Below are 451,689 nucleotides of genomic sequence, written 5' to 3' on the forward strand. Positions count from 1 at the left end.
CGCCGGAATGATGCCGCCGATCAGCAACTGCCCGATGTTGACTTCGGCGAGCAAACCGAAAATGACGAGCGCCACGCTGGGCGGGATCAGCATGGCCAGCGTTCCCGAGATGGCCACGACGCCGGCCGCCATCTTGGGCTCATAGCCCTGTCGAATCATCGCCGGGAGGCTCGTCGACGCCAGCGTCGCTGCCGACGCCGTCGAAGTGCCGCAGATCGCCCCAAAGCCCGCGCCGGCAAGCGCCGTTGCCATCCCGAGCCCGCCGGGAATGCGGCCGACCCAGGCAGAAGCCGTCTTGAACATGTCGTCGGCGACGCCGGACAGCAGCACGAGATCCGCCATCAGCAGGAACATCGGGATCGTGATCAGCTCGTAGGATGACACCGTCGAAAGCGGGGCCGTCTGGAGAATGCCGAACAACGTGCCGGTGCCGCCGACCATGAGCAGGCCGACCGAGCCGGCAAATCCCATGGCGAAACCGACCGGCGTGCCGATCGCCAGCAGGACGAAAAGCAGTCCGAGCACGAGAATGACTGTCATCGCTGCCGCCGTTATTCGAAGGAATGGGCTTCGCCGGTCTCGTTGACACGCGGCAAAGGAAACAGATCCCGCCCGGAGACGAGGCTGAGGAGGTTACCCACGAGCTGCAGCGCCAGCCGCAGCACGAGCACGCCGCAGCCGAATGGCACCAGCGCGGCCGAAATCCAGGTCGGCCACGCAATGGCGCCGGCAAGCACGTCGTGCTGCTCGTAATTCTCCAGCGCGCGCTCGAATCCGACCTTGCTGATCAGGCCGAATACGAACAGTCCGGTGAGCGCGGTGACGATTTCCGAGAGGCGCCTGCCTGCCGTCGGAAAACGCGTCAGCAGGATGTCCACGCCGACATGCGCATGCACGCGCAATGTATCCGACAACGTCAGGAAGAACACGGCCGCCAGGAGATAAAGCCCGATCAGGTCGTAGGTGAAGGAGAACGGGCTGTTGAGGACGTAACGCATGAACACGTCGGCCACCACCAGCGCCATGATCGCGAACAGAGCGATCGTGGCGATCACCGTCAGCGCACGCTCCAGCGCGCCGAGCACATCCGTTGCCCGCCTGATCATCCCCCGCGTCTCCTCTTCCGCTGCAATCGTGTCGCGCTACTTGGCGCCGCCCGCGGCGAGCAGGCCGTCGAACTCCTTGAGGGTTGCGGAGGCCTGCTTGCCGCGGCTGTCGAGCCCGGCGGCCCATTCCTGCGCGACGCCCTTGAGCTTCTCCTTCATCTCCGCGCGCGTCGCCTCGGAGAGCGCGGTAAAGCTGATGCCCTGGTCCTTCATCTTCTGCCGCGTCGCGTCCTGCTCCTTGTCGACGTCGGCACAGGCCTTCGGCGTGATCGCTTCCGAGGCCGCGTCCATTGCCTTCTTCACATCGTCGGGCAGCTTGTCCCAGACCGATTGATTGATCGAGTAGGCGACGATGAAGCTGCCGAAGCTGACGCCGTCGGTGGCGTATTTGACGAGCTTGTCGAGGCCATAGGCGACGACGCTGTCCATGGGGAACAGCAGCCCGTCCATGGTGCCGCGCGACAGCGATTCATAGGCGTCGGGCGCGGCCATGCGCACCGGCACTGCGCCGAGCGTGCGCACCGTCAGATCCTGTGCGCCGCCGGTGGTGCGCAGCTTGAGGCCCTGCATGTCCTTGATCGTCTCGACTTTCGCCTTGGCGGTCCAAACCTGATAGGGCGGCAGCACAACGGCCATCAGCAGCTTGATCTTGTTGGGCGCGTATTCCTGTTTGGCGAGGATGCCTTCCCGCGCCGCCTTCCAATACGCAAGCGTACCCTGGCAGCTGGTCTGGAATGCGCCCGGCAATTGCGCGACCTCGGAGAGCGGCATCTTGTCCGAGACGTAGGACGGCCCGATATAGCCGATGTCGATCACACCGGACTGGGTCAACCGCAGCATATCGGTGGCCTTGCCGATCTGCTGATTCGGATAATGCGTGAATGTCACGGCGCCGTTGGTGCGCTTGGCGACATCGTCCATCCAGGGCTTGAGCATCAGGCGGACGAGATAGTGGTCGGCGGGGAAGCTGTCGGCGACCTTCAGCTCCAGCGCCTGTGCCGAGAGCGTCGAGACTGGCAGCGAGAGTGCGAACGCTGCTGCCACCCAGACCCAATTCCTCTTCATTTGGCTTCTCCCTGACGCGCCCTCACGCGGAAGGCGGCAGCCATTTGCTGCCTGCCGGTCCCGCTCCACTTGTTGCTTGTGGAAAATGTACATATATGTGAATTTATATGTCAAGTATATGAACTATGCATAGCGCTATGCACCGTTGCAAGGACGCATCGAATTGACACTCCCGCTTTCTGAACTCTAACTCCACCTATATGAATTCACACGAGGCTTCATGGGACCGCTCGCCGGCTTCACCATTCTCGACCTGACCTCGGTGCTGATGGGCCCCTACGGCACCCAGGTGCTGGCCGACATGGGTGCCGACGTCATCAAGGTCGAAAGCCCCGAGGGCGACATCGTCCGCCAAATCGGCCCCGGCCGCACGCCCGGCATGGGCGGGATGTTCCTCAACGCCAATCGCGGCAAGCGCAGCATCGTGCTCGACCTCAAGAAGCCGGAGGGGCGCGAGGCGCTGCTGCGGCTCGCGAAGCGCGCCAACGCGCTGGTCTATAATGTACGCCCGCAGGCCATGGCGCGGCTCGGCCTCGACTACGAGACGCTGGCCGCGATCAATCCCGCCCTCGTCTATGTCGGTGCGTTCGGCTACGGCCAGTCCGGCCCCTATGCGGCCAAGCCCGCCTATGACGATTTGATCCAGGGCGCATCCACGATTCCGACATTGCTCGCAGCCGCCGGCGACGGAACGCCGCGCTATGTCCCCGTCACCATCGCCGACCGCATCGTCGGGCTGATGATGGTCAACGCCATCATGGGCGGGCTGATGCACCAGCAACGCACCGGCATCGGCCAGCGCATCGACGTGCCGATGTTCGAATCCATGGCGGAGTTTGTGCTGGTCGATCATCTGGGCGGCCTCACCTATGACCCGCCGCTCGATCACGGCGGCTATGCCCGCCTGCTCTCGCGCTACCGAAGGCCCTACAAGACCAGCGACGGCTATCTCTGCGTGCTCATCTACAACGACAAGCACTGGCGCAGCTTCTTCGAGGCGATCGGCCGGCCGGAGTTTCTGGAACAGTCGCGCTTCGCCAACCATGCCGCGCGCACCAGGCACATCGACGAGATCTACGAGGAGATCGGCCATATCTTCGCAACGCGCACGACCGGGGAATGGCGCGAATTGCTGGAGCGCGCCGACATTCCGGTGATGCCGATGCATACGCTGGAAACGATCATCGAGGACCCGCATCTCAAGGCGATCGACTTCTTCAGGACGGTGGAGCATCCCGTGGAAGGACGCGTCCGCCAGATGCGCGTTCCCTCCACCTGGAGCGTGACCCAGCCGGAACCGGCGGGCCCCGCACCGACGCTCGGCCAGCACGGCCGCGACATCTTGCGCGAGGCGGGCTTCTCGACTGAGGAGATCGAACAGCTCGCAGAGCAAAAAGCAGTTCACCTGGCCGCGCCCTCGTAACGGCAGCGCGGGCCCAATCGCACCAATACAGGGAGGAAACCGCGATGGCCGGACTTTATTTCGAGGACTTTTCCGTGGGCCAGGAGTTCAGGCATCCGCTGACCCGGACCGTCACGGAGATGGATAACACCATGTTCAGCCTGCTGACCCTCAATCCGCAGCCGCTGCATATCGACGCGCATTTCGCCGAAAAGACCGAATTCGGCCAGCGTATTTTCAACAGCCTTTACACCCTCGGCATCATGATCGGCATGACGGTCTATGATACGACCATGGGCACCACCGTCGCCAATCTCGGCATGACCGACGTGACCTTTCCAAAGCCGGTCTTCCATGGCGACACCTTGCGGGCGACGACGAAGGTGCTTTCGTTGCGGGAATCCAAATCGCGCCCGAAGGCGGGCATCGTCGAGTTCGAGCACCATGCCTTGAACCAGAACGACGAGATCGTCGGAAAATGCCGCCGCATGGCGATGATGCACAAGAGGCCGGTCTGATGCGTTCGATGCTGTTCGTGCCGGGCGATTCCCCGCGCAAATTCGAGAAGGCGAGCGAAGGCAAGGCCGACGCGCTGATCATCGATCTCGAGGATTCCGTCGTCACCGAGAAGAAGGAAGAGGCGCGCGGGCTGACGCTGACCATGCTGAAGGGCCGCCCCGGTCGGCACCAGCTCTATGTCCGCGTCAACGCGCTCGACACCGGCATGACGCTCGCCGATCTCGCGGCGGTGATGCCCGGCAGGCCCGACGGCATCGTGCTGCCCAAATCGCAAGGCGGCGACGACGTGCGCCAGGTCGCAACCTGGCTCGAAGCCCTGGAAGCGGCGGCCGGCATCGCGATCGGCACCACCCGCATCGTCTGCGTCGCGACGGAGACGGCAAGCTCGATCTTCGGCCTCGGCAGCTATAAGAACTGCTCCCCTCGCCTCGCCGGCCTGATGTGGGGCGCGGAAGACCTCTCGGCCTCGCTCGGCGCCACCGAGAAGGCGTCGGGCGGTGTGTTCCACAGCCCTTACCGTCTCGCGCGCGATCTCTGCCTGATGGCGGCGGCCGCAGCCGAGGTTGCGCCGATCGACACCGTCTATACCGACATCGACAACCTCACAGGTCTCGAGCAGGAGACACGCGCGGCGCGGCGCGACGGTTTTTCGGCCAAGGCGCTGATCCATCCGAAGCACGTCGATGTCGTCAACGCCGCGTTCGCGCCGACGGAAGCCGAGCGGACCTGGGCGGAAAAGGTGATCGCGGCGTTCGCGAGCAATCCCAATTCCGGCACGCTGCGGCTCGACGGCCAGATGATCGACAAGCCACATCTTCGTGCCGCAAAGAAGATCCTCGGCCAGCCCTAGAGAAGCAGGACGCAACGCCACCATGATCGTTCGCCAAGCCGCAAACGTCCTGGAGATCATGGAATTCTTCGCGCAAGTGAAGAAGCCGGCGACGCTTGCGGAGATCGCCGATCATTTCGGCTGGCCGCGTTCCTCGACCTTCAACCTGCTCGCGACGCTGTCGGAGAAGGGCTATCTCTATGAGCCGCGGCCACGCGCCGGCTTCTATCCGACGCCGCGATGGCTCGCCATGGCGCGGATGATCTCCGAGGTCGAGCCGCTGCCGCCCTGGACGCATCAATTGATTACCGATCTCTCCGCCGAGACCGGCGAGACCGCATCGATCGTGGCGCCGGCCGGCGTGATGGCGGTGTTCATCGACGTGGTCGAATCCCAGGCTGCGATCCGCTATTTCGCCACCATCGGGCACCGGGTGCCGATCCACGCCACCGCCAGCGGCCGCGCGCTGCTACTGCAATATTCGCCGGAGGAGCGCGACTCGGTCTATCGCAAGATCGAGTTCAAGCAGTACGGCGCATCGACGCCGATCAGCATCGAGGCGGTGGAGACCGAGCTGCGCAACTCGATCGCGCGCGGCTATTGCCAGAGCTTTGCCGATTACAGCCGCGATCTCGCCGGCGCCGCGATCCCGCTGCCGATCGGCGACCGGCGGCTGTCCGTCGTCGTCGCCGGGCCGGAATTCCGCATCGGCCCGAAGGTGGCGGAAGTTGCCGCCCTGATCGCGCGGACCGTCGACAGGCTGCGGCCGAAGGCAGCGGCGTAGGCCAATCGCATATGACTTTTCGGATGGGCCTGGGCAAGCGCCTCGTCCTTCGAGACGACCGCGGAGCTTGTCATCGGGCCGCGCTTTGCGCGGACCCGGTGGCGGTCCCTCAGGATGAGGCTGAGTTGCAGTCGTGTCCGCTGAAATGGCCGCAGCAGACTCCGTCCTCATCCCGAGGGCCCGCCGCAGACGGGCGTCTCGAAGGATGGCTACGGGCGAGAGTCCCGCCACGGGTCCTCATCTGCGATTGCCCTGCCCTCCAGGGGCGAGGCGAAGGCGATCAGACGATCTTGATCGACATGTCCGGCAAGCCCTCGAGCTTGCACAGCAGCACGTCGCCCTTGACGACGGGACCGACATTCTCCGGCGTGCCGGAATAGATGATGTCGCCGGCTTTCAGCTCGAACGCTTCCGACAGCTTTGCGATCTGCTCGGCCACGCTCCAGATCATCTTGCTGAGGTCCGAGCTCTGCTTCACCGTGCCGTTGATCGCCAGCGAAATGGCGCCCTTCTCGAAATGGCCGGTCTTGCTCGCCGGGTGGATCGGACCGAGCACCGCGGCGTGATCGAAGCTCTTGCCGATCTCCCATGGCTTCTTCTCGGCGGCCATGCCGTTCTGGAGATCGCGCCGGGTCATGTCGAGGCCGAGCGCGTAGCCATAGACGTGGTCGAGCGCCTTATCGGCCGAGATGTTGGTGCCGCCTGACTTCAGCGCGGCGACCAGCTCGACCTCGTGATGATAGTTCTTGGTCAGTGACGGATAGGGATGATCGGCGACCTCGCCGGTCGCGACATTCTGGATCGCGTCGGTCGGCTTCTGGAAGAAGAACGGCGGCTCGCGGTTCGGATCCGAGCCCCGCTCGATGGCGTGCGCGGCGTAGTTCCGCCCGATGCAGTAGATGCGGCGGACCTGGAACACCTGGCTTTCGCCGACGATCGGGATCGTCACCATCGGCACCGGAAAGATCGGCTTCTGTCCGGCCTGCGCCGCGGCGGGCGCCGCTTCGGCCATGCCCGCCGCGGTCATCACGGCTGCGGCAGTGAGCACGTCACGTCGAGACGTCTTCGTCATGGTTCTTTTTTCCCTGGCTTGGGGATTCGTTTCCTCAGAGGCGTTCTTAGGACCAAACGGTCGGCAGGCCAATGGCCGGTCGGCTACGCCTTAAGTCGAGACGCTCGACATCAGGATTTCAGCTCCTTGCCGCCGAAATGTCGGACAGCTAGCCGGCGGGTCACACGCCATCGTCGAACCAAGCCACGTCCTCTTATTCGCCATTGACAAATTAGTTTGCTTATATCTAATTTACCTCCGAACCAGCCAGCCGCGCCAAGCGGCCAATAAACAGAGGGAACAACCATGAGAGGGCATCTCGCCTGCGCCATGCTCGCGACCATGACTTCGGCTGCCATGATCACAGCGGCCACCGCGCAAGTCTCCGATGACGCGGTGCGGATCGGCGTGTTGACGGATCTGTCGAGCTGGGGCCGCGACAATTCAGGGCCGGGCTCGGTCGAGGCTGCCAAAATGGCGGTGGAGGAGTTCGGCCCGACCGTGCTCGGCAAGCCGATCGAGATCATCAGCGCCGATCACCAGATGAAGACCGACGTCGGCGTGCAGATCGTGCGCGGCTGGTTCGACAACGGCAAGGTCGATGCCGTCGTCGACATCCCGAATTCCGGCATCGCGATCGCCGTGCACAACATGGTGCGCGAGCGCAACAAGATCGCGCTGCTCTCCGGTCCCGGCGCGAGCTCGCTGACCGACGAGCTGTGCAGCCCGAACACCGTGCATTTCACCTATGACACCTACGCGCTGTCGAAGGTGACGGCGTCCGCCGTGATCAAGGAAGGCGGCAAGTCCTGGTACTTCATCACGGCGGATTACGCTTTCGGCCAGCAGCTCGAAAAGGACGCCACGCGCTTCGTCAACGAGATGGGCGGCAAGGTGCTCGGCGGCGTCAAGCATCCGACAAATACTGCGGACTTCTCCTCCTTTGCGCTGCAGGCGCAAAGCTCCAAGGCCGACGTCGTCGCCTTCGCCAATGCCGGCCAGGACACCGACAACGCCATCAAGCAGTCCGGCGAGTTCGGCCTCGTCCAGGGCGGCCAGAAGCTCGTCGGCCTCCTGATGTTCGACACCGACGTGCACGCGATCGGCCTCAAGGCCGCGCAGGGCACCTATATGACCACGGCCTCCTACTGGAACATGGACGAGGCGACGCGCGCCTGGTCCAAGAAATTCTACGAGCGTACCAAGGTGATGCCGACCATGATCCAGACCGGCGTCTACGGCTCGGTGCTGCATTATCTCAAGGCCATCAAGGCCGCCGGCACCGACGATTCCGCCAAGGTGATGGCCAAGATGCGCGAGCTGCCGATCGAGGATACATTCGTCCACGGCGGCAAGTTGCGCGAGGACGGCCGCGTCATCCGCGACATGTATCTCGCCAAGGTGAAGTCGCCCGAGCAGTCGAAGGAACCCTGGGATTATCTGGACATCGTCAAGACCGTGAAGGGCGAGGACGCCTTCCGACCGGTCTCCGAGTCCAAATGTCCGCTCCTGAAGAAGTGAGGCTGAGATGACCGGCAACGAGCATAGCGCAATTGAGACTTACGAGTGCGACGTGCTCGTGGCCGGATCGGGTTGCTCCGGCATGTCGGCCGCGATCACCGCGGCCTCTCGCGGCCTGAAAGTGCTGATCGTCGAGAAGGAGCCGCGCTTCGGCGGCACCACCGCCCGCTCCGGCGGGTGGCTGTGGATCCCCGGCACGTCGCTGGCGAAGGCCTACGGCATCGCCGAAACGCCGGAACAGGCCCGCACCTATCTGCGGCATGAGGCCGGCAACAATTACGACGCCGCGCGCGTCGATGCATTCCTCAGCGCCGGTCCCGAGGCCGTGGATTTCTTCACCAGCAAGACGGCGCTGCGTTTCGACATGCCGCTGGTGTTTCCCGACTATCACGCAGAAGCGCCCGGAGGCGCGCAAGGCGGCCGCTCCATGGTGACGCGCCCGTTCGACGGCCGCGAACTTGGCGACCTCGTCAAGACGCTGGGCATGCCGCTGCCCGAGCTCACCGTGTTCGGCATGATGCTGGGAAGCGGCAAGGAGATCATCCATTTCATGCGGGTGACGAAGTCGCTGACCTCGGCGGCTTACGTGGCCAAGCGCCTGTCGCGGCATCTGATGGACGTGCTGCGCTACGGCCGCGGCATGACGTTGACAAACGGCAATGCGCTCGCCGGGCGCCTGGCGAAATCCGCGCTGGACCTCAAGATTCCGATGTGGCTGTCCTCGCCGGTGCGCGAGTTGACGGTCGAGAACGGCGCGGTGACCGGCGCCATCGTCTCGCGCGAGGGACGCGAGGTGCGCGTCCGCACGCGGCAGGGCGTCGTGCTGGCCTGCGGCGGCTTCCCGCACGACGTCGAACGGCGCAGAAAAATGTTTCCGCACGCGCCGACCGGCAACGAGCATTTCTCGCCGGGGCCATCAGGCAATACCGGCGATGGATTGCGCCTGGCGGAATCCGCCGGCGGGCATGTCGAGGATCGCCTGCCGAACGCGGCCGCCTGGGTGCCGGTGTCGCTGACCACGCGCAAGGACGGTTCGAAGGGCGTGATGCCGCATTTCATCGACCGCGCCAAGCCCGGCGTGATCGCCGTGATGCGCGACGGCCGGCGCTTTGCCAATGAGGGCAATTCCTATCACGACTTCGTTCAGGCCATGATCAAGGCATCGAAACCCGGCGAGGAGATCGCCGCCTATCTCGTCTGCGATCACCCAACGCTGCGCAAATACGGCCTCGGCTGCGTGCCGCCCTTCCCGATGCCGCTGGGTCATCACTTGAAGACCGGCTACCTCATGCGCGGCGATACGCTGGAGGCGCTGGCGGCAAAGGCCGGCATCGATGCCAACGCCTTCGTGGAGACCGTCAGGCAGTTCAATACGACCGCGCCGTTGGGCCATGACGCGGCTTTCGGCAAGGGCTCGAAGGCCTATAACCGTTACCAGGGCGACGCCATGCATGGCCCCAACCCCTGTATCGCGCCGATCGAGAACGGGCCGTTCTATGCCATCAAGATGGTGGTCGGCGATCTCGGCACCTATGCCGGCATCGTCACCGACGAGAACGCGCGGGCGCTCGACGCCGAGGGCCGGGTCATTCCCGGGCTCTATGCCGCCGGCAACGACATGGCGAGCATCATGGGCGGCAACTATCCCGGCGCCGGGATCACGCTTGGGCCGGCGCTGACCTTTGGCTACATTGCCGGTCGTCATCTCGCCGACAGCGCCGCCAAGCGCGACGCGGCATAGAGCATGATCCGGAAAAGTGTGTAGCGGTTTTCCGAAGAGATCATGCTCAAACAAGAACTATAGCCGAATCGGAGGCGCATGAGCAGAGAGAGCCGCGGCATCCAGTCGATCGAGGTCGGCGGAGAACTGCTCCGGGCGCTGGCCCGCAGCGGCGAGCCGATGATGCTGCGCGATCTCGCCCGCGAGGCCGGCATGTCGCCGGCCAAGGCGCACCCTTATCTCGCCAGCTTCTCCCGCATCGGGCTGATCGAGCAGGACGAGACCACCGGTCGTTACGAGATCGGCGCGCTGGCGCTGGAGCTCGGCCTGATCAGCCTGCGCCGCCTCTCCGGCGTCCGTATCGCAAGGCCGAAGATCGCCGCGCTCGCGAGCCAGATCGGACACGCCGTGTCTCTCGCCGTGTGGGGCACGCACGGCCCGACCGTGGTGCAGCTCGAAGAGCCGGCCCAGCCCGTCCACATCGTCATGCGCGCGGGCTCCGTAATGGCGCTGCTCGAGACCGCAACCGGCCGGGCCTTTGCGGCCTTCCTGCCGGAAAAGACGATCACCGCCGCGCTCGAGAGCGGGCTCGATCGTCACGGCGTCGGCTACAATCCGAAGCGCACCGTGAAGGGCGCCAAGCTCGCCGAAATGCTCACGGAGGTCCGCAAGCACGGCCTCGCCCGCGCGCTCGGCGATCCCCTGCCGGGCGTCAACGCGTTCTCGGCGCCGGTGTTCGATCATTCCGGCCATGTCGCGCTGGTCATCACCGCAATGGGCCCGGAAGGCACGTTCGATGCGCGCTGGGACAGCCCGATCGCGCATGCGCTGCGCGATTGTGCCGCCGGGATTTCGAAGCGGCTGGGCTACGGCATGGCGGTTGCGGCGGAGTGAGCCCCCTACCTCTCCTTCACCGGCACCGTGTAATTCAGAACCAATCGCCCGCCATCCGGATAGATCGTCTGGCCCGTGATGTAGGACGCATCGTCGCTCGCCAGGAACGCAACGACGGACGCGACCTCGCTCGGCTCGCCGCCGCGGCCGGCGGGCGTCCGTGACATCACGGTCTTGCGGGCGTCCTCGGAGGTGTAGATCGACGACGCCACCATGTCGGTCAGGATCGTGCCCGGGCCGACCGCGACGACGCGGATGTCGTGCGGGGCGAGCGCGACGGCGGCGACCGACGTCAGTTGCTTCATGCCGCCCTTGGACATCGCGTAGGTCGCAAGCGCCGGGATCGCCAGCAGCGCATTCACGGAGGACATGTTGATGATGACCCCGCCACCGCCTTGCGCGATCATCTGCCTAGCCGCCGCCTGGACGCCGAAGAACGCGCCCTTCAGATTGATGCCGATGATCTCGTCGAACTCCTCCTCCGTGATCTCCAGGATGTCCCGGTTGCGAGCGACGCCGGCATTGTTGACCATGATGTCGAGCCGGCCGAATTCCTTCACGGCGGTGGCGACGAGCCGGTCGACGTCGGCGCGCCTGGCGACGTTGCCGACGACGGTGCGCAAGGCGTCCGCATGTCCGAGCTCGGCCGCCGTCGCGGCGAGGCTCTCGGCATCGACGTCCGAGATCACGATCTTGACGCCGTCGTCCAAAAATCTTTTCGCGCAGGCCTTGCCGATGCCGCGCGCCGCGCCGGTGATGGCGGCGACTTTGCCAGATAGCTTCATAGTTCACTCCAGAATGCTGTGCCCTCTCCCCTTGTGGGCGAGGGCATCACCGAAGGAAGATGCGAACCGGGGTGAGGGATTTTCTCCGCGTACGTACCGCATTCGCGGACACATACCCCTCATCCGGCGCTTCGCGCCACCTTCTCCCACAAGAGGAGAAGGAACAAGAGAACCTCAATTCGCCGTCGACCGCGTTGCCGCCGGCATGTAAATCTGCGCGTAGCCTTCCTTGATCGCCGCGGTGATGCGGTCGAGGCGGCGGTCGATGTGCTTCTCCAGCACGGAGACGCAAATCCCCTCGTCGCGGGCCTTGAGGCCTTCGACCACGGCGCGGTGCTCGCCTTGGGTGTTGGAGCGGTTGACGCGGTCCATATCGATCCAGCGCACGAAGCGGATGCGGGCGTTGACGTTGCGCAGCACGCGCAGCATCTCGGCATCGCCGGACATTGCCATCAGCCGCTCGTGAAAGGCCTCGTCGAGTTCGACCTGCTCCGGCGAGGAGCGCTCGCCGGGATCGGGGCCGGTGGCTTCGAGGAATTTCAGCAGCGAATCGATGTCCTCGTCCCTGGCGCGCTTGATGGCGAGGCGGATCGAGGCGATTTCGATCGCCTTGCGCAACTCGTAGAGATCGAAGATCTCGCGCGCGTCGAGCTCGCGGCAGAAGAAGCCCTTGCCCGGTGTGAAGCGCAGGAACCCCTCGGTGTTGAGACGGTTGAGCGCCTCGCGCAGCGGCGTACGGCTGACGCCGAGGCGTTTGGCGAGCTCGCCTTCGTTGAGCCGCTCGCCCGGCTTGAACGCGTAGCTCACGGCCATCGCCTTGAGCTGTTCGTAGACACGATCGACGATGCTGTCGGAAGCCAGTTCCACGTTACTGTTCACAGGTTGTATTTGCGATCAACACAGCCGACTATAGGAGGGACGCGGGCGCGATGGCAATGCGCGAGGCAGCGCTGGCAGAAGTTGTTCAAGCCTTTGCGACGATCGGAATCAGGCAAAGACGCGCGGGCGCAGTCCGGCGTGGAACCAGGTGATCATGGAATAGATGTCGTAGACGGGAAGCCCGACCTCGGCCTGAAGCGCGGCCGCATAAGGCGGCATGTTGGTGCATTCGAGCACGATCGCGCCGACATCGGGATTTTTGGCCACGAGCTCTTTGCCCGCCTCGACCACGTCACGCTCGGCCTGCGCGATGTCCATGTCGTCCTTCTCGGCCTTGATCAGCACGCGAAAGAACTCCTTGCCGTGCTCGGTGCCGACCAGCGGCGTGTCGAGCGGCACCCCGGCGCCTTCGAGATGAGCCGGCGTCAAGGTCGAGCCCGACACCGTGACGAGGCCGACGCGCTTGCCCGGCGGCAAGGTCGCCTGCACCCACGGCACCTGCATCAACGACGAGGTCGCGACCGGAACGCCGACGGCGGCCGCGATCTCCTTCTGAAACAGCGAGAGGAAGCCGCAATTGGTGGTGATGGCCTCCGCGCCGAGCCGCACCAGGTCTTTGGCGGCATCGATGAAGTCTGGCAGCAGGCCGGCCGCGCCCTTCAGCACCACCTTTTCGGGCGAAGCGCCGCTCACCACGCGATACAGCACCGGGAATGGCCAAGTCGTGCCGTTGCCCATGTCGCCGGGAATGCGGGGGAAGCGCGCTTCCAGCATCAGGATGCCGAGCGGCGCGCCATAGATGGCCTTGCCACCGCGGGCGATGCGTAGGGGCGAATTGGCTGAAACGGTCATGGCTGCGACCTCAGAGGAAGCGTTCGGGCGCGAAGGGAGTAAGCGAGATCTCCGGCGCCTTGCCGCTCAGGAGCTGCGCGACGAGCCGGCCGGTGCGGGCCGAGCCGACCAGGCCGACATGGCCGTGGCCGAAGGCGTAGACGATGTCGCGCGAGGCACGCGCATGACCGATGCAGGGCAATCCGTCCGGCATGCTCGGCCGGTGACCGAACCAGGTCTTGATACGCGAGGCGGGAATATCCTTCGGCAGTTTTGGAAACATGCTGAAGAGATGATCCCGCAGGATCTCGGCGCGCTTCCAGTTCGGCGCGGCCTCTAAGCCCGCGATCTCGACCGTGCCGGCGGCGCGCAGGCCCTTGTCGGTCCAGTTCACCACCATCTTGGCGTCGGACGCCATCATCGAGCTGCGCGGACCTGTTTCCGGATTCTCGATCATGACGTGATAGCCCCGCTCGGTCTCCAGCGGCAGCGGATCCCCGACCGATGCGGTGAGCTGTTTTGATCGGGCACCGGCAGCGACCACCGCGGCGTCACAAGCGATCTCGCCCGTCTCGGTAACGACGGCGACGAGCTTGTCGCCGTTCAGCCTCAAGCCGGTCGCCTTGGCGCGCACGTGCTCGGCACCGCCGGCGATCGCATGGTTGGCGAGCGCTGCGACATAAGCACCGGGATCGCGACAGCGGCCGGCCTCTTCCACCACCACGCCGAAGGTGTAACGCGGATGCAGATCGGGCTCACGCTGGCGCATCTCGTCGGCGTTGAGCTCCATCCACTCCACGCCGACCTTCCGGCGCAGGCGCCAGCCGAGATCGTTGTCGAAATTGCCGCGCGCCGGAAACACATGCATGACGCCGTTGCGCTCGACAAGCTCAGGCACGCCGGCTTCCTCGGCGAGCGTCCGGTGCAGCAGCGGCGCGTCCTTCAACAGGTCGCGCAGCGCAAACGCCGTCCTCTCGACCCGCGCCTCGGTCCAGCCTGCGAGCAGATATTTGACCAGCCAGGGCAGCGCCTTCGGCAAATAGGACCAGCGGATCGCCAGCGGCCCGAGCGGGTCCATCAGATAGCCCGGCACCTTCTTCCAGATGCCCGGCTCGGCCGGCGGGATCACCGAATGCGACGACAGCCAGCCGGCATTGCCGTAGCTTGCCGCCTGCTCGCCGCCGGGCTCGCCCGGATCGATCAGCGTGACGCGATGGCCTTCGCGCAGCGCCTCAATCGCGCTGATCACCCCGACCGCGCCGGCGCCGATGATCGCAACGTGCCGGCCGGTCGTCATCGTTTACGCCTTCACCGTAGGCGCAAAGTCCTTGCCGACCGACATCGCGCGCGGATCGATGATGCAGTGGAGGATCGACGGCTTGCCGGAGGCCAGCGCACGCTCGAATGCCGGCGCGAATTCTTCCGTGCGCTCGACGCGCTCGCCATGGCCGCCGAACGCCTTCGCGTACATCGCGAAATCCGGGTTCTTGAGCTGGGTGCCGACGACGCGGCCGGGATAGTCGCGCTCCTGGTGCATGCGGATGGTGCCGTATTGCGAATTGTCGACGACGATGACGACCAGGGCTGCGTCATACTGCACGGCGGTCGCGAATTCCTGGCCGTTCATCAGGAAGCAACCGTCACCGGCAAAGGCGACGACGGTGCGATCCGGATATTGCCGCTTGGCCAGCACCGCCGCCGGCACGCCGTAGCCCATCGAGCCCGACGTCGGCGCCAGCTGCGCCGCAAAGCTGTGGAAGCGGTGATGACGATGGATCCATCCGGCATAATTGCCGGCGCCGTTGCAGACGATGGCGTCCTTCGGCAGCCGGTCGCGCAGCCAGGTCATGACCTGACCGTACTGGAACGTGCCCGGCAGCTCGCGCGCCTTGTCGGTCCAGGCGAGATAATCGGCATGCGCCCTGGCGGCCTCGCCCTTCCAGGCCACCGCTCCTGACGGCTTCAGCGTCTCGACGGCGGCGGCGAATGCTGCGGGCGAAGCCTGGATCGCAAGTGTCGGCTGATAGACCCGGCCGAGCTCTTCGGAGCCGGGGTGAACGTGGATCAGCTTCTGCTGCGGGGTCGGAATGTCGAGCAGCGTATAGGACGAGGACGGCATCTCCGACATGCGACCGCCGATGAGAAGAACGACATCGGCGTTGTCGATGCGCGCCTTCAGGCCCGGGCTCGGTCCGATGCCGAGATCGCCGGCATAGTGCGAATGGTCGGCGTCGATCAGCGAGGCCCGGCGGAACGAGGTCGCAACCGGCAGGTCGAACCGCTCGGCAAAACGCGCGATGCTCCTGGTGGCTTCCTCGGTCCAGCGCGAGCCGCCGAGGATGACGAGCGGCGCCTTGGCGCCGGCGAGCATCGCTGCAAGCTTGTCGATATCCGCCGGCGCAGGCCAGCTCACGGCCGGCTCGATGCGCATGGCATCGGCAACGGCGGCGGTCTCGGTCAGCATGTTCTCCGGCAGCGCGATCACGACGGGACCGGGGCGACCCTGCATGGCGACGCGGAAGGCGCGCGCCACCAGCTCCGGAATGCGATCGGGACGGTCGATCTCGACCGCCCATTTCGCCATAGAGCCGAACACCGCCTTGTAGTCGAGCTCCTGGAACGCCTCGCGCTCGCGCATGCCGGTGTCGACCTGGCCGACGAACAGAATCATCGGCGTCGAATCCTGCATCGCGATGTGGACGCCGTGGCTGGCATTGGTCGCGCCGGGACCGCGGGTGACGAAGCAGACGCCGGGCCGGCCCGTAAGCTTGCCATAAGCTTCCGCCATCATCGCAGCACCACCCTCGGCGCGGCAGATCATGACGTCGATCGGGCTGTCATGCAGCGCATCGAGCGCCGCCAGATAGCTCTCGCCCGGCACGCAGGTGACGCGCTCGACGCCTTGGGCGACGAGCTGATCGATCAGGATCTGGCCCCCGGTGCGGGTGTTGCGGATGGTCATGTCGGCTCCCTCAGGGCTTTGGCAATGCGTCGCTGGTCGGAGACTGCGTAAGACAGCGCGGGAGAGCACGCAAGGTCGAAAGGCGATCAGAGCCTGCGCAGGCGTCATGCCCGTCCGTGCCGTTTGCACGACCGCCTGTTCGCGATGAGGTGACGGCTTGACTCCCACGCATGGCGCAACAGCTGGTCCTCCAACTTCCGCTATCGACGTACGACCGCCTCTTTCGTCGGATCGGGATGGCCGACACATGCGCCGAAACCGAACTTCGCTAAAGTGGAATATTTTCGTTCACGTGGATTGATAGAGGGCGACACGGCCGCGATGGCGTAGCCAGACGGCGAACCCGCTCGCCGCCACCAAGCGACGGCTACCGGGCTTTGGCGTTTTCGTTTACGGTCGGCGGACCACATCGTCGAGGACACCGGAATGCAGACCATCGGCCTGATCGGGGGCATGAGCTGGGAGAGCACGACGCTTTACTACAAGCTGATCAACGAGCGGGTCCGCGATCGCATGGGCAAGCTGCATTCGGCGCCGCTGCTGCTTTATTCCTACGATTTCGAGGACATCAAGCAGATGCAATACGGCGGCCGCTGGAGCGAGGCGGCGGCCAGCCTGGCGGAGGTCGCGCGGCGTCTCGAAGGCGCCGGCGCACGGGCGATCGTGCTGTGCACGAACACGATGCACAAGCTGGCGCCCGACATCGTCTCCAGCGTGACCATTCCGTTCATTCACATCGGTGACGCGACGGCGCAACGGATCCGGGCGAGGGGATACCGGCGGGTCGGGCTGCTCGGCACCAGATTCACGATGGAGGAGGACTTCTACATCGACCGGCTGCGCGCACATGATCTCGACGTGCTGGTGCCTCCTCCCGAGGCGCGCGCCGACGTCAACCGCATCATCTACGACGAGCTCTGTCTTGGCGTTGTCGCCGATCCTTCCCGCCGCCGCTATCGGGAGGTGATGGCGGCGCTGGTGGCCGCCGGCGCGGAGTGCATCATCCTGGGCTGCACCGAGATCACGATGCTGGTCGGCCCTGACGACACCTCGGTCGAGACGTTCGACACCACGGCCATTCATGCGGAGACGGCCGCCGATTTCGCGATCGGATGATCTTGAGCACCGCTCTCTCCACGTCATTGCGAGCCCAGCGACTTGTCCGCCGAAGCCTTTGGCGAAGGCGGGCGCAATCCAGCATCCCTCCATGGAAAGACTCTGGATTGCTTCGTCGCAAGAGCTCCTCGCAATGACGTGGATGGGGCGGTGGCCTTCACCGATGCTCGATCGCGCGGATCGCGCCGCGGAGCTCGGCAAGGCCGCGGAGGCGGCCGATGGCGGTGTAGCCGGGGTTGGTGCGCTTGGTCGCCGCGAGGTCGTCGAGCATGCGGTGGCCGTGATCGGGGCGGAACACGATCTGCTTGTCGGGCGAACGTCGCGCGTTCTCCTTCAACAGCGCCTTGAGCACCGCGACCATGTCGACGTCGCCGTCGAGATGATCGGATTCGTGGAATGACAGCCCGTCCGCCTCGCGCCTGGTGGCGCGCAGATGCGCAAAGGCGATGCGGGGGCCGAAGCGTTCGGCCATCTCGGGCAGATTGTTTTCCGCGCGCACGCCGAGCGAGCCCGTGCACAGGCAGATGCCGTTGGCTCTGGACGGCACGGCGTCGAACAGCGCCTGATAATCGTCCGCTGAGGACGCAATACGCGGCAAGCCGAACAAGGGGCGCGGCGGGTCGTCCGGATGCAGCGTCAAGGACACCCCGAGCTGCTCGGCCACCGGCGTCACGCGCGCGAGGAATTCAGCGAGATGCTGCCGCAGGATTTTTGGCGTGATGTCGCGATAGGTCTCCAGCCGGTCACGGAACTGCGGAATGGTCATCGGCTCGGTGGTCGATCCCGGCAGCGCGCTGGCGATGACCATGACGAGATAGTCGATATCGGCCCGGCTCATCTGCTCGAACAGCGCCTTCGCGCGCGCCTGCTGCTCGGGCGAGTATTCCTGAACTGCCGCCGGGCGCTTCAGGATATGCAACTCGAAGGCAGCAAAGCGATCCTGGTCGAAGCGCATGGCGCGGGCGCCGTTCGGCAGCTCCCATTCGAGATCGGTGCGGCACCAATCGACCACCGGCATGAAATTATAGCAGATGATCTTGATGCCGGCGGCCGCGACGGCTTCGAGGCTCGCGATCCACGCCTCGATCGACTTCGTCGCCTTGCCGCCGAGACGCTTGACGTCGTCGGGGATCGGAATCGACTCCACCACCGACCAGGTCAGCTGCGAGCGGCCGGGCTGGCCGTTCTCGATGAAGTTCTTGCGCTCCTCGACCGCCTTGCGTGTCCACGCCTCGCCGATCGGCACCTGATGCAGCGCCGAGACGATGTCGCTCGCCCCGGCCTGCCTGACATCGTCGAGCGAGACCGGATCGTCGGGCCCGTACCAGCGCCAACCTTCGAGCATCATGGATATCTCCCTTCAGTTCGCGGTCAGCACGACCTTGACGCTCTGTGAGCGGTCGAGCGCCAGCCGCAGCGCATCGGGCGCGGTCGACAGCGGTCGCTCGGCCGTGACCAGCGACAACACGTCGATGCTGCCGTTGGAGATCAACTCCACGGCGGTTGCGAATTCGAAGCCGAACCGGAACGAGCCGCGCAGATCGATCTCCTTGGCCATCACCGCATTCGACGGCGTCGGGATCTGGCCGCCCGGCAGATTGCCGATCTGCACCACCACGCCGCCGCGCCTGACGATGCCGATGGCGCTGGCGAGGCCAGCCGCCGTGCCCGAGACCTCGAAGGCGACGTCATAGGGGCGCGACGCGGCCTGCGCCTTCAGACCCTCCTCACCGGCCGAGACGTTCTCGACATGCGAGGCGCCGAGCCGGCTTGCAAACGCCAGCGGCGCCGGCGCAATGTCGGCGACCGTGATGTCGGTCATGCCGGCGCGGCGCGCGGCGAGCATGGTCAGAAGCCCGATCGGACCGGCACCGAAGATGATGCCGCGCTTGCCTTCGATGTTGCCGGCGCGCGCGACGGCGTGCAGGCAGACCGCCAGCGGTTCGGCGAGCGCCGCGGCCTGGTAGGACACGTGATCCGGGATCTTCACGCACTGCGCGGGGATAGCATCGAAATAATTGGCAAAGCCGCCCTGCATGTGCGGCGTCTTCGAGGCCGAGCCCATGAAGTAGATGTTCTCGCATAGGTTCGGCCGGCCCTCGCGGCAGGCGACGCAATGGCCGCACCAGCGCGACGGATTGACGGCGACGCGGTCGCCGACTTTCAGATTGGCGGCAGCGCCGGAAATTTCCACGACCTCGCCCGAAATCTCGTGGCCGAGCACCAGCGGCGACTTCACCACGAAGTCGCCGGTTCGCGCGTGCCGGAAGTAGTGCATGTCCGAGCCGCAGATGCCGCCGGCGCCGAAGCGAATCCGCACCATGCCCTGGCTGAGCTTCTCGAGCGGGTGCTCGACCATGCGGAGGTCTTCGGGGCCGAACAGGGTCGCGGCGAGAGCGGTGGAGGTCATTTGGAGAGTCCCATGTATTTTGGCAGCCAGAGGGTCAGTTCGGGAATGTAGGTGATCGCGATCAGCGCGAGCATCAGCGGCACCAGCCAGGGCAGGATCGCGACCGTGGTGCGCTCGACCGAGAGTTTTGCGACGCGCGCGAGCACGAACAGCACCATTCCCAATGGTGGATGCAACAGGCCGATCATCAGGTTCAGCGTCATGATCAGGCCGAAGTGGATCGGGTCGATGCCGAGCTTGAGCACGATCGGCAGCAGGATCGGCACCAGAATGGTGATCGCGGCCGTGGTGTCGATGAAGCAGCCGACGAACAGGATCAGCACGTTGGCGAGCGCCAGAAACACCCATTTGTTGTGGGTGACGCTGAGCATCCAGTCCGACAGCGTCTGCGCCGCCTGCGACACCGTCAGCAGCCAGGCGAAGATCGAGGCCGCGGTGACGATGAACAGCACCGAGGCCGTGGTCTCGATGGTGTCGAAGGTCGCCTTGGCAACGGTCTGGAACGTCATGGTGCGGTAGCGCACGAGGCCGAGGAACAGCGACCAGATCACGGCGGCGACCGCGGCTTCCGTCGGCGTGAACCAGCCCAGCGTCATGCCGCCGATCAGGATCACCGGCGCCATCAGCGCCATCACCGCCGAAAAGTCGAAATACCAGTCGATCACCAGCAACGTGCCGAGGCCGATGGCGACGGCGATGTTGACCGAGAGGCCGGCCATCACCATCAGCCAGATCGTCATCGGGAAGGACAGCACGATCAGGATCTCGAGCCCGGCCGAGCCGAGCTGCGGCCAGGAGAAGGGGGTATCGCTGCCCCATTTGTTCTTGTGCGCGAAATAGGTGACGGTCGCCATCATGAACAGCGTCAACACGATGCCCGGAATGACGCCGCCCAGGAACAGCGCACCGATCGAGACGTTGGCCATCATGCCGTAGATCACGAAGGGCAGCGACGGCGGGATGATCGGCCCGAGCGTCGCCGAGGCCGCGGTGACGCCGACCGAGAACTCGGTGGAGTAGCCATGGTCCTTCATCGCCTTGATCTCGATGGTGCCAAGACCGGCGGCGTCCGCGATCGCGGTGCCGGACATGCCGGAGAAGATCACCGAGCCGATGATGTTGACGTGGCCGAGGCCACCGCGCATCCACCCGACCAGGGCCACCGCGAACTTGTAGATGCGGCCGGTGACGCCGGCGATGTTCATGAGGTTGCCGGCCAGGATGAAGAACGGCACGGCAAGCAAGGGAAAGCTCTCAACGCCGGCGATCATGCGCTGCGCCAGCGTGACGTCGGGTGTCACCCCGCTGACCAGGATGTAGAGCAGCGACGACGCGGCCATGGCGATCGCCACGGGAACGCCGAGCAGCATCAGGACCAGAAAGCCTCCGAGCAACAGCAGCATGATTATATCTCCGATCCGTCGTAGGCGCCGGGTCGTTCGAGGACCGAGTAGCCTTGCCGCCAGTGTTGCAGCGCTGCCTGCAACGAACGCAGGAACATCAGCACGAAGCCGAGCAGCACGGCGTAATAGACGTAGTTCTTGGGAAAATTGATCGTGGTCATCTGCTCGTCGCCGATGATCTGGATGTAGACCCAGACCAGCTTGACGGCGTAGCCGAAGAAGACGATCCGGATCAGGTCGATCAATGTCGACAGCGCGCGCCCCACGGGTTGGGGCAGATAGCGGTAGACGAGATCAACCTGGATGTGGCGCGACAGCCGCACGCACATCGAGGCGCCGATGAAGACCACGCCGATCAGGCAATAGGTCGCGATCTCCTCGGTCCAGGCATAGCTGTCGTTGAGCACGTAGCGGGTGAAGAACTGGAGGAAGACGGCGAGCGCCATCACCCAGAAGATCGCAAGCGCCACCCAGTCCTCGAACGCGTAGACGCCGAGGTCGACCTTCGGCACCGCCTCCTCCTCGAAGGTATGGGCGATCTCGTCCGCGGTGATCTGCCGGTGGATTTCGGCGGTGGTCATGGGTTGCTCCTCTCCAAATCGTCGTTCCGGGATGGTGCGCTAGCACCAGACCGGAACCTCGATATCCCAGGTGCGCAATTGCGTACCTTGGGGTGCGGTCCTATGGACCGCCCCGGGATGACGACTAGGTCGTCATTTCACCGCCTGGATCTTTTCCCAGTCGGCCTTGCGATAGCCGAAGGTCTCGAACGCGACGTTCTTCAGCACGGTGTCGCGGAACTCGTTCTTGTCGACCTCCGTCACGGTCAGGCCCTTCTCCTTGAAGAAGGCGACCAGCTTGGCTTCGTTCTCCTTGATCTCCCCGGTGGCCTTGGCGGCGGCTTCCTGCGCCACGTCGGTGAAGATCTTCTTGTCCTCGTCGGACAGCTTCTTCCACAGCGCGCCCGCCACCACCGTGTTGAGATGATCGACGATGTGACCGGTCAGCACGATGTGCTTCTGCACCTCGTAGAACTTCTTGGCCTCGATCGTGGTCAGCGGGTTCTCCTGCGCCTCGACGGTGCCGTTCTGGAGCGCGAGATAGACTTCGGCGAACGCGATCGGCGCGGTATTGGCGCCGCACGCACGCGGCATGGCGAGATAGGCCGGAACGTCGGGCACGCGGATCTTCAGGCCCTTCATGTCGGCGCAGGTCTTGATCGGCTTGTTCGACGAAGTCTGGCGCACGCCGTAATAGGTCACCGCGACGATGTGGTGGCCGCTCTTGTCCTCATAGCCCTTGGCGAGCTCCTTGAAGATGTCGCTCTTGGTGTAAGCGAGCAGATGGTCGGCATCGCGGAAGGTGTAGGGATAATAGGTCACGCCGATCGGTGGGAAACTCTTGGCCGCGAAGCTCGAGCCGGAGATAATGATGTCGACCGAACCGAGCGAGAGGCCCTGGTTGATGTCGGCTTCCTTGCCGAGCTGCGAGGCCGGATAGACGTCGATCGCATAGCGCCCGTTGGTGCGCTTGCCGATCTCCTGCGCGGCCCACACCGAGGCGGTGTGGAACGGCTCCGAGGTCTCGTAGACATGGGCCCATTTGAGCTTGGTCTGCGCCATGGCGGCCTGGGTGGCGGCCAACAGCGCGGCGGCGGACATCACCGCGGCAATCGTCGTTTTCTTCAACATCGACTTTTCCTCCATCGTTCAAGTCTGCTTCTTGTTCACCCGCCCCGACTGGAAGCGGGCCGTCCAATCTCATCGCCGCCGCGCGCTGCCGCTTCCGGCCTGCTTCTTCTTCGACGCCGGTTTCGGTTTCGATGGCTTTGCCGGCGCGCGCGCCGAAGACGATGATGTCTCGGCACCGAAATTCTGTGCGAAGCGCTCCTGCGACCGCGCCAGATGGGCGCGCATCGCCTCGCGTGCGGCTTGCGGATCATGCGCCGCGATCGCCTCGCGCACGGCGCGATGCTCGTCGAGCGCGGTGCGCCAGGTGCCCGGGCTTTCGAAATAATGCGCAAGCTGCGCAAAATAGGGATTGAGGCGCTGGTCGAACAGCTCGCCGACCACCCGCACCAGCACGGCATTGCCGAGGCTTCCGGCGATCGCGACGTGGAACGCGCGGTCATGCACCATCGAGGCTTCGCCGGGATGCTCGACATTCTCCATCGCGATGAGCGAAGCGTCGATGCGGGCGATATCGTCCTTGGTCGCGACGCGCGCGGCCTGCTCGGCGATGGCGCTTTCGAGGAATTCGCGGGCGCGCAGCAGCTCGAACGGGCCCTCGATGACGGACGCTTGCGCGGGCGCGGCGATGGCGGCGGGCTCGATCACATAGATGCCGGAGCCGACGCGGATGCGCAGGCGTCCCTCGACCTCGAGCGCGATCAAGGCTTCGCGCACCGTCGGCCGCGAGATCTTGAGCTGCTCGGCGAGCTCGCGCTCGGTCGGCAAGCGGCTGCCGACCGCGTACTCGCCGCTGTCGATCAGGCTTCGCAATTGATCGGCGACCTGGCGATAAAGCCGTCTCGCCTCCACAGCTTCCAGCGGCACGCTGGTCCTCCCGAAAGGGTCACGCGGAGCACTTGAAATGCCCACGGCCCGCCAATTTTGGAAAATTGGTCTTACCAATTGACCGAAGCATTGACCTGATAAAGGCGCCATGTCAAGCAGCCGCAAAACAAGGGGAGACGTCTATGGACCCAAGTTCAATGCGCCTTGGCCTTGCCACTCTCGACCGGCTGGCACCTCGCATCCGTCGCCCGGCCTATGACCGGTCGCGCGTCACGCCCGGCATCGTGCATCTCGGTCTCGGCGCGTTTCATCGCGCGCATCAGGCCGTCGTCATCGACGATTGCCTTGCGGCAGGAGCCGCCCCCTGGGGCATCGTCGGCGCCAGCCTGCGCAGCCCCGACACGCGCGACGCGCTCGCCCCGCAGGATCACCTCTATACGGTTGCCGTGCGTGCAGCCGAAGGCACCGAGCACCGCGTGATCGGCGCGCTGCTCGACAGCGTCGTCGCCCGCGAAAACCCGGCAGCGCTGGTCGAGCGGATGGCCGATCCCGTTATTCGCATCGTTTCGCTGACGGTGACCGAGAAGGGCTATTGCCACACGCCGCAGACCGGCGATCTCGACGAGCGGCATCCTGATATCGTGCACGACCTCAACAATTTCGACGCGCCGCGCTCGACGCCCGGCTTCATCGTCGCGGCGCTGGCGCGGCGGCGCGCGCTGGGCGCCCTGCCCTTCACCGTGCTGTGCTGCGACAACCTCGCCGCCAACGGCCACACCGTGCAGCGCATCGTGACGCAATTCGCCGCGCTCCGCTCCAGGGACCTCGGCAAGTGGATCGCGGACAATGCCGCTTTCCCTTCCACCATGGTCGACCGCATCGTGCCGGAGACGACGGATAGCGATCGCGATGCGGTCGCCAACGCGCTCGGCCTGCGCGACGCCTGGCCCGTGATGACCGAGCCGTTCACGCAATGGGTGGTCGAGGATCGCTTCACCGCGGGCCGGCCGGATCTTGCCGCCGCCGGTGTCGAACTCGTCGCCGACGTCAAGCCGTTCGAGCTGATGAAGCTGCGGCTGCTCAACGCCAGCCATTCCGCGCTGGCCTATCTCGGCTACCTCTCAGGCTACGAAACCATTGCCGACACCATGCAGGATCCGCACTTTGCGCGTCTGGCCGCACAGGTGATGGAAGAGGCCGCGGTGACGCTGACGATGCCTGTTGGTACCGATCTTGCCGCCTATCGCGCCTCGCTGCTCGAGCGCTTCGCCAATCCGGCGCTGCATCACCGCACCTGGCAGATCGCGATGGACGGCTCGCAAAAGCTGCCGCAGCGGCTGCTCGGCGCGATGCAGGACCGCCTCGCGAGGGGCCTGCCGATCGCGACGCATGCGCTCGCGGTGGCCGGCTGGATGCGCTATGTCAGCGGCCTCGACGAGCAGGGCCGCGCCATCGACGTGCGCGATCCCCTTGCCGCCGAGTTCGCCGCGCTGGCGCGCGAGGCCGGGCCCGTTGCCGAGCGGCTGGCGCCCGCATTGCTCGGGGTTCAGAAGGTGTTCGGACCGCTGGGGTCGGAGCCGCGCCTGCGCGAGGCCGTGACCGCGGCGCTCGGCCGTCTCTACCGGGATGGCGCGCGGCGGACCGTCGAGATGCACGTGTCGGCCTGACCACCGAGCAGGCAATGCTGCACTGCAGTCCAAATCGGGCACAAAGTCGAACGGAAGTCGCGCTTGATTTTTGCCTGTCCTTGCCCCACCCGGGAGCGATGGCAAAGGACAGCAAGATCATCGCCGCCAACGCGGCCTTTTACGCCGCGTTTTCGACCGGCGATTTCGACGGCATGGAACGGATGTGGGCGGACGACGACGCCATCTCCTGCATCCATCCCGGCTGGCCGGCGATCATCGGCCGCGCCACGGTGATCGGAAGCTGGCGCGACATCCTGCAAAACCCAGAGCGTCCCCAGATCGTCTGCGCCGAGCCGCAGGTCATCGTCGACGGCGACAGCGCCCGCGTGCTTTGCATCGAGATCGTCGACGGCACCGCTCTGGCCGCGGCGAACCATTTCCGCCGCGTCGGGGACGAGTGGCGCCTGGTGCATCACCAGTCGAGCCCGATCGCGCAGATTGTCGAGCAGGCTGAAGACGATAGAGCAAGCCACCGCGTGCACTGACCGCGGCCGACACGCCGGCGTGATCTACTGTGCATGGGGTTGTTTTTCCATTTTTGGTTCGGCGGCAAGTTCCGACAGGTCATCCAGCACGCACTGCGCCGCGGAAAAATCATCATCCGCGAAGAACATGCTGCGGGTGATCAGAACCGGAATGCCGGCGCGCGAGGCCGCGATCAGCCCATTCGCGGAATCCTCGATGGCGACGCAGTCGGCGGCGCCCAGCTTCAGCCGCGCCAGCGCTTCCAGATAGACGTCCGGAGCGGGTTTCTTGTGCCTGACGTCGTCACCGGCGACGATGGCGTCGAACCCTGCAGCCCAACCCGGCCCCAGCGCCTGCGACAACAGCGCATCGATATTGCCGTGCGAGGTCGTGGTCGCAATCGCAAGCCGCTGGCCCCGCGCCGTCGCCGCATCGAGCAGCTCGGTCACGCCCGGTCTGAGGGGACAGCAGCCGGTCTCGATCAGCCCGGCATAATGCGCGGTCTTGATGCGGTGAAGTTCCGCGATGTCCACGTCTGACAGAGGCGCCGCGCCTCCCAGCCGGGCTTGATAGGCGCGCATGCGCTCCTTGCCGCCGGTCACCCGCAGCAGATCTGTGTAGACGGCGCGGTCCCACTGCCAGTCGAGACCCCGGCGGGCGAAGGCATGGTTGAAGGCCTGCCGATGCAGCTCCTCGGTCTCGGCCAGGGTGCCGTCGACGTCGAAGATCAGCGCGGCCGCACGCCGGATCAGCTCATTGGCATCCGCCGGAGCCAAAGCGAGCGCCTCTGCCTGCATGATCAGTGCCTCCCTGTGACAGCCGAACATCGCCCGGGACATGAGGCGAGACAAATCGCAATATCTTTTGCCGGACCCAAAAATCTCTTATGAGCGAAGGACGCGCAGCTCGCGCGGGAACTTTTTGACCTGCACGGGAGACGCATGCGGCTCTTCATCCTCGGCCTCGGCTACAGCGCCCGGCACTTCGCCCGCAAACATGGCGGCAGCTTCTCGCATATCGCCGGCACCGTGCGCGATCCCGCACAGCGGGATGATCTGGCCGGCATCGAGGTGCACGGCTTTGCCGGCGCATCCCCCGCACGCGAGACGGCCAAACAGGTTCGTGACGCCGACGTGCTTCTGGTGTCGATCCCGCCCGGCATCACCGGCGATCCCGCCATCGCGGCGTTCGGGGACGTGCTGGCGGCGAGCCGCCGCAAGGTCGTCTATCTCTCCACTATCGGCGTCTACGGCGATCACGGCGGCGGCTGGGTCGACGAGAGCACCCCACCGCAGTCGACCCTCGACCGCGCCCGCATGCGGATCGCGGCCGAGCAGGCCTGGATCGACATTGGCGATGCCGCGATCCTGCGGCTTGCCGGCATCTACGGCCCCGGCCGCAACGCGTTGGCGACGCTGCGGGCGGGAACGGCCCGGCGCATCATCAAGCCCGGCCAGGTCTTCAACCGCATTCATGTCGAGGACATCGCAAGCGCGATCATGGCGGCCATTCAACACGGAAGCGGCGGCATCTGGAACGTCTGCGACGATGAGCCCACGCCGCCGCAGGACGTGATCGCCTATGCGGCTGAGCTGATGGGCGTTGCGCCGCCGCCTGAAGAGGATTTCGCGACAGCCGAGATGTCGGCGATGGCGCGCAGCTTCTATGCCAGCAGCGCCCGCGTTTCCAACGCGAAACTGAAGCGCGAGCTCGGCGTCGCGCTCGTCCACCCGAACTATCGGCACGGCCTCGACGCGCTGTGGCGCGCAGCTGAAGCACGATAAGGTTCCGGCATCTCCGACGCGTCCCAGACATGCCCCGCTCGCGCTTGACTTCGCACCGGTGCAGTCGTGATCTAGGCGTCCAGCGAGCCACTCACACAACGAGCTCGTGCGGGAGGACAGAATGAACAAGACGATCGCTGTGATCGCGGCGGCGGCTGCCGTCATCACATTCGGCACGGCCATCGCCGCGCCGCTGCCTGAAGCCAAACCCGACGACGTCGGTTTCTCCAGTCAGGGCCTTGCGCGCCTCGACAATTTCTTCGCCCGCGAGATCGCCGCCAAGCGCGTCCCCGGTGCGGTCGTCGCCGTCGCACGCGACGGCAAGCTCGTGCACTACAAGGCCTACGGCATGCTCGACCCCGACAAGGGCACGCCGATGCCGGTCGATGCGATCTTCGCGCTGGCCTCGATGACCAAGCCGATGGCGGCGGTCGCGGGCCTGACGCTGATGGAGCAGGGACGGCTGCCGCTCCAGGCCAAGCTGTCCGATTACTATCCCGGCTTTGCCGACATGAAGGTCGGCGTGACCGAGGCCAACGGTTCGCTCAAGCTGGAGCCGCAGGCCACACCGATCTTCATCCACGATCTCTACCGGCACACCTCCGGATTGATGTATGGCGGTCGCCCGGACTCATCGAGCCCGGTGGCGCGGCAATATCCCGACGGCACGGCGCCGGCGATCGAGGGCGATACCCAGGCCTTCATCGACCGCATCACCAAGCTGCCGCTGGCGCATCAGCCTTCGACCGAGTTCGAATACGGCTTTTCGATCGACGTGCTCGGCGCGGTCGTCGAGAAGGTGAGCGAGCAGAAGCTTGGCGACTATCTCGCCGCCAACGTCTGGCAGCCGCTCGGCATGAGGGACGCGACCTTCCATCCGACCGACGCGCAGCGCCCTCGCCTCGCCCGCCCCTTTGCCAAGGATCCGCTGACGGGCAAGCCGCAGGCGATCAAGCTCTTGGACACCCCGACCAAGTTCGACTGCGGCGGCGCCTGCTCGTTCGCGACGGTCGGCGACTACATCCGCTTCGGCCAGATGCTGCTCAACGGCGGCGAGCTCGACGGCCAGCGCATCCTCGGTCCGAAAACCGTGCATCACATGACGACCAACCACCTCGGCCCCGAGATCAAGAACAACGTGGCCAATGTCGAGCCGCATCGCGCCGGCTTCGGCTTCGGTCTTTCGGTCGCGGTCCGGACCAGCGAGGGCCTGTCGTCGGTCCCCGGCAATCCCGGCGAGTTCACCTGGAACGGCGCTTACGGAACGCAGTTCTTCTGCGATCCGAAGGAGCGCCTCGTGGTCGTCGTAGGGACGGCCGCGCCCGGCGAGCTCAGGAAGTATTATCGCGAGCAGGTCCAGGACATCGTCTATGGCGCGATGACGAAGTGAGACCGGCTTGACTTGAAAGAGAAAGGGCGGCCGATCGGGCCGCCCTTTGTTTGTCCAGGCGTCAGCTCAAGACGCCGTACTTCTTGAACCAGGCCTCGGCCTGCTTCCAGGCGTCCTCCGCGGCGTCCTTGCGGTAGCTGCCGCGATAGTCGGCATGGAATCCGTGAGGCGCTTCGGGGTAGATCTTGAATTCGGCCGTCTTCTTGTTCTCCGCCAGCGCCGCCTTCATCTGCTCGACCTGGGCGACGGGAATGCCGGTATCGGCGCCGCCATAGAGGCCGAGCACCGGCGCCTTCATCTCAGGCGCGAGCTGCATCGGGCTCTTGGGCCAGAGCGGATTCGCGGGGTCGACCACCGTGCCGTAGAACGCCACACCGGCCTTGAGCGTGCCGCTATGGGCGGCATATTCCCAGACCGTGCGGCCGCCCCGGCAGAAGCCGATGATGCCGAGCCTGGTGGCGTCGCCGCCCTGCGATCCCGCCCACGCCGCCGTGGCGTCGAGATCGGACAACAGCTCGGCGTCGGGCTTGGCGTTGACGACCGGCAGGAGCTCTTTGATATCCGAGACCTTGGTGAGGTCGACGCCCTTGCGGAAATAATAATCCGGCGCGACGGCGAACGCGCCGAGCTTGGCGAGGCGCCGCGTCACGTCCTTGATGTACTCATGCAGCCCGAAAATCTCCATCGCCACGATGATCACCGGCGCCTTGGTGTTGCCGGCGGGACGGGCGAAATAGGCGGGCATCTCTTCGGAGCCGACCTTGATCCTGGCGTCGCCGGCCTGCAGGCCATTGGTGTCGGTCGCGATCGCCTCGGCGCGCACGGGCCCGGCCGCAAGCGTGTAGCCGGCGGCGACGGCCGCGGTGGCGCTCATGAAACCGCGGCGCGAGACCGGGGCGATTTTCGTCAACCCGACGACGTCCGAAGTCATGGTGGTTTCGAAGCTCATCAATCTATCCCTTCCTGCTGCACATGGTGCCCCCCTGGGGCGACGCATTCGCCAATAATCGCCGGCGAAACGCAAATCACCAGCCTGCGAGCGCGCGCGCTTTCAGTCTGGGCCCGGCCGTTCTTCACCGGCACGGCCTCGGCCATCAGGCCCATCGCGACAAAGTCCGGCGACTGCGGCGCTGCTTGCTCGATGCCCAACGACAGTCTGAGATTCCGATCGCTGGTGTGCCGGACTTAACCGTCTAGCTGCACTGCATCGCAACATCCATTAACCGAAAAAACAGGGTTCTCTCCCGGCCGGCGGCACCGCCAAGTGCTGCAGGCGATGCGCATGCGTGCGGGTTCGACACGCTCACGCGCAACAAATGGGTACCGCAGCGATCACAATGACACATCATGTTGCTCGCGCACCGCACATCACCGTCAATCCGGCGCAAGCCGCAGCGATTTTGAATGAAATTTTCAGAGGACTTGAGCCGTGCGATTTACTCGAACTTTCTTCGCGAAGCCGTAGTTCCACGGCCGGAAGTTCCATCTCCGCGACGGAGAGCTTCTTCCAACGCGTGATCCGCCATCCGGCAACGGACGAAGAGGCACGCGAGAACTTCATTCTCGTCCACACAGATTGCGCACCCGAAGGCTCAATTGAATAAAATCTATCCGATCTGGAATTGAAATGAATTTGGCTCGCGAATCGATTGAACTGCTGGAACAGGTCGCACGAATCCTGTGGTTCGAAGGCACCAAGCACGGCTTGCGCGACCGCGAGTGGATGGCGCTGCGCTTCCTCTCCCGCGCCAACCGCTTTTCCCGGACGCCCTCGGCGCTCGCGAGTTACGTCGGCACCACGCGCGGCACCGCCTCCTTCATCATCGGGGAGCTCGAGCGACTCGGCTATATCGAGCGAAAACGCTCGGCGACCGACAAGCGCTCGGTGATGCTGAGCGTGACGCAGCAGGGCAAGAAATTCCTGGCGCGCGACCCCGTCAACGTTCTGGTCGAGGCGATCGCCGTCCTCGACGACGAGGTCAAGATCCGCTTCCGCGACACGTTCCGTCACGTGCTGGATCAGTCGGACGCGGCCGAGCAGCGGCACCACACCGACGTCTGCAAGCGATGCATCTTTCTCCGGGAGGAGCGCACCGCCACCGACAGCAAGGCTGCGGCCGAGTTCAGCTGCCGCCTGTTTCGCTCGCCGATCGCTGAAGCGGAGGTCGATCTGCTATGCACCAGCTTCGAGCATCACCGCCAATAGGGGACGGCCCTCGATCAGGGCGTTGCCTTGCGCGACGAATAGATGACACCGCCGCTCGCCTCCACCACCAGGCGTCCGTTCTCGCTCCTGATCTCCTCGATGCGGCCAAGGCCGGGCACCTGCTGTCCCAGCACCGCCTCGATGACGCCGTTCGGACCCTGCAGGATCGCAATGCCTTCGTAGGCCTGGCGGACCGTCCAGCCCTTGATCACCTTGCGCGGCGCCGGAACGCGCTCGGATGGCGACACCGAACCCGTGAACTCGGGCGCCGCGACCGAGGCCACCATCGCTCCTTGCTGTGGCGCGGGCGGCGATTGGACCATGGCCGGCGCCGGCGTCTGAACCTGTGCTTGAGCCAGCTTGTCGAGCTTCACCGTCGAGGACGAGCTCACCCGCTCGATACGGTCCAGATTTTCGGCAAACCTGCCGAAACGGTCATTGGTCGCCTTGCTCGACTGATCCACCGCGGTGCGCAGGCCGTCGAGATTTTCCGACACGCCGGACACCTGCTTGCGCAGATGCGCGACGGTCTCGCGCAGATTCCTGATCTCCGTATTGGCTGCGACGTTGTTCTGGGCGGGCTGCGTGGTGAGATAGGCGATCACGCCGGTGCAGGCGCAGACCACCAACATGGCGGCGACCGCCAATGTTGCGAGCGGCGCAACCCATGTCGGACGGGGCGGCGGGGGCTTGGCGACGATCATGGCCGGCTTGATCACGGTCGGCGCCGGCTTGGGAATCGCCATCTTGTCGAGACGCGCCTTGGCGCGAATGCGTTTCAGCCCCTCGAGTGCCTCCTTCGCGAGGACTTCGTCGCTCGTCGCGGCCGACACACGCTTTGCACCGGCAGCAGGCTTGGTCGCTCGCGCCGTATCGTCCTTTGTCTCGCGTGCTTCGGGAGCCGGCTTTGCCGTTGCGGAAACATCAGCGGTCGCGCTGGGACGAGCTTGTCCATCGGACAACATGTGAAAATGCTCCGTTCGGTTCGATCTGTCGAACGGTGACGTTATGTGCCGAAGCTTGCCTGAAACGTGCGCATCGAGAATCTTTCATCGCGCGCGGTGCGACGTCACATCAGTCAACCGCGTCATGCACGTGGCGAGAGTGCGACTCGAAAGACACACACTCGCCAAGATTTCGCCAAGCTGGAGTCTCGCCGCCACACGTGAGTCGAATTGTCGCATGTGGAAAACCGCGCACCAGAGTCAATCGCGGGTTGAAAACCGCTGGATATGCCTGATCCACAGCACCACCTGAAATAGCTGTAATTGTACGGGGATGCGGAACCTTAGAACCGTCGGGGTGCAGAACTAGTTTGATTTCCGAAGCAACTGATGCGTTCGAATACATCAAGAAACAACCCGAAACAAACCAACAGCATCAAGCACACGTAGCAAACGCTTTGTTACGCACGCTTGATCGGAAATCGGCAATTGTTACGGTCCTACTCAAGTGATTCTCGCCAGTTGGCGAGGAGATCGACACAGATTCAGTCGTGTTCGGACGCGATGAGCAACTTGGCGCAACTGTTCTAGGTCGTTTCTCAATCCGCTCCGCGAGGTGATCCGTAAGACACCCGCCGGGCCTCACGCAGTAAGCGTTCAGTATCGAGTTGAAGTACCAGGCCTGCGAGACGCAGGCACTGAATGCGTAGGGCTGCCCGCGAATATCGAAACCATAACAACGGTTCGCGGGAAGGAATGTCGTCAAACAGCATCGTTGCCGAGCCGGGCATCATAACAACCATCCGGCCGCGACAGGTGCGAAACAGGGGCGAAAGACTGATGTATATTATCGTTGATGATCGCGAGAGCGTCGCGAACAGCTATGTCGGAGGGCTCGTTCGCGAAGGCGTTTCGTCGATCGGCTTCTCCTCCGGAGAGTTCTGGGACTGGCTGCAATCCGCAAGTGAATCGGATCTGGCAGCGGTGGACGCCTTCCTCCTCGGGGACTGCGATGCCCGCGGAAGCCTGCCGCGGGCGATGCGCAAGCGCTCCTCGGCTCCGATCATCGCCATGAGCGGCCAGAAGATGCTCAAGAACACGCTGGAGCTGTTCGAATCTGGCGTCGACGACGTCGTGCACGTGCCGATCCACCTGCGCGAGATCCTGGCCCGAACGGCCGCGATCGCGCGCCGCCGGGTGGGCGAGCTGCCGAGGCCCTGCGAGAGCAGGATCCAGGTCTTCTTCAACGGACGTGACCCCGAGATCGCGGGCCACGCCCTCACCCTGCCCCGCCGCGAACTGCGCATCCTCGAATACATGGTCAGCAACCACGGCAAGTGGATCACCAAGACGCAGATCTTCAACGCTGTCTACGGCATCTTCGAGTCCACCTTCGACGAGAGCGTGATCGAAAGTCACGTCAGCAAGCTGCGCAAGAAGCTCCGCGACCGCCTCGGCTTCGACGCGATCGTGGCCCGGCGTTACGTCGGATACCGCCTCGACATTCCCGCCGGCGAGACCCTCGACGTGCCGATGCAGGAGCTCGACGAGGTCGGCATCATCCTGAACAGGGCACATGCCGTGCCGGCCGCGTACCCGGCCGGAAATTGAGCGGCAGACGCCTGCCGCGAATGAGCAACGGCCTCCGCAAAGAACCTTCGCGGAGGCCGTTGCAGTTTTTGGGGGTAGAAGCGCAAGCAGCCGTTCGAGCGCGCGCCTCGTCCTCCGAGACGGGCAGAGAAGAACTCCAACTTCGACCCGTCGCCTCTACGGCTTCGATTGGAATTCCTCTTTCGAGACGTAGTTGAAATCCTCGACCAGGACGTCCTGGACGACTTCAGCGTGCATGCGCTCGTTGACGCGCTGCTTGATGGCGGTCGTCAGGATGGCGAGATCGTAACGGGCAAGCTTCCTGAAGTCGAGGCGCTCGTCGGCATAGATCCTGCGGAAGGCCTCGTCGACGACGAACGGCTCCGGCGGAACGTTGAGCTGATGCAGGGTCCGCGCCTCGACGGTGTAGACGAAGCGCGCGACGATGTAGCCCTGCACGTTGCCGTTCTCGACCATGGGCACGCTCAATGCCCGCGTCTTCTGGTATTGCAGCCCGTCGAGATATTCGTCCTTCGCCGGCAGCAGGCTGCCGTTTTCCTTCCAATAGGCCACGCCATAGCTCGTGCCCGCGGTGAGAATGCATACCCAGAGCCCGGCCAGCACCAGTCTGATCATGTTCCGTCCTGCGCTGCGCGACCGGTATAGGTGCCGTCCGACTCGGCTTCCTTGATCGCCTTGACGATGACGCTCGCGATCTCCCGCACCGCGTCGTAGTGCATTTCGAGGATCGAGCGATTCCGCTCGAGCTTTTCGCGCAGCCGCTGGATTTCCTCGGTGACCTCGACGTCGCCGCCGAGATGCATCCGCGCCCGCATCAGGCGGACGAATTCGAGCATGCTGCGGCTCTTCCGCGCGCTGAAATCGTCGAAATCGATCTTCTGGCGCGTCGCGAGCGCGACCGTCTCCTCTTCGACGATGCTCTCGAGCCGGCGGATTGCCGCCAGCAGGCCGCGCACTTCATCCGATCTCGCCGCATCCGCGCCGTCGACCACGGCCTCGTCGCTCACGACCGGCAGCAGCACGGGCAGCAGCGCATCGCCCGCTGCTGGCTCCGTCGTCGTCACACCGGTGTCCGCGACCGGCTGCTCGATCACCATGGCCGCCGCGCTGTCTTGTGCCTGCATAGGAAATTCACCCTTCAACTTCTGTCACCCGTTCGCGGCGCATCATCCCGCCTTGCCGGCACCGTTCGGCCCCGCCGCATTCGCGGCGGCCAGCTGCTTGGCGATGCCAATGCCGTTGCCCTTTGCCAGCTGGCTGCCGAGCTGCTCCGCCAGCATCGACTTCCAGACGCCGCCGGCCGTGCCCTTGCCGAAGATCTGCTCGGATTCCTTCGGCAACATCGTCTCGACGAAGGTCTGAAGGATGAATGCCTCGAACTTCCGGTACACCTCTCCGGATGCCGGCGCCTTGATCATCCGCACCGGCGCCCCGTTCACCGCATCCGACGGCGCCTCGGAAACCTTCGTCGCCGGCTGCTCGGCAGCCGCCGCCGCCTTGCCGGCCTCCGCCTCCATGGTGGCGGCGAAATCCGCGTCGGATGATTTCAGCGCGTCGAGTTTCGCGGTCGCCGCGCGTTGCGTCACGGGATCGGCGGCATCGAGGACATCGAGAACGAGGTCGGGTGTCGCAGTCACGATCATGGCTTGTTCCGGTTGGCTGGCTGTGGCGTCCACGCGCGCACGGCAGGGCTTATTCCCGTCATCTCCTCGAGGACCCGCCTCTCGGCGTCGCGGTGCTGGTCGGCCAGCGCCGCCTTGGCGACCTGCTCGAGCTGCTTGACGCGGCGGCTCTCGGCGCGGACCTGGTCGAGCTGCTGCGCGGCCTGCGTCTGGATCTCGCGCGCACCGATGCTCGTCCTGTTCAAGCGGCGCGCGATCGAATCGCTCGACGATCCCGCCGGCGGCTTGCCCTCGTTCAGGGCTCCGACCAGCCGTTCCTGCTCGTCCTGCAGGCTTCTCTCCTGCTGCCGCAGCTGCGCGAGCTGCCATTCGGACAGCCGGAGCTGGAGCTTCACCAGCGACACCATCCGGCCGAGCTTGTCCGCGCGCGACGTCGTCACGGCGTCACTCCGCCAGCCAGGACGAGAGGCCGAGCATGAATTGCGTCAGCAGCTCGTCGCTCGTGAGGTAGAGCAGCAGGAAGCCGCCGAACAGCACGAAGGGCACGGAGATGAAATAGACCGGAATCGCCGGCGTCAGCTTGTTGATCAGGCTGACCGCCAGGTTGACGATCACCGAATAGACGATGAAGGGGCTCGCGATCCGCAGCGTCAGCACGAACGCTTCCGACAGGCGGCCGACGAGCAGGTCGAGCGCCATGCCGCCGCCCAGCCTGTCGCCGGGACGCCAGACGTCGTAGGAATTCATCAGCCCGCGCAGGACCTGCCAATGCTGGTCGGTCATGAAGAACAGCGTGGTGACCGATACCATGATCAGCGGCACCAGCGCCGGCGCCGGATCGCTGTCGGCGACCGGCGTCCCCGGAATGTTGCTGAGCCCGATCGCGCTCGCCATCACGGTCGCCATGGTCTGGAGCGCGAGGAAGAACACCCGCCCGCCGAGCCCGATGACGCTGCCGACCACGAGCTCGGAGCAGATCAGGAGCGCCAGCGTGAGCGGCGCGGCGTTGTCGGTAAGCGGCTTCAGCACCGCGATCAGGATCGGCGTCAGCGCGAATGTGGTGACGAGCGCGACGAACAGGCGGACCTGGGCCGGAACGTTGACGCTGGAAAAGCCGGGCACCAGCATCAGGCAGGCGCCGATGCGGCAGAACACGATGAACGTCACCAGCACGCTGTCGGCGAGGCCGCTGATCACGACACGGCTCCGAGCGCCCTGATCTCGGCGCTGCGCGCGACTTCGACATGCGACAGGATCGGCAGGGTCGGGAACACCCGCTCCAGGATCATCCGGACATAGGGCCGGGCTTCCGGCGTCACCGCCAGCACCACGCTGGTGCCGTTCTCGGTGAACTTGCGGATCGCGGCGCTGGCTTCGGTCGCGAACTGCTCGATCAGGCGCGGGTCGGCATCGAACTCGACGACGTCGCCCTTGCCGTCGCGCTTCAGGCTCTGGTGGAACGCCAGGTCCCAGCGGTTGCCGAGCCTGACGACGTTGAGCACGCCGTTGTCGGAGAGGTCGCCGCAGATCTGCTGGGCAAGCCGCGTCCGCACGTGCTCTGCGACCTGCTCGGAGCGCCGCACATGAGGCGCGATCTCGGCGATCGCCTCGAGGATCAGGTGAAGATTGCGGATCGAGACGCGCTCGGCCAGCAGGATCTTCAGAATCGCCAGCAGGCCCGAATAGGAGATCTGCGACGGGCAGAGATCCTCGATGAGGCGCTTGTATTCGGGATCGAGCCGGTCGAGCAGCGCGCGCATGTCCTTGTAGGACAAGAGCTGGGCGAGGTTCGCCCTGAGCACTTCGCTCAAATGCGTGAGCAGCACGGACAGATTGTCGACCGGCTTGCAGCCCTGCCGCTTGACTTCGTCCGTGAAAGCTTCCGTCACCCACAGCGCCTTCATGCCGAAAGCGGGTTCGACCACCTCTTCGCCCGGCACATCGGGCTTGCCGTCCTTGTCGACCAGCACCAGCACCTCGCCGAGCCTGAGCTCGCCATGGGCGATGCGGGTGTCGTGGATCCGGATCTGGTAACCTTTGGGGTCGATCGACAGATTGTCGCTGAGCTTGATCTCGGGAATGACGAAGCCGTACTGCTTGGCGAACTTCTTGCGGATCTTGGCGACGCGGTGAGCGAGCTCGGTGCGCGAGCCCAGCAGATGGACCGACAGATGGCCGCCGAGCGCCAGCTCGATCTCGGCGGTCTTGAGCTGGTCCTTGACGGATTCCTTGGCCTCGGCCTGGGCGCGCTCGTCGGCCTTGCGCGCATCCTCTTTCCGCTCTCTCGCCGCTTGCCGCTTCGGCAGCGAATAGCCGACGAAGGCCATGACGCCGCCGAGCAGCACGAAGGGGCCCATCGGCAGCCCCGGCATCAAGGCGAGCACGAACATCATTAACGACGCCGCCGACACCGCGCGCGGATAGCCGCCGAGCTGCCGCAGCACGGCCTGCTCCGCCGAGCCCCTGGTGCCGCCCTTGGAGACCAGCAGGCCCGCCGACAGCGACACGATAAGCGCCGGCATCTGCGTGACCAGACCATCGCCCACGGAGAGCTTGGTGTAGACGTCGGCGGCGCGCGACAGCGTCAGGCCGTGATGGGTGACGCCGATGATGATGCCGCCGAAAATGTTGATCGCGGTGATGATCAGGCCGGCGATGGCATCGCCGCGGACGAATTTCGAGGCGCCGTCCATCGCGCCGAAAAAGGAGCTTTCCTCTTCGAGCTCGCGGCGCCGGCGCTGGGCTTCCTTGTCGTCGATCAGGCCCGCCGATAGATCGGCGTCGATCGCCATCTGCTTGCCGGGGATGGCGTCGAGGGTGAAACGGGCGCCGACTTCGGCGATACGCGTCGCGCCCTTGGTGATCACGACGAAGTTCACCGTGACCAGGATGGCGAAGATGATCAGGCCGATGACGAAGTCGCCGCCCATGACGAACTTGGAGAAGCCGGCGACGACGTGGCCGGCGGCCTGCTCGCCTTCCCCGCCGCGGGACAGGATCAGGCGGGTGGTCGCGACGTTCAGCGCCAGCCGCAGGATCGTCGCGATCAGCAGAACGGTCGGGAAGGCCGAGAAGTCGAGCGGTCGCTGGATCCACAGCGCGACCATCAGGATGAGCGCCGACAGTGCGATCGAGAATGCAAGGCCGAGATCGATCAGGATCGGCGGGATCGGCAGGAACAGGATCGTGAGCATGGCCACGATACCGCCGGCGAAGAAAGCGTCGGCCCCCAATCGTCGTGGGGTCGGCAGGCTAGCAGCTAACGTATCGGCCATGGGTCACCGGCAGAGGGTCCACCGCTAATCTGCCCCGCAAAGCTTACGCGGGGGTGGTGGAAGATCGCCGGCGCGGATCAGAAGCCGTGCTCGATATGCGAATAGACCATCTCGGTGAAGGTGGAGAGATGCGCGCCGATGAAGGAGCCGGAGATGGCGACCACCACGAGAATGACGATGATCTTCGGAACGAAGGTCAGCGTTACCTCCTGGATCTGGGTCAGGGCCTGGATCAGCGCGATGATGGTGCCGACCAGCATCGCGGCCCCGACCGCAGGCCCGGAGGCGACGATGATGGTCCAGATCGCCGCCTGTACGATGTCGAGAGCGTCCCGTTCGTTCATGACTGGCTGATCGTGAGTCCCGGCCCGACCGCGACCTTGGTGCCGTTCTCGAGGGTCGCGATGGAGCCGTCGGCGTTGATGGAGACCGAGACGACCTTGCCGCTGAAGCTCGCGCCGGTGGCGTCGGTGAAGCTGACGGTCTTGCCGATCAGGCCGTTGGCCTGCGACAACGACTGCGAGGACAGCAGCGCATCCAGCTTCGAATTGGTCTGCATGGCCTGCTCGACCGTCGAGAGCTGCGCGAACTGGCTCATATATTGCGAAGTATCCATCGGATTGGTCGGATCCTGATTCTTCATCTCGGCGACGAGAAGCTGAAGAAACGTGTTGTAGTCGACACTGTTGCTCGCGGTCGGATTGGGGGAGCCGGTCGAACTGGATTTGTCGGTCGCGCTGGTGACGTTCATGTGCCTCTCCGCTGTCAGGCAGCCTGGAATGGGGACTCGGTGATAGTGCCGGCCAGGATGGCCTGCTCCACCGGGAACAGGGCCCGGATCCGCTTGAGCGCCTCGAAGTAGCGGGTCGCCCCGACCAGCTCGTCGACAGCGCCCAGTCCGTCCAGCATCTCGCGGCTTTCGCACACGGCGCAGAGGGCCGCGTGATGCTGTCCATAGAGCGCGGCGGCGTCGCGGACATCGGTCGGGTTCATCAGCATGAGCTGGACGATGAAGTAGAGCTGCCGCAGCGCCGTGGTGGCGTCGGAGGCCTGCATGACCTGCCCTTCGAGCAGGAACATCACGTCGTTGACGAGCTCGACGGAGACCTTGCGGTCCACGCGCAGCACCGCGCCGTTGATGTAGATCCGTTCGCCCGCGCGCAAGGAGATCTTCATCAAAGAGCGTCTCTGATCAGGCGGTTGATTTCGATGAGCTGCATCACATCGTTCGACCTCTCCTCGCGAAGGCGATCGGCTTCCTTGACGACCCACAGGCCGATCGAGATGATGTCGGCGCGCAGCTTGTCGGGGAGCCCGTTTTCCGGATGCGAGAGATCCTCGATGAAGATCGTCCACAGCCGCCGCACGTAGAGCAGGCTCTCGACCAGATCCTCGAGGCCAAACACGCCTCTCTGAAGCCGCTCGAGCCGGTCGATGCCGAGACTGAGCGCCTGACGCTCGCGGCCCCGCGCCTCGTAACCGCTCTCGTCGACGACCGATTCATAGGCTTCAAACGTCATCAGCATCACTCTGGGCAGGAGACCGGATAACAGGACGAGGCTGCGAGCCTCGGCTCTAGAGATAGTTGATCAGGCTGATCTGCTGGAGCTGCGAGGTCAGCGCCAGCGCCGTCTTGATCTGGGTCTGCAGCGTGCTGACTCGGACCGAGGCCTCGGTCGGATCGACCGCCTCCAGCTTGACGATCTGGTCGTTGAGGATGTCCTTCTGGATCTTCAGCTTCTCGGTCGCGCCGCTGACGCGTTGCTGGATCGAGCCGACGGTGCCGCCGAGCACGGCGAGATCGTTGATCGCACCGCTGACCAGACCGATCGCCTTGTCGACGACGACCTGAAACGTGTCCTTGCTCAGGCTCGTGTTGCCGAGATCGGTGAGCATGGTGTAGGCCTCGGCGAGCTTGCGGAAGCCGGGCTGGTTGGCACTGACCGAGCTGTCGACGACCTCGGTCGTGGAGATGCGGCTCGACAGCGTCTGGTCCGTGGCCGACGACCAGTTGGTGTTCCAGGCCGGGCTCGCGAACTCGGCGTCAAAGGTCGTGTCGAGGAAATTCTGCATCTGCGCCGGCGTGATCGTGCTCACGCCGGGGGCGGACTGCGAGAAGCCGAACGAGGCCAGGAAATCCGCATCGACCTGGTTCTTGCTGGCCGAGCCGGCCGCGTAGTTCGTGATGGGCACGGTCTGCGTATTGATACCGCCGAACAGATACGACCCGTTGTAGGAAACGTTGAGCGCGCCGATGACGTCCTGGAGGTTCGCGGACGCGCTCGGCAGGATGATCTTCGCGCCGCTCTCGGCATCGCGGGCCGCGATCAGGTTCTTGAGGAAGTCCGACGCGGTCTTGCCGAGCTGCGTGATCCGGTTCTGGGTCACGTCGAGCCGTCCCGCAACCAGTTCGTTGGTGTCGACGAGCTGATCGGCGAAGTTGAAATCGGCCCGCAGCGCCATGTCGCGGCCCGTCCCCGTGCCGAGCTCGAGGCCGACATCGGCGAAACGGCCCGTGGTCGCCTCCTTCGAGGCTTTGGTCAGCGCGCTCTGGTTGTTCGTGATCGACGACCTCAACGACGAAGACAGCATCAGGGTCGAGATGTAGTTCGCGCTCATCATGACTTAGTTCCCCACGGCAGCCAGCAGGCTCTGCAGCATCTCATCGACGGTGGAAATGATCTTCGACGACGCCGAATAGGTGCGCTCGACCTGGAGCATCAACGCCATCTCGTCGTCCATATTGACGCCGCTGACGTTGGACAGCGCCGCGGTGCTGCGGTCGAGCAGCGTATTCTGGTACTGGACGTTGTCGTCGGCGGTCTTGCGCTGGCTTTCGATCCAGCTCGCCGAGGAGGACGCGAACTCGATCACGCTGCCGCTCGGCTTGCCCTGAGCCGTGGCGTCGAACGGCTGCGGGGCGCCCATGTTGTTGATGAGCTGCTGGAGCCGCGTCGAGAAACCGGCATTGCCGGTCGTGTTGTAGTTGAAGGCCGGAAGGCCGCTGATGGCGCCGTCGCGCAGCAGGTTCGGGTTTCCGCCCACGGCCGGATCGACCGAGGCGGCGACCGCGATCTGACCCGCGAGGCCCACCGAGATCGTGGCACTCGCGGGCATCGCTGGCGCGCCGGGATAGGTGAACAGGCCGGGCCTGTCCGCCAGCGTCGGAACGGCTGACTGGTCGCTTTCCTTGAAGGCGTCGATCAGGCCGCGCGCGATTTCGTCGAGCTGGCTCTGATAGGTGACGGTGTCCTTGTCGCGCAGCTGGGCGAGGCCGGCGAGCTTGCCGGACTTGAGCGGCATGACGGAATTGGCGCCGGTCACGGGCACGCCGTCGATGAAGACGGCATTGCCCGTGGTACCGGCCGTGTAGGCGTTGGTCGGCGCAAAGCTCACGGTGCGCGCAATCTTGTCGAACAGCACGACGCCGCTGTCGGTATAGAGCGCAGCGTCTCCATTGGCCCGGATCGACATCGAGACCCCGGTCTCCTGCGACAGCCTGGAGACGATGCTGTCGCGCTGATCGAGATAGTCGGTGACGTCGTCGCCGGAGATCGTGCCCTTCACGATTGCCGTGTTGACGGTCTGGAACTGGGACAGCAGCTGGTTGATGTTGGCGACCGAATTCGCCATGTCGGCGTCGGCACCCTCGCGCACCGACTGCACCATCTTGGTGGCCTGGTTGAGCGCGGTTACCATGTCCTTGGCGGACGTGACGGCAGCCTGCGCCAGGGTCGCGTTGTCGGTGGAGTTGGCGTATTGCTGCAGCGCCTGCTTCAGCTTGTTGAGCAGGGCGGTCGGCGACTGCTCGAGCTCGGGATCGTCCACCGTCGCGGCCGCGATCTTCTGAAGACCGTCATAAATCACGCTCTGCTTGGCCGACGACGAGGTCGCGGTCAGCACGTTCGAATAGAGGCCCGAACTGGCCGCGCGCTGGATCGCTGCGACATAGACGCCGGTGCCGGGAAGGTTGTCCAGCACGGCGATCTTGCGCGAATAGCCGGTGGCGCTGGCCCCGGCGATGTTGCGCGAGATCGTCGACGACTGGATGCCCGACGCCATGAGCGAGGCGCGAGCGGAGTCGAGAGCGGCGGTGAGGGACATGATCTGCTCTTGCAGCGAATGAGCGCCAAATAACTCAGCGCTTCAGGTTGACGACGACGTCGAGCAGGTCGGCGCCCGTCTGGAACGATTTCGAGTTGGCGGTGAAGCCGCGCTGGGCCTCGATCATCCCGGTGAGTTCGTCCGCGAGATCGACATTGGAGTCCTCCAGCGCGCCGGACTGGACCGTGCCGAGCCCGCCGGTACCGGCATTCCCGGCCTGCGCATTGCCGGAGTTCATGTTGGTCGAATAGACGTTGCCCGGCTCGGGCGTCAGATTATCGGGGCTCGCGACGTCGGCGAGCATGATCGTGTAGAGCGTCGTCTGCTGCCCGTTCTTGAGCACCGCTGTAACGTATCCATTCTCGTCGACATCGATCTTGTCGATCGCCGAGGGGACGCTGCCGTTCACGGTCGCCTTGAAGCTGAAGTCGGTGCCGACCTGCGTCATGTTCGACAGGTCCATGGTCAGCGCGGCGCCGCCCGGGACGGTCACGGTGAGGCCCGTGGGGCTCGCGGCGGCCAGCGCGCCCTTTCCGGCCGCGGTGGTATCGAAGGTGAACGTGGTGGCGGCGCCGAGCGAGGTGCCGGTCGCGGAATCGTAGACCTGAAGCTGCCAGGTGTCGGAGCCGGCCGCCGTCGCGGTGTGGGACATATAGACGTCGAGCGTAACGGCCTGACCGATATTGTTGTAGGCCACGATCGAGCTCTTCGATGAATACGACGCCGGACCGGGCGGACCGGCGATGACGGCCGCCTTCGGATCGAGATTGCCGGTCGTCAACGTGCCCGCCGTCGACGGCACCGGCACCTGCGAGACCTGGGCGATGTTGACGATCTGCATTCCAGCCAGGCTGTTCTGCGAGAAATTGGTCACTTTACCGGGCTGGCCCAGAAGGTAGTAGCCGGCCGCGTTGACGAGGTTGCCCTGAGCGTCCGGCACGAACGAGCCCGCGCGGGTCAGGAACTGCTGCGTATTGTTGGCGTTCGAGACCACGAAGAAGCCGTTGCCCTGCACGGCAAGGTCCGTGGACGACGTCGTGAATTGCGTATGCCCGGCGTCGCTGATGGCGTAACGGACGGTCGTCTCGACAGCGCCGGAATCGTAATTGCCAGAGCCGCTCTTCAGGATCAGCGAGGAGAATTCGGTCGAAGCCCGCTTGTAACCGGTGGTGTTGACATTGGCGATGTTGTCCGAAACCGTCGACAGCTTGTTGGACTGCGCGCTCATGCCGGAAACGCCGGTGCGCATAACACCATACAGGCTCATGAAGTGGGCTCCTTTGGTAGGTTGCGGTTACAATGAGGGATCTTGCTTGCGCGGGGCTGATGGTTCGGAACCATGCACAACTTCAAATCGTCATGTCGCTTTCGGCTGACAGAACGAGCGCGCCTTGTCGGTCCAGGCGCCGAAGCCGCTCGACACGAGGTGAGCCACGATGTGACAGACATAGCGCTTCTGCGCCGGCTGGTTGTTGGGGCCGGCATTGTAGCGGGCCACCGCCATGGTCCAGCTGCCCTCGCGCTGCTTCAGCTCTTTCAGGAAGCGCGCGGCATATTCGACGTTCTTGGCGGGATCGAACATAGCGCGTACGGAGTCGAACTTGTCGCCGTGATAGTAATGGTTGATCTGCATGCAGCCGAGATCGATCAGCTTGATGCCCTTGCCGCGCATGGCCTGGAAATTTGCGATCGCATCATCCATGTCCCTGGCGAACACGGTCTGGCCGTCGGCGCCGAGGGCGTAAGGATGCAGCGCGCCGCGACGCCCGGTCTCGGTGAGACCGACTGCATAGAGAATGCCGAGCGGAATCCCGTGCTGCTGGGCCGCGCGCGCCATCTCGCGCTCGCAGGGACGCGCGCCGTCGGCGGCCGCGTCCGCGGCACCCGCGTTACAGATAAACAGGGCCGCGACGAAGATGCGGCGCCACGTCCTGGTCATGACGCGTCTCCTGGCTGGGCTGGCGCTCCTGGCGGGCCTGCTTCGCGCCGCCGTCGGATTGTCCCGACGACGTGCCTGCGCCGCCGAACGTGCCTTGTGACTGCGACGAGGGCTGTTGCTGGCCCGAGAGCTGCGGCTGCGACTGGCCGGAGCCGCTCTGAAATCCGTCCAGCGAGCCGTGTTGCACGGGCGCGACGTCGGCGACATAGCCCGCCGACTGCATGAGATCGCGGATCTGGTCGCGCTGCTGATCCAGCATCTGGCTGGTGTCCTTGCGCGCGGCCGCGAGGTGGACGGACACTTCCGTGCCGACGAGACGAAGGCGCACGGTGACGTTGCCGAGCGCGGGCGGCTCGAGATTGATGGTCAGGATCTTGAGCGGCTGATCGGGCGCATTGGTCTGGGATGCCGACAGATCGGGCGCAGCTGACGCCGCCGGGCCTGCGGAGTCCTTCAGTTCGGCGACGACCGCATTGGCGACCTGTTGCGGGGCGTTGAACTGCGCCGGAGGCAGATGCGTCTCCTGCCGGACCACGGTGATCTTGGTGGTCTCGGGCAATGCGTCACGCGTCGACGCCTTGGCGGCGCGTTCGACATTGGCCGTGACGGCCTCGAAGCCCGATGTCGCGGGCATGGCTTTGGCGGAGGCATCGCTGCCTGGCTGTGCGGCCGAGGCTTGCGAGGCCCCGCCTTGCGCACGCGCGCCGCCCGGAACGGCAGCGGATGACGCGGAATCCGCCGTCGTTGGCTTCGCCGTGCCGGTGGCCGGAACTTCGCGCCTCGCGCCGGATGAGCGCTCCTCACGCGCGTCTTTCTTGTCACCCAATTGCGACTGCATTGGCGGCTTTGCAGCCGATGCAGCAATGAGATCCTGTCCCACGATCGCGGCAACGTTCGGGCGGTTGGAGACGTCAGGCTGGGGGTCAAGGCCGACCGGACGTTGCGTATCCGAGGATTTGTCCGTCGCCAGGTCGCCAGGCTTGAGCCCGTCGATCGCCTCGCCAAGATCGTCCGTCTCGTCCTTCGACTTGTCCTTGTTCGCCGGGTGGGCAAGCCGCGTGCGCGGCGTTCCGGCCTTCGCGGTCGTGTCGCTGCCCTCATCGTTCAGTGCCTGCTTGGCCAGGCTCGAAACGGTGTGGAGCAGATCGTTGAACGACGAGCCGCCCTGCGATTTGGCCCCGGCGCTCTTCGCCGACCGCGACGTCCCGCGGATGTTGAGGCTCTCGGCGAGACCCGAGAAAATTTGTCCGGAGGTTCCACTGAGCTTGGTCATGGACGGCGGTCCCTGGTCAGGAGTTCGAGTTCGCCGAGTTGCTTGTGCGCGCGCGCGAGCGTCACGGTCGATGACGCCAGATCGAGACGCGCCGGCGTTGCCGGAGGCTTGTCGGCAGCAGTGGCGGATCCGCCCGGAAGCGGCTTGCGAACATCGAGCGCGAGCTGCACCGTGGCATTCAGAAGGGGGACGTCCCGCTCGGGCAGCTTCGACCGGTCGAGGGCCTTCAGCTCGGCAAGACCGCCGTCGTATTCGTCGGTGAGCGCCCGCGCGACGCCACGGAAGAAATGCGCCCGCTCGCGATCCGCGGAGGCGTCGGCGCTGAGCGTCAGCGCCCGCTCGCCGGCAAGCCGCGTCACGGCCAGCTGTCCGCGCAGCATCGCCGCGCGCGCGATCACGAGATAGAGCTTGAGGCGGCCCGCGCGCTCGATCTGCTCGAGCAGGGCAGCGATCCGCGCGAAGCGACGCTCGTCGAGCGCGAGACTCGATTGCGCCAGGCCCGTGGAGAAGCGCTGCCAGAAATCGCCGGCATAGATCGAGTTGCGGTAGTGGCGGATATAGGCCAGCGTCAGGAACTCGAACTTGTCGAAATCCTCCGCCTGCCCCACCAGCAGGATCTCGCGCCGCAAGGCCGCCTCCTCCACCAGCGTGCCGGGCAGGAGCAGGCGGGCGTCGTCGAGACGTTCGATCGCGAGCGATGCCTCGGCACGCGCGAACAACGCACCCTGGACCAGCGCGACCTGTCCGCCGAGGCCGGAGGACAGCGTCCGCGGCTTGACGTCCTTGAGCAGCTCCCGCGCTTCCTCTTGACGACCCTCGACATAGGCGAGCGCACCGTTGAACAACCGCTCGTCGATGTTCATCTTGTCGCGCGGCAGCTTGCGGACGATTTGCGGCGCGCCGCCGCTGAGCAGGTAGATGACTGCAGCCTGGCTGTTTTGCGCGTTGCTCCACACGCCCGGATCGGCGGCGAGAAATCTCTCCCCGATCTGCCGGATCAGCGTGATGTGGCTGCCATGCGCGGCGGTGTCACCGTTGGCGATGCCGTCCTGTACCGCCTGCAACCCGCGGACGAGCTCATAGGGCTCGCCCGACTGGCGCGCGGGCTCCGCAAGCGCGTTCGCTGCCGCGAACGGCAGGAGCAAGAATGCGACGCAGAGGAGTGGCCTGATCAAGGGCGCTTCTCGCGGATCAGGATCTCGATCCGGCGGTTCTGCGCGGCCGCCGGATCGTTCGGGAGCTTCGGCCGGCGGTCGGCATAGCCTTCGACGTGCTCGATTCGCAATGCGTCGACGCCGGAGCGAACCAGCATGTAATAGGCCATCTGCGCACGCGCGGTCGACAGCCGCCAATTGTCATAAGTCTCCGAACGATACGGCCGATTGTCGGTATGACCGCGGACGATGATCATGCCCTGGCGCTTCGTCAGCAGCGGCCCGATCTTGTCGATCACGCGGATCAGCTCGGGCCGCGGCTCGGCCGAGCCGACCGCGAACATGCCGAAGCTCGCATCGTCGGTCAGGCTGATCAGGAGGCCCTCCTCGACCTGACGCACCTCGGCCGCCGGCCCGGCGCCCGCCTTGATGTCGGACAGCGCCTCCGCGACGGCGGCTTGAAGCTGCTTGACGGTCGGCTGCTGGGTTTGCGCCGCATCGCGCGGCTCGGACTCCTTCGCCGTATCGTTGGGACGCGCCTGCGCGGCGGCGTTAGCTTGAACGTTGGCTTGAACATTGGCTTGGGCGCTGCCCTCGCGCGGGGCTTGCGCCGGTGCGGCCCCCGGCGGCAGCAGCGGCGACAGGTTTGCCGACGACGCATCCGCGTTCGGCGCCAGGCTTCCGCCGGCATCGTCGGCCTTGGCACGACGCGGCTGCGGCTCGCCCTGGTTTGTGCCCGACGCGCCGTCGCGCGCGGAGGCATTCGGCCTGGATTCGCTCTCGATCATGCGATCGGCATCCTTGGACGCTTGCGGCGCGAGCTTCCAATAGCCGGGGTCGAAGGGATCGCGGTAGGCGTCGCCGCCCTTGAAGCCATCCTCTTCTGCGGATGTCAGCGCGCCGGCGCGGCGCTGTCCCGAGGACTGGTTCGCACTGTTCGCGATCTCGGCGAGCGTCGCATAGGGATCGCGGAACAGGACCTTCTCCTCATACGAGGCCGGCTTCTCGGCCGTCGGCGAGTCACCGCGTCGTTCTTCGTTCGAGCCAGCCGGCTGACGCTTGCCGTCCTGACCTTCGAACGACGTCTGCTCCTTCTTGGAGAGATTCTTCAGGCCCTTCGGCGCGGGGGCATTTTCCGCAAGCTGGATCGGATTGAAATAGCTCGCGACGACCTGCTTCTGATCCTGGTTGAGCGCGTTGAGCAGCCACATGACCAGGAAGAACGCCATCATCGCGGTCATGAAATCCGCATAGGCGATCTTCCATACGCCGCCGTGATGCGCCTCCTCGGCGAAGGCACTGCGCCGGCGGACGATCACGAGCTCCTGCTTGACCTCTTCCATGGCGGGTTACCGGCGCGCTTCCTTCAGGCGTTCGCTCCAGGCCGTGATCTGCGTCTCGATCACGGTCTGGTCGGCCACGACGCGAACCTCCAGGGTATCGGCCGCCTCGTACGCGATACCGGTTCGCCTCGACGCCTCGAGCTGCGTCTTTACGAGGTCGAGCAACTCGCTCGGTCCGGTGACCTTGAACACCGGCACCGGCGAATTGCCGGTCAGCGCCGCAACCTGCTCCACCAGCGATCCGATCGCCTTGTCACGGACCGCCTCGGTGAGGAACGGCAGCAATATCCGCGCCACGGAGCTTGCGATGTTGGTCTCGATCTCGCGGCAAGCGGTCTCGAAGCCGCCGACGATCGCGATCGCCTGCTGATCGGACCATTTGGCGCGCTCCTCGCCGAGCCGGATCGCGCTGCGGACGCGTTCCTCGGCGAGCCTGGCGTCGCCGTCCGCGACGCCGGCCGCATGGCCGCGACGGTAGGCATCGTCCAGGAGATTGGCCGGCGGGGCTTCCGCCTTCGGTGCCGGAGACGACGGCAGCGGTTGCGAATGGGCTTGAGGCTGCGGCGGGGGCTCGCGCATGCCCTCCTTCGACCTCGTCAGCACGTCCTGGATCCTGGGCGGCGGAGCCGGCGGTGATTTGGCCCGGCCGTTCGCGTCGAACTGCGTCAGGAATTTTCCGATTGCCGCGTTCATGCCGCCTCCTCGCGTCGCATCCAGTCTTTAAGGATCGCTGCGGCCTGCGCCTGGTCGAGCCGAACGATCTGCTCCAGTCGCTTCTGCGGCGTTCGCTGCATCTTGCCTTCGAGGTCTTCGACGAGATTGAGCTCGGCCTCCTCGCTGTCCGGCAGCGCAAGGGCGGCGGCGGCTTCGAGCTCGGCGACCTCGGCAGCCTCCGCCTGTTCCTGCTGCGCGCGATGGGTCAGAATGCCGTTGACCGCGGGCCGCAATCCGAACCAGACCAGCATCGAGGCGACGGCCAGGATCGTCACCGCGTTGATGACGCTGCCGAGCTGCTTGTTGACCATCTCGACGAAGCTGATCGGGGGCACCGGCGCCAGTTCGCGCGAGCCCTCGATGAAGTCGACGGCCGTCACCTGGATCTGGTCGCCGCGCGTCTTGTCCAGTCCGCCGGCCGTCGCCGCCAGCTGGCTGATTTCGGCGAGCTTGCTGTCGACGATGGCCTGGTTGGTCTTGTCGCCGAGCTCGGCGACCAGCCGCGCACGATTGACCAGCACGGCGATGAAGAGCTTCTTCACAGAGTAGCCGTCGCTCACCGTCGTCGTGGTCTTGGACGAGACCTCGAAATTGGTGACGTCCTCGCGGCGGGTCTTGTCCTCGCTGGAGTTCTTGCCGCTGCCGGCGTTGACCTGCTGATCAGGAAGATTCTGCTGCACCGTGGTCGGCGTCGAACGGTCGGCGTTCTGCGACGACTCCTTCTCGCGTACGTTCCGCACCGAACGCTCGGCGCGGCTCTCCGGATCGTAGACAGTCTCGTTGACCTGCCGCTTGTCGGTGGAGAGCTGCGGCGAGACGCTGACCTCGAAATTGTCGAGGCCCAGATACGGCGTCAGCGCTTTGCGGATGTTCTCCTGCACCATGCCGCCGACGGTCTTCTGGAGGCTCGCCATCCTGGTCGGAGCGGCGCTCGCCTCGTCCTCTTCGGCGAGCAGCATCGAGCCGTCGGCATCCAGCACCGTCACCTTGTCGCGGCTCATGCCGGGAATGGCGGCGGCGACGAGATGGCGGATCGACTGCGCGGTACGGGCCTCGATCGCGCCATCTGTGCGCAGCACGACCGATGCGGAAGGCGGCTGCTGCGTCGCGCGGAACGAGCCGCGCACCGGCAGCACGATATGCACCCGCGCCGCCTTGACGCCCTTCATCAATTGTACCGTGCGCGCGATCTCGCCTTCCAGCGCCCGGAGCTTGGTGACCTCCTGCATGAACGAGGTCAGCCCGAGCGAGCCGATCTTGTCGAACAGCTCGTAGCCGGAATTGGCGCTGGTCGGCAGCCCCTTCTCGGCCAGCAGCATCCGCGCCTGCATGGTCTGGCTCGGGCGCACCGAGAGCGCGTCGCCGGCCGTATTGACGTCGAAGGTGATGTTCTGCTCGCGCAGCGCCGCGCCCATCCGCGTCACGTCCTCGCGGGTAAGGCCGGTATAGAGCGTCTCGAATTCAGGCCGGCTCAGATAGTACGCGCCGCCGACGACGGTCACGAGAACGGCAAAGCCGATCAGGCCCAGGGCCATCAGGCGTCGCGGCCCAAGCTCCAGCAGATTGTTGAGCAGTTGCTGTACCTGCGCACGACTGAGCATATGACCTCGTACCGATGCGAACGTACCGGACACTCCGCTGCCAACCTTGTCTGAAGGTTGCGCGAGGACACAAATGTGTCAGTTCGCAGGCGAGGCGTTGTAATTTTGCAGAAAATCCGGGCGACGCAATCGGGTCGGCGCATGACACGTCGGGACGCACGACCGTGCGATCGGCTGCGGGCGTGTCACATGAAATTCAACGTTTGGGAATCGATTGCGGGCACCTCATGTGCCGCTAGCTCCGCCGGTCACGGCGGGGACCGTGCTCCCTCAGGGGGGCACGGTCGTTTTCGAAAGCGCCGCTTAGCCGCGGAACAGCGACAGGATGCTCTGGCTGTTCTGGTTGGCGATCGAGAGCGCCTGAACGCCGAGCTGCTGCTGGGTCTGCAGCGCCTGCAGCCGGGTCGATTCCGCGTTCATGTCGGCGTCGACGAGCTGGCCGATACCGCGATCCACCGAGTCCATCAGCGACTTCACGAACTCCGTGTTGTTCGAGATGCGGTTCTTGATGGCGCCGAGATTGGCGGCGGACTGGCTGACCGTGTTGATCGCTGCGGTGACCTGCGCGATGTAGCCGTCGATGATGGTCTGATGGGCCGTCGAGTCGGTCAGCGCACCGATGTTGAGGCTGTCGACCGAGGCGCTGCCGCTCACCGTGTCGAGGATGCCGCCCGTGGTCGCGGTGTAGAGCGAGTAGTTGGCCACGGTCACCGTGATGGTGCTGATCGTCGGCGTGGCGCCGACGCGCGAGAACGACGACACCAGGTTGACGGTGGCCGGGGTGGAGGCGTTGGTGCTCAGCCAGTTGACGCCGTTGAAGGTCGCCGCGTTGGCGACGTTCTTCATGTCCTGCTGGATCTGGGTGATTTCAGCCTGGATCTTGGTGCGGTCGATACCGGCGGTCTTGGCTTCGACCAGCAGCGCCTGGAGCTTCGTCAGGCCGGAGTTCTGGTCGCCGATGACCTTGTTAAGGGCGGTGTACTCGGTGTCGACGGTCGCGGCCGACAGACCGAGCGAGTCGGAGACGGCGGAGAGCGCGGCGTTGTCGGCGCGCATCGAGGTCGCGATCGACCAATAGGCCGAGTTGTCCGAAGCGGTCGAGACGCGCTGGCCGGTGGAGATCCGGTTTTCGGTCGTCTGCAGGCTGGCGCTGACATTCCGGAGGGTCTGGAGCGCAGTCATTGCAGCGGAGTTGGTAAGCAGGCTGGAAGCCATCTTTGATGTCCCTTTGAAAGCAGATTGGATGGGGACATACCGGACTTGCACCGGTACGACCGGGCGGCGTCATGCCTTTGGGCTGCGGAAATGCGCGTGGGCCCAACCTGTCGTAGCGGCGAGGATAGCCAGCGAAGCTTGTGCGGGGCTTGTGGCGCTGTGACCTCGCTGCAACGGGGCCGCCGAAATCACGGTGCGCGCGTCAGGCAAACGAAAGGGCCGCGCTTCGCGAGAAGCGCGGCCCTCCCGATGTCGTCTGCAGGCTTAGCGGAACAGCGACAGGATGCTCTGGCTGTTGTTGTTGGCGATCGAGAGCGCCTGAACACCGAGTTGCTGCTGGACCTGGAGGGCCGCCAGGCGGGTGGATTCCTGGTTCATGTCGGCGTCGACGAGCTGGCCGATACCGCGATCCACCGAGTCCATCAGCGACTTCACGAACTCCGAGTTGTTCGAGATGCGGTTCTTGATGGCGCCGAGGTTGGCGGCACCCGAAGACACCGAGCCGATCGCTGCGGTGACCTTCGCGATGTAACCATCGAGAATGGTCTGGTCGGCCGTCGAGTCGGTCAGCGCACCGATGTTGAGGCTGTCGACCGACGCGCTGCCGGCCACCGTGTCGAGGATACCGCCCGTGCTGGAAGTGTAGAGCGAGTAGTTGGCGACGGTCACGGTGATCGAGCTGGTGGTCGGCGTGGAGCCGACGCGCGAGAACGACGACACCAGGTTGACGGTCGTCGGCGTGGAAGCGTTGGTGCTCAGCCAGTTGACGCCGTTGAAGGTCGCCGCGTTGGCGACGTTCTTCATGTCCTGCTGAATCTGGGTGATTTCCGACTGGATCTTGGTGCGATCGATACCGGCAGTCTTGGCTTCGACCAGCAGCGACTGGAGCTTGGTCAGGCCGGAGTTGCTGTCGCCGAGGACCTTGTTCAGAGCGGTGTACTCGGTGTCGACGGTCGCGGCCGACAGACCGAGCGAGTCGGAGACGGCGGAGAGCGCGGCGTTGTCGGCGCGCATCGAAGTGGCGATCGACCAGTAGGCGGCGTTGTCGGCGGCCGTGGCCACGCGCTGGCCGGTGGAGATCCGGCTCTGCGTGGTGGAGAGTTGCGAGCTGACAGACCGCAAGGTCTGGAGCGCGGTCATGGCGGACGAGTTCGTGAGCAGGCTTGACATTGCGAATGTCCCTTTATGTACGCGTTACATTTTCATCAGGGGACATACCGGACTTGCACCGGTACGGAGGGGCGGCATCATGCCTTTGGACTGATAGGGGTGGGGTCCAACCCGCCGTGCCGCATTGCTAACACGCCGAATCTTGCCTCCGGATTAAAATCGGCTTGAATTCCATAGCAATATCATATGGTTAATATTACTTTCTGCTAACCATAAGGGATTGCCCGACGGTCGCCGCCGCTACGAGAACGAGCGCACCAGTCCGGAGGCGAGCAGATTCCAGCCGTCGATCAGCACGAAGAACAGCATCTTGAACGGCAGCGCGAGGATCGTCGGCGGCATCATCATCATGCCCATCGACATCGTCAGCGTCGCCACGATCATGTCGATCACGAGGAACGGCAGGATGATGAGAAATCCGATCTCGAACGAACGCCTCAGCTCGGAGATCATGAATGCCGGGATGATGACGCGCAAATCGACGCGCTTGTCGTCGAACTTCTTGCGAAAGCTCTCCGCGGCAAGCGACTCGAAGGTCTGCAGATCCTTGTCGCGGACATGGGCCAGCATGAACTCGCGGAACGGATCGGTGATCTTCAGATAGGCCTGCTCTTCCGAGATCTCGTTCTTCATCAGCGGCTGGACGCCGGTCTCCCAGGCGCGATCGAAAGTCGGCGCCATGACGTAGAAGGTCATGAACAAAGCGAGGCTGATCAGCACCAGATTGGCCGGCGTGGTCTGCAGACCGAGACCGGCGCGCAGGAACGACAGCGCCACCGCAAATCGCGTGAAGCTCGTCACCATGATGAGCAGCCCCGGCGCCACCGAGAGCACCGTGATCAGCGCCATCAGCTGGATGATCCGGCCGCTGGTCGAGCCGTTTCCGGGCGGCAGCAGCGAGTTCAGGTCCGGAATCTGGGCGAGCGCCACTTCGGGCAGCACGACCAGAGCCAACGCGAGCAGCAGGGTCTTCACTCTCACTGAATCACCAGGGTCTCAATGATCAATTCGCGCACCTTGCCCGACGAGCGGATATTGGCGCGCTCGGTCAGGTCGTCGCGCAGATGCTGAAGCCCGCGCGCCCCTTCGAACTGCGTCACGGTCGCCGACCGCAGATAGGTGACGATGTCCTCGCTGATGTGGGCGGCGAGGATTCCGGCATCCTCGTCGCTCATGCTCTCGGTCACCATCGAGGCTTCGACGCGGGCCCAGTTGTTGGCCGGCGCGGCCAGATTGGTCACGATCGGAGACAGCTTCCTGAGCCGCGCGCTGCCGGCGTAGCTCGAGGCAAGCGGCGGCGGCGTGGCGGTTTTCTTCGCGTCGGCGACGCGCTCGGCCGCCGCGAACAGATGCAGCCCGGCCAGCGCGCCCGCACCGATCGCGACGAGGGTCAGGACCACGATGGCCGCAATCAGGCGCATCACGTCCCCTGCCCCCGCGGCGCCGCCAGGCCGGCGCGGACTTCAGAATGGTGCCACGGCGTCATAGATCCGATGTCCCCATCCAGGCTGTTGCACGTCGGAAAGATTTCCGCGACCGCCATAGGACACGCGGGCCTCGGCGATCTTCTCGTAGGAAATCGTGTTGGTGCGCGAGATATCGCGCGGCCGCACGATGCCGCCGACATTGAGCACGCGCATCTCCGTGTTGACGCGAAATTCCTGCGAGCCGCTGATCATGATATTGCCGTTCGGCAACACGTCGGTGACGATGGCCGCGATCGACAGCTTGATATCCTCGGTGCGATCGATCTGGCCGTTGCCCTTGATCTGGGTGTTGGTGCTGAGGTTGGCGTTCGCCGATCCCTTGTCGTTCCATCCAGCGACGTCCATCAGCCAGTCGAGTCCGAACTTGATCTGCGAATCGCGCGAGCGGCCGGTCTTGTTGTCGAGCTTGGCCTTGTCCTGCATCGAGATGATCACCGTCACGACGTCGCCGGTACGCCGGGCGCGGGGATCGCGATAGAGATCGGTGCCGTCGTCCCAGGTCGAGCGATAGCTGACAGGCGTGCGCATGCGCGGCGTCACCGGGATCGGATCGGCCTGGGTCCTGAGGCCGCTGCCGACCGGCGACATTTGCGGGCCGGTCAGGACCTCGGACGGATCCTGGAAGCATCCGGCCAGGAGCACTGACGCCAGCACGAGCGAGAGGATGAGGAGCGGCTTCTTCATCTATTTGGTCTTTCCGTCATCCACGCGACGCATCCCGCCAAGCAGGTCGGCGAGGTGCGCCGCGCGCGCCGTATCCATCTCGTTGAAGATCGCGCTCGAGTTCCTCGGACTGAGCTTGGCGAGGACGGCGGCGGCGGTCTCGTCGGCCATGCCGGCAATCTGGGTCGCCGCAGCTTCGGGCTTCATGCGCGAATAGATCTCGACGACGCTGGCCTCGGCCTTCTTCAGGAAGTCGTCGCGCAGCGCCATCCACTGTTCGTATTCGGCGCGCTTGGCTTCGACCTCGGCAATCCGCTCGCGGAGCAGGCTCTCGGCCTTTTCCAGCTCCTTGAGCTGCCAGGCCAGCCTCGCGTCGACGGCGGGATCGGCGACGTTGCTGCAGAACAGGGCGACTTCGTTGTCCGCGGCGACCGCGGCCTGCGGCGGCGCAGGTTTCGGCGGCGCCGTGACGCTGCCGGGCTTGGCCGGACGCGCCGGAGCAGATGCAGGTGGTGGTGCAGCTGCAGCCGCTGGCGCTTCGGAAGCGGGCACCGCGCCGGTGGTCGCAGGTCCCTGGTCTTCGGCCGCCCATGCCGTCGTCCGGATCGAGGCATTGTCGCTCGGTATCGCCGTGACCGGCTGCGGCTTCTGCGGGCCGGAGGCACGGGCGCGCGCGAAGGAGAGCAGGTTGAGCGGCTTCGACGGCCTGGCCTCGTCCAGGGCCAGCACGGGCGACGCGACCGCGAGCACTGAGACCGCGACCAGCAGGAGGAGTTTGGCTTTGTGATCCAGCTTCAGCATCGGGCCGCGTGCGATTCTCGGTCGAGACCCGAGCATTGAGCGAGCAAGCTTGCACGACGCTTGCGCATCATTGCACGATGACATCGGCCTGGAGCGCACCAGCCGTCTTGATCGCCTGCAGGATCGCGATGATGCCCGACGGCTTCAGGCCGATCTGGTTCAGCCCGCGCACCAGGCGCTGCAGATCGACCCCGCTGAGGATTGCCACCTGCGATCCCGCCTCGTTGGCCTCGACCACGGTCTGCGGGACCACCACGGTCTGCCCGCGCGAGAACGGCGCCGGCTGCGACACCACGGGCATCTCCGTGACACGGACCGACAGATTGCCGTGGGTCACGGCGACGGTCGATATCCGCACGTCGCGCCCGATCACCACGGTGCCGGTACGCTCGTTGATCACCACCCGTGCCGGCGTATCCGGCTCGACCGTCAGCTCGCCGATCTCGGCAAGGAAGCGGACAGGGCCGATGTGGCGCGGCTTCGACAGCACGATGGTGCGATAGTCGCGCTCGAAGGCAATTTGCGCGCGGTAACGTCCGCCGGCGAAGCGGTTGATGGCGTCCAGGATGCGCGTTGCGGTGACGAAGTCGGGGTTCTTCAGCTGCAGCACCAGGAACTCCATCTCGTGGAGACTTCCCTGCACCTCGCGCTCGATCAGCGCACCGTTCGGGATGCGCCCGGCCGTCGGCGTGCCCTGGCTGACGTTCTGCGCCTGGCCTCCGACGCTGTAACCGGCGACCGTGATCGCTCCTTGCGCCACCGCATAGACGGCGCCGTCCGCCGCGCGCAGCGACGTCATGACCAGCGTACCGCCGAGCAGCGAGGTCGCATCGCCGAGCGACGACACCGTCACGTCCATGCGCTCGCCGGGCCCGATCGACGGCGTCAGGTCCGCAGTCACCATCACGGCCGCGACGTTGCGCGTGCGCAGCGTCGTCGGACGCGGGGGATTGTTGGTGCTCGTGGTCTCGTTCCTGACGTTGATGCCCATGTTCTCGAGCATCGATTGCAGGGACTGCTCCGTGAACGGAGCGTTGCGCAGCGTGTCGCCGGTCCCGTTCAGGCCGATGACGAGGCCGTAGCCGACGATCTGGTTTTCGCGCAGACCCTTGATGTCCGCGATGTCCTTGATGCGGACGGCGGCATGGGCGCAGGCGGCCGAAAGCAGCAGGACGAGCGCAAGCAGGATCCTGGTCATGACCCGTCCATGACCTTCACGGTGCCGTCGGGCTGGACCACGCCCCTGATGATCACCCCGGTATCCGTGTTGCGCACCGGGATGAGCGCGCCGGCCGCACCCGATTGCATCGCCGAGCCGTAAGTGACGATGGACAGGCCGCTGTCTTCCACCACGACCTTGACCATGGCGCCGCGGGCGACGGTCCAGGGGTCCTCCACCGCGTTGGTCGGAATGGGCTGGCCGGGAAACAGCGCGCGCCGCGCCATGCGGCCGACCAGGACCTGACGTCCTTCGATGAACATGGCGACGCCGAGTACGTTCGACGCGAAGGCGCGCTCCGCTATCATGTCGTCGCGGATCAGCTCGCCGGCGCGGATCGATACCGCCGGCACGGGAAGCCGCTTCTCCTCGGCCACGGCAAGGCGCACCGAAGCCAGAACCAGCAGCACGGCGGCCAACCCGCGCACGATCAGGCCCACCCTGTTCAACATCGCGACACCGGAACTAGCGCATGCCCTTCGATACCGTCTGGGCCATTTCGTCCGAGGCCTGGATGACCTTGGCATTCATTTCGTAGGCGCGCTGCGCCGAGATCAACTCGGTGATTTCCTTGACCGGGTCGACGTTCGAGGCTTCGAGCCATTTCTGGTTGATCTTGCCGTATCCGGAATCGCCCGGAAGGCCGACCACCGGCGTGCCCGACGCAATGGTCTCGCGATAGAGATTGCCGCCCAGCGGCTCGAGGCCTGCTTCGTTGGCGAAGTTGGCGAGGTTGAGCTGGCCGATCTGACGCGGGTTCACCTCGGTATCCAGCTTGGCGAATACCTGCCCGGTCTGGTTGACCGTGACCTCGACGGTTCCCTGCGGGATCGTGATGGCGGGATCCAGCAGGTAGCCGTCCGTGGTGACGAGCTGGGCGTTGGCGTTGGGTGTGAACGAACCCGCGCGGGTGTATTGCACCTCGTTGTTCGGGCCGAGCACCTGAAACCAGCCGCGGCCGTTGATCGCCATATCGTAGGGGTTGCCGGTCTGCGTCAGCGCGCCCTGGATGTGGAGCTTGCGGATCGCCGCCGACTTGACGCCGAGACCGAGATTGGCGCCTTCCGGGATCGGCGAGGAGCCGTTGACGTTGGCAACGCCCTGCATGCGGTCCATCTGATAGAACAGATCGGTGAACTCGGCGCGCGCACGCTTGTACGACGTCGAGTTGATGTTGGCGATGTTGTTCGCGATGACTTCGATATTGGTCTGCTGGGCGTTCATGCCCGTGGCCGCAATGGCGAGCGATTTCACTTATCCCACTCCTTCAGATCAAATCGACATCCGAACGACTTCCTGGTAGGCCTGCACGACCTTGTCGCGAACCGCGACCGCCGTCTGCAGGGCCTGCTCGGCCGACATCAGCGCCTCCACGACCTTGCGGGTCGATTCCTTGCCCTGCATCGCCGAGATCGACGCCGCCTCGCCCGTCTTCAGCGTCCCGATTGCGTCGGTCGTCACCTGCTTCATCACCGATTCGAAGCCGACATCGTCGGTGGACTGAATGGCGGTCGGCGCCGTCGGCGCGATCGCCTGCGCCTCGGTCGCGCGGCTCGCTGCCTGCCCTGCGGAGACCGCCGTGGATGAAATCGCTTCAAGCATTGTCAGCTCCTCAAGAGATCGATGGTCATGCCGAGCATCGACCTCACCTGTTTCACGACCTGGAGATTGGCCTCGTAGGACCGGTTGACTTCCCGCATGTCGGCCATCTCGATCATCATGTTGACGTTCGGCATCTTGACGTAGCCGGCCTTGTCGGCGGCGGGATGCCCCGGTTCGTATTCGACACGAAACGGCGTGGTGTCGACCCCGATCTCCTTGACCTTCGCCAGCTGCGAGCCCGAAGCACGGTCCATCTCGGCATCGAAAGTGATGGTCTTGCGCTGATAGGGATCGGCGCCCGCTGTGCGCCCCGTCGAAGTCGCGTTCGCGAGATTTTCCGAGACGATGCGCATACGCGTCGACTGCGCTTCGAGCCCGGAGCTCGCGACCGTCAATGACGCCTGCAGTGAATCCAGCATGTCAGTTCACCTCAGGCTTTCGCACTGGACAGGAGCATGCGGTGGAACGACCGCACGATCGCCGAGTTCATCGAATAATCGCGGCTGACGTCGCTGCCCTTGATCATTTCCTGCTCGAGGCTGACCGAGTTGCCGGAATGAACCACTTCCCAGCTGTCCTTCTTCGCGGTCGCCCGCGTGTCGGTCTCGGCCGCGGCCAGCTGCATGTGCGACGGCGACGTCGTGGCAAGCCTCACTGGCATGCCGTCGAGCACCTTGTTGAAGGGCTCGACGTCGCGCGCCCTGAAGCCTGGCGTGTTGGCATTGGCGACGTTGGCGGCAATGGTCGACTGGCGGAGCTCGAGGTACCGCGCCTGCGACGATGCGAGTTCGAAGAGATAAAGCGGTCCCACGACAGCCCCGTTCTGGTCCATTCGGGTGCAGCCTAGGGCGTTAAGCTTTCGTCAAGCTGTTGGGCAGGACGTCGTCCTCGGAAATCTACTGGACCTTCTCGGTCCGGGGCGCCTGCTTCGACTGCAGAAAGTAGATGATCTCGGCCACGGGCCGGAAGAACTCCGCCGGAATCACCTGATCGACCTGGACCGCCTCGTAGAGTGCGCGCGCCAGCGCTCTGTTCTCGATCACGGGAATCCGGTTCTGCTCGGCGACCTCGCGGATCTTCAGCGCGATCACGTCCATGCCCTTGGCGACAACAAGAGGCGCAGGGTTTTCATCGCGGTTGTAGCGCAGTGCGATCGCAAAATGCGTCGGGTTCGCGATCACCAGCGTCGCGCGCGATGCGGACGCGATCATCCGCTGCCGCGAGCGGTCGCGCGCCAGCGAGCGCAGGCGCGCCTTGATCAGCGGATCGCCTTCCGCCTGCTTGTGCTCGTCCTTGATCTCCTGCTTGGTCATGCGCAGACCGCGCCGCCAGTGGAAGCGCGCCCAGGCGAGATCAATCGCCACCAGGACGATGGTCGCGATGCAGATCGCCGAGACGATCCGCATCGCGATGTTGAGAATCATCTCCGGCAGCGCAACCGGATCGGTGTACATTGCCTCGAACGCCTTCGCCTCCGACGAGCGCAGCACGAAGGCGACCACGGAAGTCACCGCGGCCAGCTTGAACAGCGACTTGGCGAACTCGACCAGCCCCTGCGATCCGAACAGCCGGCTCCAGCCACTGATCGGTGAGATTCGCGACAGGTCGGGCTTGATGCGCTCCAGCACCAGGCGCGGGGCGTTCTGCAGCAGCGAGGCGGCGAGCCCGAACACGCCGAGGGTGACGACCAGCGGCACCAGGAAGCGCAACGCCTCGAGGCTGACCACCGTGAGCAGGTTCTGCGCGTCTGCCCCGGTGGAGAGCGGGAAGCCGTTGGGATCGTCCAGCAGGTTCTTCAAGGTCGGCGTCAATTGCTGCACGCCCTGGCCGATCAGGAAAGCCTGAATGACCATCAAGGCGGCCATCGAGGCAAAAATGGAGGCCTCCCGAGAGACCGGGATCTTGCCCTGTTCGAGCGCATCACGGACTTTCTTCTCGGTCGGCTCTTCTGTCTTGCTCTCCTGATCGGATGATTCTGCCATGCCCGTTCAGCGGTCAGCGGAAGACCAGCTCATCCTCCTGGTCGGGGTTGAGCTCGATTTCGCCCTTCTCCGCGAGGTCGAGCGCGAGGTCGGTGATGACGCGGCGCGCCTCCAGCACGTCGCGCTGGTTCGACGGCTCGCCGATGGCGAGCTCGTGCTCGACGACGCGGCGGACGCGCGAGGCGACCGCGGACAGGATCAGCTCGCGGAAATGCTTGTCGGTGCCCTTCAGCGCGACGACGATACGATCGGTCGGCACCTGGTCGAAGATCATGGTGCGCGCCTTCGGCGCCAGGTTGATGACGTCGTCGAAGGTGAACAGCAGCTCCTTCAGCACTTCGGCCGATTTCGGCCGTTTCTCCGACAGGCTCTTGAGCATGTCCTCGATATGTCCGCGCTCCATCTTGTTGATGATGTCGGCGACGCGGGCGTAGGTGTCGGCGCCGAGGTTGCGGGCGAAATTGAGCGTCAGATCCTCATGCAGCGTCTTCTCGAGAACCTTCATCGCATCGTCGACGATCGGCTTGAGGCTGAGCACGCGCCGCATCAATTCGTTGCGCAGGCTCGAGGGCAGCTGGCTCATGACCTTGGCGGCGCAGGCCGGCTTGACCTTGGACAGGATCAGCGCGGCGGTCTGCGGATGCTCCTTGGACAGGTAGGTCGCCAGCGAATTTTCCGACACCGACGAGACGCGATCCCAGACCGATCGGCTCGAATTGCCGAGCAGGTCCGACATGATCGCCGTGACCTGATCGGCAGGAAGCACGTCGCCGAGCACAGCCTCCAGGCCACCGAGGGTACCGAGAATGTTGGCGCCCATCGAGAACTGCTGGGCGAACTCCTCGACGATGGATTCGAGTTCCTGCGCCGTGATCGGTCGCAGTTCGGCCGCCGCCTTGGTAACGATGCGAATGTCCTGCGGCTCGAATTGCGCGAGCACGCTCGCGGCCGCCTGCCGGCCCATGGCCAGCAGAAGCGCCGCGACTTTTTCCGTGCCGCCCAGCGTGGCAACGCCTCGCTGCTTGACGGGAGCGATGCCGACCTGTGCCGCCATGGTCAGCTGTCACCCTGCCCCAGCGGCCCGACGATCTCGGTCAGCGAGACGCCAAACCGGGAATTGTCCTCTTCGACGACGACCACTTCGCCGCGGGCGACGATGCGGCCGTTGACGACGACGTCGACGGGCTCGCCGACCCGGTGGTCGAGCGGAACCACCGCGCCGCGCCCGAGCTTCATCAGGTTCGCCACCGGAATGGTCGCCGATCCCAGCACCACCTGCATGGTGACCGGAATGCGCAGGATGGCATCGACATTGGCGAACTTGCCGGCCTCCTCCGCCGTGCGCGCGGCGATCTCCGCGAGCCGCTCCAGCGGGGTCGTGTCGGCATGCCCCTCGTCGGCGGCAGGTGCTCGCGTGGCAGAGTCATAGTCGAAGGATTGCGCCATCTGGTCTCGCCTCTTGGTAGTTCCGCTCCCGGAGCGCCCTCGCGTTCCGCACGTATTGGTTCTGTCGGCTCTCGCTTCAGTGCTTGTTCACCTCGGCGCCGCCTGCAGTCGCGGGCGCAAGCCCGTTCCTCGCATCGAGCGCCGCGATCGCCTCGTGGGCCTGATCGATCTTGGTGCTCAGCACGTTGGCGAGGCGCCCGAGATTGGCGGTGGAATCTTGCGCCGCGGTGATGACCGTGTCGAAGGCGCCCGCCGTCTCGTGGACGATGGTGGAGAATTCGCCCTGGTAGCTGCGCAGCCGCGCCAGCTCGCGGTGCATCCGGGTCACCCGCATGCTGGTGAAGGCGAGCGCGATCAGCAGCACGGCATCAACGAGATAGGATATCATCGACGAACTCCCGCTTCTGATCGACGGGATCGGCCACCTGCATGGCGTAATAGCCATCGAGCTGGCCGATCTGACACCAGAACAGCACCTGGTTGTTGCTTTCGAGACGGGCCAGCGTGCGTGGCGTGGCCTCCAGCTCGATCACCTGTCCGACCCTGAACTTCACGACGTCCTCGAGCGAAATCATCTTCTCGTCGAGCACCGCGCTCAGCGTCACTTCGGTACGATGAACCTCGCTCTCCATCTGCTCGCGCCAGCGCGGATCGGTCGCGCGGCCGTCGCTGACGACGACGTGGGCGAGCTTCTGCCTGAGCGGGTTGAGCGCGGAGTGCGGAATGATCAGGAACATCTGGCCGCCGCGGTAGAGCGCCTGCACCATCATGTTCGCGCAGATCGACATGTTGCTGGCGCGCCCGATCGCCAGCGAGGCCATCGCCGTCTCGACCCGCTCCACGCGGAAGGTGACGTTCGACGTGCCGGCGAAGGCGCTCTGCAGCGCCTTGGCGAACCGCTCGAACAGCGCCTGGACCAGGCGAATCTCGATGTTCGAGAAAGTACGTTCGACATCGAGCGGCGGTTCTGCCCCGTCGGATCCGAACATCGCCTCGACCATGGTAAACACGAAGTCGCGGTCCAGCACGATGATCACGCGCGAGTCCCACTGCTCGGCATAGAGCACGGCCGCAACCGCGTTGCCCTCGTAGTCCTTGATGATGTCGCCGAGCGGATCGTTGGTGATGCCGTTGACCGAGAAATAGCACGGCGTTCCCGCCATCGGTTGCAGGCTGTCGGTGCATGATGCCGCCATGCGATCGAAGATCACATTGAGCATCGGCATGCGCTCGATCGATATGCCGGCGGCGTCCAGCAGATAGTTCGGCAGCTGCTTCTTCTGATCGACCTCGACGTCGTCCATCATCATGCGCGGGCGGCCTTGGGTTCGGGCTCGGTCACGACGGCCTTGGGACCTGCGATCGTCTCGTTCTCGACGACGTCGATCGAAGGCCGCTCGGTGCTCGCGATCATCTTGCGGCCGTGCTCGACGGCGATCTGCGGCATGGCGCCATTCATGAACGCCAGCAGCGTCTGCTTGACGATGATGTAGGGCCGGCACTTCTTCTCGCGCGTCATCTTGATCTTGATCGCGAAGGGCGAAAGGACACCGTAGGACAGGAAGATGCCGGCGAAGGTGCCGACCAGGGCCGCACCGATGAAGCCGCCGAGCAGCTTCGGCGACTGGTCGAGCGCGCCCATCGCCTTGATGACGCCGAGCACTGCCGCGACGATGCCGAGCGCCGGCAGCGCCTCGGACACCGTCACCAGGGCATGATAGGGCGCCAGCTTGCTCTTCACGATGGTGTGGATCTCCTCGTCCATCAACGCCTCGATCTCGTGCGTGCGCGCGTTGCCCATGATGATGAGGCGGACATAATCGCAGATGAACTGGAGCAGCGAGGGATCTCCGAGCACGCTCGGAAACGCCTTGAAAATCTCGGAGGACGCGGGATCGTCGATATGCGCCTCGACCTCGTTGCGGCCCTTGCCCCTGAGCTCGCGCATCAGGGCGTGGAGCGCACCGAGCAGATCGAGGTAGTAGCGCTGGCCGGGCACCGCGCCGGTGACCGCCTGCATGCAGGCAACTCCGGTATCCACCACCGTCTTCCACGGATTGGCCACGATGAAGGTGCCGACCGCGGTCCCCATGATGATCACGAACTCCCACGGCTGCATGAGCACGGCCAGATGCCCGCCCATCGCGGCGAATCCGCCGAGCAACGCCGCTACCGTGATGAAAATCCCCACGAAACTGCCCAACGCGCCGCTCCATCGCCGATCCCTCCGGGAACATCTAGTCGGCGAGCCTTGCGCGAGGCTGGCTTCCCGGCTCGCCAGCCCCGCGCAAGCAATCGGCGGCAGCTTGGGGTGACGTCGCAACAGCGGCCAGAGAGGCGCGTGTCATGCTATCCACGATCGCGGACTACACCAGGCTGACCAAGGACATGGGCAAGTCGCTGACGCAGGTCGCAACACAGCCGGATGTCAGCCGCGAGACCGACTATTTCCTGAGCCATATCGGCAATGTGAAGACGATCGACGACTTCCTGAAGGACTATCGGCTCTATTCCTACGCGATGAAGGCCTTTGGCCTCAGCGACATGACCTATGCCAAGGCGTTCATGCGCAAGGTGCTGACCGAGGGCATCGGGAACAAGAACACGTTCGCCAACAAGCTGACCGATACCCGCTACCGGGAATTTGCCGCCGCCTTCAATTTCGCCGCGCTCGGCAGCAACGCGACGAAGACCGCCCAGGCCACGACCGGGACGGCGACCCATTATGTCACGCAGACGATGGAGCAGAAGGCCGGTGACCAGAACGAGGGCCTGCGGCTGGCGCTCTATTTCACCCGCAAGGCCTCCACGATCACGACCGCCTACCAGGTGCTCGCGGACAAGGCGCTGACGCAGGTGGTTCAGACCGCGCTCGGCCTGCCGGCGACGATCAGCTCGGCCGACATCGACGCCCAGGCCAAGCTGATCACCAACAAGGTCAAGCTCACCGATTTCCAGGACCCTGCCAAGGTCACCAAATTCGTGCAGCGCTTCGCGGCGATGTGGGACGCGACCCAGGCCCAGAGCGACAGCTCGACCAATTCCGCGCTGATCCTGATCGGCGGCGCATCCTCGGCCAGCATGGATACCAACATGCTCGCGACTCTTCAGAACATCAGGTTCAACAGGTAAGTCATGCAATCGGCCCTCTATGTGGGTTTGTCGGCCCAGGTCGCCCTCGAAAAGCGCCTTCAGACGATCGCCAACAACGTCGCCAACGTCAACACGGCGGCATTCCGCACCGACGTGGTGAAGTTCGAGACCGTGTTGTCCAAGGCCGGCGCGAACCCGGTCGCGTTCTCCTCGCCCGGCGACAACATCATCTCGCGCGAGCAAGGCAACATCACCGAGAGCGGCAATCCGCTCGACGTCGCCGTGGTCGGCCAAGGCTGGATAGCCTTCGCCGGTCCCAACGGCACGGTCTATACCCGCGACGGCCGGCTCCAGATCGGCGCCAACGGCGATCTACAGACCGTGAACGGATTTCCCGTCGTCGATTCCGGCGGCGCGCAGATCACGCTGGACCCGAACGGCGGACCGATCTCGATCGCGCGCAGCGGCGCGATCACTCAGGACAACAACGAGATCGGCACTATCGGCCTGTTCAGCATCCCTGCTGATGCCAATCTCGAGCGCTACGGCAATTCCGGCGTGACGCCGGACCGGCCAGCGAGCGCCATCGCCGATTTCTCCCGCGACGGCTTCAAGCAGGGCTATGTCGAGGGCTCCGGCGCCAACCCGATGATGGAATTGACCAAGCTGATCGCGGCCTCGCGCGCATTCGACGGCACCAATTCGATGATCGAGGGCACCGAGAGCTCGCTGCAGAACGCGATCCGGACGCTGGGCGAACCCGGCAAATAGTCTGCGCCCCGCGCGCATCGAGATTGAGGTTGGACTGATACCTTGAACGCTCTTCGGCAACTCGAGTGGGCGCTGCTGGAGCTTCAGCAGAGCACTCCCCTGGCAAGCGTCAGCGGCGCGATCTCCGAGATCGCGCCGACGCATTTTCGTGTCTCCGGCCTGTCGCGCTTCGTCAGGCTCGGCGAGCTCATCGGCGTCAATTCGGGCGGCAAGCCGCAGATCGGAGAGGTGGTGCGAATCGACAGCGAGGGCATCATCGCCAAGCCGTTCGACCGCCAGTTCGCAGGCGGACTCGGCTCGGTCGCCTACCGGATGCCGCCCCTGGCCTTCGCGCCCGATCCGAGCTGGAAAGGTCGCGTCATCAACGCCCTCGGCGCGCCGCTGGACGGATTGGGGCCCCTTACGCCGGGCCCCCAGGCGGTCTCGGCGGAGGCTGAGGCGCCGTCGGCCATGAAGCGCGCACGCGTGCACAAGCCGCTGCGCACCGGCGTCCGCGTCATCGATCTGTTCGCACCGATCTGCGCCGGCCAGCGCGTCGGCATCTTTGCCGGTTCCGGCGTCGGCAAGTCGACGCTGCTTGCGATGCTCGCCCGCAGCCAGGGTTTCGACACCGTGGTGCTGGCCCTGGTCGGCGAGCGCGGCCGCGAGGTGCGCGAGTTCATCGAGGACGTGCTGGGCAACGATCGCCAGCGCGCCGTCACCATCGTGTCGACCGGAGACGAAAGCCCGATGATGCGGCGGCTGGCGCCGAAGACGGCCATGGCGGTCGCGGAATATTTCCGCGGCCGGGGCGAATCGGTCCTGCTCATGGTCGATTCGATCACCCGCTTCGCCCATGCCGCCCGCGAGGTCGCGCTCGCCGCCGGCGAGCCTGCGGTCGCGCGCGGCTATGCGCCGACGGTCTTCACCGATCTGCCGCGCCTCCTCGAGCGCGCCGGGCCCGGCGAGGAAGGCTCCGGCACCATCACCGGGATCTTCTCGGTGCTGGTCGACGGCGACGATCACAACGAGCCGATCGCCGACACCATCCGCAGCACGCTCGATGGGCACATCGTGCTCTCCAGGCACATCGCCGATCAGGCGCGCTACCCGGCTGTCGACGTTCTGGCCTCGGTCTCACGTCTCGCGCATAACGTCTGGGATCCCGAAGAGCGTGAATTGGTCAGCAAGCTGCGTGCCTTGATCGCCAAATACGAGGACACGCGCGACCTTCGCCTGATGGGCGGCTATCAGCCGGGACGTGATTCGGGCCTCGACCAGGCGGTCGAGATGGTTCCGAGAATCTACGGCGCGATGCGGCAGGACGCTTCGGCGCCCCCGAGCGCCGATCCCTTCCGCGAACTGCGGGACATGCTCAAGGGCGAATAGCTGAACGAGATAGGCCGCCATCCCGTTCCTGCTCGATATTTCGACAGGAGATTGCGCATGCCGCCACGCCGCCGGCGCATGCGCCGCACCACCGTCGCCGGTCTTTCGTCCTGTGGCCTCAACCATCCGTGTGAGAGCAGCGCGCGGCCGTGCCGCAAGCGACCGCACGGGCGATTTGGCGGGCGTCACGATTAACAACCGACACGTGCAATTCCTGCGAGTTCCCTTGTCGATTCTGCGCCTCCACGCACAAGTTGTGGATGACGCGCCGAACTCCCCGTCGTCATGCACAAGCATCGATCAATCTGCGTCGATTACGGACAGCGGGATGCCGTGCAATCATGGCGTCGCAGAGTTGAGTGCATGTTGCTTGTCTGACAGCGTATTGCGTTCACCACCATGTGTCCCGATCAGCGAGATTGTCTTGAACTTTACATTCGCCTGCAACGACATCCGGGCTCCGCGAGCGTCTCTACTTGATTTTGTTGAGAAGCTCATTCATCGTTTCGACGGAACATAAGAAACGTCTGCGTGTAACTTGAACTCAGGGGCTTCGGTTGAACTATTCCGATCCATCGTCCGTTGACGACGACAACTCGGGCTCCCGCGCGACGACGACGCTGCTGGCATGTCAACGACGCGGTTTCTCACTCCGGAGCACGCGAGCCCCGGCGGTCCAGGCCGGACGTGCTGCAAGCCCTTCGTTCGAACGAGAGCTCGACACGATTCGCTCGCCGGACAGCAGCCGATCGATGTCTTTCTATGGATCAGCAGGCCGGAGCGCAAAGCGGCTCCGGAGCGCCGCAGACGAAGTTTCGGGGGCGGGGTAAATTCATGCCATTGGCACGGGAAGCCGTCGAGCTGCTGATCCAAGCGGCGAGGGTTTGGTATTTCGAAGGCAACCAACATGGATTGCGCGATCGGGAATGGATGGCGCTTCGCTTTCTCGGCCGCGCCAACAGATTTTCGCGCACGCCTTCCGCGCTCGCCGGCTTCATCGGCGCCACCAGAGCGACCGCATCGCAGATCGTGAAGACGCTGGAGGGCAAGTCCTTTCTGGTGCGCAAACCGTCGCAAGAGGACAAGCGTTCCGTCGCCCTGCACATCACCGCCCAGGGCGAGAAATGCCTGAGCCAGCACGACCCGATCAATCACGTGGTCAATGCGGTCACCTCGCTCGGGAACGACGAATGCGTCAGGCTGCGGGATTCGCTCCGCGAGGTCCTCAATCATCTCGATGCGGCCCATCAGCGGCTCGACGCCAGCATCTGCCGTGACTGCATGTTTCTCGCCGAACGCAGCCCGGCGACCTCGAAGGGACGCACGAGCGCCGAATTCATGTGCCGGCTGTATCGCGCTCCGATCTCGCTCGAGGAGACCGAACTGCTGTGCACCAGCTTCGAGCGCACCCGCGACCGCCCGAAGATCGAGCAGCATCTCGACCGCGCGCGGGTCGCAAGCCAGGGCTGAGGCGGACGCAATTTCCGCGCGAGTGGCTGCGGCGGAGCCTGCGGACGGCTGGCCGCGCCTGTCTTTGAACGACGCCCTCCATCCTCTCGCGCCCCGAAGACATGCGCCGAAACCGAATTTCGGAAACTAAGAACATTTTCGCGACGAGATTCTCGGAGCACGGAGACAGGCTCGATCCTGTAGCCCGGATGGAGCGCCAGCGTAATCCCGGACAGTCGAGATGCCGGGCAGCGGCCCCGGATGCGCTGGCGCGCCCCGTCGGCTCCATCCGGGCTACGGGGTCGTCAGACATCGCGCAGGATCGCGCACAAAAAAACACCCGGCGGTTTCCCGCCGGGTGTTCGTCAGATGGTTCGAAAGATCTTACCAGTTGCGCTGGGCGCGGAGCAGCAGGGTGATGCTGTCCTGATCCTTCAGCTCGTACAGGGCGGCCGGCTTGGCCGTCGTGCCGGCACCGGCGTAACCAACCGTGCCCGAGTACTTCTGGTCGAGACGGGTCCAGTTCAGGTCGCCCGAGAACGTCAGGTTCTTGACGGGGGTCCAGCGGGTGATCACGCCGATCTGGCCGACGGCGAAGTCAGGGTTACAACCCGTGACACCGGCGAGACCGCCGAACACGCCGCCTGCACCGCCAGCGCCGCAGAGAGCGGTCTTGGCAGTCGAACCGTACTGCGCCTGAGCGTAGGCACCGTACAGCGCGGTGTTCCAGTAGGCATCCCAGTTATGGGTGTAAGCACCACGGAAGCCCCAGGTCTTGACGGTTTCCTGCTGGCCGCCCGTGACGAACACGGTGTCCGGAGCATAGGCGAAGCCGACGCTCTGATAGGCGACGCCCGAGCTGCCGAACATCGAATAGCTGCTGCCCGCCAGGTTCTGGAAGTTGTAGCGGGTCGCACCGTCGGTGTAGACGCCCTGGATGTTGATCACGTCACCCGCACCGGTCGGGATGTTCTTGATCGACAGAGCGAGCTGAACCGCCCAGCCCCACTTGTCGTCGGGGTGGCCGGTGGCTTCGGTGGCACCGTAATAGGCGACGTGGTTGTCATGCGCGGCAACCGACGCCTGGAACATGCCCCAAGCCTGGTCGACACGGACCATACCGACGAGGTTCGGCGAACGCGAACCGCCGATGGCGTTGGTGCCGTACGAACCACCGATCATGCTGCCGGCGGTCGCGCCGGTCAGGTTGACATTGCCGGCCTGGTAATAGGCCGTCGCGTCTTCAGCCGAGAACGACGCCGTCACGCCCTGACCGAAGTCAGCGGTGTAGGTGAACTGGTTGACGCCGGTGACCGTGCCGGAACCGCCGACGAGGCTGTCGATGTTGTTGCCGGGATAGTTGGTCCAGGGCGCGTCGAACTGCGACACGGCCTTACCCATGGTGAAGCCGGCGAACTGGATGAAGGCGTAGTACACGCCGAGCGAACCGCCCGAGGTGTTGCCGTCGGTGCCGTTGATCGACGAACCAACGAGCGCCGGGGTGGCGCCGGAGGTGTTGAGGCCGAGGTTGCCGGTATAGACCGTGCCGCCCGTTGCCGAGCCGGAGCCCTGATAGCCACCGGTGGTCCAGGTGAACACGCCGTCGAAGAAGGTACGGACGACGCCGTATTCGGTCGCGGTGCGCGTGTCGATGTTGAGATCTTCACGAGCGCGCATCGAGTAGGTGTTGCTGAGGCGGTTGTGCGCACCGGCCGGCGAACCGTTCGAGATGCCGTACAGGCTGTTGGTGTTGAACGCGACTTCAGCGCGCAGATAACCACCCAGCTTGATGCAGGTGTCGGTGCCCGGGATGTAGTAGAAACCGGCGCCGTAGAGCGAGCAGATCTTCACGTATTCGACCGCCTTGGCCTTCACGGGGAGATCGGCAGCGAACGCCCCGGAGGCGGCCATCAGGCCGGCAGCCGAGCCGAGCAAAAGCGTCTTCGTCAACTTCATTAGGTAAACCTCCAGGTCGATTCAGGGGGTTCGGCTTCCTCGGCGGACACCGCGTCACCCTCACAATTTCCGTTCAATTCAGATCCGCACCGAAGGTCCGGACTGAAACGACAGTGAGGTGCCCCCCCTCCGTCGTGCCTCACGTATAGTTTATAAAAACAACGGCCTCAATTTATTGATTTAATGAATCGTAACTTCGGCCGGAGATGTTGCTCAAGGGCAACAGAGGCGAGCGGCGCGGTAACTAAGCATTTAATATAAAAAGAAAAAGCCCTCAGGGGGCATCCCGAGGGCTTTCTTGGAGGTCTCACATCGCTGTCCATCGACAGGGTCAAGAGCAGCAAAGATTGAGTGAGAGGAGACGTAATTTAATTAATTGTTTTTTGCAAGCACTAAACCGTCAAGCCGTGTCCGCGGCGTAGTGTCCGCCACCATTGTCTATGCGTGATATGCGAGACGCTTCCCCAATATCCCATTAAAAGACTGAACCGAGGGAAACGGGGGGCAGCCGCATGATCGAGAAAAAACTCGACAGGGCGATTACGGACTTCATCTGGAACGTCGTCGAAATTCACTCGCAGCTGGAGGACATCCATACCAGCTGGGCCGGACTGCTCGGCATTACCGAGCCGCAATGGCTGATCCTGATGGCCATCACGGAACTTGACGAGGGACGAGGCGTCGCCGGGATCGACATCGCAAACAAGCTGCGCGTTCACCCGGCTTTCGTGACCAACCAGACCAAGAGCCTCGAAAAGAGCGGCTTTCTATCGCGCCGGCCGGCAGCGGACGACGCACGCTTCGTCCTGATGTCACTGACGGCGAAGGCCAGGACGGAAATCGAGAAGCTGTCGAAGAGGAAGCTCGCCTTGAACTCGACCATGTTCAACGAGCTCGACGAGAAGTCCCTGGCTGAGTTGAACGCCGCGCTTGCAACGATTGCCAAGAACGCGCGGCTGGCTGCCCGGTTGCTGGCGATCGACGCGTCGTGACCCGCCGATGCGCGGCTGACGCTGCTAGAGGCGGGTTACGGAATCCAGCTGGCGGCCGCCTCCCAGCTTGTTGTCGAGCCATTCGAGAATGAAATTGTCGACAGCGATGAAATTCTCGACCTCGCCCAGTGGATGGGGGATGCAGTTCGGCACAACAGTCGAGCAGTCAGCTCCGGCCTGCCGATAGCCGGCTTGCAGCGCGAGCGCGTCCTCTTCCCAAACCATCGAGCGACTTCCGACGACCACGAGAAGCGGGCAAGGTATGCGACGCGACGGCTGCAGCCAATCCGGCGGGGTCGCGGCCTGCTCGACGCCACTCTTCCGGCGCAGCCAAGCCCGGCGCATGATCGGTGTCGCGATGCCGCCGTCGCACACGGCTGCAGCAATCCTGCGATCCGACATGGCGAGACGGGACGCATGGCTGGCGCCCGCTCCTTCGCCATAGACAGCAATCCGTCGCGTATCGACGTCCGGGCGAGCCGCGAGATAGTCGAGCCAGCATGCAAGCATATGCTCGGCTTTGAATGGGCGACGGATGGACGCATTGCCCGCATGAACGAGCAGAAGCGACATGTTGCGGTGGCAGTAGGCCGGCGACAATCTGCTCATCATCGCGCCCAGCGTGACCCCTTCGTCGGCGATGCAGATCACGACGGGAGAACGCTCCTGATGGAACGCCGGCCGAAAGAGGCCCGTCAACGGTCCTCGATCAAGGCCGTCGATCGTCACATGCTGGATCGCCGGACCGACCTCATTCTCCAGGCCCCTCAGGCCGATATCGAGCCTGTCGGAGAGGTCGCCATCCGCGATATCTCCCGGTGAAGACAAACTTCGCGCGACTTCGAGCGCCGTCAGGGAGCACAGCCATGCTTCCAGGGCAATCGGGGCGGACTCGTCCCTGCGCGCAGATTCGGCGGATATCCGGTAGTCGTCTGCGACCCTCAACCAGTCCGAAACCCACAGATGCCTGGACCTCTCTCGCACCAGATCCGCGACGGACAGGCTGTCGAAAAATTCGGACGCGCGGTGGCGCAAGCGCGCCAGATTTGCACCCGCGCCGTCGCACGAGCCGTGAGGCCAATGATCACCTTGCATGTCAGTCCCCCGACGGCGCAGTCAGCGAATACCAAGACTTGAATCAGGGCTTGGATTCCCGAGACTTGCCGGCTGCACTTTCAGCAGAGCGCTAGACGAAACTGCGGTCGTCAAACGAGCCGGGCCGGATACGAAATCCAATCGGGCTCAACTCAATCGTCACGCTGCAGCTCCATTGCTGATAGTTGGTTAGGGCCCCACGCCATTCTGCCATTTTTGCGGCTCCGAGTTGTAGTTTTTGTGCAGTCAAAAGAGAGAGTCTGGATTGCGTTTGATGACGAAGGAGGCTCAAACGTCTCAGCATCCTCATGAATTTTCATGACGACAGTATCCTTCCCGCTCATCACGATCTCGCGAGAGTCAGGCCGTTGTCCCTTCCGTCGGTGCCCACTCTCGTCGGTCACGCAAGTTGAGCGGAGACCGCGCAACAAATGTGATCTTTTCGAATTTCTGCCGAAACGAATAGTCTTGCAGAGCTGGCGGAGCATGCTCTCTCATCCCGTCTGGTGGATGGCAGTATTCCCTACCCCGGCGGCGCTCGTTCCTCACGTTAAGCGGGCCCTCCGGCACCGCCTTGTATGCATTATCCCAGTTGCCATCGCGGCGAACTTCGCCTTACATGCCGGCAACTCGCCCGCGGATGACGGCCGGGGCCAAAAAATCACAGACATTGTCAAAGGGACGGAATATGGCGCGCAACATATTGATTCTCGGGGCTTCTTACGGCTCGCTGCTGGGCACGAAGCTGCTGATGGCCGGGCACAATGTGACCTTGGTCTGCCGCGCCAAGACTGCCGAGCTGATTAACCGCGAAGGTACCGAGGTGCGGATCAAGCTGCGCGACGAGGCGGTGCACCGGGCGATCTTCTCGCGCGACCTGCCTGGCAAGCTCGACGCCGTGACCCCCGCCAACGTCAACCTCTCCCGCTACGATCTGGTCGGCCTTGCGATGCAGGAGCCGCAATACACCAACCACACGGTGCGGATGCTCATGGTGAAGATCGCCGCGGCGAAGCTGCCGTGCCTGTCCATCATGAACATGCCGCCGCTGCCCTATCTGAAGCGCATCCCGGCGCTCGCCGGCATGGATCTGGAGGAGGCCTACACCAATGCGCAGGTGTGGGAGCGGTTCGAGCCGGGCCTGGTGACGCTGTGCTCGCCCGACCCGCAGGCCTTCCGTCCGCCGGAAGAAGCCGCAAACGTGCTTCACGTCGGCCTGCCCACCAACTTCAAGGCGTCGGTGTTCGCCGACGAGAAGCACAACAAGGTGTTGCGCGAGCTGGAGGCCGACATCGACGCGGTGACGCTCGACGGCCACGACGTGCCGGTGAAGCTGAAAGTGTTCGATTCCCTGTTCGTGCCGCTGGCGAAATGGTCGATGCTGCTCACCGGCAATTACCGCTGCATCACACCGCACGAGCCGCAGTCGATCCGCGACGCCGTGCACGGCGACCTGAAGCGCTCGCAGACGATCTACGACCATGTCGATGCCATCGCCCGCAAGCTCGGCGCCGATCCGCAGGACCAGGTGCCGTTCGCAAAATACGCCAAGGCCGCCGAGAGCCTGCTCAAGCCGTCATCGGCCGCGCGCGCGGTCGCGAGCGGCGCGCCCTTCATCGAGCGCGTCGACCTCCTGGTGAAGCTGATCTCGCATCAGCTCGGTGTGCCCAACGCCGAGATCGACCGCACCGTCGAGACCGTCGATCTCAAGCTGAACGAGAAGATCGTGCAGGGCGGATCCGGCGCGCAATAGCGCGCCGCATCCAGCGACGCCGGCGGCGCTGCGGCCGAACGTTGAGCCCCGGGCTGATCCGCGCGGCGCCAGCCGGGCCCCGATTTGCGAAAAATTTGCATCCATGCAAGGTCTGGCATTACGTAACGGAAGTTGCCGAACTGCCTCGAGCAGCTATTTTCGGATGCCGGTTCCGGGCAGCAGGTTCCAGTCTGCTCGCGCCAGCCGGATGACGGGCGAAAGAACAAGTCAGCGAAGATGGATCAGTTGACGTTGCAGGTCGCTCGCGCGGTGGAGGCCGGCGCGACAACCATGAAGGGCGTCATCGACGCGACCGGATTGTCCCGGCTCAAGGTCGAGCGCGCTTTGAACACGCTGGAGAAGCAAAAGCTGCTCGCCCGCGACGGCCAGGGCTTTCGTGCCATCGGCCTGCCGAAAGCGGCGCCGCTGGCCCGGCAGTGCGGATCGTGCAACGCCTGCTGCGATATTCTGGAAGTGGCCGCCGTCGACAAGCCGGTGAACCAGCTCTGCAAGCACTGGCAGACGGGCACCGGCTGCACCATCTACGACCGCCGCCCCCAGATGTGCCGCGCCTTCGTCTGCGCCTGGCTGCAAGGCCATCTCGACGACGACTGGTTCCCGGCGAAGTCGGGGATCATCGTCCATTTCAGCCAGGATGCCGTGAACGTCACGGTCGATGACCATTGCCCCGATCGCTGGCGCGAGGAGCCGTATTTCAGCAAGCTCGCCGAATGGTCGCTGAATGGCATCAGGCGGATTGGAAACCGAGGCTATGCGACCCTGATCGTCTCCGGCGCCGACCGCTTCCTGCTGCTCGGGCGCACCCTCGTTCCCGAACCGACGCTGTTCGGCACGGCGTTCGTGCCGCTCACGGCCGACACGTTCCGGTTCTGGCGGGCGACGTCGCCGGAACATTTGCAGCGATTGCACGAGCGCATCGCCGAGATGGACCGGATCAGGCAGGAATTCGGCTCCTGCGTCATCCCGGAGAACGAGGACGACGATCCGCAAGCCCCCTATCGGCCCGCACTTTTACGGCTATCGAATCATGCCTGAACGCCGCCGTGGGCAACGCGGCCGCACCAACGCCGTGCCGCTCGACGCGCCGCGACGGGATTGATAAGCCCCTGTCCGCGAATGACGGGGACTTGAGTCGGGCATGACGGTTGCGATCGAGATGGGGCAGACCACGGCGGGCGCCCCGGCCGCCATGGACCTCGAGGAACTCCTGGCGACCCGCCTCCTCGTGCAAGGCAATTCGGGCTCCGGCAAGTCGCATCTGCTGCGACGGCTGCTGGAGCAGAGCGCGCCCTGGGTGCAGCAGGCGATCATCGACCCCGAAGGCGATTTCGTCACGCTGGCCGAGCGTTTCGGCCATCTCGTGATCGAGGCCGAGGATCACACCGAGCGCGGCCTTCAGGTCGCCGGCGAGCGCGCGCGACTGCATCGCGTCTCCACCGTGCTCAATCTCGAAGGCCTCGACGCCGAGAACCAGATGCGTCGCGCCGCCGCGTTTCTCGGCGGGATGTTCGAGGTCGACCGCGACCATTGGTATCCGATGCTGGTGGTCGTCGACGAGGCGCAATTGTTTGCGCCGGCGGTGGCCGGCGAAGTCTCGGACGAAGCGCGAAAATTGTCGCTCAGCGCCATGACCAATCTGATGTGCCGCGGCCGCAAGCGCGGGCTGGCCGGCATCATCGCCACCCAGCGGCTGGCGAAGCTCGCCAAGAACGTCGCGGCGGAAGCCTCCAATTTCCTGATGGGCCGCACGTTCCTCGACATCGACATGGCGCGCGCCGCCGATCTGCTCGGCATGGAGCGGCGGCAGGCCGAAGCCTTCCGCGATCTCGAACGCGGCCAGTTCATGGCGCTCGGCCCCGCGCTGTCGCGCCGGCCGCTGCGTTTGCATATCGGCCCGACCGACACCTCGCCGCGCAACTCCACGCCGCGGCTGATGCCGCTGCCGGAAGCGGCCACGGAAGATATGCGCGCCATGATCCTGGCCGCGCCACCGCCCGACGCCAGCAGGCCGCAGCGACGGCCCGCACCCGATCTGCTGGAGCAGCTTCGCGCCGCAAAAGCTGCCTCACCGGTGATCCAGCCGGACGTCGACGAGGTGCCGGTCAGCGCCGAGGAACTCGCCGAGCGGCGCGAACGCGTCGATCGCACCCTTCGTGCCGTGCTCGCCGCACCCGACGCCGGCTTTCGCGCCGTCGGCGTGCTCTATCAGGAGTTCGTGGTCCGCTGCCGCATCGAGGGACTGGGCTCAGCCGTCCCTGATCTCACCGAATTCCGCCGCATGCTGACGCGCGCGCGCGCGGGGCTCGGCGCCGAACATGCCGAAGACGACGCCTGGCAGGACGTGTCGCTGCGCGCCTCGATCCTCCCCGACGACATGCAGGGTGTGTTCATGATGATCGCGCGCGCGGCCAAGGAAGGCTGGCCCTGCCCCGGCGATGCCGCGATCGCGCGCGCCTACGGCTCGCATTCGCTGCGCCGCGCGCAGCGGCTGCTCGGCTACATGGAGGAGCAGGGCCTGATCGTCGTCCAGCTCGACGGCGGCGGCCGCCGGATCGTGACGCTGGTCGAGCTGGCCTGGGCCACCGCACCTGGCGATCCCAATGGCGATGATCAGCCAGCGGAGCCGGTCGCGAGCGCGGCCTCGGCTTGAGCCTTACGCGGCCTCGGTACCGCCGAGATAGGCGTCGCGGATTCGAGGATCGTTTTTCAACGTGCGTGCCGAGCCGGACAGCACGATCTTGCCGGTCTGCAGCACATAGGCATCGTGCGCGATCTCCAGCGCGAGGCTGGCGTTCTGCTCGACCATGAACACGGAGACGCCCTCCTGGTTGATGGTGCGGATCAGTTCCAGCACGCGGTCGACATAGAGCGGCGACAGGCCCATGGTCGGCTCGTCCATCACGATCATCCTGGGACGGCTCATCAACGCGCGCGCCATCGCGACCATCTGCTGCTCACCGCCCGACAACGAGCCCGCGCGCTGCGACAGCCGCTGGCCGAGCTTCGGGAACAGGGTCAGCATCTTGTCGAGATCCTGTGCGATCGCCTCGCGGTCATTGCGCACGAACGCACCCATCAGGATGTTCTCGCGCACACTCATGTCCGCGAACAGCCGCCGCGCCTCAGGCACCGAGGCGATGCCGCGGCGGACGATCTGCGGCGTGGTCAATCCGATGAGCGAGGCGCCATCGAACGTGACATCGCCGGAGCGCGGCTTCACCAGACCCAAAATAATCTTCATCGTCGTCGACTTGCCGCTGGCATTGCCCCCGAGCAGGCAGACGATGTGACCGCGCGCGACCGTGATCGACAGGTCGAAATGCACCTGGGCCTGGCCGTAGAAGGTGTTGACGTTGGATAGCGCCAGCAGCGGTTCTGGTATGCTCGCCGTCATGCCGCGCTCTCCTGCTCCGACGCCCCTGACAGCCCGTGGCCGAGATAGGCCTCGATCACCTTGGGATCGCTCCGCACCGCTTCGCCCGGCCCTTCCGCGATCTTCTTGCCCTCGTCCATCACGATGACGCGGTCGGACAGGCGCATCACCATCTCCAGCTTGTGCTCGATCAGGAGGATAGTGAGGCCTTCCGCCTTGAGCTCGGCGACGAGCGCCTGCATCTCCGCAGTCTCGGTCGGGTTCATGCCGGCTGTCGGCTCGTCGAGCAGCAGCAGGCGCGGCTGCAGTACCAGCGCGCGCGCGATCTCGACACGGCGGCGGTTGGCGTAGGACAGACTATAAGCAGGCTGGTCGATCCGCGGCAGCAGCCGCTCGCCGAAGCGGGCGAGAATGGCTTTTACTTCCTCGCGCAGCCGCTCCTCTTCGTTCCTGACACTCGCCGGCCGAAGCAGCGCCAAGCCCAACTCCAGCAGCGGGCCGATCAACGGCACGGCCGGCTTCACCGCACGGAGCCGCGTGTGCGCGCCGATCAGGACATTGTCCATCACGCTGAGATTGCCGAAGACGCGGCCAAGCTGGAAGGTGCGTGCGATGCCCTGGCCCGCAAGCCGCTCCGGCGAGAAGCCCGTGACGTCCTGGCCTTCGAAGTGAACTGTACCCGCGTCGGGCCGGTCGAGCCCGGTGACGAGATTGAACAGCGTGGTCTTGCCGGCGCCGTTCGGGCCGATGATGCTAACGAGCTCGCCCTTGGCGAGATCGAGGTCGATGGCATCGACAGCGGTGAGGCCGCCGAAGCGGCGCGTCAGCCCGCGCAGGGACAGCATGGTCGTGTGCTGCTCCGCCATCACATCGTCCCCAACAGGCCCTGCGGCCTGAACCGCACCAGCAGCAGGAGCACGATGCCGTAGATCAGGATGCGGTACTCCGCCGCGATCCGGAAGACTTCGGGCAGGCCGACCAGCGCCACGGCGCCCAACATCGCGCCGACGACATTGCCGAGACCGCCGAGGATGACGACCGTCAGCGCCAGGATCGATTGCTGCGTGTTGAAGGTTTCGTGGTTGATGTAGGAATAGAGATGCGCGGCGATGCCGCCGCTGACGCCGGCGGCAAAGCCGCCGAAGATGAAAGCCAGCGATTTGTAGCGGTTCAGGCTGAGGCCATAGGCGCGCGCGGCGATGTCGTCGTCGCGGATGGCGCGGAAGCTGCGGCCAAGATGCGAGGTCAGAAGTCGCCCCTGCAGCAGCGCCAGCACGACCATCACCGCGAAGCTGAACCAGTAGATCGCGGTCGGGCTGATCAAATCGTAGCCAAACAGCGACAGTGGCGGGATGCCGGAAATGCCGATCGGGCCGCGCGTGACGCTCTCCCAGTTCAGGATCACCAGCGACACGATCTCGCCGATGGCGAGCGTCGCGATCGACACGTAATGCCCGCGCAGCCGGAACGACGGCGAGATCAGCAACGTGCCGAGCGCAGCACTCATAAGGCCGCCGCCGATGATGGCGAGGCCGACCGGCACGTTGAGAGTCAACGACAGCAGCGCGGAAGTATAGGCCCCGATGGCAAGCAGTGCGGCGTGACCGAGCGAGACCTGGCCGATCGTGCCCGCCACCAGCGTCAGGCTGAGCGCGAGCATGCCGAGCAGCCAGGCATTGATCAGGGTCTGAAGCACGTAGAACGACACCGGGAACAACGGCAGGATCGCAAAGATCGCGCTCGCAGCCAGCAGCATCCAGCGCGGAATGCGGACCGGACGGCTCGGCGCGATGAATGTGCCGGTGAGCGGCTCCGGCGGCGCCTGCCGCGCGCTGGCGAACAGGCCGTTCGGCCGCAGCACGAGCACGACGACGAGCAGCAGAAAGGCGAACAGGTTGCGATAGCTGGTGCCGAACACGGCGACACCGTAGCTCTCCACCAATCCGAGCAGCAGGCTGCCGATCACGGCGCCCGGCACGTTGCCGGCACCGCCGACCACTTCCGCAACGACGCCCTTGAGTGTCGCCTGCAGGCTCATCGCGGTGTCGATCTGGTTGTAGTACATGCCGACCAGCATGCCGGAGACGCCGCCCAGCGCAGCGGCGATGCCGAACACCGCCTGATTGACCCGATTGACGTCGACGCCCATTTGCATCGCGGCGTCGCGGTCCTGCGCGGTGGCGCGCACCGCCCAGCCGAGCTTGGAGTAGCGCAGGAACACGAACAGCAGCAGCGCGCTGGTAAGACCGACCCCGGCTATGAGCAGGTCAAGCGGCCCGATGGTGCCGCCGCCGACCTGGAAGCGCACATCCGGCAACTGGCTCGGCAGCGCACGCGGATTGGGCGAGAAGGTCAGCATCACCAGCTGATCGAGCACGAAGCTGATGCCGATGGTGGCGAGCAGCGGCGCGATCCGCACCGAGTTCTGCAGCGGCCGCAGGCCGAACCGCTCGATGATCAGCCCGACGATGGCGGCCGCCACCGCCACCACGATGATGGTGAGCGGCAGCGGCGTATGCAGCTGCACCACTGCGACCCAGCCGATATAGGCGCCGACCAGGTAGATCGAGCCCTGCGCGAAGTTGATCAGCCGGCTGACGCCGAAGATCAGCGCGAGCCCGACCGCAACGAGGGCGTAGACATTGCCGACGATCAGGCCGTTGATCGTGTAATCGAGCCAGGAAGACACGCAGCGTTCCTACTGAAGGGAGAACGGGCCGGGGCGAAATGCACCGGCCATCAGGTCAGGTCGGTTTGCCGTCCCACAGCGCGAACTGGCCCTTGCGCACGACAAGCTCGGCGTTCATGGCGCCCTTGACGCGGCGGCTCGCGACGTCGAACGTCGCCGAGCCGAAGATGACGCTGGAGACGTCCTTCACTTTCGTGAACGCATCGCGGATCGCGCGGCGGTCGGTGCCGCCGATCTTGACCACGGCGGCGGCCATGTTCATCGCGTCATAGGAATAGGCGTTGAAGGCATCGGGCTCCTGCCCGTTATATTTCTTCTTGAATCCCGCGATGAACTTCTGCACCTCGGGCCGCGTATCCTCGGGGAAGTAGCGCGTGCCGACGTGAACGTCCTCGACCGCCTCGCCGCCGAGCTCGATGAATTTCGGCGAGTAGACCGAGCTCGCAGCGCAGATGACCTGCTTCAACCCGACCTGACGCGCCTGACGGGCGATCAGCGCGCCGTCGGAATAATAGGAGATCAGGATCAGCCCGTCCGGATTGGCGTCGCGCACGCGCACCAGCGTCGAGCGGAAGTCGCGCTCCTCCGCGATGTAGCCCTCGGTCACCACGATCTCGGCGCCGTATTCCTTGGCCGCGTTGGTGAAATAATCGCGGCTGGTACGGCCCCAATCGGTGTTGAGGTGCAGGACCGCGAGCTTCTTGAGGCCGAGGCGCTTGACGGCATAGGCAGCCAGCAGCGGCTGCTCGTCGGCCTGGCTGACCGAGGTGCTCCACATGAAGTCGCCGCCCTTGGTGAAATCGGGATGCGAATTGGTAAAGCCGAACTGCACGAGGCCACCGCGCTGGTAGATCGGCGAAGCCGCCATCGAGGCCGGGCTGGAGAAGTCGCCGAGCTCCATGACGATGCGGGAATCGGAGACGAACTTCTGGGCGATCGCCACCGACTGGCGCGGGTCGCTCTGGCTGTCCTCGAACTGATAGACGAGCTTGCGGCCGTTGATGCCGCCGGCCGCCATGATCTCGTCGAGCGCGAGATCAAAACCCTGCTTCCACTGCGTGCCATATTGCGCATTCGGTCCCGTCAGGGGGCCGCTGACGCCGAGCAGGATCGGCTCGGAGGTATCAGCGAGGCCGCCGCGCGAGAAGGTCGCGCCCGCCATCATGACGGCAAGCGAGCCCTTGACCAGTTTACGACGATCGATGTTGCTCATGCACGGCTCCATCCACTCAGGTGTTGAAACGCCAGTTCAATCAGGCAGCAATTCTCGTGCCGGTGTGATTGCCTATTTCGAGGGCTCGCCGAGCGACAGCATCAGCCGGTTCGCCCAGTTGAAGAACGAGGCGCCGTTGATGACGTCGACGATCTCGGCATCGTCGAGACCGGCGCGGCGCAGCTCCGCGATATTGTCAGGACCGAACGCGATCGGGGTTGCGGCCAGTGCGACCGAGGCCTTGACCACGGCGTTCCAGCGCTCGCCGAGATCGGCCTTGACGCCTTCGTCGAGCAGACGTTGCACGTCGTCGCGGCGCTTGGAATAGGTGCTGGCGAAGCGCGCATGCACCGAGGCACAGTAGATGCAGCCATTGTAGCGCGAGGTGGCGGCGGCCGCGAGTTCGCGCTCGGCGCGCGGCAGCCCGTCGGCGACGTTGTAGAAGATGTCCTTGTCGGTCTTGGTACGGGCTTCCAGCACCTCGGGATCGCGCACCAGCAGGCGGAAATATTCCGACTTGGCGCGGGAGCGATCGACCAGGCCGGCGTAATGCCGCTCGGTCAGCTCGGCCTCGGGCAGCGGATCGATCCAGGAGACCCAGCCAAGCTCGTCCTGGGTGAAGACGACGGGTGGATTGACGGTGGCGCTCATGATGCAGTCTCCTTTTGTGCGTTCGCGGCGGCGAGCGTGCGCAAGCCGCTGACGACACGCACCTGGAACGACAGGAACGCGACGAGCTGGGAGAACGTGACGATGCCGGTGGTCGACCAGCCGGCGTCGAGCAGGGCCTTCATGTCGGCGGACGCGGCATCGCGAGGCCGGAATACGAGCAAATGCGCGTGTTCGAGCGCCGCTGCGAGCCTCGTACCAAGTGCCGATTTGCTCTCTGCACCGACGCGAAAAATCAGGCCGGCGGTGTTCTCGACCGACAACGGACCCGCGGGATACGATCCATACGGACCCGACGTCCTGCCACGCGCGATCTCGGCGTCGATCGCTCCAAGCAGAGCCGCGCCGCCCGTGCTCGCCGCGAGCTTTTCGCGATAGAAGGTGGCAACCGGGGACCCGCCATGCAGCCCGGTCACGAAGGCGGCGACTGCGGCGCGTTCGAGCAGCGAGACATCGCCGGCGTCGATCGGCTCGAACAGGGAGAGATAGCTCTTCTGCGCATTCTCGCGCGCCTGCAGGCGGCGGGCGCGGATGGCGTCCAAGGCCGAGCCCGGCTCGATCCCGGCGAGCGTGTCGATGATATCCCGCGTACTCATCATTCAGCCTCGTGCAACGCGATGCTCTTCATGTCCGATCAGCCTGCCAGCGCCACATCGGGCGCCGTCCGCGTCCAGCCCAGCGCCGGCGCGACCTTCTCCGCGACCAGATCGATCGAGCGCAGGACTTGGGGATGCGGAGCATCGACCGAATGCACCTGGAAGACGAGATCGGTCACCCGCTCCAGCGTCGCATCGGCGCGGAGCGAGGCGATGACGTGGTCGGCATCGCCGACATGGGTGTCGAACGCCGTGATCATCTCCTCCAGCGTCTCGCCAGGCGGAAGGTGGCCGCCCTTCATGAATTGCGGCAGCGCGCGGCGCAGCCCGATATCGGCAAGACGCAACGCCTCGGCATGATCGTCGGCGGCGAAGATGCTGCGGGAGGCCATGATGCGCGGCTCGGCTCCCTTGGGCAGCGCTTCCAGATAGGCATCGATCACCGGGTTCTGGATCTCGGCCAGCGTCGCCTTCGGCGCCTCCCTGGTCCGCGGCTGGGTGCGTGACAGCAGCAGGCCATCGCCGGCCTTGCCCGCACGGGCGCCGCCCGCGACCGAGAACGTGGCCTGCCAGATGCGTTTGTCCAATTGCGGCCGCTGCGGATAGATCGTATCGCCGCCTTCGAGCGGCTTGCCGACCAGCGCGGTGCGGACGACCTCCAGATTGCGCGCAAAGATCTCGTTGCGCTGGGCGCTGTCGAGGCCGAAGGCGGCGAAGGCCGAGGGATTGCCGCCGGTGCCGACGCCGAGCTCGAAGCGGCCGTTGCAGAGGAGATCGAGCACCGCGGCGTCCTCCGCCACCCGCACCGCGTTCTCCAGCGGCAGCGTGACGATGCCGGTGCCGAGCCTAATGCGCGAGGTTCGGGCTGCGACATAGCCGAGGAAAGTGAAGGGCGACGGCAGGCCGCCTTCGCGTTCGTGGAAATGATGCTGGGCGATCCACGCGGAATCGAGCCCCGCCTTTTCGGCGCGCACGATCTGCTCGGCCGCGAAGCGATAGCGCTCGGCGGGGGGCGCCTCGTCGAGCAGCCGCGTGAAGAATCCCAGGCGTTTCAGATTTGCAAAGCGTTTCATGCGACCCCTGTCGGACCGGGATGACCAGGCTGCCGATGATGTCGGTTACTTCAGCTCCAGACAAGCGGGCATTGCGCAAGGCTCGTACGCAACGACGTCCGCCGGGAGCGCTGCTGCGCTGCAGCTGGGCAGATTGCCTACCAGCTCGGCAGCACCGCGCCCTTGAATTTGGCGAGGACGAACTCCTTGACCTCCGGCGAGTGGTAGCTGTCGACGAGGGTCCTGACCCAGGGCTTGTCCTTGTCGGCGGCGCGCACCGTGATCAAATTGACGTAGGGGCCCTTGGGGTCCTCGCGCAGGATCGGGTCCTTGACCGGATCGAGGCCCGCCTGGGTTGCATAATTGGTGTTGATCGCGGCGGCATCGACGTCGTCGAGCGCACGCGGCGCCTGGGCGGCGTCGACCTCGATGAATTTCAGCTTCTTCGGGTTCTCGGTGATGTCGAACACCGTCGGCTTGAAGCCGGTGCCATCCTTCAGCTTGATCACGCCCTTGTCGCGCAGCAGCAGCAGCACGCGGCCGCCATTGGTGGGATCGTTCGGGATCGAGACCTTGCCGCCCTCGGGGATGTCGGCGAAGGCCTTGTGCTTCTTCGAGTAGACGCCGATCGGAAAGTTCACGGTCAGGCCGACGGCCTCGATCTTGTAGCCGCGGTCGGCTTTCTGGTTGTCCAGATAAGGCTGGTTCTGAAACGAATTGGCCTGGATCTCGCCGGCATCGAGCGCGGCGTTGGGCACGACATAGTCGGAGAATTCGAGCAGCTGGATGTCGAGCCCTTGCTTGGCGGCGATCGGCTTCACCGCCTCGAGGATCTGCGCATGCGGGCCCGGCGTCACGCCGATCTTGATGGTCTCGGCGGCGGCTGCTGCCGACCAGGCGGCGAGCGCGGTTGCGACGATCAGGCGGAGGCGAAACGACATTTTGGTCTCCATGGAACGGCACGAAAGATGGGAACCGTATTCGCTTCTCCGTCGGATCAAATCAATGAAATGGAAAACCATATTTGCCGCCCGGTGCGGACGACGCTTCTCCGTTCGATGCGATGTGGGGAATGAACGCGCCTGGACAAGCGTGAGGCGCATCACGGCATGGCCGTGCTCGCCGGGCGAGATTGCCGGCACAACCAGCCCGGAGTTTTGCCATGACCACCCTCGCCGCTCCCAAGCTCACCGGCCGGAACCGGCTCGAATGCTTTGCGCTCTATGCCGTGCTCCAGGGCCTGCCGATCTATTCCGGCGTCGCGCTGCTGATGAAGCTGATCAACGCGTCCGAATTCGCCGGCGAGCCGTTCGGTGCCGCGATCTTCGTCGCGACGGTGGCGACCTTCCATGGCCTCGTGACGCCATGGCTCGGGCCGAAATTCCCGCATTTCTTCAGGCACAATTTCGAGCCGGTGTTCGCCGATCCGACGCTGTCCTTCTCCGAAAAGGTCTCACGCTGGCTGGCGCAGCCCAAGTCGGCGCTGCAGCTGCTGAGCAACGCACTGCTGCTGTCCGCGCTGGCGATCGGCGTTGCCGGCATGGGCTGAACCGGCCCGCAAGCGCTCTCCCCGTCGTCATTTCGTCGCATGGCCCGGCGGCCACGCCGGCATTGCCGCCTCGTGCATGATGCAACATGATGGCCGCCGGCGACGATTTGTCTTCGCAAGCGTGGAGGGTGATCCGATGGACGAGAACGAGATCCAAGGCCTGGTCACGGAGGTCAAGCAAGGCACGCTGTCGCGGCGCTCTTTCATCGGGAAGGTGGCCGCGTTCGGAATCGCGGCGCCGATCGCCAGCCAGATCCTGGTCTGGCACGATGTGGCGATGGCGGATGCCACGCTCGACTACAAGCCGACCAAGGCCGGCGGCGGCGGCCCGCTGAAGATCCTGCTGTGGCAGGCCCCGACCCTGCTCAATCCGCATTTCGCGCTCGGCACCAAGGACCAGATCGCCTCGCGCATCTTCTTCGAGCCGCTCGCCGGCTGGGACAAGGAGGGCAACCTCGTCCCCTGTCTCGCCGCCGAAGTTCCGACCAAGGCGAACGGCGGCCTCGCAGCCGACGGCATGAGCGTGGTCTGGAAGCTGAAGCAGGGCGTCAAATGGCATGACGGCAAGCCCTTCACCGCCGACGACGTCGTCTTCACCTGGCAATACGCCGCCGATCCCGCAACCGCGGCCTTCACCACCGGCTCCTACAAGGACATCAAGGTCGATAAGATCGACGACCATACGGTCAAGGTGACCTTCAAGGCGCCGACGCCGTTCTGGGCCGACCCGTTCGTTGGCGGCCAGGTCGGCCAGATCCTGCCAAAACACCATTTCGGCGACTATGTCGGCGCCAAGTCGCGCGAAGCCCCGGGCAATCTGAAGCCGGTCGGCACCGGGCCGTACAGGTTCGTCGAATTCAAGCCGGGCGACATGATCCGGGCCGAACGCAACCCGGATTACCACGTCAAGAACCAGCCGCATTTCGACACGCTCGAGGTCAAGGGCGGCGGCGACGCGGTGTCCGCGGCACGCGCCGTGCTGCAGACCGGCGAATACGACTTTGCCTGGAACATGCAGGTGGAGGAGGAGGTGCTCAAGCGCATGGAGGCGAGCGGCAAAGGCAAGCTCGACATCACGCCTTCGGGCAATGTCGAGTTCATCATCCTCAACACCACGGATCCCTGGACCGAGGTCGACGGCGAGCGTTCCAGCGTCAAGACCAAGCATCCGACGCTGTCCGATCCCGCCGTGCGCCGCGCGATCAACCTGCTGATCGACCGCGATTCGATCCAGAAATTCATCTACGGCCGCGGCGGCATCGCCACCGCTAGCTTCGTCAACGCACCGAAGCAGTTCAAGTCGCCCAAGCTCAAATACGAATTCGATATCGACAAGGCCAACAAGATTCTCGACGAGGCCGGCTGGACCAAAGGCGCGGACGGCATCCGCGAGAAGGACGGCAAGAAGCTCAAATACGTATTCCAGACCTCGACCAACGCCCCGCGCCAGAAGACGCAGGCCATCATCAAGCAGGCCTGCCAGAAGGCCGGCATCGAGATCGAGGTCAAGGCGGTCACCGCCTCGGTGTTCTTCTCCTCCGACGTCGGCAATCCCGACACCTACTCGAAATTCTATGCCGACATGGAGATGTACAACACGACGCAGCCGCAGCCCGATCCGGAGCGCCTGCTGAACCAGTGCGTGTCCTGGGAGATCGCGACCAAGGACAACAAATGGCTCGGCCGCAACAACTCGCGCTGGTCCGATCCCGAAGCCGACAAGGCCTACAAGGCCGCGCAGAGCGAGCTCGACCCCGTCAAGCGCGCCGCGCTGCTGATGAAGGTCGACGAGATTTTCTGCGGGGCCCACGTGTTCCTGCCGCTGCTCTCGCGCCCCATCGTCAACGCCGGCGTCAACAACCTCGTGGTCGACATGTCGGGCTGGGACACCATCACGTGGAATCTGGCGGCGTGGTATCGGGTCTGAGGGGCGAAGGAGCGCGGCGAATGCCGGCATGACATCGTCACGCCCCTTGCGCGCGCATCAGCCGCGGGCGTCGAGCTGGCCCTTCCGGCCGGACGCGGCGGCCTGCTGCGCGGCGTAGGCGGACGCCGCGTTCGATGCCGGCGAATAATGCCCGAGCGATTCGGCGAGCTCTTCGGCGGCGTCGGTGAGCTGCTTCATGATCGCGGCACTGTCGGTCGACGTCTTGCCTGCGGAATGCAGGATCTCGAACGAGATTCCGTTGGGAAGATCGACATGGATCTTGTCGATCCCGACCGCGCCCGGCGTTCCGTCCTGGCTAGCCTGATCGGCGCTCGTGGCCAGCTGTCCGAAGTTTTGCTCGTCCGCGAGCCTCCGCACGAAATCCTCGATGGACTTGAGCGCCTCGCTGTCGAAACCGCCGCCGCCGAAATGGACGATGCCAACCGACATGCCGTTCGGCAGATCGACCTTGATCTCATCGTAAGGCGCGCCGTCCTGCAGCATCGACGAAAAGGCCGAGGCGTCGTCCTGCGCGCCATCGGCCGGCTTGGATGAACTGGCGGAGAATGGCGAACCCGCCGCGCTGCCGCCACCGATGCTGCTCATGCTGCCGACACTCATACCCGAACTCCACTGCTCATTTGCGAACGCAGCTCTTGCGTGCAACGCGCATGCCAGCTCGCGGATTCATGTTCATCAAGGACTTATCGCCAATTGCGGATAGCAGCTCGGTCACGCCGGCAAATCCGTCCCGGCAGAAACTGCCGATCTGCGATGGACGAGATCGTGCCACGCAGCTCACTCTCGTGTCCCGGACAAGCTGCAACGCGCAAGCGTTGCGGCGCAGAGCCGGGACCCAGGGCAACATGGCACGGCGCCGATAGATGGGCCCCGGCTCTGCAGCGCACCGCTGAACCGGACGATGCTTCGCATCGACGGGATAGCGCTACGCAGCGTCCGGGGCACGAGACCATCTTTCATCGATTCCCAAATCGCAAACACGGCTTCGCGTCCTCGCGGCGCGTTTCGCCCGAGCTTTGCTTGATCACTCCGCCCTCCAATCCAAGAGGGCACAGGGAAGGCCGGGTGCCGACTGGCACCCGCGGTCCGCTGCGCGAAAATGCACACGCAGAAAGAACCGCACAGCAGCATACAGGTGTCGCCGATCACTCGGCCTTCCCTGCGCGATGGTTGCACGGCTTATGCCGTGATCTCCCGGGAGCCGAACTTTCCTTCTGGCCTCCCTCGCCCCGCGAATTTGGATGATGCAGTCCGCCCGGTTGGGCTCGCTCGCACCTTCGCGGAAACTTGACCGTGGCAACGACGGCCAGGACCACACGGTTTTGCCGTACGCACGGCCCGCCATTTCACCCGCAGTATTCCCAGACTCCGTCGACAGAGCCGGAAACTTACGAACGAGACGAACCTAGCAGCGCCGTCGTCCGCACGCGGTTACGAGCTCACAGGGACTACCCGCCCTGCCCGCACCTCTCATGCCGACGCTGCCGCGTCCACCGCAACCCCGGCTCGCGAACATGACGACTGCAAGTCGCCCCTCTTGGGTGAGCCGGGATGAACCATCACATACGCCGAAACCGAATTTCGGTAAAGTGGAATATTTTTGTCGGGAGGGGTTGACGGAGGGCGAAACAGGGCTGGTGGGCTGCGGGTGGCGTATCTGCGCCTCTTTTGATCCACAGCAATTTGCTCCTCAGTCAACCAAATAACTCACGCCAACTCATCAAGAACCTTGTATCCGATTTCTTCGACGGTCACAAAGTCAGTCAACATTTGAACGTGAAACACCGGGCGACCAGTCGTTTCCTTGACCGAGTGCGCGATGAGGGGCTGAAACACCAATAGCTTCTCCACTTCGAAGCTCAACATCTCATATTCCGATACATCCTCCCTTGAGTAGAGAGCCTCCGTCATTCGACGAGAGAGTGCATTGTATTCGTCAGTGTCCTTTAAGCGCACATTTCCAGGTGGAATGTAGAGAGGAATACGATGCGCAAGTGCGTCCCTATATTCGATGAGATACTCAAGCCACGGATCAATGCTCTCTAGATAGAGTCGAAATTCGTGGCTGAGGGCTGCGCGCAGCTCTTTGTTATTGGACCGAAACCCCACCCGAGCCCTAGGAATGCTACTCTCCAACCCCCGTTCGTAGACCCACACCCAAGCAAGATTATCAATGCAGCCGTAAACATTCGCGTAGAAGGCCTGAATGTTGATCTGAGCATCGTGCAGCACGTTTCGATCTGGCACTGCGCTCTCATCTGGAGCAATCAGAGTAAATACATTCTCTATGCATCGCTTGATGGTACCGAGTCGGCGGCCATAACCGTGCTGCGCATACTCCCACGACCGCTCAGTACCATACCGACGGTGAGTGACCGCAAACATCAACCTATTGTACTTTGGCTCTATTTCACTAAGAGTCTCTTTGATCTTTTCTATTTGATCGGGTTTCAGGTAGCTTGCTGCACTTTGCTCTTTGGCCATTCACCGCAGCCTTCAGTTGTTAAATTTGCCGTATCGCAAAGAGGGCCAGACGACTAGAGCGAGCGAAGCACGACGAGGCGCTGTCTAGCGACAGGGCATCTTAGACGCGTAGAATGAGGAGAACGAAGTGAAACCCATCGAATTTTCTCTGCCAACCTACGGCACGATGGGATTCGCAAATGCTCTCCTCATCTACGCGCAAAAAGAGTTAAAGCCACTGCTGTGACTTTTAGCGCCTTTTCAAAGATCAAGGCTCGCGATCCAATATGTCCTTCAAAGCTTTGCTTACTTCGTCGCAAAGTTGCCTGAGTTGCGTCAATTCCGCTTGCACCGAGCTGTCGATCGACACCTTCGGTAATCCTCGCCCTTGCAATATCGCATTGAAGTGATCAATGCGTAGAAGCAATTCCCCGATTGAATTGCGCACATGCCTGTTCATCAGCACTAGCACGCCGCCCGCTGATCTTAGGTCGGGCGAAATATCGATAAGGGCCCTCTCCAGATCAACGAATGCGTTCGGCCCCATCTGGAGCCTGCTCAGCGCGACTGCATCTACGCGGCTGATTTCGATAAATAAGTTGAAAGCGGCTCCAAACTTTCGCCCGTATTCGATGCCACGGCGCATGAGGTCGCGCACATCATTGTCCCGCATCGGCTCTGACTTAAAATTGAACCGCTTGTAATAGCGATTATCTGGTGCTTGATGCGGGGCTCGGGATCTTGCCGCGGGGACGTCTAGCACGTACACCACATTTCCGATCCCCTTGCTGGTGAGCGTTACCGACTTGATTAGCAGGTCTTCGATCTGCGGAACGATATTTGACATGAGAAGGTTTTCGATTTGCTCACGCGATACCAGTTTTGGATCTAGCCCATCGTCAGTGCCGTCCGGTTTATTTCCCACTTCCTTCATACCGTAGATGATGATGCCGCCGGATGCGTTGGCCATCGCGGACACGTCTTTGAACAACTCCTTCCGTTGCCCAGGGTCCTTCATCAAGGCTTCTGAGCGCTTGTACTCTAAGGTTAGGCTTTCCTCTATTTCCCCCTTGTGCAGATCATCGATATCCTTTTCTTCCCATTCGCTCACCGGCCGCATCACTTATCTCCGAACTTGCCTGCCCTCCTGGGGGCCTCTCATCCACGGCCGCTTCGATCTGCTATCAGCTAGCAGTAGTGCGAAACGAGACTCATCAAGACGTTCCCAATTCCGACGCACGACGGGTTTCGCAAGTGCTCCACCCATCCTACCGCGCTTGGTCAGAACATCGGCGCGTCCTCATGCCACATCACAAGCGCTTCCATGTCCACCAGAACGATCTTCTCGGATAACGCTGCCGACTCGACCGCTTCGTCAGTAAATGTCGAAGTGGTGACAACGTAGCCACGATGGGCATTCTGCTCTTCGACAACGCCCTTGAACTGCTGAATCGTTGGCCTCCCGATCTTGTTACCTGACGCGTTTCGCTTGCATTGAACGACAACCAAGCCTTCAGAATGGACAGCGAAACCATCGACGCCAAAATCATTTGATTTTCGGGTAGCCCATGCATTGAGGCCCGCAGCGTCGAAGAAACTCATCGTGTGGCGCTCGAACTGGCATGGATCCATGTTCAGCAGATAGGCGCGAAGCGCCATCTCTTCTGGCGGAGTCGCGAAACGTGTCGGATCCATTGGCTGCTCCCTCATAGCAGCCTTCATTTGCGCGCTGGCGCGGCGCAAACGTTCGTCCTGAACTATGACATCGATGATCTCGGCAATATGCGGTCGCACCTCGGGGGTGGTCACGACGGCCTCGATGATCGAGGTGATACCCGCCGTTCCCAAAAAGATCAGCAACAACACAGGCACGCCGAGGGCACCGCCAAACACAGCGATACCGGCAGCCTGTCCGCCAACCAACGGGATGGCCGCCAACGTTGCGGGAAGAGCGATCTTCACCGACAGGGGGAGATCAGAGCTCCGGTAATTCGAAACAGCTTCAGAAACGTTCTTTGCAACCGCAACGATTGCGGTCCGCGCACTCATGAGCGAGTTCAGCTTCTTGAGCTTCTCTGTTGGGCTCAAGTCACTTGCGATGACAGTTCGAGACTCGCTAAGCCACCGTATCGCGAGCACTCGATCCTCTGCCCGTGTGCGCTTGATGGCGGAAGCAAATCGAGCGACCAACCATTCTTTAATGCTACCCTTAATTGCATCAAACATGATAGATTCCTAATGGTCGCAATCAGTTTTATAGTGAAATGGCAAAATTTTGGCTAGGGTTAATTGATAATGAGAGCATTGTTGACTTCGATTTTGTTGATCGTCATTCCTTCCATGTGCCATTGCGAAGATGCTTCTGCTCCGAGCCGAATCGAGAGCATTACGAAGTCGGCCGAGAGCTAGTGCCCAGCATTCCACCTCTCCCATCTGTCTCGCTGCCTTCAATGCCCGATCTCTCCCTGCCCGACTTTTCCGACGCGACAGGCAAGGTGATGACGGAATTCAATGCTTTCACGCAGCAAGTCGGCGACGCTTTGCCGATGCTCGAGCAGATGGGATACGAGGTCACGACGTTCAAAGTAACCTGGGGCCTTCCTCCGAAGGCTGGACTACGTTTGAAATCGACCGGCACGGCTGACCTTCCAAGGTTAAACAGCATTGCCGCGAAGGCTCCGAACGGAGGCGTGCTAGTTTCCGCACTCGTCACCAGCGCTGTGACGGCAAAACGTATTCAGGGAACGATGCGACTTGGAACTGCATACTTGGATGTAGATTTCGCGGTACCTCCTCGCGTGAGCATGAAATTTGTCAACGCGAAGGTGACGGAGAAGGACGAATCGTTTCGCGATCCTGACGAACTGGAGATCGCGTGCAGGTGGCACGCCGCAAGATTTATGTAGCGGGACGAATTCCGATAGTTGCTCGAGTATGCTGAGTGGTTGCGGTATCCGATCGCGGCTGGGAAATGTTCTAAGCCCGTAGGATGGTCGAGCGAGGCGAAGCCCATCATGACATTCCCGCCGAGTCATGATGGGTTTCGCAAGGGCTCTACCCATCCTACGACTGCGTCTGGGGCACGAGAGCGCGTGAAGGCGCCCTCCCTCCACGCCGTCGCGGCGAGCGAAGCGACTTGCCTGCCGAAGCCTTGGCGGAGACCGAAGCAATCCAGAATCTTTCTGCGGCGGCAGTCTGGATTGCTTCGTCACAACAGCTCCTCGCAATGACGGAGCAAGTTCAACGCGCAACGGAAGCTTGAATTCCCGGTCTTTGTGAAGCTGCCGCAGTGATTTCCACCGCGCAACAAACGATCGGGGCACAGCGACTGTCGCCGCTGTGCCCCTTTTCGCAAATCGCATTGGCGCGTTACAGCAAGCCGACCTTGTGCATGATCTCCCGGATCTGGGCCGGATCGGGATCCATCATGGTGGGGACGAATGCTTCGCTCGCCGTCTGTGCGGGACCGCGGGCAACGTAGCTCGAGCCGCTTTGCGTGGGATCGACGGACTGGGGCGCCATCGCGCCTGCCGTTTGTGCCGGACCGCGCGACACCGAACCGGCGGCGGCCTGCACCGGCGCGGCGGATTGCGGCGCCGGAGTGCTCGCCGGGACCATGCTCGGTGCTTCGGCCGGCGGCAATCCGAGCAGGCGACGCAGCGTCGCCAGCGCAGGATCGGTCGCGGACGCGGCCGCGGCAACCGGGGCGATTCCGGTTTCGAGGCCGAGCGCCCGCATCGCGTTCGGCAGTCCCGCGCCGGTCCGGTTGGGGTCACCGAATTGCAGCGGCGTCGCGGTTTCCTTCAGGATCTGGAACAGCCGCTCGACACGGCGCGCATCGCGATTCTGGAAGTTGCCCTTGGTGAAGTCCGGATGATGCGCCAGCACGAGCGCGGCGAGGCCGGTGACATGCGGCGTCGCCATCGAGGTGCCGTCCCATGCACCGAAACCATCGGCGGGAAGCGACGAGACGATGCCGACGCCGGGTGCGCAGACGTCGACCTCCGGTCCGAAGCAGGAGAACTTCGCCGGGAAATATCCGTCGCGGCTCTGGAAGCCGTCGAGCGCCTGCTGCGAATGATAGCTGTCGTCGGGAAACTCGCCCCATTTGCCGAGCGCGGCGACCGCCAGGCAATGCGGCGTCGACGCGGGAAACTGCACCGGCCCCGAAGAATTGCCGGCAGCGATGATGCAGGCCATGCCCATCTGCTTGGCGCGGATGATGCGTTCCTCGATGATCTGCGAGGGATCGCCGCCACCCAGGCTCATATTGGCGACGTCGATGCCGTGCTCCATGCAGTAATCGAGCGCGGAGACGAGATCGCTGAAGCGGCCGCCGGGGAAGATGCGGCACACATGGATTTCCGCCGCCGGCGCGAAGCCGCGGATTCCGCCACCGGGGCCGACCGGACCGCCGGCGATGATCCCGGCGCAATGCGAGCCATGGCCGATCGTGTCGACGGTCCACGCGGCCTTGTCGTTGCCGACGATACTGGTGCCCACCGTGATGCCGTGCAGGTTGCGATGAGTCGGTGCCAGGCCGGAATCGATGATCGCGATCTTGATGCCGGCGCCATTGAAGGACGGCGGCAGGCGATCGAGGCCCATCGCGCGCTCGCCCCAACCCGTCAATTGCTGGCCTGGGAAGTTGCGCAAGACCGCACCGAGCGCCCTCACGGCGATCCGGTTGACACTGTTGGGAACGAGCTGCGGACGATCGAGCCAGAAGGTCCAGTAGTCGATCTTGGGCTTGACGAGGATCGAGCGGATGGTGTCCGGCGTTTCGCCCTGCAGGGTCACCGTGGCACGGCCGGTGGCGTCGGTGATGCCCTGTGCCGGCCACATGCTGCCGAACACATAGACCTCGGCTTCGGCCAGCGGGCCGTCCTGGCCCAGAACTTCGATCGTCGCGGTGAAGCCGTCGGCCAGCGGCGTCAGCACGCCCGGATTGGGAAGCTGCGGCGTGGACGGGTCGAGCATGTAGGCCAGCCGCTCGTCACGCTCCACCGCGCAACGCCCTTGCGCCTGGGTCTTCAGCAGCTTGGCCTTGTCGGGGGTCATCTTGGCGAGAACCAGCGGACTGAGCGGCACTTGTCCGAGCTCCGCGCTCTGAAATCCGAACAGGCGCGGTGGAGAAACCGTTTTCACCACTTCGATGTCGGGGCTGTTGGTGAGCTGCTGGGTCAGGAAGTCGACGCTGAAGGTCGCAAGCCCGGGCTGCTGCTGCGGCGCGATCATGAATTGCGATCGGCGCGATGCGATCGTGACGGGCCCCTGCCCCGGTGCCGGCGACTGGCCGGCATCGAGTGCGGGATGCGCGCCGTTGCCGTTTGCCGCCGGTTCGGTCGCATTGCTCTCACCCTGCCCGGACGTTCCTGGTTTGCCTCTCGTGGCCATTGCAGCCTCCTTGATGTTTTGCGTGTCCAATGTTTGCCCACCGAAACGAAATCAGCCGGCATCGAATGGCTTCAGCGCTGAATCCGGTTCGACCACGAGCGTGGCAAACGTCGATTTCAGGCGATCGGCCTGTGTCTTCGTCATCGACAGGATGACGACGTCGGGAGCGACCTGCGCTATTCGTGTCACGCCGGGTTCACGCCGCAGGTGTTCGTTGAGCTGGCCGGACCGGACCGGGTCTCCCTGCACGATGAATTGTTGCGACGTGTTCGAATCCGCCATCGGGTTTCCCTTCATTCTGTGTGCAGGGGCGGGCTTGCGCCCGCCCGCTGCGTGTCGGGTCTAGTGCATCGTGCCACCGGGCTGGCCGGCGTTGAAGACGCCGAGCTGGCGGCCGATATCGAGACCGGTCTGGGCGCCCTGGCCGATCTTCTTCAGCACGCTCCAGAAGCTCTGCAGCTCCATGTCGGTCGGCGGTGCGCTTGCTGCCGGCTGCAGGCCGGGCTGGCCGGCGCTGAACACGCCGAGTTGGTGACCGATATTCACACCGGTCTGCACGCCCTGGCCGATCTTCTTCAGCACGCTCCAGAAGCTCTGCAGCTCCATGTCGGTCGGTGGCGCGGCCGCGGCCGGCTGCAGGCCGGGCTGCGCACTGAACACGCCGAGCTGATGACCGATGTCCAGGCCGGTCTGGGCACCCCGACCGATCTTCTTCAGCACGCTCCAGAAGCTCTGCAGCTCCATGTCGGTCGGCGGTTCTGCCGCAGCCGGCTGCAGGCCGGGCTGGCCGGCACTGAACACGCCGAGCTGATGACCGATATTCACACCGGTCTGAACGCCCTGGCCGATCTTCTTCAGCACGCTCCAGAAGCTCTGCAGCTCCATGTCGGTCGGCGGCGCGCTTGCTGCCGGCTGCATGCCGGGCTGATCAGCACTGAACACGCCGAGCTGGTGACCGATGTTCACACCGGTCTTCACGCCCTGCCCGATCTTCTTCAGCACGCTCCAGAAGCTCTGCAGCTCCATGTCGGTCGGCGGCGCGGCTGAGGCCGGCTGCATGCCGGGCTGATCGGCGCTGAACACGCCGAGCTGATGACCGATGTTCACACCGGTCTGCACGCCCTGCCCGATCTTCTTCAGCACGCTCCAGAAGCTCTGCAGCTCCATGTCGGTCGGCGGCGCGCTTGCTGCCGGCTGCAGGCCAGGCTGGCCGGCGCTGAACACGCCGAGCTGGTGACCGATGTTCACACCGGTCTGAACGCCCTGGCCGATCTTCTTCAGCACGCTCCAGAAGCTCTGCAGCTCCATGTCGGAAACCTGCACCGAACCTTGCTGCATGTCCGGACCGGCGGAAAACGGCAGGAAACCTCCGCCGATGTTTCCGACGATACCGCCGATGTTCTTTCCCTTCTTGCCGCCGAGCAGTCCACCGATAACGCGTCCGGCCGCACCGCCGAGGATGGAGCCGAAAATCCCCTGCGGGTCCAGTTGGCCGTAATCCTCGTACTGCTGCTGTGTTCCAGTCATGATCAAAATCTCCTGATGAAGTGCCTGACCCGCGAGCGACACGTGCTTCCCGAGAGTCGGGATCACTGATGCGAGCAGCTGAGGCTACGACAGGGATCGTGATGCAGGCGTCAGGTCGAGCGTGAAAGTTGCGTCAAAGTTTTTGGCACGAGGCAATTTGAGTGAGACAGTTCTCGGAGACGCGCAGAACATGTTGCGAATTTCGCGCTGCAGCTGTTCGGTCTCCTGCTCCGGTACTGCGCGAACGTCCCGCCACAGCACGGAGCGGCAAAGATCGTACTGACGCAACGCATCGGCACGGCGACCTTGCTGCGCATGACAGCGCATCACGATGCGATGGACATTCTCCTGAAGCGGGTCGATTGCGAGAATACGCAGCGCGAGTGCGATCGCGACGTCCATGTGTTCGCGCTTGTCGACGTCCAGCAGGCCTGCAAGCGCGTGCATCGCCAGTGTTCTCAGTCGCTGGCGCTCGGCAGAGAGCCAGGCCTCGAATTGGCAAGAGGTCGAGCCGACGCCGTCGAGAAGGTCGCCGCGGTAAAGCATCGCCGCACGGGCCAGCCGTTCGGGATGGCCCTCCCGGAGCAGGCGCTCGAATTCCCCGACATCGGTACTGATGGCGGCCGGGCAGATCCGGATGTCGTCGCGGTCGGCCGCGATCACGTCCGGATATTGCGGCAGCACGCGCCGCAACGTGAGCAGAGCTTGTCGAAGGCTGGCGCGCGCGCGATCGCTGAACTGACCGTCCCATAACAGGGTCGCGAGCCTGCCGCGTGAAATGGCCCGTGGGGAACTGAGCGCGACATAGCCCAGGAGAGTTGCAGCCTTGCGGCTGGGGATCGGCACCGACTCGCCGGAAGCAGAAACTACCTCGACACCGCCGAAGAGATTGATTTGGAGCAGCGACATTGTCCTTGTCCTTCGGTCATTGTCCTCTGTCCCTCATTTCATGCACTCGCGAACATTCCTATTCTGACCATGATCGCCAACGATGCGAACGGCACCCACCGCCCACGCGTCATCGACCAGGTCGAAATGCTCGCGGCCACCATACAACCTGAATTAGACAAAGCAACGAATGACGCTTGGCAGCGCGTCAGCAAAATGTGAGGCCGCTAATTCTCGATGTGTGAGATAGCCCATAGGCAGATTGCGAATTGCAGGCGCGGCAATCGTTCGCATTTGATGCATTGCTGAACTTCGACGACGGAACAGCCGCGCGGCTCTCATGACATGTCACGCTGAATGCTCTGCAAATGTCGTTGCGTCGCTGCGAAGGTTGCGTGCGGTGTTCGACGCACGCGAGCATGCTGTGCACTCGCCCTGCGCGGGCTCGAACGGCGACGCCAGCACCGCGCACCAGGACGTGCGTCAGAAAGCCGCTGCGCCTGCGTCAGCCACGGTCACCGATCTCGTCTGGAATGGAAGCGCGGACGACGGCGAGGAGGGAGCGGTTCCCTCATTCCGAGCACAGTTTCGAACTTCAATGCCGCAAGCAGCGCCGCGCGCTGGCCGATGCTTCGCATCGCCGGGGCGCTGCGACCGGGCAAGACAGCAGCTATGAGCCATTCGTGCCCTTCCGCTCCTCGCGCTCTGCCTCTATCTGCCGTTCCGCTTCGAGCCAGAACTCCAGCTCGCGATGGCTTGGCCGGCCGGCATGCTCCCAGAGCGCGTAGGCACGCGTGCGCACCTCGCCGCGCCGCATCATGCGGCGGAGCTTTCGCTTCAGCTCTTCGGCAAAACTTCGGAAGCGCTGGCCGGTGCTTTCGTCCCTGACGAGCGCGGCCGCTCGCGTGGCGAGTTCGATCTGGTGTTCCAGTTTCTTCTGCTCGTCCACCGCCGCACTGCCGTGGGAAAGGATCGTTGTCAGAGCCCGTGCCGTTCGGAGATTGAATTCGCTTCGGGCAGGGTCTGTTCCCTCGGCAATGACGACGGGGACAGTGAGGCGAAGCCGGCCGGGTTCAGCCGAGACGACGCCGCTCAGTGCCACGTCGTGTCGGCTTCGACGGTCACCACGCGCGTTTCCGGATCTTCAGTCGCTTTGCCGGTGCAGAGCATGCCCTCACCGCAGCGGCAGCCGACGAACTGCTCGTCCAGGCCGGAGCGGATGGTTTTCGCAGACCCATCCCAGCCCCTGGCAGAACGGGCAAGTCTTGTCGGTCACAGCGTATCCGGCGTCCGCAGCGTGTTCGACCTGTCCTCGTTGCGCAGCTCCTGCTCGGCCGCATTCCAAAACTCTTCGTCACGGCCCTCGGGCCTGCCGGCTTGCTCCCACAAGCGGTGCGCGCGTTCTCTGATGTCTTGCTCGGTCGGCTCGGTCAATTTTCGTCTCCTCTGGTGAAGCACGGCCCCCCTGGGGGGCATGGGGGCTTGGAGGCGGGGCCGTGCAGGCCAGCGATCGACGGCGATTCTGGCCCACGGATTCAAGCGTCGATCAGGCGCGGGAGTTCCAAGGCGCGCGCGGTCAGGCGGCGAGAGGCAACGGCATCACTCTGCCCCGGCCGCCTGGCCGATCTCCGGAGTGTGCGAAGGCTGTTGGAAATTGTTGGTAGCGGGAGAGGGACTCGAACCCCCGACCCCAGGATTATGATTCCCGTGCTCTAACCAGCTGAGCTACCCCGCCACAGGGTCGCGAGGGCCGATACAGCCGATCTCGCGAACGCGCGGCATATAAGGAAGGGGGCGGCGGGCTGTCAATCCGCGTTTGCCAAGGCTTCAGCAAATATGTCGGCGGGTGGATTACGCCATTTTGGGCGCCTAATCCGTCATGGCCGGGCTTGTCCCGGCCATGACGATAAGATTGGGGATGCAATCAGGCGTTACTTCGGCCGGACAGTCGGGTCGCCGCCGGGGCTGCCGGGAGGCGGGATCACCGGGGTGTTGCCGCCGGTTTCGGGCGCCGGGGCGTGCATGTCGGGATCGACGCCGGAGGGCGGGCAGAGCACGCCGTCAGTCTTGGCCAGCTTGTCGCCGAGCGGTTCCCGGGACTGGCCGGTGGTGGTGCCATCCTGGGTCGTGCTCAGCCGGTCGGATGGGGCACAGCCGGCGGCGCGTTGCGGGGATGGCGGCGCGGTCGCTTGCGGCGGCGTCGCCGGGGCGGGCGGGGCCTGCGCGATCGCACTGCCGGAGGCGGCGATCACGAGGCTGGCCAGGATGATGTTCAATGTCGTGCGCATGGGAGGGAAACGCGCCGATCACGGCGCGTGTTCCCGCGAAATGATCACGATTTGTGGTAGCGGATCAGCGAAAAGTGCCCCATCGGCGGCATCGGCCTCCGCTCGGCCAGCGTGACTCCGCCGTGCCTGGCCGCCCAATTGACCAGGCGGGCCCAGGGGAATTCCGGGCGCCAGCCGAGACGGCGGGCGACCGGCGCGAAGGCGAGCTCGAACAGCTTGCGCGCACCGCTCTCGGCGCCGATGTGGTTGACCAGGATCAGCTCGCCGCCGGGCTTCAGCACGCGCACGAACTCGTCGAGCGTGCCTTCGGGATCGGGCACGGCGGTGATGACATATTGCGCCACCACCGCGTCGAAGAAGTTTTCGGGGAAGGCGAGGTTCTTCGCGTCCATCACCGAGAGCACTTCGACATTGGAGAGGCGAAGCGTGCGCACGCGCGCCTGCGCCTTGCGCAGCATCGGCTCGGAGATGTCGACGCCGCAGATCTTCGTGGTGCGCGAATAGTCGGAGAGCGAAAGCCCGGTGCCGACGCCGACGTCGAGGATGCGGCCGCCGATGCGGTCGGCCTCGGCGATGGTCGACTGCCGTCCGGCGTCGAACACCTTGCCGAACACGAGATCATAGACCGGCGCCCAGCGGCCATAGGCCTTCTCGACCCCGGCCCGCGAGATGTCTGCTGCCATGCCCCTGCCCTTACGCGAAACGTTCGAAAGAATTGACGATTGGTGAGATCGAAGCCAGCCCGGAAAATGGTCCAGCGCCTCTCCCGCTTGCGGGAGAGGTCGACACGCTCGCAAGAGCGTGGCGGGTGAGGGTTCTTTCGGCACGCGATATATCGCGTGTGGAGAGAGCCCTCTCCCCAACCCTCTCCCGCAAGCGGGAGAGGGAGCGCACCGCTGTCGCGGCCACATTCGGGCTCGATCTCATGATCCTCAGCCGCGCACGGCTTCCGCGAGCGGGCGCGATGTCGCAGTGCCGACCTTTGCGGCGGCGCTCTGGATGAAGCCGCCGCCGAGCACGCGCGCCTGCCCCGAGGGCGCATCGTAGAACACGCAGGCCTGGCCGGGCGAGACGCCCTCCTCGCCGCCGACGAGCTCGACTTCGTAACGGCCGTCGCTGCCGCGCAGCCACGCCGGCTGCGGCGCGCGCGTCGAGCGCACGCGCACGAACAATTCGAGGCCGGCGCCGACGGCGCGGTCGATATCGCCGCCGCCGATCCAGTTGACGTCGCGCAGGGAGATGCGGTGCATCTTCAGCGCATCGCGCGGGCCGACGACGACGCGGCGGGTGGCCGCCTCCAGCCGCACCACGAACAGCGGCGCGTGAGCCGCGATGCCGAGGCCGCGGCGCTGGCCCACGGTGAAATTGGCGATGCCGTTGTGCCGGCCGAGCACGTGGCCTTCGAGATCGACGATGTCGCCGGGGTCCATCGCATTGGGACGCAGCCGCGTGATGATGTCGGTGTAGCGACCGGTCGGCACGAAGCAGATGTCCTGGCTGTCGTGCTTGTCGGCAACGGACAGACCAAAGCGGCGCGCAAGCTCACGCGTCTCGGGCTTGGTCATGTCGCCGAGCGGGAAGCGCAGGAAGTCGAGCTGCTCCTGCGTGGTCGCGAACAGGAAATAGCTCTGGTCGCGGTCGGCATCTGCCGCGCAGACCAGCGCGCGCGAGCCGTCGTCGCGGCGGCGCGAGGCGACGTAATGGCCGGTGGCGAGCGCCTGCGCGCCCAACTCACGCGCGGTCTTGAGGAGGTCGCGGAACTTGACGCTGCGGTTGCACTCGATGCACGGCACCGGCGTCTCACCGAGCGCGTAGCTGTCGGCGAAATTGTCGATGACGGATTCGCGGAAGCGATCCTCGTAATCGAGCACGTAATGGGGAATGCCGAGTTTTGCCGCGACGTCGCGGGCGTCGTGGATGTCCTGGCCGGCGCAGCAGGCGCCCTTGCGATGGGTCGCCGCGCCATGGTCGTAGAGCTGCAGCGTGATGCCGACGACGTCGTAGCCTTCCGCCTTCAGAAGCGCAGCCGTCGTCGAGGAATCGACGCCGCCCGACATGGCGACGACGACCCTGGTGTCCTCAGGACGGCCTTCGAGATCCAGACTGTTGAGCATGGGCCTTTGAGGGTTGTGACGGGGGCGTGCGGCGATCCGCGATTTCATGCTTCTCGCGGGACGTCGTCGATCCCCGGGAACTTTGGTTCCCGCAAGGCACGACTGCCCGGTCGAAAGCGGCTGAGAGTAACCTCTTTAATATAGGCGGCATTCCGGTGAAGCAATCACGCACCCCGCCGGCTTAGGGCAATTCTTGCCGGGGAGGCAGAAATGACGGGGTTGCGGCCGGCCCCGCGGCGGCAGGCCAAAATCAGCAACATATTGATTTTATTATATAAATCTACATAGAGCGGCACTGGCCCGCTCCTTGCTCCCTTGGATGCCGAAGTTGTTTCCAAGGGGTCGCCTGTGGTCAGTCGTACGTCAGATGTCGTGGCCAGCGTGCCAGTTCCGAGCGCGCAGCAAAAGCCTGCGCGGTCGCAGGGCACCAAAGAGCCGTCCGCGAACGACGCCTTCGGCTCGCTGGTCGACAGCAACACCCAGGCGGTCAACGCCAATGCGGCCACGCAGGCCCAGGATAGCGCGCCGCGGCGGAGCGATTCGTCCTCCGCTGACAAGGGCCCGCGCGACACCTCGTCCACCGATCAATCCGCGCAGAGCAGGGCGAGCGACGACACCTCCGTGTCCGCCAAGGACGACAAGGCGAACGACAGCACGAACGACACGACCACCGATCCGGCAAAGGACGCCGGCAAGGACAAGACCAAGGACAAGGCCGAGGCATCCGACGCCAAATCGGCTGATACCTCCGGGAAAACCAAGGACGACAAGACCGAGGGCACCGACACGCTCACCGCCGCCGTCGATGCCGCTGCGACCGCGCCGGCCGACGCGGCGCAGGCCGCCGCGCCCGATCCGAACGCCATCGTGATTGCCGCCCCGGTCGTTCCGACCGATCCCAACGCGGCTGCCGACCAGGCCGCCACCGCCTCGCCGCTGGCGATCGCCGCGGCCGGCATCGCCGCCAGCGCCTCGACCGCGGCGCAGATCGCGGGCACCAAGACCGACACCGCCACGCCGGCCGACAAGAGCGCCAAGACCGCCGGCGCCAAGGTCGATGCCGACACCTCCGCGACGCTGGCCGATGCCGCGACCGGGGCAACCGACGCGGCCGCGACCGACGCCAAGCCGAACGGTGGCCTGATCCCCGTCAATCAGGGCACGCCGAAGACCTCGTTCCAGGCCGCCGTTGCCACCGCGCAAGGACAATCCGACGTTTCCAATATCGGCCAGGACGCCGGCCAGGCGAACGCCGCCCCGACACAAGGCCCGGGCACTGCGACCGCCAACACCGCCGCGCATCCGCAAGCCGCGAAGCCGCAGGCGGATGGCGCAGCGGCCGCGACCGAGGCCAAGGCCTCGGACCGCACCGCCGATGCGACCCAGGGCGCGCCGACCACGCTTCCTCATGCGGGCGCGCAAGGCGCGGTCGCCCCGACCGACACCAGCGCGCAGGCCGCCTCCGCCGTGCAGGCGCCGTTCACCAATACGACCTCGACTGCGTCCGCTTCGACCGCGACGCTGACCGCAACCGCGGCCACAGCGACGACGGTGCCGATCAACGGCGTTCCGGTGGAGATCGCGGCCGCGATCCGCTCCGGCAAGTCCCGCTTCGATATCAGCCTCGACCCGGCCGAGCTCGGCCGCATCGACGTCCGCATCAATGTCGACCGCAACGGCAACGTCACCTCGCATCTCACGGTGGAGAAGCCGGAGACACTGCAGCTGCTGCGCCAGGACGCGCCGCAATTGCAGCGCGCGCTCGACGATGCCGGCCTCAAGTCCGGCAGCAACGGGCTGTCTTTCAGCCTGCGCGACCAGAATTCATCGGGCCAGAACTCCGGCCAGAACAACGACAATGGCGGCAATGCCCGCCGGCTGATCATCAGCGAGGACGACACCGCTGCCGCCGCACCCGTCGGGCGCGGCTATGGCCGCATGCTCGGTGCGAGCAGCGGCGTCGACATCAGAGTGTGAGGAGTATTCGATCATGACCACCACGAATGCCGCCACCGCCCCTTCCGTCGTTTCCGGCACGACCGACCTGCCGAAATCCTCTTCGTCGAACTCGCTGAGCTCGACCACGGGATCGACGCTCGCCGGCAATTTCCAGACGTTCCTGACGCTGCTGACCACGCAGCTGCAGAACCAGAACCCGCTGGATCCGCTCGACACCAACCAGTTCACCCAGCAGCTTGTGCAGTTCGCCGGCGTCGAGCAGCAGCTCAAGACCAACGATTCGCTGTCCCAGCTCGTTACCCTGCAGCAGACCACGCAGGCGACCCAGGCGCTGGGCTTCGTCGGCAAGACCGCTCTGGTCGACGGCTCGACCGCGGCCCTGACGAACTCGTCGGCGACCTGGCATCTCAACGTGCCGACCGATTCCACCGTCGACATCACGATCGCCAATTCCACCGGCCAGACGGTGTTCACCGGCAAATACAGCTCCGCTGCCGGCACCGACATTCCCTTCACCTGGAACGGCATGGGCAATGACGGCACGCAATGGCCGGACGGCAAGTACACGATCTCGGCCACCGGCAAGGACGTCGCGAACAACAATGTCGGCATCGCCGCACAGGTGCAGGGAACGGTGGCGTCGGTCGACCTGACCCAGTCGCCTCCGCTGCTGAACATCGACGGTGTCAGCTACACCCTCAGCCAGGTGAAGAGCATCATCGCGACCAGCAGCAATTAACGAAGCAAATTGCTGCAGCCACAGATTGAGCGTCCTCCCGCGAACGCGGGATCCATAACCCCAGGACGACATTTGACGAAGATCGGGAGTTGAGAAGTTATCTTGATACTGCGACCCGCGTCCCGTCGAGAGATCACGCGGCATGGATCCCGGCGCCCCGTGCGCAATTGCGCACCAGGCCGGGACGACGGCTGAGAGAGCCCGTTACGGGCTCAATTCGTTAGTAAAGTATTTACGAAGACCCCCTCGACCGGCCCGGATATCACCGTCCCGCCGGCCGACACGGCGCCGTTCCAGCCATTTTCAACGAGAATTGTATTGAAGCCTTAGGCTTAGCGGATTTTTAAGCCGCCGCGCGTAGGGTTATGGCGTGAGTTCAGTGGTTGAGAGTTTGTGAGTACGCCATGACAGAACCCCATCGCCCGAGGGTAAAATACGTCATCGGGCCGGACGGCAGTCCGTTGACGATCGCGGACCTGCCTGCACCCGGCACCAAACGCTGGGTCATCCGCCGCAAGGCCGAAGTCGTCGCCGCCGTCCGCGGTGGACTTCTCTCGCTCGAGGAGGCCTGCAGCCGTTATACCCTGACGGTCGACGAATTCCTATCCTGGCAGTTTTCCATCGACCAGCATGGTCTGGCGGGACTTCGCACCACCCGCATCCAGCAATATCGCCAGTAGGCGATCCGGAAATCTGCGGCTTTTGACGAAAATCGGCCCCGCTCTGCGAGGCCGATTTTTTTCATATCCGTCTTTTGCGCGACTTTTGTCCGACCTCTTAACCTTCGTTAACCATATCGAAACCATCACCTAGGCAATAATTGCCCAGTCGGCCTTTCCGGTGAAAGCGGCCGAATCTGTTGGGGCGGTTGCTTGCAAGGTCTTGCGGACTTTTTGAAGAGTATCGGCGCCGCCCGGTTCGCGGCGATGATCGCGGTCACCGCCGCGCTCGTCGGCTTTTTCGCGTTCGTCATCATGCGCGTCACCACGCCGCAGATGACGACGCTGTTCACCGACCTCAGCGTCGAGGATTCCTCCGGCATTATCAAGGACCTGGAACGCCAGGGCATCCAGTTCGAGATCCGCAACGAGGGCAGCATCATCATGGTGCCCAAGGACAAGGTCACGCGCCTGCGGATGAAGCTCGCCGAGGGCGGCCTACCCAAGGGCGGCGGCGTCGGCTACGAGGTGTTCGACAAGTCGGACGCCCTCGGCACCACCTCCTTCGTCCAGAACATCAATCACCTCCGCGCGCTGGAAGGCGAGCTCGCCCGCACCATCCGCGCCATCGACCGCATCCAGGCCGCCCGCGTCCATCTGGTGCTGCCCGAGCGCCCGCTGTTCGCCCGCGAGGCGCCGGAGCCGTCGGCCTCGATCGTGGTCCGGGTCCGCGGCGCGCTGGAAGCCCAGCAGATCCGCGCCATCCGTCATCTCGTTGCCTCCGCCGTCAACGGCCTGAAGCCGCAGCGGGTCTCGATCGTCGACGAGGCCGGCCAGCTGCTCGCCGACGGCGCCGCCACCGATCCGGAGCAGGCGGTCGGCGACGAGCGCCGCATCTCCTTCGAGAAGCGGATGCGCAAGCAGGTCGAGGACATCGTCTCCTCCGTGGTCGGATCAGGCCGGGCGCGCGTCCAGCTCTCGGCCGATTTCGATTTCAACAAGGTCACTCAGACCTCGGACAAGTACGACCCCGAGGGCCGCGTGCTGCGCTCGAGCCAGACTCGCGAAGAGCAGAGCATGACCGCCGACAACAACGGCCAGGTCACCGTCAACAACGAGCTGCCGGGCAACCAGCAGAACAGCGGCGCCACGGCCAAGGACCAGAGCAAAAAGTCCGAAGAGACCAACAATTACGAGATCTCCCGCACCACCAAGACCGAAGTGACCGAGGCCGGCCGGGTCAACCGCATCTCCGTCGCGGTGCTGGTCGACGGCATCTACACCAAGAACGACAAGGGCGAGCTCGCCTACACCGACCGCACCAAGGAGCAGCTCGACCGCATCGCCACCCTGGTGCGCTCGGCGATCGGCTTCGACCAGAAGCGCGGCGACCAGGTCGAGGTCGTCAACCTGCGCTTTGCGGATGCGCCCTCCACCGCCCCGATCAGCGAGCCCTCCGGCTTCCTCGGCATGCTCCAGTTCACCAAGGACGACGTCATGTACTTCGTCGAGCTCGGCGTGATGATGCTGCTCGGCCTCGTCGTGCTGTTCCTGGTAATCCGCCCGCTGGTCAAGCGCATCCTGGCCTCCGACGAAGTCGCCGCTGCCATCTCCGGCGTGCTCTCCGGCCCGGCCGCCTCGGAAGAGACCGCGCCAGCCGGCCAGGCACTGCTGCCGAGCGGCACCGCCAGCGCGATCGACGTCGCCACCGTCCAGGGCCAGGTTCACGCCCAGTCCGTTCATCGCGTCGGCGAACTCGCCGAGCGCAACCCCAACGAAACCGTCGCCATCATCCGCCAGTGGCTGACCGAACCAGCCAAATAATCCTAGCCAAGAAACTTAGCCAGTGAATCAAGAAGTGATCTGACATGGCCGGAAATCTGCAAAACGCCAACTCGAACGACATCACCAGCGTGATCTCCACGCTCGGCCAGCGTGCCGGCACTCGCGCGGGGCAGACCGAGGCGGTGGCAGGACCCAAGCGCGCCGCGATCCTGATGCTGGCGCTGGGCGAGCAGTATGGCGGCAAGATCTGGTCGATGCTCGACGACGACGAGGTGCGCCAGCTCTCGCTGGAGATGTCGACGCTGGGCACCGTCGAGGTCGACACGGTCGAGGACATGCTGCTCGAGTTCGTCTCGCGCATGTCGGCCTCGGGCGCGCTGATGGGCAATTTCGACGCCACCGAGCGGCTGCTGCAGCAATACCTGCCGCCGGAGCGCGTCAACGGCATCATGGACGAGATCCGCGGTCCCGCGGGGCGCAACATGTGGGAGAAGCTTTCCAACGTGCAGGAAGAGGTGCTCGCCAACTATCTCAAGAACGAATATCCGCAGACCATCGCGGTGGTGCTGTCGAAGCTGAAGCCGGAACACGCCGCGCGCGTGCTCGGCATCTTCCCCGAGGAGCTCGCGCTCGACGTCGTCAACCGCATGCTGAAGATGGAGGCGGTGCAGAAGGAGGTGATCGAGAGCGTGGAGAAGACCCTGCGCACCGAATTCATGTCCAACCTGTCGCAGACCCGCCGCCGCGACGCCCACGAGGTGATGGCGGAAATCTTCAACAATTTCGACCGCCAGACCGAAACCCGCTTCATCACCTCGCTGGAAGAGGACAACCGCGAATCGGCCGAGCGCATCAAGGCGCTGATGTTCACCTTCGACGACCTCGTGAAGCTGGATTCCGGTTCGGCCCAGACGCTGATGCGCAACGTCGACAAGGACAAGCTCGGCGTGGCGCTCAAGAGCGCCAACGAGGACGTCCGCAACTTCTTCTTCGGCAACATGTCCTCGCGCGCCGCCAAGATGCTCCAGGACGACATGGCCGCGATGGGCCCGGTCCGCCTGCGCGACGTCGACGAGGCGCAGGCGCTGCTGGTCAATCTCGCCAAGGATCTCGCCGCCAAGGGCGAGATCATGCTGACCAAGAACCGCGCCGACGACGAGCTGGTGTATTGATGGCCGCTCCGGCAAAATTTCTGTTCGATACCGACTTCGCGGCGCCCGAGCGGACGACGCGGGAGAAGGCCGCGACTGCCGCGGAGATCGCCCAGAGGATCGCGGAAGCCGAGGCGCGCGCCTATCAGGACGGCTTTGCCGCCGGCCAGCAGGAGGCCAAGGCCGAGAGCGACCGCCGCATCGCGCTGGCCATGGAAGAGATCAACATCGGCATTCGCGGCATCGCGTCCGGGATCGGCAACATCGAATCCAAGATGGAGACCGAGGCGGTCGACGTCGCGGTGGCGGTCGCGCGCAAGCTGTGCGCCGACCTGGTCGCCGCCGAGCCGCTCGGCGAGATCGTCGCACTGGTCAAGGACTGCTTCTCGCATCTGGTCGCGACGCCGCATCTGGTGGTCCGCATCAACGACGCGCTTTACGACAGCGCACGCGAGAAGATGGAGCGGCTCGCCAAGCAGAGCGGCTTCGAAGGACGGCTGGTGATCCTGGCCGAGCCGGAGATTGCGACCGGCGACTGCCGGATCGAATGGGCCGATGGCGGTGTCGTGCTGGAGCGCGGCGCCATCGCGGCCAAGATCGACGAAATGGTTGGACGCTATGTCGCGTCCCGCAGGGGGAGCTAAGCCATGAGCGATACCGACGGACAGGTCCCGCTGCCCGATCTCAACGGCCCGATGCCGCCCACCGGCACGGACGTCGGCTACAACGAGGACGAATATGCGGCACGTGCCGCCGCCGACCTCGAGGCGGTGTTCGACGTTCCCGTCCAGGTCTCGGCCGTGCTCGGCCGCTCGAAGATGGACGTCAGCGAGCTGTTGAAGCTCGGACCCGGCACCGTGCTCGAGCTCGACCGGCGCGTCGGCGAGGCCATCGACATCTACGTCAACAACAAGCTGGTCGCCCGCGGCGAAGTCGTCCTGGTGGAGGACAAGCTCGGCGTGACCATGACCGAAATCATCAAGACCGAACGCAGCTGATAGCGCGCGCGACCAGACGGACAGGAGACTGACATGCGGCTTCTCATCGTTGGCACATTGAAGGGCCAGCTCACCACCGCCACCAAGATCGCGATGGACAACGGCGCCACCGTGACCCATGCCGAGGATCACGAGCAGGCGATGCGCGTGCTGCGCGGCGGCAAGGGCGCCGACCTCCTGCTGGTCGACGTCGCCCTCGACATCCGCGACCTCGTGATGCGGCTCGAGGCCGAGCACATCCACGCCCCGATCGTCGCCTGCGGCATCACCAACGACGCCCGCGCCGCGGTCGCCGCGATCCACGCCGGCGCCAAGGAATACATCCCGCTGCCGCCGGACCCCGAGCTGATCGCCGCGGTGCTGGCCGCGGTCGCCAACGATTCCCGCGAACTGGTCTATCGCGACGAGGCGATGTCCAAGGTGATCAAGCTGGCGCAGCAGATCGCCGGCTCCGACGCCTCGGTGATGGTCACCGGCGAGTCCGGAACCGGCAAGGAAGTTCTGGCCCGCTACGTCCACACCCGCTCGGCCCGCGCCAAGCGTCCCTTCATCTCGATCAACTGCGCCGCGATCCCCGAGCATCTGCTCGAATCCGAGCTGTTCGGCCATGAGAAGGGCGCCTTCACCGGCGCGATCGCCCGCCGCATCGGCAAGTTCGAGGAAGCGACCGGCGGCACGCTGCTGCTCGACGAAATCTCGGAGATGGACGTCCGCCTGCAATCCAAGCTGCTCCGCGCCATCCAGGAGCGCGTGATCGATCGCGTCGGCGGCACCAAGCCGGTGCCCGTCGACATTCGCATCATCGCGACCTCGAACCGCAATCTGGTGGACGCCGTGCGCGAAGGCACGTTCCGCGAGGATTTGCTGTTCCGCCTCAACGTCGTGAATTTGAAGATCCCTCCGCTACGCGAGCGTCCCCTCGACATCCTCGAGCTCGCCCAGCACTTCGTGAAGAAATACGCCGAGGCCAATGGCGTGCCGGTGCGCCCGATTTCCGCGGAAGCGCGCCGCGTACTCTCGGCCAACCGCTGGCAGGGCAACGTCCGCGAGCTCGAAAACACGATGCATCGCGCGGTGCTGATGGCGCAGGGCGACGAGATCGGCCCCGACGCCATCCTGACGCCGGACGGCGACCGCCTCGACCTCGCCAAGACCGTGCCGGCCGTGGCGCATGCCACGATGGCCGCCGAGCAGGTGACGCGGGCGCTGGTGGGCCGCACGGTCGCCGACGTCGAGCGCGACCTGATCCTGGAGACGCTGAAGCACTGCCTCGGCAACCGCACCCATGCCGCCAACATCCTCGGCATCTCGATCCGCACGCTGCGCAACAAGCTCAACGAATATTCCGACGGCGGCATCCCGATCACCCCGGCGGGAACGCCGGGCGAGTATCCGCGGATGCCGATGGTTGGAGCGTAAGTAGCGCCCACGCTGGTTGGGATTACGAATGCCCGGGCTGGTCCCGGGCATTTATTTTTGCACCGTCAGCGACGGTCTCGTAGCCCGCATGAGCGCAGCGACATGCGGGCCCACCCTCCTTGTGGCATCCCGGATATCGCTTCGCTCATCCGGGCTACGGGAGCGAACACATGGCGGCACCGCATCCGGCGACTAGGTCGCCGCCACGCCACGCCCTATAACCCGGCATGAAAACCACGCGAGGAACCACATGTCTCAAGCTCAAATCACGGACTGGCTGGCGTCGCAGAAGCAGGCGATGATCGATCTGCTGCGCGACGTCGTGAACATCGACTCCGGCTCCTATGACAAGGAAGGCGTCGATGCGGTCGGTGCGCGGTTCGAGCGACATTTTGCCGAGCACGGCATTCCGTGCCGGCGCGAGGCCGACGCCACCTTCGGTGACGCGATCCATGCCGACGTCGCCAAGCCCGGCAGCAACGAGAAGCCGGTGCTGTTGATGGGACATCGCGACACCGTATTCGGCAAGGGCGAAGCGGAGCGGCGCCCGTTCACGATCAAGGACGGCCGTGCCTATGGGCCCGGCGTGGCCGACATGAAGTCCGGCGTCGTGATGAACATCTTCGTCGCGACCGCCTTCCACAAATTCGGCGGCAACCCGCACCCGATCAAGCTGCTGATCACCTCGGACGAGGAGATCGGCTCGCCCTCCTCCCGGCCCGTGATCGAGCGCGAGGGCCGCTCGGCCCGCGCCGTGTTCAATTCCGAGCCGGGCCGCCCCACCGGCAACATCGTGACCGGGCGCAAGGGCGGCATCTTCATGCATCTCGCCATCACCGGCAAAGCCGCGCATTCCGGCGCCAATTTCGCCGCCGGCGTCAGCGCGATCGGCGAGCTCGCACACAAGATCGTGCAGATCCACGCGCTCACCGATCTCGACAAGGGCATCACGCTCAATGTCGGCCTGGTCTCGGGCGGGCAGTCCGTCAACACCACGGCGCCTTACGCCGAGGGCCAGATCGACCTTCGCTACGTCGATCCGGCGGATCGTGCGCGGGTGATGGACGCGATCGAGACCATCGTCGCGACATCCTACGTGCCGGGCACGCATGCGACCCTGACGATCAAGGGCGAGTTCGTGCCCGTGGTGCAGAGCGCGGATTCAAGGGCGCTGTTCGAAAGCTATCAGGCCGCAGCAAGACAAGCCGGGCTCACCACGCTGCAGGGCGAGTTCTCCGGCGGCTGCGCCGATTCCGGCTTCACCGCCGCGGTCGGCACGCCGACCATCTGCGGCCTCGGCCCGGTCGGCGGGCTCGCGCACACGCCGGAGGAATATCTCGAGATCGACAGCATCGTGCCGCGCGCGCAAGCGCTGGCGCTGGCGATTTTGCGGGGGTGAAGTCACACACTCGGTCGACATGCCCGGGCTTGTCCCGGGCATTCACGCCTCTCCGAAACCGCCGATGCACGTGGATGGCCGGGTCAAGCCCGGCCATGACGAGTTGAGAGAGACGCGCGCCACATTGGCCGCGCGCATTCACCTCACGAATAACTCGGCGCGTCGGGCTTGCGGAAGATGTGGATGGGATCGCCGGGAATGATGTCGGACTGGCCTGAGAACATCGCATAAGCATAGAGCGCGAGATAGGCGATCGCGAGCGCGCTGACGGCGTAGAAGGCCCAGGTCGCAACCCGTTTCATCGTTCCGCTCCATTGCCGTCCCGGCGGGAGGCTCAGGCAGCGCTTCTAGAGCGATGACAGCCAAAAGGCCAGCCTGCAGGCCACTTGTCAGCGGCGGTCAAACGCCGCGTCGAACGCTCACGGGAACGCTGACGTCCGCGAGCCTGGCGGCATCTTCGTCCTGGTCGACCGCCACGTACTGGCCGTGCCAATAGGCGAGCGCGGCATTGCGGGTCGAATTCCTGACCGACCTGACACGACCGATGACGATGCCGTGCGAGTGGCGCTCCATGATCTCCTCGACCTCGCAATCCAACGCCGACAGCGCGCCGACCAGCAGCGGAACGCCCGAGACCGCCGTCACCCACTCGGCACCTTTGAAACGATCGGCGCCCTTCAGCCCGCCCTTGCCGGCAAAGCGCTCGGCGACATCGAGCTGGTCGGCATTGAGGATGCTCACGCCGAAGGCGCCGTGCCGGCGGATCAAGGGGAAGGACGAGGCATCGCGGTTGATGCTGACCAGCAATGTCGGCGGCTCGACCGACAGCGAGGTCACCGATGTCACCGTCATTCCGGTGACGTCCTTGCCCCGCCCCGCGGTGATGACGCTGACGCCGCCGGTGAGATGGCGCATGGCGCCGCGGAAATCGGCGGACGAGATGGCAGTTTCAGTCATGAGATCGCGAGGCACTACATTCATGGCATGGTCCCCGACGCGGGGCTCTCCAATATCTAGGTACGATCTTCCGCCGACAAAAGGTTGCTCAAAATTGAGCCTTCAAGGCTTGCCAATTCGGCAGAGCCGCGTTCCCGGGGCCGGGTGGCGTTAACCGTGACGTCGTGGGCGATCCGGCCTTCGTCGATCACCAGCACCCGGTCGGCCAAGGCGACGGCTTCGGCGACGTCGTGGGTGACGAGGATCGCGGTAAACCCCTGGTCGCGCCAGACGCGCTCCAGCAACCGCTGCATCGAGATCCGGGTCAGCGCATCCAGCGCGCCGAGCGGCTCGTCGAAGGCGAGAACGCGCGGACGTGAGACCAGCGCTCGGGCGAGCGCGACGCGCTGCTTCTGTCCGCCCGACAGCACCGAGGGCCACTGATCGCGCTTGTCGGTGAGGCCGACCTCGGTCAGGGCCTTTTCGGCGCGGGCATGCACATCGTTCGACGCACGGTCGCGGCCGAGGCCGACCTCGACATTGGAAAGCACCCGCGCCCAGGGCAGCAGCCGCGGCTCCTGGAACATCACGCGGATGTCCTCGGGCTGGGTCTCCTGGCCGAAGCTGATGCTGCCGGCATCGATCTTTTCCAGGCCCGCGATCAGGCGCAGCAGCGTGCTCTTGCCGCAACCGCTTTTGCCGACGATGGCGACGAACTGGCCGGCAGGGATGTGCAGGTCGATCCCGCGCAACACCTCGTTCTCGCCGAAGGACTTTCTCAAGCCGCGGATGCTGAGCGGCAGGCCGCCGATCTGCGCTTGACGTTCGCCTTGGCGTTCCTCGCGCACCACGCGGGCGTGAGGCGCAAAGTTGGCGCGGCTGGCGAGCTCGGCTTCGGGAAGAGACGTACGAAGCGCTGTCTGCATGGGATTTTCCGGTATGTCTCTCAGCGTTTCTGGAAGGCGGGATGCCAGGAGAGCGTCGCCCGCTCCAGCACGCGGGAGGCGCTGTCGGCGAGCTTGCCGAGCAGGGCGTAGATCAGGATCGAGAGCACGACGACGTCGATCAGCATGAACTCGCGCCCCTGCATCGCCATGTATCCAAGGCCCGATGACGCCGCGATGGTTTCGGCAACGATCAGGGTCAGCCACATGATGCCGAGCGCGAAGCGGATGCCGACGAAGATCGACGGCAGCGCGCCCGGGAAGATCACACGGCGGAACAATTCGCCGTCGGACATGCCGTAGATCCGGCCCATCTCGATCAGCTGCGGATCGACGGTGCGGATGCCGTGCAGCGTGTTGAGGTAGATCGGGAAGAACACACCGAGCGCCACCAGGAAGAGCTTGGCGCTCTCGTCGATGCCGAACCAGAGGATGACGAGCGGGATCAGCGCCAGATGCGGCACGTTGCGCACCATCTGCAGCGTGGTGTCGGTGAGCTTGGCCGACAGCTGCGACAGGCCGTTGGCGAGGCCGAAGGCAAAGCCGATGCTGCCGCCGATCAGGAAGCCGATCGAGGCGCGGCAGAACGAAACCCAGATGTTGCGGACGAGCTCGCCGGAGAGCAGCAGCTTCCAGCCGGCGAGCAGGACGTCACTCGGCGCCGGCAGCACCCGATTCGGCACGAAGCCGGTCACGCTGGCGACCTGCCAGATCGCGATGATCGCGAGCGGCACGATCCACTGGATCAGGCCATCCACCCCAGGCAAACGAAAGCCGCGCGGAAGTGAAACGCTGTCGATCAGGCTCATGACTGCGACACCCGGTGCTGCGGACGGTAATCGCTGCCGACCGTCTCGCCGAAAGGGCCGCCGTTGAAGTGAAGCCTGGTCACGTTGCTCGGCTGCTCCAGCGAGAGCAGCGGGAACACCAGCTCGGCGAAGCGATAGGCTTCCTCCAGATGCGGATAGCCCGACATGATGAAGGTATCGATGCCGATGTCCTGATACTCCCTGATGCGGGCCGCCACCGTCTCGGCGTCGCCGACCAGCGCGGTGCCGGCGCCGCCGCGCACGAGGCCGACGCCGGCCCACAGGTTCGGTGCGATCTCGAGCTTGTCGCGTTGGCCGCCATGGAGTTGCGCCATGCGCTGCTGGCCGACGGAATCCATGCGGGCAAAATTCTTCTGCGCCCGCGCGATGGTGTCGTCGCTGACGTGCTTGATCAGCTCGCTCGCCGCGCGCCAGGCTTGCTCGTTGGTCTCGCGAACAATGACATGAAGGCGGATGCCGAAAGACAGCTTTCGGCCGCGCGCGCCGGCGACCGCCCTCACCTTCGCGATCTTCTCGGCCACCAAAGCCGGCGGCTCGCCCCAGGTGAGATATTTGTCGACGGTGTCGACGGCGACGTCGATGCCGGCGTCCGACGAGCCGCCGAAATACAGCGGCGGGCGCGGCGACTGCACCGGCGGAAACAGCAGCTTGCCATCTTCGATGCGAATATGCCTGCCCTCGACATTGACGGTCTTGCCGGCGAGCAGGTCGCTATAGACGTTGAGGAACTCGCGGGTGACGTCGTAGCGCTCGTCATGACCGAGGAAGACGCCGTCGCCCTTGTTCTCGACGGGGTCGCCGCCGGTGACGACGTTGACGAGCAGCCGGCCATTGCTGACACGATCGAGCGTCGCGGTCATGCGCGCGGCGACACTCGGCGATTGCAGCCCGGGCCTGACAGCCACGAGATAACGCAGCCGCTCGGTGAACGGCGCGACACTGGCGGCAACGATCCAGGAATCCTCGCAGGATCGCCCGGTCGGCAGCAGCACGCCGAAATAGCCGAGCTGGTCGGCGGCCTGCGCGATCTGGCGCAGATAGTTGAAATTGACCTCGCGGCCGCCGATGCCGGTGCCGAGATAACGGCCGTCGCCGTGAGTCGGCAGGAACCAGAGGATGTTTGCGTTGGGTTGCTTGCTCATGGATGTGCTCCTAACCGTAGGTCGTGCCGACCGCGGCGGCAACGATGCCGATCGACAGCATGATCGCCGCGACCAGCCGTTGGATGATACGCCTCATGTTCGAACCCCTCTGCGTGGGAAGGCTGGTCGGCATGGTCAGGCTGCCGGGTTGCGCCAGACGATGTCGCGGATGACGATGGGCTTGGGGATCAGGCCGAGCTTGTAGAAGCGGTCGGCAACGCCTTGCTGGGTCGCGACGATGTCGTCGGTGACGGGGCCGACCAGGAACGTCGCGCGATTGGCGGCGACGGTCTGGATCTCCAGCGGAATGCCCGTTACGGCAGCGAGCGACTTCGCGACCTCGTCGCGATGCTGCTCGGCCCATCGGCCCGCCGAGTTCGTCACGTCGACGATCTGCTGCAGGATCGCTCCATGATTCTTCGCGAAGTCGCGGTTGGCGATGAAGAACGAATTGGTCTCGGTGACGTCGCGCGCATTGATCAGGATGCGGCCGTTCTGCCTGGTCTCGCCGATCGCAAGATAGGGATCCCAGATCGCCCATGCCTCGATGCTGCCATTGGCGAAGGCCGGCCCCGCATCGGGCGGCGTCAGATAGACCGGCGTGATGTCGGCATAAGAGAGCGCCGCCTTTTCCAGCGTCCGCACCACGACGTTGTGGGCGCTGGAGCCCTTGGTGAAGCCGACGCGCTTGCCCTTGAGGTCGGCTATGCCTTGGATCGCCGAGTCCTTCGGCACCAGAATGCCCTGGCCATTGGTGATGGGCTGGCCCGCTGCGTAAACGATATTGGCGCCAGCGGCTTGCGCGAACACCGGTGGGGAATCTCCGACTGCGCCGAAATCGACGCTGCCGACGTTCATCGCTTCCATCATCGGCGGGCCCGAGGAAAACTCGATCCACTTCACGGCGATGCCCTGCTGCGTGAAATGTTTTTCCAGCGAGGCCTGCTGACGCGCGATCACCAGCACGCCGCTCTTCTGGTAACCGATACGAATCTCCTTCACCGCGCCTTGCGCAATCGCAGGCGATGCCATCGCCGCGGCCGCCGCAGTTCCGACCGACAGTTTGAGAAAGTCACGACGCTGCATTCCACACTCCGGGCCGCACGAGGCCGTTGCTTGTTGCGTGTGAACGATGATGGTGCGCGTTGCGAAAGCTGTCGAGGTGTCCGGAAAAATAGCGATACGCGCACTGCCGGCGCTGCGGCGCGCATGATTAATCTTTCAAGTGCAGGCGATCATGCAGACGGATTGTTTTCGCACGCGAATGTGAGCGCGGAGGGACTCCGACCGGGGCCTGCAACTCAAAATGTCGAAAACAACCCCATGCACAGTAGAAGGCCTTAGCGTGATCAATGACTTGCAGGTGAGCATTTTGGTCACACGAGACTCTTTGCTACGTCGGGCAAAACAGCGACATAATGACATTGTGGCGGACAGGGACTCCCAGAGACGTTCGCGCTCCCGATGACCGCCGCGGCGTACTGGATCGCGCGATTGAGCCGGGCGATGACACCGTGATTTGAAAGTGAGAACCGCGAGCTAGTGACTCCATCTCACCGGCAAATTCTGCAGTCCCCGAAACGCCCAGCCACCGATCCGCACCTTCTCGTCATCGGCGAGCTCGAGCCGCGTCGCCCGCGCGAACACGGTCGGCAGCGCGACGTCGGCGATCATGGCGCGGGAAGCGAAGGCACCGGCGCAGAAATGCGGACCGGCGCCGAACGCGACGCTCCTGGTCGTATCACGCCGCACGTCGAACTCGTCGGCGCGCTCGAAATGGGTCTCGTCGCGATTGGCGGAGCCGAACATCAGGAACACGCGCTCGTCCGTCTCGAAGGCGACGTCGCGGATGCTCCACGGCCTGGCGATGCGGCGCGGCGACATGCCGATCGGCGAGATCCAGCGGGCATATTCCTCGAACGCCTGGAGCCAGGTCACTTCACCGCGCCTGACAAGATCGAGTTGCTCGGGATGGGTCAACAGTGCCCACACCGTGCCGGCGATCGCCTTGCGCGGCTCGTTCTGGCCGCCTGAGATCGCGAGCTTGACGTTTGCGCGCACGCTCTCCATCGGCATGCCGGAGGCAAGCAGCACGCCCAGAATGCTCTGGTCGGGATGCTTGCGCATCACCGGCAGGACGTCGTCGATCGCGGCGTCGATGCCCGACGTCGCGGCATGGCAGCGCGCCTCGACCCCGGGGTCGCCGGCATAATTGGCGATGCCTTCGATCATGCCTTGCGACCACGCATCCATGTCCTGATAGCCAATGTTGGTGAGCCCGGTGATCGACTTCAGGCATTCGCCGGCGAACGGCAGCGCGAAGTCGCGCATGAAGTCGATCCGCCCCGGCTCGATCGCGTCGAGGATGCGGTCGGCATGGGCCTGGAACAGCGCGGTCCAATGCGCCTTCACCGTCCTCGGCGACACCGTCGGGAACATGGCGCGGCGCTCGATCTGGTGCGCCTCGCCGTCCTTGCGCATCATGTTGTGGCCCATCAGCCGGTTCATCAGGCCGGCGGGCTGGTGCGAGGAGAACACGTCGGTCTGCTTCTCGGAGATCGAGATGTCGTCGCGGCTCGTCAGCAGCGTCGAGCCGAGCTGCGGCACGAACGCGATCGGCGCGTCTTTTCGCATCTTCGCGAGCATCGGATAAGGGTCGGCCCAGAACGCGACAGGGTCGATGTCGATGCGCGGCGCGGTGCTCAAGGCGGCCTCCCCCGTTTTCGTATGCTTCAGGGCAGACTAGCGAAATCCGCAGCCGGGGGCGAGCGTGCAGGGAAGAGATCCAACGCGGCAAACAATCCTTGCCGCGTTGGACGTTGGCGATGGCAACCGCCGGAGATTACTGGGTCGGCGGCAGCACGGCCTGCGAGGTCTGCTGCGGCAGGTTGGTGTAGGTCGCACTCTCCTTGGTGCAGATATCCCTGAACACCACGACGCCGGCCTGGGGATATTCCTTCACGAGGCAGTTGCAATTGTTGTTGACGACCGGAGCGGGCGCCGCCGCGACGACCGGCGCCGGCGTGCTCGCAACCACGGTCGCGGGCTGCTGAACGACGACCCTCTCCTTCACCACCGGCGCGGTCGGGATATACACCGGACGGTTGACGACGACCGGCACCGGCCTGACGACGACCTGCGGGGGTACATAGACTGGGGGGGCGGGCCGCGGATAGACCACGACCTGCGGAGACACCGGCCGCGGTCCGGGAACCAGGATGGGGGGGCGCTGGCCGCCGTTGCCGCCATAGCCGCCGAAGTGGGGACCGATTTGAGGCCTTGTCTGGGGTGCATTGCCGTACTGCCCGTTGGGGCCCCAGCCGGCCTGCGCCGCGTTGCTGCTAACGCTAGCCGCCACGCTTGCCAAAACCATCGCGGCCGCCATCTTCGTGATCATCGCCGTCTTCGTCATGGTCCACCTGTTTGTTTGCATTGTCGCCGTGGGTTGAGTGATAGCCCGGCATGACGCGCCCAACCGTGACGTCGCGCACACAAGCGGCGGTGGCCTCCTTCGATGGAATGACGCCAAACAGCAATCGGCGTGGCATGCTTTCGCTCACGCGGGCGTCGCCTGCGTTGCAGAGAGGCTTTTCGCGGCCGCCTTGGAGGGCGTCACGCCCGGCGTCGTGACAGCCCAAATCTTCGCAATCCCTCCCGATCGCGCGCAGGGATGGCCGCTGCCACCGGCTTCGCAGCCAGGTCGGCCGATTCCGCCGATCCACTTTTCTCCGGACGGGGGCCGCGCTACCGGGCTTCGGCGATCTTCGGTCCAGGCGAAAGCATCTGCGCGTTGGCCGCCAAGGGCCGCTTCGACGGCGATGCCGGGTCCGGCAGTCGGAACGCGGCGTCGGCGGGCGTGCCTTGGGACGGTCTGCGGGCGGCGCTGGCGGGAAGCACGATCACTTTCGCGCCGACCTTCACCCGGTCGTAGAGGTCCGTCACGTCGTCGTTGGTCAGCCGGATGCAGCCGGACGACACCCGCTTGCCGATCGTATCCGGGTTGTTGGTGCCGTGGATGCGATATTCGGTTTCGCCGAGATACATCGCGCGAGCGCCGAGCGGGTTGCCGGGGCCGCCCGCCATGAAGCGCGGCAGATAAGGCTGACGCCCGATCATTTCTGTCGGCGGATGCCAATCCGGCCATTCTGCCTTGCGGGCCACGGTCTGCTCGCCGGACCAGGTGAAACCTTCGCGGCCGACACCGATGCCGTAGCGTAACGCCTGCGTGTCGTTCAGGACGAGATAGAGGAATGTGTTCTTGGTATCGATGATCACGGTGCCCGGCGGCTGGCGGCTGGCGTAGTCGACCACCTGCCGAACAAGGGCGCCGGGACCCTCAGCGGCTTTTGGCGGTTCGACCAGAGGCGCGGGGGCCGGAACCGGAACTGCAGCCGTCGTTGCAGCCGGAGCCGGCGCGGATGCGTGAACCGGAGGCGCCACGTAAACCGGTGATGACGATGCCTTGGCTTCCTGCGCGGAGGGCTTCCGTACCGGCTGCACGCTCGGCGGTGGAGACAGCACAGCATAGCCCACGACGGCGACGGCCACGACGCCGATCGCAACGCGTGCGGCCATCGGGAGTGCGAGCATATTCGCCTTCTTGCCGCGTTTGGCCCGCTTAGCCATATCTTTCTCCAGGCATCACTGTGCCTGAAGAGGTATCGAGCAAGATTTAAGAAACATCGAAGCGATTGTGGCCGGAATGGAACCGGCAGGGATGGTTAACGCTTTTGATCCCATTGCTTCACAAATGTGCCGGACGCCGAGGCAAGTCCGAACAAACAGGGCATGCCCGCCGGGAGACTGATTTGCAAATTCTGGTCGTCGAAGACGAAGACCTGATCCGCGACGTGGTCGTGGACATATTGGAGGGTCACGGACACAACGTTCTTCAAGCCGAAAGCGGCGAGCGCGCGCTGCAGCTTTGCGCCGAAACCACGCCTGACCTCATCTTCACGGACGTGAAGCTGCCGGGACAGATGTCCGGGTGGGACGTCGCGATAAAATGCCGGCAGAGTCATCCCGCGATTCCCGTCATCTACGCCACCGGCCACACTCTCTCCGATCCGCGACCGGTTTCAGGGAGCATCATGCTCCACAAACCCTACCGCCTCGAGCGGCTGCTGGAATCCATCCGCACTTTGACGCACCAGTGACGCTGGCACCGATCCGGCGCGTTGAGCCGCCATGACAGGCAGCAGAACGCCGCGGGGGCCGCGCGGGTAAGGTTGACCGGTGAGGTTAATTCGAGCCGGCGTTTGTCCGGCGACGCTGCGCTCGGTAGCGTTGCAAGCAGAGAAGGATGAGATGCTCGAGCGGACCGACCAGCATACGCTTCAGAACGCAAAACGCCGCGAGACCAACGACACCGCCGTCGGGTTGGCCTTCCTCGGCACTGTGGGCATCGCCATGACCGCGTGGATCGCGGCCATTCTTTGGGTCAGCTGGCGCCTGATCGCGTGGATTTTCTTTTAGCGGGTACGCGTTTCATCATGAGCGAATTTGCAGGGCTTTCCGATCATTTCATCACTCGCATGTACGAGTTCATTCGCAACGAGGTGCAAGCCGACGTCCTGGCCGGCACGCGGCTGATCGGCCTGCCGGCGAAGCAGCGTGCAAATCGTCTGTTCAAGGAGATCGAGCGTCGCGGGCTCTTCTGCAGGCCGATCGAATGGCCGGATCATCTGGTCGATCTGTCGCACGAACCGGGCCACTGGCCGCTGCGGACGACCGCAAATTGATCGCGTCCAGCGGCATTCACGAGCTGTAAAGCATCGGGCAGAACAAGGCCGCGGGAATGTTCACATGTGGACATCCGGCGGCGCGGACACAGCCTAGCATCGCCCTGCATCGGCTGGATTCGCCTCCGTTGCCGAAGCGTCAGCGGCCTCAGCTCATCACCCTTCCAAGCTGAGGCCGCTTGCATTCTCTCCCCCTGGTCAGGCTCGGCGTGAGCTGCTGAGCCGGGGCCCATGCCGGATGCAGAGCTTATCCCGCCTTCGCCGGCGGAACGTTGATTGCGAGCTTGCCGTAGCGGTCGGTAAACGCTTCGGTGTCGATCTCCTCCAGCTTGATCTCGCCACTCATCACGCCCTGCTTCCACACTTCCTGCGCCGGATCGTTCTGGAATTCCGGCATCACCTCACGGCCGAACAGCTCGAGCGATTCGCAGATGTGCTCGTGGCTGTTCTTTCCGGCCTGGTTGAGCAGGATGACCTGGTCGATATGCGAGGACTGGAATCGCTTCAGCTTCCTGCGGATGGTCTCGGGCGACCCGATCAGGCCGCCGCGCAGTGCCGCCTCCTGCGCTTCCGGATTGTCGCGCTTCCACTTGTTGTACTCGTCCCACATGTTGACGGTGTAGGGCGCGGGACGCTGGCGGTTCTGCGCGGCGCCGTAGAAGCGCAGCGCGAACTGGAAGAAGGTGGCGCCGTCGGCGCGGGCCCGCGCCTCCTCGTCGGTCTTGGCGCACATGAAGAACGACACCAGCGCCATGTTCGGATTGATCTGGTAGTCGGCGAGCTTTTGAAGCCGTTTGGTCATCGCGTTGTAATAGGCGTGCACCCAGGCATGCGCGGCATCTGCGCTGACGAACTGGAAGCCGAGTGCGCCAAAGCCGTGACGGCCGGCGCGCTCGATGGTCGGCAGCTGCGAGCACGCCATCCACAGCGGCGGATGCGGCTTCTGCACGGGTTTCGGGACGACGTTGCGCAAGGGGATGTCGAAATATTTGCCGTGGTGCTCGCTGCCGGCGTCCTTGAACATCGGGAAGATCGCGGCGACGGCCTCCTCGAACACTTCCTTCTTGGTCTCCATGTCGCGGCCGAACGGGGTGAGCTCGGTGATGGAGGCACTCTCGCCCATGCCGAACTCGCAGCGGCCGTTGCTCAGCAGATCCAGCACCGCGACCCGTTCGGCGACGCGCGCCGGATGGTTGGTGGTGAGCTGCAGGATGCCGTGGCCGAGCCGGATGTTCTTCGTGCGCTGGCTGGCGGCGGCGAGGAAAGATTCCGGCGAGGGCGAGTGCGAATATTCCTCGAGGAAATGATGCTCGACCACCCAGGCGTGGTCGTAGCCGAGCCGGTCTGCGAGCTCCATCTGCGTCAGCGCGTTCTGGTAGAGGGCGAGCTCGTCGCCGGCCACCCAGGGCCGCGGCAGTTGCAGCTCGTAGAAGATGCCGAACTTCATGGCGTCGCTCTCCCGCGATTATTGTTGTTGCGGGCATCTTAATGGGTGGGGCAGCGCTGTCTACGTCGACGCAATTCCACCTTGCGGGAGGAGTGTGAGCGTCGGAGCAAGCGCCTCGCCCTTCGAGACGCGCTGGCGCGCTCCTCAGGGTGAGGCTGAACGTTGGCACGGCGGCAGGATGTCGGCGGCGCCCACCGCCCTCATCCTGAGGGCCCGCCAAAGGCGGGCGTCTCGAAGGATGGCCGCAGGCGAGCGTGCCACTACGCCGCCGGCTGATGCAGTGGGCCCTGCACTTGATCCAGATCAAGGCAATCTCGAGCCGGCTCAACCAATAATGCAGCAAGGTAACGGCCCGGATGCCGTCCCAATCCCCACATTTCAGACGAGACCGAACATGTCGGCACCAGACGACGCGATGTCGCGCGTGCGCCGTAAGCGCATGGAGATTTTCGCCTTCCTGTTCCTGACCGCGGTCGTGATGCCCGTCCTCGCGGTCGGAACTGTGGGCAGCTACGGCCTCGGCGTCTGGATCTACCAGATGTTTGCCGGCCCTCCCGGCCCGCCGCCCTCCCCGCATTGATCCCCGACAACGAAGGACAGGCATCATGGCCAACGCCACACTCAATCGCCGCGCCTTGATCACCGGCCGGGTGCTCAGCGCCGACCCGGTCGTCGCTCCGCCGGGCTGCGAGATCGCCAGCATCATCGTGCAGGCGCGCCCAGAGCGACTCGCCGAGCTCGAAGCCGCGATCACGGCCCTTGCCGGCTGCGAGATCCACGGCCGCGATCCGCGCGGTAAGCTCATCGTCGTGACCGAGGCGCCGGATTCCGGCAGCCTCGGCACCCTGCTCAACACCATCCAGTCACTGCCCGACGTCTATTCCGCGGCGCTGGTTTTCCACGCCATCGAAACCGCCTGAGCAAGGAAGAGCCATCATGACATCGCCAAAGCTCGACCGCCGCCAGATGCTGAAACTGGAGGCCGCCGCGATCGCGGCCACCGCCGCGGGCATGCCGGTGCCGGCGCTCGCCGCCAACCTCGTCGCCGAGCGCGACGTCGCCGAACTGAAATGGGACAAGGCCGCCTGCCGCTTCTGCGGTACCGGCTGCTCGGTCATGGTCGCGACCAAGGACAACCGCGTCGTCGCCACCCACGGCGACACCAAGGCCGAGGTCAATCGCGGCCTCAACTGCGTCAAGGGGTATTTCCTCTCCAAGATCATGTACGGCCATGACCGCCTGACGCAGCCGATGCTGCGCAAGACCAACGGCAAGTACGACAAGAACGGCGAGTTCACGCCCGTGTCCTGGACCGAAGCCTTCGACATCATGGAGGTGAAGTGGAAGGAGGCGATCAAGAAACGCGGCCCGAACGGCGTCGCCATGTTCGGCTCCGGCCAGTGGACGATCTGGGAGGGCTATGCCGCCTCGAAGCTGTTCAAGGCCGGCTTCCGCACCAACAACATCGATCCCAATGCGCGTCACTGCATGGCCTCCGCGGTCGCCGGCATGATGCGCACCTTCGGGATCGACGAGCCGCCCGGCTGCTATGACGACATCGAGGCCACCGACGCCTTCGTGCTGTGGGGCTCCAACATGGCGGAGATGCATCCGATCCTGTGGACGCGCGTGGCCGACCGCCGGCTCTCCGCGCCGCATGTCCGCGTCGCCGTACTCTCGACCTTCGAGCACCGCTCGTTCGACCTCGCCGACATCGGCATGATCTTCAAGCCGCAGACCGACCTCTATTTGCTGAACGCCATCGCCAACCACATCATCAAGACCGGCCGCGTCAACAAGGACTTCGTTGCCGCGCATACCGTGTTCAAGCGCGGCCAGACCGACATCGGCTATGGCCTGCGGCCGGAGCATCCGCTGCAGAAGAAGGCGACCGGCGCGGCCAAGGCCAACGACTCCACCGACATGACCTACGACGAATACGTCAAGTTCGTCTCGGACTACACGCTGGAGAAGGCGGCCGAGATGTCCGGCGTGCCGATGAACCGGCTGGAGGCGATCGCCGAGCTCTACGCCGACCCCAAGACCAAGGTGGTCTCGTTCTGGACCATGGGCTTCAACCAGCACACCCGCGGCGTCTGGTGCAACAACCTCATTTACAACATCCACCTCCTGACCGGAAAGATCTCCTCGCCCGGCAACAGCCCGTTCTCGCTGACCGGCCAGCCCTCGGCCTGCGGCACCGCGCGCGAAGTCGGCACCTTCTCGCACCGGCTGCCGGCCGACATGGTCGTGACCAACAAGGAGCACCGCACCAAGGCCGAGCACCTCTGGCTGCTCCCCGAGGGTACCATTCCCGACAAGCCCGGCGCCCACGCCGTGCTGCAGAGCCGGATGCTGAAGGACGGCCTGATCAACGCCTATTGGGTGCAGGTCAACAACAACCTCCAGGCCGGCCCCAACGCCAACGAGGAGACTTATCCGGGCTTCCGCAATCCCGACAATTTCATTGTGGTATCCGATGCCTATCCGTCGGTGACGGCGCTTGCCGCCGACCTGATCCTGCCGACCGCGATGTGGGTGGAGAAGGAAGGCGCCTACGGCAATGCCGAGCGGCGCACCCAGTTCTGGCATCAGCTCGTGTCCGCGCCGGGCGAGTCGAAATCCGATCTCTGGCAGCTCATGGAGTTCTCCAAGCGCTTCAAGATCGAGGAGGTCTGGCCCGAGGAGCTGATCGCCAAGAAGCCCGACGTTCGCGGCAAGACGCTGTTCGACGTGCTCTACCGGAACGGCCAGGTCGACAAATTCCCCGTGAGCGACATCGAGCCCGGTTATGCCAACGACGAGTCCAAGGCGTTCGGTTTCTACGTCCACAAGGGCCTGTTCGAGGAATACGCCGCGTTCGGCCGCGGCCATGGCCACGACCTCGCGCCGTTCGACACCTATCACAGGGAGCGCGGCCTGCGCTGGCCCGTCGTCAACGGCCAGGAAACCAAATGGCGCTTCCGCGAGGGCAGCGACCCCTACGTCAAGCAGGGCACCGACGTGCAATTCTACGGCCACCCGGACGGCAAGGCGCGCATCTTCGCGCTGCCCTACGAGCCGCCGGCGGAATCGCCCGACGGCGAATATCCGTTCTGGCTCTCGACCGGCCGCGTGCTGGAGCACTGGCACTCCGGCACCATGACGCGCCGCGTGCCCGAGCTCTACAAGGCGTTCCCCGAGGCCGTCTGCTTCATGCATCCGGATGACGCGCAGGACGCGAAGATCCGGCGCGGCGACGAGGTGAAGGTGGTGTCCCGCCGCGGCTTCATCCGCGCCCGTGTCGAGACCCGCGGCCGCGACCGGCCGCCGCGTGGGCTGGTGTTCGTGCCGTGGTTCGACGAATCCAAGCTGATCAACAAGGTGACGCTGGACGCCACCGATCCGATCTCGCTGCAAACCGACTACAAGAAGTGCGCCGTCCGTATCGAGCGGGTGAACCTGTCATGATGAAACGAACAGCAATCGCCCTGCTCGCGGTCGTGATCGCCGCGGGCGTCAGCTCGCTGACCGCGCAGACGGTGACCTCCGGCCTGCGCGGCCCGACCCCGCTCAACGACGAAGGCCCGGCGCCACCGATGACGCCGATGCGCAACACGTCTGAACGGGAGGTGCGCAACTATCCTGAACAGCCTCCGGTGATCCCGCATTCGATCGACGGCTACCAGGTCGACCTCAACGGCAACAAGTGCCTGTCCTGCCACGCGCGGGCACGCATCGCGGAATCAAAGGCGCCGATGGTCTCGATCACGCATTTCATGGACCGTGACGGCCAGTTCCTGGCCTCGGTGTCGCCGCGGCGGTTCTTCTGCACGGAATGTCATGTGCCGCAGAACGTCACCACGCCGCCCGTGAGCAACGACTTCACCGACATCGACACGCTGCTGTCGCGCTCGAGCCCAGGTGGACGGCGATGACGACGACCGCTGACGGGCCCAATGCAGAGTTGAAAACCAAGCGCGGCTTCATCGCGCGGAGCTGGGGCTTTGCGCTGGAGCTCTGGCGGGTGCTGACCCGGCCGAGCTCGGTGTTCGCGCTCGGCACCCTGGTCCTGGCCGGATTCGTCGCCGGCGTGATCTTCTGGGGCGGCTTCAACACCGCGCTGGAGATCACCAACACCGAGAAGTTCTGCACCGGCTGCCACGAGATGAAGGACAACGTCTTCGCCGAGCTGAAGTCGACGATCCATTTCAGCAACCGCTCCGGCGTCCGCGCGACCTGCCCGGACTGCCACGTGCCGCACAACTGGACCGACAAGATCGCGCGCAAGATGCAGGCGTCCAAGGAAGTCTGGGGCAAGATTTTCGGCACGATCAACACGCGGGAGAAATTCCAGGACCACCGCCTCGAACTCGCCGCGCATGAGTGGGCACGTTTCAAGGCCAACGATTCGCTGGAATGCCGCAACTGCCACAGCGCCGATTCCATGGATATCACCAAGCAGTCGCCGCGCGCCTCGGTCGCCCACCAGCGCTTCCTGTTCACCAAGGAAAAGACCTGCATCGACTGCCACAAGGGCATCGCCCACCACCTGCCCGACATGCGCGGCGTTCCGGGCTGGCAGTAGGGGCAAGGCCTGAGCAAGCGCCTCGTCCTTCGAGACGACCGCTTTGCGGTCTCCTCAGGATGAGGCCAGGCGGCATTTTTGCCTGGCGAAACTGCCGCCGCGCACTCCGTCCTCATCCTGAGGGCCCGCCATAGGCGGGCGTCTCGAAGGATGGGCCGCGGAGACCGGCCCTGGATTGCGGCTGCCCTGCGCTTGAACCGGCGGGGCGAATGGTTAGTTTCGGGGGGTGGCGAATCGCTTCGTTTCGCCCCTCCTCAAGACAGACATGGCCACCTTCACCCCGCATCAAGATGCCGCGCTCAAGGCCGTCGGCGACTGGCTCAAGGCCAAGCCGGGCCGTAACGGCACGCCGCCGGTGTTCCGCCTGTTCGGCTTCGCCGGCACCGGCAAGACCACGCTGGCCCGGCACATCGCCGACGGCGTCGACGGTGAGGTGAAGTTCGCCGCCTTCACCGGCAAGGCCGCGCTCGTCATGCGCAACAAGGGGTGCGACGACGCCTCCACCATCCACTCGCTGATCTACCGCGCCCGCGAATCCGGCGAGGAGCAACCGAGTTTCGAGTTGTGGGACGACGCGCCGGCCTCCAAGGCCAAGCTGATCGTGATCGACGAATGCTCGATGGTCGACGCTGAACTGGGGCGCGACCTGATGTCGTTCGACTGCCCGCTGCTGGTGCTGGGCGATCCCGCTCAGCTGCCGCCGATCCAGGGCGGCGGCTTCTTCACCAACACCGAGCCCGACGCGATGCTGACCGAGGTACACCGCCAGGCCCAGGACGATCCGATCGTGCGGATGTCGATGGACGTGCGCGAGGGACGCGAACTCGACATCGGCCGCTACGGCGAGAGCGAGGTGGTCTCGCGCAAGGAGCTCGACCCTGATCGCGTCATGGGCGCCGACCAGGTCCTGGTCGGCCGCAACAACACGCGACGCGCCTACAACATGCGGGTGCGCCAGCGCCAGAACATCGAGGACGTCTTCCCGGTCGCCGGCGACAAGCTGGTGTGCCTGCGCAACAACCGCAAGAAGGGCCTGTTCAACGGCGGCCTGTGGCGTGTGAAGTCGCGCAACACTTCGCGCTCGAAATCGCGCATTCTCAGCATGCGGCTGTCGCCGGACGAGGATTTCGGCCACAAGGTGACCAAGGTCTCGGTCCGCGCCGATTGCTTCGAGGGCGGCGTCGAGCAGATCGCCTGGGAGCAGCGCAAGCCCTATGACGAGTTCGACTATGGCTACGTGCTCACCGTGCACAAGTCGCAGGGCTCGCAATGGGACGACGTCGTGCTGTTCGACGAGAGCTTTGCGTTTCAGGACAGCCGCGCGAGGTGGCTGTACACGGGCATCACGCGGGCGGCGAAGCGCTTGAGCATCGTCGTGTGACGCTGCCGCAGGGTGGGCAGAGGCGCAACGCGCCGTGTCCACCATTTCCCTCCATGAGAACAAGGCGTGGGCACGCTTCGCTCTGCCCACCCTACGGCACCGGGAATTGGGTGCCGATATCGCGTCTCACGCGGCCCCCTACTTCCCCGCCACGAAATAAAAATCTTCCCTGCCCGGCGGCGAGCCGTAGGTGAACGGCTGCTGCCCGTGCTTCGTCGCGGCCCAGACGTCGTCGCGGATGATGTCGAACAGTTTCCTGATCTCGACGCGGGGCTGCTTGATCTCGCGGGCGAGCGCGGTGGCGAACGGGCTGTTGGCGGCACCGTCGCCGTCCATCGCGGTCTCGCCGTGCTTGGCGGCGTAGACCACCATGAAGCCGGCGCCGGGCTCGATGTTGGAGAAGCCCTTGTCGACCAGCTTCAGCGACAGCGTGCGCTGCATGGCGGGCGCGAACGGATTGTCGCGGCAGGCATCCAGGACCACGAGACGCATTTTTCGCGCAGCACCGACCGCGGCGATCACCTGCTCGAGCGCGACCGCCTGCGTCTCGGCGTCCTTGTCGGCGGCGAGCCTGGCGTCGACGGGAACGAGATAGTTCACCCCGCCGATCTCGAAGCCGTGGCCGGCGTAATAGACCACGGCCCAGTCGGCCTTCTCCGCTTCCTCCGCGAAGGCCTTCAACGCGTCGAAGAACTTGTCGCGGGTGAGGTCGCTGACGGAAATCACGGTCTGGAAGCCGACGTCGCGCAGCACGCTCGCGATCAGCTTGGCATCGCGCGGCGGATTGGGCAAGGCATGGACGTTCTTGTAGGCGCCGTTGCCGATCACCAGCGCCACGCGGCGCCCGGTTGCCCCAGTCGGCGCCTGCAGCGTCAGCGCGGCGAGCCGCTCCTGCGCAACGGCACGGGCGCGCGCGACGTCGGGCTCGTCGAACTTCGTCAGCGAATAGGCGGCAGCGCGGTAGTCGGCGCGCGCCTGCGCGAGATCTTTCCTCCGCTCGTAGATCTGGCCGCGACCGGAATGCGCGCGGATGTTGTTCGGATTGATCTGGATCGCCGTGTTGTAATCCTTCAGCGCGGAATCGAGGTCACCCTTCATCATGCTGACATCGGCGCGGTTGTTGATCGCGTACACGTTCTTCGGCTGCCGCTCGATCAGGCCGTTGCAATCGGCAAAAGCCTGGTCGAACTTGCCCATCATGCCGTAAGTGATGCAGCGGTTGCTGGCGATCTGCGGCGCGGCCGGGTCGATCTTCTCGGCCTCGGCGAAATCGGCGATCGCGCCGTCGAAATCCTTCATCAGCGTGCGTACGCGGGCGCGATTGGTCCATCCGAGCAGGAATTTCGGCGTGTACTTGATCGACAGGCTGAAATCGTCGAGCGCGCTTTGCAGCGCGCCGCGGCGCGCGTAGATGACGCCCCTGTTGTTGTAGGGGACACCGTAGGCCGGGCGCTTCTGCAAAGCGAGGTTGTAGTCCGCCATCGCGAGGTCGTCCTGGCCCTTGCGCTCATAGGCGAGGCCGCGCAGGTTGAGGGCAATGACGTTATCAGGATCGAGATCGATCGCGATGGACAGGGTCTCGATCGCGCGGTCGTAATCGCGCTTGTTGATCAGCGTGTTGCCGCGCACGGAGAGCGCGATCGCCTTGTCCTTGCCGCCGAGCTTGTCGGTCTTCAGCAGATTGTCGCAGGCGCTCGCGCGGGCCTGGGTCTCGGCCTGGCGGTCGCGGCAGAGGGTGAGATCGTCGGCCTGCGGGTCGGCGGCCGCGCTGAACAATCCGGCGGCCAGGATGACGAGGGTCAGGGAAACGACGCGCAGCATGGGTCAGGCCTGCTCCAGCCGGAGTCTTCTTGAGTCGATCATCGATCGCACCGGTTCATCTAGCGCGGAGTTCCCTGTTTCGCCAAGCCGCCGGCGCCCGGCCATCCCGCACGGCTCATTTCACGGACTCGTGTCCGTCCGGCCGTAACAACAGGCGGCCGCGTCCGTACCTCGGATGGTGCGAAAACGCCACCGGGCAACTGTTCGTCCGGCCCCGACCGCCCTAGACTGTCAGACCTTCCGAAAGAGGATCCGCCATGCGCCGACCTGTCCTGTTGTCCCTGCTCGCCGCAACTACCGCCCTCGGGCTCGCCTTCGCCATGCCGTCCCGGGCCGCAGAGGAAGCGGTCGTGATCCCCGCCCCCGCCATGGATGCGGCACCTGCGAGCGGGATCCAGACCGCCGTGATCGCCGGCGGCTGCTTCTGGGGCGTGCAGGGCGTGTTCCAGCACACCGCGGGCGTCGTCAACGCGGTCTCCGGCTATGCCGGCGGCACCAGGGCGACCGCGGACTACCAGACGGTCTCGACCGGCCGGACCGGCCATGCCGAGGCTGTCGAGATCAAGTACGATCCGAAGAAGATCTCCTACGGCAAGATCCTCCAGATCTACTTCTCGGTGGCGCACGACCCGACCCAGCTCAACCGCCAGGGCCCCGACACCGGCACGCAGTATCGTTCGGCCGTCTTCACCACCTCGGACGAGCAGAAGAAGGTGGCGGAGGCCTATATCGCCCAGCTCAACGGCGCCAAGGTCTTCAGCAAGCCGATCGTGACCAAGGTCGGCGCGCTGGAGGGGTTCTACCCGGCGGAGGCTTACCACCAGGACTATCTGACGCTGCACCCGAACCAGCCCTACATCGCCTATAACGACCTGCCCAAGGTCGAGAACCTGAAAAAGCTGTTCGCGGATAACTACATTGAGAAACCGACGCTGGTGAGTGCCAGCAAGGCCACCAACTGATCGCGAGATCACCGAAACAAACGGGAGACCCATGCCCGACACCAAAATGAAGACCACAGACGACAAGGTCATCAAGAGCGAAGAGCAGTGGCGGCGCGAATTGTCGCCGATGCAGTACGCGGTGCTGCGTGAGAAGGCGACCGAGCGTCCCTTCTCGGGCGAGTACGAGCACGACCACCGCGCCGGCACCTATGTCTGCGCCGGCTGCGGCAACATGCTGTTCGAATCCGACGCCAAGTTCGATTCCGGCTGCGGCTGGCCGAGCTTCACCCAGCCCGCGGTCGAGAGCCATGTCGACGAGGAGCGCGACGTCAGCCACGGCATGATCCGCACCGAGGTGCTCTGCTCCAAATGCAGCGGCCATCTCGGCCACGTCTTCCCCGACGGCCCCGGGCCGACCGGGCTGCGCTACTGCATCAACTCGGCCGCGCTGAAGCTGGAGCCGAAATAAGGTTGCACGGGCCGGGTTCCTTCATGGAACCCGGCCGCGTGATGTGCTTTTCTTGTCTGGCGGTGCGGCCGATCATCGCATCTGGCGCCGCCAGGGAGGATGCCATGTCACTCGGGACCGTCCTGATCATCCTGGTGATCATCTATCTGCTCGGCGGCCTGTCCGGCCGCGTGGGCGGTTACGGCTATGGCATGGGCCATTCCGGCATGGGGATCGGCGGCGTCGTCCTGGTGGTGCTGGTAGTCCTGCTGCTTCTCGGCAAACTATAATCCATGTAAGATACTGAAAATAATGGACTAATTTTGTCCGCGGGGCTGCCATGCGCGGATTCATCATCTCCCATCGCGGGGGTCGCATTTTTGTCAAATCGGCCTATATTAGAGGACGAAAATGGCATGTGCGGCGGGCTCGCTCGGTTGCGGCCCCTGCCCTCCCATACCCCACGCGCTTAAAGCCCCAGAGAAGATCACGAGGTCTTTGACCATGCGTCCACTGCGTCCGTTCAACTTCAACACCTCCGCCGAACTCTTCCCCGCCGCGATCCGCAAGAAGAAGCGCGCAGGCTTCACCTATCGCCGGTTCGGCACCGCGGCCGAAGCCGTGCAGTTCGCGATGGAGCAATTGCCGACGGATTCGCTGAACGGCGCCTATCTCCAGGTCGAGGAAGCGCGTTTCGACCAGAACGGCATCCGCTCACTCTATGAGAGCGAAGCCTTCCCGTTGGAGCGCCACCGCAAGCCGGAGCCCGTGGCCGCCGAGACCGACGCCGACGCGGCGTAAGTTTTTCGCCAACATTCGATGTGTGCTGAAAGCGCGATGGTCCAAGGGCCGTCGCGCTTTTTGCTTTCTTAATTCTCCCTCTCCCGCTTGCGGGAGAGGGGCTCGATCAACTTCTGAAAATTCTAGAATCTTCACATCCGCGGCTGCTTGTCGAGCCAGCGGCGGAGCAGACGCACGTTTCGCATGTTGGCGCGAAACACGACGTCGAAAGCGTCGCCTGCGAACGGGACCAAGCCGACCACGCCGTCGAGCGCGACGTTGCCGAGCATGCGGGCCGTGACATACCAGGGCGCGCCCAACGCGCGGGCCTCGCGCACCAGCCACAGCGAGATCGCCGTGGTGATGATGTCGCCGATGACGGGGATCAGGCCGATCAACCCGTCGATGCCGTAGCGGATGTTGGTGCCGGGCAGGATGAAGGCGACGTCGAGCAGCTTGGCGATCGCCTCGAGCCGCGCGATCCGCTGCTCGCGCGTCAGATTGCCGAACGGGCTCCCGGCGAACGGATTGTCCTTGCCAAGCTCGAAACGGAACTCGCGAAAGCCCTGCTCCAGCGTTTCGGGGCGCACTTCCCGGCCGTCCTGGTCGATGATCGGCCCGCGCGCCTCCGGGCCGGAGGTCGTGCGCGAGGGTCCCGAACGGGATCTGCGTGGAGCAAGGATGTCGTCGTCGGACATGGTCATGGCCTTCAGGGAACGCGCGGACGCGGCGGAAGTTGCTGCGCCGCGCCCGAACGTCGCGCTCAGGTCGGCGCCGCCATTGGCTGCGGCTCCTTGATGTATTTATGCACGAGCCAGGACGAAATCAGCGCCGGCACGAACCCGACCAGGCCGTACAGGATGAACTGCACCGCGCCCGAATCCGGCCCGCGCGAGCTATAGGTGAGCGAGGCCAGCACGAAGGCGAACAGGCCGACCAGGAGCATCCGCAAGCCCGGTCCGATCCGCCTGATGTGGACCAGGATGTCGTCGATCGCGCCGATCATCAGCGAAGGCAGGAAGCCGAACAGATAGCTGTATTGCAGCGTCTTGAAGAACACCGCGAACAGCTTGCCGACCTCGCCGAGACTGGTCTGGGTCCAATAGCCGGACTGGTAGGTCGTCGTCAGCAGCAGCAGGAACCCGCCGACGAACGGGCCGACCAGCGCAAACACCAGATAGCGTTTCATCAAACACCCTCACACGTCTTCGCTGACTATAGCAGCGCCGCGGGAACCTTGAATAGCGCGGTTCGGCCTTGGTGGGAACAAGTGGCACGACGACGAGTTCAGACAGGACCCGAATTCAACTTTGCAAGATTGGAGTGCCGATGGCCCGCAAAATTATCCTGGCGACGATCACGCTGGCAGCCCTCACCGTTCTCTCGGAGCCGCGTGCTTTCGCGCAGGGCCACATGGGCACGCCGCAGGAGCAGAAGGCCTGCTCGCGCGACGCACAGCGCTTCTGCCGGAAGGACCTCGGCAACGACATGGCCGTCCAGGGATGCCTGCAGGCCAATCGCGCCAAGCTTTCGAAGTCCTGCAACAAGGTGTTTCAGAGCCACGGCATGTGAGGACCGGCACCGTCCCGGCGAATGGAGCGTGAAGACATGTTGCGCGACGAACAACTCTCCATTCTCCGGGACATCAGCCAGTCCGTTGCCTTCGCCGACGACCGCCACGGCAAGATCGGCGAGCTGATCGCCGACGGCTACGTGATGAAGGACGGCGACCTGTTCGAGCTCACGGCCAAGGGCGTCACGGCCGTCGAGGAACACGCCGCCGCGCTCGGCGCGAGCGATGTCGAACAGGCGAGCGCATCCTCCGATCGACTGATCTGATCGCGTGAACAGGCTTGTTGCGTGACGTCCACGCAACAATTGCAATTTCCTTCATGCCGCCCATTGCAGCTCTTTGACAATGACGCATACTTCGCCCTGGGCGGCGCAGCACTTTTCGATTCGAAATTCACGAGAGATCGAGCGACTACATGCGGGATCGAGGTCCCGGCGTGAAGGCTGTGACATGCGGCAGATCAAGCCGCGTGCGGCGCCCCAAAACAAAGTGGTTCAACCCACGGAACTCGGGGATGCATTCTTCATGACACGCTACAGGACCATCGTTTCGCTGTTCGCCTTCGCCGCCACGGCGTTCGCACTCCAGACCTCGCCCGGCCTCGCCTTCTCGTCCGAAGCGCAGCAGATGTGCACCGGCGATGCGATGCGGCTGTGCTCCAGTGAGATCCCCGACATTCCGAGAGTCAGGGCCTGCATGGTGCAGAAGCGAGCGGAGGTCAGCCCCGGCTGCCGCGCCGTAATGGACCGCGAGCACGCAGCCACGACATCGCGCAAGCGGGAAGCGGCGGCGCAGTAGGATCCGCGACGTCATTCCGGGGCGCGCGAAGCGCGAGCCCGGAATCCATTCTCCTACGTCACGCGCTGCACGATGGATTCCGGGCCCGTGCTACGCACGCCCCGGAATGACAGAGAGCGACCCTAATCGCCCCACTGCGCGAAGGCGTCGTTGAAGGCGCGCTCGCCGGGGGCGCCCTTCTCGATGGCGATGATGGCGCGGCGCTGGTTGGCATAGACCAGCGGCACGTCGAACCACGAGCGCTCCTTCAGGAGCTGGACGTTGCGGGAACGGTCGGCGTCGACATTGGACAGGCCGACCAGGAAGAAGCCGTCGGTGACCTTGACCGCGAGGCCTGCGAGCGGCGTACCGCGCGCCTGCTCGTTCGACTTCATCAGGATGCCCGGCACGTTGGAAATGCTGCCGCCCGGGAAATCCGGCGGCAGGATGAAGGTCAGCTCCGCGGTGTGGCTCGCCGGCAGCGAGGAATCGGTGTTGCGGCGGAACGACATCGTCATCTTGAACTTGCGATCGGGGATCTCGATGTCGGCGCGCACGGCGACGTCGGCCTTCTGGGCGCCCGAGGCCTTGATCGGCTCCAGCCGCCAGACCACCGAGCCGACATATTGCTTGCCCTTCGGATCGGACGGATCCTCGTCATAGAGCACGACCTTCTGCGCCACCGGCGCGACCGGCTGGTTGCTGGCCGAGGGCTGGCCGACGCGATCGGGAATCTTGGGCTTGCTCTGCGGCTGCGACGGATCCTTCGGCGCCTCCACCAATTGGGTCGGCGAGGATTTCAACAAACTGGTCGCGGTCTGGACCAGCTGCTTGCCCCAGAGGATGCCGGCACCGACCAGGATCAGCACGATGCCGACGGCAATCGCGCTCTTGAACGGAAAGGCGGAGCGGGTGCGGGCGCGCTTCTTGGCGTCGCGCTCGGGCGCGATGCGCGGACGCGGCGACGGCGGCTGCGGCGCGTAGCGCTCGGCCTCCTCGATCGACTCGTCATAGGAATAGGGCGCGTCCTGCTCGCCGGCGCGGTTTTCCAGGCTCGGCTCGAGCCGGTCGAATTCCGGCGAGGGCGAGGGCACGTTGGCATAGGTGCGGCGGGCGGCACGGCTGGCCTGCGCGGCCGCGCCGCCGAGATCGTTGGCGTCGGCCGTGATGTCGCGGAAGCCGCGCACACCCGGGGCCGGCGGCAGCGCCGGCGGAGGTCCGACATCGGGCGGACGACGCGCACCGGCGCGATCGCGTCCGGCCGCCGGCTCCGGCATCGGGGGCGGGGCGGACGGTCCCGGCTGGCGCGGGGCGTCGAAACGGGGAGCGCGCGGCGGGCGCGGGGCCTCGCTCTGGTCATCGACGTTGAAGGACGGACGGTCGGCGCGCGGCGGTGGCGGGGCCGGACGCGTGCGCGGCGGGGCCGGCGCAGCCGCAGCCGGGGCACCTTCGGCGGCTCGGGTGCTGGCACGGCGAAAGGCGTCGCCGCTGCTGCCGCTGCGGGCGCCGCCACCGGGGCGCGAGGCCTCGCGCGCGCGCTGGGCGGCCTCAGATTCGACCTTGCGGACGGCCTCCTCCAGCGACAACCGCTCGCGGGTGATCTCGGATTCGGAGAGCGGCGGCTGCACGCTGCGCAGCTGGGCGATCAGGGCCGTGCGCGCCCGCTCATAGAGCGCGCGACGGCTTTCGCCGGGAGCGTTGGGGTCCAGGGCGGCAATAGCGCGGGCGATCAGCGGATAGTAATCAGCCATTTCAACTCAATTATACGCGCGTCCTGGTAAGAGATCGTTAAGCCTCAAACGGGTTTTGCACGAGGATAGTATCTTCGCGTTCGGGGCTGGTGGAAAGCAGCGCGACCGGGCACCCCACCAATTCCTCGATCCGACGGACATATTTGATGGCCTGGGCCGGCAGCTGGGCCCAGGACCGCGCCCCGGCGGTCGGCTCCTTCCAGCCCTCGATGGTCTCGTAGATCGGCTCGACCCGGGCCTGGGCGCCCTCGCCGGCGGGGAAATGGTCGATCTCCTTGCCGTCCAGCTTGTAGCCGGTGCAGACCTCGATGGTGTCGAAGCCGTCGAGGATGTCGAGCTTGGTCAGCGCGAGGCCGTTGATGCCGCAAGTGCGGACCGCCTGGCGGACCAGCACGGCGTCGAACCAGCCGCAGCGGCGCGGACGGCCGGTGTTGGTGCCGAACTCGCGGCCGCGTTCGCCGATCCGGCGGCCGGTCTCGTTGTCCTGCTCGGTCGGGAACGGGCCCTGGCCGACGCGGGTGGTGTAGGCCTTGCACAGGCCGAGCACGTAACCGACCGCACCGGGGCCGAGGCCCGAGCCGGTCGCCGCCTGCGCCGCCACCGTGTTGGACGAGGTGACGTAGGGATAAGTGCCGTGGTCGACGTCGAGCAGCGCGCCCTGCGCCCCCTCGAACAGCATCCGCTTGCCTTCGCGGCGCTTGATGTCGAGCAGCCGCCAAACCGTCTCGGCATAGGGCAGCAGCTCCGGCGCCAGCGCGCTCAACTCCTTCAAGATCACCTTGCCGTCGAATTCGGGCAGGCCGAGGCCGCGCCGCAGTGCGTTGTGGTGGGCAAGCAACCGGTCGATCTTGTGCGGGAGCGTGTCGAGATCGGCGAGGTCCATCAGGCGGATGGCGCGGCGGCCGACCTTGTCTTCATAGGCAGGCCCGATGCCGCGGCGGGTGGTGCCGATCGCAGTCGCCGCATTGGCGGATTCGCGATGGGCATCGAGCTCGCGGTGCAGCGGCAGGATCAGCGTGACGTTCTCGGCGACACGCAAATTCTCCGGCGAGACCGCGACGCCCTGAGACCTGAGCTTGGTGACCTCGTCGAGGAAGGCGGCGGGATCGAACACCACGCCATTGCCGATCACCGACAACTTCTGGTCGCGCAGCACGCCCGAGGGCAGCAGCGCGAGCTTGTAGGTCTTGCCGTTGATCACCAGCGTGTGGCCGGCATTATGACCGCCCTGGAAACGGACGACGATGTCCGCCTGCTCCGACAACCAGTCGACGATCTTGCCCTTTCCTTCGTCGCCCCACTGGGCGCCGACGACGACAACATTGGCCATTCGCGGGTAATCCTTCGAAGATTTAGATGCGCCCAGCCCAATTCCCGGCCAGAGGCCGTTCGCACGCGAGGCAGCCCAACCGGATAAAGGAAGCAGCCTCTCTAGGCAAGCAAGAACGGGACTTTTTTCGGGCGCAAGGCGCTCTCCAAGCCTTTGATATCCCCTTAATTTTCGTCTTGCCGGCGCGATCTTGCGAGCTTAGGCCCGGATGCGGCCGTCGACCACTTCGATGATGCGGTCGCAGCGCCGCGCCAGCTCCATATTATGGGTGACGAGCAGGAAGCTCGTGCCGCTGTCGCGGTTGACCTGCCGCATGAGTTCGAACACGGCATCGGCGGATTTGGTGTCGAGGTTGCCGGTCGGCTCGTCCGCCAGAACCAGATCGGGATTCATCGCGAGCGCGCGCGCCACCGCCACCCGCTGCTGCTGACCGCCCGACATGTTGTTGGCGAGGTTGCCGGCGAACTTCTCCAGCCCGACCTGTGCCAGCAGCCGGTTCGCCCGCGCCTCGATCTCCGCACCGGGAAAGCCGCGATCGACCAACATCGGCATCATGACGTTTTCGAGGGCCGTGAAGGCCGAGATCAGAAGGTGATACTGGAAGATGAACCCGATGGTGTGGCCGCGCAGCCGGGTGATTTCAGCGTCGCCGAGCGCGGCCGTGTCCTGTCCCTTGATCAGGAGACGACCGGACGTCGGCCGGTCGAGCAGGCCGACGATGTTGAGCAGCGTGCTCTTGCCCGAGCCGGATGGGCCCATCAACGCCAGGAACTCGCCGTGATCGAGCTTGAGGTCGATGTCGTGCAGAACCTCGGTCTCGGTCGGCAGGCCGACATTGTAGGCCTTGCACACGCTCTCGAGCTTCAGGATCTCGCTAGCCACGGATCGCCACCACCGGATCGAGCTTCGCGGCGCGCACAGCCGGCGCCATCGCGGCCAGGAGGCCGGTGATGGTGGCGAGCAATGCCGTGTAAATGAACAGGGATCGCTCCATGATGAGCGGAAACAGTTCAGCGCCGTCGGCCTGGCGGGCCACCGAATGCCAATAGGCCAGCGCGAACGCGCCCATCGCCGCGCCGAACAGCGAACCGACAAAGCCGAGCAGCCCACCCTGCAACAGGAACACGCGCAGGACCTGCCCCCGCGAGGTACCCATCGCGCGCAGGATGCCGATATCCTTGGAGCGCTGGATCACCGAGACGACGAGCACGGCCGCGATGCCGAACGCGACGGACAGGCCGACGAACAGGCGGATCAGGGTGTTGGTGTTCTGCTGGGCCTGTACCGCGGAGAAGAACTGCGCATTGGTCTTGATCCAGCTGTCGGCCTCGACTGCGTTGGCGGCCTGGATGCGCTGGGCGATCTCCTCGGCGGCGTAGATGTCGCTGACCGTGATGTCGATGGTGGTGACACCGCCGATCATGCCGAGCAGCGATTGCGCGGTCCGCAGCGCGGCATAGGCGACGCGCTGGTTGACACCTTTGTTGCCGAGGTCGACGAGGCCCGAGATCGTCAGTACGCGAGTTGCGCCGGAGGCGGCGCGGACGTTGAGCTTGTCGCCGACGGTGGCACCGAGATCCTTGGCGAGTTCGATGCCGATGATGATGTCCTCGCTGGTCAGGCGCGGCTCGCCGGCGACGACATAGTCCGGCACCTTGACGATCTTGAAATAGGAATCCGGCTCGACGCCGGACAGCGTGACGGAACGGCTGGCGTCACCGCGCACCACGAGCACCGAGCCGAGGATGGTCGGCGATACCGCCGTGACCTCGGGCATCGCGCGCATCTGGCTCGCGATCTTCGGCCATTGATCGATCGAGATCACCCGCTGGCTCGGGCGCTGCACCACCGCGTCTTCGAGCTCGCCCGCGCCCTTGCGCAAGGGGCGGGCGACCTGATCCGGCGCGAGCAGCTGGATTTGCGGCTGCGAGGTCAGCACGCGCTTGATGAAGTTCGCCTGGAGCCCCGCGAGCATCGCCGACATGAAGACGATGACGGCAACGCCGATCGAGATGCCGCCGATGATGAAGATGGTCTGCAGCCGGCCCTCGCGCAGGAAACGTACCGCCATGGTCCATTCGAACGGCAGCCAGCGGTTCATTGCAGCACGGGCCGCAGGCGCTGCCCGGCCAGGACGCCGGAATTCTGCGGGATCGCGACGTCGCCGGCGGCGAGGCCGTCGGTGATCTCGACATGGCTGTTGCCGCGCAGGCCGATCTTCACCGGTCGCTGGCTGGCGCGGCCGTCCTTGATGCCGAGCACCCAAGGGGCGCCCGACAGGACGTCGTGCACCGAGCGCAGCGGCAGGACCAGCGCATCGTCCTTTGCGGCGACCTCGATATCCACCGAGACCGTCATGTCCTGGCGCAGATAGTCCGGGGGATCGGCGACCGTCAGCTTCACTTCGACCGAGGCGCGCGAAATGTCGACGCCCGGATTGATGTAGGTGATGACGGCGGGAAAGCGCCGGTCAGGATAGGCATCGGCGGAGGCGAGCGCCTTCTGCCCGAGCGCGATCTTGCCGAGATTGCGTTCGTCGATCTGCAGCACGAGTTGCGAGTCGCCCGCCGGCGCAAGCACCAGCAGCGCCTTGCCCGGCTGCACCACGGTGCCGCGTTCGACGCTGCGCGTGATCAGGACGCCGTCGCGGGGCGCGGCGATCGTCGCGTAATTGAGCCGGGATTCGGCAGTGTCGAGATTGGCGCGGGCCTGGTTGAGCAGGGTCTGGGCCATCACATAGTCGCTGCCGCCCGGGCTTGCCGTGTAGACCTGAAATTGCGCCGAGCGCATCTGGGCGCGGGCGACGTCGAGCGTCTTCTGCGCATCGTCGAGCGCCGCCCGCGTCGCATAGCCATTGTGTTCGAGCTGCGCCGTGCGGTCATAGGTCTTCTGGGCGTTGAGCAGTGTCGCCTTGGCCTGCGTCAACGCCTCGTCGGCCGAGGGCCGCGTCAATTCCTCGATCTGCCTGATGCGCGCCTCGGCCTGGGCCACCGCGCCTTGCGCCTGCACCACGCTTGCCTTCAGCTCACGCGATTCCAGCGAGATCAGCGGCTGGTCCTTGGTGACCTTCTCGCCTTGCTGCACCAGCACCTCCTGCACCGTGCCGGTGAGCTGGCTGCCGATCTCCACCCGGAACGGGGTCTCGACATGGCCGCTCGCCACCACCGTCTCGATCAGGCGGCCGCGCTTGACCTGATCGACCACGATCGCCGGTCCCAGGATGGTCCGCGCGCCTTGCCAGACCCCGAGGCCGAGCAGGACGACGACCGCGAGGATGAACCATTTGTGACTGAGACATCCCGACCATAGCGACGCGACCGAAAACCGGCGCTTGGGCTGCGGCAGGATCATTGCTTGCTCGACCATGCCGGCGAAGCTAGCGCGCTCACGGCAGCCCGGATTGCGGCAGGTCAACACGTTACGCCGAATTTAGCGGCACGTGGCCCAGCAAGATGCCTTCAAATGGGAGACCCGCTTGCCGGACAGTCCAGCGCACGCCGACAACCACTTCTGGCGCCTGTCACCCGATGAGCTTTGTAGGCGACTGGACTGCACGCTCGCAGGCCTGGCTGCGGCCGACGCCTCCGGGCGCCTCGACCGCTTCGGGCCGAACAGCGACGCGGCGGCGCGCACCGAAGGTGCGATGCGGGCAATCCTGCGCCGGCTGCTGGAGCCGCTGTCGCTGATCCTGCTGGTGGCCGGCATCGTCTCGATGCTCACCGGCGACGAGATCGGCGGGCTCATCATCGTCCTGATCCTGACGCTCTCGATCGGGCTGGACACCGTCCAGGAAGGTCATGCGATCCGCGCCGCGGAAGTCCTCCGCCGCTCGGTGGCGCTGAAGGCCGAGGTCAAGCGCGACGGCACCTTCCGCGAGATCGACGTCGATCACGTCGTGCCCGGCGACATCCTGCGCGTGCGCGCCGGCGACATCATCCCGGCGGATGCATTGATCCTTCAAAGCACCGCGTTCACCGCCGGCGAGGCGGCGCTGACCGGCGAGCCCTATCCGGTGCAGAAGCGCGCCGGCGCGGTCACCGATCCCGACGATACAGCGAATGCGCTGTTCCGCGGCGCCGTGGCGCAGACCGGAGAGGCGATCGCGCTCGTGGTCAGGACCGGTCGCGACACCGTGTTCGGAACGGCCGCATCAGCGCTTGCCGAGGCCCAGACGCCCTCGCCGTTCGAACGCGACCTGCGCGAATTCGGCCTCGTGATCGCGCGCGCCACGCTGGCGCTGGTGCTGGTCGTGCTCACCGTCCGCGTCGTGTTCGGCCGCCCGGTGATGGACTCGCTGCTGTTCTCGGTCGCGCTGGCGGTCGGGCTGACCCCGGAATTGCTGCCGATGATCACCACGGTGACGCTGTCGCGTGGCGCATTGCGCATGGCCGGCCGCAAGGTGATCGTCAAACGCCTCGCCGCGATCCACGACCTCGGCGCCATGACGGTCCTGTGCACGGACAAGACGGGCACGCTGACCTCGGCCGAGATCACGCTGGCGAAAAGCCTCGATGCCGATGGCAAGGACGACGCCCGCGCGGCTCGGCTCGGCGCCATCGCCGCAGAACTCGGCGGGGATCGCGGCTCGCTCGATGCGGCGCTGGTCGCCGGCCAATCCAACGCCTCACAAGGCTGGTCGCTTGCCGGCCGGCAGGCATTCGATTTCTCGCGCAGGCTGGGATCGGTACTCGCAACCGGTCCCGAAGGCGCATTGCTCATCGTCAAGGGCGCGCCGGAGACGGTACTGGAATTGTGCACGACGCAGCGCAGCGGCGCGATGGACGACGACGCGCGAACGGCCGCCATCGCGCGCGTGCATCAGTTCGCGGCAGAGGGGCTGCGCTGCATCGCCATCGCTTCGCGCCCCTGGACCGGCGCAACGCGCGAGGTCGAAACCGAGGACGAGACCGATCTCGTCTTCGAGGGTCTTTGCGCCTTCGCCGACCCGCCGAAGCCGACGGCCGCGGCCGCCATTGCCCGGCTCGCGGCGAGCGGCGTCACGCTGAAGATCCTGTCGGGTGACGATCCCGTGGTGGTGAAGCGGCTCGCCGGCCTGGTCGGACTGAACGCCGACCGCGTGCTGTCGGGTGCCGACATCGCCGAACTCAGCGATGACGCGCTGGCCGTACAGGTGCAATCGACCGATGCTTATGGCCGGCTCGCACCCGACCAGAAGTCCCGCATCGTGAAAGCGCTGCAGGCAAGCCGCGCGGTGGTCGGCTTCCTCGGCGACGGCATCAACGACGCTCCGGCGCTGAAGGCCGCCGATATCGGCCTGTCGGTCGACGGCGCAAGCGGCGTGGCGCAGGCCGCCGCCGACATCATCCTGCTCGCATCCGACCTCGAAGTGGTCGCCGACGGCGTCGAGGAGGGACGGCGTACCTTCGCGAACATCCTGAAATATGTCCGCATGGGCGCGAGCTCCAATTTCGGCAACATGCTGTCGATGGCGATCGCCTCGATTGCGCTGCCGTTCCTGCCGATGCTGCCGACGCAGATCCTGCTCAACAATCTGCTCTACGACCTTTCCGAGCTCGGCATTCCCTTCGACCAGGTCTCACCCGCAGCAACCGCGCAGCCGCAGGTGTGGAGCATGAGGCGGCTGGCGCGCTTCGCCGCGATCATGGGGCCGCTGTCGTCGGTGTTCGACTTCCTGACCTTTGGCGCCCTGCTCTATCTGTTCAAGGCCTCCCCGGAGGAATTCCGCACCGCCTGGTTCATCGAATCCATGGCGACCCAGATCCTGGTCATCTTCGTCATCCGAACCAATGGGCGGCCATGGCGCAACTGGCCGGATCCGTTGCTGTCCGCCTCCTCGCTGGTTGCCCTTCTGGTCGCGATGGTGGTGCCGTTCACGCCGGTCGGCGCCTGGTTCGGCTTCGTCACGCCGCCGCCGATCATGATGGCCGGCATCGTGCTTCTGGTCGTCGTCTACCTCGCCTGCGCCGAGTCGCTGAAGCCGTTTGCGATCCGCACCGGACGAAAGGACTGAGCGCGGTTCCGGCCGCATCGCACTGCGCATGGTCGCGATGCGCCTCGCACCATTGATATCGGGCGCATTTCCGTGTCTTTGAGCGAGGCCGGGCGATCAGCCGGCCCGGATCGACCCGGGCCGGGGTCTCGGCGCACTCGACGCGGGACCATAACAATCACAATGTCCGCCACCGGCCAGACCACGAGCACCGAAACATCCGGCCACGGCTGGATCGCCAACCAGCCTTATCTGCTGCTTTGCATCACCGCGCTGTGCTGGGCCGGCAACGCCATCGTCGGGCGGCTCGCCGCCGGCCACATCCCGCCGGTGACGCTGTCGTTCCTGCGCTGGTTTTTCGCCTTCCTGCTGGTGCTGCCGTTCGCCTGGAAACACCTTGCCCAGGACTGGCCCGCGATCCGCGGCAGGCTCGGCCTGATGATCACGCTCTCGATCACCGGCATCGGCGCCTTCAACACGCTGCAATATTGGGCGCTGGAGCATACCCAGGCACTCAACACGCTGCTGCTGCAATCGGCCGCGCCGCTGATCGTGGCGCTGTGGTCGCTGGCCATCCTCGGCGTCAGGCTCACCGCGGCGCAGGCGTTCGGCGTGGCTCTCTCGATGTGCGGCGTGCTGACCATCCTGCTGCACGGCGATTTCACCACGCTGTCGAATATCGCGTTCAACAAGGGCGATCTCATCTTCATCGTCGCGCTTATCATCTTCGCGCTGTATTCGGTGCTGACGCTGAAACGGCCGCCGATGCACGGCCTGTCGTTCCTCGCCTTCACCTTCGGGGTCGGCGCGGCCTGTCTCATTCCGCTCGAGATCTGGGAATTGTCCGCGCGCCCGGTCATGAAGCTCGACGGGCCGAACCTCTTGACGCTGTTCTACGTCGCGGTTTTCCCCTCGACGCTGGCCTATCTCTGCTTCAATCGCGGCGTCCGCCTGATCGGCGCCAACCGCGCCGCGCCGTTCTTCCATGTCGTGCCGGTGTTCGGCTCGATCATGGCGATGGCATTCCTGGGCGAACACCCGCAGGCGTTCCACTTCATCGGGTTTGCGCTGGTGCTGTCGGGCGTGTTCGTCGCGTCACGGAAGCAGGCGGGCTGAACGGCGGCTCCAAGCGCGCATTGTGCGCGGCGCACCGGCCTTGCTGCCTCAGCTTCCTTGCAATTTGCCCGGGATCAAGGTTCAATATCCTCATTGCTGACTTCCAATCCGATAACCCAGCTCTGATTGTCAGGGAGAGTGGTATGGGCGCGTTGATGGCTGAGGACGATATCTATATCGGTCCGCTTTTTGATCTGTTCAATTTGAGATTTGGTCCCGAGCAGAGAGACGTCGAATTCGACGCGGGTGGCGTGTCCGAGATCAAGGCCCTGCAGGAGGAGTTCAGCATCTTCCAGGAAGGGCGGCCATTCGTCGAGAGCGCGAAGCTGCTCGGGTTGGGAGGCCTCGGCAACAACCGCGCGAAGAACCGTTGGTACAATGTGCTGACCTGGCTCGCCAAGGTGCCGTCGGACCAGGACGGCGAAACCGGCGACCAGCGCATCGTGAACGCGCTGATCAAGAACTTCGGGCGCAAGTCACCGCTGCCGTGCTTCATGAAGGCGCATGACTCCCGGGATAGCGCCGGCTACGGCCTCAAGGTCGTCGTTCGCGAAGACACCCCGATCTTCTACATCGACCGGACCTATCTCACGATCTCGGTGCCGATGGCGCCCAAAGTCCCGCCCGCGGGCAAGGATAAGAAGAAGTCCAAGAAGAAATAGGCCGGACCGGTGCGCGCTGCCGCAAGCGAGCCTGCCCGTTCGGGCGGCGGAGCGCTCGCCCACGTCTACAGCGACATCGCCGCCTATTATTCGGCCAAGGTCGCGCGCTTCGGTGCGACGCCCAACGGCGTCGACTGGACCTGCCAGGCCACGCAGGAGATGCGCTTCGTCCAGTTGCTGAAACTGTGCGATTTCACGTCGTCCTTCTCGCTGAACGATTACGGCTGCGGCTATGGCGCCCTCATCGCGTATCTCGACCGCCGGCATCGCGGCTGCGCGATCGACTATCTCGGCATCGACCTCTCCCGTGCGATGGTGCAGCGTGCCCGGCAGAAGTGGCGGGACCGCAACGCGGCCGACTTCGTCCTCGGTCATGCCAGTCCGCGGACGGCCGACTATGCGGTCGCGAGCGGCATCTTCAACGTCGCGCGGGAGCAGACGCGGCAGGATTGGGAGCACTTCATCGCGGCGAGCCTCGACGACCTCCATCGCACCACCACGCGCGGCTTCGCCGTCAACTTCATGAAACGTGCCCCAGGGACGGCCGGACGCGAGGGCCTCTACACCACCGACACCGCCTCGTGGGCGCGGCACTGCGCCGCCCGCTTCAATGCGACAGCCGAGGTACGTGACGGCTATGGATTGATGGAGTTCACGCTGATCGTGCGGAAACTGTAGCCCTCACGCGCCAACCGACAGCCGCCGCCGCATTTGCTCGAGCAGCCGCCCGTAGATGGCGGCGCCGGTCAGATCGATCAGGCGCTCGGCCTGCTCGACCAGGCGGGCCACCTCGCCGAGGTGCTCCGGCTCGTTGCCGGCCGCAAGCGCTGCGGCGAGCGTGATGGTGGCACGGCATTCCGGCAGGCGGGCATGCCGTTCCTGGGCGACGCGGATCGCTTCCCGTGCCTTGTCGACGGCCGCGGCGCGGGCGCCGGAACAGAGCTGATAGTCCGCAATGCTTGCGAGCATCTCCGGCTCGATCTCCATGGCGACGCGCGCACTGCGCACGAACTCGACGCCCTCGGTCAACGACGGGATGGCCGCCGGATAGTTCTGGGCGATGCCCTGGGCGGTGCCGATGCAGGCCAGCGAATAGGCGCGCAGATACGGGCTGGACTGGCGCGCCGCCAGCTCGGTCACGCGCCAGGCATGGCTCGAGGCCATCCCGGAATCGTCCAGGCACCAGGCGAGATCGACATAGCCGAGATTGGCGATGAACTGAACGGTCGGGTCGATCAGCGTCGGATCGATGGCGAGGATGCGATCGAAGCAGAGCCTAGCCTCGTCGAAACGACCGAGCCGAACCAGGATCCGTCCGCGCAGGCTGAGAATCCAATGTTCGACATTGTAGCCGAGAAACTGGTGCTCGAAGTCGGTGATGCCGGGAGCGCCCGCGAGCGCCGCATCGCTCGCCGCGAGCGCTTCGCGCAAGAGCCCGGCCCAGCCGTAGGCCTGGCTGAGCGAGGCATTGAGCGTCGCGGCGCGGCTGGTGAGCTGACGCGTTTCAGTCAGCGCCAGCGCTTCCTTGACGGCGTCGACATAGGCATCAGCTTGCCCCCCACTCGCACCCGCAATTCGACCTTCGACGAACAGCAGAAGCGGGATCATGGAATCATCGATGTCATGCGCCCATTCCAGCGCTTCCTGGATGAAGGGCTTGGCATCCTCCGACGTCATGCCTTCGCGCCAACCCAGCCATGCGATCTGGCTGCTGGCCGCGATCCTGAGTGCATCGCCCGCAGGGCTGCGCTCCTGTCCCGCCTTCAGCGCGCGGACCTTGTGCCAATGCCGGATCGCTTCCGCCGGATTGGTCGAGCCGATCCAGCGCGCGGCCCGCGCCGCAAATTCGGCGGCGGCATCAAGCTCGCCGGCCTGCTCGAAATGATGTGCCAGAAGCGCTGCGAATTCGTCGAGCCTCTCGGGGTAATATTGCTCGATCGCGCGCGCCACGCGCGCGTGCAGGAGGCCGCGCCGCGCGCGGAGCTGGGTCGAATAGGCGATCTCCTGTATCAACGGGTGACGGAAGCTGTAGTCCTGGCCATCCTTGCCGCTGCGCACCTGCAGCATTTCGCCGGAACAGAGCCGGGCCAGCGTCGCTTCGAGCTCGGCCGCAGGCAGGCTGGCGACACTCTGCAGCACCGCGAGCTGAAACTCCTTGCCGATGATCGCCGCCGTGTGCAGGAGATCGCGATCGCCGGGCGCCAGTCGATCGATCCGCGCGCCGATGACGGCCTGCACCGTCGGGGGCAACACGTCGGCGGCGCCGGAGATGCCGCGCCGGTAACCGCCCTGCTCGCCGACGATGACCAAATGCTCGACCAAGGAACGGATCAGTTCCTCGGCGAAGAACGGATTGCCGCCGCTGCGCTCGGCGACGCGCCGGCGCACGTCGAGAAGCTCGTCTCGCGGGCCGAGCAGCTCGTCGACGAGATCGTCCGTATCCGTCGGCGACAGCTCGGCGAGCTCGATCTGCTGGTACAGCGGCCCGCGCATCCAAGGTGCGAAATACGCCGGCCGGAAGTTCACGATCAGCGCCGTCTTGGTGGAAATCACCGCATCGACGAGCGTTGCGACGAACTCCTCGCTGGCCTGATCGAGCCAATGCAGATCCTCGATGATAATCACCGACGCAGACGCACCGCGTTGGCGAACCATGTGCCGAACGATGTCGAGCAGGCGAACGTTGCGGGCGCGTGGACTGAGCCAGGACGGCGGTCCTTGGCCGTGCCTGATCCCGAGGAAGTCACAGACCAGCCAGAGGTCCGCCTCGAAGGTCGAGCCCAACTCGGCCAGGCGCGTGGCGATCTGCTTCACCGCCAGATCGGGCTCGTCGTCCGGCGAGACGTTGAAATAGGTCGACCGTAAGAACTCCAACACCGGCTGCAGCGGCGTCGCCGCGCCATAGGGCTGCGCGCGAGCCTCGAACACCGGGATGAGACGCGCGCGGCACCATTCCGCGAATTCATAGCATATCCGACTCTTGCCGGTGCCGGGCGGACCGACGATGCCAGTGACGCAGGAGCCGCCGGTCTCGACCGCCGCCAGGGTCCGCTGAAGCAGGGTCATCTCCCGTTCGCGCCCGCGGAACGTCGCCAGGGCGACCCCCCGGAATTGCTGGCTGGCGACCGCCGGCTTGAGGTTCTTCAGAAGATAGAGCTCGATCGGCTCCGGCACTCCGCGCAGGCGGTGACGGCCGAGCGGACCGACCTCGCAGAACGAGCGCGCCAGTCGATAGGTCTCGTCGGTCAGGCAGATCTCGTTCGGCTCCGCCTTGGCCGGCAGCCGGCTTGCGAGATGAATGGTGAGGCCGTAAGCGCCGTGCTCGGTGACCGTGTCGACGAGCGGAGCATCCGCGACGATCTCTCCGGAATGCAGGCCGACGCGCACTGACATGACATCATCGCGCAGGCGAAACGTGTCCCGGATCGCCAGCGCGGCCTCGCAGGCCAACAGAGCGTGTCCCTCCTGCGCGCGTGGCGCGCCGAAGAAGGCGAGGATGCCGTCGCCTAGCGTACGAACCACCGTGCCCTCGAACCGCTCCACGGCGTCGCACATGGCGTCGAGCGCCGGCTTGAGGCGCTGCATGGCATCTTCGGCGGTCAGGCCGGCAACGATCTCGGTCGAGCTGACGAGATCGGCGAACAGCACCGTCACCTGTTTCAGCTCGCCACGAACCGGCCGCGGGGCCGGGGCCGCGACGAGCCTGCTCGCAGCATTCAGGGCTGCACCGCAGGCCCCGCAGAAGCCCGAGCCGGGCGGGCTGAGATGATTGCACGCGTGACACGCCATCGGCAGAGCGGCGCCGCAACCGTGACAGAAGCGATTTGTCGCCGGATTGTCCCCGCCGCATCGCTCACAAAGCATCTGATCCCCTACGAAACAATCATCGACCGGGAGGCAGCAGCAGCATCGTAACGCCTCATGCCGGGCCCGCAATGCCCCGACATGCATGCCAAAGGCACCATCTTTGGCCTCCCCACGCAATCGAATAGTTCACATTTTGGCGCATGACGGCGCGGAGGCTGCGTCGAAAAGGTTGCAGAACACGGCTTCAACGCGCGCCTCGGTAGCAAGCCGGCCGGTTCAGCCGGCAGTGTCAGCCGAGGCTGAACTTGCTGTACGCCTCGCTCGTCGCGATGATCAGGTGTTCGGCGCAGCCGTTGACCCGATGCGGGTCGGCTTCGCGCTCGTAGGCCTCCGACGTCATCATGTCCAAAAAAGCCGTGACGGTGGGGTAATGGACCAGCGCGACGAAATCCCAGTCGCTGCCGGCGTGCGGTCCCAGTGCGACGGCCTTGGCCTCCCCGGTCCAGAGCAAGGTGCCGCCGCGCGCCTTGATCATCGGCACGGTGACGGCGCTGTAGCGCAAATAGGCGTCCCAGCCGGATCCGTCGCCGTCGCGCGAGCGGGCGTGGAAACGCATCAGGTTCAGCATCACCACCGGTGCCTGCGGATCGAGCCGTTCCAGGCCCGCGATGTTCAACATATTGACCGGCAAAGGCGCCTCCTCGGGGTTTGCCTGCATTGTAGCATTGCGGCCGCGTGACTTGTGCCACGACGCCGATCCGGCGCAAGCTCGTATGCAACGCCAATGACGACCGCTTCACCCGCGCCACCGGCCTCCAGTCCGGCCAGCTGGCTCAACAACCAGCCTTATCTTCTGCTCAGCCTGAGCTCGCTGTTCTGGGCCGGCAACATCGTGCTCGCGCGCCATGTCGGTGCGCATGTGCCGCCGCTGACGGTGACCACGATCCGCTGGTTCGGCGTTTTCCTGATCCTGTTGCCGTTCGCCTGGCCGCATCTCAAGCGCGATTGGCCTGCCCTGCGCAACAGCCTGCCGCTGATGCTGTTCCTGTCGCTGGTGGGCTTTGCCTTCAACAATGCGATCTCGTACTGGGCGATGCAATATACGGAGGCGCTGAACGCGCTGCTGATCCAGTCGGCCGGCCCCCTGTTCGTGGCGCTGTGGTCGCTGGTGCTGTTCGGGGTCCGGCTGACGGGGGCCCAGTTCGCCGGCATCGCGATCTCGCTTCTCGGGGTGCTGATCATCATCCTGCGCGGCGATCTCGCCGCGCTCGCGAGCATCAGCTTCAACAGGGGCGACATCATGTTCGCCTCCTCGCTGGTGGCATTCGGGATCTACTCGGCCTTCATCCCGCGCCGGCCCAAGATCCACCAGCTCTCGTTCCTGTCCTTCACCACCTGCTGCGGCGCGACGATGCTGATCCCCGCCGCGATCTGGGAGGCGGCGAGCGGCCGCGTGCTGCAATTCGACGGGATCACGCTGGCGACGCTCGGCTACATCCTGATCTTTCCCTCGACGCTGGCTTATCTGTTCTTCAACCGCGGCGTCGCGCTGATCGGCCCGAACCGCGCCGCGCCGTTCTTCCACCTCGTGCCGGTGTTCGGCTCGGCGATGGCGATCCTGCTGCTCGGCGAAAAGCTGCAGCCGTTCCACTTGATCGGCTACGCGCTGGTGCTCGCCGGCGTCGTGATCGCATCGCGCCAGGGTTCGGCCGTGAAGTAATTCCGCGCGGCGGACGATGCACCGCGCCCTGGGCACGAGACAACTCGCGTCTTCCGATTTCAATGAAGAGACGCTAGGTTCCCCGCCAACGAAAAAGAGGGAACGTCTCAAGATGATTTCAGGGCTGATTCGAAACCTGCGGACCGCCGGTGCGGCCGCATTGTGCCTCGCCGCCGCATCTACTGCGCAAGCCGATACCTGGCCGAGCCGCAATATCACGCTGGTGCTGCCGTTTGCCGCCGGCAGCGGCACCGACACGACGACACGGCTGATCTCGCAGCATCTGTCGCAGGCGCTCGGCGTCGGCATCATCATCGAGAACAAGGCGGGCGCCAACGGCATGCTCGCCGCAAGTTATGTCGCCAAGGCCGCCCCCGACGGCTACACGCTGCTGGTAACCACCAACACCACGCATTCGGCCAATCCCTATCTGCTCAAGAGTCTCACTTACGATCCGGTCAAGGACTTCACCCCGATCGCACGCACCGGCGACCTGCCCTTCATGCTGGTCGTCAATCCGGAAGTGCCGGCCAAGACCGTCGCCGAGCTGGTCGCCTACGGCAAGGCCAATCCGGGCAAGCTGAGCTACGCCTCGGGATCGTCCTCCGCGATCGTCTCAGGTGCGACCTTTGCGCACAATGCCGGGCTCGACCTGCTGCACGTGCCCTACAAGAGCTCGCCGCCGGCGCTCAACGACGTCATGGGCGGCCGCGTCTCGATGATGTTCGTCGACATCCTGACCGGCCTTCCCCACGTCAACGGCAACGCACTGCGCGCGCTCGCCGTCACCACCAAGGACCGCTCGCCATTGGTGCCGAACCTGCCCTCGATGCAGGAGGCCGGCGTGCCGGATTTCGACATCTCGTCCTGGCAGGGCTATTTCGGCCCCGCCGGCCTGCCGAAAGAGATCGTGACCCGGCTCAATGCCGAGATCCGGAAGATCGTCGAGAAGCCGGAGATGAAGGCTCAGCTCGCCACCCTCGGCATGGACGCGTTCTCGGGCACGCCGGAACAGCTCGGCACGTTCGTGAACGAACAGCTGGTGCTGTGGGAGAAGCTGATCACGAACGCGAAGATCGAGAAGCAGTGAGATCTCTCGTGTCCCGGACGCGCTGCAGCGCGTAGCGCTGCTGCGCAGAGCCGGGACCCAGCCTACCGCGACAGGGGCCCCGGCTCAGCAGCGCACCGCTGAAGAAGCGCTGCGCTGCGTCCGGGGCACGAGACTGTGGAGGCCTTACGCCGCACGCACCTTGGCGAGGAAGCCGTCGACGGCGGTGCGCAACGCGCCGGACTGGCTGTCCAGCTCGCGCGCGTTGGTGAGCACGTCGGTGGCGGCAGAGCCGGTCGCTTCCGCGGCCGAGGTGACGCTGCCGATATTGGCGTTGATCTCGTTCGAACCGGCCGCAACCGACTGGATGTTGCGGGCGATCTCGCGGGTCGCCTCGCCCTGCTGTTCGATCGATGCGGAAATGCCCGCGGTGATCTCGCTCATCTCGGCGATGGTCTGGGTGATGCCGGAGATGGCCGTGACCGCGTCGCTCGTCGAGGTCTGCATCGCCGCGACCTGCGCGGAGATCTCCTCGGTCGCCTTGGCGGTCTGATTGGCCAACGCCTTGACCTCGGAGGCGACGACCGCGAATCCGCGTCCGGATTCACCGGCGCGTGCCGCCTCGATGGTGGCGTTGAGCGCGAGCAAATTGGTCTGCGCGGCGATCGAATGGATCAGCTTGACGACTTCGCCGATCTTCTCGGCGCCGGTCGAGAGCACCTGCACGGTGGCGTTGGTACGCTCGGCGTCGCTGACGGCGCGGCTCGCCACTTCGGTCGAGCGGGTGACCTGGCGGGAGATTTCCGCAACCGAGCTCGACAGCTCTTCGGCGGCCGCCGCGACCGTGCCGACATTGCCGGAGGCCTTTTGCGAGGCGGCTCCCACCGTGGCCGCGCGCGAGGAGGCGTCGCTGGCGGTTGCGGTCATCGACTGCGCCGTCGTCTGCATGCCGGCCGCGGCCGAGGAGACCGAGCGGACGATGCCGTTGACGCTGCGTTCGAAGTCGCTGGCGATACCCTCCATCGCGCGGCGACGTTCCGCCGCGACGCGCTCCTGGGCATCGGCTTCGGTCTTTTCGAGGTCGCGGATGCGGACCGCGTTGTCCTTGAAGATCTGGACGGTGGAAGCCATCGCGCCGACCTCGTCGCCGCGGCCGACGCCGGGAATGTCGCCCTCGAGCTTGCCGTCGGCGAGTTCCTTCATGCGGGTGCCGAGCAGCGCGAGCGGACGGCTGATGCCGCGGCCGATCAGCCAGGCAACGCTGCCGGCGACGATGACGATGCCGAGCATGGCGAGGCCAAGCAGCCAGTAGACCGGACCCATCTTGGCGTCGATGTCGTCGAGATAGGCGCCGGTTCCGAGATACATGTCGAAACCGGGGACGGCGACGGCGTATCCGATCTTGCGGATCAGCGCCGCCTGGCCCGGCTTCGCATATTCATAATACAAAAGGATCGAGCCGTTGGCCTTGACGCCGTCCATCAGCTCAACAGACAGCTTGCGGCCGTTGGTCACGACGTCCATCCGGTTGGCGCCGATCTGTTTCGGATCAGGCGCGAGCTGGGTGATGCCGTCATAGGACGTGCCGAAGAGGTAGCCCGAGCCGTTGTCATAGGTCATCGAATTGCCGTAGCGGCGAAGGTCGGCCAGCGCCGCGTCCTTTGTCATCTCGCCGGCATCGACCCGCTTTTTGAGGGCGAGGGCATAGTTGCGGCCCATATCGACGATCGACTTGGCTTGATCGATGCGGGCATTCACCATCTCCTGCTTCATCAGATAGCCGGCAAGTACACCGGAGATGCAGAGGCCTAACAGCGTAACGCCGACAAGGATGCCGAGCTTGGAGGCGATCTTCAGATTGCTCAATTTCACGGGGATAGCTCCGGCAATAAAAGGGATACGGGCACGCATGTGAATCGATCGAAATTCATTCAACTTTTAGTGCGTGACCCCTTATCAAGGCGTTACGGGCGGCTCCGTAGAAGCCCGGACAAGACGCCCGAACGGCTAAATAAATCGCCGCAACGGCAACCGGCGATTGTACGCATCGACCTCGATTTCGCGTAAAAGACGCAAAGGCCCGCCCCAAGGGGACGGGTCGCAACAAGAACCGACAACCCAAATCGGGAGCGAGGAAATGCCGAAATACAGGGTGGTGACGCCGAAGGGCGCGAGCTTCACCGTCGCGGGCAGCGACTATTCCTATGAGCGCGAGGCGCTCGATCCGATCGACGCCGAGATCATCGAGGCCCCCGCCGACGAGGCCGGGTTCATCGCCGCCGCGAAGACCGCGGACGCCATCTATGCCAAGGGCATCCCCATCACCAAGACCATCATCGACGGCTTGCAGAGCTGCAAGGTCATCACGCTCGGCTCGGTCGGCGTCGACAGCGTCGACGTCAAGGCTGCCACTGCGCGCGGCATTCCGGTCACCAACATCCCCGACACCTTCATCGAGGAGGTCGCCGATCACGCCATGATGCTGCTGCTCGCCGGCTTCCGCCGCCTGGTCGAGCAGGACCGCATGGTGCGCAGCGGCCGCTGGGCCGAGGGCCGGCCGGCACTGCTCAAAGTCCCCAGGCTGATGGGCCAGACGCTCGGCTTCGTCTCGTTCGGCCGCGTCGCGCGTGCGGTTGCGAAACGCGCGGCACCGTTCGGCCTGCGCATGATGGCCTACGATCCCTTCATCCAGGAAACGCTGATGTGGGACCACGGCGTGATCCCGGCGACGCTGAACGAGGTGCTGTCGCAATCCGACTTCGTCTCGATGCATGCCCCGGCAAGGCCCGAGGTGCATCACATGCTGACCGAGAAGCACTTTCGGCAGATGAAGAAGGGCTCGATCTTCATCAACACCGGGCGCGGCGCCACCGTGGACGAAGAGAGCCTGATCAAGGCGCTGCAGGAGGGCTGGATCGCCCACGCCGCCCTCGACGTGTTGGAGAAGGAACCGCCCTCGCACAACAATCCGCTTTTGAGCATGGAGAATGTCACCCTGACCGCCCACGTCGCCTCGGCCTCGGCACGGTTCGACGAAGCGCGCAAGCGCCGGGTGGGCTACGAATTGTCACTGGTGCTTCAGGGCATGTGGCCGGTAAGCTGCGTCAATCCGTCGGTGCTGCAGACGACCGCGCTCCGCCGCTGGCAACCCGTCAGCATGGATCGCGGGCCGAACAGCTAGGCGGCCGGCGCAAAAGCGCCGGACCGGACGACCCTTCACCGGCGATCAACGCCGGGAAGGGAAAACATCATAGGGAGGTACTGATGAGGAACGACATCACACGTCGTGACGCCTTGGCGCTGGGCCTGTCCGCTGCGGCCCTCGCCGCCGGTACTCCGGCGAATGCCCAATCCGCGATCAAGGCCGCGGACGTCCCCGCACCGAAGCTGGCGATCGAAAAGGGCGCAACCCTGCGTATGCTGCGGCCAGTCCGCTTCGTCCAGGCCGACGAAGACGTGTTCCGCGCCAATGCGACGAAATTCACCAAGGAGACCGGCGTCGAGGTCAAGGTCGATTTCGTCGGCTGGGAGGACATCAACCAGCAGACCGCGGTCACCGCCAATTCCGGCGCCGGCCCCGACATCATCATCGGCTTCTCCGATGCACCGCACATCTATATCGACAAGCTGATCGAGCTGACCGACGTCGCCGACTATGTCGGCAAGAAGTATGGCGGCTGGCTGCCGCTGGCACAGCGCTACGGCAAGAAGAACAAGAGCGACGCCTGGATCGGCCTGCCGTTCGGTGCAACCGCGGGGCCCCTGATCTACCGCAAGTCGATCCTGCAATCGGTCGGCTTCGACAAGGTGCCGGAGGACCATGCCGGCATCCTCGACCTGTCCCAGAAGCTGCACAAGGCCGGGAAACCGGCTGGCTTCGCGCTCGGCAACGCCAAGGGCGACGGCAACGGCTTCGCCAACTGGGCGCTGTGGTCGCACAACGCCTCCCTGCTCGACGAGGAAGGCAACGTCATCATCAACAGCAAGGAGACCATCGCCGCGCTGAACTGGGTCAAGCAGATCTACCCGACCTTCATCGCCGGCACGCCGTCATGGAATGACGTCAGCAACAACCGGGCCTATTCCTCGCAGGAGATCTCGCTGACGGCCAACGGCGTCTCGCTGTATTTCTCGCTCAAGAACGACCCGGCGACCAAGGCGATCGCCGACGACAGCGAACATCAGCTTCTGCCCAAGGGCCTGGCCAAGGTCTCGCCGATGGCGGGTCTGACGCTGAACGCCATGGTGTTCAAGCACAGCCCGTACCCCAACGCCGCGAAGGCCTTCCTGCAATACATGCTGGAGAAGGACCAGTACGAGCCCTGGCTCAACGCCAATTCCGGGTATTGGTCGCAGCCGCTGGCGGCCTATGCCGAAGCCGCCGTCTGGAAAGGCGATCCCAAGGTCTCGATCTTCAAGGACACGATGAACAGCACTTACTATGACGGCTACAAAGGCCCGATCTCGACGGCGACCGGAGCCGTCAGCGCCGACTACGTGCTGATCCAGATGTGCGCGTCCGTTGCAACCAGTGCCGCCACGCCGGAGGCCGCCGCCGCGGAAGCCGAGCAACGCTGCAAGCGGTACTTCCGGCGGCAAAAGTAGAGATCGTCATTGCGAGCGAAGCGAAGCGATCCAGTCCGTCCCCGCTCGACAGCCTGGATTGCTTCGTCGCTTCGCTGACGACGTGGTGTAAAGATTAGAACAGGACAACACACTAATGTCCGTGACCACCCTTTCCTCCCAAGCCCTGGCGCAGCGGCAGCCGTCCTGGCTGGTGCGGCTGTTCGACTACAAGCCGTTCCTGATCGTGATGTGCCTGGCGCCCGCGATCGGGCTGCTCGCGGTGTTCCTGACCTATCCGCTCGGCCTCGGCATCTGGCTCGCCTTCACCGACACCACGATCGGCCGGCGCGGCGTCTTCGTGGGCTTCGAGAATTTCCAGTATTTGCTCACCGATCCCCTGTGGTGGAACGCGGTCTTCTACAGCGTGGTCTATACGGGCATTGCAACCTTCGGGAAGTTCGCGCTCGGCTTCTGGCTCGCGCTGCTGCTCAACAACCATTTTCCGTTCAAGAGCATCTTGCGTGCGATCATCCTGTTGCCCTGGATCGTGCCGACCGTGCTCTCGGCGCTGGCGTTCTGGTGGATTTACGATCCGCAGTTCTCGATCATCTCCTATCTGCTGGTCGACGTGCTGCACTGGCGGTCGACCAATGTCGACTTCCTCGGCTCGGCCTGGCCGGCGCGCTTCTCGCTGATCGCCGCCAACATCTGGCGCGGCATTCCCTTCGTGGCGATCTCGCTGCTGGCGGGCCTGCAGACCATCTCGCCCTCGCTCTATGAGGCCGCGATGCTCGACGGCGCCAGCGCCTGGCAGCGCTTCCGCTACATCACCTTCCCGATGATGATGCCGATCCTGGCCATCGTCATGACCTTCTCGATCATCTTCACCTTCACCGACTTCCAGCTGGTCTACGCCATCACCCGCGGCGGTCCGGTCAACTCGACCCATCTGCTGGCGACGCTGGCGTTCCAGCGCGGCATCGCCGGCGGCGAGCTCGGCGAAGGTGCCGCGATCGCGGTGTCGATGATCCCGTTCCTGATCTTCGCGACGCTGTTCTCCTATTTCGGCCTGGCGCGCCGCAAATGGCAGCAGGGAGAGAGCAATGACTGACACCGTCGCGCAAACCGCTGCCGTGGCCGACGCGAAAGCGGCACCCGACACCATGGCCTGGGATTCCGGGCTGCGGCGGCTGATGATGATCTACCTGCCGCTCGGCTGCTTCGTGCTGATCCTGCTGTTTCCGTTCTACTGGATGGCGATCACCTCGTTCAAGCCGAACGCGGAGCTGCTCAACTACAAGGAGCACAACCCGTTCTGGATATCTTCGCCGACGATCGCCCACATCAAGCACCTGCTGTTCGACACGTCCTATCCGCGCTGGCTGTGGACGACGATGACGGTGGCGATCGGATCGACCACGCTCTCCCTGATCGCGAGCACGCTTGCCGCCTACGCCATCGAGCGCCTGCGTTTCCGCGGCAGCCCTTATGTCGGCCTCGGCATTTACCTCGCCTATCTCGTGCCGCCGTCGATCCTGTTCATTCCGCTCGCCACCGTCATCGTGCAGTTCGGCCTGTTCGACAGCCCACTGGCCCTGATCCTGGTCTATCCGACCTTCCTGGTACCGTTCTGCACCTGGCTCCTAATCGGTTATTTCAAGTCGATCCCCTACGAGCTCGAGGAATGCGCGCTGGTCGACGGTGCCACGCGGTTGCAGATCCTGCGCCGGATCACGCTGCCGCTGGCCGTGCCAGGACTGATCTCGGCCGGCATCTTCTCCTTCACGCTGTCCTGGAACGAATTCATCTACGCGCTCGCCTTCATCCAGAGCGGCGCCAACAAGACCGTGCCGGTCGCGATCCTGACCGAGCTCGTCACCGGCGACGTCTACCAATGGGGCGCGCTGATGGCAGGATCGCTACTGGGATCGCTGCCGGTTGCGGTCTTCTACTCGCTGTTCGTGGACTACTACGTGTCCTCCCTGACCGGCGCGGTGAAGGAGTAGACGGCCACTGCGCACGAACGATCGTGCTATCGTGATAGATCGCATGCCGGCTCCGGTGCTACCTGCTGCATGGGCGGCGGGGGAGCGTTGGCGCTACCGATACTCGCTCCAGAAAGCGAGGATTCCATGGGATCGCCGAAACTCCCCTCAATGTCGCGACGTGGCTTCTGCCTGTGCTGTGTCGGCGGCGCTTTCGCCGCCACGACAGGGTGGCTTACGCCGCGGCAGGCCTATGCCGAAGCCCGCGGTATCGTCAGCCTGATCAAGGATAGTGCTGCGACCTCTCCGATCACGACCTACAAGCTGCGCAACAACATCAGCGTGCTCGAGGGATCCGGCGGCAATATCGCGGTGCTGACGGGCCCCGACGGCAAGCTGCTGGTCGACGCCGGCATCGGCGTTTCGCGTCCTCAGCTCAGCAAGGCGCTGGCCGAGCTCGGCAGCGAGCCGGTCGCGCATCTGATCAACACGCATTGGCACTTCGACCATGCCGACGGCAATGAATGGCTGCACGCCGCCGGCGCGAAGATCATCGCCCACGAAAACACCCGCAAGCACCTGTCCGTGGTCCAGCGGGTCGAGGATTGGGACTACAATTTCCTCGCCTCGCCCGCCGGCGCGCTCCCGGCCGAGGTCTTTGCCAAGGAGCATCATCTCAAGCTCAACGGCGCATCGATCGCGCTGAAATATTACGGTCCTGCACATACCGACAGCGACGTCTCGGTCATGTTCGACGAGGCCAACATCCTGCACGCGGGCGACACCTTCTGGAACGGCATCTACCCGTTCATCGACTATTCGACCGGCGGCAGCATCGACGGCATGATCGCGGCGTCCGACGCCAATCTGGCGATCGCCAAGAGCGACACCATCATCATCCCCGGTCACGGCAAGCCCGTCAGCAACAAGGCCGAACTCCAGGGATTTCGTGACATGCTCGTCGCGATCAGGGACAACGTCGGCAATCTCAAGAAGCAGGGAAAGACGCGGGACGAAGCGGTCGCCGCCAAGCCCACTGCTGCGTTCGACGCAAATTTCGGCCAGTTCCTCGTCGATCCCGGCTACTTCACGAGGCTGGTCTACGAGGGCGTGTAGGGCGCCGCCGGCAGCTGCGGCGTTTGGCCCGGCTTCACAATACTGCAACACGCGATCCGCATAACGCGTGCGTCCGCCAACAGGAGACGCACATGCGCGCGATTTTTCTCAGCACCGTCGCAACGATCGTTCTCGCTGCGAGCTCCGCGCTCGCGCAGAGCGAGGGTGAATTCCCCGCCAAGCTCGCCGGCCACGTGGTGATGCCGGCCGCGACCTTCATCGACGCCCCGGCCGGCGCCCCCGCCGATCTCAAGACTTCCGGGAAATATACCACCGGCAAGCGCGTCGATGCGCTCGGCACCGTGATGGGCAAATCCTATGAGCGGGCGACCGGCGTGTCGCTGCCGTTCAAGGGCCAGCCGCTGCAGGGCCATTCCGGCATCAAGACCATGCCTGACGGCAGCTTCTGGGTGATCACCGACAATGGCATGGGCGCGCGCGCCAATTCGCCGGATTCGATGCTGTATATGAACCGCTACAAGATGGATTGGGCCGGCGGCAAGATCGAACGCCTGGAGACGATCTTCCTGCACGATCCCGACAAGAAGGTGCCCTTCCGCATCGTCCACGAGGACACCGCGAAGCGCTATCTCACCGGCTCCGATTTCGACACCGAAGGCTTCCAGATCATCGGCGATGTCATCTGGATCGGCGACGAGTTCGGCCCCTACATCCTGAAGGCGGACAAGACAGGCAAGATCATCGGCGTGTTCGAGACGGTCGCCGACGGCAAGCCGGTGCGCTCGCCCGACAATTGGGCGGTGGCGACCCCGGGCGCGCCGGGCGCGACCTACACCAACGTCAACCTCCGCCGCTCCAAGGGTTATGAAGGATTTGCGTCCTCCAAGGACGGCAAGTTCTTGTACGGCCTGCTCGAGGGACCGCTGTGGGATGCCGACAAGAAGGACTGGGAGAAAGTCGACGGCAAGGAAGCCTCCCGCATCCTCGAATTCGACGTCGCCGCCGAGAAGTTCACCGGCCGTTATTGGCAATATGTGTTCGAGCAGAACGGCAACGCCATCGGCGACTTCAACATGATCGATCAGGCCTCCGGCCTCATCATCGAGCGTGACAACGGCGAAGGCACGGCCGACAAGGCCTGCCCGCAAGGCACCCGCGGCGAGAACTGTTTTCCGGATCTCGCCAAGTTCAAGCGCGTCTACAAGATCGAGCTCACGGAGGCCAATGTCGGCAAGCCCGTGCGCAAGATCGGCTATATCGACCTGATGAAGATCCGGGATCCCGACAAGAAGGCGCGTAAGCCGCTCAATGACGGCGTCTACACCTTCCCGTTCTTCACCATCGAGAACGTCGATCGCGTCGACGACACCCATATCATCGTCGGCAACGACAACAACCTGCCGTTTTCGTCCAGCCGCGATCCCAACAAGGCCGACGACAACGAGTTCATGCTGCTGGAGGTCGCGGACTTCCTGAAGGCAAAGTGAGCGACCTCATTACGGTCATCGCCCGGCTTGACCGGGCGATCCAGTACGCCGAGACGCAGTAATTGAACCGCGGGGCCTCGGCGTACTTGATGCCCCGGTCAAGCCGGGGCATGACAGATGAGATTCACCTCACCGTAAACTCCACCGGAATCGAGAAGCTCATCGCGCCGTTCTTGATCTCGTCCGGGATCGGCGGAAACGGCGAGGCTTGGCGTATCATCGACATGGCTTGCGCGTCGAAGGCGGCAACGCCGGAGGAGCCACTGATGCGGCTGGACGTGACCTGACCGCTGCGGCTGAGGGTGAAGCTGAGCCTCGCAACGCCGCGCGCACCGCCGCCACCGGACGGGTATTGGTGGAAGCGCATCAGATGGGCGCGGACGCGTTGATTGTAGGACGCCATCACAGACGCCACCGCGCCCGCACTCACGGCCGATGCCAGCGGCGCCTCGCGCTCGGCGCGCGGGGCTGCGCTGTTGCGCGGCGCCGGCGTCGCATCGGACGGTTTCCTGGCCTCGCGGCGAACCACCTTCGGCTTCACCGGTGTCGGCTTTTCGACCGGCACGATCTTCGCGGGCTCGGGCCTGGGAGGTGTCGGCTCGAGCTTCCGCTCCGGCGGCGCCACCACGTCCGGCTTCTCCTGCGGCGGCGTCGGCGCGATGGTCTCCTCGACCATCTGTTGCTGCACGGGCTCCGGCGGCGAGGCGTCGGCCTCCTGCATCACCGGCCCCGGTGCGACATCGTCCTGCGCCGCCTGCGGCGCCGAAGTCACGGGCGCCATGTCGACCATGATCGCCGGCAGGCTGACGCCCTGCTCCGGTTGCGACTTCAGCCAGCTCATCGCAAGAAGCGCAGCGGCAATATGCAGCGCCATGATCACCGCAGCCGATGCGCTCCAGCGCGCCGTCTCGCGTTCGCCGAGCGGCTCGTGAAGAGCAAAGGCATTCGCGGACATCAGCTGCGTCCGTCAAGGCCGACCAGCGCGACCTTGAGATAGCCGGCATTCCGCAAGGTGTTCATGACCTCCATCAGGTCGCCATAGGAGACGGCCTTGTCGGCGCGGAGATAAATGCGCTCGTCCTTGCGGCCCCTGGTGGCGGCGTCGAGCGCAGCGGCGAGACCGTCACGTGCCATCGTGTCCTCGCCGACGGCAACGGTGAGATCCGGCTTCACCGTCACGAAGGTCGGCTTGTCCGGCCGTGGCGCCGGCTCGGCTGCGGTGGCCGGCAACTCGACGCCGATATCGACCGTGGCGAGAGGAGCCGCCACCATGAAGATGATCAGCAGCACCAGCATCACATCGATGAACGGCGTGACGTTGATCTCATGCGTGACGTCGAGATCGCCGGGGTCACCGCGCTTGAGCGGCGATCCCGAATGTGCGCCGAGCTTCGCGGCCATGGCCTACTCCGCCGCCCGCGACAATCGGAAGTCGCGATGGTCGCGCTGGCGGCTGACCAGCAACATGAGCTGTGCGGAGGCTTCGCCGAGCAGCGCGCGATAATTGGCAATGCCGCGAACGAGGTGATTGTAGATCACGACCGCCGGGATCGCCGCGACGAGGCCGAGGGCGGTGGCGAGCAGCGCCTCCGCGATGCCGGGCGCGACCACCGCAAGGCTGGTGGTGTGGCTCTCGGAGATGCCGATGAAGGCATTCATGATGCCCCAGACGGTGCCGAACAGGCCGACGAAGGGCGCGGTGGCGCCGATGGTCGCGAGCACCCCGGTGCCGCGCGCGATCTGCCTGGACATCGCCGCCTCGACCCGCTCGAGCCGCAGCGCCACCCGCTCCTGAAGCCCGTCGTCGAGCACGCCGCCGGAAAGCTCCGCTTCCTTTGCGCAGGACTGGATCAACTGGGCGACGGCATCGTGCGCGTCACCGGCACGCACGGATGCCTCGACCAGCGTCAGGTTGCCTTCGAGCGCGCGCGTCCGCTGCAAGGCGAGCGCGCCGCTGCGACGCAGTTCGATGGTCTTGGCGAGCCACACCGTCCACGTCACCAGCGAGGCGACCGCGAGCCCGACCATCACTGTCTTCACGATGATGTCGGCACCGACGAACATGCCCCAGGGCGACAGATTACGCGGCAACAGGGCTTCGTCGATCGCGAAGGCCGGTGTCGGCGCGAGCGCCAGGGCGATTGTAAAGACCGCGTGCCGAAGCCTGGACTTGCTCTGCATCCTGATCTCCCGACAGGTTGAAACGAACTACAGCGCGGGCACGATGCGGTCTGCAAGCGCCCGAAAGCGCTCCATTTGATCCGCCCGCAGCGCCCTGCTCTCGTCGCGGCCGACGAACACCTTGAACATGATGCCGCCATCGGTGTTCACGAACGCGACGAAAGCCGACGACTTCCCCATGAACGGACGCTCGACGAAGGCTACCCCTGCGCAGCGCTCGTGGCGGAGATGGCCGTGCAGGCCCGTCGGCTGCATCAGGTTGAAATAGCCGCGACCGATCTCGCCCGCAGGAACGGCGCCGGTGAATTCGAAGATCGCATCATCGGTGTGCACGATCAGCGTGACCTCGCCCCATTCCGCGATATCCTGCATGGCGGCGGCGAAATGCTCGCCGCTGCCAATGCTCGACATCGCAGGCGGCAGCGCCTCGATCACGACGCGCGGCGAGACCCTGCGCTCGCGCGCGACGTCCTCGATCACCGCGCCGGGATTGTCGGCCATGTAAGCTTTGAGGTCGGCGAGATCGGTGCTCAGCATGTCCGGCTCCTTGTCGTGATCGACCACCTCAGGCAGCCGCGTGCGTCTTGCCCTCGGTCAAGATCACTTCGAATCCTTCGAACTTGGGGTGGCCGAGATAAAGGCTCTCGCCGGTCCTGTTGTCGGCACGCGCATGAGCGCGACGGAATTCCTCCGAGCGCGTCCAGGCCTCGAAGGCTGCCTTGTCAACCCACGCCGTGTGAGAGGAATACAGCGTGTGGTCCTCAAGCGCCGGCCCCTTGAGCAGATGGAATTCCACGAAGCCGGCCATGCTGCCGAGATAGGTCTCGCGGGTGCGCCAGACGGTCTCGAACGCCGCTTCCGAGCCGAGTTTCACTTGGAACCTGTTCATCGCAATATACATTCGATTGTCTCCTGTCACTCTTGGTGATCGGCGGGTGCCGATCGGATGTTCCGGAACACGCCGAAGCCACGCCGGGACATCAGCGTGGCTCTGGAGGTCCATACGGCGTCCCCCGCTTGGGGTCGTCGCTTGCTCCTTAGATGCCGCCGAAGTGGTACTTCAGGCCTCCCTTGACCACGAGCCCCGCACCGGCGCTCGCCCATTTGACGTCGTTTTGCGTGTCGGTCGTGCTGCCGGCGGGAAGTGCGTAGGGCCGGTAGTACTGGTTCAAGAGGTTCTCGACCGAGAAGTTGAGCGTCAGATCCCGCGTCGGCTGATACTGGAGATACAGGTTGACGAGGTCGTAAGAGGTGGCCGGCAGGTAGTTGGTCGGAATATCCTTGTTGGCGATCGCCGACGTCCACATCATCGAGAGGATGAGCGTTCGGTCCAGCAGGCGTACACCGGCCGTCGTGGTGATCTTCTGCGGCGGAATGCTGGACAGGCCAAATCCCGTCTGCAGGTTCTTGCCGTTCTGGTAGGTGCCGGACAGGCCGAAGAACCAGAGATTGGCATCATACATCGTCTCGGCTTCGAAGCCCTGGATACGCGCCTCGGCAATGTTCTGGTACTGATAGAATGGCATCGGCCCGCCCGGCCCGCCGAGCGGCGCTCCGTAGTTGACCAGGTCGATGAAGTTCTCGACGTCGTTGCGGAATATGTTGATCTTTCCGCGCAGCGTGTCGCCCGGGACGAAGAGATCGTTCTTCTTCAGATTGAAGCCAATCTCTTTGTTCTTACCGACTTCCGGCCGCAGATTCGGATTCGAAACGAAGCAGAAGGTGGAGTCCGCGCCCGGGCCCGGCGTGCCGGACGGGCAACGGAAGAACGCGTCGAAAGGAGATGCGGAGGTATGCGAACCGGTGATCAGCGTCTCGGTGATCGACGGCGCACGATAGCCCTCGGCATAGCTGACGTAAGGCGTGACGACCGCTGTCGGGACCAGCGCAACCGTGATCTTCGGCGACAGCCGGTCACCACTCGAAGAGGTCGAGCCGGACGAGAGCTGATAGTTGTCGTAACGCAGCGCGCTGATCACTTCGAGCATGGAGGTGTAGTTGGTCTTCCACTGCACGAATCCTCCGGAAACTGTCCGCCTGCCGCCAGGCGTCGTGATCTCGGACGTTCCGCTCGTATCCCGCGACGCGACCTGATCCTGGAACGCGTCAAGGCCGTAAGTGACTGCATGGCGCCAGTCGTCGGTCGCAAAGCGCGAGGTGTTGTGCAGATCGATGCCATAAGTATCGAGCAGATATCCGCGCGTGCTGCCGATACAGCCAGACACAGGATTGCCGGGCACGCCGCCGCAATAGGTCGACGGCGTGGTGCTGGTATGCGCCGTCTTGACCTGGTCGTTCTCGGTGCGATTCCAGTAGATCTTCGAATCCCAGTCGAACAACTGATCGTCAGGCTGATTGTACTTCCAGCCGAGCGTCGTGGTGTAGTTCTTCACGTCCGACTTATAGATCGACGTTCCGCCAAGATTGTTGGTGCCGTTCGCGTTGGTCGAGTTGGGATCGCCCGCTTTCCGCGGCGGCTGCCCCACGGTGTAGAGGTCTTCCTGGAAGATGGTTCCGAGCTTGATCTCGTGCCCGTCGGCGGGCCGCAGTGTCAGCTTGGCGATACCGCTCGAAAGCCTGTTGCCGGTGTTGGCAACCTCGTAACCGGTCCCGTCCTTGTAGTTCTCCTGGGTGCTGTAGGTGCCGCCCGCGAATACATCGACGTTCGGGTTGACGTGAACGCCGCCGAAGGCCGAGCCGAGTGCACGGCCATAGTTGCTGCCGACCACCGTCTTCATGTCGACGCCCCAGCGCTCGCCCGCGCGCACGACATCCTCGATGTCCTTGGTGCGAAACGAGGCCACGCCACCGATCGCGCCGGACCCGTAGATATTCGCGGTCGGACCACGAACGATGTCGATGCCGCTGATCAATTCGGGGTTGAGGAAAAACGAGCCGTTGGCGAAATGGCCGGTGCGCTGATAGTTCTGCCGCGCGCCGTCGACGACCACGGCGACCCGGCCGAAATCCTGCAGACCTCGGATGTTGATCGAGGTCGACGGCTCGTCGCCGCGGTTCTGAACCCATACGCCGGGTACGTTATAGATGAGATCGCCGACTGTGCTGGCCTGACGGCCTTCAATCTGCGCCGAAGTCACGACACTGACCGGTGCGAGCGCATCGACCGCGCGCTCTTCGGTCTTGGAGGCCGCGGCCGTGATGGTGTCGAGCGCCTGGAGACCGACGATCGCCTGCGCGCGCGCATCCCAGACGCTGGAACTGACCTGCTGCTGATCGGCTTGCGGCTTGGCCGGCTTGCGTTTGGCCGGCTTGGGCTGCGCCGGTTTGGCCAACTGCACGGCCTGATCCGCGGTCTGCGCTAGACCGCTCTCCGTCATTACCACCGCAATAGAAACCACCGACGCGCCCAAAATCAAGGCGCGCGAATACCTAGCCCCGTCAGCCATATCAGCCCCAGCCTGCACTACACTCTATTTTTTCAGGTCTTCTGGCTGGCGCGCGTTCGCAACGCGAACGACTGGCTGGCTGATCTTTTCGAGAGGCGGGCAAGTCGCCGCGCCGCCATAATTGGTTACGTGGCAACACTCTGACGGTCAATGTCACAAGGTTGCAGTTTACATCGATTGTAAATTGCGGCCGTTGGAATGCGCTTCGTGCCGCCTGTACAAACAAGCGAACAATCCAGAGTTTCGAAAGCGCATCACACCCAACATGTCAGCAACATCAGGAGACGGCGACGGCAGTGCGTCGGGGCGGGCACAAAGCCCTTCTGCAACAACGCGAACGCTCACCATGCGGGGCGGCCGGATCGACAGCCGCGAGCTGTTTGCGGCCGAGCGCGAGATCATCATCGCGCATGGCGCGGACAGCTATCGGCTTCGCCTGACCTCGCAGAACAAGCTGATCCTGACGAAGTAACCTGCAATGACATTTTGCCGCACCCTCAAAAGCCTCCTGCTCTCCAGTACGATCGCGCTCGCCTCAGCCGCCCACGCCGCCGGCATCACCGTGCATGACGCGCGCAATCGCGACATCGCCGTGACCGATTTCGACCGCACGGTCTCGATCGGCGGCGCCATTACCGAGATCATCTATGCGCTCGGGCTCGAGAACCGGCTCGTCGGCATCGACACCACGAGCCTGTATCCGGCAGCGGCGCTGCACGACAAACCCAATGTCGGCTACATGCGCCAGATCTCCGCCGAAGGCGTGCTGGGCCTCAACCCCACCCTGATCCTGGCGATCCAGGGCTCGGGGCCGCGCGAGACCATGGACATCCTGGAGACGGCGAAGGTGCCGCTGGTGCTGGTGCCCGATACCTTCTCCGAGGACGGTCTGATCGAGAAGATAAGACTGGTCGGCCACGCCATGGGCGTCGACGCGCGCGCCGCCTGCCTGAGCGCCGCGGTCGGCGCCGATCTCGCGCAGCTGCGCGCCCTGCGTGCCAGGGTGACCAGGCCGCTGCGCGTGATGTTCGTGATGTCGCTCCAGAACGGACGCGCCTTGGTCGCCGGCCACAAGACCGCGGCCGACGAGATCATCCGGCTCGCCGGCGCCGCCAACGCCATCGACGATTTCGACGGCTACAAGATCATCAGCGACGAGGCCATCGCGGCGGCGAGACCCGATGTCGCGCTGTCGATCGAACGCGGCAAGGATTCGCTTCCTGCCGACGCGATCTTTGCCCATCCAGGCTTCGCCCTGACGCCGGTCGCGGCCAACAAGAGCTTCATCACGATGGACGGGCTCTATCTGCTCGGCTTCGGCCCGCGCACGGCGGCGGCGGCGCGCGATCTCTCGGTCGAGCTCTATCCGGCGTTGGCCGAACCGGGCGCAGCATTCACCTCGGCGCTGTCAGCGACGAACTGCCGGCAATGAGCGTGGCGATCGGCACTGAAGCGCGCAGCTTGGGACGACGCGCCGGCGCGCGACGGCGGGCCGCATCGCTTGCCATCCCCCTCCTGATCGCGGTGCTCGCGGTCGCCGCGATCGTGGCGCTGAGCTTCGGCGCCGCCGGCATTCCCCTCTCCCGCCTGCCTGCCGCACTCGGGCTATCGGGCGAAACCACGGCCATGACGGCCCGTGACCAACTCGTGCTGTGGTCGATCCGCGTCCCCCGGATCGCGGCAACAGCAATGGTCGGCGGCCTGCTCGCCGCGGCCGGCGCGATCATGCAAGGACTGTTTCGCAACCCGCTCGCCGATCCCGCGTTGGTCGGCGTCTCCAGCGGCGGTGCGCTCGCAGCCGCAAGCGCGATCGTATTCACCGATTCGCGCTTCGGCGAGACGCTGCGCTTCCTCCAGACCGAGCTGCTGCCGCTCGCCGCGTTCGCGGGATCGCTGGCCACGACCGCGATCCTCTACGGTGTCTCGAGCCGCTCGGGGCGCACCTCGATCGCGGTCTTCCTGCTCGCCGGCGTCGCCATCACCGCCATCGCCAATGCCGGGATCGGGCTTCTGGTGTTCATCGCCGACGACCGCCAGCTCCGCGACATCACGTTCTGGATGCTGGGCTCCATGAGCGGCGTGACCTGGGCCAAGGCCGCCGTGCTCGCGCCGATCCTCGTCATCGGGCTTGCCGCCTGCACCTTCATCGCGCGCGGCCTCGATCTCCTGGTGCTCGGCGAGGCCGACGCCTTTCACGGCGGCGTCGACGTCGAGCGTCTCAAGCGGGTCTCGATCGTCATGGTCTCCGCCATGACCGGCGTCGCGGTGTCGATCAGCGGCGTCATCGGCTTCGTCGGCATCGTCGTGCCGCATCTGCTCCGTCTCGTCATCGGACCTGCGCATCGGCTGCTGTTGCCGGCCTCGGTGCTATCAGGCGCGATCCTGATGGTCGGTGCCGACACGCTGGCGCGCACCATCGTGGCGCCGGCGGAGATGCCGATCGGCATTCTGACCGCAGCGGTCGGCGCGCCGGTGTTCCTCCTCATCCTGCTGCGGCAGCGCGGGCTTGCCTCGCTATGAGTGCCGTGATCGAGGCGCTGGCCTTAAGCAAGCGTGCCGGCCGCGCGACGCTGCTCGATGGTGTCGGCCTGACGGTTGCGGCCGGCGAGATGGTCGCGATCATCGGCCCGAACGGCGCCGGCAAGTCGACCCTGCTGCGGTTGCTCTCCGGCGATCTCCGCCCGAACGAGGGGGAGGTACGCCTGAAACAGCGCGATATCAGCAGCTATGCGCCGCGCGAACTCGCCGCGCGCCGCGCGATGCTGTCCCAGCACATCAACGTCACCTTCCCCTTCACCGTCGAGGAGATCGTGCTGATGGGCGCGGGCGAGCGCAGCGCGCGTGAAGCGGGCTCGCTCGTCGACGCGACCCTCGACGAGGTTGGGCTGACGCATTTCCGCGAACGGCAATTGCCGACGCTGTCAGGCGGCGAGCAGCAGCGCGCCCATTTCGCCCGCGTACTGGTGCAGCTCGCCTGCGGCGAAGCCGAGCATGGTTCGGGACTTCTGCTGCTGGACGAGCCGACCTCGAGCCTGGATCTGCGTCACCAGATCGACCTCGTCGAGGCCGCGCGCCGCCGTGCTGCCGGCGGCACGGCCGTGATCGCGATCCTGCACGACCTCAATCTCGCGATCCGCTTCGCCGACCGGCTCGTCGTGCTGGCCGGCGGCAAGCTCGCCGCAGACGGCTCGCGCGCCGATGTCGTCACCCGCGAGACCATCCGCGACATTTTCGAGATCGACGCCGTCGTGCATCGGAATGACGACGGCGTGCCTTACGTGTTGCCTCAGTCGATGCGGGCGGCAGCAGCGCCAAGGTGAAGGTGCGCTCCCTCCCCCGCTTGCGGGGGAGGGTTGGGGAGAGGGTGTCTCGACAACGAAGACTCCCCCAGATGAGAGAGCCCTCACCCCGACCCTCTCCCGCACGCGGGAGAGGGAGCGCACCTCACTCGTGGCTCGCACCTAACCCGCCGGGACGATCACCATGCTCTTGTCCTTCGGCCAGCGGATGCGCCAGGCGAAGTTGATGTCCTTGACCTCGCCCGGCTTGGCGTCGAACGACCATTCCAGCACGCCGCGCTTGTCGCGGATGTTGCTGGCGGTCGGCGGCGTGGTCGCGGGCAGCATCTCGACGACGATGTCCTCGCTCTCGCTGACCGGCAGCTGATCCTCGATCGCGACTTTGATCGGGAAATCGTGACCGTTGCGGATGGTGGTCTTGAACGTGCGCTCGTCGGTCTTGGACGTCGTGACCAGCAAGCCTGCGGAGCCCTCGTTGCGCTTGAGCACGGCGCGTTCGATCTTGATCTTGTCGTCGGCGCCGAAGCCGAGCCGCACGATGTCGTCCTTGGCGGAAGCGGAGAGCTTGCCGCGACCGACGAAGACGCCGTCGCGATAGATCGCGACCTTGCCGGGCAGCAGCGTCGTGTCGTCGGTCTGCTTGAAACTGGCTTCGAGGAAGGCGGTGGGGTCGATCACCGGGGCGGCTCGCACCGCGAGATCGGCGGGTACGTTCATCGACGCGATGCGCATGCTCTTGGCACCCTCCTGAGCGCCGAGGCTGACGCGGCCGGGGATCTTGAACGTGGCCTGGAAGCCGCCGATCTCGGCCACCGCCTGCTGCTCATCTGCACGTTCGCGCGGCTCGGCCGACTCCGCGATCTTGGCCATCGCTGGCGATTGCACCTGGCGCAGAACTGGCGCGGGCCGCGCCAGATCGGAGACCGACCCCGCCGCCATCGGTCGTGGCAGCTGAGGATACTGCGCCACCAGCGAGTTCAATTCCGGCGCACTGCCGCCGCGGCCGATCCGCACGGTGGAGACGCCGAGTGTCACGTTCGACCAGTCCTCGCCGGTCGATTGCGTGATCTCGGCACGACGAACCAGCTCGAGCTGCGGCTTGCGATCCTTGGCGCCGGTGTCGAGCCGGGCATCATAGAGCGGCATCCAGCGAGCGTTGCGCACATTATAGGTCACGCGCAACGTCGCCTTCGTCGCAGCAGCCGCGGCAACGTCCATGCGAACCTCGAGCTTGCTCGGCGGCTTGGCCTTGCGCTCGACCTCGAGTTGGGCGATCTGCCGGTCGATCTCCCGCATCTTGCGCGTGGCATCGCGGATTGCGGTGTCAGCGGTGGCAATCTCCTCGCCGACCGCCGCAAAGGCCGCGCGCCATTCGGCGATCGGCCGCGCCTCGCCCTTGTCACCGATTCCCGCGGGAGAGGTTTCCGCGAAGTGCTCCGCAAACTTGCGCCGCGCATTCGCCGAGTCGATCGCGCCTTGCAGATCGGCGCGCTGATCGTTCAGCGCCTCGATGCGCTTGTCCAGCTCGGGCAGGTTGACCGGCGCGGCGCGCGGCGACCGCGCATCGATCGTGCCGATGGTGAGCTTTGCGCCGCCCTCACCCTCGACCCGGATGGAGGAGGCATCGAGACCAAGCGGGAAGTCCTTGGCAACCAGCGTCGAATCCCCGGACGGCAGGTCGATCGCGATGACGCGGGTGACGGTGGCGCCGTCTGGGTAAACCGTGACTGTGTCGATCGCCGATGTGGCGTCCAGATCGGCGGCCCATGATGGCGCCCCCACTGCCATGGTGACCAGAACCAGGCTCGTCGTTGCCAGATATCTTGCGGTGATGCGCATGAAGTCCCTCCTGCCGTATCGCCGCGCCGCCAGCCGGACGCGCGCGATCAAATGCCTCGCCAACATGGTTGGACGCGGTAGGGAAGGAACCGGTTCGATTGGGGTTTCCATGGGGCGCCGCGGCGGCGGCACCAAGGCCGCGGACCGTGTCGCAGTGCCGGCAGGTCTCAGGCCTGGACGGACGCCCCCTGTCCGAAGATGCGGCGGAGCAGATCGGTCACGTTCCTGGCCCCGGCCTTCTTGAGGATGCCGGCGCGATAGCCCTCGACGGTCCGTGCGCTCAGATGCATGCGCCGGGCGATCTCCTTGTTGGTGAGGCCGGCAGCGAGGTGCTCGAGCACGTCGCCTTCACGCTCGGTCAAAGGCTCGCAGCCGGGCAACCAGCGCTGCCGGCTCGTGCCGGGCTGCGCGAATTCGTCGATGGCGGCATCGATCCGGCCGATGATGTCGTGGGTGCGGAACGGCTTTTCGATGAAGTCGGCCGCACCGCTCTTGATGGCGTCGACCGCCATGGCAATGCTGCCGTTCGCCGAGGTCACCAGCACCGGCGCCATGCAATTTTCCTCACGCAGCCGCCTCAGCATATCGAGGCCGGAGCGATCGGGCGGCAGCTCCATCAACACGCAGGCCGGCATCCGCGCCTTTGCTTCGGACAGCAGTGAGGCACCATCAGCGAAGCAGATTACGTCATAGGCGCTCCCTTGGAGCGCGGTCGAAAGTTGTTCACGGGAGGCAGCGTCGGTGTCGATGACGAATACCTCGCCCTTGGAAAGCATGTTCCCCGGCATAATCCCGATCCAGCAATGTCTTGGTCAAATGATACAAGACGGCCGGGGGCTCATGGCGCCCCGCCGTCGCAAGCACGGCATTCACGCCAGTGCTTCGGTTTCCATATGTATGTTCGACCCGGTTCCGGGATTTGACGGATCGAGACAGAAACTTTACATTTCGAGACATCTGCGGGAATGGCTGACAGGAACGGTTCGCATGACGGACCTCATTCGCAGCGCAGGCTTGAGCTATTACCCGGAGGTCGCCCGGTCGGTCGGGCTCGATCCCAAACAGATGATGCGCAAGGCCGGGCTGCCGCTGGCCTGCCTCGACAAGCCCGACACACCCATCGCCGTCGCCGGCCTGCGCCGCCTGCTCGAATTGTCGGCAGAGGCCTCCGGCGCCGAAGATTTCGGCTTGCGCCTCGCCGAGCGCGGCGGCCTGACCAATTTCGGCGCGGTCGGTTTGATCGTGCGCGAACAGGCGACCGTCGGCGAAGCGATCGAAGCATTTTCGCGCTTCATCCACATCCATCATGACGGCATGCGGCTGGATGTTGCGCGCGACAGGCAGATCGTGACGATCGCGCTGCACCTGCGGGGACGGCAGCCGGTCGCACCGCGCCAGTCGATCGACATGGCACTCGGAAGCATCCATCGCATCATCCAGTCGCTGTTCGGAAGTGATTGGCGGCCGCTCGAAGTGCACCTGCATTACCCGCCGCCGCACGACCGCAAGCGCTACCGCGAATTTTACGGCTGCCGCGTGATCTTCAACGCCGAGCACGATGCGATCCTGCTCTCGGCGCGTGACATGGAGCGCCGGATCCCGAGCGCGCATCCCCTGATCGCGACTTATTTGCGCAAGCGGATCGAGGCGATCGAGACCCGCCCGGCAAGTTGGGACGGGAAGGTCGACGAGGTCGTGCGGACCCTGCTCGCCAGCGGCGACTGCACGGTCGAGCGCGTCGCCGAGCATCTTGCCTGCACCCGCCGCACCATCCACCGGCATCTGGCCGCATCAGGCACCAGCTTCTCGGCCATCCTGGATGCCCAACGCGCCGATCTCGTGATCCAGTTGATCGAGGATCCCGACCGGCCGCTGGCCGACATCGCGACCCAGCTCGGCTTCTCCGCGCAGAGCGCCATGGCGCGTTGGTTTCGCGGGCGCTTCGGCTGCACCATCACCGACTGGCGCAAGGGTGTGCGGCCGTCGGCCGACGCGCCCTCGGCGACCGCGGCCTGAGCTCAGCGCGCCGGCGCCGGCACGCCCATCGTGGCGAGGGCGCGCCGCCGGCTGCCCGCAAGCAGCGGGCCGAACGCGACGGCAAATCCTGGGAATGCGACGAGCCAGCCACAGGCAGCGATGTGCAACAACACATCGCTGTGCGCGGGCAACACCACGGCGGCGACGCGCGCCAGGGCCGCAATGATGATGGCGGCATAGATTCCCTGGACCGCCGGCGAAGCAGTCAACGCCTGTCCGGTATGGCCGAGGCTCGCGCGGGTCATCACCGCCAGCGTCATGGTTCCCGCCGCACCCGTCATCCAGGCGTGGATGCCGGCGCTCGGCGGCAGCGCACCGAAAACCGCCAGCGCGTGCAGGATGAAGCCGAGCGGCACGAAGACGTAGCCAATATGCAGGATCACCAGCAGCCGCTCGCGAAACGTGCGATCGCCGGCCCAGCGCGCAAGCCGCACCAGATGCAGCCCGCCGACCAACGCCATCAGGACACCGGTGACGGCATTCAGTGGCGCCACGATCCAGCAGATGAGCGCGAGCGCGCTGCATCCGATCACTGCGCCGTCGAAGCGCCCGAACGGCACCGGCAGGCGGCCGGGATTGGACTTGACCAGCCAGTTGCGGGTGAAGCTCGGGATGATGCGGCCTCCGATGAGCGAGATCAGCAGCACGACCACACCGATGCCGACGCGGATGCTGACATCGGCCGCGCCTTGGTCATGCGCCTCGAGATGAAAAGCGACATTGCCGGCGAGCAGAACGGACACCAGCACCACCACGGGCAGGTTGCGCCAGTTGCCGCCTGCGATGATCTCGCGCGCCGCGGCGGCGACGACCAGCGCCAGGAAGGCGGCATCGACGACCAGCGCAAACGCCCAGCCGATATCGGCCGACAACGTCACCGCGACACGCCCGGCAAGCCAGACCGACACCAAAGCCGCCAGCGAGGTGCCCTGGATCGGCAGCCGGCCGGTCCAATTCGGGATCGCCGTGAACAGGAATCCGGTGATCACCGCCGGCAGGAAGCCATAGAGCATCTCGTGAACGTGCCAGTCGCGCGGCGCGAACGCGGAGCTTACCGACAGTTCGCCGTAGAACATCGGCAGCCAGGCCAGGATCGACAATCCCGCCTGGATCGCGGCGAGCAGGAAAAAGGGCCGAAAACTGTTCGCAAACAGCGGCCAGCCCTCATAGTTGCGGGATCGGGTGCCAGCCATGGGTCAACTCCAGTAAATTCAGTCCATCGTTTGGAAAAATACTGCCAGCCGGCCGTCCCGTTTTTGCGCTATCGCAAACTATCGGACGATTGCTGGTGCCATCACACTCCCTGATGCCAAGGAGGCAGAATGGCCAAGGTCGACACATCGCTGGTTGCGCATTTGCCGCTGTTTGCCGGCGTCACGCCGGAAGCGCTGGACGAGATTCTGCGTGAGGCCCGTTCGGCGCGTTATCCCAAGAACAGTGTTATTTTCGAGCAGGGTGCGGACGCACAGTCCTTCTTCCTGTTGCTGCACGGTCATGTCCGCGCGGCCAAGACCACGCCGACCGGCGAGCAGATCGTGGTCCGCTACGTCGCGCCCGGCGAAACCTTTGGCCTCGCCATGGCAATCGGTGCCGTGCAGTATCCGGCGACGGCGCTCGCGGTCGATGACAGCGTGGTGCTGATCTGGCCAACCTCGGCCTGGCCGCGGCTGGTCGAGCGATTTCCCTCGCTGGCCGCCAACACGCTCCAGACCGTCGGCACGCGCCTCCAGGAGAGCCACACCCGCATCCTGGAAATGTCGACGCAGCAGGTCGAGCAGCGCATCGCGCATGCGCTGCTGCGCCTCGCCAAGCAATCCGGCAAGAAGCTCGACCACGGCATCGAGATCGACTTTCCGATCAGCCGCCAGGACATCGCCCAGATGACCGGCACCACGCTGCACACCGTCAGCCGCATCCTGAGCGGATGGGAGAGCCAGGGCCTCGTCGAGAGCGGCCGTCAGCGCATCATCCTGCGCGAACCGCACAGGATCGTCGTCTTGGCGGAACGGAGCGCCGACAGCGGCGCGGCGTGACAGCCGCGCGGGGACGTCTCCGCACAGGATAAGATCGAGATCGGGGTGAGGGCGCTTCCGCTTACGGCGAAAGCCGCCCCTCACCCGGGAATCCGCGCGCGCCCGCGCGAATTCCAGACTGCTTCACGCCGGCACGCAATCGCACAATGCGGCGAGGAATTTTTCGCGGTCGATGCCATGCTCGCGGCAGGCATCATCCACCGTGTGGAAGGTTGCGATCGGGCAACCCACACAAGCCATCCTGAAGGCTAGAAACACCCGGATCGTATGCGGCGCCGTGCGCATGATGTTATCGACCAGATCGTCGGATCCAAAGGACATGGACAACTCCGTTCCGACACGAAATTAGCAGAACGGGCCGGAGTCTCGTTGTTGAAGCGCAAGCTGCTCCCAGTTCCCCAGCTTGTCATTCCGGGGGGGGCGCCTCTTGCGCGAGCCCGGAATCCATCGCTCTACGTCACGTGCGGCACGATGGATTCCGGGTTCGCCCTTCGGGCGCCCCGGAATGACGAGAGAGAGTGTGTGTGTGGCTTTACACAGCCCGGCTGTGCAGCTGCTTCCCGGGATTGAGATGCGCGTCGAACGCGGCCGCGACGCTGCGGACCAGGAAGCGCGAATCCTTTGCAACGGCGAGGCGGTTGCCGTCCAGCCTCACGACGCCATCGGAGATCAGCGGCTTCAGGCGCGAAGCCGAGTCCAGCATCGCTCCTGCTTCCGCACCATGACGCGCGCAGATATCGCCGAGGTCGGCGCTGAACTCGCACATGATGCGTTCGATGATGTCGGCGCGCAACCTGTCGTCGTCGGTGAGCCCATAGCCCTTGGCTGTGGCGAGACGGCCGGCGGCGATGCTTTGTGCATAAGCGCCGATCTGCACCTCGTTCTGGACATAGCCCTGCGGCAAATGCCCGATCGCGCTGGCGCCGAAACCGAGCAGGACTTCACTCTTGTCGGTGGTGTAGCCCTGAAAATTGCGCCGCAGCGTCCGTTCCTCGAAGGCCACCGCCATGGAATCGCCGGGTCGCGCGAAATGATCGAGCCCGATCTGCACGTAACCGGCCTCCTTCAATGCATTCGCGATCGCGCAGGCCTGGTCATGGCGTGCGAGGCCGTCCGGCAGCACAGCCTCGTTGATCATCTGCTGGTGCTTCTTGAAACCAGGCACATGCGCATAACCGAACACGGAGAAGCGGTCAGGCGCCAGGGTGAGACAGCGCCGAACCGTATCCAGGCACGACGCGACGGTCTGGTGCGGCAGCCCGTAGATCAGGTCGAAATTGAGTCCCGCAATGCCGGCACGCCTGAGCATATCGACCACGGACGCCGTCTGCTCGAAGCTCTGCACGCGGTTGATCGCCCGTTGCACCACGGGATCGAAGCTCTGCACGCCGAGGCTCGCGCGGTTGACGCCGGAGAGCCGCATCGCCTCGACCATGTCGGCGGTCAATGTGCGGGGGTCGATCTCGACCGCGATCTCGGCCGAGGGCAGCACGAAGAATTTCTGGCGCATCGTCGCCAGCAACTCGGCGAAAGCCTCCGGCGCCATGATCGTCGGCGTGCCGCCGCCGAAATGGATGTGCTCCACCTTGATGCGGCGGCCGATCGCCTCGGAAACCGCCACGATCTCGTTGCGCAGCGTCCGCAGATAGCCCGCGATGAGTTCGTCGCGGCGGGCGATCTGGGTATGGCAGCCGCAATACCAGCACATCTCGCGGCAGAACGGGACGTGGAGATAGAGGGACGCGCTGGCGCCGGCGGGCAACTCCGCCAACCACCCGGCGTAGGTTTCCGGGCCGATCGCCTTCGAGAAATGCGGTGCGGTCGGATAGCTGGTGTAGCGTGGTAGCCTTTCCTCGCCGTAGCTCGCCGCAAGATCAGCTCTCATGTCTTACCCATTCGTAAATTTCGGCCGTGTGCAGACATCACGGCAAATCACGGAATGTACTCCATTAGCTTGGATCCGAGGAGGCGACCTTGCGCTCGCGCAAAGCGCAGCGGCCGGTTCGGGGCCATGTTTACGGCAATTCGCACGCCATCCGGAGCGTTTGCCGATGAGGCTTCTCGCACTCGAACCGATCTTCTCCCTGCTCGACGTCCGCGGTCATATCCCGCGTTTCGACGATTTCCGCCCAGCCCCGGTCGCACCGGCCCCGGCCAGCGCCGCGCGCGCCCTGGCCGCCGCAATCGCCGTCCTCGTCGTGCTGTCGCTGGCGATCTGGGCTGCGGTCCGGCTCGCTGCACATCTCTTCTAGCCGCATCTTCTCCGCGGCCCCGATCATGATCTCATCCAGGCGCGCGTTCGCAGGCACGGTCATCCTGGCATGCCTTGTCGCGTCGGCCGCCTTTGCAGGCCCTCGACATCCGCGTCACGCCGTCGGATGCGGCTAACGTGGTGTCACCGATCCAGCTCCCGTCGAAACTCCTAGGTGCTATTGCGGAGCTGAATCACGGCAAAACCTTGTCGCAGCGCAAACACGCTTTCCCCGATCGGCGCACACTGCATTCCGTCATCAAAACCCTTTCCAGATGAAGGATGCTTCCGATGTTCACCCGCAGAGTCGCGTTGATCGGCGCCGCAGCGACCGCCCTGATGCTGGCGACCCCAGCTGTCGCGGCCGATGACCTCAAGCTGCCGCGCCAGAAAATCGAGCTGGTCGCTCCGCCCTTCGTGCATGCGCACGAGCAGGCCACCAAGCAAGGCCCCAAGATCATCGAGTTCAAGCTCACGATCGAGGAGAAGAAGGTCGTCATCGACGAGAAGGGCACCACCTTCCAGGCCATGACCTTCAACGGCTCGATGCCGGGCCCGCTGATGGTGGTGCATGAGGGCGACTACGTCGAAACGACGCTGGTCAATCCCGCGACCAACACGATGCCGCACAACATCGACTTCCATTCCGCGACCGGCGCCCTCGGCGGCGGCGCGCTCACGCTGATCAATCCCGGCGAGCAGGTCGTGCTGCGCTGGAAGGCAACCCGGACCGGCGTGTTCGTCTACCACTGCGCGCCGGGCGGGCCGATGATCCCCTGGCATGTCGTCTCCGGCATGAACGGCGCCGTTATGGTGCTGCCGCGCGACGGACTGAACGACGGCAAGGGCCACGCGCTGAGATACGACAAGGTCTACTATGTCGGCGAGCAGGACATGTACGTGCCGCGCGACGAGAAGGGCAACTTCAAGTCCTACGATTCGCCGGGCGAAGCCTTCACCGACACCGAGGAGGTGATGAAGAAGCTCATCCCCACCCATGTCGTGTTCAACGGCAAGGTCGGCGCGCTCACCGGCAAGAATGCGTTGACCGCCAACGTCGGCGAGAACGTGCTGATCGTGCACTCGCAAGCCAATCGCGACAGCCGTCCGCACCTGATCGGCGGCCATGGCGACTATGTCTGGGAAACCGGCAAGTTCTCCAATCCGCCGGAGACCGGGCTCGAGACCTGGTTCATCCGCGGCGGCTCGGCGGGAGCTGCGATGTACAAGTTCCTGCAGCCCGGCATTTACGCCTATGTGACCCATAACCTGATCGAGGCGGCAGATCTCGGCGCCACCGCGCACTTCAAGGTCGAGGGCAAGTGGGACGACGATCTGATGACACAGGTGAAGGCGCCTGCGGATATCCCGGCTCCCAAGACGAACTAGCAAGCCAAGGGGCCGGCGATCACCGGCCCCTTCCTCTTTCGGGGCGACGACCATGCTGATCGCATTCAAACTGAAACTGGCACTGGCCTGCGCCGCGGGGCTGGCAGCACCGATCACCGTTGCGCCGCTGGTCGCCGACATGGCGATTCAAGGCACGGCGGCGGAGCCCGCCATCGTCAGAGTGGCGCCGGGCAGTCTGTCATATCGCGAGGCCGGCGATTTCACCCGCGCCGGTCGGCAGGCCGAAGCACCACTGCGGGCGATGCAATTCAGCAAGCCGCTGCACATCATGCGCGAGCAGGTCTCCTCTGCCGATTACCAGCGCTGCGTTCAGGACGGCGCGTGCCGTGCGCTCGATCGGGACGTTGCAATTGCGCCCGATCGCCCCGTCGTCCAGGTCAACTGGCACGACGCCGAAGCCTATGCGAGCTGGCTGTCACGCAAGACCGGCCACACCTACCGCTTGCCGAGCGACGCGGAATGGGCATTTGCGGCTGGTTCCAGATTCAGGGATGACGGCGCCCCGGTTGACGCGGACGATCCCTCGAAGCGCTGGCTTAGTCGTTATGAGCGCGAATCCGAACGCGACCTCTCCGACACCATGGCCTATCCGTTCGGCAAGTTCGGCCCGAACGAGCACGGCGTTTCCGACCTCGCCGGCAATGTCTGGGAGTGGACATCGACCTGCTTCGTGCGCTCGCGCGTCGATGCCGCCGGCAATGCGGGCCGGCCCACCGTGAATTGCGGCGTGCGCGTCGCCGAGGGCGCGCATCGCGCCTATGTCACCGACTTCATCCGGGACGCCCGCGCCGGTGGTTGCGCCCAGGGCGTGCCGCCCGCCAATCTCGGCTTCCGCCTGGTGCGCGAGGAGACCTCATGGGTCACCAGCGTGTCGGGACGTTGGGGCAAGGTGTGGTCGGCGAGGTCGTAGGTCCGCTCCTCCGTCATTGCGAGCGCAGCGAAGCAACCCAGAATCTTTCCATCTTGGCAGTCTGGATTGCTTCGTCGCAAGAGCTCCTCGCAATGACGAGATTGAGGCGGCATCCTGCTCCCAACAGTCACCGGGCGCGCGGCATGATCAAATCGTCCGCGCGAACATGCGAAAGCCGGGCGCGCCGATGATCGCCTCGAAGGCGGAATCGCGCTTTTCCCCGGCAAAGGCAAAGCCCGCCTTGACGTAGGCCCGCTCGGCAGCCTCGTTGCCGATCAGGAACGAAATCGTCGCCCGCCCAAATCCGGCCGCGCGGCCCTTATCGAGCGCGTGCGCGATCAATGCCTGCACCAGACCACGGCCGCGATGGGTGGGATCGGTCGCGACGTGCTCGATCATCCAATCGCTCTCGCCGCCCTGAACCCAGCAGGCCCGTGTATAGGCGCCCCGTTGGCGGATGGCGTCCAGCTCCGTCGTAGAGAGCCCGGTTGCAGCCCCGACTTCCGCGATCGCGCTCCAGGCTGCAGGTCCCGTACCGGCTGCGGGCAGCGCGCACAGCGCCGCCGCCCGCTCGCCGTCGACCTCGGCGATCAGGAATTGCGAGACGTGCCACATCGACACTGCCTCTGCCACCGCGATGCGTGCGATGAAGTCGCGGCACTGCGCTTCAGGCCAGCCGAGCGCGACGTCGAACCAGCCACGCGGCCGATAGCCGCGCTGCGATGACAGGATGGTTTGTGCAATGAAATCGGCTTCCTCAGGACGCGCAGACCGGATCGTCATGCGCGCCCCATCTTCGAAGATCTCAGGTGTTCTTCAGCGCGACGCGAAACTCGGCTTCGGTCTTGGCCTTGACCTCGTCGAGCGAGACGCCGTCGGCAAGCTCGATCAGGGCCATGCCGCCGTCGCCGTGCTTGTCGATGGTGAAGACGGCGAGATCGGTCACGACCATGTCGACCACGCGTTCGCCGGTCAGCGGCAGGTTGCACCGCTTCAGCAGCTTGGAGCCGTCCTTGGCCGAATGCTCCATCACCACGACGACGCGCTTGACGCCGGCGACGAGATCCATCGCGCCACCCATGCCCTTGACCATCTTGCCGGGGATCATCCAGTTGGCGAGGTCGCCGTTCTGGGCCACCTGCATTGCGCCGAGGATGGACAGGTCCATGTGGCCGCCGCGGATCATGCCGAACGAATCCGCGCTGGAGAAATACGAGGTCGAGGGCAGCTCGCTCACGGTCTGCTTGCCGGCATTGATCAGATCGGCGTCTTCCTCGCCCTCATAGGGGAACGGTCCCATGCCGAGCATGCCGTTCTCGCTTTGCAGGCTGACATCCACGCCGTCGGGGATGTAGTTCGAGACCAGCGTCGGGATGCCGATGCCGAGATTGACGTAATAGCCGTCGCGCAGTTCCTTTGCGGCACGCGCGGCCATCTGTTCACGGGTCCAGGCCATTAGATCTCTACTCCAGTTCCGGCCGCAGCCGCGCTGGTCTGGCGCGGGCGGGTGTTGCGGAATTCGATGCGCTTCTTGGCCTTGCCGACCTCGACGATGCGCTTCACGAAAATGCCGGGCGTGTGGATATGATCAGGGTTGAGTTCGCCGGCCGGAACCAGATGCTCGACCTCGGCCACCGTGACCCTGGCGGCGGTCGCCATCATCGGGTTGAAGTTGCGCGCGGTCTTTCGATAGATGAGATTGCCGGCGGTGTCGCCCTTCCAGGCATGCACGATGGCGAGGTCGGCGAACAGGCCGCGCTCCATCAGATATTTCTCGCCGTCGAACTCCTTCACTTCCTTGCCTTCGGCGATCAGCGTGCCGACGCCGGTCTTGGTGTAGAAGGCCGGAATGCCGGCGCCGCCGGCGCGGATGCGCTCGGCCAGCGTGCCCTGCGGATTGAATTCGAGTTCCAGCTCGCCAGCGAGGAATTGCTGGGCGAACAGCTTGTTCTCCCCGACATAGGACGAGATCATCTTCTTGATCTGCCGGGTTTCCAGCAGGCGGCTGAGCCCGATGCCGTCGACGCCGGCATTGTTGGAGACGACCGTCAGACCCTTGACGCCGGACTCACGGATCGCATCCGAGAGCTCCTCGGCGATGCCGCAGAGGCCAAAGCCTCCCGACATGATCATCATGTTGTCCTTGAGAACGCCAGCAAGTGCCGACTTGGCGTCGGGATAGACCTTGTTCATGCAAATAACCTTCGACTGAACCTTCGGCTTGGAGGCGTCGCGCCCTATTGGCGGCGATTATTAGGCGAAATCCTCCAAAGCCGTCAATGATACGGGGTTCTCCGCACCGCGCCCGGGTGATAGAAGCTGCCCACACCGTGGGCAGACCCGTCCGCGGCCTTGAAAGCGACAAGAAAACCCATCAAGTTGCGGCACTTAACATAACAGGGCTTGGGCGTGGGCACGCAGGTTTCCCGACCCGCCTTCTTTGCTCCAACGACCAACCCGATCAGGACATGCCATTGACCATGGCCCAAGGAATGAAGCGCCTCGGGACGCCGATCGCGGCGCTGCTCGGTGTTGCGCTGATCGCCCTGATCGCGACCCCATGGCTCATCAACCGCGACGCGCTGCGCAAGGCGGTCGAAGCGCAGATCCGCGACGTCACCGGGCTCGAGCTTAGTGTCGGCGGCGCGATCGACATCTCGGTACTCCCGGCCAGCTACATCTCCTTCCGAGACGTCGGCCTCAAGGGCGGCGGCACCAGCGATCCCGCGCTCCAGGTCGACGTGCTCACCGCCAATCTGCGGCTGCTGCCGTTGTTGCTGCAGCGGTTCGAGATCGCCGACCTGACGCTGCTGCGGCCGCGCATCCATGTCAGCCTGAAGCCGGACGGCCAGAGCAACTGGACGCCGTTCATCCAGACCATCGCACGCACCATGAAGCCCGGGGCCGAGAACCAGGTCTCGTTCTCCGAAATCCGGATCCAGGACGGCGTGCTCGACTACGAGGACGCCGCCACGCACGGCACCGAGAAGTTCGAGGACATCGACCTTTCGCTGGCCTGGCCCTCGATCTCGCGCTCCTTTGCCGCGACCGGACAGTTCGACTGGCGCGGCGAGCGTGTCGACGGCTCGATCAGCTTTTCCGATTTCGTCGCCGCCCTCTCCGGGGATCGCTCGGGGTTGAAGGCGCGTATCGCCAGCGCGCCGCTCAAGCTCGCGTTCGACGGCAGCGTCGCCAACCGCACCAGCCCGATGATGGAAGGCATGCTGACGGTCGACAGCCCCTCCTTGCGCAACGCGCTGCGCTGGACCGGGCAGCCGCAGCCCGCCAGCGGCGGTTTCGGCCGCTTTGTGCTGAAGGCGCGCGCCAACGTCGTCGGCGCCTCGATCGCGCTCACCAACGTCAATGTCGAACTCGACGGCAACGCCGCCGAGGGCGTCATGACCTACGCCAATAACGGCCGGCAGACGCTGCAGGCGACGCTGGCCGCCGACGCACTCGATTTCACGCCTTATATCTCGACCTTCCGCCTGCTCGCGAGCGGCGCGCGGGATTGGAACAGGCAGCTGTTCGATCTCAACGGATTGTCGACGACCGATCTCGACATGCGCCTGTCGGCGGCCAAGCTGACGGTCGGACCGACCAAGCTCGGCCGCACCGCGATCGGCGCCAATCTGCGCAACGGCACGCTGGCGCTTTCGGTCGGCGAAGCGCAGGTCTATGGCGGCATCGCCAAGGGCTCGTTCGGCATCGCGCGCTCCGACACCGTCGCCGACATCAAGGCGCAATTCCAGTTCACCGACGTCGATCTCCAGGCCTGCGCCACCGAACTGTTCGGCCTCAACAAGCTGTCCGGCCGCGGCAACATCAACGTGTCGCTCTTCGCTTCGGGCTCGAGCCCGTTCGGCCTCGTGCAGTCGCTCGACGGAAGCGCCACCGTGACCGGACATGACGGTGCGATCGCGGGCTTCAACGCAGAGCAGCTGCTGAAGCGGCTGGAGCGGCGGCCGCTGTCCGGCGGCGGCAATTTCCGCAACGGCTCGACCCCTTACAACAATCTCACCATCGCCGTGAAATTCTCCGACGGCGTCGCAACCGCCGAGGACATCCGCGTCGAAGGGCCGGCAGCGAAGATCACGCTCACCGGCACCGCCTCGGTGCCGACGCGCGAATACGACATGAAGGGCGTGGCGAGCCTCAACAGCTCGTCGGGCTTCGAACTGCCATTCGTGGTGCAGGGCCCGTGGGACGATCCCCTGATCTTCCCCGATCCGGAAAGCCTGATCCGCCGCTCGCCGGCCTCCGCGCCGCTGCTCGACATGCTCAAGGACCGCAAGGGGGGCGACGCCGTGCGCTCCGCGATCGAGCGCATCACCGGCACCGGAAAGCGTCCTCCACCGGCGGAAGCGCCGACGGCGGAAAATTCCAAAGAGAACGCCAAGTCCAACTAAGCCAAGTCCAACTGACAAGTCCAACTGACCGGTCCAACTCGGCAAAGTGTCACTCAGGTGAAGTTCGGCTGAGGACGGCGACTCCCCGGCGCGACCATCGGGAAATGATCCGCCCGAATTGATGCGACGATTGGATCGATGCACGCGTTAAGCATCTACGCCAGGTCCGACAAGATGCGTTGATTGCGCTACCATCCTGCGCTAGTGTTTTACATGACCGGTTAAAAACACCGGCCGTTTGAGGGAGAAAAACGTGAAATCCAAGGTTATTGGCGCAGTATCATTGGCGGTCGCTGCGGCCGGGCTGTTTGCAGCCGCTGCACCCGCATTTGCGCAGCAGAAGACGATCACGGTCTGGTGGGGCAAGGGCTTCTATCGCTCCGAAGACGACGCACTGCTCGAGACGATCAAGAAGTTCGAAGCCAAGACCGGCATCAAGGTCGAATTGTCGCAATACGCGATCCAGGACATGATTCCGAAGACGGTCGCCGCGCTCGATGCCGGCACCGTGCCCGATGTCGCCTATTCCGACTCCTATGACGTGCAGGCGCAGGGCAAATGGGCCTATGAGGGCAAGCTCGAGGATCTCTCCGACGTGATGGAGCCGATCAAGGGCCGGTTCGTGCAGAACACGCTGGATGCGTCGATCCTCTATAACGACGTCACCAAGAAGAAGGCCTATTACGGCTTCCCGCTGAAGCAGCAGAGCATGCACGTCCAGATCTGGAACGACATGCTGGAGAAAGCCGGCTTCAAGCAGGCCGATATCCCGAACGACTGGGCGGGCTACTGGACGTTCTGGTGCGACAAGGTGCAGCCCGGCATCCGCAAGGCGACCGGACAGCGCGTTTACGCCGTCGGCCAGCCGATGGGCGTGGAATCCACCGACGCCTTCCAGTCGTTCTACACCTTCATGGACGCCTATCACGTCAAGCTGGTCGACGACGACGGCAAGCTCACGGTCGACGACCCCAAGGTTCGCGAGAACCTGATCCACGCCCTGAAGGACTATACCGACACCTACATCAAGGGCTGCACGCCGCCCTCCTCCACGACCTGGAAGGACCCGGACAACAACGTCGCCTTCCACAACAAGACGATCGTGATGACCCATAACTTCACGATCTCGATCGCGGCGAAGTGGTACGAAGACTCGCAGAACCAGGCCCTCACGCCCGAACAGCGCGAGGCCGGCAAGAAAGCCTATGAGCAGGACATCATCACGGCGTCCTTCCCGAAGGCGCCGGATGGTTCGACCATCCGCTACCGCTCCGACGTCAAGACCGGGCTGGTCTTCACCGCGGCCAAGAACAAGGCCGAGGCCAAGCAGTTCATCAGCTTCCTGCTTCAGGAAGAGAACGTCCGTCCCTATATCGAGGGCGCGCTCGGCCGCTGGTTCCCGGTGACGAAGGAAAGCCAGGAAAGCCCGTTCTGGCAGGCTGACAAGCACCGCAAGGCCGTCTACGCGCAGTTCAAGGGCGGCACCGCGGCGTTCGACTTCACCAAGAACTGGAAGTTCACGATCCTCAACAACGAGAACGTGTGGGCAAAGGCGATGAACCGCGTCGTCAGCGAGAAGGTTCCGGTCGACAAGGCCGTCGACGAACTGATCGCCCGCATCAAGCAGGTCGCGGGTTAATTCACCCAGCCCTCTCCCCGCCTTGCGGGGAGAGGTGTTAGAACAACACCGGCCGCGTTTCGCGGCCGGCTTCTCTTTGAAGAGTCCGAAAAGAATGGCGATCACGCTCTCTGGCGATCAGGCACTTCCCGGCCCGCCCCTGTCGTCGCGACTGACCCCGGCACAGGTCTGGGGCATCGTGCTTATTGCGCCCTATCTGCTCGTTTTCCTGGCCTTTGTCGTTTATCCCGTCTGCTACGGGCTCTGGCTGGCGCGCGCCCCGTCGAATTATGTCGCACTCTACAACGACCCGATCTTCGCACGCGCCGCGGTCAACACGCTGATTTTCCTGGTCATCGGCATCAACATCAAGATGCTGATCGCGCTGTTCCTGTCCGGCTTCTTCGCCGTGCAGCGCCCCTGGATCAGATGGCTCTCGGTGATCTTCATCTTGCCCTGGGCGGTGCCCTCGATCCCGACCATCCTGTCGGTGCGGTTCATGCTCAACCCAGAATGGGGCATGGTGAACCACCTCATCTTCTCCTTCACGGGCGATGACGGCCCGAACTGGCTGAACGACCCGACCGTGGCGCTGACCATGGCGATCGCCGTGCACATCTGGAAATCGCTGCCGTTCTGGACGCTGATCCTGATGACCGGCCGGCTTGCGATCGCGCAGGATCTGTTCGAAGCCGCCGAAGTCGACGGCGCGAGTTGGTGGCAGAAATTCCGCTTTATCACCTGGCCCTCGATGCAGACGCTTTACATCACCTGCACGCTGCTCTCGATGATCTGGACGCTCGGCGACTTCAACAGCGTCTATCTGCTCACCGGCGGCGGCCCGGCCGACCTCACCCACGTGCTGTCGACCCTCGGCATCCGCTACCTCCGGCTCGACCAGCTCTCGCTGGCGATGGCCTCCATCGTCTGTGCGATACCATTCGTCCTGCCGCTGATGTACTTCATGATGAAACGGTTGTCGCGATGAAGCTTCCCTCTCTCCGTGACGTCGCGACTGAAGCGCGCCTGCTGCTGATCGGCATTCCCGTCTTCATCTGGACGATGATCCCGATCTACCACATGTTCCTGTTCGCGATCTCGCCGAAGGAGGACGCGTTCTCCGGCAAGCTGTGGCCGGACCATCCGACGCTGCACAACTTCGAAATCGTGTTCAAGCAGCAGCACTACTTCCTGCGCGACTTCTACGTGCAGTTCTGGAACTCGCTGGTGATCGCGGCGTCCGTCGGCGTGCTGACGCTGTTCATCGCCACCGCCGCGGCGTTTTCGATCTCCCGGCTGAAGGTGCCCGGCGGGCGGGTCGTGATGAATCTCGCGCTGTTCACCTACTTCATCCCGGCCGCGTTCCTTGCCGTGCCGATGTATCGCACCATGGGCAATTACGGCCTGCTCAACAATCACTGGGCGCTGATCCTGGCGATGGTGACCATCGCCAGCCCTTACGCGATCTGGGTGCTCAAGCAGGCCTCCGACAAGCTGCCGGTCGAATTGGACGAAGCCGCCGTGATGGACGGTGCGACCACGCTCCAGATCTTCCGCCTGGTCTATTTGCCGCTGATGATGCCTTCGCTGGTCGCGATCGGCACTTATGCGGTGCTGCTGGCCTGGAACGAATATCTCTATGCGTTCCTGCTGCTCTCGAACGACCGCGAGATCACGCTGCCCGTCGCGCTCGGCAACTTCCTCGCCGCCGACGACTCGCCGTGGGAGCTGCTGATGACGACCGGCTTCATCTACGCACTGCCGCCGGCCGCGATCTACTACGCCTTCCGCCGCTACATGGTAGGCGGGCTCACGGCGGGCGCAGTGAAGTCCTGACGCAACAGGACGTATCACGGCGCTACAAGCAAGGCGTTTGAGCCCCGGCACAGGCAATTGAAGATTGTCTGCGCCTGCTCTAACCTCCGGGTCCCAAGGCGGGGTCCGGCATCATGCGCAGCAACGACGCGATCCATCTCGGCCTGATGCTGCTGGCGGTCGCGGCGGCCTATCTGATGCCGTTCGAGCTGTTGCTGCTGGCTTATGTCGTGCTCGGCCCGGCGCACTATTTCACCGAGATCTCGTGGCTGCACGACCGCAGCTACTACCTGCCCCATCGCGGGATTGCGGCAGCCCTCGCAATCATCGCCGTGGTCGCGGCCCTCATCGACAACGCCTCCTGGTTCGGCTTTGCGATGTGGGGCGCGTTGATCGTGTGCGCCATGGTTGCGGCCACCACCTCGGCGGTCGAGAGCATGTTGCTGTTCATGACGGCGATCGCTCTGTCCGCGCTCATGTATTCGAGCGGGTCCTCGCTCGCCGTGATCGGCATCCTGATTCCGACCCTGATCCACGTCTCGCTGTTCACGCTGATCTTCATGGTGCTCGGCGCGTACCGATCCGGCAGCCGTGCACAGGCTGCGCTGGTGGCTGTTTATCTCGTGGCGATCGCCACGATCCTGCTGCTGCCGCCGACCGCCGAAATCCGGATCGCGAGCTTCGCCCGGGTTGGACAGGATTATTTCGGCAATGTCGGCCCGGCGCTCGGCCGGCTGTTCGGCGCTCCCGGCCTCGTTCTCGACGTCAGGCTGACGAGCCTGCTCGCCTTCGTCTACACCTATCACTACCTCAACTGGTTCATCAAAGCCGACGTGATCCGCTGGACCGCGGTGCCAAAGGCGCGGCTGGCTGCGATGGCTGCCGCCAGCGCAGCCTCCACCGCGCTCTATTTCTACGACTACGCGTTCGGTTTCACCTTCCTGCTGGCGCTGAGCCTGATCCATATCCTGCTGGAGTTTCCACTTGACGCCCTGGCGCTGCGGCAACTTGGAGCGGTAGTGCAGGGCGCTGTGCGCGCGCGAAGAACCACGCCCGTCGCAGCCATCGCAACGCAGCCGCGTTCCACAGGCTCTGGAGGCTCGAAACGTCCGCCCCGGCCACGCTGATCATCCGAGCGCGCGCTTTCGTCGATAGGCAATCACCAGCGCGATCGACGAGCCAATGAAGTAGCCAGCGGTCGCGCCGGACACCGCGCGGCCGAACATCATCGCAAATGCACGGTCGGCCGCGTCTGTCGCCGAGATCACGCCGACCGCATATTGCAGCGAGAAAACGACGAGGTTGCGGATCAGGGCAAAGGCGCTGCCCGGACGAATGATCTCACCTGTCTTGTGATCGACCTCGAAAGGACGCGGCGTCAGCACGCCCAGCGGCAGCAGTGCCAGCGCGGCCGCGATCCACGCGATCAGCGGCCACGCACTTCCCTCGGGCCCAAATCCGATCCGAGACATTCCCCAGACGATGAACACGACCGGCAGGATCAGCGCGCGCCAGATCGGCGTGGTGCGTGGCTGCATCGCTTGAATGCCCTGCCAGACGAGATAGGCGAACAATGCAAAGACCCAGACGGGCGTGTGGATCAGGATCTGGTAGGCCAGCGTCACGGTCACCTCTCCCGCTCACAGCGGCGCCGCGCTCTCGCCCTGCGAGCTCGACAATTTCGAGGCGAGTGAAGCGATCACGATCACCGCCGCGATCAGGGCGATCACCAGCGTGCAGATCGCGTTGATCTCGGGCTTCACCCCGAGCCGCACCTCCGAATAGATCCGGATCGGCAAGGTCGCCGAGCCCGGGCCGGTTGTGAAGCTCGCGATCACGAGATCGTCCAGCGACAGCGTGAAAGCCAGCATCCAGCCGGCGACGATCGCGGGCGCGATCAGCGGCAAGGTCACCGCCACGAAGGCGCGGACCGGATCGCAGCCGAGGTCCATCGCCGCCTCCTCCAGCGAGCGATCGAGCGAGCCGAGGCGGGACTGCACCACCACCGCGACGAAACACATCGTCAGCGTGGTATGGGCGATCGTCACGGTCCAGAAGCCGCGCTCGGCGTTCAGCGCGACGAACAGCAGCAGCAGCGACAATCCGGTGATCACCTCGGGCATCACCAGCGGCGCGTAGAGCATGCCGGAGAACAGCGTGCGGCCGCGGAAGCGTTCGCCGCGCGACAATGCGACCGCGGCGAGCGTGCCGAGCAGCGTGGCGATAGTCGCGGAGGAGACCGCTACGCGAAAGCTCATCCAGGCCGCCTCGATCATGGCGCGGTCGTTGAAGAATTCATGATACCAGCGCAGCGACCAGCCGCCCCACACCGTCACCAGCCGCGAGGCGTTGAAGGAATAGATGACGAGGATGAGGATCGGCAGGTAAAGGAAAGCCAGCCCGAGCGCGAGCGAGGCGACGTTGAAGCGGGACAGGCGGGTGAGCTTGCGCATCGGCGTCAGCGCCCTTGTTCCAGCTGCCGCTTCTGCAGCCGCTCATACAACAGCAGCGGCAGCAGCAGCACCACCAGCAGCACGATGGCGGCGGCAGAGGCGACCGGCCAGTCCTTGTTGGTGAAGAATTCGAGCCACAGCGTCTGGCCGATCATCAGCGAATTGGAGCCGGCCAGAAGGTCCGGGATGACGAATTCGCCGACGATGGGAATGAAGCACAGCAGCACGCCGGCACCGACGCCGGGCAGTGACAGCGGAAACGTGACGAGCCAGAACACCTGCCACGGCGGCGCACCGAGATCGCTGGCCGCCTCCTCCAGCATCGGCTCCATCTTGGCCAGCGTGGCGTAGAGCGGCAGGATCATGAACGGCAGGTAGGAATAGACGATGCCGATATACATCGCGGTGTCGGTGGAGAGCCAGACTACCGGCTGGCTGACCAGGTGTAGCGCCAGCAGGATCTGGTTGAGCAGACCGTCGTGCTGGAGGATGTTGATCCAGGCATAGATGCGAATCAGGAACGAGGTCCAGAACGGCACGATCACCAGCACCATCGCCACCGCCTGCCAACGCTTCGGCAGCCGCGCCATGCCGTAGGCGATGGGATAGCCGATCAGCAGCAACAGCACAGTCGCCGTCACGGCGACCGTGAGGCTCCGGACATAGGCGAACACATAGATGTCGTCGGAGACGAGCAGCCTGAAATTGTCGATTCCCAGCGCGGCAAAGGCGGCCTTCAGCGCCTCCCACCCCGCCGTCAGGTCGAACACAGGTTCGTAGGGCGGCTGCGCGATCGCGGTCTGCGACAGGCTGATCTTCAGCACGAAGGCGAATGGCACCAGGAAGAACAGCACCATCCAGACATAGGGCGCGATCGCGGCAAAGCGCGCCGGCCGCGCGAAGATGCGCCGGGCGCTCATGACGGCAGCACCACGCAATCATCGGGCGTGAACCAGGCGACGATCTGCTGGCCCACGCCATAGGCGTCGACGTCCAGTCGGGCGCTGTTGGCGACGGAGGCCCGTACGATTCCGCCGGTATCGAGCCTCACCTTGTAGGTGGTGGTGCCGCCGAGATAGCAGATGTCCGCGATCACGCCGTCCAGGCTGTTGATCGTGGTTTCACGGCCGGCTTCGCTCACTGGTGCGCGGCGGGACAATTTGATCTTCTCGGGACGGATCGCGATCGAGAATTTTCCCGCACCGACCGGTTCGCGCGGCTCGGCCACCACCAGCGTCCCCGCATCGCGCGTGCCAATGACCAGACGATGACCGTCGCGCAATCTGGTCTCGCCGTCGAACAGGTTGATGTCGCCGACGAACTCCGCGATCCAGCGCGAGCGCGGCGCTTCATAAAGTTCGCGGGGGCTCGCGACCTGAGCAAGCCTGCCGGCATTCATCACGCCGATTCTATCAGCCATCGTCATCGCCTCCTCCTGATCGTGGGTGACGATGATGAAGGTCATGCCGAGCCGGCGCTGCAGCTCCATCAGCTCGCCTTGCGTGCTCTGACGCAGCTTCTTGTCGAGCGCGGCAAGCGGCTCGTCGAGCAGCAGGAGTTGCGGACGGCGCGCCAGTGCGCGGGCGAGCGCGACGCGCTGGCGCTGGCCGCCGGAGAGCTGATCCGGCTTGCGCTTCTCGAGCCCTTCGAGCTTCACCAGCGCAACCATCTCGGCCACACGGGTGGCGATCTCGGCGCGTGCCATGCCCGCGCGTTTCAGGCCGAAAGCGATGTTGTCGCGCACCGAGAGATGCGGGAATAACGCGTAGTTCTGGAACATCATGTTGATCGGGCGCTCGTGCGGCAGCGCCTGCGCGATATCCTTGCCCCCGAGCAGGATGCGTCCTTCGTCCGGAGCCTCGAAGCCGGCGAGCATGCGCAGCAGCGTGGTCTTGCCGCAGCCGCTGGGACCGAGCAGCGCGAAGAACTCGCCGGCCTTGATATCGAGCGAGACACCATCCACGGCACGGAAGGTGCCGAAGGTTTTGGCGACGCCCTCGATGCGCAGCAGCGGCCGGCCCGCCGCGGATGCGTCTCCTTCTGTCACGACGTGCGTCTTGGGCAATTCGTCCGTCATGTTCCTCGCCAACCCCGATTCCGCCGCAAGCTAGCGTTCGATCGGCTTTTGCTCAACCATATCGGGGCAACTTGCATCGCAGATCGTAGCCCGGATGGAGCGGAGCGTAATCCGGGGCAGTCGATCCGCGGTGAAAGTTTCACGGATTGCGCTCCGCTCCATCCGGGCTACGCCATGAAAGACGCCAGCGCGTCGCGGTCCGCCGCAGGCAGGGTCAGGCCGAGCTTGGAGCGGCGCCACAGGATATCGTCCGGAAAGCGCGCCCATTCGCAGGCCATCAAATAGCGCACCTCGGCGCCCGTCAGCTCGGGGCCGAAGCCTGGACCAAGTTCGTCGCGGGTCTTCGCCTCGCCTAGCACTGCGGACAAGCGCGAGCCATAAGCTCCGACCAGACGCTGCGCTTCCGGCTCCGACAGAAAGCGCCAACGGTCGCGCGCGAGGTCGATCTCGGTGTCAAACCGGTCCCAGGCAAAATCGCCGCCGGGGAGCGCGGCGCCGGCAGTCCAGGGCGGCGACATCGGATAGAACGGCGTCAGCTTCGTCACCGCCCACTCCGCGCGCAGGCGCGAGGTCGTGACGTCGCCGCCGAACATCGTCAGCAGCGGTGCCTTGCGCCGGCGCGCATGGAACAGCATCGTGCCGTCGCGTCCGCGCGCGGACGCCAGCGTCAGGTTGACGCCGGAGACCGTCCGGACCACGTCGGTCGGGGCTACGCGCTCCCGGAAGTAGCGGCTGGCGGCGTCGCAGAGATAGCCGACGTCGGCGCCCGGCATCGCGACAATGGCGGGATCGCCGGTGAAGGCGTGCGTGACCGTGCCGATCAGCGTGAAGTCGCGCTCGAACGGCCGGGCAAAGATCAGCCGTCCATCATTGTTCTGAAAGACGTAGACGTTCTCGGAATCGAACAGCCTGGGCACGATGATCTGGCTCATCTGCGTGGCCGCCATGGCGGGCTGCGGCTGCCGCAGCACGGTATCGGCGACCATTGGCGTCCAACCGCCGGTGGCGTTGGCCAGCGCCCGCGCCGTGACCGTGCGGCGATGGCCGCGATCGACCACCGCGAGCCGCCATGTGTCGGTCCTGTCGGCACGGACACAACGTGCACCGGTCCGGATCGCAGCGCCACGTTCGGCCGCATCCAGCGCCGTCAGCACCACCAGGCGAGAGTCATCGACGACGCAGTCCGAATATTCGAACGCCGTGCCGAACGGGCGCTTCAGCGCGTTGCCGACCGGATGGTGCGTGATGTCGAGGGTCGCCGATGATGGCAGGCCGCCCCGGTTCGTGAGACCGTCATAGACATACAGGCCGGCGCGCAGCAGCCACGGCGGACGCTCGTCGGAATGCGCGGGGATCACGAAGCGCAGCGGCCGGACCAGATGCGGCGCGATCCGGAGCCAGGTCCGGCGCTCGGCCAGGGCCCGGCGCACCCGCCGGAACCCGCGCCGCTCCAGCACCGACAGATCGCCGTGGATCAGCCGCGGTGTCGCCGACGATGCAGCGCCGCCGAGATCGCCCTGCTCGAACAGGATCACCCGCAGGCCGCGGCCCGCCGCATCGCGCGCAAGGCTGACACCGTTCAGGCCGCCGCCGATGATCGCGAGGTCGTAATCCGCCATGAAGCCGTCGAATGGGAGCAAAGCACCGCATCATCACTAGAGCCATTTCCGTTGCGATGAAATCGGAACGGGGCTCCAGATTCTCATTCTGACGCTTTTTTCTTGCCGCGAGCCGGTGTCCACTTCGCTCGAACGCTCTAGCCGGTCTTGAGCGCAAGCTCCATGATCTCAGCGCGGCCGACGAGCCCGGCATATTTGCCGATCGGCAGCGGCTTGCCGAGCAGATAGCCCTGCACGCCGTCGCAGCCCTCCTTGGCGAGGAAGACAAGTTGCTCGATGGTCTCGACGCCCTCGGCGACGATCGACATTTCGAGACCGTGGCCGAGGTCGATCACCGCGCGAACGATCGCAGCCGATTGCGGGTTGCGGCCGAGATTGGTGATGAAGGCCCGATCGATCTTGATCTTGTCGAACGGGAACGCCTGGAGGTAGCTCAGCGAGGAATATCCGCTGCCGAAATCATCCATGGAGATGCGCACGCCGAGCGCCTTCAGGCGGCGCAGCAGCGCAAGGCCCCGGTCGAAATCCTCGATCAGCACGCCCTCGGTGATCTCCAATTCGAGCCGACCGGGCGCAAGGCCGGTCTCGATCAGGATCGAATGGACCAGCCCGACCACGTCGCCGTGCATGAACTGCGCCGGCGACAGGTTGACCGCGACCTGGAGCGGCTTCGGCCAGGACGCCGCCTCGCGGCAGGCCTCGCGCAGGATCCACTCGCCCATCTCCACGATCAGACCGCTCTCCTCGGCGATCGGTATGAATTCGGCCGGCGAGACCTGGCCGCGCACCGGATGCTGCCAGCGCGCCAGCGCCTCGAAGCCGATGATCTCGCTTTCGGCGACGCTGTGGCCCGCGGCGCCCTGCGGCTGAAACGCCAGCGAAAGCTCGCCGTTCTTGATCGCCACCGAGAGGTCCTGGTGCAGCACGCGGCGATCGCGGATCTGCTGGTCCATCTCCGGCTGGTAGAGGCTGATGGTGCCGCGCGACTTCTGCTTGGCGCGGAACAGCGCCGCACCGGCATTGGCGAGCAACGAGGCGCCGTCGGTGCCGTTATGCGGGAAGATCGACATGCCGGTGGTCACGCCCGCGCGTACCGGGCGGCCGTCGATATGGAAATCCCGGGAGACGGCTTCGCCGACATGCTGCGCCAGCGCGAGTCCCGCCTCGGGTTGCTTGCCGTCGATGATGAGGCCGAACTCGTCGCCGGACAGGCGCGCGACCAGGCCGCCGCGCGCGACGTCCTGGAGCCGCTGCGCCACCTCGATCAGGAGCTTGTCGCCGAGCGCATGGCCGAAGACGTCGTTGACCTCCTTGAGGCCGTCGAGGTCGATCGAGAGGACCGCGAACTCCTCGCCGGTGCCTTCGCAGGCCTCGATCATCTGGTTCAGCGCCTGCAGGAAGGCGGCGCGGTTCGGCAGGTCGGTGAGGCCGTCGTGATAGGCCATGTGCGCCATGCGCGACTCGGTCTGGCGGCGGTCGGTGACGTCCTCGTGAGTCTTGATCAGATATTGCGGCTCGCCGGCATCGTTGACCACGGTGGCGCGGCGGGTGAGGAACAGGCGCAAGCCCGCCTTGGTCGAAATCGGGTGCTCCTCGGAGATCATCCCGCGCTTCTTGATCGCGGCTTCGTCGCGCGCGATGATCAGCTTGGCTTCCTTGGGATTGAAGATGTCCGACGCGGTCAGGCCGGTTGCTTCCTCGCGTCGGCGGTTGAGGATCGTCTCGGCGCTGCGATTGGCGAGCAGATAGCGGCCGTCCTTCACCTGTTCGACGATCAGCGCCACCGGGATGTTGTCGACCACCAGCTCGAGGAACTTCTTGGTGCTCTCCAGCTCCTTCGACAGCGAGCGGCGTTCGGTGATGTCCTCGAACACGAGCATCAGGAATTCGGGCTTGTTGCTCTCGTCGCGGACCACGATCCGGATCGAGGCGACCATGCGCCGCTCGCCACCACGATCGACCTCGAATTCGTTGCGGAACTGACCGTCCGGTGAATTGAGCGCCGCCCGGTCGGTGGCCTCGATGCTGGCCGCCGAAACGGACTCGAACAGCTCGCGCGCATTCTTGCCGACGACCTGGTCGCGCGAGAACCCCCAGAACCGCTCATAGGCGCTGTTGGCGAAGATGTAGCGGCCGTCCTCGATGTTCTTCGCAGCCACGCAGGCCGGCACGTTGTCCAGCACCGTTTCCAGGAACTGCTTGGTCGAGGCGAGCTGTCGCGACAGTTTGCGCTGCTCGCTGACATCCAGATGGGTCGCCACCGAGCCGCCGTTCGGCAGCACGAAGTATTTCACCAGGATGGCGCGCCCGTCCGGCAGCTCGGTGATCAGACCGTTAGGGCTGGCCGCCTTCTCGTAGAACTCGTCATCGGAGGCGACAAGCACCCCGCGCTTGCGTCGCAGCGCGAGCAGCTCGTAGCCGTTCATGTTGGCCCAAAGGTCCGACCGCTTCAGGCCGTAGATCTCCAGATAGCGGTCGTTGCAGAAGATGATGCGGCGCTGCGCATCCGTCATCACCACGCCCTGGTTGAGATTGTTCATGGCGGAGGAGACGAAGGCGTTGCGCCGGAGCTGCAAGCGCCGGGTCCGGCGCAGCGAGGAATGGATCCACAGCGCGATCGCGGCGAGGAAGGCGCAGACGACGATGCCCGCGATCAGAACTTCCCAGACCACGTTGGGATCAAGCTCGCCGAGATAGCTCGGCGCGGCGAAGCTGTCCGACAGCGCAAAGGCGCGCGCGGGCGCAACCGTGCCGGCGAGGCACACAACGGCCTGCACAGCAATCGGAAGCGTGCTGCCCTCGTGCCAGTTCTTCTCAGCCATCAGCCACCCGCGATTTCAACGTTGGATTGTCTGGCTTCACGGGTTTGGATCGGGTAAACGCCTGTACGCGCAACGGAAAAAATGTGACGTGAAATACGGCAATTGCCCTGACATGATAAATTCTTCCTTAACGGCAAATGGCCCCGCGCCATTCTCTCCAGGCCGGATGCCACCGGCGCTTCCAGCGGACATCCTGCACAGCCATGGATAGGGTCGATTGCGTCGTCATCGGAGCCGGCGTGGTCGGGCTCGCGGTGGCTCGAAAGCTCGCGCAGGCCGGGCGCGAGGTCATCGTGCTGGAGGAAGCCGAGGCGATCGGCACCATCACCTCCTCGCGCAACAGCGAGGTGATCCATGCCGGCATCTACTACCGCGCCGGGAGCTGGATGGCGCGCATGTGCGTCGACGGCAAGCACGCGCTCTACCGCTACTGCGCCGAGCGCGGCATCCCGCACAGGAATTGCGGCAAGCTGATCGTCGCGACCAACCCGAAGGAGACCGAGAAGCTGCAATCGATCAAGGCGCATGCCGAGGCCAATGGCGTGCTCGACATGCAGCTGCTCACGGGCGAGGCGGCACGCGCGCTGGAGCCGGCGCTGGCCTGCGACGCCGCGCTGCTGTCGCCATCGACGGGCATCATCGACAGCCATGCTTACATGCTCTCGCTGCGCGGCGAAGCCGAGGAAGCCGGCACGGCGTTCGCGTTTCACACGCCGCTGGTCCGCGCCAAGGCTGCGAACGGCCTGATCGAGATCGACGCCGGCGGCGAGGCGCCGATGACGCTGCAATGCAGCCTCCTCGTCAACGCCGCGGGACTCTCGGCGACCCATGTGGCGCGCAATATCGACGGCATGCCGCTGGACCGCATTCCGCGCGCCTATCTCGCCAAGGGAAACTACTTCAGCTGCAACGCCAAGGCGCCGTTCTCGCGCCTGATCTATCCGGTGCCCGAGCCCGGCGGGCTCGGAGTGCATCTGACGCTGGACATGGCTGGGCAGGCGCGCTTCGGCCCTGACGTCGAGTGGATCGAGACGATCGATTACGAGGTCGACCCGTCACGCGCCGAGCGGTTCTATCCGGCGATCCGCAAATACTGGCCGACCCTGCCTGACGGCGCGTTGATGCCGAGCTATTCAGGCATCCGGCCGAAGATCGTGCCGCCCGCGGTGGCGACGCAGGATTTCCTGATGCAGGGCCCGCGCGATCACGGCGTCGCTGGCCTGATCAACCTGTTCGGCATCGAATCGCCGGGATTGACGTCGTCGCTCGCGATCGCAGATCACGTCGCCGAGCTCGCAGAAATCTGAAGCGTTTTCGAGCGAGGCGGAGACCGGTTCGCGGCAAGAAGACGCGTTCGGACAAAGCTAAACGCCGCGCAGACTTCTCTGCACGGTTGCACCTTGCGGCAGGGATGAGCGCAAAAGCTCTCACCCCTGCGGATAAGGTTTGATCAACTCTACGCTGTTACGGGGGGTGTTAGTGGAGCGTGTCGCCGTGCCTCAAACGCTCGATCTGGTCCTTGACCATCAACTTCCGGCGCTTCAACTCAACAATTTGCAGGTCGTCTGTTGAAAGGTGCACGAGAGCATCGTGCAATTCGTTTTCGAGAAGTTTGTGCTTCCGCTCCAATTCAACGAGATGTGCCTGAATTGTCATTCGAAACCTCCTCGGTAGGGTTGAACCTCAGGATTCGATCCGGACAAGGAAGTCTACATCACCGATTCGTTCTGTCGATGGGTATCCGTCGTCGCAGCTTCATTTTTGAAAATTCATATGTAACGAAGCGTGAGTAAAGGAACCGCGCGGGAAAAATCCATGATATCAATGCGCTTGCGCAGCGCCGCAGCGATCAGCGGAAATATGTCGCTGGAGATCGGCGAACGATGGTCGCAGATCGCTTGCGATCACGCCGCGCAAGGACGATAATTTCCACAGGGCATCCACAGCCTTTATCCCCACGCCTATCGGTTTTCGGCCACCGCAGACATGACCAATGAAGACGAGCGTGAGCTCGAAGCCGAGCTCACCCGGTTGCAGCAGGAACACCGAGATCTCGATGCGGCGATCGATGCACTGCATCAATCGCCTGCCCCCGACCTGTTGCGGCTGCAGCGGTTGAAGAAGCGCAAGCTGTTGTTACGAGACCGCATCGCGTTCATCGAAGACCAGATTACCCCCGACATCATCGCCTGATCCGCAGACCTGTGCGCGGCCAAGCCACGGTGGCTCGAATCCGCTTGACTCGAAAAGAACAAAATAAGAACATCTGATCGCCAACGCCGCTCCCGGAACGCACGAGGAAACGCAGATGTCGACAGCCGCCCTTCTCGACAACAGCCACTATGAACAGGCCTGCGATCAGGCGATCGCGATGTGCGACGGCAATCTGCGCAGCACCATCAAGGCGCTGATCATGGCCAACGAATATCTGGAGGCCGAGCTGGAGGAATTGCAGGCGGCGATTTCCGCCGGCTGCATTCCGGACACCTCGCACAGCAAGATGCGGAGCAAGAGCAGCGCCGCCTGAACCGTCAGCTATCGGAGCCGACCATGCCCGACGTCACCTACTACGTTGCATTGCCCTTCCTGACCGACGAGGACGGATCGCCGGTGGCAGGCGCGGCCGAGGAATGTCAGACATCGGCCGCCGCCCTGCGTCGTGCGGAAATGCTGGCGCACGGCGCCGGCCATATCGGCGCCGTCGCCTTCAGCCGCAGTGGCGATCCCCTGACCGGCGAGTTTGGCGACGCAAAATTGCTGCGGAAATTCGGTACCGTCCCCCCGGATCTCAGCGCGCTCTAGCTGCCGACCAGCCTGATCCGCGGCTCGTGCCGCCGCTGCGCCTTGCGCACATACATGGCGGCATCCGCCTCCTCGAGGGCGCGGCCCGGGTCGGACTGCGCTCCCAGCAGCGCGACACCGGCGGAGGCGCCCGCGGTCACGTGCTGGCCGCGAAAGACAAAGGACAATTCATCGACCGCCTGCTCGAAGGCGACCGCCTTCGCCTTGGCGTCGGTCCCGCTAAGATTCCACAGCAGCAGCGCGAACTCGTCGCCCCCGAGCCTGCCGACCACGTCGGAGGCACGGACCTGCCGCGTCAGCGTGGCGGCAATCGCCTTGAGCACCTCGTCGCCGGCGCCATGCCCGAACGAATCGTTGATCGGCTTCAACCGATCGACGTCGAGCACGATCAGCGCCCCGCTGGCGCGGTAGCGCTTCATGTAGGCGATGGCGCGCGCCAGCTCGCGCTCGAAGCCGCGCCGGTTCGGAATCTCGAGCAGGAAATCGGTGTCGGCCGCGGCTTCCAGTTCCGCAACCCGCCGCTGGGCCTCCTTGAGCTTGGTCCGCAAGCCCCGGATCGTCGCCGTGACGGTATCCTTGGCTCCATCATAGCCCGACGCGCCGCGCCGCGGCGGCTTCGCCGGACGCTTGGTCGGCCGCCTGGGGGCGGCTTTGGATCGGGCGACGCTGGTCTTCCGGCCCTTTTTGGCCTTCGCAGCGCTCGCCCTTGTTGGTTTCTTCATGGGCATCCTGCTCAATGAAGGCTTGCGGGGATTCACCAAGACAGGATAGTGGATTCCCTTCTCCTTGCCACCGCCTTGCGAGCCGCCGGCCGGAACCGTTAATCTGGCCTATCTTTCTGTTTTTCGGGCACAATTGACGTCATGACCGCGCCGATCGCCATCATCATGGGAAGCCAGTCGGACTGGGACACGATGCGGCATGCCGCCGATACGCTGGCAGCCCTCGGCATTGCCGCCGATTCCCGCATCGTTTCGGCCCACCGCACCCCCGACCGCCTGTTTGCTTTCGCCAAGGGGGCCAAGGCCGCAGGATTCAAGGTCATCATCGCCGGTGCCGGTGGCGCTGCACACCTGCCCGGCATGGCGGCGGCGCTGACCGAGCTTCCGGTGTTCGGCGTTCCCGTCGAATCCAAGACGCTCAAGGGCCTCGATTCGCTCTATTCGATCGTCCAGATGCCCGCCGGCATTCCAGTCGGCACCCTCGCCATCGGCAAGGCCGGCGCGATCAACGCCGCGCTGCTGGCGGCGTCCGTCCTGGCGTTGTCCGACTCCGCCCTCTCCGATCGTCTCGCCGCCTGGCGCAAGGCGCAGACCGAGGCGGTCGCCGAGCGCCCGGAGGACAAGGCGTGACCGACACCAGGCAGGTGAGGCTGAAGCCCGGTGACACCATCGGAATCCTCGGCGGCGGACAATTGGGCCGGATGCTGGCCATGGCTGCGGCGCGGCTCGGCCTGCGCTGCCAGGTGTTCTCGCCGGATCCGGACTCGCCGGCCTTCGACGTCGTCTTGAACGCGACCTGCGCCGAATATGCCGATGTCGAAGCGCTCGAACTGTTCGCCAACGACGTCGACGTCATCACCTATGAATTCGAGAACGTGCCATCGGCCGCCGCGATGGTGCTGGACGCGCGTCGACCCGTGCTGCCCAACCGCAAGATCCTCGAGACCACACAGGACCGGCTCGCCGAGAAAGATTTCGTGACGCGGCTCGGCATTGGCACCGCGGCCTATGCCGACGTCACCTCCGTGTCCTCGCTCCGCGAGGCGATCGCCAGGATCGGCCTTCCGGCCGTGCTCAAGACCCGCCGCTTCGGTTATGACGGCAAGGGCCAGGCCATCATCCGCGAGGGCGACGACATCGCCAAGGTGTGGACCAGCCTCGCCACCAAATCCGCGATCCTGGAAGCCTTCGTGCCCTACGAGCGCGAGATTTCGGTGATCGCGGCGCGCTCGGCCACGGGCCAGGTCGAGTGTTTCGACGTCACCGAGAACGAGCATCGCGACCACATTCTGAAGATATCCCGTGCGCCCGCCCGGATCCCCGACGCGCTCGCCGAGGAAGCCCGCAGCATCGCCGGCAAGATCGCGAGCGCGCTGGAGTATGTCGGCGTGCTCGCTGTCGAGATGTTCGTGCTCGCCAACGGCACCGGCCCGAAGGTGCTGGTCAACGAGATCGCCCCGCGCGTGCATAATTCCGGGCACTGGACGCTCGACGGCGCGTCGGTCTCGCAGTTCGAGCAGCACATCCGCGCCATCGCCGGCTGGCCGCTCGGCAAGCCCGTGCGCCACGGCGAAATCGTCACCATGACCAATCTGATCGGCGACGAGATCAACGATTACGAGAAGTGGCTGAGCGTGCCGGGCGCGACCGTGCACATTTACGGCAAGGGTGCGCCGCGCCCCGGCCGGAAGATGGGCCACGTCACCGAAGTGCTTCCCACCACAGGCAAGTAACGGGACCGCAGCAATCGCTGCGATCCCGCTTCGTTTCAAAATGCCTTAGGCCGTCTTCATGCCCGCGACGACGCCTGCAGGTTCCTCGCTGAGCCAGCGATAGATCACTCCACCCAGCGCGCCGCCGATCAGCGGTGCGACCCAGAACAGCCAGAGCTGGGCCGTCGCCCAGCCGCCGACGAACAGCGCAGGGCCCGTGCTGCGCGCCGGGTTCACCGAGGTGTTGGTCACGGGGATGCTGACGAGATGGATCATCACCAGCGCGAGCCCGATCGCGAGCGGCGCGAAGCCTGCGGGCGCGCGGCCATGGGTAGCGCCCATGATGATGAACAGGAACATCATGGTCATCACCACTTCGGTGAGGAAGCACGTGATCATGCTGTACTGGCCCGGCGAATGCGCATCATAGCCGTTGGATGCGAAGCCCTTGCCGACGTCGAAGCCGGGAGCGCCGCTGGCGATGATATAGAGCAACTCGGCGGCGACGATCGCACCGCAGACCTGCGCGATCACGTAAGGCAGGATCTGCCCCGCCGGAAAACGCCCGCCGGCGGCAAGGCCGACCGTGACGGCCGGATTGAGATGGCAGCCGGAGATATGGCCAATCGCATAGGCCATGGTGACCACGCTCAGTCCGAATGCGAGGGAGACACCGACCAGACCGATTCCGACCTGCGGGAAACCCGCAGCGATCACCGCGCTTCCGCAGCCTGCGAAGGTAAGCCAAAAGGTGCCGATGGCCTCAGCGGCGTATTTCTTCATGTCCATGTGGCGTCTCCCCTGATTTTCTGGCTTTCGGAGTAAAGCGTCCGGATCGACCCGTCATTGGCGCCAAACCACCCAAATCGGGGCCGAACAGTGGTACTTTGACCCATTTAATGGCTGAACTTGGCCCGAAAGCCCGCTTGGCCGGTGGACATCCCGGGATTTGTCTGATACATCCGCGCCCTCAAGGTTAAGGGCATGCGCGTTTTCGCCATCCCCTTCGACTTACCAGAATTCAAATCCGATCCATTGAAGAGGATGCCGCGTGCAGGTTCTCGTTCGCGATAACAATGTCGACCAAGCCCTCAAGGCGCTGAAGAAGAAGATGCAGCGCGAGGGAATTTTCCGCGAGATGAAGCTCCGCGGTCATTACGAGAAGCCCTCCGAGAAGAAGGCCCGCGAAAAGGCCGAAGCCGTGCGCCGCGCGCGCAAGCTGGCCCGCAAGAAGCTGCAGCGCGAAGGCCTGCTGCCGATGAAGCCCAAGCCGGTGTTCGGCGCAGGTCCCGGCGGTGATCGCGGCGGTCGTAGCGGCCCGGGTGCAGGTCCGCGCGGACCGCGCTGATTTACCGTCTCTTGAAAGACTTTCTGTTTTCGATGACGCGGGCCTCTGGCCCGCGTTATTGTTTGTGCGCGGAGCCTTTCCGGGTCGGGCACCACGGATGCGGCACGCCAGCGCGATGAGATTTGGATTGAACGTCGTCGCGCTTTGGTTTGTTGTTCGAGCATGATCTCTACGCAAACGCGTTCCGCGTTTGTCGCGAGGGAAAACCGCTGCATGCTTTTCGCCAACGCGGCCCTTCGGGTCCGGATCATGCTCTAGCGCGAGCGAACCGTAGATGGCCTTCCCCTTCCCCCAGCGCGGCTTGGCGCGGCTACGCCAGATCTGGCAGCCGCTCGCGCTGGCGTTGATGGGGATTACGCTCTGCGGCTGTTCTTTCGATTTGGGATCGCTGACGCCGGAGAAAGACAAGCCCCAGGAAGCCCCCAAGGCGGCCGCGCCCGCCGAGAGCGCCGTGAGCGCGGGCAACGTCGCCGAAGCCCAGGCCCACACCGCCAAAGCCCAATCCTTGGCGAAGTCAGGCGAGACCGCCGCCGCGCTCGACGAGTTCAATCGTGCGGTCGGGCTCGATCCCTACAATGCGCAGGCGTTGTATGGCCGTGCCCTGATCTACCAGGGCAACAATCAGCACGATTTCGCGGTCGCAGATTTCAGCGCTGCGAGCGGGCTCAACCCGCAGAAGGTCGAGCCGCTGCTCGGCCGCGCCATTAGCTATCTCGCGCTCGGCAAGGTCAAGGAGGCCACGGCCGATCTGGATGAGGCCTCCGAGGCCGATCCGCACAACGCGCAGGTCTGGACCACGCGCGGACAGGCCTATGAGCGGCTGGGCGACAGAGCCAAGGCGGCGGCGTCCTACACCAGGGCTGTCTCGCTTCGCCCACGCGACGACGCCGCGCGAAGCGGCCTCGCCCGCGTCGGCGGCTGAAGGTTCTGGCGGCGTAGGCGCCGTCTTAATCGGGGGTGGCGCCCTTCGGCAGGACCGAGTGGAACATCGACTTCATGCCCGACAGCATCTCGTCGGCGACATTGGTCTTCTTGGGCCGCGGAATGAAGCCACCGGCGTCGGCGCGCAGATCGAGCGGGGGCGCGATCACCGGGACGGGAATGTCAGCCGGCGGCGTCATTCGATTCGGATCATCGTTGCCGACCGAGGCCGTGTAGGGCGGATTGGCCGGCGAGGAGCCGTCCTTGTCATAGGCGTCCGGCAACGGCGTCGATACCGTGATCGGCGGCGGCAGCGGACGGACCGTAGCCGGCTCCATGCTGATCACCCGCGGGGCCTCCGGCGTGCGGGCGGCTTCACGCACGGCAGGCTCGGTCGGCCTCTCGGCTGGCTTGGTCTCGGACGCCCTGACCTCGGCAGGCTTGGCTTCGGCAGACTTGGCTTCGGCAGGCTTGGCTTCGAACGGTCTGGTCTCGGCGGACCTGCTCTCCGACGACTTGCCCTCAGGAGACTTGCCCTCAGGAGACTTGCGCAGACGCTCGATCGCGGCACGCACGAGGTCGTTGGCGTCGGCGGTCGGAGCCGCAGCAGCCGGCGCCGAATTGGCCTCTACCACCGGAGCGGGGGTGCCAGCAGCCGGGGCTGACTTGGCCGCCGCCTTCTCGCGCGCCGACGGCTTGCCACGCGGGCTGGCCTCGGCCGGGGCCCCATCAGCAGACTTGTGCTCGACGGACGGCCGATCGGAAGCCTTTTCAGCCGCCGGCTTGTCGGTCACGCTCTTCTCGGGAATGCCTTTGGCCTTGACGCCGGGCGCTGGGAGATTGGCGACATCGGCGGGCTTGCCGTTCTTGCCGGCCTCGGCAGGGGCGACGACGGCCGCAGGGGCATCAGCCGCCGGCCTGGCGTTGATGTAGTGGTTGACGATGTACGCCCCGATGATCGTCGCGAGCACCGAGGGGAAAACATCCATCGAAATTTTAGCGAGGTATTTCAGCATTCCGGCCACTCCCCGCGCGATCAGATGCGGGAACTTTAGGGCATTGTAAGGGATCAACTGCGACGGATCGATGGCAAGTTGCAACTCCGGACTCAAGGCCGGACTTACGGCTTCAGCTCGATCTCAAGGAACACGATCTCGGTTGAGGTTTCGTTAAGTACGTCATGTTGGACGCCGGCCTTGCGGAAATAGGATTTCCCGGCGACCAGCTGCGCCTTGGACCGCTCGCCGCCGGGCGCGACGATGGTCATTTCACCCGCGACCACGGGAACAATCACATAGTCCATGCCGTGGGTGTGATGGCCGGTGGCGCCACCGGGCGGAAGGCGCCATTCCGTCACCCGGACCTCCTCGTTGTCGACCTGAACCTCGGACTTGGCGGCAAGCATCTGGAACCTCTCCTGGGACGTAGCGCTTCAGGGCACGAAAACCATGAACACGTAGACGGCAAATACCACCATATGGACCAGCCCGAACAGGACGTTGGTCCTGCCCGTGCCGAAGGTCAGCATGCTCAGGAAGAAGGTCAGCAGCAAAAGCACGCTGCCCTGGGAACTGAGACCGAGCGTGAGCTCCTTGTCGAGCGCGTAGGTAGCGACCCCGACGGCCGGGATGGTCAATCCGATGGTCGCCAATGACGACCCCAAGGCGAGGTTGATGCTCTTCTGGAGGTCGTTCTTGCGGGCCGCCGCGACGGCCGCGACGCCTTCCGGCATCAGGATCAGAAGCGCGACCAGAAGGCCGGCAAAGGCCGGTGGCGCACCGATCTTGGCCGCGACGGCGTCCACCACCAGTGAGAATTTCTTGGCGAGCAGCACCACGGCCAGCAGCGCAACCAGCAGCAGCACCACGCTGACCGCCAGCATCCGGCCCGACAGATGCGTCTCGCCGCTCCCCCCGTCCCCCCGTTCATGGACGAAGTAATCCTTGTGCAGGACGGTCTGGGTGTAGAGAAACACCCCGTACAGCGCCAGCGTGACTACGTCGACGAAGCCGAGCTGAAGCGCCGAATAGGCCGGCCCCGGCGTGGTGGTCGTGTAATTCGGCATGATCAGCGTGATCGTCGCGAGCGCGAACAGGACGCTGAGATAAACGTTGGCCCCGGAAAGCTGAAAGCCCTGCTCGCGATAGCGCAGGCCGCCGATGAAGATGCAGAGCCCGACGAGACCGTTGCAGACGATCATGACCACGGCGAACACGGTGTCGCGCGCAAGTTCCGGGGCGGGCTTGTCGCCCAGCATGATTGTTGTGATCAGCGCCACCTCGATGACGGTCACCGAGAGCGTCAGCACCAGCGTGCCATAGGGCTCACCGACCCGCTCGGCGATCACTTCGGCATGATGAACCGCGGCAAACACCGTGCCGAACAGGATGACCAGGAGGACGATGGCGAAGACGAGCCCGCCGAGCGACAGCGTGAAGACGTAACCGGTCGCGCTGACGGCTGTGAACAACAGCACGGCAAGCGCCGGAAAGATCCAGGCCGACCTGGGCATCGGATTATACGCGCTCATCTGCCGGCTCCAATCGCTGAAGACGAGCAGTAGCAAATCGGCCGGCAGATTCAATGCCAGCGCAGGATCGGCGCGACCGGCAGCAGCGTCAGCAACATGAACAGCGGGATCAGCACCGCGCCGGCTCGCAAGAGATAGCCGAAGAAGCTCGGCATCTCGATGCCGTTCTCGCTTGCGATGCTGCTGACCATGAAGTTCGGCGCATTGCCGATATAGGTGAGCGCTCCCATGTAGACGGCGCCCATCGAGATCGACGCGAGCGTGCCCGACAGCTGATGCATCAGCGTCTGCGGATCGCCGCCGGCAAGCTCGAAGAACAAGAGATAAGTCGGCGCATTGTCGAGAAACGCCGACATCAGGCCGGTGAACCAGAAATAGGCGACCTCGCGCGGCGCGCCGTCCGGTGCCGTCACGGCCGACAACAGCCAGGCGAAGGCACCGTGATGGCCCGCATTGAGCATGGCAATGACCGGGATGATGGCGACAAAAATGCCCGCGAACAGTTTCGCGACCTCGCGGATCGGCTCCCAGGTGAAGCCGTTGGCCTCCCTGTGCTCGTCCGGTGTCAGCCACACCGACAGCGCCGCGATGGAAAGCAGCGCCAGATTGCGGGCGATGTCTTCGAGCTCCAGCTTCGTTCCGAGAATGTCGAAGGCAACAGCGGGCTTCCACATCGCCGAGGCCAGCAGGCTCGCGACGATGGCTGCGATCAGCACGAGGTTGACGAGACCGCGGATGCGGACGGGGGCCGCAGGACCGGGGTCGCCGAGTGCAGGCTCGCTGCGGAAGCGCCAAAGGTCGACAACGATGAAGATCGCGAGCAGCAATCCGGCAACGATCGCGGTCTGCAACCAGATGGTCCGCGTGGTCCAGAAGAAGTCGACGCCGTGCAGGAAACCGACGAACAGCGGGGGATCGCCGAGCGGGCTCAGCGCGCCGCCGACATTGGCGACAAGAATGATGAAGAAGATGATGACATGAGCGTTGTAACGCCGGGGCCGGTTGGCGCGGATCAGCGGGCGGACCAGGATCATCGCGGCACCCGTGGTGCCGACGACGCTCGCCATCAAGGTGCCGAGCGCGAGGATGCCGGCATTCGTCGCCGGCGTGGCCTTGATGTCGCCCGTGATCAGGATGCCACCGGCCACGACATAGAGCGCGAACAGCAGCACGATGAAGCCGAGATATTCGGCAAGCATGGCATGGACCAACGCCGCCAGCGTCGCCATGCCTCCGGCAAAGATGACGAGCGAGGTCAGCGCCAGCAGCGACCAGGCAGCAACGATCTTGCCGTAATGATGGTGCCAGACCTTCGCAAACAGCAGTGGTCCGAGCGCGATCGACAGCAACAGGCCGGCAAAGGGGAGTGCATAGGGCCAGCGCATCGCCGCACCATCGAGGCCGGTTGCGGCCCATGCCTGCTGCGGCAACAATGCGAGGATGGCGGCAAGGGATATGCCCCAGAGCCGGGCGACGAGCTGTTTAGGATCCAATGAATTGCCTTGCTGTTTCGATCGCACCGAACGCATCGAGATTGTCGTGTCCGCCACCCGCAAAGCGAACGAATTGCTTCGGTTCATGCGCGAGCGCGAACAGACGCTCTCCGAACACGATCGAAATGGCAAGGTCATTGGTGCCATGCATGACCAATAGCGGCACAGTGACGCGCGCGATCCGCTCGTCGGAAGGGAACGGATCGCGCATCAAGAGGCGCACCGGCACGAACCAGAACGACGAAGATGCAATGTCGGCCGTCGACGTATAGGGGGCCTCCAGGACGAGCTTTCCAACACGCTGTTCCGAGGCAAGCGCGACCGCCACGCCGGTCCCGAGCGAGAAGCCCCAGGCGACGATTCGTTCTGCCGTGTAGCGGGCCGTGGTGAAGGCATAGGCCGCGGCGGCATCGCGCAGCAGCCCCTCCTCGCTCGGCGCGCCGCTCGAGCCGGCATAGCCGCGGTAGGACAGCGCGACCAGGCCGGTGCCATCAGCCGTCATCGCCTTGAAGCGGCTGACACCGCCGGCTAGAAAATCGCCATTGCCCGGGAAATACAGGATCACGGGACGACCGGGCCTCGCCGGCACGTGCCAGACGATGATCTTCTCGCCATCCGAGGTGGTCAGGATATGCTCCTCCGCCTCGGGGCAATCTGCCGCCTTAGGCAGGGTCCGCTTGGCGGTCGGTATCGGAAACAGCATCTCGCGCTGCCGGGCGTAGAGCACGACGAGCCCGGCAAGATAGACGGTCGCAAGCAGGATGGCGGTCCATTTGGCGATGGTGATCATGGCGCGGCCCGCCCCCGGTTCAGGCTCAGGGCTTGCGACGGCTCCGCAGCAATTTCATGACGTCGGGCCGGAGGCTCGCCGGTACGTCGCGGCAACCGCACGCCGCCTTGTGGGCGGCATGCCATGCGACGCGCGCGTCGCCTTGAGCGGCATGCGATGAGACCGGTGCCATTCCTCGTTGATGGCCACGGTCGGTTGGCTTCGTGCGCTACATCGCCTTGACGATGTTCTCGGTGACCTTCTTGGCGTCGCCGAGCAGCATCATGGTGTTGTCGCGGTAGAACAAGGGATTGTCGATACCGGCATAGCCCGAGGCCAGCGAGCGCTTGATGAACATCACGGTGCCGGCCTTCCAGACCTGCAGCACCGGCATGCCGTAGATCGGCGAGGTCTTGTCTTCCTCGGCGGCAGGGTTGGTGACGTCGTTGGCGCCGATCACGAAGGCGATGTCGGCCTGAGCGAACTCGGAGTTGATGTCCTCGAGCTCGAACACCTCGTCATAGGGAACGTTGGCTTCGGCCAGCAGCACGTTCATGTGGCCGGGCATGCGGCCGGCGACCGGGTGGATGGCGTACTTCACCTCGACGCCTTCCTTCTTCAGGATGTCGCCCATCTCGCGCAGCGCGTGCTGCGCCTGCGCCACCGCCATGCCGTAGCCGGGCACGATGATGACCTTCTGGGCATTCTTCATGATGAAGGCAGCATCATCCGCCGAGCCGAGCTTGGCGGGCTTCTGCTCGCCGCCGCCACCGCCGGCCGCCGCGGTCTCGCCGCCGAAGCCGCCGAGGATGACCGAGATGAAGGACCGGTTCATCGCGTGGCACATGATGTAGGACAGGATCGCGCCGGACGATCCGACCAGCGCGCCGGTGATGATCAGCGCGGAATTGCCGAGCGTGAAGCCGATGCCGGCCGCAGCCCAGCCGGAATAGGAGTTCAGCATCGAGATCACGACCGGCATGTCGGCGCCGCCGATCGGGATGATCATGAGTACGCCGAGCGCCAGCGCGATGATGACGATCAGCCAGAAGTCGAGCGCGCTGCCCGACATCACCAGCCCGACGATGAAGACGACGAGCGCGATCGCCAGCGCGATGTTGATGATGTGGCGGAACGGCAGGATGATCGGCGCGCCGCTCATGCGCGCGGACAGCTTCAGAAACGCGATCACGGACCCGGTGAAGGTCAGCGCGCCGATGGCGACGCCGAGCGACATCTCGACCAGGCTCTGCGGATGGATGTTGCCGGGTGAGCCGATGTCGAAGGCTTCGGGCGCATAGAAGGCGCCGGCGGCGACCAGCACCGCGGCCATGCCGACCAGCGAGTGGAACGCGGCGACCAGTTCGGGCATCGAGGTCATCGGCACGCGGCGCGCGATGACCGCGCCGACCGAGCCACCAATCGCGATGCCGAGAATGACCAGCACCCAGGCGAGACCATCGGCCGGCGGATGGCTTGCCAGCGTGGTGGCGACCGCGATCGCCATGCCGATCATGCCGAAGAAATTACCCTGGCGCGACGTCGCCGGGCTGGACAACCCGCGCAGCGACAGGATGAACAGCACACCCGCCACAAGATAAAGAACTGCTGCCAGATTGGCGTTCATCTCAGGTCCCCTTTGTCTTCGTCACCCCGAGGTGCACGCCGGTCACTTTACCTTCTTCTTGTACATCGCCAGCATGCGCTGGGTGACAAGGAAGCCGCCGAAGATGTTCACGCAGGCGAAGATCAGCGCGATGAAGCCGAAGCCACGCGCCCATCCTGAACCGCTCGAGATCATACCGACGCCGACGGCGAGCAGCGCGCCGACCACGATCACCGAGGAGATCGCGTTGGTTACGCTCATCAGCGGGGTATGCAGTGCCGGGGTCACCGACCACACCACGAAATAGCCGACAAAGACGGCGAGGACGAAGATCGACAGCCGGAAGACGAAGGGGTCGACGACCTGTGCAACATGCTCCATGGTGATGTCTCCTTACGCCCGATTAAGATGACTTGGGCTGGAAGTTCGGGTGGATCACGGCGCCGTCTTTCGTGAGCGCGGTCGCCTTGACGAGTTCATCGTCCCAGTTCACCGCGAGCTTCTTCTCTTTCTTGTCGACCATGGTCTCGATGAAGGAGAACAGGTTGCGCGCGTAGAGGCTCGACGCCGAGGCCGCGACGCGGCCGGCGACATTGGTGTAGCCGACGATCTTGATGCCATCGAGGTCGACGACCTCGCCCGGCCTGGCGCCCTCGACATTGCCGCCACGCTCGACGGCGAGATCGACCAGCACCGAACCCGGCTTCATCGACCTGACCATTTCGGCGCTGACGAGCTTCGGCGCGGGCCGGCCCGGAATCAGCGCGGTGGTGATGACGATGTCCTGCTTCTTGATGTGCTCGGCGGTGAGCGCGGCCTGCTTGGCCTGGTATTCCTTGGACATTTCCTTGGCGTAGCCGCCGGCGGTCTGCGCGTTCTTGAATTCCTCGTCCTCGACGGCGAGGAATTTCGCGCCAAGCGATTCGACCTGCTCCTTGGTCGCGGGCCGCACGTCGGTCGCGGTCACGATGGCGCCGAGGCGGCGCGCGGTCGCGATCGCCTGGAGGCCGGCGACGCCGACGCCCATCACGAACACTTTTGCGGCGGGCACGGTGCCGGCGGCGGTCATCATCATCGGGAAGGCGCGGCCGAACGCCTCGGCGCCTTCGATCACGGCGCGGTAGCCGGCGAGGTTCGCCTGCGAGGACAGCACGTCCATCACCTGCGCGCGGGTGATGCGCGGCATCAACTCCATCGCGAAGGCGGAGACGCCGGCATCGGCGATCGTCTTCAGCGCGGCCTCGTTGCCGTAGGGATCCATGATCGCGATGACGAGCGCACCGCGCTTGTATTGCGCGAGCTCGGAGGCTTCAGGGCGCTTCACCTTGATGATGATGTCGGCATCCTTCAGCGCATCTGCGCTGACGGTGGCGCCGACGGCCGTGAATTCGGAATCCGGAAGACCCGACTTCAGGCCGGCGCCCGGCTCGACGGCGATCTCGGCGCCCAACGCCTTGAACTTCTTCACCGTATCAGGCGAAGCGGCAACGCGCGGCTCCGACGGATCGATTTCCTTGGCAACGGCGATCTTCATAGGTCCTCCGGCGACGCGGACAAAACGCGCACGCGAACTTAGCGTTACTCCCGCAACGTTTCGATACCGGTTTTGGAGCCGGCTTGTATGCAAATTCTATGAGCAGCCGCCGGCGCTGGCAGATGCAACCGTCGATGGATCAGGTCAGGAAGACCGCCATCAGGATCACGATGAGCGCGACCGAGACCGTGCCGTACTTCACCAGCTTGATGAAGCCCTCATAGGTCTGCTCGTGGGCAACGTAGTCGTTGCCGTCGGCGGTGGTGTACGCCACTTCGCTATGGTCAGCCATGGAATGTCCCCAGTCGAAAGTCGAATTCTTGGGCTGGGATACCCGAAACCTTCGAGCAGGGCAACGGCACGAACGCGCGGTTTTCCCGCAAATCGGCTCATTTGGAAACCCAATTGTCGCGGATCCAGCGCGTTAGGCTCTCCTCGCTGACTTCGCCGGCGGCGAGCGAGAGGATGATCGTTGTCGCTTCCGCAGGATCGGGACTGAAGGCCACACCGTTCTTGTGGAGGAAGACCATCATCGCCATGAAGGCGATGCGCTTGTTTCCATCGACGAATGCATGGTTTTTCGCGAGGCCGAATGCGTAGGCGGCGGCGAGTTCATCGATCGGCGCCTGCTCGTACCGCCATTTGTTGATCGGCCGCTCCAGCGCCGAGCGCAACATCCCCTCGTCGCGCAATCCCGGCGCCCCGCCAAAACGGCGAAGTTGCCGGCCATGAATTGCGACGGCCTGCTCGTAGGTGATCCAGAGCGGCTCCTGAAGATCGCTCATGAGCGCCGCCGGCTATTTTGCAAGCGCGGCGAGCGTGTCGCGATACTTGTCCATCACCTCGTCGGCGATTTCCATCGTCCGCTCGAAGTCGGGGTCGTAAGGCAACAGCTGAAAACCACCGCCGGGTAATTCCACGATGTGCAATTGCTGCCCGCGCTTGAGATCGAGCCGCTGCATCAATTCACGAGGCAGCAGTAATCCGTCGGAATTGCCGATCTTCTTGATCTCGATCTTCATGGGCTCGGCTCCAGCGCGTTATACATCTGTATAACATCGCTGAAGATACAGTTCAACGGATGTTTTATATGCGCTTCAAGTAGCTGCCCCCTCAGCCCATCGCCTCCAACTCGTCGATCATGCCGGCAATGACCGAGAGCCCGCCATCCCAGAACTTCGGGTCCTTGGCATCGAGCCCGAACGGGCGCAGCAACTCGGAATAATGCTTGGTGCCGCCGGCGGCGAGCATGTGGAGATAGCGCTCGGCAAACCCCTCGGCCGCGTTCTCGTAGACCGCGTAGAGCGAGTTCACGAGGCAATCGCCGAAGGCATAGGCGTAGACGTAGAACGGCGAATGGATGAAGTGCGGAATGTACATCCAGTAGTTCTCATAGCCCGCCTTGATCTCGATCGCCGGCCCCAGGCTTTCGCCTTGCACCGAAAGCCAGATCTCGCCGAGCCGCGTCGCGGTGAGCTCGCCGTTCTTGCGCTCGGTGTGGACCGCGCGCTCGAACGAATAGAACGCGATCTGCCGCACCACGGTGTTGATCATGTCCTCGACCTTGCCGGCGAGCAGCGCCTGGCGCTGCTTTGCGCTCCTGGTCTGCGTCAGCAGCCGCCGGAAGGTCAGCATCTCTCCGAACACGCTCGCGGTCTCGGCCAGCGTCAGCGGCGTCGGCGCCATCAGCGCACCGTTCTTGGCTGCCAGCACCTGATGCACGCCATGACCGAGTTCGTGGGCGAGCGTCATCACGTCGCGCGGCTTGCCCTGGTAGTTCATCAGCACATAGGGGTGCGCCGACGGGGTGGTCGGATGCGAGAAGGCGCCCGGCGCCTTGCCCGGCCGCACCGGCGCGTCGATCCAGCGATCGGTGAAGAAGCGCTCGGCGATGTCGGCCATGTCGGGCGAGAAGCCGCGATAGGCCGTCAGCACCATGTTGCGCGCGTCGGGCCAGCCGATGGTATCGGTCGCGGCAAAGGGCAGCGGCGCGTTGCGATCCCAATAGGCCAGCCGCTTCTTGCCGAACCACTTCGCCTTCAGCGCATAATAGCGATGCGACAGCTTTGGATAGGCCGCCCGCACGGAGGCGACCAGCGCATCCACCACCTCGCGCTCGACGCGGTTGTTCAGATGCCGGGAATCCGCGACGTCCTTGAACCCGCGCCAGCGGTCGGAGATGTCCTTGTCCTTGGCGAGCGTGTTGGTGATCAGGGCAAAGGTGCGCTCATTGGCCTTGAAGGTCTTTGCCAGCGCTTCGGCCGCGCTCCTGCGCTTGGCACCGTCGCGATCCTGCAGCAGATTGAGCGTCGGTTCGATCGCGAGCTCCTTGGAGCCGACCTTGAAACGCAGACTGGAGATGGTCTGGTCGAACAGCCGGTTGAAGGCGGAATAGCCGGTCTGCGCCTTTTCCAGGAAAAGCTGCTCGAGCTTGTCGTCGAGCTGATACGGCTTCTCCTTGCGCAGATCCTCGATCCAGGGACGGTAATGCGCCAGCTCGGGGGCTTGCATCGCGCGGTTCAAAATATCGTCATCGATACGATTGAGCTCGAGCGCGAAGAACAGAAGATGCGTGGACGCCCCGGTCAGCCGCTCGGACACGTCGCCGTAAAACTTTGAAATCGCAGGGTCCACGCTGTCGCCGGCGTGGACGAGCCCGGCATAGGAACCGAGCCGGCCGGCAAGATCGTCGATTGCCTCATAGCGTCGCACGGCTCCCGCGAGCCATTTTCCGCCATCTTCGTTTGCTGTCCCTGTCGCCAGCTTGCCCTTGTAGTCGGTTTCGAACGCGACGCAGTCGGCATCCATCCTTTCGAGATCGCGCGCCACTTCCGGCGCATCGATCCCGGAATAGAGATCGGCGAGGTTCCACTCCGGAAGCTTGCCGGTCTTGCTCGCGGACTTAGCAAGCGACGTTTTGGAGGACTTCGTCTTGACGGCAGATTTCTTTGCAGCGGATTTCTTGGTGGCGGGCCTCTGGAGAGCGGGCTTTCTGAGAACTTTCTTTGAGCGCGAATTCATTGTGTGGGAAACCTGTGTTCAACAAGCGCGACGGCGGGCGGAGGCATCAAGGTTTAAGAGTGCGTTAATCGGCTTCGGCCAGAGTGCCCCGATTCGAGACAGATAGTAGTAGCGTGCGGGGAACACCATGGCTGCCAGTATTTTGATCGCCGACGACGATGCCGTGGCCCGGCGGCTGGTCGAGAACATGGTGCAGAAATGCGGCTATGAGACGGTCGTCGTGGACTCCGGTGACGCCGCGATCGCCGCCCTGACCGCCCCGGACGCGCCGGCCATCGACGCCGTCATCCTCGATCTCGTGATGCCCGGCCTCGACGGCATGGGCGTGCTGGCGAAAATCCGCGAAGCAGGACTCAGCATCCCCGTCATCGTGCAGACCGCCCATGGCGGCATCGACAACGTGATCTCGGCAATGCGCGCGGGCGCGGCCGATTTCGTGGTCAAGCCGGTCGGTGTGGAGCGGCTCCAGGTCTCCTTGCGCAACGCGCTCAACGCCTCGGCACTCAAGGGCGAATTGCAACGCATCCGGCACAGCCGCGAGGGCCGGCTGACATTCTCCGACATCATCACCCGCTCCGAAGCAATGGCAGGCGTGATGCGTGCCGCGCAGAAGGCGGCGAACTCGGCGATTCCCGTTCTGATCGAAGGCGATTCCGGCGTCGGCAAGGAGATGTTCGCGCGCGCCATCCATGGCAGCGGCGAGCGCAAGGCAAAGCCGTTCGTCGCGGTCAATTGCGGCGCGATTCCCGACAACCTCGTCGAGTCCATCCTGTTCGGCCACGAGAAGGGCGCTTTCACCGGCGCCACCGAGCGGCACATGGGCAAATTCGTCGAAGCCCACGGCGGCACGCTGTTTCTGGACGAGGTCAGCGAGCTGCCGCTGACCGCGCAGGTCAAGCTGCTGCGCGCGCTCCAGGAAGGCGCGGTCGAGGCGGTCGGCGGCCGTAAGCCCGTCAAGGTCGACGTCCGCATCGTCTCGGCAACCAATCGCCGGCTGCTGGAGCGGGTTAAACAGGGACACTTCCGGGAAGATCTGTTCTATCGCCTGCACGTGCTGCCGCTGACGATCCCCTCGCTCCGGGCCCGGCGCGAGGACATCCCGCATCTGCTCCGCCATTTCCTGGCGCGCTTCGCCGCCGAGGAGAACCGCGCGATCACCGGCATCAGCGGCGAGGCCATGGCGCACCTCGCCCAGCTCGACTGGCCCGGCAACATCCGCCAGCTCGAGAACGCGGTCTATCGTGCGGTGGTGATGAGCGAGGGCGACCAGCTCGGCCTCAGCGATTTCCCCCTGCTCGCCTCCCAACCGCATCCCGTCACCGAGATTCCGACCGCCCCGCTCATGCTCGAGCCGGCGGCGTCTCCGTCGGTGGTATCGGGTGGTGAAATACCCATTGCGCCGCTCTCTGCCGTGGGAACTCTCGCCATGCTGACTCCGACCGGCGACGTCCGCGCCCTGGACGACATGGAGAACGAGATCATCCGCTTCGCGATCTCGCATTATCGCGGCCAAATGTCCGAGGTGGCACGCCGCCTCAAAATCGGCCGGTCCACCCTTTACCGCAAACTCGACGAGGCCGGCGTTCCCGGACACGGCGGGAAAAGCGGCGAGGAGACGCACTGAACCTCATGCGAACGGAGGTTCTCAGGGCGAAGCGAGACCGGCTGTAAGCCGTTCGCATGACGACGGAATTCGACCGTGACTTGAACCGTGACTTGGAAGTGACAGACACAGGGAAAAGCGCGGGGGGCAGGCGCACAATCCGTTGCCAAGAGGCTCCCTTGAAGTCAGTTTGGCGTGAGTTGTCCCGGTTAGCGCTGGCTGCAAAACCGGGCCCTGTATATCGTCTGCGTAGGAATCGTTGCGTGCAGGCGTGCAACTTTCGAGAGGCCGGCGCCGTTTAGCCGAAGCTCAATAGGCGATAACAAAGCTGTTCCACGAGGGACAGTTCACCCGAGGGGTGCGACACAATGCGTGACTGTTTGAACCACCGTGCAGGCTTCGACCGTGTCTTGATGACGGTCGCGGCAACCTTCCTCACGGTGTCCGCCAGCTCGGCCCTGGCACAGGATCAGGCCCGCAGCAGCGCCGCCGAGCTCGCGATCGAAGCGGCGATCCCGCGCCCGGAGCCGGCCAACGTCCCGCCCCCGACCGCAGCCGACATCAAGCTCGACACCACCGCCACGGTCCAGGACTCCGCCAAGGAGCCGGCAAAGGAGCCCGTGAAGGCCGACGCCGCCCCGGCACCCGCCAAGGTCGAGACCAAACCGTCCGACGTCGCCACCACGCCCGCGCCCGAAGCGCCAAAGAGCGAAACGGCCAAGACAGAGCCTGCGAAGATCGAGCCTGCCAAGGCCGACACTGCGACGGCCTCGCCGGCTGCGCCCGCGGCACCCGCCACGGCTGCGGCTCCTGCCACTGAGCCCGTGAAGGCCGCGAGCAACGTTCCCGCCGCCGACCAGCCGGTCGCCGACAAGCTCAAGGACATCATCGGCGCCAAGACCTCGCGCCATTTCGACCGCAAGAACGAACGCGCCGCGATCGAGAAATTCTATGGCGCACGCGACTTCGCGCCGGTCTGGACCCAAGGCGGCAGCCTGACCGTCGCTGCCAAGGGCGTCATCGCGCGGCTGAAGGATGCCGCGTCCGACGGCCTCAATCCCGCCGATTATCCGGTGCCGGATTTCGCCAGCGCCACCACGCCCGATGCGCTGGCCGATGCCGAGCTCAAGCTCACCGCCAGCATGTTCGACTACGCCCGCCAGGCCCAGAGCGGCCGCATGCATTGGTCGCAGGTTTCTGGCGACATCCTCTATCCCGAGCATCCGGTCGACCCGAACGAGGTGCTCGCCAAGGTCACGACCGCGACGGATGCCTCCACTGCGCTCGACAGCTACAATCCGCCGCACAAGCTCTATAAGGAGCTGAAGGCCAAGCTCGCGGAGCTGCGCGGCCAGGGCAACGGCCCGGTGATCGAGATCGCCGACGGCCCGGCGCTGAAATACACCCCGGCCCGCAAGAAGCAGGCTGAAATCGTCGTGGAAGATCCGCGCGTGCCGCAGCTTCGCGCCAAGCTGGGCCTCACCGAGAACGCCGGCGACACCCGCTACGACGCAGCGGTCGCCGAAGCCGTGCGAAAATTCCAGAGCGGCGCAGAGATGAAGGCGACCGGCGTCCTCGACGACAAGACGGTCAAGGCGCTCAACACGCCCAAGCGCGACAAGCAGATCGACGTGGTGCTGGTGAACATGGAGCGCTGGCGCTGGTTGCCGCGCGATCTCGGCGCGCCCGCGCTAGGCGATGCCTATGTGATCCTCAACATTCCCGACTACACGCTGAAGGTGATGCAGCGCGGCCAGCAGGTCTGGACCACCCGCGTCGTCACCGGCAAGCCAGGCACGCATGCGACCCCGCTGCTGACCGAGACGATGAAGTACATCACGGTCAACCCGACCTGGAACGTGCCGCCGTCGATCGTCTACAACGAGTACCTGCCGGCGCTTCAGCAGGACCCGACCGTGCTCCAGCGCATGGGCCTCAAGCTCGAGCAGAACCGCGACGGCTCGGTGCACATCTCGCAGCCGCCCGGTGAAGCCAACGCGCTCGGCCGCATCCGCTTCAACTTCCCGAACAAGTTCCTGGTCTATCAGCACGACACGCCGGACAAGAACCTGTTCGCCAGGGACGAACGCGCCTTCAGCCATGGCTGCATGCGCGTGCAAAATCCGGATCAGTATGCCTCCGTGCTGCTGAACATCACCATGCCGAACGAGAAGTACACGCCCGAGCGCGTGCGCAGCATGTACGGCAAGAGCGAGATCGACCTGAAATTCCCGATTCCGGTCCCGGTCAACATCACCTATCAGACCGCCTTCGTGGACGACGCCGGCAAGCTGCAGTTCCGCAAAGACGTCTATGGCCGCGACGCGACCATGATCAACATCCTGAAGAACAACCGCGGCAAGGATCTCGAAGCCGTCGTTGCGCACTCGCAGCCGAGCTATTCGCGCCCGGCGACGACCCTGCCCTCTGGCGTGGCGGTTGCCAATAATGGCGGCGGCTTCGGCTCCTCCGGCCCGAACTTCTTCGAGCGGCTGTTCGGAGGCGGGGCCCCGACCACGCCGCCGGCTCCGGTCGGCCGCCGGCCTCAGCAGCAGCGGGTGTTCACCCGGTAAGCCTGCGCGGCCACAGTTTTCTGAATTCTACAACGAAATCAACGGCCCCGTCCCATGGATGGGGCCGTTTAACGTTAACCATTGTCCACCTCGCTCGGGGCAGCGGGCGTTTTTTTGCCACACTCACCCGGTTAGGTTTGTATTCTGACTTGGTTTGGGGGCGGGAAGGTCAACCTCGAATTAACCTTCTCGCTTTAAGAAAGCGTTCACCCTCTTTCGCGCGCTAACGGGGTTGGCGGAAGAGTCCATTTTGAACGCTGGTCGACTGGGTGGGCTCTCACGTGCTGACTGGTCTCGCACGCCGATTTACTGTGCTGTCGTTGTCCCATGCGGGAGTGAAGGCCGGATCCCGGATCGGCCTCGCTGCCGTATTGCTGCTTGCTGCCGCGGGTTCAGTCCATAACGCCGCCGCACTGAGCGAAACCAAGACGCTCTCCTTCCACCACACCCATTCCGGCGAAGACCTGACCGTCACCTTCAAGCGCGAGGGCCGCTACGACGAGGCGGCGCTGAAGCAGCTCAATCACTTCCTGCGCGACTGGCGCACCCAGGACGAGACGGTCATGGACCGTCACCTCTTCGACATCCTCTGGGACGTCTACCGCGACGTCGACGCCAAGCAGCCAATCCAGATCATCTCGTCCTACCGCTCCCCCGCCACCAACGCCATGCTCCGCCGCCGCTCCTCCGGGGTGGCGCGCGCCAGCCAGCACATGCTGGGACATGCGATGGACTTCTACATTCCTGGCGTGCCGCTGGAGCAGATCCGTTTCGCCGGCCTGCGTCTGCAGCGCGGCGGCGTCGGCTTCTATCCGACCTCCGGATCGCCCTTCGTGCATCTGGACACCGGCAGCATCCGGCACTGGCCGCGCATGACGCATGACCAGCTCGCCCGCGTGTTCCCGGACGGCAAGACGGTGCATCTGCCGACTGACGGCGTGCCGCTGAAGGGCTATGAGCTCGCCAAGGCCGAGATCGAGCGGCGCGGCAATGCCGACGATTCCGGCAGCAAGCCGAATTTCTTCGCCGCCTTGTTCAAGGGCAAGCCGGCCCCGGCCGCCAGCAGCGACGAGGATGACGAGGGCGCCCCGGCCGCCAAGCCGGCAGCCGCGCCGACCGTGGTCGCAGCCGCAGCCAGGCCCGCCGATCCGGTGCCGACGCCGCGCGCCAAGCCGCAATTTGCCGCCGCGATCCAGCTCGCGTCGGCCGACGTGCAGCTCGTCGCACCGCCCAAACCGAAGCCCGCGACCGCGGCCGACAAGCCGGCCCCCAAATCTGCCGACGGCAAGCCGGAAACCCCGGCCGACATCATCAATGCCCGCGGCTTCTGGGATGATGTCCCGGCCGCGCCGCAGCAGGCGACGCCGGCGCAGGTCGCTGCGCTGAGGGCCCGCCAGGCCCTTGCCGCCGCCACCGATCCGCAACCGACCGCGAGCGTATCCAACGCGGCCCTTCAGGCGCTGGCTTACGCGCCGGCCGCCTCCCCGGTCGACCGCGCCAATGTCGTCGCCGCCTCCGCGCCGATGCCGCGCTCCGCCCGTCCTGCGTCGCGCAGCATCGCTCAGGCCACCGAAATCAACACGGTGGTCGGGAAGAACGTCGACGGCGCGGTCGCGACCGCGACCCGCCTCTCCGCCGCCAAGAGCGAGAGCATCTGGCTCAAGGTCGTGATGCTGTCGCCGAGCGCCAGCCGCGCGATGTCGGTCACGCTGATGGGCGAGCTCGATACGGCTGCGCTGCGCGGCTATTTCGTCAAGCCGCAGGCCGTGATCGCGATGGGCTTTGCCGACGACCCCATGCACGGCCTGTCCTGCGACAGTTTTTCGGGCAGCGCGACCGCGAAGCTCCACACGACGTCGTTCGTCATGCGCACCGCCGCGCTGCGCTGAGGCGCCGAGCTCCCTCCGCGAATCCAGTCATCCGGGCTACAAGTGCGCCTATCGCGCTTTCCTGCTCCGCCGGTCCAGATGATACGTCAACGCCAGCGACAGGCAGACGGATAATTCTCTCTTCGGCAGCCTGCCCGCCACCGGCAACAACAGCGCCCGCGTCTGCCGGTACTCGAATTGATCGGGAAAGCGCTCGCGGAAGCTATCGACCAGCGTCGTCTGGCAATTGAACAGAATGGCGGCGTGGTCGGAATCTTTCAGGCGTCCGAGCCGGATCGTCGAACCGCTGCCGGTCTCGCCGGTCAGGTAAGCGGGCTCGCTCCATTTCAGCGTTTCGGTGAGCTTGCCGACCTGCTCGTCCGCCGCAGCGATCGCAAAGATCAGCGCGCGTACCTGCAGCAGCCGCTTGCCGATCGGCGCAGGGAAGGCGTCGAAGGCGCGACTGACCTCGCGCGGCAGCGGTGGCGCAGTCATTCGCGTCTCCGTTCACGGACGAAATGCAATACGCACGGCTTGGAGCCCGGATTTCGCTTGCGCTCCATCCGGGCTACGGCGGCGGTGTTTGAGGCAGGATGCCTCAGAGCATCCCCAACGCCTGCATGTAGGTCTCGAGAATCGTCTCGGCCTCGGCGCGCTCGTTGGGGTCCTGCTTGCGCATGCGCACGATGGTACGCAGCGCCTTGACGTCGTAGCCGTTGCCCTTGCTCTCGGCATAGACGTCGCGGATGTCGTCGGAGATCGCCTTCTTCTCTTCCTCCAGCCGCTCGATGCGCTCGATGATGGACTTGAGCTGGTCCTTGGCAAATTTCGTCGCGGGCTCGTCGTCGCGGACGGCGGCGGAGGTGGCCATCTAGGTACTCCCAATGGAACTGGCAAAACGAGGTGACGCCGGCATCCACCGCGCGTGCTGGCAAAACCCTTAGGGTTCGTCCCCCCCGGGTTCAAGCAAGCATCGCGCTCGTCCACAGCGCGCCCACACCTTCCTGCGGCGAGGCCGAGAAAGCTGTTGTGTGATGCGACTCAGGCGTGGCTTCGCAGGACCGCTCAGTGCTCGTGGCTGTGAGGGTGGACCTTCTTCATCGTCTCGAGCTGTTCGGGCGTGGCTGCGCCCTGGTATTTCGACTTCCAGGTCTCATAGGGCATGCCGTAGACGGCCTCCCGGCTCTCGTCCTTGCTCAAGGCGACGCCTTGCGCATCGGCGGCCTCCTTGAGCCAATTGGACAGGCAGTTGCGGCAAAAGCCCGCCAGATTCATGAGGTCGATGTTCTGGACGTCGGTCCGCGCCTTCAGATGTTCGACCAGATGCCGGAAGGCGGCCGCCTCGAGCTCCGTTCTGGTTTTGTCGTCGATTGCCATGGCGATATCCCTTGGGCTGCCCCGGTGCTGGTCACCCTTACGGGATCAGGTGGGTCCTGTCACAGATTTTGCCATATCCCGGCGCAAACGGACCCGAACCCGGCCTCGGGGCAGTTCCTCGTCCCCTACGCCAAATCGTCAATGATCTGATATAGCTTCCGCGACAATGATCGCCGAATCTCCCCGCTCCCCGCTTCGCCTGCTCGCCCGGTTGGTCCCGGTGCTGGTGGTCGCGTTGCTGTGCCTTTGCGCCACCCCGGCCTCCGCCGATTTCCGTCTCTGCAACAACACCTCAAGCCGGGTCGGCATTGCGCTCGGCTACAAGGACGCCGACGGCTGGACCACCGAAGGCTGGTGGAACATCTCGTCCCGCTCCTGCGAGACCCTGCTGCGGGGAACGTTGGTCGCCCGTTATTATTACATCTACGCCATCGACTATGACCGCGGCGGCGAATGGTCGGGGCAGGCTTTCATGTGCTCGCGCGACAAGGAGTTCACCATCCGCGGCACCGAGGATTGCCTCGCGCGCGGCTACGACCGGACCGGCTATTTCGAGGTCGACACCGGCGAGCAGCGGGCCTGGACGGTGCAGCTCACCGACGCCAACGAGCAGCCGTCGCAGCAGCAGCGTGTGCCCGGCCTGCCGGGTCCCGTTGGCCCTGGCGGCGGGGTTCCGGGTTTGCCCAATGGCCCGCCCGGTGGTACGCCCCCCGCCGCGCCTGGCCTCCCGCCAGCTCCCTCGCCACCGTCTGGAAATAAGCCATGAGGCGTCTTCGCCGTATCAAGATTCTCGCGACGCTCGGACCGGCCTCCTCAGACCTCGCGATGATCCGCCGCCTGTTCGAAGCCGGCGCCGACCTGTTCCGCATCAACATGAGCCACACCCCGCATGACAAGATGCGGGAGCTGGTGGCGACGATCCGCAACGTCGAGAGCAGCTATGGCCGGCCGATCGGCATCCTGGTCGACCTCCAGGGCCCTAAGCTCAGGTTAGGGGCCTTCGCCGAAGGCTCGGTGCAGCTGCAGAACGGCCAGACCTTCACACTCGATTCCGACAAGACGCCCGGCGATGCCAACCGGGTCAATCTTCCCCATCCGGAGATCCTGGCTGCGCTGCGACCCGGCCACGCGCTGCTGCTCGACGACGGCAAGGTGCGGCTGATCGCGGAAGATACCTCGAAAGAGCACGCCGTGACGCGCGTCGTGGTCGGCGGCCGGATGTCCGATCGCAAGGGCGTCAGCCTGCCCGATACGGACCTCGCGGTCTCGGCGATGACACCGAAGGATCGCGCCGACCTCGAGGCCGCACTGGTCACGGGCGTCGATTGGATCGCGCTGTCCTTCGTGCAGCGCGCCGACGACGTGATCGAAGCCAAGAAGATGATCCGCGGCCGCGCCGCGGTCATGGCCAAGATCGAGAAGCCGCAGGCAATCGACCGTCTTGCCGACATCCTCGAGGCCTCCGACGCGCTGATGGTGGCGCGCGGCGACCTCGGCGTCGAACTGCCGCTCGAGCGTGTGCCGAGCCTGCAGAAGCAGATGACGCGGATGGCGCGCCGTGCCGGCAAGCCGGTGGTGATCGCAACCCAGATGCTGGAATCGATGATCCAGTCGCCGGTGCCGACCCGCGCCGAAGTGTCCGACGTCGCCACGGCGGTCTATGAGGGCGCCGACGCCATCATGCTGTCGGCGGAATCGGCCGCCGGCAAATTCCCGGTCGAGGCGGTCTCGACCATGAACCGCATCGGCGAGGAGGTCGAGCGCGACCCGATTTATCGCTCCGTGCTCACCGCCCAGCGCCCCCCGCCGGAATCCACTGCGGGCGACGCCATTGCCGACGCCGCGCGGCAGATCGCCGAGACGCTCGACCTTCCGGCCCTGATCTGCTGGACCTCGTCGGGTTCGACCGCGGTGCGGGTGGCGCGCGAGCGGCCGAAGCCGCCGATCGTGGCGATCACGCCGAACATCACCGCCGGCCGCCGGCTCGCTGTGGTCTGGGGCGTGCATTGCGTGGTCGCGGAAGATGCGCGCGACCAGGACGACATGGTCAGCCGCGCCGGCCAGATCGCATTCCGGGACGGTTTCGTCCGCGCCGGCCAGCGCGTCATCATCGTCGCCGGCGTGCCGCTCGGCATCCCCGGCACCACCAACATGGTGCGCATCGCCTCGGTCGGCCCCGAGGGCGACGCCAACATGTAGGTCGGCCCAAGGCCCGCCAAACCAAAAAGTGGAAAAACAACCCCATGCAAAGTAGCCGGAGAGCCCGGCGATCTTGCTGCGGTCTTGCGGAAAAGCTCGCTCGGTCAACGACCTCTGCGCCGTCAGGCCGGCCACTCGCGCGCAGGGCGGATTCTACGCCCCAACCAGCGCCTTCGCGGTCGGCAGCAGCGTCTGCTGCACCACGAGACCCCTGGCGCGTGCGTCCATGACGCCGACGGCACGCAGCGCCAGCAGCGTCACGGTCTGCACCGCGTCGCGCATCTTGACGGGATCGTCGAGATTGTCAGGCGCGAGCGGCCCGACCAGGGCTTCGTGCAGCGCGCCGAGCAAGGCGGTGGCGGCGAGCGCGGTGTCCTGCGCCGGCAGGTGACCGGCGCGCACGGCGGCGTCGATCCTGGCGGCGATCTCGCCGGCAATCTCCCGCCGGCTGGCCAGGCGCGAGGCGCTGACATCGACATCGACGGGTTCGGCCAGGATGCCCCAGGCCAGCCGCCGCTGCGACAGGGTATGGACCGCGACCGTTGTGACCGCCGCGGCCAGCGCCGTGGATGGCCCCGGCGCGGCATCGGCCGCCCGGCGGATTGCCGCGAGCTCGTCGCGGGAGACCTCGGCAATGAGTTCGGAGATCAGATCGGCCTTGGAGGGAAAGTAACGGTAGACCGTACCCGCCGCGACATTGGCCCGGACTGCGACCGGCGCGATCTGCACCGCCGCCATCCCGCCTTCCGCTGCAGTCTCCCGTGCCGCCGTCAAGATCGCACTGCGCCGCGCCGCAAGGCGCTTCACCACTTGATGCGTCCGCCGATAAACCATGGCGCGCTTCCTGTCCCACACGCCGGCCGCACGCCCTGCGGCCAAACGCTTCGCCACTCACTTCGATACAAATCGCCCCGCAAGGACTGAACAACTATTCAGAAGGGAACACAAGATGGGAAATGCGTGGAGCGTCAAGACTATCGGACTGGGGCGCCAGAGCCGTGGCCTGCAAGCCGCACTGTCAGCTTCGTGACGGGCGTTGCCAGCCGCGCCCCCAAAAGAAAAGAGCCCCGTCAGGGACGAGGCTCTCCGAAATTCCCAGTTCGTCCGGTCTTACTTGAGGCCGGTCGAGATCGCGGTGAACTTGGTGTTCAGCGTGGTGCCGAGGTTGTTGACGACGGTGATGATGGCCAGCGCGATGCCGGCAGCGATCAGGCCGTATTCAATGGCGGTGGCGCCGGATTCGTCCTTCAGGAAACGCGAAACGAGGTTCTTCATAGAGTGCTCCAAATGAGTACACGAGGCTACAACTGATCTGGTCTTTTCGGCTTCCCAGCGCCTCCCGACCATGAACCCGAACGTAGAGGCAAAGAATTGCGCCGCAGTTAATTCGACTGCGTAAACACCAAGCGGTTTGCGTGTATTCGTCGATGGTAAACTGAAATTGAAAACGATCCGTTAAATTGTCGGGACATGAAACCAGCGTGACCGCCCGGTTTACCCGAAGTTATGACCGCCCGTGGTCCAATGCCGCTCGCGCGAGCGACAAGAACAACAGGACGACGAGGCGGCATGTCCCTTTCCTTTGCCAACAGCATCGCGGCGCAGAGCCGCGCGCGAGCGCTGGTGCCGCTGTGCGTCGGTGCCGGCGTCTATCTGTTCTTCCTCTACCTCGGCGACTCGCGGCTCCAGGACTCCGACTCGTTCTGGCAGGTCAAGATCGGGCAATGGATCCTCGATCACCGCGCCATGCCCACCACCGACTTCTATTCGTTCACGCGCACGGGCGCGCCATGGATTTCGACGTCGTGGCTGTCGCAGGTGCTGTTTGCCTATTCCCATGCGCAATTGGACTGGGCGGGCCCCGTCATCCTCACCGCAATCGCGGTCGCGATCACGGTCGCGATCCTGGTCTATCTGCTCGACGCGCAGATCGAGGCACCACGCGCCGTGCTGTTCGCGATGCTCGCGCTGCTGCTATCGACCCATCACGTGCTGGCGCGCCCGCATATCCTGGCATTGCCGGTCATGGTGGCGTGGGTCGGACTGCTGATGGCAGCTGCCGACCGCAAGAGCGCGCCGTCCTGGTATTGGCTGCCGCTGATGGCGCTCTGGGCGAATTTGCATGGCGGCTTCGTGCTGGGCCTCGCGCTGATCGGCCCGATCTCGCTCGAGGCTGTCGAGCATGCCGAGAAGGGACGACGGCTTGCGCTGTTCATGCGATGGGTGTTGTTCGGAATCGGCGCGCTGATTGCGAGCTGCCTCACGCCGTACGGCTGGCGGACGCTGCTGGGCGCGACCAACATCCTCGGCCTCGGCGAGCTGCTGTCGCTGATCTTCGAATGGATGCCCGCGAACTTCTCCAGCTTCACCCCATTTGAAGGCGCCCTGCTCGGCCTGATCGCATTCGGCTATTATCGCGGCCTGGTGCTGTCGGCGCCCCGGATCTTCCTGATCCTGTTCCTGACCTGGGGCGCGCTGACCCATGTCAGGAGCATCGAGGCATTTGCCTTCCTGGTGCCGCTGGTGCTGGCAAAGCCGCTCGGCGAGATGTTCCCGCGCCCGGTGCCTGACGCCGCCGACGCCGGGCGCTGGCCGGCCCACTATGTCACCGCGCTTGGCGCGCTGATGATCGTGGCGGCGGGCTGGACCTCGACGTCACTCTATTTGGGGCACCACCGCTTCGCCTTCACGACGACGCATACGCCGGTAGCGGCCGTCGACCTACTCGAGCAACGCAAGGCGCAGCGCATCTTCAATGCCTACCAGTTCGGCGGCTATCTGATCTCGCGCAACATTCCGGTCTTCGTCGACGGCCGTGCCGAGCTCTATGGCGAAAAATTCGTCATGGACTTCTTCAAGGCGACGGAGGGCAAGAAGCCCGAATTGCTGCCGCGCCTGCTCGACCAGTACAAGATCGACGCAACGCTTCTGGTTGCCGATGCGCCGGGCCCGCAGATCCTCGACCAGCTCAAGGGCTGGAAGCGGATCTATACGGACGACGTCGCCGTGATCCATGTGCGAGACCCCGCGGACAGCACCACCGCGACGCCTTCGAAGTGAGACCTGTCTGAGGGCGCCCACTCGCAACGGTGAGACGCCCTTCCAAATGCGACGCGGACGCGACCTGGCGCACCGCGTTCAAACCCCGGCAATCCCACGACATGTCTTCTTTTGACAAGCCAATCTCGACAATCCCGGCGCGGCCCGGCTCGGAGCGGTCCGTGGCGATCGCGGTTCTGGCAGTGCTGGCGGCCGTCTCGTTTCTTCCGGTGCTGCTGACCCCCATTCCCGCGATGGTGGACTACCCCAACCATCTCGCCCGCATGTACATTCTGAGCCAGAACGGCACCCCCCACGCCAATCCGCATTACGAGGTGGCCTGGGCCTTCTATCCCAACCTTGCAATGGATCTGCTGGTGCCGCAGCTGGCGCGGCTGATGAGCGTCGAGAACGCCACCCGGCTGTTTCTGCTGCTGAGCCAATTGCTGATCGTCGGGGGCGCGCTGCTGCTGGAATGGACCCGGAAGGGACGGGTCCAGCTTGCCGGCTTCGCTGCGCTCGCTTTCCTTTATTGCCTGCCGTTCAGCTGGGGCTTCGTGAATTTCGAGTTCGGCCTCGGCCTCGCTCTCTCAGGCATCGCGATCTACCTGTTGCTGGCCGATGGCCCCTGGCCGCTGCGCTTCGTCGCCAATTTGCTGTTCGTCGCCGCGCTGTATGCGGCGCATTTCTTCTCGCTCGGCATCTACGGCGCGACGCTTGGCCTCTACGAGCTCTCGCGCATTCGCCGACAGGGAATAGCGTACCGGGTCGCAGCCGCACGGCTCGGCGCGTTGGCCCTGCCGGCCCTCGTGTTGTTCGGGATCATGCAAATGACCGCGGGCTCGATCGGAAGCGAAGGGACGAGCTGGTTCTTCGGATTCAAGCCGATCTGGCCGCTGCGTATCCTGAACGGCTACAATCTGACGGCAGCGGCAGCGACCGGGCTGGCGCTGATGATTGCGTTGCTGTTCGCCGCACGGCGCGGCATCCTCAGGCTCGAGCCGGCCGGGATCTGGCTCGCGGCCGGCTTTGCGCTGCTCTACCTCGTTATTCCCTCAAAACTGTTCGGAACCGCGTTTGTCGACCTTCGCGTCATTCCCGCCGCAGCTCTGATCCTGCCGGCCTTCTGCTCGCTGTCGCTGCCAAGCCGTGCCTGGAGAATGGCCGCGCTCGCCGCGATCAGCGGCATCATCCTGGTCAATCTCGCCGTCGTCCTCGCGGTCTGGCTGCCTTACCGCGCCGACTATGCGGCGATCATCGCCTCGTTCCACAAGATCGAGCGCGGCTCGCGAGTCCTCGTCGGCAGCACGGGCGACAATGGCGACCCGCCCTTCGCCGACCTCACCTCGTATCCGATGTATTATGCACCGACGCTGGCCGTGCATTATGCCAACGCGTTCGTGCCTAACCTCTTCACGGAAGCGGGCAAGCAGCCGGTGCGGCCACGCGCGGACGTGCGCGGTCTCGCCATTCCCTATGGGGGGCCGGTGCCGTCGGAGCTGCTTGCCGCGATCGCGACAGGCCAACCGCCGGCGGGCGTTCCGCCATTCGTCCGCAGCTGGTACCGCGATTTCGATTATCTCTACGTGCTTGGGCCGCCGGCCGCGAACCCACTGCCTGACCTGCTGGAGGTGCTGGATAGCTCGGAGCGATTTGTTCTCTACAAGATCCACCGCACGCCATAAGCCTCTGTCCGCCCCAAAGCGAGCGGCGCGGCCGGCGTCGGCTCTAACGGCTCCGACGCCCCGCATGATCTCCGACATTCCCGCGACGGTGGTCCAGCGCATCCCGTCAGCCGGCGAGGACGGCAAGGACCATGCCGTAGACCGAAGAGGCCAGGATCATCCCCCATTGCAAGAGATTGCCCGCGGTCCGGAGCGGATTGGGCGTATCGCGCCCCAGGCCTGCCGCCATCGCCAACCTGGATGCCATCAACATCGCGGCGAGCACCATCAAGGCGATCCGGTGAGCGTGGCTGATCTCCAACAGTAACAGCAGAAGGATCGAGATCGGTACGTACTCTGCAAACTGGGCGTGCCGGCGAACCGCGACCAACAAGGGAGACGCAGTGCTTTCTCGGCCGATGGCGACGCTTTCGGAACCCAGCCCTAAGCTGACATTGGCCACTCCGCGCTGCCGTCCGACGGCTACGCTCAGGAAGGCATAGGCGATCGCGAGCACGCTGATCGTTGAAAGTGTGACAGGTACCGCGAGCATCGACCGCCTCCGTTAGAGATATGCAGAGAAGACGAATGGCTGGGGGCGTGTTCGACATCGAAGAGGAGATTTTTTCATCGGTTTCATCGCCGGCCCCGCACCAGACCCCGACACGTCACGGATTGACGGAGAATGCCAAACCCGCTTTTTCGAGTGCTACCTATCGCCCCTGCGGCCCAATCCTTAACGGTTCCGGCAAGGCGACCTTAACCACCGGCGAATAGACTTCCGCCCCTGCAACCCAGCCGGAATCTCTCGCATGGCGGCCAATTCCAGATCGATCCGCTACAGCCTCGTCATCCCCGTGTTCAACGAGGAAGCCGTGCTGCCGGTCCTGCTGCGCCGGCTCGACCTGGTCTTGTCCCGGCTCGACGGGCCTGCAGAAGCGATCTTCGTCGACGACGGCAGCAGCGATTCCAGCTCGATCGTGCTCCAGGCGCTCGCCCAGCGCGATCCGCGCTTCCGCTATATCGGCCTGTCGCGGAACTTCGGTCATCAGGTCGCCATCACCGCCGGCATGGATGCCGCGGAAGGTGACGCGATCATCGTCATGGACGCCGATCTGCAGGATCCGCCCGAAGTGATCGAGCAATTGATCGCGAAGTGGAAGGAAGGCAACGATGTCGTCCACGCCCGCCGCCTGTCGCGCGAGGGCGAAAGCCGGTTCAAGCGCGCGACTGCACACCTGTTCTACCGGCTGCTCGGCCGGATGTCCTCCGTCGGCATCCCCGCCGACGTCGGCGATTTCCGCCTGATCGATCGCAAGGTGCTCGACGCCCTCAGGCAGATGCCGGAGCAGGACCGCTTCGTGCGCGGCATGATCGCCTGGCTCGGTTTCCGGCAGGCCGAGGTCGCCTTCCACCGCCTCGAGCGCGCAGCAGGCGAGACCAAATACCCGCTGTTCAAGATGGTGCGGCTCGCGATGAACGCCGCGCTCGGCTTTTCCGATCTGCCCCTGCGGCTCGCCATCTGGTGCGGATTGACGGTTTCGGGACTGGCTTTGCTGTACGGCGGCTGGGTGATCCTTTTGTGGCTCAGCCACGACAGCCATCTGGTCACCGGCTGGTCCTCGACGATGGTCGTCGTGTCACTGCTGTGCGGCATCAACATGCTAATGACGGGCATCGTGGGGCTTTATGTCGGCCGCATCCATGCCGAGGTGAAACGCCGCCCGCTCTACGTGGTGCAGACGCGCGCCGGCTTCGATCGCAACGAGGCGGCGATCGCACCTGCGATCCACGCCGTCAACGAGTAACCGGCGCATGAGCGAGCTCTTCGACGGCTATCACGCCAACTACCGCGACGTGGTGCAATCCTCGATCGACTTCTCGGGCCTGCCGCATGATTTCTTCATGCGCGCGAAGGCCGATCTGCTGCGCGACCTGATTGCGCAGCGGCTGGACACGGAGAGGCCCGACATGCTGGACGCCGGCTGCGGCGTCGGCAGCCTTCATCCGCTGCTGCACGGCATGGTCGGCCGCTTGAGCGGCATCGACGTTTCGTCGGCCAGCCTGGCGGAGGCCCGCGCAGCCAATAGCGGGGTCGACTACCGCGAGTTCGACGGCCGCACTTTTCCCTTCGAGGATTCCAGCTTCGATCTCGTCACGGCCATCTGCGTGATGCACCACATCGTGCCGGCCGAATGGGCGCATTTCATCACCGAGATGCGGCGGGTGGTACGCCCCGGGGGGCTCGTCTGCGTGATCGAGCACAATCCGTACAACCCGCTGACGCGCCTTGCCGTTGCGCGCTGCGAGTTCGACCGGGACGCCGTCCTGCTCAGTGCCGGCAAGACCCAAAAGCTGATGGCGGCGGGCGGCTTGCGCGAGATCGGCGCGCGCCATTTCCTGCTGCTCCCCTGGGACACCAAACCGGCACGTCGCCTCGAAGAGGCCCTGAGCGGCGTGTCGCTGGGCGGCCAGTACGCCGCCTTCGGGTCCGCCTGAATTATCGCTGCGGCGTATTCCGCCGCTTGTGCACGACCGCCACATCGTCGCTGTAGACGCGTTGCCACTGCGGCATCCGATCGAGCATCGCGACTGCGGGTGTCCGCGGCGAGAGCAGCGTCGCGCCTATGTCGTAGTCGTCAAGCAGCTTGAGAAAATCCGGAAGGTCGACCAGCGCCAGGGCCCGATTGTAGCGGTCGATGAACGGTCCGCCGTACAATTCGCCGCGACCATCGATGAAGGTGGGAATGCCGGCAAACACCAGATAGCCGCCGAAGGAATAATCGTTGAGCACGCGCCCCGCCTTGGCGAGGTCGGCTTGAGCGACGGCAGCCTGAGGAGTGATGACGGGAGCCGGCCGCAGGTCACGCGCCAGCGCCGCGCCGCTCATCGCGATCAGAACACCGAACGCGGCCAGATTCAGGCCGCGCGACGCGAGCGCCTCGTCGCCCCCGATCCGTCCGCCGAACCTCCGACCCAAGGGGGCCGCCAGATAGAGCGGCGCCAGCATGGCCAGCAGATCCGCGTTGCGGACCTGCGCCAGTGCGAAATGGAGCAGGCCGATCACCACCAGCGCCCGCACGACCGGCAGCGTCACGCCGCGCGCAAGCGCAAAGATCCCTCCCAGCAGCAGCAGCTCGAAGCCACCGACATGGCTGAAATCCTGCGGCCGCCATTCCCCGATCCAGGCGAGTGCGGAGCCGAGGCCGAGCGTCGTCAGCGGCATCAGCAGCGGCTCCGGCCCGTGCGGCGTCAGGCAGGACGCAACGAGGGCAAGGGCCGAGAAAGGCAGCCATCGCAGCAGCACGCGCGGCCATTCGCTCCGCCCCTCACGCAGCAGCGCCTCGAGCACCGCCGGGCCGATCAGCCCGAGCGCCAGCACCACGCTGCCATGCAGATTGGTCCACAGCACCAGCAGCGGCAACGCCCAGTATGGCGGAGGCCCGCCGCGATCCATGCAGCGCACCAGGGCGGCCGCCCAGGTCACCATCACCGGCAGCACCAGGACATGCGGCCGCGCCAGCATATGCGGCGCCAGCAGGATGATTGCCGCGATCACCATGAGAACCGTCAGGGCCGGCGAGAGCTCGCGCAGCAGGAAGTGGGTGAACAGGCCAAAGGCAAGCGCGATCGCCGCTGCCGCCACGACGACCACGCCGGGCCAGCCGGCCAATGCATAGGCGCCGGCGTAGATGACTTCCGAGAGCCATTCGAACGTGATCCAGGGCGCGCCGTGCCTCGAAAACGAAAACAGATCGCTCTCCGGCAGGGCGCCGTGCGCGATGATCCAGCGCCCGACCTCGATATGGGAATAGCTGTCGGGATCGCCGAGCAGCCACGGCCCGACGACCAGCAGCAGGGCATAGACACCGAGCCCCACGGCCCAGGGCAGCGCTGCACGTGCCGAAAACGGTTGAACCGCGCTGTGGACGACCTGGTCAGTCATGGCGGGCCAAAATAGGACGCAAGCGTTAAGTTCTTCTTGAGTTATTTCCGCATTTGCCCCGGGAGCCGCGGGCCCCGCTCGCGCCGGGACGGCCTGCATCCGCGAACCACCAGCCAACAAAAAACGCGGCGTTTCCGCCGCGTTTTGCAATCTCGTCTGTCGCTCGCGATTACGCCTGCGGCTGCGGCTCCAGGCCGGGATCCGCATCGGGCCGCGGGCGCGGCGACTTGCCGGCCGGGGGCACCGCGGAGGCACGCGGCGTGGTCGGCTCGAGCACCGATTCACGGTTCGGCTTCTTGCCCTTGAGCAGATCGACGATCTCGTCGCCGGAGAGCGTCTCGAACTCGAGCAGGCCCTTGGCGAGAGCTTCGAGGTCGGCGCGCTTCTCGGTGAGAATGCGCGTCGCTTCGTTGTAGCCCTCTTCCACGAAACGCCGGATCTCGGAGTCGATCTTCTGGACGGTCGCCTCGGAGGCGTTCTGCGTGCGCGAGACCGACATGCCCAGGAACACCTCGTCCTGGTTCTCGCCGTAGGAGACGGTGCCGAGCTTTTCGGACAGACCCCAGCGCGTCACCATCATGCGGGCCAGGCGCGTCGCCTGCTCGATGTCGGAGGACGCACCCGAGGTCACCTTCTCGCGGCCGAAGATCAGCTCTTCGGCGACACGGCCGCCCATCATGATCGCGAGACGCGAGGTCATCTGCTCCAGCGACATCGACAGCTTGTCGCGCTCGGGCAGCTGCATCACCATGCCAAGTGCACGGCCGCGCGGGATGATGGTCGCCTTGTGGATCGGATCGGTCGCGACGACGTTGAGGCCGACGATGGCGTGACCGCCCTCGTGATAGGCCGTCAGCAGCTTCTCTTCCTCGGTCATGACGAGCGATTTGCGCTCGGCGCCCATCATCACCTTGTCTTTTGCTTCCTCGAACTCAGCCTGGGTCACCATGCGCTTGTTGCGGCGAGCAGCCGTGAGGGCCGCTTCGTTGACGAGGTTCATCAGGTCGGCGCCGGAGAAACCGGGCGTACCGCGCGCGATGGTCTTGAGGTTGATATCGGGGGCCAGCGGCACCTTGCGGACGTGAACCTTGAGGATCTGCTCGCGGCCGACGACGTCCGGATTGGGCACCACGACCTGGCGGTCGAAGCGGCCCGGACGCAGCAGCGCGGGATCGAGCACGTCGGGACGGTTGGTCGCGGCGATCAGGATCACGCCCTCGTTCGCCTCGAAGCCGTCCATCTCGACCAGCAACTGGTTCAGCGTCTGCTCGCGCTCGTCATTGCCGCCGCCGAGACCGGCGCCGCGATGACGACCGACCGCGTCGATTTCGTCGATGAAGATGATGCAGGGCGCGTTCTTCTTGGCCTGCTCGAACATGTCGCGGACGCGGCTCGCGCCGACGCCGACGAACATTTCGACGAAGTCAGAACCCGAAATGGTGAAGAACGGCACGTTGGCTTCGCCCGCGACCGCACGCGCGATCAGGGTCTTACCGGTGCCGGGAGGGCCGACCAGCAGCACGCCGCGCGGAATGCGGCCGCCGAGGCGCTGGAATTTGCCGGGGTCGCGCAGGAATTCGACGATCTCCTGCAGATCCTGCTTGGCTTCGTCGACGCCGGCGACGTCCTCGAAGGTGACGCGGCCATGCGCTTCAGTCAGCATCTTCGCACGCGATTTGCCGAAGCCCATCGCCTTGCCGGCGCCGCCCTGCATCTGCCGCGACAGGAAGATCCAGACGCCGATCAGCGCGATGAACGGCAGCCAGGACACCAGCAGCGAGACGAACCACGGCACGTTGTCGCCGGGCGGCTTCGCGGTGATCTGGACCTTGCTGTCATAGAGCCGCTTCACCAGCGTCGGGTCGCTCGGCGCATAGGTCTGGAAGCTCGAGCCGTTGGTGAAGGTGCCGTGGATGTCAGGCCCCTGGATCACGACGTCGCGCACATTGCCGCGGTCGACTTCGCTCAGCAGCTGTGAGAACGCGATATCCTGCGAGGAGGCACGCTGGCCCGGATTCTGGAAGAGCGTGAACAACGCCAACAGCAGCAAGACTATGATGACCCAGAGGGCGAAATTGCGCAGATTGGCGTTCATCGATCTTCCTTCGTGGTCGCGCGGATCGCGGCCTCATCCTTGGGCTTTACGAGGAAATCCCCAAGGAATCCTCATCGTTAGACGAATACAATTTAGGTGCCGCCCCGGTCGCTGCCAAGGGAACGAGATGGGACTATTTAGCCCATCTTAGAGCGATTCCCGCTGAAATAATGGCGACCCGGCCGGGGTTTTTCCTGCCTGGTTAAGGTGTCCTGACGTCGGCCGCCCGGAAACGGCCGGTGTCATGATCCGCCCTCCTCCGCAACCTATCCGCCCTTGCGACGACGGGCCGGCGCCGGCGCGATCTGGATACGCCCGCCGGCAAGGCTGATCAAGGCTCCCGCAAGCGTCTGCTTCAGGATCGCACGGCCTTTTGCGGCTGCGCGAGGGCTTGTCGTGATCGCCTGATCGAGCGCTGCCAGGAGGGCTTCGACCTTGCCGAGTTCCGCCGGCCCTTCGTGCCCGAGCGCGTTGATGGCCCGCAGCAGGAGCCGCAGCCGGACCTCCTCCGGCAGGCCAGCGAAGGCCAGCGCCTCGAAGCTTCGCAGGCCGACCTGCGGCGCATCGCCGCGATCCCGCAAACGGAGAAAGCGTTCGGCGCCGTCGGCCAGCAGCTCGACGGCCGCGTTGGCCCGGGCCAGCCGGGCCGCGAGCCGCACCAGCGTGCGGGCATCGCCCCCCTCAGCCGCAAGCAGCGGCAGCAGCGCGCGCAGCCGCGGCCGGGTGAAGGCGGTGTCGCGGTTGGTGGGGTCGTCGGCAAAGCCGATTCCAGCCCGCTTCAAGGTCGCGATCAACTGCGCCTTCGGGACCTCGAGCAGTGGACGCGCCAGCACGATCCCGTCGCGCTCGCTGTGGGGGGCCATTGCCGACAGCCCGGCAAGTCCGCTGCCGCGCAACAGGCGCATCAGCAGGGTCTCGGCCTGGTCGTCGCGGGTGTGAGCGGTCAGCACGTGGCTCGCGCCGGCGGCACGGGCGGCCTGCGCAAGCAGACGGTAACGCGCCTCGCGCGCCGCCGCCGGCAGACCCGTCTTCGGCTTGGCGCCGCGCCAGCGCAGGGTCCGGTGCGGCAATCCGAGTTCGGCGGCGAGCCGCTTGACCTCGCGCGCCTCGCGGGCCGCCTCTCGCCGCAGGCCGTGATCGATCGTAACGACGGTGAGACCCGGGCCGCGTGCGAGGCTGCGCCGCCACCGCGCCGCAAGCCACATCAGCGCGACCGAATCGGGGCCGCCCGACACGGCAAGCACCAGCGCCGGCGCGCTCTTCAGGCCGGCGAAGAGCCGCCGCGCCTCGCGCGTCGAGATCGGAGAAAGGTCGTTGTCTGACATGACGCTGCCCAGCAATGCCGGCACCGTTTTAGCGCAGCGCAGGCGGCCTTGTCAGCGCCCAGCGCCGCGGGTCAGCACTTCACCCGTTTCTGCTCGCGGTCGACCGCCGCTTTGACGCCGGCGGAGGCGCGCGGATATTTGCGGCCGACCTCGCCGAAGGCGGCGCAGGCGGCCTCCTTCTCCTTCAGCGCGGCAAGCGACTGGCCGAGCCGCAGCAGCGCATCCGGGGCCTTGGCCGACTTTTCATATTTGGTGGTGACGGCGAGGAAGGCTTCCGCGGAGTCGCGGTATTGCTGGCGCTGGAAGTAGCTCTCGCCGAGCCAGTATTGCGCGTCGCCGAGCAGCGGATCGCTCGGATATTTCGCGGCGAAGTTCTTCATGGTCTGCTCGGCGAGCGCATAATCCTTGCGCTGCATGTATCCGATGCCGAGGTCGAACTCGTCGCGCGGCGTGGCCGAGGGCGGCAGCGTGGTCAGGGCCGGAGCGCCGGCAGGGGCCGGATAGCCTTGCTGGGCCGGCGGATAGCCGGGCTGCGCGACCGGCGGAGCGGCCTGCTGCTGATAACGGGGGCTGGTGTTGGCGAGATCGAGCGGCTCGCCGGCGCCGCGGCCGCCGGGTCCTCCCGACGGCATCGGCTGCGCGCCGCCGCCGAGGGCGCGCGGCGCACCCGGCGCGTTCGGGCTCTGGTTCGGATCGAAGGCATCGCCGCGGCGACGCGTGCCGGGGGAGCCCGGCGCCGGCTGCTCCTGAACGATCGGCGCGGGAGCGGCAATCTGCGGCTGCTCGTAATTGGGCTGCACGGCCTGCTGCTGAGGCTGCTGGCGATAGCCGGGCGCGACCTGACCTGGTCCGATCTGGGCGGGCGGCATCGCCGCGACGTTGGGCGCCTGTCCGGGGGCGCCCTGCGCGCCGCCCTCGAGCGCCCGCAGCCGCTCTTCGAGCTGGCGGTTGCGGTATTGCAGCTCTTCGTTCTGGCCGGTGAGCTGGCGCAGCTGGTTCTCCAGCCGCTCGATCCGCATCTCGGGATCATCATCGGTCTGGGCGAAGACGGGCGTGCACAAGGGGAGCAGCGCGGCGATGGCCACGATGCCGGTAAAGACCTTAAATCTGGATGACATCTTGCCCTGACGACGAAAGCGAAATGGCCTGCGACGGAACATGCGACGCGCCACACATTGAGGGGGAGTACGCCAAAAATGTGTCTAGCACCACGGGGATCCTGTCACGGATTGCTGAAACGAAACCGGCGCCCGAGAGGGCGCCGGCATAATCGTTTCTGCAAGATGAACGGCGCCTGACCGGGTGTCGGTATCCCGGCGTCAGGAGCTCGCGTTCAGCACGGTGACGGCGCGACGGTTCTGCGACCAGCAGGAGATGTCGTTACAGACGGCGACCGGCCGCTCCTTGCCGTAGGAGATCGTGCGCATGCGGTTTGCATCGATGCCGCGCGAGGCAAGGAACGAACGCACCGACTGGGCACGGCGGGCGCCGAGCGCGATGTTGTATTCGCGGGTGCCGCGCTCGTCGGCATGACCTTCGATGGTGAAGGAGTAGCGCGGATAGGTCTGGAGCCACTGCGCCTGCTTTTCCAGGGTCACGATCGCCTGCGGGGTCAGATCGGTCTGGTCGCTTTCGAAGAACACGCGGTCACCCACGTTGACGACGAAATCCTGCTGACTGCCCGGCGTCGCCGCATTGGCCATCGCATCCGTCGCAGCATTCTTGTTGGCGCAGGCGCCCATCGACAGCGCGACGGCGAGCACTGCAACCAGCTTCAATCCCTGGAGGATACGCATAGGATGTTTCATTCCGGAGCCTCCACGCTCACGTTAGTCCACTGCTGTCCGGTCTACAGGGGGTTGGTTAAGCGAACGTTCCGTCAACCTTGACGGAACCTTGCCTCAGCCGATCAAATGCCCCCAACCAGCGAAAAGCAACCGTCATGGTTAATGGGTTGTAAATGTGGCGTGAGGGTGAAGGCAAGTCTGCCCGGTCAGCAAAAACGCCGGGTTTGGCCGGAATTTTGCAGCTTGCTCAGGACAAATCCCCCCGGTCGGGCCGGGTGGAACGCGGGCCGCAGCCAGACCTCAGGCCTGCGCCGTGCCGGCGACGAGAACCGGGCGCGGCGCGACCGCGCGGACGTTCCCGCGCTCGAACAGCATCCGCCGTTCGAACACGCTCGAGCGCATGATCGGAAACCGGGTCAAGACCCGCTCACGAAGGCTTCGGAAATCGGACGCCATCAGGGCGACCTTCTTCAACACATTCGGAAACGAGCGCGGCTCGGTGATGGCCTCGTGCAGAAAGACCCGGCGGTAGAACGCCTGATGCTCCGCCCGGACCTGTGCCAGTCCCGTATCGGCGTTGAAATGCTCGCAGGCGAGATAGGCGAGGCGCAAGGTGACGTAGGGCAGTTCCGGGAACCGCCGGGCCTGCTCCGGATCGGCAACGAAACGCGCGGGATCGACGAAAACCTCGCCGCGGTCCAGACGGGGGTGAAGAACGTCGCCGAACAATTCGGTCGCATAGGACATCCGCTGCTCCGAGGTGAGCACGTGCACGCGGACGGAGCTGCAGAGCTCGCCATCGACATAAATTCCGAAGGTCCAGGCGTTCGGCGCATCGTCATAGCGGTCGCTGACGCGATGCGAATCGGACGGCAGGATCAACCCACCGTGCAGATAGGCGCGATAGCGCATCTGATAAAGGCGATCTTTGTCTTCCGGAGTTTCGATCAGTCTGTAATCGACCCGATCAAAAATCCCTGCCCCCCGCATGATTTGCGGAGCGCGCGGCTCGGCCCGGGATTCCATCCTGACACTCCAAACACGTCCAACAACTTCCGCGAGTTTGAAAAGATTAACGCCTCCTTAACCGGATTGCAAAGGCTTGAATCGATCACGGTTAATCCCCCGTGTGACTACGGTGGCGCGTAAAGACGTGAAAATGACGGGAAATCCCGGGGGGTAAGGTCAGGCGAAAGAGCGCGACGAGATCGAAACGACCTGACCGTCGTGAATGTGCCGACCATGCGAAGCATTGAGCAACTGGCGCACCCGCACCGCCGGCACTGGCCGGCTGAACAGATAACCCTGTCCCTCGGTCACCGTCCCGTCGGCACTGATCAGCTCCAGCTGCTCGTTGGTCTCGATGCCCTCGACCACCACGGCCATGCCGAGATCGGCCGAGAGTCGCGCGACGCCGCGCAGCAGCGTCAGCGGGCGGTCGGCGTCGATGCCTTCAAGGAAGGAGCGGTCGATCTTCACCTTCTGCATCGGGAAATTGTGCAGATAGCTGAGGCTGGAATAGCCGGTGCCGAAATCGTCGAGCGAGATGCGCACGCCGAGCGCGTGCAGCTGCGACAGGATATCGTGGGTGAGCTGGGTGTTGCGCAGCAGCGAGGATTCGGTGATCTCGATCTCGAGTCGATGCGCCGGCAGGCCCGACACTTCGAGCGCGTAGCGGATCTCGCTCAAGACGTCGCGCTGGTGGAATTGCTGCGGGGAGAAGTTGACGGCGACGCTGACGCCGTCCGGCCACTTCATGCATTCCATGCAGGCGCGGCGCAGGATCCAGCGGCCGAGATCGACGATCAGGCCCATGTCTTCGGCGACCGGAATGATATCGACCGGCGAGACCGTGCCACGCACCGGGTGATTCCAGCGCAGCAGCGCCTCGCAGGTGCTGATCTTGCCGGACTTCAGATTGACCAGCGGCTGGTAGAACAGCTCGAATTCCTCGTTGGCGAGCGCCTTGCGCAGGTCGAGCTCGAGGATGCGGCGGGCCTCGACGGTCGCCGCCATCTCGTCGCGGAAGAAGCAGAAGGTGCCGCGGCCGTCCGCCTTGGCGCGGTACAGCGCCATGTCGGCGTTCTTGAGCAACGTGTCTGCGCTAGCGCCCTCCGGCGAGGTCAGCGCGATGCCGACGCTGGCGCCGATCTCGACCAGGTGATTGTCGATGCGGTAGCGCTCGCTCAGCCGCTCGACGATGCGGCGGGCGAGCGCGGCCGCGTCCTCGGACGAGGAGATGTTCTGCTGGAACACGACGAACTCGTCGCCGCCGAAGCGGGCGACGAAATCCTCGGGGCGCAGCATTTCGCGCAGGCGGTTGGCGACCGCGCACAGCAGCTGGTCGCCGCAGGGATGACCGAGCGTGTCGTTGACCTGCTTGAACTGATCGAGGTCGACGAACAGCAGTGCTGAGAGCCGTTCGGCGCTGTGCGAGTTCATCAGCAGCCGTTCGATCTCGTCGCGGAAGCTGACGCGGTTGGGCAGCGCCGTGAGCTCGTCGTAGCGGGCGAGATGGCTGATCCGCGCCTCGGCACTCTTGCGCTCGGTGATGTCCTCCAGAAGAAGGACGGCACCTCCATCCATCATCGGCTGAATGGTCCATGACAAGGTCCGCTCTCCCGCTGGGACAGGATCGGCGGTCACGATCTCCTTGACCTGCAGCTCCCGGACACCATGCAGGATCTGAGCGCCGCTTTCTCTCGAGATGGAACCGGCGTCGATGCAGGCATCGATGATGTTGGTCGCGCTGGCGCCGCTCTGCACGAGGTCATCGGGCAGATTCATCATCTCGCCGAAACGGTGGTTCATGATCGCGAGCTGGCCGTCGACACGGAACATGCACAGCCCGTGCGGCATGTTGTTCAATGCGGTATCGAATTGGCCGGCAAGCGCCGCCTCGCGCTCGCGTGCGACCAGCGCACGCATGAATATCCTGTGCAGATTGGCCGAGATTCCCATTAGCGAGAACAGGAAGGCGGCGCTGATGACCGACATCGCCACGTAGAACGTCGTGCCCCGCAGCGCGAGAGCGATCACGATGGGAACGAAGACGAGGCTGACCTGGAGCTGGAATATCCATTGCCGGCCGTAGGCTCGGCCGGCACCGCCCGCCGCGATCCCGGTCGTGACGGATAGCGCGATCATATGGGCCACGGCGTCGTCACTGGCCAACAGGGTCGTCGAGCACCAGGTGCCTATCGCAGCCGCCTGGATCATGGCGCCGATCTGATAGCGCTTTTGCCAGCGTGCGGCCCCTTCGGCCGTCAGGGTCGATTTGCGCTTTTGATACAGCACCAGATCGAACGCGCGGGCGATGCCGGCGAGGGCGAGCAACCCGACACAGGCCCAGATGAGAGGCTCTGACGTCTTCAGGGCGGTCAACGCCGCTCCGATGGAGACGAACACCAAACCGGCGAGCAGAGGCCGCGGGGCTTCAAATAGCGAATCGATCAGCGCCGCCGAAATCGTCGGCGAGGCCTGCTCCTGCTTCGGCTCTCCGCTCTGGCTTGCGAACTGCATTTGTGTTTGTACGCGCGTCCTGTTCGGCGCGTAGCTTTACTCAACCCGGATGAAGCCTTTCTGAGCGAACATCGTTAAAGGCGAGTTGTTTTTCGGCAATAGCGAACCTAATTATGCTGACACATCAAGCAACTAGGCAAGCCTTGCCGGGCACAAGGTGAAGGAAAGCTTGCTTTGCGCGCAGAAGTCGAAAAAATCGGCGCGTTTTTCGACAACATCGCGCGTTCTGAACGCGCGATGTTTTTGGCGCTCGTCAGCCCGCCGTCGAGGATAGCAGCGGCGACCATGCCGGGTCGGAAGCGAAGCCCGGCGTCGGCACCTTGAGCTCGTTGCGACCCGAGATGTCGACGCTAAACAGCGACGGCCCGCCATTGCCGCCGGGATCGCGGAAGAACATCAGCACGCGGCCGTTCGGCGAGAAGGTCGGACCTTCATTGTGGAAGCCCGAGGTGAGCAGCCGCTCGCCGGACCCGTCCGGCTTCATCACGCCGATCGAGAACTGCCCGCCGCCCTGCCTGGTGAAGGCGATGTAATCGCCCTTCGGCGACCATACCGGGGTCGAATAGCTGGCGTTGGTATCGTCCTTGGAGAAGGAGATCCGCTGCGCCTGTCCGCCGCCCGCCGCCATCACATAGATCTGCGACCGGCCGCCACGATCGGACTCGAAGCAGATGCGGGTGCCGTCCGGCGAGTAGGACGGAGACGTGTCGATCGCCGGCGTGTCGGTGAGGCGCGTGGTCGAGCGCGAGCGCAGATCCATCACGAACAGATTGGAATTGCCGCCCTGCTGCAGGCTCATGATGACGCGCTGGCCGTCCGGCGAGAAGCGCGGCGCGAAGGTCATGCCGGGGAAGTTGCCGACGATCTCGCGCTGGCCGGTCTCGATGTTGAACAGATAGACCTTCGGATCGCCCTGGCCGAACTCCATATAGGTGATCTCTTGCGAGTTCGGCGAGAAACGCGGCGTCAGCACGAGGTCGGCGCCGCGGGTCAGATAGCGCACATTGGCGCCGTCCTGGTCCATCATCGCGAGCCGCTTGACGCGGCGCTCCTTCGGACCGCTCTCGTCCACGAACACCACGCGGCTGTCGAAATAGCCCTTCTCGCCGGTCATCCGCTCGTAGATCTGGTCGGAGATGATGTGGGCGATGCGGCGCCAATATTCCGGCGAGGTGAAATATTGCTGGCCGGCGAGCTGCTGGCCGGAGACCACGTCCCACAGGCGGAATTCGGCCTTGAGCCGGCCGTCGGGCTGGCGCGTCATGCGGCCGGTGACGAGGGCCTGCGCGTTGAGCGTCTTCCAGTTCTGGAATTGCGGCGCGACGTCCATGTTGTTGATGCGCTCGATGAAGGCGGCCTGGTCGATCGGCGCGAACAGGCCGGAGCGCTTCAGATTGTTGGTGATGACCTGCGTGACGCCGTTGCCGACGTCGCCGTCGGACGGCGAGCCCGGCAGGAAGTTGGTGATCGCGATCGGGATCGGCTGGAATTCTGTCGGGTCGATACGAATTCGCGGCTGGGCCTGCGCGAAGGCCTGTCCGCCCCCGAGCATCGCGAGCGTCGATCCGGTCAGGGTCATGAAGCGACGGCGGTTCATCGATCGAACGTCATTCATTGCAAAATTCTTTTGTTCGGATGTCACAACATATCTTTCAGGCCGAAAGTCATCGGAATGAGCTTCCAGCTATCATACTGCTGCTTCGGCATGAACGAGTAGACCTGACACTGCACGATGGCGCGCTTGGCGCTCTCCGCCACTGCCTGGGCGATCGACCGCGACGGTCCCCTCACCGCGACCACGATGGGGTCGGACGCCAGCGATCCGTCGATTTTCATGGGAATGTCGATGTCGGCTTCGTACTGGTCGGCATCCTGCCCGTTATAGGTCGGCGTGAAGCAACGCTTCACAGCGCCTTGGAACGCACCGCGCCAGGTCGCAATGTTGTTGGCAGCCGTCCCGGTCGCCGCTCCCAGCGAGGCCGACGCATTCAGCGCCGAGCCGGTCTGCTCGTGCCGGGTCGCGGCACGCTTGTCGAGGTCGCGCTGGATCTGCGCGGGATCGAAGCTGCGCTCCTTCGGCTTGGGCTGTTGCTGCGGCTGCACCGCCGCAACCTTTTGCTCAACCGGCTTCGGCGGCGGCTTCTTGGTCTCCAGCTTCTTCTGCAGCTCGGCGATCGGATCTTCCTTGGCCGGGTCGGGCTTCTTTTCCGGCGGCTTCGGCTCTTCCTTCGGCTTGGCCTCGGCGACGGGCTTGGGCGGCTCGGGCTTCTTCTCCACCGGCTTCTCGACCGGTTTCGGCGGCGGCTCCGGCTGCGAATTGGTCTTGATCAGCTCTTTCTTCTCGGTGACCTTGCCGACGGCGTCTTCCTCGGGCTTGGCTTCCGCGATCTTCTCGACCTTGGGCTTGGGCTCTTCCTTCTTGCCGGTCTTCTGCCCGGCCATCATCTTGGCGAGCTGATCGGTCGAGATGATATCGATCGGGAGCGACTCTTCCGGCGCGATGTAGGCCTTGCTGCTGAAGGTGACGAGCCCCCATCCCAGCACGAGCACGTGGAGGGCAATCGACGCAACGAGTGTCTTGTCGACGTTCACCTTCACCGGCTTAGGACCCCTGATCCGCTTCCGTGACGAGGGCGAGCTTCTTGAACCCGGCGCCGGACAATTGGCCCATCACCTTGGCCACCGTGCCGTAATCCGCCTTCTTGTCGGCGCGCAGATAGATGCGCTCCTCAAGCCCGCCGCGGGCGTCCGTGATCGCCTTCAGCTTGGGTATCAGCTCGTTGATCGCGATCTCGGTGTCGTTGATGAACACCTTGCCCTTGATGTCGATCGACATCTGGATCGGCTTCTGGTCGTTGTTTTCGAGGCTCTTGGCCTGGGTCTGCGGCAGGTCGAGCGGCACGCCGACCGTCAGCATCGGCGCCGACACCATGAAGATGATGAGCAGCACCAGCATCACGTCGACCATCGGCGTGACGTTGATCTCGGCCACGACGGGCTTGCGCCGGCCGCGGCGCCCGCCGCCTCCGGACGAACTCGCAACGTTCATGGCCATGATCGCGTGCCCAAATTGCCCTTCACACTATACATGCCGCCCGTCAGCCCCGCTCGTCGATCTGACGTGACAGGATGGCGGAAAATTCATCGGCGAAGCCTTCCAGCCGCTGGGCCTGCCGGTTCACCTCGGACGTGAACTTATTGTAGAAGATAGTGGCAGGAATGGCGGCGATAAGGCCGACCGCGGTCGCAAACAGCGCTTCCGCGATGCCCGGCGCGACCACCGCCAGAGAGGTATTTTTCGACGCCGCGATCGACTGGAAGCTCGACATGATGCCCCAGACGGTGCCGAACAGGCCGACGAAGGGGCCCGCGGAGCCCACCGTCGCGAGCACCAGCAGGCGGCGCTCCAGCCGCTCGACCTCGCGGGCAATCGAGACGTTCATGACCTTGTCGATGCGCATCTGAAGGCCGGCGACCGAGCGGGCCTGGTTCTCGAACGAGCGCTTCCACTCGCGCATCGCCGCGACGAAACAGGCCGCCATCGAATGCGTCGGCTTGGCCGAGAGGGTGCGGTAGAGCTCCTCGATCGATTCGCCGGACCAGAACGCCTGCTCGAAACGGTCCATCGAACGGCGGGTGCGGGCAAACAGGAAGATCTTGTCGATCGCGATCGCCCAGACCCAGACCGAGCAGGACAGCAGTCCCAGCATCACCGCTTTCACGATCCAGTGAGCCTGCCAGAACAGCGCGATCAGCGACACGTCCGCGGAAGCGGCAACCGGAAGGGCTGACTGAGCCACGTCGGCCGGATTCATAAGCAGTATCCTCTCAAGGCGATCGTTACCCGATGTACCGGCCAGCAAATGGCTGCCGGTTCCCCAATGGCCGCGCTAGAACCGGCGCGGCCGGCAAGCCCGCTCAAAGCCTTGTCTTTTGGGGTGCAGGGGCTCGTCCAAAGCCGGCCGTCTGCATTCCCTGCCAAGATGTCAAAACTATGGGCCTCGACCCCGAGACCTTGACCATGGCCCCGACTTCGGGCTTTGGGCGCGACTGTCCGCCCTTACCAGAGCCCGGCGTTGGTTAATGCGGGGTTACCGGGGGCGAATTTGGCTGCCGGAAAGGTAGGCAGCGCAGGAGGTTGGGGCGGTTCATGTCCGCCAGCGCACTGGCTCCGGCCCCTCCCGATCCATGAGGTTCCGTGGCCCCCCTTCCCAGGAGCTTGTGACCGGAACGATGCCTCCGCCGCGATCGAGCCGGGGCCCGCCGCATCCCACGCCGCGATGGCGCGTCACGCCGCCGAAGCGGGCTCGGGGCAATTGGTCAGCTGCGCGGGATCGCCGACGGCCGTGCAACCGCCCGGCACGTCGCAGGTCACGACCGTGCCGGCTCCGATCCTGGCGAAATCGCCGATGCTGAGGTCGCCCAGAATGGTCGCGCCGGCGCCGATATAGACGCCCCGCCCGATCCGCGGCGAGCGCGTCGGCAACGAGCTGCCGCGGCCGACGCTGACATTCTGGAGGATGGTGACCTCGTCGCCGATCACCACATCGGCGCCGATCACGATCCCGGTGGCGTGGTCGAGATACACGGACACCCCGATGCTGGCCGCCGGATGAATGCTGACCTGCAAGAGGTTCGACGCCTCGTTCTGGAACAGCAGCGCCGCATCGCGATGATCATGACGCCAGAGCCAGTTCGAGACGCGCCAGGCTTGCAGCGCGACATAGCCTTTGAAATGAAGCAGCGGCGCCAACAGACCGGCGATGGCGGGATCGCTGCGCACGATCGCCTGCAAGTCGCGGGCAGCAGCTTCGATCAATTCCGGCGCGCCGCGAAAGGCGTCGCGGGAAAAGGACGTGAAACGCGCCCGCTCGGCGGCGCTTCCGCCAAGCCTGCGCCCGATCAGATCGGCCAGAGCAGCCGCAAAACCATCATGCGCCAGCACCGCATCGACAAGCGACCTGCCGAAGACGGGATCGAATGCGCATGCGCGCTGCGCCTCCTCTCGTATCTGCTGCCAAAGACGATCGCTCGTTGCAGTCACGGTCATCACCGCCTCCGGTGTCCTGGTGCGCTCGAATATAGCCGGCGGACAATCCGCGCGCCACGCCGCACCGGAGCACCATGCCGCAGCTCCCCGTGAGGCTACGAGCTTGCGCGCCTGGTGCCTGCGACCATATAGTCAATCGAATGTTCGGCCGACGCTGCTTTGCCGGGAGGTCCACGCAAAGCAGGCCGTTCAAGCCCGCGCGGTGGTCCGCCATCCGCGGGTTTTTCGTACCCGGCGGTCTTCCGCGCTGCCGACGCGAATCCCGGATCCCCTTTACCTGAGGTCACTCCAGAATATGTCGCCCAACGCGCCCGCCGACGACCACCACGACGACGTCATGTATCCCTCCGCCATACCGTTCGTCCTGGTCCATCTCGGCTGCTTTGCGGCGATCTGGTCGGGCGTCACGTGGCAGGCCGTCGCGATCTGCGGCTCTCTTTATGTCGTGCGAATGTTTGCGATCGGGGCGGGCTACCATCGCTATTTCTCGCATCGGGCATTTTCCACCGGCCGCGTGTTTCAGTTCATCCTGGCCTGCCTCGCGCAAAGCACCGCGCAAAAGAGCGTGTTGTGGTGGGCGGCCAAGCACCGGCATCATCATCTGCATTCCGACACCGAACTGGACGTGCACTCGCCGCGTCAGCGCGGTTTCCTGTACAGCCATCTCGGCTGGATCTTCTACCGGGAGCACGACGCGACCGATTTGGTGAAAGTCGGCGATCTCGCGGTCTATCCCGAGCTGATGTGGCTGCATCGGCTGGAGCTGCTGCCGGCCTTCGTGCTTGCAGCGCTCTGCTTCCTGGTTGCGGGGTGGCCGGGTCTGATCGTCGGCTTCCTGTGGAGCACTGTGCTGGTCTATCACGCGACCTTCTGCATCAATTCGCTGGCCCATGTGCACGGACGCAAGCGTTACGTGACGGGCGATGACTCCCGCAACAACTGGCTGCTGGCGCTGTTCACGATGGGCGAGGGCTGGCACAACAATCACCACGCCTATCAGAGCAGCGTGCGACAGGGCTTTTACTGGTGGGAGATCGACGTCACCTATTACGTGCTGAAGCTGTTGTCCTGGTTCGGCATCGTCTGGAACATGAAGGCGCCGCCCGAACAGGTGCTGCGCAACGAGCAGCCGCTCGGCGCCCGCGTCATCAATCGGGCAGCCCGCGAGCTTGCCGGGCGGTTCGACGCGCCGAAGCTTGCACACGCGCTTTCTTCGGCGCTGCACCGGGCCGACCCGACCCAGTTGCAGCTGCCGACGCTGCACGACATCCTCAATCGCGCGCATGACGGCGTCGACGCGCTGACCCATTTGCATCTGCCGAGGATCCCGACCCGCGAGGAGTTCCTCGCCGAGGCCAAGGCGATGTTCGCGCGGACGCGATCACTCAACGAGATCGTGGATCACGCCTACGAACACTTCCTGGCTTCGGTTCGTGCACAGCTCGTGACGGCGCGCTGAACCCTGCTGTCATGCGAAGCACGGGCCTATCGCTCGTGCGCTTGCCCGTGCCCTTGGCCGTGCACCACTCCGCAAAACGCGCGCCCGCCGGCACAGGGGCGAAAACGGCAATCGGGATCGGCGGCGCAGCCGCCATAGACGAGGCCGACATAGCCCAGCACCGCGAAGGCGGTGATGCCGAGCAGCAGGCGGGTGCGGAAGTCCATACGTCTTGGTGCCGCCGAACCCGGTGCCGGTTCGGAGACGCCCCGATCATCGCCGAGCTTTGGCCCGGGCCTGACGCGCATTGACGCGCGCGGAGCTCCAACGCGCCTCCCAAAACCAAACCGCCCGCCTGCGGGTTGCGCAGACGGGCGGCTCGGGGCCATCAGGACTTTGGGGGCATGCGCCTGAAGGCTTTGCGAGGCATCAGGCTTGAAGGTCAGCCCTGCTGCTGGTCGGCCGGCGGCGGGGTCGGACGCGTCTTGTGCTGCGCCATGAACTGGTCGAACTCTTCCTTGTCCTTGGCGTGGCGCAGACGATCGAGGAAGTTCTTGAACTCGACCTGCTCCTCCTCGAGCCGCTGCAGCGTTTCAGAGCGGTACTCGTCGAAGGCGCGGTTGCCGGAGGACGGCGGGCCGAAGCCGAAGCCGAAACCGCGGCGCTCCATGCGGCCGCGCATGCGGTCCATCTTGTACTGCATCCGCTCCATCTTGTTCTGCCAGCGGTCCTGATTGCTCCAGCACGACATTCTTCTGCTCCCGAGTGTGAAAAAGAGAAGGGCAAGTCCGATCGGCCACCAGATGATGAAGCCGAGGATGGTCACGGCGATCCAGCCCGGATGCCAAGGCGTATCAAGCATGCGGGGACGCTCGTACGGTTGGTGTTGGTCCGAAGGGCCGCGCCAGCGATTGACATCAGCGGTGTAGGCCATTTCCTTCTCCATGACGGCATCAGCCGTTGTGAATGTAAATAACATTTACATAGCTAGACCATCCCGTGATTTTGTCAAGCCGGCCGCCTGACACGCCCGCGTGATTATTTGCGCAATTTTATTTCGGCTTGCCCCAAGGACCACCCGGAGCACCGCCGGGCGGCCCGCCTGAACCGGAGGATGCCTCCGGCGGCACCGGCGGCGGCTCGGGCCCCCTGGGCGGAGGGCGGCGGTCGGTCGGGAAGCCGAGACCGCGCAGATAGATCAGCACCTCGGCCTCCAACAGCTCGTCCGGCGACATCGGCAGCTTTCGTCGCGCGGCGTCGCCGCGGGAGAACAGCGAGGCCACGCCGTGCGCCATCGACCAGATGTGCAGCGCCATCATCATCGCCGGCGGTCGCGGCGTGCCGGGCGGCGCCAGCGCCGCGAGCCGTTCGGCCGCGGCGCGAATGATGTTGAATGCGCGCTCGCTTGCGGCCTGCAGCGCGGGATTGGCATCGACCGGCAGGCCGGATTCGAACATCGCGTTGTAGAAGGCGGGCTCCTCGCGGGCGAAGGCGAGATAGGCCTTGCCGACCCGCTCGAAGGCCGTGACCGTGTCGGGGCGCCCGTCGTCCCAGGCCGCGGTCAGGCGCGCCTCGAACTGCTCGAAGCCGCGCTGGGCGATCGAGGACAACAGCTCGTCGCGGTCGCGGAAATGCCGGTACGGCGCCGCCGCGCTGACGCCGGCCATGCGGGCGGCATCGGCGAAGGTAAAGCCGGCCGCGCCCTTCTCGGCGATCAGCCCGAGAGCGGCCTGCAGAAGTGCTTCCTTCAGATTGCCGTGGTGATAGCCGCGCTCGGCGCGGCGCTGCTCCTTGCGCCAGCTCATGTGAACGATCTTTACATGAGCCGGGCGCGAAGGTCACTAGCAGGAATCGGGCGTGATTAACCCCATCCATCCCAAGGCGACGTCGGGGCCGTCGCGGCAAGTTACATCTGCGGAATCGGCAGAACGGGCATGACCTCGATCGCCTCACCCGGGAAGATTGCGAAATGCGGATGGTTCTCGAACAGTTTTGCCGCCTCTTCCTGCGAGGCAGCCCGCACCACCGTGAAGCCGGTCAGCGCGTTGCTGATCTCGGTGATGCCGCGTCCGTCGATCCTGCGGGTCTTGCCGAGCGGGCCGCCCATCTCGACGATGACGTCCTTGTGCTTTTCGACCCAGCCGTGCCAGGCGGCCATGCCCTCACGCTCTTTCGCCTTCCGTTCCGCCTCGGGCATCGCATGCCAGGCCTTCATTTTTTCGCCGCTCATGCTGCCGAGATAGACGGCGAGGAAATTGTGTTGCGTGCTCATCGGTCTCTCCGTTGTTGGGTCTTGTTGCAGCCGCGGTCTCATCGCGACCATTGCTTCAGGTCGCCAAACCCGGCGGCGGCGGCCTGCACCTCGGGCGGAAAGTCCGCCATCTCCTGAACCTGCCGGATCTCGATGATCTCGTTCGGCGCGGCCGGGCACTGTTTCGCCCAGTCAATCGCCTCGGCGCGCGAGGCAACCTCGATCATCCAATAGCCGCCCAGCACTTCCTTGGCTTCGGTGAATGGGCCGTCGGTGACCATGGGCTGGCCGGTCGCGAACGACACCCGCGCACCCATCGACGGCGGATGCAGGCCGTCGAGCGTGATCAGCACGCCCGCGTCCTTCAGCGCCTCGTTGTAGCGCATCATCGCCGCGACACGCTCGGGATCGAGCTGCACGTCCGCCGGCGCGGCCTCGTAGCCGAGCGGAATCATCAACATCATGAATCGCATGGGATCGTGTCCTGGCTTCTGCGTCGTTCCGGGATGCGCCGTGAGGCGAAGGCCCGCTTGCGTCCAAGACGAATGAACTCTCGTGGAACCGACATGCCTCCGCGGAAATAATCCGGAGGTGCCCAGCTCCCCGGCCCTAGCGCGGCTGCGGCAGGAAACGACCATCCTGCCGGGCAGCGCCGAAATAGACGTCGATGCGCCGGACCTTGCCGCCTGCGAAGGTGAGGAACTCCGTGTTGCGAAAACTCCTGCCATCCGTCGCAAGGCAAAGATAGGTGACGAAGGCCTCCTCGCCCCGGACGAAGATGCGCTCGATGTCATGCCGCGCGATCCAGCCGGTGTCGCCCCAACAGCGGTCGAAATAGGTTGCCTTGTCGAGGTCGTCGTCGAACGGGCTGGTGAAGCGGAAATCATCGGCCAATGCGTCGGCGACCCGCTGCCGGTCGTTGATGAGATAGGCCGCGAAGAGGTCTCGGATCAGGCGCTCGCAGTCGTCGGGCATCAATCGTCTCCGCAAGAAAGATTCAGTTGAAGACGGTTCACACCGGACCGCGCCGACACCGCGGCTCCGCCGACGCCGGCCTGAACTGGAAAAATATTTCGCTGAGCTCCGTAAAACCACGGGCCGCCCTTGTGAACTCCGACGTGCATATAGGCCAAGAACCGCTGTGAGTTGAAGGACATGAGCGATACACGTAGGATTACGGAAATCGGCCTTGCGACGACGCGTGCTTTACCGTTGCTCAAGAAGAGAATGCAACTTTTCAGCTGAGAGGAAACGGTATGGCAATTCTGCCGGTTCGCTGCTGAAGCATTGCGGAGCTCACGTGTTCAATTTCCAGAGCAAGAAGGTCAGGCACGCGGTCGCGGAGGTCGAGGCGCTCGACAGGTCGCAAGCCGTGATCGAATTCAGTCTCGACGGCACCATCCTCGATGCGAATGAAAACCTGCTCAAGATGAGCGGCTACACGTTGGCCGAGATCAAGGGCAAGCACCACAGCATCTTCGTCAGCCCCGCCGAGCGCGAGAGCGCGCGCTACCGCGACTTTTGGGCCAGCTTGAACCGCGGCGAGTTCCAGACCACGCAATACAAGCGTTTCGGCAAGGATGGCAGGGAAGTCTGGGTTCATGCGTCCTATGCGCCGCTGCGCGACGAGAACGGCAAGGTAGTCAGCTTCATCAAGTTCGCCACCGATATCACGGCGTACAAAATCAAGACCATGGAGGATTCCGGCAAGATCGCCGCGATCAACCGCGCGCAGGCCGTGATCGAGTTCAACATGGACGGCACCATCGTCACCGCGAACGAGAACTTCTTGAACGCGATGGGCTACGCGCTCGACGAGATTAGGGGCAAGCATCACAGCATGTTCGTGACATCAGAAGATCGCGCGAGTGCCGGCTATGCCGCGTTCTGGGCCAAGCTGAACCGTGGCGAGTTCGAGGCGGCCGAATACAAGCGGCTCGCCAAGGGCGGCAAGGAAATCTGGATCATCGCCACCTACAATCCGATCCTCGACGAGACCGGGAAGCCGTTCAAGGTGGTCAAGTTCGCAACCGACGTCACTGCGCAGAAGATGAAGGCGGCCGACAATGACGGTCAGCTCGCCGCGATCCAGAAATCGCAGGCGGTGATCGAGTTCAACATGGACGGCACGATCCGCACCGCCAACGAGAATTTCCTCAAGGCGATGGGCTATTCGCTGGCGGAGATCAAGGGTCAGCACCACTCCATGTTCGTCGAGCCGAACGAGCGGAATTCGCCGGCTTATCGCCAGTTCTGGGAGACTCTCAACCGCGGCGAATACCAGGCCGCCGAATACAAGCGCATCGCCAAGGGCGGACGGGAGATCTGGATCCAGGCGTCCTACAATCCGATCTTCGACCTCAACGGCAGGCCCTACAAGGTGGTGAAATATGCCACCGACATCACCGCGCAGGCGATCGGCCGCAAAAAGGCCGACAACGCGCGCGGGCTGATCGAGGCGGTCGCTGCCGGCAGCGAACAGATGAGCGCCTCGATCCGCGAGATCTCCGAGACCATGGCGAAGTCGCGCGAGAATTCCAAGGTCGCGACCAACCGGGTCGAAGCCGCCGACGGCCAGGCCCAGCGGCTGACCGCGGCCGCGCAGGCCATGAGCGGCATCGTCGAGATGATCGCCGGCATCACCAGCCAGATCAACCTGCTCGCGCTGAACGCCACGATCGAATCGGCGCGCGCGGGCGAAGCCGGCCGCGGCTTTGCGGTGGTGGCCTCAGAGGTGAAGACCCTGGCGAATCAGGCCAAGCAGGCGACCGACACCATCACGTCCGAGATCGATGCGCTCAACACCATCTCCGGCGATGTCGCCAGCTCCCTGACTGCGATCAAGGCCGCGATCGCCGGCGTCAACGAGTTCATCGCCTCGACCGCCGCAGCAGTCGAGGAGCAGAGCATCGTGACGTCGGATATGTCGGCCAATATGCAGCGCGCCTCGGCGGAATTGGCCTGACGGCTTCCACGGGATTCCCGGGATCGCTGGGCGAAAAGCGATTGCGCAATCAATGCGTGTATGCCTAATTACGCCCGTGGGGGCGAGGAAGCAGCGCGGCGATTGCTAGCCGTTCGATGTTTGCCGCCGATCTTGGAGCTGGGCGCTCCGATATTGGGACGGGGGAATATGAGGTCGAAAATCGGGGCTTTGCCCCTGTTGCTTGTTGGGTTTTTATTGGCGAGTTGTGCAAGCCCTCGGGGCCTCGATGAGCCAGCCTTCCAACTGCCGCCAATGAAGCCCGGCCTCGGCCGCGTCTACTTCACCAGACCCGGCGAATTTGTCGGATCGGCGGTCCAGCCCGAGATCCGGATGAACAACGAAGTCGTGGGCCGGTCCGTACCCGGCGGGTTCACTTTTGTCGACCGTCCCCCGGGAAAATACGTCGTGACGACGACAACCGAAGTCGAGAACGCGGTGACGTTCCAATTGTCGGCCGGCGAGTCCAAATACATCAAGACGGCCGTGACACCCGGAATCCTGGTCGGCCATGTCACGCCGACGCTGGAATTTCCGGAGCAGGGACAATCCGACATCAACCGCCTCAGATATGTCGGGCCCAAGTTCTGATCGCTTGCGCAGGGCCGACTAAGCTGCCATGCCGCGGGTTCGCGCAAAGGACCTCGCCATGACACCGTCGCATCCCAAAGTCGCCCTCGTCACCGGAGCCGCGCGCGGCATCGGGCTTGCGACCGCAAAAAAGTTCCTGGCCGAGGGCTGGCGCGTGGCGCTGCTCGACATCGAGGGCGAGTTGCTCGGCCGGGCGGTCGCCGACATCGACCAAAGCGGGATGACGCTGGCGCTGACCTGCGACGTCTCGGACTCGGCCGCGGTGAGCGATGCAATGGAAGCGGTCGAGCGCCGGTTCGGCCGGCTGGATGCACTGGTCAACAATGCCGGCATCGCGGTGTTCGCGCCGCTGATGGAAACGTCCGAAACCGATTGGCGCCGCGTGCTCGAGGTCAATCTCACCGGCCCGTTCCTCTGCACCAAGGCGGCCGTGCCGCTGATGCGCGAGGGGCATGGCGGCGCCATCGTCAACATCACCTCGATCTCGGCGGTGCGCGCCTCGACGCTGCGCTCGGCCTACGGCACCAGCAAGGCCGGGCTCGCGCACCTGACCAAGCAGCTCGCGGTCGAACTCGCCTCCCTTAACATCCGCGTCAACGCGGTGGCGCCTGGGCCGGTCGATACGGCGATGGCGAAGCAGGTGCACACCAAGGAAATCCGCGCCGACTATCACGACGCGATTCCGCTTAACCGCTACGGACTGGAGGAGGAGCTCGCGGAAGCGATCTACTTCCTGTGTTCCTCAAATGCCAGCTACATCACCGGACAAATTTTGGCCGTGGATGGCGGTTTCGATGCGGCAGGCATCGGCCTGCCGACGCTGCGCGGTCAGCGCCGCAACGGCTAGGCACGGAAATTGTAGGTACGGAATCGCAGGGTGGATTGGCCGCAGGCGTCATCCACCTCTTTGTGACTGCCGGAACGAGATAGAGGGCGGGTTACGCCTACGGCTGACCCACCCGACAATAGCGAGTTCGTGGAGAGCTTCATGCGGCGTATCAGCTGCCTCAACGCCTTGGTGCTGGCATCCGCGCTGCTCGCCACCGCGCCTGCGTCAGCCGAAATCCGCATCATCCAGTCTCCGGGCGGACAGGTCGGGCCGTTTCTCGATCTGTTCGAGAAGGTGCGCGAGAGCGGCGAGCGCGTGGTGATCGACGGTCCCTGCCTGTCTGCTTGCACGCTGGTGCTGAGCATCGTGCCGGGCGAGCGCATCTGCGTCACCAAGCGCGCGGTGCTCGGCTTCCATGCGGCGCGTTCGGTAGACCGGCGCGGGCGCTTTTATGCAGAACCGGAAGCATCGGTCGCGGTGCTTGCCGCCTATCCCGGCCCCGTGCGCGACTGGATCAGCCGCCGCGGCGGCCTGAGCTCGCGGTTGCTCCTGCTCAAAGGGCGAGATCTCGCCGCGATCTACCCGCGCTGCCGCTGAGGAACCCAGTCATCACGGTTTGGCCAGCTTCAATAGAGAGTCTGGATCATCGGCGCCAGCTTCATGCTGGCGCAGATGAGCATCCCCCAAAGAGCAAAATTGATCTGTAGCGCCGCCGCCATCGGTCGCTCCCCTTCCAAGTGACGTCCATCCCAATTTGAAGCTTTTATGAATCACGAATAGCGATTCTGACGTGCAGATCACAGCCCAATTTTGCGTCAATTGTTGTGCGATGCAGTCCGCAGGGTTTCACGAAGCGGCCTCACTGCGCCCGCAAAGTGATGCGATTCGTGAGTTCATTCCCTCGGCCATGCCGGCCCATCGGTTTGCCTTGAGTTCCATTTGATCGACGCAGGTTCTCCACACGGAGCCTGCGGATCGTGCACCGAATTCTGGATCCGGCATGATGCGACACGGCTTCATCTTGCTCGCCTTCTGCACGGCGCTGCTTGGCTGCGCAGTCGCACCGGCGCAGGAGCGTCGCCCGATCGCATGGGATGGCCTCGGCCAGGACCCCAACAAAGTATCGAACCGCCCGCATGTCGCGAAGCGGCGCGCGACGAGCCCCGCGCCCGCGGCAGGTGATCCCAATCGGGAACGGGAACGCGTGCTAGGCACCTTGCGGCCATATTCGGAGGCGTGGTGGGCGGTCCATGACGAGATCGAAGCGGAGAACGACAAGCGGCTCGGCACCAAGCTCGTGATCTGCCCTCGCTGCGTTCAGGCGCCGCAGCAAGGCGAGGACGTGACCGGATCGATCCGTTGAGCGAGCTCGCGACAGATCCGGGTGCGGCGCGATAAATTCAAGCGTCCCCTCTCCCACAACGCTGGAGAGAGGGGATCGCAACTCATTCGTTCATGCAGGCGGTCGCGCCTGTCACATTCCTTCGGCCGGGCAGTTCACCATCCAGGGAATCCCGAACTTGTCGACGCACATGCCAAAGCCCTTGGCCCAGAACGTCTTGCTGAAGGGCATGGTGACGGATCCGCCGTCGGCGAGCGCGTTGAACTTGCGCTCGCCCTCAGCGGTATCCTTGACCGTGAGCGAGATCGAAAAGCCTTGAGCCTTGTTGAAATGCTCCGGCGGCGCATCGGAGGCCATCAATACGCTGCCGTCGGGCAGCGACATCCGCGCATGCATGATCGTCTTCTCACGGCCGGGCGCGGCGGGCATGTCCGGCGGCGCCTCCGATGACCGCATCATCGCATCGATCTTGCCGCCGAGCGTCTTGGCGTAGAAGTTGAACGCCGCTTCGCAATTGTCCTGATAGAACAGATAGGGGTTGAGCATCGTTTCTCTCCTCTTCGTTTGCAGTGAGGCTCATTGCTTCTCGGTGAGCTTCTTCAGGCCGGCGAGGCCGGCCTCGAAATCCTTGCCGATCATGCTGTCCATGTTGATGAACACCTGCATGACCTTGGACAGGAACGGGGCCGGACCTGACATCGCCCATGTCACCAGTGTGGCATCGCCTTGCGGCACAAAGGTGAACTCGGCCGTGTTGTGGCCTTCGAACGGACGTTCGAAGTCGAGCTTGATGCGGAGCTTTGACGCGGGATTCGCCTCGAGGATCTCCATGTGGCCGGCGCCGACATTGTTGTTGCCGTCCCAGGCGTAGGTCGCGCCCTTCCCTGCCGCAGTTCCACCGAAGGTGCGCTTCATGGCGGGATCGCGGCCCTCATAGGGCGACCAAGCGGTCCAGCGATGGAAATCGGCGACCTGCGGGTAGATCGCGCCCGGCGGCGCCTTGACCGCGAGGCTGCGCTCGACGCGAAAGGTGTCGGGTTTGGTCAGAGCAACGGCGAGGACGCCCGCGATTCCAACGGCGAGCACGACGGCGATGATGGCAATGGCTTTCAACATGAGGGGCTCCGTGGATACGGGCTAAGGACGAACGGAGACGGCGGGGGCCGACAAGGCGGAACGATTCTTTTCGTCATGGCCGGCTTGTCCCGGCCATGACGGCGGACAGGGTCCGCGCCTCACGTCGCCTTCGCGCCCTGCCTGGCGCCGCCATCGGCCTGCCTCGGCTGGCTGTCCCGGATCAGGCGATCGATGTGCATGCGGATGTGGGCGGCTTCTGCGGAGGTGTTGGCAAGCGCGATGGCGCGATCGAAGGCGACGCGGGCTTCGTCGTTGCGGCCGAGCTGCATCAGGAAGGCGCCGCGCACGCCGTAGAAATGGAAATAGTTGGCGAGCTTCGGGGCGAGCGGCTCGATCAGATCGAGCGCGGCCTGCGGCCCGCGCACCTTGGCGACCGCGACCGCGCGGTTGAGCGTCACCACAGGAGACGGCTGCACGACCTCGAGCGCGCCGTAGAGCAGGTCGATCTGCACCCAGTCGGTCTCCTCCGGCGTCGCCGCGCGGGCATGCAGCGCGGCGATCGCGGCCTGGATCTGATAGGGCCCGCTGCGGCGATGACGCATCGCCTTGTCGATCAACGCCAGCCCTTCCGCGATCATGGTGCCGTTCCACAGCGAACGGTCCTGGTCGTCCAGCAGGATCAGCGAGCCGTCCGCGGCAAAGCGCGCGGCGCTGCGCGCATGCTGCAGCAAGCTGAGCGCCGTGAGCCCCATGATCTCCGGCTCGCTCGGAAACAGCCTGAGCAGCAGGCGCCCCAGCCGGATCGCCTCCTCGCAGAGCGGCTTGCGGATCTCCGCGGTGTCGCCGCTCGCCGAATAGCCCTCGTTGAAGATCAGATAGATCATCGCCGCGACACCGGCGAGCCGCTCGGAGCGCTCGATTGCGCCGGGCGCTTCGAACGGCGTCCCGGCCTCCGCAACCTTCGCCTTGGCGCGGGTGATGCGCTGCTCCATCGCCGCGTCCGAGACCAGGAACGCGCGCGCGATCTGCTTCACGGTAAGGCCGGAGACGATGCGAAGCGCCAGCGCGATCTGCTGCGTCGCCGGCAATTGCGGATGGCAGCAGATGAACATCAGCCGCAGGATGTCGTCGCGGTAGTGCGAGCCGTCCAGCCGTTCGGCCAGCGCGCCTTCGGCGTCGTCGAGATCGGAGATCGCCTGGTCGTCCTCCGGCAGCGGCTGCTGCTTGCGGGTGCGGCGCACCTCGTCGATGGCGGCATTGCGGCCGACCATGATCAGCCAGGCCGCAGGATCGCGCGGCGGCCCGTTCTGCGGCCAGGTCTTCAGCGCGCGCAGGGAGGCGTTCTGGAACGCCTCCTCGGCGGTATCGAGATCACGGAAATAACGCAGCAGCGCGCCGACCGCCTGGGGCCGCGCCGAGGTCAGCGCGGTCTCGATCCAGCCGGTGTCGGCTTCGCTCACGTCAGGTTTCCCCCGGGCCGGAATACGCCGACGGGACGCACCTCGTAAGCACCGCCGGGATTGGCAGCACCAAGATCGCGCGCGACGTCGAGCGCCTCGTCGAGATTCTTGCAGTCGACGATGTAGAAGCCGAGCAACTGCTCCTTGGTCTCGGCATAGGGGCCGTCGAGCACCAGCGGCGGGTCTTCCTTGCGCAAGGTCGCCGCCGCCGTGGTCGGCAGCAGCCGCGCCACCGGCCCGAGCCGGCCCTGCTGGGTGAGCTTCTCCTGCACCACGGCGAGCTTCTTCATCACGGCCTCGTCCTGCTCCTTGCTCCAGGAGCCGACGAAGTCCTCATCGTGATAGCAAAGAATGGCGTAAAGCATAGGCGGCACTTTCCTCGAACGCTTGATTTGAAGACGCGCCAATATGCCCCGCCCCGACAGCGCTGCGGAAATAATTTGCAGGAAAAGTCCGGCAGATCATGCCAAGGAGAGCTTTTGTAAGCGGAACCCCGACGAGGCACTTCGAATGACCAAAGGCACCCTGGCCGTCCTGATCAACAGCACGCAGCAGAACTGGCTGCCGGAGCGCTGGAAGGCCCGGTTCGAGGCGGTCGGCGGCGGCCGTCGCGTGGTGCTGCTGCCGGATTCCACGCTCGATCCCGCCGAGGTGCACTATGCCACGGTGTGGAAGCCGGTGCCGGGCGACCTCGGCGCCTTTCCCAATCTGCGGGCGATCTTCAATCTCGGCGCCGGCGTCGACGCGCTGATGGCGGACAAGAGCCTGCCTGACGTGCCGCTGGTGCGCGTCGCCGTGCCCGACCTGACCGGCCGCATGACCGAATATGTGGTGCTGCACGTGCTGATGCACCACCGCCAGGAGCTCTATTTGCGGGACTCGCAGCGAGTGAAGCGCTGGGAGCCCCGATATCAATGGCCGGCGAGCGCGGTTACGGTCGGCGTCATGGGATTGGGAACGCTCGGCGCGGATGCCGCCGACGTGCTGCGCCGGCTCGGCTTCCGTGTCGCCGGCTGGAGCCGCAGCCCGCGCGCGATCGACGGCGTCGAATGCTTCCATGGCACCGCTGGCATGGATACGTTCCTGCGCAAGACCGACATCCTGGTCAGCCTGCTGCCGCTGACGCCGGAGACGCACGGCATCCTCAACCGCGACGTCTTCACCAGGCTCAACCGCAGCAGCCCGCTCGGCGCGCCGGTGCTGATCAATGCCGGCCGCGGCGGTTTGCAGAACGAAGCCGACATCCTGGCCTGCCTCGACGACGGCACGCTGGGCGCCGCCTCCCTCGACGTCTTCGTGCAGGAGCCGCAGCCCGATGACAGCCGGTTCTGGACCCACCCCAAGGTGGTGCTGACGCCGCACAACGCCGCCGATACGGATGCGGATGCGATCTCGGCCTACGTCGCCGAGCAGATCGCGCGTTTCGAGGCCGGTGGTGCACTGGAGAATGTGGTGGACCGGGCCAGGGGATACTAGGCCACACGCCGTCGCCTCATTCCCAGCGGCACAACTGCCGGTACCCCGTTCATCCTCTCTTAGCGAGAAGTTGATAAGCGTCCTTCATCAACTCTCAACGAACGAGTCGGACATGCGCGCGAGTCTCGGCCTCAGGATGCGGATTACGGTTGCCCTCGCGGCGACCGCGGCGGCGACCGCCCTGTTCGCCGTGCTCGGGGCGATGTGGATCATCGCGGGAATCATCGACCGCGCCGATCAGCGCGAGCTGCGCAGCCATTACGATGCCCTGCTGTCGCGGATCGCGGAGGAGTCGCATCGCGCCGCCGCCATGAGCACGGTTGTGGCCGCGATGCCGGCGACGCAGGACGCGATGGCCAAACAAGACCGCAACGCCCTGGTCGGGCTGTTCGGGCCGGTGTTCGCCGCGACCAAATCGGAATACGGTGTCGAGCAGTTCCAGTTCCATGTGGCACCGGCGACCTCGTTCCTGCGCGTGCACCAGCCCGCCAAATTCGGCGACGATCTTTCCGGCTTCCGCAAGACCGTTCTGGTCGCCAATCAGGAGCACAAGGTCGTGGTCGGCCTCGAGGGCGGCGTGGCCGGGCTCGGCATCCGCGGCGTGGTGCCGATCGCGCAAGGGGCCAAGCATCTCGGCTCGGTCGAATTCGGCCTGACCTTCGGCCAATCCTTCCTCGACGATTTCAAGACCAACCGCCACATCGACGTCGCCTTCCACCTCGCCGACGGCTCCGGCTTCAAGCTGTTCGGCGGCACGCTGAAGGGCAAGAGCTTCTTCGACGCCGCCGATTACGGCCACGCCACCGCAGGCAGCTTCACCGTGAAGCAGGCCAAGCTCGACAGCACGCCGGTCGCAGCGCTGCTCGGACCGATCAAGGACTTCTCCGGAAAGCCGCTCGGAGCCGTCGAGCTGGTGATGGACAATGCCGATTACGAAGCCTCGGCCGACCGCGCCTGGATGCTCGCAATCGGCATCGCCGCGCTCGGGTTGCTGCTGGCAGGGATCGTCGGCTATCTCATTGCCCGCAGCATCTCGCGCCCGATCCTCTCCATCACGTCGGTCATGCGCGAGCTAGCCGACGGCCGGACCGACGTCACTATCCCCGCCAGCAAGGCCAACGACGAAGTCGGGGCAATGGTGAAGGCGGTCGCGGTGTTCCGCGACAACGCCGTCAATTTCGGCAAGCTCCAGGCCGAGCAGCTGGAGGCCAAGGCGCAGTCCGAGGCGGAGAAGCGGCGCGCCTTCGCCGCGCTTGCCGACAATTTCGAGGCCAGCATCCGCGACGTCGTCACCACGGTGTCCTCGGCTGCGGTCGAGATGGAGCATACGGCGCGGTCGATGTCGGCCATCGTCGAACAATCCCGACAGCAGACGCGCGCGGTGTCGTCGGCCTCGACACTGGCCTCGGAGAACGTGCAGACCGTCGCGGCGGCGGCGGAAGAGCTGTCCTCCTCGATGACCGAGATCAGCCGGCGCCTCGCCCACGCCACCGAGGTGGTCGGCAAGGCCGCGAGCGACGGACGGCAGTCGAATGCACGCGTACAGAGCCTGGCCGAGGCCGCGCAGAAGATCGGCGACGTCGTCTCCTTCATCAGCGGCATCGCCGGCCAGACCAACCTGCTGGCGCTGAACGCGACCATCGAAGCGGCGCGCGCGGGCGAAGCCGGCCGCGGCTTTGCCGTGGTCGCTTCCGAAGTCAAGGCGCTGGCGACGCAGACGGCGAAGGCGACCGAGGAGATCGGGGCACAGGTCACGGCGGTGCAGGGCGAGACATCAGGCGCGGTTGACGGCATTCAGTCGATCTGCGCGACGATCCAGCAGGTGGACGAGATCTCCGCCGCGATCGCTGCGGCCGTCGGCCAGCAGGGTACGGCGACGCAGGAGATCGCACAGAACGTCCAGCAGGCGGCCGCCCGCACCGGCGAGGTCTCGCAGAACATCTCCGGTGTCACGGCCGGCATCGCCGCGACGGGCACAGCGGCCGAGGAAGTGCTGGGTTCGGCGATCGAGCTGTCGAAGCAGTCGCAGCGGCTGCGGGACGAAGTGGATCGCTTCCTCGCGCAGATCCGAGCGGCGTAGTCGGGACGCGGGATCGCTGCCGCCTCTCGCTGTCGTCCCTGCGAACGCAGGGATCCATACCGCGTGATGCAATCGGTAGCGCAGGGTCGCAGTACCAAAGACTCTTCGACTCCTAGTCTTCGCCAGACTACTGCTGCGGCGTACGGGTCCCGGATCTGCGCTCACGCTTGTCCGGGACGACAACTAGGATTTGGCTCCCACCATCACATCGATCGCACCCTTCACGATCGCCTCCAGCTCTTTGCGCGGCACGCGCGCGCGGGAACGGATGGCGATGGTGTGCACCGTTGCTGATGCGATCTGCGCCAGCACCGCCGGCTCAGCGCTCTCCGGCAATTCACCCTTCTCCTTCGCGCGGCGGAAGCAATTCGCAAAGGCCTTGTCGAGCTCGGTGAGCCCGTCGAGCACCATGGCTCGGATCTCGGGATCGCCGACGGCTTCGGAAGCTGCCGTCACCACCGTGAAGCAGCCGCGCGGGCCGGTCTCGCCGGACAGATAGATGTTCAGCGCTGAGGCGAAGATGCGCTCCAGCCGCTGGCGCACCGGCATCTCCTCGCGGAAGATTGCGGACATGGATGCCCGCGCTTCCTCGCGGTAGCGCTGATAGCTCTTGATGTAGAGCTCGCGCTTGTCGCCGAAGGCACCATACAGGCTCGGCCGATTCATCCCGGTCGCTTCGCTGAGATCATCGAGCGAGGTCGCGGCAAACCCCTGCCTGCGGAACAGATCCAGCGCCTTGCCGAGCGCAACCTCGGGCTCGTAGGCGCGCGGGCGGCCGCGGCGCTTGGGCTGGCCGCGGCCCTCGGGCTCATTGGCGGCAGCTGGCGGTTTTGACTTTTGTACCATTTCGCAAATAATCCTTGACCGGGTTCATATTATGCAAGATGGTACAAAAATCAATCTGGCCAGGTTGAGCGAAACCTCAAGAATTGCCCAAGGAGGCTACAGATGGATCTCTATTTCTCGCCGCTCGCCTGTTCGATGGCAACACGCGTCGCGCTATACGAAGCCGGTGCCGAGGCGAACTATCTCGAGGTCGACCCGTCGACCAAGACGGTGCTGAGCGACGGCTCCGACTTCCGCGCCGTCAATCCGATCGGCCTGGTGCCGACGCTGCGCACCGACGAGGGCGTGATCCTGACCGAGAACGCCGCGATCCTGCAATACGTCGCCGACCGCTTCCCGCAATCGGGGCTCGGTGCGGCGGAGGGCATCGATCGCACGCGGCTGCATCAATGGCTGTGCTTCACCGGCACCGAGTTGCACAAGGGGCTGTTCGTGCCCGTGCTCGACCGCAGGGCGCCGCAGGAAGCGAAGGCCTATGTGCTGGAGAGAAACCTGTCGCGGCTCGACTATCTCGACAATTACCTGAAGGGGCGCGACTTCCTGCTCGACCATTTCAGCGTCGCTGACGCCTACCTCGTCACGGTCATCAACTGGACCATGGCGACGCCGCCGATCGAACTGGCGAAATGGCCGAACGTCAAGGCCTATTACGAACGCCTGCGTCAGCGGCCGTCGGTCGCGAAGGCGGTTGCGGAAGAGTTCGAACTGTACAAGGCAGAGCTCGCGCGCAAGAAGGCGGCGGCATAGACGAACGCTGCCTTGCGCCGTCGATCCAGTCGTTGTCCCCTCGAACGCGGGACAACGACTTGCAACAGATCGGCGTCCGCTCAAGCGGCCCTGACACTGTCGAGAAAGCGACCGACTTCCGTTCGCAGCCGGTTACTGTCGCTTGAAAGCGCTTGCGCCGCGTCGAGCACCTGCGCGGAGGCAGAGCCTGTTTCGGAGGCGCCACGCTGGACGTCGCTGATGTTCGACGAGACCTGATGCGTGCCTTGAGCAGCCTGCTGGACATTGCGCGCAATCTCCTGGGTCGCCGCGCCCTGCTCCTCGACCGCCGCCGCGATGGTCGAGGAGATCTCCGACAAGGACTTGATCGTGCTGCTGATCATCTTGATGGCGTTGACCGAATCCTGAGTGGCGCCCTGAATGCCGGCGATCTGCTGGGAGATCTCGCCGGTCGCCTTGGCGGTCTGCTCGGCCAGGGCCTTCACTTCGGAGGCCACGACGGCAAAACCACGGCCGGCTTCGCCGGCCCGCGCGGCCTCGATCGTTGCGTTCAGTGCGAGCAGATTGGTCTGGCCCGCGATCGTGTTGATGAGCTCCACGACGTCGCCGATCCGGGCTGCCGCAATGGAGAGTTCGCCGACCTTCTGATCGGTCAGGCGGGCCTGCTCCACCGCCTCGTTGGCCATCCGCGCCGACTCTTGAACCTGGCGGCCGATTTCGTTGACGGAGGACGACAGCTCTTCCGTCGCACTCGCGACGGATTGCACGTTGGTGGACGCTTCTTCGGAAGCCGCAGCGACCATCGTCGCAAGCTTCTCGCCGCGCTCCGCGGTCGAGGTCAGCGTGTTGGCCGAGGCCTCAAGCTCGGTCGAGGCCGAGGACACGGTTTCGATGATCTCGCCCACCGCGCTTTCGAAGCTGCCGGCCAGCTTGATCATCTCGACCTTGCGCTCGGCAGCCGACCGCCTTTGCGTCGCGCCGAGCTCATCGCGGTCGAATCGGACGCTCGCCTGCAACGTCTGCAGGTTTCTGAGCGCGACACCGAGTTCGTCGTCCCGTTCGACGACGATGCGGTTGTCGAGCTTGCCGGCGTTGACGCTCAGCATCGCATCATTGAGCCGCTGGAGCGGGCGCACGATGGCGCGAATGGTCTGACGGCTGAGGAGCCCAGCGACGGTGATGCTGAGGGCCAGGAGCGTCAAGGCAATGCCGATCAGCCAGCCATACTCGTATGTCGCCGCATCGTACTCCGCCTTGGCCTCCCTGATCTGAATTTCCACCAGCTTGTCAAGATCGGCCTTGGCCGCGTCGTACAGCTCGCGGGCTGGGCCCGCGAGGGCGGCAGCAAGCTCCACGTACTTCTGCTGCGATAGCAGCGACAGCGCCGGCTTCAATCCTTTCTCGACATAGTTCACTCGCTTCGGCGTAAAGGTATCGGCGACACCCTTTTCTTCAGGCGTGAGATAAGTTGCCACGTATTCGGACCAGACCTTGCCGACCTTGTCCAGATTGGCACCGACCCTGGTCGCAACCTCACCGACGGGCTTTCCGGCTGCGCCGTTGGAGGCGGCTTCGAACAGCAGCGCCGTATTGTCCCTCATTCGGTCATTGATCTCGAAGAGCTGTGCGAGCGGAAGCGCCCGATCCTCGTAGATCGATTTCATCCTGATATTGCTCTCGCGCGTGCCCAGCAGGCCCGCGCCTCCAATCGCCAGGAGCAAGAACAGCAGGGCTGCGACAAGGGTGACAAGGCGCGCATTCAGCGTACCGTTGAAAATGGCAAGTCGGTCGAGCAGCGAACGTCGCCGAATGACGCCGGCATCCAGCCGATAAGCGTGTGCCCGGTTCTCGCGGATCATCGCGTACACCTGCTCCGCCTCGGCGCGCTGATCCGCCGGCAACTTGGTGCGGATGGAGCTATAGCCGACGATCTGCCCGTTCTCCCGAATGGGAGAGGCGGTTGCCAACACCCAGTAGAAGTCCCCGTTCTTGCGCCGGTTCTTCACGGCACCGGACCACGGCTTGCCCTGCTGGAGCGTCGCCCACAGATTTTCGAAGGCTGCTGACGGCATGTCCGGATGGCGGATGATGTTGTGGGCCTGCCCCATCAACTCGGCTTCAGAAAATCCGGAAGCGTCGACGAACTGATCGTTGAAGTAGGTCAGCTTCCCTTTCGTATCGGTGCGGGAAACGATCAGCATATCATCGGTAACCGGATATTCGACGGCCGTGACCGGAAGATTGGTCCGCATGGGAGCCTCCAAATGGTATTCGCGAAAATCGAACCTATGAACTTCAAGTAAGCGCCGAAGCATTTAATTTGCCTAAATGAAAGGCATCGATCCGATCAGTAGAATTACCTTCGAGTCACGGTTTTCGGCAAAAACGCATCCAATACGGGATACCGCAGAGCAGCAGCCACCGCAGGACGGTCAAGCTCGGCTCGCAATGTCGCACGCGGTCGCGCGCAGACAGTTCTGATCGCAGCAGTGTTGCAGCGCGTCTGGTTCGCAACTCGCCGTTAGCACGCGCGGTAAAATCGCGACGGCGTAGGATGGGTAGAGTGAAGCCAAACCCATCCATGATCTCTACGATGAAACACGATGGGTTTCGCAAGTGCTCTACCCATCCTGCGTATTCGCGGACATACCTTCGCATCCTCGCGGCGTGTTTCGCCCGAGCTTTGCTTGCGTCTTGCACCCTCTTCGAAAGCAAGGGCGCAGGGAAGGCCGGGCGCCGGCTGGCACCCGAAGTCCCGCGTGTGCGAAAAACGCGCACGGGGTTGGACGACAGGTGTGCCGGTCGCCCGGCCTTCCCTGCGCGATGGTCTTCACGGTGTCCTTCGTGCTCTCCTCGGGGAGCGATGCACTATTGCCCCCGTCGCCTTGCGGCTGATCGATGTGCGCACCCGGTCGGGCCGCCGCATCACCGCAAGACTTGACGCCAGAACCTCGGGCGTCGGGACCACACGACTTCTCCGTCCGCGCACATCCTCGCTGGGTTCTCGACGGCTGGCGTGCGCTCGCCGCCGAGACCATGGGAAGATGCTGTCAGCGCCGTGTCGTATCGCGCCTGTCGCTGCTCACGGTTGCCCGCCCTGCAGCCATCATTGCGCGCCGACGCCGTCGCGGCCACCGCATCCCGGCCCGCGTCTCGTGACGATCGCGAAACGCCCCTTGTGGCGGGCGGGATGCCCAGGCTTGTACGGCAAAACCGAACTTCTGTAAATGCGAATATTTTGACGTGTGGCTATCGACCCAGCGCTGGCGTGTTTTGCCCGTCGGGCAGCACTACGGATGGTAGACGACGTCGATCGATCTACCCGTACAGCACCCGCGGCAGAATCGTGACGATCCCGGGCCATAGCGTCAGCAGCAACACGAAGCCGATCATGATCATCAGGTAGGGCATCGTGACGCGCGCGATATAGCCGAGACCGTCGTCCGTGAGGCCCTGGATCACGAACAGGTTGAAGCCGACCGGCGGGGTGATCTGCGCCATCTCGACGGCAAGCACCAGAAACACGCCGAACCAGACGTCGTCGAAGCCCGCCCCTTTCACGATCGGCAGCACGATCGGCAGCGTCATCACGATCATCGAGAAGCCGTCGAGGAAGCAGCCGAGCACGAGATAGAAGATGACCAGCACCACGATCAGCAGGAAGGGCGACAGGCCGAGGCCCTTCACGAAGGCGGCCACCGCCTGGGGAATGCCGAGGAAGGCCGCGGCATTCCCCAGGATCGAGGCGCCGAGCACGATCAGCGCGATCATCGAGCAGGTCACGACCGAGCCGATCAGCACGTCGCGTATCACCTGCTGCGACATCGATCCCTGCACCCAGGCGACCAGCGCGGCGCCGAGCACGCCGACGGCGGCGGCCTCCGACGGCGTGGCGAGGCCGCCATACATCGAGCCGAGCACACAGGCGATCAGGAACAGCGCCGGCGCGAGATCCTTCAGCGCCGCGAAGCGCTCGCCCCACGGCACCTGCGAGAGCTTGGCTTCCGTCTCCGGCACCAGGCTGCGGTTCAGCGTCGTATGCAGCATCACCCAGGCCATGAAGGTCGCTGCCAGCAGAAAGCCCGGAAGCACGCCGGCCGTGAATAGCTTCAGGATCGAAACGTCGCCGAGCACGCCGTAGATGATCATGATGTTGGACGGCGGGATCAGGAAGCCGAGCGTGCCGGCGCCGGCGAGCGAGCCGATCGCGATGTCGCGCGAATAGCCGCGGCGCGTGAGCTCGTTGAGCGACATGCGACCGATCACCTGCGTGGTCGCGGCCGACGAGCCCGAGATCGCCGCGAAGATGGTGCAGCCGATCACGTTGACATGCAGCAGGCGGCCCGGCAGCAGCCCGGCCCACGGCGCCAGCCCCTGGAACAACGAGCGCGACAGGCGGGTGCGGAACAACAATTCGCCCATCAGGATGAAGAGCGGAAGCGCCAGCAGCTCCTGCGTGGTCAGGATGTTCCAGGCGTATTGCGGCAAGAGCTTGTCGAGCGGGATCGAACGGAACATCGCCAGCAGCAGCGTCGCGGTGAGCGCGAGCGTCAGGCCGATCCACACGCCGCAGGCCAGAAGCGCGAACAGGATCGCAAACAGGGCGACGACTTCGATGGTCATGCGATCTTGAATCCGGGCGCGAGCAAAGCTGTCATTCGACGGGCGAGGCCTTCATGCGATGGTCCTCCAGCGGCAGTCCGAGCACGGCCTGGATCGCCCGCGCCAGGAACTGCAGCGTCAGCAGCAGCATGCCGAAGGTGACGACGGCTTCCGGAAACCACAGCGGCGTGTCGCTCGAGGTCGAGACCTGGCCACGCACATAGGCGCCAAAGGCGAACTTCGCCATCGCCGAGGTCAGGAATGCCATGAAGGCAAAGCCGGCCGCAGCCGACAATATCTCGAGCGCGCGCTGCACGGGCGCCGGCGCGTTCTTCAGCAGCAGCACGACGCGGATGTGGCCGCCGACGCGCAGGGTCATGGCGGCGCCGAAGGTGAACGACGCCGCCATCAGATAGGATGAGTATTCCCAGGCGATCGAGATCGTCGGGGGAAAGAACAGCAGGAAGTTCGAGAGAAAGCGCGTTGCGACCTCGCACAGCATCAGCAGCGTCAGCGTCAACAGGCAGCCGCCGCCGATCCACCCGTCGAGCCGGCCGAGACGATCGATGCCGTCGAGCAGGATGCGCAGCGGCGCGGGCGCCGCTGCGTTGAGGCTGTGCGGTGCTTCGGACGAAACGCTCACCACGATGCAGCCCTCAGCCGCGCTTCATTTCGGCGAGATAGGCCCGCACCGGCTTGTCGGCCGCCGGCACGCGCTTAAGGAAGGCATCAAGCTGCGGCGCGGTCTTGGCCCGGATCTCCGTCATCATCGCGTCCGAGACCGGCACCACCTCCATGCCGCCCTCCTTCAGGCGGTTGAGGCTGTCGACGTCGGCCTTGAGCGAATTGGCCCAGAAGCCCGGCTCCATCTTGGCCGCGATATCAGCGACGAGCTTCTGCTGATCGGCACTGAGCGCCTTCCAGGAATCGAGATTCACAGTGAGCATCTGCGACGACCAGACGTGATTGGTCGGGTAGACGTATTTGAGGAATTCCCAGAACTTGCCGTCGACGCCCGATACCGACGAGGTGGAGACGCCGGCGACAGCGCCGGAGGCCAGCGCGGGAATGGTCTCGCCCCAGGGGATCATCACCGCCGCCATGCCGATGGCGTTCAGCATCTCGACGGCATTCTTGTCGGGTACGCGGATCTTGATGTTCTTCAAACCCTCGACGTCGGCGACCTTCGCCTTGAGGTGCAGGTACTGCGTCGGCCACGGCACGATGTAGAGGATCTTCTGGTTGTTGCGCGCGGCGATCTTCTCGTATTCGGGCCTCACATATTTGTGCAATACCTTCAGCTCCTCCACGGAGCCGCAGAGAAACGGAATGCTCTCGACGCCCATGAAGGGCTCGTCGCCGACCTGCTGGATGTTGAGGACGTCGGCGAGCGGCACCAGGCCGTCGCGCACGGCGCGCAGATGCTCCGGCCCCTTGAAGCCGAGCTGGCCACCGGCCTTCACGGTGATGGCCACCGCGCCGCCCGTCTGCTTCTTCACCTCCTCCGCGAAGGCCATCGCGTTCTGGGTGTGGAAATTGCCGTCGGGCCAGACCGTCGACATGTCCCAGCTCGTCGTCGCCGCGCGAGCGCGGGTCGAGATATGGCCGGCGGCGAGCAGCGTCGCTGCGCCCGCAGTGAAGTTACGTCGCGTGATCATAGAGCCCCTCCATTTACCAAACGCGCCGACGCGTCAGCGCGCGTACCCATAAACTGCAATTGCATTGTCCGCGGAGACGAGCCCGCTTTCGACATCAGCCTCCACCGCCGCGCGATCGCGCGTCCCGGGCGCACCGATGCCGGCGCCACCTGGCGTGAGCACCACCAGCCGGTCGTCCGGCGGTACCTGCTGGAAGCCCTTTCCACGCAGCTTCTTGCCGGACTTCAGGCCGACATAGCCGGCCTCGCCATTCTTGCCGCCGTCGCGCCCGCGCGGCGGATGATCGATGCGGTCGAAGGCCGCCAGGATGTCGAACGGCGCGTCGACACCGCTGCCGACCTCGATGATCTGGCCAAGGCCGCCGCGCGTGCGCCCTGCCCCGCCGGAATCCGGACGCAGCTCCTTGCGCCAGAAGATGAGCGGCGTCTGCGTCTCCGCGATCTCCACCGGCGTACCGCGCACGCCGCTGGGATAGGCGGTGGCCGACAGCCCGTCCTTGGCGAAGCGCGCGCCCGTGCCGCCATTGGACGTCACCGCCATCGAGAACCCGTAATTGCCGCCGACGCCGCTTCGCGTCTGGCCGCGCACGTTGAGATTCCACAGGCAGGAGGTGCCTTCGGCGGGCACACGCTCGGGAATGATCTGGCGCAGGCAGCCGAACACCACGTCGGGCAGCATCTGGCCGATGATGTGGCGCGAGGCGACGGGCGCCGGTTTCGGCGCATTGAGGATAGCTCCAGCGGGAGCCGACACCGTCAACGGCGAGAGCGAGCCGGCATTGTTCGGGATCTGCGAGGCGACGACGCAGCCGAGCCCGAACACGGTGTAGGCGATGGTGTAGGACAGCGGCACGTTGATGCCGAAATTCGAGGCGGCGGAGGTGCCGTCGAAATCGACATGAATGCCCGTGTCCGAGATCGTCAGCGTGGCCGCCAGCGTGACAGGCGCGTCGTAGCCGTCGACAACCATGGTGTTGCGCCAGCTGCCCTTCGGCAGCTTGGCGATCTCGGCGAGCACCGCCTCGCGCGAGCGGTCGCAGATGTAGTCGCCGAGTTCGTCGAGCGTATCGATGCCGAACTCGGTCATCATCTCGACCAGGCGCTCGCAGCCGACGTCGTTGCAGCCGGCCAGCGAATAGGTGTCGCCTTCGGTGTCGATCGGCAGCCGCGTGTTGGTGCGGATCATCGCCATCAGCGTCTCGTTGACGATGTCCTGGTCGATCAGCTTCAGCATCGGGATGTAGAGCCCCTCCATGAACACGTCGGTGGCGTCGGGGCCGAAGCCGATGCCGCCGATGTCCATCAGGTGGCTGGTGCAGGAGAACAGCGCGACCGGCTTGCCGTCCTTGAAGCAGGGCGTGGTGACGACGAAGTCGTTGAGGTGGCCGGTGCCCATCCAGGGATCGTTGGTGATGTAGGCATCGCCTTCCTTCATCGTCGCGATCGGAAAGTGGCTGATGAAGTGCCTGACCGATTCCGCCATCGAGTTGACGTGACCGGGCGTGCCGGTCACGGCCTGTGCCAGCATCCGCCCCTTGAGGTCGAACACGCCGGCCGAGAGATCGCCGCATTCGCGCACGATCGGGCTGAAGGCGGTGCGCAGCAGCACCTGCGCCTGCTCCTCGACCACAGCGATCAGCCGGTGCCACATGATCTGGAGGTCGATCAGGCTCGCGCCGTTTGCCTTGCTCATGATCAGGCTGCCTTCCGTTCCATGACGATGCTGCCGGCACCGTCGATATGGGCGTCGAAACTGGTGGAGACGAAGGTCGAGGTCTCGTCCTCCGCGATCACCGCGGGGCCCGCAATGGTCGCGCCCGGCGCCATGTCCTCACGGCGGTAGAGCGGGATCTCGATCACCTCGCCTGCCCGGCCGTCGAAGAATTTGCGGCTGCCGCTCGGCTTGCCGGCCGGCTTGCGCGCGACGGCGGCGACGGCGGACGGATTGCGCGCATCGGTGGTCGCGAGCACCGACCAGCTCAACACCTCGATCGCGGCGCCCGGGATCGACCGCTCGAACATTCCGGAATAATCCGCCTCGAACGTCTGGCGCAGGCCGGCGAGATCGGCCGAATTCAGCCGCCGGTTCGGCAGCTCGACCGAGATCTCGTGGCCCTGGCCGACATAGCGCATGAAGGCGGAGCGACGCTCGCGCACCGGCGCACCGGCGGCGCCCGGCTCGACCAATGCGCGCGCCTCGGTCACCATCTCCTGCAGGAGATCCGACACCGCTTCGGTGTCGAAATCATCGAGCCGGACGTGGCGGCTGCGCACCAGCTCATAGGCGATGGGAGCGGCCAGGAATCCGACGGCCGAGCCGACACCGGCATTCGACGGCACGATCACCCGGGAGACGCCGATCTTCTCGGCAACCCGCGCCGCATGCAACGGGGCGGCACCGCCGAAGGCGATCAGCGTGTGCTGGCCGACGATCTCGCCGCGCTCGACCGCATGGACGCGCGCCGCACTCGCCATGTTCTCGCAGACGACCTCGTGCACGGCATAGGCTGCAGTCTCCGCCGACAGGCCGAGCGGCTCGCCGACGCTGCTCAGCAGAGCCTTTTTCGAAAGCTCCGGATCGAGCTTGATCGTGCCACCGGCGAAAGCATCGGGATCGATCATGCCGAGCGCGACGTCCGCATCCGTCACCGCCGGTCGCAGCCCGCCGCGGCCGTAGCAGGCCGGTCCCGGCTCGGACGATGCACTCTCGGGCCCGACGGTGACGCGCTTCATCGCATCGACATGGGCGATCGAGCCGCCGCCGGCGCCGATCTCGACCATCTCGATCACGGGGATGCGCACCGGCAGGCCGGAGCCCTTGAGGAAGCGCGCCGCGCGATCGACCTCGAACACGCGCGAGGTCTCGGGCTGGTACTTCTCGATCAGGCAGATCTTGGCGGTGGTGCCGCCCATGTCGAAGGACAGCACCTTGCTCTCGCCGAGCCTTGCCGCGATCTGCGCCGCGAAAATCGCGCCGCCGGCCGGCCCGGACTCGACGAGGCGCACCGGAAAGCGCCGCGCCGTCTCGATCGACGTGACGCCGCCGCCTGACGTGACAAGGTAGATCGCGCCGCGGAACTGCTCGATCTGCAAGGCGTCGGCCATCCGGGCGAGATAGCCGTCGATCAAGGGTTGCACATAGGCGTTCGCGACCGCAGTCGATGTGCGCTCGTACTCGCGAATCTCGGGACAGACAGCCGAGGACACGGTCACGGAGATATCAGGCATCTCCTCGGCCAGGATCGCGGCTGCGCGTCGCTCGTGCTCGGGATTGGCATAGGAGTGCAGGAACGCAATCGCGACGCTCTCGACACCCAGCTCGCGCAATTTTGGCGCGAGTGCACGCACCGACGCTTCGTCGAGCGCGAGACGGACGGCGCCGTGGGCGTCGACGCGTTCGGGCACGGTGAAACGCAGACTGCGCGGCGCCAGCGGCCTCGGCTTGTCGATGCCGAGATCATACTGGTCGTAGCGGCTCTCGGTGCCGATATCGAGCACGTCGCGAAAACCTTCGGTCGCAATCAGCGCCGTCTTGGCGCCGCGGCGCTCGATGATGGCGTTGGTCGCGAGCGTGGTGCCGTGAATGAAGACATCGATGTCGCTGATATGGGCACGCGCGTCGGCGAGAATGAGACGCATTCCATCCAGCACCGCCTGCTCGGGGCGCTGCGGCGTCGTCAGCAGCTTGCGCGTCTTGCGATCCAAACCCACGTCCAGCACGATGTCGGTGAACGTGCCACCGATATCGACGGCAAGCCGCACCTCGGCTCCCTCAAGCATTCCAAATTCTCCGGCTGATCGTCGAAACTGTCGTCGAAAGCGCAGCAATTTCCATGCCATGGATGACGGGGAATGCCGCGCCAAGCCATTCTGCTTGGCACCTATGCAATAGGCAAGGCGTGTTCGCCGCCCGTGCGATCAGAGCAGGAATGCAAGCGCCGCTTCGCAGCGCTCCTCGACCTTGAGCGTGAGGAGATCATCGGCGCGGGTGCGTCCGAGATTGACCGCCGCAATCGGAATCTTGCGCTGCGCGGCAGCCTGTACGAAACGGAATCCGGAATAGACCATCAGCGATGAGCCGACGACGAGCATGGCATCGGCCTGCGCCAGATGATCCTGCGCGGTGGCGACGATGTCGCGGGGGACGTTCTCGCCGAAGAACACGACGTCGGGCTTGAGGATGCCACCGCAGGCTTCGCAAGCAGGCACCTGGAAAGACGAAAAATCCTCGTGCTCCAGGTCAGCGTCGCCGTCAGGTGCATCGGCCGCATCGAGCGTCAGCCATTCCGCATTCGAGCGACCAAGCGCATGCTGAAATTCATCGCGCGGAATCTTGCGGTCGCAGCCCATGCAGCGAACCAGGTCGAGACGGCCGTGCAGGTCGATCACGTGGCGGTGGCCGGCGGATTGATGCAGCCGGTCGACGTTCTGGGTCAGCAGCATCCCGCACCGGCCGCCCGCCTCGAGCCTGGCCAGCGCGTGATGCGCATCGTTCGGGCGAGCCTGGCCGAACCGCCGCCAGCCGATCAGGCTGCGCGCCCAATAGCGGCGGCGCGTCTGCTCCTCGGACATGAAGGCCTGGAAATTGACCGGCTGGGTCCGTTTCCAGTTGCCGTTGCTGTCGCGATAATCGGGAATGCCCGAATTGGTGCTGCAGCCGGCGCCGGTCAGCACGAACAGACGCTGGTGCCGGGCGACGAATTCCTGGAGCGGATGGTTTGGCAGCGGAGCATTGGTCATGGCGCATGATGTAGTTCGCGCCTGCCCGCTTTGCCAGATCACGCCCGTTCCGGCGGCTCGAAGCCGGCGATCAGCTTGACGAGCTCGCTCTGCCGTGCGGTGCCGGTCTTGCGGAAGACGTTGTGCAGATGCGTCTTGACGGTTGCCTGGGTCAGCCCGAGCAGGTCGGCCAGGGCCTTCACCCCGCTCGCCTTCATGATGGCGTCGATCACGCGGATTTCGCTGGCCGTGAGCTTGTAGAGCTTTGCAAGCGCCTCCAGCGGCGGCGGACTTGCCGGCGAGGACTTGCGAACGAAGACCGCGGCAACGGCGGAATGCAGCGCGCCGGTGCGCTGCCGGTCGCCGGAGGTCAGCGGCAGCACATCGCCAAACCAGTGGCCCGACAGCGCGGCCGAGAGCGAAATCGGACCACCACCCCCGACCGTCGCGCTGCCACTCTCGACAGTCGCGAGCGCGTCGCGGAGTGCCCGCTGCGCCTCGGACGCGACTGCAGCCAAATTTCCGTTTCGCTCGGTCAGCAGCGAGGCCTCGTCCAGCATGGCGCGCCCCGGCGCATTGGTGAAGACCAGGCGCCCGTTCGGGCCGACCAGGAAGACGGCAGCCGTGACGTTGTCGAGGGTCTGTGTCAGCACCGCCTGAGTCGCCCTGCTCTGATCGAACAACCGCCCGATTGAGACGGCGCGCTGGAAATGCGGGACGATCAGCGCAAGCCGTCGGCGATCCTCGGCATCGGCGAGCCCGTGCTCCTCATGCATGCGGACAGCCAGGATCGAAGAGCGCATTGCACTCTTCTCGAGGTTCGTGGCGAGAGCATCGATGAGGCCCTGCGGCCTCATCCACTCCTTGTAAAAACGAGTCTCGACCATTTCGTCGAAGGGGACGAGATCGGTAGATGCGCAGACGATGCCGGCCTCGACGAACGAAGCGGCCGGAAAACAGGGATTGAGGGGAAGATACTTACCGAAATAGAGCTTCGTGTACTGCGGCTCTTCGTTGAAGCTATACAGCACGGCCGATTGCTGGGTAGCCGCATCGTGCCAGAACAGGATGCCGGAGGAACCGCCGACGAACAGGCAAGCCTGTTCCAGGGCACGCGGCCACAAGGTCGGATCGAGCGCAGCGTCGTAAACGAGTCCGATCAGCTCCGATAGCAGAGCAGATTCAGAGGTCACGGCCAACTTCATCATTGCAAACAAGCATGCAGGGCATTGGCGCCTTCAGTCGTATTCTACCACGGAGTTCGAAGTGACTGTGCACGAATATTGCGACGCTGCATGCGCGATGAAGCAGTTCCATCCGCCGATCAATGCGTCGCTGACGGAGCAGATTGTTTCGAAGTCACGCCGGGTTTCGTCGTCGCCTGCTTCTGCGAGACCACGGCCTTGGCCGCCGACGCTTCAGGCGCAGGCGGCGCGACCGGCGCGGACTGACCGACCGACAGAGACACGCCGAACAGGCGCCATTGTCCTTCGACCGGTGCAAACAGCAGCTCGAAATTCACCTGCGAGGGCACCGATGGAAAAAATCCTGCCATGTGCAACAGGCCGTTTGGTTCGATCTGCGGCAGCAGTGACAATTGTGGATCGATGACGGCGACGCCCGAGAGGTCGAGCTTGTCGCCGCGCTGCTTGACAAAAATCTCCGCGAGCCTTGCTGCGGTGTTGACCTGGAACCCGGGTGCGCCGAGATCGCGCAACACGGTGTAGTTCCCGGTCTTGTTGGCGTGATCGAGTGCGAGCAGCGTCGATCGGATCAGCATCAGCACGCCGTTGCGGTCGATATTGGCCGGCTTTGTTGCGGCTTGCGGCTGAGACGGCATGGCCGGGTGTGGTTGCGGCGACGTCTGCTGCGCAGACGTGGCCACAGCGCCCAGGATCAGGAGGCCGAGAACCGATAGCCCAAGGCCCGCGCTTACCCAACGAAGCGTCATTGCAAACGCGTTCTTCCTACCACTGGATCGAGACAGCGCCGCGGCCGCCTGCAACGTTGCGCTCAAGCCCGATGCCGCCGCCGGCATTGGCGATGACGGCGTAGCTCTTGCCGTCATACAGCAGCGCGGTCGCGCCGAGCGCGAATGCGTTGGCACCCTCGAAATTGCCGTAGCCCGCCGACAGCGCGAATTTGCGGCCGGCCTGCAGCGCCGGCATCGAGCCGGCGGCGAGGGCCACCGCGGTGCCGCTACGCGCCTCGAGCCGGTTGTCCATCACCTGCGATTGCAGCGAGGTCACCTGCGATTGCAAAGAGGTTATGCTCGCCGGATTGAAGTTCGACGTCGCGAGATTGCCGGCAGCATCGGTGGTGACGAAGGACACTGGTCCACTCTGCGCCGCAAGGCTTGCGGCGGAGGCAACGCCGGCCAGGCGATAAGTGTTGCTTGCCGTGCCGATCGCAACCTGGTTGGCAGCCGTCGCCGTCGCGCCGGAGCCGATTGCGGCGGAGTTCGTGAAGCTCGCGGTAGCGTTGGTCCCGATGGCGATGGCATTGGCACCCCCGCCGGCGGTTGCACCATCGCCGATCGCGACGGCGCTCGCCCCGGTGGCGTGGGAGTTGTTGCCAGCCGCGAAGGAATTGCTGCCGCTTGCCGTCACCGCGTTTCCCAGGGCGACGGCATTTGTCGTGCTGGCACTCGCGCCGCTTCCAATCGCGGTGGCAGATATCCCCGCCGCGGCGCTGCTCACGCCGATCGCGACCGATCTATCGCCACTTGAACTTGCTCCGGTCTGGCCGGCTACGCCATCGCCCCCACCGATAGCAACGCTGTACTTTCCGGACGACGTAGCGGCGGTGCCGTCAACACCGGCACCAATTGCGGTGCTCCAATCTGCGAAATCACTTTGGGTGTGGTTGGCGTATGCGCCGATGCTCGTCACGCCCTGTCCAGCACCGATGGAGTTTGCGCCGGCACTTCTGCCCACTGATGTGCTGGAGGCGGTCGCAGAGGCGCCAGCGCCGATCGCCGTCGCCGCCTGGTTGCTTGCGCCCGCATTATCGCCAAGGGCAGTGGCACCGGCTCCAAACGCGGCGGCGCCGTTGCCGACTGCGGTCATTTGGCCTGGCCCCAACGTTGAGGCGTCACAGTTGCCCAGGAATCCACTCCCATTGGAATAGCAAGTCTGTGCGGCTACCGGAGAGAAGCCCAGCCCAGACACACCCAATATCAGGACGATACCCGCGAACCCGGCGCAATGAACAAGCGCGCCGCCAGCGACGGATCCTATCAAATGGAATATCGACTTGATGATCGCAGGAGGCATTTTCGCTCTCACGTCCAGAGACCGGGTCGGTCCCAATCGTTGAGAACGTGGAGCAAAAGATGGAAGCGAGCATCAACCGTAAGGTTGAGTTCGCCTTGGCGCCTTAGGCTGACAACTCGGTTTTTTTTGGCTGTTGCCGAATTACATCGCGAAGTTTCCCGAGCGTCAAATCTTGCTGGGATCGGAGTCGTGCCTGTGCTTGTGAAGAAACCGGGCAATCTGCCCACGGAGCGCCGCTGTGTCCAACAATGTTCCGACCGACCCGGCGGTGTCGAAGATCTCCCGCTGAAGCGTCATCGGCAGAGAATTCCATTGCATGATGACCGCCGCGCCGAGGCACCGCAGGACACGCTCCTCCTCCGCCGCGAGGGCTGCGCCGCGCAATCGCTCCGTCTCGCCGACGTTGACCGCATCCACGTATTGGTCCGCGAGGACCTGCTCGTTGTCCGCGCGCCATGCAAGGCTATCCTGCAGTCTTTCGAACTTGCTGGTATCGGCCTCGCCTGACGAATTCTTCGCCAGTACGCCATACGCAGCTGCTTTTGCGCGATACTGCAGGAATTTGAACATGCCGCCTCGTTTCGTTGAAAGTCTCGGCGTATTTCAGCCAGCCGGCCAGGCCGGCATCGGGACACTCGGAAAAACCACTGGAGCGTCGAACGTGGACGCGAAACAGCTCTTCAAGGATCAGCTTTTGCGGCTTGTCGGACGACTATCACTCCGCCTCTTGGTCGCGGCGGGAGCGCAAATGCTCTCAGTCACCGATAACGGCCGAGGGCGGGCGGTGATGGGCGATAGATAGTCACCTTTCGCCGAATAGCGAGGCTTGCGACGAACTATTCGTCGCGATGGGAACCGCAACGGGTTGTAACCCTGTCGTCAAAGCATCATTTGAGTCAAAACAGCATTGAAAGAAGCGCAAGGCACCTGCAACCTGATCGGCTCGAACCATGATCGATTTTCCAAATCACAACCGCTCATATGACCGGACGCGACGTGCGGTGCGGTTCTGGGGTCACGACAGCACCATCGAAGCCTCATTCTTCATCGACGAAGGCGCGTTGAAGCAGATTCAACCGGGCGCGCACGCGACCGAATCGGGATTCCTGAACGCGTTCGATTGCAATCGCGACTTGATATGTGCCACGGCGGCCAGGAAGTATGTCCGCGGCAGCAGGGGCTCCTACGATCTGCTCGCAGGAGACTTCTGAAGCGGTCGATGAGTTCGTGATTTCGTCCGCAAACCCACGTGTCTAGCTCGCCCAATTATCCCGAAATTCGGGAAACAGCGTCAGGCCTCCGCAGGCATAGAGGGTCTGCCCCGTGATGTAGCTCGCATCGTCGGAGGCGAGGAAGGCGAACACGGCGGCGATCTCTTCTGGAGTGCCGACGCGGCCCAGCGGAATATGGCTGGTGACTTCGCCGCGCTTCTTGGGATCGTCCCGCCAGGCCTCGTTGATCGGCGTGTCGATCGCGCCCGGGCCAACCGCATTGACGCGAATGCCGCGGCCGGCGAATTCGAGCGCCAGCGTGCGCGTCAGATTGGCCATGCCGCCCTTGCTGATCGAATAAGCGAGATAGCCCGGCTTCGGGATGATCTGGTGGACGCTGGAGCAGTTGATGATGGAGCCCCCTCCCCCGCGCGCCACGAAATGCGCCAGCGCTTTCTGCGCGCAGAGCACGGCGCCGGTGAGATTGACGTCGATGATGTTGCGATAGGTTTCGACATCGAGCGCCTCGCTCGGCGATTCCTTCTGGAAGCCGGCGTTGTTGACCAGGCAATCGAGACGTTTCCAGCGCGAAAGGATCGCCTCGAACATCGCGGCAATCGCATGCTCATTGCCGACATCGGCCTTGACGATGAAATGATCGGGCTCGCCGTGGCCGCGATCGCTCGAAGCTGCCCGCGCCAGCGCGAGCGTCTCATCCGCCCGGTCCTCGTTCTGGAAATAATTGACGGCGACCGTGGCACCTTCCTGGGCGAGCCGGACGGCGACGGCGCGTCCGATGCCTTGCGAGGCGCCCGTCACCAGCGCGTATTGGCCGACGAGGCGCGAATGAAAGGAAGTCGAGCGATCGGTTTGCGGCATGGTTCTCTCCAGGAGGGATGTCTCATCATCGACCGAGGGCGCCCCTTTGTTCCATCACATCGGCGCGCGGCGGTCGACATGTCCCCCAGTTGCGGTGCAGCGACCGATCTTCGTGCAAACAGACAAAAAAGTGATTGTCGCTTCTACGGCGGCCATCACATGATGCAAGGCATATTCAGACTCGAAATCACGCAAAATCAATGCGTTCCGGGGCCACTCCATGACACAGATCGCGATCCAGCCAGCCATCCATCCCCGGCACCAGCCCTGGTACAAGATCCTCTACGTCCAGGTGTTGATCGCAATCGCGCTCGGCGTGCTGATCGGCTATTTCTATCCCGATCTCGGCAAGGCCTTGAAGCCGCTTGGCGACGGCTTCATCGCGCTGATCAAGATGATGATCGCGCCTGTCATCTTCTGCACCGTGGTGCACGGCATCTCCTCGATGGGCGACCTCAAGCGCGTCGGCCGGGTCGGTTTGAAGTCACTGATCTATTTCGAGACTGTCTCGACCGTCGCGCTCGCCATCGGCCTGCTGGTCGGCGAGGTGCTGCAGCCCGGGCACGGCTTCAACATCGATCCCGCCACGATCGATCCGAAATCGGTGGCGTCATACGTCACCAAGGCCCACGAAGACGGCATCGTCGCCCATCTGTTGGGGATCATTCCCGACAGCTATGTCGGCGCGATCGCGCGCGGCGACCTGTTGCAGGTGTTGCTGGTCTCGATCCTCTCAGGCTTCGCCATCGCCTTTCTCGGCAAGGCCGGCGAGCCCATCGCGGAGGCGATCGACAAGGCCGCCAAGATGTTCTTCGGCATCATCCGCATCATCGTGCGCGTCGCGCCGATCGGCGCCTTCGGCGCGATGGCGTTCACCGTCGGCGCCTACGGCCTCGGCTCGCTGCTCAATCTCGCCGCCCTGATCGGCACGTTCTATCTGACCAGCATCCTGTTCGTGGTCGTGGTGCTGGGTGCGATCGCGCGGCTCGCCGGCTTCTCGATCCTGCGCTTCATCGCCTACATCAAGGACGAGCTGCTGATCGTGCTCGGCACGTCGTCCTCGGAGACGGTGCTGCCGCAGATGATCCAGAAGATGGAGCATCTCGGCGCCTCGCGCTCCGTGGTCGGCCTCGTCATCCCGACCGGCTACAGCTTCAACCTCGACGGCACCAACATCTACATGACGCTGGCGACTCTGTTTTTGGCGCAGGCGACCAACACCCATCTGACCATCTGGCAGGAGCTCGGCATTCTGGGCATTGCCATGATCACCTCGAAGGGTGCCTCCGGCGTGACCGGGGCCGGCTTCATCACGCTCGCCGCGACGCTGTCGATCGTGCCCGACATTCCGATCCAGTCGATCGCGATCCTGGTCGGCATCGACAAATTCATGAGCGAATGCCGCGCGCTGACCAATCTGATCGGCAACGGCGTCGCCTGCGTCGTCATCAGCATCTCCGAGGGCGAGCTCGATCGCAATGCGCTGCACGAGACCATGGCCCATCCGCTGGAGATGGGCGAGGCGCTGGAGCCGGGCGGGAGTGCCGCATCCTAGGTTGCAAACGAGCCGGCTCCACGCGATTCCGATGCGGTAGTTTCCCGGAATGGCCAAATGCCGCGGAACGCGTCACAACGATCGCGTTGAGATCACGGATTGATACTCATTTTTTCCACCCGACGCGCTGGGGGCAGGGCGTCGGGTTTTTGAAAATCACTGCCGTCAGGGCCGCCGGGCGGGATCAGAGGATCCCGCCATGGGTACTCCGCAACTTGGCGGCAAGATCGATCCTCCGCGTCATCCCGATCGCCTGCAGGAACGCTTCGTCATGACTGACGACGAGCAGCGCGCCGTCATAGGCCCGCAAGCCCGCCTCGACCGCTTCGATGGACTCGATATCGAGATGATTGGTCGGCTCGTCCAGGATCAGCAGCGAAGGCGGCGATGCTCCACCCAACACGCAGGCAAGGCCCGCGCGGAACATCTGCCCGCCACTCAGGCTTCCCGCGATTTGCAAGGCCGCATCGGCGCGAAACATGAACCGCGCCAGCGCGGCATGGCACTCGTTCGCACCCGCCTGCGGGTTGAGGCGCTGAAAATTTCCCAGAATGGTGAGCGCGGGATCGAGCAGGCTGACCTTCTGGTCGAACAGCGCGAAATCCGGCCTGACCCGCACGTTGCCCGATAGCGGGCGCAGTTCGCCCGAGATCAGTTTCAGCAGCGTCGTCTTGCCGGAGCCATTGGGTCCGACCAGCGCGATGCGCTCCGGCCCGACGACGGCGAATGAGATGTCGCGCAGGACCGGTTGCTCCGGCCGATAGCCGGCGCTGACGCCGTCGAGCCAAACCACCTCCCTGCCCGCCGGCAAGCCGGTCGCGGGCAGCTTGACCGAGAGCGGCTGCAGAATTTCGACGCGCCGGCGCGCCACGTCGACGGCTTGAAGCGCCTCAGCACGCTGCCGCTCGGCGACCTGTGCATTCCTGCCGCCGCTATCCTCGCTGCGATCCTTGCGCGCTCCGGCCAGGATCCGCGGCATGTCGCCCCTGGCGCTCTTCTTCCTGCCGCCGCTGTCCTTGCGCGCTTTTCTCTCCGCGGCTTGCTGCGCCTTCCCGTCGATCTCGGACAGCCGCCTCTCGGCATGAGCAAGGTCGTGCCTGACGGCAGCGAGTTCGACGGCCTTCTGTTCGCGAAACCTGCTCCAATTGCCGCCGTATCGTCTGGCTCCAAGCGACGTCAGCTCGACGATCGCATCCATCGCGTCGAGCAGGTTCCGATCGTGGCTGACGACGATCGCGCCGCCGCGCCAGGCCGCAAGGAGATCGATCACGGCCTGGCGGCCGGCGCGGTCCAGGTTGTTGGTGGGCTCGTCCAGCAACAGGAAGTCGGGACCGGCAAAGACCAGCGCGGCGAGACGAACCCGCGTGATCTGCCCGCCGGACAGACACGACAGCTCCGTATCGGAAGACGGATCGAATCCGAGTTGCGCGAGGGCAGTCTCCAGCCGCCCCTCGAGCGTCCAATCGATCGAGGCGATGTCGTCGGCCGAGGCGTCGCCGCGCTCGGCGCGGCGCAGCAGCTCGAGCGCCGGCCGCACGCCGAACAGATCGGCCACGGTCGCGCCCGCGGGCAATTGCACGTCCTGGCGCAGCAGGCCGATGCTGCCATTGATCAGAACGCGTCCGGACTGCGGAAGCTGATCGCCCGCAATCGACGCCAGCAGCGTCGTCTTCCCGATGCCGTTGCGGCCGACGAGACCGGTTCGCTCGGCCGCGAATGTCAGATCGATGTCGGAGAGAAGAGAACGGCCGTCAGGCGTGGACAGCGAGAGGTTCGACAGGATGACTGAAGCAGGCATGGAATTCCCCGTGAGCAAGGCGGATGAGCGTTGCGGTCGGGGTGAAATCCATGGGTGCGAAATTCCTGGTTGCGGCATTGCTCATAAACCCAGCGCGCTGCGGGATCAAGGGCAATGGACATCGCGCAGGACGCGCGGTAAGGGCAGAGCGGGTGTCTCAGCCAGAAGGCCATTTCGTGAGCGGCAAGCCGAACAGCGCCCTCGCCCAACTGCTTCAGCAGGCCTTCCTGGCATTGCGCGCCAGGCAGTTCGACACCGCAAGCCGGCTTGCAAACGAAGCCCTGAAAGCGAATCGCAACGACCGCAACGCCGTGCTGATCCTGGGCCATGCCTTGCTCGGCCAGCAGCGCGCCGACCAGGCGATTGCGCCGCTGGAAAAGGCCGCTCGGCGCGCCAACGATCCGGAAATCGAGACATTGCTCGGTCACGTCCTATGTCATGCGCGGCGGTCGTCGGACGGGATCGCCCAGCTGCGCCGCACCGCAGCACGCCGCCCGCCCTATCTGCCTGCATTCCAGGAATTGGCCGGACAGCTTGCGAACGGCGGGGACACCGGTGAGGCCATCGAGACCATGGCGCAGGCCATCACGCTTGCCCCGGGTCTGACCGACCTGCAACTCGACCTCGGACGCCTGCATCTGCGGAACAACGATCGGCGCAGTGCGCGCGCCGTGCTGGCCGCCGCCCGGGCTGCCGCGCCGGGACGTGCCGACATCCTGGCGGAACTGGCCGGAGCCGAGTTTCTCGACGGCGCCTACGCGCAAGCAGCCGAGACCTACCGCCACGCGCTTGCGCTCCGTCCCGACGACGCGCCGTCCCGGGCCAATCTCGCAATGTGCCTGCTCGAAATGGGTGAGCGCGACCGCGGCGAGGCGGCGCTTCGCGCCATCGTTCGCGGACGGCCACACATGCTCGGCCGCGCCGCCTTCGCATTGGCGACGTCATCCCGCGGCCGCTTCTTCTTCCGCCCGAGCGCGGCAGCGAGATTTTTGGAACGCGACCAGGAGCGGTCGGCTACGCCCTGAATTTGCGACGGTAAACCCCGGACTCGCGCTTCAGCGAGCCGCGGAGAGCGTGGAGCTTCTGCGACTCTTCCGGCGTGAACGTCGACGTCTGCAATGTCCAACCTTCGCGCTTGACCGGAATGCACTGCGCGATCGGCGTGCCCTTCGGCAACACGCCGCGAAAGTCCATGTTGTGCCAATGCGCCGGAAAATGGATCCAGTTGTCGCGATAGCGATCGCAATCGACAAGGCCGCTCAGCGTGGTGAAAGGAAGATCGAGGCGATTCACCGGATGGGTGAAGAAGAGCGCATAGCCTTCCGGGGCCTCGATGGTCCAGAGATTGTGAAACTTGATGACGAAGCGATCGGCCTCGAACAGCGGGGAGCCGGTGAGCTGGTTCTGGTCGTGGAAGCTGACAGGCGAGCGTGGAAAATCGACTTCTCCGCCAGGGGGGACGTCGTTGTCCCAGCTGATCTCGCCATCCTCTACGCGGAGATCGCAGATCAGCGGGATCAGGAAACCGCACGTCATCGCGTCGATGAAGGGCGGACAGCGCTTGACCGTGTCGTCGTCCTGCTGATTGAGAGCGCTGAAGGCCGAGCCGGGCATCGACTTGAGCCAGTCGGGGACGCCGAGATTGGCAGGAACCGGCTGCGGCAGCAGGCCTTCAAGCTCTCTTGGACAGCGAAATTTAACCGCGAGCTTGCTGCTGTTGACCTGCGAGGACATAGGGCGCTCCAGCCGATTCCTCTACCGTTAAAAGGAAACGGCCGCCGGTCAAGGCCCGCGGCCGCCAGGCACATTACATCTACGCAACGTGCGACTGGCGCCCCCGGCCAAATGCGGCCAGGGCGCCGATCATTGCTCAGCCCTTGAGCGCAGTCACCACCACCTCGATCAGCGCGCTGCCGCCGAGATCGGCCACGCCGACGGTAGCGCGGGTCGGCAGATTGTCGCCGAAGAACTCGGTCCAGGCCGCGTCCATCTCCTTCTTCTTGGAGAGATCGGTGACGAAGATCGAAGCGCTGACGATTCGGCTCTTGTCGGTGCCGGCTTCCTTCAGATAGCCGGCGATCTTGCCGAGGATGTTGCGGGTCTGGTCGCCCATGGAAACGCTGGTGTCGTCGGCGATGGTGCCGCCGAGGAAGACGAAGCCGTTGGCCTCGACGGCGCGGTGCATGATGGGCGTGCGGATGCTGCGGGTGATGCTCATGATGTCCTCTTGTTGCTAGAGTGTGGTGGGATGGAAACGGTCGATGCCGAGATCGCCGATGCGGGTCTGGGTGCCGCCGTTGACGATCAGTTCCGCCATCACGGCGCCGGCGCCGGGGCCGAGCTGGAAGCCGTGCAGCGAGAAACCGAACTGGTGATAGAGCCCCTTGTGGCGGCTGCTCGGCCCGAATACGGGAATGTCGTCCTTCATCTTCGCCTCGATCCCGGCCCAGGCGCGAACGATCGTGGCGCTGCGCATCACCGGGAACAGCTCGAATACGGTGCGCGCGCTGGTGGCGAGGCTCTTCCAGTCCAGCACGGTCTCGTTGCGGTCCTGATCAGGCGTCGCCAAATGGCCGCCGCCGATCAGCACGGTGCCGTTGGAGAATTGCTTGAAGGAGAGCTTGCGTCCGCGCAGGATCACGACGGGGTCGATGAAGTGCGGCACGCGCGAGGTGATCATCAGCATCGGCGCGACGGTCTCGACCGGCACCGGCTCGCCGAGATCGGCCGCGATCCTGCCGGCCCAGGCGCCGGCAGCGTTGACCAGTACCGGCGCGGCAAAGGTTTCGGTGCCGACGTCGACGTGCCAGAGCCCGTCGCTGTACCGGATGTTGCCGGCGGCGACGCCCTCGCGCACGGTCGCGCCGAGCTGCTGGGCCTTGCGGCGGAACGCCGTCGTCGTCTGGGCCGGATTGGCGGCGCCGTCGCGGCGCGAGACCACGCCGCCGGGACAGGTCTCGGCCACGGCCGGCACCAGCCGTCGCAGTTCGGTCGCGTCGATCAGTTCTTCGTGGGTGAAGCCGAGCGCATTGAGTTCGGCCACCCGCGCGCGGCAGGCCGCGAGTTCCTCCTCATTCTCCGCGACAAGGACCTGGCCGTAGCTCTCGAAGCTGCAATTGTCGTCGAGAAGATCCTTGATCTTCTCCCAAATTCCCATCGAGCGGATCGAGAGCGGGATTTCAGGGATATGCCGGGCCAGCTGGCGGACGCCGCCGGCATTGACGCCGGACGCATGGCGGCCGGCATAGTCCTTCTCGATCAGCACCGGCTTCAGGCCGGCGAGGCACAGATGCAGCGCCGTCGAGCACCCGTGGATGCCGCCGCCTATGACGATCGCATCCACGTTTCTGCTCATCCGCGCACCACCGCCTTGACGTCGGCCTCGCTCTTCGGAACGGCGGCGAGCTCGGCAAGCGTGATCGGTTTCACCGGCGCCCGCAGGCGGTAATAGCCGATCTCCTGCGGGCTCTTGCCGCGCGCTTGCGCCATCAGCTCGGTGACGGTGAGGCCGCAGAGCCGGCCCTGGCACGGGCCCATGCCGGTGCGGCGATAGGCTTTCAGTTGATTGGGCCCGGTCGCGCCGATCGCGACGGAATCGAGTACGTCCTTTGCGGTGACCTCCTCGCAACGACAGACGATGGTGTCGCCGGAGGGAATACGGAACTGCGGCGCGGGGCGGAACAGCGTGTCGAGGAAGACGCGGCCGCGCTCGGCCCTGGCGAGATCGGCGCGGAGCGTTGCCATCGGCGCGAGCTTCGCCGCAGCCGCGGGCGCCAGCGCCTCCACCGCTGCACGCGCTGCAATCCGCCCACGGACCACAGCGGCATTCGCACCGCCGATGCCGGCGCCATCACCGGCAATCGCAATGCCGGCGACCGACGAAGCGCCGCTCGCGTCCAGCACCGGCGACCAGCACAGCTGCAGATCATCCCAGCGATGTTCGACGTCAGCGGACATCGCCAGATTGACGTTGGGCACGACGCCCTGATGCAGCAGCAGCAAATCCGCTGCAATGGTCTCGCGCTTGCCGCCCGCGACATAGCTGACGCTGGCGAGCTGGCCGTCACCGGAAGCCGCAAGCTCGGTGACGCCGGAGACGACCTGCACCTTCGCCTTCACCTCGCGCATCATCGACAGGCCCTTGGCGAAATAGGGCGAGGTCAGGAACGCGAAGGCGTGCGGCAGCGCGGCGAAATAATTGCGGCGCTCGGTGGTATCGAGAATACGGTCGATGCGGCCGCCGAGGCGCAGGATCTGAGCGGCAAGCAGCCAGAGCAGCGGCCCCTGCCCCGCGATCACGGTACGGCCGTCAGGCACGAGCGCCGACGATTTCAGCATGGTCTGCGCGGCACCGGCGGTCATCACGCCCGGCAGCGTCCAGCCGGGGATCGGGAACGGCCGCTCCAGCGCGCCGGTCGCCAGGATCACGCGCTTTGCCTTGACGAAGGCGGACGCGCCGCCGACCGAGACCGCGATATCGAGATTGCGATCGAGGCTCCAGACCGTGGCACGATGAATGACCTCGGCGGTGCCTGCACGCAGCGCCTGCACCAGATCGGCACCGACCCAATAATCGGCGCCGAGCTGATTGCGGTCGGTCACCGGCGTCGAGGAGATGGCGCGAAACACCTGACCTCCCGGACCGATGTTCTCGTCGAGCAGCAGCGTCGAGAGGCCAGCTTCGGCGGCGGTCGACGCAGCCGCGAGACCGGCGGGCCCGGCGCCGATCACCACCACGTCGTACTCTTCGCGCTTGGGAGCCACAGTCATCGTCCGATCTCCCGCTTGCCCTTCTGGATCTCGATGTGCATGCCCTCGGCGACGGGCACGAGGCAGCCCTGGCGGTTGCCAACGCCGTCGATGGTGACGAGGCAATCGAAGCACACGCCCATCATGCAATAGGGCAGACGCGGCGCACCGCTCACCGCCGTCGCGCGACGTGCGTCAACCCCGGACGCCAGCAGCGCGGCAGAGACCGTGTCGCCCTGACGCGCCGCGACGGCAACGCCGTCGACGAAGATCTGCAGCTCTGGCCGTTTGTCCTGTTCGGATCGTTTAAACATCCTGGCTTCCTCAATATCTCTAGTAGCCGCTTTTGTTCGCGGCGCCCGCGCCGCCAAAACGGCTCGCGGAGAACGCGCCGACCAGCTCCGGCTCGAGCGCGCCCTGCGCCACCATGCGCGCGATCTCGAAGGCATGGTTGGAGGCGAGCGTCACGCCGGAATGGCAGCAGGCGACGAAGGCGCCGGGATGGGTCTCCGACTGGTCGTAGATCGGAAAGCCGTCCTGCGGCATGACGCGGATGCCAGCCCAGCTCCTGACCACGTTGAGCCGCGACAAATGCGGGAACATGCGCTGGGCGCGATCGGTCATCACCGCGCTGATCGAATGCTTCAGCGTACGATCGTCCAGCTCGTCCTCCTTGCTGTCGCCGATCATCACCGTGCCCTCGTCGGTCTGGCGGATCGTGGTCAGGGGATGCGGGAGGAACGGCATGGTGCGCTCGGTCACGACGATCTGGCCGCGCGTGGGGCCCATCGGCGCGTAGAGGCCGACCATCGGCGCGAGCGTCTGATTGGCGTTGCCGGCGGCGAGCACGATCTTTGCGGCGCGGAGTTCGCCCTTCGGCGTCGTCAGGCTGAACTCGCCGCCGTGCTTGCTGATCGCCGAGACCGGCCGCTCCGGAAGATAGTCGATGCCGAATTCCCTGAAGCCGGTATGGAACGCGCGAAAGGTCCTCAGCGAATTGACGTGGCCGTCGAGCGGACAAAAGCTTCCGCCGGAGACGTCCGGCCCGATCAGCGGCAGCGACTTCTTCACCTCGGATGCGGAGAGCATCTCCATCCTGTAGTCGGCAGCACCGGTCTGGTTGTGCATGCGCTTGACCAGCTCGGTGCGCTGGCCGAATTCCTCCTCGCCGAGCGTGAGATGAAAGCCGCCGTTCTGCTGAAGCGCGACATCGAGCCCGGTCTGCTGCTTCAGTTCGGAAGCTAGCCTGCTCCACGCTTGCGACGCCTGCACCGTCCACACCGTGTAGGCGGGCATGCCGAGCCCCTTGCTCTGCACCCAGACCAGCGCAAAATTCGCGCGCGAGGCGCGTTTGGTGATGTCGCCTTCGTCGAGCACGGCCACCTTCTTGCCGAGCCGGCCGAGGCCCCAGGCAATGGCGGAGCCGAGCAGACCGCCGCCGACCACGGCGACGTCGTATTCTCCTGACATGAGGTTCTCCTATCGTCCGGTGTCGCCACTCTTGCCGGCGAGCACACGGTCGAGCCCGTAGAAGCGGTCGAGCAGAATGAGGGCGGTCATGGTCACGGCGATCACGCAAGCCGAGACCGACGTCACCAGCGGATCGATGTTGTCCTGGATGTAAAGGAACATGCGCACCGGCAACGTCTCGGTACCGGGTGCGGCGAGGAAGACGGTCATGGTGAGATCGTCGAAGGACTGGATGAACGCGAGCGCCCAGCCGCTGATGACGCCGGGCAGGATCAGCGGCAAGGTCACGCGGCGAAACAGCGTCCAGCCGCCGGCGCCGAGCGAGACCGCCGCGATCTCGACGGTGCGGTCCATGCCGGTCGCCGCCGCCAGCGTCAGCCGCAGCGCGAACGGAAACACGATGATGACATGCGCGATGATCAGCGCGGCAAAACTGCCGCCGAGGCCGGCCGAGGTGAAGAAGCGCAGGAAGGCGATGCCGAGCACCACATGCGGGATCATCAGCGGAGACAGGAACAGCGCCGCCAGCGCATCACGGCCGCGGAAGCGATAGCGCGCAATCGCCAGCGCCGCGGGCACCGCGAACAGCAGCGCCACGAAGGACGACAGCGCACCGAGGCCAAGGCTGACCCAGAAGGCGTGGATGAATTCAGGGTAGTTCGCGATGGCCCTGAACCAGCGCAGCGAGAAGCCGTTGGTCGGCAGCGACAGGAAGCCCTCGGGCGTGAAAGCGACGAGGCAGACCACCAGGATCGGCGCCACCATCACGATGACGAAGAATGTATGGAAGACCAGCGCGAGCGGACCGTTCCGTCTCATCGGAACACCTCCGCGTAGCGCCGCTCGATCAGCGCGTTGCTGCCGACGACGATCAACACCAGCGCAATCAGCAGGAGCGTGGCGACGGCGGCACCGAGCGGCCAGTTCAGGGTGTTGAGGAACTCGTCATAGGCCAGCGTCGCCGCGACCTTGAGCCGGCGGCCGCCGATGATTGCCGGCGTTGCGAACGCGCTGGCCGAGAGCGAGAATACGATGATCGCACCCGACAGCACGCCCGGCATGATCTGCGGCATGATGATGCGGCGGATGATGGTGACGGGGCCGGCGCCAAGCGACATCGCGGCGTTCTCGATCTGCGGATCGAGCCGCTGCAGCGCCGCCCATACCGACAGCACCATGAACGGCATCATGACATGCGCGAGCGCGACGATCATGCCGGTTTCGGTGAACATGAAGGGGATCGGCGACTTCATCACCCCGAGCGACATCAACAGCTTGTTAACGAGGCCATTGTTGCCGCCGAACAGCAGCGCCCAGCCGAGCGTGCGCGCCACCACGGAGATCAGCAGCGGCCCGAGAATGACCAGCAGGAAGAAGCTCTTCCAGCGACCGTCCATGCGGTTGAGGATGTAGGCCTCGGGCGCGCCGAGCAGGGCCGTGAGCAGCGTGGTCAGGATCGCGATCCGAAACGTCCGCCAGAACATTTCGGCGTAATAGGGATCGGTCGCGATCTCGTGCCAGTTCTTGAGGATGAAGACCGGCTCGATGCCCTTGTACTGACCCCAATCGTGGAACGACAGCATCACCGTCATCGCCAGCGGAATCAGCAGCACGCCGACGAACAGCATCAAAGCGGGCGCGGTCAGCGCCCATGGCGCACGCGCGCTGCGTTCCTCGGCGACCGCACTCATGCGACCGCCCTCGCGCGCACGCTCATGTCCTCCGGCCGCCAGACGAGGCGAACCGCCTCGCCTTCAGCCGGCTGCGCCTTGCCGTCGTTCTGGCGGATCACGATCGCCGGACCGCATTCGCTGTCGCACTGGAACAGCCAGTGGTTGCCCTGGAAGATGCGCGTGACGATCTTTGCGCTGAGGCCGGCATCGCCGAAACCAATTCTTTCAGGACGAATGCTGACGGTGACGGGGCCGCTGAGGCCCGCCGGGGCCGGCGCGCTCCAGGAGCCCGCCGTCACCCGCGCCGGTGTAGCGGTCCGATCGACAGCCGCGGCAAAATCGTTGGTCTTGCCAAGGAACTGCGAGACGAAAGCCGAGGCCGGTTTCTCGTAGGTTTCCTGCGGCGTGCCGATCTGCTCGATCTTGCCCTGGCTCATCACCACGATGCGGTCGGACAGCGACATCGCCTCGTTCTGGTCGTGGGTGACGAGGATCGTGGTGGTGCCGATCGTGCGCTGGATCTGGCGCAGCTCGATCTGCATCTCCTCGCGCAGCTTGGCGTCGAGGTTGGACAGCGGCTCGTCGAGCAGCAGCACGCTCGGCTTGATCACCAGCGCGCGGGCGAGTGCCACGCGCTGCTGCTGGCCGCCAGACATGCGGCGGGGATGGCGGTCCTCGAAGCCGGCGAGGCCCACCATCGCCAACGCGGCACGAACGCGCTCCGCTCTTTCAGTGCGCGGCACGTTGCGCATCTCGAGACCGAAGGCGACATTTTCCGCCGCGGTCATGTGCGGAAACAGCGCATAGCTCTGGAACACGATGCCGAGCCCGCGCTTGGCCGGATGAATCGCGGTCAGGTCCTTGTCCTCCAGGCGGATCGCGCCGCGGGTGGGATCGAGGAAGCCCGCGATCATCTGCAGGGTCGTCGTCTTGCCGCAGCCGGAGGGGCCGAGGAAGGAGATGAACTCCCCCTTGCCCACGGCGAGACTGAAGTCGTCGACCACAGTCTGCGCCCCGAACTGCTTGGCGACCCGATCGAGCTCGAGATAGGCCATGCGCTGTCTCCGCTGCGACGATCAGATCAACGCTCGACCTCGCGATTCCAGCGCTTGGTCCACTCCTCGCGCTTCTCGTTGATGACGGTCCAGTCCGGATTATACAGCTTGGCGGCGCGCTCGCCGATCGGCGCCATCTTGCCGAACTCCGGCGGCACCACCAGCGATTTCAGCACCGGGCCGTAGCCGTATTCCTTCAACATCACGAGCTGGATCTTGGGATCGAGCAGCATCTTGACGAAGCTGGACGCGAGCGGCGAGGCGTTCGGCTTGGCGATCGGGCACGCCGTCGTCAGCAGCGTCGCGGCGCCTTCCTTGGGATAAACGAAGTCGACCGGGAAGCCGGTATTGGCAAAGCTCTGCACGCGGCCGGTGCCCCACACCGCGATCACGGCCTGACCGGACTGGAACAGCTCGGTCATCTTGCCCGGCGACGGCTCGTAAGCGAGCACGTTCGGATTGATCTGTTCCTTGAAGATCTTGAAGCCGGAATCGACGTTGGTCTCGCCGCCGCCGTTCATCTTCGACAGCATCACCAGCGCTTCGAGACCGTAGGTGTTGTTGATCGGCGGGATCACCAGCTGCTTTGCGTATTTGGTGTCCTTCAAATCGTTCCAGGAGGTCGGCGGCGCCCAGCCTTTCTCCTTGAACACCTTGGTGTTGTACATCAGGCCGGTCGCGACGATGCCGATGGCGACGGCGCGATCGTCCTTGAAGCGCGCGGTGTCGTAGAGATCCGCCGGCAGGCCCTCGAGCTTGCCGCAGAAGCCGAGCTGAATCGCCTGGTACATCGGGCCGTCATCGACGATGGCGACGTCGATCAGCTGATTGCCCTTCTGCGCCTGGAGCTTTGCCAGCGTGTCGGTGGAGTTGCCGGCGACGTATTCGACCTTGACGCCGTTCTCCTTCTCGAAGGTGGGGATCACCTCGTCGCGGATCGTCTTCTCGAACGAGCCGCCATAGCCGGCGACGTAGAGCGTCTTTTGCTGGGCCGAGGCGGCCGATGGGACGGCAATGAGCGCTGCGATGCTGGCCGCGGTCAGAAGGCTGAGAGTCTTCATATGGTCCGATCTCCAATACCGGGATGGGGTGACGTGCCCAAAATCTCCGACTGAGGCGCCTGCCGCATTTCCTTCCGCGCAAATCCGCTCAGACAGGGCTCCGGCCCCCGTTCGGCGGGTTTTGGCGCGATCTGGAGGTTGAACCCCTCCAATCTGCCGAAAAAGCGGGCTGTCTCCAGTCCTGATGAAAAAGATCGCAACCTATACTTCCATCGTCCAATGAATAATGGCACCGTCTGCATGCCTGAATGTTATGGATGGAATTGGGATGGCACGGATCAATTCGCGGCAGGTTGAGGCCTTCCGCGCGACCATGCTGACCGGAAGCGTCACCGAGGCGGCGGCGCTGATGACGGTGACGCAGCCGGCGGTGAGCCGGTTGCTGCGCGACCTCCAGGCGCTGTTGAAGATGGAGCTGTTCGAACGGCGCGGCACCGGCCTCGTGCCGACCGCCGCGGCGATGGCGCTCTATACCGAAGTGGAGCGCTCCTTCGTCGGTCTCGAACGCATCACGGCCGCGGCCGAAGAAATCCGTGGCCGCCGCACCGGATCGCTGCGCATCGCCGCGCTGCCGGCGCTGGCGAACGGCTATCTGCCGCGGCTCACCGGTCACTTCCTGAAGCAGCGGCCCAATCTGAACCTGGCCTTCTTCGGCGTGATTTCGCCGATCGTGGTCGATTGGGTGCTGAACAATCAGTGCGACGTCGGCTTTGCCGAGGTGCCGATCGCGCATTCCGGCCTTCCCAGCCAGAAGCTGCCGGCGCCGGCGCGCGTCGCGGTGCTCCCGACAGGCCATCGCCTCACGGAAAAGGAGGTGCTGGAGCCGCATGATTTCGAGGGCGAGACCTTCATCTCGCTGTCGGCGGGATCGTCGAGCCGGCACCTGGTCGACCAGATCTTCCACCGTCACGACGTCCGCCGCGTGCTGCGGGTGGAGACTGCGCTGTCGGAGATCATGTGCGGCATGGTGTCGTCGGGACTGGGCGTCGCGATCTGCGACCCCTTCACCGCGCAGGAATTTTCGACCCGCGGCGTCGTCGTGCGCCGCTTCCTGCCACGCATCGATTTCGAGTTCTCCGCGGTGTTTCCCGCACAACGCAGCCCCTCGCCGGTGGCGCTCGATCTGGTCGAGACCATGCGCAAGGCGCTCGTGGAATTCGACGAGCCGGCCCTCAGCCGTTGAACGCGGCCTGCGCCTCCGGCAAATCCCAGATCTTGCCGATCGCGGCGCTGCCTGCTGCGGTGATCGCCGCTTCGTCTGCGCCGAGATATCGACCCTCATCGATCAGCACGCGGCCGTCGACCATGACCTGGTCGATATTGGCGCGGTTGGCGAGCGCGATCAGCGCGCGGCGGGGATCGAACAGCGGCTGCAGATGCGGATGGGTGAGATCGACGACGGTGAGATCGGCCGTCGCGCCGGGCTCGATCCGGCCGAGGTCCGGGCGCTTGATCACGTCGGCGGCCACGGCCGTATTCGCCTCGATCAGCTCCGGTGAGTTCGCGACATCGGCACGCGCGGAAGTGACCTTCGAGATCAGCGAGGCCGCATTGAGCTCGCCGAGCAGGTCCATGTTGTAGCCGTCGGTACCGACCACGGTGCGCACGCCGTGCTCGGCGAAACGGCTGAACGCCGCGGTGACGCCGGCGCGCGCGAACACGCGCGGGCAATTCAGCACGGTCATGCCGCGCGCCGCCATCAGCTTGAGATCGTCGTCGCTCGAGAACATGCAGTGCGCAGCCATCAGGTCGGGCGCGAGCAGGCCGAGCCAGTCCAGATACTGCGCCGGCGTGCGGCCGCCATAGCGCCTGCCGATGGTCTCGACCTCGGCGCGGCTCTGCGCCATGTGCGTGGTGATGGGAACACCGAGCTCGCGCGCCCGCGTGGCGCAGGCCTTCAGCAGGTCGGGGCCGCAGGTGTCGGTGGCATGCGGGCTCATGGCGAGCTTGATGCGGCCTTCGCCGCGATCGTTCCAGCGCTGGTAGAGCCCGTCCCACGTCGCCATGTCGGCGGCGCCGTCATCGCCGGAATATTGCACGACGCCGTCAGGGCCGGCCTTGGCATCCGACGTCGAGAACAGATAGGGCGCACCGTAAAAGCGGATGCCCATCTCCTCGGCGGCGTCGAACATCTCAGGGATCGAATTGCGGAACGGCTCCATCACCGTGGTGGCGCCGCCTTTGAGCAGTTGGAGGATGCCGAGCCGCGCCACCGCCATGCGCTTTTCCGCCGACAGCAGATCGGCGCCGCGCTTGGTCAGCGGCAACAGCACCGTGTAGACGATGCTCTGGTTGTTCTTGCGGCCGTTGCCGTCCTCGGTGTGGCTGCGCGCCACCGCTTCGCTGAAGCAGTGATTGTGCAAATTGAGCAGGCCCGGCAGCACGAAGCGACCGGGACGATCATGGACCTCGTCCGCGCGCGGCCTGTCGCGCGTGATTGCGGCGATCCTCTTGCCTTCGACGAGGACCCAATGGTCGCGCAGCACATCCTGCGCGCCGTCTTTCCGTGACAGCACGTAGCTGCCGAAGATTGCTGTGGTGCTCATGCGGGGCGTACGTTCCAGAAGACGGCGGTGCCGTCGAGAATGCCGGTGATGGCCTTGCGATAGGCGGTCGGCTGCTTGTACAGGCCGATCGGGATGTAGGGAATCTCCTCGAATGCCACCGCCTGGATCTGGCGGCAGATGCGCTGTTGCTCGGCGAGCTCCGAAGCGGCCAGCCACTGGCTGCGCAGCGGCCCCATCTTCTGGCTTGCATACCAGCCGGCGACCTTGCCTTCGCCGCGGATGTTGGTGTTGCCGGCCGGGTTGAGCCAGTCGATGCCCTGCCAGTTGCCGACTGCCGCGCTCCAGCCGCCCTGTCCGACCGGATCCTTCTTGAGCTGGCGCTGCAGCACGACGGCGAAATCGAGCCCGGCATATTCGACGTTCATGCCGGCCTTGCGCAAGCTGTCGACCGCGATCTCGCCGAGCGGCTTCTGCGCCAGCGAATTGGTGGGCACGAGCACCACGATCTTCTCGCCATTATAGCCGGCAGCCTTCAGGTCGGCCTTGACCTTGGCATAGTCGCGCGGCCCGCGGAACACGTCGAGTCCGACCTCGCTCGCCATCGGAGTATCAGGCGCGAAGTAGCCGATCGGCGAGACCTGGAACGCCGGATCGACGCCGGCGACCGCCGTCATGAACGCGGACTGGTCGATCGCACCCAGGAGCGCGCGGCGGACCGCCGGATTGTCGAACGGCGGCTGCAGGTGATTGAGCCGCAGCATGCAGGCGTAACCTCTGGGATCGAGGATGCGCGTCTCGATGTCACCGGCGGCCTTGATCACCGGCAACAGATCATGCGGCGTGGTCTCCTGCCAGTCCTGCTCACCGGTCTGCAACGCGGCAACGCCGGTGCCGGCGTCGGGCGTGGTGGTCCAGACCACGCGATCGTAATGCACGATCTTCGGACCCGCGGTCCAATCCGGCTTGCCGTCGGTGCGCGGCTGGTAGCGCTCGAATTTGGCATAAGCATTGCGCGCGCCCTGCACGCGTTCGTCGGCGAGGTAGCGGAACGGCCCACTGCCGATGACTTCGGTCAGCGGCTTGAACGGATCCTGGCTGGCCAGCCGCTCCGGCATCATGAAGCAGGCATTGATCGCGGCCTTGCCGAGTGCCTGCGGCAGCAGCGGGAACGGGCGCTTGAGACGGAAACGGATGGTGCGGTCGTCGGCGGCGGACAGCTCGTCGGTCGCTTCCATCAGCTCGCCGCCAAAGCCGTCGCGCGCCGCCCAGCGGCGGATGCTGGCGACGCAGTCGCGCGCCAGCACCCGCTCGCCGTCGTGCCAGAACAGGCCGTCGCGCAGGCTGAGGTCCCACTGCAGCTGGTCGCCGGAGATCGCGTGGCCCGACAGCATCTGCGGCGAAACCTGGAGCGAGGCGCTCATTCCGTAGAGCGTGTCGTAGACCATGAAGCCGTGGTTTCGCGACACCTGCGCGGTCGAGTAGATGGGATCGACGAAGGCGAGATCGATCACGGGGATGAAGCGCAGCGTGGTCTGGGATTCGGCACGGACGATGCCCGGCAGCGACAGCGCCGGCATGGTGGCAGCGGCCTTGAGGAGCGAGCGGCGGGAGATGGGCATTACGAGAAGCTCCTGCATAAGGCGATGTTGAGCTGCGACGGCGGTGCGCTCCCTCCCCCGCTTGCGGGGGAGGGCTGGGGAGAGGGTGTCTCCACAATCGAGAACCCCCAAGAGGAGAGAGCCCTCACCCGGCGCTTCGCGCCGACCTCTCCCGCAAGCGGGAGAGGTGCAGCGAGCGCGCGGTTGAGATGTTTCCAGACATCGAACGGCATCATCTGACGTGTCACGTGTTGAGCAAGATCGCGCCGATCGCAGCCGCAACCGCCTGTTGCGCCGGCTCGACCACGGGCACGCCGATCGCATCCGCGATGGCCGCACGATGCGAAGCCATGCCGGCGCAGCCCATCACCACGACGTCGGCGCGGCACTGCGTGACCAGCGCGCGGCCGGCTTCGATCAGCCGTCCCCGGATATCGCTACCTGCCGTCTCGGCCGCGCTCGCGCCCACCGACCAGCTTCCGGCATAGCGGCCGTCGACGCCCATGACCCGCACCATGCGCTGCTGACGGCGGATGCTCGACGGCGACAGCGCGATGATGCCGAAACGCTCGCCCAGCATCAGCGCGCGAAAAATGCCGCACTCGGCGATGCCCAGCACGGGGCGGCCACCGGCCGCCTCGCGGACCGCATGAAGGCCGGGATCGCTGAAGCAGGCCAGCACGAAGGCATCCGCATCATCGCGCGAGACGCGGTTGACCAACGGCATCACGACGCTATCGGCATCGCGCTGGGTCGAGATGCCGGGCGGGCCCTCGGCAAGACCGACCACGTCGATGTCAGGCCCGCCGGCGATCCGCAGCGGCGCGACCGCCTCGTCGATCGCCGCCGTTACCGAGGCCGAGGAATTCGGGTTGATGACGAGGATGCGGCTCATGGCGCTCTCTAGCGGTTACCGGCCTCATGGCGGAGGAAGTTCTCCGCGATCTTCTCGCCGGTGGCGATCCAGACGTCCGGGCACGACTTTGCGTAGGTCAGGAACTCGCGCAGCAGCCGCAGCCGCATCGGACGGCCGCTGCATTGCGGATGCAGCACCGTCGTCACCATCGCGCCCCAGTCCCTGGTTTCGTCGAGCTCGTCCTTCCAGATCGAGAGCACGTGCTCCCTGGGGAAGATCGAGCGCGGGCTGAAGCGGGCGGAGAGGCCATGCATCCAGTCGTCATAGCTTGCGGTGACCGGCAGCTCGATCGTGCCGGGCTTGCCGTCGGCGAGGCGATGGCGATACGGCCTGACGTCGTCGCGGAACGAGGACGTGTAGACGATGCCATGGCGCACCAGCGCGACACGCAGCTCCTCCGTAAACTCGCCGTAAGGCGCGCGATAGCCGGTCGGCCTGACACCGAGCCGGCGCTTCAACGCCTCGAAGCCGCGCTCCAGCTCCTCCTCGATCCAGGGATCGCCGGGATCCGGCAGCAGATGGTGATAGCCGTGATGGCCGATCTCGTGGCCGGCCTTGAGGATCGATTCGGCCATCGCCGGATGCGCATCGACCGACCAGCCCGTGACGAAGAAAGTGGCCTTGAGATCGAGCTGGTCGAGCAGCTCCAGCAGCTTCGGCGTGCCGACGCGCGCCTCGAAGCCGCCATAGCTCATGGTGATCAGCCGCCGGGCGTGAGCGGCATCCTTGCTGGTCCATGCGCTCTCGGCGTCCACGTCGAACGACAGGAACATCGCCGAATTAAACGGTTTCGGCCAGGGATAGTCCGGCGCAGGGTCGGCCGTGTTGGCGGGCGTGAGCGGAATGCTCTGGAGTGCCTTACTGTCCAGCATTGATGGTTGCCTTCTCTAATCCGTTGTCGGTCAGTTTCCATTTGGCGAGCAGGGTCTTGTAGGTGCCGTCCGCGATCAGCGCGTCAACCGCTTCCAGCATCGCCTGTTGAAGACCCTTCTCCTTGACCGGCAGTGCAATGCCGACGAACTGCTGCGCGATGGCATCGCCGACCGGCGTATAGGCGTTGGGCTCGAGATCCATGATGTAGGGCAACGTCTCGTTGCCCTGCACGGCGGCGTCGATGCGACCCTGCTTGAGCTGGGTACGTGCATCGCCGGAGCCGTCGGTGCCAACGAAAGTGACGGGGTTGCCGCCGCAGTGCTTCTCGCTCCAGCTTGCAATCTGTTCCGGATATTTGGTGCGCCGGCTGGCGCCGACCTTCTTGCCGCAGAGAGCGGCGATGTCCTTGAATTCCGCCGCTCGTGACTGCTGCACGAAAAAGCGCGGGCCGGTCTGGAGATAGTCGACGAACGTCGCAATCTCGTGACGGCTCGCATAGTCGGTAAAGCCCGACAGGACGGCATCGACCCGGCCCGTCTGGATCGATGGCAGGAACTCGGCAAAGCTGGTTTCCTGCCATTCGATCTTGGTGCCAAGCTTGCGGCCAATCGCGTCGCCGAGCTCGATGTCGAATCCCGACAGCGCGTTGGTGGCGGGATCGCGAAACTCCATCGGCGGATAGTTCGGCACCACCGCCATCTTGATGCTGCCGCGCTTGACGATCTCCGCCGGAAGCTCCGCTGCCGTGGTCGAAAACGTCATGGCGCCGAAAAGCGCCGCCGCAACCCAAACTCTCTTCATCGATACGCCCCCATTTTCAGATCACTGCCGAAAGAAATGCCCTGGTACGCTCCTCGCGCGGTGCGCCCAATACGTCCGAGGCGCGGCCCTGCTCGACGATCGCGCCCTGGTCCATGTAGACGACGCGGTCGGCGACCTCGCGCGCGAAGCCGAGCTCGTGCGTCACCACCATCATGGTCATGCCACTCTTCGCCAGCTCCTTCATGACCGCGAGCACCTCGCCGACGAGCTCGGGATCGAGCGCGCTGGTCGGTTCATCGAACAGCATCAGCATCGGCTTCATCGCCAGCGCCCGCGCGATCGCGACCCGCTGCTGCTGGCCGCCGGAGAGCTGCGCGGGATACCAGTCCGCCTTCGCGGACAATCCGACGCGGCGCAGCAGTTCGAGCGCTTCCGCACGCACCTCACCCAGCTTGCGGCCCTGCACCTGGAGCGGACCTTCGGTGATGTTCTCCAGCGCGGTCTTGTGCGGAAACAAATTGAAGCGCTGGAACACCATGCCGGTCTTGAGCCGCTGCCGCCCGATCTCGCGTTCGCTGAGCCGATGCAGCCGCCCACCCAGCTCGCGCACCCCCAACAGCTCGCCGTCGAGCCAGATGCCGCCGGCATCGATCGTGGCGAGCTGGTTGATGCAGCGGAGCAGCGTGGTCTTGCCGGAGCCGGAGGCGCCGATCAGGCACATCACCTCGCCGGGCCAGACGTCGAGCGAAACGCTTCTGAGAGCCTGGAACTCGCCAAAGTTCTTGGCGACGGAGCGGATCGCGACGAGAGGTTTTGTCATCGCGCGAGCCGCAATGTGCCGCGCGCAAAGCGGCGTTCGAGCAGCATCTGGAGCGGCGTCAGGATCGAGACCACGAGCAGGTACCAGAGCCCGGCGACGATCAAGAGCTCAATCACGCGGGAATTGGCGTAATAGATGTTCTCGGCGTTGTGCAGCAGTTCTGGGTACTGGATCACGCTCGCGAGCGAGGTCGCCTTCACCATGCCGATGAACTCGTTGCCGAGCGGCGGGATCACCACGCGCATCGCCTGCGGCAGCACGATCCGCCGCAGCGCGCGCAGCCGCCCCATGCCGATCGCCTGCGCCGCTTCATACTGCCCGATGTCGACCGACAGCATGCCGGCGCGCATCACCTCGGAAGTGTAGGCACCCTGGTTGATGCCGAGCCCGAGCAGCGCGGCAAGGAACGGCGTCATGACGTCGACGGCACGCGCGCTCCACAGGCCGGGAATGCCGATGGTCGGGAACACCAGCGCAAGATTGAACCAGAGCAGAAGTTGCAGGATCAGCGGCGTGCCGCGGAACAGCCAGGTGTAGCCGGCGGCGACCGTCTTCAGCACCGGATTGGGCGACAGCCGCATGACCGCGACGACGATGCCGAGCACGATGCCGAGTGCCATCGCCAGCACCGCCATCACCATGGTGTTGACGATGCCTTCGAGGATGACCTTTGCGGTCAGGAAGCGGCTGACATAGGACCATTCGATCTGTCCGTTCGCGAACGCGCGCGCGATGGCCGCGAGCACGAGGACGATCAGCGCGGCACTGAGCCAGCGAAACCAGTGCGGCTCGCGCGCGATCTGCATCCCGGACAGATCGGGGAAACCCTCCGCGAGTGCCGGCGCCGGCTTCATTGCGGCGCCGCGTTCAGCATGGGCTGGGCGACCGCGTTGGCACCCAGGCCCCATTTGTCGAGGACCGCCTTGTAGGCGCCATCGGCGATCATGGCGGTGAGTTTCTCGGTCACGACCTCGCGCAAGGCGACGTCGTCCTTGCGGAACATGATGCCCTGGTAGCCCTTGGCGAAGGGCTCGCCGACGACGCGGTATTTGCCGGGCTCCTGCGTTTGCGCGTAAGGCAGCGTCTCGCTGCCCTGCACGGCGGCGTCGATGCGGCCCTGCTTGAGCTGGTTGCGGACGTCGATCGAGTTTTCGCCGGGGACGTACTGGATCGCGGGCTTGCCGGCCGGCTCGCAATTCTGCTTGCTCCACTTCTCGATCTCCACCGGGAAGCTGGTGCTGCGGGTGGTGCCGACCTTCTTGCCGCAGAGATCGGCCGCGTCCTTGGCTGCATTGTCGGCCATGACGAAGAATTGCGGGCCGGTCTGGAGGTAATCGATGAAATCGGCGGTCTCGCGCCGCGAGGCGCGGTCGGAGATGCCTGAGATGATGAAATCGGCGCGCCTGGTCTGCAGCGAGGGGATCAGCTCGGCGAACGGCGTCTCGCTCCAGACGATCTTGAGGCCACCGAGCCGCTTGGCGAGCTCGTTGGCCAGATCGATGTCGAGCCCGACCAGTTCGTTGGTCGCGGGATCGCGATATTCCATCGGCGCATAGGTGGAGTTGACCGTGAGCTTCAGCGTGCCCGCCTGCTTGATCTCCGCCGGAAGCTCGGCCGCCTGCGCCGGCGTCGCGGCAGCCAAGGCTGCGAGGGCGAAGATTTGCGAGAGGCGTGTCATGTCAGCTCCTTTGCCAACGCCGCGACCGGCCGTTTGAGATCAATCCGCATCGAGAACGGCCGGCTCGATGACGCCGGCACGTTCGGTGATCACCCTGTATTGCTCCGGCCGCCGGTGGGCGGCGAAGTTGAACATCTTGTCCTTGCCCTGGCGGCACATATCGAGATCGATGTCGGCGACGATCACTTCATCGGCGAGCGTCTGCGCCTGCGCGACGATGCGCCCATTAGGATCGACGATGCAGGAGCCGCCGATCAGCCCGGAGCCATCCTCCTCGCCCGCCTTCGCCACCGAGATCGCCCAGGTCGCGTTCATGTAGGCGTTGGCCTGCGTCACCAGCGTCGAGTGGAAGGTACGGAGCGCGCCGTCTTCGGTGGTACCGCCATTGGGATCGTAGGCGGCCGAGTTGTAGCCGATGCAGACGAGCTCGACGCCTTGCAGGCCGAGCACGCGCCAGGATTCCGGCCAGCGCCGATCGTTGCAGATCATCATACCCATGATGGCATGGGCCCAGGCCGAGCCGGCGCGGAAGGCGGGAAAGCCGAGGTCGCCATATTCGAAATAGCGCTTCTCGAGCTGCTGGTAGCGCGCGCCCGGCCGTGGCTCGACCGAGCCGGGCAGGTGCACCTTGCGATAGCGGCCCAGGATCTCGCCGTCGCGATCGACCAGGATGGCGCAATTGTAGCGACGGCCGTCCGGCGTCAGTTCGGCATAGCCGACATACAAGCCGACGCGCAGCGCCCGCGCGCGATCGAACAGTTTTGCCACGGCCGGGTTCGGCATTCCGCGCTCGAAATGGCGGTCGAGCGCCTCGCCCTCGAGCAGCCAGCGCGGGAAGAAAGTGGTGAAGGCAAGCTCGGGGAACACCACGAGGCTCGCGCCGCGGCCGGCCGCCTCCTCCAGCAGAGCAAGCATCCGCGACAACGTATGCTCGCGCGTATCGGCTTTTTGCGTCGGCCCCATTTGTGCTGCGGCGGCGCGAAGGACACGAACCAAGATTGCCTCCAATCTGTGCGCAGTGCTGCCTCAATGGGCTAATGAACCCCTTGATGCGACGTGCAAATCCGCCGCCATTACGGGCGAGCGGGGCTGCAAAATCAATTCGTTCTGCTATGATGTTTTGGCCCTGAGTATAATCGGCAGTGATATGAACCTGCGTCAGCTCGAAATCCTGCGCGCCGTCATCCGCCATCGCACCACGGTCGCGGCCGCGGACGAGCTGGCGCTGTCGCAACCCGCGGTCAGCAATGCGCTGAAGACGATGGAGGCGCAGGCGGGCTTCGCCTTGTTCGAGCGGGTCAACAACCGGCTGTTTCCGACCGCGGAAGCGATGGCGCTGTACAAGGAGAGCGAAGCTATCTTCGCGCTGCATGCAAAGCTCGAGAACCGCGTGCGCGATCTGCGCGAGAACCGCTCCGGGCACCTTGCCATCGTGGCGACGCCGCCGCTGGCCTACAGCATCATTCCCTCCGCGCTCTCAGGCTTCCTGCGACGCCGCCCGGAGACGCGCGTGTTCTTCGACGTGCGGCGCTACGAGGGCATCATCGAGGGCGTGCTCAGCCGCGTCGCCGAGCTCGGCTTTGCGCTCGGGCTGACGCATCATCCCGGCATCGCGCATGAGGTGGTGCATACCGGCGAAATGGTGTGCGTATTGCCGCCGCAGCATCCGCTCGCCGACAGGTCCGTGATCTCGGCTTCGGATCTGTCCGGCCTGCCTTTCATCGGGCTCGAACGAGGCACGCGGCTGGGCGAAGCCGTGCGCGACAGTTTTGCCCGTGGCGGCGCGCCGTTCCAACCGACCGTCGAGGTGCGCTACTGCAACACGGCCTGCGTGCTCGCCGCCGCCGGCGTCGGCGCCGCCGTGGTCGATCCCTACTCGCCGCGGCAGAACGGCGGCAGCGGCCTCGTCGTCCGCCCGTTCACGCCGACGACGCACGCGGTCGCCTATATGCTATGGTCGGAGGCCGAACCGCTGTCGCGTTTGGCCAAGGCCTTTCTCCACGAGGTGCGAAAGCAGAGCGCGCTGCTGGAGAGTACAGCGCCGCACCAGCAACATGGGGCAGAAAGCGACTGAGCTTCGCAACCTTTTGACCTTGGGGGGCAGATGGCACGCATCACCATCATCGAGACCGGACAGGTCCCGCAAAAATATCGGGACCAGCACGGCTCGTTCCCGGACATGTTCGAACGCATGGTCCGCACCGAAGACCCCACGGCTACGGTAGACGTCGTCAGCATCCCGAACGGCGACGCGCTTCCCGATCCTGGCAAGCTCGAGGCCGTGCTGATCACAGGTGCTGCCGCCGGCGTCTATGACGGGCTCGACTGGATCGCGCCGCTGGAGGATTTCGTCCGCACCGCCTACGCCAACAAGACGCCGATGGTCGGCGTCTGCTTCGGTCATCAGCTGATCGCGCAGGCGCTCGGCGGTACGGTACGCAAATCCGAAAAGGGCTGGGGCATCGGCCGGCACGTCTATCGGGTGCTGCCGGAGAACGGCGTCGTCGATGGCGAGGAGGTCGCAATCGCCGCCTCGCATCAGGATCAGGTGATCGAGCCACCCAACGACGCGCTCACGATCCTCTCGTCCGACTTCACCCCGCATGCCGGCCTGCTCTACGCCAACGGCACCACGCTGACGGTGCAGCCGCATCCGGAGTTCGACGTGGAGTTTGCGGAAGTGTGCTGTGCGCTGCGTGACGGCAAGGCGCCGGAGGACGTTGTCGCGACGGCAAGGGCGTCGCTGGCGGAGCCGTTGGACAGCGCGAAGCTCGGTGGGGCGATCACGAGGTTCTTGACCAAGCGTACTGCAACGTAGTCCGCAGCTCTCGCCACGCAGACTCTTCCCTTCTCCCCTTGTGGGAGAAGGTGGCGCGAAGCGCCGGATGAGGGGTATGCGTCCGCACATTCAGCTAAGAGATGGACTCGCGGAGAGAACCCCTCACCCGTCTCTCCGCTGCGCGGCGAGCCACCCTCTCCCACAAGGGGCGAGGGTGCAGTGTGCTCGCTGTGCTGTCTTGCAAGCTTCAGAACGGATCCGTCCCCAGCCCCGGCACATCCGCCGGCCGCGGCCCGGGCGCTGCCCAATGAAACCGGCGGTCCTTCTCCGCGATCGCGATGTCGTTGATCGACGCCTCGCGCCGCTTCATCAAGCCGTGCTCGTCGAACTCCCACTGCTCGTTGCCGTAGGAGCGATACCACTGGCCGCCGGCGTCGTGCCATTCGTACTGGAAGCGCGCCGCGATGCGGTTCTGGTCGAAGGCCCAGAGGTCCTTGATCAGGCGGTAGTCCTGCTCCTTCTCCCATTTGCGGGTGAGGAACGCGACGATGGCGTCGCGGCCCTGCAAGACCTCGGAGCGATTGCGCCAGCGGCTGTCCTCGGTATAGGCGAGCGAGACGCGCACCGGGTCGCGTGAATTCCACGCATCCTCGGCCATGCGGGCCTTTTGCGCGGCGGTCTCACGGGTGAAGGGTGGAAGCGGCGGGCGCGACATCATGGCCTCATCGGTTGGTCGGAGGCCGCAATCTATCGCCGCAATTGGCGGAGTCGAGTGGTCATCACAAATCGGGTGATCACTTATCGGGCGATCATGAAATCAAATCGGCCTTCATCAATGCGCGGATCGATTTCGGGATCGGCTGGGCGCGGCCGCCGCTGATGAAGGCGACGCGGACCTCGGCCTTCACCAGAACCTCCTCGCCGCGACGGACTTCCTGCGCCAGCATGATCGAGGCGCCCTTTACGGCAACCGGCCAGGTCACGACGTCGAGCACGTCGTCCATCCGCGCCGGTTTCAGGAAATCCAGATGCATCGAGCGCACCACGAACGCAAAGCCCGCGCCTTCGGTCTCCACCTGATCGAACAGCGCCTGCTGCTCGGCGCCCATCAGCCTGAGGTGATTGGTGCGGCCACGCTCCATGTAGCGCAGATAATTCGCGTGATAGACGATGCCGGAGAAATCCGTGTCCTCGTAATAGACGCGGACCTGCATGTGGTGGCGGCCGTCGCGGATCTCGCCGTCGAGATGAGCTGTCACGTCGCGAGCCCCTTCGCTTGTCGCTACGGGTCCGTTTTGCGCAAAAACGGCCGACCGCGCAAGCGCGTCAGGACACAACCTGCCCTGCCCGCCCCAGCGTCACTTCGACGATCTCGGGCGGCACGCCGACGCGGACCGGCATGATGCTGCAACCGAGGCCGCCGGAGATGATGAGGTCGCATTTCAGCCGGAAGTGGCCATAGGCGAGGCGCAGGCCGTTCTTGGGCGAAACCGCCGGCGACCAGCCGAGCAGGCGAATCTGGCCGCCATGGGTATGGCCGGACAGTTGCAGCGCGACGCGCCCGGGCACGAGCGGCGCGATGTTGGGCTCGTGCGCGAGCAGGATGACCGGCGCGTCGTCGGTGACCTTCGCCAGCGTGCCTGCGAGATCGTCGGCGCCGAAGCGCCCGGTGCTGCGCAAGCGCCGTGCCGGCAGGAAGGCCAGTTGGTCGCCGAGACCGGCGAGCCAGAACGGGCGGCCGTCCTTGCTGAGGCGCACGGCGTCATTCTCGTAGACGGGGATGCCGACCGCCTCCAGCGCACGATGAGCGATGGTCGGCCCGTGCCCTGCCTGCTGCACCGTCCTGTCGTCCCAATAATCGTGGTTGCCCATCACGGCATGGACGCCGAGCGGCGCCTTCAGGCCGGCCAGCACTCTCGCCCATTCGCGCGACGGAATGAACCGCGTGACGTGGTGAAGGCCGGCGACATAGTCGCCGAGCAGCACGATGATATCGGCGTTGAGCGCGTTGGTGCGCTCGACGATTCCTTCGATCCGCTCCAGCGACATCCAGGGATCGCAGGCGTGGATGTCGGCGATGGCGGCAATCTTCAGCGAAAGATCTGCCGGCCACTGCCGCGGCGTCGGATGATAGCGGGTGACGCGCAGCCGCAGCACCGGCTCGATGCCGACGCCATAGGCTGCGGTCGAGACGCCGAGGGCGGACAGACCGCCGATGGAACGGATGAGATGACGGCGCGTGATCATGAAAACCCGATCGTGATGCGCCTCGTTGATGCTGTCCGATTGGAGCGGAATTGGGGTGCGTTCGTGCAGACCGTCTGCACGAGATTACCAGAAATTCATGTCAGAAGAGCCGCCGCATTTGCGCAGCTCAGTCGTCGTTCTCGTCCGAGCCGAACAGGCCGAACTGTGACGCCGCATCGCGCGAGGGCTCGGCGATGCCGAGATGACGGAAGGCGTGCGAGGTGAGCAGGCGGCCGCGCGGGGTGCGCTGGAGATAGCCGCACTGGATCAGATAGGGTTCGATGATGTCCTCGATCGCATCGCGCGGCTCGGACAGCGCTGCAGCCATGGTCTCGACGCCGACCGGGCCGCCGCCATAGTTCATCGCGATGGTCGTGAGATAGCGACGATCCATCGCATCGAGGCCCGCGGCGTCGACCTCGAGCGCGCTCAGCGCGTGGTCGGCAATCTTGCGATCGATCTTGTCGGCATCGGCGGCCGAGGCGAAATCGCGCACGCGACGGAGCAGGCGGCCGGCGATACGCGGCGTACCGCGGGCACGGCGTGCGATCTCGTTGGCGCCATCGGCGCTCATGCCGACATTGAGCACGCGCGCGCCGCGGGTGACGATGCTTTCGAGCTCCTCGATCGTGTAGAAATTCAGCCGGACCGGAATGCCGAAGCGGTCGCGCAAGGGATTGGTGAGCAGGCCGGCGCGCGTGGTGGCGCCGACGAGGGTGAATTTCGACAGCTCGATCTTGACCGAGCGCGCCGCCGGGCCCTCGCCGATGATGAGGTCGAGCTGAAAATCCTCCATCGCGGGATAGAGCACCTCTTCGACCGCCGGGCTCAGGCGATGGATTTCGTCGATAAAGAGCACGTCGCGCTCTTCGAGATTGGTGAGGAGGGCTGCGAGATCGCCGGCCTTGGCGATCACGGGACCCGAGGTCGCGCGAAAGCCGACGCCCAGTTCCTTGGCCACGATCTGCGCCAGCGTGGTCTTGCCGAGGCCGGGCGGCCCCACGAACAGCACGTGATCAAGCGCCTCGCCGCGCTTGCGCGCCGCCTCGATGAAGATCGAGAGATTCTTGCGCGCCTGCTGCTGGCCGACGAAATCGGACAGCGATTGCGGGCGCAGCGCAGTGTCGCCGACATCGTCGCTGCGGCGCTCGGGCGAGACCATGCGGGAGGCTTTGGGATCGCTCACTCAGCGAACTCCTCGTAGGGTGGGCAAAGGCGCGCTTCGCGCCGTGCCCACCACGTCTCCGATCGGTTGAAAGATCGTGGGCACGCTTCGCTTTGCCCACCCTACGAGACTGACCATCACCGCGCTCATTTCGCCAATTCCTTCAGGCCGAGGCGAATGAGCTGCGCCGTTTCGGCGCCTTCACCCGCACTGCGCGACGCCGACGCGATCGCAGCAGCCGCCTGCGGCTGGCCGTAGCCGAGATTGACCAGCGCTGAGATCGCATCCGCCACGGGACGCGGCGCGCGCTGCTCATCGACGGCGCCGGCGAGATGAACCACTGCGGGATCGACATTGGCGAAGGCCGGCGCCTTGTCCTTCAATTCGGTGACGATGCGCTCGGCGACCTTGGGGCCGACGCCGGGCGTGCGCGCCACCGCGGCCTTGTCGCGCAAGGCGATCGCATTGGCGAGATCGGACGGCGCCAGCGTGCCGAGCACGGCGAGTGCGACCTTGGCACCGACGCCCTGCACGGTCTGGAGCAGGCGAAACCATTCCCGCTCCTGGTCGGTGCGGAAGCCGAACAGTTTGATTTGATCCTCGCGGACATAGGTCTCGATCGACAGCACCGCGGCCTCGCCCGGCGAGGGCAGATGTTGCAAGGTACGCGTAGAGCAATGCACCTGGTAACCGACACCGCCGACGTCGAGGATGACAAAATCCTCGCCGTAGGAATCGATCAGGCCCTTCAGCTTGCCGATCATAGGCTCGCCACCTTCAGCCTGAGCGCGGTGCTCTGGCGGTGATGGGCGTGGGTGATGGCGATGGCGAGCGCGTCGGCGGCGTCGGCCGATGGCGGGTCAGCCTTGGGAAGCAAGATCTTCAGCATCATCGCGATCTGGGCTTTCTCGGCATGGCCGGCGCCGACCACGGTCTTCTTGACCTGGTTGGGCGCGTATTCGGCGACCGAGATGCCGAACATCGCGGGCGCCAGCATGGCGACGCCGCGGGCCTGACCGAGCTTGAGGGTGGCGACGCCGTCCTTGTTCACGAAGGTCTGCTCGACCGCGGCTTCGATCGGCTGATGGGCCGACAGCACGGCGGCGAGACCTTCGTGGATCGCGAGCAACCGGCTCGCCAGCGGCAGATCGTTCGGCGGTTCAACCGACCCGCAAGCCACGTAGATCAGCCGGTTGCCGTCAGCCTCGATCACGCCCCAGCCGGTGCGGCGCAGGCCGGGGTCGATGCCGATGATGCGGATGGGCTGGCGAATCGGGAGCGCGGTCATGGGCCAGTGATAGCGGTTGGCCCATGATAGCGAAACAGAAACAGAACAGAAGTAACAGGGGAAAGGAGGTTTCGTGCCCCGGGCGCGACGCAGCGCGAAGCGGTGCGGCGCTGAACCGGGGCCCATATCGGCACAGATGCCTGGAGGACGATGGGTCCCGGCTCTGCGCAGCAGCGTTGCACGCTGCAGCGCGTCCGGGACACGAGCGAGGCCTCAGCCGCCCATCTTCGCCATCAGCGCGTCCGACACCTCGAAATTGGCGTAGACCTGCTGGACGTCGTCGTGCTCGTTGAGCAGGTCCATCAGCTTGAGCAGCTTCTCGCCGGTCTCGTCGTCGACCGCGACCGTGTTCTGCGGCTTCCAGATCAGCGCGGCCTTGCGCGGCTCGCCGAACTTGGCTTCCAGCGCCTTGGCGACGTCGCGATAGCTTTCGGTCGAGGCGTAGATCTCGTGGCCGGCTTCGCTGGAGACGACGTCGTCGGCGCCGGCCTCGATCGCGGCGTCGAGCACGGCGTCGTCGGAGGCGACGCTGTGGTCGTATTCGATGATGCCGGTACGGTCGAACATGAAGGAGACCGAGCCGGTTTCGCCGAGATTGCCGCCGGATTTGGTGAAGAAGGAGCGGATGTCGGAGGCGGCGCGATTGCGGTTGTCGGTCAGCGCCTCGACGATCACGGCGACGCCGCCCGGGCCATAGCCCTCGTAGCGGATCTCGTCATAGTTCTCGCCCTCGTTGCCGAGCGCTTTCTTGACGGCGCGCTCGATATTGTCCTTCGGCATGTTCTCCTGACGCGCCGCGATGATCGCGGCGCGCAGGCGCGGGTTCATGTTGGGGTCGGGCGTGCCGAGCTTGGCAGCGACGGTGATTTCCCGCGCCAGCTTGCCGAACAGCTTCGACTTCTGGGCATCCTGCCGCCCCTTGCGGTGCATGATGTTCTTGAATTGGGAATGTCCGGCCATGCGGGGTCTCTCGGGGGAATCGTCAGCCAAAGGTGATCGCGGAAAGCGCGGCCTTATAGGCCGCCAACTGCCCGGAATGAAAGAGGTTCTACGATTTAAAGGTATTATCGTAGCACATCAGCCCAAAAGTCAGGCAACGTTAACCCTGATTTCATTCCGGCTTGCGAAAATAGCGTTTGCTCGTCCTCCGACCAGAGAGACCTGATGGCGTTCGGACTATTTCGGAAGCGTCTGCCGGACATGGCTTCGCCTGCGACCGCCCCGGCGGCTACGCAGCCGGCGGCCCATTCCGAGCCCGTTCCCGCGGCCGAAACTGATTCGGCCCGGGAGATCCTGGAGCTGCTGGAACTCGAGCTCGGCGCCATGATCCGCCAGCTCGAACGCGCCGCCAATTCCGTGGCCGGCGGCGCCGAAGCGACCGCGGCGACGCTTGCCGCCATCCGCGACCGCACCGACGCCCTCACCGGCCGCACCAATGCCGCGCAATCGACCGCCTCCACCTTCGCCCAGGCCGCCGACAAGTTCACGCAGTCTGCGCTGGGGATCGGCGCGCAGGTTCGCGAGGCCGGCAAGCTCGCGGACGAGGCCAGCGCCGCGGCGCAGGAAGCCCGTGCCAACGTCGATCGCCTGCGCGAATCCTCCGCCGCCATCGGCAACGTCGTCAATCTGATCGCCCAGATCGCGCGGCAGACGACGCTGCTCGCGCTCAACTCGACGATCGAGGCCGCGCGCGCCGGCGCAGCCGGCAGAGGCTTTGCGGTCGTCGCGACCGAGGTCAAGGCCCTCGCGGTGCAGACGCAAGGCGCCACGGAAGAGATCACGAAGAAGATCGACGCATTGCAGCGCGACGCCGCCGGCTCCGCGGATGCCGTGCACCGCATTTCGCAGGCGATCGAGGCGATCCGCCCGGTGTTCGAGACCGTCAACGGCGCGGTCGCCGAACAGAACGCCACCACCAGCGACGTTTCCGGCAACGCCGCCAGCGCTTCGGAATTCATCGTCTCGGTCGGCGAGAGCGCGGCCGAGATCGACGCCGCGACCAAGGCGGCCGAGAGCCACGGCGAGAACGTCGCCAGCGCCGGCAAAGCCGTCACCACCTTCGCACAGAAGCTGAAATCGCGCTGCGCGGTGCTGCTCCGCCAGAGCGAGCACGACGACCGCCGCAAGACCGAACGGCTGCCGTGCCACCTGAAGCTCGAAACCGCGCGCAGCGTGATGCCGGTCTATGAGATCGCGATGGACGGCGTGCTGATCGGCGGCGCGGATGCGGGCCGGCTTGCACCGCAAGCGATCATCGAAGGCACCCTCGAAGCCGTCGGCGCCTGCCGCCTGCGCGTGATCGAGCAATCCAAGGCCGGGGCCCGTGCGCAATTCGTCGGAACCAATGCCGGGCTCAGCGAAAAGATCGAGGACAGGCTCTGGGCGATCCACGAAGAGAACACCGAGTTCGTCACCCGCGCCATGGAAGCGGGCAACGCGCTGACCAGGATTTTCGAGCAGGCGGTTGCCGGCGGCGAGGTCGGAATCGACGACCTGTTCGACACCGACTACGCCCAGATCGCCGGAACCGACCCGCAGCAATACCGCACGAAATATCTCGACTGGGCCGACCGCGCCCTGCCGCCGTTACAGGAGGCCTTTCTGGCCAAGGACCAGCGCATGGCGTTCTGCGCCATGGTCGACCGCAACGGCTTCCTGCCGGTGCACAACAAGATCTATTCGCACCCGCAACGGCCGGGCGACGTCGCCTGGAACACGGCCAACAGCCGCAACCGGCGGATCTTCAACGATCCGGCGGGGTTGGCGGCCGCACGCAACCTGCGCTCGTATCTGGTGCAGAGCTATGCGCGCGACATGGGCAATGGGAATACGGTGATGATGCGCGAGATCGACGTTCCGATCCACGTGCAGGGCCGGCACTGGGGCGGATTCCGCACGGCTTACAAGCTGTAGTGCACGCTCAGGCAAGACGCCGGCCGCGAATCATCCTTTTAAGCTGAGTTGGAATGGGAATGCCGCCGAGCCGGGTTTACGGCTCTGACTGGAGGACTCATCGAACATGTCCGTCGTACAACTTGCAGTCATGGACACCGGCTCCAACCGCACGCTGGCAGAGCGGCTGATCGATCAGCTTGCCGACCGCATCGGCGGCCTCGGCGTGGAACTCGCCGACATTGCCGGCAATGTCCAGGAAGTCGCCAACCGCGTCGCCAACCAGTCGGAACGTTTCCACCATCTCCAGGAGACCGCCGAGACGATGGTCTCGGCCAACCACGATATCGCCAATGCATCGCAGGCCGTGCAAACCACCACGTCCGCGGCGGTCGGCGAGATCGCGCAATCGCGCGGCGCCGTCGACGCTGCGGTCAGCCACATCTCCGAGCTCGTCGCCGCGGTGGAGCGGATCGAAGCGCGCCTCAGCGCGGTCGGCTCGGCGCTGGCCCAGGTCGCGAAAGTCTCCGGCTCGATCGAGGCGATTGCGAAGCAGACCAATCTGCTCGCGCTGAACGCAACCATCGAAGCCGCCCGCGCCGGCAATGCCGGGCGCGGCTTTGCCGTGGTCGCAAGCGAGGTGAAGAATCTCGCGGAAGCCACCCGCCAGGCCACGCACCAGATCTCCGACACCGTGCGCGATCTCGACGGCCAGATCGAAGGCCTGATCGGCGAGAGCAGCGACGCCTCGCAGCGCGCGAAGACCGCCGGCGAAGGCGCCCAGCAGATCTCCGGCATCATCTCGCGGGTCCAGCAAGGATTCGCCTCCGTGGAGGCGCAGATCGGCAGCGTCACGCGCGCGGCGACCTCCAATCTCGGACATTGCGACACCGTCATCAGCGAGCTGAACGAGCTCGCCAAGGGCGTCGACCTCTCCTCGCACGATCTCAAGAACGCCGACGAGCGGGTGGCGAAGCTGCTCGACACCTCCGAGGGCCTGATCGCGCTGATCGCCGACAGCGGCGTCGACACGACCGACTCACCGCTGATCCGCATCGTGGTCGATGCCGCCAAGCGGATCACGGCCGAGTTCGAAGCCGCGATCGATCGCGGCGACATCACGCTCGCACAGCTCATGGACGAGACCTATCGCGAGATTCCCGGCACCGATCCGAAGCAATACCTCACCAATTACGTCGACTTCACCGACCGCGTGCTGCCCGCGATTCAGGATCCGCTTCAGAAATCCGATCCGCGCATCGTCTATTGCGTCGCCTGGGCGCGGAGCGGCTATTTGCCGACCCATAACCCCAACTACCGCCTGCCGCAGGGCAAGGACCCCGTGTGGAATAACGCCAATTGCCGCAACCGCCGCATGTTCAACGACCGCACGGTGAAGAAGGTCGCAGGCAGCACGAAGCCGTTTCTGCTCCAGACCTACCGCCGCGACATGGGAGGCGGCCAGTTCGTGCTGATGAAGGACCTGTCCTCGCCGATCGTGATCCGCGGCAAGCACTGGGGCGCCTTCCGGATGGGGTTTCGGCAGGGCTGACGGGCGCGCGCGGCGCGTCCTGAATCAAAAAATCGAAAAACAACCCCATGCACAGTAGCCGGGCCCAACGGAATCAATGACTTGCGCCGGCGGATTCTGTCTCGGTTTGACGCGTCGGGCAAACCAGGGACGCGACGTTATGATTCCGAAGTTCAACATCTGAACTTGGCAGGGCCGGAGCAAGCGCCTCGTCCTTCGAGACGACCGCTCCGCGGTCTCCTCAGGATGAGGCTTCTGCATCGGTGTCCGTTGAAACTGCTGCTGCGTACTCCGTCCTCATCCTGAGGGCCCACGGAGGCGGACGTCGCGAAGGATGGGCCGCAGGCGAGGCGCGCCGTCGCGGGGCTCTCCGGCCCGCCCGACTTTCCCAATCGCACGACTTTCATCATCGCATGATTTTGCGAATCCGCACGACAATCTGCGGCGACCACGGACGCGCGCTCCGAAAAAGCGTCAAAACATGACGATTATCATATCAATGAGCCCAAAACCCGTGCAGCGAGCGCCGCACAAATTCGTGAACATCATGGGCTGACGCGTCAGCAGCGCAAATATGCATTGCCGGCGTTTGCGGCACTTCATCGTTTCGCATCGGTGTGGCTATTGTCGCGCGCGATTCGCCGACTAGATCGCCGCAAGCGATCGAGCGAGCAAGGGGATGCATATGGCAATTGTTCTCACCATCAACGGCGAAACGAAATCGTTCGACGCGCCACCTGAAATGCCGCTGCTGTGGGTGCTGCGCGACATCCTCGGCATGACTGGCACCAAGTTCGGCTGCGGCATCGCGCAATGCGGGGCCTGCACGGTGCATGTCGACGGCAAGGCGGTGCGCTCCTGCGTGTTGCCTGTGAGCGCAATCGCGAACCGCGCCATCACCACGATCGAACATGTCGGCAGCACGCCAGCGGGCGCGAAGGTGCAGAAGGCCTGGCTCGATGCCGAAGTGATCCAGTGCGGCTATTGCCAGTCCGGCCAGATCATGTCCGCCGCAGCATTGCTGACGGCAACGCCGAATCCCGATGATTCCGACATCGACGCCGCGATGGCCGGCAACATCTGCCGCTGCGGCACCTATGTGCGCATCCGCGAGGCCATCAAGCAGGCCGCCAACGGCCGTCAGTCGTGAGAATTGCCATGAATGCACACAACAGCGTCTCCCGCCGTACGCTCCTGACCGGCGGCCTCGCCACCGGTTTCCTGCTCGCCTTCCACCTGCCGCTCCGCGCCGCCGGCAACGAGCCGGCGCAACGCGACGTCACCGAAGGCAAGTTCGCGCCCAACGCCTTCATCCGCATCGATGAGACCGGCCGCACCGTCCTGATGATGCCGCAGGTCGAGATGGGCCAGGGCACTTACACGTCGATCTCGGCCGTGATCGCCGAAGAGCTCGACGCAGACTGGAGCAGGGTCGAGGTCCAGCACGCCCCGCCCAACGACAAGCTCTACGCCAACCCGACCTTCGGCTTGCAAGTCACCGGCAATTCCAACTCGATCCGCGCCTGGTGGCTGCCGCTGCGCAAGGCCGGCGCGACCGCACGCGCCATGCTGGTGCAGGCCGCGGCCAGCCAATGGGGCGTCGAGCCCTCAAGCTGCACGGCGTCGAAGGGCGAAGTCGCGCATGCCGCGACCGGCCGCAAGCTCGGCTATGGCGAGCTGGCGCTTGCCGCGCAGGGCCAGACGCCGCCCAAGGACGTCACTATCAAGGATCCCAAGGACTTCGTCCTGATCGGCCAGCCGCTGAAGCGGCTCGATACGCCCGAGAAGACCAACGGCAAGGCGCTCTACGGCATCGACGCGATCCTGCCCGGCATGAAGATCGCCGTGATCGCTAATTGCCCGGTGTTCGGCGGCAAACTCGGCAAGGTCGACGACACAGCCGCGATGAAAGTCGCCGGCGTGCGCAAGGTCGTCGTGCTCGACGACGCCGTCGCCGTGATCGGCGATCACATGTGGGCGGCCAAGAAAGGTCTCGAAGCGCTCAAGATCGCGTGGAACGAGGGACCGAACGCCAGGATTTCCACCAAGGACATCTGGGACGATCTGCGCAAGGCCAGCGCGAAAGACGGCGCGATCGCGAAGTCCGAAGGCGACATCGCCAAGGCGCTCGCCAGCGGTGACAAATTCGAGGCCGCTTACGAGCTGCCGTTCCTCGCGCATGCCTCGATGGAGCCGATCAACGCCACCGTCCACGTCAGGCCCGATGCCTGCGAGATCTGGACCGGCACGCAGATCATGACCCGCGTGCAGGCCACGGCGGCACAGGCCGCAGGCCTTCCTGTCGACAAGGTGATCGTCAACCAGCACCTGCTCGGCGGCGGCTTCGGCCGCAAGCTCGAGCCCGACATGGTGATCGCCGCGGTGAAAATTGCAAAACAGGTCGACTATCCCGTCAAGGTGATCTGGACCCGCGAGGAGGATATCCAGCACGACGTCTATCGTCCTGTTTATCGCGACCAGATCACGGCGTCGCTGGTGGACGGCAAGGTCGCCGGCTGGAAATACAAGGTTGCCGGCTCCGCCGTGCTGGCGCGCTGGCTGCCGCCGGCCTTCCAGAAGGGCATCGACATCGACGCGATCGATGCCGCCGTCGATGCACCGTACGATTTCGCCAATTTCCACGTTGAATATGTCCAGGTGGAGCCGCCGGCGGTGCCGACCGGCTTCTGGCGCGGTGTCGGTCCGAACAACAACGTATTCGCGGTCGAATGCGCGATGGACGAACTGGCGCGCAAGGCCGGCAAGGACCCGATCGAATTCCGCAAGTCCATGCTGACGAAGAATCCGCGCATGCTCGCGGTGCTGAAGCAGGTCGCCGAAATATCCGGTTGGGGCGAGAAGCTGCCGGCGCGCGTCGGCCGCGGCGTCTGCGTACAGCCGTCGTTCGCGAGCTTCATCGCAACCGTGGTCGAAGCCGAGATCGACGATTACGGCGAGATCGCGCTGCGCCGCATCACCTCGGTGGTCGACACCGGCATCGCGGTGAACCCTGACACGGTGAAGGCGCAGATCGAGGGTGGCCTGATCTTCGGTCTCACCGCCGCGCTCTATGGCGAAATCACCATCGACAAGGGCCGCGTGCAGCAGTCGAACTTCCACGACTACCGCATGATGCGCATCAACGAGACGCCGAAGGTCGAGGTCATCGTGGTCAAGAGCGGCGAGGCGCCCGGCGGCATCGGCGAAGCTGGTGTCAACGCCGGACCGCCGGCCCTGCGCAACGCGATCTACGCCGCAACCGGCGTGGCGCTGCGGCGCCTGCCGATCGATCGGAAACTGCTGGCTGCGGGGAAGAAGGCATGAGCGGCAAGATGCGTATCCTTACAAGCCTGGTCGTGATCGCCATTGTCGCCGGCGCAATCGGAGTCTGGATCATCCGCGGGCCCGGCCCGCTCGACTTTTCCGGCGGCACGAAAGTGGCGCTGGCGGACTATCGCGCCGGCAAGCCGAGCGGCGTGCCGGCCAAGCTGGAGAAGGCGAGTCTCGTCGAACGCGGTGAATACCTTGCGAAGGCGGCCGACTGCATGGTCTGCCACACCAAGCCCGGCGAGAAGGACTATGCCGGCGGACTCGCCTTCAAGCTGCCGTTCGGCACGCTCTATTCGACCAACATCACGCCGGACAAGGACACCGGCATCGGCAATTACAATGACCAGGATTTCCTGAACGCGGTCCAGCACGGCAAGCGCCGTGACGGCGCGCGGCTCTATCCGGCGATGCCTTACACGTCCTACACCTTCATGACCGACGAGGACGTGCTGGCGGTGAAGGCGTATCTGTTCAGCCTTCCGGCGGTGCGCGCCAAGGCGCCGGACAATATGCTGTCGTTCCCGTTCAACCAGCGCTGGGCGATGATCGTCTGGTCGGCCGTGTTCAATCCGGACACGCGCTTTGCGCCCGACACCTCGAAAAGCCCGGAGTGGAATCGCGGTGCGTATCTCGCGGAGGCCCTGGCGCATTGCGGCGAATGCCACACCCCGCGTAATCTCGGCTTTGCGCTGGACAACCGCAGGAAGTTCGCCGGCGCGATCACGGCGGGCTGGCGCGCCTTCAACATCTCTTCCGACAAGGCGACTGGTCTCGGCAATTGGAGCGACCAGGACCTGATCTCGTATTTGTCGCTCGGCCATGCGCCGGGCCATGGCGCGGCCTCGGGTCCGATGGGTGAAGCGGTCGACCACAGTTTCAGCAAGTTCGCGCCGGAGGATATCCGCAGCGTCGTTGCGTATCTGCGCAGCGTGCCGCCGCAGCCCTCGCCCGACCTGCCGGCGACCACAGCGCCGGTCGCGCCCGCCTCGCACAAGGACGGCGTCACGGCGGATGCGCGTGGCAAGATGCTGTTCGCCGGTGCCTGCGCCAGCTGCCACGGCTGGAGCGGCGAGAGCCCGGTCTCGCCGATGGCGACGCTGACTGGCACCTGGGCGGTCAACGATCCCGCCGCCACCAACGTCGCGCAGATCGTGCTGTCGGGGACCAAGCGGCACACGCCAGATGGCGCGCTGTCGATGCCGGCATTCGGCGAAGCCTACACCGACGACGAGATCGCGGCGGTGGCGAATTACGTCACGGCGCGGTTCGGTGCGAAGGGCTCGAAGCTCACGGCGAAGGATGTGGCGGAGCTAAGGGAGCAAACGGCGGAGTAGGTTTCGCCGAAAACACCACTGCCCTTCTCCCCTTGTGGGAGAAGGTGGCGCGAAGCGCCGGATGAGGGGTTGTCTCCGCGAATTCAAACGCGACAGACTCACATGCGGAGAGAACCCCTCACCCGTCTCGCCGCGATGCGGCGAGCCACCCTCTCCCACAAGGGGCGAGGGTGCACCGGCAACGCCGGCGAAAATCAGCTCAACCAGAATTTCGGCGTCGCCGGCTCCAGTCGTCCACCCATCCGCACCGGCGCGATCTTCAGCGCGAGGCCCGTTGCGTCATCCGTCTCCACCGCCACACCGCTGAGCGTCGCCGCGCCCGCCGCGGGCTCAAACCGCCCCGACGGAATCCCCGACGTGAATCTCCGCAGCGGTTCTTCCTTCTGCATGCCGATGATGGAGTCGTAATCGCCGGTCATGCCGGCATCGGTCATGTAGGCGGTGCCGCCTGACAGGATCTGGTGATCGGCGGTCGGCACATGTGTGTGGGTGCCGACGACGAGGCTGGCGCGGCCGTCGCAGAAGAAGCCGATGCCCTGCTTCTCGCTGCTCGCCTCGCAATGGAAATCGACGACGATGGCGTCGGCGGCGACGCCGAGCGGACAGGCCCCGAGCTCGCGCTCCAGCGCGGCAAAGGGATCGTCGAACGGGGTCATGAAGACGCGGCCGAGTGCGTTGACGACGAGCGCGTGCTTGCCGTTCTTGGTCTCGACCAGGGCGGCGCCGCGGCCGGGCGTGCCGCGCGGATAGTTCGCCGGACGCACCAGGCGATCGGCACGCTCGATGAACACCAGCGCCTCGCGCTGGTCCCAGGAGTGGTTGCCGAGCGTCACCGCGTCGGCGCCGGCCTCGACGAACTCGTTGTAGATCGCTTCGGTGATGCCAAAACCGCCGGCCGAATTCTCGCCGTTGACGACGACGAGATCGAGCGACCAGTCCTTGACCATTCCTGGAAGATATTCTGCGATAGCGTCGCGCCCGGCTCGGCCGACGACATCACCCACGAAGAGAATGCGCAACTTCAGAACTCCGGAAATCGAACACGTCCGATTCCGTTAGCACATAATCGAGCGCCACGTCGTGCGATAGTGCCGGAACCGCCTTGATCTCCTGCGCCGCAAAAGCCAGCCCGATGCCGACGATGTTCTTGGTCTTGCGCAGATGCGCGAAGGTGAAATCGTAATGCCCCGCACCATAGCCGATGCGATGGCCGAGACGATCGAAGGCCGCGAGCGGCGTCAGCATGATGTCGGGAATGACTTCTTCGGCGGCCGGCGACGGCTCGGGAATGCCGAGCGGGCCGAGCATCAGGCGATCGGTCGGATGGAAGACGCGGAAGACCAGCGACTGGCCGCGGGCGGTGACGCAAGGCAGCGCCAGCTTTGCACCCTGCTCCGCGAGCCTCTTGAGCAGCGGCATCGGATCGATCTCGCTGCGGATCGGCGAATAGCCGGAGACGATGCTGCCGGGCAGCAGATCGAACGGCAGACCCCGTTTGGCGAGCTTTGCGGCGGCGGCGCTGCGCTTCTTCTCGCTCAGCGCGTCACGCGCGGCGAGGGCTTTGGCACGGAGTTCGGCTTTGGTGTTGGTCATGCGCTGGGCCCCCAAGGTCATCACCCGAACCGCAGTCTGACGCGCAAATTCGACAGGCACAAACCAAGCAAACAAAAGTGCGAAGCCGCGTACGCCGTTGAAGCACTCGATCCCGGAGTTCCCTACGAAAGTAGGTGGGCACCATATGTCCGGGCCCACGGGCCCGGCCAGGGACAGTTCCCTAAAGGATCGATAAGGCCCCGGGGATATATGGCTCCTGACGCGCGTCGCAGCCTCGCTCGGGCAATGTAACAACGATACTGACGAATCGCCAGTGCGACGCAGCGCTTTCGCAGCGCGCTTTCCTACCCTCCCCTGGAGGGGGAGGGTCGGCTCACGTGGAGCGCAGCGGAATGTGAGACGGGGTGGGGTGACGGTCTCTCCACATCCAACAGTGCCCGAGTGGAGAGATCACCCCACCCCGCTCGCGCTGCGCGCGATCGACCCTCCCCCTCAAGGGGAGGGTAAGGCCCGCGGCTCCATTGAGCCCAACAATTGATTTCAGCCGATCGCGATGCCGTTTCCGACGGTCCGGTTCAGCACCTGGGTCGACTTCTCGATGCGTTCGGCGGCCGCGTTCAGCGCGTTGACCACGGCGGTCTGCGTCATCCGGGCGCGCTCGACGGCGGCGTTGCGGAAGTCCCTGAGCTCGGTCAGCTCCTGCTCCATGGTGCGGAGACGGTTGCCGGTATCGACCAGCTCGTCGCAGACGGTCAACGCCGCCATCACGGTGAGGCGCGCATCGCCGATCTCGCCGAATTTTCCGCGCAACGACTGGATGCGGGTCTCCAGGCTCTCGGCGAGCTTGAGCAGCCGCACCTCCTGGCCCTCCTCGCAGGCCATGCGGTATTGCCGGCCATTGATGGTGACGTTGATGTGGCTCATCCGTCCTCTCCGGTATCGAGCACCGAGCGTATCGTGACGATCGCGGAATCCAGCCGATCGGAAATCTCGCGGTTGCTGCGCTCGAGCTTGCGCGCCTTCACCAGCGCGCCATCGAGCTCGTCGGCAAGCCGCGAGCGATCCGCGCCCAGCGCCTGGATTCGTGCCGCGAGTTCGTTCTCGTCGCGATCGGCGTCGCGCCGCCGCTCCACCGCGCTTTCGAGCGCGTCGAGAGCCGCCGTCAACCTGCGGGTCGCGATCTCGATCTCGACCGCAGAAGACTCCGTCATGGCAGCACTGTTGGAGACGCGATCGTTCATGCAGTCAGCGGTGAAACCTGGAGGCCTTTGCCCAGTGGCCTTTTCCTGGAGCTCGCCGGCCGGCAAAAGACTCGGTTCGGCAAGTGGTTAGAAGCAGAAATTTACAAAGCAAGCTAGCCCAGCGCAACGCCGCCGCGAAACTATGCACCGATCAATCGGGATGGGGGTGTCCCGGGCATCAGTTCCGCTGCGCGCAGTCTGTGGGGAAACGATCTCCACAGAGGCAACTTTTGCGGCCGAATCGGCGTTTGACTGCCTTGGACTCCCGGAACCGAGATGCTATCCCAGCCCCGATCTTCGCGGCCGCCAGGCTCCTCCGGCGCAGGCGTTCGTCGCCTCCAAGCGCCTCATTTCAGACGGATTTCAGACATGACGCAGGTCGACCACAACCGCATGGCCAACGCGATCCGCGGCCTTTCGATGGACGCTGTCGAGAAGGCAAAATCGGGCCATCCCGGCCTGCCGATGGGTGCGGCCGACATCGCCACGGTCCTGTTCACGCAGTTCCTGAAATTCGATATCGCTGCGACCGAATGGCCGGACCGCGACCGCTTCGTGCTCTCGGCCGGCCACGGCTCGATGCTGCTCTATTCGCTGCTCCATCTCCTCGGCAGCCCCGAGATGACGATCGACCAGCTCAAGAATTTCCGGCAGCTGGGGTCGCTGACCCCGGGCCATCCCGAACACGGGCACACTAAAGGCATCGAGACCACCACCGGTCCGCTCGGCCAGGGCATCTCGACCGCGGTCGGCATGGCGCTCGCCGAGAAGATGCTCGCCGCCGAGTTCGGCAAGAAGATCGTCGACCATCACACCTACGTGCTGGCCTCGGACGGCGACCTGATGGAGGGCATCTCGCAGGAAGCGATCGCGATGGCGGGGCACTGGAAGCTCAACAAGCTGATCGTGCTCTATGACGACAACGGCATCTCGATCGACGGTCCAACCTCGATCGCCGACTCCGTCGACCAGGTGAAGCGCTTCAAGGCGTGCGGCTGGGCCGCCGAGAAGATCGACGGCCACGACCAGGCGGCCATTGCCGCCGCCATCACCCGCGCGCAGAAATCCAGCAAGCCGACGCTGATCGCCTGTCGCACCACGATCGGCTTCGGCGCGCCGCACAAGCAAGGCACCTCGAAGGTGCACGGCGAGGCGCTCGGCGCCGATGAGCTCAAGGCCGCCAAGGAAAATCTCGGCATTTCGCTCGAGCCGTTCTCGGTGCCCGACGACGTGCTGAAGGCCTGGCGTGCGGCCGGCAGCCGCGGCGCTTCCGCGCGGCAGGAATGGGAAACGCGGCTCGGTGAGCTCGGCAGCCGCAAGCGCGCCGAGTTCGAGCGCCGCCTGCGCCACGAGCGGCCGGCCGCGCTCGCCAAGGCGTTCAAGAGCTACAAGAAGGAGCTGCTCGAAAAGCCGATGAATGCGGCCACTCGCAAATCCTCCGAAGCGGTGATCGAAGTCATCGCCGGCGCGATGCCGATGGAATTCCTGGCGGGCTCGGCCGACCTCACCGGCTCCAACAACAACAAGGCGAAATCGGCGACCGCCTTCTCGGCCAAGACCCCGAAGGGCCGCTTCATCCATTACGGCATCCGCGAGCACGGCATGTGCGCGGCGATGAACGGCATCTTCCTGCATGGCGGTTTCGCGCCGAACGGGGCGACCTTCCTGGTCTTCACCGACTATGCGCGTCCGGCGATGCGCCTTGCGGCGCTGATGGGCACCGGCGTCGTCTACGTGATGACGCACGACTCCATCGGCCTCGGCGAGGACGGCCCGACCCATCAGCCGGTCGAGCATCTCTCCGCACTTCGCGCCATTCCGAACATGCGCGTGTTTCGTCCCTGCGATGCGATGGAGGTGGCCGAGTGCTGGGAGCTCGCGCTCAACCGTACCGACGGCCCGACCGTGCTGGCGCTGACGCGGCAGAACCTGCCACAGCTGCGTACCACCGCGACGAACGACAATCCCTGCGCAGCTGGCGCTTACGAACTGGTCGCCGCACAGGGCGAAGCCAAGGCGACGCTGTTCGCCTCGGGTTCCGAGGTTGAGATGGCGGTCGCCGCCCAGAAGCAGCTGGCCGAGCGTGGCGTTCCGACACGGGTCGTCTCGGTGCCGTCCCTCGAACTGTTGTTAGCGCAACCAAAGGAACGCCGCGACGCGATCATCGGCAACGCGCCGGTTAAGGTCGCGATCGAGGCCGCCGTGCGCTGGGGCTGGGACGCCGTGATCGGCCAGGATGGCGAGTTTGTCGGCATGCACTCTTTCGGTGCCAGCGCCCCGCTGAACAAGGTCTTCCAGCACTTCGGTATTACCGCCGAGGCCGCGGTTAACGCTGTCCTGAAGCGCGTTTCCTGAGTGTTGAGCTTGCCCGAAAAAAGGACTAGGTAATCTCTCATATGATCAAGCCCCGCCCGGCTGAACCGGGCGTCCGCCCCTAAAAAACCCTCGCAGGCGCGTATAGCGCGTTGTGCGGGATGACAACGGTCATTGAAGGAGACGAAACATGGCAGTCCGCGTTGGAATTAACGGTTTTGGCCGCATCGGCCGCAACATCCTGCGGGCTATCGCCGAGTCCGGCCGCAAGGACATCGAGGTCGTCGGCATCAACGACCTCGGCCCGGTCGAGACCAACGCCCATCTGCTCCGCTTCGACAGCGTCCATGGCCGCTTCCCCGGCACCGTCACCGTCGACGGTGATACGATCAATCTCGGCGGCGGCAAGATCAAGGTGACCGCCGAGCGCGACCCCTCGAAGCTGCCCTGGAAGGATCTCGGCGTCGACATCGCGATGGAATGCACCGGCATCTTCACCTCGAAGGACAAGGCGTCCGCGCATCTCGCCGCCGGCGCCAAGCGCGTTCTCGTTTCCGCGCCCGCCGACGGCGCCGATGCCACCATCGTCTACGGCGTCAACCACGAGACGCTGACCAAGGATCACCTGATCATCTCCAACGGCTCCTGCACCACCAACTGCCTGGCGCCGGTTGCCAAGGTGCTGAACGATCTGGTCGGCATCGAGACCGGCTTCATGACCACCATCCACGCCTATACCGGCGACCAGCCGACGCTCGACACCATGCACAAGGATCTCTATCGCGGCCGCGCGGCGGCGATGTCGATGATCCCGACCTCGACCGGTGCCGCGAAGGCGATCGGCCTCGTGCTGCCGGAGCTCAAGGGCAAGCTCGACGGCGTCGCGATCCGCGTGCCGACCCCGAACGTCTCGGTCATCGATCTCAAGATCGTCGCCAAGCGCGCCACCGACGCCAAGGAGATCAACGCGGCGATGAAGCGCGCCAGCGAGCAGCAGCTCAAGGGCATCCTCGGCTACACCAGTGCGCCGAACGTCTCGATCGACTTCAACCATGATCCGCACTCCTCGACCTTCCACGAGGACCAGACCAAGGTGCAGAACGGCACGCTGGTGCGCGTGATGTCCTGGTACGACAACGAGTGGGGCTTCTCGAACCGCATGGCGGACACCGCCGCCGCGATCGCGAAGGTGATCTGAGTAAGGGTCTCGTGTCCCGGACGCGGTGCGGCGCGCAGCGCTGCTCCGCAGAGCCGGGACCCATTCAACTGCGGGACTCGCTGTGATGTGGGTCCCGGTTCTGCAGCGCATCGCTCCGCGGCTCGCGCAGCGCACGGGACAAGAGAGCCAGACATGACCAACAAATTCCGCACCCTCGACGACGTCGAATTGAAGGGCAAGCGCGTGCTGCTGCGCGTCGATCTGAACGTGCCCATGGACAATGGCCGCGTCAGCGACACGACCCGGCTCGAGCGCGTCGCGCCGACCATCTCCGAAATCTCGGACAAGGGCGGCAAGGTCATCCTGCTCGCGCATTTCGGCCGGCCGAAGGGGCGCGATGCCAAGGACTCGCTCAAGCCGGTCGCCGAGGCGCTGGCGAAAGTGGTGAAGAAGCCCGTCGCCTTCGCCGACGACTGCATCGGCGAGCCGGCGGCGAAAGCCGTCGCGGCGCTGAAGGACGGCGACATCCTCTGCCTGGAAAACACCCGCTTCCACAAAGAGGAAGAGAAGAACGATCCGGCCTTCGTCGCGGAATTGGCCAAGCTCGGCGACATCTGGGTCAATGACGCGTTCTCGGCGGCGCACCGCGCCCACGCCACGACCGAAGGCCTCGGCCACAAGCTGCCGGCCTATGCCGGTCGCACCATGCAGGCCGAGCTCGATGCGCTGGAGAAGGCGCTGGGCTCGCCGACCAAGCCCGTCATCGCGATCATCGGCGGCGCAAAAGTCTCGACCAAGATCGACCTGCTCGAAAACCTCGTCAGCAAGGTCGACGCGCTCGTGATCGGCGGCGGCATGGCCAACACCTTCCTGCACGCGCAGGGCGTCGGAATCGGCAAGTCGCTAGCCGAGAAGGATCTCGCCCCGACCGCGCTGCGCATCATGGAGAAGGCGGAAGCCGCCAACTGCGCCATCATCCTCCCGGTCGACGCTACCGTCGCCTATCATTTCGCCGCCAACGCGCCGTCGCACGCCTATGGGCTCGATGCGATCCCGGCCGACGGCATGATCCTCGACGTCGGCCCGCAATCGATCGCCCGCGTCCATGCCGCGATCGACGATGCGGCGACCCTGGTCTGGAACGGCCCGCTCGGCGCCTTCGAGATGCAGCCGTTCGACCGCGGCACGATGGCGGCCGCCAGGCACGCCGCCGAGCGCACCAAGGCGAAAAAACTGATCTCGATCGCGGGCGGCGGCGACACCGTTGCGGCCCTCAACCAGGCCCATGTGGCCGGTGACTTCACCTATGTTTCGACCGCCGGTGGCGCATTTCTTGAATGGATGGAAGGCAAGCCCCTGCCCGGCGTTGAAGTTCTGCGCATCAAGTAAGCAAGCGGCCTTTGAGGCCCCAACGGGAGAACAAGACAGATGGCTCGGATCACGTTACGTCAATTGCTCGACCACGCGGCGGAGAACGATTACGGCGTACCGGCCTTCAACATCAACAATATGGAGCAGGCGCTGGCGATCATGGACGCGGCCAACCAGGTCGACGCGCCCGTCATCATCCAGGCCTCGCGCGGCGCGCGCTCCTACGCCAACGACATCATGCTCAAGCACATGATGGACGCGGTCACCGAAATCTATCCGCACATCCCGGTCTGCGTGCATCTCGACCACGGCAACGAGGCCGCGACCTGCATGACCGCGATCCAGGCCGGCTTCACCTCCGTCATGATGGACGGCTCGCTGAAGGCCGACGGCAAGACCCCCGGCGACTGGACCTACAATGTCGGCGTCACCAAGACCGTGACCGACATGGCTCATCTCGGCGGCATCTCCGTGGAAGGCGAGCTCGGCGTGCTCGGCTCGCTCGAAACCGGCATGGGCGACAAGGAAGACGGCCACGGCGCCGAGGGCAAGCTCAGCCACGACCAGCTCCTGACCAATCCGGACGAAGCCGTGAAGTTCGTGCAGGAGACCAAGGTCGACGCGCTCGCGATCGCGATGGGCACCTCGCACGGCGCCTACAAGTTCACCCGCAAGCCCGACGGCAACATCCTCGCCATGAACGTGATCGAGGAGATCCACCGCAAGCTGCCGAACACGCATCTGGTGATGCACGGCTCGTCGTCGGTGCCGCAGGATTTGCAGGAGATCATCAACGCCAATGGCGGCAAGATGAAGCCGACCTGGGGCGTGCCGGTGGCCGAGATCCAGCGCGGCATCAAGAACGGCGTGCGCAAGATCAACATCGACACCGACAACCGCATGGCGATGACCGGCCAGATCCGCAAGGTGCTCAAGGACAATCCGGAAGAGTTCGATCCGCGCAAATATCTGAAGCCGGCGATGGAAGCCATGACCAAGCTGTGCAAGCAGCGGCTGCAGGAATTCAACACCGCCGGCCAGGCCGCCAAGATCAAGAAGGTGCTGACCACCGCCGACATGGCCAAGCGGTACGCCAAGGGCGAGCTGGATCCGAAGGTCGCGTAAGCCTCCGTCCACTGTGTTAACGCCTTCACAATTGAGTTCACGAGAAGTCGTCATGCCCGGGCTTGTCCCGGGCATCCACGTTCTGGGGCTCCGGGGCTAGGCGTGGATGGCCGGGACAAGCCCGGCCATGACGCTGTGGAAGTCGGCGCCCCCCTGCGACGAACGTTAACTCGGCAATTGCCCGAGAACGGTCTAACTTCACGGGCAAGGGCAGAGTCGTTTTGGGAGGACCTCTCGATGAATCTGACTGAGCTCAATAAAGTCGCGACCGCCATGGTCGCATCGGGCAAGGGTATCCTTGCCGCCGACGAATCCTCCGGCACCATCAAGAAGCGGTTCGACGCGATCGGCGTGGACTCGACCGAAGACAACCGCCGCGACTATCGCGAGATGTTGTTCCGCTCCAGGGAGGCCATGAGCCGGTATATCTCCGGCGTGATCCTCTATGACGAGACGATCTGGCAGAATGCCGCGGACGGCACGCCGCTGGTCAAGCTGATCGAACAGAGCGGCGCCATTCCCGGCATCAAGGTGGACGAGGGCACGCAAGCCCTGCCGATGTGTCCGGGAGAGCTCGTCACCGTCGGACTGGACAAGCTCGCCGAGCGGCTGAAGAAGTACTACGAGCGCGGCGCACGCTTCGCCAAATGGCGAGGGGTGATCGACATCGGCAGTGGGATTCCCTCGATGACTGCGATCAGCGTCAATGCCCATGCGCTGGCCCGCTACGCCGCGCTGTGCCAGGCCGCGCAGATCGTGCCGATCGTGGAGCCCGAAGTGCTGATGGACGGCGACCACGACATCGACCGCTGCTATGAGGTCACCCAACGCGTGCTCAACAAGACGTTCCAGGAATTGCGCGTGCAGCGCGTCGCGCTCGAAGGCATGGTGCTGAAGCCCAACATGGCGATCTCAGGCAAGAAATGCCCGAAGCAGGCCTCGGTCGAGGAAGTCGCGGAGAAGACCATCCGGCTGCTGAAGGCTTGCGTGCCGGCGGCGGTGCCCGGCATCGCCTTCCTCTCCGGCGGCCAGTCGGATGAGGAGGCGACCGCGCATCTCAACGCCATGCACAAGCTCGGCCCGTTGCCCTGGGGCCTGACCTTCTCGTACGGCCGCGCGCTGCAGGCCGCGCCGCAGAAGGCCTGGGCCGGCAAGGCGGAGAATGTCGCAGCCGGCCAAACCGCCTTCAGCCATCGCGCGCGAATGAACGGCCTCGCCTCCAAAGGCGAATGGCAAAGCAGCCTGGAACAGAAAGCAGCCTAGATCTTGTCGAACAAACCGCCTCCGCCGCGCCCCGCGCCGCGCCTCTATCTCGCGACGCCCGTCGTCGATGATCCCGCTGCGCTTCTGGCCGAGCTGCCGGGCCTGCTTGGCGCCGCCGATGTCGCGGCCGTGCTGTTGCGGCTGAAGGAGACCGACCAGCGCACCATGATCTCGCGCATCAAGGCGCTCGCGCCGCCGGTGCAGAAGGCGGGCGCCGCGCTGCTGGTCGAGGGCCATGCCGAGCTGGTGGCGCGCGGCGGCGCCGATGGTGCGCACCTGCCCGGCATCGCCGCGCTGAAAGAGGCGCTGCCATCGCTCAAGCCCGATCGCATCGCCGGCGTCGGCGGGCTGACGACGCGGCACCATTCCATGGATGCGGGCGAGCTGGGCGCGGATTATTTGCTGTTCGGCGAGCCGGATGCGAAGGGCCAGCGTCCCCAGGCGCAGGCGATCGCGGAACGGATCGACTGGTGGGCCGAGCTGTTCGAGCCGCCCTGCGTCGGCTTTGCCATGTCGCTGCAGGAAGCCCACGACTTCGCGCTCAGCGGCGCCGATTTCGTGCTGGTCGGCGACTTCGTCTGGTCCGATCCGCGCGGGCCCAAGGCCGCGCTGATCGAAGCGGACGCCGCGATCAAGCAGGCCCATGCGACGGCGACGGCCGACCGGGATCCTGCAGGACAGGAGAACGGCTAGCGCCCGACATGAAGCTTCCCTGCATCACCATGCTGGCCACGCTGCTGCTCACGAGGCCCGCAACCGCGCAGCTTCAGATCGCGCCGCCGGCGACGATCCCGAGCGTTGCGCCCGAGAAGCAGAAGCCCAAGCCGCACGCGCTCACCAAGAAGAAAGAGGCCGCGCCGGCGCCGAAGCCTTCACCTTCGCCCTCGGCCTCGCCAAAACCGTCCCCATCGCCCAAGCCGGCCGCCACCGTGATCCCGGCGCCGCCAACCGACAATTCCAACGCCGATCTGGTGTTCGGCGCCTATCAGCGCGGCCAGTACAAGACGGCGTTCGACCTCGCCACCGCCCGCGCACAAGCGGGCGACCCCAAGGCGATGACCATGCTCGGCGAGCTCTATTCCAATGCCATGGGCATCCGGCGCGACTACGCCAAGGCCGCCGAATGGTATAAGCGCGCGGCCGACGCCGGCGACCGCGAGGCGATGTTCGCGCTCGCCATGCTGCGCATTTCGGGCCGCGGCGGCTCGCTCGACAAGAGCGAGGCGGTCAAGCTGATGGCGTCCGCCGCCAAGCTCGGCGAGCCCAAGGCGGCCTATAACCTCGCGCTGCTCTATCTGGACGGCCAGACCCTGCCGCAGGACGTCAGGCGCTCCGCCGAGCTGCTGCGCCAGGCCGCCGATGCCGGCCTGCCCGAGGCGCAATACGCGCTCGCAACCTTCTACAAGGAAGGCACCGGCGTGCCGAAGGACCCGGAACGCGCGGTGCGGCTGCTGCAGGCCGCCTCGCTCGCCGACAATGTCGATGCCGAGGTCGAATATGCCATCGCCATGTTCAACGGCACCGGCACCCCGAAGAACCAGCCGGCGGCCGTCGCCCTGCTGCGCAAGGCCTCGCGCCAGGGCAGCGCGATCGCGCAGAACCGGCTGGCCTGGGTGCTGATCAACGGCGTCGGCGCCCCCGTGGACAAGGTCGAGGGCTTCAAATGGCATCTGGTGGCCAAAACCTCCGGCAAGGGTGACCCCGAGCTCGACAAGCAGCTGTCCGACCTTCCGGCCGAGGACCGGGCCAAGGCCGAGGCCGCCGCCAAAAAGTGGCTCGGGGCCAAATGACTGGACGCAATGACTTGACCTGACGGCCCTTGCAGGGCACCCAATCCCTCAAACAGGCGCGCTTTCGCGCCCTTTCCCCCCGATCAAGACCCAGAGCTCATGCTGTATTCCGCCACTATCAATGTCATGGTCAAGGCCGCGCGCCGTGCCGGCCGCAGCCTCAAGCGCGATCTCGGCGAGATCGAGCATCTCCAGGTCTCGCTGAAGGGGCCGGCCAATTTCGTCTCGCTCGCCGACAAGCGCGCCGAGGAGATCGTCTACCAGGACCTCACCAAGGCGCGGCCCGGCTACGGCTTCATCGGCGAAGAGGGCGGCACCCGCGAGGGCAGCGACAAGAGCCACACCTGGATCGTCGATCCGCTCGACGGCACCACCAACTTCCTGCACGGCATCCCGCAATTCGCGATCTCGATCGGCCTCGTTCGCGAGGGCACCATCATCGCGGGCGTGATCTACAACCCTGCCAATGACGAGCTCTACATCGCCGAGCGCGGCAAGGGCGCCTTCCTCAACGACCAGCGCCTGCGGGTGGCCGGCCGCCGCCAGCTCAACGAATGCGTGGTGGCCTGCGGCCTGCCCCATATCGGCCGCGGCGACCACGAGGAATTCCGCCGCGAGATGACCGCGATCCAGGACCGCGTCGCCGGCCTGCGCCGCTTCGGCGCCGCCTCGCTCGACCTGGCCTTCGTCGCGGCGGGACGGCTGGACGGTTATTGGGAGCGGAATTTGCAGTCGTGGGACATTGCTGCCGGTATGCTGATGGTGCGCGAAGCCGGCGGAACGGTCAGCGATATCGCGACGCCGGGGGATGCGCTGGTGACGGGGAACGTGGTGTGCGGGAATGAGTACGTGCACGGGGAATTGGTGAAGATTTTGCGGAAGTAGGGGGAAGTGAGCGAGGGCGGCGCACTCATTCCGATAGCCCGATACGGCGCATCAACCGGAACCCCGGCACCGTGAGCTCCTTCAGTGTCCACAGCGCCTGAACGCTCGCTGCGCATCTGACGATGAACGCGAGTTCGGGATCCTCCCGACTCGCCGGTACCACGCCTTGGGTCGACAGGAAGGCGCCATCCGGATCCTGGCTACGCTCCGTGAAAAGCACGAAGCTCCGTCGGAATGGCTGCGAAGCGTGGCTGCAATAGACGCTCGCTCTCGCACTTCGATGTGCGAAGATAAGGTTGAACGAACGCGCAGCTGCCAAGGCCACGCCTTGAAGCAGTTCGCAGCAAAGAGGCGCTTTCTCAAGCTCGCATGCACCCCAATCGCTGGCGGTCTCAATCGCGCAAACCGCCTGTCTTGCGCCCTGCGGTCCCTCGGCCAGCCATTCGATGAGCCTGTGGGACGACAGGGAATGGCCTGACGCCTTCGCGGTTGCCTTTGCAGCGAGTACCATCGAAGTCGCCGGAGCGTTCGCCAAGATCGCTGTGAGAGGATCGACCTGGAGGAGATCTCCCGGGCGGATGTCCCGCGATATGTCCGCGAACAGGCCCCGCGCGGGGCGGGATTCGCTGACACAGCCGCAGACCCGAGCGAGAGCTGCGGCATGCACCTGCGCTGCACCTCGACAAGAACTCGCCATCGACTGTGATCGAAGCCACGCCTCGGTACGATCAATCGCCAGCTCCAGGTCGGATTCCCGGCCGTGATCCTCGGCCAGCCGCTCTCGCCCGATGACAATCATGGATTTCGCGCCTCGGCCGCCAACAGGAAGAGGCTGACCACCGTGGGGTGATACACCTCGAGGAAATCGGGCCGCCCGCCTTCATCGGAGGCTCCGCGCTTTGAGGTAGACGGGGGCAGATATCCACTCGGATGCTGGACCTCACAGATGCAATTCATCGCCCAGCGATCGAGTTCTTCGTCAAAGCCGAGGTACAGGCGACACATCAGCAGCTCTGCGGTCAGATCCCAGTTCTGCTCTGCGATGCACATCGAAAGCGCGAGCCGGACGTACGACTCGATGGCCGGCCTCAACTCCGCCAGGAAGGGTGTCGCATCGACGGCGCCGAAGTCGGTCAGATCGAACAGGATGTGGGTTACGGCATAGAGATCGATGTCTCTGACGTAAGGCAACTCCGGGCCCGTGGCCAGCGAGCTCGCCCGGAGCAGCACTTGCTTTGGAGGCAGGCAATGTTCGAGACCTGCCGCATCGAAGTAGTAGCACAGATCGAGCTTCTGCCAGGCATTGTGCTCAATGCGGTCGACATAGCCCCGTGACAATACCTGCTGTAGGCGTGCTCGCAACGCGGAGCAGGCCGGCGGCCGAAGATCCCCCATGGCAACCGCAAGCGCAACATGGTTCGCGAACAGCCCGAGTGCACTGTCGACGTTTGCGAAAACGCCTTGTTCATCGGCCATCGATATCCATTTGGCAACCAACGCGCGAACCTCAGGGCGTTTGCGCAGGTCCGGGATTCGGCACGCTATGCGCAACGCTGCGCCGAGCTCGCCAAATGCCTTCCGAAGCCCCCCGGAGCTTGTCGCTTCGGGCGCGTGGACGCTGGGCTCCTCCTCCCGGGGCGGACGGAATTTTTCTAGATTGGCCTCAAGCCAGCGCAGCACGCCCGCTGTAAACGAGGCGCGCTGCTTCTCACTGCGAAAAAGCGTCTGCTGCATCGGGCCGGATGATCGCGCCAGTTCCGCCGTCTCCGGAACAGAGACTTACGGCATTGCAATGATGATGTGACTGTTCGTGATCCACTCCGCGGGCATGGGCGTCTGCGGTTGCTTGTTGACGATTTGGCTCGCGAGATCGTCAAGTGAAGAGATGCCGGCGCCGCGAAGCCGAAGCAGGACTTCATCCTTTCCAACCTTCGGCCCGCCGCAATAGGCATCGCCAGCCGCAAGCACGATGTTGATCGCCGTCTTTACCAGCGAACTCGATATAGCACCGGCGAGTGCCACGAGCGCGGGGCGCGCTGCCGGCCAAAGGCTACAGAAATTCGTGGCCCCAACCGCCGCTGTATCAGCTGCGATCTCCGCGTGTGGAACAGTGATTGAAAGATTCGCCATGGGAGTTTCCTCATTGATTATTCTGTGGCGTTGCGAACCACAATTATAAGATGTCAATCATATAATCATAAACTATTAATTGAGATGACGCAACCAGAGATTGATCCGCGCCGCAATGATCTGAAGGGCAAATTGAATTGGAGTCGAGAGCCGCCATCGGTCTTCGCCCCGGCAAGACGACGGGGGAACCCACTAGCGCTGCAGAATGGTGGCTTAACCGCCCTCGTGGGTGGGAGCCGCGGCCGCATACGACGCAGGCTCGGCCAACTGATGCATCTTCGGCTCCCGATCCCCACCCAGCACGCGCTGCACCGAGACGAAGAACACCGGCACCATCAAGAGCGCCAGGATCACCACGGCGATCATGCCGCCCATCACGATGGAGCCGAGCGCCTGCTGGCTGGCGCCGCCGGCGCCGTGGGCGATGGCCATCGGAAGCACGCCGCAGATGAAGGCGAGGCCGGTCATCAGGATCGGGCGGAAGCGCAGGCGGCAGGCCTCGATGGTGGCGTCCACCAAGGGCTTGCCCTCTTTCCGCAGATCCTTGGCGAACTCGATGATCAGGATCGCGTCCTTGGCCGCAAGGCCGATGATGGTGATCAGGCCCACGGTGAAATAGACGTCGTTGGGCAGGCCGCGCAGCATCGCCGCGATCACGGCGCCGACGATGCCGAGCGGCACGGTGAGCAGCACCGCGAGCGGAATGGTCCAGCTCTCGTAGAGCGCGGCCAGGCACAGGAACACCACGAACACCGACAGCGCCAGCAGGAACGGCGCCTGCGAGCCCGATAGCTTTTCCTGCAGCGACTGCCCGGTCCATTCATAGCCGAAGCCGCGCGGCAGTTTTCCCGCAAGCCGCTCCATCTCGGCGATCGCATCGCCCGAGGTGAAGCCGGGCCTGGCTTCGCCGGAGATGCGCACCGCCGGATAATAGTTGAAGCCGGCGATCTGAGTCGGACCGCGGGCCCATTCGACCGTGGCGAAAGACGAGAACGGCACGAGCTGGCCGCGGCTGTTCTTGACGTTGTAGTTGAGGATGTCCTCGGTCCGCATGCGGTCGCGGGCGTCGGCCTGCACCACGACGCGCTGCATGCGGCCGCGGTTCGGGAAGTCGTTGATGTAGTTCGAGCCGAGATTGGTCGAGATCGTGTTGTTGATGTCCTCGAAGGTGACGCCGAAGGCGCCGGCCTTCTCGCGGTCGATCACCAGATTGACCACGCCCGCTTCGGGCAAGCCCTCGACATAGACCTTCTGCAGCACCGGGCTCGCATTGGCCTCCGCGATCAGCTGGTCGGCGGCGCGCATCAATTGCTGATAGCCCTTCTGGCCGCGATCCTGGAGGCGGAACGAGAAACCCGAGGAGTTGCCGAGATTGTCGATCGGCGGCGGCTGCAGCGCGGCGATCTTCGCGTCGCGGATCGAGGCCCCCAGATCGCGGTTGATGTCGTTGACGATGGCCGCAGCGGAATCCTTCGGTCCGCGCTCCGACCAATCCTTCAGCGTGATGAAGGCCTGCGCGGTGTTCATGCCCTGGCCGGAAAAGCTGAAGCCGGTGAGGAAGGTGACATCCTTCACGCCCGGACGCTCGGCGAGATATTTCTCGACCTTCTCGATCACGGATTCGGTCCGGGAGTAGGACGAATCCGACGGCGTCTGCACGTCGGTGGTGACGAAACCCTGGTCGTCGATCGGCAGGAAGCCGCCGGGCAAATTGACGAAGGCCCAGGACAGACCGACGAGCAGCGCGACGTAGACCAGCATCAGGCGGCCGGTGCGCTTCAGCGAGAAGCCGACGGTGCGTGAATAGCCGTCCCTGCCGCCGTCCAGCATGCGGTTGAACCAGCCGAACACGCCCCGCTTCGCATGACCGTGGCCGGCCGCGACGGGCTTGAGCAGGGTCGCGCACAGGGCCGGCGTCAGCGACAACGCCAGGAAGGCGGAGAAGCCGATCGCCGCGACCATGGTCACGGAGAACTGCCGGTAGATGATGCCGACCGATCCCGGGAAGAACGCCATCGGCACGAACACCGCCATCAGCACCAGCGTGATGCCGATGATGGCGCCCGATATCTGCGACATCGCCTTGCGCGTCGCCTCCTTCGGCGGCAGCCCCTCCTCCGCCATGATGCGTTCGACGTTCTCGACCACCACGATGGCGTCGTCGACGAGGATGCCGACCGCGAGCACCATGCCGAACATGCTGAGCATGTTGATGGAGTAGCCGGCGAGCAGCAGCACCGTGCAGGCGCCCAGCAGCGCCACCGGCACCACGATGGTCGGGATGATGGTGTAGCGGATGTTCTGCAGGAACAGGAACATCACCACGAACACCAGCACCACGGCCTCGACCAGGGTCGACAGCACCTTCTCGATCGAGGCCTCGACCACCGGCGTGATGTTGTAGGGAATCTCGTAGGTGATGTTGGCCGGGAAGAAGCGCGACAGCTCCTTCATCTTCTCTTCGACCGCGCTCGCGGTCGCCAGCGCGTTGCCGGTCGGCGACATCAGCACCGACAGGCCGGCGGTCGGCTTGCCGTTCAGGCGCGTGTTGAACTGGTAGCTGAGACCACCGACCTCGATGCGTGCGACGTCGCGCAGCCGCACGGTCGAACCGTCGGCATTGGCGCGCAGGATGATGGCGCCGAACTCGTCCGGCGAGGACAGCTGGCCCTTGACCAGCACCAGCGCGGAGGTGCGCTGGTTCGACGTCGACGGCTCGGCACCGATGCTGCCCGAGGCGACCTGCGCGTTCTGCGCGGCGATGGCCTTGTTGACGTCGTCGGCGGTGAGCCCGTAGCCCACCAGCTTGGCGGGATCGACCCAGACGCGAAGCGATCGCTCGGTCGAATAGAGCGTGGCGCGGCCGACGCCGGGAATACGGCGGACTTCGCCGAGCACGTTGCGGATCATGAAGTCGCCGAGGCCGACCTCATCGAGGCTGCCGTCGGTCGAACTGAGCGTGATGATCTGCAGCACCGCGCTGGAGGCTTCCTCGACCAGGATGCCCTGCTGCATCACCGCGCGCGGCAGGCGCGCCTCGACGCGCTTGATGCGGTTCTGGACCTCGACCGAGGCGTCGTTGGTATTGGTGCCCGGCTGGAAATTCGCGATGATCTCGACCTGACCGAGCGAGTCGCTGGTCGATTCGAAATTGAGGATGCCGGAGGCGCCGTTGAGCTCCTCCTCGATCAGCCGCGTGACGCTGTTGTAGAGGTTTTCGGGCGAAGCGCCGGGATAGCTGGTCGAGATCGAGATCGAGGGCGGCGCGATGATCGGATATTGCGCGATCGGCAGCAGCGGCACCGCGATCGCGCCGATCAGACATATGAACAGCGCGACCACCCAGGCGAAGATCGGCCTGTCGATGAAGAAACTCGCCATGATGCTCTACTGCATCATCTGCGCGCGTTGACTTTCCACGATGGCTTCGGCCTCGGCCCAGGATTGCGGCTTGACCTTGTCGCCTGCCGCGAACCTCTGGAAGCCTTCCACGACGACCTTGTCACCGGACTTCAGGCCTTCGGTGATGAACCAGACGCCGTCCTGCACCGAGCCGGTGCGCACGGGCTGCACCGCGACGCGGTGGTCGTCCTTCACGACGAAGACTTCGCTGCCGCCGCCGCCATTGCGCTGAACCGCCTGCTGCGGCACCGCGATCGCGTCGCTGTCGATGCCCTGCTCGATGCGGACCCGAACATACATGCCCGGCAGCAATTCGCGGTTCAAATTGGGAAATTCACCGCGCAGCGTCACTTGCCCGGTATTGGCGTCGACCTTCGCGTCGGAGAACAGGAGCTTGCCGTTCAGCGGGTAGATCGTGTTGTCGTCGAGCACGAGACGCACCTTGGCGGCGTCGGGCGCAATGCGATCGAGGTCGCCGCTCGCGAAGGCGCGGCGGAGCTGATTGAGCTCGTTCACCGATTGGGTGAAGTCGGCATAGATCGGATCGAGCTGCTGAATGGTCGCGAGATTGGTCTCGTTCTGCACGGCGAGAGCGCCCTCACTCACCAACGCAGCGCCGACGACGCCGTCGATCGGCGCCCGCACGGTGGCGTAGTCGAGATTGAGCTTGGCACGCGCGAGGTCGGCCTTGCGGCCCTCGACCTCGGCGCGAGCCTGGAGCTCGGCCGCGATCGCCTTCTCGTTCTCCGCCTCGGGCGCGGCGCGCTGGCTGGTGAGCGTGGCGATGCGGTGCGCCTGCTGCTTGGCCTGCATCAGCGCAGCCTCCGCTTTGGCAAGCGCGGCCTGGTTGGCCGACACTTCGACCTCGAACGGACGCGGATCGATGCGGTAAAGCGGATCGCCCGCCTTCACTTCGCTGCCCTGGTGGAACAGGCGCTCGACCACGATGCCCGAAATACGCGGCCGAACGTCGGAGACGCGCGTCGGCGCGATACGTCCAGGCAGTTCCCGCACGATGGAGCGTGGCTGCGGCCTGACGGTCACGACGCTGACGTCGGGTTCGGTCGGTTGCGCCTGGACGATCGCAGAGTTTGATTCATCACAGGCCGCAAGAATCGGCGCCGCAACCGCGAGCATTATGGCCACGCAGGCGGATCGCGCATTTGGTGCTGACATAAAGGTAGTTGCCCCGTTCAATCGCATTGCGCTCGGACTTCCAGAAGGTTCCGGACAGTCTGATTTGCAAAAGAAAATAATCGGTGCTTGCTGCAACGCAATGAGGCCATCGGCGGCTCATTGTCACACGACCTATCCCATTCTAAAGACGGGTGTTTTCTGGAGTCACCGGATCGTGAATCCGGTTCCATCGCGGCGTGCTGCGACGGAACATCGCAATTACTCCGCAGCCTTCATCCGATAGTGGCTGACGCCCCATTCGGTTCCATCGGCATAGCCGAACAGGCCCGCTGTCGCGAGCAGGAACCAGCGCCATCGCCGCGTCCACAGGCTGGTCTGTTCGCCATGGACCTGGCGCAGGGACGCCTCGATCGCGTCCCCATGCGCGTCGACATTGGCGAGCCAGTCGTTGGCGGTGCGCTGATAATGCGTGCCGCTCCAGCACCATTCCTTCTCGACCGTGAAGATGTCGTCGAACTGCCTGACGAGATGATGGCTCGGCATCAGCCCGCCGGTGAAGACGTGCTGCGCGATCCAGTCCTCGCGATCGAGCCGGTCGAACAGCTGCGAGCCGGAGCGATGGGTGACGATCTGCATGTAGAAACGCCCGTCCGGCGCGAGCCATGACCGCAGCCGTGTCATCAGCTTGCGCCAGTTCATCATCTGCTCGAACATCTCGACCGAGACGATGCGGTCGAACCGGGCGTCGGGCGCGAACACGTTCATGTCAGCGGTGACTACGTGCAGGTTCGGCAGGCCGCGCCGCCGCGCCTCCTCCTCGACATGAGCGCGCTGCGCCTGCGAGGTCGACACCGCCGTCACCCGGGCGCGCGGAAACTGCCGCGCCATCCACAGCGACAGCGAGCCCCAGCCGCAGCCGAGCTCGAGGATGGTCTGGCCGTCGGCGAGGCCGGCATGCTCGACGGTCTGGCGCAGCGCCTCCTCCTCCGCCTCCTGCAAAGTGGTCGCGTCGGTCTTGTAGAAGCAGCAGGAATATTTGCGGTTGGGGCCGAGCATTTTGGCGAAGAACGAAGCGGGCACCTCCTCACGCCGGGCTTCCGCGTTTTCGGCGATCGGCCGCAGCATCATCCGTCCGGCGAAAGCGGCGTCAGTGGCCGCATCCTGCGCCGCAAGGCGGGTTGCGCTGCGGGAGCACAGGCGCTGGATCGCGGCGCGGATCACGACGTCCGGCAACGGCACGCGTTCGGCAGTCCCGATGATCGCGGAAACGACGCTCATGCGCCCCCCGGCTGGCAAATCTCTGCAAGTACTGGCTTATCAAAGCGCCGCTTCCGGTCCGGGTTCCCCAACTGGCCCCGAAATCAGCGCATCCGGCGCTTTTTTTGGGCTGGCGCTGTGCCATAGTGCGCACCGCACGCAAGCTTTTGGAATGGATGATACCGGTCATGCCGTCAGGCACCTCGCCCCGCTCCACCATGGATATCGAGTACACGAAGCTGTCCTCACCCAGCGTCTTCCTGGTGCGGATGCTGGTCTTCCTGGTGCTGTGCGCGCTGGTCGGCGTGGTGCTCTACAAGCAGATCATCCAGGCCTTCTTCGCCAATCCCGGCCTCAATGCCCTGATCGGGGCGGTGCTGTTCATCGGCATCATCCTGGCCTTCCGCCAGGTCATCCGGCTCTATCCCGAGGTCTCCTGGGTCAATAATTTCCGCATCGCCGATCCCGGCCTGGCGCCGGCCCGGCACCCGAAACTGCTGGCGCCGATGGCGGCGATCCTCGGCGGCGAGCGTTCCGGGCGGATGTCGATCACCCAGGCCACCATGCGACACCTGCTCGATTCGATCGCGACCCGCCTGGACGAGGCCCGCGACATCTCGCGCTACATGACGGGCCTGCTGGTCTTCCTCGGCCTGCTCGGCACCTTCTGGGGCCTGATCGAGACGGTCGGCTCGGTCGGCAAGGTGATCGACGGGCTCAAGGTCGGCGGCGATTCCGGCGCCCTGTTCGACACGCTGAAGGAGGGCCTCGCCGCCCCGCTCGGCGGCATGGGCATCTCGTTCTCCAGCTCGCTGTTCGGCCTCGCCGGTTCGCTGATCCTGGGCTTCCTCGATCTGCAATCGAGCCAGGCGCAGAACCGCTTCTACACCGACCTCGAGGACTGGCTTGCCACCACCGTGCGCGAATATGGCAGCGGCGAGGTTGCGGTCGCTTCCAGCGGCGGCGGCGGGGTCGCCAGCGGCGAGCTCCAGGCCGCGGTCGAACGCTTGCGCTCGGTGCTCGAGGAAGGCAGCGCCAGCCGCGGCACCACGGCGGCAATGGCGAGCCTTGCCGAAGCCATCCAGGCGCTGGTGTCGCACATGCGCACCGAGCAGCAGATGATCCGCGAATGGGCCGACGGCCAGGGCGAGCAGAACCGCGAGATCCGCCGCCTGCTGGAACGCATCGCGCGCCAGCCCGAGAAGAGTTGAGACGTAACGAAGGTTTCGTGCCCCGGACGCAGCGCAGCACGCAGTGGTGCGCTGCCGAGCCGGGGCCCAGCACCTTCTGAGCAACAGATGGGTCCCGGCTCTGCGCAGCAGCGTTCCACGCTGCAGCGCGTCCGGGACACGAGAGAACGAACGGAGACGTAAATGGCCTTAGCGCGCGGCCGCCGCGGCGATACCTCCTTCAACTACTGGCCCGGCTTCGTCGACGCGCTGTCGACGCTGGTGCTGTCGATCGTGTTCCTGCTGTCGGTATTCCTGGTGGTGCAGTTCTTCCTGTCGCAGGAGGTCACCGGCAAGGACAAGGCGCTGGAGCAGCTCAACGCCAAGATCGCGCAGCTCAACGAGCTGCTGTCGCTGGAGAAGCTCGGCAAGCTCACGCTCGACGACCAGGTCTCGCAATTGAAGGCCGGCCTCGCCTCGGCCGAGACCGAGCGCGACCGCATCAAGGGCCTCTATGACGGCCTCGCCGCCGCCGGCAACGACGCCCAGGGCAAGACCTCCGAGCTCGGCAAGGCGCTGGATTCGGAGAAGGCGGTCTCGGCGCGGGCGCTGGCCCAGATCGAGGTGCTGAACCAGCAGATCAGCGCGCTGCGCCGGCAATTGGCGGCGCTGGAAGAGGCGCTCGACGCCAGCGAGAAGCGCGACAAGGAATCGCAGAACCGCATCGCCGATCTCGGCTCGCGCCTGAACGTGGCGCTGGCGCAGCGCGTGCAGGAATTGTCGCGCTACCGCTCGGAGTTCTTCGGCCGGCTGCGCGCGATTCTCGGCAACCGGCCGGACATCCGCATCGTCGGCGACCGCTTCGTGTTCCAGTCCGAAGTGTTCTTCGACACCGGACAGGCGACGCTGCTGCCCGAGGGGCGCGCCGAGCTCGACACGCTCGCTGCCGCGCTGATCGATCTGGACAAGAAGATCCCGAGCGAAATTCCCTGGGTGCTGCGTGTCGACGGCCATACCGACGTGCGTCCGGTCAACGGCCCGACCTTCAAATCCAATTGGGACCTGTCATCGGCACGCGCGATCTCGGTGGTGCAATATCTGGTTTCGCTCGGCGTGCCCGCCCAGCGGCTGGTCGCGGCCGGCTTCGCGGAGTTTCAGCCGCTCGACACCGCCAACACCGAAGAGGCCTACAAGCGCAATCGCCGTATCGAGCTGAAGCTGACGGAGCGGTAGTGGTGTCGGCTACGCCACATCTTGTCATTGCCGGGCTTGACCCGGCAATCCATCAGACAAGATTGTTGCGAAGTGGATGGATGGCCGGGCAGAGGCGAGCGGAAGCGACGCCGTCCTTCGAACGGCTATGCCCGGCCATGACGAGTGTATCCGGATGATCCATCTGCGTCCCTATCGCGTCGAGGACGAAGCGGCGACGATCGACCTCTGGCACCGCACCTGGCAGCAGGCCTATCCGCAGATCGATTTTGCCGCGCGGCTCGACTGGTGGCGCGAGCGCTGGCGCAAGGATCTGGTGCCGAAGGCGTCCATCGTCGTCGCGGAAGCGGACGGCGCGCTGACCGGGTTCGTCACCATCGACGACGAGGGTTATCTCGACCAGCTCGTGGTGGGGCCGGATCACTGGGGCTCGGACACCGCGCGGCTGCTGGTGGACGAAGCGAAACGCCTGTCGCCGTCGGGCATCACGCTGCTCGTCAACAGGGACAACATTCGCGCCATCCGCTTCTACGAGCGCAACGGCTTTGCCCATGCCGGCGACGACGTGAACCCGACCTCGGGCCGGCCGGTGCTGAAGATGATTTGGCGAGCGTGAGGCCCATCACGCTGGGATCCCTGGGCGTCTGCTAGTCGTTGGTGCAATGAGCGATGGCAAGCGGATGGGAGACGATCGATGAAGCTGCGCGACCTGGCCCAGGGCTCCTCGGTCTTTCTCGGCGTCATCGTTGCCGGCTATCTGTCGACGACCTATGTCGACCAGCACTTTGCATCGCGCGAAGCGATGCATGCGGCTGCGCCGTCGAGCGGCCCAGCCCCGTCGGCCTGCGTCGGTGAGGACGGCAGTTGGAAGAACTGGTCATGGCCAAATGTGCCGGCGCTGTCGCCGAAGTGCCGGTGAGACGAAGCAAAAGTGCGAAAACAACCCCATGCACAGTAGGCCACGCAAGCAAAATCAATAGCTTACGCGACCACCAGAAAGACCTTTACGCCCCCTCGAACTGCAACCTCGCCAGCCGTGCATAAAGCCCGTTCGCGGCCACGAGCTCGGCATGGGTGCCCTGCTCGACGATCTTGCCCTGGTCCATCACCAGGATGCGGTCGCAGGACAAGACTGTCGCGAGGCGATGCGCGATCACCAGCGTGGTGCGGTGGCGCATCAGCTCCTCCAGCGCGGTCTGCACCAGCGTTTCGCTTTCGGCGTCGAGCGCGGAGGTGGCTTCGTCGAGCAGCAAGAGCGGCGCGTCGCGCAGGATGGCACGCGCGATCGCGATGCGCTGGCGCTGGCCGCCGGACAGCGTCACGCCGCGCTCGCCGAGCGGGGTGTCGAAACCTTCGGGCAGGCGGCGGATGAACTCGGCGGCATGCGCGAGCTCGGCCGCGCGCTCGACCTCCGCATCGGTCGCACCGGGCCGGCCGAAGCGGATGTTCTCGCGGGCACTGGCGGCGAACACGTTCGATTCCTGCGGCACCAGCGCGATGCGCGCGCGGAAATCGCGGGGGTCGGCGGATCTGACGGGCACGCCATCAAGCGAGATCGCACCGCTGCGCGGGTCGTAGAAGCGCAGCAGCAGGTGGAAGATCGTGCTCTTGCCGGCGCCGGACGGACCGACGATCGCGACCTTCTCGCCGGGGCGCACCGTGAACGAGACGGCATCGAGCACCTTGACGTCGCGCCGCGCCGGATAGGCAAAGCTGACCTGATCGAAGCCGACCTCGCCGCGTCCCGGCACCGGCAGCGCGCGCGGCGTGGCGGGCGCCTTGATGTCGGGCTGCACACGCAGGATCTCGAACAGGCGCTCGGCCGCGCCCGACGCCGCCGAGACCTCGCCCCAGACTTCGCTGAGCTGGCCGAGGCCCGCTGCGGCGAACACCGCATACAGCACGAACTGACCGAGCCGGCCCGGCGAGATCGCGCCTGACAGCACGTCATGCGAGCCGATCCAGAGGATCGCGACCACGCTTGCGAACACGATGAAGATGATGATGGCGGTGAGCACGGATCGCGCCTGGGTCGAGGTCCGCGCGGCCTCATAGGCCTGCTCGACCTCGCCGCCGAAACGCTTCTCGGCGAACGCCTCGCTGGTATAGGCCTGCACGGTGCGGATCGCGCCGACCAGCTCGCCCGCATAGGCCGACGCCTCGGCCAGCGTGTCCTGTGCGTTGCGCGACAGACGCCGCACCCAGCGCCCGAAGGCCACCAGCGGCAGCACGATCAGGGGAATGGCCAGCAGCACGAAGCCCGACAGCTTCGGGCTGGTGATCACCATCATCGCCGTCGCGCCGAGAAACATCATGAGATTGCGCAGCGCGATCGATACCGAGGCGCCGACGGCCGATTTGAGCTGGGTGGTGTCGGCGGTCAGCCGCGAGATCAATTCGCCGCTGCGTGCGGAATCGAAGAAGGCGGGAGACAGCGAGAGCAGGTGAGCGAACACGTCACGCCTGAGGTCGGCGACGATGCGCTCGCCGATCGTCATCACGAGGTAGTAGCGCGCGGCGCTGGCCAGCGCGAGCACGCCCACCACCGCGAGCATCACCGAGAAGTAATCGTTGATCAGCTCGATGCCCTCGGGCGTCAGGCCGAAATCGATCATCCGGCGCACCGCGACCGGCACCAGCAGCGTGGTCAATGCCGCGACCGTGAGCGCGACGAAGGCCAGCGCCGCCCGGCCGCGATAGCGGCTGACATAGGGCGCCAGCGCAAGCAGCGGCCGCAGCTTGGCGCGACCCTTGGCCGGCTCTTCGATCAGCTCGGCCTCGATCGAGGGGGTGTCCGCGGCGTTCATTTTGGGCTGGTCGACATACTGGCCATCAAGCCGTTCCACTGCGCTCATGAGATCCAACCCATTGCATTCGTTTGCTCCCAATAGGCCGGTGCAAGGGTAGTGGCAAATCCGGGATGTCCCTTAGGGGCTAGCCCGGTTCAGAGGCCAGGATGGCTTGTTTTGTGGGGTTTCGTGCGGTATAGAGCCGCCCAAATCCGTCATTCGTTAGCCACCCAAGAAGGCGCCGGGGCGCCGAGGAATTGCCATGAAAGCCGAAATTCACCCGAATTATCATACGATTAAGGTCGTGATGACCGACGGAACCGAGTACCTGACCCGCTCCACCTGGGGCAAGGAAGGCGACACGCTGAACCTCGACATCGACCCGAAGTCGCACCCGGCCTGGACCGGCGGCAACGCCCAGATGCTGGACCGTGGCGGCCGCGTCTCGCGCTTCCAGAAGAAGTTTTCGGGCTTTCTCAAAAAGGATTGATCCGGCCCGCAAAGGCTGGAGACGAAAACGCCCCCGCAAGACGGGGGCGTTTTTGTTTTGGGGCGTGTCATCGCCTCGCTGCCAGACCCGTCATCCCCGCGCAATGGCGAAGCCATTGTCGCTGGAGGCGCGAGCGGCGCGATGCAAAGCATCGCGCCGGAAGCCTCGAAGGATGCACGGCCCCACGCTGGCAGCCGGGCCGTCGCCCTTCGAGGGCCGCTGAAGGAGCGGCCACCTCAGGGTGACGGGATCAACATCGGATTTTCGGTCGGCGCTTACCGCTCGAACGCCGCCTTCAGCGCGTTGAGGTGCGGCACCAGCGGATTGCCGATCGCGGTGTACTCGGCCGGCGGGGTGTGGATGGTGGTGTCGAGGCGGCGCACGCGGGTCTGTAGGCTCATCGAGCGATAGATCAGATCCTGGAGCTGCGAGGGCAGCTTCTCGATGGTGTCGTCGGGGCCGGGATCGGCGGCGCTGAGCTTGACCTTGGTCTTCTCGCGGTTGGCCTGGCCGAGCGTCATCTCGCCTTCCTTCACCGCGCGATGCAACAGCAACCAGGAAGCAAGCTGCATCAGGCGGGTGGTGAGGCGCATGCTCTCGGTCGCGTAGGTAAGGCTGACCGCACGATCGAGCGCCTTGGCCTCGGTGCGGCCGGCGCCGTCGAGATAGGCGGCGGTCTCTTCGACAAGATCCATGCCCTCGCGGAACAGGACGCCGAACGCCGCAGAATTGGTGAATCGCTCGCTGAGTTGAACGAGAGCGCCGTCGGCCTGCAAACGTTCCATGGTTAACGCCTCTTACGCAACTGTTTGACTGCCCGGCTTTGGCAGCCGGCTTATGATGAACAAATCATTGCGCGGGCGGGACGCCGAGTCCAGTGACAAGCGCGGATATGGTTTCCACGGGTTGCTCCCCGGGAATTCAACCGCAACGCGATGCAAAAACGCAAAAAAAGAGCCGCCGGATGACCGGCGGCTTTGAAAGTTGATAACAGGGAGGCGTCAAACAGAGTGGACAGGAGCCACTCGGTGTCCAAACGAGGACAGTTCCAGTCATAAACCCGAAAGCTTAATCTGGAGTAAACGAGCGATTTTTTTGAGGGTTCGTTAGCCATGTCGGTCAGTGGCCGAGTGGGGTCTCGTGCCCCGGACGCAGCGCAGCGCGTAGCGGTGCGTTGCAGAGCCGGGGCCCAGCGCTTTGGGTGAGGCGTTGGAGAGACATGGGTCCCGGCTCAGCGGAGCAGCGTTGCACGGCTGCACCGCGTCCGGGACACGATGGGAGGCGCGAGAGCCTACTTCTTGAAAAAATTATCCGCCGCGTCGCGCGAGGCGCGCTTTTTGGTGGCGGCTTCCTCCAACCTTGCGATCTCGGACTTCAGCAGCGTGACGCGCTCGGTCAGTTCCTCGACCGACAACAGTGAGAGGTCCTGTCCGATTTCATGGCTGATCTTCTTGCGCGGGCGGTCGTCGTCTTCCGTCGCCATCCTCGTTCCTCCTCTCGTCCGCGGACCGGACCACACGGCTGAGACAGTTGCCAGTCCGGAGCGCGCTGGCTAATCAATGGCCTCGTTCATCCCGCACCTTCACCCAAGGACACATCATGGACAAGCTGCCTGCGCAAATGACCGTGGTCGCCATCTCCAAGCCGGGCGGACCGGAGGTGCTGGTGCCGGAACAACGCGCCCTTCCGCAGCCCGGTCCCGACGAAATCCTGGTCAAGGTGATGGCTGCCGGCGTCAACCGGCCCGACGTCGCACAGCGCTCCGGCGCCTATCCGCCGCCGCCCGGCGCCAGCGACCTGCCCGGTCTCGAGATCGCGGGCGAAGTGGTGGCGGTCGGCAGCAATGCCAAGCGGCACAAGATCGGCGACAAGGTGATGTCGCTCGTTGCCGGCGGAGGTTATGCGCAGTACTGCATCGCCCAGGACGCCCAGGCGATGAGCGTTCCGCCCGCGCTGTCCATGAAGGAAGCCGGCGCGCTGCCGGAAACCCTGATGACGGTCTGGCACAACGTGTTCGAGCGCGGTGGCCTGAAGGCAGGCGAGACGCTGCTGATCCATGGCGGCTCCTCCGGCATCGGCACCATGGCGATCCAGCTCGCCAAGGCGTTCGGTGCGAAGGTGTTCGTCACCGTGGGATCGCAGGACAAGATCGATGCCTGCCTCAAGCTCGGCGCCGATCGCGCCATCAATTACAAGAGCGAAGACTTCGTCGCCGTGGTCAAGGAAGCGACCAACAAGGAAGGCGTCAACCTCATCCTCGACATGGTCGCCGGCGAATATGTCGACCGCAATTATGATGCCGCCGCGGTCGACGGCCGGATCGTGCAGATCGCAACCCTCAACGGCCCCAAGGTCACCGTCAACATCGCCAAGGTGATGGTCAAGCGCCTGACCCATACCGGCTCGACCCTGCGCCCCCGTACTAATGCGGACAAGGCGGCGATGGTGGCCGCGATCGAAGCGAAAGTGATGCCGCTTTTGCGCGAAGGCCGGGTCAAACCGCTGATGGACAGCACTTTCCCGCTGGAAAAGGCGGCCGATGCGCACCGGCGCATGGAGACGAGCGCACATATTGGCAAAATTGTGTTGGAGGTCTAGGCCGCCGGCCCACAGGCAGCGGCGGAAACCCTTTGATTTTCCTTGCTTTCGTGGCATCTATCGCGACGCACCGAACGCACCCGTTCGGTCTGAAATCGTCTTCATCTGAAGAGTTTGCGTCGAACGCGGAGAACTGACCTTGCGTCTGATCAGGTGCCTCGCGCCCATCGCGCTGGGCCTCATGATTCTCGTCGCCGCGTATCCCGCGCGCGCGCTCGACGCTGTCAGCGTCCGCAGCGACGCGCCCGCGATCGACCTCACCGGCGTGCTCGAGCATCAGCGCAGCGATGCCGACCGCATCCAGGTCTCCACTGCGCCGGGCACCGACGGCATCGTCCGCCGCATCGAGGTGCGCGCCCGCGAAGGCGGCCAGAACTGGGTGGTGTTCGCGCTCGCCAACAACACCGACGACCAGCTCGACCGCCTGATCGTCGCCCCGCATTACCGCATCGTCTCCTCGGGGCTGCTGTGGCCCGACCTCGGCCTGTCGCGCATCGCGACCATCACGCCATCCACCGGCGACCGGCCGGAGCGGCAGGAAAGCCCGACCGCCGACGTCTTCCGCGTCACGCTCGACCCCGGCGCCGTCGTGACCTTCGTCGCGGAGCTGCGCACCGACAAGCTGCCGCAGCTCTATCTGTGGGAGCCGGAAGCCTACAAGGACAAGGTCAACTCGTTCACGCTCTACCAGGGCATTGTGATCGGCATCTCCGGCCTTTTGGCTCTCGTTCTCACCATTCTGTTCGTGGTGAAGGGCAGCATCATGTTCCCGGCGGCCGCAGCGCTGGCCTGGGCGGTGCTGGTTTATATCGGCGTCGATTTCGGGTTCTGGGGCAAGGTGCTCGATATGTCGAACAACGCCGAGCGCATCTGGCGCGCGGCGGGTGAGGCGATCCTGGCGGCCACGCTGCTGGTGTTCCTGTTCGCCTATCTCAATCTCAGTCGATGGCACGTGCGCTATTCGCACATCACGGTGGGCTGGCTGGCGTTCCTGGGCTCGCTGGTCGCGCTGGCCCTGTTCGATCCGGCGGTGGCCTCCGGCATCGCGCGCATCTCGCTGGTGCTGATCGCCTTCGCCGGCTTCGCGCTGATCGTCTACCTCTCCACCCACGGCTTCGACCGCGCGGTGCTGTTGATCCCGACCTGGTTCCTGCTGGTGGTCTGGGTGGTCGCGGCCGGCATGACGGTGGCGGGTTCCGTGACCAACGACATCGTCGGCCCGGCCCTGCTCGGCGGCCTCGTCCTGATCGTGATGCTGATCGGCTTCACGGTGATGCAGCACGCCTTTGCGGGCGGCGGCGCCACCACCGGCGTGGTCTCCGACATCGAGCGGCGCGCCCTGGCGCTGGCCGGGTCCGGAGACCTGATCTGGGACTGGGACGTGTCCGCCGACAAGGTTTTCACCAGCCCCGAGACCGAAGCTCTGCTCGGACTGAAGCGCGGCACGCTGGAAGGCCCGGCCGCCTCCTGGCTCGAAGTACTGCATCCGCTCGACCAGGACCGCTTTCGCGCCGCGCTCGACAGCGTGCTCGACCAGCGCCGCGGCCGCCTGGTTCAGGATTTCCGCCTGCGCACGCCGGACGGCCATTTCATGTGGTTCGCGCTGAAGGCGCGCCCGGTGGTCGGCTCCGACGGCGAGGTCTCGCGCGTGGTCGGCACGCTCACCGACGTCACCGAGCTGCGCAATGCCGAGGAGCGCCTGCTGCACGATTCCGTGCATGACAATCTCACCGGCCTGCCCAACCGAAAACTGTTCATGGACCGGCTGGGTGCGGTGGCGCATTTCGCCAAGACCATGCCGACGCTGCGGCCGACGCTGATGGTGATCGACCTCGACCGCTTCAAGCAGGTCAACGATTCCGTCGGCATCGCGGTCGGCGATTCCATTCTGCTCACCCTCGCCCGCCGCCTCACCCGCATCCTGAAACCGCAGGACACGCTGGCCCGCATGGCCGGCGACCAGTTCGGCCTGATCCTGCTGTCGGAGCAGGACCCGGCCCGCATCACCGCCTTCGCCGAGACCATCCGCAAGACCATCCGCGCGCCGATCGCCTTCAACGACCGCGAGATCTTCCTCACGGCGTCGATCGGCCTTGCGCTCTCCGATCCACAGACGCAGCTGACGGACGAGATCATCAAGGACGCCGAGCTCGCGATGTACCATTCCAAGCGCATCGGCGGCGACCGCATCGACGTCTACAAGCCCGCGATGCGCGCGCGGAAGACCGACCGCCTGACGCTGGAGAGCGAGCTGCGCCGCGCCATCGAGCGGCAGGAGCTCACCATCCTGTACCAGCCGATCGTTCGGCTGGAGGATCGTTCGGTCGCCGGCTTCGAAGCGCTGGTGCGCTGGGATCACCCGAAGCTCGGCCGCATGGCGCCCTCGGAATTCATCACCATCGCGGAAGAGACCGGCCTGATCGTCGACCTCGGCATGTTCGTGCTCGACCAGACCGCCAAGCAGCTCTCGATCTGGCAGCGCGCGATGCGCTCGCGCGAGCCGATCTTCGCCTCCGTCAACGTCTCGTCGCGGCAGTTGCTGCGCCACGATCTGATCCACGACATCCGTACCGTGCTGTCGCGCTCCTCGGTGGCCCGCGGCACGCTCAAGCTCGAACTGACGGAATCGCTGGTGATGGAGAATCCGGAGCACGCGGCGCAGATGCTGACGCGGATCCGCGAGCTCGGCACCGGGCTGTCGCTCGACGATTTCGGCACCGGCCATTCGTCGCTCGCCTATCTGCAGCGCTTCCCGTTCGACACCATCAAGATCGACCAGTCCTTCGTGCGTACCACCAACCGCGGCACGCGCCCCGTGATCCTGAAGTCGATCATCGCGCTCGCGCACGATCTCGGCATGGACGTGGTGGCCGAAGGCGCCGAGACCGATTCCGACGCGGTCGAGCTCTACCAGATGGGCTGCGAATACGCGCAGGGCTTTGCCTTCGGCGAGCCGATGGACGCGGACGCCGCGATGCGGCTCTTGACGGAAGTGCGGCTGGAAGCGGCGAGCTGATCTTTCTTCCCTCTCCCCTTGCGGGAGAGGGTCCGCTCGCGCAGCGAGCGGGGGTGAGGGGTATGTCTCCGCGAGTCCAAATCTCTCAGTTGAAGATGCCGAAGCAACCCTTCATCCGGCGCTTCGCGCCACCTTCTCCCACAAGGGGAGAAAGGAGGAATCGCGCTAGCGCCGCCCGTCCTTCTTCAGCTTCGTGAACCGCACGCTCTCCCCATCCGGCATCCGCATCGCCTTGAAACCCGCGGCGAGGCAGGCCTCTCGCTGCGGCATCTGGATGTCGGGGCTGCGCGAGGTGTCCCACCATGAGGCACGGTTGGCCGCGCGCGGCAAGGCGGCGCCGATGATCTCCTCGATCTGTTCGAAGCTCAGGACGAATTCGGCCTGCTTCTGCCGCAGCAGATATTCGCGCAACGCGTCGTAGTCGTTCACAATCGTCCTCTCGTCCCAAGCCCGGATCATCCAATCGATCGGGCCTGCTGAAAATCGATAGCCGGATAAACCGTTTCTTAACTCATTGCGACAGCGGCGTCGCGGCTTAAACACTACTCAAGCTTTCGGGCGCATCCATCGGGATCGGGAGCAAGCGATGCTGTCTGGATGGCGCGAAGTCATGGCCCGCCGGCCGTGGCGGATTTCGGCGAAATTGCTGATCATCTCGTCCGTGGTGACGGTGATCGGCTTTTCCGCCATTTGCGTCAACGTCATGCTCGACATGCGCCGGGGCGAGGAGGCGCTCGCCCGCCAGACGCTGGAGAACCTGGCGACGACCATCGAATCCGACATAGGCCGCAACGTCGAGATTTACGACCTGGCGCTGAAGGCGGTTGCCAGCAACATGCTGCTGCCCGAACTCGCGACCGTGTCGAAGCCGATCCGTCACCTGATCCTGTTCGACCACGCCATGACAGCCAGGCATTTTGGTGCCATCCAGGTGTTCGATGCTGCGGGCAAACTGACGATCGACGCCTCCACGCTCGATCCTGCACCGGAGAACCGGAGCGAGGAGGACTACTTCAAGGTCCATCGCGACAACCCCGGAGCCGGACTGTTCATCAGCCGTCCCATGCTGTTTCGCGGCGCCTATTCGATCGTGCTGAGCCGGCGCATCAGCGACACCGATGGCGGCTTCATAGGCGTCGTCGCCGGTTCGATCCGCTTCAGCTATTTCCACGAATTGTTCGACCGGCTGAACCTCGGCCCCGAAGACACCATCACCGTGCTCAACCGCGACCGCACCATCATGATGCGGCGGCCGTTCGACCTCGACGTGATCGGCAAGAACCTCGGCGCGCGCCAGGACTGGAAGGCGGACAATCTACGTGCGGGCGGTGCCTATGCCGGCCAGGGCCCCGTCGACACGACCCCGAGGCTGTATGTTCGAAGCAGCGGCACGAGCCCGCTGTTCGTCGTTGCCGGCAAGCCCCTGAGCGCGGTGTTCGAGCTGTGGCAGAAGGAAGCCTACCGGATCGGTGCCGTTATGGTGGCGCTCATCCTGTTCATGCTGGGATCGACGCTGGTGCTCGCGCGCGAGATCGGCCGCCGCGCCGAGGCCGAACGCAAGCTCGAGGAGATGGCGACGACGGACGCGCTCACCGGCCTGCGAAACCGCCGCAAGTTCGATTCGGTCATCGACGTCGAATGGCGGCGAGCCATGCGCCAGAAGGCGCCGGTCGCGCTGTTGATGATCGATGCCGATCACTTCAAGGCCTACAACGACACCTTCGGCCACCAGGCCGGCGACCAGGTGCTGGTCGGCATCGCCATCTGCATTTCCGATTCGGTGAGCCGGGCCGGCGACTGCGCCGCGCGCTATGGCGGCGAGGAATTCGCCGTGCTGCTGCCGAACACGTCTGCCACCGACGCCTTCAAGGTCGCCGAGGCGATCCGCGCCAAGGTGCAAGGCTGGTCCGACGACGAGGTGATTTCCACGGTGTCCTGCGGTGTCGCCAGCCTCGTTCCCACCGCCGGCATGGACTGGGCCATCCTGGTCGCCGCCGCCGACAAGGCGCTCTATGCGGCGAAGGCCGGCGGACGCAATCAGTCGGTGGTCGCGAGCCTGCCGAAGCTGTCGCTGGTGGCGTGAGAGCCCCCTCTCTCCGTCATTGCGAGGAGCCCTTGCGACGAGCAATCCAGACCATCTCCGCGGAGGGTTTCTGGATTGCTTCGCTTCGCTCGCAATGACGATTGGGGCTACTGCCCCAGATATTTCTTCATCTCCGCGATCAGTCCGTCGCGCAGCTCCGGGCGCTTCAGGCCGTAGGCGATGTTGGCGCGGAGGAAGCCGGGCTTGGAGCCGCAATCATGGCGCTCGCCCTCGAACTCGACGCCGTAGAATTTCTGCGACTTGGCGAGCCCGATCATGGCGTCGGTGAGCTGGATCTCGCCGCCGGCCCCGCGCTCCTGGGTCTCGAGGATCTTGAAGATCTCGGGCTGCAGGATGTAGCGGCCGGTGATCGAGAGATTGGAGGGCGCGGTGCCCTTGGCCGGCTTCTCGACCATGCCGTCGACCTCGAACATCTTGCCGTTGCGCTTGCCGACGCCGCAGATGCCGTATTGATGGGTGAGATGGTCGGGCACTGCCTCGACCGCGACCAGATTGGATTTCTCGCCGAGCGTCGAGGCCGTCTCGATCATCTGCTTGAGGCAGCCGGGCGAGTTGAGCACGAGCTCGTCGGGCAGCACGACGGCGAACGGCTCGTTGCCGACGATGTCGCGCGCGCACCAGACCGCATGACCGAGGCCGAGCGGCGCCTGCTGGCGGGTGAAGCTGACGGCGCCGGCTTCGGGCTGGTTCTGCGCCAGGACGTCCTGCTCGGCCTTCTTGCCGCGCGCGGCCAGCGTGGCGTCGAGCTCGTACATCCGGTCGAAATGGTCTTCGATGACACTCTTGTTGCGGCCGGTGACGAAGATGAAGTGCTCGATGCCGGCCTCCCGCGCCTCGTCATAGACGTACTGGATCAGCGGCTTGTCGACGATGGTCAGCATTTCCTTCGGCATCGCCTTGGTGGCGGGCAGGACACGGGTGCCGAGGCCGGCGACGGGGAATACGGCTTTGCGAATTTTCATGTGATTGTTCGAATACCTGGGGGCACGTGGAACGGGGATTGGAACAGCGCAATGGCTCCTAGCTAGCCTGTTTGCAGCCGCCAACAAAGGCGGATGTGGGGCCTCATCCGCGCAGAGTTAAGAAAAAGGCCGCCACCAAAATTTTACCTTTGTTAAGCTATTGGCAACCGTAACCGGGCCTCCTGATGCCGGATTTTTCAGGCCTATGGGTGGGACATGACGCAATTGGTGGCAGGGCAGGCAAGACGGGCGGGAGCCGTGACCGGCGCGGCGATGATCGCGGGCGCGCTGCTGCTGCCCGTCAGCGCACACGCCCAGGCGCAGAACGGCCTGTCCAACCTGTTCGGCGGCCTCTTCTCGGGTGCGAACCCGGCGCCCTCGCAAGCCCCGCCCGGTCCCGGCGGCGCCCTGCCCTGGAGCGGCGAGGACGGCGCTTCCGGCCATCCGCTGATGACGGCCGCGGCGATCCGCGAGGCGGCCTCCAATTTCAACAATTGCGTCGCCGGGATGTGGCCCGATGCCGCGCGGCGCGGCGTCACGCAGGAAAACTTCCAGCGTTTCACGGCCGGGCTTTCGCCTGATCTGCGCATCATGGACCTCATGGACTCGCAGCCGGAGTTCACCAAGTCGATCTGGGACTATCTCGACATCCTCGTGAACGACAACCGCCTCGCCAAGGGCCGCGAGGTGCTGGCCAAATACAAGGCGCAGTTCGACGCCACCGAAAAGGCCACCGGCGTCGATCGCTACATCATCGCCTCGATCTGGGGCATCGAGTCCAATTATTCGACGCAGATGGGCGACCGCAGCGTGCTGCAATCCACCGCGACGCTCGCCTGCATCGGCCGCCGCCAGGCCTATTTCAAGGACGAGTTCCTGTCCGCGCTGGAGATCGTCAACCGCGGCGATCTCAGGCCCGAGCAGATGCGCGGCTCCTGGGCCGGCGCGTTCGGCCCGACCCAGTTCATGCCGACCGCGTTCAAACGCTTTGCCGTCGACGGTGACGGCGACGGCCGCCGCGACGTCGTCGACAATCCGACCGATCTGATCGCCTCGACCGCCAACAACCTGAAGAAAGACGGCTGGCAGGCCGGCCAGACCTGGGGCTTCGAGGTCGTGGTGCCCAAGGGCTTCAACTACATGCTGGCCGACCGCGCCAAGGCGATGCCGATCGCGCAATGGGAGAAGCTCGGGCTCAAGCGCGCGACCGGCCAGCCATTCCCGCATCCGGGAGAGAAAGCCTATCTGCTGGCTCCCGCCGGCGCGCAGGGGCCCGGCTTCCTGATGCTGCAGAACTACCGGGTGATCATGAAGTACAACCCGGCCGAGGCCTACGCGCTGGCGATCGGCCATTTCGCCGACCGCCTGCGCGGAGGGCAGCCCTTCGTGCAGCCTTGGCCGCGGCAGGAACGCGAGCTGTCCCGCACCGAGCGGCTGGAACTGCAGCAGCTGCTGGCCCAGCGCGGCTTCTACAAGGGTACCCCGGACGGCCAGTTCGGCGGCCAGACCCGGGAAGCCCTGCGCAATTTCCAGGCCTCGATCGGAGTGCCCGCGGACGGTTTTGCCTCCTCCGACGCACTGGAACGGCTGCGCGGACGGTAAAATCGCGCCGCGCCGGCTCCTCAGCTGTCAACGTAGTTCACGACGTCGGAGAGTTCGAACCTGGCTCCCGGAGCCGACATGTCCTTCACGCTGGGCCGCCAGTGCGGGACCTGGACGAGATAGGACTGGCTGTCGGCGACCACGAGGCCGATCAGGACCTCGGCGACGATACGGCCGCCCACGTCACCCAGCCGGCTGCCGCCGAGCTTTGCCGTACGCTTCTTCTTGGCGTCGTCCTCGAAGGCGGTCTTGACCTGATCGGTCAGTTCGGCCTCGCGCAAGATGTAGTACCAGAGCGGCGCATTCTCATGCAGCTGTGCGAAATTCGCCTTGAACATCTCGCGGCGGGCCTTCACGGCCGCTTCGTCGGTCAGGTTTCCCTCGTCGATCCAGAGCTGCTCGTCGGTCAGCGGCGTCAAACCCATGCGCCGTGCCACCGCCTGCCCACTCGGCAAGCCAAGCGCTATGCCGCGCTGGAGATTCAGGCTCGGCAGAGACCTGCGATCGAGCCTTTCATTGCGCAGATCAGGCAAGCTGGCCAGCGGGTCGACGAGCATCGAGTCGATTCGATAGGCCGGCTGCGGCCGGATGAAGTTTCCGAATGGAAGCTCCTTCGTTGGTTTCGGCAGATCGCTTTTCACGTCGGGCAGGAAGAAGCTCCAGTCGATGCCCCATTCCGGCGGCAACGGACGAAAGCCGTTCAGGCTCTGCACGTCGTCGCAGCTGAAGTTCGGCTTGAAGATGGCCAGTCGATCGAGCGAATTCGTCTTCTGATGCGGTATCTCCGCGCTCAGCGAGTAGCTTGGCCGGACCATGGAGTGACCGAACCGATAGGCCGCGACCGAGAACTCAACGGGCATGAACGGATAGCGCGCGGCTTCCGGCTTGTAGAACTGGATATTCGGTTTGCCGCCGTTGTAGACGGCGTTGAACATCTTGTCCCCGACGACGCGCCGCACGAAGTCGTGCAGCACGACCCATTGATAGTGCCACCGCACAATGCGCTGCGCCGTGTTGAAAGCCGCAAGCCCTGTGATGCCAGGGCGCTCATTTCCCTTCGCAGTCGAGGGCTTGGCGAGATCCAGCATGATCTTGTTGTGAAATCGCTGCCACAGCGCATGGATCTGTATGACGATGTTGTTCTCATCGTTGCGCTTGTCGCCGATGATGGCACGTGGGCAATCCTGGTGTGCGTCGTCGACTTCCCCGCTCTCGTCGCGCGGCGCGCGCTGCACGTCGCAACGCTTCTTGCCCTTCAGATAGGCCGGCGTCTTGTCGAAGCCCAGCTTGATGGTGAGGTCCGGATTGTAGAGATAAGGCTGATCCGCCGGCCCGCGGCCGTATATGGAGTCGAGATCGAGCCGGGCCGTCCGGAAATCCTCGGTTGCGTTGGGATCATTGTCGCGGTCGAGATCGGAGGCGGGATCGAAGGTGATGTCGTGGTCGATGAACTGGCCGAAATAGGTATAGCCCGCCTTGATCGCCGGATTTTCGTCCACCGGCTCGGCCTCGTCGATCGGAGCGCCGAGATCGCCTGTCTTGATCATTGTGGCGGCGATCGCCTTCATGACCTCCTGCTCCTGCGGCAGAGTATCGCCGAAACGGGCACGGGCGAGTTCGGGGAACATCCGGCCGAACCGACCAAAACCTTCCGGATGGTAAGCCACCGCATCCAGACCACGTTCGGCCCGTCCATGGCCTTGCGGCCGCTTCGCCTTGGCCTGTTCCGCCTGCTTCTCGAGCAACTGCTCCGCTTGCGCACGCGACTTCGTCATGTCCTGCATGGCTAAGACTCCACAAATTAACGTTGCTGAAATGGGATAATTGCAATTACAGGAGGATCTTATTCCGAAAATATCATTCAGGTTGTCGGATGGATCACAATTGGGAGCGGATCCGTACTGCCCCGGTTCTGGCCGGTAACCGTTCCCGTCGACGTCGCTAGGATCGGCCTTGACCGCCGGCCCTATCGGGCGATTTATGGCGATGGAATTTGCCCGTTTGCGGCCTGATTCCGGTATTATATGGACCTGTTCCAGACCCCCATTGCGCTGGCCCGAGATCGCATGTCGAAGCCGAAGTCCCTGTTCAAGGTGCTGACCGAGACCGGCCCGCTGATCGCGCTGGGGACGGCGCTTGCGATTCTGGTCTCGGTCGCGGGGCCCGCCTCGGCGCAGTTCTTCAACTTCCCCGGCTTCGGCGGCCCGCCGCAGCGCCAGGCTCCGCCGCCACAACGGGGCGGTGGAGGCGGCGGCGGCTGGTTCGGCGGCGACTTCTTTGCACCGTTCCAGCAGCAACAGCCGCAAGCGCCGCGCCAGGATTATTCGCGCGCGCCCTCGCCCGCCAAGCGCGACACCACGCCTGAGAAGAACGTGCTGGTGATCGGCGACGCCATGGCCGACTGGCTCGCCTACGGCCTGGAGGATGCGTATGCCGAGCAGCCCGACATGGGCGTGATCCGCAAGCACCGGACCACGTCGGGTCTGATCAGGTATCAGCCGCGCGGCGAGCCCGCGGATTGGACGGCTGCCGCAAGGGGCATCCTCGAGACCGAAAAGCCCGACGTGATCGTCGTCATGCTGGGCCTCAACGACCGCAGCGCGATCCGCGAGCCCGTCGCCGACAAGACGGACAAGGCCGCCGCAGACAAGGACAAGAAGAACGACAAGGGCGCGCGCGCCAAACAGCCGGCGAAGCCGGGGGATACCAAGCCCGGCCATGACACCGCCGCCAAGCCGGACGACAAGCCTGCCGATGCCGATCTGCCGCAGGACGATGCCGACAACGCCGACACGCCGGCGGCCGCGCCGGAGAAGACCGCGCGCAATCCGAACGGCCTCTACGAATTCCGCGACGAGCGCTGGGTCGAGCTCTACGGCAAGAAGATCGAAGAGCTCGCGGGCGTCCTCAAGAGCAAGGGCGTGCCGGTGCTGTGGGTCGGCCTGCCCGCGATCCGCGGCCCGAAGGGCACCGCGGACATGCTGTTCCTGGATTCGCTCTACCGTGAAGGCGCGGCCAAGGCCGGCATCACCTATGTCGACGTCTGGGACGGCTTTGTCGATGAGGCCGGCCGCTTCCTGCAGAAGGGCCCGGACTTCGAAGGTCAGATCCGCCAGCTGCGCAGCGGTGACGGCGTTTACTTCACCAAGCCCGGCGCGCGCAAACTCGCGCATTATGTCGAGCGCGAGATCACGCGCCTGCTGGCAGGACGCTCCGGCCCGATCGCGCTGCCGAGCGAGCCGGCGACGCCCGACACCAGCGCCGAGCCCGGCAAGCCCGCACCGCGGCCGCTGGCGGGGCCGATCGTGCCGCTGGTTGCAGCCTCGATTTCGACCGATCAATTGCTGGGTGGCCCAGGCTCGCGTCCCGCCGCCGTCGACGCGCTGGCCGCAAAGACGATGGTGAAGGGTGAGCCGCTGGCGGCTCCCGCCGGCCGTGCCGACGATTACGCCTGGCCGCGCCGCGAAGTCGGCCGCGAGCAGGCCAAGGGCGATACGCCCGTTGCCGCGACGACGCCTGATGGCGGTGCGGCTTCCGCTGCGCCGGGCGCAGCCGCGGCGATCGCTCCGCAAAAGCTCGCGCCGAAGAAGCCGCCGGTGGTGCAGCAGCCGGCCCAGGCCCAGCCGTCGCTGCGTGATTTCTTCGGCTTCGGTTCGCCGCAGCCTGCGCCTGCGCCGCGTCAACTGACGCCCGCGCCGCGCAGCCCGAATCCCAACGCAAATCCAGGGATTCCGCGCCCGCCCGGCAGCGTCGGGCGATCGGCGGAGATGTTCCGGTAAGCGAGGTCTCGCTCTCGGACGGGCGCAGCGTGTAATGCTGCTGCGCAGAGCCGGTTCATGGCATTTACAAAAGAATGCGCCCCGGCCGGCAATGCGGCGTTTTTCAACGCCGCATTGCGTCCGGGGCACGACATCCAGAGTCTGTTACGACTTGGTTGGAAGCCTCAATAACGCCAGCGCGTGGGCGGACGGCGCGCGGGGCGCGACATCAGCAGCGCGAGCGCGAAGCCGATACCGCCGGCCACCATCAGTGCACCGAGCGGGTTATCCTTCACCTTCTGGGCAATCGCCTGCGAGCCGTCGCGGAAAGTATCGCCGCTGTTCTCGTAGGCGTCCTTGGCGTAGCTCGCCGCGGTATCCGTGGCATCGCGCACGGCATCCTTGGCCTGCCCGTAGAGATTCTGCACGGTCCCCGCAGCTTCCCGTGCCTTGCCTGAGGCCTGCGTCTTGGAATCGCCTGCCATGTCTCCGATCGCGCTTTCCGCCTTACCGGCGTAATCCTTGGCCGCTCCAACAATCCGGTCCGTATCCATGATGGTCCTCCTCGGGGGTCAGCCCAAGTAACCGATCAGGCGCGGCGCGGTTCCAATCCAGTTGAAGTGTATTCCGGATGAAGGTCCGTAACCCGGGTGAGCGCAGCGATACCCGGGAACGGTGCGAGCCAAGTCCCGGATGTCGCTTCGCTCATCCGCTACAATATCTACAAGATCAGCCCGCCATCGACGACCAGCGTCTGACCGATGATGTAGGACGACAGCGGAGAGGCCAGGAACAGCGCCGCGCCCGCCATGTCGGCCGGCGTGCCCAATCGCCGCAGCGGGATGCGCGCGAGCGCGCCTTCGAGCCGCTTGGGATTGTCGGTCGTCACCTTCGTCATCTTGGTGTCGACGAGCCCCGGCGCGATGCCGTTGACGCGAATGCCGTCTTCCGCCCAGGCCTCGCCCAGCGTCCGCGTCAATCCGACCGCACCGGTCTTCGAGGCATTATAGGCGGGATTGCCCATGGTGGAATGATAGGCCGCGGTCGAGGACACCATGATCAGCGACCCCTTCGCATCCCGCAACATGGAATGAAACCGCGTGGCGCAAGCCATCAGGCTCATCAGATTGACCTCGACCACCTTGCGAAAACCGCTCATCTCGAATTCCCCGCGCCGGTAGAGCACGGCGCCCTGCGCCAGCACGAGCACGTCGAGCCGCTCGAAGGACGGCTTGAACGCCTCGATCGCAGTGGGGTTGCTGACGTCGAGCTGCGCGTAGGCGAGACCGGTGAGATCGGAGCCTTCTTCAACCGAATATTCCGTTGCGTGAGCCCGGGTGCCGCAAACGGCAACAGCCGCGCCCCTGGTGCGAAACGCCTGCGCGATGCCGTTGCCGATCCCGCTCGAACCGCCGACCACCAGCACCTGTCTGCCTGAGAAATCGAGCTCGTTCGCCATCGCGGCCTCCCCTTTTGTCTTGCTTGTTTGACCTGTCTGCGGATCGATGCCAGCCTTGTCAATCATAACAAGAACAAGCGGCCGTCCGAGGAAACAGCATGTCCGAGTTCAAAGAGCTCAGCCGGTCCGTCAAGGGCCTGACCGTTCTCGTCACCGGCGCGGCCAGCGGCATGGGACGAGCCACCGCGCGCGTATTCGCCGCGGAAGGCGCCAACGTTGCCGTCACCGACCATGACGAGCAAGGCGCGCTCGCCGTCGCGCAGGAGATCGCGGCGAGCGGCGGTTCGGCAAAAGCCTGGACGCTCGACGTTGCCGACGGTGGCGAGATCAAGCGCGTGGTGAATGATGCCGCGGCACATTTCGGCGGGCTCGATATCGTCGTCAACAATGCCGGCATCTCCGTGCGCGTCGCGATCGACGACGAGGCCTATGAGGACGCATGGGCCAAGGGCATCGCGGTGATGCTGACCGCGCATCCGCGCATCATCCGCGCCGCGTTGCCTTACCTACGCAAGTCGAATTGCCCGCGCATCGTCAACATCGCCTCGACCGAGGCGCTCGGCGCCACCGCATTGCACAGCCCCTATTCGGCGGCGAAGGGCGGCGTGGCGAGCCTCACCCGCTCGCTCGCGGTCGAACTCGGCCGCGAGGGCATAACCGTCAACTGCATCTGCCCGGGTCCGATCCGCACTGGGATCACCGACCGCATCTCGGAAGAGCACAAGACAATCTATGCCAGACGACGCACCGCACTCGGCCGCTACGGCGATCCAGAGGAGGTCGCGCACATGACACTGAGCCTTTGCCTGCCCGCGGCGTCGTTCCTCACGGGCGCCGTGATCCCGGTCGATGGCGGGTTGATGGCGCGGAATGCATGAGAGAAGAATAGTAGCCCGGATGAGCGCAGCGACATCCGGGACTTTGCTTGCTCCGCCGGGTATCGCTGCGCTCACCCGGGCTACGGGCTGCCATGCGCGCCGAGCGTTGACAAGTACGAGCACGGGAGTAGCTTTTTCGCCGACAGAGCGGACCAACCGCTCGCACATGCGGGAGAAACGCCATGACGATCGCCATCCGGCAGCTTCACAAGCATTTTGTCGGCGAGGTTGCCGGCCTCGATTTGCGAAAGCCCCTTACCGACGTCGAGGCGCGCGAGATCGAGGCCGCCATGGACAAATACGCGGTGCTGGTTTTCCACGGCCAGGACATCACCGACGAACAGCAGATGGCCTTTGCGCTGAACTTCGGTCAGCGTGAGGATGCGCGTGGCGGCAACATTACCAAGGCCAGCGAACATCGTCTCAACTCCGGCTTGAACGATGTCTCGAACCTCGGCAAGGACGGCAAGCCGCTGCCGAAGGACAGCCGCGCCAATCTGTTCAACCTCGGCAATTGCCTGTGGCACTCCGACAGCTCGTTCCGGCCCATCCCTGCAAAATTCTCGCTGCTGTCGGCGCGCGTGGTGAACCCGAAGGGCGGCAACACCGAATTCGCCGACATGCGCGCCGCCTATGATGCGCTCGACGACGACACCAAGGCGGAGATCGACGACCTCGTCTGCGAGCACTCGCTGATGTATTCGCGGGGATCGCTCGGCTTCACCGAATACACCGAGGACGAGAAGGAGATGTTCAAGCCGGTGCTGCAGCGGCTGGTGCGGACGCACCCCGTGCATCGCCGCAAGTCGCTGTATCTGTCATCCCATGCCGGCAAGATCGTCGGCATGAGCGTGCCCGAGGGCCGGCTGTTGCTGCGCGACCTCAACGAGCACGCGACGCAAGCGGAGTTCGTCTACGTCCACAAATGGAAGCTGCACGACCTCGTGATGTGGGACAACCGCCAGACCATGCACCGCGTCCGCCGCTACGACCAGTCGCAACCCCGCGACATGCGCAGGGCGACGGTGGCGGGGACGGAGCCGACGGTGCAACAGCAGGCGGCGGAGTAGGCCTTCATCATTGCGAGGAGCCCGCGACAAAATTGCGAAGCAATTTTGCGTTGGCGACGAAGCAATCCAGGCTGCCAATGCAGGGAAGATTCTGGATCGCTTCGCTACGCTCGCAATGACGGCGGTGAGAGCGTCGCGACACGCACCACGGTGCTACGCGTGCCCGGCCTCGTTCGACAGCATGCCGGGATCGATGCCGATCTTGCGCAGGGCGCGTCCGTATTTGTCGTCGACGTCGTCACCGAAGATCAGATCCGAATCCGCATCGCAATGCAGCCAGCCGTTGCTCTGGATCTCGGTCTCGAGCTGGCCCGGCGCCCAGCCGGCATAGCCGAGCGCGAGGATGGCATGCTTGGGACCCGAGCCGTTGGCGATGGCGCGCAGGATATCGACGGTCGCCGTGAGACAGACTCCGTCGTCGATCCGCAGCGTCGCGTTTTCGATATAGAAGTCGCTGGAATGCAGCACGAAGCCGCGGCCGGTATCGACCGGGCCGCCGCGCAGCACTTTCATGCTTTCAGCGTTCTCCGGCAGCCTGATGTGCTCGCCCTTCTTGATGATGCCGAGCTGCTCCAACAGCTCGGGAAAATCGATGCTGCCGGCCGGATGGTTCACGATGATACCCATCGCCCCCTCCGCCGAATGGGCGCAGAGATAGATGACCGAACGTTCGAAGCGGGAATCGCCCATGACGGGCATCGCGATCAGCAGCCGGCCGTCGAGATAACCGGCTGAATTGGGCAGCGCGGGCCCCGCGCTGCGGGTGCTTTCGCCCGTTCTCTTGCCTGTGGGAGCCATCGGTGAAGCACTCCGGTTTCAATTCCTATCCTGATGTCGGGCCGGGCTGCTGTCAAATCAAGGCTTGCAGGGACGCGATTCAAATGCCTCCATCACAAGCAATTCAATGGTTTGCCCAGGGGTGACCCTGTAAAGACGTGTCATGCTCACAAGAGTTCCCCTGCGTGCGGCGGTTGGCGTCGCGACAACCCTGCTTGCGTCGTCGCTGGCGTTCACAGCGCGCGCCGATGACGCTTCGCCGTGGCAGCGCGACGGACATTCCGCGGCGCGGCTATTGGCGGGATCGCGCAGCGGCGCGGTCCTGCTCGGCGGTATCGCCATCCAGCTCGAGCCGGGGTGGAAGACCTATTGGCGCTCGCCCGGCGATTCCGGCGTCCCGCCGCGGTTCGACTTCTCCAAGTCGGACAATGTCGAGGCGGTAACGGTGATGTGGCCTGCGCCGCTGAAATTCGACGATGGCGCCGGCGGCCATTCGATCGGCTATCACGACCAGATCGTGCTACCCTTGCGCATCGTCGCCAAGGCCGCCGACAAGCCCGTGACCTTGCGCGCCGAGATCAATTACGCGGTGTGCGCAAAGCTCTGCATTCCCGTCGAGGCGAGCGCCGAGCTCGGCTTCAACAGCGTCGCCTCGACCGAGGACGCGAACTTGCGTGCAGCACTCGATACCGTGCCCAAGCCCGCCAATATCGGCGATCCCAATCCGCTCACCATCCGCGACGTCAAGCGCGACGGGCCCAAGAACGTGGTGGTGGACGTCGTGGTGCCCGACAGCCGCAACGTCAATCTGTACGTGGAAGGGCCAACGCCCGATTGGGCACTGCCGATTCCGGAGCCGGTCAAAGACGGCCCGGCTGGCGTGCAGCGTTTCTCGTTCGAGCTCGACGGATTGCCCCCAGGCGCCAAGCCCGACGGCGCAGCGCTGAAGTTCACACTGGTCGGGCCGGAGAAGTCGTACGAGTTCAATACGAATCTGGAATAGGTCGTCGCGGACCGCGCAACGGAGCCGATCAGGTTGCTGGGCAGGCCTTCGATGCCTGCTTTTCCTGCAACTTCTTCGTGCAATATAAGCTGCATCGCTGGCCGCCGGCCTTGGTGCAGACGGCCAGACACTTCTCGTATGAGCATCCCCACGCATCCGCTCGCGCGGGTAAGATGGAATAGAGACCGAAGCAGGCCATCGCAGCAAGCACGGTCACGCATGTCAAAAATCTGGTCATCAATCGCCCCTTCTGAAATGCCGTGAGCATAGCTCGAAGCGGCGCAGCACGTCACCTCTCGAAACAGGCAGCGCGGAAACTCCCTGGATGAAGTGATGACAGCACCGCCCGACCCAGCCGGCCCCGGCGGGAAGCGACCGGAGGCGTTCCAACCGAATCTTAAGGAATGGTTGCTAAGTCCCGGGCCTGCCGCAGCATGCGGGGCGCCCTGGGGATTCTTCGTGGCCGTTATGGATGCAGAACCCGCAATGACCGGACCGGCCGGCTTGATCGCGCGGGTGCGGGCCAAGTTGAGCGGCGGCTCGAGCGAGGCATCGCTGACGCGGCGGCTTGCCGGCACCATCTTCATCATCCGCGTCATCAGCGCAGGCCTTGCCTATGTATCGCAGGTGCTGCTGGCGCGCTGGATGGGCACGTCCGACTACGGCATCTATGTCTATGTCTGGACCTGGGTGCTGCTGCTCGGCAGCATGATGGATTTCGGCATCTCGGCCTCGGCGCAGAAAATCATTCCGGAGTATCGTGCCAGCGGCGAGCAGGCCTCGCTGCGCGGCTTTCTCTCCGGCAGCCGTTGGCTGACCTTCACCGCCTCGACGCTGGTCTCGCTCGCCCTTGCCGGCATTGTCAGGCTGCTGTCGCCCTGGATCAACCCGGCCGAGGAGCTGCCGCTCTATATCGGCTGCATGACCCTGCCCGCCTTCGTCGTCGCCAACACCCAGGACGGCATCGCGCGTTCGCATGACTGGATGCAGCTCGGCCTGATGCCGCAATTCATCATCCGCCAGGGACTGATCATCGGCATCACGGGCGCTGCCTTTCTGCTCGGCTACCATCTCGGCGCGGTCGCGGCGATGGTTGCGAGCGCCGGCGCGGTCTGGATCGCGATGACCGGGCAGATGGTGGTGCTGAACCGCAAGCTCGCCGGCCATATCGAGCCCGGCCCCAAGACCTACGACATCGGCGGCTGGCTCGCCGTCTCGCTGCCGATCCTGCTGGTCGAAAGCTTCTACCTGCTGCTGTCCTACACCGACGTGCTGGTGCTGCAGCAATTCCGCCCCTCTGACGAGGTCGGCGTCTATTTCGCGGTGGTGAAGACGCTGGCGCTGGTCTCCTTCATCCACTACGCGATGTCGGCGACGACGGCGCACCGCTTCGCCGAATACAACGCAAGCGGCGACAAGGCACGGCTGTCGGCCTATGTCGCGCACGCCATCAGTTGGACGTTCTGGCCGTCGCTGGCCGCGACCATCGTGCTGCTCGCGCTCGGCAAGCCTCTGCTCTGGCTGTTCGGACCGCAATTCGTGATCGGCTACGACATCATGTTCGTCGCCGCGATCGGACTCGTGGTGCGCTCCGCGATCGGACCGGTCGAGCGGCTGCTCAACATGCTCGGCCAGCAGAAGATCTGCGCGCTCGCTTATGCGCTGGCCTTCGTGATGAACCTCGTGCTCTGCATCGCACTGGTGCCGCGCTACGGCGGCCACGGCGCCGCGGCCGCGACCTCGATCTCGCTCGGCTTCGAGACGGTGCTGCTGTTTTGGATCGTGCGGCAGCGGCTGGGGCTGCACGTGCTGGCGTTCGGCAAATAGGTCATTCGGCGCCGCCCGTGCTCGCCCCCATGGGGAACGACTGTTTCGCAGCGCGCTTGGGACCAACCGGAAACCCCTCTCCCCTTGCGGCACGCAGTACAATTTTTCTTATTTTACCCAAACGGTTGCATCTCAGGGAAACTTTATCCTACGTCGTATTGCCCAAACGACGAGACCAACCTAAGATTCCCCGGATATGTTCGATCCACTCTACGTCGCCTCCGGATTCGGCGTCGGCCTCCTTGTCGGGATGACCGGCGTGGGCGGCGGTTCGTTGATGACGCCGCTCTTGATCCTGCTGTTCGGTGTTCATCCCTCCACCGCGGTCGGCACCGATCTGCTTTATGCCGCCGCCACCAAGACCGGCGGCAGCGTCGTGCACGGCTGGGCGCGCAGCGTGCACTGGCCGGCGGTGCTGCGGCTCGCCTGCGGCAGCATTCCCGCCAGCGCAGTGACCCTGCTGGTGCTGTGGAAGCTCGACCTCAGAAGCGATTCCGAGCGTAGCCTGATCAATCTGGTGCTGTGCTTCGCGCTGCTGCTGACCGCGACCTCGCTGATCTTCCGCAAATCCATCATGGAGCGTTATCGCGGCCGGCTCGAACAGGTCGACGAACGCACCACCGCGATTGCGACCGTCGTCACCGGCGTCGTGCTCGGCGTGCTGGTGTCGATTTCGTCGGTCGGCGCCGGTGCAGTCGGCGTCACCGTGCTGCTGCTGCTCTACCCTCGCCTGCCGATGGCAACCATCGTCGGCTCCGACATCGCCCATGCGGTGCCATTGACGCTGGTCGCCGGCATCGGGCACTGGGCGCTCGGCGATGTCGATTGGGCGCTGATGGGCGTGCTGCTGATGGGCTCGCTGCCCGGCATCATCGTCGGCAGTTACAGCGCGACGCGGGTGCCGGAAACGGTGCTGCGGCTGACGCTCGCCAGCGTGCTGTTCGTGGTCGCCGGCAAGATCATGTTTGCGGAACTGGACCTGTCGTCAGCGTTCGTGACGGCGCTGGCCTGGACGCATTGAATCCCGACCGGATTGACAGAATCGGAGGGTGGGCAAAGCGCAAGCGTGCCCACCGTCTTTTCATCGGGAAAAATGGTGGGCACGGCGCCTCCGCGCCTTTGCCCACCCTACGGCACTGTCCTTACTCCGCCGTCCAACCGCCGTCGATCGAGAGATTGCTGCCGGTGATCTGGGCGGCATCATCGCCGCACAGGAACAGCGCCAAGGCCGCGATCTGCTCGGACGTCACGAACTCCTTGGTCGGCTGCGCATCGAGCAGCACGTCGTTGATGACCTGCTCGCGCGTGAGATTGCGGGCCTTCATCGTGTCGGGGATCTGTTTCTCCACCAGCGGCGTCCAGACATAGCCGGGGCTGATGCAGTTGCAGGTGATCTTGTGGGTCGCAACCTCCAACGCCACGGTCTTGGTGAGACCGGCGATGCCGTGCTTGGCCGAGACGTAGGCCGACTTGAAGGGCGAGGCGACCAGCGAGTGCGCTGACGCGGTATTGATGATGCGGCCCCAGCCCTTCTTCTTCATGCCGGGGACGGCAGCGCGGATGGCATGAAACGCCGATGACAAGTTGATGGCGATGATCTGGTCCCATTTCTCGAGCGGGAATTCCTCGATCGGCGAGACGAACTGGATGCCGGCATTGTTGACGAGGATGTCGACCGAGCCGAAGGTCTTCTCGCCGAGCGCGATCATGCCGGCGATCTCGGCCGGCTTGGTCATGTCGGCGGGCGAGTAGATTGCCTTGACGCCGAAATCGGACTCGATCTTGGAACGCTCCTTCTCGATGTCCTCCGGCGAGCCGAAGCCGTTGATGACGACATTGGCGCCGGCGGCAGCGAAGGCGCGCGCGTAAGCGAGCCCGATGCCGCTGGTGGACCCGGTCACGACGGCGTTCTTGCCTGACAGACTACCCATTCTATTCGCTCCTTTTTGCCGGGGGCGCGGAGACGTCCCCCGTGAGATCGTAGGTCACCATGGTCTCGCCGGATTGCGGCCGCTCGAGCCAGTCCTTGTGGTGCATCGACAGATGCACGTCGTGCACGCCGGCCTCCCAGTGCTCGACCATGGCGACATGCGAGAAGTCGTAATCCTTCGACGAGGATTCGTAGTTCTTGCTGCGGTAGATCAGATGCACCACGGTGACGGTGCTTTCACGCGATACCTTCGCGAGGAATTCGACGGAAGGGTCGTTCTTCAGATAATCGGGCAATTTGGAAATCAGGTCGCGCACCGCCCTGCGGGCGTTGTGGACCTGCTTGTTCTTGTCGGTGTTCATGCGCGTGCGGCTGGAGAAGCGGATGTCCTTTTCGCGCTCGGTTGCTTCGAGCAGCGACGTCGGAAGATCACCGCGGGCGCTGAACAGATCGACCTGGAAGATCAGGAGGTCGCGGTCGATCTCCGCGTCCAGCACGTAGTCGAGCGGCGTGTTGGAGGCGATGCCGCCGTCCCAGTAATGCTCGCCGTCGATCACGACCGACGGAAAGCCCGGTGGGAGCGCACCCGACGCCATGATGTGCTCGGGGCCGATGGTCTTGCCGAGCTTCTTGAACTCGAAATTGTCGAAATATCTGAAGTTGCCCGAGGTGACGCCGACCGCGCCGACCGACAGGCGCGTCTTGAGGTCGTTGATGCGGTCGAAATCGACCAGACGCTCCAGCGTCTTCTTCAAGGGTGCGGTGTCGTAATAGCTCTCGGCCTGCGGGCTGCCGGGCGGCCAGAGCGGCGCCGGCGGAATCCGGGGCGTGAAGAAGCCGGGGACGCCGAAGGTCGCGATCAGCGCGGCGCTGGTGGAGTTGAACAGTTCGCGGCTGTGGTCGCTCTTGCCGATCGGTTTCCACGGCACCGGCGCGGAGACCATTTCCCAGAATTCCTTGAGCCGCTTGACGCGGGTCTGTCCCTCGTTGCCGGCGATGATGGCGGCGTTGACCGCGCCGATCGAGATGCCGGCGACCCATTCCGGCTCGAAGCCGGCGCCGCACAGCGCCTGATAGGCGCCGGCCTGATAGGAGCCAAGCGCACCGCCGCCCTGGAGAACCAGGACGCGTTGCGCATTCGCGGGGATGCTGGCGGATTCCGGGCTATGATCGGTCATGGTGGAACAATAGCAAAAGGCGAGCCACCGTGGCGACCCGCCGCCGCGGCGTCAATGCATCCCGGGATCAAGTCTGGCTTATCGGGGATCCGTCGAGGCCAAGATCATGGTCCAGAACACCTTGTATTTGGTGCCGGGAGCATAGCTCGCCGCGATGCCCAATTTTGTGACACCGCTCTTGAGCATGTTGGCGCGGTGGGGCGGCGAGTCGCGCCAGCCGGAAAACGCCTCAGCCAGCGTATGATAGCCGGCCGAAATGTTCTCGACCGCCACGGTCGCGGGATAGCCGCCGGCGGCCAGGCGCTTGGCCAGGGGGGCGCGGACGTCATGGTCCATTTTGTTGGCCGCCGCCATCGCGTTCGATTGGGATTCGGCGAGCCGCATCAAATCGGGGTCGACGACGACGGTGCCGAGTGCGTTGTTCTGGCGGTATTGCGAGATCATGATCGCGGCCGCCTGCGCATCGAGCTTGGAGCCCGGGGCCGCCATATCGGTATACATCGACGGCTGCTGGACCGGTGCCTCGTTGCCGGCACAGCCGGCAAGCAGCAAAGTGATGAGAATTGCGGCCGCAGCGCGCATGTAGGGCCCCCAAATGAGGGGCCGTTGTTGCATACCAACCGTGGCTGAAAGGTGAATTTTGAAGAAAATTCGACCTGAAGCGGCGGCTCAATTGCCCGCAAATATCCGGAAACGGCGGGGCTCGAGGCCGATGGCGTCGCCGGCGTGCAGTTCCTTGTCGCGGGGGGCGTCGATCTCGATGGTCTCGCCGCCTGACAATGCGACCTCGGCGCGCTGCACGGGACCGAAATTGCGGACGTGCCGCACGGCGCCCTCGAACGCGCCGCTGCCGGGGGGCCCGACCAGCATGTCATGTCGCCGCACGAACAGTTTTGACGCGCCAGGCGCCAGCCCGTCCGCCGCGATCCGAAGCGGCCGGCCGCCGAGCTTGATCACGCCTGCTTCGACCTGAACCGGCAGCTCGATCGACTCGCCGATGAAGCCGTGGACGAAGGCGCTTGCCGGGCTTTCATAGACGTCGTCGGGCGAGCCGATCTGCTCGATCCTGCCTTTGTCCATGACGACGACGCGGTTGGCGACTTCGAGCGCCTCCTCCTGGTCGTGGGTGACGAAGATGGACGTGACGTTGATCTCGTGATGCAGCGAGCGCAACCATTTGCGCAGCTCCTTGCGCACCTTGGCATCGAGCGCGCCGAAGGGCTCGTCGAGCAAGAGGATGCGCGGCTCGATCGCGAGCGCACGGGCGAGCGCGATACGCTGGCGCTGGCCGCCGGAGAGCTGGCTCGGGTAGCGGTCGGAAAGCCAGTCGAGTTGCACGAGATCGAGCAGCTCCTTGACCCGCGCCCGGATCGCAGCCTCGTCTTTCCGGACCGCACGTGGCTGCACGCGCAGGCCGAAGGCGACGTTCTCGAACACCGTCATGTGGCGGAACAGCGCGTAATGCTGGAATACGAAGCCGACATGCCGCTCGCGCGCGCCCTGCGCGAGCGCGTCCTCGCCGTTGATGAGGACTTCACCGGAGTCGGGCCAGTCGAGACCAGCAACAATCCTGAGCAGCGTGGTCTTTCCCGACCCCGACGGCCCGAGCAGCGCCACCAGCTCGCCGCTCTCGACCTTGAGATCGACGCCGTCGAGCGCTTTGAAGCTGCCGAATGTCTTGACGAGATTTCTGACTTCAATGGTCACTTGCGTCTTGTCCCTCGTCCAGATGACGTTCCAGAACGGCTTTTGCGATCAGCGTGATCAGCGCCAGCATCGCCAGCAGCGAGGCGACCGCGAACGCGGCGACGAACTGGTATTCGTTGTAGAGGATCTCGACCAGCAGCGGCATCGTGTTGGTCTCGCCGCGGATATGGCCGGAGACGACGGAGACTGCGCCGAACTCGCCCATCGCACGGGCATTGCAGAGCAGGACCCCGTAGAGCACGCCCCATTTGATGTTGGGCAGCGTGACGCGGAAGAAGGTCTGCAAGCCGGAGGCGCCGAGCGAGATCGCAGCCTCCTCCTCCTGCGTGCCCTGCTCCTGCATCAAGGGGATCAGCGCGCGCGCCACGAACGGGAAGGTGACGAAGGTGGTGGCCAGCGCGATGCCGGGCACCGCGAACAGGATCTGGATGTCGTGATCCCTGAGCCAGCTGCCGAAATAGCCCTGCGCGCCGAACAGCAGCACGAAGACGAGGCCCGAGATCACCGGGCTCACCGAGAACGGCAGGTCGATCAGCGTGATCAGGAAGGTCTTGCCCGGGAATTCGAATTTTGCAATCGCCCAGGCGGCGACGAGGCCGAAGACGAGATTGAGACCGACTGAAATCGCAGCGACCAGCAAGGTCAGCTTGATCGCCGCAAGCGCCTCGGGCTCGGCGAGCGCAGCCAGATAAGCGGCGATCCCCTTCGAGAACGCATGTGCGAACACCACCACCAGCGGCAGCACGACGAAGACAGTGAGAAACGCGATCGCGATCGTGATGATGGCGATGCGCACGGCCCTCGGCTCGGTACGAAGATTGTCGCGCGCGAGGGCTTCACGTGCGCGGGCCTTCTCGTCGGACGAGGTGAGCGGACCTGAATGGGCAATCTGCATCGTCATGGTCCGTCCTCAGCGCGCCGGGATCCGGCTCTGCGCCCAGCGCTGGAGCCGGTTGACGGCGAAGATGATGACGAAGGACACGACGAGCATGACCATTGCGATCGCGGTGGCGTCGGCGTAGCGGAACTCGGACAGCCGGATCACGATCAGGAGCGGCGCGATCTCGGAGACGTTGGGCAAATTGCCGGCGATGAAGATCACCGAGCCGTATTCACCGACCGCGCGGGCGAAGGCGAGCGCGAACCCGGTCAGCAGCGCTGGCGCGAGCGAGGGCAGGATCACGCGGATGACGGTCTGCCAGCGGCTGGCGCCCAGGCTGCCGGCGGCCTCCTCGATCTCGGGGTCGAGATCCTGCAGCACCGGCTGCACGGTGCGCACCACGAAGGGGATACCGATGAAGATCATGGCGACGAAGATGCCGGCCGGCGTGAACGCCACCTTGATGCCGAGCGCCGCAAGCGGCGCCCCCAGCCAGCCCTTTTCGGCGAACAGTGCGGTCAGCGCGACGCCGGCGACCGCCGTCGGCAATGCAAAGGGCACATCGACGATCGCGTCGAACAGCCGCCGACCGGGGAAGCGGTAGCGCACCAATGCCCAGACGATGATGCTGCCCATCACGAGATTGACGCAGGCTGCCGCGAAGGCGAGTCCGAAGGACACGCGCAACGCGTTCAGCGTGCGGCGGCCGGAGAGGATGGTCCAGAATTGCTCGGGGCTGAGCTCGAGCGATTTCAGGAACAGCCCGGCGAGCGGAATCAGGATGATGACCGACAGCCAGGAAAGCGTCAGTCCCATGGTGAGACCGAAGCCCGGCAATGTCCGGCGTCGTGCTGCGAATGCGCTCACCAGGCCCTCTGCTAAAGCCCTTTAGGACAGTGCCAGATCAGTTCTTATAGATCTGGTCGAAGGTGCCGCCGTCGGCGAAATGCTCTTTCTGCGCCTTGGTCCAGCCGCCGAAGACGTCGTCGATCGTGAAGAGTTGAACCTTCGCAAAGGCGTTTTCATGTTTTTTGGCGATCTCGCTATCGCGCGGGCGGTAGAAATTGTGCGCGGCGATCTCCTGCCCCTCCTTGGTGTACCAGTACTGGAGGTAGGCATCAGCGGCGTTGCGAGTGCCCTTTTTGTCGGCAACCTTGTCGACGATCGCGACCGGCGGCTCGGCGAGAATGGATTCCGGCGGCGCAACGATCTCGAATTTCTCCCGGCCGAATTCCTTCAGCGCGAGAAACGCCTCGTTCTCCCAGGCCAGCAGCACGTCGCCGACCCCGCGCTCGACGAAGGTCACGGTCGCGCCGCGCGCGCCGGTATCGAGCACCGGCACCTGCTGGTAGAGCTTGCCAATGAAATCCTTGGCCTTGTCGGCCGAGCCATACTTCTTCTGCGCGAAGCCCCAGGCCGCCAGATAATTCCAGCGAGCACCGCCAGAGGTCTTCGGGTTCGGCGTGATCACGGCAACGCCTGGCTTGATCAGATCGTCCCAGTCCTTGATCGCCTTGGGATTACCCTTGCGCACCAGGAACACGATGGTGGAGGTGTAGGGCGACGCGTTCTGCGGCAACCGCTTCTGCCAATCCGTCGCCGTGAGACCCTTGTTTGCGATCGCGTCGATGTCGTAGGCGAGCGCGAGCGTCGCCACATCGGCCTGCAATCCGTCGATCACGCTGCGGGCCTGCGAGCCGCTGCCGCCGTGCGACTGCTTGATCTCGACGCTCTTGCCGGTTTCCTTCTGGTAGGCGTTCGCGAAAGCCTTGTTGAATTCGGCGTAAAGCTCGCGTGTCGGATCGTACGACACGTTGAGCAGATTGATGTCGGCAGCGAGAGCCGCGCTTGCCAAAAACCCCGTCGCGATGAGTCCTGCAGCGAGCGGAACGATACGGCGCATCATGTCCATCTCCATTCGCTTCGACGACAGCGGTGTCGGCGAAGGCAGGCGAAACTCGCGGCGAAACGCGCTCAAGTCAACGAAACCGGATTTTCTTGTTCGCTAGCTTGCAGCGTGGCTGTGCTACGAAGTCTTCATGGTGTGGATGCCGCATTCTGTCTTGGCCCGGCCGCGCCAGCGACCGGCGCGCTCATCCTCACCTTCGGCCGTTCGGCTCGTGCAAGGCATACACCCAACCGAACGGAAACCGGAGGCGGCCAGTGGATGACGCGGCAATTTGGCGCGGACGAAGATGGCTTCGAGTTCCTCGCGCGAGACGTTGGCGAAGGGGTTGAACTTCAACCGCACGCCATCGTCTTCGACCACGGGAATGTCGGCGCGCGCATCGCCCTGGAAGCGCTTGCGGCCATTGAGCCAGGCCGAGAACGGCTTCAGTGCCCGCGCCAGCGGCTCGACTTTACGAATGCGGCAGCAGGCATCGGGATCGGAGAACCAGAGATCACGATCCGCGTCCTCGCGCGCCAGAATCTCCGCCGCAGGCTTGACCGAGCGGACATCCTTCAGACCAAGCGTCGCGATCAGGGTGTCGCGATAGGCCAGCGTCTCCTCGAACAGCCAGCCGGTATCGAGGAAGATCACGGGGATCGCCGGATCGACGTCCGCCATGACCTTCAGCAGCGTCGCCGATTCCGTGCCGAACGACGACACCAGCGCCAGCTTCTCGCGCCCGACCGCCTTCAGCGCCGCGGCGATGATCTCCGCGGGCGAGGCATCGCGCAATGCGCGATCCAGCTGTTCCGCCGAAGGCAGCGCAGAGACGGACGTCGGCGAGACCTGGGGCGCGATCGCGTTCACGTGCCGACGCCCTCGGAATGACGCAGCTGCATGCGCCGGTGCAGGGCCGTGATGCGGCCGTCACCGGTCGGCTGGTAGAACACCGAATAGCGTTTCGCGGTCTGCATGAAGGCTTCCGCGTCGGCCTGCTTCTTCACCTCGAACGAGTCGAAACCGGCGCGCAGCATGAACACGAACTGATCGCGCAGCACCTGGCCGGTGGCGCGCAATTCGCCGCGGTAATTGTAGCGCTCGCGCAGCAGGCGGGCCTGGCTGTAGGCGCGGCCGTCGCGGAAGGTCGGGAACACCAGCGCGACCACGGCGAGCTTGCCGAGGTAGGGCACCAGCTCGCTGATGTCGCGGTTGTTCGGCCAGATCACGCCGATCTTGCCCGCGCGCTTGAGCAGCGCATCCGCCTCGCCGACGAAGCGCTCGGCCGGCACCAGGATGTCGCCGCCCTCGGGCAGCGGCGTGTCGACGGCCAGCTTGACGAAGCTGTCGTCGGCGATCTTTCCGCCGTTAACGAGTGGCATAAACGCGCTCCTTGAAAGGTTCGACGCCGAGGCGTTTCACTGTGTCCATGAACAGCTCATCCGGCCGCTCGCGCAGCGCCAGATAGGCTTCCACGATGTCCTCGACGACGTCAGCGACCTCGTCGAACTTGACGCCCGGCCCGATCAGGTTCCCGAGCGCTGCGTTCTCGTCGGCACGGCCTCCGATGGTGATCTGGTAGACCTCCTCGCCGTTCTTCTCGACGCCGAGAATGCCGATATGGCCGACATGGTGATGACCGCAGGCATTGATGCAGCCTGAGATGTTGATGTGGAGCCGGCCGATCAGGTTGGCCAGCTCGTGGTTGGCGAACCGCCGCGTCAATTCCTGTGCGATCGGGATCGAGCGCGCGTTCGCCAGCGAGCAATAGTCGAGGCCCGGGCAGGCGATGATGTCGGTGATCAGGTTGACGTTCGGCGTCGCGAGGCCGAGCTTGTCGAGCGCCTTCCACAACGCCGGCAGATCGCGCTTGGCCACGTGCGGCAGCGCCAGGTTCTGCTCGTGGCCGACACGGATTTCGCCGAAGGAGTATTTGTCGGCAAGATCGGCCAGCGCATCCATCTGCTCCGCCGTGGCATCACCCGGAGGCGCGCCGATCGGCTTCAGCGAGATGGTGACGATGGAATAGCCCGGGTTCTTGTGCGAGGCGACCGAGTTTTTGCGCCAGGCCTCGAAGTTGGGATCGGCCGCAGCCTGCCGCAATTCGTCCGGCATGTGCGGCAGCTTTTCGTAGGCGGGATAGATGAAGCGCGAGCGGATGTCTTCGATCACCTCGTCGTCGATCTCGAGCGAGGAATGGCGGATGTGCTGCCACTCCTCCTCGACCTCGCGCGAGAATTTCTCGATGCCGAGCTCGTGCACCAGGATCTTGATGCGCGCCTTGTAGATATTGTCGCGGCGTCCGTACTGGTTGTAGACGCGCAGGATGGCCTCGATGTAGCTCAACAGATCGCGGCCATGGACGAAATGCTTGATGGTCTTGCCGATGAACGGCGTGCGGCCGAGGCCGCCGCCGACCAGCACCTCGAACCCGGTCTCGCCCTTTTCGTTCTTGATCAGGCGCAGGCCGATGTCGTGAACCTTGATCGCGGCACGGTCGTGGTCCGACGCGGTGATCGCGATCTTGAACTTGCGCGGCAGGAACGAGAATTCCGGGTGCAGCGTGGTGTGCTGGCGGATCAGCTCCGACCAGATGCGGGGATCCTCGATCTCGCCCGGCGCGACGCCGGCCCACTGGTCCGAGGTGACGTTGCGCATGTTGTTGCCGGAGGTCTGCATCGCATGGATGCCGACCTCGGCGAGATCGGCGAGCGCATCCGGCAGGTCCGACAACTTGATCCAGTTGAACTGGATGTTCTGCCGCGTGGTGAAATGGCCGTAGCCGCGGTCGTATTTGCGCGCGACATGGGCAAGCGCCCGCAACTGGTTCGACGCCAGCGTTCCGTAGGGGATAGCGACGCGGAACATGTAGGCATGCAGTTGCAAATAGACGCCGTTCTGCAGGCGCAGCATCTTGAATTCGTCTTCGGTGAGTTCGCCCGAGAGGCGGCGCTGCACCTGGTCGCGGAATTCCGAGACGCGCTCGTTGACCAGCGTGCGGTCGATTTCGTCGTAAGCATACATTGAAAAATGCCTTAACCCTGAGCCGGCAACTCGATAGTGACTCCGGCCTTGCGGATTTGTTCACGCAGATTGCCGGGCAGGACTTTGCCATCCTCGCCGATCTGCACCGGGGCGATATAAGGGCCGATCGCACCAACGTCATCGGCTACGGCTTCGGCAAGCAACGCCTTCGCCTCGTCGGAGTTGCGCACGATCGCGGCGTCTGCGAGTTCCGCCGACCAGCCCTTGCCGGCGGTCCGATAGACGACAATGCCGTCCCAGGTACGGTTGGCGGTCACGACGGAGGGACCAGTGATCTTGATTTTCTGTTGCAGTGGAGAGGTCATTCGGCAGCATCCAGGAGGTCAGAGAGGATTTGTTTGGGCGTTTCGCGGCGAAGCGAGCCGGCATGCCGGATCACATCGCCGATGATGAGGATGGCGGGACCGCCATGGATCTGCCCAACCAGTTCGGGGAGGTCGCGCAGCGTGCCGATCGCGCCTTGCGCATCGGGACGTGTCACACGCGCGAACACGCCGACCGGCGTCTCCGGCGAACGGCCTGCGGCGAACAGGCCAGCGCGTACTGCGGGCGCGGCAGTCATGCCCATATAGACCACGACGGTCATTTTCGTGTCGGTCAGGGTCGACCAGTCCACCGCTTCGGCATCGCTCGCCTTGTGCGCGGTCAGGAAGGTGATGCGGGTTGCCTCTTGGCGGTAGGTGAGCGGCACCTCGAAATCGGCGCTGCCGCCGAGCCCCGCGGTGATGCCGGGGATGATCGAGTAGGCGACGCCGGCCGCGCGCAGCGCTTCGACCTCTTCACCGCCGCGGCCGAACACGAAGGGATCGCCGCCCTTCAGCCGCACCACGCGCTGGCCGGATTGCGCGGCCTCGATCATGCGCTGGTTGATGGCGTCCTGCCCGATGCCGGGCTTGCCGACGCGGCGGCCGACGGAAACACGTGTGGTGTCGCGGCGGATGCGGTCGAGAATCTCGGGCGAAACCAGTTCGTCATGGAAGACGATGTCGGCGTCCTGCAATGCGCGCAGCGCCTTGATGGTGAGGAGATCGGGATCGCCGGGTCCGGCGCCGACCAGCGCGACCGAGCCTTCCGGCTTGTCGGCACGCGCGAAATCGGACGGATCGGAGATCGCCCTCAGCGCGGCGTCGGCCTCGCCCTTACGGCCGGCCAGCACGGCGGCGCCGATCGGGCCGTCGATGACGCGCTCCCAGAACCGGCGGCGCAGCGGAAACTCGGCGATGCGCTCGTTGACGGACTTGCGGAAGCCGCCGATGAACTCGGCGAGCTCACCGATACGGGCCGGCAGCAGCGCCTCGATCTTCTCGCGCACGCGCCGTGCCACGACGGGCGAAGTGCCGCCGGTGCCGATCGCGACCACGACATCGCCGCGATCGACGATCGCCGGAAAGATGAAGCTGGAATGTTCGAGGTCGTCCATCACGTTGACGGGCAGGCCGAGCGCCTTTGCGCGAGCCGACATCGCCACGCCGATATCACCTGCGCCGGCGCAGACCACGGCGATGACGCCTGCAAGATCGGCCGTCAGCGGATCCGCCGTCGCGATCTCGATGCGCGCCGCGTCCTCAGAGCTCAGACCCAGGTCCAGATTGCCATCGATCGCATGTACGCGGATGTGCGCACCGGCAGCAGAGAGCACGCGCAGCTTTGCGCGCAAAAGCTCACCCGCGCCGATGAGGACCACCGGACCGGCCTTCAGATCGAGAAACACCGGCAAGAACCGCATGTGATACTCGCTTCCCCACATCCGGGGTTGACTGGAATTATTTTCTATATATGTGTCGTTTCGAGCGCGCAAAGAGAAAATTTTTTCTTCTCTCGCGCCCCGCAACTATAGAATTTTCGCCTCCAGACGCAAAGTGGCAGAGATGCATCTTCTCAGGTCCGATTCCGGCGCAGATGGGCTGGGTTTCACCGCTCCCGTTTCCGAGCAAGTTCCGGTCGCGCAGACCGCCCCCAGCATGGACCATCTCGACCAGTTGGAGGCACAGAGCATCTACATCCTTCGCGAGGCCTTTGCCCGCCTGAAGAAGATCGCCCTGCTGTGGTCTCTCGGCAAGGACTCCAACGTCATGATCTGGCTGGCGCGGAAGGCGTTCTTCGGCCGCGTGCCGTTCCCGGCGCTGCATGTCGACACCGGCAAGAAGTTTCCGGAAATGTACCGCTTCCGGGATCACTACGGAAAGGAGTGGGAACTCGATCTGCGCGTCGAACCCTGCCCGCCCATCGATGCCGTCGATCCGACGCTGCCGCCTGCTGCCCGCTCCGCGGCGCGCAAGACCGAAGGCCTCAAGATGGCGCTCGCCAAATACGGCTTCGACGGCCTGATCGCCGGTATCCGCCGCGACGAGGAGGCCACCCGCGCCAAGGAGCGTGTGTTCTCGCCGCGCGGACTCGAAGGCAATTGGGACGTGCGCGACCAGCCGCCGGAATTCTGGGACCATTTCAACGCCTCGCCGCCGCAGGGCGCGCATTTGCGTATCCATCCGATCCTGCATTGGACCGAAGCCGACATCTGGGCCTACACCAAGCGCGAGAACATCCCGATCATCCCGCTGTATCTCGCCAAGGACGGCAAGCGCTATCGCTCGCTGGGAGACCAGGACATCACCAATCCGGTCGCATCGACCGCATCCAATATCGACGAGATCCTGATCGAGCTCGAGCAGACCAAGGTGCCGGAGCGCGCCGGCCGCGCACTCGACCACGAGACCGAGGACGCTTTCGAGCGCCTGCGCGTCGCCGGCTATCTCTGATCTCAGGACGCGAGCGCGATATGAACATGATCGTCACCCCGGCTTCGCCCGCCACCCCGAACGGCACGACGCGACCGCAGGTCCGCATCGTGATCGTCGGCCATGTCGACCACGGCAAATCGACGCTGGTCGGCCGCCTGTTGCACGAGACCGGCAGCCTGCCCGACGGCAAGCTGGAGATGCTCAAGGCCGTCAGCGCGCGGCGCGGCATGCCGTTCGAATGGTCGTTCCTGCTCGATGCGCTGCAGACCGAGCGCGACCAGGGCATCACCATCGACACCACGCAGATCCGCTTCCGCACCAATTCGCGCGACATCGTGCTGATCGACGCGCCCGGCCACGCCGAATTCCTGCGCAACATGATCACCGGCGCCTCGCAGGCCGACGGCGCGGTGCTGATCATCGACGCGCTGGAAGGCGTGCGCGACCAGACACGGCGGCACGGCTATCTCCTGCATCTGCTCGGCGTGAAGCAGGTCGCGATCGTCGTCAACAAGATGGACCGCGTCGATTTCTCAGCAGAGCGTTTCAAGGAGATCAGCGACGAGATTTCCGCACATCTGAGCGGCCTCGGCGTGACGCCCACGGCCGTGACTCCGATCTCGGCGCGCGACGGCGACGGCGTCGCTGATCGTACCGACCGGATCGGCTGGTACAAAGGTCCGACGGTGGTCGAGGCGCTCGACGCTCTCGAGCCGGCCCGGCCGCTGGAAGCGCTGGCGCTGCGGCTGCCGGTGCAGGCGATCTACAAGTTCGACGACCGCCGCATCGTGGCGGGCCGGATTGAATCCGGCAGCCTCATTGCCGGCGACGAGATCGTGATCATGCCGGCCGGCAAGATCGCCAGAATCAAGACGGTCGAGAGCTGGCCGGTGACGCCGGTGGCAGGACGGCAGGGCGCGGGCCGCTCGGTCGGCATCACGCTCGACCGCGAATTGTTCATCGAGCGCGGCGATATCATCGCGCATGTGAGCGCTGCCCCGCGCGAGACGCGGCGGCTGCGCGCCCGCATCTTCTGGCTGCACGACAAGCCGCTCGCCAAGGGCGACCAGTTGCTGGTTCGGTCGGGGCCGAAGGAAAGCCGCGCCACCGTGGTGGAAATCGAGAAGGCGGTCGACCCCGGCGAATTGTCGAGCATCGAGAACAAGGCGATCGGCCGCAACCATGTCGGCGAGATCGACATCTCGCTGTCGAACCCGATCGCCACCGATCCCTACACCGAGAACCCGCGCACCGGACGCCTGGTGATCGAAGTCTCCGGGCGCATCGCCGGCGGCGGCCTGGTGCTGTCGGTCGATGCCGGCCAGCGCGCCGTGCCGGTCGACATCGTGCCGGTGGAATCCGCGCTGCGTCCCGACGAACGCTCCGCGCGCTATCAGCACAATGGCGCCGTGGTCTGGCTCACCGGCCTGCCGGCTTCCGGCAAGTCGACGCTGGCCAAGGCGCTGGAACGACGGCTGTTCAGCAATGGCGGCTCGCCGATCCTGCTCGACGGCGACACGCTGCGCGCCGGGCTCAACAGCGATCTCGGCTTCTCCTCTGCCGATCGCAGCGAGAACATCCGCCGCCTCGCCGAAGTCGCAACGCATCTCGCGCGCAACGGCCACATCGCAATCGTCGCCGCGGTCTCGCCCGCCCGCGAAGACCGCGCCGCGGCGCGCCGTATCGCCGACACCGCCTTCCGCGAGATCCACGTCGCGACGCCGGCAGAGGTCTGCGAGGATCGCGATCCCAAGGGGCACTACAAGAAGGCCCGCGCCGGTGCGCTGGCGTCGTTCACCGGCATCGGCAACGACTACGAAGCACCGCAGGCAGCCGAGCTCGTGATCGACACCTCGACACGGACAGTTGCGGATGCGGTCGACGAGATCGAGCGCATGCTGAACAGCACCGGCATTCTGTTCGACGAGGCCGTCGACCTCGCCGCGAATATCTAAGGGCGGCCCCCGCTGTCGTCGCACGGCTTGACCGGGCGACCCAGTACACGGGACGGTGCGGCCGGAACCGAGAAGCCGCAGCGGACTGGATTCCCCGCCTGCCGCCTACGCTGAAGCTTCGGCGCCCCTGAAGTTCGACCCCGGCGAAGCCTTGGCATAGCCGGGTCGCGGGGAGTGACAGCGGTGCGCAAGGCCGCCCGCCTCGCCTTGACATTTTGACAGACATCGAGGGTCTTCTCACCGCCCCGATTTTGGGGCTAATAGACCCCGAAAGCCGCTCCCTCGTGGGCGCATTTTGCTGCTGTCGGGTCAAAAGCAGCCAAAAACAGCCATTTCCAACAAGAAAGCCCATCATGAAACGCGTCGACGCCCACGGATTGAAGATCGCTCCCGTCCTGTTCGATTTCATCGCCAAGGAAGCGGCCCCGAAAACGGGGATCGCGCCGGACGCGTTCTGGGCCGGGCTTGCCGCCATCATCAAGGAGCTGGGGCCGAAGAACCGCACGTTGCTGGCGGTGCGCGACACGTTGCAGGCCAAGATCGACGACTGGCACCGCGCCAGCAAGGGCAAGGCGTTCGACCTCAATGCCTACACCGCCTTCCTGAAGGAGATCGGCTATCTCGTTCCGGAGCCGGCGACCCAGAAGGTCGAGACCGCCAATGTCGACGAGGAGATCGGCAAGATCTGCGGCCCGCAGCTCGTCGTCCCTCTCACCAATGCGCGCTACGCTCTCAACGCGGCGAACGCGCGCTGGGGCTCGCTCTATGACGCCTTCTACGGCACCGACGCGATTCCGCATGATCCGTCCGAGAACGGCAAGGGCTACAACAAGGCGCGCGGCGACAAGGTGATCGCCAAGGCCAAGGCATTCCTCGATGCCGCCGTGCCGCTCGCGACCGGCAGCCACACCGACGTCACCGCCTACAGCGTCGTCGCCGGCCAGCTCGCGGTGAAGCTGAAGAGCGGCAACGCCACCGCGCTGAAGAACGCGGCGCAGTTCGCCGGCTTCCAGGGCGATGCGGCTTCCCCGAGCGCCGTACTGCTCGCCAACAACGGCCTGCATGTCGAGGTCAAGATCGACCGCAACAGCGCGATCGGCAAGGACGATCCGGCCGGCGTCGCCGACATGATCATGGAGTCCGCGGTCTCCACCATTCTCGACATGGAAGACTCGGTCGCCGCGGTCGATGCCGAGGACAAGGTTCTGGTCTACCGCAACACGCTCGGCCTGATGAACGGCACGCTGTCGGCGGACTTTGAAAAAGGCGGCAAGACGCTGACGCGTTCGCTCAACGCCGACCGCAGCTACAAGACCCCCGACGGCAAGGGCGAAGTCAAGCTGCACGGCCGCAGCCTGCTGCTGATGCGCAATTGCGGTCACCACATGTTCACCGACGCGGTGCTGGACGAGAAGGGCGAGGAAATTCCGGAAGGCCTGCTCGATGCCGCTGTGTCGGGCCTGCTCGCGATCCACGACCTCAAGGGCAATTCCAAGGTCAAGAACAGCCGCACGGGATCTGCCTATATCGTCAAGCCGAAGATGCACGGCCCGGACGAGGTGTCGCTGACCTGCGAGATCTTCGACCGCGTCGAGAAGATGCTGTCGCTGCCCGAGAACACGCTCAAGGTCGGCATCATGGACGAGGAGCGGCGCACCACCGTCAACCTCAAGGCCTGCATCCAGCGCGCCTCCAAGCGCATCATGTTCATCAACACCGGCTTCCTCGACCGCACCGGCGACGAGATCCACACGTCGATGGAAGCGGGTCCGATGATCCGCAAGAACGAGATGAAGGCGCAGCCCTGGATCAAGTCCTATGAGGACTGGAACGTCGACATGGGCCTGACCTGCGGCCTGCCCGGCCACGCCCAGATCGGCAAGGGCATGTGGGCCGCGCCGGACAAAATGGCGGACATGTTGCAGCAGAAGCTAGGCCATCCGCAGGCCGGCGCCACCACGGCCTGGGTGCCCTCGCCCACCGCCGCGACACTGCACGCGCTGCATTATCATCAGGTCAACGTGATCGCGCGCCAGGAAGAGCTTACCAAGGGCGGGCCGCGCGCAAAGCTCGAAGACATCCTCACCATTCCGGTGTCGAAGTCGAACTGGGCGCCTGATGACGTCAAGCAGGAGATCGACAACAACTGCCAGGGCATTTTGGGCTATGTCGTGCGCTGGATCGACCAGGGCGTCGGCTGCTCCAAGGTGCCTGACATCCACGATGTCGGCCTGATGGAAGACCGCGCCACCTTGCGCATCTCCAGCCAGCATCTCGCCAACTGGCTGCACCAGGGCGTGATCACCGAGGCGCAAGTAATGGAATCGCTGAAGCGCATGGCGGTCGTGGTCGACAAGCAGAACGCCGGCGATGCCGTCTACAAGCCGATGGCGCCCGCCTTCGACGGCACGGCCTTCAAGGCCGCATGCGATCTCATCTTCAAGGGCCGCGAGCAGCCGAACGGCTACACCGAATACATCCTCACCGCGCGCCGCCGCGAGGCCAAGGCGGCCGGCTGAGGCCGGTTGTCGAACAGCAACAGCCCCGGCTCACGCCGGGGCTTTTTTGTTTGAGGCCCCCGTAGCCCGGATGAGCGAAGCGACATCCGGGGCACTGCCCCCGCATATCGCTGCGCTCTTGCGGGCTACAGGCCGCCCTAGAACACCGCGAGATATTTCAGCAGCGACACGATGCCGATGATGATGACAACCACGCGCGCAATCTGCTTGGCGCGGCCGTCCATCGGCAGCATGTTGATGAGATAGAGCACGAGAATGACGACGAGAAATGTGACGAGTACGCCGACCAGCATCGCAAGGCCCCCTTAGGCAAATGACCAACGAGGTCCTAACGCCTGCCTTGCCCTCCGGTTCCATATCGGCAACCCATTGCAACTTCTGGTAAATACGTAATTCTACCGTCAAGCCGGCTGCCTAAAACTTTACCCTTTTCGTTTCTGATATCGAAACCGCCCGCTGCCGCGAGCGGCGAACGGTATTGAATTGCCGATGCTCGACGCCCCTGTTTTCTCGATTTTGCCGGGCGCCTTTGACGAACTTCGAAATGGGATTTTAGGGGACATCGATGTTGAATCGCCTGACCGTATCCGCGCTGTTGAAGACAGTGATCGCGATCACATCGATCTGCGTGGTGATCGCACTTTCGCTCACCGCCTACGAGTCCTGGCATCGCCTCAAGACCGCCAGCCGCATCTCGCAGATCGCCGACGCCTCCGCTGATCTGTTCAAGGCGATGCACAATCTGCGCACCGATCGCTCCACCACCACGCGGCTTCTGAACGCGACCGAGCCGATGGATGCCGGGATCGAGAAATACCTGCGTGCGCTGCGTGATGCCCAGATGCCGGCGATGGCACGCGCACTCGAGCTGATGCCGAGCATGGATTTCCCGCAATCGGGCACGCTGGTGCCGGAGCTGTCGCGTCTCTACAAGCTGCTGGTCGAGGAGCAGAAGCAGTTCTGGGAGGACGTCGCCAAGCCCAAGGATCAGCGCCGCGCGGGTCTGCCGAAGGAATATTTGGAGACGACGCAGGGCCTGCTCGACGTGCTCGACAAGCTGTCGAACACGCTGGCCGCCACCGTCAACCACCAGGACGCCGAGATCGACCAGTTGCTGTCGATCAAGCAGAACGCATGGCTGCTGCGCAATACCGCCGGCGAGGCCTCGCTGATCGTCTCGATGGGGCTTGCCGCCGGCAAGATCACGCCGGAGGGGCGCTACAACTATACCCAATATGTCGGCGGCACGAGCGCGATGTGGAAGGCGCTCGAATTGTCGACCTCGGGCATGCAATTGCCGCCGGCGCTCGCCTCTGCCATGGCCGCCGCCAAGACTGCCTATTTCGATCTGCAATATCTGGCTTTGCGTGACCGTCTCGCGGATGCCCTGCTCAAGGGCGACAAGGCCGAGATGACGGCGAACCAGTGGAGCCCGATCACGGTCGGCCGCATGGCGAGCGCGGTTGCGGTTGCCGAAGCCGCCCTCGACGCTGCCAAGGTCCATACGCTGGATCAGCGTGGCGCCGCGGAGCGCGGGCTGAGCGTTCAGCTCGCGCTGCTGGCGCTTGCGATCGGGCTCGCCGTCGGCGCAATCATGCTGGTCAGCCGCCGCGTCATCAACCCGCTCAACACCATCCGCGACGCCATGCTCGAGGTCGCCGGCGGCGATCTCGCCGTCGAAAGCGGCTATCTCGATCGCCAGGACGAGATCGGCGCGCTTGCCGGCGCGCTCGAAATCTTCAAACAGCAGGCCTCCGACAAGCTCGAGATCGAAGAGCAGGAACGCCAGCGCAACGCGGGCGCGTCCGCACGCCAGCGCGCCGTCGAGGCCTATGTCGGCGAGTTCGAGGGCGCGGTACGCAAGACGCTGGGCGAATTGAGCGAGGCTTCCGGCGAGATGCGCAAGACCTCGGGTGACCTCTCCGCCGTGTCACGCCAGACCAACGACCGCGTCCAGGTGGCCGGCAAGGCCTCCAACGACGCCTCGACGAGCGTCGATAGCGTTGCTGCGGCGGCTGAAGAGCTCTCGGCTTCGATCAACGACATCAGCCAGCAGGCCGCTCACGCCGCCGGCATCGCCGGCCGCGCCGTCACGCATGCTCGCGAGACCGACGGCACCGTGCAGGGCCTGCAGAAGTCAGCGGGACGCATCGGCGAGGTCGTCGGCCTCATCAACACCATCGCGCAGCAGACCAATCTGCTCGCGCTCAACGCCACGATCGAGGCCGCACGCGCGGGCGAGGCCGGCCGCGGCTTTGCCGTGGTCGCCTCCGAGGTGAAGTCGCTGGCCAGCCAGACGGCGAAGGCGACCGAGGAAATCTCCGAACAGATCGCCGACATCCAGAAGGTCGCGGGCGACGCCATCAACGCGATCCAGACCATCGGCGGTATCATCGGCGAAGTGAACGAAGTGGCGACTGCGATAGCTGCCGCCGTCCAGGAGCAGGGCGCGGCGACCCAGGAGATCACCCGCAGCACGCAATTCGCGGCGCAGGGCACCAAGAACGTCTCGGACAACATCACCGGGGTCAAAGCCGATGCTGACGCGGCCGCCGCAGCCGCCGACAATGTGAAGCAGGCCTCCGAGATCCTGGAGAGCCAGAGCCGCCAGCTCGGCAACGAGGTCAGCGACTTCCTCGGCAAGATCCGCGCAGCGTAGGCTACGGCAGCCCGCTGTCGATATCGTCCTGGCGAAAACTTGGACGATGACGGAATGACGTGCCTAAACCTCAGTCGCTCGAGAGGCCCGCAGGCGCTCACGCATCCGTAATTTTACGGCAGCAACACTGTCTAAGTTTTTACCCTTTTCGGGCCAAATGCACCGCAAGCGCGCCGCGAGGCATCGGCGTCTGCTGCGCCCATTCCCTTGTTTTGAAGTTGGCGAGGGCCGCCGTCCAAGAACTTCAAAACGCGTACTCAGGTGTCCGATGCTCAACCGCTTGTCCGTATCCACGCTGCTGAAGACGGTGATCTTCACCACCGCGCTCGTCGTCGTCATCGGCTTCTCGATCAGCGCATGGAGCTCGTGGATCCGGCTTCAGCAGGCTAGCCGGATCGTCGACATTGCCGCGGCCTCGGCCGACGCCTTCAAGGCCATGGCCAACATCCGGGCCGACCGTTCGACCACCAACCGCCAGTTGACCAGTGACATCCAGGTCGATCCAGACACCGAGAAATACATCCGCGGCATTCGCGACGAGCTGATGCCGGCGCTGGGGCGCGCAATCGACATCCTTCCCTCGATCGACATTCCGCAGCGCGACACGATCGTTACCGATCTGGCGCGGCTGAACAAGGCGCTACTGGCGCAGCAAGCCGAGTTCTGGACCGAAGTCGCCAAGCCCAAGGCCTCACGCAGGCTCGCGCTCGCCAAGGAATATCTCGAGAGCGAGGACGGGTTGATGACCATCCTCGAAAAGCTGTCGCCCGTGCTCGTAGCCAGTGTCAACCACCAGGACGCCACGATCGACCAGCTTCTGATGATCAAGCAGATGGCCTGGCTGTTGCGTCAGAACGCCGGCGAATCATCGGTCATTGTCGGCAACGCCTTGACCAGCGGCAAGGTCTCCCCGGAGGCCCAGCTCGCCTTTACGAAATTTGTCGGTGCTACCGATGCGGCCTGGAGCGCGATCGAGCTGGCCGCCACCGGCATGCAGCTGCCCCCGGCGCTGTCCGCGTCCATGGCAGACACCAAGTCGGTCTATTTCGACCCGCAATATACCGGCACGCGTGATGGCATCATCGCGACGGTGGCCAAGGGCGAGAAAGCGTCGATGACCGCCAACCAGTGGAGCCCCTATTCGGTCGGCCGCATGGCAAGCGCGATCAGGCTCGCCGATGCCGCGCTCGCCGCAGCCAGGGATCATGCCTCTGCCCAGCGCGCCGGCGCGCTGCAATCGCTGCTGGTCCAGCTGGCCCTGCTCGTCGCCGCCATCGTGTTGACGGGCGCCGCCATGCTCGCGGTCAGCCGCCGCGTGATCACGCCGCTGCACCGGATCCGCGACGCCATGCTCAAGGTCGCCGGCGGCGATCTCGCCGTCGACAGCGGCTATCTCGATCGCCAGGACGAGATCGGCTCGCTTGCCGGCGCGCTGGAAACCTTCAAGCAGCAGGCCATCGACAAGCTCAAGATCGAGGAGCAGGAGCGCGAGCGCAATGCCGGCGCGGCCGCGCGCCAGCGCGCGATCGAAGCCTATGTCGGTGAATTCGAAGGCGAGGTGCGCAAATCGCTGGGCGAGCTGAGCGAGGCTTCCGGCGAGATGCGCAAGACCTCGGGCGATCTGTCCGAAGTGTCCCGCCAGACCAATGAGCGTGTCGAGGTTGCAGGCAGAGCTTCAAACGAGGCCTCTTCCAGCGTCGAGAGCGTCGCGGCCGCCGCCGAAGAACTCTCTGCCTCGATCAACGACATCAGCCAGCAGGCCGCGCATGCGGCAGGCATCGCCAGCCGCGCGGTCAACCAGGCTCGCGAGACCGACGGCACGGTGCAGGGATTGGCACAGTCCGCGGGCCGCATTGGCGAGGTTGTCGGATTGATCAACACGATTGCGGCGCAGACCAACCTTCTCGCGCTCAACGCCACGATCGAAGCCGCACGCGCCGGCGAGGCCGGGCGCGGCTTTGCCGTGGTCGCCTCAGAGGTGAAGTCGCTGGCGAGCCAGACCGCCAAGGCGACCGAGGAGATCTCCGAGCAGATCGCCGACATCCAGAAGGTCGCGGGCGACGCCATCAACGCGATCCAGGCCATCGGCGGCATTATCGGCGAAGTCAACGAGGTCGCCACGGCGATCGCAGCCGCCGTGCAGGAGCAGGGCGCGGCTACTCAGGAGATCACCCGCAGCACGCAATATGCGGCGCAGGGCACCAAGAACGTCTCGGACAACATCACCGGCGTGAAGGCCGATGCCGACACCGCCGCCGGTGCCGCCGAGAACGTCAAGCAGGCCTCGGAGACGCTGGAAACCCAGAGCCGGCAACTCGGAGAGCAGGTCAGCGACTTCCTCGGGAAGATTCGCGCAGCATAAGTCAGGCTGGAGCAAGGCGCTTCGAGCCGTCCGTGCCTCCGCGAGGAGGACGCAGAAGCAGCCCCTATTCCTTCGCCACCACCGGTACTTGCCGGAATCTCGCGCGCACCGAATCCGGCAGCGGCGAGAAATTCATCGCGACGCCGCGGCGGTCGTTGGCGTTGCGGCTGGCGACCACGAGGCCGTTCGCGCCCGCGACGATATCGCCCTTGCGCAAGGTGGGATCATCTTCGATCTTGACCGATGCAAGCCCGACCGCGTCCTTGCCGTTACAGGTACAGCCCGCAACGATCTCGTTGCGATAGCGGAACGCGTTAGGCAGTTCGGAATAGGGTTTTCCCTTGTCGGTGGTGGCGTCGTCGATATCGCCGCCATAAACCAGCGAAGTCTCGGACGTCGGGCAGAAGCTCTTGCAGGATTGCGCCTTGCTCTCGGCATCGTTGCCCTGCGCCGGGAAGTAGCGGCCGTCGCAGCCCCGCACGCAATAGGCCGTGCCGCCGCCATAGGCGGCGCGCTGCCGCGGGGCGTCGTAGCGCGGCATGTCATCGCCGGCGAACGGCATCCGGATCTGGGGAGGCCGCGCTCCGAACCCGCCGAACAGCGCCGAGAAGAAATCTTCCGCATGGGCCGACGGTGCGAATGCCAGACCGGCGGAGACAACGACCATGATCGCCGTTCCGCCAGCCACTTTGCCAATCAGGCGTCTGCTCATATCACTCACTCTTAGTTCACGGCGGTCGTCGTAACGTTCAGCGCCTGCCGGCCAGAGGGCAGCGCCGTCACGGCCGGACGCTTGCGCACGGGGTCGCCGCCTTTGGCCATCAGCGGCGCGTTCTTCGGCAGCACCACGACCTTGGCGCCGACATTGACGCGACTGAACAGGTCGGTGACGTCCTCGTTGGTCATGCGGATGCAGCCGGAGGAGACGAACTTGCCGATCGTGGAGGGATCATTGGTGCCGTGGATGCGGTATTCGCTGGAACCGAGATACATCGCACGCGCCCCGAGCGGGTTGCCGGGGCCGCCGGCAACGAAGCGCGGCAGATAGGGCTGACGCGCGATCATCTCAGCCGGCGGACGCCAGTCCGGCCATTCCGCCTTGCGGCTGATGCTCTGCACGCCGGACCAGGTGAAGCCTTGCCGGCCGACGCCGACGCCGTAACGGATCGCGCGGCCGTTGCCGAGCACGTAATAGAGATAGGTGTTGTTGGTATCGATGACGATGGTGCCGGCCGGCTCGCTGCGGTCGAAGCCGACGATCTGCTTGCGCAGGCGATCGGGCAACTGGGCATCCTCGTCAGCCGCCTGCGGCGCGTCGTTCACCTCGCCCTGCGCGTAACCCTGGTCCTGCGGATAGGCCTGCTGCAGCATCGGCGCATAGCCAAGGGTCTGGGCGCTCGCGCCGGCAAACGGCACCGCGAGCAGTGTGGTTGCGAAGGCGAAGGCGGTGACGGCGCGCGGCGAAAAGCTGCGACGGACTGCAGAGAACTTGGTCATGTGCTGCCCCGTGGGATGCGAGCATCAGGGTGATGCGCTTCCGAACAAACGCTGCGGGAGCGATTCAAGTTCCGGCCCGCGCCGGGCATTCGTGTCACAGTCAAGAGAACGCTTAATCACGAAAGCGCGATGGAACCGCTTGGCCACTCGCGCGTTGTCAGCCCTGTCGATGGGCGTGCGGATCGAGGCTTCCGTGCGGGAGAGATATTGTGCGCGTCCTTCCCAGTGAACGTCCGGCTCCCGGCAGCAGCGAAGGCAGCCCGCTTCCCGACAGTCATTCGGAACTCCCGCCGGTCATCCGCCGTACCGAGTTTGTGACCTTCGCGCTTGGCGGCCTCCTGCTGATCGCCATCGTCACCGTACTCTACGTCGGAAGAGCGTTTTTCCTGCCGGTGGTGATGGCCTTCGTCGTGGGCACCATGCTGTCACCGGCGGCAACCTTCCTGGAGAACCACAAGGTGCCGCGCGGATTGGGCGCCGCGCTGATCGTCATCGCCGTGACCGCCGTGGTTGCCTTCGTCATCGCGCTGATCGCCTCACCCGCGATGGAATGGAGCGCGCGCCTGCCTGAACTCGGCGCGCAATTGAAGGACAAGCTGCACGTGTTCGACCGGCCGCTGGCCCTATGGCGGGAGCTGCAAGTCATGGTCGGTGGCTCGGAAGGGGGGCTGCCGAGCTTCCAGCTGCCAAAATTCGAGTGGGTCCAGCCGACACTGGAATTCCTGTCACCGACCTTTACCGAATTCCTGCTGTTCTTCGTCACCCTGATCCTGTTCATCGCGAGCTGGCGTGACCTGCGCCGGGCGCTGATCATGAACTTCAGCGATCGCGACGCGCGCCTGCGCACGCTCCGCATCCTCAACGAGATCGAAGTCCATCTCGGCAATTACCTCCTGACCGTCACCCTCATCAATGTCGGCGTCGGAATCGGCACCGGCCTCATCTGCGCCATCACCGGCATGCCAAATCCCGCCGGGCTCGGCGCGCTCGCGGCGACCCTCAACTTCATTCCGATCATCGGGCCGATCGCGATGTTCGCCGTGCTGGTCCTGGTGGGGCTGATCGCCTTCCCGACCATCAGCGGCGGCCTGATGGCGGCACTCGCCTTCGGCGGCCTCACCTTCCTGGAGGGGCATTTCGTCACGCCCATGATCATCGGGAGGCGACTGGCGCTCAATGCGCTCGCCGTGCTGCTCGCGCTCGCGTTCTGGACCTGGCTGTGGGGACCGATGGGCGCCTTCCTGTCGTCGCCGCTCCTGATCGTCGCGCTGATCCTCAAGGAGCACCTGATGCCGACGGATGCACCGCATCTTCCGCAGGACTGAGCGGTTTCCGCGAAGGGAACTTACCCCACGACGAAACGTTCTTCGGCTATCTCAGCCGTCAGCAGTTTGGAGCTCCCGATGTCCACGACCAACGCCGAAGCCGGGATGAAAGACTGGACCGACAAAGCCACCAGAGAACGCCTCGAGAAGGATGTAGCAGCCGTGAAAAGCGATATCGCCGCCCTCACCGACCAGATCACCGACGCCCTCAATACTTTCGCCAATTCGACCAGCAAGCAGGCTCGCAGCGGCTATCGCCAGGCGCGCGAGAACATGGATACCGCGCTCGACGACGTGTCGGAGCGCGGCAGCGCAATGATGGGTGCGGCCCAGGAAGCCTACGGCTCGATCGAAGAATCGCTCGAAGACGCGATCACACAGCGGCCGCTTGCGACCGTCGGACTCGCGCTCGGCATCGGCTTCCTGATCGGTGCCGTCTGGCGCCGGTGAGATTTGCGGACGCCTGTGGAGCGGCGGCACCGGCGCATTGCCGGTGTCGGTCCGTGACGGTTCGGCTTGTGGGGAATTGAGGAGCGAGGGCCATGTTTCAGCGCATCATCGACGGGATCAGCGCATCCACCGGCACGACGGTGCGGCTGACCTCGCTTGCCGCAGGCGCGGCGTTCGCGCTGCTCGTGACGACATGCTTCCTCTGTGCCGCTGTCTTCATCTCCGTGCTGCAGAAATATGGCCCGGTGCAGGCCTGTCTCGCCGGCGCCGGCATCTTCTTCCTGCTGACGCTGGCTGCGGCAGGTTCGTATTGGGGCTACAAGCGCGACTTGCAGAAGCGGGCGCGGATCGCGGCCGAGCGCGCCGCGAAGTCCGCGGCGCCAAGCATGCTCGCGGACCCGATGCTGCTCGCCACCGGACTGCAGATCGTTCGCGCCATCGGGGTCAAGCGGCTGTTGCCGATCCTGGCGATCGGCGGCATCGCCCTCGGCATCATGGCGAGCCGCGCCGGCGTGCCGGACGAGGCGTCGGCTGAGCCGGCCGAATAAGCACAGGACCGCGTTAGGATTATTTCCTCTCAGGACGTTGCGACGACACGGACCGGCTTTTATCGGCATTCTTGCGCAATTTTTGAGCGCGCAGCCTCCACTCACGCAAACGCTACTCGGATGGGCAGGCGGTTGCCGCTAAAAGCAGCATCCTGATTCCCAAAGCTATTTTAATCAATGAAACCGTCCGTCAAGGCGAACCTCGCCGCATTCCATCACGACGCCAGACTGTATTTGACGCTCGGCATCGCCAACTGGTCGGTGTTCGTCGACCACATCCCGAGCAACGTCGTCAATCTGCTGACGCTGCGCAATTTCGGCTTCAGCGGCGCGGCAGACCTGTTCGTGTTCGTCGTGGGCTACGGCGTCGCCATCATCCACGGCCGGATGACGCTTGAACGGGACTACCTCGTGGCGGCAACGCGCATCTTCCGCCGCGTCTGGCGGCTCTACGCCGCCTATGTCGTGCTGTTCGTGATCTACATCGCCACCATCGCCTACGTCGCCTCGCAATCGATGGCGCCGGAGATCATCCACGAATACAACATCTCGGGCATTCTCGAGCACCCGCTGCGGATCCTGGTCCGCGGCCTCGTGCTGCAGGAGGAGCCGCTCAACCTCGACCTCCTGCAACTGATGATCCCGCTGATGGCCTTCTTTCCCTTCGCGCTCTGGGGCCTGTTGCGACGGCCGAACCTGACCCTGGCGGCATCGGTCGCGCTGTATCTTGCCGCACGCTGGTTCGACTGGAATTTTCGGGTCTATCCGGACCAGGAATGGACCTTCAATCCGCTGTGCTGGCAGATGCTGATGGTGCTCGGAGGCTGGTTCGCCGTGACAGGCGCCCCTGGGCGCGCGCTACGCGACATGCCCTGGCTGCGGATTCTCGCCGGCACCTATCTCGTCCTCGCGATGGCCATCACCCTGCTGCGCCATTCGCCGGCAATGTCGGCTTATCTGCCGGACCTCCTCCTCCACAGCATCACGCCGGCCGACAAGGAAGACCTCGCGCCCTATCGCGTGGTTCACTTCCTCGCGCTCGCCTTTCTGGCGACCCATCTCGTTCCGGCCGATCACCCCGGCCTGCAATTGAAGCCGCTCCAGGCGGTGATCAGATGCGGCGAGGAATGGCTTGCCGTGTTCTGCGTCGGAGTGTTCCTGTCGTTCGCCGGCCATCTCATCCTGATCACCAGCGCCAATCTGGTGGCGATGCAGATCGTCGTGAGCCTTGCCGGCTTCGCCGCGATGACTGCGGTGGCTCACTATGTCGCCTGGTCGAAGTGGCAGGATCTGCCAGCCGCCCTGCGGCAGCAGGCTAGTTAACTCATCGTGCGTTAGCGCATACGCCTTCGATTTCCCCTAGGCCGGCCGCTGAGGCTGCGCTATCCCGGACAAGAGCGATTGGGCGAGGAGACCGGGCGTGGTGACGGCGAATGGCGGGGGTGGCGGGGCCGACAGCGCCCCACGGCGCGGCCGGCCGCGATCGATCGAGACCAGCAACGCCATTCTCGAAAGCGCCTATGCACTGATGGCGTCCACCGGCCTTGCCGCCACCACCATCGACGCGGTCGCCCGCCACTCCAGCGTCTCCAAGATGACGATCTACAAATGGTGGCAGTCGCGCGAGGCGCTCTTGATCGACGCCTTTCTTCAACATGCCGCGCAAATGCTGCCGCTGCCTCCCGTGAGCTCCGGCACCCCCGCGACGCGCGCCCGCCGCCATGCCGCGGCCTACGCCGAGGCGCTCCAGGGCGAGTTCGGCAAGGTCCAGCTCGCCGTCATCTCCGAATGCATTTCCAAGACGGGCTCTGCCGAGCTGTTCTACGCCCGCTATCTGAAATTGCGCCGCGACGCGCTGGTCGAGATGATCGCGGCGGGCCAGAAAGACGGCAGCATCCTGGCCGAAGGGCCGGCTGAGGATCTCTACGACGCGATCTATGGCAGCCTGTTCTATCGCTACGTCTTCGGCATTGCGCCGATCACACCTGGCTACGCCCGCAATCTCGTCGACATGGTGTTGCGGCCCAGGGGTTAGCTATCGCGCAGGCCGCACCGGCGCCGAGATCTTGTCCGTGCGGTCACGCTCGGTCATGTCGACCACCGTCTCCATCGGCGCGGTCAGCTCGTAGACATAGGAGGCCTCGGTGAAATAGCGCTTGGCGGTGCCGCCGAGCGCCTCGGGGGCGACACGGTCGAGCAGGATCAGGCCGAAATCGGAATCGGGGCGGCGTGTCGCCTCGCTGGTGTTGAGCTCCTCCCAACGGAAATGGAAGACCTCGCCGGTCCCCTCGCTCGTTACCGTCCAGCTGGCGGTGATGTGCGGATGCTTTCCAACCAGCGACAGGCCCTCATCGGAATGCGAGGCAAGTTCGAAGAACAGCAGCGAGAGGCTCTGCGCCGCGCGTGCACTGACCGCGATATCAGGACCCGTGACGGCGATGCGGTCGGCGTGAGGGATGGCGCGCGCTTCGAACAGGCCCTTCAGCTTGACGCCCTGCCACTGGCTCTCGCTAAGCAGCGAGACCACGTTGGACATGGCGTGGATGCGGCCGATCAGGAGCTCGCGCGCGCCGTCGATGTCCGCGCCGTGACGCAACGTGCGCGTCACGATCGACTGGATCACCGCGAGGATATTCTTGACCCGGTGGTTGAGCTCGTCGATCACCGCTGTCAGCCGGCGCTCGAAGCCGATTCTGACCTGGATTTCCCTGCTGAGCCGCAGATTGTTGTAGGCGACGTAGCCAAACAGGCCGCACACCATCGCGGTGATCGCAAAGCCGATCGCGGCCACGATGATCGCGGTTTGCTCGGCGCGGCGCGCCGAGTTGGTCTTGGCGTAATAGCCGAGCTGCCAGTCGCGGCCGCCGAAGCTCACCGTGCGCGTCGCCGATGGCGCCGCCTCCGCGGCCATCATCCGCGTCGAGACCGCACCCTGATCGTTGGCAACGAGCTCGCCACCTTCCTTGCGCGGGTCCCTGAGCGCGACCGAGAACAACGACATGTCGTCATTGGTCAGCATCAGCGAGGCGAGTTCGTAGGAAAACGTGACGAACCCGGCTGGCTCGGTCGCACCCTCGGGAATGACGGGTGCCGCCACGATGATCCCGACCGGCCCGTTGCCGCGCAACAGCGGAGTCGGGTCCGAGGCCACAGACTTTTTCTCGATCCGGGCGCGCGTCAGCATGGCGCTGCGAACCGGGTCCTGATCGTAACTACGGCCGGGAAGAGCCCTGGTATCGTTGCTGCGCGGCTCGAGATCCAGCAGCACGTCGATCGGCTGGGTGATCTCGGCCGGATTGATCGGCTTGTCGTCATAGGCGCGAATCGTCGGATTGGGGAAGCCGGCGCCCGCAATGGCGGCCTGCGCCGCGTCGAGCTCGTTCGGCTTCAGCCGGGCGATCCAGCCGGCCACCACGAAATCGGTCTTGAAGGCATAGATGGCCGAGCGCAGCGGCTCCAGCATGTTCGGCTTGATCACGGATGGCGCGTGGAACAGGCCTGAGGCGACGCGTGCGAGCAGTTCTCGCTCGGTGAGCCGGTCCTGCACCAGGCTGGCATGAACGTCGATCGCGCGCGCGAGCGCGATCCGATCCAGCGCCAGCTCCTGGTCGTGGACGCGATAGGCCGCAAGCCCAGAGAGCAAGGCTCCGAGCAGGGCAATGAAACCGATGATGAAACCCAGCCGGACCACGCGACTACTCAGACGAAAGCAGGAGGTCGGCAATAAACAAGGAGCATATCAACGCCGCTCGGACGGCCACATGCCGAAACGGGGTGACCCCCGCTGGCAGAGATAATGAAGGAGGAGACATCGGTACGCAACGTGGGTCGCCTGAAAAGCTTAATCCGCCCGGCCGATGGTCTGACCGGGACGACTTGCCCGGACTCCGGAGGTAGTCAATCGCCGTGTCCGAAATTTGTTCCGCGGTTGCGGCCCCGACCCCACGGTTAACGCCAAAGAAAGCATGCGCCAAGTCGTCGCGCGCTGTCAGCCCGCCCGTTTCAGGCCGCCTTTGGCCTCGATGAAGCCGACAATGCGGTCAAGGCCCTCGCTCTTCTTCAGGTTGGTCATGACGAAGGGACGCTCGCCGCGCATGCGCCTGGCGTCGGTGTCCATCTTCTCCAGGGAGGCGCCGACATGGGGGGCGAGGTCGATCTTGTTGATGACCAGCAGGTCGGACCGGGTGATGCCGGGACCGCCTTTGGACGGGATCTTGTCGCCGGCAGCCACGTCGATGACGTAGATGGTCAGGTCGGCCAGCTCCGGGGAAAACGTGGCAGCGAGATTGTCCCCGCCGGACTCGATGAGCACGAGGTCGAGCCCGGGAAATTTCGCCCGCATATCCGCAACCGCGGCGAGATTCATCGAGGCGTCCTCGCGGATTGCGGTGTGCGGACAGCCGCCGGTTTCGACGCCGGCAATACGATCCGGCGTCAGCGAGCCCGAACGCACCAGGAACTCCGCATCCCATTTGGTGTAGATGTCGTTGGTGATCGCGGCGATGTCATAGCGTTCGCGCATGCTCTTGCAGAGCAGGTCCATCAGCGCGGTCTTGCCCGATCCGACCGGGCCGCCGACGCCGACACGCAAGGGGCCATGAGATTTAGACATGTGATTTCGCTCGCTCTCGATGGGTTGAGGGCCACGCCGCTCTCACGAGCGGAACAGCCGCGTATATTGTGTCTCGTGCCGCAGGCTGGCGAGATCGGCGCGAAAGGTCGCGCTGCCGAGATCGTCCAATGTCGCATTCAGCGCACGATTGGCGGTGGCAGCGACGGCGGCTTCCAGCCTCACCAGCACGCGCTGGCTGTCGGTCTGGCCGAGCGGAATGAGCCGGCTGGCGGCCGAAATCCAGTTCGAGACCAGCGCGTGCAAGAAGGCGTGCAGTGTCGGCGCCAGCGGCACGCCGTGCATGGCTGCGACCACGCCGACGGCGACGGGATAGACCAGCGGCGTGCGGCATGCCGCAACCATGGCATCCAGGCCGTCAGCATCCCATGCTGCCCGGGAGATGTCGATGAAGGCGCGGCCCTGCGAGCTCGTCTCCAGCTGCCGCTCGCGCGACGGCACCATGGCCGCAGCGAGCTCCGCGATATCGCTTAACGTGGCCTCCTCGCCCGCTTCGGCGGCACGATAGGCGTGGACCAGGAACGTTGCGTCGCAAAAGCCGGAGCCGTCGCCGAGCATCGCGTCGAGCCAGTCGGCCAGTGTGGCCGTATCGACGATGTCGCCGACCTCGACCGCCCATTCGATGCCGCTGGAATAGGAGAAACCGCCGACCGGGAATGCCGGCGACAGCCAGGTCAAGAGCCGGTACAGCGCCGCTGCCTCGCGCTCGGCGAGGTCGCAGGCACCGACCCGCTCACTTGTGGTCATGAGCATGCTTGTGGCCGTGGTGATGGTCGGGATGGTCGCAATGCTCGTCGTGGTGATGATGGCCATGATCATGCGCGGCATGATCGTGTGGGTGGTGATCGTGAGCGTGGTGATCGTGGCCCTGATGATCATGGTGATCGTGACCATGGTCATGATGATGTCCGTGATCGTGATGCGCATGATCGTCGTGCCCATGCGCGTGGCCTGCATCGGCATAGGCGCCGCCCTCAGGATCGAACGGCGCCTCGATCTCGATCACGCGCGCACCGAGGCCCTTCACCATCGCCTCGATGACGTGATCGCGGCGGATGCGCAAGGCCTTGGCCATGATCTGCGTCGGCAGATGGCGGTTGCCGAGATGCCAGCCGATGCGGACGACGTGGTGCGGATCGCGGCCGCGAATCTCGAGCAGCGGCTCGGGCGCCGCGACCACCTCGACGAGCCGGCCGTCCTCCAGCACCAGCGCATCGCCGCCGCGCAACGCAACGGCATTCTCCAGGTCGAGCAGGAACTCGAGGCCGCGCGTCCCCGTCATGGCCATGCGGCGGCGGTGCCGGTCGTCGAAATCCAGCACGACCGTATCCGCTGGTGCTTCCGTGAAGCGGTGCTGTCCCCTGACCTGCGTCGCCCGGATCATGCGCTATACCTCAGAGCTTCTCGACCTTGCCGTCGCTGATGATCTCGATCACCGTCGGCGCCGTCTTCATCTGCGCGGAATATTCGCGCCACACCTTCATGTGCGGCGCCTTGGCATGCGCGGTGAGATCGTCGCGGGTCTCCCAGCGCTCGACCACCACATACAGATTGGGGTTGTTGACGCTGACATTGCCGTCATAGGAGATGCAGCCCTTCTCCTTGAGGGTCTCGACGGTGCAGGCCTTGTGTCCCTTGATGAAGTCGTCTTTGTTCTCCGGCTTCATGGGCGTGGTGGCGATGACATAGATCATGGGGTTATTCCCTGTTGTTCTTGTTAGCGGACGTCGATCTTCTCGGGTGTGATCACTTCGATCTTCGGCGGGGCCGTAAAGCACTTCACCGCGACGCGGCCAAAGGTTTTCATGTGCTCCTGGCCGCGATGCGGCACCAGCGCCTCGGCGTTCTCCCACTGCTCGACGAACACCATCTTGGCAGGGTCGGTAACGCTCTCATGCAGGTCATAGGCGATATTGCCGGGCTCCTTCCGCGTCTCCTTGATGCAGGCGGTGGCGGCTGCAATGAATTCGGCGCGCGTCTCGGGCTTGATGGTCAGGGTGGCAACGACGTAGATCACGAGAAATCCTCCCGGCTTTTCTTCTAGGGTTCGATAGCGGGCGGGACATTAGACCAGCCGGGATCGAACGCAAAACTGGAAAAGCCGCCCCCCGGACAAGCGCCCGGGACATGCGTTGAGGCGCTATTTCAGTACATGAAATATCGCTGTGCCATCGGCAGCACCTCGGCGGGGGCGCAGGTGAGCAATTCGCCATCGGCGCGCACCTCATAGGTCTCCGGATCGACCTCGATATTGGGCGTGGCGTCGTTGTGGATCATGCTCTTTTTCGAGATTTTGCCGCGGGTGTTCTGGACCGCATAGAGCTTCTTCTCGATCCCGAGTTTTCGCGCGAGACCGCCGGTGATCGCGGCCTTCGAGGTAAACACCACGGACGACGCCGTGCGCGCCTTGCCGAAGGCGCCGAACATCGGCTGGTAATGCACCGGCTGCGGTGTCGGGATCGAGGCGTTGGGATCGCCCATCGGCGCGGCGACGATCGAGCCGCCCTTGACGATGCAGTCCGGCTTGACGCCGAAGAAAGCCGGCGACCACAGCACGAGATCGGCGAGCTTGCCCTTCTCGACCGAGCCGATCAGCTTCGACACGCCATGCGCGATCGCCGGATTGATGGTGTATTTGGCGATGTAGCGCTTGACGCGGAAATTGTCGTTGTCCTTGCCCTTGTCCTGCGGCAGCGACCCGCGCTGCTTCTTCATCTTGTCCGCAGTCTGCCAGGTCCGGATGATCACTTCGCCGAGCCGGCCCATCGCCTGGGAGTCCGACGACATCATCGAAAGCGCGCCGAGATCGTGCAGGATGTCTTCGGCGGCAATCGTCTCCTTGCGGATTCGGCTTTCGGCGAACGCCAGGTCTTCCGCGATCGAGGGATCGAGATGGTGGCACACCATCAGCATGTCCAGATGCTCGTCGATGGTGTTGCGCGTGAACGGCCGCGTCGGGTTGGTCGAGGACGGCAGCACGTTCTTGAGCCCTGCGACCTTGATGATATCCGGAGCATGGCCGCCGCCGGCGCCCTCGGTGTGGAAGGCATGGATGGTGCGGCCCTTGAAGGCCTTGATCGTGTCCTCGACGAAGCCGGATTCGTTCAGCGTATCGGTATGTATCATCACCTGGATGTCGTGGGCATCAGCCACCGACAGGCAGTTGTCGATCGCCGCCGGCGTCGTGCCCCAATCCTCGTGCAGCTTCAGCGCACAGGCGCCGGCCTTGATCATCTCGACCAGGGCTGCGGGACGCGAGGCGTTGCCCTTGCCGGAAATGCCGAGATTGACCGGGAAGGCGTCGAACGACTGGATCATCCGCCCCATGTGCCATGGCCCCGGCGTGCAGGTGGTGGCAAACGTGCCATGCGACGGGCCGGTGCCGCCGCCCAGCATCGAAGTGACGCCGCTCATCAGCGCGTGCTCGATCTGCTGCGGGCAAATGAAATGGATGTGGCTGTCGAAGCCGCCGGCGGTGAGGATTTTTCCTTCGCCCGCGATCACGTCGGTGCCGGGGCCGATGATGATGGTGACGCCCGGCTGGATGTCGGGATTGCCGGCCTTGCCGATGCCGGCGATCATGCCGTCCTTGATGGCGACATCGGCCTTCACGATGCCCCAGTGATCGACGATCAGCGCATTGGTGATGACCGTGTCGGCCGCGCCCTGCTTGTTGGTGACCTGCGACTGCCCCATGCCGTCGCGGATCACCTTGCCGCCGCCGAACTTCACCTCCTCGCCATAGGTGGTGAAATCCTTCTCGACCTCGATGATGAGGTCGGTGTCGGCCAGCCGCACCTTGTCGCCGGTGGTCGGACCGAACATGTCGGCATAGACGGAACGCATTATTTTGACGGACATCACAAGCCCCGTTTGCGTTTGTTTTTCTCTGCGGCGTGCCGCATCTCTTGGTAGAGCGCGTGACTACAATTTGCCCATCACATCGCCGCGGAAACCGTAGATCGTCTTCTTACCCGCCAGCGCGACGAGTTGGACGTCCCGGGTCTGGCCGGGCTCGAAGCGCACCGCGGTGCCGGCGGCGATGTCGAGGCGCATGCCGCGGGACTTCTTGCGGTCGAACTTCAGCGCGGGGTTGGTCTCGAAGAAATGGTAGTGCGAGCCGACCTGGATCGGGCGGTCGCCGGTGTTGGCGACCGTCAGCGTCACGGTCTTGCGGCCGGCATTGAGCTCGATCTCGCCGTCCTGGATGAAGAGTTCGCCGGGGATCATGCGTCTTGCTCCTACCTGATCGGCTCGTGCACCGTGACGAGCTTGGTGCCGTCCGGAAATGTCGCCTCGACCTGGATGTCGTGGATCATCTCGGGGATCCCCGGCATCACCTGGTCGCGGGTCAGGACCTGGGCGCCGGATTGCATCAGTTCGGCGACGGTGCGGCCGTCGCGGGCGCCTTCGAGGATGAAATCGGAGATGATCGCGATCGCCTCGGGATGGTTGAGCTTGACGCCGCGATCGAGCCTTCGGCGGGCCACGATCGCCGCCATCGAGATCAGAAGCTTGTCCTTTTCTCGGGGAGACAGGTTCATGAAGACTCTCTTCCGTTCAACACGTCAATTCAGCCGGTCAGTTCAACCAGAGTCGCGGCAGAGCCGCTCCCGTGCGCGCCAGCACGGCCATCATGTCGGCGCGCAAGCGCGCCGCATCTTGGGCACAGAACCGCGCCATTGCAAAGCCATTCCAGGCGGAGATTCCCACCTCGCCGGAAAACGAATCCGAGGCCTCGCGGATGCGCTCGACGAGGGCCTCGTCGCCGGGGACGACCAGCGCCGTGCCGATCGCCGCGCCACCCTTCGCCACCGCCGATCGCCCAAGTTTGGCGCCGATATTGCCGTCGAGCCTGACGGTCTCGGCGAACACCAGCCTGCCACCACGCCGCAGCCGCCAGCGGTCGACGAATTCCCCCTGCTCCATCCGCTCGCCCATGGCGGTGCGGCCGAACACGACGATCTCGCACAGCACGAGCGAGGCGGTCTCGTCGAGCTCGATATCGAAGCTGCGATGGACCCTGGCGCGATCGAACAGGATCGTCTCCTGCGGCAGCCAGCCGAGATGCGCGCCCGCGGCGATTTTCAAGGAAATATTGAACTGCGCTGCCGCTCCCGGCGCGCGATAGACCTTTTCGGCGGCCGCCGTCGTCAAGGTCAGGCGCGAGCGCTCGCCCGCTGCGATGTCGATCTCGAAACTGTCCCCTCCCGCGACGCCGCCGGCCGTGTTGACGAACACGCCGGACAACCCCTCGCCTTCCGGTGAGGGAAAGCGCACGCGCAGCGAGCCGGACTCATGCAAGACGCCGCGCCGTGTCACGCCGTCACGCGCATGGACGTCGAAGCGCACTGCGCCGCGGGCACGGTTCGCCTCGAAAACCCCCGATGTGACCGCAACGTCGCTGCGCATCCGCCTCCCCCAGCCGGTCGCGGCAGAACGGCTTACAGCGCCATCTGGCGGCTGATCTCGCTCGCGTCCAGATTGGCGCGGTCGCAGGTGAACTTCACCGCGCCGCGATCCATCACGGCAAAACTGTCGCCGAGTTCGCAGGCAAAGTCGAGATATTGTTCGACCAGCACGATGGCGATGTTGCCGAGATTGCGCAGATAGGAGATGGCGCGGCCGATGTCCTTGATGATCGAGGGCTGGATGCCCTCGGTCGGCTCGTCGAGCAGCAGCAATTTCGGACGCATCACCAGCGCGCGGCCGATCGCCAATTGCTGCTGCTGCCCGCCCGAGAGATCGCCGCCGCGCCGGCCGAGCATGGATTGCAGCACCGGAAACAGCGAGAACACATCGTCCGGAATGTTCTTGTCCTGGCGCTTGAGTGGACCGAAGCCGGTCTTGAGGTTCTCCTCGACCGTCAGCAGCGGGAATATCTCGCGGCCTTGCGGCACGAAGCCGATGCCCTTGCGCGCACGCTCATAGGGCTTCAGGCCGGTGATATCGCTGCCATCGAACACGATCGCGCCTGAGGAGATCGGATATTGCCCGACCATGGCGCGCAAGAGCGAGGTCTTGCCGACGCCGTTGCGCCCGAGCACGCAAGTGACCTTGCCCGGCTCGGCCGCAATAGAGACGCCGCGCAGCGCCTGCGCCGCGCCGTAGAACAGGTTGATGTCCTTGACTTCAAGCATGCTCAGCGTCCCAGATAGACTTCGATGACCCGCTCGTTCGACGAGACCTGGTCGATGGTTCCTTCCGCGAGCACCGTGCCCTCGTGCAGGCAGGTGACCTTGACCCCGAGTTCGCGCACGAACGTCATGTCGTGCTCGACCACCATCACGGTATGGGTCTTGTTGATCTCTTTCAGCAGCTCGGCGGTCAGATGCGTCTCGACGTCGGTCATTCCCGCAACCGGCTCGTCGACCAGCAGCAGTTTTGGGTCCTGCGCGAGCAGCATGCCGATCTCGAGCCACTGTTTCTGGCCGTGGCTGAGACTGCCCGCGAGGCGGTTGCGTGCTTCGGTGAGGCGGATCGTCTCCAGCACCTTGTCGATGCGCTCGGCCTCGTCCCTGCTGCCGCGCCAGAATAGCGTGCCCTTGACGCTGTGGTCGACATTGAGCGCGAGCAGGAGATTATCCTGCACGGTCTGGCTCTCGAAGACGGTCGGCTTCTGGAATTTGCGGCCGATGCCGAGCTCGGCGATGCGGGTCTCGTCGAGCCGCGTCAGATCGGTGACGCCATCGAACAGCACCGTACCCTCGTCGGGCTTGGTCTTGCCGGTGATGATGTCCATCATCGTGGTCTTGCCCGCGCCGTTCGGACCGATGATGGCGCGCATCTCGCCGGGCGCGAGCGTCAGCGACAGATTGTTGATGGCGTGGAATCCGTCGAACGAGACGTGCACGCCGTCGAGATAGAGCATCGCCGAGGTGGCGCGGTTGTCCATGACGTTCATTGCGCCTACTCCGCCATCTTGGGTTCGACGACGCCGTCTTCGGCCGCGGCACTCGCCATCGTCGCGGCGCGCTTCTCCTTGGAGGAGTCCCACCATGCATTGAAGGTGCCGATGATGCCCTTCGGCAGCAGCAGCGTCACCAGGATGAACATAGCGCCCAGCATGAACAGCCAGTACGGCGCCAGCACGCCAGAGGTGAAGAACGTCTTGGCGTAGTTGACGACGACGGCGCCGAGCGCGGCACCGACCAGCGTGCCGCGGCCACCGACGGCGACCCAGATCACCGCCTCGATCGAATTGCCGGGCGCGAATTCGGAGGGATTGATGATGCCGACCTGCGGCACGTAAAGCGCGCCGGCGACCCCGGCCATGCAGGCCGACACCGTGAACACGAACAGCTTGTAGGATTCGACGCGGTAGCCGAGGAAGCGCGTGCGCGATTCCGCATCGCGCACCGCGATCAGCACCTTGCCGAGCTTGGAGGAGACGATCGCACGGCAGACCAGGAAGCCCGCGATCAGCGCCAGGCAGCTCAGCGCGAACAGCGCCGCGCGAGTGCCTTCCGCCTGGACGTTGAAGCCGAGGATGTCCTTGAAATCGGTCAGGCCGTTATTGCCGCCGAAGCCGAAATCGTTGCGGAAGAAGGCGAGCAGCAGCGCATAGGTCATCGCCTGCGTGATGATCGACAGATACACGCCGGTGACGCGGGAGCGGAAGGCGAGCCAGCCGAAGCAGAAGGCGAGCAGGCCGGGCACGATCAGCACCATCAGCGCCGCGAACCAGAACATGTCGAAGCCGTACCAGGTCCAGGGCAGCTTCGAGTAATTCAGGAACACCATGAAGTCGGGCAGAACAGGATTGCCGTAGACGCCGCGGGAGCCGATCTGCCGCATCAGGTACATGCCCATCGCATAGCCGCCGAGCGCGAAGAAGGCGCCGTGGCCGAGCGAGAGAATGCCGCAATAGCCCCAGATCAAATCGATCGAAAGCGCGAGGATCGCGTAACAGACATATTTGCCCCAGAGCGCGACGAGATAGGTCGGCACCTGCAGGAACGAGCCCGCGGGCAGCAACAAATTGGAGAGCGGGATCAGGATGCCGCAGGCCGCGACGACGGCAAGGAAGATCGTCGCACTGCGGTCCAGCGATCGCGTCAGCATGTGAGGGGTCATGCTTCCACCGCGCGGCCCTTGAGCGCGAACAGGCCGCGCGGGCGTTTTTGAATGAACAGGATGATGAGAACCAGGATCGCGATCTTGCCGAGCACGGCGCCGGCCACAGGCTCCAGGAACTTGTTGGCGATGCCGAGCGTGAAGGCGCCGACCAGCGTGCCCCAGAGATTGCCGACGCCGCCGAACACCACGACCATGAAGCTGTCGATGATGTAGCTCTGGCCGAGGTTCGGGCTGACATTGTCGATCTGCGACAGCGCCACGCCGGCGATGCCGGCAATGCCCGAGCCGAGCCCGAAGGTGAGCGCGTCGACCCGCGAGGTCGCAATGCCCATGGAGGCCGCCATGCGCCGGTTCTGCGTCACCGCACGCATCTCCAGGCCGAGCGCCGTGTAACGCAGCATCGCCAGCAGGATCGCGAACACGGCCAGCGTGAACACGAGGATCCAGAGCCGGTTATAAGTGATGGTGATCTGGCCGAGCTCGAAGGCGCCGCTCATCCAGGAGGGATTGCCGACCTCGCGATTGGTCGGACCGAACATGGTGCGCACCGCCTGCTGCAGCACCAGCGACAGGCCCCAAGTCGCGAGCAGCGTCTCCAGCGGACGGCCGTAGAGGAAGCGGATGATGCTGCGCTCGATCAGCACGCCGATCGCGCCGGCGACCACAAAGGCCAATGGCACCGCGATCAGCAGCGAGTAGTCGAACAGGCCGGGATAGCGGGTGCGGATCACCTCCTGCACCACGAAGGTGGTGTAGGCCCCCAACATCACCATCTCGCCATGGGCCATGTTGATCACGCCCATCACGCCGAAGGTGATGGCGAGCCCGATCGCAGCGAGCAGCAGCACCGAGCCGAGCGAGAGCCCGTACCAGGCATTCTGCACCATGGACCAGATCGCGAGCGAGTTCTGGATGGAGCCGATCGCGCTCGCGGCGGCTTTGGTCACCGATGCCGGCTGGTCGCCCATGCCTGTGAGCAGCGCGAGTGCCTCCTGATCGCCGCGCCCCTTGAGGGTGGCCACCGCCTCCAGCTTCTCGACCTCGGTAGCGTCCGGCTTGAACAGCAGGATCGCCGCACGGGCGTCGCCGAGCGCCGCCTTGACGGATTTGTTGGTTTCCTTTGCAAGCGCACCATCGACCGCCTCGAGCGCCGTCTCCTCGTGCGACTTGAAGACGGACTGCGCCGCCTGGAGCCGCGTCCCGACGTCCGGCGACTGCAGCGTCAGGCTGCCGAGCGCGGCGTCGACGCTGCGGCGCAGGCGGTTGTTGAGGCGAACCGCGCTGGCGCTGTCGGGAACGCTGGCCACTGCCTGGCCGGTCGCGGCGTCGATCGACTTGCCGTCGGCACCGGTGACGTAAACCTTCTTGCTGTCGAGGTCGACCATCAGGCGGCCGTCCTGAAGCGCACTGATGATGGGGAAAGCCAGCGGATTGCCGCTGCTTGCGACCACTCCGATCGCCTCGTCCGTGTCGGAATAATCGTCGTTGGCGAATTTCGCGACCGCGTCCTCGAACGGACCGGCGAGGGCCGGCAGCGCGAACGCGATCAGGAACAACGAGAGAGCAAACGAGCAGAGACGCGCGGACAAATGGGTTGGCACTGTGAATGACCCCGGCAGAAATGAGTGGAGAAGGCGGCGGGATCGCCGCCTTCTCCGGTCGCGCAATGGCGTGTCAGATCCGGATCAGGAGCCCGAACCGAGGCACTTGTTGGTCTTGGTGTTGAAGTTGCCGCACTTCTTGCCGACCCAGTCGCCGATCAGGTCCTTGGAGCCGTCGAGCTCCTTCGACCAGGCGTCGCCCGCGACGAGACCCGGGGTCTTCCAGACCACGTCGAACTGGCCGTTCGCCTTGATCTCGCCGATGAACACCGGCTTGGTGATGTGGTGGTTCGGAAGCATCTTGGAGGTGCCGCCGGTCAGGTTCTTGGCCTCGATGCCCGGGAGAGCGTCGATCACCTTGTCCGGATCGGTCGACTTCACCTTCTCGACCGCCTTGACCCACATGTCGAAGCCGATCACGTGCGCTTCCATCGGATCGTTGGTCACGCGCTTCGGATTCTTGGTGTAGGCCTGCCACGCCTTGATGAACTTCTCGTTCTCCGGCGACTTGATCGACTGGAAGTAATTCCAGGCGGCGAGATGGCCAAGCAGCGGCTTGGTGTCGATGCCGGCGAGCTCTTCCTCACCCACCGAGAACGCGACCACCGGGATGTCCTTGGCCTTGATGCCCTGGTTGCCGAGCTCCTTATAGAAGGGGACGTTGGCGTCGCCGTTGATGGTCGAGACCACCGCAGTCTTCTTGCCGGCCGAGCCGAACTTCTTGATGTCGGCCACGATCGTCTGCCAGTCGGAATGACCGAACGGCGTGTAGTTGATCATGATGTCTCCCTGGGCGACACCCTTCGACTTCAGATAGGCTTCCAGGATCTTGTTGGTGGTGCGTGGATAGACGTAGTCGGTGCCCGCGAGCACCCAGCGCTTCACCTTCTCGTCCTTCATCAAATAGTCGACGGCCGGGATTGCCTGCTGGTTCGGCGCCGCACCCGTGTAGAACACGTTGCGCTCGCTCTCCTCACCCTCGTACTGCACGGGGTAGAACAGGATGTTGTTCAGCTCCTTGAAGACGGGCAACACCGACTTGCGCGACACCGACGTCCAGCAGCCGAATACGACCGAGACCTTGTCCTTGGTGATCAGCTCGCGCGCCTTTTCGGCGAACAGCGGCCAGTTCGACGCGGGGTCGACGACGACGGCTTCGAGCTTCTTGCCGAGAACGCCGCCCTTCTTGTTCTGCTCGTCGATCAGGAAAAGGATGGTGTCCTTCAGCGTGGTTTCGCTGATGGCCATGGTGCCGGAAAGGGAGTGCAGCACGCCGACCTTGATGGTGTCGTCCGCGGCCTTGGCGCCGGTCAATGAAGCCAGACCGAGCACCAGGCCGGCGGTCGCGGCGAGCACGCCACGGCGGCTAAATGACGCCGCTATATCGTGAGTAGATTTGCTAAACATGAGTGTCTCATCTCCCTGACGCAGACGTGAAAAACGCTGCGAAACGGCCCCACGGCCGCCTGCGATTAACGGAATCGCAAGAACCGTGCCATGGCTTGGGCACCTGCCAACTCATTGGTCAGATTAGATAATTCTATTGCAATCCAAGTTTGGCCACAGTCCGATTGCTTATAATTTGGGCGATAAAAATGTATGCTTATGCGGCAGTCAGTTCTTTTTTTGAGCAGCCGCCTGCCTGTGGCTAAAATTCCGGCATAACTATTTTTGCACTGCAATAACCATTTCAGGCCGCTCCGCCTTGAAAGCGCCCCTTCAATGTTCCATATGACGCGCAGAGACCTCTTGCGAATCAAGTGGTCGTCGCGAGCCGCGTGTTCTTAAGCCCTTACGGGCCTCTGGCTTGCCCCATATCTCCCAAGCCATCCGACACCCCAAACACGCAGGTGTCTTCTCGACACCCTTTTGCGTGCGCCGCGCTGAATGCGCCGGGCGCCCGCTTTTGACATGGAAAGAACCCCTCTTTTGACTTCGTTTCAGGACTTCGGCCTCGCCGAACCGATCGCGCGCGCTCTTCAAGAAGAGAATTACGTCACCCCCACCCCCATCCAGACCCAGACCATTCCCACGGCGCTGACCGGCCGCGACGTCGTCGGTATCGCCCAGACCGGAACCGGCAAGACCGCGTCCTTCGCGCTGCCGATTCTGCACCGCCTGCTCGAGCACCGCATCAAGCCGCAGCCCAAGACCACGCGCGTCCTGGTGCTGTCGCCGACCCGCGAACTGTCCGGCCAGATCCTCGACAGCTTCAATGCCTATGGCCGCCACATCCGCCTGTCCTCGACGCTCGCCATCGGCGGCGTTCCGATGGGCCGTCAGGTCCGCTCGCTGATGCAGGGCGTCGAAGTGCTGGTCGCCACCCCCGGCCGCCTGCTCGACCTCGTGCAGAGCAACGGGTTGAAACTGTCGAGCGTCGAATTCCTCGTGCTCGACGAGGCCGACCGCATGCTCGACATGGGCTTCATCAACGACATCCGCAAAATCGTCGCCAAGCTGCCGATCAAGCGGCAGACGCTGTTCTTCTCGGCCACCATGCCGAAGGACATCGCCGAGCTGGCGAACGCGATGCTGCGGGATCCGGCCCGCGTCGCCGTGACCCCGGTGTCCTCGACCGTCGAGCGCATCAACCAGCGCATTATCCAGGTCGATTTCTCCGCCAAGCCCGCCTTCCTGACCAAGCTTCTGAAAGACGAGCCGGTCAACCGCGCCCTGGTCTTCACCCGCACCAAGCACGGCGCGGACAAGGTGGTGAAATCGCTCGAGAAGGCCGGCATCCCCGCCAGCGCCATCCACGGCAACAAGTCGCAGAACCATCGCGAACGGACCCTGGCCCAGTTCCGCTCGGGAGAGATCCGCACCCTGGTCGCCACCGACATCGCCGCCCGCGGCATCGACGTCGACGGCATCAGCCACGTCATCAATTTCGACCTGCCCAACGTGCCGGAAACCTACGTCCACCGCATCGGCCGCACCGCGCGCGCCGGCGCCGACGGCACCGCGATCTCGCTGGTCGCAGGCGGCGAGGAGCTCAGCTATCTCCGCGACATCGAACGGCTGATCAAGGTGGCACTGCCGCGCGAAGATCTCCGCACCGACGCCGGCCGCCGCGATGCGGGCGCTCCCGCGCCGCAGCAACGGCAGGGCCGCGGAGGCCGCCCGGGCCAGCGTCCGCAAGGCGCAAGGCATGGCGAGGGGCGCCACGGTGACGGACGTCGTAGCGAGGAACGACATTCCGACGGACGCCACCATACCGCCGGCAAGCAGGGCGATGGACGCCCCGGTGAAAGCCGACATGGCGGCGAAGCGCGACATGCTGACGGGCGGCCCGGCAATGGCCCGAACGCCTCGAAGGGGTCTCGTCGTCCGCGCTCTGGCGGGAAGGCGCATTCTCCCCAAAACGGCCGCCCGGAACAGCGTTCCGTGCATAGCGCCGGGGCGGCTGATGGGATACAAGGCGTGGCCTTTTTGCGCCGTGAGAGTCGGCCGAACGGCCAACCGAACCGCAAACCCCATTCGCACTAGCCGTCCACGACCTGGAGAAATTCATGGCTAAGGAAGAGCTGATCCAGTTCGAAGGACTGGTCACCGAAATCCTCCCCGACGCACGCTACCGCGTGCAGCTCGATGCCGGACACGAGATCGTCGCCTATACCGCCGGCAAGATGAAGAAGAACCGCATCAAGACGCTGGCGGGCGACCGCGTGACGGTGGAGATGTCGCCCTATGACCTCGAAAAGGGCCGGCTGATTTTCCGCCATAAGGACGAGCGTCCCAGCGGTATGGGTGGACCGCCCCGCCCGGGCCAGCGCGGTGGCCAGTTCCGCCGGCGCTAGGCGCCTGCCGGCGCCCTTGGAAGTAAAATTCCGGCCTAAATGTCGATCCGCCGCGGACTTCGCGGCGGATCAAAAAATCGTGCACGTCCGGATTGTTTTGGGACGCCAATTCCGATAAAATGAATTCATCGATTTTCGGCCGGACGACATTAGCATCCACCGGTACAGCCGGTTCAGACACGCTGACGACCCTTCCAAAAATTCGATCTAACTGGCCTGCGCAAGCGGGCTCCAACATTGTGTTATCTGAGAAGGGACTATCCCCGTGAGCATGGGAACCGTGAAGTGGTTTAACGCGACCAAAGGCTTCGGCTTCATTCAGCCCGACGATGGCGGCCAGGACGTGTTCGTCCACATCAGCGCTGTGGAGCGTGCGGGCCTCGGCACGCTGCGTGAAGGCCAGAAGCTCTCCTACGAGATCGTGGCCGACCGCCGTTCCGGCAAGTCGGCAGCGGACAACCTCCGCTCCGAAGGCTGAGCCGCCGGGCGCGTGGCCCGATCGGCTCGCGCGAGCCAAGAAAGCAAAAAGGCCGTGCGCGACGCACGGCCTTTTTCATTTTAGCGCCAGCGCGCGGGTGTCAGCACGTCGTTTTGTTGTTGTTGTCCGGATAGGGATAGGGAACGCAGGTGACCTGTCGCGGTCGGGTGTAGGACACATCACCCAGTGTGATCTGCGACTTCAACACATAGCCTACCGAAGGCGTGTAGGTGTAGTTCGTCTCGCTGAGAATGAGATAGGTCGACGCTATCAGCAGCGAAGCGGGAATTATGCTGGTGACGTTGTCGCCGGGCTTGCGGGTCGAGGTCGCCAGCGTCGCTTGCGTCGCGCCGGTCGCAATGGTGCCGGACCTGCTCCATTGAATGGTGGCGACCTTGTTGGCATCGATCTGGATCTGGGAGACCGTACCCTTCACCAGGGTAGCGTCATAGGGCTGGATGACGGAGATACTTGCCGTGAACGTATCCTTCATGTCGGCATCGGCGAGCGTCGTCGACTGCGAGATCAGATCGGACAAAGTCCGCGCGATCAGCGTGACCTTGCGATCGATCGCCACTGCCGACGAGAATTCGACGGTGCCGAAGAACATCACCAGCATTAGCGGAACGATGACCGCGAACTCGGTCGCCGCGAGTGCGCGCTTGTCGGCGCCGAAGCCGCGCACCGAACGACATGCATTTCGCCAGATATTCGCAATCGCCTGCATCGGTCCGCCCGGATCCATCTGTCTCAGAAGGGTTCGTTCTTGAAGGCCGCGGTCGCCACCATCAGCCTTTTGTTGCTGCACCCGATATTGTAACCGAGACCGGTGACGATAAGCGGCCACTGATAGAACAGCCGCACCACGACCACCTGGCCCGAGGTGCCGGCACTGTATTGCATGCCGGTCGGGTTGAAACTGCAGGAATCGCCGTAATTGGTCAGGTTCAACGACCCGAAGGAGCCGGTGCTCACGACGTCGACGAACAGCTTGTTGCAATCAAATAGCGCCGGGATCTGCGTGCAGACATAGGCCTTGAAAGTCGTCTGGTCGCACGCCGCGACGACGCCGGGCGTCGTCTGGCAGGCCGCCACCGAACCGCCCTGCGCTTGCGCCTGGCCGGTCAGGATCACGCGCGCGGAATTTTGCGTGATGGTTTCGAGCACCTGGTTCGCGAAGAACATGAGCGCCGTTTCGATGATGGCGAACAGCAGCGCGAAGAACATCGGGGCGACCAGGGCGAACTCGACGGCTGCGGAACCGCGGCGGTTGCCGCGAAACCGGCCCAGCGCTTTCCGGAGCGTGAACCTCGTGGGTGCAGGCAATGGCATCACGTCAAATTCCCCAGCAACGGGCGATCAACTGTTCCGTTCAATAGCGGAAACTGATTGTTGAAGTGTTTCAGGTGATCCGCAGGCGGCGGACCGCGCTGTTAGGAATGCGTTAACCAGCCGCGCCCGCAAGCCCACGGAAAGCGCGGCGCGCAGAGACCTCTGCCTCATATCCGCAAGCGGCGTAAGGCGATCCTGCCCGCGCAAACCCGCCGATTGATCCTGCTAGTTGGACTTGGCCGGACCGGCGCCGCCACCACCGCTGGCGCTGGCGCTCAGCGAGCCGGCCTGGTTCATCGTGTTGTTGAAGTAGGTGTCGCTGTCGCCGAGCGTCACGCGACGCTGGCAAAGCGGCATGCAGCTGTAGGACTCGCGCTCGATCCCGCGATAGACGGTGACGAGCCGGTCGCTCGGACCTTCGACCTGGATCTGGCGATCGACCAGAATCTCGCCGGCCCGGTCGAGCGCGATGAAATTGGTGGCTCCATAGCCCTTGCCGGTCACGACGATCATGCCCCCGGGCTGGAGCGTGACGTCGGCGATGAGGGGATTGCCGACCACCAGGGTCGCCACCTTACCGGGGAGCCGCACCAGCTTGGCCTGGTCGACATTGACGGCGATGGTGTCGGCGGTCGGGTCGGCAAGGCCGGCAGCCGGCGATGCCAGCACCGCGGCTGCGACCAGAAGACAGACGCGCGCACGACGGCGCAGCAATTCTTTACGCATACTCTTACCCCCGGGACGTCACAAACCGGCAGAAGCGAACAGATAACAGCGGAGCCGGTGCCCGACCCCGCTAACCTGCCCTTAATTCGTGAACGTTCCGCAAACTCGCGGACTATTGTTTGAACAGACTGGCGTTTTACCGCCATCGAAGCTAGCGGCGGAACGGATAGGCGAACTGACCCGCGATCTCCTTCGGCATGGTCGCTTCGTCCTTGCCGTAGTCCTGCGGCAGTTCACCCTCGGGCATGCGGAAGGTGCCGAACAGGACATCCCAGATCGGGAACGTGCCGGCAAAATTGGTGTCGCCGCCCTCCTCGAGCGAGGTGTGGTGCCAGCGGTGGAACACCGGCGTCGCCAGCAAATATTTGAACGGCCCGAAGCTCCAGTTCAGGTTGGCGTGCACGAAGGCCGAATGGAAGGTCGTGAACGGGGCGAGCCAGACCATCGCGTTCGGCGAAATGCCGGCCATCAGCAGCACGACGTCGACGCCGATCGAGCCGAGCACGAGATTGACGGGATGGAAGCGGGCCGCCGAAATCCAGCTTATCTCCTCCGAGGAGTGATGGATCGCGTGGTACTTCCAGAACCCGCCGCCGTGGAACAGCCGGTGCAGCCAGTACAGCATGAAGTCGGACAAGACCAGGAACAGCGCGGCCTGGACCCAGAGCGGCATCAACGACAGCGGGCCGTGGCCATTGTCGTAGAAGGCGATGAGTTCGTCGGCGTCGTGGATGTTGAAGACGAGGCTGGCGCCGACGATCAGAAGTCCGATCCGCATGGTGCGGGCGAACACCGGAACGAAGAACCAGTAGCAGATGTCGGTGACGATCTCGCGCTTGCGCCACCACGGCGCGCCGGCATTGCAGGCCCAGAGATGTTCGAGCACGGTGAAGACCGCCGCGAGCGCGAAGGTGATGGGGATCACCTTGACGATGGTCTCGCCGAGCATCAGGGCGACTTGCATGGGCAGGCTCGACATCGTCGCCTCTCTTGCGAATTCCAGCTCTGTTACGCCTACGCCGCGAAATTTAAGGGAGCGTGAAGCCGGCGCCGCGCCGACGGCAGATCCGGAACCGGAACGAATGACAGCGGGTGCCTTAAGACGAAATTCACTCTGGGTTAAAGCATCGCGCCGCAAGCGGGTTTGCTCGATCGAATTAACTCTACCGAAAGAGCTCGGCTCTCATGGTCATCACGTCAAAGACGGCGCCGATCGAGGCGATCCCCACCCCAGTTGGAGTAATGTTCATGAAGAACTTGGTTGTGCGTTTCGCGAAGGATGAATCCGGCGCCACCGCCATCGAATACGGCCTGATCGCGGCCGGCATCGCGCTGGCCATCATCACCGTCGTCAACAATCTCGGCACCACGCTGAACACCAAGTTCACCGCGATCTCGACCGGCCTCAAGTAAAGCCGGACGAACGACGGCAAAAGCCCCGGGGTCTCCGGGGCCTTTGTTTTTCCGAAGACGGCGAGTTCCAGTGGCGTTGCGTAAGTACAGAACCGATGCCGCGATCGCGGCAAACGCGACAGCGGCGTCACAGGCCGGCTCGCCGGTCTATTGGGTCTGCGTTGCACTGCTGCTTGCGACGGCCGCGCTCGCCGCGCGTATTGCCAGCCTGTGGTGACGACGCGTTTTGCGGCTTCAGGCCCGCGCGGGCCTTGCTGCCGTTGTCGGTTTGTTTAGCACTGCCGGCTAGCATCGCCCGACGCCAGTTCCCGCGGCAATTCCCGGCCTCAAGACGCAGCCCATGATCCTCGACCTCGCGCGCCTTCTGCTCTTCCCGGCCCTGATGGCGTTCGCCGCCGCGAGCGATCTCTTCACGATGACGATCTCGAACCGCGTGTCGCTGGCGCTGGTCGCAGGCTTCTTCGCACTCGCCTTCGCCGGTGGCATGGCACCTTACGAGATGCTCAGTCATGTCGGTGCCGGCGCGCTTCTCCTGGTCATCGCCTTCACCTGCTTTGCGATGGGCTGGGTCGGCGGCGGCGACGCCAAGGTCGCGGCCTCGGTCGCGCTCTGGTTCGGTTTCGCACCGCTGATGAACTTCCTGCTCTACGCCTCGCTGTTCGGGGGTGCGCTGACGCTGCTCCTGCTCCAGTTCCGGCAATGGCCGCTGCCCTACGGGCTGGCGGGCCAGGCTTGGCTCGCTCGGCTGCACGCCAAGGAGAGCGGCATCCCCTACGGCATCGCGCTCGCGCTGAGTGCGCTGATGATCTACCCGGAGACCGAATGGGTGAAGGCGATTGATCTCGCTCACCTCGCGCTGCGCTGAACGCACTGGGTAAACCCGGCGTTAAGGCGATTTAGATACGCCTCATTAACCATGCTTTGACGAATAGCTGGTCAACTGCCGATTACGGCGGCGGTAGCGTCGCGGCGTTTTGTGGAAAGTGAAGCGTATGAATAGGGCACGCATTGTCGTCCTGACGGTCGCCATCTGCGCCGGCGGTGTCGCCGCGTACCTGGCGAGCGGCTCGGACAATTCTGCGCCGCCTCCGGCCCCGGTCGCGCAGCTTCCGACCGTCGACGTCCTCGTGGCCAAGAACGACATCGGCCTCGGCCAGACCGTGAAGCCGGAAGATCTGCAATGGCAGACCTGGCCGGCCGCGACCGCCAGCGCCGCCTTCATCCGCCGCAACGAGCGTCCCGAAGGCGTGACCCAGGTGACCGGTTCGATCGCGCGCGCCCCCTTCATTCAGGGTGAGCCCATCCGCGACCAAAAGCTGGTCAAGGCCGAGGGCTCCGGATTCATGGCGGCCATCCTGCCCAGCGGCATGCGGGCCATCTCCACCGAAATCTCGCCGGAGACCGGCGCAGGCGGCTTCATCCTGCCCAATGACCGCGTCGACGTCCTGCTCACGCGCCGTCTCAAGAACCCGGACCAGGCCTCCGGGGCCCCGGACGTCGTCACGTCCGAGATCATCCTGGTCAATGTGCGCGTGCTCGCCATCGATCAGGCTCCGAAGGAGAAGGACGGCCAGAACGCCGTGGTCGGCAAGACCGTGACCCTGGAACTCACTTCCGCACAGACCCAGGCGCTTTCCTCGGCCCGTCAGGCCGGAACGCTGTCGCTGGCGCTGCGCAGCATTGCCGACGTCAAGATGAGCGAGATCACCCTCGACGAATCCGCACAGAAGCGCGACGGCATCTCGATCATTCGCTACGGCGTCCCAAGCTCGACGGCGAAGGCACGATGAGGACAGGCGACATGAAATGCAGGGCAGAACAGGCGACGATGCGAACCTCCATGGTCCGCGCCCTGTCGTTCTCGGCCGCCTTCGCACTGGCATTCAATCCGGTGCTGACCCCCGTGGTCGCCGCCGACTATCGCCCGGCCGCGCCGGTCGCCGCCGACGGACAGATGAACGCCCGCTTCCTCTCGCTCGGCATCGGCAAGTCGATCGTGATCGACCTTCCGCGCGACATCAAGGACGTGCTGGTCGCTGACCCCAAGATCGCCAATGCGGTGGTCCGCTCGGCGCAGCGCGCCTACATCATCGGCGCCGCGATCGGCCAGACCAACATCGTGTTCTTCGATTCCGCAGGCCAGCAGATCGCGGCCTATGACATCGCAGTCAAGCGCGACCTCAACGGCGTGCGGGCGGCGCTGAAGCAGGTCCTGCCCAATTCGGACATCCAGATCGACGGGCTCGGCGACGGCATCGTCCTGACCGGCACGGCGGCGAACCCGATGGAAGCGCAGCAGGCCAACGAGCTCGCCGCGCGACTGGCCGGCGGCGTCGACAAGGTGGTGAACTCGATCGTGGTGCGCGGCCGGGACCAGGTCATGCTCAAGGTGACGGTGGCGGAAGTCCAGCGCACCATCGTCAAGCAACTGGGCATCGACCTGAGCGCCAGCCTCAACTACGGCACGTCCGTGGTGAGCTTCACGAACTCCAATCCGTTCACCGCGCTCGGCCACAATCTCGTGGACGGCAACAATTTGACGACCAAGTTCGGCGGCGCGACGTCGGTGCAGGCCACCCTGCGCGCGATGGAAACCGCTGGCGTGATCCGCACGCTGGCCGAACCGAACCTGACCGCGATCTCCGGTGAATCGGCGACGTTCATCGCCGGCGGCGAATTCCCGGTGCCGGCGGGGTATGCGTGCGACCCCACCACGCATGTCTGTACCACCCAGATCAGCTTCAAGAAGTTCGGCATCTCGCTCAACTTCACTCCCGTGGTGCTGAGCGAAGGCAAGATCAGCCTGCGCGTCATGACCGAAGTCTCCGAGCTGTCGAACGAAAATGCGATCACGCTGTCGCAGGCCGTGACCTCGACATCGGTGAACTCGCTGACGGTGCCCTCGATCAGGACCCGCCGCGCCGAGACCTCGCTGGAAATTCCCTCCGGCGGCGCGATGGCAATGGCCGGCCTGATCCAGCAGCAGACCAAGCAGGCGATCAGCGGATTGCCGGGACTGATGCAGCTCCCGATCCTCGGTACGCTGTTCCGCAGCCGCGACTTCGTCAACAACGCGACCGAGCTGGTCGTGATCGTGACGCCCTATGTCGTTCGCGCAGTGGCGCCAAAGGACCTGTCGCGGCCGGATGACGGCTTCGCCCCGCCTGCGGATCCACAGGCCCAACTGCTCGGCAACATCAACCGCATCTACGGCGTGCCCGGCCGAACCGAACCGGCCAAGAGCTACCGCGGCACCTACGGCTTCATCACCGAGTGAGGCGGAACGGGGACTTCAAGATGATCACAAGACCACCCCAGCTTCGCAAACGCACCATCCGCCTTGGTGGTGCGCTCGTCGGCATGGCGCTCGCGCTCGGCGGCTGCCAGCATGACCAGGCCGTCACGGCCTCCATTCCCGACGACTACAAGCAGCGCCATCCGATCGCGATCGAGGAGCAGAATCGCTCGATCGTCGTCTTCGTCGGCCATGCTCGCGGTGGTTTGACCGCGGCCCAGCGCGCCGACGTGATGGGTGTCGCATCAGCATGGTTGCAGGAAGGCACGGGGGCCATCCGTATCGACATGCCGTCCGGCACGCCCAATGCTCGTCCGGTCGCGGACACGATGCGTGAAATCCAGGCGATGCTCGCGGGAGCGGGCGTTCCGCCGCGCGGCGTCAACGTTCGCCCCTACCAGCCGGAAGACAAGCGCTTCCTGCCGCCGATCCGGCTCACCTATTCCAAGATCGGCGCGGTCGCTGGTCCCTGCGGCCTTTGGCCGGACGACATCGGCCCTTCGATGAAGAACAAGAGCTGGTTCGAGAACAAGGACTATTACAATTACGGCTGCGCCTATCAGCGCAACCTCGCGGCGATGGTCGACAATCCGTCGGACCTCGAGCAGCCGCGTCCTGAAACTCCCTCCTACACGCCGCGGCGCATCACCTCTCTCGAGAAATATCGCAAGGGTCTCACGTCGGCGACCACTTATCCCGAGGCCGACAAGGCCAAACTCAGCGATACCGGCAAATGATCAACTACGCCCGCCAGACACACGAAGAGCAGCCGGACGCAGCTCCTCCGCCGGTCGAGGAGCATATTGCGCCCGCGCCGCGCGTCTCGGTCCAGGCCTTCTGCGAGACCGTGGAGACTGCTGCCGCGGTCCAGGCGGCCGGCGAAGACCGCCGTCTCGGCAAGGCCCACCTGAAGATCCAGATGGGCGGCATGGCCGCGGCAAGCGAGGCCTACCGCTCGGCCCCGACGCCGAACGTCATCGTGCTCGAAAGCGACGGACGCAACGACCTGCTCGGCGGGCTCGACCAGCTCGCCACCGTCTGCGACGCCGGCACCCGCGTGGTCGTGATCGGCCGCATCAACGACGTCACACTCTACCGCGAGCTGGTGCGCCGCGGTGTCAGCGACTACGTGCTCGCGCCGGTCGGCGCGATCGACGTCGTGCGCTCGATCTGCAACCTGTTCTCCGCGCCGGAAGCCAAGGCGGTCGGCCGCATCATCGCCGTGGTCGGCGCCAAGGGCGGCGTCGGAGCTTCCACCATCTCCCATAACGTCGCCTGGGCGATCGCGCGCGACCTCGCAATGGACGCCGTCGTCGCCGATCTCGACCTCGCCTTCGGCACCGCCGGGCTCGACTACAACCAGGACCCGCCGCAGGGCATTGCCGACGCCGTGTTCTCGCCGGATCGGGTCGACACTGCCTTCATCGACCGCCTGCTGTCGAAATGCACCGACCATCTCAGCCTGCTGGCGGCGCCGGCGACGCTCGACCGGGTCTATGATTTCGGCACCGACGCCTTCGACGCCGTATTCGACACCTTGCGCTCCACCATGCCCTGCATCGTGCTCGACATTCCGCACCAATGGTCGGGCTGGACCAAGCGCGCCCTGATCGGGGCCGACGACATCCTGATCGTGGCCGCGCCCGACCTCGCCAATTTGCGCAATACCAAGAACCTGTTCGATTTGTTGAAGGCCGCGCGCCCCAACGACCGGCCGCCGCTCTACTGCCTGAACCAGGTCGGAGTGCCGAAACGGCCCGAAATCGCCGCCGCGGAGTTCGCCAAGGCGATCGAAAGCCAGCCAATCGTCTCGATCCCGTTCGAGCCGCAGATTTTCGGCTCGGCTGCCAACAACGGCCAAATGATCGCGGAGATCTCGGCCAACCACAAATCGATCGAGATGTTCCTTCAGATCGCCCAGCGCCTGACCGGCCGCAGCGAGACCAAGAAGCAAAAGTCGTCCCTGCTTTCACCCCTGATTGACAAGTTGCGGGGAAAATAAGCCCCGCATGGAGTTGTTAAGTGTTCGGTAAGCGTAGCGGAACAGACACCGACCTTCGGGCGCCCAAGCCCGGCGCCGTGTCGCCCGAGCCTGCCCAGGCTCCGGCGCCGACGGTGTCGCGCGCCCCGGCTCCGCCGGCGGTCGCCTCGCCCCCGCTCGCGCCTGCCAAGGCGCCGCCGCCTCCGGCCATGGAGAACCGGCGCTCGGACAATTATTACGAGGTCAAGGCGACCATCTTCGGCGCGCTGATCGAGGCGATCGACCTCGCCCAGCTCGCCAAGCTGGACTCCGAGTCCGCGCGCGAGGAAATCCGCGACATCGTCAACGAGATCATCGCGATCAAGAACATCGTGATGTCGATCGCCGAGCAGGAAGAGCTGCTCGACGACATCTGCAACGACGTTCTGGGTTACGGTCCACTCGAGCCGCTGCTGTCGCGCGACGACATCGCCGACATCATGGTCAACGGCGCCAACACCGTCTTCATCGAAGTCAACGGCAAGATCCAGAAGACCGGCATCCGCTTCCGCGACAACCAGCAGCTCCTCAACATCTGCCAGCGCATCGTCAGCCAGGTCGGTCGGCGCGTCGACGAATCCTCGCCGATCTGCGACGCGCGTCTCGCCGACGGCTCCCGCGTCAACGCCATCGTGCCGCCGCTGTCGATCGACGGCCCCACGCTCACCATCCGCAAATTCAAGAAGGACAAGCTGACGCTCGATCAGCTGGTCAAGTTCGGCGCGATCTCGCCGGAAGGCGCCGAAATTCTTCAGATCATCGGCCGCGTCCGCTGCAACGTGCTGATCTCAGGCGGTACCGGCTCCGGCAAGACCACTCTGCTCAACTGCCTGACCAACTATATCGAGCATGACGAGCGCGTCATCACCTGCGAAGACGCCGCCGAGCTCCAGCTCCAGCAGCCTCACGTGGTGCGGCTGGAAACCCGACCGCCCAACATCGAGGGCGAGGGCCAGGTCACCATGCGCGAGCTGGTACGCAACTGCCTGCGTATGCGGCCCGAACGCATCATCGTCGGCGAAGTCCGCGGACCCGAGGCGTTCGACCTGCTCCAGGCCATGAACACCGGCCATGACGGCTCGATGGGCACACTGCACGCCAACAACCCGCGCGAAGCCCTGTCGCGCTGCGAATCCATGATCACGATGGGTGGCTTCTCGCTTCCCTCACGCACCATCCGCGAGATGATCTGCGCTTCCATCGACGTCATCGTCCAGGCGGCGCGCCTGCGCGACGGCTCGCGCCGCATCACCCACATCACCGAGGTGATGGGCATGGAAGGCGACACCATCATCACCCAGGACATCTTCCTCTACGACATGGTCGGCGAGGACGCCAACGGCAAGATCATCGGCCGCCACCGCTCGACCGGCATCGGACGTCCGAAGTTCTGGGAACGCGCGCGCTATTATGGCGACGAGAAGCGCCTTGCCGCTGCACTGGACGCGGCGGAAGTCGCGCCGAAGACGTGAGCAGGTCAGCATGAACATGCAGGTCCTCGCCCTCGCATTCCTTGCCACCGCAGCGGTCGGCGGCATCGCCTGGGTCTTCCTCTATCCGCTGCTGTCCGGAGAACGAAAGGCCGAAAGCCGCCGCGCCTCGATCTCGCGCGCCGAGGCGCCCACGGTCCGCCAGGCCGAGAAGACCCAGCGCTCGCGCCGCGAGCAGGTCGAGACCTCGCTGAAGGATCTCGAGGCGCGACGCCTGCAGGAGAAGAGCACTCCGCTCCCCGTCCGCCTGTCGCAGGCAGGGCTCGATTGGACGCCGCAGAAATTCTGGATCGTCTCCGCCGTCGTGGCGGGCGCATTCTTCGCGGCCGCTCTGTTCGCCGGCGGCGGCCTGATCGGTGCCGTCGGCCTCGCCTTTGCCGGCGGCTTCGGCCTGCCGCGCTGGGCGCTCGGCTTCCTGAAGAAGCGTCGCGAGGCCAAATTCCTGGCGGCGCTGCCCGACGCGGTCGACGTGATCGTCCGCGGCATCAAGGCGGGCCTGCCCCTGTTCGAATCGATCAAGGTCGTCGCGGCCGACGCGCCCGAGCCGCTGCGCAGCGAGTTTCTGGCGATCATCGAGACCCAGGCGATCGGCATGCCGCTCGGTGAGGCCTGCACGCGGCTCTATGATCGCATGCCGCTGCCGGAGGCGAACTTCTTCGGCATCGTCATCTCGATCCAGCAGAAATCCGGCGGCAACCTCTCCGAAGCGCTCGGCAACCTTTCCAAGGTGCTGCGCGACCGCAAGAAGATGAGGGAGAAGATCCAGGCGATGTCGATGGAAGCCAAGGCCTCGGCCGGCATCATCGGCTCTCTGCCGCCGATCGTGATGTTCCTCGTCTATCTCACGACGCCACATTACATCTCGGTGCTGTGGACCCATCCCACCGGTCAGCTCATGCTGGTCGGTTGCGTCGTCTGGATGGCGGTCGGCATCATGGTGATGAAGAAGATGATCAATTTCGATTTCTGACGGTGCAGTATGGTCCAGTTTCTCGTTGCGAAACTACATGACATCCACTTCATGACCATGATGCTGGCGGCGATTGCCGCCAGCGCCACCGTCTATACGCTGGTGATGCCCCTGTTCGCCGGCGAGGGCCTCTCCAAGCGCATGAAGGCGGTGGCGAGCGAGCGGGAACGCATCCGGCAGCGCGAGCGTGAGCGCCTTCACAAGAACGAAAAGGTCACGCTGCGCCAGACGCCGAAGCAGATCGTCTCCAAGGTCGTCGACGACTTCAACCTCACCAAATGGCTCGCGCAGGAAGCCGCGCGCGACAAGCTGATCATGGCGGGTTACCGCGGTCACGCGCCCTACATCACCTTCCTGTTTGCCCGCATGGTCGCGCCGATGGTGCTCTTCATCGGCTCGGTCGTCTACGTCTTCGTGATCGCGCATATGGAGCAGGCCATGCCGATCAAGATCGGCATCTGCGTCGGCGCCGCCTATCTCGGCCTCCAGGCGCCGATGCTGTTCCTGAGGAACGCGATCTCCAAGCGCCAGCTCTCGATCAAGCGCGCCTTTCCCGACGCGCTCGACCTGCTCCTGATCTGCATCGAATCCGGCATGTCGGTCGAGATGGCGTTCCGGAAAGTCGCCACCGAGATCGTGGGACAGTCGATCGCGCTGTCGGAGGAGTTCACGCTGACGACAGCCGAATTATCCTATCTGCAGGATCGCAAGGTCGCCTATGAGAATTTGGCACGACGCACCGGGCTCGAAGGCGTCAAGTCTGTGTGCCTCGCGCTTCAGCAGGCGGAGCGTTACGGCACCCCGCTTGGACATTCGTTGCGCGTCATGGCGCAGGAAAATCGCGACATGCGAATGAACGAAGCCGAAAAGAAAGCCGCCGCCCTGCCGCCGAAGCTGACGGTGCCGATGATCCTGTTCTTCCTGCCCGTGCTGTTCGTCGTCATTCTCGGGCCGACCGGCATCAAGATCTCCGAGATGCAATGACGCAAGACGCGGGTTGCGCTTGCGGCTCGCGGATGGCTTTCAGGATGAGACGATAGAAGAGACGATCAGCCCGGATCAGTCCGGCTGGCTGAGCGAGGCGACCGGCGTCCGATTCGACGCGCCGCGGGGAGCGTCGCTGCGGCTGAGCATCTCCTTGAGATAGGCGACGTTGGCCGCGGCCTGATCCGGTGGCAGATCTGCTTTCACGATGGTCTCGGCTTCGGCGAAGCGGCCCTGCAGACCGACGACTAGGCCGAGATTCTGCCGCACCCGGATGCCGGCACGCGGCGAAGCGTAGGCCTGCCGCAGCGCCTCTTCGGCCTTCGGAAGGTCTTTCGACAACATGTAGGACAGGCCGAGATTGGAGAGCACGCCGGGATCACCCGGTGCGATCTTGAGCGCGCTCGCGTAGTAGGAACGCGCTTCCTCATGACGGCCCATCTGGTCCAGCGCGGTGCCCTGAACCGAGAGCAGGCGCCAGTCAGGATTGTCGGGCGAGTGCGCTTTCGACAGCACGTCGTAGGCCTGCTGGAAATTGCCGTTGTCGGCGAGGGCGCGGCCGTATTGGGCGAGCAGCGCCCTGTTGCCGGGATTGGCGATGGTCGCCTGCTCGAGCACGGCGGCGGCCTGGGCGCGCTGACCGTTTGCGCGCAACGCCTGACCGTAGGCGAGCGCGGCATCGGCGTCCTTGGGATTGGCGCGGTAGCGCTCGCCATAGACCTCGACGGCGCGCACCGGATCGGTGGGAGCAGCCTCTGCCCGTGGTCCGCCGATCCCGCCCGTCACGTCGGAGAGTTTCGACATGCCCGTGCAGCCGCCGAGGCCCATGGCCACCACCGCGACCAGCGAGGTGGACGCAACAAGCCGGGCAAGACTGAATCGTAAACGCATGACGCTGTGACTCTCGAGCCGATTGATCGAGCCGAACGCGCCAGCAATAGACCGTTAACCCTAACAGCCGGTTAACACCGCTCCTGGGCCACGCCTCTCACGGCGGCGTCTGCGGCGGTGCCCCACCGCCGAGGCCGAGATCGAGGCCGCGCCCCTCATCTGTTCGCTCGGATGCCTTGGCAATTGCCGCCTCAATATTCGATGGCAAGCCGCTTGCGGATTTCGTCGACGCGCTTGTCGAGCGCATCGAACCGCGCATGGACAGAGCGGTCGTGGAGATAGAAAACGTAGCCGCCGGCAAGGAGCGCGAAGATCCAATGGTGATGCTCGACATAGCCGAAGATCGCCTCGACGGCATCGCCGATGAACGTGACCACGCTCCACACGAATTCCATTGCATGTCCTCCCGGCGCGCTTTGTCGTCGGCCGCCTGATGTCCAGCTCTGGCGACCGTTGCCGGAACCTTATCATGGCCCCCTTGCCACGAGTAGCGGCTCGCTGAACGGTGACCGCAAAGCCGATTGCAGCGGCGGCGAAACTCTGCGAAGTCTCATCCTTTCGCATCACCCGTTTGATCTGACGATCCGGACCCGCCAATGCCATCTGTCTTCGAGACGTCTTCCACTGCCATTCCGATCAGCTTCGTCACCAAATCGAGCTGGGACCAGGTCGCCGAGACGCTTCCGGCGCCGCAACGCGCGTTCGCCACGGCATGCGCCTTTGCCGCCAAGCCTGGCGCCTATCTGGCGCTGCCTGCGCCCGACGGCGCAATCGCGCAGGTGTTGTTCGGCCTCGAGGACGAGGGGGCAAGATCGCGCGACCTGTTTCGGCCCGGCGCCCTGCCTGGCCTGCTGCCGCCCGGCATCTATCGCTTTGCCAATGCTCCCCACGATGTACGGCTCGCGGCGCTCGCTTTTGCAATGGGGCGCTACCGCTTCGCGCGCTACCGCAAGGCTGACAGACCCGACGTCCGGCTGGTGCCGCCTGAAGGCGTCGATGCGGTCGAGATCGAGCGGATCGCTGATGCCGCGATGCTCGCGCGCGACCTCATCAACACGCCCTCCAACGACATGGGACCGGAAGAGCTCGCCGCCGTCGCGCAAGCGCTCGCCACGGAGTTCGGTGCAAGCTTCGCCTGCACCATTGGCGCGGAACTGGAGAAGAACTTCCCGCTGGTCCACGCCGTCGGCATGGCCTCGAACCGTGCGCCGCGGCTGATCGACATCGGCTGGGGCGAACCCGATCATCCCAAGGTGACGCTGGTCGGCAAGGGCGTCTGCTTCGACACCGGCGGGCTCGACCTGAAGCCGTCGAGCGGCATGCTGATCATGAAGAAGGACATGGGCGGCGCCGCCAACGTACTGGCGCTGGCGCGCATGGTGATGGATGCGAAGCTGAAGGTGCGGCTGCGCGTGCTGATCCCGGCGGTGGAGAACGCGGTGGCCGGCAACGCCTTCCGCCCGCTCGATATCTTCACCTCGCGCAAGGGCATCACGGTGGAAATCGGCAATACGGATGCGGAGGGCCGGCTGGTGCTCGCCGACGCGCTGGCGCTGGCCGATGAGGAGAAGCCCGATCTGCTGATCGATCTGGGCACGCTGACCGGCGCAGCGCGCGTCGCGCTGGGACCGGATCTGCCGCCCTTTTACACCAATGACGAGACGCTTGCCGCCGACGTCGCGCGCTGCGCCGTGAGGGAGAACGATCCGTTGTGGCGCATGCCGTTGTGGCCGCCTTACGATTCCTGGCTGGACTCCAAGACCGCCAGCATCACCAACGCACCGTCAGGTGGCTTCGCCGGCTCGATCATTTGCGCGCTGTTTCTGCAACGCTTCGTCGAGCAGGCGAAGAGCTGGCTGCATGTCGACATTTACGGCTGGACGCCGTCGGCAAAGCCCGCACGCCCCGAAGGCGGCGAGTGCCAGGCCGCGCGCGCCATCTACGCCTTGCTGAGCGAGCGCTATGCATGATCCAAAATACGATTTGAGGATAACCCCGGCGCGGGGCGACCTCGCCGCGAAATATCTCGAAGGCAAGGTCGAGGCGGATCGCTTCGTCGCCGGCGAGGAATTCGAGGTGATCGACCCGGTCGCGCCGGTGCGGGAGCGACCTTCGTCGGGCGCGATGCTGATGACGGAGGCGCTGCGCGGTGAACGCGTCACGGTCTACGATCGCAATGGCGAGGGCTGGGCGTGGGGCCAGCTCAATGGTGACGGCTATGTCGGCTGGCTGCCGGATGCAGCGCTCATGAAACCCTCGGCGGCGCCGACCCATTTGGTCAGCGCACTGCGGACGTTTGTCTTCCCCGGTCCCTCGATCAAACTGCCGCCGGCAGAGACGCTCGTAATGGGATCAAAGCTCGCCGTGGCACGCGAGGACGGCAGCTTCGCTGTGACGCGCGACGGACAATATCTGCCGAAGACGCATCTCGCCCCGCTCGATCATCGCGAGCCCGATTTCGTCGCGGTCGCGGAACGCTTCGTCGGCACGCCCTATCTCTGGGGCGGCAAGAGCAGTTTTGGCATCGATTGCTCCGGCCTCGTCCAGGTCTCGCTGACAGCGGCGGGGATCGGCTGTCCGCGCGACAGCGACATGCAACTGGCCGGTCTCGGCCGCGCACTGGAGCCGCATGAGCGAGGCGGTCTGCTGCGCGGCGATCTGATCTTCTGGAAGGGCCACGTCGCCATCGTCCGCGATCGGACCACCATGGTTCACGCCAACGCGCATCACATGGCGACAGCGATCGAACCGATCGAGCCCGCCATCGCGCGGATCAGGCAGGCCGGCAGCGAGGTCGTTGCAATCAAGCGGTTATGACGCGGCTTACGTCCCGACCGATCCGTTGCCGGCCGTCTCCAGCCGGAACGCGGCCGCGAACAGCGCGCGCGTGTAATCGGTCTTCGGATTCTTGAACAGCTCGGCGGCCTGGCCCTCCTCGACCACCTTGCCGCCGCGCATCACGATCAGGTGGCTCGCAAGCGAGGCCACCACGCGCAGGTCGTGGGAGATGAACATGTAGGTGAGATCCCGCTTGCGCTGGAGCTCGCGCAGCAGGTCGACCATCTGGGCCTGGAACAGCATGTCGAGCGCGCTGGTGGGCTCGTCCAGCACGACGAAATCCGGCTCCAGCACCACCGCCCGCGCGATGCTGATGCGCTGGCGCTGGCCCCCGGAGAATTCATGGGGATAGCGGTAGCGGGTATCCGGCTTCAGCCCGACGTCTTCCAGCGCCTTGACGACGCGCTCCTCGCGTTCTTCCCGCGTCAGCTTCGGCTGATGCACCGAGAGACCTTCCGCGATGATGTCGGCGACCGACATGCGCGGTGAGAGCGAGCCAAACGGATCCTGGAACACGATCTGCATGTCGCGCCGGAACGGCCGCATCTCCTTGAAGCGCAGGCCCTGGATGTCTTTCCCCAGGAACACGATGCGTCCGTTCGATGAGATCAGCCGCAGCAGAGCCAGCCCCAGCGTGGTCTTGCCCGAGCCGGATTCGCCGACCACGCCGAGCGTCTCGCCCTTGCGCACCGCGATGCTGACGCCGTCGACCGCCTTGATGTGGCCGACCGTCTTGCGCATCAGGCCGCGCTTGATTGGAAACCACACCTTCAGGTCATCGGCCGACATCACCACCGGTGCATCCGGCTGCGGCGGCGCCGGATCGGGCTTCGGCTCCGCCGCGAGCAGGTCGCGCGTATAGGGATGCTTCGGCGTCTTGAAGACCTGCTCGACCGGCCCCTGCTCGACGATCACGCCGCCCTTCATGACGCAGACGGTGTCGGCGATGCGGCGGACGATGCCGAGGTCGTGGGTGATGAAGAGCAGGCTCATGCCGAGCCGCGAACGGATCTCGGCGAGCAGCGCCAGGATCTGCGCCTGCACGGTGACGTCGAGTGCCGTGGTCGGCTCGTCCGCGATCAACAGATCCGGCTCGTTGGCGAGCGCCATGGCGATCATCACGCGCTGGCGCTGGCCGCCGGACAGCTGATGCGGATAGCTCTTCAACCGGGTCTCCGGCTCGGGAATACCGACCTGCGTCAGAAGCTCCAGCGTTCGCTTGCGCGCCTCTGCATTGCTGGTCGGATTGTGCAGCTGGATGATCTCGCCGATCTGCGCCTCGATCGTGTGCAGCGGATTGAGCGAGGTCATGGGCTCCTGGAAGATGATGGAGATATCGCTGCCGCGAATCCCCCGCATCTCTTGCTCGGAGCGGTTGATCAGCTCCTGCCCCTTGAAGTGAATGCTGCCCGAGGGATGCGAGGCGTTCGGATAGGGCAGCAGCTTGAGGATCGAGAGCGCGCTGACGGACTTGCCGGAGCCGGATTCGCCGACCAGCGCCAGGCATTCGCCGCGCTTGATCTGGAACGAGACCTTGTCGACCGCGAGCGTGGTGGCGCCGCCCTGGTGGAAGGCCACCGAAAGGTCGCGAACGGCGAGCAGGGGCTGATTGATCGCGTCCATCGGCCTACCTGAATGTTCTGCGCGGATCGAAGGCGTCGCGCACGGCTTCGCCGATGAAGATCAGGAGCGACAGCATGATTGCGACCGAGAAGAAGCCGGAGAAACCGAGCCAGGGCGCCTGCACATTGGACTTGGCCTGGGACAGCAACTCGCCCAGCGAAGGTGATCCCGGCGGCAGGCCGAAGCCGAGGAAATCGAGCGCCGTCAGCGTCATCACCGAGCTCGACACGATGAAGGGCAGGAACGTCATGGTCGCGACCATCGCGTTCGGCAGCAAGTGGCGGAACATGATGACGGGATTGGAGACGCCGAGCGCCCGCGCCGCCTGGATGTATTCGAAGTTGCGCCCGCGCAGGAATTCGGCCCGCACCAGACCGACCAGAGAGACCCAGGAGAACAGCAGGAGGATGCCGAGCAGCACGAAGAAGCCGGGCACGAGTACCGAGGACAGGATCAGGAGAAGATAGAGCGAGGGAATCGCCGTCCAGATCTCGATGAAACGCTGAAAGATGAGATCGACCCGGCCGCCGAAATAGCCCTGCACCGCCCCCGCTGCGATGCCGATGACGGACGAGACGATCGTGAGACAAAGGCCGAACAGCACCGAGATGCGGAAGCCATAGATCAGCCGCGCGACCACGTCGCGCCCCTGATCGTCCGTCCCGAGCCAGTTATATTCGAGGTCGCGGCAGCTCTTCAGCCCCTTCTTCTCCACCACCGGCTTGCATTGCGCTTCCGTGAGCATCCAGGTCGGCGGCGACGGCGCCGGCGTCGGCAGGTCGAGATTGTGGGTGTCGTAGGAGTAGCGGATCAGGGGCCAGAGGATGCTGCCACCCTTGTCCTTGATCAGCTTCTGCAAATAGGGGTCGCGGTAGTCCGCCGCGGTTTCAAAGTCGCCGCCGAAGGTGGTTTCCGAATAGGTCACGAAGGCGGGCCAATAGAGATGGCCGTCGAACTTGATCAGGAAAGGCCGATCGTTGGCGATCAGCTCCGCGAACAGCGAGAGCACGAACAGGGCGATGAACAGCCAGAACGACCAATAGCCGCGGCGGTTCGCCTTGAAGTTCTGCCACCGCCGCCTGTTGAGCGGCGAAGGCGCGAAGGGCTTGCGCGTGATCGGAACGACCTCGCCCAGCGGGGACTGGGCCGTGGTCTCGATCGGCGTCGGCGCGGTAATCGTCATCAGACCTCCCGCGCCTCGAAATCGATTCGTGGGTCGATCCACATATAGGTCAGGTCGGAGACCAGATTGATCACGAGGCCGACGAGCGAAAAGATGTAGAGCGTGCCGAACACCACGGGATAGTCGCGGTTGAGCACGCTCTCGAAGCTGAGCAGCCCCAGCCCGTCCAGCGAGAAGATGGTCTCGATCAGGAGCGAGCCCGAAAAGAACGCGTGGATGAAGGTGCTGGGAAAGCCTGCGATCACGATCAGCATCGCATTGCGGAAGACGTGCCCATAGAGCACGCGGTTCTCGCTGCAGCCCTTCGCGCGCGCGGTCATCACGTATTGCTTGCGGATTTCGTCGAGAAACGAGTTCTTGGTCAGGAACGTCATGGTGGTGAAGGCACCGAGCCCCATGGCGATCAGCGGCAGCGTCAGATGCCAGAAATAATCGATGATCTTCCAGTACCAGGGAAACTCCGACCACCCGTCGGAGGTCAGTCCGCGCAGCGGGAACCAGTTGAAGAAGGAGCCGCCGGCGAACAGGATGATCAGGAGAATCGCGAACAGGAAGCCGGGTATCGCGTAGCCGAGCACGAGCACGGTCGAGGTCCAGGTGTCGAAGCGCGTTCCGTCCTTGACCGCCTTGCGGATGCCGAGCGGGATCGAGATCAGATAGGTCAGGAGCGTCAGCCAGAGGCCGAGCGAGATCGAGACCGGCAGCTTCTCCTTGATCAGCTGGAGCACGCTGACGTCGCGGAAATAGCTCTTGCCGAAATCGAACCGGGCGAAATTCCAGACCATCAGCGCGAAGCGCTCCGGTGCCGGCTTGTCGAAGCCGAACTGCTTTTCCAGCTTCTTGATGAAGTCGGGATCAAGGCCCTGCGCGCCGCGATATTTCGAGTTGATGGCATCGCCGCCGGCCCCCAGCTGCCCCGGCGCGCGCTGCGCAAAATCGCTGCCGCCGGAAATGCGCGAGGTGCCGCCGGTGTCGGCCCCCGAGAGCTGCGCGATCACGCGCTCGACGGGCCCGCCCGGCGCGAACTGCACAACGACGAACGAGACGAACAGGATTCCGAGCAGCGTCGGGATCATCAGAAGGATGCGGCGGGCGATATAGGCGCTCATGATTATTTCGCCTGCTCGAGCTTGGCGGCCTTGGCGGGTTCATGCCACCAGACATCGGGCGCGCCGACGCCGTTGGCATAGCGCGGCAATTTCTGTGGATGGCCGAACTGATCCCAGTAAGCCAGCCGATGGGTCTTGGCGTACCACTGCGGCACCCAATAGCGGCCGGCGCGGAAGAGGCGATCGAAGGCGCGGCAGGCGACCGTCAAATCCTCACGGCTGTCGGCGGCCATGATCTTCTCGATCATGGCGTCGATGGCCGGGCTGGCAATGCCCGCGAGATTGTACGATCCCTTGGTTGCCGCGACCTGCGACGAGAAGAACGCGCGCATGGCATCGCCTGGTGTCGCCGACATGCTGAAGCGCTGGATCGTCATGTCGAAGTCGAAATCCTCCACGCGCGCGCGATATTGCACGGCGTCTACGAGGCGGAGACTTGCCTCGATGCCGAGCGTTGCCAAATTCTTGATATACGGCGCGTGATGCGGCTGAAGCGAGGGCTCTTCAGCCAGGAACTCGATCTTGAACACCTCACCGCTCGGCAACATCCGCTTGCCATCCTTGATTGGATAGCCGGCTTCGTTGAGCAATTGCTGCGATTTGCGCAGGAGAGCGCGATCCTGTCCCGATCCGTCCGAAACCGGCGGCGAAAAGGGCGTTGCGAACACTTCGTCGGGAACCTGACCGCGAAACGGCTCGAGCAGCTTCAGCTCTTCCGGCGACGGAGGCCCGTTGCTCGCCATGAGATCGGAATTCTGGAACGGCGACACCGTGCGGGCATAGGCGCCGTACATGATGGTCTTGTTGGTCCATTCGAAGTCGAAAGCATCGATCAGGGCTTCGCGCACGCGCGGATCCCTGAATTTTTCACGTCGCGTGTTGATGAACCAGCCCTGCGCGCCGGAGGGTGTCTCGTCGGGCACGACCTCGATCTTGACACGTCCCTCCTTGACTGCGGCGAAATCATAGCGCGTCGCCCAGATGCGGGACGTGAACTCCTCGCGGTAGAGATAGTTCTTGCCGGTGAACCCCTCGAAAGCGACGTCGCGATCGCGATAGAACTCATAGCGCACGATGTCGAAATTATAGGTGCCGCGGCAGGGCGGCAGATCGGCGCCCCACCAGTCCTTCACCCTCTCATACTCGATGTAGCGATTGACCTCGAACTTGCCGACCTTGTACGGACCCGAGCCCAGCGGGATCTCCAGAGACGTTTCATCGAACGGGCGGGACGCGTAGTACGACTTCGAGAAGATCGGCAGGCTCGCGGCATAGAGTGGCACGTCACGCGCGCGCCCCTTGGCAAAGGTCACGACGAGCGTTGCATCGTCGGTGGCTTCCGCGCTGACCATGTCGCGCAGCTGCACGAGGATCAGGGGATGTCCCTTCGTCTTCAGCGCCATCAGCGAGAACGCCGCATCATGCGCGGTGAGCTTCGTGCCGTCGTGGAATTTCGCCTCCGGCCGCATGGTAAAGCGATAGACCAGCCGATCCGGCGATATCTGAACGGATTTGGCCGCGAGCCCATACATCGCATCAGGCTCGTCGTTCGCGCGCACCATCAGCGGCGCGAAGGTCATGTCCATGCCTTGCGCGCCGTCGCCCTTCAGGATGAAGGCGTTGAGCGAATTGAAGGTCTGGTAGGATTGGTTATAGGCGCGTACCGACGGAATGAGCGAGAACGTGCCGCCTTTCGGCGCATCGACCTTGACGTAGTCGAAATGGTGGAAGTCGGCCGGATATTTGAGATCGCCGAAGGCCGAAATGCCGTGCGCCTCAACCCCGCTTTCGGATGCATGCGCACCACGCAGCAGCTGCGCATTCAGCGACGCACCGACGGCGCCGCCGACACCCAGGGACAGCACGTGGCGGCGTGACATCTGCGTCATGCGGGGAGCGTCCTTCACGATTTCTTTGCGATCCGCGCCGCCTTGTCTGCGTCGTACCACCAGATGAACGGGAAGCCGGACTGACCGTATTTGGGCAATTCAGCCGGACGGCCGAAACGATCCCAGCGCGCGGTGCGCACTTTGTTATACGTCCATTGCGGCACGACGTAGTGATTCCACAGCAGCACGCGGTCGAGCGCCTTGGTTGCGGCGACGAGATCGTCGCGATCTTTCGCGAAAATCACACGATCAATCAACTTGTCGACTGCCGGATTTTTGATCCCGGCTATATTGTCAGACCCCGCGACGTCGGCATTCTTAGCGCCCCAACGTTCCCGTTGCTCGTTGCCGGGAGACTGCGACTCCCCCCAGGACTTTGTGACAACATCGAAGTCCCATTCCCGCAATCTGTTCTCGTACTGTGTCGGATCCACGGTCCGTACGCTGACGGCGATGCCGAGCCGTTCCAGCGATGGCTTGTAGAACAACGTGATCCGCTCGAAACTCGGATCCGAATTCAAGAGTTCGAGGGTGAATTGGGCGCCGGTCTTGATGTCGGTCATCTTTCGGTCGCGCACTTCATAGCCGGCCTCCTTGAACAGGCGTAGCGCCTCGCGGAGATTGTCGCGCACCCGCTCCGGATTGCCGCCGACCGGGTTGCTGTAGGCGGTGGTGAAGACCTCCGCCGGCACCTCGGCACGAACGGTCTCGAGGATCTCGAGCTCCTTGCCTTGCGGCAGGCCGGTCGCCATCAGTTCCTCGATGCCGTCGAAATAGCTCACGACGCGCTTGTACTGGCCGTAGAAGATCTGCTTGTTCATCTCCTCGAAGTCGAACGCATAGTTGAGCGCACGCCGCACGCGGGGGTCGCTGAACTTGGCGCGGCGCAGGTTCGGCACGAAAGCCTGCATCACGCCCGAGCTGCGATTGGCGAACTCTTCCAGGATCACGCGCTTTTCGGTCACGGCCGGGAAGTCGTAGGCGGTCGCCCAGTTCTTCGCGCTGTTCTCGGTACGCCAATCGACCTGGTCGGCCTTGAACGCCTCGATCGCGACGGTGGCGTCGCGGAAATATTCGTAGCGCAGCTCGTCGAAATTGTTGCGGCCGACATTGGCGGGCAGATCGCGGCCCCAGTAGTCCTTGACGCGCTCCAGCGCGATCGACCGTCCTGCGACAAAGTCCTTGACCTTGTAGGGACCGGAACCAAGCGGCACCTCGAGCGTGGTGGCGGACACGTCGCGCTTGCGGCCTTGCGCGTCGGTCCCTTCCCACCAATGCTTCGGCAGGACAGTGAGCTGCCCGACGATCTGCGGCAACTCGCGATTACCCGGCGCGTCGAACACGAACTTCACCTCGCGCTCGCCGACCTTCTCGGCCTTCACCACATGGCTGTAATAGGCCGAGTACATCGGGTGGTGCTTCTTGAAGGAATCGAGCGAGAAGATCACGTCGTCGGCGGTAACCGGCTTGCCGTCGTGCCATTTGGCCTGCGGGCGCAGGCGGTAGGTGACGAAGGAAAAATCATCGGGATGGCTGGCGGCCTCGGCCAGCGCGCCATATTCGGTCGAGACCTCGTCGAGCGAGGGCGTCGTGAGGGATTCGTAGATGAATGCGACGGCACCGGCGACCTGCCCCTTCACACCCGACACGACGATATTGAAATTATCGAAGGTGCCGACCGCGATCTGCCGCGCGACGCCCCCCTTGGGCGCTTCCGGATTGACGTAGTCGAAGCGCTTGAAGTCGGCGGGATATTTGACCTTTCCGAACAGCGACAACCCGTGGCGCCAGGATGGCTCATTCGCCGCTTGCGCTTCGGCACTGCCGATGACGGAGAAGCCCGCCACGGAACCGAGGGCGGGAAGCGCTGCAACCGCAGTGCCGGTGAGCAGGAGATCGCGTCGGGTAATGGCCAAATCAATAGTCCTGTCTTGAAGGAGGCTACCCCTTTAAGGTCCCAATATAGGCGAGGTTTCGACCGAATATGTTGCTTTTTCCTCATCTTCGGAGGCCGGGCGGCCTGTCGGATGCGGCCAAACGCCCCGATAAACTCACCGCGAGGCCCGGATAAGGAAACGGCCAGGCTTCTCAGCCTGGCCGCATATTCCAAGATCGATACCGAGGCGCCTTATTTCGCCGCGGTCGGTAGCGGCTTCGGGCTGTCGGAGAGGCTGTTCAGGTACGCGATGACGTCGGCGCGCTCGGAATCCTTCTGGATACCCGCGAAGCCCATCGCAGTGCCGGGAACGAAGCCCTTGGGATTGGCGATGAACTTGTTGAGATCGTCGATCGTCCAGGTGCCGCCCTTGGCCTTCATCGCCGCCGAGAAGTTGAAGCCGTTGCGGCCTTCGCCCCGGTGGTCGCCGACGACGCCATAGAGGTTCGGACCGACGCGGTTCGGGCCGCCCTTCTCGAAGGTGTGGCAGGCGCCGCACTTCTTGGCGGCCGCCGCGCCCTTCTCGACGGAGGCGGTCTGGAGCAGCTTTTCGATCGGCTCGGCGGGCGCGGCGGCAGCGCCGCCTTCCTTGCCATGGCCGGCATCTTCCTTCACGGCGATCTCGAAACCCGGCTTTTCCGGCATCTTGGGCGAGAACAACGCATTGGCGGTGAAGCTCGTCACCAGCAGAAGGAGACAGGTGCCGAGCACGGCACCGAGAATCTTGTTGAGTTCGAAAGAGTCCATTTCCGGCCAGGCCCCACACCGCAAGAAGGATCGAGCGGCCGGGCGGCCGCCAGGACGAGCCTCGGGAGAATCAATCGTTCCCTATCGTTTCCCCGAGTTTTGCCATTGAGATATCGGTTTGCCCGGGGTCTGGCAACCCGTATAAGCGACCCCGCTTTCGGCCCGTCCCCACTCCATTTCCCGGCGCGGAAAACGCCCCCTTTCCAGGCTCCTGACTCCGGATCTCCAGACCCAATGATCGATCCCCGCATCCTGGTGCTGATCCCGGCCCGCATGGCCGCCACCCGCCTGCCCGGCAAGCCACTCGCCGATATCGCGGGACTGCCGATGATCGTGCACGTGTTGCGCCGCGCCGAGGCCGCCGGCATCGGCCGGGTCGCGGTCGCGACCGACACACCCGAGATCGCTTCGGTCGTGACGGCCCATGGCGGCGAGGCCGTGATGACCAGCCCGACACACCCCTCCGGCTCCGACCGCATCCACGAGGCCATGCAGAAGCTCGATCCGGACGGCAAGGCCGAGATCGTGGTCAATCTGCAGGGCGATTTCCCGACGATTACGATCGACAACATCCGCGAGGTGCTGCCGCCGCTGCAGGACCCGGCCGTGGACATCGCGACACTGGCCTCGCAGATCCACACCGAGGAGGAAGACCTCGCCCCGAGCGTCGTGAAGGCGATCGGAACCTCGCTCGGCGGCAAGCGCATGCGCGCACTTTATTTCACCCGCGCCACCGCGCCGACCGGGGACGGACCGCGTTACCACCATATCGGCCTGTACGCCTATCGCCGCGCCGCGCTGGAGCGTTACGTTTCGCTGCCGCCCTCGCCGCTGGAATTGCAGGAGAAGCTCGAACAGCTCCGGGCGCTGGAAGCCGGAATGCGCATCGACTTCACCATCGTCGACACCGTGCCACGCGGGGTCGACACGCCGGCAGACCTGGAAACCGCCCGCAGCATCCTTTCCAAATCCTGAGCCGCTGTTACAAGGCCGACCCAGGAGCACTTTTAAGACATGAGCAAGATGAAGATCGCATTCCAGGGCGAGCCCGGAGCCAATTCCCACATCGCCATCGTCGAGGCCTATCCCGACGCCGAGCCGTTGCCCTGCGCCACCTTCGAGGACGCGCTGTCGGCGATCTCGTCGGGTGAGGCCGATCTCGGCATGATCCCGATCGAGAATTCGGTCGCCGGCCGCGTCGCCGACATCCACCATCTGCTGCCGGCCTCCGGCCTCTTCATCGTCGGCGAATGGTTTCTCCCCGTGCGGCATCAGCTGATGGCGGTGAAAGGGACCAGGCTCGAAGACATCAAGAGCGTCGAGAGCCATGTCCACGCGCTCGGTCAGTGCCGGCGCATCATCCGCAAGCTCGGCATCAAGCCGATCGTGCACGCCGACACCGCCGGCAGCGCCCGCGACATCTCCGAGCGCAACGACAAGACGGTGGCCGCGATCGCCTCCCGCCTCGCCGCCAAGATCTACGGCCTCGACATCCTCGCCGAGGACATCGAGGACGAGGCCCACAACACCACCCGCTTCGTGGTGCTGGCGCGCGAGCCAAAATGGGCGGCGCAAGGCTCCGGCCCGCTGGTCACGACGTTTGTCTTCCGGGTGCGCAATCTGCCGGCCGCGCTCTACAAGGCGCTCGGCGGCTTTGCCACCAACGGCGTCAACATGACCAAGCTCGAGAGCTATATGGTCGATGGTAATTTCTTCGCCACGCAATTCTACGCCGACGTTGACGGCCATCCCGACGACAAGGGCCTCGCCTTCGCGATCGAGGAGCTGAAATTCTTCTCGCGCGAATTCCGTATCGTCGGAGTGTATCCCGCCCACCCCTTCCGCGCGACCTTCAGCGAAGCACAGCAGGATTAGTCTCGTGTCCCGGACGCGCGAAGCGCGAGCCGGGATCCAGGAACTGCGAGCCTCGGAGCAACCATAGGCCCCGGCTCAGCAGCGCATGACTGCGTGCTGCGCTGCGTCCGGGGCACGAGAGCGGCTTATGCCGCGCTCTTCACCAACCCAAACGCCTCCGCAAGCAGCGAATACGACTTTTTCCGCGCCTCGTGATCGTACACCGCCGTGATCACCATCAGTTCGTCCGGCTTGCTCGCCTCGATCAGCAGCTGCAGCTTCTTCTGCACCGTCGCGGGGCTGCCGACGAACAGACGCGAACGGTTGCGCAGGATCGAGGTGCGCTCGGCGTCGGAGTAAGGATAGGCCAGCGCCTCCTCGACGCTCGGCAACGGCAGATATTGACCGCGGTCGCGACGCAGCCGGTTGAGGTCGAACGAAGAGGCAAGCTGTTCGGCCTCCTCGTCGGTATCGGCGGTGATGACGGCGACCGCGAGGATGGCGTGTGGACTTGCACGCCAGGCCGAAGGCTGGAAGCGGTTGCGATAGTGCACCATCGCATCGACCGCGTCGTGGGACGCGAAGTGATGCGCGAAGGCGAAGCCCATGCCGACTTGCGCGGCCAGCTCCGAGGAATAATCGCTGGAGCCGAGCAGCCAGATCGGCGGCAACCTGGTGTCGTCGGGCATGGCAACGACGTTGTGGTAAGGGTGCCCTGCGGGAAATTCGCGGGTCTCCCACAGAATCAGTTCGTGCAGCCGCTCCAGGAAATCGTCGCCCTCGCGGCGGTCGAGCCGGCTGCGCAGCGCATAGGCCGTCGCGCCGTCGGTACCGGGCGCGCGACCGAGGCCGAGGTCGATGCGGCCGGGAAACAGCGCTTCCAGCATCTTGAAGCGTTCGGCCACCACCAGCGGTGCATGATTGGGCAGCATCACGCCACCGGAGCCGACGCGGATATTCTGCGTCACCGCTGCGATCTGCCCGATCATGACGTCGGGCGCCGGGCTCGCGACCGAGGCGAGGTTGTGGTGCTCGGCGAGCCAGTAGCGGACATAGCCGAGCCCGTCGATGTGGCGCGCGAGATCGATGCTGTTGCGCAGCGCCGCGGCGGGTTTTGTGCCTGTGGTGACGACGGAGAGGTCGAGGACTGAGAGCGGGATCATGGCGCGCTAACCTAGTGAAGGACCGGGCGGCGACAATGGGGTGGCTGCGCAGGTCTGACGTGTGCAGGTCGCGAGCCGAGGCCTCCAGGTCAAAGCGGGTTGATTGGGCCAATTAACGTCCACGTAACAAAACATTCCTTCTGCCCACAGCCGATATTGCCTCCAAACTCAGTCTCCCTATTCAATATATCATTGATACTTATATATTTCTCTCATATTGCCATTCGCCCACCAAAGTCAGCTTACAACAAATAATTCGACTATTATCGGCACAAGTGGGCGATTTCCCATCCCTGATGGGCTGTCGATCAAACCGCCTTTGCCCTATCTTAGGCTCTCCCAAGCTAGACCTGACCGTCGGCCGCCAGGATCTGGCGACACATCTGGAGCGAGTGGTGCCATGACCGATCTGACGATTCCTGCCCGAGCCAACGGGCAAGACGGGCACCTGAAGCGGCCTGCGATCTCCTTCGAATTCTTTCCGCCCAAGACGGAAGACATGGAGCGCAATCTCTGGGAGACCATCAACCGGCTCGCCCCGCTCGACCCGAAATTCGTCTCGGTGACCTATGGCGCCGGCGGCTCGACCCGCGAACGTACCCATTCCACCATTGCCCGCATCCTGAAAGAGACCGCGCTGCTGCCGGCGGCGCATTTGACCTGTGTCGGCGCCTCGCGCGGCGAGATCGACGAGATCGTCGACCGCTATCACGAGGTCGGCGTCCGCCACATCGTGGCCCTGCGCGGCGATCCCGCCGGCGGCATCGGCACGCCCTATTCCAGCCATCCCGACGGCTACCAGAGCTCGGCCGACCTCGTCGCCGGCATCAAGAAGCGGCACGGCGACGTCGAAGTGTCGGTGTCGGCCTATCCCGAGAAGCACCCCGAAGCGCGCGACTTCGATGCCGACATCGACACGCTGCAGGCCAAGGTCGACGCCGGCGCGACCCGCGCGATCACCCAGGTGTTCTTCGACAACGACCTCTACTTCCGCTACCTCGACCGCGTCCGCGCGCGTGGCATCGAGATTCCGATCGTGCCAGGCATCATGCCGATGCACAATTTCAAGCAGGCGCGCAATTTCGTCACCCGCGCCGGAACCACCGTGCCGGACTGGTTCGCCGCGAAATTCGAGGGCCTCGATGACGACGTCGAGACCCGCAAGCTGGTGGCCGCGACCGTTGCGGCCGGCCAGGTGCAGAAGCTCGCCAAGAACGGCGTCGACACCTTCCATTTCTACACCATGAACCGCGCCGATCTCGTATTCGCGATCAGCCATTTGCTCGGCATCCGCGCCAAGAGCGCGCAAAAGGCGGCGTAAGACGACATGACCGTATCCAACTCTCCGAAGCGAACTGGCCTGCTCAACGCCGCGCGCGAGCGTATTCTCGTGCTCGACGGCGCCATGGGCACGATGATCCAGAACCTGCAGTTCGACGAAGCGGCCTTCCGCGGCGAGCGCTTCAAGAATTTTCATCGCGACCTGCGCGGCAACAACGACCTCTTGATCCTGACCCAGCCGCAGGCGATCGAGGACATCCACGCGGCGTATTTGCGCGCGGGTGCCGACATCGTCGCCACCAACACCTTCTCCACCACCTCGATCGCGCAGGCCGATTACGATTTGACCGACATCGTCTACGAGATGGCGCGCGAAGGCGCCCGCCTCGCCGGCAATGCCGCGCGCCGCGTCGAGGCCGAGGACGGCAAGCCGCGCTTCGTCGCCGGCGCCATCGGGCCGACCAACCGCACCGCCTCGATCTCGCCGGATGTTTCCAATCCCGGCTACCGCGCCGTCACCTTCGACGATCTGCGCAAATCCTACGGCGAGCAGATCAACGGCATGCTCGACGGCGGCGTCGACCTGTTGCTGGTCGAGACCATCTTCGACACGCTGAACGCCAAGGCGGCGCTCTACGCCATCGCCGAGATCACCGAAGCGCGCGGCATCGACATGCCTGTGATGGTGTCGGGCACCATCACCGACAAGTCCGGCCGCCTGCTCTCGGGCCAGATGCCGGAGGCGTTCTGGCATTCGGTGCGGCACGCCAGGCCCATCACGATCGGCTTCAACTGCGCGCTCGGCGCCGAGGATTTGCGCGCGCACATCGCCGATATCGGCCGCGTCGCCGACACGCTGGTGTGCGCCTACCCCAACGCGGGCCTGCCCAACGAGTTCGGCCAGTATGACGAGACGCCCGAATACATGGCGCGCCTCGTCGGCGAGTTTGCGCGTGATGGCCTCGTCAACATCGTCGGCGGCTGCTGCGGCACCACGCCGGAGCATATCGCCGCGATCGCCGCCGCAGTCGCCCCGCACAAGCCGCGCATCGTGCCCGAGATCGAACCGCGCCTGCGGCTCTCCGGCCTCGAGCCGTTCATCCTGACCGACGCGATCCCGTTCGTGAACGTCGGCGAGCGCACCAACGTCACCGGCTCCGCCCGCTTCCGCAAGCTGATCACCGCCGGCGACTACACGGCGGCGTTGCAGGTCGCGCGCGACCAGGTCGAGAACGGCGCGCAGATCATCGACGTCAACATGGACGAGGGCTTGCTCGATTCTGAAGCCGCGATGGTGACCTTCCTCAACCTCGTCGCCGCCGAGCCCGACATCGCCCGCGTGCCCGTGATGGTCGATTCCTCGAAATTCTCCGTGATCGAAGCCGGCCTGAAATGCGTCCAGGGCAAGCCGGTCGTCAACTCGATCTCGATGAAAGAGGGCGAGGAGAAATTCATTCACGAAGCCAAAGTCGCGCGGCGCCACGGCGCGGCTGTGGTGGTGATGGCGTTCGACGAAGTCGGCCAGGCCGACACGTTCAAGCGCAAGACCGAGATCTGCAAGCGCGCCTACGACATCCTGGTGGACAAGGTCGGATTCCCGCCGGAGGACATCATCTTCGATCCGAACGTCTTCGCGATCGCGACCGGCATCGAGGAGCACAACAATTACGGCGTCGACTTCATCGAGGCGACGCGCTGGATCCGCCAGAACCTGCCCGGCGCGCATATCTCCGGCGGCGTCTCCAATCTGTCGTTCTCGTTCCGCGGCAACGAGCCGGTGCGCGAGGCCATGCATTCGGTGTTCCTGTATCACGCCATCAAGGCCGGCATGGACATGGGCATCGTCAATGCCGGGCAGATGATCGTCTATGACGACATCGATCCGGAATTGCGCCAGGTCTGCGAGGACGTCGTCCTCAACCGCGATCCCGGTGCGTCCGAGCGGCTGCTGGCGCTCGCCGAGAAATTCCGCGGCAACAAGACCCAGACCAAGGAGGCCGATCTCGCCTGGCGCGAATGGCCGGTGGAAAAGCGGCTGTCGCATTCGCTGGTGCACGGGATCACCGAGTTCATCGAGCAGGACACCGAGGAGGCCCGCAAGAATTCCTCGCGTCCGCTCGACGTGATCGAGGGCCCGCTGATGGCCGGCATGAACGTGGTCGGCGACCTCTTCGGCGACGGCAAGATGTTCCTGCCGCAGGTGGTGAAGTCCGCGCGCGTGATGAAGCAGGCCGTGGCCTGGCTGATGCCGTTCATGGAGGAAGAGAAGGCGCGCAACGCCGCGAACGGCATCGGCACCGAAGGCTCCTCCTCCGCCGGCAAGATCGTGCTTGCGACCGTGAAGGGCGACGTCCACGACATCGGCAAGAACATCGTCGGCATCGTGCTCCAGTGCAACAATTACGAGGTGATCGACCTCGGCGTGATGGTGCCCGCCGCCAAGATCGTCGAGACCGTGAAGGCCGAGAAGGCCGACATCGTCGGCCTCTCCGGCCTGATCACCCCCTCGCTCGACGAGATGGCGTTCTTCGCCAGCGAATTGCAGCGCGAAGGCCTCAAGCTGCCGCTGTTGATCGGCGGCGCCACCACAAGCCGCGTGCATACCGCTGTGAAGATCGATCCGAGCTATCGCTCAGGTCCCGTCGTGCACGTCAACGATGCCAGCCGCGCGGTCGGCGTCGCCTCCTCGCTGCTCTCGCCCGAGAAGCGCGACGCCTATGCCGCCGAGGTGCGTGCCGAATACGCCAAGATCTCCGAGGCGCATCTGCGCGCGCAGGCCGACAAGAAGCGCCTGAAGCTCGCCACAGCGCGCGCCAACCGTGTGCCGGTCGACTTCGCGAAGAGCAAGCCGGTGAAGCCGACCTTCCTCGGCATCAAGAGCTTCGACGATTACGATCTCGCCGAGCTCGTGCCCTATATCGACTGGACGCCGTTCTTCCAGACCTGGGAGCTCGCGGGGCGCTTCCCCGCCATCCTCGACGACGCCAAGGTCGGCGAGGTCGCACGCTCGCTCTACGACGACGCGCGCAAGATGCTCGACACCATCGTCAGGGAGAAATGGTTCCGGGCCCGCGCCACGATCGGATTCTGGCCGGCGAATGCCGAAGGCGACGACATCGCGCTCTATGCCGACGAGAGCCGCACGACGAAAATCGCGACGTTGCACACGCTGCGCCAGCAGCTCGAGAAGCGCGAGGGCCGTTTCAACGCGGCGCTCGCCGACTTCGTCGCGCCCGCAGGCGTTCCCGACTATGTCGGCGGCTTCGTCGTCACCGCAGGCATCGGCGAGGATGCGGTCGCCGACCGCTTCAAGATGGCCAATGACGATTACTCCTCGATCCTCTGCAAGGCGCTGGCCGACCGCCTCGCCGAGGCGTTCGCGGAACGCATGCATGCCCGCGTGCGCCGCGAGTTCTGGGCCTATGCTCCCGACGAGGCCGTGTCGACCGACGACCTGATCCTGGAGAAATACCAGGGCATACGTCCCGCGCCGGGCTATCCCGCGCAGCCCGATCACACCGAGAAGGCGACGCTGTTCGAGCTGCTCGATGCGGAGGCCACGGCCGGCGTGAAGCTGACCGAGAGCTTTGCGATGTGGCCGGGCTCGTCGGTATCAGGGCTCTATTTCGCTGCGCCCGAGAGCTATTATTTCGGCGTCGGCAAGATCGAGCGCGACCAGGTCGAGGACTACGCCGCGCGCAAGGGCATGACGGTGAGCGAGACCGAGCGCTGGCTCGCGCCGGTGCTGAACTACATCCCGTCGCGCGAGGACAGCGCCAAAGCCTTTGCAGCAACGCCTGCGAATGACGAGACGTCGAACGAATTGGCATCGCACCCGCCGGGCTGCACCTGCGCGGTGCATCTGGTCTGGCAGAAGAAGCGAGTGGTTGCGGGATAGGCCTCCGTACCATCAAAAGTGCGAAAACAACCCCATGCACAGTAGCCATGGGTTTGAAAAGGTTGAGCAATTTTTTTGTGGCGTCGGGCGGGTTTTGCGCCGTCGGGCAAAACAGGTGTATCGTTGCACGATCGGCTGCTGTGCGTGGTCCTGGAGCAGGGCAATCGCATGTCGAGCGATGTCGCTCGTGGCCATCCTTCGAGACGACCGCTCCGCGGTCTCCTCAGGATAACGCTGAACCCGCGGCTTTGCCCCGCGAAAGAGCCGCCAAGCATTCGGTCCTCATCCTGAGGGCCCGCCGTCTCGAAGGATGACCGCAAGCGAGTTTCCCACCACGTTCTGCTCAAATGCGATGGTGCTGCTCCTCAAGGGGAGCGCGGACGGTAGCGCGATCTGCCAAATGATCCCGGTCATGTGAACGCAACGCGCGCTCACCGCGACGAATGGCGGTCGCCGTCGCTGGCTGGGGGAAATCAGATGCTCGACCCGCAACAATTGATGTGGACGCGGATTGCCGCGGGCATCTTCGTACTGCTGTCCGGATTGATGCTGTCCAACCTGATCCGCATGCGCGGCCGGATGCAGGCGGCGCGAAGCTGGGACAAGGTCGAGGGCATCATCACGGTGTCCAGCGTCGATCGGCCGGCAGCGCACGCCTCCGACGACCAGAACGACGCCAAGCCCATCATCCGCTATCGCTATCGCGCCGGCGACCAGGAGCTGGAAGGCGACCAGGTCGCCGTCGGTGGCATTGCGATGACGACACCAGTGCTGGCCGCAAAGCTCGCCGGACGATATCCGGTCGGCGCCCATGTCGACGTCTATGTCGATCCGAAGCACCCGACCGAGGCGCTGCTGGAGCCGGCCGCGGCACAGAACGTCGCGGCACTCGCGGCCTTCACCATCGTGTTCGGCTTGATCGCCGCGACTTTGACCGCGCATGCGCTCGCGGGTCACGTGCTCTACGCCGCTCGTAACGTGCCGCTGTTCGTCTTCGCGCTACCGATCATCGTGCTGGTGGGCGGCGTGTTCTGCGTCGTCGCCTATGTCAGGACGCGCCGGCTGGCGAGCGCGAGCCTGCGCTGGCCGATCGCGGCGGGCCGGATCACCCATAGCGAAATGATCGAGGAGATCGTCGAGGAGACGAGCGACGATGACGACAAGCCGAGGACCACCAAGCTCCGGCATCGCTATCAGGTCGATCTGCGTTACGCCTACAAGGTCGGCAAACGCGACTTCACCGGCACGGAAGCCAATTGGGGCGGCACCATGATCACTGGCTTGCGCGAGGTCGCGGAAAAGGACGCAGCAAGATATCATCCCGGACAGAGCGTCCAGGTCTATTACGATCCCGACCGGCCCGGCCATGCCGTGCTGGAGCCCTCGAGCGGGGAAGGCGCGCTGGCTCCGCTGATCGGCGCCGCCGTCTGCGCGGTGGTCGGCGGCGTCTTTCTGACCATCCTGATCAAGGTCGGGTTCGCCTAAAGCGCGATGAGATTGGGATGAATCGTCATCGCGCTTTAGGTTGTTGTTTGAGCATAATCTTTTCGGAAAACCGCTTCGCACTTTTCCGGATCATGCTCTAGCGGCCGAGGGTGTTCGCTCTCTCACCCCTTCGGCGGCGCCAGCGGCTGCACGATCTCCCGGAACGGATCCAGCGCCTCGCAGCGCTCGGCATGCGCGCTCAGGGCCGGATAGCGCGACACGTCGAACAGCTGCGGATGCGCCTCGCGGGTGAAGCGAACGACGCAGGCCACCGCGACGTCGGCATGGCCGATGCGATCGCCCAGCCAGTACGGCGACGTCACCCTGGCGCGCTCGGCTTCCAGCACTTTCAGCACGTCGCCGATCTGCGCCTGGCAACGCTCGACCCACAGCGCGAGCTGCTCCTTTCGCAGCACGCGCTCGTAGAGCAGGCTCACCGCCTTGTCGCCGAGACCTGAGGCGAGCGCGCAGATGCGCAAATGCATCCGGCGCTCGGGGCCGCTCCGCGGCAGCATTACCCTGTCCTCGCCGACGAGTTCGTCGAGATAATCGAGAATGATCATACTCTCGATCAGCGCCTCGCCGTCATCGAGCACCAGTGTCGGCACGCGGCGCAACGGATTGAAGGGCGCGATCTTGTCGGCGTCGCCGAAGGTCGACCAAGGCCGGTGCTTGAAGGCGAGCCCGTAAAGCCGCAGCGCAATCGCGACACGCCGGACGAAGGGGGAATCATATTGGCCGATCAGGAACATGGGTCGCCTCTCGTCATTGCCGGGCTTGACCCGGCAATCCATCACGCTTCAGACTAGAGTTTGATGGATGCCCGGATCAAGTCCGGGCATGACGATCTCGGGCCGGGAGCGATCTGATGCGATGTCTTCCATTCGCCGTTCTGGCATTATCGCTCGCGACGGCCTCGAACGCGCAGGATCGCCCGATCGGCTTCCAGACCCCGTCGAAGAACATCGCCTGCCAGGTCTTCACCGATAACAGTGAGGCCGTGCTCCGCTGCGACATCATGAACATCGATACCCGCCCGCGTCGGCCCGCCGATTGCGAGCTCGAATGGGGCAACGCCTTTGAGATGAGTGTGAAGGGAGCGGCCGGACGCATCTGCGCCGGTGACACCATCATGGACCCGTCGCTGCCGGTGCTGGCCTATGGCGAGGTGTGGCAGCGCGCGGGGTTTACGTGCCGATCGGAGCAGACCGGGCTGACGTGCTTTAACGCGATGCAGCGCGGGTTTTCGCTGGCGCGGACGAAGCAGGAGGTGTTTTGAGGACGAGTCGCCCCCAGCGAGTGTAGCCCGCATGAGCGCAGCGACATGCGGGATAGCGGCGCCGGATATCGCTACGCTCATCCGGACTACGGCACTACAAGCGCCGCCATAAGCTCAACCGTCATCCTGAGGTGCGAGCCTTGCGATGCGCGAGCATCGCCAGGGGAGCCTCGAAGGATGGGCGACGAGTGCTTCCAGCCCATCCTTCGAGGCGCGCAAGAGCGCGCTCCTCAGGATGACGGCGGAGCGTGTGACAGCGGACGATCTAGCGGGCGAGATGCGCCGTTTTCAAGAACGACAGCACACGCCGTCATTGTGAGCGGAGCGAACCCGCGGCAGCAGTCTGGATTGCTTCGTCGCAAGAGCTCGTGGCAATGACGGTGGCGAAAGTGAGAGTGCGTGTAGCCCGGATGGAGCGCAGCGCAATCCGGGATTCTCACCACCGGCGACAGCGGTCCCGGATGCGCTGCGCTCCATCCGGGCTACGGCACTACAAGCGCCGCCATAAGCTCAACCGTCATCCTGAGGTGCGAGCCTTGCGATGCGCGAGCATCGCCAGGGGAGCCTCGAAGGATGGGCGACGAGCGCTTCCAGCCCATCCTTCGAGGCGCGCAAGAGCGCGCACCTCAGGATGACGGCGGAGCTTGTGACAGCGGACGATCTAGCGGGCGAGATGCGCCGTTTTCAAGAACGACAGCACACGCCGTCATAGCGAGCGGAGCGAAGCAATCCAGACTGTCTCCGCGGCAGCCGTCTGGATTGCTTCGTCGCAAGAGCTCGTCGCAATGACGGTGCAGAGAGTGCGTGTAGCCCGGATGGAGCGCAGCGCAATCCGGGATTCTCACCACGAGCGACAGCGGTCCCGGATGCGCTGCGCTCCATCCGGGCTACGGCACTACAAGCGCCGCCATAAGCTCAACCGTCATCCTGAGGTGCGAGCCTTGCGATGCGCGAGCATCGCCAGGGGAGCCTCGAAGGATGGGCGACGAGCGTTTCCAGCCCATCCTTCGAGGCGCGCAAGAGCGCGCACCTCAGGATGACGGCGGAGCTTGTGACAGCGGACGATCTAGCGGGCGAGATGCGCCGTTTTCAAGAACGACAGCACACGCCGTCATAGCGAGCGGAGCGAAGCAATCCAGACTGTCTCCGCGGCAGCAGTCTGGATTGTTTCGTTGCAAGAGCTCGTCGCAATGACGGTGGAGAGAGTGCGTGTAGCCCGTTTACCCCTCCCCCTCATCACTCGCCAGCACGCCCTTCACCGCGCGTGCCCAGCCCGCAAGCTTGCGCTCGCGCGTCGCCTGGCTCATCGCCGGCTTGAAGCGGTGCTCCAGCCGCCAATTGTCGGCGAATTTCGTCGGCTCGGGATAGACGCCGGCCTGGAGGCCGGCGAGGTAGGCAGCTCCCAGCGCCGTGGTCTCCTGGATCACGGGGCGATCGACCGGGGCGTCGAGCAGGTCCGCGAGGCGCTGCATGGTCCAGTCTGACGCGGTCATGCCGCCGTCGACGCGGAGCACGACGCTGGCGGTTTCCGAACTCGGCCAGTCCGCGCGCATCGCGGCCCAGAGGTCGAAGGTCTGGTAGCAGACGCTTTCCAGCGCGGCGTGGGCGAGCTCGGCCGGGCCGGTGTTGCGGGTGAGGCCGAACAGCGCGCCGCGCACCCTGGGATTCCAGTAGGGCGCGCCCATGCCGACAAAGGCGGGGACGAGATAGACGCTTTGCATGGAGTCGGACTGGTCGGCGAGCGGCCCCGTC

437 protein-coding genes, 1 tRNA gene and 1 other RNA gene (2 of these 439 running past the window's edge) are annotated in these 451,689 nt (G+C 64.8%); 168 read left to right on the top strand and 271 right to left on the bottom strand.

Annotation, left to right across the window (positions count from 1 at the left end):
- The 3 genes in view from CIT40_RS27570 to CIT40_RS27580 are tightly spaced (at most 36 nt apart) and all read right to left on the bottom strand, a layout consistent with a single transcriptional unit that may run on beyond the window.
- Positions 1-540 carry the beginning of a TRAP transporter large permease gene (locus tag CIT40_RS27570; RefSeq protein ID WP_094893711.1) on the bottom strand. 750 nt of this gene lie to the left of the window's left edge, so the window shows 540 of its 1,290 coding nt (coding positions 1-540); it begins with the start codon at positions 538-540; the stop codon falls past the left edge of the window.
- A gap of 11 nt (positions 541-551) precedes the next feature.
- Positions 552-1,106 (bottom strand): TRAP transporter small permease subunit, encoded by a 555-nt coding sequence (locus tag CIT40_RS27575; protein ID WP_094893710.1) that lies wholly within the window; start codon positions 1,104-1,106, stop codon positions 552-554.
- A 36-nt stretch (positions 1,107-1,142) separates the two neighbouring features.
- Positions 1,143-2,171 carry a TRAP transporter substrate-binding protein gene (locus tag CIT40_RS27580; protein WP_094893709.1) on the bottom strand — a complete coding sequence of 343 codons (1,029 nt, stop codon included), beginning with the start codon at positions 2,169-2,171 and terminating at the stop codon, positions 1,143-1,145.
- A 220-nt stretch (positions 2,172-2,391) separates the two neighbouring features.
- On the opposite strand from CIT40_RS27580, the gene CIT40_RS27585 reads away from it, so the two are divergent.
- Genes CIT40_RS27585 through CIT40_RS27600 form a run of 4 tightly spaced genes read left to right on the top strand, consistent with a single transcriptional unit; the run spans position 2,392 to position 5,705 of the window.
- Positions 2,392-3,594, top strand: coding sequence for a CaiB/BaiF CoA transferase family protein (locus tag CIT40_RS27585; protein WP_094893708.1), 1,203 nt, complete (start codon positions 2,392-2,394; stop codon positions 3,592-3,594).
- Between the two features lie 44 nt (positions 3,595-3,638).
- Positions 3,639-4,091, top strand: coding sequence for a MaoC family dehydratase (locus tag CIT40_RS27590; RefSeq protein ID WP_011089535.1), 453 nt, complete (start codon positions 3,639-3,641; stop codon positions 4,089-4,091).
- A complete protein-coding gene (locus CIT40_RS27595; RefSeq protein WP_162307705.1) occupies positions 4,091-4,942 on the top strand; it encodes an HpcH/HpaI aldolase/citrate lyase family protein in 852 nt (283 codons plus the stop codon). Before CIT40_RS27590 ends, CIT40_RS27595 begins: the two co-directional genes overlap by 1 nt.
- A 22-nt stretch (positions 4,943-4,964) precedes the next feature.
- Positions 4,965-5,705 carry an IclR family transcriptional regulator gene (locus CIT40_RS27600; RefSeq protein WP_094893706.1) on the top strand — a complete coding sequence of 247 codons (741 nt, stop codon included), beginning with the start codon at positions 4,965-4,967 and terminating at the stop codon, positions 5,703-5,705.
- Between the two features lie 280 nt (positions 5,706-5,985).
- On the opposite strand, the gene CIT40_RS27605 is transcribed toward CIT40_RS27600, so the two are convergent.
- Positions 5,986-6,777: a fumarylacetoacetate hydrolase family protein gene (locus CIT40_RS27605; RefSeq protein ID WP_094893705.1), complete on the bottom strand. Its 792-nt coding sequence runs from the start codon at positions 6,775-6,777 to the stop codon at positions 5,986-5,988.
- A gap of 285 nt (positions 6,778-7,062) precedes the next feature.
- On the opposite strand from CIT40_RS27605, the gene CIT40_RS27610 reads away from it, so the two are divergent.
- The 3 genes from CIT40_RS27610 to CIT40_RS27620 all read left to right on the top strand — a co-directional run bounded on the left by CIT40_RS27610 (position 7,063) and on the right by CIT40_RS27620 (position 10,891).
- Positions 7,063-8,277, top strand: a complete 1,215-nt coding sequence (locus tag CIT40_RS27610) for an ABC transporter substrate-binding protein (RefSeq protein WP_094893704.1) — start codon at positions 7,063-7,065, stop codon at positions 8,275-8,277.
- Between the two features lie 7 nt (positions 8,278-8,284).
- Entirely contained in the window at positions 8,285-10,018 is a 1,734-nt protein-coding gene (locus CIT40_RS27615; RefSeq protein WP_094893703.1) for an FAD-dependent oxidoreductase, read from the top strand.
- Between the two features lie 78 nt (positions 10,019-10,096).
- Positions 10,097-10,891, top strand: coding sequence for an IclR family transcriptional regulator (locus CIT40_RS27620; RefSeq protein ID WP_094893702.1), 795 nt, complete (start codon positions 10,097-10,099; stop codon positions 10,889-10,891).
- A 5-nt stretch (positions 10,892-10,896) separates the two neighbouring features.
- On the opposite strand, the gene CIT40_RS27625 is transcribed toward CIT40_RS27620, so the two are convergent.
- The 5 genes from CIT40_RS27625 to CIT40_RS27645 form a co-directional block, all read right to left on the bottom strand.
- Complete coding sequence (locus tag CIT40_RS27625; RefSeq protein ID WP_094893701.1) at positions 10,897-11,676, bottom strand: SDR family NAD(P)-dependent oxidoreductase; 780 nt, start codon at positions 11,674-11,676, stop codon at positions 10,897-10,899.
- A 174-nt stretch (positions 11,677-11,850) separates the two neighbouring features.
- Positions 11,851-12,543 carry a GntR family transcriptional regulator gene (locus CIT40_RS27630; RefSeq protein WP_244611860.1) on the bottom strand — a complete coding sequence of 231 codons (693 nt, stop codon included), beginning with the start codon at positions 12,541-12,543 and terminating at the stop codon, positions 11,851-11,853.
- Positions 12,544-12,663: 120 nt separating this feature from the next.
- Complete coding sequence (locus CIT40_RS27635) at positions 12,664-13,407, bottom strand: aspartate/glutamate racemase family protein (protein ID WP_094893699.1); 744 nt, start codon at positions 13,405-13,407, stop codon at positions 12,664-12,666.
- 10 nt (positions 13,408-13,417) lie between these two features.
- Positions 13,418-14,683 carry an NAD(P)/FAD-dependent oxidoreductase gene (locus tag CIT40_RS27640; RefSeq protein WP_094893698.1) on the bottom strand — a complete coding sequence of 422 codons (1,266 nt, stop codon included), beginning with the start codon at positions 14,681-14,683 and terminating at the stop codon, positions 13,418-13,420.
- Between the two features lie 3 nt (positions 14,684-14,686).
- Positions 14,687-16,348, bottom strand: a complete 1,662-nt coding sequence (locus CIT40_RS27645) for a thiamine pyrophosphate-binding protein (RefSeq protein ID WP_094893697.1) — start codon at positions 16,346-16,348, stop codon at positions 14,687-14,689.
- Positions 16,349-16,774: 426 nt separating this feature from the next.
- Between CIT40_RS27645 and CIT40_RS27650 the strand changes: the two genes are divergently transcribed.
- Entirely contained in the window at positions 16,775-17,464 is a 690-nt protein-coding gene (locus CIT40_RS27650) for an aspartate/glutamate racemase family protein (RefSeq protein WP_094893696.1), read from the top strand.
- Positions 17,465-17,621: 157 nt separating this feature from the next.
- On the opposite strand, the gene uxuA is transcribed toward CIT40_RS27650, so the two are convergent.
- The 6 genes from uxuA to CIT40_RS27680 form a co-directional block, all read right to left on the bottom strand.
- Positions 17,622-18,812, bottom strand: a complete 1,191-nt coding sequence (gene uxuA, locus CIT40_RS27655) for a mannonate dehydratase (RefSeq protein WP_094893695.1) — start codon at positions 18,810-18,812, stop codon at positions 17,622-17,624.
- A 12-nt stretch (positions 18,813-18,824) separates the two neighbouring features.
- Entirely contained in the window at positions 18,825-19,874 is a 1,050-nt protein-coding gene (locus CIT40_RS27660) for an L-idonate 5-dehydrogenase (RefSeq protein ID WP_094893694.1), read from the bottom strand.
- A complete protein-coding gene (locus CIT40_RS27665) occupies positions 19,871-21,277 on the bottom strand; it encodes a TRAP transporter large permease (RefSeq protein ID WP_094893693.1) in 1,407 nt (468 codons plus the stop codon). The genes CIT40_RS27660 and CIT40_RS27665 overlap by 4 nt, the downstream gene beginning before the upstream one ends.
- A gap of 2 nt (positions 21,278-21,279) precedes the next feature.
- On the bottom strand, positions 21,280-21,858 hold the full coding sequence (locus CIT40_RS27670) for a TRAP transporter small permease (RefSeq protein WP_094893692.1): 579 nt from the start codon (positions 21,856-21,858) through the stop codon (positions 21,280-21,282).
- 132 nt (positions 21,859-21,990) lie between these two features.
- On the bottom strand, positions 21,991-22,968 hold the full coding sequence (locus CIT40_RS27675; protein ID WP_162307706.1) for a sialic acid TRAP transporter substrate-binding protein SiaP: 978 nt from the start codon (positions 22,966-22,968) through the stop codon (positions 21,991-21,993).
- A 69-nt stretch (positions 22,969-23,037) separates the two neighbouring features.
- Positions 23,038-23,832, bottom strand: coding sequence for a FadR/GntR family transcriptional regulator (locus tag CIT40_RS27680; RefSeq protein WP_094893690.1), 795 nt, complete (start codon positions 23,830-23,832; stop codon positions 23,038-23,040).
- Between the two features lie 143 nt (positions 23,833-23,975).
- On the opposite strand from CIT40_RS27680, the gene CIT40_RS27685 reads away from it, so the two are divergent.
- Both CIT40_RS27685 and CIT40_RS27690 read left to right on the top strand, forming a co-directional pair.
- Positions 23,976-25,460, top strand: a complete 1,485-nt coding sequence (locus tag CIT40_RS27685) for a mannitol dehydrogenase family protein (protein ID WP_193550890.1) — start codon at positions 23,976-23,978, stop codon at positions 25,458-25,460.
- Positions 25,461-25,558: 98 nt separating this feature from the next.
- Positions 25,559-25,966, top strand: a complete 408-nt coding sequence (locus tag CIT40_RS27690; RefSeq protein WP_094893688.1) for a nuclear transport factor 2 family protein — start codon at positions 25,559-25,561, stop codon at positions 25,964-25,966.
- Positions 25,967-25,990: 24 nt separating this feature from the next.
- On the opposite strand, the gene CIT40_RS27695 is transcribed toward CIT40_RS27690, so the two are convergent.
- Positions 25,991-26,743, bottom strand: a complete 753-nt coding sequence (locus CIT40_RS27695) for an HAD family hydrolase (protein WP_162307707.1) — start codon at positions 26,741-26,743, stop codon at positions 25,991-25,993.
- Positions 26,744-26,887: 144 nt separating this feature from the next.
- Between CIT40_RS27695 and CIT40_RS27700 the strand changes: the two genes are divergently transcribed.
- Positions 26,888-27,730, top strand: coding sequence for an SDR family oxidoreductase (locus tag CIT40_RS27700; RefSeq protein WP_094893687.1), 843 nt, complete (start codon positions 26,888-26,890; stop codon positions 27,728-27,730).
- A 121-nt stretch (positions 27,731-27,851) separates the two neighbouring features.
- On the top strand, positions 27,852-29,120 hold the full coding sequence (locus tag CIT40_RS27705) for a serine hydrolase domain-containing protein (protein WP_094893684.1): 1,269 nt from the start codon (positions 27,852-27,854) through the stop codon (positions 29,118-29,120).
- Between the two features lie 61 nt (positions 29,121-29,181).
- Here the strand turns inward: CIT40_RS27705 and CIT40_RS27710 are convergent, their stop codons facing one another.
- Positions 29,182-30,069, bottom strand: a complete 888-nt coding sequence (locus CIT40_RS27710; RefSeq protein WP_094893681.1) for a dienelactone hydrolase family protein — start codon at positions 30,067-30,069, stop codon at positions 29,182-29,184.
- On the bottom strand, positions 30,069-30,269 hold the full coding sequence (locus CIT40_RS27715) for a hypothetical protein (protein WP_094893679.1): 201 nt from the start codon (positions 30,267-30,269) through the stop codon (positions 30,069-30,071). Before CIT40_RS27715 ends, CIT40_RS27710 begins: the two co-directional genes overlap by 1 nt.
- 167 nt (positions 30,270-30,436) lie before the next feature.
- Here CIT40_RS27715 and CIT40_RS27720 point away from each other — a divergent pair, with 167 nt between their 5' ends.
- The gene (locus tag CIT40_RS27720) at positions 30,437-30,724 is read left to right on the top strand and encodes a hypothetical protein (RefSeq protein WP_148667236.1); all 288 of its coding nucleotides are present in this window, start codon (positions 30,437-30,439) and stop codon (positions 30,722-30,724) included.
- A gap of 23 nt (positions 30,725-30,747) precedes the next feature.
- A complete protein-coding gene (locus tag CIT40_RS27725) occupies positions 30,748-31,326 on the top strand; it encodes a MarR family winged helix-turn-helix transcriptional regulator (protein WP_094893677.1) in 579 nt (192 codons plus the stop codon).
- A 14-nt stretch (positions 31,327-31,340) separates the two neighbouring features.
- Here CIT40_RS27725 and CIT40_RS27730 read toward each other — a convergent pair whose 3' ends face one another.
- Complete coding sequence (locus tag CIT40_RS27730) at positions 31,341-32,291, bottom strand: hypothetical protein (protein WP_094893675.1); 951 nt, start codon at positions 32,289-32,291, stop codon at positions 31,341-31,343.
- Between the two features lie 819 nt (positions 32,292-33,110).
- On the opposite strand from CIT40_RS27730, the gene CIT40_RS27735 reads away from it, so the two are divergent.
- The gene (locus CIT40_RS27735) at positions 33,111-33,881 is read left to right on the top strand and encodes a response regulator transcription factor (RefSeq protein ID WP_162307708.1); all 771 of its coding nucleotides are present in this window, start codon (positions 33,111-33,113) and stop codon (positions 33,879-33,881) included.
- 156 nt (positions 33,882-34,037) lie between these two features.
- Here CIT40_RS27735 and CIT40_RS27740 read toward each other — a convergent pair whose 3' ends face one another.
- From CIT40_RS27740 to motA, 37 genes are all read right to left on the bottom strand, one after another.
- A complete protein-coding gene (locus tag CIT40_RS27740) occupies positions 34,038-34,496 on the bottom strand; it encodes a hypothetical protein (protein ID WP_094893670.1) in 459 nt (152 codons plus the stop codon).
- Positions 34,493-35,005: a flagellar biosynthesis protein FlgN gene (locus CIT40_RS27745; RefSeq protein WP_094893667.1), complete on the bottom strand. Its 513-nt coding sequence runs from the start codon at positions 35,003-35,005 to the stop codon at positions 34,493-34,495. Before CIT40_RS27745 ends, CIT40_RS27740 begins: the two co-directional genes overlap by 4 nt.
- Before the next feature lie 42 nt (positions 35,006-35,047).
- On the bottom strand, positions 35,048-35,524 hold the full coding sequence (locus tag CIT40_RS27750; protein WP_162307709.1) for a rod-binding protein: 477 nt from the start codon (positions 35,522-35,524) through the stop codon (positions 35,048-35,050).
- Positions 35,521-35,910 carry a hypothetical protein gene (locus CIT40_RS27755; RefSeq protein WP_094893772.1) on the bottom strand — a complete coding sequence of 130 codons (390 nt, stop codon included), beginning with the start codon at positions 35,908-35,910 and terminating at the stop codon, positions 35,521-35,523. Before CIT40_RS27755 ends, CIT40_RS27750 begins: the two co-directional genes overlap by 4 nt.
- A 37-nt stretch (positions 35,911-35,947) precedes the next feature.
- Positions 35,948-36,700, bottom strand: coding sequence for a flagellar biosynthesis protein FliR (fliR, locus tag CIT40_RS27760; RefSeq protein ID WP_018318464.1), 753 nt, complete (start codon positions 36,698-36,700; stop codon positions 35,948-35,950).
- The gene (gene flhA, locus CIT40_RS27765) at positions 36,697-38,778 is read right to left on the bottom strand and encodes a flagellar biosynthesis protein FlhA (RefSeq protein WP_094893662.1); all 2,082 of its coding nucleotides are present in this window, start codon (positions 38,776-38,778) and stop codon (positions 36,697-36,699) included. Before flhA ends, fliR begins: the two co-directional genes overlap by 4 nt.
- A gap of 77 nt (positions 38,779-38,855) precedes the next feature.
- A complete protein-coding gene (fliQ, locus tag CIT40_RS27770; RefSeq protein WP_007613924.1) occupies positions 38,856-39,122 on the bottom strand; it encodes a flagellar biosynthesis protein FliQ in 267 nt (88 codons plus the stop codon).
- Positions 39,119-39,529 carry a flagellar hook assembly protein FlgD gene (flgD, locus tag CIT40_RS27775; protein ID WP_094893655.1) on the bottom strand — a complete coding sequence of 137 codons (411 nt, stop codon included), beginning with the start codon at positions 39,527-39,529 and terminating at the stop codon, positions 39,119-39,121. The genes fliQ and flgD overlap by 4 nt, the downstream gene beginning before the upstream one ends.
- 14 nt (positions 39,530-39,543) lie before the next feature.
- Entirely contained in the window at positions 39,544-39,954 is a 411-nt protein-coding gene (gene flbT, locus CIT40_RS27780; protein ID WP_094893652.1) for a flagellar biosynthesis repressor FlbT, read from the bottom strand.
- The gene (gene flaF / locus CIT40_RS27785; protein ID WP_162307710.1) at positions 39,954-40,298 is read right to left on the bottom strand and encodes a flagellar biosynthesis regulator FlaF; all 345 of its coding nucleotides are present in this window, start codon (positions 40,296-40,298) and stop codon (positions 39,954-39,956) included. Before flaF ends, flbT begins: the two co-directional genes overlap by 1 nt.
- Positions 40,299-40,353: 55 nt before the next feature.
- The gene (locus CIT40_RS27790) at positions 40,354-41,400 is read right to left on the bottom strand and encodes a flagellar hook-associated family protein (RefSeq protein ID WP_094893645.1); all 1,047 of its coding nucleotides are present in this window, start codon (positions 41,398-41,400) and stop codon (positions 40,354-40,356) included.
- A 3-nt stretch (positions 41,401-41,403) separates the two neighbouring features.
- On the bottom strand, positions 41,404-42,882 hold the full coding sequence (gene flgK, locus CIT40_RS27795) for a flagellar hook-associated protein FlgK (RefSeq protein WP_094893643.1): 1,479 nt from the start codon (positions 42,880-42,882) through the stop codon (positions 41,404-41,406).
- A 34-nt stretch (positions 42,883-42,916) separates the two neighbouring features.
- The gene (locus tag CIT40_RS27800) at positions 42,917-44,149 is read right to left on the bottom strand and encodes a flagellar hook protein FlgE (protein ID WP_094893640.1); all 1,233 of its coding nucleotides are present in this window, start codon (positions 44,147-44,149) and stop codon (positions 42,917-42,919) included.
- A 90-nt stretch (positions 44,150-44,239) separates the two neighbouring features.
- Positions 44,240-44,821 (bottom strand): transglycosylase SLT domain-containing protein, encoded by a 582-nt coding sequence (locus CIT40_RS27805; RefSeq protein ID WP_094893638.1) that lies wholly within the window; start codon positions 44,819-44,821, stop codon positions 44,240-44,242.
- Positions 44,772-46,094, bottom strand: coding sequence for a flagellar hook-length control protein FliK (fliK, locus tag CIT40_RS27810; protein WP_094893636.1), 1,323 nt, complete (start codon positions 46,092-46,094; stop codon positions 44,772-44,774). The genes CIT40_RS27805 and fliK overlap by 50 nt, the downstream gene beginning before the upstream one ends.
- Complete coding sequence (locus CIT40_RS27815; protein ID WP_094893634.1) at positions 46,091-47,269, bottom strand: chemotaxis protein; 1,179 nt, start codon at positions 47,267-47,269, stop codon at positions 46,091-46,093. The genes fliK and CIT40_RS27815 overlap by 4 nt, the downstream gene beginning before the upstream one ends.
- Entirely contained in the window at positions 47,266-48,591 is a 1,326-nt protein-coding gene (locus CIT40_RS27820; protein ID WP_094893632.1) for a MotB family protein, read from the bottom strand. Before CIT40_RS27820 ends, CIT40_RS27815 begins: the two co-directional genes overlap by 4 nt.
- Before the next feature lie 6 nt (positions 48,592-48,597).
- Positions 48,598-49,284, bottom strand: a complete 687-nt coding sequence (locus CIT40_RS27825) for a hypothetical protein (RefSeq protein ID WP_094893630.1) — start codon at positions 49,282-49,284, stop codon at positions 48,598-48,600.
- Complete coding sequence (gene fliF, locus CIT40_RS27830; RefSeq protein ID WP_162307711.1) at positions 49,281-50,906, bottom strand: flagellar basal-body MS-ring/collar protein FliF; 1,626 nt, start codon at positions 50,904-50,906, stop codon at positions 49,281-49,283. Before fliF (CIT40_RS27830) ends, CIT40_RS27825 begins: the two co-directional genes overlap by 4 nt.
- Before the next feature lie 303 nt (positions 50,907-51,209).
- Positions 51,210-52,121 (bottom strand): flagellin N-terminal helical domain-containing protein, encoded by a 912-nt coding sequence (locus CIT40_RS27835; RefSeq protein WP_094893627.1) that lies wholly within the window; start codon positions 52,119-52,121, stop codon positions 51,210-51,212.
- A 264-nt stretch (positions 52,122-52,385) separates the two neighbouring features.
- A complete protein-coding gene (locus tag CIT40_RS27840; protein ID WP_094893625.1) occupies positions 52,386-53,291 on the bottom strand; it encodes a flagellin N-terminal helical domain-containing protein in 906 nt (301 codons plus the stop codon).
- Positions 53,292-53,531: 240 nt separating this feature from the next.
- On the bottom strand, positions 53,532-54,272 hold the full coding sequence (gene fliP / locus CIT40_RS27845; protein ID WP_094893624.1) for a flagellar type III secretion system pore protein FliP: 741 nt from the start codon (positions 54,270-54,272) through the stop codon (positions 53,532-53,534).
- Positions 54,269-54,712, bottom strand: a complete 444-nt coding sequence (locus CIT40_RS27850; RefSeq protein ID WP_162307712.1) for a flagellar basal body-associated FliL family protein — start codon at positions 54,710-54,712, stop codon at positions 54,269-54,271. The genes fliP and CIT40_RS27850 overlap by 4 nt, the downstream gene beginning before the upstream one ends.
- A 42-nt stretch (positions 54,713-54,754) precedes the next feature.
- Positions 54,755-55,462: a flagellar basal body L-ring protein FlgH gene (gene flgH / locus CIT40_RS27855; RefSeq protein ID WP_094893621.1), complete on the bottom strand. Its 708-nt coding sequence runs from the start codon at positions 55,460-55,462 to the stop codon at positions 54,755-54,757.
- Entirely contained in the window at positions 55,463-56,242 is a 780-nt protein-coding gene (locus CIT40_RS27860) for a MotE family protein (RefSeq protein WP_162307713.1), read from the bottom strand.
- Between the two features lie 67 nt (positions 56,243-56,309).
- On the bottom strand, positions 56,310-57,440 hold the full coding sequence (gene flgI, locus CIT40_RS27865) for a flagellar basal body P-ring protein FlgI (RefSeq protein WP_094893617.1): 1,131 nt from the start codon (positions 57,438-57,440) through the stop codon (positions 56,310-56,312).
- Positions 57,437-57,913: a flagellar basal body P-ring formation chaperone FlgA gene (gene flgA / locus CIT40_RS27870; protein WP_094893614.1), complete on the bottom strand. Its 477-nt coding sequence runs from the start codon at positions 57,911-57,913 to the stop codon at positions 57,437-57,439. The genes flgI and flgA overlap by 4 nt, the downstream gene beginning before the upstream one ends.
- Before the next feature lie 13 nt (positions 57,914-57,926).
- Positions 57,927-58,715, bottom strand: coding sequence for a flagellar basal-body rod protein FlgG (flgG, locus tag CIT40_RS27875; RefSeq protein ID WP_094893612.1), 789 nt, complete (start codon positions 58,713-58,715; stop codon positions 57,927-57,929).
- An 18-nt stretch (positions 58,716-58,733) separates the two neighbouring features.
- Positions 58,734-59,063: a flagellar hook-basal body complex protein FliE gene (gene fliE / locus CIT40_RS27880; RefSeq protein ID WP_094893609.1), complete on the bottom strand. Its 330-nt coding sequence runs from the start codon at positions 59,061-59,063 to the stop codon at positions 58,734-58,736.
- A 2-nt stretch (positions 59,064-59,065) separates the two neighbouring features.
- Positions 59,066-59,482, bottom strand: a complete 417-nt coding sequence (gene flgC, locus CIT40_RS27885) for a flagellar basal body rod protein FlgC (RefSeq protein ID WP_094893607.1) — start codon at positions 59,480-59,482, stop codon at positions 59,066-59,068.
- Between the two features lie 11 nt (positions 59,483-59,493).
- Positions 59,494-59,895, bottom strand: coding sequence for a flagellar basal body rod protein FlgB (flgB, locus tag CIT40_RS27890; protein ID WP_094893604.1), 402 nt, complete (start codon positions 59,893-59,895; stop codon positions 59,494-59,496).
- A gap of 64 nt (positions 59,896-59,959) precedes the next feature.
- Positions 59,960-61,045, bottom strand: coding sequence for a flagellar biosynthesis protein FlhB (flhB, locus tag CIT40_RS27895; RefSeq protein WP_094893601.1), 1,086 nt, complete (start codon positions 61,043-61,045; stop codon positions 59,960-59,962).
- 13 nt (positions 61,046-61,058) lie between these two features.
- A complete protein-coding gene (locus tag CIT40_RS27900; protein WP_094893600.1) occupies positions 61,059-62,099 on the bottom strand; it encodes a flagellar motor switch protein FliG in 1,041 nt (346 codons plus the stop codon).
- 2 nt (positions 62,100-62,101) lie between these two features.
- Entirely contained in the window at positions 62,102-62,491 is a 390-nt protein-coding gene (gene fliN, locus CIT40_RS27905) for a flagellar motor switch protein FliN (protein ID WP_094893598.1), read from the bottom strand.
- A 76-nt stretch (positions 62,492-62,567) separates the two neighbouring features.
- Positions 62,568-62,879 carry a hypothetical protein gene (locus CIT40_RS27910; protein ID WP_094893597.1) on the bottom strand — a complete coding sequence of 104 codons (312 nt, stop codon included), beginning with the start codon at positions 62,877-62,879 and terminating at the stop codon, positions 62,568-62,570.
- Positions 62,860-63,801 carry a flagellar motor switch protein FliM gene (locus tag CIT40_RS27915; RefSeq protein ID WP_094893595.1) on the bottom strand — a complete coding sequence of 314 codons (942 nt, stop codon included), beginning with the start codon at positions 63,799-63,801 and terminating at the stop codon, positions 62,860-62,862. The genes CIT40_RS27910 and CIT40_RS27915 overlap by 20 nt, the downstream gene beginning before the upstream one ends.
- The gene (gene motA / locus CIT40_RS27920; RefSeq protein ID WP_094893594.1) at positions 63,798-64,694 is read right to left on the bottom strand and encodes a flagellar motor stator protein MotA; all 897 of its coding nucleotides are present in this window, start codon (positions 64,692-64,694) and stop codon (positions 63,798-63,800) included. Before motA ends, CIT40_RS27915 begins: the two co-directional genes overlap by 4 nt.
- A 143-nt stretch (positions 64,695-64,837) precedes the next feature.
- On the opposite strand from motA, the gene CIT40_RS27925 reads away from it, so the two are divergent.
- The 4 genes from CIT40_RS27925 to CIT40_RS27940 all read left to right on the top strand — a co-directional run bounded on the left by CIT40_RS27925 (position 64,838) and on the right by CIT40_RS27940 (position 69,193).
- A complete protein-coding gene (locus tag CIT40_RS27925) occupies positions 64,838-65,623 on the top strand; it encodes a DUF1217 domain-containing protein (RefSeq protein WP_094893592.1) in 786 nt (261 codons plus the stop codon).
- Between the two features lie 3 nt (positions 65,624-65,626).
- Positions 65,627-66,355 carry a flagellar basal-body rod protein FlgF gene (gene flgF, locus CIT40_RS27930; RefSeq protein ID WP_094893589.1) on the top strand — a complete coding sequence of 243 codons (729 nt, stop codon included), beginning with the start codon at positions 65,627-65,629 and terminating at the stop codon, positions 66,353-66,355.
- A gap of 42 nt (positions 66,356-66,397) precedes the next feature.
- Positions 66,398-67,723, top strand: coding sequence for a flagellar protein export ATPase FliI (gene fliI, locus CIT40_RS27935; RefSeq protein WP_094893587.1), 1,326 nt, complete (start codon positions 66,398-66,400; stop codon positions 67,721-67,723).
- Positions 67,724-68,557: 834 nt separating this feature from the next.
- Positions 68,558-69,193 (top strand): MarR family winged helix-turn-helix transcriptional regulator, encoded by a 636-nt coding sequence (locus tag CIT40_RS27940; RefSeq protein WP_094893586.1) that lies wholly within the window; start codon positions 68,558-68,560, stop codon positions 69,191-69,193.
- Positions 69,194-69,556: 363 nt separating this feature from the next.
- Here the strand turns inward: CIT40_RS27940 and CIT40_RS27945 are convergent, their stop codons facing one another.
- On the bottom strand, positions 69,557-71,128 hold the full coding sequence (locus CIT40_RS27945; RefSeq protein WP_094893584.1) for a porin: 1,572 nt from the start codon (positions 71,126-71,128) through the stop codon (positions 69,557-69,559).
- A 512-nt stretch (positions 71,129-71,640) separates the two neighbouring features.
- Between CIT40_RS27945 and CIT40_RS27950 the strand changes: the two genes are divergently transcribed.
- The gene (locus CIT40_RS27950; RefSeq protein WP_094893583.1) at positions 71,641-72,120 is read left to right on the top strand and encodes a MarR family winged helix-turn-helix transcriptional regulator; all 480 of its coding nucleotides are present in this window, start codon (positions 71,641-71,643) and stop codon (positions 72,118-72,120) included.
- Positions 72,121-72,144: 24 nt separating this feature from the next.
- On the opposite strand, the gene CIT40_RS27955 is transcribed toward CIT40_RS27950, so the two are convergent.
- Positions 72,145-73,215 (bottom strand): alpha/beta hydrolase family protein, encoded by a 1,071-nt coding sequence (locus tag CIT40_RS27955; protein ID WP_109862234.1) that lies wholly within the window; start codon positions 73,213-73,215, stop codon positions 72,145-72,147.
- A 688-nt stretch (positions 73,216-73,903) separates the two neighbouring features.
- Between CIT40_RS27955 and CIT40_RS27960 the strand changes: the two genes are divergently transcribed.
- The 3 genes from CIT40_RS27960 (at position 73,904) to CIT40_RS27970 (ending at position 77,639) form a co-directional block, all read left to right on the top strand.
- Positions 73,904-74,968 (top strand): ketopantoate reductase family protein, encoded by a 1,065-nt coding sequence (locus tag CIT40_RS27960; RefSeq protein WP_094893527.1) that lies wholly within the window; start codon positions 73,904-73,906, stop codon positions 74,966-74,968.
- A 237-nt stretch (positions 74,969-75,205) separates the two neighbouring features.
- Positions 75,206-76,024, top strand: coding sequence for a YkgJ family cysteine cluster protein (locus CIT40_RS27965; protein ID WP_094893574.1), 819 nt, complete (start codon positions 75,206-75,208; stop codon positions 76,022-76,024).
- 103 nt (positions 76,025-76,127) lie between these two features.
- A complete protein-coding gene (locus CIT40_RS27970; protein WP_094893526.1) occupies positions 76,128-77,639 on the top strand; it encodes a helicase HerA domain-containing protein in 1,512 nt (503 codons plus the stop codon).
- 3 nt (positions 77,640-77,642) lie between these two features.
- Here the strand turns inward: CIT40_RS27970 and CIT40_RS27975 are convergent, their stop codons facing one another.
- From CIT40_RS27975 to CIT40_RS28010, 8 genes are all read right to left on the bottom strand, one after another.
- A complete protein-coding gene (locus tag CIT40_RS27975) occupies positions 77,643-78,383 on the bottom strand; it encodes an ABC transporter ATP-binding protein (protein WP_094893525.1) in 741 nt (246 codons plus the stop codon).
- Positions 78,380-79,228 (bottom strand): ABC transporter ATP-binding protein, encoded by an 849-nt coding sequence (locus CIT40_RS27980; RefSeq protein ID WP_162307714.1) that lies wholly within the window; start codon positions 79,226-79,228, stop codon positions 78,380-78,382. Before CIT40_RS27980 ends, CIT40_RS27975 begins: the two co-directional genes overlap by 4 nt.
- Positions 79,228-81,051, bottom strand: a complete 1,824-nt coding sequence (locus CIT40_RS27985; RefSeq protein ID WP_094893523.1) for an ABC transporter permease — start codon at positions 81,049-81,051, stop codon at positions 79,228-79,230. The genes CIT40_RS27980 and CIT40_RS27985 overlap by 1 nt, the downstream gene beginning before the upstream one ends.
- A 55-nt stretch (positions 81,052-81,106) precedes the next feature.
- Entirely contained in the window at positions 81,107-82,264 is a 1,158-nt protein-coding gene (locus CIT40_RS27990) for an ABC transporter substrate-binding protein (RefSeq protein WP_094893522.1), read from the bottom strand.
- A 72-nt stretch (positions 82,265-82,336) separates the two neighbouring features.
- Entirely contained in the window at positions 82,337-82,915 is a 579-nt protein-coding gene (locus tag CIT40_RS27995; protein WP_094893521.1) for an alkylhydroperoxidase domain protein, read from the bottom strand.
- Positions 82,912-83,532, bottom strand: a complete 621-nt coding sequence (locus CIT40_RS28000; protein ID WP_094893520.1) for a CMD domain protein — start codon at positions 83,530-83,532, stop codon at positions 82,912-82,914. Before CIT40_RS28000 ends, CIT40_RS27995 begins: the two co-directional genes overlap by 4 nt.
- Positions 83,533-83,567: 35 nt before the next feature.
- Positions 83,568-84,602 carry a putative FMN-dependent luciferase-like monooxygenase gene (locus tag CIT40_RS28005; RefSeq protein ID WP_094893519.1) on the bottom strand — a complete coding sequence of 345 codons (1,035 nt, stop codon included), beginning with the start codon at positions 84,600-84,602 and terminating at the stop codon, positions 83,568-83,570.
- A gap of 137 nt (positions 84,603-84,739) precedes the next feature.
- Entirely contained in the window at positions 84,740-85,534 is a 795-nt protein-coding gene (locus tag CIT40_RS28010) for a MetQ/NlpA family ABC transporter substrate-binding protein (RefSeq protein ID WP_094893518.1), read from the bottom strand.
- A gap of 209 nt (positions 85,535-85,743) precedes the next feature.
- Between CIT40_RS28010 and CIT40_RS28015 the strand changes: the two genes are divergently transcribed.
- Entirely contained in the window at positions 85,744-86,130 is a 387-nt protein-coding gene (locus CIT40_RS28015) for a hypothetical protein (protein ID WP_094893517.1), read from the top strand.
- A 136-nt stretch (positions 86,131-86,266) separates the two neighbouring features.
- Entirely contained in the window at positions 86,267-88,057 is a 1,791-nt protein-coding gene (locus CIT40_RS28020) for a peptide ABC transporter substrate-binding protein (protein ID WP_094893516.1), read from the top strand.
- A 57-nt stretch (positions 88,058-88,114) separates the two neighbouring features.
- Here the strand turns inward: CIT40_RS28020 and CIT40_RS28025 are convergent, their stop codons facing one another.
- The 4 genes from CIT40_RS28025 to CIT40_RS28040 all read right to left on the bottom strand — a co-directional run bounded on the left by CIT40_RS28025 (position 88,115) and on the right by CIT40_RS28040 (position 92,767).
- Positions 88,115-88,678, bottom strand: a complete 564-nt coding sequence (locus CIT40_RS28025) for a hypothetical protein (protein WP_094893515.1) — start codon at positions 88,676-88,678, stop codon at positions 88,115-88,117.
- 1,107 nt (positions 88,679-89,785) lie between these two features.
- Positions 89,786-90,562 (bottom strand): hypothetical protein, encoded by a 777-nt coding sequence (locus CIT40_RS28030; protein WP_094893514.1) that lies wholly within the window; start codon positions 90,560-90,562, stop codon positions 89,786-89,788.
- Positions 90,563-90,809: 247 nt separating this feature from the next.
- A complete protein-coding gene (locus CIT40_RS28035) occupies positions 90,810-91,661 on the bottom strand; it encodes an AlbA family DNA-binding domain-containing protein (RefSeq protein ID WP_094893513.1) in 852 nt (283 codons plus the stop codon).
- Positions 91,662-91,822: 161 nt separating this feature from the next.
- Complete coding sequence (locus CIT40_RS28040; RefSeq protein ID WP_094893512.1) at positions 91,823-92,767, bottom strand: restriction endonuclease; 945 nt, start codon at positions 92,765-92,767, stop codon at positions 91,823-91,825.
- Positions 92,768-92,991: 224 nt separating this feature from the next.
- Here CIT40_RS28040 and CIT40_RS28045 point away from each other — a divergent pair, with 224 nt between their 5' ends.
- Positions 92,992-93,447, top strand: coding sequence for a hypothetical protein (locus CIT40_RS28045; protein WP_094893511.1), 456 nt, complete (start codon positions 92,992-92,994; stop codon positions 93,445-93,447).
- Between the two features lie 463 nt (positions 93,448-93,910).
- On the opposite strand, the gene CIT40_RS28050 is transcribed toward CIT40_RS28045, so the two are convergent.
- From CIT40_RS28050 to mnmA, 10 genes are all read right to left on the bottom strand, one after another.
- The gene (locus CIT40_RS28050; protein WP_148667237.1) at positions 93,911-95,938 is read right to left on the bottom strand and encodes a S8 family peptidase; all 2,028 of its coding nucleotides are present in this window, start codon (positions 95,936-95,938) and stop codon (positions 93,911-93,913) included.
- A 51-nt stretch (positions 95,939-95,989) separates the two neighbouring features.
- Positions 95,990-96,220 (bottom strand): hypothetical protein, encoded by a 231-nt coding sequence (locus CIT40_RS28055; protein WP_094893509.1) that lies wholly within the window; start codon positions 96,218-96,220, stop codon positions 95,990-95,992.
- Between the two features lie 60 nt (positions 96,221-96,280).
- On the bottom strand, positions 96,281-97,465 hold the full coding sequence (locus CIT40_RS28060) for a hypothetical protein (protein WP_148667238.1): 1,185 nt from the start codon (positions 97,463-97,465) through the stop codon (positions 96,281-96,283).
- Positions 97,466-97,549: 84 nt separating this feature from the next.
- Positions 97,550-98,374: an AfsR/SARP family transcriptional regulator gene (locus tag CIT40_RS28065; protein WP_094893507.1), complete on the bottom strand. Its 825-nt coding sequence runs from the start codon at positions 98,372-98,374 to the stop codon at positions 97,550-97,552.
- 649 nt (positions 98,375-99,023) lie between these two features.
- Positions 99,024-99,302 carry a DUF2934 domain-containing protein gene (locus tag CIT40_RS28070; RefSeq protein WP_094893506.1) on the bottom strand — a complete coding sequence of 93 codons (279 nt, stop codon included), beginning with the start codon at positions 99,300-99,302 and terminating at the stop codon, positions 99,024-99,026.
- Between the two features lie 323 nt (positions 99,303-99,625).
- On the bottom strand, positions 99,626-99,787 hold the full coding sequence (locus CIT40_RS28075; RefSeq protein WP_094893569.1) for a DUF2934 domain-containing protein: 162 nt from the start codon (positions 99,785-99,787) through the stop codon (positions 99,626-99,628).
- A 224-nt stretch (positions 99,788-100,011) separates the two neighbouring features.
- A tRNA-Met gene (locus CIT40_RS28080) sits at positions 100,012-100,088 on the bottom strand.
- A 196-nt stretch (positions 100,089-100,284) separates the two neighbouring features.
- Entirely contained in the window at positions 100,285-100,641 is a 357-nt protein-coding gene (locus CIT40_RS28085; RefSeq protein WP_094893505.1) for a hypothetical protein, read from the bottom strand.
- Between the two features lie 44 nt (positions 100,642-100,685).
- Positions 100,686-101,324: a class I SAM-dependent methyltransferase gene (locus tag CIT40_RS28090; RefSeq protein ID WP_094893504.1), complete on the bottom strand. Its 639-nt coding sequence runs from the start codon at positions 101,322-101,324 to the stop codon at positions 100,686-100,688.
- Positions 101,325-101,573: 249 nt separating this feature from the next.
- Complete coding sequence (gene mnmA / locus CIT40_RS28095) at positions 101,574-102,755, bottom strand: tRNA 2-thiouridine(34) synthase MnmA (protein WP_094893503.1); 1,182 nt, start codon at positions 102,753-102,755, stop codon at positions 101,574-101,576.
- Positions 102,756-103,103: 348 nt separating this feature from the next.
- Here mnmA and CIT40_RS28100 point away from each other — a divergent pair, with 348 nt between their 5' ends.
- The 9 genes from CIT40_RS28100 to CIT40_RS28140 all read left to right on the top strand — a co-directional run bounded on the left by CIT40_RS28100 (position 103,104) and on the right by CIT40_RS28140 (position 112,864).
- Positions 103,104-104,732: a flagellar hook-length control protein FliK gene (locus CIT40_RS28100; RefSeq protein WP_094893502.1), complete on the top strand. Its 1,629-nt coding sequence runs from the start codon at positions 103,104-103,106 to the stop codon at positions 104,730-104,732.
- 13 nt (positions 104,733-104,745) lie between these two features.
- Complete coding sequence (locus CIT40_RS28105) at positions 104,746-105,453, top strand: flagellar hook assembly protein FlgD (RefSeq protein WP_094893501.1); 708 nt, start codon at positions 104,746-104,748, stop codon at positions 105,451-105,453.
- A 404-nt stretch (positions 105,454-105,857) separates the two neighbouring features.
- Positions 105,858-106,133, top strand: coding sequence for a CtrA inhibitor SciP (sciP, locus tag CIT40_RS28110; protein ID WP_002714638.1), 276 nt, complete (start codon positions 105,858-105,860; stop codon positions 106,131-106,133).
- Between the two features lie 192 nt (positions 106,134-106,325).
- Complete coding sequence (fliF, locus tag CIT40_RS28115; RefSeq protein ID WP_094893500.1) at positions 106,326-107,936, top strand: flagellar basal-body MS-ring/collar protein FliF; 1,611 nt, start codon at positions 106,326-106,328, stop codon at positions 107,934-107,936.
- A 44-nt stretch (positions 107,937-107,980) separates the two neighbouring features.
- Positions 107,981-109,069 (top strand): flagellar motor switch protein FliG, encoded by a 1,089-nt coding sequence (gene fliG, locus CIT40_RS28120; RefSeq protein ID WP_094893499.1) that lies wholly within the window; start codon positions 107,981-107,983, stop codon positions 109,067-109,069.
- On the top strand, positions 109,069-109,692 hold the full coding sequence (locus CIT40_RS28125; RefSeq protein WP_094893498.1) for a FliH/SctL family protein: 624 nt from the start codon (positions 109,069-109,071) through the stop codon (positions 109,690-109,692). Before fliG ends, CIT40_RS28125 begins: the two co-directional genes overlap by 1 nt.
- Positions 109,693-109,695: 3 nt before the next feature.
- Positions 109,696-110,046 (top strand): flagellar motor switch protein FliN, encoded by a 351-nt coding sequence (fliN, locus tag CIT40_RS28130; RefSeq protein ID WP_018318401.1) that lies wholly within the window; start codon positions 109,696-109,698, stop codon positions 110,044-110,046.
- Positions 110,047-110,079: 33 nt separating this feature from the next.
- Complete coding sequence (gene flbD, locus CIT40_RS28135; RefSeq protein ID WP_094893497.1) at positions 110,080-111,465, top strand: sigma-54-dependent transcriptional regulator FlbD; 1,386 nt, start codon at positions 110,080-110,082, stop codon at positions 111,463-111,465.
- Positions 111,466-111,715: 250 nt separating this feature from the next.
- A complete protein-coding gene (locus tag CIT40_RS28140) occupies positions 111,716-112,864 on the top strand; it encodes a M20 family metallopeptidase (protein ID WP_094893496.1) in 1,149 nt (382 codons plus the stop codon).
- Positions 112,865-113,007: 143 nt separating this feature from the next.
- Here CIT40_RS28140 and CIT40_RS28145 read toward each other — a convergent pair whose 3' ends face one another.
- From CIT40_RS28145 to CIT40_RS28195, 11 genes are all read right to left on the bottom strand, one after another.
- Positions 113,008-113,166 carry a hypothetical protein gene (locus tag CIT40_RS28145; RefSeq protein ID WP_167443380.1) on the bottom strand — a complete coding sequence of 53 codons (159 nt, stop codon included), beginning with the start codon at positions 113,164-113,166 and terminating at the stop codon, positions 113,008-113,010.
- Between the two features lie 97 nt (positions 113,167-113,263).
- Positions 113,264-113,845 (bottom strand): flavin reductase family protein, encoded by a 582-nt coding sequence (locus CIT40_RS28150; RefSeq protein WP_094893495.1) that lies wholly within the window; start codon positions 113,843-113,845, stop codon positions 113,264-113,266.
- A 32-nt stretch (positions 113,846-113,877) separates the two neighbouring features.
- The gene (locus tag CIT40_RS28155; RefSeq protein WP_094893494.1) at positions 113,878-114,726 is read right to left on the bottom strand and encodes an ATP-binding cassette domain-containing protein; all 849 of its coding nucleotides are present in this window, start codon (positions 114,724-114,726) and stop codon (positions 113,878-113,880) included.
- Positions 114,727-114,746: 20 nt separating this feature from the next.
- Complete coding sequence (locus CIT40_RS28160) at positions 114,747-115,553, bottom strand: ABC transporter permease subunit (RefSeq protein ID WP_094893493.1); 807 nt, start codon at positions 115,551-115,553, stop codon at positions 114,747-114,749.
- Positions 115,550-116,716, bottom strand: coding sequence for an FMNH2-dependent alkanesulfonate monooxygenase (gene ssuD, locus CIT40_RS28165; RefSeq protein WP_094893492.1), 1,167 nt, complete (start codon positions 116,714-116,716; stop codon positions 115,550-115,552). The genes CIT40_RS28160 and ssuD overlap by 4 nt, the downstream gene beginning before the upstream one ends.
- 10 nt (positions 116,717-116,726) lie before the next feature.
- On the bottom strand, positions 116,727-116,849 hold the full coding sequence (locus tag CIT40_RS28170; protein ID WP_283810032.1) for a hypothetical protein: 123 nt from the start codon (positions 116,847-116,849) through the stop codon (positions 116,727-116,729).
- 2 nt (positions 116,850-116,851) lie between these two features.
- Positions 116,852-117,802: a sulfonate ABC transporter substrate-binding protein gene (locus CIT40_RS28175; protein WP_094893491.1), complete on the bottom strand. Its 951-nt coding sequence runs from the start codon at positions 117,800-117,802 to the stop codon at positions 116,852-116,854.
- 453 nt (positions 117,803-118,255) lie between these two features.
- The gene (locus tag CIT40_RS28180; protein ID WP_094893490.1) at positions 118,256-119,422 is read right to left on the bottom strand and encodes a cytochrome P450; all 1,167 of its coding nucleotides are present in this window, start codon (positions 119,420-119,422) and stop codon (positions 118,256-118,258) included.
- A 136-nt stretch (positions 119,423-119,558) separates the two neighbouring features.
- Positions 119,559-120,113, bottom strand: coding sequence for a hypothetical protein (locus CIT40_RS28185; RefSeq protein WP_162307715.1), 555 nt, complete (start codon positions 120,111-120,113; stop codon positions 119,559-119,561).
- Positions 120,064-120,276, bottom strand: a complete 213-nt coding sequence (locus tag CIT40_RS28190; RefSeq protein ID WP_148667240.1) for a hypothetical protein — start codon at positions 120,274-120,276, stop codon at positions 120,064-120,066. The genes CIT40_RS28185 and CIT40_RS28190 overlap by 50 nt, the downstream gene beginning before the upstream one ends.
- A gap of 184 nt (positions 120,277-120,460) precedes the next feature.
- Complete coding sequence (locus CIT40_RS28195; protein ID WP_094893487.1) at positions 120,461-121,342, bottom strand: L,D-transpeptidase; 882 nt, start codon at positions 121,340-121,342, stop codon at positions 120,461-120,463.
- A 182-nt stretch (positions 121,343-121,524) separates the two neighbouring features.
- Here CIT40_RS28195 and CIT40_RS28200 point away from each other — a divergent pair, with 182 nt between their 5' ends.
- The 3 genes from CIT40_RS28200 to CIT40_RS28210 all read left to right on the top strand — a co-directional run bounded on the left by CIT40_RS28200 (position 121,525) and on the right by CIT40_RS28210 (position 122,457).
- On the top strand, positions 121,525-121,872 hold the full coding sequence (locus tag CIT40_RS28200) for a response regulator (protein WP_162307716.1): 348 nt from the start codon (positions 121,525-121,527) through the stop codon (positions 121,870-121,872).
- A gap of 151 nt (positions 121,873-122,023) precedes the next feature.
- Positions 122,024-122,191 carry an RNA-binding protein gene (locus CIT40_RS28205; protein ID WP_100298074.1) on the top strand — a complete coding sequence of 56 codons (168 nt, stop codon included), beginning with the start codon at positions 122,024-122,026 and terminating at the stop codon, positions 122,189-122,191.
- A gap of 17 nt (positions 122,192-122,208) precedes the next feature.
- Positions 122,209-122,457 carry a hypothetical protein gene (locus tag CIT40_RS28210; RefSeq protein ID WP_094893484.1) on the top strand — a complete coding sequence of 83 codons (249 nt, stop codon included), beginning with the start codon at positions 122,209-122,211 and terminating at the stop codon, positions 122,455-122,457.
- Positions 122,458-122,704: 247 nt separating this feature from the next.
- Here CIT40_RS28210 and CIT40_RS28215 read toward each other — a convergent pair whose 3' ends face one another.
- Entirely contained in the window at positions 122,705-123,904 is a 1,200-nt protein-coding gene (locus tag CIT40_RS28215) for an LLM class flavin-dependent oxidoreductase (RefSeq protein ID WP_094893483.1), read from the bottom strand.
- Between the two features lie 394 nt (positions 123,905-124,298).
- On the opposite strand from CIT40_RS28215, the gene napE reads away from it, so the two are divergent.
- The 6 genes from napE (at position 124,299) to CIT40_RS28245 (ending at position 129,852) form a co-directional block, all read left to right on the top strand.
- Complete coding sequence (gene napE, locus CIT40_RS28220; protein ID WP_094893482.1) at positions 124,299-124,484, top strand: periplasmic nitrate reductase, NapE protein; 186 nt, start codon at positions 124,299-124,301, stop codon at positions 124,482-124,484.
- 25 nt (positions 124,485-124,509) lie between these two features.
- The gene (locus CIT40_RS28225) at positions 124,510-124,824 is read left to right on the top strand and encodes a chaperone NapD (RefSeq protein ID WP_094893481.1); all 315 of its coding nucleotides are present in this window, start codon (positions 124,510-124,512) and stop codon (positions 124,822-124,824) included.
- A 16-nt stretch (positions 124,825-124,840) separates the two neighbouring features.
- Positions 124,841-127,354: a nitrate reductase catalytic subunit NapA gene (napA, locus tag CIT40_RS28230; protein ID WP_094893480.1), complete on the top strand. Its 2,514-nt coding sequence runs from the start codon at positions 124,841-124,843 to the stop codon at positions 127,352-127,354.
- Positions 127,351-127,821, top strand: coding sequence for a nitrate reductase cytochrome c-type subunit (locus CIT40_RS28235; RefSeq protein ID WP_162307717.1), 471 nt, complete (start codon positions 127,351-127,353; stop codon positions 127,819-127,821). Before napA ends, CIT40_RS28235 begins: the two co-directional genes overlap by 4 nt.
- Positions 127,818-128,471 carry a NapC/NirT family cytochrome c gene (locus CIT40_RS28240; protein WP_094893478.1) on the top strand — a complete coding sequence of 218 codons (654 nt, stop codon included), beginning with the start codon at positions 127,818-127,820 and terminating at the stop codon, positions 128,469-128,471. The genes CIT40_RS28235 and CIT40_RS28240 overlap by 4 nt, the downstream gene beginning before the upstream one ends.
- A 265-nt stretch (positions 128,472-128,736) precedes the next feature.
- A complete protein-coding gene (locus tag CIT40_RS28245; RefSeq protein WP_162307718.1) occupies positions 128,737-129,852 on the top strand; it encodes an ATP-dependent DNA helicase in 1,116 nt (371 codons plus the stop codon).
- Between the two features lie 138 nt (positions 129,853-129,990).
- Here CIT40_RS28245 and CIT40_RS28250 read toward each other — a convergent pair whose 3' ends face one another.
- The gene (locus CIT40_RS28250; protein WP_094893476.1) at positions 129,991-131,673 is read right to left on the bottom strand and encodes a caspase family protein; all 1,683 of its coding nucleotides are present in this window, start codon (positions 131,671-131,673) and stop codon (positions 129,991-129,993) included.
- 257 nt (positions 131,674-131,930) lie between these two features.
- On the opposite strand from CIT40_RS28250, the gene msrA reads away from it, so the two are divergent.
- The 4 genes from msrA (at position 131,931) to CIT40_RS28270 (ending at position 133,866) form a co-directional block, all read left to right on the top strand.
- Positions 131,931-132,635, top strand: a complete 705-nt coding sequence (msrA, locus tag CIT40_RS28255; RefSeq protein WP_094893475.1) for a peptide-methionine (S)-S-oxide reductase MsrA — start codon at positions 131,931-131,933, stop codon at positions 132,633-132,635.
- A gap of 31 nt (positions 132,636-132,666) precedes the next feature.
- The gene (gene msrB, locus CIT40_RS28260) at positions 132,667-133,086 is read left to right on the top strand and encodes a peptide-methionine (R)-S-oxide reductase MsrB (RefSeq protein ID WP_094893474.1); all 420 of its coding nucleotides are present in this window, start codon (positions 132,667-132,669) and stop codon (positions 133,084-133,086) included.
- Positions 133,087-133,190: 104 nt separating this feature from the next.
- Positions 133,191-133,355, top strand: a complete 165-nt coding sequence (locus CIT40_RS28265; protein WP_094893566.1) for a DUF3309 family protein — start codon at positions 133,191-133,193, stop codon at positions 133,353-133,355.
- A gap of 214 nt (positions 133,356-133,569) precedes the next feature.
- On the top strand, positions 133,570-133,866 hold the full coding sequence (locus CIT40_RS28270; RefSeq protein ID WP_014439893.1) for a hypothetical protein: 297 nt from the start codon (positions 133,570-133,572) through the stop codon (positions 133,864-133,866).
- Positions 133,867-133,997: 131 nt separating this feature from the next.
- Here the strand turns inward: CIT40_RS28270 and CIT40_RS28275 are convergent, their stop codons facing one another.
- Both CIT40_RS28275 and CIT40_RS28280 read right to left on the bottom strand, forming a co-directional pair.
- Entirely contained in the window at positions 133,998-134,549 is a 552-nt protein-coding gene (locus CIT40_RS28275; RefSeq protein ID WP_094893473.1) for a DUF4112 domain-containing protein, read from the bottom strand.
- A 59-nt stretch (positions 134,550-134,608) separates the two neighbouring features.
- Positions 134,609-135,034: a DUF5413 family protein gene (locus tag CIT40_RS28280; RefSeq protein ID WP_094893472.1), complete on the bottom strand. Its 426-nt coding sequence runs from the start codon at positions 135,032-135,034 to the stop codon at positions 134,609-134,611.
- A 140-nt stretch (positions 135,035-135,174) separates the two neighbouring features.
- On the opposite strand from CIT40_RS28280, the gene CIT40_RS28285 reads away from it, so the two are divergent.
- The 3 genes from CIT40_RS28285 to CIT40_RS28295 all read left to right on the top strand — a co-directional run bounded on the left by CIT40_RS28285 (position 135,175) and on the right by CIT40_RS28295 (position 136,216).
- Positions 135,175-135,417, top strand: coding sequence for a hypothetical protein (locus CIT40_RS28285; RefSeq protein ID WP_094893471.1), 243 nt, complete (start codon positions 135,175-135,177; stop codon positions 135,415-135,417).
- A gap of 36 nt (positions 135,418-135,453) precedes the next feature.
- On the top strand, positions 135,454-135,684 hold the full coding sequence (locus CIT40_RS28290; protein WP_094893564.1) for a hypothetical protein: 231 nt from the start codon (positions 135,454-135,456) through the stop codon (positions 135,682-135,684).
- A 259-nt stretch (positions 135,685-135,943) separates the two neighbouring features.
- A complete protein-coding gene (locus tag CIT40_RS28295) occupies positions 135,944-136,216 on the top strand; it encodes a hypothetical protein (protein WP_244611861.1) in 273 nt (90 codons plus the stop codon).
- A 122-nt stretch (positions 136,217-136,338) separates the two neighbouring features.
- On the opposite strand, the gene CIT40_RS28300 is transcribed toward CIT40_RS28295, so the two are convergent.
- From CIT40_RS28300 to CIT40_RS28320, 5 genes are all read right to left on the bottom strand, one after another.
- Complete coding sequence (locus tag CIT40_RS28300; RefSeq protein ID WP_094893470.1) at positions 136,339-137,946, bottom strand: hypothetical protein; 1,608 nt, start codon at positions 137,944-137,946, stop codon at positions 136,339-136,341.
- A 37-nt stretch (positions 137,947-137,983) separates the two neighbouring features.
- On the bottom strand, positions 137,984-139,276 hold the full coding sequence (locus CIT40_RS28305; protein WP_094893469.1) for an adenylosuccinate synthase: 1,293 nt from the start codon (positions 139,274-139,276) through the stop codon (positions 137,984-137,986).
- A 198-nt stretch (positions 139,277-139,474) separates the two neighbouring features.
- Positions 139,475-140,158 (bottom strand): ABC transporter ATP-binding protein, encoded by a 684-nt coding sequence (locus CIT40_RS28310; protein WP_094893468.1) that lies wholly within the window; start codon positions 140,156-140,158, stop codon positions 139,475-139,477.
- Positions 140,151-141,377 carry an ABC transporter permease gene (locus tag CIT40_RS28315; RefSeq protein ID WP_094893467.1) on the bottom strand — a complete coding sequence of 409 codons (1,227 nt, stop codon included), beginning with the start codon at positions 141,375-141,377 and terminating at the stop codon, positions 140,151-140,153. Before CIT40_RS28315 ends, CIT40_RS28310 begins: the two co-directional genes overlap by 8 nt.
- Complete coding sequence (locus tag CIT40_RS28320; protein WP_244611862.1) at positions 141,374-142,627, bottom strand: efflux RND transporter periplasmic adaptor subunit; 1,254 nt, start codon at positions 142,625-142,627, stop codon at positions 141,374-141,376. The genes CIT40_RS28315 and CIT40_RS28320 overlap by 4 nt, the downstream gene beginning before the upstream one ends.
- A gap of 124 nt (positions 142,628-142,751) precedes the next feature.
- Between CIT40_RS28320 and mgtA the strand changes: the two genes are divergently transcribed.
- The 4 genes from mgtA (at position 142,752) to CIT40_RS28340 (ending at position 147,703) form a co-directional block, all read left to right on the top strand.
- Positions 142,752-145,268: a magnesium-translocating P-type ATPase gene (mgtA, locus tag CIT40_RS28325; RefSeq protein ID WP_094893563.1), complete on the top strand. Its 2,517-nt coding sequence runs from the start codon at positions 142,752-142,754 to the stop codon at positions 145,266-145,268.
- A 162-nt stretch (positions 145,269-145,430) separates the two neighbouring features.
- Positions 145,431-146,363 carry a DMT family transporter gene (locus CIT40_RS28330; protein ID WP_094893465.1) on the top strand — a complete coding sequence of 311 codons (933 nt, stop codon included), beginning with the start codon at positions 145,431-145,433 and terminating at the stop codon, positions 146,361-146,363.
- A 143-nt stretch (positions 146,364-146,506) separates the two neighbouring features.
- Positions 146,507-147,025: a hypothetical protein gene (locus CIT40_RS28335; RefSeq protein ID WP_094893464.1), complete on the top strand. Its 519-nt coding sequence runs from the start codon at positions 146,507-146,509 to the stop codon at positions 147,023-147,025.
- Positions 147,026-147,034: 9 nt separating this feature from the next.
- Positions 147,035-147,703 (top strand): class I SAM-dependent methyltransferase, encoded by a 669-nt coding sequence (locus CIT40_RS28340; protein ID WP_094893463.1) that lies wholly within the window; start codon positions 147,035-147,037, stop codon positions 147,701-147,703.
- Positions 147,704-147,706: 3 nt separating this feature from the next.
- Here the strand turns inward: CIT40_RS28340 and CIT40_RS28345 are convergent, their stop codons facing one another.
- Positions 147,707-150,889: an ATP-binding protein gene (locus CIT40_RS28345; protein ID WP_094893462.1), complete on the bottom strand. Its 3,183-nt coding sequence runs from the start codon at positions 150,887-150,889 to the stop codon at positions 147,707-147,709.
- A gap of 232 nt (positions 150,890-151,121) precedes the next feature.
- On the bottom strand, positions 151,122-151,511 hold the full coding sequence (locus tag CIT40_RS28350) for a DUF1330 domain-containing protein (protein WP_162307906.1): 390 nt from the start codon (positions 151,509-151,511) through the stop codon (positions 151,122-151,124).
- A gap of 105 nt (positions 151,512-151,616) precedes the next feature.
- Between CIT40_RS28350 and CIT40_RS28355 the strand changes: the two genes are divergently transcribed.
- A complete protein-coding gene (locus CIT40_RS28355; protein WP_162307719.1) occupies positions 151,617-152,552 on the top strand; it encodes a DMT family transporter in 936 nt (311 codons plus the stop codon).
- A 112-nt stretch (positions 152,553-152,664) separates the two neighbouring features.
- Positions 152,665-153,642 carry a Bug family tripartite tricarboxylate transporter substrate binding protein gene (locus CIT40_RS28360; RefSeq protein WP_094893459.1) on the top strand — a complete coding sequence of 326 codons (978 nt, stop codon included), beginning with the start codon at positions 152,665-152,667 and terminating at the stop codon, positions 153,640-153,642.
- A 144-nt stretch (positions 153,643-153,786) separates the two neighbouring features.
- On the opposite strand, the gene CIT40_RS28365 is transcribed toward CIT40_RS28360, so the two are convergent.
- The gene (locus CIT40_RS28365; protein ID WP_094893458.1) at positions 153,787-155,472 is read right to left on the bottom strand and encodes a methyl-accepting chemotaxis protein; all 1,686 of its coding nucleotides are present in this window, start codon (positions 155,470-155,472) and stop codon (positions 153,787-153,789) included.
- A 265-nt stretch (positions 155,473-155,737) separates the two neighbouring features.
- Between CIT40_RS28365 and CIT40_RS28370 the strand changes: the two genes are divergently transcribed.
- From CIT40_RS28370 to CIT40_RS28395, 6 genes are all read left to right on the top strand, one after another.
- The gene (locus CIT40_RS28370) at positions 155,738-156,781 is read left to right on the top strand and encodes a C-terminal binding protein (RefSeq protein ID WP_094893457.1); all 1,044 of its coding nucleotides are present in this window, start codon (positions 155,738-155,740) and stop codon (positions 156,779-156,781) included.
- Between the two features lie 83 nt (positions 156,782-156,864).
- Positions 156,865-158,205 carry an ABC transporter substrate-binding protein gene (locus CIT40_RS28375; protein ID WP_094893456.1) on the top strand — a complete coding sequence of 447 codons (1,341 nt, stop codon included), beginning with the start codon at positions 156,865-156,867 and terminating at the stop codon, positions 158,203-158,205.
- 115 nt (positions 158,206-158,320) lie between these two features.
- The gene (locus CIT40_RS28380) at positions 158,321-159,277 is read left to right on the top strand and encodes a carbohydrate ABC transporter permease (RefSeq protein WP_094893455.1); all 957 of its coding nucleotides are present in this window, start codon (positions 158,321-158,323) and stop codon (positions 159,275-159,277) included.
- 52 nt (positions 159,278-159,329) lie between these two features.
- A complete protein-coding gene (locus tag CIT40_RS28385; protein ID WP_414645433.1) occupies positions 159,330-160,172 on the top strand; it encodes a carbohydrate ABC transporter permease in 843 nt (280 codons plus the stop codon).
- 126 nt (positions 160,173-160,298) lie between these two features.
- On the top strand, positions 160,299-161,267 hold the full coding sequence (locus tag CIT40_RS28390) for an MBL fold metallo-hydrolase (RefSeq protein WP_094893453.1): 969 nt from the start codon (positions 160,299-160,301) through the stop codon (positions 161,265-161,267).
- 92 nt (positions 161,268-161,359) lie between these two features.
- The gene (locus CIT40_RS28395) at positions 161,360-162,715 is read left to right on the top strand and encodes an esterase-like activity of phytase family protein (RefSeq protein WP_094893452.1); all 1,356 of its coding nucleotides are present in this window, start codon (positions 161,360-161,362) and stop codon (positions 162,713-162,715) included.
- A 124-nt stretch (positions 162,716-162,839) separates the two neighbouring features.
- Here the strand turns inward: CIT40_RS28395 and CIT40_RS28400 are convergent, their stop codons facing one another.
- The 6 genes from CIT40_RS28400 to CIT40_RS28425 all read right to left on the bottom strand — a co-directional run bounded on the left by CIT40_RS28400 (position 162,840) and on the right by CIT40_RS28425 (position 168,303).
- On the bottom strand, positions 162,840-163,670 hold the full coding sequence (locus tag CIT40_RS28400) for a TonB family protein (RefSeq protein WP_094893451.1): 831 nt from the start codon (positions 163,668-163,670) through the stop codon (positions 162,840-162,842).
- Positions 163,670-164,116, bottom strand: a complete 447-nt coding sequence (gene exbD / locus CIT40_RS28405; protein WP_094893450.1) for a TonB system transport protein ExbD — start codon at positions 164,114-164,116, stop codon at positions 163,670-163,672. The genes CIT40_RS28400 and exbD overlap by 1 nt, the downstream gene beginning before the upstream one ends.
- Positions 164,117-164,119: 3 nt before the next feature.
- Entirely contained in the window at positions 164,120-164,896 is a 777-nt protein-coding gene (gene exbB / locus CIT40_RS28410) for a tonB-system energizer ExbB (RefSeq protein WP_094893449.1), read from the bottom strand.
- A 27-nt stretch (positions 164,897-164,923) separates the two neighbouring features.
- Positions 164,924-165,433: a heme utilization cystosolic carrier protein HutX gene (gene hutX / locus CIT40_RS28415; protein WP_094893562.1), complete on the bottom strand. Its 510-nt coding sequence runs from the start codon at positions 165,431-165,433 to the stop codon at positions 164,924-164,926.
- Between the two features lie 28 nt (positions 165,434-165,461).
- Positions 165,462-165,797, bottom strand: coding sequence for a heme-degrading protein HmuQ (gene hmuQ, locus CIT40_RS28420; RefSeq protein WP_094893448.1), 336 nt, complete (start codon positions 165,795-165,797; stop codon positions 165,462-165,464).
- 136 nt (positions 165,798-165,933) lie between these two features.
- Positions 165,934-168,303 carry a TonB-dependent hemoglobin/transferrin/lactoferrin family receptor gene (locus tag CIT40_RS28425; protein WP_094893447.1) on the bottom strand — a complete coding sequence of 790 codons (2,370 nt, stop codon included), beginning with the start codon at positions 168,301-168,303 and terminating at the stop codon, positions 165,934-165,936.
- 265 nt (positions 168,304-168,568) lie between these two features.
- Between CIT40_RS28425 and CIT40_RS28430 the strand changes: the two genes are divergently transcribed.
- The 4 genes from CIT40_RS28430 to CIT40_RS28445 are packed head-to-tail and all read left to right on the top strand — an operon-like array spanning position 168,569 to position 171,623.
- On the top strand, positions 168,569-168,775 hold the full coding sequence (locus tag CIT40_RS28430) for a hemin uptake protein HemP (RefSeq protein ID WP_244611863.1): 207 nt from the start codon (positions 168,569-168,571) through the stop codon (positions 168,773-168,775).
- A 6-nt stretch (positions 168,776-168,781) separates the two neighbouring features.
- Positions 168,782-169,735: a heme/hemin ABC transporter substrate-binding protein gene (locus CIT40_RS28435; RefSeq protein ID WP_094893445.1), complete on the top strand. Its 954-nt coding sequence runs from the start codon at positions 168,782-168,784 to the stop codon at positions 169,733-169,735.
- Positions 169,732-170,823: a FecCD family ABC transporter permease gene (locus CIT40_RS28440; RefSeq protein ID WP_094893444.1), complete on the top strand. Its 1,092-nt coding sequence runs from the start codon at positions 169,732-169,734 to the stop codon at positions 170,821-170,823. The genes CIT40_RS28435 and CIT40_RS28440 overlap by 4 nt, the downstream gene beginning before the upstream one ends.
- Complete coding sequence (locus tag CIT40_RS28445) at positions 170,820-171,623, top strand: heme ABC transporter ATP-binding protein (protein WP_094893443.1); 804 nt, start codon at positions 170,820-170,822, stop codon at positions 171,621-171,623. The genes CIT40_RS28440 and CIT40_RS28445 overlap by 4 nt, the downstream gene beginning before the upstream one ends.
- A 141-nt stretch (positions 171,624-171,764) precedes the next feature.
- On the opposite strand, the gene CIT40_RS28450 is transcribed toward CIT40_RS28445, so the two are convergent.
- Together CIT40_RS28450 and CIT40_RS28455 are read right to left on the bottom strand one after the other, a co-directional pair.
- Entirely contained in the window at positions 171,765-173,441 is a 1,677-nt protein-coding gene (locus CIT40_RS28450) for a mucoidy inhibitor MuiA family protein (RefSeq protein WP_094893560.1), read from the bottom strand.
- A gap of 167 nt (positions 173,442-173,608) precedes the next feature.
- The gene (locus CIT40_RS28455; RefSeq protein ID WP_094893442.1) at positions 173,609-174,229 is read right to left on the bottom strand and encodes a response regulator transcription factor; all 621 of its coding nucleotides are present in this window, start codon (positions 174,227-174,229) and stop codon (positions 173,609-173,611) included.
- A 199-nt stretch (positions 174,230-174,428) separates the two neighbouring features.
- Between CIT40_RS28455 and CIT40_RS28460 the strand changes: the two genes are divergently transcribed.
- The gene (locus CIT40_RS28460) at positions 174,429-175,457 is read left to right on the top strand and encodes an AraC family transcriptional regulator (protein WP_094893441.1); all 1,029 of its coding nucleotides are present in this window, start codon (positions 174,429-174,431) and stop codon (positions 175,455-175,457) included.
- 2 nt (positions 175,458-175,459) lie between these two features.
- Here the strand turns inward: CIT40_RS28460 and CIT40_RS28465 are convergent, their stop codons facing one another.
- A complete protein-coding gene (locus CIT40_RS28465) occupies positions 175,460-176,671 on the bottom strand; it encodes an NnrS family protein (RefSeq protein ID WP_094893440.1) in 1,212 nt (403 codons plus the stop codon).
- A 129-nt stretch (positions 176,672-176,800) separates the two neighbouring features.
- Between CIT40_RS28465 and CIT40_RS28470 the strand changes: the two genes are divergently transcribed.
- A complete protein-coding gene (locus tag CIT40_RS28470; RefSeq protein WP_094893439.1) occupies positions 176,801-177,511 on the top strand; it encodes a Crp/Fnr family transcriptional regulator in 711 nt (236 codons plus the stop codon).
- Positions 177,512-177,634: 123 nt separating this feature from the next.
- Here CIT40_RS28470 and CIT40_RS28475 read toward each other — a convergent pair whose 3' ends face one another.
- Both CIT40_RS28475 and hemN read right to left on the bottom strand, forming a co-directional pair.
- Positions 177,635-177,832: a DUF1858 domain-containing protein gene (locus tag CIT40_RS28475; RefSeq protein WP_094893438.1), complete on the bottom strand. Its 198-nt coding sequence runs from the start codon at positions 177,830-177,832 to the stop codon at positions 177,635-177,637.
- A gap of 211 nt (positions 177,833-178,043) precedes the next feature.
- Positions 178,044-179,396: an oxygen-independent coproporphyrinogen III oxidase gene (gene hemN, locus CIT40_RS28480; RefSeq protein ID WP_094893437.1), complete on the bottom strand. Its 1,353-nt coding sequence runs from the start codon at positions 179,394-179,396 to the stop codon at positions 178,044-178,046.
- Between the two features lie 166 nt (positions 179,397-179,562).
- Here hemN and CIT40_RS28485 point away from each other — a divergent pair, with 166 nt between their 5' ends.
- The 3 genes from CIT40_RS28485 to CIT40_RS28495 all read left to right on the top strand — a co-directional run bounded on the left by CIT40_RS28485 (position 179,563) and on the right by CIT40_RS28495 (position 182,082).
- On the top strand, positions 179,563-179,763 hold the full coding sequence (locus CIT40_RS28485; RefSeq protein ID WP_094893436.1) for a hypothetical protein: 201 nt from the start codon (positions 179,563-179,565) through the stop codon (positions 179,761-179,763).
- Between the two features lie 290 nt (positions 179,764-180,053).
- Positions 180,054-181,151 carry a copper-containing nitrite reductase gene (nirK, locus tag CIT40_RS28490; RefSeq protein WP_162307720.1) on the top strand — a complete coding sequence of 366 codons (1,098 nt, stop codon included), beginning with the start codon at positions 180,054-180,056 and terminating at the stop codon, positions 181,149-181,151.
- A gap of 52 nt (positions 181,152-181,203) precedes the next feature.
- Positions 181,204-182,082, top strand: coding sequence for an SUMF1/EgtB/PvdO family nonheme iron enzyme (locus tag CIT40_RS28495; protein WP_094893434.1), 879 nt, complete (start codon positions 181,204-181,206; stop codon positions 182,080-182,082).
- 147 nt (positions 182,083-182,229) lie between these two features.
- On the opposite strand, the gene CIT40_RS28500 is transcribed toward CIT40_RS28495, so the two are convergent.
- Genes CIT40_RS28500 through CIT40_RS28510 form a run of 3 tightly spaced genes read right to left on the bottom strand, consistent with a single transcriptional unit; the run spans position 182,230 to position 184,275 of the window.
- Complete coding sequence (locus CIT40_RS28500) at positions 182,230-182,865, bottom strand: GNAT family N-acetyltransferase (protein ID WP_094893433.1); 636 nt, start codon at positions 182,863-182,865, stop codon at positions 182,230-182,232.
- Positions 182,866-182,887: 22 nt separating this feature from the next.
- Positions 182,888-183,538 carry a CoA transferase subunit B gene (locus CIT40_RS28505; RefSeq protein ID WP_094893432.1) on the bottom strand — a complete coding sequence of 217 codons (651 nt, stop codon included), beginning with the start codon at positions 183,536-183,538 and terminating at the stop codon, positions 182,888-182,890.
- The gene (locus CIT40_RS28510; RefSeq protein ID WP_094893431.1) at positions 183,538-184,275 is read right to left on the bottom strand and encodes a CoA transferase subunit A; all 738 of its coding nucleotides are present in this window, start codon (positions 184,273-184,275) and stop codon (positions 183,538-183,540) included. Before CIT40_RS28510 ends, CIT40_RS28505 begins: the two co-directional genes overlap by 1 nt.
- Positions 184,276-184,562: 287 nt before the next feature.
- Here CIT40_RS28510 and CIT40_RS28515 point away from each other — a divergent pair, with 287 nt between their 5' ends.
- The 5 genes from CIT40_RS28515 (at position 184,563) to CIT40_RS28535 (ending at position 191,051) form a co-directional block, all read left to right on the top strand.
- The gene (locus CIT40_RS28515) at positions 184,563-186,491 is read left to right on the top strand and encodes an AsmA family protein (protein WP_162307721.1); all 1,929 of its coding nucleotides are present in this window, start codon (positions 184,563-184,565) and stop codon (positions 186,489-186,491) included.
- Positions 186,492-186,744: 253 nt separating this feature from the next.
- Positions 186,745-188,130 carry an ABC transporter substrate-binding protein gene (locus CIT40_RS28520; protein ID WP_094893429.1) on the top strand — a complete coding sequence of 462 codons (1,386 nt, stop codon included), beginning with the start codon at positions 186,745-186,747 and terminating at the stop codon, positions 188,128-188,130.
- A 94-nt stretch (positions 188,131-188,224) separates the two neighbouring features.
- A complete protein-coding gene (locus tag CIT40_RS28525; protein WP_094893428.1) occupies positions 188,225-189,097 on the top strand; it encodes a carbohydrate ABC transporter permease in 873 nt (290 codons plus the stop codon).
- Positions 189,094-189,945: a carbohydrate ABC transporter permease gene (locus tag CIT40_RS28530; RefSeq protein WP_094893427.1), complete on the top strand. Its 852-nt coding sequence runs from the start codon at positions 189,094-189,096 to the stop codon at positions 189,943-189,945. The genes CIT40_RS28525 and CIT40_RS28530 overlap by 4 nt, the downstream gene beginning before the upstream one ends.
- A gap of 113 nt (positions 189,946-190,058) precedes the next feature.
- Positions 190,059-191,051, top strand: a complete 993-nt coding sequence (locus CIT40_RS28535; protein WP_094893426.1) for a hypothetical protein — start codon at positions 190,059-190,061, stop codon at positions 191,049-191,051.
- Here CIT40_RS28535 and CIT40_RS28540 read toward each other — a convergent pair whose 3' ends face one another.
- The 6 genes from CIT40_RS28540 to CIT40_RS28565 all read right to left on the bottom strand — a co-directional run bounded on the left by CIT40_RS28540 (position 191,052) and on the right by CIT40_RS28565 (position 198,895).
- On the bottom strand, positions 191,052-191,549 hold the full coding sequence (locus tag CIT40_RS28540) for a DUF6622 family protein (RefSeq protein ID WP_094893559.1): 498 nt from the start codon (positions 191,547-191,549) through the stop codon (positions 191,052-191,054). It lies immediately after the preceding gene.
- Between the two features lie 15 nt (positions 191,550-191,564).
- Positions 191,565-192,377 (bottom strand): ABC transporter permease, encoded by an 813-nt coding sequence (locus CIT40_RS28545; protein ID WP_094893425.1) that lies wholly within the window; start codon positions 192,375-192,377, stop codon positions 191,565-191,567.
- Positions 192,378-192,382: 5 nt separating this feature from the next.
- Complete coding sequence (locus tag CIT40_RS28550; protein ID WP_094893424.1) at positions 192,383-193,297, bottom strand: ABC transporter permease; 915 nt, start codon at positions 193,295-193,297, stop codon at positions 192,383-192,385.
- A complete protein-coding gene (locus CIT40_RS28555; RefSeq protein WP_094893423.1) occupies positions 193,294-194,454 on the bottom strand; it encodes an ABC transporter ATP-binding protein in 1,161 nt (386 codons plus the stop codon). Before CIT40_RS28555 ends, CIT40_RS28550 begins: the two co-directional genes overlap by 4 nt.
- 167 nt (positions 194,455-194,621) lie before the next feature.
- Positions 194,622-196,073, bottom strand: coding sequence for a glycerol-3-phosphate dehydrogenase (locus CIT40_RS28560; RefSeq protein WP_094893557.1), 1,452 nt, complete (start codon positions 196,071-196,073; stop codon positions 194,622-194,624).
- Between the two features lie 137 nt (positions 196,074-196,210).
- A complete protein-coding gene (locus CIT40_RS28565; protein ID WP_094893422.1) occupies positions 196,211-198,895 on the bottom strand; it encodes a sensor domain-containing protein in 2,685 nt (894 codons plus the stop codon).
- A 203-nt stretch (positions 198,896-199,098) separates the two neighbouring features.
- Here CIT40_RS28565 and CIT40_RS28570 point away from each other — a divergent pair, with 203 nt between their 5' ends.
- A complete protein-coding gene (locus CIT40_RS28570; RefSeq protein WP_094893421.1) occupies positions 199,099-200,202 on the top strand; it encodes an NAD(P)/FAD-dependent oxidoreductase in 1,104 nt (367 codons plus the stop codon).
- A 169-nt stretch (positions 200,203-200,371) separates the two neighbouring features.
- Here the strand turns inward: CIT40_RS28570 and CIT40_RS28575 are convergent, their stop codons facing one another.
- Positions 200,372-200,551, bottom strand: a complete 180-nt coding sequence (locus CIT40_RS28575; RefSeq protein ID WP_094893420.1) for a YdcH family protein — start codon at positions 200,549-200,551, stop codon at positions 200,372-200,374.
- Between the two features lie 330 nt (positions 200,552-200,881).
- Between CIT40_RS28575 and CIT40_RS28580 the strand changes: the two genes are divergently transcribed.
- From CIT40_RS28580 to CIT40_RS28590, 3 genes are all read left to right on the top strand, one after another.
- Positions 200,882-201,088, top strand: a complete 207-nt coding sequence (locus CIT40_RS28580; protein WP_008546179.1) for a YdcH family protein — start codon at positions 200,882-200,884, stop codon at positions 201,086-201,088.
- 115 nt (positions 201,089-201,203) lie between these two features.
- On the top strand, positions 201,204-201,422 hold the full coding sequence (locus CIT40_RS28585; RefSeq protein WP_094893419.1) for a hypothetical protein: 219 nt from the start codon (positions 201,204-201,206) through the stop codon (positions 201,420-201,422).
- Between the two features lie 23 nt (positions 201,423-201,445).
- Entirely contained in the window at positions 201,446-201,697 is a 252-nt protein-coding gene (locus CIT40_RS28590; protein WP_094893418.1) for a hypothetical protein, read from the top strand.
- On the opposite strand, the gene CIT40_RS28595 is transcribed toward CIT40_RS28590, so the two are convergent.
- Positions 201,694-202,419, bottom strand: a complete 726-nt coding sequence (locus CIT40_RS28595; RefSeq protein ID WP_162307722.1) for a GGDEF domain-containing protein — start codon at positions 202,417-202,419, stop codon at positions 201,694-201,696. The genes CIT40_RS28590 and CIT40_RS28595 overlap by 4 nt on opposite strands.
- A gap of 141 nt (positions 202,420-202,560) precedes the next feature.
- On the opposite strand from CIT40_RS28595, the gene purE reads away from it, so the two are divergent.
- Positions 202,561-203,049, top strand: coding sequence for a 5-(carboxyamino)imidazole ribonucleotide mutase (purE, locus tag CIT40_RS28600; RefSeq protein WP_094893416.1), 489 nt, complete (start codon positions 202,561-202,563; stop codon positions 203,047-203,049).
- Positions 203,046-204,152 carry a 5-(carboxyamino)imidazole ribonucleotide synthase gene (locus CIT40_RS28605; RefSeq protein WP_094893415.1) on the top strand — a complete coding sequence of 369 codons (1,107 nt, stop codon included), beginning with the start codon at positions 203,046-203,048 and terminating at the stop codon, positions 204,150-204,152. Before purE ends, CIT40_RS28605 begins: the two co-directional genes overlap by 4 nt.
- A gap of 45 nt (positions 204,153-204,197) precedes the next feature.
- Here CIT40_RS28605 and aqpZ read toward each other — a convergent pair whose 3' ends face one another.
- Positions 204,198-204,920, bottom strand: coding sequence for an aquaporin Z (aqpZ, locus tag CIT40_RS28610; RefSeq protein ID WP_094893414.1), 723 nt, complete (start codon positions 204,918-204,920; stop codon positions 204,198-204,200).
- Between the two features lie 262 nt (positions 204,921-205,182).
- On the opposite strand from aqpZ, the gene rpsU reads away from it, so the two are divergent.
- Both rpsU and CIT40_RS28620 read left to right on the top strand, forming a co-directional pair.
- On the top strand, positions 205,183-205,479 hold the full coding sequence (gene rpsU, locus CIT40_RS28615; protein ID WP_014492442.1) for a 30S ribosomal protein S21: 297 nt from the start codon (positions 205,183-205,185) through the stop codon (positions 205,477-205,479).
- A 274-nt stretch (positions 205,480-205,753) separates the two neighbouring features.
- Positions 205,754-206,401, top strand: coding sequence for a tetratricopeptide repeat protein (locus tag CIT40_RS28620; RefSeq protein ID WP_094893413.1), 648 nt, complete (start codon positions 205,754-205,756; stop codon positions 206,399-206,401).
- A 25-nt stretch (positions 206,402-206,426) separates the two neighbouring features.
- Here the strand turns inward: CIT40_RS28620 and CIT40_RS28625 are convergent, their stop codons facing one another.
- The 12 genes from CIT40_RS28625 to CIT40_RS28680 form a co-directional block, all read right to left on the bottom strand.
- Entirely contained in the window at positions 206,427-207,416 is a 990-nt protein-coding gene (locus CIT40_RS28625) for a hypothetical protein (RefSeq protein WP_094893412.1), read from the bottom strand.
- Between the two features lie 104 nt (positions 207,417-207,520).
- Positions 207,521-207,805 carry a cupin domain-containing protein gene (locus CIT40_RS28630; RefSeq protein ID WP_094893411.1) on the bottom strand — a complete coding sequence of 95 codons (285 nt, stop codon included), beginning with the start codon at positions 207,803-207,805 and terminating at the stop codon, positions 207,521-207,523.
- Between the two features lie 27 nt (positions 207,806-207,832).
- The gene (locus tag CIT40_RS28635; protein WP_094893555.1) at positions 207,833-208,930 is read right to left on the bottom strand and encodes a calcium:cation antiporter; all 1,098 of its coding nucleotides are present in this window, start codon (positions 208,928-208,930) and stop codon (positions 207,833-207,835) included.
- Between the two features lie 50 nt (positions 208,931-208,980).
- A complete protein-coding gene (locus CIT40_RS28640) occupies positions 208,981-210,459 on the bottom strand; it encodes a sodium:proton antiporter (RefSeq protein WP_094893410.1) in 1,479 nt (492 codons plus the stop codon).
- Entirely contained in the window at positions 210,413-211,210 is a 798-nt protein-coding gene (locus tag CIT40_RS28645; protein ID WP_094893553.1) for an alpha/beta hydrolase, read from the bottom strand. The genes CIT40_RS28640 and CIT40_RS28645 overlap by 47 nt, the downstream gene beginning before the upstream one ends.
- A 211-nt stretch (positions 211,211-211,421) precedes the next feature.
- A complete protein-coding gene (locus tag CIT40_RS28650; protein ID WP_094893409.1) occupies positions 211,422-212,819 on the bottom strand; it encodes an NAD(P)(+) transhydrogenase (Re/Si-specific) subunit beta in 1,398 nt (465 codons plus the stop codon).
- A 42-nt stretch (positions 212,820-212,861) separates the two neighbouring features.
- Positions 212,862-213,179, bottom strand: a complete 318-nt coding sequence (locus CIT40_RS28655) for a proton-translocating transhydrogenase family protein (RefSeq protein WP_018453812.1) — start codon at positions 213,177-213,179, stop codon at positions 212,862-212,864.
- A 22-nt stretch (positions 213,180-213,201) separates the two neighbouring features.
- A complete protein-coding gene (locus tag CIT40_RS28660; RefSeq protein ID WP_094893408.1) occupies positions 213,202-214,332 on the bottom strand; it encodes a Re/Si-specific NAD(P)(+) transhydrogenase subunit alpha in 1,131 nt (376 codons plus the stop codon).
- 139 nt (positions 214,333-214,471) lie between these two features.
- Positions 214,472-214,624: an aa3-type cytochrome c oxidase subunit IV gene (locus CIT40_RS28665; protein WP_035998674.1), complete on the bottom strand. Its 153-nt coding sequence runs from the start codon at positions 214,622-214,624 to the stop codon at positions 214,472-214,474.
- Positions 214,625-214,721: 97 nt separating this feature from the next.
- Entirely contained in the window at positions 214,722-215,117 is a 396-nt protein-coding gene (locus CIT40_RS28670; RefSeq protein WP_094893407.1) for a type II toxin-antitoxin system death-on-curing family toxin, read from the bottom strand.
- Positions 215,118-215,129: 12 nt separating this feature from the next.
- Positions 215,130-215,354: an AbrB/MazE/SpoVT family DNA-binding domain-containing protein gene (locus CIT40_RS28675; protein ID WP_018641564.1), complete on the bottom strand. Its 225-nt coding sequence runs from the start codon at positions 215,352-215,354 to the stop codon at positions 215,130-215,132.
- Between the two features lie 91 nt (positions 215,355-215,445).
- The gene (locus tag CIT40_RS28680; protein ID WP_094893406.1) at positions 215,446-217,353 is read right to left on the bottom strand and encodes a M3 family oligoendopeptidase; all 1,908 of its coding nucleotides are present in this window, start codon (positions 217,351-217,353) and stop codon (positions 215,446-215,448) included.
- 127 nt (positions 217,354-217,480) lie between these two features.
- On the opposite strand from CIT40_RS28680, the gene CIT40_RS28685 reads away from it, so the two are divergent.
- From CIT40_RS28685 to mepK, 3 genes are all read left to right on the top strand, one after another.
- Positions 217,481-218,977, top strand: a complete 1,497-nt coding sequence (locus tag CIT40_RS28685; protein ID WP_094893405.1) for a sigma-54-dependent transcriptional regulator — start codon at positions 217,481-217,483, stop codon at positions 218,975-218,977.
- Positions 218,978-219,324: 347 nt separating this feature from the next.
- On the top strand, positions 219,325-221,529 hold the full coding sequence (locus tag CIT40_RS28690) for a L,D-transpeptidase family protein (protein WP_094893404.1): 2,205 nt from the start codon (positions 219,325-219,327) through the stop codon (positions 221,527-221,529).
- A 269-nt stretch (positions 221,530-221,798) separates the two neighbouring features.
- On the top strand, positions 221,799-223,418 hold the full coding sequence (mepK, locus tag CIT40_RS28695) for a peptidoglycan L,D-endopeptidase MepK (protein ID WP_094893403.1): 1,620 nt from the start codon (positions 221,799-221,801) through the stop codon (positions 223,416-223,418).
- 48 nt (positions 223,419-223,466) lie between these two features.
- On the opposite strand, the gene CIT40_RS28700 is transcribed toward mepK, so the two are convergent.
- The 3 genes from CIT40_RS28700 to CIT40_RS28710 form a co-directional block, all read right to left on the bottom strand.
- Positions 223,467-223,892, bottom strand: a complete 426-nt coding sequence (locus tag CIT40_RS28700) for a hypothetical protein (RefSeq protein WP_094893402.1) — start codon at positions 223,890-223,892, stop codon at positions 223,467-223,469.
- A gap of 103 nt (positions 223,893-223,995) precedes the next feature.
- On the bottom strand, positions 223,996-224,268 hold the full coding sequence (locus CIT40_RS28705) for a DUF2312 domain-containing protein (protein ID WP_014492426.1): 273 nt from the start codon (positions 224,266-224,268) through the stop codon (positions 223,996-223,998).
- A 194-nt stretch (positions 224,269-224,462) separates the two neighbouring features.
- Complete coding sequence (locus CIT40_RS28710; RefSeq protein WP_094893401.1) at positions 224,463-224,774, bottom strand: DUF1244 domain-containing protein; 312 nt, start codon at positions 224,772-224,774, stop codon at positions 224,463-224,465.
- A gap of 166 nt (positions 224,775-224,940) precedes the next feature.
- Here CIT40_RS28710 and CIT40_RS28715 point away from each other — a divergent pair, with 166 nt between their 5' ends.
- Both CIT40_RS28715 and pyk read left to right on the top strand, forming a co-directional pair.
- Positions 224,941-225,540, top strand: coding sequence for a DUF1036 domain-containing protein (locus CIT40_RS28715; protein ID WP_094893400.1), 600 nt, complete (start codon positions 224,941-224,943; stop codon positions 225,538-225,540).
- Positions 225,537-226,973, top strand: a complete 1,437-nt coding sequence (pyk, locus tag CIT40_RS28720; RefSeq protein ID WP_094893399.1) for a pyruvate kinase — start codon at positions 225,537-225,539, stop codon at positions 226,971-226,973. The genes CIT40_RS28715 and pyk overlap by 4 nt, the downstream gene beginning before the upstream one ends.
- 153 nt (positions 226,974-227,126) lie before the next feature.
- Here the strand turns inward: pyk and CIT40_RS28725 are convergent, their stop codons facing one another.
- Both CIT40_RS28725 and CIT40_RS28730 read right to left on the bottom strand, forming a co-directional pair.
- Complete coding sequence (locus CIT40_RS28725; protein WP_094893550.1) at positions 227,127-227,807, bottom strand: TetR/AcrR family transcriptional regulator; 681 nt, start codon at positions 227,805-227,807, stop codon at positions 227,127-227,129.
- A gap of 276 nt (positions 227,808-228,083) precedes the next feature.
- The gene (locus CIT40_RS28730; protein WP_094893398.1) at positions 228,084-228,248 is read right to left on the bottom strand and encodes a Flp family type IVb pilin; all 165 of its coding nucleotides are present in this window, start codon (positions 228,246-228,248) and stop codon (positions 228,084-228,086) included.
- A 294-nt stretch (positions 228,249-228,542) separates the two neighbouring features.
- On the opposite strand from CIT40_RS28730, the gene CIT40_RS28735 reads away from it, so the two are divergent.
- Positions 228,543-230,033: a hypothetical protein gene (locus CIT40_RS28735; protein WP_094893397.1), complete on the top strand. Its 1,491-nt coding sequence runs from the start codon at positions 228,543-228,545 to the stop codon at positions 230,031-230,033.
- 101 nt (positions 230,034-230,134) lie between these two features.
- Positions 230,135-231,697: a hypothetical protein gene (locus CIT40_RS28740; RefSeq protein WP_094893396.1), complete on the top strand. Its 1,563-nt coding sequence runs from the start codon at positions 230,135-230,137 to the stop codon at positions 231,695-231,697.
- 106 nt (positions 231,698-231,803) lie between these two features.
- Here the strand turns inward: CIT40_RS28740 and CIT40_RS28745 are convergent, their stop codons facing one another.
- Complete coding sequence (locus CIT40_RS28745; RefSeq protein WP_094893395.1) at positions 231,804-232,229, bottom strand: MAPEG family protein; 426 nt, start codon at positions 232,227-232,229, stop codon at positions 231,804-231,806.
- A gap of 259 nt (positions 232,230-232,488) precedes the next feature.
- Between CIT40_RS28745 and CIT40_RS28750 the strand changes: the two genes are divergently transcribed.
- Both CIT40_RS28750 and CIT40_RS28755 read left to right on the top strand, forming a co-directional pair.
- Positions 232,489-233,484 carry a glycosyltransferase family 2 protein gene (locus CIT40_RS28750; RefSeq protein WP_094893394.1) on the top strand — a complete coding sequence of 332 codons (996 nt, stop codon included), beginning with the start codon at positions 232,489-232,491 and terminating at the stop codon, positions 233,482-233,484.
- A gap of 7 nt (positions 233,485-233,491) precedes the next feature.
- Positions 233,492-234,175 carry a class I SAM-dependent methyltransferase gene (locus CIT40_RS28755; RefSeq protein ID WP_094893393.1) on the top strand — a complete coding sequence of 228 codons (684 nt, stop codon included), beginning with the start codon at positions 233,492-233,494 and terminating at the stop codon, positions 234,173-234,175.
- A 1-nt stretch (position 234,176) separates the two neighbouring features.
- Here CIT40_RS28755 and CIT40_RS28760 read toward each other — a convergent pair whose 3' ends face one another.
- The 12 genes from CIT40_RS28760 to CIT40_RS28815 form a co-directional block, all read right to left on the bottom strand.
- Positions 234,177-235,622 carry a hypothetical protein gene (locus tag CIT40_RS28760; protein WP_094893392.1) on the bottom strand — a complete coding sequence of 482 codons (1,446 nt, stop codon included), beginning with the start codon at positions 235,620-235,622 and terminating at the stop codon, positions 234,177-234,179.
- Positions 235,623-235,791: 169 nt separating this feature from the next.
- On the bottom strand, positions 235,792-237,717 hold the full coding sequence (ftsH, locus tag CIT40_RS28765) for an ATP-dependent zinc metalloprotease FtsH (RefSeq protein ID WP_094893391.1): 1,926 nt from the start codon (positions 237,715-237,717) through the stop codon (positions 235,792-235,794).
- Positions 237,718-237,983: 266 nt separating this feature from the next.
- Complete coding sequence (gene tilS, locus CIT40_RS28770) at positions 237,984-239,042, bottom strand: tRNA lysidine(34) synthetase TilS (RefSeq protein ID WP_094893390.1); 1,059 nt, start codon at positions 239,040-239,042, stop codon at positions 237,984-237,986.
- Positions 239,043-239,113: 71 nt separating this feature from the next.
- On the bottom strand, positions 239,114-240,160 hold the full coding sequence (gene ybgF, locus CIT40_RS28775) for a tol-pal system protein YbgF (protein ID WP_094893389.1): 1,047 nt from the start codon (positions 240,158-240,160) through the stop codon (positions 239,114-239,116).
- Between the two features lie 201 nt (positions 240,161-240,361).
- Positions 240,362-240,850 (bottom strand): peptidoglycan-associated lipoprotein Pal, encoded by a 489-nt coding sequence (gene pal, locus CIT40_RS28780; RefSeq protein ID WP_094893388.1) that lies wholly within the window; start codon positions 240,848-240,850, stop codon positions 240,362-240,364.
- 279 nt (positions 240,851-241,129) lie between these two features.
- A complete protein-coding gene (locus CIT40_RS28785) occupies positions 241,130-241,855 on the bottom strand; it encodes an N-acyl amino acid synthase FeeM domain-containing protein (RefSeq protein WP_094893387.1) in 726 nt (241 codons plus the stop codon).
- Between the two features lie 159 nt (positions 241,856-242,014).
- The gene (locus CIT40_RS28790; protein WP_094893386.1) at positions 242,015-244,351 is read right to left on the bottom strand and encodes a putative bifunctional diguanylate cyclase/phosphodiesterase; all 2,337 of its coding nucleotides are present in this window, start codon (positions 244,349-244,351) and stop codon (positions 242,015-242,017) included.
- A 253-nt stretch (positions 244,352-244,604) separates the two neighbouring features.
- Entirely contained in the window at positions 244,605-245,948 is a 1,344-nt protein-coding gene (gene tolB / locus CIT40_RS28795; RefSeq protein WP_094893549.1) for a Tol-Pal system beta propeller repeat protein TolB, read from the bottom strand.
- Between the two features lie 41 nt (positions 245,949-245,989).
- A complete protein-coding gene (locus tag CIT40_RS28800; RefSeq protein WP_094893385.1) occupies positions 245,990-246,949 on the bottom strand; it encodes a protein TolA in 960 nt (319 codons plus the stop codon).
- A gap of 4 nt (positions 246,950-246,953) precedes the next feature.
- Entirely contained in the window at positions 246,954-247,406 is a 453-nt protein-coding gene (tolR, locus tag CIT40_RS28805) for a protein TolR (RefSeq protein ID WP_094893384.1), read from the bottom strand.
- 43 nt (positions 247,407-247,449) lie between these two features.
- Entirely contained in the window at positions 247,450-248,166 is a 717-nt protein-coding gene (gene tolQ / locus CIT40_RS28810; RefSeq protein WP_018317771.1) for a protein TolQ, read from the bottom strand.
- Positions 248,167-248,639: 473 nt separating this feature from the next.
- Positions 248,640-249,401 carry a serine acetyltransferase domain-containing protein gene (locus tag CIT40_RS28815; RefSeq protein ID WP_094893383.1) on the bottom strand — a complete coding sequence of 254 codons (762 nt, stop codon included), beginning with the start codon at positions 249,399-249,401 and terminating at the stop codon, positions 248,640-248,642.
- 295 nt (positions 249,402-249,696) lie between these two features.
- On the opposite strand from CIT40_RS28815, the gene CIT40_RS28820 reads away from it, so the two are divergent.
- Complete coding sequence (locus CIT40_RS28820) at positions 249,697-250,860, top strand: acyl-CoA desaturase (protein ID WP_094893382.1); 1,164 nt, start codon at positions 249,697-249,699, stop codon at positions 250,858-250,860.
- Between the two features lie 26 nt (positions 250,861-250,886).
- On the opposite strand, the gene CIT40_RS28825 is transcribed toward CIT40_RS28820, so the two are convergent.
- From CIT40_RS28825 to CIT40_RS28850, 6 genes are all read right to left on the bottom strand, one after another.
- Positions 250,887-251,147, bottom strand: a complete 261-nt coding sequence (locus tag CIT40_RS28825; RefSeq protein ID WP_244611865.1) for a hypothetical protein — start codon at positions 251,145-251,147, stop codon at positions 250,887-250,889.
- A 134-nt stretch (positions 251,148-251,281) separates the two neighbouring features.
- Complete coding sequence (locus tag CIT40_RS28830) at positions 251,282-251,773, bottom strand: DUF2852 domain-containing protein (RefSeq protein ID WP_162307723.1); 492 nt, start codon at positions 251,771-251,773, stop codon at positions 251,282-251,284.
- A 118-nt stretch (positions 251,774-251,891) separates the two neighbouring features.
- A complete protein-coding gene (locus tag CIT40_RS28835) occupies positions 251,892-252,644 on the bottom strand; it encodes a TetR/AcrR family transcriptional regulator (protein WP_094893379.1) in 753 nt (250 codons plus the stop codon).
- 101 nt (positions 252,645-252,745) lie between these two features.
- The gene (locus CIT40_RS28840; protein ID WP_094893378.1) at positions 252,746-253,111 is read right to left on the bottom strand and encodes a YciI family protein; all 366 of its coding nucleotides are present in this window, start codon (positions 253,109-253,111) and stop codon (positions 252,746-252,748) included.
- Positions 253,112-253,149: 38 nt separating this feature from the next.
- Complete coding sequence (locus CIT40_RS28845; RefSeq protein WP_094893377.1) at positions 253,150-253,563, bottom strand: YciI family protein; 414 nt, start codon at positions 253,561-253,563, stop codon at positions 253,150-253,152.
- 136 nt (positions 253,564-253,699) lie between these two features.
- On the bottom strand, positions 253,700-254,065 hold the full coding sequence (locus tag CIT40_RS28850; RefSeq protein ID WP_094893376.1) for a nuclear transport factor 2 family protein: 366 nt from the start codon (positions 254,063-254,065) through the stop codon (positions 253,700-253,702).
- 325 nt (positions 254,066-254,390) lie between these two features.
- Between CIT40_RS28850 and CIT40_RS28855 the strand changes: the two genes are divergently transcribed.
- From CIT40_RS28855 to CIT40_RS28875, 5 genes are all read left to right on the top strand, one after another.
- Positions 254,391-256,055, top strand: coding sequence for a methyl-accepting chemotaxis protein (locus CIT40_RS28855; RefSeq protein ID WP_094893375.1), 1,665 nt, complete (start codon positions 254,391-254,393; stop codon positions 256,053-256,055).
- 273 nt (positions 256,056-256,328) lie between these two features.
- Positions 256,329-256,664, top strand: a complete 336-nt coding sequence (locus CIT40_RS28860) for a DUF2846 domain-containing protein (RefSeq protein ID WP_244611866.1) — start codon at positions 256,329-256,331, stop codon at positions 256,662-256,664.
- Positions 256,665-256,722: 58 nt separating this feature from the next.
- Positions 256,723-257,511, top strand: a complete 789-nt coding sequence (locus CIT40_RS28865; RefSeq protein WP_094893548.1) for an SDR family NAD(P)-dependent oxidoreductase — start codon at positions 256,723-256,725, stop codon at positions 257,509-257,511.
- A gap of 141 nt (positions 257,512-257,652) precedes the next feature.
- A complete protein-coding gene (locus tag CIT40_RS28870) occupies positions 257,653-258,090 on the top strand; it encodes a hypothetical protein (RefSeq protein WP_094893373.1) in 438 nt (145 codons plus the stop codon).
- Between the two features lie 403 nt (positions 258,091-258,493).
- The gene (locus CIT40_RS28875) at positions 258,494-258,856 is read left to right on the top strand and encodes a hypothetical protein (RefSeq protein ID WP_094893372.1); all 363 of its coding nucleotides are present in this window, start codon (positions 258,494-258,496) and stop codon (positions 258,854-258,856) included.
- A gap of 111 nt (positions 258,857-258,967) precedes the next feature.
- Here the strand turns inward: CIT40_RS28875 and CIT40_RS28880 are convergent, their stop codons facing one another.
- From CIT40_RS28880 to CIT40_RS28895, 4 genes are all read right to left on the bottom strand, one after another.
- On the bottom strand, positions 258,968-259,381 hold the full coding sequence (locus CIT40_RS28880; RefSeq protein WP_094893371.1) for a VOC family protein: 414 nt from the start codon (positions 259,379-259,381) through the stop codon (positions 258,968-258,970).
- Positions 259,382-259,411: 30 nt separating this feature from the next.
- A complete protein-coding gene (locus CIT40_RS28885) occupies positions 259,412-259,951 on the bottom strand; it encodes an SRPBCC family protein (RefSeq protein ID WP_094893370.1) in 540 nt (179 codons plus the stop codon).
- Between the two features lie 119 nt (positions 259,952-260,070).
- Positions 260,071-261,372: an RNA polymerase sigma factor gene (locus CIT40_RS28890; protein WP_094893369.1), complete on the bottom strand. Its 1,302-nt coding sequence runs from the start codon at positions 261,370-261,372 to the stop codon at positions 260,071-260,073.
- Positions 261,369-261,737: a YciI family protein gene (locus CIT40_RS28895; protein WP_028140339.1), complete on the bottom strand. Its 369-nt coding sequence runs from the start codon at positions 261,735-261,737 to the stop codon at positions 261,369-261,371. Before CIT40_RS28895 ends, CIT40_RS28890 begins: the two co-directional genes overlap by 4 nt.
- A gap of 145 nt (positions 261,738-261,882) precedes the next feature.
- On the opposite strand from CIT40_RS28895, the gene CIT40_RS28900 reads away from it, so the two are divergent.
- The gene (locus CIT40_RS28900) at positions 261,883-262,848 is read left to right on the top strand and encodes a 2-hydroxyacid dehydrogenase (protein WP_094893368.1); all 966 of its coding nucleotides are present in this window, start codon (positions 261,883-261,885) and stop codon (positions 262,846-262,848) included.
- 112 nt (positions 262,849-262,960) lie between these two features.
- Positions 262,961-264,928, top strand: coding sequence for a methyl-accepting chemotaxis protein (locus tag CIT40_RS28905; RefSeq protein WP_162307724.1), 1,968 nt, complete (start codon positions 262,961-262,963; stop codon positions 264,926-264,928).
- 183 nt (positions 264,929-265,111) lie between these two features.
- On the opposite strand, the gene CIT40_RS28910 is transcribed toward CIT40_RS28905, so the two are convergent.
- Positions 265,112-265,774 carry a TetR/AcrR family transcriptional regulator gene (locus CIT40_RS28910; RefSeq protein WP_094893367.1) on the bottom strand — a complete coding sequence of 221 codons (663 nt, stop codon included), beginning with the start codon at positions 265,772-265,774 and terminating at the stop codon, positions 265,112-265,114.
- A gap of 102 nt (positions 265,775-265,876) precedes the next feature.
- Between CIT40_RS28910 and CIT40_RS28915 the strand changes: the two genes are divergently transcribed.
- Positions 265,877-266,521: a glutathione binding-like protein gene (locus tag CIT40_RS28915; RefSeq protein ID WP_094893366.1), complete on the top strand. Its 645-nt coding sequence runs from the start codon at positions 265,877-265,879 to the stop codon at positions 266,519-266,521.
- An 80-nt stretch (positions 266,522-266,601) separates the two neighbouring features.
- On the opposite strand, the gene CIT40_RS28920 is transcribed toward CIT40_RS28915, so the two are convergent.
- From CIT40_RS28920 to CIT40_RS28970, 11 genes are all read right to left on the bottom strand, one after another.
- Complete coding sequence (locus tag CIT40_RS28920; RefSeq protein ID WP_094893365.1) at positions 266,602-268,752, bottom strand: methyl-accepting chemotaxis protein; 2,151 nt, start codon at positions 268,750-268,752, stop codon at positions 266,602-266,604.
- Positions 268,753-269,818: 1,066 nt separating this feature from the next.
- Positions 269,819-271,123 (bottom strand): TRAP transporter large permease, encoded by a 1,305-nt coding sequence (locus CIT40_RS28925; protein ID WP_094893364.1) that lies wholly within the window; start codon positions 271,121-271,123, stop codon positions 269,819-269,821.
- A 31-nt stretch (positions 271,124-271,154) separates the two neighbouring features.
- Positions 271,155-271,748, bottom strand: coding sequence for a TRAP transporter small permease subunit (locus CIT40_RS28930; RefSeq protein ID WP_094893363.1), 594 nt, complete (start codon positions 271,746-271,748; stop codon positions 271,155-271,157).
- Between the two features lie 10 nt (positions 271,749-271,758).
- Complete coding sequence (locus CIT40_RS28935) at positions 271,759-272,760, bottom strand: TRAP transporter substrate-binding protein (protein WP_094893362.1); 1,002 nt, start codon at positions 272,758-272,760, stop codon at positions 271,759-271,761.
- Between the two features lie 33 nt (positions 272,761-272,793).
- On the bottom strand, positions 272,794-274,452 hold the full coding sequence (locus CIT40_RS28940; protein WP_094893361.1) for a hydantoinase B/oxoprolinase family protein: 1,659 nt from the start codon (positions 274,450-274,452) through the stop codon (positions 272,794-272,796).
- 2 nt (positions 274,453-274,454) lie between these two features.
- Positions 274,455-276,539, bottom strand: a complete 2,085-nt coding sequence (locus CIT40_RS28945) for a hydantoinase/oxoprolinase family protein (RefSeq protein WP_094893360.1) — start codon at positions 276,537-276,539, stop codon at positions 274,455-274,457.
- Between the two features lie 138 nt (positions 276,540-276,677).
- On the bottom strand, positions 276,678-277,499 hold the full coding sequence (locus tag CIT40_RS28950; RefSeq protein WP_094893359.1) for an NAD-dependent protein deacetylase: 822 nt from the start codon (positions 277,497-277,499) through the stop codon (positions 276,678-276,680).
- Between the two features lie 38 nt (positions 277,500-277,537).
- Entirely contained in the window at positions 277,538-278,671 is a 1,134-nt protein-coding gene (locus CIT40_RS28955) for a helix-turn-helix transcriptional regulator (protein WP_244611867.1), read from the bottom strand.
- A 131-nt stretch (positions 278,672-278,802) separates the two neighbouring features.
- Complete coding sequence (locus CIT40_RS28960) at positions 278,803-279,429, bottom strand: hypothetical protein (protein ID WP_094893358.1); 627 nt, start codon at positions 279,427-279,429, stop codon at positions 278,803-278,805.
- A gap of 16 nt (positions 279,430-279,445) precedes the next feature.
- Positions 279,446-280,753 carry a hypothetical protein gene (locus tag CIT40_RS28965; RefSeq protein ID WP_094893357.1) on the bottom strand — a complete coding sequence of 436 codons (1,308 nt, stop codon included), beginning with the start codon at positions 280,751-280,753 and terminating at the stop codon, positions 279,446-279,448.
- Positions 280,754-280,918: 165 nt separating this feature from the next.
- Positions 280,919-281,323 carry a hypothetical protein gene (locus tag CIT40_RS28970; RefSeq protein WP_094893356.1) on the bottom strand — a complete coding sequence of 135 codons (405 nt, stop codon included), beginning with the start codon at positions 281,321-281,323 and terminating at the stop codon, positions 280,919-280,921.
- Between the two features lie 380 nt (positions 281,324-281,703).
- Between CIT40_RS28970 and CIT40_RS28975 the strand changes: the two genes are divergently transcribed.
- On the top strand, positions 281,704-281,964 hold the full coding sequence (locus tag CIT40_RS28975) for a DUF1488 family protein (protein ID WP_094893354.1): 261 nt from the start codon (positions 281,704-281,706) through the stop codon (positions 281,962-281,964).
- Between the two features lie 42 nt (positions 281,965-282,006).
- Here CIT40_RS28975 and CIT40_RS28980 read toward each other — a convergent pair whose 3' ends face one another.
- On the bottom strand, positions 282,007-282,843 hold the full coding sequence (locus CIT40_RS28980) for an SDR family oxidoreductase (protein ID WP_094893353.1): 837 nt from the start codon (positions 282,841-282,843) through the stop codon (positions 282,007-282,009).
- 220 nt (positions 282,844-283,063) lie between these two features.
- On the opposite strand from CIT40_RS28980, the gene CIT40_RS28985 reads away from it, so the two are divergent.
- Complete coding sequence (locus tag CIT40_RS28985) at positions 283,064-284,398, top strand: dicarboxylate/amino acid:cation symporter (RefSeq protein ID WP_094893352.1); 1,335 nt, start codon at positions 283,064-283,066, stop codon at positions 284,396-284,398.
- A gap of 184 nt (positions 284,399-284,582) precedes the next feature.
- On the opposite strand, the gene CIT40_RS28990 is transcribed toward CIT40_RS28985, so the two are convergent.
- Positions 284,583-286,196 carry an ABC-F family ATP-binding cassette domain-containing protein gene (locus CIT40_RS28990; RefSeq protein WP_094893351.1) on the bottom strand — a complete coding sequence of 538 codons (1,614 nt, stop codon included), beginning with the start codon at positions 286,194-286,196 and terminating at the stop codon, positions 284,583-284,585.
- 176 nt (positions 286,197-286,372) lie between these two features.
- On the opposite strand from CIT40_RS28990, the gene CIT40_RS28995 reads away from it, so the two are divergent.
- Complete coding sequence (locus tag CIT40_RS28995) at positions 286,373-287,221, top strand: tetratricopeptide repeat protein (RefSeq protein WP_414645434.1); 849 nt, start codon at positions 286,373-286,375, stop codon at positions 287,219-287,221.
- On the opposite strand, the gene CIT40_RS29000 is transcribed toward CIT40_RS28995, so the two are convergent.
- The 10 genes from CIT40_RS29000 to CIT40_RS29045 all read right to left on the bottom strand — a co-directional run bounded on the left by CIT40_RS29000 (position 287,211) and on the right by CIT40_RS29045 (position 296,204).
- The gene (locus tag CIT40_RS29000; RefSeq protein WP_094893350.1) at positions 287,211-287,930 is read right to left on the bottom strand and encodes a hypothetical protein; all 720 of its coding nucleotides are present in this window, start codon (positions 287,928-287,930) and stop codon (positions 287,211-287,213) included. The two genes, CIT40_RS28995 and CIT40_RS29000, sit on opposite strands and share 11 nt — an antisense overlap.
- A 136-nt stretch (positions 287,931-288,066) precedes the next feature.
- Positions 288,067-288,414 (bottom strand): RidA family protein, encoded by a 348-nt coding sequence (locus CIT40_RS29005; protein WP_038951035.1) that lies wholly within the window; start codon positions 288,412-288,414, stop codon positions 288,067-288,069.
- 15 nt (positions 288,415-288,429) lie between these two features.
- Entirely contained in the window at positions 288,430-289,551 is a 1,122-nt protein-coding gene (locus CIT40_RS29010; protein WP_094893349.1) for an NAD(P)/FAD-dependent oxidoreductase, read from the bottom strand.
- Complete coding sequence (locus tag CIT40_RS29015) at positions 289,548-290,966, bottom strand: FAD/NAD(P)-dependent oxidoreductase (protein ID WP_094893348.1); 1,419 nt, start codon at positions 290,964-290,966, stop codon at positions 289,548-289,550. Before CIT40_RS29015 ends, CIT40_RS29010 begins: the two co-directional genes overlap by 4 nt.
- Positions 290,963-291,259: a (2Fe-2S)-binding protein gene (locus tag CIT40_RS29020; protein WP_094893347.1), complete on the bottom strand. Its 297-nt coding sequence runs from the start codon at positions 291,257-291,259 to the stop codon at positions 290,963-290,965. Before CIT40_RS29020 ends, CIT40_RS29015 begins: the two co-directional genes overlap by 4 nt.
- A gap of 19 nt (positions 291,260-291,278) precedes the next feature.
- On the bottom strand, positions 291,279-292,415 hold the full coding sequence (locus CIT40_RS29025) for an NAD(P)/FAD-dependent oxidoreductase (protein WP_094893346.1): 1,137 nt from the start codon (positions 292,413-292,415) through the stop codon (positions 291,279-291,281).
- A 9-nt stretch (positions 292,416-292,424) separates the two neighbouring features.
- Positions 292,425-293,234: an ABC transporter permease gene (locus CIT40_RS29030; RefSeq protein WP_094893345.1), complete on the bottom strand. Its 810-nt coding sequence runs from the start codon at positions 293,232-293,234 to the stop codon at positions 292,425-292,427.
- On the bottom strand, positions 293,231-294,106 hold the full coding sequence (locus tag CIT40_RS29035) for an ABC transporter permease (RefSeq protein ID WP_094893344.1): 876 nt from the start codon (positions 294,104-294,106) through the stop codon (positions 293,231-293,233). Before CIT40_RS29035 ends, CIT40_RS29030 begins: the two co-directional genes overlap by 4 nt.
- The gene (locus CIT40_RS29040) at positions 294,103-295,143 is read right to left on the bottom strand and encodes an ABC transporter ATP-binding protein (RefSeq protein ID WP_094893343.1); all 1,041 of its coding nucleotides are present in this window, start codon (positions 295,141-295,143) and stop codon (positions 294,103-294,105) included. The genes CIT40_RS29035 and CIT40_RS29040 overlap by 4 nt, the downstream gene beginning before the upstream one ends.
- Before the next feature lie 26 nt (positions 295,144-295,169).
- On the bottom strand, positions 295,170-296,204 hold the full coding sequence (locus tag CIT40_RS29045; protein WP_094893342.1) for an ABC transporter substrate-binding protein: 1,035 nt from the start codon (positions 296,202-296,204) through the stop codon (positions 295,170-295,172).
- A gap of 268 nt (positions 296,205-296,472) precedes the next feature.
- On the opposite strand from CIT40_RS29045, the gene CIT40_RS29050 reads away from it, so the two are divergent.
- Complete coding sequence (locus tag CIT40_RS29050; RefSeq protein ID WP_094893341.1) at positions 296,473-297,387, top strand: LysR substrate-binding domain-containing protein; 915 nt, start codon at positions 296,473-296,475, stop codon at positions 297,385-297,387.
- On the opposite strand, the gene CIT40_RS29055 is transcribed toward CIT40_RS29050, so the two are convergent.
- The 9 genes from CIT40_RS29055 to CIT40_RS29095 form a co-directional block, all read right to left on the bottom strand.
- Complete coding sequence (locus CIT40_RS29055; RefSeq protein WP_094893340.1) at positions 297,377-298,750, bottom strand: amidohydrolase family protein; 1,374 nt, start codon at positions 298,748-298,750, stop codon at positions 297,377-297,379. The genes CIT40_RS29050 and CIT40_RS29055 overlap by 11 nt on opposite strands.
- Entirely contained in the window at positions 298,747-300,330 is a 1,584-nt protein-coding gene (locus CIT40_RS29060; RefSeq protein WP_094893544.1) for an ABC transporter substrate-binding protein, read from the bottom strand. The genes CIT40_RS29055 and CIT40_RS29060 overlap by 4 nt, the downstream gene beginning before the upstream one ends.
- Positions 300,331-300,553: 223 nt before the next feature.
- Complete coding sequence (locus tag CIT40_RS29065) at positions 300,554-301,204, bottom strand: aspartate/glutamate racemase family protein (protein WP_094893339.1); 651 nt, start codon at positions 301,202-301,204, stop codon at positions 300,554-300,556.
- An 8-nt stretch (positions 301,205-301,212) separates the two neighbouring features.
- Positions 301,213-302,097 (bottom strand): polysaccharide deacetylase family protein, encoded by an 885-nt coding sequence (locus CIT40_RS29070; protein ID WP_094893338.1) that lies wholly within the window; start codon positions 302,095-302,097, stop codon positions 301,213-301,215.
- The gene (locus CIT40_RS29075; RefSeq protein WP_094893337.1) at positions 302,084-302,899 is read right to left on the bottom strand and encodes an ABC transporter substrate-binding protein; all 816 of its coding nucleotides are present in this window, start codon (positions 302,897-302,899) and stop codon (positions 302,084-302,086) included. Before CIT40_RS29075 ends, CIT40_RS29070 begins: the two co-directional genes overlap by 14 nt.
- Before the next feature lie 16 nt (positions 302,900-302,915).
- Positions 302,916-303,680, bottom strand: coding sequence for an amino acid ABC transporter ATP-binding protein (locus tag CIT40_RS29080; protein WP_094893336.1), 765 nt, complete (start codon positions 303,678-303,680; stop codon positions 302,916-302,918).
- Positions 303,677-304,534: an amino acid ABC transporter permease gene (locus CIT40_RS29085; RefSeq protein ID WP_162307725.1), complete on the bottom strand. Its 858-nt coding sequence runs from the start codon at positions 304,532-304,534 to the stop codon at positions 303,677-303,679. The genes CIT40_RS29080 and CIT40_RS29085 overlap by 4 nt, the downstream gene beginning before the upstream one ends.
- Entirely contained in the window at positions 304,531-305,358 is an 828-nt protein-coding gene (locus CIT40_RS29090) for an ABC transporter substrate-binding protein (RefSeq protein ID WP_094893334.1), read from the bottom strand. Before CIT40_RS29090 ends, CIT40_RS29085 begins: the two co-directional genes overlap by 4 nt.
- 39 nt (positions 305,359-305,397) lie before the next feature.
- Entirely contained in the window at positions 305,398-306,321 is a 924-nt protein-coding gene (locus tag CIT40_RS29095; protein WP_244612020.1) for an N-carbamoyl-D-amino-acid hydrolase, read from the bottom strand.
- A 184-nt stretch (positions 306,322-306,505) separates the two neighbouring features.
- On the opposite strand from CIT40_RS29095, the gene CIT40_RS29100 reads away from it, so the two are divergent.
- Positions 306,506-307,432: a LysR family transcriptional regulator gene (locus tag CIT40_RS29100; protein ID WP_094893333.1), complete on the top strand. Its 927-nt coding sequence runs from the start codon at positions 306,506-306,508 to the stop codon at positions 307,430-307,432.
- Between the two features lie 30 nt (positions 307,433-307,462).
- Positions 307,463-308,176, top strand: coding sequence for a type 1 glutamine amidotransferase (locus CIT40_RS29105; RefSeq protein WP_094893332.1), 714 nt, complete (start codon positions 307,463-307,465; stop codon positions 308,174-308,176).
- A 208-nt stretch (positions 308,177-308,384) separates the two neighbouring features.
- On the opposite strand, the gene CIT40_RS29110 is transcribed toward CIT40_RS29105, so the two are convergent.
- The 7 genes from CIT40_RS29110 to CIT40_RS29140 form a co-directional block, all read right to left on the bottom strand.
- A complete protein-coding gene (locus CIT40_RS29110) occupies positions 308,385-308,852 on the bottom strand; it encodes a nuclear transport factor 2 family protein (protein WP_094893542.1) in 468 nt (155 codons plus the stop codon).
- A 94-nt stretch (positions 308,853-308,946) separates the two neighbouring features.
- Complete coding sequence (ybgC, locus tag CIT40_RS29115; protein ID WP_094893331.1) at positions 308,947-309,396, bottom strand: tol-pal system-associated acyl-CoA thioesterase; 450 nt, start codon at positions 309,394-309,396, stop codon at positions 308,947-308,949.
- Positions 309,397-309,463: 67 nt separating this feature from the next.
- Positions 309,464-310,384, bottom strand: a complete 921-nt coding sequence (locus tag CIT40_RS29120) for a metallophosphoesterase (protein WP_094893330.1) — start codon at positions 310,382-310,384, stop codon at positions 309,464-309,466.
- Between the two features lie 127 nt (positions 310,385-310,511).
- Positions 310,512-311,546: a Holliday junction branch migration DNA helicase RuvB gene (gene ruvB, locus CIT40_RS29125; protein WP_193550937.1), complete on the bottom strand. Its 1,035-nt coding sequence runs from the start codon at positions 311,544-311,546 to the stop codon at positions 310,512-310,514.
- 149 nt (positions 311,547-311,695) lie between these two features.
- Positions 311,696-312,313, bottom strand: a complete 618-nt coding sequence (ruvA, locus tag CIT40_RS29130) for a Holliday junction branch migration protein RuvA (RefSeq protein ID WP_094893328.1) — start codon at positions 312,311-312,313, stop codon at positions 311,696-311,698.
- Complete coding sequence (gene ruvC / locus CIT40_RS29135; protein WP_094893327.1) at positions 312,310-312,837, bottom strand: crossover junction endodeoxyribonuclease RuvC; 528 nt, start codon at positions 312,835-312,837, stop codon at positions 312,310-312,312. The genes ruvA and ruvC overlap by 4 nt, the downstream gene beginning before the upstream one ends.
- A gap of 213 nt (positions 312,838-313,050) precedes the next feature.
- Entirely contained in the window at positions 313,051-313,797 is a 747-nt protein-coding gene (locus CIT40_RS29140) for a YebC/PmpR family DNA-binding transcriptional regulator (RefSeq protein WP_094893326.1), read from the bottom strand.
- 204 nt (positions 313,798-314,001) lie between these two features.
- On the opposite strand from CIT40_RS29140, the gene CIT40_RS29145 reads away from it, so the two are divergent.
- From CIT40_RS29145 to CIT40_RS29165, 5 genes are all read left to right on the top strand, one after another.
- Positions 314,002-315,750, top strand: coding sequence for a methyl-accepting chemotaxis protein (locus CIT40_RS29145; RefSeq protein WP_162307726.1), 1,749 nt, complete (start codon positions 314,002-314,004; stop codon positions 315,748-315,750).
- A gap of 106 nt (positions 315,751-315,856) precedes the next feature.
- Entirely contained in the window at positions 315,857-317,281 is a 1,425-nt protein-coding gene (locus CIT40_RS29150) for a methyl-accepting chemotaxis protein (RefSeq protein ID WP_094893324.1), read from the top strand.
- A gap of 664 nt (positions 317,282-317,945) precedes the next feature.
- Positions 317,946-318,410 carry a (2Fe-2S)-binding protein gene (locus CIT40_RS29155; protein ID WP_193550891.1) on the top strand — a complete coding sequence of 155 codons (465 nt, stop codon included), beginning with the start codon at positions 317,946-317,948 and terminating at the stop codon, positions 318,408-318,410.
- Between the two features lie 8 nt (positions 318,411-318,418).
- Positions 318,419-320,584, top strand: a complete 2,166-nt coding sequence (locus CIT40_RS29160; RefSeq protein WP_162307727.1) for a xanthine dehydrogenase family protein molybdopterin-binding subunit — start codon at positions 318,419-318,421, stop codon at positions 320,582-320,584.
- Entirely contained in the window at positions 320,581-321,924 is a 1,344-nt protein-coding gene (locus tag CIT40_RS29165; protein ID WP_094893321.1) for a c-type cytochrome, read from the top strand. Before CIT40_RS29160 ends, CIT40_RS29165 begins: the two co-directional genes overlap by 4 nt.
- 194 nt (positions 321,925-322,118) lie before the next feature.
- On the opposite strand, the gene CIT40_RS29170 is transcribed toward CIT40_RS29165, so the two are convergent.
- The 5 genes from CIT40_RS29170 to CIT40_RS29190 form a co-directional block, all read right to left on the bottom strand.
- Complete coding sequence (locus tag CIT40_RS29170; RefSeq protein WP_162307728.1) at positions 322,119-322,943, bottom strand: TIGR00282 family metallophosphoesterase; 825 nt, start codon at positions 322,941-322,943, stop codon at positions 322,119-322,121.
- On the bottom strand, positions 322,921-323,517 hold the full coding sequence (locus CIT40_RS29175) for a 5-formyltetrahydrofolate cyclo-ligase (protein WP_094893541.1): 597 nt from the start codon (positions 323,515-323,517) through the stop codon (positions 322,921-322,923). The genes CIT40_RS29170 and CIT40_RS29175 overlap by 23 nt, the downstream gene beginning before the upstream one ends.
- Positions 323,518-323,595: 78 nt before the next feature.
- Positions 323,596-323,756: non-coding RNA, 6S RNA (gene ssrS / locus CIT40_RS29180), on the bottom strand.
- A 262-nt stretch (positions 323,757-324,018) separates the two neighbouring features.
- On the bottom strand, positions 324,019-324,402 hold the full coding sequence (locus CIT40_RS29185; protein WP_094893319.1) for a cell division protein ZapA: 384 nt from the start codon (positions 324,400-324,402) through the stop codon (positions 324,019-324,021).
- Positions 324,399-324,719 carry a DUF4164 domain-containing protein gene (locus CIT40_RS29190; protein WP_167443381.1) on the bottom strand — a complete coding sequence of 107 codons (321 nt, stop codon included), beginning with the start codon at positions 324,717-324,719 and terminating at the stop codon, positions 324,399-324,401. The genes CIT40_RS29185 and CIT40_RS29190 overlap by 4 nt, the downstream gene beginning before the upstream one ends.
- Before the next feature lie 369 nt (positions 324,720-325,088).
- Here CIT40_RS29190 and tkt point away from each other — a divergent pair, with 369 nt between their 5' ends.
- From tkt to CIT40_RS29230, 8 genes are all read left to right on the top strand, one after another.
- Positions 325,089-327,074 (top strand): transketolase, encoded by a 1,986-nt coding sequence (tkt, locus tag CIT40_RS29195; protein ID WP_094893318.1) that lies wholly within the window; start codon positions 325,089-325,091, stop codon positions 327,072-327,074.
- 148 nt (positions 327,075-327,222) lie between these two features.
- Positions 327,223-328,230 carry a type I glyceraldehyde-3-phosphate dehydrogenase gene (gap, locus tag CIT40_RS29200; protein WP_094893317.1) on the top strand — a complete coding sequence of 336 codons (1,008 nt, stop codon included), beginning with the start codon at positions 327,223-327,225 and terminating at the stop codon, positions 328,228-328,230.
- A gap of 153 nt (positions 328,231-328,383) precedes the next feature.
- Positions 328,384-329,580: a phosphoglycerate kinase gene (locus CIT40_RS29205; RefSeq protein ID WP_094893316.1), complete on the top strand. Its 1,197-nt coding sequence runs from the start codon at positions 328,384-328,386 to the stop codon at positions 329,578-329,580.
- Between the two features lie 39 nt (positions 329,581-329,619).
- Entirely contained in the window at positions 329,620-330,687 is a 1,068-nt protein-coding gene (gene fba, locus CIT40_RS29210) for a class II fructose-bisphosphate aldolase (protein WP_094893315.1), read from the top strand.
- Positions 330,688-330,924: 237 nt separating this feature from the next.
- A complete protein-coding gene (locus tag CIT40_RS29215; RefSeq protein ID WP_094893314.1) occupies positions 330,925-331,950 on the top strand; it encodes a class I fructose-bisphosphate aldolase in 1,026 nt (341 codons plus the stop codon).
- Positions 331,951-331,953: 3 nt separating this feature from the next.
- Positions 331,954-332,643 carry a thiamine phosphate synthase gene (locus CIT40_RS29220; RefSeq protein WP_162307729.1) on the top strand — a complete coding sequence of 230 codons (690 nt, stop codon included), beginning with the start codon at positions 331,954-331,956 and terminating at the stop codon, positions 332,641-332,643.
- Positions 332,644-332,651: 8 nt separating this feature from the next.
- On the top strand, positions 332,652-333,740 hold the full coding sequence (locus CIT40_RS29225; RefSeq protein ID WP_094893313.1) for a tetratricopeptide repeat protein: 1,089 nt from the start codon (positions 332,652-332,654) through the stop codon (positions 333,738-333,740).
- Between the two features lie 99 nt (positions 333,741-333,839).
- Entirely contained in the window at positions 333,840-334,625 is a 786-nt protein-coding gene (locus CIT40_RS29230; RefSeq protein WP_094893312.1) for an inositol monophosphatase family protein, read from the top strand.
- Between the two features lie 25 nt (positions 334,626-334,650).
- Here CIT40_RS29230 and CIT40_RS29235 read toward each other — a convergent pair whose 3' ends face one another.
- The 6 genes from CIT40_RS29235 to CIT40_RS29260 form a co-directional block, all read right to left on the bottom strand.
- Positions 334,651-335,424, bottom strand: coding sequence for a hypothetical protein (locus CIT40_RS29235; protein WP_094893311.1), 774 nt, complete (start codon positions 335,422-335,424; stop codon positions 334,651-334,653).
- Complete coding sequence (locus tag CIT40_RS29240; protein WP_094893310.1) at positions 335,421-336,359, bottom strand: DUF6895 family protein; 939 nt, start codon at positions 336,357-336,359, stop codon at positions 335,421-335,423. Before CIT40_RS29240 ends, CIT40_RS29235 begins: the two co-directional genes overlap by 4 nt.
- Positions 336,360-336,404: 45 nt before the next feature.
- Positions 336,405-336,755, bottom strand: coding sequence for a hypothetical protein (locus CIT40_RS29245; protein WP_148667241.1), 351 nt, complete (start codon positions 336,753-336,755; stop codon positions 336,405-336,407).
- A 213-nt stretch (positions 336,756-336,968) separates the two neighbouring features.
- Complete coding sequence (locus CIT40_RS29250) at positions 336,969-340,136, bottom strand: multidrug efflux RND transporter permease subunit (RefSeq protein ID WP_244611870.1); 3,168 nt, start codon at positions 340,134-340,136, stop codon at positions 336,969-336,971.
- A gap of 6 nt (positions 340,137-340,142) precedes the next feature.
- Complete coding sequence (locus CIT40_RS29255) at positions 340,143-341,333, bottom strand: efflux RND transporter periplasmic adaptor subunit (RefSeq protein WP_094893308.1); 1,191 nt, start codon at positions 341,331-341,333, stop codon at positions 340,143-340,145.
- A gap of 219 nt (positions 341,334-341,552) precedes the next feature.
- The gene (locus CIT40_RS29260; RefSeq protein ID WP_094893307.1) at positions 341,553-342,572 is read right to left on the bottom strand and encodes an SAM-dependent methyltransferase; all 1,020 of its coding nucleotides are present in this window, start codon (positions 342,570-342,572) and stop codon (positions 341,553-341,555) included.
- Positions 342,573-342,739: 167 nt separating this feature from the next.
- Between CIT40_RS29260 and CIT40_RS29265 the strand changes: the two genes are divergently transcribed.
- The 4 genes from CIT40_RS29265 (at position 342,740) to CIT40_RS29280 (ending at position 345,851) form a co-directional block, all read left to right on the top strand.
- On the top strand, positions 342,740-343,762 hold the full coding sequence (locus tag CIT40_RS29265) for a flagellar motor protein MotA (RefSeq protein WP_162307730.1): 1,023 nt from the start codon (positions 342,740-342,742) through the stop codon (positions 343,760-343,762).
- 162 nt (positions 343,763-343,924) lie between these two features.
- Positions 343,925-344,953 (top strand): peptidoglycan -binding protein, encoded by a 1,029-nt coding sequence (locus CIT40_RS29270; protein ID WP_094893306.1) that lies wholly within the window; start codon positions 343,925-343,927, stop codon positions 344,951-344,953.
- A 148-nt stretch (positions 344,954-345,101) separates the two neighbouring features.
- Positions 345,102-345,548, top strand: coding sequence for a GNAT family N-acetyltransferase (locus CIT40_RS29275; protein WP_094893537.1), 447 nt, complete (start codon positions 345,102-345,104; stop codon positions 345,546-345,548).
- Positions 345,549-345,626: 78 nt separating this feature from the next.
- Positions 345,627-345,851: a hypothetical protein gene (locus CIT40_RS29280; RefSeq protein WP_094893305.1), complete on the top strand. Its 225-nt coding sequence runs from the start codon at positions 345,627-345,629 to the stop codon at positions 345,849-345,851.
- A gap of 85 nt (positions 345,852-345,936) precedes the next feature.
- Here the strand turns inward: CIT40_RS29280 and CIT40_RS29285 are convergent, their stop codons facing one another.
- Positions 345,937-347,787 carry an ABC transporter ATP-binding protein/permease gene (locus tag CIT40_RS29285; protein WP_094893536.1) on the bottom strand — a complete coding sequence of 617 codons (1,851 nt, stop codon included), beginning with the start codon at positions 347,785-347,787 and terminating at the stop codon, positions 345,937-345,939.
- Positions 347,788-347,983: 196 nt separating this feature from the next.
- On the opposite strand from CIT40_RS29285, the gene rpmE reads away from it, so the two are divergent.
- Positions 347,984-348,211, top strand: coding sequence for a 50S ribosomal protein L31 (rpmE, locus tag CIT40_RS29290; protein WP_008137002.1), 228 nt, complete (start codon positions 347,984-347,986; stop codon positions 348,209-348,211).
- Between the two features lie 275 nt (positions 348,212-348,486).
- Here rpmE and rcdA read toward each other — a convergent pair whose 3' ends face one another.
- Positions 348,487-348,996, bottom strand: a complete 510-nt coding sequence (gene rcdA, locus CIT40_RS29295; protein ID WP_094893304.1) for a protease adaptor protein RcdA — start codon at positions 348,994-348,996, stop codon at positions 348,487-348,489.
- Positions 348,997-349,502: 506 nt separating this feature from the next.
- Positions 349,503-349,694, bottom strand: coding sequence for a DUF1192 domain-containing protein (locus CIT40_RS29300; protein WP_094893303.1), 192 nt, complete (start codon positions 349,692-349,694; stop codon positions 349,503-349,505).
- 116 nt (positions 349,695-349,810) lie between these two features.
- Between CIT40_RS29300 and CIT40_RS29305 the strand changes: the two genes are divergently transcribed.
- Both CIT40_RS29305 and CIT40_RS29310 read left to right on the top strand, forming a co-directional pair.
- Entirely contained in the window at positions 349,811-350,809 is a 999-nt protein-coding gene (locus tag CIT40_RS29305; RefSeq protein ID WP_094893302.1) for an NAD(P)H-quinone oxidoreductase, read from the top strand.
- 139 nt (positions 350,810-350,948) lie between these two features.
- Positions 350,949-353,825 (top strand): EAL domain-containing protein, encoded by a 2,877-nt coding sequence (locus CIT40_RS29310; RefSeq protein ID WP_162307731.1) that lies wholly within the window; start codon positions 350,949-350,951, stop codon positions 353,823-353,825.
- Between the two features lie 165 nt (positions 353,826-353,990).
- Here CIT40_RS29310 and CIT40_RS29315 read toward each other — a convergent pair whose 3' ends face one another.
- On the bottom strand, positions 353,991-354,254 hold the full coding sequence (locus tag CIT40_RS29315; protein WP_094893534.1) for a DUF7662 domain-containing protein: 264 nt from the start codon (positions 354,252-354,254) through the stop codon (positions 353,991-353,993).
- A gap of 157 nt (positions 354,255-354,411) precedes the next feature.
- Between CIT40_RS29315 and CIT40_RS29320 the strand changes: the two genes are divergently transcribed.
- Positions 354,412-355,908 (top strand): sensor domain-containing diguanylate cyclase, encoded by a 1,497-nt coding sequence (locus CIT40_RS29320; protein WP_094893301.1) that lies wholly within the window; start codon positions 354,412-354,414, stop codon positions 355,906-355,908.
- 107 nt (positions 355,909-356,015) lie between these two features.
- On the opposite strand, the gene CIT40_RS29325 is transcribed toward CIT40_RS29320, so the two are convergent.
- Positions 356,016-356,891, bottom strand: a complete 876-nt coding sequence (locus CIT40_RS29325; protein ID WP_094893300.1) for a UTP--glucose-1-phosphate uridylyltransferase — start codon at positions 356,889-356,891, stop codon at positions 356,016-356,018.
- Positions 356,892-357,107: 216 nt separating this feature from the next.
- On the opposite strand from CIT40_RS29325, the gene CIT40_RS29330 reads away from it, so the two are divergent.
- On the top strand, positions 357,108-358,493 hold the full coding sequence (locus CIT40_RS29330; RefSeq protein ID WP_193550892.1) for a lytic murein transglycosylase: 1,386 nt from the start codon (positions 357,108-357,110) through the stop codon (positions 358,491-358,493).
- A 20-nt stretch (positions 358,494-358,513) separates the two neighbouring features.
- Here the strand turns inward: CIT40_RS29330 and CIT40_RS29335 are convergent, their stop codons facing one another.
- Positions 358,514-360,277 (bottom strand): peroxidase family protein, encoded by a 1,764-nt coding sequence (locus tag CIT40_RS29335; protein ID WP_094893298.1) that lies wholly within the window; start codon positions 360,275-360,277, stop codon positions 358,514-358,516.
- A 282-nt stretch (positions 360,278-360,559) separates the two neighbouring features.
- Here CIT40_RS29335 and CIT40_RS29340 point away from each other — a divergent pair, with 282 nt between their 5' ends.
- Complete coding sequence (locus CIT40_RS29340; protein WP_094893533.1) at positions 360,560-362,272, top strand: SGNH/GDSL hydrolase family protein; 1,713 nt, start codon at positions 360,560-360,562, stop codon at positions 362,270-362,272.
- A gap of 164 nt (positions 362,273-362,436) precedes the next feature.
- Here CIT40_RS29340 and CIT40_RS29345 read toward each other — a convergent pair whose 3' ends face one another.
- Together CIT40_RS29345 and CIT40_RS29350 are read right to left on the bottom strand one after the other, a co-directional pair.
- A complete protein-coding gene (locus CIT40_RS29345) occupies positions 362,437-362,805 on the bottom strand; it encodes a CsbD family protein (RefSeq protein WP_094893297.1) in 369 nt (122 codons plus the stop codon).
- Between the two features lie 167 nt (positions 362,806-362,972).
- Positions 362,973-363,710 (bottom strand): SDR family NAD(P)-dependent oxidoreductase, encoded by a 738-nt coding sequence (locus CIT40_RS29350; RefSeq protein ID WP_094893532.1) that lies wholly within the window; start codon positions 363,708-363,710, stop codon positions 362,973-362,975.
- Positions 363,711-363,808: 98 nt separating this feature from the next.
- On the opposite strand from CIT40_RS29350, the gene CIT40_RS29355 reads away from it, so the two are divergent.
- Both CIT40_RS29355 and CIT40_RS29360 read left to right on the top strand, forming a co-directional pair.
- Positions 363,809-364,588, top strand: a complete 780-nt coding sequence (locus CIT40_RS29355; RefSeq protein WP_094893296.1) for an SDR family NAD(P)-dependent oxidoreductase — start codon at positions 363,809-363,811, stop codon at positions 364,586-364,588.
- Positions 364,589-364,770: 182 nt separating this feature from the next.
- Positions 364,771-365,658 carry a TauD/TfdA dioxygenase family protein gene (locus CIT40_RS29360; RefSeq protein WP_094893295.1) on the top strand — a complete coding sequence of 296 codons (888 nt, stop codon included), beginning with the start codon at positions 364,771-364,773 and terminating at the stop codon, positions 365,656-365,658.
- A 153-nt stretch (positions 365,659-365,811) separates the two neighbouring features.
- On the opposite strand, the gene CIT40_RS29365 is transcribed toward CIT40_RS29360, so the two are convergent.
- Positions 365,812-366,456 (bottom strand): YqgE/AlgH family protein, encoded by a 645-nt coding sequence (locus tag CIT40_RS29365; RefSeq protein ID WP_094893294.1) that lies wholly within the window; start codon positions 366,454-366,456, stop codon positions 365,812-365,814.
- Between the two features lie 142 nt (positions 366,457-366,598).
- Here CIT40_RS29365 and CIT40_RS29370 point away from each other — a divergent pair, with 142 nt between their 5' ends.
- The 3 genes from CIT40_RS29370 (at position 366,599) to CIT40_RS29380 (ending at position 370,286) form a co-directional block, all read left to right on the top strand.
- Positions 366,599-367,438 (top strand): protein-disulfide reductase DsbD domain-containing protein, encoded by an 840-nt coding sequence (locus CIT40_RS29370; protein WP_094893293.1) that lies wholly within the window; start codon positions 366,599-366,601, stop codon positions 367,436-367,438.
- Between the two features lie 459 nt (positions 367,439-367,897).
- Positions 367,898-369,265 (top strand): flippase, encoded by a 1,368-nt coding sequence (locus CIT40_RS29375; RefSeq protein ID WP_100298072.1) that lies wholly within the window; start codon positions 367,898-367,900, stop codon positions 369,263-369,265.
- A gap of 196 nt (positions 369,266-369,461) precedes the next feature.
- Positions 369,462-370,286 carry a sulfite exporter TauE/SafE family protein gene (locus CIT40_RS29380; RefSeq protein WP_094893291.1) on the top strand — a complete coding sequence of 275 codons (825 nt, stop codon included), beginning with the start codon at positions 369,462-369,464 and terminating at the stop codon, positions 370,284-370,286.
- Between the two features lie 121 nt (positions 370,287-370,407).
- On the opposite strand, the gene CIT40_RS29385 is transcribed toward CIT40_RS29380, so the two are convergent.
- From CIT40_RS29385 to cysG, 12 genes are all read right to left on the bottom strand, one after another.
- A complete protein-coding gene (locus tag CIT40_RS29385; protein ID WP_094893290.1) occupies positions 370,408-371,196 on the bottom strand; it encodes a 3-hydroxybutyrate dehydrogenase in 789 nt (262 codons plus the stop codon).
- A 1-nt stretch (position 371,197) separates the two neighbouring features.
- Complete coding sequence (locus CIT40_RS29390) at positions 371,198-372,373, bottom strand: DUF3734 domain-containing protein (RefSeq protein WP_094893289.1); 1,176 nt, start codon at positions 372,371-372,373, stop codon at positions 371,198-371,200.
- A gap of 78 nt (positions 372,374-372,451) precedes the next feature.
- Positions 372,452-372,955 carry a CAP domain-containing protein gene (locus CIT40_RS29395; protein ID WP_094893288.1) on the bottom strand — a complete coding sequence of 168 codons (504 nt, stop codon included), beginning with the start codon at positions 372,953-372,955 and terminating at the stop codon, positions 372,452-372,454.
- 87 nt (positions 372,956-373,042) lie between these two features.
- Positions 373,043-374,080 carry a sulfate/molybdate ABC transporter ATP-binding protein gene (locus tag CIT40_RS29400; RefSeq protein ID WP_094893287.1) on the bottom strand — a complete coding sequence of 346 codons (1,038 nt, stop codon included), beginning with the start codon at positions 374,078-374,080 and terminating at the stop codon, positions 373,043-373,045.
- Positions 374,070-374,981 carry a sulfate ABC transporter permease subunit CysW gene (gene cysW, locus CIT40_RS29405; protein WP_094893286.1) on the bottom strand — a complete coding sequence of 304 codons (912 nt, stop codon included), beginning with the start codon at positions 374,979-374,981 and terminating at the stop codon, positions 374,070-374,072. The genes CIT40_RS29400 and cysW overlap by 11 nt, the downstream gene beginning before the upstream one ends.
- 9 nt (positions 374,982-374,990) lie before the next feature.
- Entirely contained in the window at positions 374,991-375,776 is a 786-nt protein-coding gene (gene cysT, locus CIT40_RS29410; RefSeq protein ID WP_244612021.1) for a sulfate ABC transporter permease subunit CysT, read from the bottom strand.
- An 88-nt stretch (positions 375,777-375,864) separates the two neighbouring features.
- Positions 375,865-376,863 (bottom strand): sulfate ABC transporter substrate-binding protein, encoded by a 999-nt coding sequence (locus tag CIT40_RS29415; RefSeq protein ID WP_414645435.1) that lies wholly within the window; start codon positions 376,861-376,863, stop codon positions 375,865-375,867.
- 123 nt (positions 376,864-376,986) lie between these two features.
- Complete coding sequence (locus CIT40_RS29420) at positions 376,987-377,718, bottom strand: phosphoadenylyl-sulfate reductase (protein ID WP_094893284.1); 732 nt, start codon at positions 377,716-377,718, stop codon at positions 376,987-376,989.
- Positions 377,715-378,230: a DUF934 domain-containing protein gene (locus tag CIT40_RS29425; RefSeq protein WP_094893283.1), complete on the bottom strand. Its 516-nt coding sequence runs from the start codon at positions 378,228-378,230 to the stop codon at positions 377,715-377,717. The genes CIT40_RS29420 and CIT40_RS29425 overlap by 4 nt, the downstream gene beginning before the upstream one ends.
- Positions 378,217-379,872 carry a nitrite/sulfite reductase gene (locus tag CIT40_RS29430; RefSeq protein ID WP_094893282.1) on the bottom strand — a complete coding sequence of 552 codons (1,656 nt, stop codon included), beginning with the start codon at positions 379,870-379,872 and terminating at the stop codon, positions 378,217-378,219. The genes CIT40_RS29425 and CIT40_RS29430 overlap by 14 nt, the downstream gene beginning before the upstream one ends.
- A gap of 11 nt (positions 379,873-379,883) precedes the next feature.
- Positions 379,884-380,198: a DUF2849 domain-containing protein gene (locus CIT40_RS29435; RefSeq protein WP_094893281.1), complete on the bottom strand. Its 315-nt coding sequence runs from the start codon at positions 380,196-380,198 to the stop codon at positions 379,884-379,886.
- Positions 380,195-381,619 carry a siroheme synthase CysG gene (gene cysG, locus CIT40_RS29440; protein WP_094893280.1) on the bottom strand — a complete coding sequence of 475 codons (1,425 nt, stop codon included), beginning with the start codon at positions 381,617-381,619 and terminating at the stop codon, positions 380,195-380,197. The genes CIT40_RS29435 and cysG overlap by 4 nt, the downstream gene beginning before the upstream one ends.
- A gap of 235 nt (positions 381,620-381,854) precedes the next feature.
- On the opposite strand from cysG, the gene cysD reads away from it, so the two are divergent.
- The 3 genes from cysD to CIT40_RS29455 all read left to right on the top strand — a co-directional run bounded on the left by cysD (position 381,855) and on the right by CIT40_RS29455 (position 387,105).
- On the top strand, positions 381,855-382,649 hold the full coding sequence (cysD, locus tag CIT40_RS29445; protein WP_094893529.1) for a sulfate adenylyltransferase subunit CysD: 795 nt from the start codon (positions 381,855-381,857) through the stop codon (positions 382,647-382,649).
- Between the two features lie 20 nt (positions 382,650-382,669).
- A complete protein-coding gene (gene cysC / locus CIT40_RS29450; RefSeq protein ID WP_094893279.1) occupies positions 382,670-384,586 on the top strand; it encodes an adenylyl-sulfate kinase in 1,917 nt (638 codons plus the stop codon).
- A gap of 353 nt (positions 384,587-384,939) precedes the next feature.
- Positions 384,940-387,105 (top strand): malate synthase G, encoded by a 2,166-nt coding sequence (locus tag CIT40_RS29455; RefSeq protein WP_094893278.1) that lies wholly within the window; start codon positions 384,940-384,942, stop codon positions 387,103-387,105.
- A gap of 137 nt (positions 387,106-387,242) precedes the next feature.
- Here CIT40_RS29455 and CIT40_RS29460 read toward each other — a convergent pair whose 3' ends face one another.
- The gene (locus CIT40_RS29460; RefSeq protein ID WP_007599832.1) at positions 387,243-387,398 is read right to left on the bottom strand and encodes a Thivi_2564 family membrane protein; all 156 of its coding nucleotides are present in this window, start codon (positions 387,396-387,398) and stop codon (positions 387,243-387,245) included.
- Between the two features lie 272 nt (positions 387,399-387,670).
- Between CIT40_RS29460 and CIT40_RS29465 the strand changes: the two genes are divergently transcribed.
- Together CIT40_RS29465 and CIT40_RS29470 are read left to right on the top strand one after the other, a co-directional pair.
- A complete protein-coding gene (locus CIT40_RS29465) occupies positions 387,671-389,764 on the top strand; it encodes a methyl-accepting chemotaxis protein (protein ID WP_094893277.1) in 2,094 nt (697 codons plus the stop codon).
- A gap of 268 nt (positions 389,765-390,032) precedes the next feature.
- Positions 390,033-392,126 carry a methyl-accepting chemotaxis protein gene (locus tag CIT40_RS29470; protein WP_094893276.1) on the top strand — a complete coding sequence of 698 codons (2,094 nt, stop codon included), beginning with the start codon at positions 390,033-390,035 and terminating at the stop codon, positions 392,124-392,126.
- A 64-nt stretch (positions 392,127-392,190) separates the two neighbouring features.
- On the opposite strand, the gene CIT40_RS29475 is transcribed toward CIT40_RS29470, so the two are convergent.
- Positions 392,191-392,838 (bottom strand): DUF2865 domain-containing protein, encoded by a 648-nt coding sequence (locus tag CIT40_RS29475; RefSeq protein ID WP_094893275.1) that lies wholly within the window; start codon positions 392,836-392,838, stop codon positions 392,191-392,193.
- 11 nt (positions 392,839-392,849) lie between these two features.
- The gene (locus CIT40_RS29480; protein WP_094893274.1) at positions 392,850-393,623 is read right to left on the bottom strand and encodes a L,D-transpeptidase; all 774 of its coding nucleotides are present in this window, start codon (positions 393,621-393,623) and stop codon (positions 392,850-392,852) included.
- A gap of 209 nt (positions 393,624-393,832) precedes the next feature.
- Here CIT40_RS29480 and CIT40_RS29485 point away from each other — a divergent pair, with 209 nt between their 5' ends.
- The 5 genes from CIT40_RS29485 to CIT40_RS29505 all read left to right on the top strand — a co-directional run bounded on the left by CIT40_RS29485 (position 393,833) and on the right by CIT40_RS29505 (position 397,981).
- Positions 393,833-394,948 (top strand): AI-2E family transporter, encoded by a 1,116-nt coding sequence (locus CIT40_RS29485; protein WP_094893273.1) that lies wholly within the window; start codon positions 393,833-393,835, stop codon positions 394,946-394,948.
- Positions 394,949-395,026: 78 nt separating this feature from the next.
- Positions 395,027-395,398 (top strand): ElaB/YgaM/YqjD family protein, encoded by a 372-nt coding sequence (locus CIT40_RS29490; RefSeq protein ID WP_094893272.1) that lies wholly within the window; start codon positions 395,027-395,029, stop codon positions 395,396-395,398.
- Between the two features lie 92 nt (positions 395,399-395,490).
- On the top strand, positions 395,491-395,946 hold the full coding sequence (locus tag CIT40_RS29495) for a hypothetical protein (protein WP_094893271.1): 456 nt from the start codon (positions 395,491-395,493) through the stop codon (positions 395,944-395,946).
- Between the two features lie 177 nt (positions 395,947-396,123).
- A complete protein-coding gene (locus tag CIT40_RS29500) occupies positions 396,124-397,269 on the top strand; it encodes an OpgC domain-containing protein (RefSeq protein ID WP_094893270.1) in 1,146 nt (381 codons plus the stop codon).
- A gap of 97 nt (positions 397,270-397,366) precedes the next feature.
- Positions 397,367-397,981: a TetR/AcrR family transcriptional regulator gene (locus CIT40_RS29505; protein WP_162307734.1), complete on the top strand. Its 615-nt coding sequence runs from the start codon at positions 397,367-397,369 to the stop codon at positions 397,979-397,981.
- On the opposite strand, the gene CIT40_RS29510 is transcribed toward CIT40_RS29505, so the two are convergent.
- The 15 genes from CIT40_RS29510 to urtA form a co-directional block, all read right to left on the bottom strand.
- The gene (locus CIT40_RS29510; RefSeq protein ID WP_094892811.1) at positions 397,982-399,637 is read right to left on the bottom strand and encodes a CHASE domain-containing protein; all 1,656 of its coding nucleotides are present in this window, start codon (positions 399,635-399,637) and stop codon (positions 397,982-397,984) included.
- 297 nt (positions 399,638-399,934) lie between these two features.
- Positions 399,935-400,558, bottom strand: a complete 624-nt coding sequence (ureG, locus tag CIT40_RS29515; RefSeq protein WP_094892812.1) for an urease accessory protein UreG — start codon at positions 400,556-400,558, stop codon at positions 399,935-399,937.
- A 42-nt stretch (positions 400,559-400,600) separates the two neighbouring features.
- A complete protein-coding gene (locus CIT40_RS29520) occupies positions 400,601-401,329 on the bottom strand; it encodes an urease accessory protein UreF (RefSeq protein ID WP_094892813.1) in 729 nt (242 codons plus the stop codon).
- A complete protein-coding gene (locus CIT40_RS29525) occupies positions 401,310-401,960 on the bottom strand; it encodes an urease accessory protein UreE (RefSeq protein WP_094892814.1) in 651 nt (216 codons plus the stop codon). Before CIT40_RS29525 ends, CIT40_RS29520 begins: the two co-directional genes overlap by 20 nt.
- A gap of 10 nt (positions 401,961-401,970) precedes the next feature.
- Complete coding sequence (locus CIT40_RS29530) at positions 401,971-402,270, bottom strand: putative quinol monooxygenase (RefSeq protein ID WP_094892815.1); 300 nt, start codon at positions 402,268-402,270, stop codon at positions 401,971-401,973.
- Positions 402,271-402,293: 23 nt separating this feature from the next.
- Positions 402,294-402,593 carry a putative quinol monooxygenase gene (locus tag CIT40_RS29535; RefSeq protein WP_094892816.1) on the bottom strand — a complete coding sequence of 100 codons (300 nt, stop codon included), beginning with the start codon at positions 402,591-402,593 and terminating at the stop codon, positions 402,294-402,296.
- Positions 402,594-402,721: 128 nt separating this feature from the next.
- The gene (gene ureC, locus CIT40_RS29540; RefSeq protein ID WP_094892817.1) at positions 402,722-404,437 is read right to left on the bottom strand and encodes an urease subunit alpha; all 1,716 of its coding nucleotides are present in this window, start codon (positions 404,435-404,437) and stop codon (positions 402,722-402,724) included.
- A 63-nt stretch (positions 404,438-404,500) separates the two neighbouring features.
- Positions 404,501-404,806, bottom strand: coding sequence for an urease subunit beta (locus tag CIT40_RS29545; RefSeq protein WP_092227079.1), 306 nt, complete (start codon positions 404,804-404,806; stop codon positions 404,501-404,503).
- 11 nt (positions 404,807-404,817) lie between these two features.
- On the bottom strand, positions 404,818-405,120 hold the full coding sequence (locus CIT40_RS29550) for an urease subunit gamma (protein WP_007605424.1): 303 nt from the start codon (positions 405,118-405,120) through the stop codon (positions 404,818-404,820).
- A gap of 37 nt (positions 405,121-405,157) precedes the next feature.
- Entirely contained in the window at positions 405,158-405,988 is an 831-nt protein-coding gene (locus CIT40_RS29555; RefSeq protein WP_094892818.1) for an urease accessory protein UreD, read from the bottom strand.
- Positions 405,989-406,020: 32 nt separating this feature from the next.
- Positions 406,021-406,716, bottom strand: coding sequence for an urea ABC transporter ATP-binding subunit UrtE (urtE, locus tag CIT40_RS29560; protein WP_094892819.1), 696 nt, complete (start codon positions 406,714-406,716; stop codon positions 406,021-406,023).
- A gap of 2 nt (positions 406,717-406,718) precedes the next feature.
- On the bottom strand, positions 406,719-407,480 hold the full coding sequence (urtD, locus tag CIT40_RS29565) for an urea ABC transporter ATP-binding protein UrtD (protein ID WP_094892820.1): 762 nt from the start codon (positions 407,478-407,480) through the stop codon (positions 406,719-406,721).
- A 5-nt stretch (positions 407,481-407,485) separates the two neighbouring features.
- Positions 407,486-408,652, bottom strand: coding sequence for an urea ABC transporter permease subunit UrtC (urtC, locus tag CIT40_RS29570; protein WP_094892821.1), 1,167 nt, complete (start codon positions 408,650-408,652; stop codon positions 407,486-407,488).
- Positions 408,649-410,256 carry an urea ABC transporter permease subunit UrtB gene (urtB, locus tag CIT40_RS29575; RefSeq protein ID WP_094892822.1) on the bottom strand — a complete coding sequence of 536 codons (1,608 nt, stop codon included), beginning with the start codon at positions 410,254-410,256 and terminating at the stop codon, positions 408,649-408,651. The genes urtC and urtB overlap by 4 nt, the downstream gene beginning before the upstream one ends.
- Positions 410,257-410,340: 84 nt before the next feature.
- Positions 410,341-411,663 (bottom strand): urea ABC transporter substrate-binding protein, encoded by a 1,323-nt coding sequence (gene urtA, locus CIT40_RS29580; protein ID WP_094892823.1) that lies wholly within the window; start codon positions 411,661-411,663, stop codon positions 410,341-410,343.
- Between the two features lie 480 nt (positions 411,664-412,143).
- Here urtA and CIT40_RS29585 point away from each other — a divergent pair, with 480 nt between their 5' ends.
- The 3 genes from CIT40_RS29585 (at position 412,144) to CIT40_RS29595 (ending at position 414,531) form a co-directional block, all read left to right on the top strand.
- Positions 412,144-413,742 (top strand): DEAD/DEAH box helicase, encoded by a 1,599-nt coding sequence (locus CIT40_RS29585; RefSeq protein WP_094892824.1) that lies wholly within the window; start codon positions 412,144-412,146, stop codon positions 413,740-413,742.
- Positions 413,743-413,765: 23 nt separating this feature from the next.
- Positions 413,766-414,053 (top strand): translation initiation factor IF-1, encoded by a 288-nt coding sequence (infA, locus tag CIT40_RS29590; RefSeq protein WP_007599789.1) that lies wholly within the window; start codon positions 413,766-413,768, stop codon positions 414,051-414,053.
- Positions 414,054-414,318: 265 nt separating this feature from the next.
- On the top strand, positions 414,319-414,531 hold the full coding sequence (locus CIT40_RS29595) for a cold-shock protein (protein WP_028142093.1): 213 nt from the start codon (positions 414,319-414,321) through the stop codon (positions 414,529-414,531).
- A gap of 100 nt (positions 414,532-414,631) precedes the next feature.
- On the opposite strand, the gene CIT40_RS29600 is transcribed toward CIT40_RS29595, so the two are convergent.
- From CIT40_RS29600 to CIT40_RS29615, 4 genes are all read right to left on the bottom strand, one after another.
- The gene (locus CIT40_RS29600) at positions 414,632-415,258 is read right to left on the bottom strand and encodes a TadE/TadG family type IV pilus assembly protein (protein WP_244611871.1); all 627 of its coding nucleotides are present in this window, start codon (positions 415,256-415,258) and stop codon (positions 414,632-414,634) included.
- Between the two features lie 23 nt (positions 415,259-415,281).
- Positions 415,282-415,863: a TadE/TadG family type IV pilus assembly protein gene (locus CIT40_RS29605; protein ID WP_094892826.1), complete on the bottom strand. Its 582-nt coding sequence runs from the start codon at positions 415,861-415,863 to the stop codon at positions 415,282-415,284.
- Between the two features lie 225 nt (positions 415,864-416,088).
- A complete protein-coding gene (locus CIT40_RS29610; RefSeq protein WP_094892827.1) occupies positions 416,089-416,589 on the bottom strand; it encodes a pilus assembly protein N-terminal domain-containing protein in 501 nt (166 codons plus the stop codon).
- Between the two features lie 151 nt (positions 416,590-416,740).
- A complete protein-coding gene (locus CIT40_RS29615; protein ID WP_094892828.1) occupies positions 416,741-417,568 on the bottom strand; it encodes a sterol desaturase family protein in 828 nt (275 codons plus the stop codon).
- Positions 417,569-417,837: 269 nt separating this feature from the next.
- Here CIT40_RS29615 and CIT40_RS29620 point away from each other — a divergent pair, with 269 nt between their 5' ends.
- The 10 genes from CIT40_RS29620 (at position 417,838) to CIT40_RS29665 (ending at position 426,761) form a co-directional block, all read left to right on the top strand.
- Positions 417,838-418,002: a Flp family type IVb pilin gene (locus tag CIT40_RS29620; protein WP_094892934.1), complete on the top strand. Its 165-nt coding sequence runs from the start codon at positions 417,838-417,840 to the stop codon at positions 418,000-418,002.
- A gap of 76 nt (positions 418,003-418,078) precedes the next feature.
- Complete coding sequence (locus CIT40_RS29625; protein ID WP_162307306.1) at positions 418,079-418,219, top strand: hypothetical protein; 141 nt, start codon at positions 418,079-418,081, stop codon at positions 418,217-418,219.
- A 123-nt stretch (positions 418,220-418,342) separates the two neighbouring features.
- A complete protein-coding gene (locus CIT40_RS29630; protein WP_094892829.1) occupies positions 418,343-418,867 on the top strand; it encodes an A24 family peptidase in 525 nt (174 codons plus the stop codon).
- Between the two features lie 127 nt (positions 418,868-418,994).
- The gene (gene cpaB, locus CIT40_RS29635; RefSeq protein ID WP_162307735.1) at positions 418,995-419,792 is read left to right on the top strand and encodes a Flp pilus assembly protein CpaB; all 798 of its coding nucleotides are present in this window, start codon (positions 418,995-418,997) and stop codon (positions 419,790-419,792) included.
- A gap of 11 nt (positions 419,793-419,803) precedes the next feature.
- Positions 419,804-421,279: a type II and III secretion system protein family protein gene (locus CIT40_RS29640; protein ID WP_162307736.1), complete on the top strand. Its 1,476-nt coding sequence runs from the start codon at positions 419,804-419,806 to the stop codon at positions 421,277-421,279.
- 20 nt (positions 421,280-421,299) lie between these two features.
- Entirely contained in the window at positions 421,300-422,034 is a 735-nt protein-coding gene (locus CIT40_RS29645; protein WP_094892832.1) for a CpaD family pilus assembly protein, read from the top strand.
- Positions 422,031-423,299, top strand: coding sequence for a CpaE/TadZ family protein (locus CIT40_RS29650; RefSeq protein WP_094892833.1), 1,269 nt, complete (start codon positions 422,031-422,033; stop codon positions 423,297-423,299). The genes CIT40_RS29645 and CIT40_RS29650 overlap by 4 nt, the downstream gene beginning before the upstream one ends.
- Before the next feature lie 20 nt (positions 423,300-423,319).
- Entirely contained in the window at positions 423,320-424,789 is a 1,470-nt protein-coding gene (locus CIT40_RS29655) for a TadA family conjugal transfer-associated ATPase (protein ID WP_094892834.1), read from the top strand.
- Between the two features lie 10 nt (positions 424,790-424,799).
- Positions 424,800-425,777: a type II secretion system F family protein gene (locus tag CIT40_RS29660; protein ID WP_094892935.1), complete on the top strand. Its 978-nt coding sequence runs from the start codon at positions 424,800-424,802 to the stop codon at positions 425,775-425,777.
- A gap of 9 nt (positions 425,778-425,786) precedes the next feature.
- Positions 425,787-426,761, top strand: a complete 975-nt coding sequence (locus CIT40_RS29665) for a type II secretion system F family protein (RefSeq protein ID WP_094892835.1) — start codon at positions 425,787-425,789, stop codon at positions 426,759-426,761.
- 75 nt (positions 426,762-426,836) lie between these two features.
- On the opposite strand, the gene CIT40_RS29670 is transcribed toward CIT40_RS29665, so the two are convergent.
- Together CIT40_RS29670 and CIT40_RS29675 are read right to left on the bottom strand one after the other, a co-directional pair.
- Positions 426,837-427,652, bottom strand: coding sequence for a tetratricopeptide repeat protein (locus CIT40_RS29670; RefSeq protein ID WP_094892836.1), 816 nt, complete (start codon positions 427,650-427,652; stop codon positions 426,837-426,839).
- A gap of 191 nt (positions 427,653-427,843) precedes the next feature.
- Entirely contained in the window at positions 427,844-428,047 is a 204-nt protein-coding gene (locus CIT40_RS29675; protein WP_094892837.1) for a hypothetical protein, read from the bottom strand.
- Positions 428,048-428,248: 201 nt separating this feature from the next.
- Between CIT40_RS29675 and CIT40_RS29680 the strand changes: the two genes are divergently transcribed.
- Together CIT40_RS29680 and CIT40_RS29685 are read left to right on the top strand one after the other, a co-directional pair.
- The gene (locus CIT40_RS29680) at positions 428,249-429,622 is read left to right on the top strand and encodes a leucyl aminopeptidase family protein (protein WP_094892838.1); all 1,374 of its coding nucleotides are present in this window, start codon (positions 428,249-428,251) and stop codon (positions 429,620-429,622) included.
- Entirely contained in the window at positions 429,615-430,469 is an 855-nt protein-coding gene (locus CIT40_RS29685; RefSeq protein WP_094892839.1) for a C40 family peptidase, read from the top strand. The genes CIT40_RS29680 and CIT40_RS29685 overlap by 8 nt, the downstream gene beginning before the upstream one ends.
- A 6-nt stretch (positions 430,470-430,475) precedes the next feature.
- On the opposite strand, the gene CIT40_RS29690 is transcribed toward CIT40_RS29685, so the two are convergent.
- The 6 genes from CIT40_RS29690 to CIT40_RS29715 all read right to left on the bottom strand — a co-directional run bounded on the left by CIT40_RS29690 (position 430,476) and on the right by CIT40_RS29715 (position 438,977).
- The gene (locus CIT40_RS29690; protein WP_162307737.1) at positions 430,476-432,113 is read right to left on the bottom strand and encodes an ABC transporter ATP-binding protein; all 1,638 of its coding nucleotides are present in this window, start codon (positions 432,111-432,113) and stop codon (positions 430,476-430,478) included.
- A gap of 4 nt (positions 432,114-432,117) precedes the next feature.
- The gene (locus CIT40_RS29695; RefSeq protein WP_094892840.1) at positions 432,118-433,296 is read right to left on the bottom strand and encodes an ABC transporter permease; all 1,179 of its coding nucleotides are present in this window, start codon (positions 433,294-433,296) and stop codon (positions 432,118-432,120) included.
- Entirely contained in the window at positions 433,296-434,405 is a 1,110-nt protein-coding gene (locus tag CIT40_RS29700) for a microcin C ABC transporter permease YejB (RefSeq protein WP_094892841.1), read from the bottom strand. Before CIT40_RS29700 ends, CIT40_RS29695 begins: the two co-directional genes overlap by 1 nt.
- 2 nt (positions 434,406-434,407) lie before the next feature.
- Positions 434,408-436,294 (bottom strand): extracellular solute-binding protein, encoded by a 1,887-nt coding sequence (locus CIT40_RS29705; RefSeq protein ID WP_094892842.1) that lies wholly within the window; start codon positions 436,292-436,294, stop codon positions 434,408-434,410.
- 14 nt (positions 436,295-436,308) lie between these two features.
- Positions 436,309-438,210 carry an extracellular solute-binding protein gene (locus CIT40_RS29710; RefSeq protein ID WP_094892843.1) on the bottom strand — a complete coding sequence of 634 codons (1,902 nt, stop codon included), beginning with the start codon at positions 438,208-438,210 and terminating at the stop codon, positions 436,309-436,311.
- Between the two features lie 212 nt (positions 438,211-438,422).
- Positions 438,423-438,977, bottom strand: coding sequence for a c-type cytochrome (locus CIT40_RS29715; protein WP_094892844.1), 555 nt, complete (start codon positions 438,975-438,977; stop codon positions 438,423-438,425).
- A 234-nt stretch (positions 438,978-439,211) separates the two neighbouring features.
- Here CIT40_RS29715 and CIT40_RS29720 point away from each other — a divergent pair, with 234 nt between their 5' ends.
- Positions 439,212-439,952 carry a 3-deoxy-manno-octulosonate cytidylyltransferase gene (locus tag CIT40_RS29720; RefSeq protein WP_028142117.1) on the top strand — a complete coding sequence of 247 codons (741 nt, stop codon included), beginning with the start codon at positions 439,212-439,214 and terminating at the stop codon, positions 439,950-439,952.
- Between the two features lie 39 nt (positions 439,953-439,991).
- Positions 439,992-440,852 carry a prephenate dehydratase gene (locus tag CIT40_RS29725; protein ID WP_094892845.1) on the top strand — a complete coding sequence of 287 codons (861 nt, stop codon included), beginning with the start codon at positions 439,992-439,994 and terminating at the stop codon, positions 440,850-440,852.
- A 125-nt stretch (positions 440,853-440,977) separates the two neighbouring features.
- Here the strand turns inward: CIT40_RS29725 and CIT40_RS29730 are convergent, their stop codons facing one another.
- Positions 440,978-441,994 carry an LLM class flavin-dependent oxidoreductase gene (locus CIT40_RS29730; protein ID WP_094892846.1) on the bottom strand — a complete coding sequence of 339 codons (1,017 nt, stop codon included), beginning with the start codon at positions 441,992-441,994 and terminating at the stop codon, positions 440,978-440,980.
- A 400-nt stretch (positions 441,995-442,394) separates the two neighbouring features.
- On the opposite strand from CIT40_RS29730, the gene metF reads away from it, so the two are divergent.
- The 3 genes from metF to CIT40_RS29745 all read left to right on the top strand — a co-directional run bounded on the left by metF (position 442,395) and on the right by CIT40_RS29745 (position 448,658).
- Positions 442,395-443,315, top strand: coding sequence for a methylenetetrahydrofolate reductase [NAD(P)H] (gene metF, locus CIT40_RS29735; protein WP_094892847.1), 921 nt, complete (start codon positions 442,395-442,397; stop codon positions 443,313-443,315).
- Positions 443,316-443,321: 6 nt separating this feature from the next.
- The gene (metH, locus tag CIT40_RS29740; RefSeq protein WP_094892848.1) at positions 443,322-447,173 is read left to right on the top strand and encodes a methionine synthase; all 3,852 of its coding nucleotides are present in this window, start codon (positions 443,322-443,324) and stop codon (positions 447,171-447,173) included.
- Positions 447,174-447,650: 477 nt separating this feature from the next.
- Positions 447,651-448,658: a DUF3592 domain-containing protein gene (locus CIT40_RS29745; RefSeq protein ID WP_094892849.1), complete on the top strand. Its 1,008-nt coding sequence runs from the start codon at positions 447,651-447,653 to the stop codon at positions 448,656-448,658.
- A 122-nt stretch (positions 448,659-448,780) separates the two neighbouring features.
- Here the strand turns inward: CIT40_RS29745 and CIT40_RS29750 are convergent, their stop codons facing one another.
- Positions 448,781-449,410: a glutathione S-transferase family protein gene (locus CIT40_RS29750; RefSeq protein ID WP_094892937.1), complete on the bottom strand. Its 630-nt coding sequence runs from the start codon at positions 449,408-449,410 to the stop codon at positions 448,781-448,783.
- Between the two features lie 116 nt (positions 449,411-449,526).
- Here CIT40_RS29750 and CIT40_RS29755 point away from each other — a divergent pair, with 116 nt between their 5' ends.
- Positions 449,527-449,937, top strand: a complete 411-nt coding sequence (locus tag CIT40_RS29755; RefSeq protein ID WP_094892850.1) for a DUF6636 domain-containing protein — start codon at positions 449,527-449,529, stop codon at positions 449,935-449,937.
- Between the two features lie 1,220 nt (positions 449,938-451,157).
- Here the strand turns inward: CIT40_RS29755 and glpK are convergent.
- Positions 451,158-451,689, bottom strand: the final stretch of a protein-coding gene (gene glpK / locus CIT40_RS29760; RefSeq protein WP_094892851.1) for a glycerol kinase GlpK. Its footprint extends 974 nt past the window's final position; only the last 532 of its 1,506 coding nucleotides appear in the window; the start codon falls outside the window, past its right edge — the gene reads right to left on this strand; its stop codon occupies positions 451,158-451,160.

The organism is Bradyrhizobium amphicarpaeae, assembly GCF_002266435.3.
GTDB classification, from domain to species: Bacteria; Pseudomonadota; Alphaproteobacteria; order Rhizobiales; family Xanthobacteraceae; genus Bradyrhizobium; species Bradyrhizobium amphicarpaeae.

Coding starts and splice junctions, on each gene's coding strand:
- CIT40_RS27750 (WP_162307709.1), bottom strand. CDS start 35,524: ATGATCGTGACTGCGACACCCGACCTCGTTCTCGATGTCCTCGATGCC.
- CIT40_RS27790 (WP_094893645.1), bottom strand. CDS start 41,400: ATGATGAGCGCGAACTACATCTCGACCCTGATGCTGTCTTCGTCGTTG.
- CIT40_RS28440 (WP_094893444.1), top strand. CDS start 169,732: ATGAGCGTGGCGATCGGCACTGAAGCGCGCAGCTTGGGACGACGCGCC.
- CIT40_RS29260 (WP_094893307.1), bottom strand. CDS start 342,572: ATGAGCGTCGTTTCCGCGATCATCGGGACTGCCGAACGCGTGCCGTTG.
- CIT40_RS28025 (WP_094893515.1), bottom strand. CDS start 88,678: ATGAGTGTCGGCAGCATGAGCAGCATCGGTGGCGGCAGCGCGGCGGGT.
- CIT40_RS28085 (WP_094893505.1), bottom strand. CDS start 100,641: ATGCGCACGACATTGAACATCATCCTGGCCAGCCTCGTGATCGCCGCC.
- CIT40_RS29250 (WP_244611870.1), bottom strand. CDS start 340,136: ATGGCGAGTTTCTTCATCGACAGGCCGATCTTCGCCTGGGTGGTCGCG.
- ureG (WP_094892812.1), bottom strand. CDS start 400,558: ATGTCTAAATCTCATGGCCCCTTGCGTGTCGGCGTCGGCGGCCCGGTC.
- CIT40_RS28760 (WP_094893392.1), bottom strand. CDS start 235,622: ATGACTGACCAGGTCGTCCACAGCGCGGTTCAACCGTTTTCGGCACGT.
- CIT40_RS27665 (WP_094893693.1), bottom strand. CDS start 21,277: ATGCTGCTGTTGCTCGGAGGCTTTCTGGTCCTGATGCTGCTCGGCGTT.
- CIT40_RS27910 (WP_094893597.1), bottom strand. CDS start 62,879: ATGATATCCTATCTCGTTGATGCCGTGCTGCTGATCGCGCTCGCCTTC.
- CIT40_RS28950 (WP_094893359.1), bottom strand. CDS start 277,499: ATGACCAATGCTCCGCTGCCAAACCATCCGCTCCAGGAATTCGTCGCC.
- flgD (WP_094893655.1), bottom strand. CDS start 39,529: ATGAACGTCACCAGCGCGACCGACAAATCCAGTTCGACCGGCTCCCCC.
- CIT40_RS27925 (WP_094893592.1), top strand. CDS start 64,838: ATGCTATCCACGATCGCGGACTACACCAGGCTGACCAAGGACATGGGC.
- CIT40_RS28665 (WP_035998674.1), bottom strand. CDS start 214,624: ATGGCTGACCATAGCGAAGTGGCGTACACCACCGCCGACGGCAACGAC.
- CIT40_RS29650 (WP_094892833.1), top strand. CDS start 422,031: ATGATCAACTACGCCCGCCAGACACACGAAGAGCAGCCGGACGCAGCT.
- CIT40_RS28740 (WP_094893396.1), top strand. CDS start 230,135: ATGTCTTCTTTTGACAAGCCAATCTCGACAATCCCGGCGCGGCCCGGC.
- CIT40_RS27660 (WP_094893694.1), bottom strand. CDS start 19,874: ATGACCTCCACCGCTCTCGCCGCGACCCTGTTCGGCCCCGAAGACCTC.
- CIT40_RS29000 (WP_094893350.1), bottom strand. CDS start 287,930: ATGTCCTCGCAGGTCAACAGCAGCAAGCTCGCGGTTAAATTTCGCTGT.
- CIT40_RS29230 (WP_094893312.1), top strand. CDS start 333,840: ATGCTGTATTCCGCCACTATCAATGTCATGGTCAAGGCCGCGCGCCGT.
- ruvA (WP_094893328.1), bottom strand. CDS start 312,313: ATGATCGGCAAGCTGAAGGGCCTGATCGATTCCTACGGCGAGGATTTT.
- CIT40_RS29355 (WP_094893296.1), top strand. CDS start 363,809: ATGTCCGAGTTCAAAGAGCTCAGCCGGTCCGTCAAGGGCCTGACCGTT.
- CIT40_RS29645 (WP_094892832.1), top strand. CDS start 421,300: ATGATCACAAGACCACCCCAGCTTCGCAAACGCACCATCCGCCTTGGT.
- CIT40_RS29175 (WP_094893541.1), bottom strand. CDS start 323,517: ATGACCAACACCAAAGCCGAACTCCGTGCCAAAGCCCTCGCCGCGCGT.
- CIT40_RS28515 (WP_162307721.1), top strand. CDS start 184,563: ATGGCCCAAGGAATGAAGCGCCTCGGGACGCCGATCGCGGCGCTGCTC.
- CIT40_RS28425 (WP_094893447.1), bottom strand. CDS start 168,303: ATGGCTGACGGGGCTAGGTATTCGCGCGCCTTGATTTTGGGCGCGTCG.
- CIT40_RS29280 (WP_094893305.1), top strand. CDS start 345,627: ATGAAGCTGCGCGACCTGGCCCAGGGCTCCTCGGTCTTTCTCGGCGTC.
- flgC (WP_094893607.1), bottom strand. CDS start 59,482: ATGCTGGATTCACTGCAGGCGTCATTGACGGTCGCGAGCTCCGGGCTC.
- CIT40_RS29665 (WP_094892835.1), top strand. CDS start 425,787: ATGGTCCAGTTTCTCGTTGCGAAACTACATGACATCCACTTCATGACC.
- CIT40_RS29110 (WP_094893542.1), bottom strand. CDS start 308,852: ATGTCGCGCCCGCCGCTTCCACCCTTCACCCGTGAGACCGCCGCGCAA.
- CIT40_RS28005 (WP_094893519.1), bottom strand. CDS start 84,602: ATGAAACGCTTTGCAAATCTGAAACGCCTGGGATTCTTCACGCGGCTG.
- CIT40_RS29120 (WP_094893330.1), bottom strand. CDS start 310,384: ATGATCACGCGCCGTCATCTCATCCGTTCCATCGGCGGTCTGTCCGCC.
- CIT40_RS29245 (WP_148667241.1), bottom strand. CDS start 336,755: ATGGCGAATCTTTCAATCACTGTTCCACACGCGGAGATCGCAGCTGAT.
- CIT40_RS27600 (WP_094893706.1), top strand. CDS start 4,965: ATGATCGTTCGCCAAGCCGCAAACGTCCTGGAGATCATGGAATTCTTC.
- CIT40_RS29265 (WP_162307730.1), top strand. CDS start 342,740: ATGCCGTCAGGCACCTCGCCCCGCTCCACCATGGATATCGAGTACACG.
- CIT40_RS29435 (WP_094893281.1), bottom strand. CDS start 380,198: ATGACCTCTCCACTGCAACAGAAAATCAAGATCACTGGTCCCTCCGTC.
- CIT40_RS28435 (WP_094893445.1), top strand. CDS start 168,782: ATGACATTTTGCCGCACCCTCAAAAGCCTCCTGCTCTCCAGTACGATC.
- CIT40_RS27605 (WP_094893705.1), bottom strand. CDS start 6,777: ATGACGAAGACGTCTCGACGTGACGTGCTCACTGCCGCAGCCGTGATG.
- CIT40_RS27725 (WP_094893677.1), top strand. CDS start 30,748: ATGAATTTGGCTCGCGAATCGATTGAACTGCTGGAACAGGTCGCACGA.
- CIT40_RS28580 (WP_008546179.1), top strand. CDS start 200,882: ATGACCAATGAAGACGAGCGTGAGCTCGAAGCCGAGCTCACCCGGTTG.
- CIT40_RS28350 (WP_162307906.1), bottom strand. CDS start 151,511: ATGTTGAACATCGCGGGCCTGGAACGGCTCGATCCGCAGGCACCGGTG.
- cysC (WP_094893279.1), top strand. CDS start 382,670: ATGAACATGATCGTCACCCCGGCTTCGCCCGCCACCCCGAACGGCACG.
- CIT40_RS27575 (WP_094893710.1), bottom strand. CDS start 1,106: ATGATCAGGCGGGCAACGGATGTGCTCGGCGCGCTGGAGCGTGCGCTG.
- CIT40_RS29745 (WP_094892849.1), top strand. CDS start 447,651: ATGCTCGACCCGCAACAATTGATGTGGACGCGGATTGCCGCGGGCATC.
- CIT40_RS27955 (WP_109862234.1), bottom strand. CDS start 73,215: ATGCAAGGTGATCATTGGCCTCACGGCTCGTGCGACGGCGCGGGTGCA.
- CIT40_RS29320 (WP_094893301.1), top strand. CDS start 354,412: ATGCTGTCTGGATGGCGCGAAGTCATGGCCCGCCGGCCGTGGCGGATT.
- CIT40_RS28715 (WP_094893400.1), top strand. CDS start 224,941: ATGATCGCCGAATCTCCCCGCTCCCCGCTTCGCCTGCTCGCCCGGTTG.
- CIT40_RS28920 (WP_094893365.1), bottom strand. CDS start 268,752: ATGCGGACCAATCTTCCGGTCACGGCCGTCGAATATCCGGTTACCGAT.
- fliF (WP_162307711.1), bottom strand. CDS start 50,906: ATGCTCAGTCGTGCGCAGGTACAGCAACTGCTCAACAATCTGCTGGAG.
- CIT40_RS28270 (WP_014439893.1), top strand. CDS start 133,570: ATGCGTCCACTGCGTCCGTTCAACTTCAACACCTCCGCCGAACTCTTC.
- CIT40_RS29215 (WP_094893314.1), top strand. CDS start 330,925: ATGAATCTGACTGAGCTCAATAAAGTCGCGACCGCCATGGTCGCATCG.
- CIT40_RS27990 (WP_094893522.1), bottom strand. CDS start 82,264: ATGAGCAACATCGATCGTCGTAAACTGGTCAAGGGCTCGCTTGCCGTC.
- CIT40_RS28690 (WP_094893404.1), top strand. CDS start 219,325: ATGCGTGACTGTTTGAACCACCGTGCAGGCTTCGACCGTGTCTTGATG.
- CIT40_RS28870 (WP_094893373.1), top strand. CDS start 257,653: ATGCGGCGTATCAGCTGCCTCAACGCCTTGGTGCTGGCATCCGCGCTG.
- CIT40_RS28470 (WP_094893439.1), top strand. CDS start 176,801: ATGGCCAAGGTCGACACATCGCTGGTTGCGCATTTGCCGCTGTTTGCC.
- CIT40_RS28090 (WP_094893504.1), bottom strand. CDS start 101,324: ATGGCAGCAGACATCTCGCGGGCCGGGGTCGAGAAGGCCTATGGCCGC.
- CIT40_RS28290 (WP_094893564.1), top strand. CDS start 135,454: ATGTTGCGCGACGAACAACTCTCCATTCTCCGGGACATCAGCCAGTCC.
- CIT40_RS27950 (WP_094893583.1), top strand. CDS start 71,641: ATGATCGAGAAAAAACTCGACAGGGCGATTACGGACTTCATCTGGAAC.
- fliK (WP_094893636.1), bottom strand. CDS start 46,094: ATGACCAAGCTCAGTGGAACCTCCGGACAAATTTTCTCGGGTCTCGCC.
- tolQ (WP_018317771.1), bottom strand. CDS start 248,166: ATGAATCCGGCCGACGTGGCTCAGTCAGCCCTTCCGGTTGCCGCTTCC.
- CIT40_RS28980 (WP_094893353.1), bottom strand. CDS start 282,843: ATGCCGCAAACCGATCGCTCGACTTCCTTTCATTCGCGCCTCGTCGGC.
- CIT40_RS28045 (WP_094893511.1), top strand. CDS start 92,992: ATGCCCGATCTCTCCCTGCCCGACTTTTCCGACGCGACAGGCAAGGTG.
- CIT40_RS29530 (WP_094892815.1), bottom strand. CDS start 402,270: ATGATCTATGTCATCGCCACCACGCCCATGAAGCCGGAGAACAAAGAC.
- CIT40_RS29140 (WP_094893326.1), bottom strand. CDS start 313,797: ATGGCCGGACATTCCCAATTCAAGAACATCATGCACCGCAAGGGGCGG.
- CIT40_RS29465 (WP_094893277.1), top strand. CDS start 387,671: ATGTTGAATCGCCTGACCGTATCCGCGCTGTTGAAGACAGTGATCGCG.
- CIT40_RS29390 (WP_094893289.1), bottom strand. CDS start 372,373: ATGACCGATCATAGCCCGGAATCCGCCAGCATCCCCGCGAATGCGCAA.
- CIT40_RS28670 (WP_094893407.1), bottom strand. CDS start 215,117: ATGAGCGATCTTCAGGAGCCGCTCTGGATCACCTACGAGCAGGCCGTC.
- CIT40_RS29325 (WP_094893300.1), bottom strand. CDS start 356,891: ATGAAAATTCGCAAAGCCGTATTCCCCGTCGCCGGCCTCGGCACCCGT.
- CIT40_RS28460 (WP_094893441.1), top strand. CDS start 174,429: ATGACGGACCTCATTCGCAGCGCAGGCTTGAGCTATTACCCGGAGGTC.
- CIT40_RS28495 (WP_094893434.1), top strand. CDS start 181,204: ATGCTGATCGCATTCAAACTGAAACTGGCACTGGCCTGCGCCGCGGGG.
- sciP (WP_002714638.1), top strand. CDS start 105,858: ATGACAGAACCCCATCGCCCGAGGGTAAAATACGTCATCGGGCCGGAC.
- fliG (WP_094893499.1), top strand. CDS start 107,981: ATGGCCGGAAATCTGCAAAACGCCAACTCGAACGACATCACCAGCGTG.
- uxuA (WP_094893695.1), bottom strand. CDS start 18,812: ATGATGCTCGAAGGTTGGCGCTGGTACGGGCCCGACGATCCGGTCTCG.
- flgA (WP_094893614.1), bottom strand. CDS start 57,913: ATGTTGAACAGGGTGGGCCTGATCGTGCGCGGGTTGGCCGCCGTGCTG.
- CIT40_RS29165 (WP_094893321.1), top strand. CDS start 320,581: ATGAGCGGCAAGATGCGTATCCTTACAAGCCTGGTCGTGATCGCCATT.
- CIT40_RS28700 (WP_094893402.1), bottom strand. CDS start 223,892: ATGACTGCGCCACCGCTGCCGCGCGAGGTCAGTCGCGCCTTCGACGCC.
- CIT40_RS28585 (WP_094893419.1), top strand. CDS start 201,204: ATGTCGACAGCCGCCCTTCTCGACAACAGCCACTATGAACAGGCCTGC.
- flhA (WP_094893662.1), bottom strand. CDS start 38,778: ATGGCCGATACGTTAGCTGCTAGCCTGCCGACCCCACGACGATTGGGG.
- CIT40_RS27720 (WP_148667236.1), top strand. CDS start 30,437: ATGGGTACCGCAGCGATCACAATGACACATCATGTTGCTCGCGCACCG.
- CIT40_RS29335 (WP_094893298.1), bottom strand. CDS start 360,277: ATGCAGGACATGACGAAGTCGCGTGCGCAAGCGGAGCAGTTGCTCGAG.
- hemN (WP_094893437.1), bottom strand. CDS start 179,396: ATGAGAGCTGATCTTGCGGCGAGCTACGGCGAGGAAAGGCTACCACGC.
- ybgF (WP_094893389.1), bottom strand. CDS start 240,160: ATGTCATCCAGATTTAAGGTCTTTACCGGCATCGTGGCCATCGCCGCG.
- CIT40_RS27580 (WP_094893709.1), bottom strand. CDS start 2,171: ATGAAGAGGAATTGGGTCTGGGTGGCAGCAGCGTTCGCACTCTCGCTG.
- CIT40_RS28455 (WP_094893442.1), bottom strand. CDS start 174,229: ATGCCGGGGAACATGCTTTCCAAGGGCGAGGTATTCGTCATCGACACC.
- CIT40_RS27610 (WP_094893704.1), top strand. CDS start 7,063: ATGAGAGGGCATCTCGCCTGCGCCATGCTCGCGACCATGACTTCGGCT.
- CIT40_RS29370 (WP_094893293.1), top strand. CDS start 366,599: ATGCTCACAAGAGTTCCCCTGCGTGCGGCGGTTGGCGTCGCGACAACC.
- CIT40_RS28845 (WP_094893377.1), bottom strand. CDS start 253,563: ATGCGATTCATGATGTTGATGATTCCGCTCGGCTACGAGGCCGCGCCG.
- flgI (WP_094893617.1), bottom strand. CDS start 57,440: ATGACCAGGATCCTGCTTGCGCTCGTCCTGCTGCTTTCGGCCGCCTGC.
- CIT40_RS29070 (WP_094893338.1), bottom strand. CDS start 302,097: ATGCTGGACAGTAAGGCACTCCAGAGCATTCCGCTCACGCCCGCCAAC.
- CIT40_RS28895 (WP_028140339.1), bottom strand. CDS start 261,737: ATGCTTTACGCCATTCTTTGCTATCACGATGAGGACTTCGTCGGCTCC.
- CIT40_RS29240 (WP_094893310.1), bottom strand. CDS start 336,359: ATGCAGCAGACGCTTTTTCGCAGTGAGAAGCAGCGCGCCTCGTTTACA.
- CIT40_RS28685 (WP_094893405.1), top strand. CDS start 217,481: ATGGCTGCCAGTATTTTGATCGCCGACGACGATGCCGTGGCCCGGCGG.
- CIT40_RS27695 (WP_162307707.1), bottom strand. CDS start 26,743: ATGCAGGCAGAGGCGCTCGCTTTGGCTCCGGCGGATGCCAATGAGCTG.
- urtD (WP_094892820.1), bottom strand. CDS start 407,480: ATGAACGTCATGGACAACCGCGCCACCTCGGCGATGCTCTATCTCGAC.
- nirK (WP_162307720.1), top strand. CDS start 180,054: ATGTTCACCCGCAGAGTCGCGTTGATCGGCGCCGCAGCGACCGCCCTG.
- CIT40_RS28300 (WP_094893470.1), bottom strand. CDS start 137,946: ATGGCTGATTACTATCCGCTGATCGCCCGCGCTATTGCCGCCCTGGAC.
- tilS (WP_094893390.1), bottom strand. CDS start 239,042: ATGTCAGACAACGACCTTTCTCCGATCTCGACGCGCGAGGCGCGGCGG.
- CIT40_RS28560 (WP_094893557.1), bottom strand. CDS start 196,073: ATGGCGGATTACGACCTCGCGATCATCGGCGGCGGCCTGAACGGTGTC.
- CIT40_RS28040 (WP_094893512.1), bottom strand. CDS start 92,767: ATGTTTGATGCAATTAAGGGTAGCATTAAAGAATGGTTGGTCGCTCGA.
- ruvB (WP_193550937.1), bottom strand. CDS start 311,546: ATGGTCTCGCCCGAGCGCCGCAGCGACGATGTCGGCGACACTGCGCTG.
- CIT40_RS28035 (WP_094893513.1), bottom strand. CDS start 91,661: ATGCGGCCGGTGAGCGAATGGGAAGAAAAGGATATCGATGATCTGCAC.
- CIT40_RS28060 (WP_148667238.1), bottom strand. CDS start 97,465: ATGACTGGAACACAGCAGCAGTACGAGGATTACGGCCAACTGGACCCG.
- CIT40_RS29490 (WP_094893272.1), top strand. CDS start 395,027: ATGTCCACGACCAACGCCGAAGCCGGGATGAAAGACTGGACCGACAAA.
- CIT40_RS28430 (WP_244611863.1), top strand. CDS start 168,569: ATGTCAGCAACATCAGGAGACGGCGACGGCAGTGCGTCGGGGCGGGCA.
- CIT40_RS28635 (WP_094893555.1), bottom strand. CDS start 208,930: ATGAGCGCGTATAATCCGATGCCCAGGTCGGCCTGGATCTTTCCGGCG.
- flgH (WP_094893621.1), bottom strand. CDS start 55,462: ATGAAGAAGCCGCTCCTCATCCTCTCGCTCGTGCTGGCGTCAGTGCTC.
- CIT40_RS28975 (WP_094893354.1), top strand. CDS start 281,704: ATGATCGATTTTCCAAATCACAACCGCTCATATGACCGGACGCGACGT.
- CIT40_RS29060 (WP_094893544.1), bottom strand. CDS start 300,330: ATGCCCATCTCCCGCCGCTCGCTCCTCAAGGCCGCTGCCACCATGCCG.
- CIT40_RS28015 (WP_094893517.1), top strand. CDS start 85,744: ATGACCACCCTCGCCGCTCCCAAGCTCACCGGCCGGAACCGGCTCGAA.
- CIT40_RS27585 (WP_094893708.1), top strand. CDS start 2,392: ATGGGACCGCTCGCCGGCTTCACCATTCTCGACCTGACCTCGGTGCTG.
- CIT40_RS27995 (WP_094893521.1), bottom strand. CDS start 82,915: ATGAGCGCCACCGTCAATCCACCCGTCGTCTTCACCCAGGACGAGCTT.
- CIT40_RS29075 (WP_094893337.1), bottom strand. CDS start 302,899: ATGAAGAGAGTTTGGGTTGCGGCGGCGCTTTTCGGCGCCATGACGTTT.
- CIT40_RS28620 (WP_094893413.1), top strand. CDS start 205,754: ATGGCCTTCCCCTTCCCCCAGCGCGGCTTGGCGCGGCTACGCCAGATC.
- CIT40_RS29605 (WP_094892826.1), bottom strand. CDS start 415,863: ATGCCATTGCCTGCACCCACGAGGTTCACGCTCCGGAAAGCGCTGGGC.
- CIT40_RS29255 (WP_094893308.1), bottom strand. CDS start 341,333: ATGTCAGCACCAAATGCGCGATCCGCCTGCGTGGCCATAATGCTCGCG.
- CIT40_RS28245 (WP_162307718.1), top strand. CDS start 128,737: ATGGCCACCTTCACCCCGCATCAAGATGCCGCGCTCAAGGCCGTCGGC.
- hmuQ (WP_094893448.1), bottom strand. CDS start 165,797: ATGTATATTGCGATGAACAGGTTCCAAGTGAAACTCGGCTCGGAAGCG.
- CIT40_RS27730 (WP_094893675.1), bottom strand. CDS start 32,291: ATGTTGTCCGATGGACAAGCTCGTCCCAGCGCGACCGCTGATGTTTCC.
- CIT40_RS27900 (WP_094893600.1), bottom strand. CDS start 62,099: ATGGCGGCACAGGTCGGCATCGCTCCCGTCAAGCAGCGAGGCGTTGCC.
- CIT40_RS29620 (WP_094892934.1), top strand. CDS start 417,838: ATGAAGAACTTGGTTGTGCGTTTCGCGAAGGATGAATCCGGCGCCACC.
- CIT40_RS29380 (WP_094893291.1), top strand. CDS start 369,462: ATGTTCGATCCACTCTACGTCGCCTCCGGATTCGGCGTCGGCCTCCTT.
- CIT40_RS28755 (WP_094893393.1), top strand. CDS start 233,492: ATGAGCGAGCTCTTCGACGGCTATCACGCCAACTACCGCGACGTGGTG.
- CIT40_RS28360 (WP_094893459.1), top strand. CDS start 152,665: ATGATTTCAGGGCTGATTCGAAACCTGCGGACCGCCGGTGCGGCCGCA.
- CIT40_RS27915 (WP_094893595.1), bottom strand. CDS start 63,801: ATGATGATGGACGACGTCGAGGTCGATCAGAAGAAGCAGCTGCCGAAC.
- CIT40_RS28215 (WP_094893483.1), bottom strand. CDS start 123,904: ATGAAGTTCGGCATCTTCTACGAGCTGCAACTGCCGCGGCCCTGGGTG.
- CIT40_RS27620 (WP_094893702.1), top strand. CDS start 10,097: ATGAGCAGAGAGAGCCGCGGCATCCAGTCGATCGAGGTCGGCGGAGAA.
- CIT40_RS28945 (WP_094893360.1), bottom strand. CDS start 276,539: ATGCTTGAGGGAGCCGAGGTGCGGCTTGCCGTCGATATCGGTGGCACG.
- CIT40_RS28905 (WP_162307724.1), top strand. CDS start 262,961: ATGCGCGCGAGTCTCGGCCTCAGGATGCGGATTACGGTTGCCCTCGCG.
- CIT40_RS29055 (WP_094893340.1), bottom strand. CDS start 298,750: ATGAGCACCACAGCAATCTTCGGCAGCTACGTGCTGTCACGGAAAGAC.
- CIT40_RS27825 (WP_094893630.1), bottom strand. CDS start 49,284: ATGAACGCGGCAATCGGAAAATTCCTGACGCAGTTCGACGCGAACGGC.
- CIT40_RS28505 (WP_094893432.1), bottom strand. CDS start 183,538: ATGGCCTGGACCCGTGAACAGATGGCCGCGCGTGCCGCAAAGGAACTG.
- CIT40_RS29675 (WP_094892837.1), bottom strand. CDS start 428,047: ATGGAATTCGTGTGGAGCGTGGTCACGTTCATCGGCGATGCCGTCGAG.
- infA (WP_007599789.1), top strand. CDS start 413,766: ATGGCTAAGGAAGAGCTGATCCAGTTCGAAGGACTGGTCACCGAAATC.
- rcdA (WP_094893304.1), bottom strand. CDS start 348,996: ATGGAACGTTTGCAGGCCGACGGCGCTCTCGTTCAACTCAGCGAGCGA.
- CIT40_RS27595 (WP_162307705.1), top strand. CDS start 4,091: ATGCGTTCGATGCTGTTCGTGCCGGGCGATTCCCCGCGCAAATTCGAG.
- CIT40_RS29150 (WP_094893324.1), top strand. CDS start 315,857: ATGTCCGTCGTACAACTTGCAGTCATGGACACCGGCTCCAACCGCACG.
- CIT40_RS28625 (WP_094893412.1), bottom strand. CDS start 207,416: ATGCTGAAATACCTCGCTAAAATTTCGATGGATGTTTTCCCCTCGGTG.
- metH (WP_094892848.1), top strand. CDS start 443,322: ATGACCGTATCCAACTCTCCGAAGCGAACTGGCCTGCTCAACGCCGCG.
- CIT40_RS29105 (WP_094893332.1), top strand. CDS start 307,463: ATGGCACGCATCACCATCATCGAGACCGGACAGGTCCCGCAAAAATAT.
- CIT40_RS27960 (WP_094893527.1), top strand. CDS start 73,904: ATGGCGCGCAACATATTGATTCTCGGGGCTTCTTACGGCTCGCTGCTG.
- CIT40_RS28140 (WP_094893496.1), top strand. CDS start 111,716: ATGTCTCAAGCTCAAATCACGGACTGGCTGGCGTCGCAGAAGCAGGCG.
- CIT40_RS27860 (WP_162307713.1), bottom strand. CDS start 56,242: ATGCTGAAGCTGGATCACAAAGCCAAACTCCTCCTGCTGGTCGCGGTC.
- CIT40_RS28915 (WP_094893366.1), top strand. CDS start 265,877: ATGGATCTCTATTTCTCGCCGCTCGCCTGTTCGATGGCAACACGCGTC.
- CIT40_RS28055 (WP_094893509.1), bottom strand. CDS start 96,220: ATGGCGGATTCGAACACGTCGCAACAATTCATCGTGCAGGGAGACCCG.
- CIT40_RS29430 (WP_094893282.1), bottom strand. CDS start 379,872: ATGTATGCTTACGACGAAATCGACCGCACGCTGGTCAACGAGCGCGTC.
- CIT40_RS27645 (WP_094893697.1), bottom strand. CDS start 16,348: ATGACCATCCGCAACACCCGCACCGGGGGCCAGATCCTGATCGATCAG.
- CIT40_RS28295 (WP_244611861.1), top strand. CDS start 135,944: ATGACACGCTACAGGACCATCGTTTCGCTGTTCGCCTTCGCCGCCACG.
- CIT40_RS28790 (WP_094893386.1), bottom strand. CDS start 244,351: ATGCAGTTCGCAAGCCAGAGCGGAGAGCCGAAGCAGGAGCAGGCCTCG.
- CIT40_RS29235 (WP_094893311.1), bottom strand. CDS start 335,424: ATGATTGTCATCGGGCGAGAGCGGCTGGCCGAGGATCACGGCCGGGAA.
- CIT40_RS28705 (WP_014492426.1), bottom strand. CDS start 224,268: ATGGCCACCTCCGCCGCCGTCCGCGACGACGAGCCCGCGACGAAATTT.
- CIT40_RS28030 (WP_094893514.1), bottom strand. CDS start 90,562: ATGGCCAAAGAGCAAAGTGCAGCAAGCTACCTGAAACCCGATCAAATA.
- CIT40_RS28380 (WP_094893455.1), top strand. CDS start 158,321: ATGTCCGTGACCACCCTTTCCTCCCAAGCCCTGGCGCAGCGGCAGCCG.
- CIT40_RS29205 (WP_094893316.1), top strand. CDS start 328,384: ATGACCAACAAATTCCGCACCCTCGACGACGTCGAATTGAAGGGCAAG.
- CIT40_RS27700 (WP_094893687.1), top strand. CDS start 26,888: ATGCGGCTCTTCATCCTCGGCCTCGGCTACAGCGCCCGGCACTTCGCC.
- flbT (WP_094893652.1), bottom strand. CDS start 39,954: ATGAAGATCTCCTTGCGCGCGGGCGAACGGATCTACATCAACGGCGCG.
- CIT40_RS28525 (WP_094893428.1), top strand. CDS start 188,225: ATGGCGATCACGCTCTCTGGCGATCAGGCACTTCCCGGCCCGCCCCTG.
- flgK (WP_094893643.1), bottom strand. CDS start 42,882: ATGTCCCTCACCGCCGCTCTCGACTCCGCTCGCGCCTCGCTCATGGCG.
- CIT40_RS28545 (WP_094893425.1), bottom strand. CDS start 192,377: ATGCGCAAGCTCACCCGCCTGTCCCGCTTCAACGTCGCCTCGCTCGCG.
- CIT40_RS28865 (WP_094893548.1), top strand. CDS start 256,723: ATGACACCGTCGCATCCCAAAGTCGCCCTCGTCACCGGAGCCGCGCGC.
- CIT40_RS29270 (WP_094893306.1), top strand. CDS start 343,925: ATGGCCTTAGCGCGCGGCCGCCGCGGCGATACCTCCTTCAACTACTGG.
- CIT40_RS29305 (WP_094893302.1), top strand. CDS start 349,811: ATGGACAAGCTGCCTGCGCAAATGACCGTGGTCGCCATCTCCAAGCCG.
- CIT40_RS28990 (WP_094893351.1), bottom strand. CDS start 286,196: ATGCCTGCTTCAGTCATCCTGTCGAACCTCTCGCTGTCCACGCCTGAC.
- CIT40_RS27670 (WP_094893692.1), bottom strand. CDS start 21,858: ATGACCACCGCCGAAATCCACCGGCAGATCACCGCGGACGAGATCGCC.
- CIT40_RS27980 (WP_162307714.1), bottom strand. CDS start 79,228: ATGGCGGAGCAGCACACGACCATGCTGTCCCTGCGCGGGCTGACGCGC.
- CIT40_RS29585 (WP_094892824.1), top strand. CDS start 412,144: ATGCGCCGGGCGCCCGCTTTTGACATGGAAAGAACCCCTCTTTTGACT.
- CIT40_RS28320 (WP_244611862.1), bottom strand. CDS start 142,627: ATGATCCTGCCGCAGCCCAAGCGCCGGTTTTCGGTCGCGTCGCTATGG.
- CIT40_RS28335 (WP_094893464.1), top strand. CDS start 146,507: ATGGGCGCGTTGATGGCTGAGGACGATATCTATATCGGTCCGCTTTTT.
- CIT40_RS29685 (WP_094892839.1), top strand. CDS start 429,615: ATGCATGATCCAAAATACGATTTGAGGATAACCCCGGCGCGGGGCGAC.
- CIT40_RS28395 (WP_094893452.1), top strand. CDS start 161,360: ATGCGCGCGATTTTTCTCAGCACCGTCGCAACGATCGTTCTCGCTGCG.
- CIT40_RS29415 (WP_414645435.1), bottom strand. CDS start 376,863: ATGCGCCGTATCGTTCCGCTCGCTGCAGGACTCATCGCGACGGGGTTT.
- CIT40_RS27965 (WP_094893574.1), top strand. CDS start 75,206: ATGGATCAGTTGACGTTGCAGGTCGCTCGCGCGGTGGAGGCCGGCGCG.
- msrB (WP_094893474.1), top strand. CDS start 132,667: ATGCCCGACACCAAAATGAAGACCACAGACGACAAGGTCATCAAGAGC.
- CIT40_RS27945 (WP_094893584.1), bottom strand. CDS start 71,128: ATGAAGTTGACGAAGACGCTTTTGCTCGGCTCGGCTGCCGGCCTGATG.
- CIT40_RS29160 (WP_162307727.1), top strand. CDS start 318,419: ATGAATGCACACAACAGCGTCTCCCGCCGTACGCTCCTGACCGGCGGC.
- CIT40_RS28185 (WP_162307715.1), bottom strand. CDS start 120,113: ATGATCACGAAGATGGCGGCCGCGATGGTTTTGGCAAGCGTGGCGGCT.
- CIT40_RS28205 (WP_100298074.1), top strand. CDS start 122,024: ATGCTCGAGCGGACCGACCAGCATACGCTTCAGAACGCAAAACGCCGC.
- CIT40_RS28680 (WP_094893406.1), bottom strand. CDS start 217,353: ATGAATTCGCGCTCAAAGAAAGTTCTCAGAAAGCCCGCTCTCCAGAGG.
- CIT40_RS29755 (WP_094892850.1), top strand. CDS start 449,527: ATGCGATGTCTTCCATTCGCCGTTCTGGCATTATCGCTCGCGACGGCC.
- CIT40_RS28250 (WP_094893476.1), bottom strand. CDS start 131,673: ATGCTGCGCGTCGTTTCCCTGACCCTCGTCATCCTGGCCGCCGGATTG.
- CIT40_RS28155 (WP_094893494.1), bottom strand. CDS start 114,726: ATGCAGACAGCGCTTCGTACGTCTCTTCCCGAAGCCGAGCTCGCCAGC.
- CIT40_RS28385 (WP_414645433.1), top strand. CDS start 159,330: ATGGCCTGGGATTCCGGGCTGCGGCGGCTGATGATGATCTACCTGCCG.
- CIT40_RS29090 (WP_094893334.1), bottom strand. CDS start 305,358: ATGACACGCCTCTCGCAAATCTTCGCCCTCGCAGCCTTGGCTGCCGCG.
- CIT40_RS29100 (WP_094893333.1), top strand. CDS start 306,506: ATGAACCTGCGTCAGCTCGAAATCCTGCGCGCCGTCATCCGCCATCGC.
- pyk (WP_094893399.1), top strand. CDS start 225,537: ATGAGGCGTCTTCGCCGTATCAAGATTCTCGCGACGCTCGGACCGGCC.
- CIT40_RS29360 (WP_094893295.1), top strand. CDS start 364,771: ATGACGATCGCCATCCGGCAGCTTCACAAGCATTTTGTCGGCGAGGTT.
- CIT40_RS28940 (WP_094893361.1), bottom strand. CDS start 274,452: ATGAGCAAGGCAAACGGCGCGAGCCTGATCGACCTCCAGATCATGTGG.
- CIT40_RS28675 (WP_018641564.1), bottom strand. CDS start 215,354: ATGAAGATCGAGATCAAGAAGATCGGCAATTCCGACGGATTACTGCTG.
- CIT40_RS28875 (WP_094893372.1), top strand. CDS start 258,494: ATGATGCGACACGGCTTCATCTTGCTCGCCTTCTGCACGGCGCTGCTT.
- aqpZ (WP_094893414.1), bottom strand. CDS start 204,920: ATGGACATGAAGAAATACGCCGCTGAGGCCATCGGCACCTTTTGGCTT.
- CIT40_RS28650 (WP_094893409.1), bottom strand. CDS start 212,819: ATGAACGCCAATCTGGCAGCAGTTCTTTATCTTGTGGCGGGTGTGCTG.
- CIT40_RS28835 (WP_094893379.1), bottom strand. CDS start 252,644: ATGAGCTGGCGCAAGGAGCAGCGCCGCGCCGAGCGCGGCTATCACCAC.
- CIT40_RS28160 (WP_094893493.1), bottom strand. CDS start 115,553: ATGAGCCTGATCGACAGCGTTTCACTTCCGCGCGGCTTTCGTTTGCCT.
- CIT40_RS28820 (WP_094893382.1), top strand. CDS start 249,697: ATGTCGCCCAACGCGCCCGCCGACGACCACCACGACGACGTCATGTAT.
- flaF (WP_162307710.1), bottom strand. CDS start 40,298: ATGACGTTTGAAGCCTATGAATCGGTCGTCGACGAGAGCGGTTACGAG.
- CIT40_RS29015 (WP_094893348.1), bottom strand. CDS start 290,966: ATGACTGTGGCTCCCAAGCGCGAAGAGTACGACGTGGTGGTGATCGGC.
- fliN (WP_094893598.1), bottom strand. CDS start 62,491: ATGGCGCAATCCTTCGACTATGACTCTGCCACGCGAGCACCTGCCGCC.
- CIT40_RS28655 (WP_018453812.1), bottom strand. CDS start 213,179: ATGGAGCATGTTGCACAGGTCGTCGACCCCTTCGTCTTCCGGCTGTCG.
- CIT40_RS29010 (WP_094893349.1), bottom strand. CDS start 289,551: ATGAGCAGAAACGTGGATGCGATCGTCATAGGCGGCGGCATCCACGGG.
- ftsH (WP_094893391.1), bottom strand. CDS start 237,717: ATGAACGCCAATCTGCGCAATTTCGCCCTCTGGGTCATCATAGTCTTG.
- CIT40_RS29725 (WP_094892845.1), top strand. CDS start 439,992: ATGAGCAAGATGAAGATCGCATTCCAGGGCGAGCCCGGAGCCAATTCC.
- cysG (WP_094893280.1), bottom strand. CDS start 381,619: ATGCGGTTCTTGCCGGTGTTTCTCGATCTGAAGGCCGGTCCGGTGGTC.
- napE (WP_094893482.1), top strand. CDS start 124,299: ATGTCGGCACCAGACGACGCGATGTCGCGCGTGCGCCGTAAGCGCATG.
- CIT40_RS29080 (WP_094893336.1), bottom strand. CDS start 303,680: ATGACAAAACCTCTCGTCGCGATCCGCTCCGTCGCCAAGAACTTTGGC.
- CIT40_RS27800 (WP_094893640.1), bottom strand. CDS start 44,149: ATGAGCCTGTATGGTGTTATGCGCACCGGCGTTTCCGGCATGAGCGCG.
- CIT40_RS29190 (WP_167443381.1), bottom strand. CDS start 324,719: ATGAACGATCGCGTCTCCAACAGTGCTGCCATGACGGAGTCTTCTGCG.
- msrA (WP_094893475.1), top strand. CDS start 131,931: ATGCGCCGACCTGTCCTGTTGTCCCTGCTCGCCGCAACTACCGCCCTC.
- CIT40_RS28265 (WP_094893566.1), top strand. CDS start 133,191: ATGTCACTCGGGACCGTCCTGATCATCCTGGTGATCATCTATCTGCTC.
- hutX (WP_094893562.1), bottom strand. CDS start 165,433: ATGCTGAGCACCGATCTCGCCGACCTCAAAGCTTACATGGCCGACAAT.
- CIT40_RS28450 (WP_094893560.1), bottom strand. CDS start 173,441: ATGCGCATCACCGCAAGATATCTGGCAACGACGAGCCTGGTTCTGGTC.
- CIT40_RS29670 (WP_094892836.1), bottom strand. CDS start 427,652: ATGCGTTTACGATTCAGTCTTGCCCGGCTTGTTGCGTCCACCTCGCTG.
- cysW (WP_094893286.1), bottom strand. CDS start 374,981: ATGACGATGCAGATTGCCCATTCAGGTCCGCTCACCTCGTCCGACGAG.
- CIT40_RS28860 (WP_244611866.1), top strand. CDS start 256,329: ATGAAGCCCGGCCTCGGCCGCGTCTACTTCACCAGACCCGGCGAATTT.
- CIT40_RS28565 (WP_094893422.1), bottom strand. CDS start 198,895: ATGGCTGAGAAGAACTGGCACGAGGGCAGCACGCTTCCGATTGCTGTG.
- CIT40_RS28355 (WP_162307719.1), top strand. CDS start 151,617: ATGACGACCGCTTCACCCGCGCCACCGGCCTCCAGTCCGGCCAGCTGG.
- CIT40_RS28640 (WP_094893410.1), bottom strand. CDS start 210,459: ATGCGTTCGGTGCGATCGAAACAGCAAGGCAATTCATTGGATCCTAAA.
- CIT40_RS28375 (WP_094893456.1), top strand. CDS start 156,865: ATGAGGAACGACATCACACGTCGTGACGCCTTGGCGCTGGGCCTGTCC.
- cysT (WP_244612021.1), bottom strand. CDS start 375,776: ATGGGACTGACGCTTTCCTGGCTGTCGGTCATCATCCTGATTCCGCTC.
- CIT40_RS28910 (WP_094893367.1), bottom strand. CDS start 265,774: ATGGTACAAAAGTCAAAACCGCCAGCTGCCGCCAATGAGCCCGAGGGC.
- CIT40_RS29020 (WP_094893347.1), bottom strand. CDS start 291,259: ATGTTTAAACGATCCGAACAGGACAAACGGCCAGAGCTGCAGATCTTC.
- CIT40_RS29615 (WP_094892828.1), bottom strand. CDS start 417,568: ATGTCGAGCCTGCCCATGCAAGTCGCCCTGATGCTCGGCGAGACCATC.
- tolB (WP_094893549.1), bottom strand. CDS start 245,948: ATGAACCGCCGTCGCTTCATGACCCTGACCGGATCGACGCTCGCGATG.
- CIT40_RS29005 (WP_038951035.1), bottom strand. CDS start 288,414: ATGAGCATCACCCGCAGCATCCGCACGCCCATCATGCACCGCGCCGTC.
- CIT40_RS27625 (WP_094893701.1), bottom strand. CDS start 11,676: ATGAAGCTATCTGGCAAAGTCGCCGCCATCACCGGCGCGGCGCGCGGC.
- mnmA (WP_094893503.1), bottom strand. CDS start 102,755: ATGCTCAACAGTCTGGATCTCGAAGGCCGTCCTGAGGACACCAGGGTC.
- CIT40_RS29040 (WP_094893343.1), bottom strand. CDS start 295,143: ATGGCCTATCTCGAGCTCGATCGGGTCGCCAAGCAGTTCGGGGCGCAG.
- CIT40_RS28010 (WP_094893518.1), bottom strand. CDS start 85,534: ATGGAGACCAAAATGTCGTTTCGCCTCCGCCTGATCGTCGCAACCGCG.
- CIT40_RS28330 (WP_094893465.1), top strand. CDS start 145,431: ATGTCCGCCACCGGCCAGACCACGAGCACCGAAACATCCGGCCACGGC.
- CIT40_RS29730 (WP_094892846.1), bottom strand. CDS start 441,994: ATGATCCCGCTCTCAGTCCTCGACCTCTCCGTCGTCACCACAGGCACA.
- CIT40_RS28125 (WP_094893498.1), top strand. CDS start 109,069: ATGGCCGCTCCGGCAAAATTTCTGTTCGATACCGACTTCGCGGCGCCC.
- CIT40_RS28710 (WP_094893401.1), bottom strand. CDS start 224,774: ATGGCAATCGACGACAAAACCAGAACGGAGCTCGAGGCGGCCGCCTTC.
- CIT40_RS28575 (WP_094893420.1), bottom strand. CDS start 200,551: ATGACAATTCAGGCACATCTCGTTGAATTGGAGCGGAAGCACAAACTT.
- CIT40_RS27705 (WP_094893684.1), top strand. CDS start 27,852: ATGAACAAGACGATCGCTGTGATCGCGGCGGCGGCTGCCGTCATCACA.
- CIT40_RS28020 (WP_094893516.1), top strand. CDS start 86,267: ATGGACGAGAACGAGATCCAAGGCCTGGTCACGGAGGTCAAGCAAGGC.
- CIT40_RS29690 (WP_162307737.1), bottom strand. CDS start 432,113: ATGGACGCGATCAATCAGCCCCTGCTCGCCGTTCGCGACCTTTCGGTG.
- CIT40_RS28145 (WP_167443380.1), bottom strand. CDS start 113,166: ATGAAACGGGTTGCGACCTGGGCCTTCTACGCCGTCAGCGCGCTCGCG.
- CIT40_RS28345 (WP_094893462.1), bottom strand. CDS start 150,889: ATGCTTTGTGAGCGATGCGGCGGGGACAATCCGGCGACAAATCGCTTC.
- CIT40_RS28530 (WP_094893427.1), top strand. CDS start 189,094: ATGAAGCTTCCCTCTCTCCGTGACGTCGCGACTGAAGCGCGCCTGCTG.
- CIT40_RS27675 (WP_162307706.1), bottom strand. CDS start 22,968: ATGTTGAAGAAAACGACGATTGCCGCGGTGATGTCCGCCGCCGCGCTG.
- CIT40_RS28925 (WP_094893364.1), bottom strand. CDS start 271,123: ATGACCATCGAAGTCGTCGCCCTGTTTGCGATCCTGTTCGCGCTTCTG.
- CIT40_RS29025 (WP_094893346.1), bottom strand. CDS start 292,415: ATGTCAGGAGAATACGACGTCGCCGTGGTCGGCGGCGGTCTGCTCGGC.
- CIT40_RS28195 (WP_094893487.1), bottom strand. CDS start 121,342: ATGGCTAAGCGGGCCAAACGCGGCAAGAAGGCGAATATGCTCGCACTC.
- CIT40_RS28885 (WP_094893370.1), bottom strand. CDS start 259,951: ATGTTGAAAGCCATTGCCATCATCGCCGTCGTGCTCGCCGTTGGAATC.
- CIT40_RS28830 (WP_162307723.1), bottom strand. CDS start 251,773: ATGGCCTACACCGCTGATGTCAATCGCTGGCGCGGCCCTTCGGACCAA.
- CIT40_RS29695 (WP_094892840.1), bottom strand. CDS start 433,296: ATGACGATTACCGCGCCGACGCCGATCGAGACCACGGCCCAGTCCCCG.
- CIT40_RS29640 (WP_162307736.1), top strand. CDS start 419,804: ATGAAATGCAGGGCAGAACAGGCGACGATGCGAACCTCCATGGTCCGC.
- CIT40_RS28175 (WP_094893491.1), bottom strand. CDS start 117,802: ATGCAGCGTCGTGACTTTCTCAAACTGTCGGTCGGAACTGCGGCGGCC.
- CIT40_RS28225 (WP_094893481.1), top strand. CDS start 124,510: ATGGCCAACGCCACACTCAATCGCCGCGCCTTGATCACCGGCCGGGTG.
- CIT40_RS27840 (WP_094893625.1), bottom strand. CDS start 53,291: ATGTCAAGCCTGCTCACGAACTCGTCCGCCATGACCGCGCTCCAGACC.
- CIT40_RS28570 (WP_094893421.1), top strand. CDS start 199,099: ATGGATAGGGTCGATTGCGTCGTCATCGGAGCCGGCGTGGTCGGGCTC.
- CIT40_RS27940 (WP_094893586.1), top strand. CDS start 68,558: ATGCCATTGGCACGGGAAGCCGTCGAGCTGCTGATCCAAGCGGCGAGG.
- CIT40_RS27820 (WP_094893632.1), bottom strand. CDS start 48,591: ATGGAAGAGGTCAAGCAGGAGCTCGTGATCGTCCGCCGGCGCAGTGCC.
- CIT40_RS28475 (WP_094893438.1), bottom strand. CDS start 177,832: ATGTCCTTTGGATCCGACGATCTGGTCGATAACATCATGCGCACGGCG.
- CIT40_RS27970 (WP_094893526.1), top strand. CDS start 76,128: ATGACGGTTGCGATCGAGATGGGGCAGACCACGGCGGGCGCCCCGGCC.
- CIT40_RS28745 (WP_094893395.1), bottom strand. CDS start 232,229: ATGCTCGCGGTACCTGTCACACTTTCAACGATCAGCGTGCTCGCGATC.
- CIT40_RS29550 (WP_007605424.1), bottom strand. CDS start 405,120: ATGAACCTGTCTCCCCGAGAAAAGGACAAGCTTCTGATCTCGATGGCG.
- CIT40_RS29085 (WP_162307725.1), bottom strand. CDS start 304,534: ATGAAGCCGGCGCCGGCACTCGCGGAGGGTTTCCCCGATCTGTCCGGG.
- fliE (WP_094893609.1), bottom strand. CDS start 59,063: ATGCTTGAAGCGATTTCATCCACGGCGGTCTCCGCAGGGCAGGCAGCG.
- CIT40_RS29525 (WP_094892814.1), bottom strand. CDS start 401,960: ATGATCCGGGCGACGCAGGTCAGGGGACAGCACCGCTTCACGGAAGCA.
- CIT40_RS29470 (WP_094893276.1), top strand. CDS start 390,033: ATGCTCAACCGCTTGTCCGTATCCACGCTGCTGAAGACGGTGATCTTC.
- CIT40_RS28965 (WP_094893357.1), bottom strand. CDS start 280,753: ATGCCTCCTGCGATCATCAAGTCGATATTCCATTTGATAGGATCCGTC.
- CIT40_RS29495 (WP_094893271.1), top strand. CDS start 395,491: ATGTTTCAGCGCATCATCGACGGGATCAGCGCATCCACCGGCACGACG.
- CIT40_RS28210 (WP_094893484.1), top strand. CDS start 122,209: ATGAGCGAATTTGCAGGGCTTTCCGATCATTTCATCACTCGCATGTAC.
- CIT40_RS29700 (WP_094892841.1), bottom strand. CDS start 434,405: ATGAGCGCCTATATCGCCCGCCGCATCCTTCTGATGATCCCGACGCTG.
- urtE (WP_094892819.1), bottom strand. CDS start 406,716: ATGCTTGAAGTCAAGGACATCAACCTGTTCTACGGCGCGGCGCAGGCG.
- CIT40_RS28170 (WP_283810032.1), bottom strand. CDS start 116,849: ATGCCGACCAGCCTTCCCACGCAGAGGGGTTCGAACATGAGGCGTATC.
- CIT40_RS28050 (WP_148667237.1), bottom strand. CDS start 95,938: ATGGCCACGAGAGGCAAACCAGGAACGTCCGGGCAGGGTGAGAGCAAT.
- CIT40_RS28880 (WP_094893371.1), bottom strand. CDS start 259,381: ATGCTCAACCCCTATCTGTTCTATCAGGACAATTGCGAAGCGGCGTTC.
- CIT40_RS28815 (WP_094893383.1), bottom strand. CDS start 249,401: ATGACCGTGACTGCAACGAGCGATCGTCTTTGGCAGCAGATACGAGAG.
- CIT40_RS29225 (WP_094893313.1), top strand. CDS start 332,652: ATGAAGCTTCCCTGCATCACCATGCTGGCCACGCTGCTGCTCACGAGG.
- CIT40_RS28150 (WP_094893495.1), bottom strand. CDS start 113,845: ATGAATGTAGTGCCTCGCGATCTCATGACTGAAACTGCCATCTCGTCC.
- CIT40_RS28785 (WP_094893387.1), bottom strand. CDS start 241,855: ATGGAATCCCGGGCCGAGCCGCGCGCTCCGCAAATCATGCGGGGGGCA.
- CIT40_RS29750 (WP_094892937.1), bottom strand. CDS start 449,410: ATGTTCCTGATCGGCCAATATGATTCCCCCTTCGTCCGGCGTGTCGCG.
- CIT40_RS28305 (WP_094893469.1), bottom strand. CDS start 139,276: ATGGCCAATGTTGTCGTCGTCGGCGCCCAGTGGGGCGACGAAGGAAAG.
- tkt (WP_094893318.1), top strand. CDS start 325,089: ATGACGCAGGTCGACCACAACCGCATGGCCAACGCGATCCGCGGCCTT.
- fliQ (WP_007613924.1), bottom strand. CDS start 39,122: ATGAACGAACGGGACGCTCTCGACATCGTACAGGCGGCGATCTGGACC.
- CIT40_RS28065 (WP_094893507.1), bottom strand. CDS start 98,374: ATGTCGCTGCTCCAAATCAATCTCTTCGGCGGTGTCGAGGTAGTTTCT.
- CIT40_RS28535 (WP_094893426.1), top strand. CDS start 190,059: ATGCGCAGCAACGACGCGATCCATCTCGGCCTGATGCTGCTGGCGGTC.
- CIT40_RS27690 (WP_094893688.1), top strand. CDS start 25,559: ATGGCAAAGGACAGCAAGATCATCGCCGCCAACGCGGCCTTTTACGCC.
- tolR (WP_094893384.1), bottom strand. CDS start 247,406: ATGGCCATGAACGTTGCGAGTTCGTCCGGAGGCGGCGGGCGCCGCGGC.
- fliN (WP_018318401.1), top strand. CDS start 109,696: ATGAGCGATACCGACGGACAGGTCCCGCTGCCCGATCTCAACGGCCCG.
- CIT40_RS28935 (WP_094893362.1), bottom strand. CDS start 272,760: ATGATCACGCGACGTAACTTCACTGCGGGCGCAGCGACGCTGCTCGCC.
- CIT40_RS29350 (WP_094893532.1), bottom strand. CDS start 363,710: ATGGCGAACGAGCTCGATTTCTCAGGCAGACAGGTGCTGGTGGTCGGC.
- CIT40_RS28240 (WP_094893478.1), top strand. CDS start 127,818: ATGACGACGACCGCTGACGGGCCCAATGCAGAGTTGAAAACCAAGCGC.
- CIT40_RS29385 (WP_094893290.1), bottom strand. CDS start 371,196: ATGGGTAGTCTGTCAGGCAAGAACGCCGTCGTGACCGGGTCCACCAGC.
- purE (WP_094893416.1), top strand. CDS start 202,561: ATGACCGCGCCGATCGCCATCATCATGGGAAGCCAGTCGGACTGGGAC.
- CIT40_RS29340 (WP_094893533.1), top strand. CDS start 360,560: ATGTCGAAGCCGAAGTCCCTGTTCAAGGTGCTGACCGAGACCGGCCCG.
- CIT40_RS27615 (WP_094893703.1), top strand. CDS start 8,285: ATGACCGGCAACGAGCATAGCGCAATTGAGACTTACGAGTGCGACGTG.
- CIT40_RS28465 (WP_094893440.1), bottom strand. CDS start 176,671: ATGGCTGGCACCCGATCCCGCAACTATGAGGGCTGGCCGCTGTTTGCG.
- CIT40_RS28590 (WP_094893418.1), top strand. CDS start 201,446: ATGCCCGACGTCACCTACTACGTTGCATTGCCCTTCCTGACCGACGAG.
- CIT40_RS29030 (WP_094893345.1), bottom strand. CDS start 293,234: ATGAGACGGAACGGTCCGCTCGCGCTGGTCTTCCATACATTCTTCGTC.
- CIT40_RS28235 (WP_162307717.1), top strand. CDS start 127,351: ATGATGAAACGAACAGCAATCGCCCTGCTCGCGGTCGTGATCGCCGCG.
- CIT40_RS29300 (WP_094893303.1), bottom strand. CDS start 349,694: ATGGCGACGGAAGACGACGACCGCCCGCGCAAGAAGATCAGCCATGAA.
- CIT40_RS28280 (WP_094893472.1), bottom strand. CDS start 135,034: ATGAAACGCTATCTGGTGTTTGCGCTGGTCGGCCCGTTCGTCGGCGGG.
- CIT40_RS27710 (WP_094893681.1), bottom strand. CDS start 30,069: ATGAGCTTCGAAACCACCATGACTTCGGACGTCGTCGGGTTGACGAAA.
- CIT40_RS29500 (WP_094893270.1), top strand. CDS start 396,124: ATGAAACCGTCCGTCAAGGCGAACCTCGCCGCATTCCATCACGACGCC.
- ssuD (WP_094893492.1), bottom strand. CDS start 116,716: ATGAGCAAGCAACCCAACGCAAACATCCTCTGGTTCCTGCCGACTCAC.
- CIT40_RS29365 (WP_094893294.1), bottom strand. CDS start 366,456: ATGGCTCCCACAGGCAAGAGAACGGGCGAAAGCACCCGCAGCGCGGGG.
- CIT40_RS28660 (WP_094893408.1), bottom strand. CDS start 214,332: ATGAAGATCGCCGTTGCCAAGGAAATCGATCCGTCGGAGCCGCGCGTT.
- CIT40_RS28510 (WP_094893431.1), bottom strand. CDS start 184,275: ATGAACAAGGTCTATCCCGACGCCAAGTCGGCACTTGCTGGCGTTCTC.
- CIT40_RS29480 (WP_094893274.1), bottom strand. CDS start 393,623: ATGACCAAGTTCTCTGCAGTCCGTCGCAGCTTTTCGCCGCGCGCCGTC.
- CIT40_RS28725 (WP_094893550.1), bottom strand. CDS start 227,807: ATGGTTTATCGGCGGACGCATCAAGTGGTGAAGCGCCTTGCGGCGCGG.
- CIT40_RS27745 (WP_094893667.1), bottom strand. CDS start 35,005: ATGCAGGCACAAGACAGCGCGGCGGCCATGGTGATCGAGCAGCCGGTC.
- CIT40_RS28900 (WP_094893368.1), top strand. CDS start 261,883: ATGACCAAAGGCACCCTGGCCGTCCTGATCAACAGCACGCAGCAGAAC.
- CIT40_RS27735 (WP_162307708.1), top strand. CDS start 33,111: ATGTATATTATCGTTGATGATCGCGAGAGCGTCGCGAACAGCTATGTC.
- CIT40_RS28825 (WP_244611865.1), bottom strand. CDS start 251,147: ATGCGCGTCAGGCCCGGGCCAAAGCTCGGCGATGATCGGGGCGTCTCC.
- CIT40_RS28275 (WP_094893473.1), bottom strand. CDS start 134,549: ATGACCATGTCCGACGACGACATCCTTGCTCCACGCAGATCCCGTTCG.
- exbB (WP_094893449.1), bottom strand. CDS start 164,896: ATGCAGAGCAAGTCCAGGCTTCGGCACGCGGTCTTTACAATCGCCCTG.
- CIT40_RS29545 (WP_092227079.1), bottom strand. CDS start 404,806: ATGATCCCCGGCGAACTCTTCATCCAGGACGGCGAGATCGAGCTCAAT.
- CIT40_RS28750 (WP_094893394.1), top strand. CDS start 232,489: ATGGCGGCCAATTCCAGATCGATCCGCTACAGCCTCGTCATCCCCGTG.
- flgB (WP_094893604.1), bottom strand. CDS start 59,895: ATGGACCAGAACGGGGCTGTCGTGGGACCGCTTTATCTCTTCGAACTC.
- CIT40_RS29715 (WP_094892844.1), bottom strand. CDS start 438,977: ATGGACTCTTTCGAACTCAACAAGATTCTCGGTGCCGTGCTCGGCACC.
- CIT40_RS29345 (WP_094893297.1), bottom strand. CDS start 362,805: ATGGATACGGACCGGATTGTTGGAGCGGCCAAGGATTACGCCGGTAAG.
- cysD (WP_094893529.1), top strand. CDS start 381,855: ATGGACCATCTCGACCAGTTGGAGGCACAGAGCATCTACATCCTTCGC.
- flhB (WP_094893601.1), bottom strand. CDS start 61,045: ATGGCAGAATCATCCGATCAGGAGAGCAAGACAGAAGAGCCGACCGAG.
- CIT40_RS27850 (WP_162307712.1), bottom strand. CDS start 54,712: ATGCGCCTGATTGCGGCCATCGTGGTCCTGACCCTCGTCGCGATCGGT.
- CIT40_RS28500 (WP_094893433.1), bottom strand. CDS start 182,865: ATGACGATCCGGTCTGCGCGTCCTGAGGAAGCCGATTTCATTGCACAA.
- CIT40_RS28730 (WP_094893398.1), bottom strand. CDS start 228,248: ATGAAGAACCTCGTTTCGCGTTTCCTGAAGGACGAATCCGGCGCCACC.
- CIT40_RS28985 (WP_094893352.1), top strand. CDS start 283,064: ATGACACAGATCGCGATCCAGCCAGCCATCCATCCCCGGCACCAGCCC.
- exbD (WP_094893450.1), bottom strand. CDS start 164,116: ATGGCCGCGAAGCTCGGCGCACATTCGGGATCGCCGCTCAAGCGCGGT.
- flbD (WP_094893497.1), top strand. CDS start 110,080: ATGCGGCTTCTCATCGTTGGCACATTGAAGGGCCAGCTCACCACCGCC.
- urtC (WP_094892821.1), bottom strand. CDS start 408,652: ATGACCCCTCACATGCTGACGCGATCGCTGGACCGCAGTGCGACGATC.
- ruvC (WP_094893327.1), bottom strand. CDS start 312,837: ATGACCGCGCTCCCGATTCGCCAGCCCATCCGCATCATCGGCATCGAC.
- CIT40_RS27635 (WP_094893699.1), bottom strand. CDS start 13,407: ATGACCGTTTCAGCCAATTCGCCCCTACGCATCGCCCGCGGTGGCAAG.
- CIT40_RS29520 (WP_094892813.1), bottom strand. CDS start 401,329: ATGCTCATGACCACAAGTGAGCGGGTCGGTGCCTGCGACCTCGCCGAG.
- CIT40_RS28315 (WP_094893467.1), bottom strand. CDS start 141,377: ATGAACCGCTGGCTGCCGTTCGAATGGACCATGGCGGTACGTTTCCTG.
- fba (WP_094893315.1), top strand. CDS start 329,620: ATGGCTCGGATCACGTTACGTCAATTGCTCGACCACGCGGCGGAGAAC.
- CIT40_RS27590 (WP_011089535.1), top strand. CDS start 3,639: ATGGCCGGACTTTATTTCGAGGACTTTTCCGTGGGCCAGGAGTTCAGG.
- CIT40_RS29455 (WP_094893278.1), top strand. CDS start 384,940: ATGAAACGCGTCGACGCCCACGGATTGAAGATCGCTCCCGTCCTGTTC.
- CIT40_RS29610 (WP_094892827.1), bottom strand. CDS start 416,589: ATGCGTAAAGAATTGCTGCGCCGTCGTGCGCGCGTCTGTCTTCTGGTC.
- CIT40_RS29680 (WP_094892838.1), top strand. CDS start 428,249: ATGCCATCTGTCTTCGAGACGTCTTCCACTGCCATTCCGATCAGCTTC.
- CIT40_RS27835 (WP_094893627.1), bottom strand. CDS start 52,121: ATGGCTTCCAGCCTGCTTACCAACTCCGCTGCAATGACTGCGCTCCAG.
- CIT40_RS29395 (WP_094893288.1), bottom strand. CDS start 372,955: ATGCGCGCTGCGGCCGCAATTCTCATCACTTTGCTGCTTGCCGGCTGT.
- CIT40_RS29425 (WP_094893283.1), bottom strand. CDS start 378,230: ATGCCACTCGTTAACGGCGGAAAGATCGCCGACGACAGCTTCGTCAAG.
- CIT40_RS27975 (WP_094893525.1), bottom strand. CDS start 78,383: ATGACGGCGAGCATACCAGAACCGCTGCTGGCGCTATCCAACGTCAAC.
- urtA (WP_094892823.1), bottom strand. CDS start 411,663: ATGTTTAGCAAATCTACTCACGATATAGCGGCGTCATTTAGCCGCCGT.
- CIT40_RS28390 (WP_094893453.1), top strand. CDS start 160,299: ATGGGATCGCCGAAACTCCCCTCAATGTCGCGACGTGGCTTCTGCCTG.
- CIT40_RS28445 (WP_094893443.1), top strand. CDS start 170,820: ATGAGTGCCGTGATCGAGGCGCTGGCCTTAAGCAAGCGTGCCGGCCGC.
- CIT40_RS28000 (WP_094893520.1), bottom strand. CDS start 83,532: ATGATGAGTACGCGGGATATCATCGACACGCTCGCCGGGATCGAGCCG.
- CIT40_RS29145 (WP_162307726.1), top strand. CDS start 314,002: ATGGCGTTCGGACTATTTCGGAAGCGTCTGCCGGACATGGCTTCGCCT.
- CIT40_RS29555 (WP_094892818.1), bottom strand. CDS start 405,988: ATGCGCAGCGACGTTGCGGTCACATCGGGGGTTTTCGAGGCGAACCGT.
- CIT40_RS28735 (WP_094893397.1), top strand. CDS start 228,543: ATGTCCCTTTCCTTTGCCAACAGCATCGCGGCGCAGAGCCGCGCGCGA.
- CIT40_RS29155 (WP_193550891.1), top strand. CDS start 317,946: ATGGCAATTGTTCTCACCATCAACGGCGAAACGAAATCGTTCGACGCG.
- CIT40_RS27805 (WP_094893638.1), bottom strand. CDS start 44,821: ATGACCAGGACGTGGCGCCGCATCTTCGTCGCGGCCCTGTTTATCTGT.
- CIT40_RS29045 (WP_094893342.1), bottom strand. CDS start 296,204: ATGAAGACTCTCAGCCTTCTGACCGCGGCCAGCATCGCAGCGCTCATT.
- CIT40_RS29720 (WP_028142117.1), top strand. CDS start 439,212: ATGATCGATCCCCGCATCCTGGTGCTGATCCCGGCCCGCATGGCCGCC.
- CIT40_RS28630 (WP_094893411.1), bottom strand. CDS start 207,805: ATGCTTGCCGCCAAGTCCGAGGTTCAGGTCGACAACGAGGAGGTCCGG.
- rpmE (WP_008137002.1), top strand. CDS start 347,984: ATGAAAGCCGAAATTCACCCGAATTATCATACGATTAAGGTCGTGATG.
- CIT40_RS28485 (WP_094893436.1), top strand. CDS start 179,563: ATGAGGCTTCTCGCACTCGAACCGATCTTCTCCCTGCTCGACGTCCGC.
- CIT40_RS29285 (WP_094893536.1), bottom strand. CDS start 347,787: ATGAGCGCAGTGGAACGGCTTGATGGCCAGTATGTCGACCAGCCCAAA.
- CIT40_RS28850 (WP_094893376.1), bottom strand. CDS start 254,065: ATGCCCGACGACTGCGAGCGCCTGATCCGAGACCTCTTCGCGGCCTAT.
- CIT40_RS28960 (WP_094893358.1), bottom strand. CDS start 279,429: ATGACGCTTCGTTGGGTAAGCGCGGGCCTTGGGCTATCGGTTCTCGGC.
- CIT40_RS29705 (WP_094892842.1), bottom strand. CDS start 436,294: ATGACGCAGATGTCACGCCGCCACGTGCTGTCCCTGGGTGTCGGCGGC.
- CIT40_RS28400 (WP_094893451.1), bottom strand. CDS start 163,670: ATGTCCGCGAATGCCTTTGCTCTTCACGAGCCGCTCGGCGAACGCGAG.
- CIT40_RS28595 (WP_162307722.1), bottom strand. CDS start 202,419: ATGAAGAAACCAACAAGGGCGAGCGCTGCGAAGGCCAAAAAGGGCCGG.
- CIT40_RS28105 (WP_094893501.1), top strand. CDS start 104,746: ATGACCACCACGAATGCCGCCACCGCCCCTTCCGTCGTTTCCGGCACG.
- ureC (WP_094892817.1), bottom strand. CDS start 404,437: ATGTCCGTCAAAATAATGCGTTCCGTCTATGCCGACATGTTCGGTCCG.
- CIT40_RS28285 (WP_094893471.1), top strand. CDS start 135,175: ATGGCCCGCAAAATTATCCTGGCGACGATCACGCTGGCAGCCCTCACC.
- CIT40_RS28840 (WP_094893378.1), bottom strand. CDS start 253,111: ATGAGCACGCAACACAATTTCCTCGCCGTCTATCTCGGCAGCATGAGC.
- CIT40_RS29660 (WP_094892935.1), top strand. CDS start 424,800: ATGAACATGCAGGTCCTCGCCCTCGCATTCCTTGCCACCGCAGCGGTC.
- CIT40_RS29330 (WP_193550892.1), top strand. CDS start 357,108: ATGACGCAATTGGTGGCAGGGCAGGCAAGACGGGCGGGAGCCGTGACC.
- CIT40_RS29460 (WP_007599832.1), bottom strand. CDS start 387,398: ATGCTGGTCGGCGTACTCGTCACATTTCTCGTCGTCATTCTCGTGCTC.
- CIT40_RS27755 (WP_094893772.1), bottom strand. CDS start 35,910: ATGGTGTCGCTGGTGAAGCTCCAGCTCCGGCTGTCCGAATGGCAGCTC.
- CIT40_RS27640 (WP_094893698.1), bottom strand. CDS start 14,683: ATGACGACCGGCCGGCACGTTGCGATCATCGGCGCCGGCGCGGTCGGG.
- cpaB (WP_162307735.1), top strand. CDS start 418,995: ATGAATAGGGCACGCATTGTCGTCCTGACGGTCGCCATCTGCGCCGGC.
- metF (WP_094892847.1), top strand. CDS start 442,395: ATGACCGATCTGACGATTCCTGCCCGAGCCAACGGGCAAGACGGGCAC.
- gap (WP_094893317.1), top strand. CDS start 327,223: ATGGCAGTCCGCGTTGGAATTAACGGTTTTGGCCGCATCGGCCGCAAC.
- CIT40_RS29065 (WP_094893339.1), bottom strand. CDS start 301,204: ATGAGCCGCATCCTCGTCATCAACCCGAATTCCTCGGCCTCGGTAACG.
- napA (WP_094893480.1), top strand. CDS start 124,841: ATGACATCGCCAAAGCTCGACCGCCGCCAGATGCTGAAACTGGAGGCC.
- flgF (WP_094893589.1), top strand. CDS start 65,627: ATGCAATCGGCCCTCTATGTGGGTTTGTCGGCCCAGGTCGCCCTCGAA.
- CIT40_RS29185 (WP_094893319.1), bottom strand. CDS start 324,402: ATGAGCCACATCAACGTCACCATCAATGGCCGGCAATACCGCATGGCC.
- CIT40_RS27685 (WP_193550890.1), top strand. CDS start 23,976: ATGGACCCAAGTTCAATGCGCCTTGGCCTTGCCACTCTCGACCGGCTG.
- CIT40_RS29475 (WP_094893275.1), bottom strand. CDS start 392,838: ATGAGCAGACGCCTGATTGGCAAAGTGGCTGGCGGAACGGCGATCATG.
- CIT40_RS29035 (WP_094893344.1), bottom strand. CDS start 294,106: ATGAGTGCGGTCGCCGAGGAACGCAGCGCGCGTGCGCCATGGGCGCTG.
- CIT40_RS28970 (WP_094893356.1), bottom strand. CDS start 281,323: ATGTTCAAATTCCTGCAGTATCGCGCAAAAGCAGCTGCGTATGGCGTA.
- CIT40_RS29050 (WP_094893341.1), top strand. CDS start 296,473: ATGGCACGGATCAATTCGCGGCAGGTTGAGGCCTTCCGCGCGACCATG.
- CIT40_RS28555 (WP_094893423.1), bottom strand. CDS start 194,454: ATGACGGACGAATTGCCCAAGACGCACGTCGTGACAGAAGGAGACGCA.
- CIT40_RS28370 (WP_094893457.1), top strand. CDS start 155,738: ATGCCGAAATACAGGGTGGTGACGCCGAAGGGCGCGAGCTTCACCGTC.
- CIT40_RS27650 (WP_094893696.1), top strand. CDS start 16,775: ATGCAGACCATCGGCCTGATCGGGGGCATGAGCTGGGAGAGCACGACG.
- CIT40_RS29600 (WP_244611871.1), bottom strand. CDS start 415,258: ATGCAGGCGATTGCGAATATCTGGCGAAATGCATGTCGTTCGGTGCGC.
- pal (WP_094893388.1), bottom strand. CDS start 240,850: ATGAAACATCCTATGCGTATCCTCCAGGGATTGAAGCTGGTTGCAGTG.
- CIT40_RS29630 (WP_094892829.1), top strand. CDS start 418,343: ATGATCCTCGACCTCGCGCGCCTTCTGCTCTTCCCGGCCCTGATGGCG.
- CIT40_RS29095 (WP_244612020.1), bottom strand. CDS start 306,321: ATGGGGCCGACGCAAAAAGCCGATACGCGCGAGCATACGTTGTCGCGG.
- CIT40_RS28550 (WP_094893424.1), bottom strand. CDS start 193,297: ATGAGCGCCCGGCGCATCTTCGCGCGGCCGGCGCGCTTTGCCGCGATC.
- CIT40_RS27740 (WP_094893670.1), bottom strand. CDS start 34,496: ATGATCAGACTGGTGCTGGCCGGGCTCTGGGTATGCATTCTCACCGCG.